General features: G+C 35.3%; 432 protein-coding genes, 1 tRNA gene, 2 pseudogenes, 3 CRISPR repeat arrays, 1 riboswitch and 3 other annotated features (2 of these 442 cut by a window edge). Of the genes and pseudogenes, 86 read left to right on the top strand and 349 right to left on the bottom strand.

Annotated features, from left to right (window positions below):
• From I586_RS09245 to I586_RS09220, 7 genes are all read right to left on the bottom strand, one after another.
• Positions 1-612 carry the start of a hypothetical protein gene (locus tag I586_RS09245; protein ID WP_010765404.1) on the bottom strand. The gene continues 624 nt to the left of window position 1, outside the view, so only the first 612 of its 1,236 coding nucleotides appear in the window; the start codon lies at positions 610-612; the stop codon falls past the left edge of the window.
• 162 nt (positions 613-774) lie between these two features.
• The gene (locus tag I586_RS17245; protein WP_010765405.1) at positions 775-924 is read right to left on the bottom strand and encodes a hypothetical protein; all 150 of its coding nucleotides are present in this window, start codon (positions 922-924) and stop codon (positions 775-777) included.
• Between the two features lie 76 nt (positions 925-1,000).
• Positions 1,001-1,447, bottom strand: coding sequence for a thioredoxin family protein (locus tag I586_RS09240; protein ID WP_010765406.1), 447 nt, complete (start codon positions 1,445-1,447; stop codon positions 1,001-1,003).
• A gap of 10 nt (positions 1,448-1,457) precedes the next feature.
• Positions 1,458-3,482 (bottom strand): ATP-binding cassette domain-containing protein, encoded by a 2,025-nt coding sequence (locus I586_RS09235; RefSeq protein ID WP_010765407.1) that lies wholly within the window; start codon positions 3,480-3,482, stop codon positions 1,458-1,460.
• Positions 3,483-3,627: 145 nt separating this feature from the next.
• Complete coding sequence (locus I586_RS09230) at positions 3,628-3,900, bottom strand: type II toxin-antitoxin system RelE/ParE family toxin (RefSeq protein ID WP_010765408.1); 273 nt, start codon at positions 3,898-3,900, stop codon at positions 3,628-3,630.
• Positions 3,893-4,129, bottom strand: a complete 237-nt coding sequence (locus I586_RS09225; protein ID WP_482167948.1) for a type II toxin-antitoxin system RelB/DinJ family antitoxin — start codon at positions 4,127-4,129, stop codon at positions 3,893-3,895. The genes I586_RS09230 and I586_RS09225 overlap by 8 nt, the downstream gene beginning before the upstream one ends.
• 353 nt (positions 4,130-4,482) lie before the next feature.
• Entirely contained in the window at positions 4,483-7,869 is a 3,387-nt protein-coding gene (locus tag I586_RS09220) for an AAA domain-containing protein (RefSeq protein WP_010765410.1), read from the bottom strand.
• An 888-nt stretch (positions 7,870-8,757) separates the two neighbouring features.
• Here I586_RS09220 and I586_RS09215 point away from each other — a divergent pair.
• Positions 8,758-9,024, top strand: a complete 267-nt coding sequence (locus I586_RS09215) for a hypothetical protein (RefSeq protein ID WP_016249974.1) — start codon at positions 8,758-8,760, stop codon at positions 9,022-9,024.
• Positions 9,025-9,426: 402 nt separating this feature from the next.
• Here the strand turns inward: I586_RS09215 and I586_RS09210 are convergent, their stop codons facing one another.
• The 4 genes from I586_RS09210 to I586_RS09190 all read right to left on the bottom strand — a co-directional run bounded on the left by I586_RS09210 (position 9,427) and on the right by I586_RS09190 (position 12,800).
• Positions 9,427-10,431: an NADP-dependent oxidoreductase gene (locus I586_RS09210; protein WP_010765411.1), complete on the bottom strand. Its 1,005-nt coding sequence runs from the start codon at positions 10,429-10,431 to the stop codon at positions 9,427-9,429.
• 66 nt (positions 10,432-10,497) lie between these two features.
• Entirely contained in the window at positions 10,498-11,238 is a 741-nt protein-coding gene (locus tag I586_RS09205; RefSeq protein ID WP_010765412.1) for an SDR family NAD(P)-dependent oxidoreductase, read from the bottom strand.
• A gap of 20 nt (positions 11,239-11,258) precedes the next feature.
• Positions 11,259-11,831 carry a TetR/AcrR family transcriptional regulator gene (locus tag I586_RS09200; protein WP_010765413.1) on the bottom strand — a complete coding sequence of 191 codons (573 nt, stop codon included), beginning with the start codon at positions 11,829-11,831 and terminating at the stop codon, positions 11,259-11,261.
• 780 nt (positions 11,832-12,611) lie between these two features.
• The gene (locus I586_RS09190) at positions 12,612-12,800 is read right to left on the bottom strand and encodes a hypothetical protein (protein WP_010765416.1); all 189 of its coding nucleotides are present in this window, start codon (positions 12,798-12,800) and stop codon (positions 12,612-12,614) included.
• Positions 12,801-13,651: 851 nt separating this feature from the next.
• On the opposite strand from I586_RS09190, the gene I586_RS09185 reads away from it, so the two are divergent.
• Positions 13,652-13,918, top strand: a complete 267-nt coding sequence (locus tag I586_RS09185; protein ID WP_016249973.1) for a hypothetical protein — start codon at positions 13,652-13,654, stop codon at positions 13,916-13,918.
• 86 nt (positions 13,919-14,004) lie between these two features.
• Here the strand turns inward: I586_RS09185 and I586_RS09180 are convergent, their stop codons facing one another.
• The 14 genes from I586_RS09180 to sufC all read right to left on the bottom strand — a co-directional run bounded on the left by I586_RS09180 (position 14,005) and on the right by sufC (position 31,516).
• Positions 14,005-16,002: a DUF262 domain-containing protein gene (locus I586_RS09180; protein WP_010765418.1), complete on the bottom strand. Its 1,998-nt coding sequence runs from the start codon at positions 16,000-16,002 to the stop codon at positions 14,005-14,007.
• Between the two features lie 18 nt (positions 16,003-16,020).
• Positions 16,021-19,323: a DEAD/DEAH box helicase gene (locus tag I586_RS09175; RefSeq protein ID WP_139242649.1), complete on the bottom strand. Its 3,303-nt coding sequence runs from the start codon at positions 19,321-19,323 to the stop codon at positions 16,021-16,023.
• Positions 19,324-19,328: 5 nt separating this feature from the next.
• Positions 19,329-21,266: an Eco57I restriction-modification methylase domain-containing protein gene (locus I586_RS09170; protein WP_010765420.1), complete on the bottom strand. Its 1,938-nt coding sequence runs from the start codon at positions 21,264-21,266 to the stop codon at positions 19,329-19,331.
• Positions 21,267-21,412: 146 nt separating this feature from the next.
• Positions 21,413-22,129: a hypothetical protein gene (locus I586_RS09165; protein WP_010765421.1), complete on the bottom strand. Its 717-nt coding sequence runs from the start codon at positions 22,127-22,129 to the stop codon at positions 21,413-21,415.
• Between the two features lie 268 nt (positions 22,130-22,397).
• The gene (locus I586_RS09160; RefSeq protein WP_010765422.1) at positions 22,398-23,237 is read right to left on the bottom strand and encodes a hypothetical protein; all 840 of its coding nucleotides are present in this window, start codon (positions 23,235-23,237) and stop codon (positions 22,398-22,400) included.
• 366 nt (positions 23,238-23,603) lie between these two features.
• Positions 23,604-23,945, bottom strand: coding sequence for a hypothetical protein (locus tag I586_RS09155; protein ID WP_010765423.1), 342 nt, complete (start codon positions 23,943-23,945; stop codon positions 23,604-23,606).
• Positions 23,946-23,959: 14 nt separating this feature from the next.
• Positions 23,960-25,261, bottom strand: a complete 1,302-nt coding sequence (locus I586_RS09150) for an LXG domain-containing protein (protein WP_010765424.1) — start codon at positions 25,259-25,261, stop codon at positions 23,960-23,962.
• The gene (locus I586_RS09145) at positions 25,251-25,637 is read right to left on the bottom strand and encodes a DUF3958 family protein (RefSeq protein WP_010765425.1); all 387 of its coding nucleotides are present in this window, start codon (positions 25,635-25,637) and stop codon (positions 25,251-25,253) included. Before I586_RS09145 ends, I586_RS09150 begins: the two co-directional genes overlap by 11 nt.
• Complete coding sequence (locus I586_RS09140; RefSeq protein ID WP_010765426.1) at positions 25,634-25,924, bottom strand: TIGR04197 family type VII secretion effector; 291 nt, start codon at positions 25,922-25,924, stop codon at positions 25,634-25,636. The genes I586_RS09145 and I586_RS09140 overlap by 4 nt, the downstream gene beginning before the upstream one ends.
• Before the next feature lie 244 nt (positions 25,925-26,168).
• Positions 26,169-27,563: a Fe-S cluster assembly protein SufB gene (gene sufB, locus I586_RS09135; protein ID WP_010765427.1), complete on the bottom strand. Its 1,395-nt coding sequence runs from the start codon at positions 27,561-27,563 to the stop codon at positions 26,169-26,171.
• A gap of 195 nt (positions 27,564-27,758) precedes the next feature.
• Complete coding sequence (sufU, locus tag I586_RS09130) at positions 27,759-28,226, bottom strand: Fe-S cluster assembly sulfur transfer protein SufU (protein WP_010765428.1); 468 nt, start codon at positions 28,224-28,226, stop codon at positions 27,759-27,761.
• On the bottom strand, positions 28,213-29,448 hold the full coding sequence (locus I586_RS09125) for a cysteine desulfurase (RefSeq protein WP_010765429.1): 1,236 nt from the start codon (positions 29,446-29,448) through the stop codon (positions 28,213-28,215). The genes sufU and I586_RS09125 overlap by 14 nt, the downstream gene beginning before the upstream one ends.
• Positions 29,445-30,731 carry a Fe-S cluster assembly protein SufD gene (gene sufD / locus I586_RS09120; protein WP_010765430.1) on the bottom strand — a complete coding sequence of 429 codons (1,287 nt, stop codon included), beginning with the start codon at positions 30,729-30,731 and terminating at the stop codon, positions 29,445-29,447. The genes I586_RS09125 and sufD overlap by 4 nt, the downstream gene beginning before the upstream one ends.
• A gap of 14 nt (positions 30,732-30,745) precedes the next feature.
• On the bottom strand, positions 30,746-31,516 hold the full coding sequence (gene sufC, locus I586_RS09115; RefSeq protein WP_010765431.1) for a Fe-S cluster assembly ATPase SufC: 771 nt from the start codon (positions 31,514-31,516) through the stop codon (positions 30,746-30,748).
• 327 nt (positions 31,517-31,843) lie between these two features.
• On the opposite strand from sufC, the gene hemH reads away from it, so the two are divergent.
• Positions 31,844-32,788 (top strand): ferrochelatase, encoded by a 945-nt coding sequence (hemH, locus tag I586_RS09110; RefSeq protein WP_010765432.1) that lies wholly within the window; start codon positions 31,844-31,846, stop codon positions 32,786-32,788.
• A gap of 72 nt (positions 32,789-32,860) precedes the next feature.
• Here hemH and I586_RS09105 read toward each other — a convergent pair whose 3' ends face one another.
• From I586_RS09105 to I586_RS09080, 6 genes are all read right to left on the bottom strand, one after another.
• Entirely contained in the window at positions 32,861-33,712 is an 852-nt protein-coding gene (locus I586_RS09105; RefSeq protein ID WP_010765433.1) for a MetQ/NlpA family ABC transporter substrate-binding protein, read from the bottom strand.
• 36 nt (positions 33,713-33,748) lie between these two features.
• A complete protein-coding gene (locus I586_RS09100) occupies positions 33,749-34,438 on the bottom strand; it encodes a methionine ABC transporter permease (protein ID WP_010765434.1) in 690 nt (229 codons plus the stop codon).
• The gene (locus I586_RS09095; protein ID WP_010765435.1) at positions 34,428-35,465 is read right to left on the bottom strand and encodes a methionine ABC transporter ATP-binding protein; all 1,038 of its coding nucleotides are present in this window, start codon (positions 35,463-35,465) and stop codon (positions 34,428-34,430) included. The genes I586_RS09100 and I586_RS09095 overlap by 11 nt, the downstream gene beginning before the upstream one ends.
• Positions 35,466-35,709: 244 nt before the next feature.
• Positions 35,710-35,954, bottom strand: a binding site (T-box leader).
• 48 nt (positions 35,955-36,002) lie between these two features.
• Entirely contained in the window at positions 36,003-36,338 is a 336-nt protein-coding gene (locus I586_RS09090) for a glycine cleavage system H family protein (RefSeq protein WP_010765436.1), read from the bottom strand.
• The gene (locus tag I586_RS09085) at positions 36,338-36,694 is read right to left on the bottom strand and encodes an arsenate reductase family protein (protein WP_010765437.1); all 357 of its coding nucleotides are present in this window, start codon (positions 36,692-36,694) and stop codon (positions 36,338-36,340) included. The genes I586_RS09090 and I586_RS09085 overlap by 1 nt, the downstream gene beginning before the upstream one ends.
• A gap of 18 nt (positions 36,695-36,712) precedes the next feature.
• On the bottom strand, positions 36,713-37,897 hold the full coding sequence (locus tag I586_RS09080; RefSeq protein WP_010765438.1) for an FtsW/RodA/SpoVE family cell cycle protein: 1,185 nt from the start codon (positions 37,895-37,897) through the stop codon (positions 36,713-36,715).
• Positions 37,898-38,135: 238 nt separating this feature from the next.
• Here I586_RS09080 and I586_RS09075 point away from each other — a divergent pair, with 238 nt between their 5' ends.
• Positions 38,136-38,879 carry a hypothetical protein gene (locus I586_RS09075; RefSeq protein WP_244147879.1) on the top strand — a complete coding sequence of 248 codons (744 nt, stop codon included), beginning with the start codon at positions 38,136-38,138 and terminating at the stop codon, positions 38,877-38,879.
• A gap of 99 nt (positions 38,880-38,978) precedes the next feature.
• Here the strand turns inward: I586_RS09075 and I586_RS09070 are convergent, their stop codons facing one another.
• The 4 genes from I586_RS09070 to I586_RS09055 form a co-directional block, all read right to left on the bottom strand.
• Positions 38,979-39,164: a hypothetical protein gene (locus I586_RS09070; RefSeq protein ID WP_010765440.1), complete on the bottom strand. Its 186-nt coding sequence runs from the start codon at positions 39,162-39,164 to the stop codon at positions 38,979-38,981.
• A gap of 104 nt (positions 39,165-39,268) precedes the next feature.
• A complete protein-coding gene (locus tag I586_RS16950; protein ID WP_010765441.1) occupies positions 39,269-40,930 on the bottom strand; it encodes a MucBP domain-containing protein in 1,662 nt (553 codons plus the stop codon).
• A 380-nt stretch (positions 40,931-41,310) separates the two neighbouring features.
• The gene (locus tag I586_RS09060; RefSeq protein ID WP_010765442.1) at positions 41,311-42,489 is read right to left on the bottom strand and encodes a hypothetical protein; all 1,179 of its coding nucleotides are present in this window, start codon (positions 42,487-42,489) and stop codon (positions 41,311-41,313) included.
• Between the two features lie 463 nt (positions 42,490-42,952).
• A complete protein-coding gene (locus I586_RS09055) occupies positions 42,953-44,272 on the bottom strand; it encodes a PIN-like domain-containing protein (RefSeq protein WP_010765443.1) in 1,320 nt (439 codons plus the stop codon).
• Positions 44,273-44,738: 466 nt separating this feature from the next.
• Between I586_RS09055 and I586_RS17540 the strand changes: the two genes are divergently transcribed.
• From I586_RS17540 to I586_RS17450, 3 genes and pseudogenes are all read left to right on the top strand, one after another.
• Positions 44,739-44,873 carry a hypothetical protein gene (locus I586_RS17540; protein ID WP_279615035.1) on the top strand — a complete coding sequence of 45 codons (135 nt, stop codon included), beginning with the start codon at positions 44,739-44,741 and terminating at the stop codon, positions 44,871-44,873.
• 40 nt (positions 44,874-44,913) lie between these two features.
• Positions 44,914-45,141 (top strand): annotated as a pseudogene (locus I586_RS17455) (tyrosine-type recombinase/integrase); the annotation flags it as partial.
• Between the two features lie 126 nt (positions 45,142-45,267).
• A complete protein-coding gene (locus I586_RS17450; RefSeq protein ID WP_244147872.1) occupies positions 45,268-45,855 on the top strand; it encodes a site-specific integrase in 588 nt (195 codons plus the stop codon).
• Between the two features lie 108 nt (positions 45,856-45,963).
• On the opposite strand, the gene I586_RS09045 is transcribed toward I586_RS17450, so the two are convergent.
• Positions 45,964-46,036 (bottom strand) — tRNA-Thr (locus I586_RS09045).
• 137 nt (positions 46,037-46,173) lie between these two features.
• On the opposite strand from I586_RS09045, the gene I586_RS09040 reads away from it, so the two are divergent.
• On the top strand, positions 46,174-46,410 hold the full coding sequence (locus tag I586_RS09040) for a hypothetical protein (RefSeq protein ID WP_010765445.1): 237 nt from the start codon (positions 46,174-46,176) through the stop codon (positions 46,408-46,410).
• A gap of 91 nt (positions 46,411-46,501) precedes the next feature.
• Here the strand turns inward: I586_RS09040 and upp are convergent, their stop codons facing one another.
• The 12 genes from upp to I586_RS08980 all read right to left on the bottom strand — a co-directional run bounded on the left by upp (position 46,502) and on the right by I586_RS08980 (position 57,983).
• Positions 46,502-47,131: a uracil phosphoribosyltransferase gene (gene upp / locus I586_RS09035; protein WP_010765446.1), complete on the bottom strand. Its 630-nt coding sequence runs from the start codon at positions 47,129-47,131 to the stop codon at positions 46,502-46,504.
• A 79-nt stretch (positions 47,132-47,210) separates the two neighbouring features.
• Positions 47,211-48,449, bottom strand: a complete 1,239-nt coding sequence (gene glyA / locus I586_RS09030; protein ID WP_010765447.1) for a serine hydroxymethyltransferase — start codon at positions 48,447-48,449, stop codon at positions 47,211-47,213.
• A gap of 55 nt (positions 48,450-48,504) precedes the next feature.
• Positions 48,505-49,542, bottom strand: a complete 1,038-nt coding sequence (locus I586_RS09025; RefSeq protein WP_010765448.1) for an L-threonylcarbamoyladenylate synthase — start codon at positions 49,540-49,542, stop codon at positions 48,505-48,507.
• A 4-nt stretch (positions 49,543-49,546) separates the two neighbouring features.
• A complete protein-coding gene (gene prmC, locus I586_RS09020) occupies positions 49,547-50,398 on the bottom strand; it encodes a peptide chain release factor N(5)-glutamine methyltransferase (RefSeq protein WP_010765449.1) in 852 nt (283 codons plus the stop codon).
• Positions 50,391-51,464 carry a peptide chain release factor 1 gene (gene prfA, locus I586_RS09015; RefSeq protein ID WP_010765450.1) on the bottom strand — a complete coding sequence of 358 codons (1,074 nt, stop codon included), beginning with the start codon at positions 51,462-51,464 and terminating at the stop codon, positions 50,391-50,393. The genes prmC and prfA overlap by 8 nt, the downstream gene beginning before the upstream one ends.
• A 60-nt stretch (positions 51,465-51,524) precedes the next feature.
• Positions 51,525-52,118 (bottom strand): thymidine kinase, encoded by a 594-nt coding sequence (locus I586_RS09010; RefSeq protein WP_010765451.1) that lies wholly within the window; start codon positions 52,116-52,118, stop codon positions 51,525-51,527.
• Between the two features lie 275 nt (positions 52,119-52,393).
• Positions 52,394-52,678 carry a hypothetical protein gene (locus tag I586_RS09005; RefSeq protein WP_010765452.1) on the bottom strand — a complete coding sequence of 95 codons (285 nt, stop codon included), beginning with the start codon at positions 52,676-52,678 and terminating at the stop codon, positions 52,394-52,396.
• Positions 52,671-53,042: a hypothetical protein gene (locus I586_RS09000; RefSeq protein WP_010765453.1), complete on the bottom strand. Its 372-nt coding sequence runs from the start codon at positions 53,040-53,042 to the stop codon at positions 52,671-52,673. Before I586_RS09000 ends, I586_RS09005 begins: the two co-directional genes overlap by 8 nt.
• 6 nt (positions 53,043-53,048) lie before the next feature.
• Positions 53,049-54,323, bottom strand: coding sequence for a Tle-like phospholipase domain-containing protein (locus tag I586_RS08995; protein ID WP_010765454.1), 1,275 nt, complete (start codon positions 54,321-54,323; stop codon positions 53,049-53,051).
• A complete protein-coding gene (locus I586_RS08990; RefSeq protein WP_010765455.1) occupies positions 54,316-55,077 on the bottom strand; it encodes a tandem-type lipoprotein in 762 nt (253 codons plus the stop codon). The genes I586_RS08995 and I586_RS08990 overlap by 8 nt, the downstream gene beginning before the upstream one ends.
• Before the next feature lie 380 nt (positions 55,078-55,457).
• On the bottom strand, positions 55,458-56,219 hold the full coding sequence (locus tag I586_RS08985; protein WP_034702120.1) for a tandem-type lipoprotein: 762 nt from the start codon (positions 56,217-56,219) through the stop codon (positions 55,458-55,460).
• A gap of 246 nt (positions 56,220-56,465) precedes the next feature.
• Positions 56,466-57,983: a flavocytochrome c gene (locus I586_RS08980; RefSeq protein WP_010765457.1), complete on the bottom strand. Its 1,518-nt coding sequence runs from the start codon at positions 57,981-57,983 to the stop codon at positions 56,466-56,468.
• 345 nt (positions 57,984-58,328) lie between these two features.
• Here I586_RS08980 and I586_RS08975 point away from each other — a divergent pair, with 345 nt between their 5' ends.
• On the top strand, positions 58,329-59,729 hold the full coding sequence (locus I586_RS08975) for a TrkH family potassium uptake protein (RefSeq protein ID WP_010765458.1): 1,401 nt from the start codon (positions 58,329-58,331) through the stop codon (positions 59,727-59,729).
• A 49-nt stretch (positions 59,730-59,778) separates the two neighbouring features.
• Here the strand turns inward: I586_RS08975 and I586_RS08970 are convergent, their stop codons facing one another.
• The 34 genes from I586_RS08970 to ssnA all read right to left on the bottom strand — a co-directional run bounded on the left by I586_RS08970 (position 59,779) and on the right by ssnA (position 99,503).
• Positions 59,779-61,053, bottom strand: coding sequence for an NCS2 family permease (locus I586_RS08970; protein ID WP_010765459.1), 1,275 nt, complete (start codon positions 61,051-61,053; stop codon positions 59,779-59,781).
• Positions 61,054-61,299: 246 nt separating this feature from the next.
• The gene (locus tag I586_RS08965; RefSeq protein WP_010765460.1) at positions 61,300-62,004 is read right to left on the bottom strand and encodes an ABC transporter permease; all 705 of its coding nucleotides are present in this window, start codon (positions 62,002-62,004) and stop codon (positions 61,300-61,302) included.
• A complete protein-coding gene (locus tag I586_RS08960) occupies positions 62,001-62,921 on the bottom strand; it encodes an ATP-binding cassette domain-containing protein (RefSeq protein ID WP_010765461.1) in 921 nt (306 codons plus the stop codon). Before I586_RS08960 ends, I586_RS08965 begins: the two co-directional genes overlap by 4 nt.
• Before the next feature lie 221 nt (positions 62,922-63,142).
• Complete coding sequence (locus I586_RS08955; protein ID WP_010765462.1) at positions 63,143-64,096, bottom strand: sensor histidine kinase; 954 nt, start codon at positions 64,094-64,096, stop codon at positions 63,143-63,145.
• Positions 64,084-64,806: a response regulator transcription factor gene (locus I586_RS08950; protein WP_010765463.1), complete on the bottom strand. Its 723-nt coding sequence runs from the start codon at positions 64,804-64,806 to the stop codon at positions 64,084-64,086. Before I586_RS08950 ends, I586_RS08955 begins: the two co-directional genes overlap by 13 nt.
• Before the next feature lie 174 nt (positions 64,807-64,980).
• Positions 64,981-68,520, bottom strand: coding sequence for a pyruvate:ferredoxin (flavodoxin) oxidoreductase (gene nifJ / locus I586_RS08945; RefSeq protein WP_010765464.1), 3,540 nt, complete (start codon positions 68,518-68,520; stop codon positions 64,981-64,983).
• A 22-nt stretch (positions 68,521-68,542) separates the two neighbouring features.
• A complete protein-coding gene (gene gltA / locus I586_RS08940; protein ID WP_010765465.1) occupies positions 68,543-69,970 on the bottom strand; it encodes an NADPH-dependent glutamate synthase in 1,428 nt (475 codons plus the stop codon).
• Positions 69,963-70,802, bottom strand: coding sequence for a sulfide/dihydroorotate dehydrogenase-like FAD/NAD-binding protein (locus I586_RS08935; protein ID WP_010765466.1), 840 nt, complete (start codon positions 70,800-70,802; stop codon positions 69,963-69,965). Before I586_RS08935 ends, gltA begins: the two co-directional genes overlap by 8 nt.
• Before the next feature lie 64 nt (positions 70,803-70,866).
• On the bottom strand, positions 70,867-71,310 hold the full coding sequence (locus I586_RS08930; RefSeq protein ID WP_010765467.1) for a flavodoxin: 444 nt from the start codon (positions 71,308-71,310) through the stop codon (positions 70,867-70,869).
• Between the two features lie 293 nt (positions 71,311-71,603).
• Positions 71,604-72,434, bottom strand: coding sequence for a selenium-dependent molybdenum cofactor biosynthesis protein YqeB (gene yqeB, locus I586_RS08925; protein ID WP_010765468.1), 831 nt, complete (start codon positions 72,432-72,434; stop codon positions 71,604-71,606).
• Positions 72,422-73,153: a selenium cofactor biosynthesis protein YqeC gene (gene yqeC / locus I586_RS08920; RefSeq protein WP_010765469.1), complete on the bottom strand. Its 732-nt coding sequence runs from the start codon at positions 73,151-73,153 to the stop codon at positions 72,422-72,424. The genes yqeB and yqeC overlap by 13 nt, the downstream gene beginning before the upstream one ends.
• The gene (locus I586_RS08915) at positions 73,141-73,398 is read right to left on the bottom strand and encodes a putative Se/S carrier protein (RefSeq protein WP_010765470.1); all 258 of its coding nucleotides are present in this window, start codon (positions 73,396-73,398) and stop codon (positions 73,141-73,143) included. Before I586_RS08915 ends, yqeC begins: the two co-directional genes overlap by 13 nt.
• Before the next feature lie 15 nt (positions 73,399-73,413).
• On the bottom strand, positions 73,414-74,004 hold the full coding sequence (gene yedF, locus I586_RS08910; protein ID WP_010765471.1) for a sulfurtransferase-like selenium metabolism protein YedF: 591 nt from the start codon (positions 74,002-74,004) through the stop codon (positions 73,414-73,416).
• Between the two features lie 16 nt (positions 74,005-74,020).
• Positions 74,021-75,043, bottom strand: coding sequence for a selenide, water dikinase SelD (gene selD, locus I586_RS08905; protein ID WP_010765472.1), 1,023 nt, complete (start codon positions 75,041-75,043; stop codon positions 74,021-74,023).
• 18 nt (positions 75,044-75,061) lie between these two features.
• Positions 75,062-76,213, bottom strand: a complete 1,152-nt coding sequence (gene sclA, locus I586_RS08900) for a selenocysteine lyase SclA (protein WP_010765473.1) — start codon at positions 76,211-76,213, stop codon at positions 75,062-75,064.
• 14 nt (positions 76,214-76,227) lie between these two features.
• A complete protein-coding gene (locus I586_RS08895) occupies positions 76,228-76,815 on the bottom strand; it encodes an NTP transferase domain-containing protein (protein ID WP_010765474.1) in 588 nt (195 codons plus the stop codon).
• Positions 76,816-77,008: 193 nt separating this feature from the next.
• On the bottom strand, positions 77,009-79,585 hold the full coding sequence (gene xdh, locus I586_RS08890) for a selenium-dependent xanthine dehydrogenase (RefSeq protein WP_010765475.1): 2,577 nt from the start codon (positions 79,583-79,585) through the stop codon (positions 77,009-77,011).
• A gap of 113 nt (positions 79,586-79,698) precedes the next feature.
• A complete protein-coding gene (locus I586_RS08885) occupies positions 79,699-80,445 on the bottom strand; it encodes an acyl-CoA dehydratase activase (protein ID WP_010765476.1) in 747 nt (248 codons plus the stop codon).
• Positions 80,442-81,611 (bottom strand): double-cubane-cluster-containing anaerobic reductase, encoded by a 1,170-nt coding sequence (locus I586_RS08880; RefSeq protein ID WP_010765477.1) that lies wholly within the window; start codon positions 81,609-81,611, stop codon positions 80,442-80,444. The genes I586_RS08885 and I586_RS08880 overlap by 4 nt, the downstream gene beginning before the upstream one ends.
• A gap of 26 nt (positions 81,612-81,637) precedes the next feature.
• Positions 81,638-82,750 (bottom strand): ABC transporter substrate-binding protein, encoded by a 1,113-nt coding sequence (locus tag I586_RS08875; protein ID WP_010765478.1) that lies wholly within the window; start codon positions 82,748-82,750, stop codon positions 81,638-81,640.
• 20 nt (positions 82,751-82,770) lie between these two features.
• Positions 82,771-83,544 (bottom strand): ABC transporter ATP-binding protein, encoded by a 774-nt coding sequence (locus tag I586_RS08870; RefSeq protein WP_010765479.1) that lies wholly within the window; start codon positions 83,542-83,544, stop codon positions 82,771-82,773.
• Between the two features lie 12 nt (positions 83,545-83,556).
• Positions 83,557-84,588, bottom strand: a complete 1,032-nt coding sequence (locus I586_RS08865) for a FecCD family ABC transporter permease (protein WP_010765480.1) — start codon at positions 84,586-84,588, stop codon at positions 83,557-83,559.
• Positions 84,589-84,599: 11 nt separating this feature from the next.
• Positions 84,600-85,613 carry an XdhC family protein gene (locus tag I586_RS08860; RefSeq protein ID WP_010765481.1) on the bottom strand — a complete coding sequence of 338 codons (1,014 nt, stop codon included), beginning with the start codon at positions 85,611-85,613 and terminating at the stop codon, positions 84,600-84,602.
• Positions 85,610-85,996, bottom strand: coding sequence for a winged helix-turn-helix domain-containing protein (locus tag I586_RS08855; protein WP_010765482.1), 387 nt, complete (start codon positions 85,994-85,996; stop codon positions 85,610-85,612). Before I586_RS08855 ends, I586_RS08860 begins: the two co-directional genes overlap by 4 nt.
• A 52-nt stretch (positions 85,997-86,048) precedes the next feature.
• A complete protein-coding gene (locus tag I586_RS08850; RefSeq protein WP_010765483.1) occupies positions 86,049-86,630 on the bottom strand; it encodes a nucleoside-triphosphatase in 582 nt (193 codons plus the stop codon).
• Positions 86,631-86,737: 107 nt separating this feature from the next.
• The gene (locus I586_RS08845; protein WP_010765484.1) at positions 86,738-88,057 is read right to left on the bottom strand and encodes a nucleobase:cation symporter-2 family protein; all 1,320 of its coding nucleotides are present in this window, start codon (positions 88,055-88,057) and stop codon (positions 86,738-86,740) included.
• A gap of 99 nt (positions 88,058-88,156) precedes the next feature.
• On the bottom strand, positions 88,157-88,537 hold the full coding sequence (locus I586_RS08840) for a Rid family detoxifying hydrolase (RefSeq protein ID WP_010765485.1): 381 nt from the start codon (positions 88,535-88,537) through the stop codon (positions 88,157-88,159).
• Positions 88,538-88,557: 20 nt separating this feature from the next.
• Positions 88,558-89,505 (bottom strand): carbamate kinase, encoded by a 948-nt coding sequence (arcC, locus tag I586_RS08835; protein WP_010765486.1) that lies wholly within the window; start codon positions 89,503-89,505, stop codon positions 88,558-88,560.
• 310 nt (positions 89,506-89,815) lie between these two features.
• A complete protein-coding gene (gene ygeW / locus I586_RS08830; RefSeq protein WP_010765487.1) occupies positions 89,816-91,009 on the bottom strand; it encodes a knotted carbamoyltransferase YgeW in 1,194 nt (397 codons plus the stop codon).
• A gap of 109 nt (positions 91,010-91,118) precedes the next feature.
• Positions 91,119-92,435 carry a YgeY family selenium metabolism-linked hydrolase gene (locus I586_RS08825; protein WP_010765488.1) on the bottom strand — a complete coding sequence of 439 codons (1,317 nt, stop codon included), beginning with the start codon at positions 92,433-92,435 and terminating at the stop codon, positions 91,119-91,121.
• A gap of 5 nt (positions 92,436-92,440) precedes the next feature.
• Positions 92,441-93,634, bottom strand: coding sequence for a diaminopropionate ammonia-lyase (gene dpaL / locus I586_RS08820; protein ID WP_010765489.1), 1,194 nt, complete (start codon positions 93,632-93,634; stop codon positions 92,441-92,443).
• 57 nt (positions 93,635-93,691) lie between these two features.
• Positions 93,692-95,071: a dihydropyrimidinase gene (gene hydA, locus I586_RS08815; protein ID WP_010765490.1), complete on the bottom strand. Its 1,380-nt coding sequence runs from the start codon at positions 95,069-95,071 to the stop codon at positions 93,692-93,694.
• A gap of 53 nt (positions 95,072-95,124) precedes the next feature.
• Entirely contained in the window at positions 95,125-98,130 is a 3,006-nt protein-coding gene (gene ygfK, locus I586_RS08810) for a putative selenate reductase subunit YgfK (RefSeq protein WP_010765491.1), read from the bottom strand.
• Between the two features lie 38 nt (positions 98,131-98,168).
• Positions 98,169-99,503, bottom strand: a complete 1,335-nt coding sequence (gene ssnA / locus I586_RS08805) for a putative aminohydrolase SsnA (RefSeq protein ID WP_010765492.1) — start codon at positions 99,501-99,503, stop codon at positions 98,169-98,171.
• A 432-nt stretch (positions 99,504-99,935) separates the two neighbouring features.
• Between ssnA and I586_RS08800 the strand changes: the two genes are divergently transcribed.
• From I586_RS08800 to I586_RS08790, 3 genes are all read left to right on the top strand, one after another.
• Positions 99,936-100,574, top strand: a complete 639-nt coding sequence (locus I586_RS08800) for a helix-turn-helix transcriptional regulator (RefSeq protein WP_010765493.1) — start codon at positions 99,936-99,938, stop codon at positions 100,572-100,574.
• Positions 100,575-100,754: 180 nt separating this feature from the next.
• Entirely contained in the window at positions 100,755-102,092 is a 1,338-nt protein-coding gene (locus I586_RS08795; RefSeq protein ID WP_010765494.1) for a Mur ligase family protein, read from the top strand.
• 38 nt (positions 102,093-102,130) lie between these two features.
• Complete coding sequence (locus I586_RS08790) at positions 102,131-102,826, top strand: type 1 glutamine amidotransferase (RefSeq protein WP_010765495.1); 696 nt, start codon at positions 102,131-102,133, stop codon at positions 102,824-102,826.
• Positions 102,827-102,870: 44 nt separating this feature from the next.
• On the opposite strand, the gene manA is transcribed toward I586_RS08790, so the two are convergent.
• The 11 genes from manA to licT all read right to left on the bottom strand — a co-directional run bounded on the left by manA (position 102,871) and on the right by licT (position 115,376).
• Positions 102,871-103,845 (bottom strand): mannose-6-phosphate isomerase, class I, encoded by a 975-nt coding sequence (manA, locus tag I586_RS08785; RefSeq protein WP_010765496.1) that lies wholly within the window; start codon positions 103,843-103,845, stop codon positions 102,871-102,873.
• 42 nt (positions 103,846-103,887) lie between these two features.
• On the bottom strand, positions 103,888-104,925 hold the full coding sequence (locus tag I586_RS08780; RefSeq protein ID WP_010765497.1) for a serine hydrolase domain-containing protein: 1,038 nt from the start codon (positions 104,923-104,925) through the stop codon (positions 103,888-103,890).
• A 24-nt stretch (positions 104,926-104,949) separates the two neighbouring features.
• Positions 104,950-105,786 carry a VOC family protein gene (locus I586_RS08775; protein WP_010765498.1) on the bottom strand — a complete coding sequence of 279 codons (837 nt, stop codon included), beginning with the start codon at positions 105,784-105,786 and terminating at the stop codon, positions 104,950-104,952.
• A 258-nt stretch (positions 105,787-106,044) separates the two neighbouring features.
• Complete coding sequence (locus I586_RS08770; RefSeq protein WP_010765499.1) at positions 106,045-107,277, bottom strand: ABC transporter permease; 1,233 nt, start codon at positions 107,275-107,277, stop codon at positions 106,045-106,047.
• On the bottom strand, positions 107,274-107,984 hold the full coding sequence (locus tag I586_RS08765) for an ABC transporter ATP-binding protein (RefSeq protein ID WP_010765500.1): 711 nt from the start codon (positions 107,982-107,984) through the stop codon (positions 107,274-107,276). Before I586_RS08765 ends, I586_RS08770 begins: the two co-directional genes overlap by 4 nt.
• A gap of 11 nt (positions 107,985-107,995) precedes the next feature.
• On the bottom strand, positions 107,996-109,159 hold the full coding sequence (locus I586_RS08760; protein WP_010765501.1) for an efflux RND transporter periplasmic adaptor subunit: 1,164 nt from the start codon (positions 109,157-109,159) through the stop codon (positions 107,996-107,998).
• Between the two features lie 199 nt (positions 109,160-109,358).
• Positions 109,359-110,006, bottom strand: a complete 648-nt coding sequence (locus I586_RS08755) for a TetR/AcrR family transcriptional regulator (protein WP_010765502.1) — start codon at positions 110,004-110,006, stop codon at positions 109,359-109,361.
• A 146-nt stretch (positions 110,007-110,152) separates the two neighbouring features.
• Positions 110,153-110,734 (bottom strand): nucleoside/nucleotide kinase family protein, encoded by a 582-nt coding sequence (locus I586_RS08750; protein WP_010765503.1) that lies wholly within the window; start codon positions 110,732-110,734, stop codon positions 110,153-110,155.
• A 194-nt stretch (positions 110,735-110,928) separates the two neighbouring features.
• Positions 110,929-112,377: a glycoside hydrolase family 1 protein gene (locus tag I586_RS08745; RefSeq protein WP_010765504.1), complete on the bottom strand. Its 1,449-nt coding sequence runs from the start codon at positions 112,375-112,377 to the stop codon at positions 110,929-110,931.
• 83 nt (positions 112,378-112,460) lie between these two features.
• Positions 112,461-114,350 (bottom strand): beta-glucoside-specific PTS transporter subunit IIABC, encoded by a 1,890-nt coding sequence (locus I586_RS08740; protein ID WP_010765505.1) that lies wholly within the window; start codon positions 114,348-114,350, stop codon positions 112,461-112,463.
• Between the two features lie 183 nt (positions 114,351-114,533).
• Positions 114,534-115,376: a BglG family transcription antiterminator LicT gene (licT, locus tag I586_RS08735; protein ID WP_010765506.1), complete on the bottom strand. Its 843-nt coding sequence runs from the start codon at positions 115,374-115,376 to the stop codon at positions 114,534-114,536.
• Positions 115,377-115,748: 372 nt separating this feature from the next.
• On the opposite strand from licT, the gene I586_RS08730 reads away from it, so the two are divergent.
• Positions 115,749-116,369, top strand: a complete 621-nt coding sequence (locus tag I586_RS08730) for an FMN-dependent NADH-azoreductase (RefSeq protein ID WP_010765507.1) — start codon at positions 115,749-115,751, stop codon at positions 116,367-116,369.
• Positions 116,370-116,423: 54 nt separating this feature from the next.
• Here I586_RS08730 and I586_RS08725 read toward each other — a convergent pair whose 3' ends face one another.
• From I586_RS08725 to I586_RS08610, 25 genes are all read right to left on the bottom strand, one after another.
• Positions 116,424-117,581, bottom strand: a complete 1,158-nt coding sequence (locus tag I586_RS08725) for an AI-2E family transporter (RefSeq protein WP_010765508.1) — start codon at positions 117,579-117,581, stop codon at positions 116,424-116,426.
• A gap of 4 nt (positions 117,582-117,585) precedes the next feature.
• The gene (locus tag I586_RS08720; RefSeq protein WP_010765509.1) at positions 117,586-117,948 is read right to left on the bottom strand and encodes a PTS glucitol/sorbitol transporter subunit IIA; all 363 of its coding nucleotides are present in this window, start codon (positions 117,946-117,948) and stop codon (positions 117,586-117,588) included.
• 147 nt (positions 117,949-118,095) lie between these two features.
• Entirely contained in the window at positions 118,096-118,725 is a 630-nt protein-coding gene (locus tag I586_RS08715) for a 3D domain-containing protein (RefSeq protein ID WP_010765510.1), read from the bottom strand.
• 416 nt (positions 118,726-119,141) lie between these two features.
• The gene (locus tag I586_RS17105) at positions 119,142-119,315 is read right to left on the bottom strand and encodes a DNA-directed RNA polymerase subunit beta (RefSeq protein ID WP_010765511.1); all 174 of its coding nucleotides are present in this window, start codon (positions 119,313-119,315) and stop codon (positions 119,142-119,144) included.
• A 14-nt stretch (positions 119,316-119,329) separates the two neighbouring features.
• Positions 119,330-120,628, bottom strand: coding sequence for a UDP-N-acetylglucosamine 1-carboxyvinyltransferase (gene murA / locus I586_RS08710; protein ID WP_010765512.1), 1,299 nt, complete (start codon positions 120,626-120,628; stop codon positions 119,330-119,332).
• Positions 120,629-120,734: 106 nt separating this feature from the next.
• The gene (locus tag I586_RS08705) at positions 120,735-120,971 is read right to left on the bottom strand and encodes a DUF1146 family protein (RefSeq protein WP_010765513.1); all 237 of its coding nucleotides are present in this window, start codon (positions 120,969-120,971) and stop codon (positions 120,735-120,737) included.
• Between the two features lie 293 nt (positions 120,972-121,264).
• Positions 121,265-121,684: a F0F1 ATP synthase subunit epsilon gene (locus tag I586_RS08700; RefSeq protein ID WP_010765514.1), complete on the bottom strand. Its 420-nt coding sequence runs from the start codon at positions 121,682-121,684 to the stop codon at positions 121,265-121,267.
• 17 nt (positions 121,685-121,701) lie between these two features.
• A complete protein-coding gene (gene atpD, locus I586_RS08695; protein ID WP_010765515.1) occupies positions 121,702-123,108 on the bottom strand; it encodes a F0F1 ATP synthase subunit beta in 1,407 nt (468 codons plus the stop codon).
• 255 nt (positions 123,109-123,363) lie between these two features.
• On the bottom strand, positions 123,364-124,284 hold the full coding sequence (locus I586_RS08690) for a F0F1 ATP synthase subunit gamma (protein ID WP_010765516.1): 921 nt from the start codon (positions 124,282-124,284) through the stop codon (positions 123,364-123,366).
• Between the two features lie 15 nt (positions 124,285-124,299).
• A complete protein-coding gene (atpA, locus tag I586_RS08685) occupies positions 124,300-125,856 on the bottom strand; it encodes a F0F1 ATP synthase subunit alpha (RefSeq protein WP_010765517.1) in 1,557 nt (518 codons plus the stop codon).
• Between the two features lie 28 nt (positions 125,857-125,884).
• On the bottom strand, positions 125,885-126,427 hold the full coding sequence (gene atpH, locus I586_RS08680) for an ATP synthase F1 subunit delta (RefSeq protein ID WP_010765518.1): 543 nt from the start codon (positions 126,425-126,427) through the stop codon (positions 125,885-125,887).
• Positions 126,414-126,941 (bottom strand): F0F1 ATP synthase subunit B, encoded by a 528-nt coding sequence (gene atpF, locus I586_RS08675; protein ID WP_010765519.1) that lies wholly within the window; start codon positions 126,939-126,941, stop codon positions 126,414-126,416. Before atpF ends, atpH begins: the two co-directional genes overlap by 14 nt.
• 220 nt (positions 126,942-127,161) lie before the next feature.
• Positions 127,162-127,374, bottom strand: coding sequence for a F0F1 ATP synthase subunit C (gene atpE / locus I586_RS08670; protein ID WP_010763289.1), 213 nt, complete (start codon positions 127,372-127,374; stop codon positions 127,162-127,164).
• Positions 127,375-127,415: 41 nt separating this feature from the next.
• On the bottom strand, positions 127,416-128,132 hold the full coding sequence (atpB, locus tag I586_RS08665; protein ID WP_010765520.1) for a F0F1 ATP synthase subunit A: 717 nt from the start codon (positions 128,130-128,132) through the stop codon (positions 127,416-127,418).
• A 339-nt stretch (positions 128,133-128,471) separates the two neighbouring features.
• Positions 128,472-128,936, bottom strand: coding sequence for an SsrA-binding protein SmpB (gene smpB, locus I586_RS08660; RefSeq protein ID WP_010765521.1), 465 nt, complete (start codon positions 128,934-128,936; stop codon positions 128,472-128,474).
• 17 nt (positions 128,937-128,953) lie between these two features.
• A complete protein-coding gene (rnr, locus tag I586_RS08655) occupies positions 128,954-131,302 on the bottom strand; it encodes a ribonuclease R (protein WP_010765522.1) in 2,349 nt (782 codons plus the stop codon).
• Positions 131,299-132,075 (bottom strand): alpha/beta hydrolase, encoded by a 777-nt coding sequence (locus I586_RS08650; RefSeq protein ID WP_174270381.1) that lies wholly within the window; start codon positions 132,073-132,075, stop codon positions 131,299-131,301. The genes rnr and I586_RS08650 overlap by 4 nt, the downstream gene beginning before the upstream one ends.
• A 134-nt stretch (positions 132,076-132,209) precedes the next feature.
• Positions 132,210-132,446 (bottom strand): preprotein translocase subunit SecG, encoded by a 237-nt coding sequence (gene secG / locus I586_RS08645; RefSeq protein ID WP_010765524.1) that lies wholly within the window; start codon positions 132,444-132,446, stop codon positions 132,210-132,212.
• A gap of 142 nt (positions 132,447-132,588) precedes the next feature.
• Positions 132,589-132,864, bottom strand: coding sequence for a GNAT family N-acetyltransferase (locus tag I586_RS08640; RefSeq protein WP_010765525.1), 276 nt, complete (start codon positions 132,862-132,864; stop codon positions 132,589-132,591).
• Positions 132,865-132,866: 2 nt separating this feature from the next.
• Complete coding sequence (locus tag I586_RS08635) at positions 132,867-133,139, bottom strand: (4Fe-4S)-binding protein (protein ID WP_010765526.1); 273 nt, start codon at positions 133,137-133,139, stop codon at positions 132,867-132,869.
• Between the two features lie 233 nt (positions 133,140-133,372).
• On the bottom strand, positions 133,373-135,841 hold the full coding sequence (locus I586_RS08630; RefSeq protein WP_010765527.1) for a cation-translocating P-type ATPase: 2,469 nt from the start codon (positions 135,839-135,841) through the stop codon (positions 133,373-133,375).
• Positions 135,842-136,140: 299 nt separating this feature from the next.
• A CRISPR array of direct repeats spans positions 136,141-136,514; the repeat unit is 34 nt; unit sequence ATTTCAATCCACTCACTCCATAACAGAGTGAGAC.
• A 195-nt stretch (positions 136,515-136,709) separates the two neighbouring features.
• Entirely contained in the window at positions 136,710-137,534 is an 825-nt protein-coding gene (nadE, locus tag I586_RS08625; protein ID WP_174270385.1) for an ammonia-dependent NAD(+) synthetase, read from the bottom strand.
• A gap of 136 nt (positions 137,535-137,670) precedes the next feature.
• Positions 137,671-139,143, bottom strand: a complete 1,473-nt coding sequence (locus I586_RS08620) for a nicotinate phosphoribosyltransferase (protein ID WP_010765529.1) — start codon at positions 139,141-139,143, stop codon at positions 137,671-137,673.
• Positions 139,144-139,227: 84 nt separating this feature from the next.
• On the bottom strand, positions 139,228-139,635 hold the full coding sequence (locus tag I586_RS08615; protein WP_010765530.1) for a GtrA family protein: 408 nt from the start codon (positions 139,633-139,635) through the stop codon (positions 139,228-139,230).
• Positions 139,636-139,787: 152 nt separating this feature from the next.
• Positions 139,788-140,144 (bottom strand): DUF1827 family protein, encoded by a 357-nt coding sequence (locus I586_RS08610; protein WP_010765531.1) that lies wholly within the window; start codon positions 140,142-140,144, stop codon positions 139,788-139,790.
• Positions 140,145-140,328: 184 nt separating this feature from the next.
• Between I586_RS08610 and I586_RS08605 the strand changes: the two genes are divergently transcribed.
• Positions 140,329-141,087 carry a MerR family transcriptional regulator gene (locus I586_RS08605; RefSeq protein WP_010765532.1) on the top strand — a complete coding sequence of 253 codons (759 nt, stop codon included), beginning with the start codon at positions 140,329-140,331 and terminating at the stop codon, positions 141,085-141,087.
• A gap of 137 nt (positions 141,088-141,224) precedes the next feature.
• Here the strand turns inward: I586_RS08605 and I586_RS08600 are convergent, their stop codons facing one another.
• The 19 genes from I586_RS08600 to I586_RS08510 form a co-directional block, all read right to left on the bottom strand.
• On the bottom strand, positions 141,225-142,424 hold the full coding sequence (locus tag I586_RS08600) for a hypothetical protein (protein WP_010765533.1): 1,200 nt from the start codon (positions 142,422-142,424) through the stop codon (positions 141,225-141,227).
• An 85-nt stretch (positions 142,425-142,509) separates the two neighbouring features.
• A complete protein-coding gene (locus tag I586_RS08595) occupies positions 142,510-143,361 on the bottom strand; it encodes an HAD-IIB family hydrolase (RefSeq protein ID WP_010765534.1) in 852 nt (283 codons plus the stop codon).
• Positions 143,362-143,596: 235 nt separating this feature from the next.
• Positions 143,597-144,667, bottom strand: a complete 1,071-nt coding sequence (locus tag I586_RS08590) for an acyltransferase (RefSeq protein ID WP_010765535.1) — start codon at positions 144,665-144,667, stop codon at positions 143,597-143,599.
• On the bottom strand, positions 144,667-145,689 hold the full coding sequence (locus I586_RS08585; protein WP_010765536.1) for a glycosyltransferase family 2 protein: 1,023 nt from the start codon (positions 145,687-145,689) through the stop codon (positions 144,667-144,669). The genes I586_RS08590 and I586_RS08585 overlap by 1 nt, the downstream gene beginning before the upstream one ends.
• Positions 145,690-145,712: 23 nt before the next feature.
• Positions 145,713-147,392: a hypothetical protein gene (locus I586_RS08580; RefSeq protein WP_010765537.1), complete on the bottom strand. Its 1,680-nt coding sequence runs from the start codon at positions 147,390-147,392 to the stop codon at positions 145,713-145,715.
• A gap of 22 nt (positions 147,393-147,414) precedes the next feature.
• Positions 147,415-148,152 carry a hypothetical protein gene (locus I586_RS08575; protein ID WP_010765538.1) on the bottom strand — a complete coding sequence of 246 codons (738 nt, stop codon included), beginning with the start codon at positions 148,150-148,152 and terminating at the stop codon, positions 147,415-147,417.
• The gene (locus tag I586_RS08570) at positions 148,152-149,123 is read right to left on the bottom strand and encodes a DUF5067 domain-containing protein (protein ID WP_010765539.1); all 972 of its coding nucleotides are present in this window, start codon (positions 149,121-149,123) and stop codon (positions 148,152-148,154) included. Before I586_RS08570 ends, I586_RS08575 begins: the two co-directional genes overlap by 1 nt.
• Positions 149,120-151,714, bottom strand: coding sequence for a YfhO family protein (locus I586_RS08565; protein WP_010765540.1), 2,595 nt, complete (start codon positions 151,712-151,714; stop codon positions 149,120-149,122). The genes I586_RS08570 and I586_RS08565 overlap by 4 nt, the downstream gene beginning before the upstream one ends.
• Before the next feature lie 83 nt (positions 151,715-151,797).
• A complete protein-coding gene (lepB, locus tag I586_RS08560; protein WP_010765541.1) occupies positions 151,798-152,472 on the bottom strand; it encodes a signal peptidase I in 675 nt (224 codons plus the stop codon).
• Positions 152,473-152,494: 22 nt separating this feature from the next.
• Positions 152,495-153,238 (bottom strand): signal peptidase I, encoded by a 744-nt coding sequence (lepB, locus tag I586_RS08555; RefSeq protein ID WP_010765542.1) that lies wholly within the window; start codon positions 153,236-153,238, stop codon positions 152,495-152,497.
• 21 nt (positions 153,239-153,259) lie between these two features.
• Positions 153,260-153,928 (bottom strand): hypothetical protein, encoded by a 669-nt coding sequence (locus tag I586_RS08550; RefSeq protein ID WP_010765543.1) that lies wholly within the window; start codon positions 153,926-153,928, stop codon positions 153,260-153,262.
• Positions 153,929-153,949: 21 nt separating this feature from the next.
• Positions 153,950-154,999 carry a WxLIP family cell surface protein gene (locus I586_RS08545; RefSeq protein WP_010765544.1) on the bottom strand — a complete coding sequence of 350 codons (1,050 nt, stop codon included), beginning with the start codon at positions 154,997-154,999 and terminating at the stop codon, positions 153,950-153,952.
• Positions 155,000-155,097: 98 nt separating this feature from the next.
• Positions 155,098-155,910, bottom strand: coding sequence for a WxL domain-containing protein (locus I586_RS08540; protein WP_010765545.1), 813 nt, complete (start codon positions 155,908-155,910; stop codon positions 155,098-155,100).
• Between the two features lie 30 nt (positions 155,911-155,940).
• Positions 155,941-156,744: a WxL domain-containing protein gene (locus tag I586_RS08535; protein WP_010765546.1), complete on the bottom strand. Its 804-nt coding sequence runs from the start codon at positions 156,742-156,744 to the stop codon at positions 155,941-155,943.
• Positions 156,745-156,748: 4 nt separating this feature from the next.
• Positions 156,749-157,093: an LPXTG cell wall anchor domain-containing protein gene (locus I586_RS08530; RefSeq protein ID WP_010765547.1), complete on the bottom strand. Its 345-nt coding sequence runs from the start codon at positions 157,091-157,093 to the stop codon at positions 156,749-156,751.
• Positions 157,094-157,112: 19 nt separating this feature from the next.
• On the bottom strand, positions 157,113-160,217 hold the full coding sequence (locus I586_RS08525; RefSeq protein ID WP_010765548.1) for a hypothetical protein: 3,105 nt from the start codon (positions 160,215-160,217) through the stop codon (positions 157,113-157,115).
• 58 nt (positions 160,218-160,275) lie between these two features.
• Entirely contained in the window at positions 160,276-161,607 is a 1,332-nt protein-coding gene (locus tag I586_RS08520; RefSeq protein WP_010765549.1) for a pectate lyase-like adhesive domain-containing protein, read from the bottom strand.
• A 255-nt stretch (positions 161,608-161,862) separates the two neighbouring features.
• Positions 161,863-162,585 carry a response regulator transcription factor gene (locus I586_RS08515; protein ID WP_010765550.1) on the bottom strand — a complete coding sequence of 241 codons (723 nt, stop codon included), beginning with the start codon at positions 162,583-162,585 and terminating at the stop codon, positions 161,863-161,865.
• A 342-nt stretch (positions 162,586-162,927) separates the two neighbouring features.
• Positions 162,928-164,052 carry a tyrosine-type recombinase/integrase gene (locus I586_RS08510; protein WP_010765551.1) on the bottom strand — a complete coding sequence of 375 codons (1,125 nt, stop codon included), beginning with the start codon at positions 164,050-164,052 and terminating at the stop codon, positions 162,928-162,930.
• A gap of 669 nt (positions 164,053-164,721) precedes the next feature.
• On the opposite strand from I586_RS08510, the gene I586_RS08505 reads away from it, so the two are divergent.
• Positions 164,722-165,465 carry a TraX family protein gene (locus I586_RS08505; RefSeq protein ID WP_010765552.1) on the top strand — a complete coding sequence of 248 codons (744 nt, stop codon included), beginning with the start codon at positions 164,722-164,724 and terminating at the stop codon, positions 165,463-165,465.
• 74 nt (positions 165,466-165,539) lie between these two features.
• Here the strand turns inward: I586_RS08505 and groL are convergent, their stop codons facing one another.
• Positions 165,540-167,168 carry a chaperonin GroEL gene (groL, locus tag I586_RS08500; RefSeq protein ID WP_010765553.1) on the bottom strand — a complete coding sequence of 543 codons (1,629 nt, stop codon included), beginning with the start codon at positions 167,166-167,168 and terminating at the stop codon, positions 165,540-165,542.
• A 66-nt stretch (positions 167,169-167,234) separates the two neighbouring features.
• A complete protein-coding gene (gene groES, locus I586_RS08495; RefSeq protein WP_010765554.1) occupies positions 167,235-167,519 on the bottom strand; it encodes a co-chaperone GroES in 285 nt (94 codons plus the stop codon).
• 257 nt (positions 167,520-167,776) lie between these two features.
• Here groES and I586_RS08490 point away from each other — a divergent pair, with 257 nt between their 5' ends.
• Positions 167,777-167,959 (top strand): hypothetical protein, encoded by a 183-nt coding sequence (locus tag I586_RS08490; protein ID WP_010765555.1) that lies wholly within the window; start codon positions 167,777-167,779, stop codon positions 167,957-167,959.
• Positions 167,960-168,033: 74 nt separating this feature from the next.
• Positions 168,034-168,702: a CPBP family intramembrane glutamic endopeptidase gene (locus tag I586_RS08485; RefSeq protein ID WP_034702241.1), complete on the top strand. Its 669-nt coding sequence runs from the start codon at positions 168,034-168,036 to the stop codon at positions 168,700-168,702.
• Positions 168,703-168,757: 55 nt separating this feature from the next.
• Here the strand turns inward: I586_RS08485 and I586_RS08480 are convergent, their stop codons facing one another.
• A complete protein-coding gene (locus I586_RS08480) occupies positions 168,758-169,423 on the bottom strand; it encodes a redox-sensing transcriptional repressor Rex (RefSeq protein WP_010765557.1) in 666 nt (221 codons plus the stop codon).
• Between the two features lie 216 nt (positions 169,424-169,639).
• Here I586_RS08480 and I586_RS08475 point away from each other — a divergent pair, with 216 nt between their 5' ends.
• The 4 genes from I586_RS08475 to I586_RS08460 all read left to right on the top strand — a co-directional run bounded on the left by I586_RS08475 (position 169,640) and on the right by I586_RS08460 (position 175,438).
• Positions 169,640-171,583, top strand: coding sequence for an ABC-F family ATP-binding cassette domain-containing protein (locus I586_RS08475; RefSeq protein WP_010765558.1), 1,944 nt, complete (start codon positions 169,640-169,642; stop codon positions 171,581-171,583).
• 16 nt (positions 171,584-171,599) lie between these two features.
• On the top strand, positions 171,600-172,235 hold the full coding sequence (locus I586_RS08470; RefSeq protein WP_010765559.1) for a GntR family transcriptional regulator: 636 nt from the start codon (positions 171,600-171,602) through the stop codon (positions 172,233-172,235).
• A 304-nt stretch (positions 172,236-172,539) separates the two neighbouring features.
• Positions 172,540-173,730 (top strand): quaternary amine ABC transporter ATP-binding protein, encoded by a 1,191-nt coding sequence (locus I586_RS08465; protein WP_010765560.1) that lies wholly within the window; start codon positions 172,540-172,542, stop codon positions 173,728-173,730.
• Positions 173,723-175,438 carry an ABC transporter permease/substrate binding protein gene (locus I586_RS08460; protein WP_010765561.1) on the top strand — a complete coding sequence of 572 codons (1,716 nt, stop codon included), beginning with the start codon at positions 173,723-173,725 and terminating at the stop codon, positions 175,436-175,438. The genes I586_RS08465 and I586_RS08460 overlap by 8 nt, the downstream gene beginning before the upstream one ends.
• Before the next feature lie 37 nt (positions 175,439-175,475).
• On the opposite strand, the gene I586_RS08455 is transcribed toward I586_RS08460, so the two are convergent.
• The 9 genes from I586_RS08455 to I586_RS08415 all read right to left on the bottom strand — a co-directional run bounded on the left by I586_RS08455 (position 175,476) and on the right by I586_RS08415 (position 183,823).
• Complete coding sequence (locus tag I586_RS08455) at positions 175,476-176,111, bottom strand: DUF421 domain-containing protein (protein ID WP_139242639.1); 636 nt, start codon at positions 176,109-176,111, stop codon at positions 175,476-175,478.
• Complete coding sequence (locus tag I586_RS08450; protein WP_010765563.1) at positions 176,108-176,569, bottom strand: DUF3290 family protein; 462 nt, start codon at positions 176,567-176,569, stop codon at positions 176,108-176,110. Before I586_RS08450 ends, I586_RS08455 begins: the two co-directional genes overlap by 4 nt.
• A 340-nt stretch (positions 176,570-176,909) precedes the next feature.
• A complete protein-coding gene (locus I586_RS08445) occupies positions 176,910-178,223 on the bottom strand; it encodes a glucosaminidase domain-containing protein (RefSeq protein WP_010765564.1) in 1,314 nt (437 codons plus the stop codon).
• Positions 178,224-178,689: 466 nt separating this feature from the next.
• Positions 178,690-179,763: an ABC transporter substrate-binding protein gene (locus tag I586_RS08440; protein WP_010765565.1), complete on the bottom strand. Its 1,074-nt coding sequence runs from the start codon at positions 179,761-179,763 to the stop codon at positions 178,690-178,692.
• On the bottom strand, positions 179,760-180,596 hold the full coding sequence (locus tag I586_RS08435) for an ABC transporter permease (protein WP_010765566.1): 837 nt from the start codon (positions 180,594-180,596) through the stop codon (positions 179,760-179,762). Before I586_RS08435 ends, I586_RS08440 begins: the two co-directional genes overlap by 4 nt.
• The gene (locus I586_RS08430; protein WP_010765567.1) at positions 180,593-181,402 is read right to left on the bottom strand and encodes an ABC transporter permease; all 810 of its coding nucleotides are present in this window, start codon (positions 181,400-181,402) and stop codon (positions 180,593-180,595) included. Before I586_RS08430 ends, I586_RS08435 begins: the two co-directional genes overlap by 4 nt.
• Positions 181,403-181,413: 11 nt before the next feature.
• A complete protein-coding gene (locus I586_RS08425; RefSeq protein ID WP_010765568.1) occupies positions 181,414-182,499 on the bottom strand; it encodes an ABC transporter ATP-binding protein in 1,086 nt (361 codons plus the stop codon).
• Between the two features lie 60 nt (positions 182,500-182,559).
• Positions 182,560-183,102 (bottom strand): helix-turn-helix domain-containing protein, encoded by a 543-nt coding sequence (locus I586_RS08420; RefSeq protein WP_010765569.1) that lies wholly within the window; start codon positions 183,100-183,102, stop codon positions 182,560-182,562.
• A 202-nt stretch (positions 183,103-183,304) separates the two neighbouring features.
• Entirely contained in the window at positions 183,305-183,823 is a 519-nt protein-coding gene (locus I586_RS08415) for an FUSC family protein (protein ID WP_010765570.1), read from the bottom strand.
• Positions 183,824-184,235: 412 nt separating this feature from the next.
• Here I586_RS08415 and I586_RS08410 point away from each other — a divergent pair, with 412 nt between their 5' ends.
• Genes I586_RS08410 through I586_RS08395 form a run of 4 tightly spaced genes read left to right on the top strand, consistent with a single transcriptional unit; the run spans position 184,236 to position 187,218 of the window.
• Complete coding sequence (locus tag I586_RS08410; RefSeq protein WP_034702095.1) at positions 184,236-185,228, top strand: oxidoreductase; 993 nt, start codon at positions 184,236-184,238, stop codon at positions 185,226-185,228.
• A gap of 16 nt (positions 185,229-185,244) precedes the next feature.
• On the top strand, positions 185,245-186,012 hold the full coding sequence (coaB, locus tag I586_RS08405; protein ID WP_010765572.1) for a phosphopantothenate--cysteine ligase: 768 nt from the start codon (positions 185,245-185,247) through the stop codon (positions 186,010-186,012).
• Positions 186,013-186,014: 2 nt separating this feature from the next.
• Positions 186,015-186,557 (top strand): phosphopantothenoylcysteine decarboxylase, encoded by a 543-nt coding sequence (gene coaC / locus I586_RS08400; protein ID WP_010765573.1) that lies wholly within the window; start codon positions 186,015-186,017, stop codon positions 186,555-186,557.
• Positions 186,558-186,573: 16 nt separating this feature from the next.
• Positions 186,574-187,218: an ECF transporter S component gene (locus I586_RS08395; protein WP_010765574.1), complete on the top strand. Its 645-nt coding sequence runs from the start codon at positions 186,574-186,576 to the stop codon at positions 187,216-187,218.
• Positions 187,219-187,254: 36 nt separating this feature from the next.
• Here I586_RS08395 and I586_RS08390 read toward each other — a convergent pair whose 3' ends face one another.
• Positions 187,255-188,460 (bottom strand): aminoacyltransferase, encoded by a 1,206-nt coding sequence (locus I586_RS08390; RefSeq protein WP_010765575.1) that lies wholly within the window; start codon positions 188,458-188,460, stop codon positions 187,255-187,257.
• 174 nt (positions 188,461-188,634) lie between these two features.
• Entirely contained in the window at positions 188,635-189,141 is a 507-nt protein-coding gene (locus I586_RS08385; RefSeq protein WP_010765576.1) for a QueT transporter family protein, read from the bottom strand.
• Between the two features lie 12 nt (positions 189,142-189,153).
• Positions 189,154-189,199, bottom strand: a riboswitch (PreQ1 riboswitch).
• A 180-nt stretch (positions 189,200-189,379) separates the two neighbouring features.
• On the opposite strand from I586_RS08385, the gene I586_RS08380 reads away from it, so the two are divergent.
• Complete coding sequence (locus I586_RS08380) at positions 189,380-190,339, top strand: diacylglycerol/lipid kinase family protein (protein WP_010765577.1); 960 nt, start codon at positions 189,380-189,382, stop codon at positions 190,337-190,339.
• Positions 190,340-190,389: 50 nt separating this feature from the next.
• Here I586_RS08380 and I586_RS08375 read toward each other — a convergent pair whose 3' ends face one another.
• The 3 genes from I586_RS08375 to I586_RS08365 all read right to left on the bottom strand — a co-directional run bounded on the left by I586_RS08375 (position 190,390) and on the right by I586_RS08365 (position 194,899).
• Positions 190,390-191,505 carry a PLP-dependent transferase gene (locus I586_RS08375; RefSeq protein ID WP_010765578.1) on the bottom strand — a complete coding sequence of 372 codons (1,116 nt, stop codon included), beginning with the start codon at positions 191,503-191,505 and terminating at the stop codon, positions 190,390-190,392.
• Positions 191,506-191,647: 142 nt separating this feature from the next.
• The gene (gene recD2 / locus I586_RS08370; RefSeq protein WP_010765579.1) at positions 191,648-194,236 is read right to left on the bottom strand and encodes an SF1B family DNA helicase RecD2; all 2,589 of its coding nucleotides are present in this window, start codon (positions 194,234-194,236) and stop codon (positions 191,648-191,650) included.
• A 33-nt stretch (positions 194,237-194,269) separates the two neighbouring features.
• Positions 194,270-194,899 carry a histidine phosphatase family protein gene (locus I586_RS08365; protein ID WP_010765580.1) on the bottom strand — a complete coding sequence of 210 codons (630 nt, stop codon included), beginning with the start codon at positions 194,897-194,899 and terminating at the stop codon, positions 194,270-194,272.
• Between the two features lie 207 nt (positions 194,900-195,106).
• On the opposite strand from I586_RS08365, the gene gloA2 reads away from it, so the two are divergent.
• A complete protein-coding gene (gloA2, locus tag I586_RS08360) occupies positions 195,107-195,487 on the top strand; it encodes an SMU1112c/YaeR family gloxylase I-like metalloprotein (protein ID WP_034702089.1) in 381 nt (126 codons plus the stop codon).
• Positions 195,488-195,536: 49 nt separating this feature from the next.
• On the opposite strand, the gene trmL is transcribed toward gloA2, so the two are convergent.
• The gene (trmL, locus tag I586_RS08355; RefSeq protein WP_010765582.1) at positions 195,537-196,043 is read right to left on the bottom strand and encodes a tRNA (uridine(34)/cytosine(34)/5-carboxymethylaminomethyluridine(34)-2'-O)-methyltransferase TrmL; all 507 of its coding nucleotides are present in this window, start codon (positions 196,041-196,043) and stop codon (positions 195,537-195,539) included.
• Positions 196,044-196,285: 242 nt separating this feature from the next.
• Positions 196,286-197,131 (bottom strand): methyltransferase domain-containing protein, encoded by an 846-nt coding sequence (locus I586_RS08350; protein WP_010765583.1) that lies wholly within the window; start codon positions 197,129-197,131, stop codon positions 196,286-196,288.
• 139 nt (positions 197,132-197,270) lie between these two features.
• On the opposite strand from I586_RS08350, the gene I586_RS08345 reads away from it, so the two are divergent.
• On the top strand, positions 197,271-197,903 hold the full coding sequence (locus tag I586_RS08345; protein WP_010765584.1) for a copper homeostasis protein CutC: 633 nt from the start codon (positions 197,271-197,273) through the stop codon (positions 197,901-197,903).
• Between the two features lie 111 nt (positions 197,904-198,014).
• On the opposite strand, the gene mgtE is transcribed toward I586_RS08345, so the two are convergent.
• The 4 genes from mgtE to yjbM are packed head-to-tail and all read right to left on the bottom strand — an operon-like array spanning position 198,015 to position 201,785.
• Positions 198,015-199,376 carry a magnesium transporter gene (gene mgtE / locus I586_RS08340; RefSeq protein WP_010765585.1) on the bottom strand — a complete coding sequence of 454 codons (1,362 nt, stop codon included), beginning with the start codon at positions 199,374-199,376 and terminating at the stop codon, positions 198,015-198,017.
• Between the two features lie 19 nt (positions 199,377-199,395).
• Positions 199,396-200,289, bottom strand: a complete 894-nt coding sequence (locus I586_RS08335) for an RluA family pseudouridine synthase (RefSeq protein WP_010765586.1) — start codon at positions 200,287-200,289, stop codon at positions 199,396-199,398.
• 7 nt (positions 200,290-200,296) lie between these two features.
• Positions 200,297-201,094: an NAD kinase gene (locus I586_RS08330; protein ID WP_010765587.1), complete on the bottom strand. Its 798-nt coding sequence runs from the start codon at positions 201,092-201,094 to the stop codon at positions 200,297-200,299.
• A gap of 10 nt (positions 201,095-201,104) precedes the next feature.
• Positions 201,105-201,785 carry a GTP diphosphokinase gene (gene yjbM / locus I586_RS08325; protein ID WP_010765588.1) on the bottom strand — a complete coding sequence of 227 codons (681 nt, stop codon included), beginning with the start codon at positions 201,783-201,785 and terminating at the stop codon, positions 201,105-201,107.
• Between the two features lie 194 nt (positions 201,786-201,979).
• Between yjbM and I586_RS08320 the strand changes: the two genes are divergently transcribed.
• Positions 201,980-202,564: a CYTH domain-containing protein gene (locus I586_RS08320; protein ID WP_010765589.1), complete on the top strand. Its 585-nt coding sequence runs from the start codon at positions 201,980-201,982 to the stop codon at positions 202,562-202,564.
• 117 nt (positions 202,565-202,681) lie between these two features.
• On the top strand, positions 202,682-203,332 hold the full coding sequence (locus I586_RS08315; RefSeq protein ID WP_010765590.1) for a ClpXP adapter SpxH family protein: 651 nt from the start codon (positions 202,682-202,684) through the stop codon (positions 203,330-203,332).
• Positions 203,333-203,389: 57 nt separating this feature from the next.
• Here the strand turns inward: I586_RS08315 and pepF are convergent, their stop codons facing one another.
• From pepF to spxA, 4 genes are all read right to left on the bottom strand, one after another.
• Positions 203,390-205,207, bottom strand: coding sequence for an oligoendopeptidase F (pepF, locus tag I586_RS08310; RefSeq protein ID WP_010765591.1), 1,818 nt, complete (start codon positions 205,205-205,207; stop codon positions 203,390-203,392).
• A gap of 36 nt (positions 205,208-205,243) precedes the next feature.
• Positions 205,244-206,434: a competence protein CoiA gene (locus I586_RS08305; protein ID WP_010765592.1), complete on the bottom strand. Its 1,191-nt coding sequence runs from the start codon at positions 206,432-206,434 to the stop codon at positions 205,244-205,246.
• Positions 206,435-206,524: 90 nt separating this feature from the next.
• On the bottom strand, positions 206,525-207,175 hold the full coding sequence (locus tag I586_RS08300) for an adaptor protein MecA (RefSeq protein WP_010765593.1): 651 nt from the start codon (positions 207,173-207,175) through the stop codon (positions 206,525-206,527).
• 254 nt (positions 207,176-207,429) lie between these two features.
• Entirely contained in the window at positions 207,430-207,828 is a 399-nt protein-coding gene (gene spxA, locus I586_RS08295; protein ID WP_010760718.1) for a transcriptional regulator SpxA, read from the bottom strand.
• A 363-nt stretch (positions 207,829-208,191) separates the two neighbouring features.
• Here spxA and trpS point away from each other — a divergent pair, with 363 nt between their 5' ends.
• The gene (gene trpS / locus I586_RS08290) at positions 208,192-209,208 is read left to right on the top strand and encodes a tryptophan--tRNA ligase (protein WP_010765594.1); all 1,017 of its coding nucleotides are present in this window, start codon (positions 208,192-208,194) and stop codon (positions 209,206-209,208) included.
• A 132-nt stretch (positions 209,209-209,340) separates the two neighbouring features.
• On the opposite strand, the gene I586_RS08285 is transcribed toward trpS, so the two are convergent.
• Entirely contained in the window at positions 209,341-211,056 is a 1,716-nt protein-coding gene (locus I586_RS08285) for an ABC transporter ATP-binding protein (RefSeq protein WP_010765595.1), read from the bottom strand.
• A gap of 760 nt (positions 211,057-211,816) precedes the next feature.
• Here I586_RS08285 and I586_RS08280 point away from each other — a divergent pair.
• Complete coding sequence (locus I586_RS08280; protein ID WP_010765596.1) at positions 211,817-212,527, top strand: HAD family hydrolase; 711 nt, start codon at positions 211,817-211,819, stop codon at positions 212,525-212,527.
• A 56-nt stretch (positions 212,528-212,583) separates the two neighbouring features.
• On the opposite strand, the gene I586_RS08275 is transcribed toward I586_RS08280, so the two are convergent.
• From I586_RS08275 to I586_RS08260, 4 genes are all read right to left on the bottom strand, one after another.
• On the bottom strand, positions 212,584-215,781 hold the full coding sequence (locus I586_RS08275; RefSeq protein WP_010765597.1) for a DEAD/DEAH box helicase: 3,198 nt from the start codon (positions 215,779-215,781) through the stop codon (positions 212,584-212,586).
• Positions 215,782-215,801: 20 nt separating this feature from the next.
• A complete protein-coding gene (locus I586_RS08270; protein WP_010765598.1) occupies positions 215,802-218,945 on the bottom strand; it encodes an AAA family ATPase in 3,144 nt (1,047 codons plus the stop codon).
• Position 218,946: 1 nt separating this feature from the next.
• Positions 218,947-220,086, bottom strand: a complete 1,140-nt coding sequence (locus tag I586_RS08265; protein ID WP_010765599.1) for an exonuclease SbcCD subunit D — start codon at positions 220,084-220,086, stop codon at positions 218,947-218,949.
• Positions 220,087-220,289: 203 nt separating this feature from the next.
• On the bottom strand, positions 220,290-220,664 hold the full coding sequence (locus I586_RS08260) for a winged helix-turn-helix transcriptional regulator (RefSeq protein WP_010765600.1): 375 nt from the start codon (positions 220,662-220,664) through the stop codon (positions 220,290-220,292).
• Between the two features lie 156 nt (positions 220,665-220,820).
• Between I586_RS08260 and I586_RS08255 the strand changes: the two genes are divergently transcribed.
• The 4 genes from I586_RS08255 (at position 220,821) to I586_RS17100 (ending at position 223,862) form a co-directional block, all read left to right on the top strand.
• Positions 220,821-222,005 (top strand): NADH-dependent flavin oxidoreductase, encoded by a 1,185-nt coding sequence (locus I586_RS08255; RefSeq protein WP_010765601.1) that lies wholly within the window; start codon positions 220,821-220,823, stop codon positions 222,003-222,005.
• A gap of 261 nt (positions 222,006-222,266) precedes the next feature.
• Positions 222,267-222,572: a glycosyl hydrolase family 28-related protein gene (locus I586_RS16945; RefSeq protein WP_162139055.1), complete on the top strand. Its 306-nt coding sequence runs from the start codon at positions 222,267-222,269 to the stop codon at positions 222,570-222,572.
• A gap of 195 nt (positions 222,573-222,767) precedes the next feature.
• The gene (locus I586_RS16940; RefSeq protein WP_139242638.1) at positions 222,768-223,097 is read left to right on the top strand and encodes a hypothetical protein; all 330 of its coding nucleotides are present in this window, start codon (positions 222,768-222,770) and stop codon (positions 223,095-223,097) included.
• 348 nt (positions 223,098-223,445) lie between these two features.
• On the top strand, positions 223,446-223,862 hold the full coding sequence (locus I586_RS17100) for an LPXTG cell wall anchor domain-containing protein (protein ID WP_051092202.1): 417 nt from the start codon (positions 223,446-223,448) through the stop codon (positions 223,860-223,862).
• Positions 223,863-223,992: 130 nt separating this feature from the next.
• On the opposite strand, the gene I586_RS08245 is transcribed toward I586_RS17100, so the two are convergent.
• Positions 223,993-224,613 (bottom strand): lysophospholipid acyltransferase family protein, encoded by a 621-nt coding sequence (locus I586_RS08245; protein ID WP_010765605.1) that lies wholly within the window; start codon positions 224,611-224,613, stop codon positions 223,993-223,995.
• Between the two features lie 160 nt (positions 224,614-224,773).
• On the opposite strand from I586_RS08245, the gene I586_RS08240 reads away from it, so the two are divergent.
• The 3 genes from I586_RS08240 to I586_RS08230 are packed head-to-tail and all read left to right on the top strand — an operon-like array spanning position 224,774 to position 226,219.
• On the top strand, positions 224,774-225,190 hold the full coding sequence (locus tag I586_RS08240; protein ID WP_010765606.1) for a GNAT family N-acetyltransferase: 417 nt from the start codon (positions 224,774-224,776) through the stop codon (positions 225,188-225,190).
• 29 nt (positions 225,191-225,219) lie between these two features.
• Positions 225,220-225,954, top strand: a complete 735-nt coding sequence (locus I586_RS08235) for a tRNA1(Val) (adenine(37)-N6)-methyltransferase (protein WP_010765607.1) — start codon at positions 225,220-225,222, stop codon at positions 225,952-225,954.
• Positions 225,944-226,219: a GIY-YIG nuclease family protein gene (locus I586_RS08230; protein WP_010765608.1), complete on the top strand. Its 276-nt coding sequence runs from the start codon at positions 225,944-225,946 to the stop codon at positions 226,217-226,219. The genes I586_RS08235 and I586_RS08230 overlap by 11 nt, the downstream gene beginning before the upstream one ends.
• Before the next feature lie 76 nt (positions 226,220-226,295).
• On the opposite strand, the gene I586_RS08225 is transcribed toward I586_RS08230, so the two are convergent.
• From I586_RS08225 to I586_RS08205, 5 genes are all read right to left on the bottom strand, one after another.
• On the bottom strand, positions 226,296-226,844 hold the full coding sequence (locus I586_RS08225; RefSeq protein ID WP_010765609.1) for a cysteine hydrolase family protein: 549 nt from the start codon (positions 226,842-226,844) through the stop codon (positions 226,296-226,298).
• Positions 226,845-226,875: 31 nt separating this feature from the next.
• Positions 226,876-227,568: a 5'-methylthioadenosine/adenosylhomocysteine nucleosidase gene (locus I586_RS08220; protein WP_010765610.1), complete on the bottom strand. Its 693-nt coding sequence runs from the start codon at positions 227,566-227,568 to the stop codon at positions 226,876-226,878.
• Between the two features lie 16 nt (positions 227,569-227,584).
• Positions 227,585-227,881, bottom strand: a complete 297-nt coding sequence (macP, locus tag I586_RS08215; RefSeq protein WP_010765611.1) for a cell wall synthase accessory phosphoprotein MacP — start codon at positions 227,879-227,881, stop codon at positions 227,585-227,587.
• Positions 227,881-228,462, bottom strand: coding sequence for an NUDIX domain-containing protein (locus I586_RS08210; protein ID WP_010765612.1), 582 nt, complete (start codon positions 228,460-228,462; stop codon positions 227,881-227,883). The genes macP and I586_RS08210 overlap by 1 nt, the downstream gene beginning before the upstream one ends.
• A gap of 298 nt (positions 228,463-228,760) precedes the next feature.
• Complete coding sequence (locus I586_RS08205) at positions 228,761-229,456, bottom strand: hypothetical protein (protein ID WP_010765613.1); 696 nt, start codon at positions 229,454-229,456, stop codon at positions 228,761-228,763.
• 276 nt (positions 229,457-229,732) lie between these two features.
• On the opposite strand from I586_RS08205, the gene I586_RS08200 reads away from it, so the two are divergent.
• Complete coding sequence (locus I586_RS08200; protein ID WP_010765614.1) at positions 229,733-230,395, top strand: 5-bromo-4-chloroindolyl phosphate hydrolysis family protein; 663 nt, start codon at positions 229,733-229,735, stop codon at positions 230,393-230,395.
• Between the two features lie 180 nt (positions 230,396-230,575).
• Complete coding sequence (locus I586_RS08195; protein ID WP_010765615.1) at positions 230,576-231,763, top strand: toxic anion resistance protein; 1,188 nt, start codon at positions 230,576-230,578, stop codon at positions 231,761-231,763.
• A 48-nt stretch (positions 231,764-231,811) separates the two neighbouring features.
• Here I586_RS08195 and I586_RS08190 read toward each other — a convergent pair whose 3' ends face one another.
• The 6 genes from I586_RS08190 to I586_RS08165 form a co-directional block, all read right to left on the bottom strand.
• Entirely contained in the window at positions 231,812-232,963 is a 1,152-nt protein-coding gene (locus I586_RS08190) for a mannitol-1-phosphate 5-dehydrogenase (protein WP_010765616.1), read from the bottom strand.
• Complete coding sequence (locus I586_RS08185) at positions 232,960-233,394, bottom strand: PTS mannitol transporter subunit IIA (protein WP_010765617.1); 435 nt, start codon at positions 233,392-233,394, stop codon at positions 232,960-232,962. The genes I586_RS08190 and I586_RS08185 overlap by 4 nt, the downstream gene beginning before the upstream one ends.
• Before the next feature lies 1 nt (position 233,395).
• Positions 233,396-235,477 (bottom strand): BglG family transcription antiterminator, encoded by a 2,082-nt coding sequence (locus I586_RS08180; RefSeq protein WP_010765618.1) that lies wholly within the window; start codon positions 235,475-235,477, stop codon positions 233,396-233,398.
• Between the two features lie 31 nt (positions 235,478-235,508).
• Positions 235,509-236,954 carry a PTS mannitol transporter subunit IIBC gene (locus tag I586_RS08175; RefSeq protein WP_010765619.1) on the bottom strand — a complete coding sequence of 482 codons (1,446 nt, stop codon included), beginning with the start codon at positions 236,952-236,954 and terminating at the stop codon, positions 235,509-235,511.
• 340 nt (positions 236,955-237,294) lie between these two features.
• The gene (locus I586_RS08170; protein ID WP_010765620.1) at positions 237,295-237,609 is read right to left on the bottom strand and encodes a CHY zinc finger protein; all 315 of its coding nucleotides are present in this window, start codon (positions 237,607-237,609) and stop codon (positions 237,295-237,297) included.
• A gap of 1 nt (position 237,610) precedes the next feature.
• A complete protein-coding gene (locus I586_RS08165; protein ID WP_010765621.1) occupies positions 237,611-238,156 on the bottom strand; it encodes a biotin transporter BioY in 546 nt (181 codons plus the stop codon).
• A gap of 208 nt (positions 238,157-238,364) precedes the next feature.
• Here I586_RS08165 and I586_RS08160 point away from each other — a divergent pair, with 208 nt between their 5' ends.
• Together I586_RS08160 and I586_RS08155 are read left to right on the top strand one after the other, a co-directional pair.
• Positions 238,365-239,183, top strand: coding sequence for an NUDIX domain-containing protein (locus tag I586_RS08160; protein ID WP_010765622.1), 819 nt, complete (start codon positions 238,365-238,367; stop codon positions 239,181-239,183).
• Positions 239,184-239,187: 4 nt separating this feature from the next.
• Positions 239,188-239,709 (top strand): GNAT family N-acetyltransferase, encoded by a 522-nt coding sequence (locus tag I586_RS08155; protein ID WP_010765623.1) that lies wholly within the window; start codon positions 239,188-239,190, stop codon positions 239,707-239,709.
• A gap of 81 nt (positions 239,710-239,790) precedes the next feature.
• On the opposite strand, the gene I586_RS08150 is transcribed toward I586_RS08155, so the two are convergent.
• From I586_RS08150 to I586_RS08120, 7 genes are all read right to left on the bottom strand, one after another.
• On the bottom strand, positions 239,791-241,659 hold the full coding sequence (locus I586_RS08150; protein WP_010765624.1) for an acyltransferase family protein: 1,869 nt from the start codon (positions 241,657-241,659) through the stop codon (positions 239,791-239,793).
• A 472-nt stretch (positions 241,660-242,131) separates the two neighbouring features.
• Positions 242,132-243,385, bottom strand: coding sequence for a threonine ammonia-lyase IlvA (ilvA, locus tag I586_RS08145; RefSeq protein ID WP_010765625.1), 1,254 nt, complete (start codon positions 243,383-243,385; stop codon positions 242,132-242,134).
• An 89-nt stretch (positions 243,386-243,474) separates the two neighbouring features.
• A complete protein-coding gene (gene ilvC, locus I586_RS08140; protein WP_010765626.1) occupies positions 243,475-244,470 on the bottom strand; it encodes a ketol-acid reductoisomerase in 996 nt (331 codons plus the stop codon).
• 54 nt (positions 244,471-244,524) lie between these two features.
• Positions 244,525-245,007: an acetolactate synthase small subunit gene (gene ilvN, locus I586_RS08135; protein WP_010765627.1), complete on the bottom strand. Its 483-nt coding sequence runs from the start codon at positions 245,005-245,007 to the stop codon at positions 244,525-244,527.
• A 2-nt stretch (positions 245,008-245,009) separates the two neighbouring features.
• Entirely contained in the window at positions 245,010-246,704 is a 1,695-nt protein-coding gene (gene ilvB / locus I586_RS08130) for a biosynthetic-type acetolactate synthase large subunit (RefSeq protein WP_010765628.1), read from the bottom strand.
• Between the two features lie 13 nt (positions 246,705-246,717).
• Positions 246,718-248,409 (bottom strand): dihydroxy-acid dehydratase, encoded by a 1,692-nt coding sequence (gene ilvD, locus I586_RS08125; protein ID WP_010765629.1) that lies wholly within the window; start codon positions 248,407-248,409, stop codon positions 246,718-246,720.
• A 514-nt stretch (positions 248,410-248,923) separates the two neighbouring features.
• A complete protein-coding gene (locus I586_RS08120) occupies positions 248,924-249,439 on the bottom strand; it encodes a hypothetical protein (protein WP_010765630.1) in 516 nt (171 codons plus the stop codon).
• Between the two features lie 218 nt (positions 249,440-249,657).
• Here I586_RS08120 and I586_RS08115 point away from each other — a divergent pair, with 218 nt between their 5' ends.
• From I586_RS08115 to I586_RS08105, 3 genes are all read left to right on the top strand, one after another.
• Positions 249,658-250,134: a TM2 domain-containing protein gene (locus tag I586_RS08115; RefSeq protein ID WP_010765631.1), complete on the top strand. Its 477-nt coding sequence runs from the start codon at positions 249,658-249,660 to the stop codon at positions 250,132-250,134.
• Positions 250,135-250,383: 249 nt separating this feature from the next.
• Positions 250,384-250,977, top strand: coding sequence for an ATP-dependent Clp endopeptidase proteolytic subunit ClpP (clpP, locus tag I586_RS08110; protein WP_010765632.1), 594 nt, complete (start codon positions 250,384-250,386; stop codon positions 250,975-250,977).
• A 110-nt stretch (positions 250,978-251,087) separates the two neighbouring features.
• Positions 251,088-251,609 carry a DsbA family protein gene (locus I586_RS08105; RefSeq protein ID WP_010765633.1) on the top strand — a complete coding sequence of 174 codons (522 nt, stop codon included), beginning with the start codon at positions 251,088-251,090 and terminating at the stop codon, positions 251,607-251,609.
• Between the two features lie 86 nt (positions 251,610-251,695).
• On the opposite strand, the gene I586_RS08100 is transcribed toward I586_RS08105, so the two are convergent.
• From I586_RS08100 to uvrB, 10 genes are all read right to left on the bottom strand, one after another.
• Entirely contained in the window at positions 251,696-251,914 is a 219-nt protein-coding gene (locus I586_RS08100; protein WP_010765634.1) for a hypothetical protein, read from the bottom strand.
• 48 nt (positions 251,915-251,962) lie between these two features.
• Positions 251,963-252,898, bottom strand: a complete 936-nt coding sequence (whiA, locus tag I586_RS08095) for a DNA-binding protein WhiA (RefSeq protein WP_034702077.1) — start codon at positions 252,896-252,898, stop codon at positions 251,963-251,965.
• Positions 252,899-252,922: 24 nt separating this feature from the next.
• Positions 252,923-253,921 carry a gluconeogenesis factor YvcK family protein gene (locus tag I586_RS08090; protein ID WP_010765636.1) on the bottom strand — a complete coding sequence of 333 codons (999 nt, stop codon included), beginning with the start codon at positions 253,919-253,921 and terminating at the stop codon, positions 252,923-252,925.
• The gene (gene rapZ, locus I586_RS08085) at positions 253,918-254,802 is read right to left on the bottom strand and encodes an RNase adapter RapZ (protein ID WP_010765637.1); all 885 of its coding nucleotides are present in this window, start codon (positions 254,800-254,802) and stop codon (positions 253,918-253,920) included. The genes I586_RS08090 and rapZ overlap by 4 nt, the downstream gene beginning before the upstream one ends.
• A 176-nt stretch (positions 254,803-254,978) precedes the next feature.
• Positions 254,979-256,538: a DUF4097 family beta strand repeat-containing protein gene (locus I586_RS08080; protein ID WP_010765638.1), complete on the bottom strand. Its 1,560-nt coding sequence runs from the start codon at positions 256,536-256,538 to the stop codon at positions 254,979-254,981.
• Positions 256,525-256,857 (bottom strand): PadR family transcriptional regulator, encoded by a 333-nt coding sequence (locus tag I586_RS08075; protein ID WP_010765639.1) that lies wholly within the window; start codon positions 256,855-256,857, stop codon positions 256,525-256,527. The genes I586_RS08080 and I586_RS08075 overlap by 14 nt, the downstream gene beginning before the upstream one ends.
• Positions 256,858-257,221: 364 nt before the next feature.
• Complete coding sequence (locus I586_RS08070) at positions 257,222-258,058, bottom strand: YusW family protein (RefSeq protein ID WP_010765640.1); 837 nt, start codon at positions 258,056-258,058, stop codon at positions 257,222-257,224.
• 335 nt (positions 258,059-258,393) lie between these two features.
• The gene (locus I586_RS08065; RefSeq protein WP_010765641.1) at positions 258,394-258,600 is read right to left on the bottom strand and encodes a hypothetical protein; all 207 of its coding nucleotides are present in this window, start codon (positions 258,598-258,600) and stop codon (positions 258,394-258,396) included.
• Positions 258,601-259,048: 448 nt separating this feature from the next.
• Complete coding sequence (uvrA, locus tag I586_RS08060; RefSeq protein ID WP_010765642.1) at positions 259,049-261,865, bottom strand: excinuclease ABC subunit UvrA; 2,817 nt, start codon at positions 261,863-261,865, stop codon at positions 259,049-259,051.
• 31 nt (positions 261,866-261,896) lie between these two features.
• Positions 261,897-263,891 (bottom strand): excinuclease ABC subunit UvrB, encoded by a 1,995-nt coding sequence (gene uvrB, locus I586_RS08055; protein ID WP_010765643.1) that lies wholly within the window; start codon positions 263,889-263,891, stop codon positions 261,897-261,899.
• 372 nt (positions 263,892-264,263) lie between these two features.
• On the opposite strand from uvrB, the gene I586_RS08050 reads away from it, so the two are divergent.
• The 3 genes from I586_RS08050 to I586_RS08040 all read left to right on the top strand — a co-directional run bounded on the left by I586_RS08050 (position 264,264) and on the right by I586_RS08040 (position 268,377).
• Positions 264,264-266,420 (top strand): amino acid ABC transporter substrate-binding protein/permease, encoded by a 2,157-nt coding sequence (locus I586_RS08050; protein ID WP_010765644.1) that lies wholly within the window; start codon positions 264,264-264,266, stop codon positions 266,418-266,420.
• Position 266,421: 1 nt separating this feature from the next.
• Complete coding sequence (locus I586_RS08045) at positions 266,422-267,159, top strand: amino acid ABC transporter ATP-binding protein (RefSeq protein WP_010765645.1); 738 nt, start codon at positions 266,422-266,424, stop codon at positions 267,157-267,159.
• 114 nt (positions 267,160-267,273) lie between these two features.
• Positions 267,274-268,377, top strand: coding sequence for an SLC13 family permease (locus I586_RS08040; protein WP_010765646.1), 1,104 nt, complete (start codon positions 267,274-267,276; stop codon positions 268,375-268,377).
• Positions 268,378-268,427: 50 nt separating this feature from the next.
• Here I586_RS08040 and trhO read toward each other — a convergent pair whose 3' ends face one another.
• Both trhO and I586_RS08030 read right to left on the bottom strand, forming a co-directional pair.
• Positions 268,428-269,369 carry an oxygen-dependent tRNA uridine(34) hydroxylase TrhO gene (trhO, locus tag I586_RS08035; RefSeq protein WP_010765647.1) on the bottom strand — a complete coding sequence of 314 codons (942 nt, stop codon included), beginning with the start codon at positions 269,367-269,369 and terminating at the stop codon, positions 268,428-268,430.
• Positions 269,370-269,571: 202 nt separating this feature from the next.
• A complete protein-coding gene (locus I586_RS08030) occupies positions 269,572-269,946 on the bottom strand; it encodes a VOC family protein (protein WP_010765648.1) in 375 nt (124 codons plus the stop codon).
• 118 nt (positions 269,947-270,064) lie between these two features.
• Between I586_RS08030 and I586_RS08025 the strand changes: the two genes are divergently transcribed.
• Positions 270,065-270,874 (top strand): MBL fold metallo-hydrolase, encoded by an 810-nt coding sequence (locus I586_RS08025; protein ID WP_010765649.1) that lies wholly within the window; start codon positions 270,065-270,067, stop codon positions 270,872-270,874.
• 78 nt (positions 270,875-270,952) lie between these two features.
• On the opposite strand, the gene I586_RS08020 is transcribed toward I586_RS08025, so the two are convergent.
• The 15 genes from I586_RS08020 to I586_RS07940 form a co-directional block, all read right to left on the bottom strand.
• Positions 270,953-272,344: an L-cystine transporter gene (locus I586_RS08020; protein ID WP_010765650.1), complete on the bottom strand. Its 1,392-nt coding sequence runs from the start codon at positions 272,342-272,344 to the stop codon at positions 270,953-270,955.
• Between the two features lie 353 nt (positions 272,345-272,697).
• Complete coding sequence (locus tag I586_RS08015) at positions 272,698-273,090, bottom strand: DUF1149 family protein (protein WP_010765651.1); 393 nt, start codon at positions 273,088-273,090, stop codon at positions 272,698-272,700.
• 134 nt (positions 273,091-273,224) lie between these two features.
• Positions 273,225-274,568 (bottom strand): PFL family protein, encoded by a 1,344-nt coding sequence (locus tag I586_RS08010; RefSeq protein WP_010765652.1) that lies wholly within the window; start codon positions 274,566-274,568, stop codon positions 273,225-273,227.
• A gap of 116 nt (positions 274,569-274,684) precedes the next feature.
• Positions 274,685-274,954: an ACT domain-containing protein gene (locus I586_RS08005; protein ID WP_010765653.1), complete on the bottom strand. Its 270-nt coding sequence runs from the start codon at positions 274,952-274,954 to the stop codon at positions 274,685-274,687.
• Between the two features lie 194 nt (positions 274,955-275,148).
• Complete coding sequence (locus tag I586_RS08000; RefSeq protein ID WP_010765654.1) at positions 275,149-275,580, bottom strand: hypothetical protein; 432 nt, start codon at positions 275,578-275,580, stop codon at positions 275,149-275,151.
• A 79-nt stretch (positions 275,581-275,659) separates the two neighbouring features.
• Positions 275,660-276,547, bottom strand: a complete 888-nt coding sequence (locus I586_RS07995) for a helix-turn-helix transcriptional regulator (protein WP_010765655.1) — start codon at positions 276,545-276,547, stop codon at positions 275,660-275,662.
• Positions 276,540-276,941: a DUF3224 domain-containing protein gene (locus I586_RS07990; RefSeq protein ID WP_010765656.1), complete on the bottom strand. Its 402-nt coding sequence runs from the start codon at positions 276,939-276,941 to the stop codon at positions 276,540-276,542. The genes I586_RS07995 and I586_RS07990 overlap by 8 nt, the downstream gene beginning before the upstream one ends.
• 398 nt (positions 276,942-277,339) lie before the next feature.
• Complete coding sequence (locus I586_RS17535) at positions 277,340-277,474, bottom strand: hypothetical protein (RefSeq protein ID WP_010765657.1); 135 nt, start codon at positions 277,472-277,474, stop codon at positions 277,340-277,342.
• Positions 277,475-277,482: 8 nt separating this feature from the next.
• Positions 277,483-277,746, bottom strand: a complete 264-nt coding sequence (locus I586_RS07980; protein ID WP_034702067.1) for a hypothetical protein — start codon at positions 277,744-277,746, stop codon at positions 277,483-277,485.
• A 377-nt stretch (positions 277,747-278,123) separates the two neighbouring features.
• Complete coding sequence (locus I586_RS07975; protein ID WP_010765659.1) at positions 278,124-278,585, bottom strand: DUF3592 domain-containing protein; 462 nt, start codon at positions 278,583-278,585, stop codon at positions 278,124-278,126.
• A 434-nt stretch (positions 278,586-279,019) separates the two neighbouring features.
• Positions 279,020-279,499: a hypothetical protein gene (locus I586_RS07965; protein WP_010765661.1), complete on the bottom strand. Its 480-nt coding sequence runs from the start codon at positions 279,497-279,499 to the stop codon at positions 279,020-279,022.
• Positions 279,500-279,535: 36 nt separating this feature from the next.
• Positions 279,536-279,811 (bottom strand): hypothetical protein, encoded by a 276-nt coding sequence (locus tag I586_RS07960; RefSeq protein WP_010765662.1) that lies wholly within the window; start codon positions 279,809-279,811, stop codon positions 279,536-279,538.
• A gap of 358 nt (positions 279,812-280,169) precedes the next feature.
• Positions 280,170-280,505 carry a GNAT family N-acetyltransferase gene (locus I586_RS07955; protein ID WP_010765663.1) on the bottom strand — a complete coding sequence of 112 codons (336 nt, stop codon included), beginning with the start codon at positions 280,503-280,505 and terminating at the stop codon, positions 280,170-280,172.
• A gap of 540 nt (positions 280,506-281,045) precedes the next feature.
• Positions 281,046-281,900 carry an AAA family ATPase gene (locus I586_RS07945; RefSeq protein WP_010765664.1) on the bottom strand — a complete coding sequence of 285 codons (855 nt, stop codon included), beginning with the start codon at positions 281,898-281,900 and terminating at the stop codon, positions 281,046-281,048.
• A complete protein-coding gene (locus I586_RS07940; protein ID WP_010765665.1) occupies positions 281,893-283,332 on the bottom strand; it encodes a Mu transposase C-terminal domain-containing protein in 1,440 nt (479 codons plus the stop codon). The genes I586_RS07945 and I586_RS07940 overlap by 8 nt, the downstream gene beginning before the upstream one ends.
• A 155-nt stretch (positions 283,333-283,487) precedes the next feature.
• On the opposite strand from I586_RS07940, the gene I586_RS07935 reads away from it, so the two are divergent.
• Positions 283,488-284,093 carry a recombinase family protein gene (locus tag I586_RS07935; RefSeq protein WP_010765666.1) on the top strand — a complete coding sequence of 202 codons (606 nt, stop codon included), beginning with the start codon at positions 283,488-283,490 and terminating at the stop codon, positions 284,091-284,093.
• On the opposite strand, the gene I586_RS07930 is transcribed toward I586_RS07935, so the two are convergent.
• On the bottom strand, positions 284,090-285,445 hold the full coding sequence (locus tag I586_RS07930) for a reverse transcriptase/maturase family protein (RefSeq protein ID WP_010765667.1): 1,356 nt from the start codon (positions 285,443-285,445) through the stop codon (positions 284,090-284,092). The two genes, I586_RS07935 and I586_RS07930, sit on opposite strands and share 4 nt — an antisense overlap.
• Positions 285,446-285,960: 515 nt before the next feature.
• Between I586_RS07930 and I586_RS07925 the strand changes: the two genes are divergently transcribed.
• Positions 285,961-286,515 carry a tyrosine-type recombinase/integrase gene (locus tag I586_RS07925; RefSeq protein WP_010765668.1) on the top strand — a complete coding sequence of 185 codons (555 nt, stop codon included), beginning with the start codon at positions 285,961-285,963 and terminating at the stop codon, positions 286,513-286,515.
• A gap of 191 nt (positions 286,516-286,706) precedes the next feature.
• Here I586_RS07925 and pepG1 read toward each other — a convergent pair whose 3' ends face one another.
• Both pepG1 and I586_RS07920 read right to left on the bottom strand, forming a co-directional pair.
• Entirely contained in the window at positions 286,707-286,832 is a 126-nt protein-coding gene (gene pepG1, locus I586_RS17095; RefSeq protein ID WP_071868125.1) for a type I toxin-antitoxin system toxin PepG1, read from the bottom strand.
• Positions 286,833-287,213: 381 nt separating this feature from the next.
• Positions 287,214-287,606 carry a hypothetical protein gene (locus tag I586_RS07920; RefSeq protein ID WP_010765669.1) on the bottom strand — a complete coding sequence of 131 codons (393 nt, stop codon included), beginning with the start codon at positions 287,604-287,606 and terminating at the stop codon, positions 287,214-287,216.
• Between the two features lie 425 nt (positions 287,607-288,031).
• Here I586_RS07920 and I586_RS07915 point away from each other — a divergent pair, with 425 nt between their 5' ends.
• Positions 288,032-289,213, top strand: a complete 1,182-nt coding sequence (locus I586_RS07915; RefSeq protein ID WP_010765670.1) for a hypothetical protein — start codon at positions 288,032-288,034, stop codon at positions 289,211-289,213.
• Positions 289,214-289,537: 324 nt separating this feature from the next.
• Here the strand turns inward: I586_RS07915 and I586_RS07910 are convergent, their stop codons facing one another.
• On the bottom strand, positions 289,538-290,536 hold the full coding sequence (locus I586_RS07910) for a trypsin-like serine peptidase (RefSeq protein ID WP_010765671.1): 999 nt from the start codon (positions 290,534-290,536) through the stop codon (positions 289,538-289,540).
• 3 nt (positions 290,537-290,539) lie between these two features.
• Positions 290,540-290,947, bottom strand: coding sequence for a hypothetical protein (locus I586_RS07905; protein WP_010765672.1), 408 nt, complete (start codon positions 290,945-290,947; stop codon positions 290,540-290,542).
• A 210-nt stretch (positions 290,948-291,157) separates the two neighbouring features.
• Here I586_RS07905 and I586_RS17575 point away from each other — a divergent pair.
• Positions 291,158-291,558 (top strand): annotated as a pseudogene (locus I586_RS17575) (transposase); the annotation flags it as partial.
• 64 nt (positions 291,559-291,622) lie between these two features.
• Here I586_RS17575 and I586_RS07900 read toward each other — a convergent pair.
• Positions 291,623-292,669 (bottom strand): alcohol dehydrogenase catalytic domain-containing protein, encoded by a 1,047-nt coding sequence (locus I586_RS07900; protein WP_010765673.1) that lies wholly within the window; start codon positions 292,667-292,669, stop codon positions 291,623-291,625.
• Positions 292,670-293,204: 535 nt separating this feature from the next.
• Here I586_RS07900 and I586_RS07895 point away from each other — a divergent pair.
• Positions 293,205-293,666 carry a MerR family transcriptional regulator gene (locus tag I586_RS07895; protein WP_010765674.1) on the top strand — a complete coding sequence of 154 codons (462 nt, stop codon included), beginning with the start codon at positions 293,205-293,207 and terminating at the stop codon, positions 293,664-293,666.
• A 682-nt stretch (positions 293,667-294,348) separates the two neighbouring features.
• Here I586_RS07895 and I586_RS17090 read toward each other — a convergent pair.
• Complete coding sequence (locus tag I586_RS17090; RefSeq protein ID WP_081630803.1) at positions 294,349-294,558, bottom strand: LPXTG cell wall anchor domain-containing protein; 210 nt, start codon at positions 294,556-294,558, stop codon at positions 294,349-294,351.
• Between the two features lie 112 nt (positions 294,559-294,670).
• On the opposite strand from I586_RS17090, the gene I586_RS07890 reads away from it, so the two are divergent.
• Positions 294,671-295,912: a helix-turn-helix domain-containing protein gene (locus tag I586_RS07890; protein ID WP_244147871.1), complete on the top strand. Its 1,242-nt coding sequence runs from the start codon at positions 294,671-294,673 to the stop codon at positions 295,910-295,912.
• A 473-nt stretch (positions 295,913-296,385) separates the two neighbouring features.
• Here I586_RS07890 and I586_RS07885 read toward each other — a convergent pair whose 3' ends face one another.
• From I586_RS07885 to I586_RS07865, 5 genes are read right to left on the bottom strand one after another with little or no spacing between them, the layout of a single operon-like run.
• Positions 296,386-296,916 (bottom strand): hypothetical protein, encoded by a 531-nt coding sequence (locus I586_RS07885; protein ID WP_010765676.1) that lies wholly within the window; start codon positions 296,914-296,916, stop codon positions 296,386-296,388.
• Positions 296,917-296,937: 21 nt separating this feature from the next.
• A complete protein-coding gene (locus tag I586_RS07880; RefSeq protein WP_010765677.1) occupies positions 296,938-298,959 on the bottom strand; it encodes an ABC transporter ATP-binding protein/permease in 2,022 nt (673 codons plus the stop codon).
• A 1-nt stretch (position 298,960) separates the two neighbouring features.
• Complete coding sequence (locus I586_RS07875) at positions 298,961-299,623, bottom strand: hypothetical protein (RefSeq protein WP_010765678.1); 663 nt, start codon at positions 299,621-299,623, stop codon at positions 298,961-298,963.
• Complete coding sequence (locus I586_RS07870; RefSeq protein WP_010765679.1) at positions 299,607-300,311, bottom strand: ATP-binding cassette domain-containing protein; 705 nt, start codon at positions 300,309-300,311, stop codon at positions 299,607-299,609. Before I586_RS07870 ends, I586_RS07875 begins: the two co-directional genes overlap by 17 nt.
• Positions 300,304-300,675: a GntR family transcriptional regulator gene (locus tag I586_RS07865; RefSeq protein ID WP_010765680.1), complete on the bottom strand. Its 372-nt coding sequence runs from the start codon at positions 300,673-300,675 to the stop codon at positions 300,304-300,306. Before I586_RS07865 ends, I586_RS07870 begins: the two co-directional genes overlap by 8 nt.
• Positions 300,676-300,910: 235 nt before the next feature.
• Between I586_RS07865 and I586_RS07860 the strand changes: the two genes are divergently transcribed.
• Positions 300,911-301,516, top strand: a complete 606-nt coding sequence (locus I586_RS07860; RefSeq protein WP_010765681.1) for a Crp/Fnr family transcriptional regulator — start codon at positions 300,911-300,913, stop codon at positions 301,514-301,516.
• Positions 301,517-301,558: 42 nt separating this feature from the next.
• On the opposite strand, the gene I586_RS07855 is transcribed toward I586_RS07860, so the two are convergent.
• The 4 genes from I586_RS07855 to I586_RS07840 are packed head-to-tail and all read right to left on the bottom strand — an operon-like array spanning position 301,559 to position 304,074.
• Positions 301,559-301,813: a metal-sensitive transcriptional regulator gene (locus I586_RS07855; RefSeq protein ID WP_010765682.1), complete on the bottom strand. Its 255-nt coding sequence runs from the start codon at positions 301,811-301,813 to the stop codon at positions 301,559-301,561.
• Positions 301,803-302,108, bottom strand: a complete 306-nt coding sequence (locus I586_RS07850; protein ID WP_010765683.1) for a rhodanese-like domain-containing protein — start codon at positions 302,106-302,108, stop codon at positions 301,803-301,805. Before I586_RS07850 ends, I586_RS07855 begins: the two co-directional genes overlap by 11 nt.
• Complete coding sequence (locus I586_RS07845; protein ID WP_010765684.1) at positions 302,108-303,760, bottom strand: FAD-dependent oxidoreductase; 1,653 nt, start codon at positions 303,758-303,760, stop codon at positions 302,108-302,110. Before I586_RS07845 ends, I586_RS07850 begins: the two co-directional genes overlap by 1 nt.
• A complete protein-coding gene (locus I586_RS07840) occupies positions 303,760-304,074 on the bottom strand; it encodes a rhodanese-like domain-containing protein (protein WP_010765685.1) in 315 nt (104 codons plus the stop codon). The genes I586_RS07845 and I586_RS07840 overlap by 1 nt, the downstream gene beginning before the upstream one ends.
• A 216-nt stretch (positions 304,075-304,290) precedes the next feature.
• Here I586_RS07840 and I586_RS07835 point away from each other — a divergent pair, with 216 nt between their 5' ends.
• From I586_RS07835 to I586_RS07820, 4 genes are all read left to right on the top strand, one after another.
• Positions 304,291-304,860 (top strand): glycoside hydrolase family 73 protein, encoded by a 570-nt coding sequence (locus I586_RS07835; RefSeq protein WP_010765686.1) that lies wholly within the window; start codon positions 304,291-304,293, stop codon positions 304,858-304,860.
• 106 nt (positions 304,861-304,966) lie between these two features.
• Positions 304,967-305,611: a response regulator transcription factor gene (locus tag I586_RS07830; protein ID WP_010765687.1), complete on the top strand. Its 645-nt coding sequence runs from the start codon at positions 304,967-304,969 to the stop codon at positions 305,609-305,611.
• Entirely contained in the window at positions 305,556-307,016 is a 1,461-nt protein-coding gene (locus I586_RS07825) for a sensor histidine kinase (protein ID WP_244147870.1), read from the top strand. Before I586_RS07830 ends, I586_RS07825 begins: the two co-directional genes overlap by 56 nt.
• 349 nt (positions 307,017-307,365) lie before the next feature.
• Positions 307,366-309,702, top strand: a complete 2,337-nt coding sequence (locus I586_RS07820) for a glycoside hydrolase (RefSeq protein ID WP_010765689.1) — start codon at positions 307,366-307,368, stop codon at positions 309,700-309,702.
• 57 nt (positions 309,703-309,759) lie between these two features.
• On the opposite strand, the gene I586_RS07815 is transcribed toward I586_RS07820, so the two are convergent.
• From I586_RS07815 to I586_RS07795, 5 genes are all read right to left on the bottom strand, one after another.
• Positions 309,760-310,842: an endonuclease/exonuclease/phosphatase family protein gene (locus I586_RS07815; RefSeq protein ID WP_010765690.1), complete on the bottom strand. Its 1,083-nt coding sequence runs from the start codon at positions 310,840-310,842 to the stop codon at positions 309,760-309,762.
• Between the two features lie 15 nt (positions 310,843-310,857).
• A complete protein-coding gene (locus I586_RS07810) occupies positions 310,858-311,337 on the bottom strand; it encodes a hypothetical protein (protein WP_010765691.1) in 480 nt (159 codons plus the stop codon).
• Between the two features lie 139 nt (positions 311,338-311,476).
• Positions 311,477-311,875 (bottom strand): MerR family transcriptional regulator, encoded by a 399-nt coding sequence (locus tag I586_RS07805; protein ID WP_010765692.1) that lies wholly within the window; start codon positions 311,873-311,875, stop codon positions 311,477-311,479.
• Positions 311,876-312,724 carry an SDR family oxidoreductase gene (locus I586_RS07800; RefSeq protein ID WP_010765693.1) on the bottom strand — a complete coding sequence of 283 codons (849 nt, stop codon included), beginning with the start codon at positions 312,722-312,724 and terminating at the stop codon, positions 311,876-311,878. It abuts the gene before it with no gap.
• 84 nt (positions 312,725-312,808) lie between these two features.
• Positions 312,809-313,357 carry a DUF1697 domain-containing protein gene (locus tag I586_RS07795; protein WP_010765694.1) on the bottom strand — a complete coding sequence of 183 codons (549 nt, stop codon included), beginning with the start codon at positions 313,355-313,357 and terminating at the stop codon, positions 312,809-312,811.
• A gap of 111 nt (positions 313,358-313,468) precedes the next feature.
• Here I586_RS07795 and I586_RS07790 point away from each other — a divergent pair, with 111 nt between their 5' ends.
• Positions 313,469-313,840, top strand: coding sequence for an iron chaperone (locus I586_RS07790; protein WP_010765695.1), 372 nt, complete (start codon positions 313,469-313,471; stop codon positions 313,838-313,840).
• 1,388 nt (positions 313,841-315,228) lie between these two features.
• Here the strand turns inward: I586_RS07790 and I586_RS07785 are convergent.
• The 13 genes from I586_RS07785 to I586_RS07725 all read right to left on the bottom strand — a co-directional run bounded on the left by I586_RS07785 (position 315,229) and on the right by I586_RS07725 (position 331,932).
• Positions 315,229-315,807: a GNAT family N-acetyltransferase gene (locus I586_RS07785; RefSeq protein ID WP_010765696.1), complete on the bottom strand. Its 579-nt coding sequence runs from the start codon at positions 315,805-315,807 to the stop codon at positions 315,229-315,231.
• Between the two features lie 18 nt (positions 315,808-315,825).
• Entirely contained in the window at positions 315,826-315,993 is a 168-nt protein-coding gene (locus I586_RS07780) for a helix-turn-helix transcriptional regulator (RefSeq protein ID WP_081635852.1), read from the bottom strand.
• A gap of 392 nt (positions 315,994-316,385) precedes the next feature.
• On the bottom strand, positions 316,386-316,514 hold the full coding sequence (locus tag I586_RS17530; protein WP_010765698.1) for a hypothetical protein: 129 nt from the start codon (positions 316,512-316,514) through the stop codon (positions 316,386-316,388).
• Positions 316,515-316,517: 3 nt separating this feature from the next.
• The gene (rlmD, locus tag I586_RS07770; RefSeq protein ID WP_010765699.1) at positions 316,518-317,888 is read right to left on the bottom strand and encodes a 23S rRNA (uracil(1939)-C(5))-methyltransferase RlmD; all 1,371 of its coding nucleotides are present in this window, start codon (positions 317,886-317,888) and stop codon (positions 316,518-316,520) included.
• A 133-nt stretch (positions 317,889-318,021) separates the two neighbouring features.
• Entirely contained in the window at positions 318,022-318,663 is a 642-nt protein-coding gene (locus I586_RS07765; RefSeq protein WP_034702041.1) for a deoxynucleoside kinase, read from the bottom strand.
• 15 nt (positions 318,664-318,678) lie between these two features.
• Positions 318,679-319,368, bottom strand: coding sequence for a nicotinamide riboside transporter PnuC (pnuC, locus tag I586_RS07760; RefSeq protein WP_010765701.1), 690 nt, complete (start codon positions 319,366-319,368; stop codon positions 318,679-318,681).
• Positions 319,369-319,749: 381 nt separating this feature from the next.
• Positions 319,750-320,808, bottom strand: a complete 1,059-nt coding sequence (locus I586_RS07755; RefSeq protein ID WP_034702231.1) for a diacylglycerol kinase — start codon at positions 320,806-320,808, stop codon at positions 319,750-319,752.
• A gap of 16 nt (positions 320,809-320,824) precedes the next feature.
• Positions 320,825-322,255, bottom strand: coding sequence for an Asp-tRNA(Asn)/Glu-tRNA(Gln) amidotransferase subunit GatB (gene gatB, locus I586_RS07750; protein ID WP_010765703.1), 1,431 nt, complete (start codon positions 322,253-322,255; stop codon positions 320,825-320,827).
• Positions 322,255-323,724, bottom strand: a complete 1,470-nt coding sequence (gatA, locus tag I586_RS07745; RefSeq protein ID WP_010765704.1) for an Asp-tRNA(Asn)/Glu-tRNA(Gln) amidotransferase subunit GatA — start codon at positions 323,722-323,724, stop codon at positions 322,255-322,257. Before gatA ends, gatB begins: the two co-directional genes overlap by 1 nt.
• Positions 323,724-324,029 (bottom strand): Asp-tRNA(Asn)/Glu-tRNA(Gln) amidotransferase subunit GatC, encoded by a 306-nt coding sequence (gene gatC / locus I586_RS07740; protein ID WP_010765705.1) that lies wholly within the window; start codon positions 324,027-324,029, stop codon positions 323,724-323,726. The genes gatA and gatC overlap by 1 nt, the downstream gene beginning before the upstream one ends.
• Positions 324,030-324,226: 197 nt before the next feature.
• Positions 324,227-326,272, bottom strand: coding sequence for an NAD-dependent DNA ligase LigA (gene ligA / locus I586_RS07735; RefSeq protein ID WP_010765706.1), 2,046 nt, complete (start codon positions 326,270-326,272; stop codon positions 324,227-324,229).
• 230 nt (positions 326,273-326,502) lie between these two features.
• A complete protein-coding gene (pcrA, locus tag I586_RS07730) occupies positions 326,503-328,746 on the bottom strand; it encodes a DNA helicase PcrA (RefSeq protein WP_010765707.1) in 2,244 nt (747 codons plus the stop codon).
• A gap of 257 nt (positions 328,747-329,003) precedes the next feature.
• Positions 329,004-330,189: direct repeats of the CRISPR family, unit length 33 nt; unit sequence ATTTCAATCCACTCACTCAATAAAGAGTGAGAC.
• A 246-nt stretch (positions 330,190-330,435) separates the two neighbouring features.
• The gene (locus I586_RS07725; RefSeq protein WP_010765708.1) at positions 330,436-331,932 is read right to left on the bottom strand and encodes an alpha-amylase; all 1,497 of its coding nucleotides are present in this window, start codon (positions 331,930-331,932) and stop codon (positions 330,436-330,438) included.
• Between the two features lie 185 nt (positions 331,933-332,117).
• Between I586_RS07725 and I586_RS07720 the strand changes: the two genes are divergently transcribed.
• From I586_RS07720 to I586_RS07705, 4 genes are all read left to right on the top strand, one after another.
• Positions 332,118-332,870, top strand: coding sequence for a DeoR/GlpR family DNA-binding transcription regulator (locus I586_RS07720; RefSeq protein WP_010765709.1), 753 nt, complete (start codon positions 332,118-332,120; stop codon positions 332,868-332,870).
• Positions 332,867-333,781, top strand: coding sequence for a 1-phosphofructokinase (gene pfkB, locus I586_RS07715; RefSeq protein WP_010765710.1), 915 nt, complete (start codon positions 332,867-332,869; stop codon positions 333,779-333,781). The genes I586_RS07720 and pfkB overlap by 4 nt, the downstream gene beginning before the upstream one ends.
• A 57-nt stretch (positions 333,782-333,838) precedes the next feature.
• Positions 333,839-335,758, top strand: a complete 1,920-nt coding sequence (locus I586_RS07710) for a PTS fructose transporter subunit IIABC (RefSeq protein ID WP_010765711.1) — start codon at positions 333,839-333,841, stop codon at positions 335,756-335,758.
• Positions 335,759-336,008: 250 nt separating this feature from the next.
• Positions 336,009-336,755: an SDR family NAD(P)-dependent oxidoreductase gene (locus I586_RS07705; RefSeq protein ID WP_034702225.1), complete on the top strand. Its 747-nt coding sequence runs from the start codon at positions 336,009-336,011 to the stop codon at positions 336,753-336,755.
• A 72-nt stretch (positions 336,756-336,827) separates the two neighbouring features.
• Here the strand turns inward: I586_RS07705 and I586_RS07700 are convergent, their stop codons facing one another.
• From I586_RS07700 to I586_RS07675, 6 genes are all read right to left on the bottom strand, one after another.
• Positions 336,828-338,168: a hypothetical protein gene (locus I586_RS07700; RefSeq protein WP_010765713.1), complete on the bottom strand. Its 1,341-nt coding sequence runs from the start codon at positions 338,166-338,168 to the stop codon at positions 336,828-336,830.
• 138 nt (positions 338,169-338,306) lie between these two features.
• Positions 338,307-339,557: an MFS transporter gene (locus tag I586_RS07695; protein ID WP_010765714.1), complete on the bottom strand. Its 1,251-nt coding sequence runs from the start codon at positions 339,555-339,557 to the stop codon at positions 338,307-338,309.
• Positions 339,558-339,685: 128 nt separating this feature from the next.
• Positions 339,686-341,053, bottom strand: a complete 1,368-nt coding sequence (gene allB, locus I586_RS07690; RefSeq protein WP_010765715.1) for an allantoinase AllB — start codon at positions 341,051-341,053, stop codon at positions 339,686-339,688.
• 110 nt (positions 341,054-341,163) lie between these two features.
• Positions 341,164-342,624: an allantoin permease gene (allW, locus tag I586_RS07685; RefSeq protein WP_010765716.1), complete on the bottom strand. Its 1,461-nt coding sequence runs from the start codon at positions 342,622-342,624 to the stop codon at positions 341,164-341,166.
• A gap of 165 nt (positions 342,625-342,789) precedes the next feature.
• A complete protein-coding gene (locus tag I586_RS07680; protein WP_010765717.1) occupies positions 342,790-344,073 on the bottom strand; it encodes an MFS transporter in 1,284 nt (427 codons plus the stop codon).
• A gap of 209 nt (positions 344,074-344,282) precedes the next feature.
• Positions 344,283-345,491: a pyridoxal-phosphate-dependent aminotransferase family protein gene (locus I586_RS07675; protein ID WP_010765718.1), complete on the bottom strand. Its 1,209-nt coding sequence runs from the start codon at positions 345,489-345,491 to the stop codon at positions 344,283-344,285.
• Between the two features lie 334 nt (positions 345,492-345,825).
• Between I586_RS07675 and I586_RS07670 the strand changes: the two genes are divergently transcribed.
• Positions 345,826-347,466 carry a PucR family transcriptional regulator gene (locus tag I586_RS07670; RefSeq protein ID WP_010765719.1) on the top strand — a complete coding sequence of 547 codons (1,641 nt, stop codon included), beginning with the start codon at positions 345,826-345,828 and terminating at the stop codon, positions 347,464-347,466.
• 55 nt (positions 347,467-347,521) lie between these two features.
• On the opposite strand, the gene arcC (I586_RS07665) is transcribed toward I586_RS07670, so the two are convergent.
• The 8 genes from arcC (I586_RS07665) to allC all read right to left on the bottom strand — a co-directional run bounded on the left by arcC (I586_RS07665) (position 347,522) and on the right by allC (position 356,754).
• Positions 347,522-348,460, bottom strand: a complete 939-nt coding sequence (gene arcC, locus I586_RS07665; protein WP_010765720.1) for a carbamate kinase — start codon at positions 348,458-348,460, stop codon at positions 347,522-347,524.
• Positions 348,461-348,472: 12 nt separating this feature from the next.
• Positions 348,473-349,315, bottom strand: a complete 843-nt coding sequence (locus tag I586_RS07660; protein WP_010765721.1) for an oxamate carbamoyltransferase subunit AllH family protein — start codon at positions 349,313-349,315, stop codon at positions 348,473-348,475.
• Between the two features lie 12 nt (positions 349,316-349,327).
• Positions 349,328-350,596 (bottom strand): YlbE family protein, encoded by a 1,269-nt coding sequence (locus I586_RS07655; RefSeq protein ID WP_010765722.1) that lies wholly within the window; start codon positions 350,594-350,596, stop codon positions 349,328-349,330.
• Between the two features lie 15 nt (positions 350,597-350,611).
• Positions 350,612-352,369 carry an acyl-CoA synthetase FdrA gene (gene fdrA, locus I586_RS07650; protein ID WP_010765723.1) on the bottom strand — a complete coding sequence of 586 codons (1,758 nt, stop codon included), beginning with the start codon at positions 352,367-352,369 and terminating at the stop codon, positions 350,612-350,614.
• 180 nt (positions 352,370-352,549) lie between these two features.
• Positions 352,550-353,599: an ureidoglycolate dehydrogenase gene (gene allD / locus I586_RS07645; RefSeq protein WP_010765724.1), complete on the bottom strand. Its 1,050-nt coding sequence runs from the start codon at positions 353,597-353,599 to the stop codon at positions 352,550-352,552.
• A gap of 30 nt (positions 353,600-353,629) precedes the next feature.
• Positions 353,630-354,697: an ureidoglycolate dehydrogenase gene (gene allD, locus I586_RS07640; RefSeq protein ID WP_010765725.1), complete on the bottom strand. Its 1,068-nt coding sequence runs from the start codon at positions 354,695-354,697 to the stop codon at positions 353,630-353,632.
• A gap of 23 nt (positions 354,698-354,720) precedes the next feature.
• Positions 354,721-355,506, bottom strand: a complete 786-nt coding sequence (gene allE / locus I586_RS07635; protein ID WP_010765726.1) for a (S)-ureidoglycine aminohydrolase — start codon at positions 355,504-355,506, stop codon at positions 354,721-354,723.
• A gap of 21 nt (positions 355,507-355,527) precedes the next feature.
• A complete protein-coding gene (gene allC / locus I586_RS07630) occupies positions 355,528-356,754 on the bottom strand; it encodes an allantoate deiminase (RefSeq protein ID WP_010765727.1) in 1,227 nt (408 codons plus the stop codon).
• Between the two features lie 549 nt (positions 356,755-357,303).
• Here allC and I586_RS07625 point away from each other — a divergent pair.
• Positions 357,304-358,167: an alpha/beta hydrolase gene (locus tag I586_RS07625; protein ID WP_010765729.1), complete on the top strand. Its 864-nt coding sequence runs from the start codon at positions 357,304-357,306 to the stop codon at positions 358,165-358,167.
• 80 nt (positions 358,168-358,247) lie between these two features.
• Here the strand turns inward: I586_RS07625 and tig are convergent, their stop codons facing one another.
• Positions 358,248-359,531: a trigger factor gene (tig, locus tag I586_RS07620; protein ID WP_010765730.1), complete on the bottom strand. Its 1,284-nt coding sequence runs from the start codon at positions 359,529-359,531 to the stop codon at positions 358,248-358,250.
• Between the two features lie 532 nt (positions 359,532-360,063).
• Between tig and I586_RS07615 the strand changes: the two genes are divergently transcribed.
• The gene (locus I586_RS07615) at positions 360,064-363,063 is read left to right on the top strand and encodes a hypothetical protein (protein WP_010765731.1); all 3,000 of its coding nucleotides are present in this window, start codon (positions 360,064-360,066) and stop codon (positions 363,061-363,063) included.
• 171 nt (positions 363,064-363,234) lie between these two features.
• On the opposite strand, the gene I586_RS07610 is transcribed toward I586_RS07615, so the two are convergent.
• From I586_RS07610 to I586_RS07525, 17 genes are all read right to left on the bottom strand, one after another.
• Positions 363,235-364,239 (bottom strand): SIS domain-containing protein, encoded by a 1,005-nt coding sequence (locus tag I586_RS07610; protein WP_010765732.1) that lies wholly within the window; start codon positions 364,237-364,239, stop codon positions 363,235-363,237.
• A gap of 12 nt (positions 364,240-364,251) precedes the next feature.
• Complete coding sequence (locus I586_RS07605; RefSeq protein ID WP_010765733.1) at positions 364,252-365,301, bottom strand: glutamine--fructose-6-phosphate aminotransferase; 1,050 nt, start codon at positions 365,299-365,301, stop codon at positions 364,252-364,254.
• Positions 365,302-365,327: 26 nt separating this feature from the next.
• A complete protein-coding gene (locus I586_RS07600; RefSeq protein WP_010765734.1) occupies positions 365,328-366,158 on the bottom strand; it encodes a PTS system mannose/fructose/sorbose family transporter subunit IID in 831 nt (276 codons plus the stop codon).
• Positions 366,142-366,930, bottom strand: a complete 789-nt coding sequence (locus I586_RS07595) for a PTS mannose/fructose/sorbose/N-acetylgalactosamine transporter subunit IIC (protein ID WP_010765735.1) — start codon at positions 366,928-366,930, stop codon at positions 366,142-366,144. The genes I586_RS07600 and I586_RS07595 overlap by 17 nt, the downstream gene beginning before the upstream one ends.
• 15 nt (positions 366,931-366,945) lie before the next feature.
• Positions 366,946-367,416, bottom strand: coding sequence for a PTS sugar transporter subunit IIB (locus I586_RS07590; protein WP_010765736.1), 471 nt, complete (start codon positions 367,414-367,416; stop codon positions 366,946-366,948).
• 19 nt (positions 367,417-367,435) lie between these two features.
• Complete coding sequence (locus I586_RS07585; protein ID WP_010765737.1) at positions 367,436-367,852, bottom strand: PTS sugar transporter subunit IIA; 417 nt, start codon at positions 367,850-367,852, stop codon at positions 367,436-367,438.
• A 72-nt stretch (positions 367,853-367,924) separates the two neighbouring features.
• Positions 367,925-370,696 (bottom strand): sigma-54-dependent transcriptional regulator, encoded by a 2,772-nt coding sequence (locus I586_RS07580; RefSeq protein ID WP_010765738.1) that lies wholly within the window; start codon positions 370,694-370,696, stop codon positions 367,925-367,927.
• Between the two features lie 236 nt (positions 370,697-370,932).
• Positions 370,933-371,646, bottom strand: coding sequence for a 5'-methylthioadenosine/adenosylhomocysteine nucleosidase (locus I586_RS07575; RefSeq protein WP_010765739.1), 714 nt, complete (start codon positions 371,644-371,646; stop codon positions 370,933-370,935).
• Positions 371,643-372,509: a MetQ/NlpA family ABC transporter substrate-binding protein gene (locus I586_RS07570; protein WP_010765740.1), complete on the bottom strand. Its 867-nt coding sequence runs from the start codon at positions 372,507-372,509 to the stop codon at positions 371,643-371,645. The genes I586_RS07575 and I586_RS07570 overlap by 4 nt, the downstream gene beginning before the upstream one ends.
• A 34-nt stretch (positions 372,510-372,543) precedes the next feature.
• Positions 372,544-373,017, bottom strand: a complete 474-nt coding sequence (locus tag I586_RS07565) for an S-ribosylhomocysteine lyase (RefSeq protein ID WP_010765741.1) — start codon at positions 373,015-373,017, stop codon at positions 372,544-372,546.
• Between the two features lie 24 nt (positions 373,018-373,041).
• The gene (locus I586_RS07560) at positions 373,042-374,163 is read right to left on the bottom strand and encodes a 5-methyltetrahydropteroyltriglutamate--homocysteine S-methyltransferase (RefSeq protein WP_010765742.1); all 1,122 of its coding nucleotides are present in this window, start codon (positions 374,161-374,163) and stop codon (positions 373,042-373,044) included.
• Positions 374,164-374,228: 65 nt separating this feature from the next.
• Positions 374,229-374,486: a binding site (T-box leader), on the bottom strand.
• 99 nt (positions 374,487-374,585) lie between these two features.
• Complete coding sequence (locus I586_RS07555; RefSeq protein ID WP_010765744.1) at positions 374,586-374,981, bottom strand: hypothetical protein; 396 nt, start codon at positions 374,979-374,981, stop codon at positions 374,586-374,588.
• Positions 374,982-375,529: 548 nt separating this feature from the next.
• Positions 375,530-376,129: a hypothetical protein gene (locus I586_RS07545; RefSeq protein ID WP_010765746.1), complete on the bottom strand. Its 600-nt coding sequence runs from the start codon at positions 376,127-376,129 to the stop codon at positions 375,530-375,532.
• A 315-nt stretch (positions 376,130-376,444) separates the two neighbouring features.
• Positions 376,445-377,413 (bottom strand): DUF1002 domain-containing protein, encoded by a 969-nt coding sequence (locus I586_RS07540; protein WP_010765747.1) that lies wholly within the window; start codon positions 377,411-377,413, stop codon positions 376,445-376,447.
• Between the two features lie 162 nt (positions 377,414-377,575).
• Positions 377,576-379,303 carry a phosphoenolpyruvate--protein phosphotransferase gene (gene ptsP, locus I586_RS07535; RefSeq protein WP_010765748.1) on the bottom strand — a complete coding sequence of 576 codons (1,728 nt, stop codon included), beginning with the start codon at positions 379,301-379,303 and terminating at the stop codon, positions 377,576-377,578.
• A complete protein-coding gene (locus tag I586_RS07530) occupies positions 379,303-379,569 on the bottom strand; it encodes a phosphocarrier protein HPr (protein WP_010765749.1) in 267 nt (88 codons plus the stop codon). The genes ptsP and I586_RS07530 overlap by 1 nt, the downstream gene beginning before the upstream one ends.
• Positions 379,570-379,742: 173 nt before the next feature.
• Positions 379,743-379,934 (bottom strand): hypothetical protein, encoded by a 192-nt coding sequence (locus tag I586_RS07525; protein ID WP_010765750.1) that lies wholly within the window; start codon positions 379,932-379,934, stop codon positions 379,743-379,745.
• A 329-nt stretch (positions 379,935-380,263) separates the two neighbouring features.
• On the opposite strand from I586_RS07525, the gene I586_RS07520 reads away from it, so the two are divergent.
• Both I586_RS07520 and I586_RS07515 read left to right on the top strand, forming a co-directional pair.
• Positions 380,264-382,519 (top strand): ATP-dependent Clp protease ATP-binding subunit, encoded by a 2,256-nt coding sequence (locus I586_RS07520; RefSeq protein WP_010765751.1) that lies wholly within the window; start codon positions 380,264-380,266, stop codon positions 382,517-382,519.
• A 207-nt stretch (positions 382,520-382,726) separates the two neighbouring features.
• Positions 382,727-383,041 carry a DUF1827 family protein gene (locus I586_RS07515; RefSeq protein ID WP_010765752.1) on the top strand — a complete coding sequence of 105 codons (315 nt, stop codon included), beginning with the start codon at positions 382,727-382,729 and terminating at the stop codon, positions 383,039-383,041.
• 91 nt (positions 383,042-383,132) lie between these two features.
• Here I586_RS07515 and I586_RS07510 read toward each other — a convergent pair whose 3' ends face one another.
• From I586_RS07510 to I586_RS07500, 3 genes are all read right to left on the bottom strand, one after another.
• The gene (locus I586_RS07510) at positions 383,133-384,398 is read right to left on the bottom strand and encodes an MFS transporter (RefSeq protein WP_010765753.1); all 1,266 of its coding nucleotides are present in this window, start codon (positions 384,396-384,398) and stop codon (positions 383,133-383,135) included.
• Positions 384,399-384,647: 249 nt separating this feature from the next.
• Positions 384,648-385,307, bottom strand: coding sequence for a CatB-related O-acetyltransferase (locus I586_RS07505; protein WP_010765754.1), 660 nt, complete (start codon positions 385,305-385,307; stop codon positions 384,648-384,650).
• Between the two features lie 206 nt (positions 385,308-385,513).
• A complete protein-coding gene (locus I586_RS07500) occupies positions 385,514-387,091 on the bottom strand; it encodes a peptide chain release factor 3 (RefSeq protein WP_010765755.1) in 1,578 nt (525 codons plus the stop codon).
• Between the two features lie 520 nt (positions 387,092-387,611).
• Between I586_RS07500 and I586_RS07495 the strand changes: the two genes are divergently transcribed.
• A complete protein-coding gene (locus tag I586_RS07495) occupies positions 387,612-389,087 on the top strand; it encodes a helix-turn-helix domain-containing protein (RefSeq protein WP_010765756.1) in 1,476 nt (491 codons plus the stop codon).
• Between the two features lie 59 nt (positions 389,088-389,146).
• On the opposite strand, the gene I586_RS07490 is transcribed toward I586_RS07495, so the two are convergent.
• From I586_RS07490 to I586_RS07480, 3 genes are all read right to left on the bottom strand, one after another.
• Positions 389,147-390,526 (bottom strand): hemolysin family protein, encoded by a 1,380-nt coding sequence (locus tag I586_RS07490; protein ID WP_010765757.1) that lies wholly within the window; start codon positions 390,524-390,526, stop codon positions 389,147-389,149.
• Between the two features lie 245 nt (positions 390,527-390,771).
• Entirely contained in the window at positions 390,772-391,917 is a 1,146-nt protein-coding gene (locus tag I586_RS07485) for an AI-2E family transporter (protein ID WP_010765758.1), read from the bottom strand.
• A gap of 173 nt (positions 391,918-392,090) precedes the next feature.
• Positions 392,091-392,279: a hypothetical protein gene (locus I586_RS07480; RefSeq protein WP_010765759.1), complete on the bottom strand. Its 189-nt coding sequence runs from the start codon at positions 392,277-392,279 to the stop codon at positions 392,091-392,093.
• Between the two features lie 143 nt (positions 392,280-392,422).
• Between I586_RS07480 and I586_RS07475 the strand changes: the two genes are divergently transcribed.
• Positions 392,423-392,857: a GNAT family N-acetyltransferase gene (locus I586_RS07475; protein ID WP_010765760.1), complete on the top strand. Its 435-nt coding sequence runs from the start codon at positions 392,423-392,425 to the stop codon at positions 392,855-392,857.
• Between the two features lie 170 nt (positions 392,858-393,027).
• Here the strand turns inward: I586_RS07475 and bph are convergent, their stop codons facing one another.
• From bph to recX, 3 genes are all read right to left on the bottom strand, one after another.
• A complete protein-coding gene (bph, locus tag I586_RS07470; RefSeq protein WP_010765761.1) occupies positions 393,028-393,561 on the bottom strand; it encodes a biofilm phosphatase Bph in 534 nt (177 codons plus the stop codon).
• Positions 393,562-393,834: 273 nt separating this feature from the next.
• Positions 393,835-394,885: a CRISPR direct-repeat array (repeat unit 33 nt; unit sequence ATTTCAATCCACTAGCTCTAAACAGAGCTAGAC).
• Between the two features lie 166 nt (positions 394,886-395,051).
• Complete coding sequence (gene mutY, locus I586_RS07465; RefSeq protein WP_010765763.1) at positions 395,052-396,227, bottom strand: A/G-specific adenine glycosylase; 1,176 nt, start codon at positions 396,225-396,227, stop codon at positions 395,052-395,054.
• Positions 396,217-397,017, bottom strand: coding sequence for a recombination regulator RecX (recX, locus tag I586_RS07460; RefSeq protein WP_010765764.1), 801 nt, complete (start codon positions 397,015-397,017; stop codon positions 396,217-396,219). The genes mutY and recX overlap by 11 nt, the downstream gene beginning before the upstream one ends.
• A gap of 137 nt (positions 397,018-397,154) precedes the next feature.
• Between recX and rlmD (I586_RS07455) the strand changes: the two genes are divergently transcribed.
• The gene (gene rlmD / locus I586_RS07455; RefSeq protein ID WP_010765765.1) at positions 397,155-398,525 is read left to right on the top strand and encodes a 23S rRNA (uracil(1939)-C(5))-methyltransferase RlmD; all 1,371 of its coding nucleotides are present in this window, start codon (positions 397,155-397,157) and stop codon (positions 398,523-398,525) included.
• Between the two features lie 361 nt (positions 398,526-398,886).
• Here rlmD (I586_RS07455) and I586_RS07450 read toward each other — a convergent pair whose 3' ends face one another.
• From I586_RS07450 to I586_RS07440, 3 genes are all read right to left on the bottom strand, one after another.
• The gene (locus I586_RS07450; RefSeq protein ID WP_010765766.1) at positions 398,887-399,963 is read right to left on the bottom strand and encodes a hypothetical protein; all 1,077 of its coding nucleotides are present in this window, start codon (positions 399,961-399,963) and stop codon (positions 398,887-398,889) included.
• On the bottom strand, positions 399,953-400,471 hold the full coding sequence (locus I586_RS07445; RefSeq protein ID WP_010765767.1) for an RNA polymerase sigma factor: 519 nt from the start codon (positions 400,469-400,471) through the stop codon (positions 399,953-399,955). The genes I586_RS07450 and I586_RS07445 overlap by 11 nt, the downstream gene beginning before the upstream one ends.
• 178 nt (positions 400,472-400,649) lie before the next feature.
• Positions 400,650-401,297, bottom strand: a complete 648-nt coding sequence (locus I586_RS07440) for a hypothetical protein (RefSeq protein WP_010765768.1) — start codon at positions 401,295-401,297, stop codon at positions 400,650-400,652.
• A 155-nt stretch (positions 401,298-401,452) separates the two neighbouring features.
• Between I586_RS07440 and I586_RS07435 the strand changes: the two genes are divergently transcribed.
• Complete coding sequence (locus I586_RS07435; RefSeq protein ID WP_010765769.1) at positions 401,453-401,857, top strand: VOC family protein; 405 nt, start codon at positions 401,453-401,455, stop codon at positions 401,855-401,857.
• Between the two features lie 156 nt (positions 401,858-402,013).
• Here the strand turns inward: I586_RS07435 and I586_RS07430 are convergent, their stop codons facing one another.
• The 4 genes from I586_RS07430 to I586_RS07415 are packed head-to-tail and all read right to left on the bottom strand — an operon-like array spanning position 402,014 to position 405,402.
• Positions 402,014-403,438: a glycoside hydrolase family 1 protein gene (locus I586_RS07430; protein ID WP_010765770.1), complete on the bottom strand. Its 1,425-nt coding sequence runs from the start codon at positions 403,436-403,438 to the stop codon at positions 402,014-402,016.
• An 18-nt stretch (positions 403,439-403,456) separates the two neighbouring features.
• Positions 403,457-403,801 (bottom strand): PTS lactose/cellobiose transporter subunit IIA, encoded by a 345-nt coding sequence (locus I586_RS07425; protein ID WP_010765771.1) that lies wholly within the window; start codon positions 403,799-403,801, stop codon positions 403,457-403,459.
• A gap of 1 nt (position 403,802) precedes the next feature.
• Positions 403,803-405,059 carry a PTS sugar transporter subunit IIC gene (locus I586_RS07420; RefSeq protein ID WP_010765772.1) on the bottom strand — a complete coding sequence of 419 codons (1,257 nt, stop codon included), beginning with the start codon at positions 405,057-405,059 and terminating at the stop codon, positions 403,803-403,805.
• Between the two features lie 22 nt (positions 405,060-405,081).
• Positions 405,082-405,402, bottom strand: coding sequence for a PTS sugar transporter subunit IIB (locus tag I586_RS07415; RefSeq protein WP_010765773.1), 321 nt, complete (start codon positions 405,400-405,402; stop codon positions 405,082-405,084).
• Positions 405,403-405,728: 326 nt separating this feature from the next.
• Here I586_RS07415 and I586_RS07410 point away from each other — a divergent pair, with 326 nt between their 5' ends.
• Positions 405,729-407,627: a BglG family transcription antiterminator gene (locus tag I586_RS07410; protein WP_010765774.1), complete on the top strand. Its 1,899-nt coding sequence runs from the start codon at positions 405,729-405,731 to the stop codon at positions 407,625-407,627.
• Positions 407,628-407,694: 67 nt separating this feature from the next.
• On the opposite strand, the gene I586_RS07405 is transcribed toward I586_RS07410, so the two are convergent.
• From I586_RS07405 to rplK, 6 genes are all read right to left on the bottom strand, one after another.
• Positions 407,695-407,937, bottom strand: coding sequence for a GlsB/YeaQ/YmgE family stress response membrane protein (locus I586_RS07405; protein ID WP_010765775.1), 243 nt, complete (start codon positions 407,935-407,937; stop codon positions 407,695-407,697).
• Positions 407,938-408,091: 154 nt separating this feature from the next.
• Positions 408,092-408,355: a hypothetical protein gene (locus tag I586_RS07400; protein ID WP_010765776.1), complete on the bottom strand. Its 264-nt coding sequence runs from the start codon at positions 408,353-408,355 to the stop codon at positions 408,092-408,094.
• A 158-nt stretch (positions 408,356-408,513) separates the two neighbouring features.
• Positions 408,514-408,879 carry a 50S ribosomal protein L7/L12 gene (gene rplL, locus I586_RS07395; protein WP_010765777.1) on the bottom strand — a complete coding sequence of 122 codons (366 nt, stop codon included), beginning with the start codon at positions 408,877-408,879 and terminating at the stop codon, positions 408,514-408,516.
• 61 nt (positions 408,880-408,940) lie between these two features.
• A complete protein-coding gene (rplJ, locus tag I586_RS07390) occupies positions 408,941-409,441 on the bottom strand; it encodes a 50S ribosomal protein L10 (RefSeq protein ID WP_010760578.1) in 501 nt (166 codons plus the stop codon).
• A gap of 127 nt (positions 409,442-409,568) precedes the next feature.
• Positions 409,569-409,696 (bottom strand) — a sequence feature (ribosomal protein L10 leader region).
• 65 nt (positions 409,697-409,761) lie between these two features.
• Positions 409,762-410,451 carry a 50S ribosomal protein L1 gene (gene rplA, locus I586_RS07385; RefSeq protein WP_010765778.1) on the bottom strand — a complete coding sequence of 230 codons (690 nt, stop codon included), beginning with the start codon at positions 410,449-410,451 and terminating at the stop codon, positions 409,762-409,764.
• A 109-nt stretch (positions 410,452-410,560) separates the two neighbouring features.
• Complete coding sequence (gene rplK, locus I586_RS07380; RefSeq protein WP_010765779.1) at positions 410,561-410,983, bottom strand: 50S ribosomal protein L11; 423 nt, start codon at positions 410,981-410,983, stop codon at positions 410,561-410,563.
• A gap of 291 nt (positions 410,984-411,274) precedes the next feature.
• Here rplK and sdaAB point away from each other — a divergent pair, with 291 nt between their 5' ends.
• Complete coding sequence (gene sdaAB, locus I586_RS07375; protein WP_010765780.1) at positions 411,275-411,943, top strand: L-serine ammonia-lyase, iron-sulfur-dependent subunit beta; 669 nt, start codon at positions 411,275-411,277, stop codon at positions 411,941-411,943.
• A gap of 25 nt (positions 411,944-411,968) precedes the next feature.
• Complete coding sequence (gene sdaAA / locus I586_RS07370) at positions 411,969-412,859, top strand: L-serine ammonia-lyase, iron-sulfur-dependent, subunit alpha (protein ID WP_010765781.1); 891 nt, start codon at positions 411,969-411,971, stop codon at positions 412,857-412,859.
• Positions 412,860-412,901: 42 nt separating this feature from the next.
• Here the strand turns inward: sdaAA and I586_RS07365 are convergent, their stop codons facing one another.
• The 11 genes from I586_RS07365 to rpmG form a co-directional block, all read right to left on the bottom strand.
• Positions 412,902-413,348, bottom strand: coding sequence for a carboxymuconolactone decarboxylase family protein (locus I586_RS07365; RefSeq protein ID WP_010765782.1), 447 nt, complete (start codon positions 413,346-413,348; stop codon positions 412,902-412,904).
• 169 nt (positions 413,349-413,517) lie between these two features.
• A complete protein-coding gene (locus tag I586_RS07360; RefSeq protein ID WP_010765783.1) occupies positions 413,518-414,282 on the bottom strand; it encodes a sigma-70 family RNA polymerase sigma factor in 765 nt (254 codons plus the stop codon).
• A gap of 174 nt (positions 414,283-414,456) precedes the next feature.
• The gene (gene rbsK / locus I586_RS07355) at positions 414,457-415,356 is read right to left on the bottom strand and encodes a ribokinase (RefSeq protein WP_010765784.1); all 900 of its coding nucleotides are present in this window, start codon (positions 415,354-415,356) and stop codon (positions 414,457-414,459) included.
• Positions 415,357-415,372: 16 nt separating this feature from the next.
• A complete protein-coding gene (locus I586_RS07350; protein ID WP_010765785.1) occupies positions 415,373-415,840 on the bottom strand; it encodes a GNAT family N-acetyltransferase in 468 nt (155 codons plus the stop codon).
• A gap of 44 nt (positions 415,841-415,884) precedes the next feature.
• Positions 415,885-417,258: a C4-dicarboxylate transporter DcuC gene (gene dcuC, locus I586_RS07345; protein ID WP_010765786.1), complete on the bottom strand. Its 1,374-nt coding sequence runs from the start codon at positions 417,256-417,258 to the stop codon at positions 415,885-415,887.
• Positions 417,259-417,273: 15 nt separating this feature from the next.
• Complete coding sequence (gene rihC / locus I586_RS07340) at positions 417,274-418,194, bottom strand: ribonucleoside hydrolase RihC (RefSeq protein ID WP_010765787.1); 921 nt, start codon at positions 418,192-418,194, stop codon at positions 417,274-417,276.
• A 143-nt stretch (positions 418,195-418,337) separates the two neighbouring features.
• A complete protein-coding gene (locus I586_RS07335; protein ID WP_010765788.1) occupies positions 418,338-419,354 on the bottom strand; it encodes a LacI family DNA-binding transcriptional regulator in 1,017 nt (338 codons plus the stop codon).
• 35 nt (positions 419,355-419,389) lie between these two features.
• Complete coding sequence (locus tag I586_RS07330) at positions 419,390-420,256, bottom strand: alpha/beta fold hydrolase (RefSeq protein ID WP_010765789.1); 867 nt, start codon at positions 420,254-420,256, stop codon at positions 419,390-419,392.
• A gap of 89 nt (positions 420,257-420,345) precedes the next feature.
• Positions 420,346-420,891: a transcription termination/antitermination protein NusG gene (gene nusG, locus I586_RS07325; protein WP_010760566.1), complete on the bottom strand. Its 546-nt coding sequence runs from the start codon at positions 420,889-420,891 to the stop codon at positions 420,346-420,348.
• 172 nt (positions 420,892-421,063) lie between these two features.
• A complete protein-coding gene (secE, locus tag I586_RS07320; protein WP_010760565.1) occupies positions 421,064-421,234 on the bottom strand; it encodes a preprotein translocase subunit SecE in 171 nt (56 codons plus the stop codon).
• Between the two features lie 17 nt (positions 421,235-421,251).
• Positions 421,252-421,404, bottom strand: coding sequence for a 50S ribosomal protein L33 (gene rpmG / locus I586_RS07315; protein ID WP_010760564.1), 153 nt, complete (start codon positions 421,402-421,404; stop codon positions 421,252-421,254).
• 148 nt (positions 421,405-421,552) lie between these two features.
• Here rpmG and cbpA point away from each other — a divergent pair, with 148 nt between their 5' ends.
• On the top strand, positions 421,553-422,197 hold the full coding sequence (gene cbpA, locus I586_RS07310; RefSeq protein WP_010765790.1) for a cyclic di-AMP binding protein CbpA: 645 nt from the start codon (positions 421,553-421,555) through the stop codon (positions 422,195-422,197).
• Positions 422,198-422,353: 156 nt separating this feature from the next.
• Here cbpA and murB read toward each other — a convergent pair whose 3' ends face one another.
• The 12 genes from murB to I586_RS07250 all read right to left on the bottom strand — a co-directional run bounded on the left by murB (position 422,354) and on the right by I586_RS07250 (position 429,924).
• Complete coding sequence (gene murB, locus I586_RS07305) at positions 422,354-423,259, bottom strand: UDP-N-acetylmuramate dehydrogenase (protein WP_010765791.1); 906 nt, start codon at positions 423,257-423,259, stop codon at positions 422,354-422,356.
• A gap of 71 nt (positions 423,260-423,330) precedes the next feature.
• Positions 423,331-424,245 (bottom strand): Gfo/Idh/MocA family protein, encoded by a 915-nt coding sequence (locus tag I586_RS07300; RefSeq protein ID WP_010765792.1) that lies wholly within the window; start codon positions 424,243-424,245, stop codon positions 423,331-423,333.
• 132 nt (positions 424,246-424,377) lie between these two features.
• Positions 424,378-424,902, bottom strand: a complete 525-nt coding sequence (locus tag I586_RS07295) for a hypothetical protein (protein ID WP_010765793.1) — start codon at positions 424,900-424,902, stop codon at positions 424,378-424,380.
• Positions 424,903-424,917: 15 nt separating this feature from the next.
• Entirely contained in the window at positions 424,918-425,625 is a 708-nt protein-coding gene (locus tag I586_RS07290; protein ID WP_034702015.1) for a hypothetical protein, read from the bottom strand.
• A complete protein-coding gene (locus tag I586_RS07285; RefSeq protein WP_010765795.1) occupies positions 425,618-426,046 on the bottom strand; it encodes a hypothetical protein in 429 nt (142 codons plus the stop codon). The genes I586_RS07290 and I586_RS07285 overlap by 8 nt, the downstream gene beginning before the upstream one ends.
• A gap of 126 nt (positions 426,047-426,172) precedes the next feature.
• On the bottom strand, positions 426,173-426,451 hold the full coding sequence (locus tag I586_RS17570; RefSeq protein WP_034702011.1) for a TipC family immunity protein: 279 nt from the start codon (positions 426,449-426,451) through the stop codon (positions 426,173-426,175).
• A 374-nt stretch (positions 426,452-426,825) separates the two neighbouring features.
• Complete coding sequence (locus tag I586_RS07275) at positions 426,826-427,266, bottom strand: hypothetical protein (protein ID WP_010765796.1); 441 nt, start codon at positions 427,264-427,266, stop codon at positions 426,826-426,828.
• Between the two features lie 67 nt (positions 427,267-427,333).
• Positions 427,334-427,855 carry a hypothetical protein gene (locus tag I586_RS07270; protein ID WP_016249972.1) on the bottom strand — a complete coding sequence of 174 codons (522 nt, stop codon included), beginning with the start codon at positions 427,853-427,855 and terminating at the stop codon, positions 427,334-427,336.
• A gap of 12 nt (positions 427,856-427,867) precedes the next feature.
• The gene (locus tag I586_RS07265; protein WP_010765799.1) at positions 427,868-428,077 is read right to left on the bottom strand and encodes a hypothetical protein; all 210 of its coding nucleotides are present in this window, start codon (positions 428,075-428,077) and stop codon (positions 427,868-427,870) included.
• A 93-nt stretch (positions 428,078-428,170) separates the two neighbouring features.
• Positions 428,171-429,256: a T7SS effector LXG polymorphic toxin gene (locus tag I586_RS07260; RefSeq protein WP_010765800.1), complete on the bottom strand. Its 1,086-nt coding sequence runs from the start codon at positions 429,254-429,256 to the stop codon at positions 428,171-428,173.
• The gene (locus I586_RS07255; RefSeq protein ID WP_010765801.1) at positions 429,249-429,599 is read right to left on the bottom strand and encodes a hypothetical protein; all 351 of its coding nucleotides are present in this window, start codon (positions 429,597-429,599) and stop codon (positions 429,249-429,251) included. Before I586_RS07255 ends, I586_RS07260 begins: the two co-directional genes overlap by 8 nt.
• A 37-nt stretch (positions 429,600-429,636) precedes the next feature.
• Positions 429,637-429,924 carry a TIGR04197 family type VII secretion effector gene (locus I586_RS07250; RefSeq protein WP_010765802.1) on the bottom strand — a complete coding sequence of 96 codons (288 nt, stop codon included), beginning with the start codon at positions 429,922-429,924 and terminating at the stop codon, positions 429,637-429,639.
• Between the two features lie 1,130 nt (positions 429,925-431,054).
• On the opposite strand from I586_RS07250, the gene I586_RS07245 reads away from it, so the two are divergent.
• Both I586_RS07245 and I586_RS07240 read left to right on the top strand, forming a co-directional pair.
• Positions 431,055-431,348 (top strand): hypothetical protein, encoded by a 294-nt coding sequence (locus I586_RS07245; RefSeq protein WP_010765803.1) that lies wholly within the window; start codon positions 431,055-431,057, stop codon positions 431,346-431,348.
• A 133-nt stretch (positions 431,349-431,481) separates the two neighbouring features.
• Positions 431,482-432,603: a hypothetical protein gene (locus I586_RS07240; RefSeq protein WP_034702006.1), complete on the top strand. Its 1,122-nt coding sequence runs from the start codon at positions 431,482-431,484 to the stop codon at positions 432,601-432,603.
• 220 nt (positions 432,604-432,823) lie between these two features.
• Here the strand turns inward: I586_RS07240 and I586_RS07235 are convergent, their stop codons facing one another.
• The gene (locus I586_RS07235; RefSeq protein ID WP_010765805.1) at positions 432,824-434,062 is read right to left on the bottom strand and encodes a chloride channel protein; all 1,239 of its coding nucleotides are present in this window, start codon (positions 434,060-434,062) and stop codon (positions 432,824-432,826) included.
• A 218-nt stretch (positions 434,063-434,280) separates the two neighbouring features.
• Here I586_RS07235 and I586_RS07230 point away from each other — a divergent pair, with 218 nt between their 5' ends.
• Positions 434,281-435,039, top strand: a complete 759-nt coding sequence (locus I586_RS07230; protein WP_010765806.1) for an exodeoxyribonuclease III — start codon at positions 434,281-434,283, stop codon at positions 435,037-435,039.
• Between the two features lie 126 nt (positions 435,040-435,165).
• Positions 435,166-435,699 carry a 3'-5' exonuclease gene (locus I586_RS07225; protein ID WP_010765807.1) on the top strand — a complete coding sequence of 178 codons (534 nt, stop codon included), beginning with the start codon at positions 435,166-435,168 and terminating at the stop codon, positions 435,697-435,699.
• A 60-nt stretch (positions 435,700-435,759) separates the two neighbouring features.
• On the opposite strand, the gene I586_RS07220 is transcribed toward I586_RS07225, so the two are convergent.
• The 3 genes from I586_RS07220 to ahpC form a co-directional block, all read right to left on the bottom strand.
• On the bottom strand, positions 435,760-436,785 hold the full coding sequence (locus I586_RS07220) for an acyltransferase (protein ID WP_034702003.1): 1,026 nt from the start codon (positions 436,783-436,785) through the stop codon (positions 435,760-435,762).
• Between the two features lie 208 nt (positions 436,786-436,993).
• Positions 436,994-438,682 carry an FAD-dependent oxidoreductase gene (locus I586_RS07215; RefSeq protein ID WP_010765809.1) on the bottom strand — a complete coding sequence of 563 codons (1,689 nt, stop codon included), beginning with the start codon at positions 438,680-438,682 and terminating at the stop codon, positions 436,994-436,996.
• A 98-nt stretch (positions 438,683-438,780) separates the two neighbouring features.
• Positions 438,781-439,344: an alkyl hydroperoxide reductase subunit C gene (ahpC, locus tag I586_RS07210; RefSeq protein WP_010760552.1), complete on the bottom strand. Its 564-nt coding sequence runs from the start codon at positions 439,342-439,344 to the stop codon at positions 438,781-438,783.
• Between the two features lie 275 nt (positions 439,345-439,619).
• On the opposite strand from ahpC, the gene I586_RS07205 reads away from it, so the two are divergent.
• Complete coding sequence (locus I586_RS07205) at positions 439,620-440,312, top strand: aspartate/glutamate racemase family protein (protein ID WP_010765810.1); 693 nt, start codon at positions 439,620-439,622, stop codon at positions 440,310-440,312.
• Positions 440,313-440,363: 51 nt separating this feature from the next.
• Here I586_RS07205 and I586_RS07200 read toward each other — a convergent pair whose 3' ends face one another.
• The 16 genes from I586_RS07200 to I586_RS07125 form a co-directional block, all read right to left on the bottom strand.
• Positions 440,364-441,209 (bottom strand): alpha/beta hydrolase, encoded by an 846-nt coding sequence (locus tag I586_RS07200; RefSeq protein WP_010765811.1) that lies wholly within the window; start codon positions 441,207-441,209, stop codon positions 440,364-440,366.
• Between the two features lie 83 nt (positions 441,210-441,292).
• Positions 441,293-441,919, bottom strand: coding sequence for an endonuclease III domain-containing protein (locus I586_RS07195; protein WP_010765812.1), 627 nt, complete (start codon positions 441,917-441,919; stop codon positions 441,293-441,295).
• A 77-nt stretch (positions 441,920-441,996) separates the two neighbouring features.
• On the bottom strand, positions 441,997-442,677 hold the full coding sequence (locus tag I586_RS07190) for an O-methyltransferase (RefSeq protein ID WP_010765813.1): 681 nt from the start codon (positions 442,675-442,677) through the stop codon (positions 441,997-441,999).
• Positions 442,678-442,889: 212 nt separating this feature from the next.
• Positions 442,890-443,249 (bottom strand): DUF1048 domain-containing protein, encoded by a 360-nt coding sequence (locus I586_RS07185; protein ID WP_010765814.1) that lies wholly within the window; start codon positions 443,247-443,249, stop codon positions 442,890-442,892.
• Entirely contained in the window at positions 443,239-443,574 is a 336-nt protein-coding gene (locus I586_RS07180) for a PadR family transcriptional regulator (protein ID WP_010765815.1), read from the bottom strand. The genes I586_RS07185 and I586_RS07180 overlap by 11 nt, the downstream gene beginning before the upstream one ends.
• Positions 443,575-443,754: 180 nt before the next feature.
• A complete protein-coding gene (gene lplA, locus I586_RS07175; RefSeq protein ID WP_010765816.1) occupies positions 443,755-444,759 on the bottom strand; it encodes a lipoate--protein ligase in 1,005 nt (334 codons plus the stop codon).
• A 13-nt stretch (positions 444,760-444,772) separates the two neighbouring features.
• Entirely contained in the window at positions 444,773-445,513 is a 741-nt protein-coding gene (locus I586_RS07170) for an MBL fold metallo-hydrolase (RefSeq protein ID WP_010765817.1), read from the bottom strand.
• 125 nt (positions 445,514-445,638) lie between these two features.
• On the bottom strand, positions 445,639-446,436 hold the full coding sequence (locus I586_RS07165; RefSeq protein WP_010765818.1) for a DUF975 family protein: 798 nt from the start codon (positions 446,434-446,436) through the stop codon (positions 445,639-445,641).
• A gap of 20 nt (positions 446,437-446,456) precedes the next feature.
• Complete coding sequence (locus I586_RS07160; protein ID WP_010765819.1) at positions 446,457-447,539, bottom strand: M42 family metallopeptidase; 1,083 nt, start codon at positions 447,537-447,539, stop codon at positions 446,457-446,459.
• Positions 447,540-447,665: 126 nt separating this feature from the next.
• On the bottom strand, positions 447,666-448,931 hold the full coding sequence (gene dltD, locus I586_RS07155) for a D-alanyl-lipoteichoic acid biosynthesis protein DltD (protein ID WP_034702210.1): 1,266 nt from the start codon (positions 448,929-448,931) through the stop codon (positions 447,666-447,668).
• Between the two features lie 5 nt (positions 448,932-448,936).
• Complete coding sequence (gene dltC / locus I586_RS07150; RefSeq protein WP_010765821.1) at positions 448,937-449,173, bottom strand: D-alanine--poly(phosphoribitol) ligase subunit DltC; 237 nt, start codon at positions 449,171-449,173, stop codon at positions 448,937-448,939.
• A gap of 50 nt (positions 449,174-449,223) precedes the next feature.
• Positions 449,224-450,429 (bottom strand): D-alanyl-lipoteichoic acid biosynthesis protein DltB, encoded by a 1,206-nt coding sequence (gene dltB, locus I586_RS07145; protein ID WP_010765822.1) that lies wholly within the window; start codon positions 450,427-450,429, stop codon positions 449,224-449,226.
• Entirely contained in the window at positions 450,426-451,943 is a 1,518-nt protein-coding gene (gene dltA / locus I586_RS07140; RefSeq protein WP_010765823.1) for a D-alanine--poly(phosphoribitol) ligase subunit DltA, read from the bottom strand. The genes dltB and dltA overlap by 4 nt, the downstream gene beginning before the upstream one ends.
• Positions 451,944-451,957: 14 nt before the next feature.
• On the bottom strand, positions 451,958-452,107 hold the full coding sequence (locus I586_RS07135) for a teichoic acid D-Ala incorporation-associated protein DltX (RefSeq protein ID WP_010765824.1): 150 nt from the start codon (positions 452,105-452,107) through the stop codon (positions 451,958-451,960).
• A 263-nt stretch (positions 452,108-452,370) separates the two neighbouring features.
• Positions 452,371-454,458 carry an ABC transporter permease gene (locus tag I586_RS07130; protein ID WP_010765825.1) on the bottom strand — a complete coding sequence of 696 codons (2,088 nt, stop codon included), beginning with the start codon at positions 454,456-454,458 and terminating at the stop codon, positions 452,371-452,373.
• A complete protein-coding gene (locus I586_RS07125; protein WP_010765826.1) occupies positions 454,448-455,215 on the bottom strand; it encodes an ABC transporter ATP-binding protein in 768 nt (255 codons plus the stop codon). The genes I586_RS07130 and I586_RS07125 overlap by 11 nt, the downstream gene beginning before the upstream one ends.
• 310 nt (positions 455,216-455,525) lie before the next feature.
• Between I586_RS07125 and nrdD the strand changes: the two genes are divergently transcribed.
• Positions 455,526-457,718, top strand: coding sequence for an anaerobic ribonucleoside-triphosphate reductase (nrdD, locus tag I586_RS07120; RefSeq protein WP_010765827.1), 2,193 nt, complete (start codon positions 455,526-455,528; stop codon positions 457,716-457,718).
• Between the two features lie 126 nt (positions 457,719-457,844).
• Positions 457,845-458,447 (top strand): anaerobic ribonucleoside-triphosphate reductase activating protein, encoded by a 603-nt coding sequence (gene nrdG / locus I586_RS07115; RefSeq protein WP_010765828.1) that lies wholly within the window; start codon positions 457,845-457,847, stop codon positions 458,445-458,447.
• A 93-nt stretch (positions 458,448-458,540) separates the two neighbouring features.
• On the opposite strand, the gene I586_RS07110 is transcribed toward nrdG, so the two are convergent.
• The 3 genes from I586_RS07110 to I586_RS07100 all read right to left on the bottom strand — a co-directional run.
• Positions 458,541-459,959: a cryptochrome/photolyase family protein gene (locus tag I586_RS07110; protein WP_010765829.1), complete on the bottom strand. Its 1,419-nt coding sequence runs from the start codon at positions 459,957-459,959 to the stop codon at positions 458,541-458,543.
• An 81-nt stretch (positions 459,960-460,040) separates the two neighbouring features.
• Positions 460,041-461,177, bottom strand: coding sequence for a DNA polymerase IV (gene dinB / locus I586_RS07105; RefSeq protein WP_010765830.1), 1,137 nt, complete (start codon positions 461,175-461,177; stop codon positions 460,041-460,043).
• Between the two features lie 44 nt (positions 461,178-461,221).
• Positions 461,222-461,373 carry the end of an HD domain-containing protein gene (locus I586_RS07100; protein WP_010765831.1) on the bottom strand. It continues 826 nt past the right edge of the window, so only the last 152 of its 978 coding nucleotides appear in the window; its start codon lies beyond the right edge, outside the window — the gene reads right to left on this strand; the stop codon is at positions 461,222-461,224.

Genomic DNA, 461,373 nt, shown 5'->3' with positions numbered 1-461,373 from the left:
AGTAAACATCAAGCGGATAGTTTGTCTTTCATAATCAGATGAAAGGAAATCACCAAATAAAAATAGAAATAGAAAAATGCCTAAAAAAGAGGTTAAAAAATAGAGAATTGAGGTTAAAAAACTACTCCCATCATTCCCATAGCGTGAAGATTCAAGTAAAAGATTTTGTTTATTTAATTGCTCGATTTGTTTTACCTTATTATCAGCATAGATAGTTGGCGGGAATTCATCTTCATCTAAAGTATCTTTTATTTCAACTGGTAAGGCAGCTAAATATGTGAGATAATTTGAAGCCGTTTTTTTCTCGATAAGCTGAAAGTCTCCTATCTTACGGTCTCTCCAATTTTGTAAATAATCATTTCGTAATCTAAAAGCAGCCAGCGTATTTACGGAATCACCAGAAAACTGTTCTTCAATAATCGTTTTTTCTGCATGGATGTTACCGATATATAGTTTTTCCTCCATTTCTTGTGTTACTAATTCGTGTTCTTGCTCGATTTTTTTATCGTTATATACGAAAAAAGAAAAAATCATTACGATGTAAATACAGATAATAGCTATGTTTTTCTTATCTCTCCAAAAATTCAAAACTTTAACTTGGGATATATTCATTGTTGGCTCCTTTAAGAATTATAAGCACAAATGTAAGAATCTTAAATAATCTTACATTTATGCTCAATTAAAGAATAATAACATTTGAATAAGTTTAAAATCTCATTACTCTTAATTGTGGACTTTTTATGCATTTTAAATAAGTATACCTTTATTCCTAGACTATGGTGCTACTTGACATATATGATTTTTTTTAGATTTATGAATGATTTTAGCACCTTTTTGGTTACAACCACTCCAGTTTAATCCGCAAGTTCCACAACGTAAACCAGCTACTACTTCTTTCTTTTCTTCAATTGATAATTTTTTCATTGTACATTCCTCCTATTTTTTTATTGCATAAAAAGTCTTTTTATTCAAACATGTTAAACATGTGGAATAACAGTTTTTATTGATTTTTGAGCAGGAAATCTTTGATTTTTTTTTCAGATTCTCCAGAAAATACGAATCTTTTACTAATTTTCCCATCTTCAAATAAAAGTAATGTTGGTACCACTTCTATTCCAAATTCAGTAATTACTTTTTTATTACTTTTGATTGATGTATCAGTATGGAATATTCTGGGATAGTCAATATCTTTACTTGCAGCAATTAACAAAGGTGTAAATTCTTTGCAACCAGAACAATCATCAAAACCAAAGTAAGCAAAATAAACTTCTTTATTTTCATTTTTCTTTTGAATACTTTCAAAACTCAGCTCATCAAAGTAAGCCATCCCTACTTCTGAAGAATTAGCTTCATGCTCATGAGGAAGCAGTAAGTCTGTCAGACAAATAGTCATTGCTACAAACATAATAACAACAGAAAGATATAAAAAAGCGGTCTTTTTTTTCATAGCGTCTCTCCTATAAGTTAATTTGTTTATCACAAATATCAAAAAGTTTAGGATCATGTGAAATGAGCACAATGATTTTATTTTCTTCTTTTAAAGAAATCAATGTATCGTACAATATTCGCCTAGACTCTCTATCTAAATTTCCAGTTGGTTCATCAAAAATGTAAATATTCGCTTGCTTATTTAAACAGCGTTCTAAGAGGAGCTTTTGCCGTTCGCCAATTGAAAGGTTCTGTCCATTAAACAAAACTAGCTGATTATCGCTCAGAGCACTATCAAAGAACCGTTTTGCCTCAATTTTTTCATTGTGGAATACAGTATTAAAAGTAATATTATTCCCTAGGCTACCTGTGTATAGATGTTGATTAGGCGAATAAACGCTTGCTTGTTCGCTTACATTAATCTGCTCAACACTCGTCAGATTAATTTGCTCATTTATGAGCAAAGATCCTTGGTCAAAATCTCTAACACCAGCAATAATTTCTGCTAAGGTAGATTTTCCCGAACCATTTTCACCAAAAATACCTGTAATTTCACCTTTATTCAACGTAAAAGAAAAATCTTTGAAAATCTCTCTATTTTTTTCGTAGGCAAAATAGATATGTTTGTATTCTAATTTTTGAATTTTAGGCAATTGCGCTTTTTCTGACTTCGCAGACGTGATAGAAGCATCGATGACTAAATTGGTCATTTCTTTGATATAATCAGTGCCTATTACAGAACGCTTGTAATACAACCAGCTATTGATGATTTCTTCAAAACTAGAAACGATAATGAAAAAGACATAAAAACCGGCTGCGATCATATAAATATTTTTTTCCTCAATGATCATAAAATACGTAATCGTTAACAAAACTAGAATCATCAAACTACCCATAGTTTTTGAGATCCCTGCTAACTTACTTTCAAACATTCCAGTGTTTAATTTTGCTGTTGCATATTCATCAAATAAATCATTTAATTTCTTTTTTGCACGCGTCTCATTATTAAATAGAATAATATCATTAGATGATTGAATGTATTCTTCAATCGTTTTTGTCAATGCATTAAATTTTGAAATGTAATATTTTTCATTGTTGCTTAATTGACGTATCTTTGTGTTCATAATCACAAATGTTGAACCAAATAAAATCAAAAATAAAATGGACAAGGGGAGTGAAACAAAAGTTAATACAGTAAACAAGACAATAACATACGCACTATCTACGAATAAAAACAACCTAGACAAAACACCGTTGGTACTTTCTAAAAGATTCCATAAATAACCTATAGCATTGTTATAGTTATTTTGTAGATCAAACCCAAAATTAGCATCAAAATATCTATTAATCATGATCTGTTGCGTCATATTATCCATTTTTATACGCAGTTCATTGTTCCTTTGTATCAACATATAGGAGGTTACTGAGAATGAAACAAAAAAGAGTAAATAGATTAGATTCATAAACCCATCCATGTGGAAATTATTATTAAATAATTGTTGGATAATGAAATAATATATTAACGGTATAACTAATTGAATTCCTGTGATAAAACAAACTTCTACCCTCATTTTTTTAGGAATATTCTGAAGGAGAATCCGATAGAGGCTTTGTTGCTTCTCATTTTTTTCAGATTCGAAAACGCCTACATTTTCAATACAAATCACATAACCAAGGAATATCTTTTCCAATTCTTCTAATGATAGTTCACAAATATCAGGTAATTTGGGATCTGAAATGATTGCAGAATTTTTCTTGATTTCATGGCAAACAATATAGTGATTCAAGCCTTCGTTCTCTACTACTAAAATACATTCATTTTTAATCGTTTTTAATTCGTTTATTTTTTCTATGAAGTATGACTCCGCTTCGATATTGAATTTCTTTAGTTCACTCTCCACATCAAAAATAGAATAGCCGTCAGAAGTTAACTCAATATCTGAAAATAGATAGTTAAAACAATTATTGTTCCTGTATTTTTGTAAAATAGTTTTCACAACTGCAGATCCACAATCATTTTCTACATTTTGCATATTATGATAATAATCAACCAATCGAACACCTCCCACAACTAAATGAATACCATTTATTATATATTACAATAAAAAAATTTATTTGTACATACCTTTTATACTTTATGTAGAAAAAATATTTGAAAAAGGATTTCTCAATGAGAAATCCTTTTAGCTTTACATCGATCTAACATAGATCACTATGAGATCCAGTTCTTGTCAAAACTAATACAAGTTGATTGTGATCTATTTGATAAATTAACAACCAATCTGGCGTAATAAGACATTCTCGAAACCCTACATAATTTCCAGTCAATTTATGATCTTTATATCTTTCAGGAAGTGATTTTTGATTTTGAAGTAATGTAACAACTTTTTCAAATTCAGAAATCAGTTTCCTTTGTTTCACAATTTTCTTATAATCTTTTTTAAATCTTGATGTATAAAAAATCTCAAGCATTCAAATCCTCCATTAAATCCTTAACAGAAGCAAATCCTCCGTGTAACTTATTGCTTTTCACATCGTTTAAGGCTTCTAAGGTATCTTTGTTCGCTTTTCGAATTTCAAAAGGAATTGCTTGCTCTGTCACTGCTTGTTTTAAAAATACATTGATAGCACTTGTCATATTCAAGCCTAATTCATTAAAAAGTTGTTCTGCTTGTTCTTTCAAATCTTCATCAACTGAAATATGAATTGGTTTTTTTTAACTGTCGGCATTCTTTATCCCTCTTTTCGATTCTTTTTCTATATTATACCAATTAACAACATTTTAGCAACATGTTAACAACAAAAAACTAGGAACACATATATAAGAGTTCCTAGTTTTCGACTAAAATTTCTTTAATAATAAATCTTGCATCCGTGTAATTATACTCTATTATTATTTTAGTCACTCTACTTTTTACCATATAATATTAGGATCAAGAATATTATATTCCCGCCAACCCTTCAGCTTCTTCAACAAGTCCTTGTAATTCTTCACTTAATTTTATCCTAAGTTCCAATAAATATTGAAATTGTTCTTTAAATAATATATTAATTTCACTTCATTACTCTTTCCTCCAATAATTCCAATCGACTATCAATCATTTCACTAGCGTCTTTACCATAAAAAACGATAGAAGTATCCCAATTATAGTATGCATAATCTTTTTCTCTACTGGCTGAAAACCAATTGAATGATCCGTCTACTAAAGCAAGCTTGTCTACAATAATCATTTTGCTATGAACACGATTTAAATCAATCAACTTGGCACCTGTCTGCTCTAACAGTTTTCTACCATCTTCATAACTTGCTTTCCTACTTTGATTGATTGAAGGAGAAGTATAGATAAAAATCTCTTTTCCTTCTATCACTTTTTGTTGTATCAAATTCAATAATTCCGGACAATAATTTTTTAAAGTATAATAAGATACATATGGTGAAACAATATGAATACATTTCTCTGTTCGATTAATCAGTTTTTTTAAATAGTCATCATGATCTGGAACACCTTCTATTCTTTGGACATTTCCCTCTGATACTCTATTGTATTTTTCTAACCCATGAATGGCATTGTGTTCTGACGCAAAAATAATTTTTGCCAGCTGCGCAGAAGGTGATTTCCCATCTAAACTAAAAATATTTGTATCTCCAAAAACTAAAAAACTATCTTTAGCTCTAGATACAGCAACATTTAACATGTGAACACTTTTATCAAAAAAGTAAGTACCTTTATAAGAAAAATCATAAACAGTTGAAAAAATTACTACAGATTTTTCAGCACCTTGCAATGCATGTACTGTACCGACAACAATCTCATTTTCTTTAAAACCTAATTTTTTTAATTCGTTGTTTATCACAATTTTTTGCGCTTTAAAAGGTGTAACTACTGCGATAACTTCTCCAATTGTTTTCTTGTTATACATTTTCAATAATCTATCTTTTTGATCATTGATCCAATTTACTATCGTTCTAGCTTCCATTACATTTGCCATACTATTATCTTTTCGCATCATTTTCCCGATAATATGTCCATAGCCCATAGGTGGTAGTTTATCTTTATAATAACTCTCTTCTTCTTTTCGTTTTGCTTCTAATTTACCATCGTAGGCTAAATTATTACAATAAGTGATAATTTCTGGCAGACATCTGCGATGTTCACTCAGAAATAAACCACCGCTTAAATGAGAATATTTATGGAATTTACTCCTAATCTGAGCAACTTTCATCAAATTACCGCAAGATGCTGATAGTCCAGTATTCATGAATAGCGACATTTCGTCTTGATTCGTTGTAAGTAGTTTAAGAATATTTCCTTTATCTACTTCTGTTGCCATATTCCAAATGGGCTCAATTTGCTTTGTATCACCAACTGCTAAATATTTTTTTGCAAGCGACAGGCTAGCTGTGCTTATTTCAGGACTAACTTGCCCTGATTCATCCGTAATTAATAAATCAATAAAATTAAACATCGGCTTATTTTCATAAGAGAAAAATACTGGTACTTGGTAAAGTGTTCCAACAATACATGGTGTCAACATAGCACTTCTGATCCATCTTTGTTGATATTCTTTTATTGTTTTAACAGAATTAGGTAGTTGCTCTTTTTCGTTCATTTCGTCGATGGAAATGAGCCACTCTGCTTCCCAATAATGCGTTGCAAATAAAAATAATAAATACCTAATCGTTTTATCTAAGTGTTCATTGAGGTAATCATAACTTAGAGCTTGATCTAGATGATATCTTTTTAAGAGTAGTTGGTAGCGCTTTTCTTCATTCTTTATATTTTTATAACTCGTTGCTAATTGCTCTTTTTTAGCTGATAAAGCTTGAGTTATTTGTCTTTCTTTTTCTAATAAGCTTTCTAACTCCTCAATTGAGGAAAGCTCATTGAGTTGACAGAATTTCTGTTTTCTTTCTTGTTCACGTTTTTGTTTTAGGTGTGGAATAATATCTAAAATATTACTTGCTTTGGAATTAAATGTTTCCCACTCAAAACAGGTTGTTTTTAACATTGTGACTTTTAATTGATTTTCGTCTATCGAATTGTTAATCTCATTCAACAGATTATTCATTTCTGCTATCATTGCTTTATAGTTTTTTTCGTTTGAGTGAAATTCAATAAGCTCATGCAAGTCTCTAGATAGCATCATTAACCAACGATGAATTTCTTTTTTAGCTTGTTTAATAGTACAGTCTTTTTTATTAAAAGTTTGTTCAAAATTTGATAAAAAATACACTTTTGCTTGTTCTAAAAACTCAATTGATTCCATTCTTTCTAAATATTCACTATTATCACTGCTAATTTTTGCTTTCATCGCTGCTAAAGATGCCTCAGAATATTTCTTTTTATTCACAATATACAGACCATAACTGTCTAGCTCTGGAATCCAGCGGTCTTCAAATAAATCGAAGTTTTTCTTTAGTGAATATAATTCTGAAAAATCGGGAAAGTGATTTAAATCAAAACTAGTTCCTTGGCTGTTATCTATTTGAAAGCTTTCAATGACATTCGTTACAGCTTGATTATTGGTTGAGGAAACAACACAAATTGGCGGTTGTTTTTGATCAATAGCGGCTTTAATCCAGTTTGAAGCGATGATACTTTGCACTAAAGTGGTTTTTCCTGTTCCAGGCGGACCCGTTACTCCTATGATTTCCCCGTTATCCAGTGTATTCATATGGCGAACTACTTCTCGTTGGCTAAGAGAAAGTCCGAAAGTTGGTTTCATTTGGCCTAAATGAAATTTGTCCATTTCTATTTGCTTTGTTTCTGATAGTAAATTGGGATCTGTTGAACTATTCTTATTACCTAAAAAATTGTTTAATAATGGTAACTCTCCATTGTGTTTTGTTATCGAGTCATATAGTTTTACAATTCGTTGAGCAGCTCCGCCATTGGATGCTCCTTTAAATATTAAAATATCTTCATCCACTTTCTTAAACCAAGAGATTTCAGTTAAATCAGTTATCTTTTGTTTACATACATACTCAAATAACTCAGTTGTCAATTGAGTATATTCGTTCCAAGATAGTTCCCGAAAAGAATGACTTTCTATAAATTGAAGATAATCATCATTTTCTCCGATGACAGATAATTTTGAATTCTCCACTGGTGCAAGCAGCATTCTTGGAATCCAAGGAACACCATAGGTTATATGTTTCAACTCACCATTTTTGGTTAGACTTGCTGGGATAATTAAAGGATATAATCGCTTTTCAGATTTTCCCGATCCAGATTGCAATTGAATTGGAAACAGAAAAACGTCAATCTCTTCCTCATTTTCTTCAAATAAGCGATCTATTGTCTCTTCATTTAGATCTTTGACAACTCCTGTAAGATAGTCTTGAAAAGAAATCTGGAGTGACTTATTTTTTGTTGGTTTTACTTCTGATAAAGAGGCTTGCTCTAAACTCGTTTTATAATAGTCGATAATTTTTTTCATTTTTTATTCTCATCCTATCGAAAGATATTAACATCTTGTCAGATTATTCAATTCCAATTAAATCATATAACATATTGAAAGAAATTAATATAGGTTAAATGAAAAATATAGTTTATTCCTAGGTTTTAGTTAAAAGAGTTTTTTTATTAGTAAAATACTTCAACTCAGCTCCATTTATTTATTATGGAAATTTTGTTCGCTTTTTTCTCTGTTCGCCTTGATTCTCGCTGTCGATTTATTTATACTTAGTGTATAGAATGGAAATGAAAAAGCTGAGTAAGTCCTGATTCAGAACATCACTCAACTTTATGACAATTTAATCCTTGGCACCTTTTTGTTTGGCTGGAACCGAACGGAAATGGTCTTGAAAACAGCAACGACTGTCCGCACAAGTATGCCAATAGTAAATGAATCACTAGCTTTTTTGTCGTGTCTCTTTTTGAGCTACCACTAGAAAGGATTGCTAGGTTTCTTTAAGGTACTATTGACTTATTCAGGTATTGGACATTGCGCCAATGCCTTTTTTGTTTCTATTCTAGGTCTGATTTTTATTGATGGTGGTGATAATAAAACGTAACGATGTACAAGTTAAAAAATAGAAAAATAAAAAACGGCACCTTACAACCTGACTGGAATCATGTTGCAAGGCCCCGAATAAACAGCAACGACTGCTTATCCGAGTTGCCGATAGCGCGTACCGAAGTACTCGCATGTTTTATTGTACTTAATTTTGATTGATTTTACTAGTCTCTTTGCTGGATTCTTTCATCTTTTTGGCGATTTCATGTGTTCTTTGGCGAACTATTGCACACGATGAGGCACAGATAGGTCTGATCGTTTTTTATTTTCCTGTTGGTTTTTCAAAAAAATAGGAATGGATGTGTAGTGATGAGTAAAGAACAGAATTTGAAGGCGGTACCTTATCAGGATATTTTGGATGTGCGGAGTGAGTTGATCAAGCTTCGGTCTTGGCAGAAGTCGTTGGTTTATTTGGATGAGTTTTTTGATGGCAAGATTACGAGGAATAAGAAGGATATGCGGATGCGGTATTATTCTTGTCAGCAGTTGTATCAGGTTTTTTCTGGGGATTTTGAGGGGGTTTTGAAGGAGAGTGAGGAAGTTTTGGGTAAGATGATACAAACCAAAAAAATTTAACTACTAAAAAGCGCGAGCAATACATGCACTATTAATTATGCTGTTACTCGCGCTCGTTGATATATCTGGTATCTAATGATTATATGAATACATAGAGAACTAATATTCTGAAATAAAAGAATGAACATTTAACGCAATAGCTAATTTTTCGATATATGAATAGACATCAGTTTCAATATCCATCCCTAATGTAGCGCCGAAAAATTCGCACAATTTATTGAAACAGAAAAAGATTTGTTCTAAAAATACCCATTGGTGCTAGTATTGGTGCTACTTTTATTTTCGAGCATTAGAAAAAGCTAGGAATGCCTATACAACAGCGTTCTTAGCTTTTAGTTTATTTGGTTCCAATCATTTTCCAGTCGCACTTTATATTTGGATAAATCACTTTTTCACAGATATTCAATCAAGCTTAATCAGCACTTTCCCTTTGGGATGGCCTGATGCAACCAGAGCTAAAGCCTTATTAATATCTTCTAGCTTAAATTCAGTTGGGTCAATTGCAGGTACAATATTATTTCTTTCAACAAGATCCGTAATCTGACTTAACTGTTTTCCATCGGCACGTACAAATATAAACCGATAGTCAATTCCTTTTTCTTTCGCTTTTTTATCATATTTTGAGCCCGCTAAGCCAAATAGAATCTGTTTCCACTTTGCCAGCTTTTTATCTACTGCAAATTGCTTATTTGGACTTGTCCGCAAGCTCAATAAGCGTCCACCTGACTTAATGACTGACAATTCATGTTCAAATTCATCCGGACCTAACGTATCAATGACAAAATCTACCGGCTCAAGTGTTTCCCAATAGTTCTCTTTTTTATAATTAATGTAACGATCCACACCTGCTGCTAAGGTTCTCTCTTTCGCTTCTGGGCTCCCTGAAACAATCACCTTTAGTCCCATCGCTTTTGCAATCGGAATCGCCATTTGACCAAAGCTACCTGAACCTCCAGGGATAAAAACTGTTTGACCTGCTTTTGCTTCCAGCTCTTCATGTAAGGCTTGATACGCAGTTAAGCCCGTTAACGGAACAGCCGCTCCCGTTGTAAAATCCAAATTCTTAGGTAAATGCCCTATAGCATCAGCATCAACAGCAGCATATTCTGCAAAAGCACCGATACTATTCACTGGCAATCTACAATATACTGCTTCTCCTACTTTAAAGCCTTGAACATTTTCCCCAACTTTTTCGATGATTCCAGTTAGTTCATTTCCCAAAGTTAATGGCATTTTATAATCTTGGATCAGCTTTACAGCTCCTGTTATATTTAAGATTTCAAGAGGATTCACCGCAGCAACCTTCACTTTGATCAATACCTGATCAGCCGATATCTCTGGGATAGGAATATCTACTATTTTTGCCATCAATTCTTTGGAATACTTTTCTATTTGTGCAGCCTTCATGTTTATAGTCTCCTTCATTTATTAATTTCTTTTTAGAACGTTCATTCTAGTTTTGTTCAAAAAAATTTATAGTGAAAACGTCGGAAAAATTGAGTCCTTTAGTAAAAATTCGTTGTGTTCATTTACAAGTCCAACTGTCTTCTCACTTTCATACAATCTTATCAGGAAATTAGCCACTTCTGTTGGTGTCCGCAACTGTAGCTTTTGATCGTTCATACCATCGTTACTAGCTTGTTTAATAAAATCTGTAGCTGTGAGTGCAGGAGCTAATACTTTTGCCTTTAACTCAGCGTTTTTTAGCTCCCCTGCAAGACCTTCAGTTAAAACACTAACAAAAAACTTTGAAGCTGAATAAGCCACATTTCCTAAAGCAATAACATACCCCATTGCAGAAGATACATTGATGAGCTGTGTTCCTTTTACATTCGCATAATCTTTGACATAGAGGGTCGATAGGATTGTTGTTGCTTCTACATTTACATGGATAAGTTGTTCAATTTTTTCTAAATCTGCATTCATCAACACTCCCGATGTCCCTAAACCAGCATTGTTAATCCATGTTTCAATGTTGTAATTGGTCAAGGAGTGATACAATTCATAAACTGCTTTTCGATCTGACAAATCACTTTTTCTTAATACAATATCTAAATCAGGATACTCCTTTTGAATCCTTTTTTTCAAGGAATTCAACCGATCTTCTCTTCTTGCAACTAAAATAAGATTTTTTTCTTTCTTAGCAAAAGCAAACGCTGTTTCATAGCCGATACCAGAACTGGCTCCTGTAATTACTGTATATTTTTTCTTCATTTCTATTCCTACTCTCTTTTTTATAAAATGGACAACGTTACTTTAACAATTGAACGCAGCTTTTTCTGATCATTGGTCGTTTTCGCTAAAACTCTAATCCCTACCCACGCATTATGTAAGTAACTAGCCAATTCGTGTAAATTTTGCTTTTTTAAAGTTATGTCGTTCTTTTGTCCTTCCTTTAGCAGTCGATAAATATAATTCTCACTCTTAGAAAATGCCCCCTGAACCTTTTCTGTCACTTCCGAATCCAGTAAAGCTAGCTCAGTAGCTGTATTAACAATCAAACAACCTTTTGGATGATCAGAATTTTCTTGTATAACAATTGAAAATAATTCCTCAAGCTTTTCTTTTGTTGACATTGTCGGCTTTAAACGTTGGGAAATTTCTTGCTCTAACTCAGTTTCGTATTGGTCAAGAGCTTTCATGAAAAGTGCATGTTTATCCCCAAATGTATCATAAATACTACGGCGATGAATCCCCATGTTATCGACTAAATCTTGCATAGACGTCTTTTCATACCCTTGTTCCCAGAAGGTCAGCATTGCTTTATCCAACACAACTGATTCATTGAATTCTTTTGTTCTTGCCATTGCCCCAGTCCCCCTTTCCCCCATTCTAGAATGATCGTTCTTATATTAGCAATTATTTATAAAGATGTCAATAAATCAGAATTGATTGTTCTGGTTAAAAAAAGTATGTCATACTTTAGAAGTTTTCTAAGATTCATCGAAACAGAAAATGATTTGTTCTAAAAAAATGTCATTGATGCTACTTTTATTTTCGAGCATTAGAAAAAGCTAGGAATGCCTATATAACAGCGTTCCTAGCTTGTATTTTGTTATTAGCCGACTGACCCTTCCACTACCGATTTTTGATTGAGATAGATTGAAATATCAGTCATATCAAGGGGTTTGGGTGTTGGGGAAATTAAATATTTCAATGGTTTTCATCGATTTTGAAGTCAATCGGTGTAAGTTTCGGTGTATAAAAATTTGACTTTCGTGGGCGAACGTTTGATAGGTATTTCTAACTTAGAATAACCATCAAAACAAAATTTATTATTCAACTATTTTCTCCATTAAGGAACTGATTAAACTATCCAAGAGCTTCACATCTGAATAAACTGCTCCATCCATATATTGCTTATAAACCTCATCTTGACCATCAATATTAATCAACGCTAAAACCCGAATGACTTCACACTGTGTTCTTCCATTCCTTTCTCTGAATGTATACATATAATTGAGATTATCCAAGATATTTGCTAACCAATGTTTTACATATTCAACTTATTTTTTAGAACAGAAGAATCAAGATACGTATACTCATTATCAGGATCAACATAGGAATACGTATCATATACAGCGAAATTATCCATGGAGTTGCTCTTTAGTTTTTCTGATAATGTATTGTTTCATCTCTTCTACATCGTGCTTTTCAGGCTCCCAGCCTTCAATCATATTCGTACTCAAAGCATACCAGACGTCTTTAAAGTCTTTTTGGGAATCAAATTGTACACCCATGATTGTTAGATTTGATTTATCTATGTTTAATGACATAGCACGCACATCCTTTGATTCGTATTTAACTATTATCATACTAGATTTTGAGTGAACTTTCAGTAAATGAATCTTATTATTTCATGCTAACATAGTTTTTTTATCTTCAAGATTAATTAAAAATTAATGGCATCATTCAATAATTCCGAATTTTTGTTCGTTTTTCTTCCTTGTTCGCCTTGATTCTCGTTGTCGATTTATTTATACTTAGTGTATAGAATGGAAATAAAAAAGCTGAGTAAGTCCTGATTCAGAACATCACTCAACTTTATGACAATTTAATCCTTGGCACCTTTTTGTTTGGCTGGAACCTAACGGAAATGGTATTGAAATCTTCAAAAACTGTCCACATCAGTTTGCCAATAGTAAACGAATCACTAGCTTTTTTGTTGTGTCTCTTTTTGAGCTACCACTAGAAAGGATTGCTAGGTTTCTTTAAGCTACTATTGACTTATTCAGGTATTGGACATTGCGCCAATGCCTTTTTTGTTTCTATTCTATGTCTGACTTTTATTGATGGTGGTGATAATGAAACGTAACGATGTACAAGTTAAAAAATAGAAAAATAAAAAACGGCACCTTACAACCTGACTGGAATCATGTTGCAAGGCCCCGAATAAACAGCCACAAACTGCTTATCCGAGTTGCCGATAGCGCGTACCGAAGTACTCGCATGTTTTATTGTACTTAATTTTGATTGATTTTACTAGTCTCTTTGCTGGATTCTTTCATCTTTTTGGCGATTTCATGTGTTCTTTGGCGAACTATTGCACACGATGAGGCGCAGATAGGTCTGATCGTTTTTTATTTTCCTGTTGTTTTTTCAAAAAAATAGGAATGGATGTGTAGTGATGAGTAAAGAACAGAATTTGAAGGCAGTACCTTATCAGGATATTTTGGATGTGCGGAGTGAGTTGATCAAGCTTCGGTCTTGGCAGAAGTCGTTGGTTTATTTGGATGAGTTTTTTGATGGGAAGGTTACGAGGAATAAGAAGGATATGCGGATGCGGTATTATTCTTGTCAGCAGTTGTATCAGGTTTTTTCTGGGGATTTTGAAGAGGTTTTGAAGGAGAGTGAAGAGATTGTAGCGAGGATGATTCAGCGAAACAAAGTTTAGTTTAATAAAAACAAGTATATACTCTTCACTTTCTTAAACAGAAAAGAGTATATACTTATTTTGAATAATTATATTTTATTCGTATATTAAATAGTATAACTTATATCATCAAAAATATTATATTCAGTGGCGATTATTTTGATGATAGAAAGAATCGTTTCCGAACTAAAGTTTGTTTCTACAATTTCACCGTTGGATAGCTTGCCAGGATTTCTAACTTCATCTGCTGGACTAAATAGTCTTTTAAGTACTTCTCTTCTCTTTAAATTAGCAAATGTTTGACTGTCAAATTCCCAAACAAAATCTAAAAATGAAATAAGTACTTTTTTCCAACTATCAACTTTGTAGTCTTTATCTTCAATAGATAATAACTTCGGTTTACTTCCTGTAATATTAACGTCTTCATCTAAAAAGTGTTCTCCGCTTACAGAAGACTGTTCTTCAGCTTGTACTTGGATAGGAAATTTCCAGATTTTCAACGCTTCTTCACTTAATTTTTTTGCTCTATCTTCAATTGTATAAGCATCCCATTTATCATATTCATTAGCTAGTTCTCGAGTTAAAGTAATATTTGATTGTTGATACATTTTACTTTTTTCGCTAAATAACTTGTTCGATAGTTCTGAATTATATCCTGTTAAGGTCAAATTACCGATTGTATCACCATATTTAATTTGAACGTCATTAGCATTTTTGACTGAAACCTTCCAATCATTCGTTAAAGTTTGTGGCATAATATGCTCCACTTGAATCGATTCAAAGCTAATTGGTTCCTTTGTCCGATAAAGTTCAAGCATCATCAAAACTAACTTAGCGAGATTGTTTTTTCTATTATATAAAGCGACTGTTTGAAAACTATTTACAAATTCTGCGTCTCTTGGAAAAATTTGCGTTCCTTTTTTATTGGTTAGTTCAATAATTAGACGATCTTTCTCATTATCTATTGAAATCTCACGAGATAACGCTGCAAACATCTTATTCAATACATTGGTTCTCTTATCAGTAATTGAGCGTCTAAACAGATAAGATTCGACTGTTCCGAAAATTTCATCAACATTGTCCCATGTATAGATTCCATCATCACCTAATTTTAAAATCTGCATTAAGTACGGGTAAACAATTGTAGCTTTCATCAGATTAACTCTTTTAATTCGTTCATTTACTGTTGATTTTGGAATAATTTCATTGTTTAACCAGAAATAATATTTAGAGTAATTTTCCAGTTCTTTAATTGCTGTCTCAGGTGTGTAATGATTATTATTGAAGAATCGTTTGTATTCTTCATACACTCGTCTTTCAGTCACAGTAGCACCAAATTTTAACGTTAGATAGAACCTAATGAAAGTAGATATTTGGTTTGTTGGAATTCGTTCCTCAATTTTTGTCCAATAATCTTTATATAAACGATTTTGCGTTTCATGATCAATGCCCATTAGCAGGAAATTTCTAATCAGATCAGATGCTGTTAGAGAGAGTCCAGTTGAATTAATGCTTTCAAAGATTACTTGTGGATTTTCTGATTCATCATTACCATTCAATTCAATGTAAACAATTTCTATCATTCCTAACGCATCAAAAAATTCTTTAGGCTCATATTCCGATTCCTCAATTCTAGTTAGAAAGAGATTGAAGTTTTCAGAAACCTTAGATGTTTCTTCCACTTCATGCTTCTCAATAATTTTACGAAATACAAGACGATCTTTTTCAACAGAACGTAGTTTGATTTTATTATTTTCTTCACTACGAGGATTTAGCAAGTAGTCATCTAAAATTTCATCATAAAGACTTTCATCGTCAGATAAATCAGCAATTGCTTTCATAAATAGCATAAAGCTAGTAATCCGTTGCTGTCCATCGATAATATTAAAATATTTACTTAGCTTTGGTCCACGTTCGTCCACATAAACGATTGTTCCAAGAAAGTGTTTGGCTGAGAAATCATCTTGAATAATTTTTTCAACATCATTGAATAACTGAACACATTGCTCATTTGACCATTCATAATTACGTTGATAAACAGGAATATTAAAAATAGTCTTTTTTTGTTCTAAAAACTCAAAAAATTTAATTGTATCTGCTTTCAAATTTAATTCTCCTTAATCCTAATCACCAAACGATGAATTTATCAAATCTTGTAGCATACCATTTTTCGCATAAGGTGTTGCATCTTCCATTAGGAAATTCTTCCGACTAATATCATTATCTAAATTACCGAAAATAAAATTAGTTGAAATTTTATAGATAATTTCTGTTGGAGCCAACCCATAAACTTGATTTTCCAAAATATGTTTGATTCGTTCTTTATCATTTGGATATTCCGTTTTTATGACCGGACTATTGTAAAGCTTTTTAACAATTTCTGTGATATAAAGCCCCGATTTCATATAAAGGTCAGCAAATGTTTTACTAGAATCATCATAAATATTTGAATTCTCTTTTTCTAAATCTTCAACCATCATTTTTGCAACCCACTTAGGAGTATAGATCTGATTGGTTTTTTGTGGTGGAATATAATCGAATATATCTTCTTCATTATCTTCAAAATAATTAGATAATTCATCTTTCTTTCTTAAAAATTCTTGTACAGATTCATTAAATACTACATCATCAAATAGCATACCTCTAAAATGGTGTGTCTTACCATCTTCTTGATAGTCTCCACCATCACGCAAGAACTTGAATTGCTCAACAGTGATTCCAGTGACTTCCAAAAACACCTCTTCAGGAGTATAGTGATCAAAGTTTTTTAATGTCAGTGAATCATCACCATAAGCCATAATAAAACTTGGAATTGTACGAGCAAACCCACGCAAACGCCCTCGAATATCCTCTTCAATCATCGTTTTTTCTTTTGTTTTTTGCTTTTGTTCTTGCTCTTCAACAATCTCTTTACTTAACGTTTCAATTTTTTGAGAAACTTCTTTTTTCACTTCTTGTTGATATGTTTCAAAAGCTTCTTCTAGTTTTTCAGCATATTGCTTTTCAATTTGAACTTTCTCCTCAACAGTATTCACTTGTTTTATATCTTTTTCTAAATTACTTTCTATATGTGCTTGTTGATTATTAAAATCTGCATTTTTTTTCTTAATGGTTAATTCTACTTCAGTCTGGATTTTTTTCTCAATTTTTTCTGAACCTTTTTTTGTAAGTTCATAATCTGGTTTAACAATTTCTAATTGTGGTTTAAAATTCTCTACAACTGTTTTCCCAATATCTTTAGCCAAAGAATCACGGACGCTGTCAGAATCGATTTTTCCAATCGTCTCTTCTATTTTTTCTTCTATTTGATATACTTTACTTCCAAAGATAGCCTTTGTTTTCGTGATGACAATTTCATTGTCTGCAATTGCTTGTCCATCATCATCCACTTCAATATTTTTTGTGTCGATTGTTGGCTGATCATCAGGTTTTTTCACTTTACCTTGTGAAGCATAATCCATATTATCTAAAATGCTAAGTGCTGCTTGAGGAGCTTGAAAAATACCTGAAATATTTGCGAACAATAAGTTGCTCATGAATCCTCTTTTAACAACTTCAGTTGCTTTAATTGCTTTTGGAATTGTTAACACTTGAGCGGCGTCAAGTTCAACCATTTTCCCTTCTTTGTCCTCACCAATCACAGGAAAGAAATTTAATAATTTCTTGATATTCTTTTCACGATCACCAGATGTTCCACCGCCTGATGCAGTATGGGTAGACAAATTATTAGCAAATTCATCAAAGATAATTAGCGTTCTTTCCGGTGCAAAATCAAAAACATACGCATTTTGTTTTTGATATCGAACTTCCTCACCACTTACTTGTTCCGTCCAAACATTAGGATTCTGTGCTCGAAAAGCAGCTTGCATATAAAGTGCGGGCGATTTCATATTGCTTAACATCATTACCGCTGTCCATTCAGGAATTGTAATTCCTGTAGTTAATTGACCAACCGAAAGTGTAATTGTCTTGTCATTTGATTGTATGGCATCACGTACTCTTTTGAATGAACTTTCATTAGCCAATAAATCCTCTGCTTCAGACTTACCATTCCCAGCAGCTAGAATAACTTCATAATTTTCAAAAACTGGGTGCGCATCTAACAACTTCTTCAAAGCTTTTGCACTTGCAACACGGTTCAAGATCCAAAAAGTATGTTTTAATTCATTACGTAATTTAGATGTTGAAAAAGGATATTTTTCATTGTGAGTCAATGTATCCAACCATTTTTTTACATCAGCTTCATGAACAAACCGTCCATCTTCTTTCGTTGCAAAAAATTCATTTAAATCAAAAGCAAAATCAACATTATTCTCATTTTCAAGTTCAATCCCTTGATTTACTTCATTCGTAATCATTTTCGACATTTGATAAGTAAACATGTTCAGTTGTGGTAAGGGTTCATAGGGATTATTTTCTTCCTCAGTCCAGTTGTCTTTAGCTGCTTGTTCATCTTCGTATGACCAATTAAATATTTGTTCATCATTGAATGAACCTTTAGCTATTGCTTTAAAAGGTGTTCCAGAAAGGTGCAAAGTAAATTGTCGATCTATATAACGAAAAGCAACATCTGTTTTAAAGGTGTCTACTCCTTCATGCGCTTCATCTATAATCAGAACATCCCAATTTGTGTCCGCTACCCATTTAAGCTTATCAAAGCCACCACCATCACCTCGAAAGTATTTTGATCCTTTTAAATCTTGTAAACTCAAGAAGGCTACTTGTTTAGCATCATCATGTGTAACAGTATAGTCAACAAAATCTTGCCGAGTCATTGGTGAACGGTCTTTTAGTGAGTCAGATTCACTGATAAACTTAAAATCAGTCTGCCAAGCGATGAATTTAATAAAATCATCATACCAAGAATTAGCAATAGCTGGTCTATTCGTTACAATTAACACATTCATTGAATCCAACTTACGAACTAGATCATAAGAAGTCAATGTTTTACCAAAACGAGGTTTTGCATTCCACAAAAATTCTCCATTTGGATGATTTTTAGCGTATACAAGAGTTTTTTCAACTGCTGCTTCTTGTTCAGTGCGTAATTGATAATCTAACTTTTGCTCTTTTTGGACTTTTGAATAGTCCTTAAAAACGAACTCACGATACAGTGACTCTGCTTCATCTGGATTTCCATTGAAGAAGAACCATTCTGTTCCCTTATTTCGTCGAATACCATTTTTAGTTAAAAATGCATGAAAGTCACGGTCTGAGAAATAACCGCCACCATTGAAACGAGCTTCATGATCCCAAAGTTTCTTCGGTTCAATCCCAACTGTATGCGTTTGTTCCCAAATACGCTTATCTGCATCACGATCAGTATAACCAATTTTAATCCAGCCATTTTTAGCAGTATTAGTGGGAGTAACATAAGCATAAATTGTTGGTTTTATAGACTTTTTGGGTTCAATAACAACATTCATGTCCATTATTCCATCTCCTTGACTTTCGTTTCAATGAAATTAATTTCTTCTTCGTTAAGATTGTATTTTTTGTAGAGTTGTTGATCTATTTCAGGGATTGTTTTTGACCAGTCGATATCTGAATTTGAAGTGAAATCTTGCATGGGAACCTTAGACCACGTTACTTTTGATTGATTATTTTGAGTTGTTTTCATAATTCCCAACATAGCTCTTGAAAATTTTCCTTTTACATACTTTAAAAGACTTTCAGCTTCAAATTTAGTATCAAATGCTCCAATACTTATAAAAGTTTGATTATGTGCCATAAATGGTTCTCCTAAAATAGGAGTACTCAAAGCTTCTCCATAAGTTCCACTTCCATTCGCACCAGGAATAAAAACTTTCCACTTATCTATATTTGGGTGTTTAATCAAGTAAGCTTTATTTATTTTTTTGAAAACTCTCCTTCCGTCTTTTCTTCCGTAAATTTTAACAGTATCACCAGCAAATTCTTCATCTGATAAAAAAACTTCTGGATAACGTTCAAAAACATTTGATGAGACTGCTTTCAGGTGTGAAGTATCAGTTCGATTTTTAAATTCAGGGTAATCATTGAACATTGAGTCCGTAAATCTATAGCTATCCGGACTATAAACTATAGAACCTAGATTGTCCTTATTTTCATTTTTAACTTTATGAAAAATGGAGTTTAGTTCTTTTAGTGGAATAAATGTATCTATAGATTCAAAATATTTACTCCTATCATAATAAGTAACAACTACTCCTCCTTTAATATCAGTATTTGGAAAAACTTTAGAACTTTTTTGTTCAAAAAACTCTATTTTTAAATTAGTTGAGCTCAGCATTTTATTATTCCACTTTTTTGGAGTAGCTCCAGTATTAGCTAAAAATCTAGCAGGGGTAATTAATATAGAGCGCTCGGAAATATTTTGAACCTCGTCCATAAATAAATTATATATTGGTCTGGACTGTCGATTATTTCCCTCAATTTCCTCTTGATAGGGAGGATTCCCAACAACCACATCAAATTTCATCCTACTTTCCTCCTTATTGACAAATGATTTAAACTCATTCATTTGTTGATTTTTCCAATTCCTTATTTTTACATAAACACCTGAATTTTCTTTTTCCAATTTTGTTGTTTTTTGCGTAATTTCCTCTCCAAATAAATTAAGTTGCTCCAAATACTCTAGTTGAAAACTTTCACCCGAATATGGGATCGTATAATTTAACCCATCCATTTGAAATACATTGTAACTAATTATTTTAGCAATTTCTTTCTGTAGCTTAATATCAGGATGTCGATCGAATTTTTCCAAATAATAATCAATAAATGTATATAGTAAATTCTCACGAGCTATCAATAAAGAATCACCTTGGAATTCATAGCCGAAACTTGTTTGATAAGCCTTTTTTACATACTCAAACCACTTTTTTTCATCAGCAACTTCTTGATTAATCCTTCTTAATTTTCTGTCAACAAAGCCAACACGGGTCTCAATAGGAACAATTTCTCCTGTCACAGAATCATACCTACTAACCATATAAGGACCTTCCCCACAAGTAATTTCCATCCAAATTTTAGATACATATTCTTCAACTGATAAACGACTAAACTCTTGGTCGATAATATCATTTTGCTTTTTTACTATCCATAATGGCGTGAAAACTTCTGCTTTACCTTTTGTGCGTTCTAATTGTTCATATTTAAATTTTTCAATTCTAGGCCTTATGAGAGACGATTTTTCACCTGTAATTGATGTTATTTTTATCGATTCTTTTGATCCAAATTCTTTACCTAATAATTCATATGTTTTAGTTGCCCAGATAATATTTTTTCTCGTAGTTCGATCACGAAGTAATATTTTAAAAAGATTAGGAGAACTACGAAGAATTGTATTCTCATCAATGTCAATATCTTCACAAAAAAATGAATTACTCAAATAAACTCCTCCTCTATCTACTATACAAATATTAATTGTAACAATAATCCATAAAAAAATAAACAAAGCTTCTTAAATCTCTCTGAAAGCTAGATAGAAACCTAGTTTTGATCCTAAAAAAAAGGCTGAAAGAAATATCAGCCTTATTATAGCATAGAGCATGGACTACAATCTTTAATCTTACAACAATAAAATTGTCTGTTTGCATTATTAAAGCCCCATAAATTTCCGAAATATGACAATCCTCGTAATTGCTGTTCTGTAACAAATGCGAAAAAATATAAATCCAGTGAATCAACTGAAATATTCTTCAAAAGTCTGTCCACTCTTAAACTTAGGTTATTATCTGGGTTTTCAATAAAACTAATATCAAAAGGATTTAAATTAAAGATATAATTTTGATTGTCTAAGTTGTAGTATAATTGCATAACTATATCATAACCTAAAAAAATTGGTTCTATATGATCATTAGTATTATGAGTAATCTTGATATCTTTTTCTAATAGTCTATTATCATTGATATAAGATATTTGTGGTGGTAATTTGGAAGAATTTAATTCTACTTTAAAAGTATCCATCATAAAATGATGTTTTCTCCCCACATTACTCATTGGATATCGAAAATTATCAGTTCTTACAGAATCGTATTCATCTGATATATTTTTTCCTATACTTACAAGGTATTCAATTACTGCTGACTTAGCCAAGTCACCGCGAAACAAATTATCAATAATTTCATTTTTTGAACGTGAAACAAATCCATTATATGTATATGGTAATTTCATTAAACTGGTCTCTGCGGCCCATCTCAAAGCATTACTTGAAATATTCATTTTTTTTATATCACTAATATTAACTGACATTATAATTATCCCTCCGATTCATAATATGCAATACTATAATATCATAAAAATAATAATAAAGTCCAAATAAATTGTTTTTTTTTACATTTTGAGTTTTTTAATGAAAAATAGATAAATTAAAAGACTTAAAACGTCACATAATAACGTTTCAAGTCTAAAATTTTATCCCACTGACCCTTCCATTAAAAATATTACTTTTATATAGGTTGAATTAGGTTCTTTTTACTAGAGAAATATAGTTTTACAATTCAAAGATATAGTAATAAACCTAGATAGTTTCATTTACTAATACAGACAAAACGCCATGTAAGTAGATATAATGTTGAGGTAAAATTACACAACAAAGAACCTGTATTAGCAGTTGAAGCAACATTAAAAAACTAAAAAATAATAGTAATACGAGCACAAGCATTTTTCTTATAAAAAATGAAATTTTCCAAATATTATTGCCTATTACAAATTGAAATATTAAAGATTCCACATAAGCTGAAATTAAATACAAAATTATGAAAATATAAATAGAATCCAAATTACTTGTCTCTGTAGAACTTTGGAGTATAGAGCCTCCTACATTTATTACAGATATCACAAAAATAGCTAAAGGAAACAAAAAGAATTCAATCCCTCTTATTATCTTACTTAAAACATCTTCCTCATGACCTCTATTTTTTATTTTTCTTACATATCTTTGGTATACATATCTCAAATAAAGTGAAATTGAATACGAGCAAACAACTATTATACTGATACGAATAGCATAATCAATTGATTCAATTTTCTTAAGATAAGCTAAACCAAACATCACTACCGGAAACATTATTAAAAAGAATTTGTTATACCCTTTTAATCTTGTAAGGTTTTCCTTAAATTTTTCATCTTTTATTTTATATTCTTGATGATTTTTTACAACTACTGATTGTTGAATTTGAGTTGCATTAATATTTATAGCTGAATTATCACCTTGCGTTGTTATATTGTTAAACTTTTGATCTTGATTATTTATTGATTTTTCTGTCTTTTCTATAGCTTTCTTTTCTTCAAAAACGCCTAAAATTGTTGTAACTAACGTTATGATTGCGCTAATTGCAGTTAAAATGGGTTCAATCAATTTTAATTCTCCTTTTTACCTAATCATACCAAGCGTAAGAAAAAATAGCTATATTGATTTTTTATAAAATATCTATTTTCTTAGAACTGTTCTTTCAATTTGTCTGTCTGATACCTTATTCCCTGCTTAACAAGCTCAAATCTCCGTTGCTTTAGGGCTCACTTTTGAACACACATTATCGTATCTAATACAAATCTGAATACTTAACGCCATATATGTAAAAACCAGAAATCTTGTTAACTTAAGATTTCTGTTTTTTTCTATTTTAGCTTGGTTAACTTTCATTATTTATTCAAAATTGTAATTTCATGCTCAGAGTCATTAATAAATTTAATGATAAAATAATAAAAAACATCCCTTGCAAAATCAATTTTCCTTAAGATACTTACTTTTCAAATCCATATATTCTTCATAAGCTTCATCTATTTTTTCTTTACATATTTTCTCCCATAAGCTGACTAAGAATTTCCTCTTTTCACTAGCATTCTCAACATTTGAATCGATATCCATCTCTCCTCCAAATCCTATACAATCTTCCACACCATGGACAAAGCCATTTCTTCCAGCGTATGCTATTTCATGTTCTACAATAGTGCATCCTTTACTTGATTCAATTAGATCTTTAAGTTTTGCGCCTTTTTCCAAATCTTGATTCAAGTCCACATCATCGTCCAAAAAGAGTTCTATTAATATATGTTCCATCTTCATTTTATAATCCATCCTTATTTTTTATAATCATGTTTCGTCGTAATATCAGTAATTTTAATATTTCCATTGCTATCTCGTTCGTATGTTATTCTGCCTTGACCTCTTCCTTTCCCCACACCTTTTAAATCAATAGCTCTTTCACCACTTCTGTTGTGTCCTAAAGCGTGATCATTCAAACCAGAACCATCAAGTTCTCCCTTTTTCAATTTATCTAAAGCATCATCTAATGCTTTTTTTTGTTCTGGAGAAAGCTTTTTAATTTTTCTTTGCACATTTTTAGGTATTTCAATCTCTACTTCATCAGTACTAGAACCACTCAATGAAATGCTAGGTGCATTATTTATTATATCCGAAATAGACTGCCCTGCTTTAAGCACTCCAGTCCCTTTTTTAATAGCATCCGCTATTTTTCCAGCTTTTCCTAAATTCCCTAATATGCCGCCAAATCCAGGAGCAAGGGGCATTTCATTTCTCATTATTTTTATTTGTTGGATTCTGTACTGATCTTCATTTAAAGAATCCTTACATATTTCCAATTGTGCATATAGTTCTGGATATTTATCTGGTGAAACAATTTTACCATTTTTCATTAGATACCAATGACCTAATTCATTTTTAACGATTTCATATCCATCTAATTGACCAATTGCTTGTTTTACTCGTGCATCTTTCACTTGTTGTTTCATTTTTTCACGTTGCTTCCAACGTGTATGAATAGGTTTTGCCCATATCATGTCTAAACGTTTCAAATCAAAAGTCCCTGTTGCTGGATTCCACGCTTTAGAATTGGCTACCTGCGCCAAACCTGTATTAAATTCTTGTTGACTCGCTTCATAATCTGAAAAGAAACTTGCTGATTGATCATCGTAGGCATGAAACTTTTCTAATTTTTCTCGACGTTTATCAATACTTTCACAGGCATTGATATATCTCCGTTCTAAGTCTGGTCGTGGTGTTTTAGCTGTACTCATTTGGTGATCTATACGCTGCTTTAACTGCTCAAACTGATTGATCTCTTCTAAAATCAAATCTTCATCTGTATCAATCCCACTTACTGTTCCTTGATATTCACTAAGAAACTTTTTATGCGCACTTTCCAACGCTTCACCTGTCATTATAGCAGATTGACATAACGGTGTATAAGCAACCATAAAATAGCTTTTCGCTGAATCGTAGGCCTTACTAGAAAGTGGTGCAGATAAAAACAGTTGAATGCTTGCTTGTAATGATGTAATAGCCTGATTTGCTTGATTAGTCAATTGAGAAGCTTGTGATGATCGTGCTTGTGCTTCACTCACGTAAAATTTAAGACCCATTTTCTTTGGCCTCCGGCTTCTTCCAAAAAGCTTGTTGTTCTGCCATTAGATTTTCTTCTTGATCAAACAATGTACGTTCATCTTTTTTTAGCTGAAGGAGTTGTTCATCAAATTCTCGTTGGGCTTTTTTAGCGAGATGAAGGCCCTCATCTCCTCTTTCTTCAAAGAAAGCTCGCTCGTCTGCTTCACAGTTTCCTAAGACAAAATCATAAACAGCCTGTTCTTGTTGTTGTAGTTGAAAAAATTCTTCTTGTTGCTCTTCTATGTAGCGTTGCTCTTTTCTAATATCTAACTGATCCTCTTGGAGTTGTTCCAAACGAATCCTGAACTGATAATTTTTTTGATCAAATTCTTGTTGTTTCTGGACTTGACTCATGACAACCCTCCTGGAAAATTAAATTTTGTCAATTGCGCAATATTCTGATCGATTCGTTCAAATTCTTTCGCAACGGAATGAATATTATCGCCCGCAGAAACAACACTAGTAGATAATGCTGCTAATCCTTGTTGGTAGTTATTAATTGATTGTACAGCTGGTGCATTGCCAGAAACATTGGTGCTAGAAGCTGATACAGAAACACTTATACTATTTAATGCGCTAGCAGACTGACTAAAAGAAGCCGAAATACCACCGGCAATACTTGAATTACTATTAATAGCCATTTTGTTCCTCCTTAATTATCATATTGTATAATTTAGTTTATCATATAATAGACAAACTATAAATATGAAAAATGGATTAAAAAGGAACTATAAATGAATACTTATATATAAATATAAAGAAATTATAAATAATAATGCACATAAAATATTAAATGAGTGAAAATACATACCCTTTAATGATTCGCCTAAAATTAAAAAGGCTAGGAACACTGATATATCAGTGTTCCTAGCACATATTAAAAGGTTAACCCACAGACCCTTCCATCTCATAAGAAATCAGTCTATTAAGTTCAACCGCATACTCCATCGGCAATTCCTTCGTAAACGGCTCCACAAATCCCATAACGATCATCTCAGTCGCCTCAACCTCAGTCAACCCACGACTCATCAAGTAATAAAGCTGCTCTTCCGAAATTTTCGAAACCTTCGCTTCATGCTCTAACGCCACTTGACTGTTATGAATCTCATTAAACGGAATCGTATCAGATTTCGATTTATCATCCATAATGATCGTATCACACTCAATATGCGAAATCGAGCCAGCACTGTCTTTACCAAACGTTACTTGACCACGGTAATTCACTTCACCGCCGTCTTTGGCAATTGATTTAGAAACGATCGAACTTGATGTGTTTGGTGCATTATGAATCATTTTCGCCCCTGTATCTTGGATTTGGTTTTCGCCAGCAAATGCAATTGAAAGCATTGTACCACGAGCACCTTTTCCATCAAGATAAACACTTGGGTATTTCATCGTTGTTTTAGCACCTAAGTTTCCATCGATCCACTCAACTGTTGCGCCTTCATAAGCTTTGGCACGTTTTGTTACCAAGTTATAAACGTTATCAGACCAGTTTTGGATGGTTGTATAACGTGTATAGGCATCTTTATGAGTAAAGATCTCAACAATCGCTGCATGTAAACTATTGCTTGTATACGTCGGTGCTGTACAGCCTTCTACGTAATGAACACTTGCGCCTTCATCTACAATAATCAGCGTACGTTCAAATTGTCCTGTGTTTTCCGCATTGATTCGGAAGTAGGTTTGTAATGGCACATCCACACGAACGCCTTTCGGCACATAGATAAACGTTCCACCAGACCAAACTGCTGAGTTTAGTGCTGCTAATTTGTTATCTGTTGGTGGGACTAATTTTGCGAAATATTTTTTGAATATATCAGGATATTCTTTCAACGCTGAATCGGTATCTGTAAAGATGATTCCTAATTTTTGGAATTCTTCTTTCATGTTGTGGTAGACAACTTCTGATTCATATTGCGCTGAAGCTCCAGCTAGATAGGCACGTTCTGCTTCTGGAATCCCGATTTTTTCAAAGGTTTCTTTGATTTTATCTGGTACATCATCCCAGTCACGAGCAGGTTTGTCGCTGGCTCTTTGGAAATATTTGATTTTTTCAAAATCGATATCAGATAAATCTGGTCCCCATTCTTGCATAGCCATTTTGTTGAATTGCTCCAATGATTTCAAACGGAACTCCAACATCCATTCTGGTTCTTCTTTTTTACGTGAAATTTCTCTAACAACTTCCTCTGTTAGTCCATTTCCCGTACTGAAAATCGGTTTCACATCATCATGAAAACCAAATTGATATTCTTCTAACTCAGGTACAGTACTCAAATTATCTCACGCTCACTTTCTTAGGTTGAGAATCAAGCGTTTAGGTTCGAGCTGTTGGACTAAAATAAGCACAATCCGCTTTTTGGATTTTGATTATTTTAGGAAACAGCCGAGAACCTGCTTGACTTCTCACTGATTAATTTAGGTTGAGAATCAAACGTTTAGTTTCGAGTTATTTGATTTCTCACTAATTTTCTATTCTTCGCAGTGTAATTGTCCTGCGGTTCCTTGTCCGTCATTTTCAACTGCTTGTTCTAACGCTTTCCAAGCAAGTGTTGCGCATTTGATTCGTGCTGGGAATTTTGCTACGCCGCTAAGCATCGCTGCGTCGCCAAGTTTTTCTTCTTCGGGCACTTCATTTCCTTGTACCAACTGAGAAAAATCTTCAGCCAACTGTTCTGCTTCGACTAATGTCTTCCCAATCACCGCATCTGTCATCATACTAGCACTCGCCGTACTAATCGAACACCCACTTCCGCTAAAGGCAATATCTTTAATAACATTGTCTACAATAGCCACTTGCAATTCGATTACATCGCCACAAGTTGGGTTATTCATTTCGATTTTCTTGCTTGATTCTGCCAATGTTCCATGATGATGAGGATGACTTGAATGATCCAAGATCACTTGACGGTATAAATTATCTAATCTAGATAGAGCCATGTTGGAAAAACTCCTTTGTCGCTAAAATTGCTTCGATCAATCGATCAGCATCTGCTTTGGTATTATAAAGATAGAAGCTTGCACGAGCTGTCGCTGGAATATTTAAATATTTTAGTAATGGCTGCGCGCAATGATGTCCTGCACGAACTGCCACTCCTTCCATATCCAAAGCCGTCGCTGTGTCATGCGGGTGTAAGCCATCTAAATTAAATGCCAAAACCCCTGTATGATGAGCTGGATCTTGCGGTCCATAAACCGTCAGACCTTCAATCGCCAATAGTTTTGGCAACACATAAGCTACTAATTCAGCTTCATGTTGATGAATTTTTTCTAAACCAATCTCTGTTAGAAAATCAATTGCCGCACCTAGAGCGATTGCTCCAGCAATATTTGGTGTTCCTGCCTCAAATTTCCAAGGCAGTTCTTTCCACGTGCTATCATACAAATTCACGAAATCGATCATTTCACCACCGTATTCCACGGGTTCCATTTGATCTAGTAATTCACGTTTTCCATATAAAACACCAATTCCAGTTGGACCACACATTTTATGCCCACTGAACGCATAAAAATCGGCATCGATTGCTTGCACATCCACTGGCATATGTGGTACAGCTTGAGCACCATCGACAACTAAGACAGCATCGTGACTATGAGCTAACTCTGCCAACTCTGCCACTGGATTGATCACGCCTAAAACATTGGATACATGCGCGATCGAAACAATCTTGGTTTTATCCGTGATTTGTTGTTTCGCACTTTCCATATCTAAAAAGCCATCTGCTGTGATCTCGATATATTTTAAGGTTGCGCCTTTGCGTTCCGCTAGTTGTTGCCAAGGAATAATATTAGAGTGATGTTCCATATAGGAAATCACGATTTCATCCCCTGCTTCAACCGCTAAATCGCCGTAGCTTTTTGCAACCCAGTTTAAACTCGTCGTTGTGCCTCGGGTAAAGAGCGTTTCTGCTGTTTCTTTGGCATTGATAAAGGCTCTAACTTTTTCACGAGCGGCTTCATAATCTTTCGTGGCACGTTCTGCCAACGTATGCACACCACGGTGGACATTAGCATTATCGTGTTCGTAATAATAAGTCAGTCTATCTAAAACTGCTTTAGGCTTTTGAGTTGTTGCTGCATTATCCAGATAAACAAGCGGCTCGTCATTTACTTCTTGAAACAAGATGGGAAACTGCTGCCGAATCTTATCTGCGTTTATCATGCATTCAACTTCCCTTCAATTACGTCTACAAATTCTTTTTGTACTTCTTTTACAGGAATCGCTGTGATGACTGAACCTAAGAATCCACGGATAACCAAACGTTCCGCATCATCTTTACGTAACCCACGACTCATTAAGTAGTACATTTCTTCTGGATCAACACGACCAACACTGGCTGCATGTCCTGCGGTTACTTCATTTTCATCAATCAATAAAATCGGGTTCGCATCACCACGGGCTTTATCAGAAAGCATTAAGACACGACTTTCTTGTTGGGCATCTGCCCCTTTAGCTCCTTTTAGGATATGACCGATTCCGTTAAATGTTAGAGTACCACGTTCACGAATAACCCCATGTTGTAAAATATGGCCCACTGAGTGAGAGGCTTTATTGGTTACACGAGTGTCAATTCCTTGTGTTTGTTTGCCAGCACTAATTGCCACAACTTTGACTTCTGAATGAGAGCCTTCGCCTACTAAGTCAGAATCAAAATCAGCAACCACGTCCCCATCATTCATTACACCTAAGGCCCAATCAACTGATGCATCACGCATGATATGTCCACGACGATTCATGTACGTTGAAACATTTTCGCCTAATTGATCGACAGCTGAATATTTCACTTTTGCACCAGCTTTTGCAATCACTTCAACCACGATATTCGCTGACACTTTAACTTTTTGATCGCCAATTGTTTGGAATCGTTCTAAATAGCTAAACTCACTATGTTCGTCCGCTACGATCAAGACATGTTTGAAGAACGATTCTTCACTCGCTGAATCTTGAATAAAGATTGCTTCGATCGGTTCTTCGATAACAACATTTTTCGGTACGTATAAGAACACACCACTATTCATAAAGGCTGTATGGAATGCTGTTAATTTATCTTCATCCATTTCAACTGCTTTATTCATATAATATTCTTTGACTAAATCGCCATGTTCTTGCAAGGCTGTAAACATATCAGTGAAAATCACCCCTTGATCGGCTAATTTCGCTGAAAGCTGTTCAAATGCTGTGATCGATCCTTGTTGCACGATCACGGGATTGTCTTTCATTGCGTCAAAGCTTGGGATGTTCATCGTTTCAGGTGCATACTCTTCAGTATTCACGTTAAACAAAGGCCAACGGTGAAATTTCACGCGTTCGATCTTTGGTAATTCTAAGTTTTCAGCTTTTTCTAAAGCCGCTACACGTAAGTCGGTCATCCAAGTAGGTTCTTCGTTACGGGCTGAAAAAGCGTTGATGTCGTCAAGATAATTCGCTGTTGTTATTTCCTTCATTTATCTTGTCCTCCTTATGCTTCTTCTTTGTATTCGATACCTAATTCTTGGCTGATGCCTGCATAGCCTTCTGCTTCCAAACGTTTCGCAAGTTCAGCACCGCCAGTTTTCACCACACGGCCTTCCATCATGATATGCACCACATCTGGTGTGATGTAGTTTAATAGGCGTTGATAGTGAGTAATGATCAAGGCACCAAAGTTTTCACCGCGCATTTCGTTTACGCCTTTTGAAACAACTTTTAAGGCATCGATATCTAAACCAGAATCGATTTCATCTAAGATTGCAAATGTTGGTTCTAACATCAATAATTGTAAGATTTCATTACGTTTCTTTTCTCCACCAGAGAAGCCTTCGTTTAAGTAACGTTCAGCCATTTCTTCCGGCATATTTAGTAGATCCATTTTTTTGTCTAATTTTTTGATGAATTCCATCACTGAAATTTTGTTATCTTCGTCACGTTTGGCATTGATTGCCGCACGCATGAATTCAGCATTCGTGATTCCTGGAATTTCACTTGGGTATTGCATTGCAAGGAATAAACCTAAACGGGCACGTTCGTCCACTTCAAGTTCTAAGACATTTTCGCCATCAAACAAGATTTCGCCTTCTGTGACTTCGTAATTAGGATTTCCCATGATGGCCGCAGATAAGGTTGATTTACCTGTTCCGTTTGGCCCCATGATTGCGTGGATTTCACCTGTTTTCATCGTCAGGTTAACCCCTTTTAAAATCTTTTTATCTTCGATTGATACGTGTAAATTTTTAATTTCTAAAACGGACATGTACAATTCCCTCCAACTTAAAATAATTATTTTATCGTTCTCATTCATTTTATCCTAATTGAGAATGATAAGCAATCTCTTTACTAGAATAATTCTTATTTAGTCTAGGTTTTCTTTGTGAAAAAATGGACTTAATTAGAATCTTTCTAAAATGGATTGCATTCTCTTTTTCTCTTTTTTGTATGTTTTACTCATCATATATCGTTAAATATCATCCTAAACATTTTGATTTCCTTCTATCTTTGTGAGATAATTTACAACGATTTTAGAAAAATTTTGACTAGAACAAAAAACATTTTGTCCCAGCCATTTAAAGAGAGGTATTTTATGTCGAAAAAAGGGATCATGATCGTCAATCTTGGCACGCCAGATAAACCAGAAACAAAAGAAGTTCGTGCGTATCTAAAACGTTTTTTAGGAGATAAACGGGTAATTGATACAAATCGTTTTATTTGGTTGCCTATTTTACACGGTATTATTTTACGAACTAGACCAAAGAAGTCTGCGGCGCTCTATCAAAAAATATGGGAAGAAGCTGGTTCTCCTTTATTGATTTATACGAAATCTCAAGCTGAACAATTGCAAGCACGTTTTCCTGATCAAGTCGTTCGTTATGCTATGTCTTATAGTAAGCCGCTAATTCCAGAAGTTCTACAAGAAATGCATACTCTAGGCGTGACCGATTTAACCGTTATTCCATTGTATCCACAGTATTCAACAACCACCACAGCACCGATTTTCGACGAAGTGGCGAAATTTTATTTAAATGCTGAAGCGATCCCCAGTTTGCATTTTATTCAATCATTTTATGATGAGCCATTATATATTGATGCTTTAGCAAATCAAATTAAGCAGGCGTTATCCGAAAAAAAAGTGGATAAGATTATCTTTTCTTATCATGGTATTCCAGTTTCGTATGTAAAAAAAGGAGATCCTTATTTGGAACACTGCCAACAAACGACCCAAGCGGTGATGGATCGAGTAGGGGATGTTCCTTTTATCAGTACATTTCAATCAAAATTTGGACCTGCAGAATGGCTGACTCCAGCCACAGACCAGACATTAAAAGAACTACCAAAAACAGGCGTCAAAAATATTTTGATCCTCACTCCAGGATTTGTTTCAGATTGTTTGGAAACCGTAGAAGAAATTGAAAAAGAGAACTGTGGCTATTTTATTGAAAATGGTGGTGACTATTTCCGTTACATCCATCCATTTAATGAAGATCCTGAATTAATTGATATTTTGGAAAAAATTGTTCAAAATCATTAAAAAAGAGTTGAGAAATAACTCAATGGTTATTTCTCAGCTCTTTAAATTTCCGTTAAATGATAATAAAAATATTTATTTTTCGACTGGTTTAACTGATCCATCCCATTTTTCAAGAATCCAGTCTTGTACGTCTTTGCTGTGTAATGCATCCACTAATTTTTTGATTTTGTCGCTATCTTTATCTTCTGAACGAACAGCTACAATGTTTACATATGGAGAATTGTCTTTTTCTAGTAAAAGTGAATCTTTCAAAGGATTCAAACCTGCACTGTACGCAAAGTTTGCATTGATTGCTACTAGATCTGCTTCGTCGTTATTATACGTTGTTGTCAATACTTCTGGATTGATATTATGGACAAACTTCAAGTTCTTAGGATTTTTATCAATATCTTCAAATGTTGCTGTTTCTAAATCAACACCATCTTTAACCGTTACTAAATCAGCATCTTGTAAAATTGTAATAATACGACCCCAGTCAGATTCTGAATTTGATGTAATGATCGTTGCACCATCTTTTAGGTCTTTGATATCTTTGATACGTTTTGAGTATAAGCCCATTGGCTCGATGTGAATACCACCAGCATTTGCGAAATCATACTTGTTTTCTTTAACTTGTAAATTAAAGTACGGAATATGTTGGAAGTAATTTGCGTCGATATCCCCTTCAGCTAAGTTCTTATTTGGTAAAATATAGTCATCGAATTGAACGATTTCCAAATCGATCCCTTCTTTTTTAAGAATTGGTTTTACCTGTTCTAAAATTTCTGCATGGGGCGAAGCAGACGCACCGACTTTTAAGACAGAAGATTCTTTGTCTGATCCTGCAGATTTACTGTCATCTGTTTTATCTTTTGCCCCACCACAAGCAACTAGTCCAAGCGTGACCACTGCCAATGCTGCTAAACCGAATAATTTCTTTTTCATATTTATTTCCTCCAATTGTTTTTCTATTTTGATTGTTTATCGTTTGTCAGATCGTTTTACTAATTGATCACCGACAAATTGAATAATAAACACAATAACCAAGATTAAAACTGTTGCAACTAATGTAACAGTATTATTGTTACGGCTAAACCCCTCTTGATACGCTAATCCACCAAGACCACCGCCACCAATGATTCCTGCCATTGCAGTAAATCCAATCATTGTAATTGTCGTAAGCGTCACACCCGATAGTAACGCTGGCATACTTTCAGGAATCAATACTTTAAAAATCTTTTGCATTTTAGAGGCCCCCATCGCATCTGCCGCTTCTAAAACACCACTGTCTACTTCACGGAACGCGATTTCAACAAGTCGTGCATAAAATGGTGCTGCTGATACGATCAACGACGGAATGGCTGCTGTTGCTCCAATCCCAGTTCCAACTAATTTTCTTGAGAAATCCATCAGTAAAATGATCAATACGATATAAGGAATCGAGCGGAAAATATTGCTGATAACCGATAAAATGCTATAACAAACTTTTGCATAAGGCGATTTATTACGGCTCAAGCTATAAAGTAATAGGCCTAACAAAAAGCCAATAATAATAACAAAAATCATCGCAACAACTGTCATAAATAACGTATCAATTGCCGCCTGCTTCATTGATTCTGGATTCACCCGACTAAAATCCAAGTACTTTTCAACAAATGTCTCATTCGCCATGGTGAATCACCTCCAAACCAACTTCTTTTTCTTTAAAGAATAGCAACGTTTTTTCTACTTCACTTGCTGTTCCCGTTACCATCACTGTTAATGTTCCAAATGCGCCTTCTTTGGCTTGTTGGACTTGTCCTTGTACAACATTGATGTCTACAGCAAATTTACGGATAGCTTGTGAAATAACTGGTTCATTCGCATTATCCCCACTAAATTGAAGGGTTGCTACTAATCCTGCTGGATTCTCTTTGATCAATTCTTGCAATAACTCTTCAGTATCTTCTTTCGGTTCCAATTCTTGTTGAACGAAACGTTTTGTAACCGCCTGTTTAGGATGTTTAAAGACTTCTAATACATCGCCTTCTTCAACGATTTGTCCCAACTCCATTACAGCAACTTTATTACAAATTTTGCGAATCACATGCATTTCATGGGTGATCAACACGATTGTTAAGTTCAATGTTTTATTGATTTCTAGTAGTAAATCCAACACTTCATCTGTTGTTTGCGGATCTAAAGCGCTCGTCGCTTCATCACAGAGTAAGATTTCAGGATTATTAGCTAATGCTCTAGCAATACCTACTCGTTGTTTTTGCCCACCTGATAATTGACTTGGGTAAGCATCTCCACGCCCTTCTAAACCAACTAAACTTAGCAGTTCCTGAGCGCGATTTTTTCTCACGTTTTTAGGAACATTCGCTAATTCTAAAGGCAACATGATATTTTCTAAAATCGTTCTAGACCATAATAAGTTGAAATGTTGAAAAATCATACCGATTTTTTTACGGAATTGGCGTAACTCACGATTTGCCATCTGTGCTACATTCTGCCCTTGAATAATGACTTCACCTTGTGTTGGCAATTCTAATCCATTCAACAAGCGGACTAAAGTACTTTTACCAGCACCTGAATACCCAACGATTCCATAAATATCACCTTGTTCGACTGTTAGTGAAACATCGTTAACAGCTGTTACGTGTCCACTTTTTCCGGAAAATTGTTTCTGTACGTGTTGCAATTCAATTAGAGGCATTTTTTCCCCTCCACTTTCTCTGGTTTTGCTTCTTTTTATTATACTACATGATTTGCTTTGCGTTGTGAAATAGCTGGTAGATTATTTTTTTATACTCCAGTTTGATCACTCTACTGCTTGGAATGTCATTCACTAATAAGGAAGCTTCTCTCACTTCGTTCGCTCAGTATTGTTCAACATCACTTTACTTTGTAAACGGGTGTTGAACATGCAAAAAGCTTCCGCCCCCTTGTCATTGATCTGACATAAGGACGAAAGCTTGTCTTTCGTGTTACCACCTTGATTTACCATTATTTCACAATAATAGCCTTATACAGTACTTGAACTCGCATACTGTTGTGCTGTAACGGGCACTCCCGTAATAAGTTCACTTCTGCTCACTCATTCCGCTCAAAGACCATCTTCCATCTCAATCATGTTGCCCATTTTCAGCGAACAAGGCTCTCTTCTAACACTTTTGACATGTACTCTTCTTTTCAAAGCTTTTACTTTTATTGATGAAATTATAGCAATATCTATATAGCTTGTCAATTATTATTATGCTTGATTTAATTCTGCTTCGTCAACATCTGTTAAAACAGCAATCCAAGCGTTTTTTTGATCGGGATCGTCTAGTACACTCGTATCTTGTTCAACCGCTTCATTAATTGCGACAATCAACCCGCTGATTGGTGTACTAAATTCACTTACAGCTTTTTCAGCTTCCAATTCGATCAAGGAATCACCTTTTTTAACTGTTTGCCCAACTTTAGGCATTGTTGCAAATGTGATGGTTCCCAAATCTTCTTGAGTTTCATTTGTTAGGCCGATTTTATAGCCTTCGTTTGTTTTTAAAACCCATAAATTATCGATTATTTTCAATTCTTCAGCCATTATTGAATAGCTCCTTCATAATCAGATTCTTTAAATCCATTTGCTAAAAATTGGTCCCCTTTGACAAAAATAGGGCGTTTGATCAACATACCATCCGTTGCTAATAATTCACTTGCTTCTTTTATAGAAAAGTCATTGACTTTATCTTTCAAGCCTTGTTCTCTATAACGTATACCGCTTGTATTAAAGAAACGGCGGACTGGCAAATCACTTTGTTCCATCCAACTTGCTAGTTGTTTTGCTGTTGGTGGATTTTCAATCATATCAATCGTTTCGTATTTCACTTGATGCTCATCTAACCAAACCTTTGCTTTCTTACAAGTCGAACATTTTGGATACCAGAAAAATGTGTACATTTTAACGCCTTCTTTCAATTAATAGTCTTCAATCGTTGCTTCTTTTTGATATTTCATCGACATGATCAAGCCTACGCCTAACATATTGCCTAAAATAGAGGAACCACCTTGACTGATAAACGGTAATGGAATCCCTGTTAACGGTAGAAGGCCAATATTCGCTCCAATATTTTCGAATACGTGGAAAAGAATCATCATAATGATCCCTGTTGCGATATACGCATAAAATTCATTGTTCGTCTCGAAACATACACGAATCATACGGTAAATCAAAATAAAGTATAGCAAAATAATAAAACATCCGCCAATAAAGCCAAAATTCTCACCGACAACAGTGAAAATCATATCTGATTCTCTAACTGGTACATACACATCACTGACATTAAATCCTTTTCCAAGCAATCCGCCAGAACCGATAGCAGTGATCGCTAAAGCTGGTTGGAATGACCGGTCTGGATCATGATGGAATGGGTTCATCCATAAATCGATCCGATCAAACTGATACGGCTTGAAGCCAACTGAATAAAGAAATTCCCGTCCAGTATCGGTTGTTACTAAATAAATTGTTCCAGCTCCCAATACAATGGCCGCTAAAAATGCGGGTAGAATGATTTTCCAAGAAATCCCTGACATCAAGAATACTCCGCCAAAAATTGCTAAGAAAACCAACATTGTTCCAAAGTCATCTTGTAGTAAAATCAAAATAATAACAGGCATTGTAACTAATAACATCTTACCAATCAGCCAAAAATCGGATTTTATCGTTCGATTCACATTCTTCACATTATGCATGGTCACAACGTATGCCAGCATCAAAATGAACGCGACTTTCATCAATTCTGAAGGCTGAAAAGTTGTTCCACCTATGCTGATCCAGTTTTTAGAACCTGTTTGTGATTCTAAAAATGGGTCATAGAATTTTAAAAGCAAGCCCATCATGATCAACCCAATTACATAAAACACAGGCGTCAATCGCCAGAGGAGCTTCGAACTGAAATGCATGACGATCACAATACTGACCCCGCCGACTAAATACCATAAGCCTTGTTTCATCAACATATTGCCTATTTCTGGTCGATTTGGATCATTACTTAATGCTACATAAAGTGACAGTATCCCGATGATCGAAAGAAGAAACACAGGTAAGATCACACCATAATCAATTCTATTATCTAAGTTACGCATTAGTTTATTTTTATTCATTCGTCATCCCTTTTCCTTAAATCATACGCTTTTTATTATAACTTTCTACAAGAAGAAAAGAAAGTATAGTCTTGATGATTTTGGAAAAACTTTAAAGTACAACCCTAATTGTTAAATTTGGCTACTCATTTTAGCGTCTTTTCATCAAACTTTGTGGCGCTCATTTAATTTTGCATTGCTTTGTTACTTTAAAAGAATATATAATACACGTTGAAGGAGATGAATATGGTTGAAGAAGATGTATTTGTTAGTAATTAGTTTATTTCTTTTATCACTTGGGGGATGTGGGAAAGAAAACAATGTCGAAAAAGAGTCGCAAGTCTCAACAGAGCCCTGGGTCACACTCGATACGGATACGATTGAATCTGATGAAAATGGACAATTTCAGATTACAGGAAAAGCCAAGCATAGTAGTTTTTCTGCTAATGTCCTCCAAACTAAAAACGGCATCAGTACTCAAGGAACACGAGGTATTCTCAAAATCGATAAAGACGGGACATTTATTTGGAGAAATATTTTTATAGATGGGAAAGAACCTACTACTGACGTTTCTTTTTCATCTTACAAAGAAAAAGAAAAGATTCAATATCAAGTGAATGTTGATTACAGTAAATTCGTGGCCAAAAAGGAAGAAGATCAGTTAGTAGAAGAAGAAATCAACAATGCAATGCCCGCACTTTTAGAAGAAATCGTTGCTTCATCTGAAAATATGATTATCAAAATCGAGAAAAAATATCATAGTTACCGAAGCTTACGCGTAATAGTGCCCTTAGATGTAAAGTATGAACGTAATAGTGTGAAGAAAAAATATATGGATACGATCGGTTTTCTAATTCAAGACAAAACAGCCAGTACGTTGTACCCAAACAAAGAACAGATTCCTTATATCACATTTCAATATGAAAAAACGAATGAATTTTTAGGTGCTACTGATTTAATCAACCGAAGAAAATTTCTTCTTTACGATGAAGCTGACTATTAAATGTGTTCTGATAAGGAAATTCTCTTTTCCACCAAGTCTTAATGATAACAACAGGCTAGGCAAAACTAAAATCGTTTTGCCTAGCCTGTTAGTATTGAATTATTTTACAACATCTAATACTTTTTCGTACGCTTCTATTTGAGCATATAGCCGTTGGATTTGCAATTCATTTTCAATATAATTGATAGAGTTTCCAAGATTTTCTTGACGTTTATCTTCTAAGCGTTCAACTTCTTTTTTTGCTTCATTGGCTAATCTATTGATTTTATCAATTTTTTCTGACATGGTGCATTCCTCCTATATACTTCGTTATAAGTCTAGTTTAGGCTTTTTTTTATAACTTTACAAAGATTGTGTTTTGAGACTTGAGTTATGAGGAGAATCCATGTTTACTTTCTTTTTTGTTGCTCCATATGGGCCAACAACCAAATTGCAACAACAATACTAATTAATACATAGCCTAGCAATACGACAGATTGTAAATAGCTCTTTGTTTCACCTGTTCGCGGCAATAATTCCGCTGATTGCTTACTGCCTTCACTAGGCTCACTCTTAGCAGGAATATTAGTGTGATTTTTCTCATAAATATACGTAACCACTTGTGTTGCATCAGTAAATGTACCTGTCATATCTCCATGGACTTTTTTAAATGTATACCCAACGATCGTTTTTAACTCTGTTGTAAATTTTTCACCAAATAACCCTAATTTTGTGACATCCTCTGATAGTTTATTTCCAGCACTGTCTTCATAATGTACGATTACGTTTGACATCTTGATTGGCATTTTTGTATAGACATAGGTTACTGTTTGCGAGGTGCTCGTAAATAGACCTGTACTATCTCCTTGTACTTCTTTGAAGCTATACCCCTCGATTTCTTTTTGTTCTGTATGATACCGTTCACCAATTGTTCCTGTTTTTATAACGTCATCTGCTAACTTATTCCCTAAATCATCTTGATATTTTGCTGTTACATTTGCCATTTGAACTTTGGAATAAACGTACGTTACAGTCTGAGGTTGATCTGTAAAGAATCCTGTAGCGTTCCCTAAGACTTCTTTAAAAATGTAGCCATCCATTTCTTTTTGTTCTGTGGCATATGCCTCCCCTATCATTCCTGTTTTTACTACGTCATCAGCTAGTTTATTGCCATTGTCATCTTGGTATTTTACCGTTATATCTGATGCTTGGACTGGATTTTTGCTATAAACATAGTTTACGAATTGTTTTGTGTCGGTGATCGTTCCAACAGTATTGAGTGGTATTTTTTCTTGATTTAACGTATATCCTGGAATGGTCAACTGATACTCCTCAGTTGTAGCATCATAGCTATCGCCTATGTTCCCTTTGATTAATAGAGGATCATGGATTTCTAAGCCATTATCATCTTCATAAGAAACCTCAACATCTTCACCTAATACAGGACTATTTGTAAATTTTACTCCTCTTCTAAAACGCCAATCATAATAAGTTCCATATCCGCCAGAATCATATCCTCCACTAAAAGGTACAATCTCTTTATCCAGCCCATTATTTTGTATAATGAAATCAGCTCTTGGTGCCATAGTAAATGAAATAAGCAAATCAGCTTCTCTATTATTTTCATTATCTGCATGAACAATATTTTGGGTCAGTTCCATCTTGTAGCCAATTAAATCATTTAGCTCTGGAGGCGTTTCAGTAAAATTTATTCCATCTGTCGTATACGTTATTTGGGCACTTCCTTTAGTGACGGTTGGATACGATGTAAACTGAAACCACGAATTCCCTATATTATCTTGATTGAAAAATTTTGCTAAATATTTTGTCATTGTTCCATTATTAACTGTTAATTCTTGTCGAAAATAGACTACTTTATTTTGATTCAACTCAATCTCGGTGGGTTCTGAAAATATATTATGAAACTTACTTCCAACAGTAACATAATCCGTTCCGTCATCGGAAGTTGTTATCCCCGAACTAGAAACATTCCCTTGCGCAAATGCCTCCGAAGAATAAATCATCAAAAAAACCAAAAATAGAAACCCTGCATAACACAAAATTTTTTTCATCCGTAACCTCTCACTTTTAATTATTTTACCAATGAAATACTAACACAGGATTTCTAGCGCTTATGCTTTTTTATTTTGGTAAGATGAAAGAATAAAACACATTTAAGCGGTCTGATTGATTTTGCGCAGTAATTAGATTTTTACCAGTCATTTAGCTACTAAACTGATTGCAAGACAAAAATAAAATAGGCACACCGAGTCGGTATGCCTATTTTTGATAAATGCCAGCTGTAGGAATCGAACCTACGACCTACGCGTTACGAGTGACTTGAAGAGTTTTCAAAACTTATAAACCTTATCAAATTAATAAAGTTTTTATTTATTTTATTAATTTTGTAAGCTTTTACAGCTACTTTAGGCATTTTTTAGGCATTTCTTATTTAAGATAAATAACTTACATCTTCATCTAGTTTCCATCTTTCCTCAAACTCTTTTGTCCTTTCAAAAATAATTTGAGGATCTATTCGTTGCTGAATAGGTCTAATTTTCCAGCTTTCTGTTTCTCCTTCTGGATTCTCCCACCCAATTATGGCATCGCCAAAAACATCTAAATAATATAATACACCATTCGTTGTAACATAATTCAAATTATTTTTTTTTGCATAGTAAGCTCTTGCAATTGCAAAAAATAGCAAATCTAACTTTTGTTCATCAGATATAGTTTTTTGAGAATATTTAAATTCCATATCTATTTTCTCATCATTAATAGAAAATGATTGTTCACTTTGAATATCGTTGTTCATAAACTGAAAATCAGTAAGAAGACAATCCACCCCTGCATATTCATAAATCGGAATATGTTGTCTTTCACATTGCTTTTCTATGTCACCAGTATGAAAAGCGAGAATCTCTACATTTTCATCATGTATTGTCCCTCCCAAACATAATACAATATAATCTAGAACTTTTTTATCAATTGATTCCAACAAATCAACAACATCTCGAAATAGTGGCATAAAACCTGATACATTCTTTTTTGTTCTCTTTTTATTACTAAGATATAAATTGGTGAACTCTGTATGAACTTCAATCAAAAAAACTAAATTTGTTTTTTCCTCATCAATTTTACTGAGATTTTTTTTATAAGCGTCTACATTTTTCAAATGTTTGTTTAATGAATATTTAAAAGACTCCAGAAATGTATGATAATTAGCTTGCTTTACACGTAAAACCTGGTTTGAAATTGTTTTCATCATATCCTCAATGGCTTTTTCAGAAATGGTGTCCTCTTCTTTTACCACGCTATGCCATCTATCATACACTCCCCCAATTTCTTTCCGAAAGACAATTCCAGTTGATGCAATATTACCGTCTTTTTTCTTTACAGATAAGTGATCCACGCGAAAATGTTCTATTCCGATAATCATGTCTTTTTGTTTTTTTGATTTAGCTGGAAGTAACCTCACAAAATCTGGTCGCTCATTATCCTCTCTATAGATATCCTCGCCGTCTAACATTTTAACTATCTGTTTTGTTTTTCCTCGCAGCTTTTTTCCAGAATTTATAACTCTTTGAAGACATTCCAATTCATCTTCTTTTTTCAATTGTGATATAGTCATTTTTTTATCCCTCTTTATTTTAAATTTGTTTTCTTACTTAAATAGTCCGATAGCTGCTGCTTCCATTTTTTTCTCTTATCATTGCACCTTTTCAATATATTTTGTCACAAAAAAAAGCCTAAAAATTAGGCTCATGCTTATTTAGTCCTTAAATCAACTTGTACTTGAAAAATGTCAATACAATGTTATACCCAATTAGTCTCTTTACAATCGATTCCATTTTGGAAGCATTGAAATTTAACACGCATATAAAATTTGCAGACTTAGATTTATTACGAGTCGCTTTCATCTAGTAGCATTTCTATAAATGCCATTAAACCAGTATCCATTATATTTCGTTTATTCCTATTATTGATTTTTAAACTACATTTTAGACAATAATTTGTCTTAACATTGAACCTATTTTTTAATCAAACAACAAGACAAGCTAGACATTTTATTACTAAAAACATTCTTGCACTTCTTACCATTTTTCATTCATATCAAGTCTATAACTTTCTCTCTCCATATAATTTCGCATATAATGGATTGCTTTGTCCAATAAAAAAATATACTTATCTATTGCTTCAATGTTATCTACATTAATTGACAAATAATTTATATCGGCAATTATTCTATTTAAAAAAGGCATTTCTACTCTTGATAAATAAAAAGACATTTTATTCATAGATCTCACAGTTGCATCTTTTTCATCAGAGATAACTTTATCTGTTTCAAATTTAAGACTAAGCATTTTAGCCTTTTCTCTATTTGCCATACGCAATGCATGATCTAAATAATCTATAGAGTTCATTTCTCCCGACTTTCGTATCCATCTTTCTTTTGGCTTTACTTCATTGACAATAAAAATATCATTATTATTCGTTTTATCTTTATTACTGGTTTTAGCAATTTCTTCCTTTGTTTTACTCAATCCAACTTTATAAACAAAACTATTAGTGTTATGAATAATTAAATCAACATCGGCTACTTCAATCGCTTCTTTTTTCAGCTCAACTCTTGCACCAATAGTTTTACCATTTACTTTAAAAATCCAGTCCTCTTTTACGTCGTCCGAAACAAAAATTAGCGTTTCATACTTACCTTCTTTAGCATGTTCTAAAATGCTATTCCAAATCAGCAAGTCCGCATATTTCGTTTCATAAGAAAAGTTTCCATATTTTCTTATCTTTCCATCTTTATCTTTATCGTCTTTATACCCTGGAGGACAAAGAAGCTCGTACCTAATTTTTCCTTCTTTTTGAATTTCATCTATCCAGTCTTGAGAAGGTGACTTTCCAATTTTATTTTCTAGGATATCCGCAAGAATGTCGCTTTGATCCTCTACTTCACCTATAAGGTCAAACTCTTTATTTAATATAGGAGCAATTGTATTTTTCAAAAAAGGATCAAAAATTTTAGCAATTTCTTCTTTAATATTTTGACGAACATCATTTTCATCAGTACTTTTTATATTTTGTCCAACATCATCCAAAGCGGTATTCAAAGATTCCAAAAATTGGTTTGATACTTGATTTTGCTCATTTTCAAATTTCTCTTTTTGGTTCCTCATCGTATGTACTATACTCTGTCGATGAAGATTATATTCTAACGCAACTAGATACGGTACCCAGAGATTGTTTGCAATTTTTTCTATAGAAGAAATAAGTAACTTCCTACTTTCTATAGAATATCTAAAAATATTTAATAATACATTTGTATCTAGGACAACTAATGTTTTAGAATCTAGATTTTCAAAATCAATTGACGGCTTAAAATAAAACTCTCTAAATAACTCTTTCATTCAATCTATCCCTCCAAATTACAACTTAACGATACATTTATTATAAAATTGAAAAAACTTTCACAAAATATGAACGAGTATGAATGTTTTATCCTAGTTTTATCTTTTCAAAAAATCCATCTATTCAATTAGTATTTTCTCCAATTTAACAATTTAATTATATACTTTGTTTAAGATTAATTAAAGCCTTTTCTTGATTTTCTTTTTTCTGACTGTATATATATCATAATTATTCGTTAATACTAATACCCAACCTCTTTTTTCGTTGTACATCTATCTCTCTTTGACTATGTTGTTTATCACGTTCAATCCTTTTAGACATACTGATTTCATTTTTCAAATCTAAAATCAAGTCATAAGATAGCAACCCTACACTTATAACAAGCTTAAAATACTATCATAGTATGACAGCTCATTTTTTTTAATCCAAAAAGAACATATGTTCCCGTTTTAAGGAGTGAATATTTTGGCAATAAAAAAAGACGGTAATCATTATAAAATTGATGTCTCTTTAGGAATTGATCCAATAACAAAAAAACAACGTAGAATTAGAATTTCAGGCAAAAAAGTTAGAGGCAAAGTATCTAAGATTACATCATGAGAACAAGCTTGATACTCCTTCAAATCTATCGCTAACAGATATTTATGAAGTATATGAAGAAAGATACACTAAAAATCTTAAGCCCTCTTACATCAAAAGTCAGGAACGAATTTTCAAGATATATGTTGAGCCCTATTTCAAAGATACGGTAATCTCAAAGATTAAATTCACGCAGATAAGAGATTTTCAAAATCACTTATTGAACCTAAAGGGAGAAAAAAAAGAGAAGCTTTCTCACAACACAATCAACATGATACTTTTACACGTAAATAAATTGTTTCAGATAGCTATTAAAGAAGGATTCACAAATGACAATCCTTGTCAAAGAATCGAAAAGTTAAAAATACAAAAAAAAGAGATGAATTTTTGGACAGTAGAGGAGTTTAAAATCTTCTTGTCAGGAATTGATAAAGAGGATAAGCCATATTTATCTTTATTTTATCAGGTAGCTTTTCTTACAGGTATGCGAGCGGGCGAAATGATCGCATTAACATGGAATGATATTGATTTCGCCAGATCAGAAATTAGAGTAAATAAAAGCGCAACTCAGATTAAAGGCGAATATGTTACTACAGAGCCAAAAACAAAAAACAGCAATAGATATATAAACATTAACAAAAATCTTCTAACCGCACTAAATGAATGGAAGAATCAACAACAGCAATACCTTATTGATCATTTTCAAAATTTCGATAGTGAAAAACTGCTTGTATTTCAATATAGCGAAAAAAACCCGTCTAGCGGCTTCTTTAGTAAACAGATCAAAAAAGTTATTTCTCAAAACGAGCTAGACATAAAACCTATTAGACTTCATGACTTTAGACACTCTCATGTTGCTTTATTGATTCACAACAATGAAGAGCCTACAAAGATAAAGCAACGACTAGGACATGCTTCTATAACGACTACTATAGACACTTATGGTCATTTATACCCTAATGCTCAAAAATCAATGAGTGATAAACTTGACGATATAATATAACATGCTCTTTTCAACTAACTTTTAGTAAGTAGACAACTTTAGGCAATTTTATTCTCAAGTTTTTTCTGGACAAACAAAAGAACCCTTGTATATCAAGGGTTCAAGGTATGCCAGCTATAGGGATCGAACCTACGACCTACGCGTTACGAGTGCGTTGCTCTACCGACTGAGCTAAGCTGGCAATATAAACAAAATTATAAAACTAAACCTACCTTTTGTAAAGGATGAAACGTTGATTTTTTAGAGCAAAATTAGTTTTCTGAAATTTTTCTTCATTTATGGTATAATGAAAAGAGTTAAGAAGGGAAGTTTTTTAGAATGTCTAATTTCGGTAACTTTAATCGTCCTGTTGAGCCTTCTGCTGAAGGGGATTTATTCACTGTTGATACTCAGGTCACTTTCTTGATGCATGGTCAGCCACAAACTGGGATTATTACCAAGCAATTAAATAACTCTGCAGTTGTGGAAATTGATGAAAACTCTGACAATACTGATCTAATGGTCAAAAGTAATGGTGTCATTGTCATCAATTATAAAAAATTAAAAAAAATATAGATTCTTCCATCCATTATTATTGGATGGATTTTTTTTTTATAAAAATAGCTGATCGAAACGTTCTCGTTTCGATCAGCTATTTTACACTTAATTACTTAGTACCGAATAAACGGTCGCCAGCATCTCCTAAACCAGGAACGATGTAGCCATTTTCATCTAATTTTTCATCCAATGCTGCTGTATAGATATCAATATCTGGATGTGCTTCTTGTAACGCCTTCACACCTTCTGGCGCTGCTACTAGACAAACAAATTTAATGTTGCTGCCGCCGCGTGCTTTTAAGGCATCGATCGCCATGATTGCAGATCCGCCTGTAGCAAGCATTGGATCTACTACGAATAATTGACGTGCGTCAATATCTTCTGGCATTTTTACGAAATATTCAACTGGTTCTAATGTATCGTGATCACGGTATAAACCGATATGTCCAACTTTTGCTGCTGGAATCAATTCCAAAATACCATCTACCATTCCAATACCTGCACGTAAAATTGGCACGATTGCAACCTTTTTACCAGATAATGTTTTTTGTGTTGATTCACAAATTGGTGTTTCGATAACAACGTCTTCTAAAGGCATATCTCTTGAAACTTCATATGCCATAAGCATCGCAATCTCATTCACGACTTCACGAAAAACCTTTGTTCCACAATCCTTATCTCTAATGATTGTTAATTTGTGTTGGATCAGTGGATGATCAATAACTTGGAATTTTCCCATGCTCATTCTCCTTCAATAATTTATTCCTTCCTATTGTAAAACAAAATCGAGCGATTGACTAGTCAATCACTCGAATCTTTTACTTATAAAGTGGATATTTTTTTGTAAGCTCGCTAACAGATGCCCGAACTTCAGAAAGAGTTGCTTCATTTTCGTGGTCATTTAAGACTTTTACGATTAATTTCGCAACTTCCACACAATCGTCTTCTTTAAATCCTCTTGTTGTGATGGCTGGCGTTCCGATTCGAATACCGCTAGTTTTAAACGGGCTAAGTTGTTCAAACGGAATTGAATTTTTATTCGCTGTGATATTCACACTATCCAAAATCGCTTCTGCTTCTTTCCCATTCAAACCAAATCCACTAACGTCGATCAATAGTAAATGGTTATCCGTCGAGCCACTCACTAGGCGAGCTTCAGGTGTTTGATTGAACACTTTTGTCATCGCTCTGGCGTTCTCGATAACTTGTTCACTGTATTCTTTAAAGGAAATATCCAATGCTTCTTTAAAAGCAACTGCTTTACCAGCAATGACATGCTCTAATGGTCCACCCTGAATACCAGGGAAAATATTGCTATTGATTTTTTTTGCTAAGTCTTCATCATTGGTTAAAATAAGGCCACCACGTGGTCCGCGTAATGTTTTATGTGTTGTTGAAGTTGTGATATCAGCATATGGTACTGGATTAGGATGCAACCCAGCCGCAACAAGACCTGCGATATGCGCCATATCCACCATCAATTTTGCACCAACTTCATCTGCTATCTCACGGAATTTTTCAAAGTCGATCGTACGAGAATAGGCACTTGCCCCAGCTACGATCAATTTTGGTTGATGTTCCCGAGCCAAAATACGTACGACATTGTAATCGATCACTTCAGTGGTCGGATCCACACCATAACTTACGAAGTTATATGTTTTACCACTAAAATTTACAGGTGAACCGTGGGTCAAATGTCCTCCCGCAGACAAATCCATCCCTAAAACAGTATCTCCTGGTTCGATCAATGAAAGATAAGCAGCAGTATTTGCTTGTGAACCTGAATGAGGTTGAACATTCGCAAATTTCGCACCAAATAATTCTTTAGCACGATTAATTGCTAGATCTTCAACGATATCAATAAACTCACACCCGCCATAATACCGTTTGCCTGGATACCCTTCTGCATATTTATTTGTAAGAATACTTCCTTGTGCTGCCATAACACCTTTTGAAACAACATTCTCTGATGCAATCAGCTCCAAATTGTTTTCTTGACGTTCATTCTCTTTTGCAATTGCTTCCCATAAATCAGGATCAAATGTTTTATAATCCATTAAACAAGCCTCCATTTCATTTGTTTGTACCGATTGTATCATAATTAAATGCTCACTACTCAAAAATCGAATCAATTTTTAAAATATTTTGATTTGCTGCTTTTTTTAGACGATTCATATAAGCGATCCCTAACTTTGCTTCTGGGAAAGCTTGGGCAAAAATAACATCGATATTCTGTTCATCCAAACTTCTAAGACCTGCAAATAGGAACTTGGTCCCTTGTTCCACTGAATCTTCCCCAAAAGAAAAAGTGGCTGTTACATCCGTTGAAAATGCTGATGTGAGACGTTCACTTGCAAATAACCCAATGCGTTGATTTTTACTTTTGGCCCAATGAATCGCTTTGTCAAATACGTCTTTATCGCCGTCTACGATCCAGACTGGAACATCAGGAGAATAATGCTTATATTTCATCCCTGGCGCCTTAGGGGCTTCTTTTTCGCTAATTAAATGCTGATCCACCGTCACTTTACCTACAACGTGTTCCAACTGTTCTTTCGTAATAGCACCTGGTCTTAATATGACAGGAACCTCATTCTCTGTGGTCAAATCTAAAACGGTTGATTCTACTCCAATTTGAGTTGGTCCGTCATCTAAAATACCAGCAATTTTACCATGTAAATCATGATAGACATGCTCTGCTGTAGTTGGGCTAGGTTTTCCAGAAGTATTCGCACTTGGGCCAACTAAAGGAACGTTTGCTTTTTTTATCAATTCGATTGTTTTCAGATTATTAGGCATCCGAAACGCAACCGTATTTAAACCACCTGTAACCGTAGTAGAAAATGTATTAGGTTTCACGTCAAAAATCAAGGTCAACGGTCCAGGCCAAAAAGCATCCACAAGGGCCTTTGTATGTTTAGGAAAATCAGAGACATAGTGTGTGACCATTTCAAAATCACTGACGTGGACAATCAAAGGATTATCGCTAGGTCGTCCTTTTACAGTGTATACTTGCTTTACTGCTTGCTCATCTAAGGCGTTTGCGCCAAGCCCATATACTGTTTCAGTGGGGAAGGCAATCAGTTCCCCTTGACGGATCAACTCTGCCGCTTTGGTTACTTCATACGCTTTAAATAGTTTTGTTTCCAATTTTCTATCCCTCCTCTTTTTTAGATGAAACGATTACCATACGATCATTTCCTGATAAGTCTTGGGCAACTTGTACTTGTTTTTTTGGAAATACTTGCTGAAACAGGTGTTTAACAGCTTCACCTTGCTGAAAACCGATCTCTAAGTAAATTTTACCATCTGGGTTTAGTGTCTGTTTTGCTTCTTGAGCTAATTGCTGATAAATCGCTAACCCATCATTGTCTGCAAATAGCGCTGATTTTGGTTCGAATGTCCGAACACTTTCATCCATCAGCGCCCATTCAGCCTCACCGATATAAGGAGGATTTGAAATCAAGATATCGATTTTTTTATCCTGTATCGGTTTTAATCCATCCCCATGGATAAACTCAACTTCAGCCTCTAATTGTTGTGCATTTTGCTTCGCGACTTTCAAGGCTTCTTCAGAAATATCAATCGCTGTCACTTGCCAGTTTGGACGAGCTAATTTCAAACTAAGGGCAATCGCACCCGTCCCAGTTCCAACATCAACAACCGTCAGTTGTTGATTGGGATTTTCTTTTAAACAACGGTCTACTAATTCTTCTGTTTCGGGTCTAGGAATCAAAGTATGTTCATTAACCAAAAAACGCTGTTCATAAAAATCACTGTACCCTAACAAGTACTGCGGTGGATAGTTATCGGCCAGTCGTTTTAAATCTTCATTGATTTGCTGTTCGTCTGTTAACGGCATTTCTTCTTTTAAATGGAGCAGCCAATCCGTCTTCGTCCATCCTTTTCTTTCTAAAAAAACAAAGAGGATACTATATCCTTCTTTCCCCTGTTTTTCTAAAAAAGAAGAAGCCCGTTCAAGGACTTCAAAATAACGGTTACCCATTTTGCATCTCTTCTAATTTTGATGTTTGATCGTATAACACTAAAGCATCAACGATTTCATCTAATTTCCCAGCTAAAATTTGATCAAGTTTTTGGATTGTTAACCCAATACGGTGATCTGTCACACGATTTTGTGGGAAGTTATAGGTGCGGATTCGTTCGGAACGATCTCCTGTACCAACAGCAGATTTACGATTTGCATCGTACTCGCTTTGTGCTTCTTGTTGCATTTGGTCATAAACTCTCGCACGTAAAATTTTCATCGCTTTTTCACGGTTTTTGATTTGTGAACGTTCATCTTGCATCGCAACAGCAATCCCTGTCGGAATATGTGTTAAACGAACCGCAGATGCTGTTTTATTGACGTGCTGACCACCGGCGCCACTTGCATGGTAAATATCGGTACGGATATCTTTATCTGCAAGATCTAATTCAACTTCTTCTGCTTCTGGTAATACAACGACTGTTGCAGTAGAGGTGTGAATACGACCTTGAGATTCTGTTGAAGGAACACGTTGCACGCGGTGCGCGCCGCTTTCGTATTTTAATTTAGAAAAAACGTTGTCTCCTGAAATCATCATGATCACTTCTTTATAGCCACCAATTCCAGTGATGCTAGCTTCCATGACATCTGTCTTCCAGCCTTGAGATTCAGCATATTTTTGGTACATACCAAATAGGTCTCCTGCAAATAACGCCGCTTCGTCCCCGCCTGCTGCACCACGAATCTCCATAATGATGTTTTTATCATCATTTGGATCTGTTGGTAATAGTAAAATTTTGATTCGTTCTTCTAAAACGTCTTTTTCTTTTTTTAATTCTGATAGTTCTTCTTTCGCCATTTCAGCCATTTCAGCATCTAATTTTTCGCCTAATAATTCTTCGGTATCACTGATTCCTTCTACTACTTGTTTATAGCGGCGATAAACATCTACTGTTTCGCGAGTATTGGCTTCCTCTTTAGATAATTGCATAAAACGTTTCGTATCACTAATGACTTCTGGATCACTTAATAATTCGCCCAGTTCTTCATAGCGATCTTCGATTGATTGTAACTGATCGTACATAGTTAGTTGCTCCTTTTTAGTTAAATAAATGTGTTTTATTCTTCCATCTTTGCTACTGCGTTAATTATTCGCTACTTGTTCACCATCGATCGGTGGGTGAAAATAGTGATTTCGACACACTGGATAATAGGCTTCATTACCGCCAATTTGGACTTGCGTTCCTTCGTAAACGGGTTGACCGTCGATGTAATGTAAATTCATTGTGGCTTTTTTGTGGCAGAACCAACAGATTGTTTTTAGTTCTTCTAATTTGTCTGCATATAACATCAAGTATTTTGATCCTTCAAATAGTTCGTTACGAAAATCGTTTTTCAATCCAAATGCCATAACAGGAATGTTCAGTTCGTCCACGATTCGGGCAAAATCAATCACATGTTGTTTTCCTAAAAATTGCGATTCATCTACTAAGATACAGTATGGTTTATAATCCAATTTTCGAATTAATTCATAGACATTTGTTTCTTTAAAAATGGGCGTCGCTTCTCTTCTAAGACCAATACGGCTTGAAACGACACCAACACCATCTCTAGTATCAAGTCCGCTTGTCATGATCACAACAGGCTTGTCTTGTTCTTCATAGTTGTGTGCCACTTTTAATATCTCAATAGTTTTTCCGCTATTCATTGCGCCATATTTAAAAAATAATTGTGCCATTACTTCGTCGTCACCCCTCGTTTAGTTCCTCTCGTATTTTACTATAAAACCGAAGTTTTTTACAGTAGTAAATTTAAGGCTTATGGATCAAGGGGTTTCTTTTGTTAAGAAATTTCCATTTTTAATAGCATCCTAAATTATTCGTCCTGCTATTTTAAACCAACCTGAACGCTATTAGCTTAGTTTTTAGGGTTTTAAAAGTTAATTACCCGAACGTTTAAAACGCTTCATAGGTTAACAGATCATACAAAAAAATGATGAACTTTGGAAGCTCATCATTTTCCATCTTCTGTAATAGTTGTTAGTTTATTCGACGTATTTTCAAACGTTGTTTTTGCTTTTGTTACCCACGCCCCTTTTGCAGAAGATTGAAAATTTGAAATATAGTTTGCACTACTACTTTTTAATCGTTCCACTCGAGCTTGTCCCATGCTTTTGACTAGTTGCTTTTTCGTTTCGGCCGTTTGAACACATGGCGGAGCAACCATACCACGTATCAAAGCTTTTTCTAGCTCTTTTCGTAATCTCTTTAACTCCAATTTCATTTTTTCACTACTCATTTTCTTTTTTTATCTCCTTCTCTTTTAAAAGAGTAAGTTCATCTTCTATTAATCGTGTTTGTTTCTTATAATGAATCGTATTTTCTTCTTGTTTATTTTCTAATTCTTTCATGGTTTGATTCACAACCCTATCCCCATCCTCTTTACATTGTTCTAACAGATGGTATACTCTACTCATATTTACTGGTTCACTATACTCTGCTTGCTGATAATGATATCGATAATTTTCTGAAAGATTTTCTAACTCACGACTAAATTTTTGCTTTTCATAAAAGACTTCTTCTAATTCTTCTTCAATCTTTCTTTGGTTCTTTTCATACTCTGACTCTAAATCTGCTAATTTATTTATATATGTTCTTTCCATAAATATTTATCCTCTTATTTGTTGGGCTAGCGCTTGGTCTGTCTCTACTTGTTTGTTGATAGATGTTTGTATTTGCCCAATTAATTCATAATAGTCTTGTTGTATCGAAGATAGTTCTGATATTTTTTGTTCATACTCTGTTTTTGGTTCTATTCGAACAATTGGTTCAGTTGCTCCCCCCGCATTTAAAGAATCGACTACTTCGCCTTGAACTAATGTGGAACCTATAGAATCTCCCATTTTTACCGTGTCTGTCCATAACGTATCGGAATCTTTCTTCGCTTCTTGATACATTTTTTTGATATCCTCTATTTCAATTTGAAGAGTTTTACTCATTCCTTGTGTTAAAATCAGTGCTTCAGATGCATCTAAATAAATTTCTTCTGAGGCAGACAATCCTCCCCCGCTTTTCAAAAGCTTTGCTCGCAAAACATCTAATGCTTTTAATTTACTCCTTGTATCTGTTTGAACTTTTTGTTGCGCTACATAGATTTTATTTAAATCAGGTGTATGCTGTCTAATAAAATTCTGCTCTTCTGTTGTTAAAAAACCTGTAATATCATGTGGTTTTCCATTTTTTAATACATAAATTTTTCCAGGATACAAACTGGCTTTTCCTATCCCGGCAACATTATTTAAAATATCTTTTTCTGAAACAAAATAAATAATTTCTCCCTTATACCCTTTTAATAAACCATCTAACTCATTTACATTAGTAAATGCCCTTGGTGTAGGTAATCCTACTAACATATTCATTAGAGGAGCAGAATTATAAAGGACAATATTGGGTATTCCGTGAGACATGCCCATAATTGCTCCATTTCGACCACCTAGAGAATGACCTGTAACTGTACCTATATCATACCCAGCTGCTTTTAAGTCATTCATAAATGTATGACTGGCATTAAAATAGGAAGAAGAAGGACCATCACCCTCTAAAGCAATATTAATCCACTGTGCTCTATCTTTGTTTTCATCTTTTTTTCCATTATCCCCGTTCGTTCCTGCAAAACCTACAACTACCTTTCCAGTATTGTTGTCTAAAAATGCTACACCACTTGAACTTGTTTTAGGGTCGTAGAAAGAATCTATATAGTCTAAATTTGTTGGGAATTTACCTTTCTTTTTTAAATTATTAATTTGCGTGTTAATTGTTTTAGGTGGCACTTTATGAAAATGTGCATTCTCAACTTCATAAGCTATCGTGGATATCGCACTAGTATTTTCACTATTACTATTTAACTTTTCTATTTTATCCTTATTAAATTCATAACTATCCATTTATGATGTCCTCCTGTGATAGCGGTTGAAAATCAATGGAATCACTAAAAAATATCCCAATTTTCTTATCAAAAGTGAACTCTATTTCCTTATATCCTACAGAACTTCCGTCTAAATCTCCTCTTCCCTTTAATAATAGAGTTGGAGCTTTTTCTGTTGAAATATCATATTTTTCTCGTAATGATTCAACATTTTTATCAGTATTTGTTAATTGATATTCTAATTCGTACATTGGTACTTCCGAATTATACATTTTCCGCAGATTTTTATAAGTATCTAACTTAGAAAAATTTCCATATTGAACAAAGAATTGAAAATTATGAATTTTTTCTTTTAAATTGGCATCATTAGTATCTTTTACTAGATGGAAACCTCGTCCATCATACATAACTGGATATCTTTTTTCTTCTGTATTTTTACTTAACTCATTCCATGTTGTATCGGTATAATAATATCCCTTCGCTGTTTTAGTATTGCGATTCATTCGTAAAACCATTCCTTCTGTAACTAATCCTGAATCTTCCGATTCACTAATAGACATACTGGAATGCAGTAACCAAACGCCCTTATCATCCTTATTAAACTCATCATCTCGGTAGCCTTCCATATCGTAAAAACTTTCCAGATTTGGTGTTGGATACATAGCTAATACTTTATCAAAACTTTGTTCAATTTCTGCTTTGTTTTTTGTTTCACAGCCACCTAATCCACTCAATATCATTAATCCTCCTAAAAATAAATATAATTTTTTCAAAATATCGTCTCCTTTTTTACAGGATGAAATTTATTTACGTCATGATCACTGTTTATTTTATCAAAAGAGAAATAAAATAGATAGTTATACTTGACATTTTCGTTGTTTATTTATATATAATGCTACTAATTTAATATTAGTGTAGCATTATCAATGTTCACTGTCGGTTGAGTCGTCTAATCCTAAATCACCATTGTGCACCTCTAAAAGTTAGTTTTATTAACCTGTATTATTATCTAAAAATGTTGCGCCACTTGAACTTGTTTAGGATCATAAAATGGATCTACTTGCTTAATATTAAAAGGGAATTTTCTATTCCATAAGAAATTGTTGTTACCCAACTAGTTGCTTCCCTATCTTTTTTATCTTTTACTTCATACTTACTCACTTGCTAAATCCTCCTCAGAAAGAGGTTGAAAATCAATAGAATCTGTGAAATATATGCTTAATTTCTTATCAAATCTAACTTCTAACTGTTTATAGCCAACTGAGTTACCTTCTATGTCCCCAGTCCCTTTCAACAGTAAAGTAGGCGCTTTATCGGTGACAATATCATACTTACTTCTCAAAACTTGAACATTTGAATCATCATTTGTTAATTGATATTCTAATTCATACATAGGAACCTCTGGATTGTACATTTTTTTTAAATTCTTATATGAATCTAGTTTGTCAAATTTTCCATATTGCACAAAGAATTGGAATCCTTCTATTTTTCTCTGAAATTCTTTATCAGAAATTTTTTCTTTTGATTGAAAACCTTTACCAGTATAAACTACTGGATACTTTGTAGTTTTACTGCTTTTTCCAAAAGCATTTGGCGTAATAGAAACATAATAATAACCTTTCATTTTTCGTGTGTTCCTGTTAATTCTTAGTCGCATCCCCTCTGTAAGTAAATCTCCTTCTTCTGTTTTACTCATTGAAAAATCAGAATTTAATACCCAAACGCCCTTATCATCTTTCTCAAACTCGTCATCTCTGTAGCCTTCCATATCATAGAAACTCTCCAGATTTGGTGTTGGATACATTGCTAATACTTTATCAAAACTTTGTTCAATTTCTGCTTTGTTTTTTGTTTCACAGCCAGCTAATCCACTCATTATCATTAGTCCTCCTATAAATAAATATAATTTTTTCAAAATATCGTCTCCTTTTTCTAGGATGAAATTTATTCACACCTTAATCACTATTTATTTTACCAAAAGTAAAATGAAATAGATATATGACATTTTCGTTATTCAATCTTAGATAATGCTACTGATTTATAGATGAAAAGAGATAGTCCGTTTTGCAACTGACTATCTCTCCTAATCTCATTGAATCCCTAAAAAAGAAAACCAATAGACAAACGCGAACGTTCGATCTATTGGTTTTCTTAGACTTACTTATTTTTGAGCTGAAGCAAAGTTTGAAGCTTCTGTTCCAGATTGGCGACCAAAGATGATAATATCCGCCACAGCGTTTCCGCCGATACGGTTTGCACCATGTAGTCCTCCGGTTACTTCACCAGCGGCATACAAGCCTTTGATTGCTGTTCCGTCTTCTTTCAATACTTCTGTTTTGGTATTGATTTTCACACCACCCATTGTATGATGGATTCCTGGTGCGATTTTGATTGCGTAGTAAGGACCAGTTGATAAATCGTGATCCATACCTGTTGCGCGATTAAATTGAGTATCAGATTTTGCTTGAACTTCTTTGTTCCATTGCTCTACAGTATCTTTTAATGCAGCTTCTGGCATATCGATCTTTTTAGCAAGTTCTTCGATTGTTGCACCTTCTACAACAAAACCTTGTTCATCATAGAAATCGATTGCTTTCGCACGATCACGAACACCTTGATCGAAAACTAAGTAGGCTGATTTTTCTGGCAAAGCAGTGATTGCGGCAGAAACTTTATCACGAGTGTCCATTTCATTGACAAAACGTGTCCCCTCTTGTGAAGCTAAAATAGCCCCCTCACCACGAACAACTTCACCGATCAAGAATGATTTGTCTTGTTGAACCGTTGGGTGAATTTGAATTTCTTTCATATCTACAGTAGCGCCACCAAGTTTTTCGATCATCTTGATACCGTCACCTGTTGTACCTTCTTGGTTTGTTGTAACATAATCTTTTAATTTTGGATCGTATTTTTCTAACATCTCTTTATTAGCACCAAAACCACCTGTTGTCACAATGACAGCATTTGATTTGATTTCTTTTGTTTCTTTGTCATTTAGTTTAACTTTGACACCGTTCACTTGACCGTCTTTTTCAGTGATTTCAGTGACATTAGCATTAACGAATAACGGAATTTTTTCTTCTTTGACATTCCGAACAAGTCCGTCTACTAAGTAGCCACCAATTGCCGAACCATCTGCTGGACGATGTGTCCGTTTTTCGCTCATTCCGCCAGTGATCGTTAAGTTGCTTAGTTCGATTCCTTTTGTATCTAACCAATCGATTGCATCTGCTGAATGATCTACGAAAAAGCGTAATAGTTCTTTATCATTCGTGCCTTTTCCGCCTTTTAATGTTTCTTCAAAGAATTTATCGTTGCTGTCTGTAATACCTTCTTCTTTTTGATATTTTGTTTCAGAAGCGTTCATTCCAGAAGAAGATTTGATTGTATTCCCACCTGCAACAGGCATTTTTTCTAGAATAGCTGGATTCATTCCTGCTTCTTTGGCTTGTAATGCCGCTGTCATACCAGCACCCCCAGCACCAATGATCACGATGTCATATTGATCTTCTAATTCACTTAAATCGGTATAGCCATTTGCTGAAGCCCCTGAAGTAACTTCCGAACTTTCTTTAGATTCTTTGCTTCCTTTTGATGCTTTTTCTTGATCACTCGTACAACCTACCGCAATTCCGGCAAATAAACTTAATGATACTAAACTCATGATGACTTTTTTCATCTTTTCCCCACCTCGTATATAGTTTACTTTCCCCAACCCTATTATTTTTCATTGTCACTAGTCCTCCATGTGAAAATAATCACATTAGAAACTAAAAAAATGAGCTCCTTCATACAATTTCTGTGTCACCTGTTTGATTCTAACGCTTTTAGCCAAACGATATTTCACAAACAGATCGTCAGACATTCTCATTCTTCTCTGAATAAAATAGCACGTTCTGTTTAGTTTGTGACAGATTCTGCTTTTTTTTAATCAATTTCTTATTTCTTCTAAGCATTTATTCTTTGTTTGCCCATCATTTATTTTCTGCTATACTTGTTTTAACGATGTTCAGGAGGTCCGTGTATGAATCGATTTCGGCTTTTATGGCTGGCACAACGCAAAGGAAGGCGTTTTATTTCGAATAATCTATCATCTATACAAATTATTGTTTCTTATTATATTATTATGACGATTATTTCTTACTTATTATTTTGTCTCCCTTTTTTTAGAGAACCTGGTTCTCACGTGGGCTTCATTGATATGCTTTTTATGGCAATCAGTACGGTCAGTGTTACAGGCTTGTCTACTTTTGATATCAACTCTGTTTTTAATGATCGTGGAGTTATTTTATTGGAAATACTCTTTCAAATCGGTGGGTTAGGAATCATGATGATTTCTACTGCGTTTATTATCTTGTCTAAACGTAGGATTTCTCTGAAACAGCGCCAATTGATCATGACAGATATGAATCAACCAAAATTAAGTGGTATTGTTCGACTGATTCGAATTACATTTACGATTCTTTTGTGGTTTCAACTTATCTTTGGCACTTTTTTCTCTATCTACTTTTATTTTTCTGGCTATTTTAAAACTTGGCCAAAAGCAATCTTCTTTGGCTTTTATCAGTCTATTTCGGCCGTTACGAACTCTGGATTTGATGTGACAGGGGATTCGATTATCCCGTTTGCCAATGACTATATCTTTTTGATCGTGATCATGTTTCTGATTTTTGTTGGTGGAATTGGTTTTCCTGTTTTGATGGAGTTTCGTGAATGGCTATTCTTTAAAAAGAAAAAACGCGGTCTTCCATTCCGTTTTTCGTTATTCAGTAAGATTGCGGTATTGGCATTTGTCATATTGTTTGTCGGCGGAACTCTTTTGATTTATCTCTTGGAGAAAGATCATTTATTTGTTGGAATGGGGGAACTGCAGCGCTGGATCACGTCTATGTTTTATTCTATGACGACGCGCAACGCTGGTTTGCAGATAAATGATTTGGGCGATTTTCAAGTTACAACATTGATCGTATTTTCTTTATTGATGTTCATCGGATGTAGTCCAAGCTCTGTTGGTGGTGGTATTCGGACTACAACCGTAGCAATCATTGGATTATACTTGTTTGCATTTTTAAAAAGCGAAGATAAAATCAATGTGTTTGGCCGTCGAATCGATGATGATGATGTTAAGAAATCAATTGTAGTCTTCATGCTTTCACTGATCATGTGTTTTTTTGCAGTCTTATTTTTGACCGCAACAGAAGACCATCCGTTGATTGCTATTATTGTTGAAGTGGCTTCCGCGTTTGGTACGACTGGTTTATCTTTAGGTATCACTTCTGATTTAACAACTGTTGGGAAATTGATGATTGCACTATTGATGTTTATTGGACGTATCGGTATGTTATATACGTTGATGTTATTCGTACCAAAAGAAACACGCGATATTGGTTATGAATATCCGTCAGAAAAAATTATTATTGGTTAAAAAAACGGACTAAACACTTCTTAAAAAATGTGTTTAGTCCATTTTTTTATTAAATTAAGACATTAACAATCAAATAAATCAAGAATAATCCTGAAATCAGCCACATTGGGAATGACAGTTCTGATCGTTTCCCAGCGAATAATTTTGCTAAGGGATAGGCGACAAACCCAAATGCCATTCCATCAGAAATATTCATCGTAAACGGAATCAAGACAATCATCAGTATCATAGGAAAGTAGTCGCTAAAATCATCAAAATTCACTGCTTTGATTTGTTGGATCATCAAGAAACCTGTAATAATAATTGCTGGTGCTAATGCTGAATCGGGAATATATGAAAGCAACGGTAATGCTAACAACGCCAAAAAGAAACAGACTCCGCTGGTAATCGACGTAATCCCCGTTTTTCCCCCTTCTTCAATTCCTGTTGCACTTTCAGCAGCTGCTACAGTTGGACTTGTTCCGAAAATACTAGACAGCAGTGTAATAAAACCAGTTACACGATAGGCGCTTAAATATTTTTTTTCCTCTGCTTCTGGCATTAGGCCTTTAAGTAACCCCATTGATTCAAATATTAAAATCATCGATAATGCAAAGACTCCTAGCAAAAAACTTTTAGAGAAAAATGTACTGAAGTCTAGTTTAAAAAAGATTTGATTATAATTGCCTAATCCACTTAAAGAAAAATGTTCTGTTGGCGTTACCATACCAAAAATATTTGCAACAGCTGTTACAACCACAATTCCAATAAAAAAACTCCCTTGAATCCCTTTAATAAACAAAAAAACAGTCAAAATCAATGAAAATAAGGTTAATAATGTTAAAGGATTATCTAACGAAGCTAGCTGCAAAAAAGTATGCTCACCGCTTATAATCAAGTGTCCTTTTTCCAAACCAATCAATACAAGAAAAAATCCGATTCCCACCGTGATTCCAGTCTTTAACGTTTCTGGCACAACTTCCGCAAATAATTTACTCAGCTTCGTAAAGGCAACTAGTAAATAAACAATCCCGGAACAAAAACTAACTGCTAAAGCCTGTTGCCACGTCAATCCTAATGATAAAACTAACGTATAAGTAAAAAATGAATTAACACCCATTCCTGTTGTTAACACGATTGGCGCATCCGCAACAATCCCCATTAAAATTGAGCCAATAATGGAAATAAAAATTGTTCCAAAAATCGTTAACTCTTTTGGCATCCCTGCTTCAGCTAAGATGACTGTATTTACCATAATAATATATGAAATGGCAAAAAATGAAGTGGTTCCTGCTAGTATTTCTCGTTTAATATCGCCTTTAATAAGCTTTTGCCGACGAAACATGTACATCCTCCTTGGTTAAGTAAAATACGTCCTTGTTTCTTTAGGAATTCTTCCGTTCTTATTATATTTTTTTTATTTTCATTTCAAAAAATCTTTATACGATGCTACTGTCATGTTATCAGAAAACGCTAACATTCACAACTATCAAAAAATCTGCTACTATTCACATATAAAAAACAAAAAAGCCTTAAACAACCATTCTTTTTATAGAGCGTTATTGATTAAGACTTTGACTAATAGATCTATTTAAAGAATATCTTTTCGATCAATCTTAAAAAAGGAAAGGTAAGCCATTAAAATGCTGATAATACATAAAATAATTGGAACCAAAGGGATTGAAAAAGCATTTGAGCTAATACCGTCTCCACCAACATTACCGTTTAAAAACAGACTAATAACTACAGACGAAGTAATGGTTACAATCACAGACTTTTTCAACATTCCAAAGTACAATGGAATGAGTCCAATGCAAGCTGTTGTCACGCCGCTAAACAAAGCAGTTTTGATTAGATAGCTTTTAATCATAGAAAAAGTGATGATGTCTTCCGTAATCTGAAGGTGATTATTTAACAGTGTAATCACGCTAATAAATAACACTTCCGAAAATAATGTTAAAACCAATGTCAAAACAAATACTACCAGCAATTTTGCCAACATAATTTTTTTTCTAGAAATCGGATAGGAGAATAGAATTTTAATTGTATCTCTTTCAAATTCTTTGATAATGACTTGTGCTAATAAAATGCCCGCTAAAATAGTAAACGACACTCGAATAAATAAATCGCCCGCCAGAAGTAATTCTGCAACATTTTTAAATGCAGCTTCTCCATCCTCTACAAAAATCCCCATCGTTGCGATCATTATGATAATAAATGCAGTAATAATAACTGAACTTAATATATACTTCATAAAGTTTACCTTTACTTTTTCCAATTTCATTAATTTAATCATGACTTTTCCCCCTCGCTCATTAATTCCATAAAGTATTCTTCTAGTGTATTGGACTGTTGATCAACCGCCAAAATATCTACACCGTGTAGAATTAACTCTCTATTGATATCTTTTGCATCAAATTTTTGCTCATATATTCTAATCTGAGATTCTGAAATTACTTTAAAGTTTTTTATAGACAATTTTTCATCTAATACCTGAGCTGCTCCTTTTACATCGCTGACTGTCAGTTCAGTATATTGAAGATTTTCTTGTTCTAATAACGTTCTTTCAACTTCTCTTACCATTCGTCCCTCTTTGATAAATCCAATCGTATCTGAGATTGATTCTATTTCCGAAATGATGTGGCTGGATATCAAGATCGTTATCCCTAATTCTTTATTGATTTTCACCAATAGCTCTCTAACTTCACGAATTCCAAAAGGATCTAACCCATTTATAGGCTCATCTAATATTAATATTTGAGGTTCAGTTATTAGCGCACGAGCGATTCCTAAACGTTGTTTCATTCCTAGAGAAAACTCTTTTACTTTCTTTTTTTCAATGTCTTTTAACCCAACGATTTTAAGTACTTTATGAATTTGTTCTTTGTCATAGTAACCACTATATTCACAGTGTAATTCTAAATTTTTCCAAGCCGATAAATTGTCATAAAATACTGGATATTCAATGATGCTGCCAATTGATTGCAAGTATTTATATGAAGTTAACTCAATTACTTGATCCAAAATTTTTACAACGCCAGAATCTGATTTGATTAAATTTAAGATCGTCTTCATCACTGTCGTTTTCCCTGAACCATTCGGTCCTAAAAAACCATAGATACTTCCTTTTTTTATAGTCATTGAAACATTATGCAAAATTTCTTGATTGCCTATTGACTTGCTAACCTCTCTCAACTCTATTGCTTTTTCCATCTTTAAACCTCTTTCCTTTTATGTTATATCCTTATTCTACTGAACTTTTCAGATTGTTTATGACTTTTTTCTTACTTTTATCGAAATAAAATCTTACTTTATAAATTTTTACTGTACAAATAAAAAAATGAGTAAAACAAAACCTTTTCAGATCTTGCTTTTCTCATAAATAATCTATTCAAGGGAACTCTTAATTGTTCATGAAACTAAATTTTGCTTTCTTAATTGCTTTTTCGTTCTTTTTCTAAGGGAAAAGTAACGGTAAAAGTTGTTTTTTGATATGGCTTACTATAAAGATTGATTGTACCAGACATCGCGTTTACTAGTTGCTTTGTAATCGTCAAGCCTAATCCACTACCTTGATAATTTTTATTTCTGGAGTCATTCAACGTAAATAGTCGTTCAAAAATTTTTTCTTTATTTTCTTCTAGAATTCCTCGTCCTTTGTCAGTAACTTCTAAATATCCAGTTTGACTTTCAGCCCAAACATTCAATTTCAAATAGTGTCCTTCATTACCATATCGTATCGCATTACTTAGTAAATTCGAAAGAATCCTTTTAAGGGCTTCCTGATCACCCACTATATGTATTGGTGTCTCACTAATATCCACTACAACTTCTGTTTGAGCGCTTTCTAATGTGTCAAAATAGGTAAGGATTTCATTTCGACAGAGTTCAGCCAAATCTATTTTTTCTTTTTTCAATAGATATTCATTAGATTCTAGCTTAGCTAAATCAAAAAACTCATTGATTGTATTCAATACACTCTCGGCTTGTTTTTTGATTCGCTCGATTCGTTCCTTTACTAAACTATTTTTTGTTAGTTGCTCATCTGATAAAAGCATTTCTGAATAGCCTAAAATAACAGTCAAGGGTGTTTTTAAATCATGTGAGATATTGGATAACATTTTTTTGCTACTTCTATTTTGATTGGATTGATTGATCATTAGTGATTGTTGCTCATCAATTACTTGATTGATTTGTACTAATAATTCTTGAATAGCTATCTCATTTGAAAAAAGTTGAATCTTCTTTTTTTTATCATCGTCTAATTGACTAGACAACGCATTCGTAATTTGTCTCACCTGTTGCCTTAATGCCCTATTTTTCAAAAATAAAAAAAAGCAGACTAAACCAACTAGACAAATTAAAAACAATCCTATTATTTGCTGCATTCTTGAGGTTCAACTCCTAATTTATAGCCTATTCCCCAAACAGTTTTTATATAGATTGGATTTGAAGGGGCATCTTCAATTTTCTTTCTTAATCTACGAATATGAACATTCATAACATTTTCATCATGAATAAATTCATCATTCCAGATTTCTTGGTACAGTTGAACTTTTGTATACACTTTTTTCGGATTAGAAACAAACAAATTTAATATTTGAAATTCTTTTGATGTTAGGTTCACGATTAAGTTATTCTTTTTCACCAAAAAATTATCTGGCTCAATCGTCAATTCACCAACTGTGATTATTTTTTCCGTTTCTTCTGTTTTTCCTTGTGTTTGGTATTCGTTGTTTCTTCTCAACAAGGCTTTTACTCGTGCTTGTAATTCCAACAAAGAAAATGGTTTTGTTAAATAATCATCTGCACCAAACTCTAGGCCTAAAATTTTCTCATACTCACCATCTTTTGCTGACAAAATCAAAACAGGGATGCTACTAAGACTTCTGATTTTTTTTAATACTGTCAGCCCATCAATTTTTGGCAACATCAGATCAAGTATGATTAAATCAATTGCAGCAAGGTCATCCATTAATATGCTCGCTTGTTCTCCATCATCAGCAGTTAATACTTTATATCCTTGTTGTTCCATCGTTTCTTTGATCAATATTTGGATATCTTTTTCATCTTCAACAACAATTATCTTATGATTCATTTTATTTCCTTTCCAACTACACTATAGTAAAAATTGGTCTTTCAAAAAGCTTAGCAGTTTTTATTCAATCATTCAATGTAATTTTTTTGTTCAATGATTGCTAACTTCGAATAAAAAAGAAAAGGGTTGGACAAAACGAAAAATCCGTTTTGCCAACCTCTTCTTTTTTGTGTACTATTTTTTGATTTGACTCACTAATTTCACATAATTTTCTGAACGGTCTTCTGCATCATCTTTTGTTTTCGTTAAAAGATCTTCAACGACTTCTTGATCGTCTTTAATTGTATGAAGTGCAGAGAAACGGGTTTGTTTTTCAAGGAAATCACGCATTTTAGAGAAATCAGCTTTTTTATAGTCGATAACCATTGGATCTTTGCCTTTTTCAATCAATTGCGGATTATAGCGATACAGCTGCCAATAACCAGACTCTACGGCTTCTTTCGCTAAGGACAGTGTTTCAATCATCCCACCTTTAACACCATGATTGATACAAGGCGTATAACCAATGATCAATGATGGTCCAGGATAACGTTCCGCTTCATCGATTGCTTTGATCGTTTGCATTGAATTAGCACCTAAAGCGATTTGAGCCACATAAACATTGCCATAAGTCATCGCCATCATTCCTAAATCTTTTTTAGAGGTTTGTTTCCCTCCGGCAGAGAATTTTGCAATAGCCGCAGCAGGTGTTGCTTTAGATGTTTGGCCACCAGTATTGGCGTAGACCTCATTATCCATAACAAAAATGTTCACATCTTCACCACTTGCTAAAACATGGTCGATTCCGCTAAAGCCAATATCATATGCCCAACCGTCACCGCCAACGATCCATTGACTTGTTTTTACCAATAAATCACTTTGTTTATAAATTTGCTCCAACAGTGGATCTGTTTGATATTCTTCGCTCAAAGCAGCCGCTAATTTGGTTGCCCGCTGTTGTGTTCCATCCCCTTCTAGGTAGTGCTCCAACCAATCCTGTAACAATGCTTGAAGTTCGTTGGACCCTAGGTTTTTAGCCACAGATTCTTGCACTTGATCGGCTAAATATTGACGTTTTGTTTTATTTGCAACATACATACCATAGCCATATTCAGCATTATCTTCAAATAGTGAATTACTCCAGGCTGGACCTTGTCCACATTCATTTGTAGTGTAAGGTGTTACAGGAGAAGAGCCTCCCCAAATAGAAGAACATCCAGTAGCATTTGCCATCATCATTCGATCACCAAATAATTGTGTCAGTAACTTGATATACGGTGTTTCGCCACAGCCTTCACATGCTCCTGAGAATTCCATTAATGGTTGGTTGAACTGTGAGCCTTTTACAGATAATTTTCTGACTGGGTTTTCTTTTTGTTGTAATGTCATTGCAAAAGCCCAGTTGATGGCTTGTTCTTTTTGTTCTTCGTATGGCTTCATCAAAATAGCTTTTTCTTTCACTGGACAAGCTTGAACACATAAACCACAACCTGTACAGTCTTCTAAAGAGACTTGAATACGATACATTAACCCATCTGCACCACGCATTTCTCTAGCGACAAACCCTTCTGGTGCTTCTTCCATTTCAGTTTCATCTGCTAAGAATGGACGAATCGCAGCATGCGGACAAACAAATGCACATTCATTACACATAGTACATTTATCCATCTGCCATTCCGGAACTTCTAGCGCGATTCCACGTTTTTCATAGGCCGCTGTCCCCATTGGCATTTCGCCAGTTTTCATTCCATTATCAATCAAATCGCCCACAGTCAACTCATTTCCTTCTTGGCGATTGATTGGTTGTAGAATATTGGTAACATATTTTGGTAATGATTCATCCTTTTTATCTGGTTCAATAACGATACTTGCCCATTCGGATGGAACTTCGATTTTTTGAAGAGAATCAAATGTTCGATCAATGGCTTGGAAGTTTTTCTCTACGATTTCCTTTGATTTTCTGCCATACGTTTTTTGAACTTCAGCTTTTAACAGTGGCATATACTCTTCACGAGTCATGATATCCGTTACTTCAAAGAATGCGGTCGACATGACAGTATTGATCCTGCGACCTAATCCAACTTCTCGTGCTAGTTCAACGGCATTGATGATATAAAATTGGATCTTATGTTCCGCAATGTATTTTTTTAGCTTTGCAGGGAGTAAGCGATAGACTTTTTCTTTATCCCAAATAGTATTCAGTAAGAACGTGCCACCATCTTTTAGTCCCTTTAATAAATCATAATTATGAATATATGATGCATTATGACAGGCAATCAAGTCTGCTTGTTCCACTAGATAGGTGGAGGTGATTGGTTCTTCTCCAAATCGTAAGTGAGAAAGAGTCAAACCACCTGATTTTTTTGAATCATAGCTAAAGTATGCTTGAGCGTATAAATCAGTGTTATCACCGATGATTTTAATTGCTTGTTTATTCGCACCAACGGTTCCGTCTGATCCAAAGCCCCAGAATTTGGCTTGGAAAGTTGCGTTTGGCGTTAAATCTAATACTTCTCCTTGAGGTAACGAACGATAGGTTACATCATCCACAATCCCAATTGTAAAACGTTGTTTCAAATCAGCAAAGGGTAATAATAGATGATCATAGACTGCTTTAATTTGATTAGGTGTCACATCTTTTGAACCTAAACCATAACGACCACCAATTACGATTGGGCGATTTTCATGTTGATATAAGGCACTTTGAACATCTAAAAGCAATGGTTCTCCATCTGCTCCTGCTTCTTTAGTTCTGTCTAAAACAGCGACTTTTTCTACCGTTTTTGGTAATTTTTCAAGTAGATTTTCTGTTGGGAAAGGGCGGTACAAATGAATATTGATCAACCCAACTTTTCGACCTTGTTTAGTTAAAAAATCCACCGTTTGTTGAATAACGGGTGACGCTGACCCCATCGAGATAATGACTTCTGTTGCATCTTCTGCACCATAATAATCCGTCAAATCATAATTAGTTCCGCGTATTTCATTGATTTGATTCATATATTTTTGCACAATTCTTGGCATCGCTTCGTAATTTGCATTGACTGTTTCTCTTTGTTGGAAATGGATATCTGGGTTTTGAGCTGTTCCAGAGACAGTTGGATGATTTGGATTCATCCCTCTATTTCTAAACCGATCTACTGCGTCTTGATCAAGCATTCCTTTTAAATCAGCATAATCAAGTACTTCGATTTTTTGCAGTTCATGACTGGTTCTAAACCCATCAAAAAAGTTGACGAAAGGTAAACTTCCTTCGACACTGGCTAAATGTGCCACTGCAGAAAGATCCATTACTTCTTGAACACTGGATTCTGCCAACATACAAAAACCTGTTTGACGGGTAGCCATAACATCTCCATGATCTCCGAAAATACTCAAAGCACTTGTCGTGATTGCTCTAGCTGCTACATGGAAAACGCCTGGCAATAATTCACCAGCGATTTTGTACATATTTGGAATCATTAATAACAACCCTTGTGATGCTGTATAGGTCGTTGTTAATGCGCCTGTTTTTAATGACCCATGGACAACACCAGCCGCGCCTGCTTCTGATTGCATTTCAATTACTTGAACTTTTTGTCCATAAATATTTTTTAGTCCATTTTCAGCCCATTCATCCACTAACTCGGCCATTGTTGAGCTTGGTGTGATAGGATAAATTGCTGCTACTTCTGTAAATGCATAGGAAATATATGCTGCTGCTGTATTTCCGTCCATTGTCTTTGTTGTTTTCATTTTTCTCACCTTTTATCTTTCCTCAGACTTTTGTTGTTACGGGCGTTTGGCTCTTTTCTCGCACATACTTGTCGATTTCCACAGCAGCGACTTTTCCGGCACCCATTGCCAAAATCACTGTTGCTGCGCCTGTAACGATATCTCCGCCGGCAAAGACGCCGGGAATTGACGTTTCTCCCGTTTTTGGATCCGCCTCAATGTAACCCCATTTGGTTAATTTAAGTTCTGGGAAAGTGGATAGCAACACTTTATTGGACCCTTGACCGATTGCTTCGATCACTGTGTCAGCTTCGATAATAAATTCACTGTTTTTGATTGGGACTGGGCGACGTCTTCCAGATTCGTCTTGTTCACCAAGTGCCATTTTGACACATTTCACACCAGTTAAATCACCTGTATCATTGCTTATATATTCGATTGGATTTGTTAACCAATGATAGGCAATATCTTCTTCAACAGAATGGTGGTACTCCTCGATTCGTGCTGGTAACTCTTCTAGTGACCTGCGATAAACAATACTGACATGCTCAGCACCTAAACGTTTAGCAGATCGTGCTGCATCCATTGCAACATTTCCGCCACCAATGACAACTACATGTTTCGATTGCTTGATCGGTGTATCGTATTTAGGAAACTCATAGCTATGCATCAAATTGATTCGTGTTAAATATTCACTAGAAGAATAAACACCGTTCAATGCTGTTCCAGGAATCCCCATAAAATTAGGTGCTCCTGCTCCGACAGAAATATAACAGGCATCAAATTCTTCTATGATCTCATCCATAGTGATCGTTTTCCCAATCACTACGTTCGTCTCGATTTTGACACCTAAGGCTTCGATGCTTTCGATTTCCTTTTTTACGATTCGTTTAGGTAATCTAAATTCTGGAATACCATAGGTTAATACGCCACCTGAATCATGGAGTGCTTCATATACGATAACGTCATAATTCATTTTCGCTAAATCACCCGCTACCGTTAAACCAGAAGGTCCTGAACCAATGACAGCGATTCGACCGATTTTAGGTGTATTAGGTTGACGTAGTTTAGAAAAGTCTTGATTTTCTAAAGCCCAATCAGCAACTAGTCGTTCTAATTTTCCAATTGCCACTGGCTCAAAATTTTTAGCCATCCCTAGTTTACAAACTTGTTCACACTGCTTTTCTTGCGGACAAACTCTACCACAAATCGCAGGAAGATTCGTGTATTTCCCTAAAATATCCGCTGCTTCTTGCATATTTCCTTCTTTAATTGAAAGGATAAATCCAGGAATATCGATCATCACAGGACAGCTGGCAATACAAGGTGCATCTTTACATTGGAGACAACGAGTTGCTTCTGCTTGTCCTTCTTCAATCGTATAGCCCAAACATACTTCGTCAAAATTAGACTTACGGATTGCTGGATTTTGTTCAGCGATAGGGGTTTTGGTTCTACTTCTTCTAACCATGATTTTTCACCTGCGCTTTTTGATAATCCGTTAAACAGTTTTCCTCTTCTGTCTTATATTGTCTCATGCGACTAATAAATTCATCCCAATTGACCTCTGTTCCTTTAAATTCAGGACCATCGACACAAGCAAATTTCATACTGCCATCAATTGTTACACGACAGCCGCCACACATTCCTGTTCCATCGATCATGATAGGATTCAATGAAACATAAATCGGTAGTTCATGTTTCGTTGCAGTCAAGGTACAAAATTTCATCATCATACTTGGGCCGATCGCCCAACTACAGTTTATTGTCTCTTTTGCAATGACTTGTTCCATAGCTTCCGTTACAAGTCCTTTCATCCCCAGTGAGCCATCATCGGTTGTGATAATCAGTTCATCAGAATAGTTACGACATTCTTCTTGAAGAATCACAAGTTCCGCAGTTTTGGCTCCAAGAATTGTAATGACTCGATTGCCAGCCAATTTTAAACCTTTAACAATCGGAAGTATTGCAGCAATTCCTACGCCACCACCTACAATCATTACTGTACCGTAATTTTTTATTTCTGTTGGCATACCGAGCGGTCCAGTTAGATCTAAGATAGAATCTCCAGCAGTTAGTCTTCCAAGTTCAGCTGTTGTTTTCCCAATGACTTGAAAAACTAAGCGAATCTTACCGCTAGATGAGTCAGCATCTGCAATCGTTAGTGGGATTCGTTCACCAATTTCATTTATCCGCAAAATTACAAATTGTCCCGGCTTTGCTTTCGCTGCGATTCGAGGCGCTTCGATCCAAAAATCATATTCATTTTCGGAGAGTTGCTCATTTTTCGTTATCTTATACATATGGAGTACCGTTAATGAATGGGTTCATTCATCTTTCCTTCTTTCATATGATCTTAGCTTAACGTTATAAACCAGCCGTTAATTCTTTCACAAATTTTTTCAATGCTTCCACATCTTCATCTTCAGCGTTATTTTCAATTTCTACGGTTTCGGCAACTTTTTTAGCCCCTGATTTTTCTAAAGCTTCCACAAAGTCGTGTGCAGATTTACAGAAAAGGTCGCCGTATTCACGATCGCCAGAACCTACAACACCAAAAATTTTACCAGTTAGATCTTTGTCTTCTAGTTCATCATAGAAATCTTCAAATTCAAATGGTAGTTCACCATCACCATAAGTATAGGTGGCGATCACACACGCATCTGCATCATCAAAAAAGTCAATATCAACTTCTGAACACTCTTCTCTTTCTACATCAAAACCAGCTTCTTGAACGGTACTTTCTATTATTTCTGAAATTTCCTCTGTGTTTCCTGTCATACTTGCATAAATGATTTTTACTAGTGCCATATTTACTCATCCTCTCAGCTTTTTTATAAAATATTTTAAAGTCTAAAAAGTTAGGTTGTAACCCTTTTCATCTTTTTATACTTAATATAAACAAAACTATGTAGCTGTAGTACCTGTTAAAGATATCTTGTTCAAATTACCTTTTTCACATATTACAAAAAATGACTAAAACGCTTTCTTTTTTTAAATCAGAATCATGCAATTTCTTCCCTTATACTATACCATAACCTCAACCTCTAAAACAATATTTTTTAGGTAAAAAAAATAATTTTTAGCCACTTGTTTTACTTCCGTTAAAATTTCTCTTTTTCTCGACCTAACCAAAGAACAGCTTCTAACACTGCTCCTCCTAAAGCTCTAGCTTTATCAGATATTGTATAACAATCGACTTGTTCAACAGGTCGAGGATCAACATCTCCACATTTCAAGCCTTCTTGACATACAACTTTATCTGAAATCATGCCTCTCAAGACGCCATCTAATGGTGATTTTACAGCCGTTTCTCCCACATAAAAGAGGATTTCTCCTTTTTTTACGACATCCCCGATTTTTTTTATATGCTGAACCTTTCCAAATGCAGGGGAATGAATCACCCGTTCAGCACTTTTCCCACCAATTTCTCCTGGTATTCCTGTATTTGGGATAGCAGATCCATCAAAATATAGTCGACCCAAATAATGTCCTCTCATTGTTTCAACTACTGCATTGACATCTTTAGGTGCAGTAAAACCGGGTCCCAAAGCAATCGTAATTGGCGCCATTTCTTTGTTTGTCCCTTTGTTTTTTTTGGCTAAAATAGCATCAACTAGAACGGTGGGATTCAATTCAGATAATGATTTTGCCTCAGCATCGATCAATACAGGAATCTGGTTATCTTCCCAACATGTGTCACAATCTGCTACAGAGGAAACTAAGACTGCTTTTAAGTCCTCCACTTGTTGTGTTCCTTGAAAAATAGCAGAACATAAGGCCACAGTTCGGCGAATTGCCAATGGTTTAGCCGTTTCTAAAATAACGACTTTAAATCCTGCATGAACTAACTTCTGAATCACTCCTGTAGCCAGATCCCCTCCGCCTCGTACAGCTATGATTGTCTCAGAAATCGGTTGTTTTATTTTTCCCATAAGACGATTCCTTCCTCCGTTTGAATATTACAAGCAATGACTTTACTTAACCGTTTTAACAACATATGTGGTAGTAAAGACAACACTTTTTTTGCCTGTCTTAATTGGTCTGTCGTTTGGACTTGATTGATACACAATATCCGTTGACCATGACTTTTTGACCATAATCCTGTTGGACTGGAAATAATTTCAGCGAGCGTTTTCTCTTGAATTTGTTCGCCTTGAACCGCACCAGTAGCTCGTATAAAAAGTGGTAGCCGATGAACCGTCATCTGATCGATGTATTTTCCTATAACTGAGATTGGAATCAAGCCAATCGTAGCGGTCGTTTCTGGTAAAATAACAGGCTCAAATGTTTCCCAGCCTTTTAACGGTAATTGCTTGGAACCATCTGCTTCTATAAATGCTTTATCAAAATAATGAAGTGATTCTTCAAAAACAGAAAGCGGCAACGAACTTAACTTGTGCCCGTCAGCAGCAAGACATCCAGCTAACGTGATTCCTTGCCCATCTCTACCTAAAGTTGAAAAATCATTACTATAAAAAAAATCATATGGACGATCAATAGGGTAGCCAATTTTCGTGGTGGTACTGATCAATACATTTTGATCGTGATAAAAGTCCGCAAGATACCACATCAAACTTGTTTTACCACCACTTCCGATCAGTGATATCACTTGCTTTCCTTGAAAATCAAAACAATCGATCAAAGAGTCCATGGGACATACTTCCTTTCAGAATGATTGCCTTCAATTCGGAAGATTCCTTCAATCGGTATTTGCGCTTCTACTAAAGACTTTCGCCCACTTTCAAACTCTTCTTTTGTTACTCTTAAACAAATTCCGCAAAAATCCCCTATGCTAGTTGGCAATGCCATTACAGAGACAGGTATTTCTTTGGCAAGTAATAATTTTTCACTTTGAACTGCATAATGGGTATTTTGAAACGTAAACAGATACTCCACACTATCACCTCATTTTTAGAAATTAATGACCTTTTTCGCTTGCGCCATTACCTCTGTGATTCCATACATATTTGTGATTTCACCGATTGCTAACGTTTCTTTGATTTGATAAAAATCCAAACATGCACCACACGTACTGATTTGTGTTCCTTTTTCTAGTAGAATTTGTAAATCATTTAATGCGTTAGATGCTTGATTGGTTAAAAATGCCCCACTATTGAAAAACAAAAGATGTTCAGGAGGTGTATCTAGTTCTGTCAAAGAATAAATGTAACTTTTCAATAATATTGCACCTAGATCAGGATCACCATCGCCCATCGTTTTTCTGCCAAAGGCCACGACTAATTCGCTATCTGGTGTAGCCGAGGTTTGTTGATTATGGTTTTCTGGAACAATGATTTCAACAAAAAATTCCTCTTTTCCACCTTTTTTACTCGATGTTTTCAGCCCAAGACCTACAGCCATTTTTTCGATATTTTTCACTGATACTTCATTATCAACGATTATTTCAACCGTTCCTCCAGCATTTTTTAATTCACGAATCGCTTTTTTTGCCTCGATAACTGGAATTGGACAGGGTTTTCCTAACGCATTGATTTTTTTCATGACAGTTCCTTCTTTCTTAAACAAGAATAATTGACTGATCTGATTCTTTTACACATACCTCTCCAATAATTGCTGCAACTGGGTCATCCTTTTGAATTGCTTCAAGACAAGCCAGCGCTTTTTCTGCTGCAACACTGATCAACAGACCGCCAGAAGTTTGTGGATCAAAAAGAATTTCTTGAAATGCAGGTGTTGTAGACGTTAAATCGATTTTTTGATCGATAAATTGACGATTTCGTTGACCCGCAGCAGTGGCTAAAAACTCCTCTGCATAATGATATGCTTCAGGTAATAGCGGTAATTGTTCTGTACCAATGATCAGTGTTACGTTTTCTCCTGCCATCTCTAACGCATGAACCAATAAGCCAAACCCTGTAACATCGGTGCACGCGTGGACTGGGAAATACGCCATCTTTTCGGCAGCATATTTATTTAGACGTTCCATAGATGCAACTGCAGCACTTTCTGCTTTTTTACTTGAGAGTCCACCTCTAACAGCTGATTGAATAAGTCCGACGCCTAGTGCTTTCGTAAGAATCAAGACATCCCCAACTTTTGGCGTATTGTTATGAATGATTTTTTGCGGATCCACTTGTCCAGTTACTGCTAAACCATATTTAGGCTCATGATCATAGATCGAATGACCGCCAGCCAATGAAGCATTTGCTTCTTTCAGTTTTTCTGCTCCGCCAACCAAAATCTCGGAAAGCTTTTGTTTCTCCATTTTTTCTGGAAAACAAACTAAATTTAGTGCAAACAACACTTTTCCTCCCATTGCATAAACATCGCTCATTGCATTTGCAGCAGCGATTCGACCAAAAGTACGAGGATCTTCTACCATTGGCGAAAAAAAATCTACTGTTGAAATCAAAGCAAGTTCTTCTGATAATTGATAAACCGCTGCATCATCAGATGCCTCGAAATCTACTACTAGTTTTTCATCAGAAAATTTGGGTAAATTGGTTAAAAATCCAGCTAATTCGTTTGGACCAATCTTGGCTCCGCAACCGCCAGATGTACATTGTGATAAAAAGCCCATTGATTTTCTCCTTCACATCTATTCCGACAAAACTTCTTTCAATGCTTTCAAGGTATAATCGATTTCATCCATTGTTGTATTCCAGCCAAAACTAAACCGAACAGCACCTGATTTTACTGTTCCTGCCGTTTGATGTGCGAGTGGTGAACAATGCAGTCCAGAGCGTGTAATGATTTGATACTCGTCAAATAATTGCTGAGCAAGTTCCCCTGAATCAAACGCTGTTGCTGTAATAGAAACGACTGGTACTCTTTCTATTGCCTCCCTACATCCTAAAACTCTTACAGGTAGTTCTTCTAGACCCTTTAAAAAACGTTTCGTCAAGGCACGTTCATGTGTCCTTATCTTTTCTAATCCAAGTTGATTTATAGAGTTCAGTGAGCTCTTCAAGCTTAGAATCCCCATTGTATTCATCGTACCTGGTTCAAATTTATCGGGCAAAAAAGTCGGTTGCTCAAAAGATAGTGAGGCACTTCCTGTTCCACCACTCATCCAAGGGCTGATTTTCTTTTCCATATTTTTTGCTAACACGAAGCCGCCAATTCCAGCCAGTCCCATTAAACTTTTGTGTCCTGTAAAAGCCAAAACGTCAATCGACATTGCCTCCATATCAATGGGTAAAAAACCCGCTGTTTGCGCACTATCTAAAACAGTAATGATTCCATAAGATTTCGCTAACTGGAAACATTCTCTTACAGGTAAAATCGTGCCTAATACATTGGAAGCATGGGACATCACAAGTACTTTTGTTTCTGGTCGAATGAGTGCATCTATTTGTTTAGGGTCAAGGGTTCCATCTGGTTCGCAGTGTAAATAGGTTACTGAAACATTCTGTTGAGTTTCCAATAGATGAAGCGGTCTTGCAACCGCATTATGTTCTACTTCTGTCGTCAACACATGATCCCCTGCTCTCAATAGTCCATTTAAGATCATATTAAGTGATGTTGTCGCATTTGCTGTAAATAGAACATGTGCAGCATCTGGTCCATGGAAAAAATCTGCTAACGCTTGGCGTGCTTCAAAAATCAAATTAAGTTCGTCCCTATTTTGAAACCCGCGATTTGCGTTTATCGTATTATTTTCTTCTAAATACTGACACAACGTTTGAACCGTTTTTTTAAATTTATGATTTGAGGTTGCAGCATGATTCAAATAGACTGGCTGTTTCATTTCTTAGTCCTTTCTTATGTGTCTAAAAAGCCTTGATTGATCAATTGTTTGTATTCCTTTGGCGTATCAATATCGATCAAACATTCAGGATCTTTCACTCTAATTTCTCGCCAAGCTTCAGGATGTTTATTGCGTACTGCGCGACCTCCGCTTTCCCCAGTGACCTTTAATAATTCTGATCGAAATGTGTTACCAAAGAATATTGGGCTACAGGGTTCTCCCAATTGATTGACTGGAAAAGCAATCGTCTCTTTTGAATAGGCCAAAAAAAGGGATTCAAGTAATGCTTGATTCAGTAAAGGTTGATCAACAGTAAGATACAGATAGCCCTCACCGCTTGCAGCTTTTGTGCCTAAGCGCACACTTGTGCTTTGACCTTTTGCAGCTTCCGTATTCTGAATAATTTTCACTTCTCTAGGTAATTTTAATCCCTGTAAATTTTCAGGTGAGATGACTAAGATTCGTTCAAAAAAAGCGATTTTTTCTGTGAGAGTTACTATATGTTCAAGAAAAGTAATTCCTTGATAGTCTAAAAATAGTTTATTCTTCCCCATTCTTGAAGAAGAGCCTGAAGCCATAATGATTGCACTTATTTTTATCATTTGTGTGCTCCTTTTGTTCTATTCGATCATTAAATAAAAAGACTGGGATATAACTCTACGAGTCACACCCCAGTCTCAAGAAATCCGAATAAACGGCGGGGTAGAAGTAACGCCTTTAGAAATAAGCTTCTGTCCCAACCTTTTCTTTCGCCATTGTGTGTCGTCTTTTCAAGTACCTTATAAAATCATTTAATTATTTTTTCTTTTTTTGGTAGAACGTATCTTCCATTGGTAATGTCGGTCTAAGTTTTCCATCTAATGCATAGTAGGCGCCTGCTAATGCTGGTGCCGTTGGGATCGTTGCTAATTCACCCACACCTTTAATCCCATAAGCAAGGCCATCATGAATATTTTCAGCTTGTACTAAAATCGTTTCGATTGGTGGTACTTGCGCTGCATTGAGTAACCCTAATGTTGCATATTTTGCTTTCACATAGCCCTCTTCTAAAACAAACTTCTCTGTTAAAGCATAGCCCATTCCCATAACGATTCCGCCTTCAATTTGTCCTTCAGCGGCTTTGGGATTAACGACTTGCCCCATATCATAGGCTGCTACAAATTTTTCGACTTTCCCTTTTTCATCTAAAATCGCAACTTCTGAGGCGTAACCATAGCCAGCATGACTGACTGGACTTTTTTTATCGTTGATCAAAGGATCTGTTTTAGCAGAATACTCTCCATAAAATTCTTGCCCTTCTAAATCAGATAAAGCCCGTCCCATATCCAGTTCATAACGTAATTGCATTGCGGCTCTTCTTGTTGCTTCCCCTGTAAATAAAGACTGCCTAGAAGCTGTTGTTGTACCAGAATCAGGCGTTCTACGAGTATCTGGTGCCTCAGCAATAATCATTTCTGGTGGTAAATCTAACGTTTCACAGGCAACTTGAGTCGTAACCGTCGCCATTCCTTGCCCAATACAAGCCGCACTGGTTCTAACATGCACTTTTCCTTCTTCAACTGAAACAATACAGCGACCAACATCAGATAACCCCACACCAATCCCGCTGTTTTTAAAGAAACAAGAGATACCTGCAATTTCGGCTGCTTCATAGGCCTCTTTAACAGCAAGAAGTGTTTCTTTCAATGCAGCATTTTTTGAGACTAATTGGCCATTCGGCAATGAATCACCTGGACCAACGGCGTTTTTATAACGGATATCCCATTGTGAGATACCGACTTTTTCTGCTAATAAGTTCAGGTTGCTTTCAATGGCAAAGGCAGTTTGACACACACCAAATCCTCTAAATGCCCCTGATGGTGGATTGTTCGTATAAACAGCAAATCCTTCTACATCAATATGTTGATACTTGTATGGCCCCGCTGCGTGTGTACAAGCTCTTTGAAGAACAGGTCCACCTAAAGAAGCGTATGCTCCCGTATCAGCATAAATCACAGCTTTCATAGCGGTTAAATTGCCTTCAGCATCGCAACCTGTCGTGAAGTCCATTTCCATACCATGTCGTTTCGGATGAATCATCAAGCTTTCTTGACGACTAAGCAACACTTTTACTGGTTTTTGTAAACACCAAGCGGCAAGGGCTGCATGATGTTGCACACTCATATCTTCTTTTCCACCAAAACCACCACCAACTAATTTGGCTTGAACATGTACCTGTTCCTTTTCAACCCCTAACATACGAGCCACTTCACGTTGTTCATCATAAATACTTTGCCCTGCGCTATAAAGTAAAATTCCTGACTCACCTTCTGGCATCGCAATAGCACACTCTGGTTCCATAAAAGCATGTTCGTTGATTGGAACCGAATAGTGTTGGGTTACGATATGCTCAGATGCAGCTAACTGCTCATCTGCATTACCACGAATAAGATGTTCGTGAGATAAAATATTTCCTTTCTCATGAATTAGTGGCGCATCCGCTACTAAAGCCGCCTCACATGAAGTCATTGGTGTCAATTCTTCATACGTGACTTCTACTAATTCTTTGATTTCTGTCAATGCTTCTTTGTCATTTGATACAACTAAAGCAATGGCATCACCAACATAACGTGTGATTTCCCCTTCTGGTATCATGACATCCCAATCAGAGATGAATTCTAAATGACCGATTTTATTATTTCCTGGAACATCTTTAGAGGTTAATACAGCAACACATTCTGGATGTGCTATGGCTTTACTTGTATCGATTTTTAGCACTTTTGCTCTTGGGTACTCACTACGAACCGCTGAAGCATGAAGCATTCCTTCCACAGTGATATCATCAACATATAAACCAGTTCCCAACGTTTTTTCAACTGCGTCAACTCGTTTAAAATCTTCGCCTAATTTTCCGTTTGACCGTTCCTCTGGAATGCTCAACTCTTCACGAAACATTTTAGCAGCTAATTGAATTGCTTCCACAATTTTTACATAGCCTGTACAACGACAGATATTACCACGGATTGCTTTTCTTACCTCTTCATCGCTTGGTTCTGCCTTTTTATTCAGTAATCCATACGCCGAAATAACGATCCCTGGAATACAATACCCACATTGAACCGCACCTGTTTTAGCAAACGCATACGCAAAAACGTCTTTTTGACGCGAATCTAACCCTTCAATCGTAACAATTTCTTTTCCCTCTAACTTCTCTAAATTAAATAAACACGCTTTGGAAACCCTTCCATTTACCAACACCGAACAAGCACCACAAGAGCCCTGATTGCAACCATCTTTTGTTCCTGTCAACCTTAAATCTTCCCTTAAAAAATCCATCAATTTCTTATTTGCATTGCAGGTTTCTGTCTTACCATTTACTACTAATGAATACATTTTTCTTTACACCTCAATTTCTGTTATAAGTATAGCTTTTAATCACTATGATTATACCATAAAATTTCAGTCTAAAAATTATTATTTAGCAAAAAAATATTTTTTGTTTATTTTTATTGACGACCAATCAATGCTGCTCCAATTGCACCTGCATATTGAGAAAGTATTTGATCATAGTATACTTCTTTTTTTGTATAGTCAGCAACTAGTTCTGCCATTTTCTTACTGTGAGATAGACCACCTGAAAAAAAAATTGGGCCTTGATCAGGATTGATTTGTCTATGTTGATTGCCGATACGAGCAGCAATGGAATGCAGCACACCTAAGGCAATATTTTCTCTTTTTTCTCCTTTTCCAATTAGGCTGATGACTTCTGATTCTGCAAATACAGTACACATGCTGTTGATTTTTATAGGCTCAGCTGATGCAACAAACTCATCAATATACTCGATTTCTTCTCCTAAGGTTCGCATCAGCACTTCAACAAATCGCCCAGTCCCGGCAGCACATTTGTCATTCATATTAAAATCCAAAACATGCCCTTTCCCATTCATTTTGATCACTTTACTATCTTGACCACCAATATCAAGTACATTTTGAATACCAGGACTAAGATATGATGCGCCTTTTGCATGGCACGTTATTTCTGTAACAGCTTTATCTGCATTTACTATTTTCCGACCATAACCTGTTGCAATGATTTTGTGTTTTTGGCCATCGCTTAATTCCATTATCACTTGTTCCGCCGCTCGTCTTGGATCACCTGATGTCAATACCAACGATTTTTTTGTAAGCTGTCCTTGTTCTAAAAGAATGCCTTTCGTTGTCGTTGAGCCACTATCAAGTCCAATGACGTTCATGATGATCGATCCTCCAACATTTCAATAAAAGCGGTCACTCGTGTATTGATCTGCTCAATGTCAGCGGTAGAATAATCCGTTTCTAAATATAAATAAGGAATATTTTTTTCTGTCTGACAAAATCGTCTAACTTTCAATGCTTCGATCGAATAGGGATGGCATGATTGTAACACCATGTCTAACACGCCATCTACCTGATAGTCTTCAATCATTTGGCCCAATAAATCAAAACGACTTGTGTTATTCGACATGCATGCGCAACCGATATCGATATATTTTTCCGCTAAGGCTTCATAAACATCTTCATTTTCTTCATCCACTAAACGTTCAACAGCTTTCGCGACTGTACAATTTTCAAATCCAACAATTGTACCTCCATTTTCTTCGATTGCCCGAATCACTTTTTCAGTTACCCCACCCGTTGGTGAACCTGTAATCAAAATTCTAGGTTTGCCAGCTAGCTCCTGTTTTTCAGGATATCGAGCAAGGATTTTTTCCGTTGTTTCGTCTAGTCTTTGAATCAAACTTTCTTTATCAAAGGTATAATTAGCACCATACATGACTTTGAAGATTTCTGAACCTTCGATTGCTGGTGGATTCAATTTGCCTAACCCATAAAAGTTTTTCCTAGCAGTTCTTTCTCGATTCTTTAAATGAATGGCTTTTTTGATTCCTTCTTCAGTAATCGTTACGTCCAGAAATGTTTCTAGTTTTTCTTTAAAACGAAGAATTTCATCTTTCCATAACCCGAATGCCGCGTTTGAATTTCGTGCATTAGGTAAGTTCATTAGATACAGTGGTTTGAATTCTTCCATATATTCGTACATTTTTTTCTTGCCATCACATGTGGTTTCCCCTACCACTAAATCAGAAAAATAGAAAAAAGGACATTTATCTGTTTTTCCAAACCCATAACTTGATTTGATCAATGGACAAAGATTTCTGGGCAGATCTTCTTCAGCTGCTGAAATGGTTTCATCTGATGTAGAACAAAGGCTGATTTGAACTGCCTCGGCTGCTAATACGATTTCTTCTGGCATAAACGTGCAATACACGCCCACAACGGGTACACCTTGCTCTTTTAATTCTTTGACTTGAATAAACCCCTGACGTCTAGCTTCGTCAAATTCTGTAAATATCTCTGGTAGTTCTGTTTTGATTTTCATAAAATACCTCCCAATAGTGGTTTGATTTAGCCTGCATTTGTTAGAATTTCTTTCATTTGAGCTGCTGTTGGTTCTATATGATAGAACAGGGTGTAAAATTCTTTGATTGCTTCTTCGCTACTTAGCTTGTAGTGATCTGGGTAAACCAATTGGCCTAGCCACTGAATGCCTATGATTCTGTTTACGGATGGCGGTGATCCCATAAAATTGTAGGGAACTGTCGGCACTTGATAAACATGCCCTTCTTTAACAGCCGTAAGTTCTTGCCAGGATTCATCTGTTTTGATTTGTTCATAAACATCTTTTGATTCGGCTAGAATATAATCTGGTTGCCATTGGACTAATTGTTCCATTGAAATAACCGTGCCGCCTCCTTTTGATACACTATCCACTCCTGTAGCCGCATTTTTAGCACCAATTTCATCAATCACTTGGGCATGAAATGAGCCTTCAGCATTTGTATTTAACCCTGCGTTGCCTGATGCATAGTAGATACTTTTTTGTTCAGATTCTTTGAGTGACGAACGAACGTTATCTGCTTGTGTTAGTACATTTTGACAATATTCAGCAAGTTTTTCGGTTTCTTTAGTATTTCCTAGTAACTCCCCTAATTTTTTATAGGTTTCAGGCATGTTTTTTAAATTGGCTTCAATGAAAATGGTTGGAATATCGATTTGATCTTGCAATTTATCCATATCTTCTTTAACTGTTTTTTTAGCTTCACCAATATCGATAATCACGTCGGGTTCAGCTGCACTGAGTGCCTCCATGTTTAAACTAGCATTTTTGCCGTAGAACTGGCCAAATTCTGGTAAATCTTGATATTTTTTATCGATATATTCCTTTGCTTCAGTTGAAAATGGACTTGCTAAACCAACTAATAGATTTGGAGAGCTCGTATACAAAACGATTTGTGCCAACGGACCTGACGGTGCAATTTTTTTGATTTGGTTTGGGACTAGGACTTCACGTCCAGCTGAATCAATAAATGTCCGTTTCTCTGCCTCCTGTTTTTTTATCGAATCGACTGTGATTTGTGTTTGTCCTGTTTCGTTTGTTTTTTTAGGATTGTTTGAACACCCAACTAGCGTTAGAATCATTATTCCTACTAGCAAAACCAAACTTGGTTTTCTTTTCATTTTGTTTCATCCTTTCTAGTTTAATAAACTTTTTTTTTTGGTAAACAGATGCTTTGTTCAGATGAATTCAGTTGATGCACAGTAATCGGCACATGATAGATGGCCTCTAATTGTTGACTTGTTAAGATTTTTTTCGGCTCACCTTGTAACAAGCATCCTTCTTGTAAAATCAAAACATAATCAGCGTACTGTAAAGCATGGTTTGGATCATGGGTCGCTTGAATAATCAAATAGCCTTCTTCTGCAAGTTTTTGAATCATTTCCAAAACCATAATTTGATTACCATAATCAAGATTTGCGCAAGGTTCATCCATGATAATGATTTTACTTTGCTGGGCTACCGATCGCGCAATAATGACAAGCTGTTGCTCTCCACCGCTTATTTCTGAATACGAGCGATTCTTTAAATGAGAAATATTTAGTGCCTTTAATGCTGATTCTGCTAGTTCATTTTCAATTTTGCCAGGTTGTTGATAGTTTTTTAATCTAGCTGTAGTTCCCATTAGAACCATTTCAAAAACAGTGAAATGAAAGGTCCCCCGCTGATTTTGCGGAATATAGGAAATCAACTGAGACAGTTCATTTCGTGAACACATTTGAATTGATTGGTCATTGATTTTAATGCTTCCTGTGCGTGGCTTCAGCAGCCGTAATAAACATTTAAATAGCGTGCTTTTCCCTACACCGTTTTTCCCCAATACAAAAACAGATTGTCCATATCCTAGTTTGAATGAGATATTTTGTAGTATATTTTGTTGTTTATAAGCAAACGTTAAATCGGCTACTTCCAACATTGAAACTCCTCCTCATTCTCGACTCGAGCGATTATTTTTAGCAATCAATAACAAAAATATTGGCGCACCAATAAATGAGGTCAAAATCCCTATCGGTATCTCACTCGTAGAAATCAGCCGGGAAAAATCATCTACAAATAATAGAAAAGTCCCGCCTAATAGTGCGGTTACTGGAATACTATAGCGGTAGTCATTTCCAACTAACAGTCTTGAAAAATGTGGTACAACTAATCCCACCCAACCAATCAAGCCACTGACTGATACCGCACTTGCTGTAATCAGCGTCGCCGCCATAATTAAAATCACTCGTAAAACACGACTATTCACACCTAAACTCTGGGCTTCTTCTTCACCTAAAGAAAGAACGTTCAATCGCCACCGCAACAGAAATATTGGGATCATTCCAACTAAAATCAATGGGGCCGCAAACACAACGTTTTGCATTTTTATTGAGGACAAGCTTCCCATTAGCCAATAGGTGATTGCTGGCAGTGTATTCGTTGGATCTCCGACTAATTTCAAAAAGGAAACCGCCGAAGAAAAGAGCGAACCCACCATCATTCCAATCAAAACCATATTCAAAACAGAGTCTGTTCGTAAAAACTTACTCAGTAAAAGGACTGCTCCCACTGCTAATAAACCAAAAATAAAGGATAATGCAATCACTTGTTCATAGGTAAAAGCGAAAAACAATCCAATTGCAGCACCAAAAGCAGCACCTTGTGAAGCACCCAAAATATCTTGTGAAATCATGGGGTTTTGAAAAAGTGCTTGATACGTTGCACCGGCCACAGATATGCCACCACCAATCACTGCCGCCATAACGATTCGTGGAAAACGAATCTTAAACAAAATGGTCTCAACTTGACTACTCCAGGTTTGCTCCAATGGAATGATCTTATTTAGAATCGCTCGAAAGAACTCTCCACTCGTAATTGGAAACTTGCCTAAAAAGAAGGAGATGATAAAAACAAGCAAAAACAAGAAAATCGATCCTAACACAATCATTTTCTTCCGTTTATTCACCCACTGTCTGTCCCTCATTAACTCCACTCCTATTTTGCTGTTGCTCGTTTTTCAATTAACTCTCCAGCAACACTGATGGCAAGTTCTGCTGGTGTTTCTGCTTTTATTTTTAAGCCGATCGGCATGTTGATACGTGCTATATCCGACATTGAAAAGCTGCACTCTTTCAACTTCCTGATCTGTGTCGCTATCTTTTGTTTACTTCCCATTACCCCAATGTAGTGGGCAGGTGTGTTCAATAGTTGCTTGGCCAAAAGAAAATCAAACTGATGTCCACGCGTCATCACAATTGCATAATCTGCTTCGGTTATTTGGATTGAGGCATCAATATTCCCCAAATCAATGACCATCCGCTGATCTGCATCTGGAAAAATAGATTCTGTTAGAAAATGTTCACGATCATCTAAAACAACACAGTAAAAATCCAACGTTTTCAAAATAGGAATCACGGCTTGGGCAACATGACCGCCGCCAAATACAAAAACTTTTCCTGTTTGCAGCAATGACGCTATTGAATAAACTTTTCCATCAACAACTGCTTTTGACAAGCCTGTCTTAAATTGCATCTTTTCTAGTTCAGCTGGTATATCTCCAAGTAATCCGTTTTTTTGGCTGTATAAACCAAAATCATTAACTCCTTCAGCATTGACTTCCATGATCAGCCAACATTGCTGATTGCATTCAAAATGTCGAATGATTTCGCCACAAATTTCCTGAACATTGGCATCTTGCCAAGATAGGTATTGAAAAAAAAGTTCTACATCTCCACCACAAATCATGCCCAAATCTGCTACATCATTTGGCGCTAAAATAAATTTTTCGGTTCTAGATAGGTGACTTTTTACGATTTCTTTTGCAATTTTTTCTCCACGAAACTCAACTGCACCACCGCCAATTGTGCCATTGATTCGCCCTGATTTTCCAACTAGCATTTGTGCACCTGCACCTCTGGGTGTTGACCCTGAACTTTCGATGACGGTAACTAAAACGGTATCTTCTTTTTGTCTGATTGCTTTAATGATTTGTAGAAAAAGTTCTTTCATTCTCTTTCCTCCAACTTTGTGTCCTTTGAATTTAATTCATCACTAAAAATTTCTGAAAAATAGTGGTTGGTGATTTGATAGGTCTTTTTTTGAAAAAGCAGAAATTTCGCTGTTAACTGTTTGCCTTGTTCTGTAACAGTCGAGCCGCCGCCATTGCTACCTCCTACACTTTTGTTGACCAGTGGATACCCTAGCTCTTCTTCCGCTTTTTTGATCATCCGCCACGCCTTGTTGTAAGACATACGCATCTGTTTTGCCGCTGTATTTAGTGAACCTGTTTGAGTAATACGTTGAAGTAATTCAACAACTCCTGGTCCAAAAAAGATTCGATTTGTCCGTAATTTTAAATTAAGTGTGTAATTAAATGCTTCTTGCCCCTTCATACTAAAACCTCCTTTCGTTATACTCAGAAAAGATAACGTATGCTAAAAAAAATCATTTCTTCAAAAATTCAATCAGCTGTTTTTTGACAGAAAAATAATTTTCCCGATTAAGCGCTACTAGCTGTCCTTCATCTTTTAGAATTGTTTGTCTTAGTACTTTTCTCTGATGTTCCACTTCAAATGATTGACGCATATGTTGTTTTTGATAATTGGATTCTGATTTATAGACACCTATAACCTTTCTCGGTTGTTGGATCAATAGTGAAAGTGCTGTTGTAAATGGTTTTGATAATAACTCAATCCCACCAATTTCATCCAACAAGATAACATCTGCCTGGCTATTCTTTGCTTCTTCTACTAATCTCTTACCAAATGTGTCGAACACATTTAAGTTTCTCGTTTGTTTTCCATTTTTTGTTTGGATAAATAGATGATCCAAATTAGGTGTTTTATTCGGTTTCTCCTGAATCAATTCTTTCGCATCTCTTAATTCAAACCCAATGATTTGACCTTTGCTATTGACGTTACGTTCCACATAAAAACCACTAACGGAACTATTTGTTGCACGAATTGCTTCTCGTAATAAAGTAGACTTTCCGATAAATTTGTTTCCTTCTAGAAAAAAATTATTCATTCGCTATTTTCCTTCAATCAAATTAGTTCTTCATAAAAATAATGCAAAAGACAAATCAGTCTATTCATTTATCTTTTGCATCTTTTTTAAAAAGAACATCCTTTCAGTTATTCAAGTGCCACTTGTGGTTCTTCTTTTAGTACGACATTTAATAGAACTGCCACGATTGTAGTCAATATTACTTCTGAATTACCAAAAATAGTGGTGACCCAAGGTGGAAATCCGCTTAAACAGCCAACTGATAACGTGACACCTATTCCAAAAGCTAATGAGATGCCCACTACACCGGTGTTTCTAGGCGTTAGCGCTTGAGAGGATATCATTCGTACACCTGTCATCGAAATCGATGCAAAAACCGATACGGTTGCCCCACCAATCACTGCATAGGGAATCGTGGTTAAAATAGATGCCACTTTAGGTACAAAACCTGCTACCAGTAAAATAACTGAAGCAAAAACCATGACATATTTATTGATTACTCTTGTTACAGTCACTAATCCAACATTTTGACCAAATGTCGCAACAGGGACCGACCCAAAGAAGCTCCCAATAAAATTAGAGAAACCACTTCCCATAATACCGCCAGAAAGCTCTTTATCAGTTGGTTCCCGATCCATTGCACCAACAGTTGTTGCAGTAAATTGACCAATGGCTTGCACTGCATCAACAATAAACATTACAACTAATGTCAAAATCGGTACGATTTGAAAATCTAATCCAAAGTAAAGTGGTGTGATCACTTGGAAAACAGAAGCTTCTTTGACTGGTGTAAAATTAACCATCCCTAGAAACAACGAAACAACATAACCAATGATCATTCCATTTAAAATAGACGATAGTTTAAGAAACCCTTTTGAAAAATAATTAAAGTAAAATACCACACCAAACGTTAGTAATGCTACTAACCAATTTTGAACAGAACCAAAATCAGGACTACCAGCACCTCCCGCCATATATTTGATTGCAACTGGGAAAAGAGATAGGCCGATACTCAAGATAACTGTACCAGTAACAAGTGGCGGAAATAAAACTCGAATTTTTTTTATGGATAGTCCCACTAAGATGACTAAAATACTCCCAACTAGTTGTGCACCAAAAATTGCGGCAATTCCAAAATCTCCCCCAATAGCCATTAAAATTGGAACATAAGCAAAACTTGCGCCCATCATAACTGGTAACCTTGAGCCTACTTTTCCAAAAATCGGAAAAAGTTGAACAAAGGTTGCTACGGCAGAGAAAATCAGTGACGTTTGAATCATGATCGTTGTGTCACCTGAACTCAGATTACAAACTTTTGCAATCATGATTCCTGGCGTAACGATCCCAACTACTGCTGCTACTACGTGCTGTAAGCCCATCGGAACAGCTTCTTTGATTGATAACTTGGCATCGTAATTAAACAAGGCCTTTTCTTGTTTTTCACTCATAGGCAAGTTTCCTTCTTCGCTTTTTATTTTAAAAAGGACTGCACTTATCCGAGTTTAAAAATCCGCAACCCTTTTCTTTGATCAGGAAATTCTCAAAAATTAATTTTTGACTGCGACTGCTTCTACTTCAAAAAGTCCATTCTTAGGCAATTCACATACTTCAATACAAGAACGAGCTGGAAGTGTCTTCAAAAAGTATTTACCATAAATAGCATTGATTTTACCAAAATCCGACATATTTTTTAAAAATACTGTTGTCTTTACAACATTGTCATACGTCATATCCGTTTCTTTTAAAATAGCTCCTAAATTGATCAAGGCTTGTTCTGCTTGTTGTTCCACAGTTTCTTTCATTTCTCCGCTAACTGGATCTAACCCTAATTGACCAGAAATGTATTGTGTTTGTCCAGCTAATACTGAATGAGAATAAGGTCCTACAGCGGCTGGAGCATTTGTTGAGTTGACCATTTGGTTTGTCATCGACTCACTCCTTCTCTTACTTATTTCGTTTGTTGTTCAATGATCGTACCTGTTTTGCCTTCGATGCCATCTTTTGCTTTTTCTAATAATGTGATCAATGTTTTGCGTCCTGGTTTTGATTCAGCAAATTGAATTGCGGCTTCCACTTTTGGCAACATTGAGCCTGGTGCAAACTGACCATCTGCTGCGTGTTTTTTCATTTCACTTGTCGAAACATGACTTAATTCCTTTTGCGTTGGTTTACCAAAGTCTACACAAACTTTTTCTACCGCTGTCAAAATGATCAGTAAGTCTGCATCAACCAATTCCGCTAATAGCTCGCTACAGAAATCTTTATCAATTACCGCTGCTGCGCCGCTTAAATGATTGCCTTCTTTAACTACTGGAATGCCACCGCCGCCACAGGCAATCACCGATTGACCTGCGTTGATCAGAGAAGTGATCGTTTGGATTTCAATAATTTCTTTTGGTTTTGGTGAGGCCACAACTTGACGATACCCACGACCAGAATCTTCAACCACCGTTATTTGTTTTTCTTTCACAAGCGCATCCGCTTCTTCTTTGGTCATAAAGCGACCGATTGGTTTGGCTGGATGGTCAAATGCAGGGTCTTTTGGATCAACGGCTACTTGTGTAATCACCGTTCCCACTGCTTGTTCTAAATTACGACTCAATAATTCTTCTCGTAAGGCATTTTGTAGATCATAGCCAATATAACTTTGACTCATTGCTACACATACTGATAATGGAATTGTTGGATATTTACTAGGATTACTCAATGAAAGTTCTTCCATTGCTAGTTGGATCATCCCAACTTGTGGTCCATTTCCATGAGACAAGATTACTTCATATCCTGCCTCGATCAAATCTGCAATAGCTTTCGATGTATCTTTCACTGCAGTCATTTGTTCTGTTAAATTGTCGCCAAGCGCATTTCCACCCAACGCAACTACTACACGTTTTACCATTCAGCTATTCACCTCATTTTTATTTTATTGTTATTTTTATTTATCGATTATTTTAAAAGTAAGATGCTTTCTCTCAATAAATCATATCGATGATGGATAAGGAAAAACAAAGCCTTGCATGAAGTGGTCGGAATCTGTAGACAGCAGATTCTTTCAAGCTTGTTTTATCCTTATCTGATTGTTTTCATAAATGGACTTGGAAAGGTCTTATTCTTATTGCTAGTTTTCTAAAGAGAGCAAATTAGTTTACTTATGGTTATCCTCATCAATAGAGAAAGCATCTCACTTCATGCCAGTGATTGAGTAGAGCTTATTTTACTTCTCTAGGTGTTGCTTTCTTTTCAAGCTCTTTTAATGTTGCTTGCGGACTTTTCACTTTACTCAAGAAAATCATCGCTGCAATGATATATGGTTTGTAGCTTGCTTCTTTGTATAGTTCAACACGATAACGGTCAAAGACAGATGCTTCAACTTCTCCCTCTTCACAGCTTACGCCTGTGATATCAGCAGGTAAGCAGTGCATATACAACGCTTTGCCATCTTTTGTTGTTTTCATTAATTCTTCTGTACATTCCCAATCTTTATGGTTGGTATTTTGAGCAAGTAATTCTTTTTCTAGTTTATCGATACCGGCTTGATCACCTTCACCGTATAATTGTGTGCGTTTTTCCATCGCTGCAAATGGCGCCCAACTCTTAGGATATACAACATCTGCATCTTTGAATGCTTCTGCCATACTATTTGTTTTGGTAAATGAACCGCCAGCTTCCGCTGCATTTTTCTTCGCAACTTCTTCTACTTCTGGCATGATTTCATAGCCTTCTGGATGAGCTAAAACAACATCCATACCAAGACGTGTCATCAAACCTACGATTCCTTGAGGAACAGATAATGGTTTACCATATGAAGGTGAGTAAGCCCAAGTCATCGCAACTTTTTTACCTTTCAAGTTTTCAACGCCGCCGAATTCATGGATCAAATGCAAAGCATCTGCCATCGCTTGCGTTGGATGATCGATATCACATTGTAAGTTAACTAAGGTTGGACGTTGTTCTAACACGCCATCTTTATGTCCTTCTTGCACAGATTCTGACACTTCGCGCATGTAGGTGTTTCCTTTACCGATATACATATCATCACGAATTCCGATAATGTCTGCCATGAATGAAATCATGTTCGCTGTTTCACGAACGGTTTCACCATGAGAAATTTGGCTTTTTCCTTCATCAAGATCTTGTACTTCTAATCCTAAAAGGTTACAAGCAGAAGCAAAACTAAAGCGAGTTCTTGTTGAGTTATCGCGGAATAATGAAATTCCCAAACCGCTATCGAAAATTTTCGTTGAAATATTATTTTCACGCAAATAGCGCAATGTATCTGCTACTGTAAACACTGCTTCCAATTCATCACGAGTTTTTTCCCATGTTAAGAAGAAGTCGTTTTCGTACATTTTATCAAATTCTAATTTGTCCAATTTTGCAATATAGTCGTTAAAAGTTTCCATGTTATTTCTCCTCTAAGTTAGTTAGTCTGATACGATTACGGACTATTCTAATGCCCTTTACTCATTAGAATAGTGGATCGTTTGTACACTAGATTTTATAGTCGATTCTTTAGTTGTTTTCACAATATACTGTTGGCAATGCCGCATATACTGCAGCACAACGGACTAAGTCATCTTTCCATGTTTTTTCATTTGGCGCATGTGCTTGTGCTTCTGCTCCTGGTCCAAAACCAATACAAGGAATACCGTTACGTCCCATGATTGATACACCATTTGTTGAGAATGTCCATTTGTCTAATAGTGGACGAGCTTTACGCATGTCGATCGTTTCTTTCGAGCCTTCACGTTCTTCTCCGTATAAGTTTCTATGAGTTTCCATCAAGGCTTTTGTTACAACGTGTTCTTCTGGGATCACCCATGTTGGGAAGTAACATTCGATTGGATAAGTCAATCCAGTGTATGAAGGACGATCATAGTCATACATTGACACAACTACATCTTCGCCATATTTTTTAACAGCAGGTAAATTGCGGATTTCATCTAGACAACTTTCCCATGTTTCTCCAGCTGTCATTCGACGGTCTAATGACACCGTACAACCGTCAGCTACCGCACAACGACTTGGTGATGAATGGAAGATTTGAGAAGCGGTAACCGTTCCTTTTCCTAAGAAACGAGCTTCTTTCCATTCTGGGTTATATTTTTCATCAAGCATACGAACTAAGCCTCTGATAACAGTGCTTTCAGTATCCCCATTGTTGTTTAAGGCACGCACGTCTTGTAAAATGTCCGCCATTTTATAGATCGCATTATCGCCACGTTCTGGCGCAGACCCATGACAAGAAACACCTTTAACTTCAACTTTAATTTCCATCCGACCACGTTGACCGCGATAAATCCCACCATCAGTTGGTTCAGTTGACACAACGAATTCTGGACGAATGCCATCTTCTTTGATGATATATTGCCAGCACAAGCCGTCACAATCTTCTTCTTGAACAGTAACGGTTACTAATGCTGTATATTTTTCGTTTAATAATCCCAAATCTTTCATAATTTTGGCACCATAAATAGCTGAAACAATTCCGCCTTCTTGGTCAGACGTACCACGTCCACCGATTTCAGTATCTGTTTCATAGCCATCATATGGATCAAATTCCCAGTTACTCATTTCACCTATACCAACAGTATCCATATGACCGTCAAATGCGATCAATTTTTTACCTGTTCCCATATAACCTAATAAGTTTCCTTGAGGATCTACTTCGATTTTGTCAAAACCTAGCTTTGTCATTTCGGCTTTAGCACGATCCATTTTAGCGCCTTCTTCAGCACTTTCTCCTGGAATTTTGACTAAATCACGTAAAAACTTGATCATGTCCTCTCTGTATCCTTCTGCTGCGTTATTGATTGCTTTGAAATCCATTTATATTACCTCCATAAGATTTTTTTATAGTTATCTGGATCTGTGTCGCCTTCTGTTGAGAACATTAACACGCTTGAATTTTCGTCAAGTTCTAATGTATCACGTAATTCTTTATATTCAGGATCTTGCATTGCTGTTGCCACTAGTCCCATCGCAACTGCTCCTGATTCTCCTGAAATGACTTGAGGATCTCCTTTTAGCGGAGCGCCTAGCATCCTCATGCCTTTTTCTGAAACCCAGTCTGGTGCTGAAACAAAGACTGATGTATGATTTTCTAAAATATCAAATGAAATCGTGTTTGGCTCACCACAAGCAAGTCCCGCCATGATTGTTTGAAGATCACCTTCAACAAAACGGATCTTGCCATCTTTTTCGATTGCTGATTTGTAAAGACAATCTGCAACTTGTGCCTCTACAACGACCATTTTGGGTGGATTATCAGGATAAAGATTCGCAAAATAGCCAACAACTGCTCCGGCTAAACTACCAACACCTGCCTGAACAAACACATGTGTTGGGCGCCTGTTTCCAGCTTCTTCTAATTGTTTAGAAGCTTCTAATGCCATCGTGCCATATCCTTGCATGATCCAAGTTGGAATTTTTTCATAACCATCCCAAGCGGTATCTTGTACCATGACACCGTTTTCAGTTTCTTCAGCCATTTTGTTAGCCATCCGTACACACTCGTCGTAATTGACTTCTTCAATGGTTACTGTTGCGCCTTCTTTTTCGATGTTTTCTTTCCGGGTTTGTGTAGAACCTTTAGGCATCAAGACTACTGATTTTTGTCCTAATTTATTGGCTGCCCATGCTACACCTCGACCATGATTTCCATCAGTCGCTGTGAAAAATGTTGCCTGTCCAAATTCATCTCGAAGTTTATCAGACGTTAACACATCATAAGTTAAGTCAGCTACGTCTTTTCCCAGTTTTTCTGCAATATAGTTTGCCATAGCAAACGAGCCACCGAGCACTTTGAAGGCATTTAAACCAAAACGATAGGATTCATCCTTGACAAAAAAGTCCTTTAACCCTAAATGCTGCGCCATATTTTTTAATTCAGCTAATGGCGTCTGATTGTATTGAGGGAAACTACGATGAAAAGCTAAGGCTTTTTCGATTGCTTCCTTTGACATCAGTGATAGATACTGATCATCTGTTTTAGGCATTTCATTTGCCGTCCATTTTATTTTTTCCAAAAAATTTTCCCCTCCGTCTATTTATTTAAATCAACACAAGTTGATTGATTCCCTTAATTATTTTTCTCTACTCTTGCGGAAAATAAACTCCCCTTGTTTTTCTGCAATCACTTGACCATTTTCAGCCACTTTTTTCCCTCTTAGATAAACGGCTCTCGCGCTGCCTTTTGTTTGCATCCCATCATAAGGAGTGTAATCTACATTTTGCAATTGAGTTGTAGCTGAAATAACGCCTGTGGTTTTAGGATCCCAAATGACAATATCTGCATCGCTGCCAACTTGGATAATGCCTTTTTGTGGATATAACGCAAATTGTTTGGCAATGTCTTCTGAAATCAGACCAACCATCCGCTCTAAACTGATTTTTCCAGTCGTTACACCATACGTATAGATCAACTCAGGACGAGTTTCGACACCTGGCATCCCATTAGGAATTTTACTGAAATCTTCTTTGCCAATCGTCTTTTGTCCCTCAAAATTAAAACTGCAATGATCCGTTGAAATCGTATTGACTTGCCCGTCGATCACACCCTCCCATAAAGCCTGTTGATCGCCAATACTACGTAGCGGTGGTGAACAGACATACTTCGCTCCTTCAAAGTCAGGACCATCATATAAATGTTCATCCAATACTAAATATTGCGGACATGTTTCCACATAGACTTTTTGATTTCGTGCTCTCGCTTGTTTTACAGCTTCTAGAGATCGCTTTGTGCTTAAATGAACAATATTAACGGGCAAATTTGCTAAATCTGCAATCATTAAGTACCGTTCTACCGCTTCTGCTTCAACTGAATCAGGTCTTGTTAAAGGATGATAATGAGGTGATAATTTCCCTTCAGCTACAAATTGGGCAATCATTTCATTGACCATATCTCCGTTTTCACAATGAATTCCCAGCATCCCTTGGTACTTACGAATTTCTCTCATTGCTTCAAAAATTTCACCATCTTTGGTTCTTAAATTGTCATAGGCCATGTACATTTTAAATGAGGTGATTCCAGCATCGACCATTTCTTTTACTTCGGCTTTAATACTGGGATTCCATTCTATGATCGACATATGATAGGTATAATCACAAGAGCTGTTTCCCTGAGCCAAATGGTTCCAAGCGTTCAGGCAGTCTTTTAGCGAACTGCCTTTGCTTGGTGTTGCCATATCGATCACAGTAGTCGTTCCTTTAGCCACGGCTGCTTTACTTCCCGTATCAAAATTATCTGCTGTTCCCATCGAACCTTTTCCATTGTTGAGCTCTAAATGAGTATGAGCATCGATAAATCCTGGCAGTAAGAAGGCCCCTGAAACATCTGTTACCGTGGAATCTGCAACATCTAAATTCGTTCCCATTTCAACGATTTTTTCGCCAGTAATTCTTACATCTACTTGACGACGTCCTTTGGCGGATACTACAGTTCCGCCCTTTAAAAGAATCGACATTTTTTTAACCTCCATCATTCAGAAGTTGTTTTTTGCGCAACTCATGTCTTTTTTTACATCTGCATGCAGTATTCATAATTTTCGATCATCGTAGTCATTAAATCGATGATATCTGTTGGAATATCTAATCCTTGCCCATTTAAACGAATCGTTGAGGTATTGCCCCATAGACGAACAAGACACGTTTTTCCTCTTGGATCGATCACATAGAAACCTGAATTGGTACTATTTTCAAAATCTGCTTCTGTGTTAAACAACGTGAATTTATCTTTATAGGGTGCACTTGCATAAGGACAGAACGTTTCACAGTTACCACATTCATTACACATCCGATCAACATGCACGATTTGCGGCTGCCCTTTTACATTTACAACAATATTCGCTCTATTCGGGCAAACATCCATACAAGATTCACAGATCGTTGAACATTCTAAACAATTACTCGCTTGACCACAAAGTGCTTCACTTGTCTCTAAAATGCCGCGTTTGTTGCGAACAAATGCCACATTTTCATTAAGATTAGTTTGTTCATAGTGATTATTATGGATTTGGCAAATATTTCCAGCCGCTTTTGTTGCATCGGCAATTGCTTCAACAATTGTTGCAGGACCGAGATTTGCATCACCAATCACATAGACATCTTTCAAATTCGTTTCTAGTGTCTCTTGATTGGACACCACTTTTCCATATTGATCCGTTGTGATCCCGATCGATTGATAAAAGTCTGTATCCACTTTCTCACCAACTGCTGCAATCACAGTATCAGCTGGAACTTGAGTGAACTCGCCCGTAGCAACTGGTTTACGACGACCAGAGCTATCTCGTTCCCCTAAGCGCATTTTTTCACAAGTTAATAGACCATTTTCTAATTTGATCGGTGATAGTAATTCTAAAAATTCTACACCATCTTCTAAAGCAAGATACAATTCTTCCTCATCTGCCGGCATGTTTCGTTTGTCACGACGGTAGACAACGGAAACTTTTTTTACACTTGGTAATGTAGTTGCAGCTCTAGCACAATCCATCGCAGTATTTCCGCCACCAACCACTACAATTTGTTCCCCATATGGATTCATTTGCGGATTTTTTCGATTGGCTTTTAAAAATTCTAACGAGTTTAATGTTTTTCCTGATTCTAATCTTAATTTTCCATGCTTCCACGCACCAATTGCATAGATAATATTGGTGTAGCCTTGTTCCCGCAACGTTTTAATATCTGGAGCAGGTTGACCCGTCTTGAATTCAGCACCCATAAATTTAGCCATCTCTACATCATTTTGCACAGATTTCATTGAAATTCTAAATTTTGGTACGATTTGACTGCAGACGCCACCGATCGTATCTGCTTTTTCAAATACCGTAACTGGCATTCCTTCTCGTGCAAGTAAGTAACCTGCTGAAATTCCTGCTGGGCCACCACCGACTACTGCCGTCTTAGGTGCATTTTCTTTACGAACTGGTTTTTCCATTTCAGCCATTAATTCGTCATATGCGTGTTCAGCGGCTTCTAATTTTGCTTCACGAATTTTGATCGACCCTTCATAAAACTGGCGTGTACATTTTGTCATACAAGGATGAGCACAAATCGTTCCTGTGATAAATGGCAATGGGTTTTTATCCACAATCACTTTTAATGCTTCTAAATAATTGCCTTCGCTCACGTAACGAAGATATGCTGGAATATCCTGATTGATCGGACAACCACCATCACTGCGACAAGGAGCTGTATAACAGTTAGTCAATGGAACAGTCGTTCTTAATTTAGGACTTTCTGATAGTTTGATTGATTTTTTATAGCGTGCTTGTATTTTTGCTTTTTCAACAACATGGGTCAATTTTTCTAAATCCACTTGGACTTGCTTAGGATACGGTGACTCACCTAATAAATTGGCCACTTGATTCATGCGTTGATAGCCGCCTGGTTTTAATAATGTAGTAGCCATTGTGATCGGCCAAATCCCCACATCAAAAATGTCTTTGATATTAAAAATATCGGCTCCACCTGAATAAGAAATTTGCAGTTTTCCGTTAAAAGCATCCGATAATTTTTTAGCTAATGAAATACTTAGCGGAAATAGTGAGCGTCCTGACATGTACATCTCATCACCAGGCAATTCATCTTCAGCAATTCCAACCGGAAATGTATTCGTAATTTTCACACCAAAGTTAAGACCCTTGGTATCCGCTAAATTTTGTAAACGTGTCAGCATCGGAACTGCATCTTCAAATTGTAAATCTTCTACAAAATGATGGTCGTCAAATACCATATAATCAAACCCTAATTCATCCATTGTTTGACGTGTATAGTCATAACCAAGCATTGTTGGATTACACTTAATAAATGAATTTAGGCTTTTTTCTTCTAACAAATAAGTTGTGATTCGCTCTATTTCATCTGACGGACAACCATGTAAAGTAGACAATGTAATTGAACGGCAAACTTTAGGACTGATCGACTCAATATAGGCTTTATCGACCTTTTTAAATTGAGGTAAATATTTATAAGCAGCTGCCAGACATTCTTGCCAAATCGGCGTTTTTTCAGCATCTTGCATATCGGTGATATATTTATCTACTTTTGGTGATTGAATCCCAACTAGATCATAACCAACACTCATATTGAAAATAAATCCGTCTGGATCGCCTAGATCGAGTTCTTTACTAAGCAGTTTTAAAACAAACCAACCTTTGACATATTCATCATATGCTTGCGGCACTCGTAACTCCGTTGACCATTCTACGTTATAACACTCATCTGCTGCTGTAATACAAGGCTTACTTACTGGTAAATCTTCTCCATCAATGATTTGAACTGTCTTAACTTCAAAAAAACGAGAACCTGTTAAGTAAGAGGCAATGATATTTTGAGATAATTGAGTGTGTGGTCCTGCTGCAGGGCCACATGGGGTTTCCATTTTTTCACCAAATAGAGATAGGGTTTTACTTGGATCAGCTTTATAAAACTTTCTAACACCAAAAATAGTTGATTCGTTTTTGTACTCGTTTAAGATCCAGTTCAATAACCCATCGATCGAAATCGGGTGCATGATGTCGCTCATGTTTGTCACTCCTTTTTTATTTTTCTAACTAGCGTTCTTTAACTGTTGATTCTGTGCCAAAGTGATTGAGCTTGAGCTTGTGCATCATGCCAAATTTTTTCTTCATCAACACCTTGCACTTCACGATTTCTCATACGAATGTCCCCGTTGATGATTGTATCTGTAACAGCTCCACCGTTCATCCCAAACAGGATATGAGAATTGTAATTCTCTTTTGTCATTGGAGTTGGCCCCTTATAATCTAATACAATCACATCTGCGGCTGCGTCAACTTCTAATGCTCCCAATTTCTTTTCAAAATAACGATTTGCCATTTGTGGATTATTATTGAACAACATCTGAGGAATTTCTGCCCAAGCTGCATTTGGATCTGCTAGATGATGTTTATGAATAATATTGCCGACCTTGTAAGATTCTGTAATATCATTTGTATAGCCATCTGTTCCAAGACCCATTAAAATGCCATATTCATTAAACATACGCATCGCTGGCGGACAACCCACTGCATTTCCCATATTTGATTCTGGATTGGTTACAACCATTGTGTTTGTATCTCGTAATAACTCCATTTCATGAGGATTAATATGAATACAATGACCTGCCATAGTTTGTTTGCCTAAAATACCTAAATCATATAAGCGATTAACGATAGGTTTGCCATATTTTCTAAGCGAATCATAGACATCGGCAATATCTTCTGCGATGTGGATATGATAGCCCACACCTTCTGGCGTATAAGCTGCGCAATGTTCTAATGACTTATCGGATAAAGTGAACGCTGCATGCATCCCCATCATCGCTTTTTGCTTATCATCTGTTCGTGCAGCCGTTGCTTTAATAAAATCAGCATTTTCTTTTACAGCTGCTTTCATTTTTTCTTCTCCATCTCGATCTGAGACTTCATAACATAAGCAAGTACGTACGCCTAATTCATCTGCTGCAGTTGATAGTTGTGTTAAGCTACCTTCGATTGCTCCATAACTAGCATGATGATCGAAAACAGTTGTTACGCCATTTTTGATACTGTCCAAGTAAGCAATTTTAGCACTGTGATAAGAATCCTCTAAATTCAAGGTTCGATCGATACGCCACCACTGACCTTCTAAAATATCCATAAAATTTTTAGGATGATACCCATTGATACTCAATCCTCTAGCAAAGGTACTATAAATATGATTATGCATATTTATAAAACCAGGCATGATCACTCCACCTTTAGCGTCAATAAATTCTGCTTCTGGAAATTGCTTTTTAATTTCTGTTGTTGTGCCAACTGCTTTGATTTTTTCACCCTCAATCGCTACACAACCATCATCAAAAAAGGTGCCTTCTTCATCTCTGGTGATCAACCGTCCATTTCCTACTAATAACATCATTGCCCTCCTATAGTTTCATTTTATTTTCCATAAAATAGAAATCGCTTACAAATCCGATAGTTCAAATATTCACGAATGTTTCTTTAATTAACTGAAAAAAATTATGTTACTTTGTCTTTTTTAAAAAAAGCGCTTGCAATCATACTCATAATGAACTATTTCCTCTAACTCGAGTAAATTATACCACCTAACCTAAAAAAAAACAATGCTACCTAAAAAATATTTTTTAGTTCATTGTGCCCATTGTCTTGTATTCTGATTTATCGCATGATATCATTACACACGAAGATGGTTGCAGATACTTATTGCTCTACATTTTGTTCCTATACATCTGTTCTTTTGGTCTTTTTATAAAGAGTCCGTTAAAAGAACAACGTGCATCATCTTAGTAAAGTATGTGTAATTTCTTAATTAGAAAGGAGCGAAATCATGCTCTCAGATGAAAAATTAAATTTTCTAACACAAGTTGCGAAAGCTTTGGCCGCTCAGTTTGGTGAGAATTGTGAAATTGTTATTCATAAAATCAATGAAAACAATATCAACAATACCATCGTTTCAATTGAAAACGGTCACGTTTCCTCTCGTCAACTTGGAGATGGACCTTCTCAAGTAGTTTTAGAAGCTTTAAAAAAAGATCCAGCAGATTTGATTGACCATGTCAATTACTTGACACGTACTCATGACGGTCGAATATTGAAATCAAGTACCGTTTATTTCAAAGATAAGTCGGGTAGCCTTGATGGTATTTTTGCAATCAACCATGATATCACATCATTGATTGCAGCTGAATCTACTTTAAAATCTCTTGTTGCGATCGATGAACAAGAAGATGATAAAGAACCTGACTATATTCCGCAAGACATCAATGAACTTTTAGATGATTTGATCGAAGAATCCGTTAAATTAGTCGGCAAACCAGTTCCTTTGATGACAAAAGATGATAAGATCAAATGCATTCAATTTTTGAATAGCAAAGGAGCATTTCTTGTGACAAAGTCTGGCGATAAAGTAGCTGGATTCTTTAATATTTCTAAATATACGTTATACAGCTACATCGATGCTAAATAACATAGTTTCTTCTATTAGGCAGTTGTGTTCTCTTTATGAATACAGTTGCCTAATTTTTATTCTCCCTAATATAGTAAGAAAGAGTAAAAGGAATTAATTTTTTATTTTAATTGTGGTATTATAGATTGAGTTTATTGTTGAATTTAACAACGATAGTTGATATAAATTGGAGGGCACTTTATGGGAATCAGAAGTCATGTAGCGATTGCCGCTGGAAAAACTTCACAATGGGTTTTACAAACTTTCTTCAAGGGAGGTAGTAGCTACCCTGGAAAATTAGCATTAAAAATCGATCCGAAAATTTTGGATACTTTAGCAAAAGATTATGAAATCATTGTTGTTACAGGAACCAATGGGAAAACGTTGACGACTGCTTTAACAGTAAATATCTTAAAACAAGAATTTGATCATGTGCTGACCAATCCAACTGGTGCGAATATGGAACAAGGAATTGTTTCAACTTTTTTATCTGCAAAAAATAAAGGTGCTAAGAAGAAATTCGCCGTTCTAGAAATCGATGAAGCTAGTTTGAGCCGTGTCACAAAATATATTGAACCAAAACTATTTTTATTTACAAATATTTTCCGTGACCAAATGGATCGCTATGGTGAAATTTATACCACTTATAAATTAATTGTTGACGGTGCATCTGCAGCACCAAATGCACCGATTCTCTGTAATGGTGACTCGCCGATTTTTAATTCGGTTGAGACGGTGAATCCAAGAAAATATTATGGTTTTAATCATATGCCTGATAAAGAACAAATGGCTCATTACAATACAGACGGGCTACTTTGTCCAAACTGTCATCATATTTTACATTATAAAATGATTACTTACGCAAATTTAGGTAAATACTATTGTCCTAATTGTGGCTTCCACCGCCCTGAATTAGATGTCCAATTGACCGAAATGGTTGAAATGGATAATACGTCAGCTAAATTTGTGATCGATGGCGGCGAGTATAGCATTGCCGTTGGCGGTATGTATAATGTATATAACGCTTTGGCTGCAACCTCTGTAGCAGAACATTATGGTGTTGCCCCTGAAAAAATCAAAGCTGGTCTAAGCTATGATGAAAAAGTTTTTGGTCGTCAGGAAACAATCAACATCGAAGGCAAATTATGTACATTAATTTTAGTTAAAAATCCTGTTGGGTTAAACCAAGTAATCGACATGATGAGACTGGCTCCTTATTCATTCTCTCTCGTCTCATTACTAAATGCGAATTACGCAGACGGTATCGATGTTAGCTGGATTTGGGATGGGGACCATGAAGCATTCGCTCAAATGGACATTCCAGAAGTGATCGCTGGTGGTGATCGCCATCAAGATATGGCTTTACGTATGAAAGTTGCAGGAATTTCAGAAGATAAATTAAAAGAAATCCCTAACTTAGACGATGTAATTACAGCTATCAAAGAATTACCGACTGAACATGTTTATATTTTAGCTACGTATACAGCAGTTTTACAATTACGTAAATCACTTGCTGCAAAAGGGTATATTAACAGCTAGCCTTTTGAAAAAAGATAAATTAGGAATGAGGTAAAAAAATGCCTAAAGAATTAGTTGTATGTCATTTATATGGGAATTTACTGAATACGTATGGCGATAATGGTAATTTACTTATGCTAAAATACCTTGCCGAAAAAATGAATGTTACTTTCCGCTCTGAAATCGTTAGTATTTATGAACCATTCGACCCTAATAAATATGATCTCGTTTTTGTTGGTGGTGGTCAAGACTTCGAGCAGTTGATCATTTCAGACGACATCCAAACAAAAAAAGAGTCTTTAACTGAATATATTGAAAACGATGGCGTTATGCTTGCTATTTGTGGTGGTTTTCAACTATTAGGCCACTATTACATGGGAGCTAAAGGAGAAAAAATCCACGGGATCGGTGCATTGGATCATTATACATTAAGTCAAGATAATAACCGTTATATTGGTGATATCGTGATCCATAATGAAGAATTTAATGAAACCTATTATGGCTTTGAGAATCACAACGGCCGAACCTTTTTAGGTAAAGGAGAACGCCCATTAGGCAATGTAATTAAAGGAAAAGGAAACAATAGCGAAGATGGTTCTGAAGGTGTGATTTATAAAAATGTCTTTGGCTCTTATTTCCACGGACCGATTCTAGCACGTAATGAAAATTTAGGAATCCGCCTAATCAAAACTGCTTTAGAAAAAAAATACAACGAACCATTTGATGTCCCACAAGAAATGGTTCCAACAACATAAAAAAAAGTGTTAGGAAAATTTCCTAACACTTTTTTTCTAACACTTTATGCCTCTACTCCTGGCTCTGAAGCAATGATCGTTAATTCACCTTCAACACGCCATTTCGTAATATCATTTGGCAAAATAAAACTTGTTCCTTTAGCTAATTCATAGCGTTCCGTTTTTGCCGACTCTACCTCTTCAATGACCAAATGACCAATACCATCAATCACTGTTGCTAATGTATACGGTGCATTTTTCTTCAAATTCAATATACCTTTGACTTGCCATTCATAAACGTTGAAAAATGGTGTTTTCAAGTACGTAATAATGCTTGATTGACCTTGATTTTGTTGTTGAATCGACAATTGAGCATCTTTTGCGGGAACTGTTGTTACATCTACTGATTGTTGGACATGCAGCTCTCTTGTTTGTCCTTGATCATCTTTACGATCGTAATCATAGACGCGATAAGTCGTATCACTACTTTGTTGGGTTTCTAAAATCATGATCCCTTTGCCAATTGCATGGATCGTGCCACTTGGCACATAGAAAAAGTCTCCTTTTTTCACTGGAACTTTTTTTAGTAAATCATCCCAGCGCTCTTCTTTGATCATCGCTTCAAGCTCTTCTTTACTCTTAGCATTATGTCCATAAATGATCGTTGAGCCTGGTTCAGCGTCGATAATGTACCAACACTCCGTTTTTCCTAATTCACCCTCATGAGCCAATCCATAAGTATCATCTGGATGTACTTGTACAGATAAATCATCTTCAGCATCTAAAATTTTCGTCAATAAAGGAAACACATCGCCCTTAACATTACCAAATAATTCACGATGATTCGTCCAAAGTTCATCTAGTTTTTGACCAGAAAACACACCATTTTCTACGGTACTTACACCATGTGGATGCGCACTGATCGCCCAGTCTTCTCCAATCTTATTACTTGGTAGATCAAAACCGAATACAGTGTGTAAACGATCTCCTCCCCAAATTTTTTCTTGAAAAACTGGTTTTAAAAATAAAGGTTCCTGCATAGTTTAGAGACTCCCTTCCATTTATACTCGTCAATTATACCACTAAAAAGAAAGCGATTCATCTTTGAATGTTATTTTTTCTTTTAAATAAATATCAATAAGTTCATCTCTTTTTTCGATATACTCTTTTCGATTATCCACTGGGTGAACACGATTGGAAAGAAAAGCAAACCCTTCTTTTTCTTTAAGATCGATCAACACAAAAGTTCCTGTATAACCAGTATGAAATAAAAGCTCATTTCCAGCCAGATCCTTTTTTAAATCCCACCCTAAAGAACGACGACCACATTTATCAGGAGTTTGATCAAGCAATAATGAATAAAGCGTATGACGTTCTAATACTTTATTTCCTTGAAACTGTCCATTATTTAAGTACATTGATATAAATTTTTTCAAATCTGTCAAATTAGTAAATAAGCCTGCATTCCCAGCATGTTCTGCTAAAACAAACGCTTTTGGATCATGAGTCTGTCCTCGAATAAGTCCTCTCACTGGATGATTTTCTGTTGGGACGATTTTAGTCGGATCTTCAGGTAAAAATGTCGTTTCGGTCATCTCTAAAGGCGCTAAAACTCTTTCCCTAAAAATTTCAATCACTTCTTTATCCAATAATGCTTCCAACATAAATCCAAGTAAAATCGTTCCAGTATCAGTATAGGCAACTTTCTTTCCTAATTCCTTTCCTGAACGAACATGGTTGTATGCCTCTTGTAGCTCATTTTTTGTCAATGCGTCTCTATTTTCAATGTAGCTTTGAATGTCAGACGTGTGTGTCAACAGATGACGGATTGTGATTTTTTCGTCCTCAAAAGTAGTGTAATAGGTTTGAAAAGGCTTATCAATATCAATCACTTCTGATTCCATCAATTGTAATACAACAGTGGTTGTACAAATGACTTTCGTTAAAGAAGCTACATCGAAAAGCATCGATGGCAACAATGGTTCCTCAGCCGGCACAATTTGCGCCATTCCCCATGTATGATCCTCAGTCTCATATTGCGTCATGAATGAAAAACTGGCCCCAGGAAAAATCCCGTCATCCATCAATTCTTTGATTTTTTGTTTTGTCTTTTTATACATAGATTATTTTCCTCAATATCTTTTCTAATTTCTAACAAACCACCACTCGATTTGACTCGGATCATAAATAGTTAAAATCGTTAATTTTTTATCCACAAAGAAGTCTTGTTTTTGTTTTTCTAAATGCTGTTTTAACCGTTTTATTTCTTCTTCATGATTGACTGTTAAAACAAAAAAGTCCACTCCCAAAGACTTTTCAACTGCAACACTATGTTTTTGCGCGTTTTTTGAATCGTCTAAATGAATTTCAAATTTCCCCTCATTCATCGATAGTTTATCTTTTACTTGTTCTTCAGAGCTCATTCCTAAAATATGATTATAAAAAAAAGCATGTGTTGCTTTATCTACTACCCGCAATTTGATTCGATCAAAGCGAACATCCGCTGAAAGACTTGAATATAAAACATTACTTTGTTCTATCAAAGGTTCTATATCAAGAATCTCTGATACATCTTTGCATCGTGTTGACTCTCCTTGATAGCTAACTTCTAATTCATTGCCCTCTGGATCCTCTAACAAAATACTTTGTCGCTGACCTTTTCTAATCGATGCTTTAATTGGATAGTTATGCGCTGTGATTCGCCTTAAAAGACTCCCAAACTCTTCCTCCGTTGGAATCAGTAAAGAAAAGCAAACAACACTGCTTGAAAAATCTAGTTGTTCTTGCTCAGATTCTACCTCTTCTAATATTAGTAACCGACTATCTTTTTTTTGCGAACCGAATATAGATAAATTGTTTTCTTCTAACTTTAAAATAAACCCCAAAACATTTTTATAAAAGTTAACCATTTCCTCTACATCTTTCACCAGAATCGCAACCGTTTTCACATATACATCTTCTGATAATTGAAACTTTTCCATTCGTCTTCCCCCTCCGAATGTCTCCCTATAATTATTCTAAACATGTCCTGTAAATTCAGCAAGCAAATGCTCTTTTCAAAATAATAACAAATATAGGAAATTTTTGAGAAAAAAATATTTTCACGCTAGACCAATTAAAAAATATAAATGCAGAAGTCTGTGCTACTTTAAGGTAGACCATTCGAAAATAATAAAACAATAAAAGATGCTGAATATCCAATTCAATCATCTTTTATTGCCCATTATTTAGTCAAATGTTTAATTATAAATTGCTTTGATTGGATCCATTCTTGATGCACTAATGGCCGGAATGATTCCGAATACAACCCCTGTAAGAATAGACACGACTGTTGATACTACAAAAATCGCTGGTGTCATAACTGGAACAATATCCACAAAGCCACCTACTAAATTTGAAAGAAGATAGCCCAACCCAACTCCGACTAATCCTCCAAGTAACGTAATAAACGCCGCTTCCAGTAAAAACTGCATTAAAATCATCCTTGGTTTTGCTCCAATTGCTCTGCGAATACCAATTTCACGTTTTCTTTCTGTAACGGAGACATACATGATATTCATTACACCGATTCCACCAACCAGCAAAGAGATCGCTGTGACCGCCATTAAGAACATAGTAATCCCGCCAATTGCTTCTTCCATTTGTTGTTGATTTTTTTGATCTAAATCATTTTCTTTAAAAATCCCTTTAACATCTGGATGATTTTCATTTAAAGTCGTCACAGCTTGTGTAATCACTGCTTGCTTGTCTGCTCCATCTTTCAACTTAAAGTTGATGCCACTAATTGATTTTGACATAGCTAGTTTATTGTATGAACTTCTTGAAACAAAACTACTATAAACAATATTCCAATCTAAAGACATCGCTTCAGTGTTGTCTAATGCCCCATAATCAAATGGTTCTAAAATTCCAATCACCTTATACATATAGCCATTGATGGATACCGCTTTGCCAATCAATTCGCCTGGGTCACCCATCTTCAAACTCATATCAAAAACATCATGATTCAATATGATTACGTCTTTATTGCTATCTCGTTCATCAAAATCTCGTCCATATTTCACTTTATTTTGACCCCTATTAGACGTAACCATTAAATTCGCTTTAGCGCCAAAATAGTCCAATTGAGTATCCAGGTTATCACCCATCAAACCATCCCCATATTGAGGGTAAATTGCTTCCACACCTTCGATATCTCTTACTTTTTTTAGGTCAACTCTGGAAAAACTATAGTCGGGTTCTTCATACGTCATCATGCCATCGGTGCTCTCTTCTTGCATTGTGTAATGAAGTTTGACTAGATTCGTATTAGTACTTGTTGCTGACATTACTTGTTTTTTCATTCCTTCTCCAAGGGTCGAAATCGTTACAACGGAGGTAATTCCAATGATAATTCCGATCATCGTTAGAAAAACTCGAAGTTTATGCGCTCGCAAACTCAACAATGTACTAATCAGTAAATTTGAGATCATTGAATCACCTCTTCTTCAAGAAAACGACCGTCTTTCATATGGATCACTCTAGTAGCATACTTTTTCATATCACTATCATGTGTAACCATTACAATCGTTTTCCCCTGTCGATTTAGCTTTGTCAACAACTCCATGATTTCCGTTCCAGTCTCACTATCCAGCGCACCTGTCGGCTCATCTGCCATGATCAAAAGAGGATCGTTGACCAAAGAACGGGCAATTGCTACACGTTGTTGTTGTCCACCTGATAGTTCATTGACCTTTGCTTTTGTCTTTTCACCTAAACCAACTAACTCTAAATATTTTTCAGCGACTTTACGTTTTTCTTCATTGCTTTTTTTCCCTTCATAAACACAGGGCAACTGCACGTTTTGACTAACATTCAAAGAATTGATCAGAAAAAATTGTTGAAAAATAAAGCCAAGATATTCATTTCGAAACTCAGATTTCTTATTCTCAGACAGCTTAGAAACATCTTCTCCTTTAAACATATAATTGCCATCAGATACACGATCTAAAAAGCCAATGATATTCATCAAAGTCGTTTTCCCGCTTCCAGATTTTCCCATGATCATAATGAATTCACCTTCATTGATCGTCAAATCCAATGATTTTAATACATGCAATTTTTCTTTCCCAACAGGAAAATATTTATTGATCCCTTGCATTTGAATGAGAGGTTGCGGTTTTCGCTCTTGTTGCATCATATATGCTCCTCCTATTCTTTAGCAGCGGATGTTGCTTCGCCATTTTCTTCACTAGCTTCTCCGATTAGATCGCCTTCTTTGACTTGTTTCTTCGATGAAACAATAATCCGATCCGCTGATTCTAAGCCTGAATGGACCACCATATTTTCCCCTTTTTCTTCGCCTACTTGAATATCGCGACGAATAACCGAACCAAAGTCATTTACTAAAACATATTTTTTCCCATCTTGATCATGAATTGCTTTTTTAGGAACTTCAATCGGCTTATTTTCCCCTATATTGATCGTCGCTTGCATATGATAGCCATTTTTGATGCCCTCTAAACTATCAAGTGCTAATTTTACATCATAAGTCGACATTGAAGCTTCTGCATTTGCATTTTCACTTTGTGCTTGATTTCCTTGTGCTTCTGGTGGATTATCATCAATATATGAAATCTTACCTGTAACGGTTGTTCCACTTGAAACCACCGAAAGATTCGCTTTTTGATCGACAGCTATTTTCATTAAATCTTTTTCGTTTACTTTTCCAGCAACATATAAGCCATCTGAGGTTAAACGAAGAACTGGTGCATTCTCATCCTTGACTTCTGGAATTGATACTCGACCTTTAAATTTTGCTTTCGTTGAAATAAATTGTTTTGTTGACAAGTCAGCAATCGTTTCGTTGGAGAAAAAAATTTCTTCATCTACTCCATCGATTTCCGCTTGATGTTGCTCTTCAATCGCAGCTCCTGTTGTCGTTCGATCTTCTTCTTTCGTTTTATTAAAATTATCAATTGCTCGATTCCATTTATTGTATATATTCTGTTTTTTTGTAGCCAGCTTACTTAACGTATTGTTTTGGGCTTCGATTTCTTTTGTAACCTCTTTATCCTCATACGTAAATAGTTCTGTTTCTGGCTCAACAACATCCCCATTTTTCACTTTTATTTCCGGAATACTAGTCATTTTTGTATCTTTTGAAAATGATTCTGATTGTTCTGGCTGAACAATACCATTGATGTATACCTGTTCAATATCAGGGACTTCAAAATAATCAATTCCAAAATCTTCGGCAATCGTTTTCATTTCTTCCTTACTTTCTTTCCCGCCACCGAATAGAGTTGGCACTAGAAAAACACCAATCAGTACCAATAAAACTATCCCTACAATAATCATTGTTTTCTTTTTCATAAGTCTTCCACTCATCTCCTTTTCACTTTGCTTTGTTATATTTTTAGATCCTATTCTTTCATTTAAACACTATTCTCTATGCGTTACAAGTGACATTTTTGTAATTGTGCATCTATTCTGACTTTTAAAACAATTAAAAACTAGAATGAAATTAATTCTTTAATTTCCATTCTAGTCTTTTTTATATTTAATTTTTTTACTATTTACAAGCACCCTTTTTCAACCAATTTAACTTTGTCTTAAAATGACGAATGATTTCTTCAATGTCATATTCAGAATTTTCTTCAAGTTTACGATACCCTTCCGTTATTGAAGAAAAAACAATATTCATGAGCATTTGCATCAACATTTTAAATTCTTGCTCATCGTAAACCGTCAATTTGGTAAGGTCGATTTGTCTATAAATTGAGTATTCATCCCGTTTTTCTTGGCATGTCTCACTCTTTCTATCATTTGGTGTAACATGGGGAGAAACTCGATTCGTTGCGTAATAATCCAGATTCATAAAAAGATTTTGATAAAAGCGTGAATGTTGCCCTATTAACACTTCAAAAATCATTTTTGAAAAATAATTATCGATTCCTTCAAATAAATCGCCTTCTGCTTCTTTGATAGCTTGTTCAATATTCTTTTTACTATCTTGTCTCAATAGATCAAAATAATAGTAATAAAGATCTTCTTTATCTTCAAAGTACTGATAAAAACTGCCTCTTGGTATTTCTGCTAGCTTCACAATATTAGCGATTGAGGCTTCTTTCAAAGAGGTTCTAGAAAATTCGATTGAAGCAGCATCCAATAGCCTAAGCTGTTTCTCTTCAGGCAAATGAAAAAAAGTCTTTTTTGGCATTTAATGCATTCCTTTCCCAAGTATGACACTCCGTCATATAAAACTATGTCATTATAGCATCCTAAAATGAAAAAGCAACCAAATTCCGTACAATTCTCTTTAAACTCTTAGTCGCTAAGCGCTACTAAACGATACGATGATTTTCGCTAGTTTTCTTTAATCACTTCATTTACAACTTTTTTTACATCGTTCACAACCTCTTCAAATGATTGGTTTCCATCAATTATGAAATGAGGTGTATAGCTAGTTACTATTTTTTTATTTTTAGATTCTCTATCATATAATGCCGCTCGCTGAGCAATGATGGTTTCATCATCTTCTCTCGTTTGTAATCGTAATAATACATTTTTTTTAGAAACTTCTAAAAAAATCGGAATTACCATCTTTCCAAATTGTTTTTCTATCGCCTGAAACCCTTTGATTGTTAGAACATCATAGGCATAATGATCTCTGGTTTTATTGATCAGCTCAGCGACTCCTACACCATATTGATTTTTATGATAAATATCATGTTCTGCTAATGCTTCAGAATTTAATAAACGCTCAAATTGGGCTTTTGTTTCAAAATAATAATCTACACCCGCAATTTCCTCTTTTCGTATGGGTCGGGTAGTATGGGAGATCACTTTATAGGCTATTGGAAAAACCGCCTCTGCTACTTTCGTCTTTCCAGAACCACTAGGACCAATAATGACAAAGAAAGGATGGTTTAGTTTTTTGACCTTCATTATTCATTCCCCCTTATTAACTTACTATACAACAATGAGAACTCGTCTTCAATTGTAAAGAAATGAGGTATTGATTATACACGCCTCATTTGCTTTTCTCTTTAAAGAATGATGAAGTATTATTTTCTACTAAAAAATAGAGCTAAGACATAACTAGAATAGTTACATCTTAACTCTGATTTCATTATTTACTTTTACTTTAGATTTTGGCCATTGGTTGCAATCACTTGTTTATACCAATTAAATGATTTTTTCTCATAACGATTCATCGTACCTTCACCATTATCGTCTAAATCAACATAGATAAAACCATAACGTTTACTCATTTCACCTGTTGATGCACTCACTAAATCGATACAGCCCCAAGGTGTGTAGCCCATTAAATCAACGCCATCTTTGATTGCATCTGACATCGCTTCGATGTGACGACGTAAGTAATCAATACGATAGTCATCTTCTACATAAAAGTTTTCGTCCACTTTGTCGATTGCACCTAGACCATTTTCTACGATAAATAATGGTTTTTGGTAACGATCATACAATTCATTCAATGCAATTCTCAATCCTTCTGGATCAATTTGCCAGCCCCATTCGCTTGCTTCTAAGAATGGATTGCGTACACCGCCTAATAAGTTTCCTACGACTGTATCTTCTTCTACAGCTGTTTCATTGACTGCTGAAGACATGTAGTAACTAAAACCGATATAATCTACTGCATATTTTTTCATTAATTCTAAATCATCTGCACCAATTTCTAAGTCAGATACACCATATTTATCAAACATCCGTTGTTGATATGCTGGGTATTCTCCGCGAACTTGAGCATCTGTACAGTAAAAATTAAATTCTTGATTCTGTTCTAACGTTGCCATTTGATTGATTGGATTTGCATCAATGCTGTAAGTTGTCGCGTAAATGATCATACAACCAATTTGCATTTCTGGATTGATTTCATGACCGATTTTCACTGCTTTAGCACTAGCAACAAATTGATTATGCCATGCTTGGAAAACATTTTGATAATCGCCTGCACCAGTCGCTTTGACCATTCCTTGGCTTAGTGCTGGAAAATGGAAAGCAGAATTGATTTCGTTGAATGTCATCCAATACTTCACTTTTTTTCCATAACGTGTTAACACAACAGTTGCATATTTTTCGAAGAAATCGATCATTTTACGATTTTTCCAACCACCATATTCTTTCGCTAAATGTAACGGCATTTCATAGTGAGAAATAGTGATAACAGGTTCAATACCATGCTTCAAACACTCGTCAATCACTTGATCATAAAAAGCTAATCCAGCTTCGTTTGGAGTTGCTTCATCACCTTTAGGAAAGATTCTAGTCCAAGCAATTGAAAAACGGTAACATTTGAACCCCATTTTTGCAAATAGCGCAATGTCTTCTTTAAATCGGTTATAATGATCAATACCGCGATGATTTGGATAAATAAATTTATCTTCATCAATTTCCCAATTAAATGTCTCACTACCTAAAATTTGGAAGCGTTGTTTGCCACCAGGCATTGCATCTGCTACAGAAAGTCCTTTACCGTCTGAACGATAAGCACCTTCTAATTGATTGGCTGCAGTTGCCCCACCCCATAAAAATCCATTTGGAAATGCAGTTGTTTTTGTTGACATATATATTCCTCCTCATTTTAAAAGCTGATTAAGCACGTTCTGTTAGCTAATCTTACTAGTGTCATGTGTAAACTTAACGTTAATTAACGGACAATTGCTAAGAAATCCTCACCATGCAATACGTCAGTTTGATCCATATCCAACACATCTAAATAATCTCCGCTATTTGTAACCACAACTGGTGTCACAATAGGATGACCAGCTGCTTTGATTTTTTCAATATCAAATTTAACTAATAAATCTCCTTGTTTCACTTTATCGCCTTGTTTGACTAGTATTTCAAATCCGTTCCCATCCATCTCAACTGTGTCCATACCGATATGCATCAATACTTCCGCACCGTCTTCTGTAGTGATCCCAACGGCATGACCAGTTGGAAATAGGGTTGTGATTTCTCCATTAGCAGGTGCATAAAGCTCACCTAATGTTGGTTCAATTGCAATTCCTTTACCTAATGCTCCAGATGAAAATACTTGATCTTCGACTTTATCTAAAGGAACGATTGTACCAGTAATTGGGCTTGTTAAAACAATTTTATCACCTTTGTTCCCATTTTGCGCTTCTAAACTAGTATTGTTTTCTTTCTTAACTGTTTCATTACTAGCTTCTGTTTTATCATCAAATTTTAAAATAAACGTTAATACAAATGCAATCACAAATGCAATTGCTGTTCCGATAACTGCTGCGATCAAACCAGATGTATCTTTTGTATCTTGCGGAATAAAGCCTGGTAAGCTTAATAAGCTAATCAAACCAAACACATAATTTTGAACATGACTGAACCCGATAAATGCTCCACCAACAGCACCACCGATACATGCTGCGATAAATGGTTTTTTAAGTGGTAATGTTACACCATAAACAGTTGGTTCAGTAATCCCAAATACAGATGTCATTGCAGATGAAAGAGCCAATCCTTTTAATTTTACGTTTTTTGTCATAAAGAAGACTGCTAATGCTGCCCCACCTTGAGCTAAAACAGCTGGTAATAACATTGGTGCCATTGTGTCAACTCCACCACCTGCTTGTGATAGGTTAAGCATCATGATTGGCACAAAGCCCCAGTGCATTCCAAACATAACAAATACTTGCCATAAACCACCCATTACAGCTCCAGCAATAATTGGACTAAAGCCATAAATACCATTGTACCCTTTTCCTAATAAGTCACCTAAAACTGTACCGATTGGACCAATTGCAATAAACGTAACTGGCGCCATTACTAAGAATACCGCTAAAGGAACACAAATAATTTGCAAGAAAGAAGGAATGACTTTCTTAAAGAAACGCTCAACATAACTTTGAACATAAACTGCTAAAATAATTGGGATAACAGAAGATGTATAGGCACTTGCCCCAATAATTACAGGAATACCAGCAAAAGTCAGAGGTTGTCCTGCTAAAGCAGTAATGCTAGGATGAACAAGCGCCATTGCTAGACAGACAGCCAAAAACTGATTTGTTTTGAATTTTTTTGCTGCAGTAAATGCTAGTAGAATTGGTAAGAATGTAAAAATCCCATCTGCTATTGCAAAAAGAACAACATAAACACCAGATTCAACAGTCAACCAATTCAATGTCACAGCAAGTGTCAAGAAGCCTTTTAAAACCCCAGCTCCAGCCATCGCACCAAGGAAAGGCGTAAAGATAGAAGAAATAATATCAATCAATTGATTAAAAATATTGCCTTTTGGTCCTTCGTCTCTTTCAGTATCATCATCACCTAAACCACTATGTGCCATTAACTCTTTATAAACATCACTGACATGGCTTCCGATTACAACTTGATATTGCCCACCACTACGAACCACTTGGATCACATCAGGATCTTGATTTAATTGTTCCGTGTTCGCTTTTTCCTCATCTTTTAATTTAAAACGTAAGCGTGTCGCGCAGTGGACAACACTATTCACATTTTCTTCTCCGCCAACGAGTCCTAAGACACGTTCTGCAATTTCTTGATTTTTACTCATTTTATATGCCTCTTTTCCTTAATTTTTTATATAAAAAAACCTAAACTGAAAAAACAATGATTTTCTCCACGTACCAAAAAAGGTAACAGTGAATCATTTGTTTTTTCAATCTAGGTTTTGCCTGCTAAACAGTAACAATCCGCTTCGATTGAAAGCTAAATTTTAATAACAAAAAGTGAAATACTAAGCCTTTTTTTCGCCGACCACTCGTTGAATATGAATGGTCAAATAAATTTGTTCTGCTTTGTCGATTGGCTTTTGGTATTTTTTTACAAGATAATCGTTGATTCTTTGTACTGACTGAAAAGCTTTTGGGTATTTACTTTGGATCAACTCATATAAGAAGTCATCTTCCTCATCGTGTGCTTCATTTTGCAAGTAACGTTGCGCAAAATATTGTAAGTGCGTCACGATCCGTTGATAATTTAATGAATCCTCATCAAATGGTTTACCAAAATAACGGCTAATGATTGTTAAAATGTCTCGTACCATTTCAGTCGCTGACATTGTTACTTCCATATTTCCATTGGCTTGTTCACTGTTGACGATATGAAATGCAATAAAACCTGCTTCGCTTTCAGAAAAATCGATGTTCAATTTGTCCTTGATCAAGGCTACACCTTTTCTAGCAATCGCAAATTCTTTTGGGTAAAACTTTTTTGTTTCAAACATCAAAGGATTAGGCATCTCAAGGCCTTCTTTCGCTCTCAAGATCGCATAGTGTACGTGATCCGTTAATGTTAAGTAAATATTAGAGGATAGCTCGATCCCAAGATCTTCCTCAGCTATATCTACGATTTTTTTTACGATTTCTACTTCTTCTAACGGAATATCTGCAAATAACTGTTGAAACTGTCCTGAGGTGATAGAATCTTTAAGGACAAACTCTTTTTCAACAAAAGTTGGATCGATCACATCTCCAATTTTTTTCTGAAATGCCAGTCCTCGGCCCATACAGACAATTTCTTCACCTGATTCATTTTTTGTCATGACGACATTATTGTTTAAAATTTTTTCAATATTCATGATGACCCTCACTTTTACAAATACAAATGAAAAAAACCTAGAATCCGCCCAAATAAACTACTATGGAAGATTCAGGTTTTGCCTGCCGAACAGTAACAATCCTCATTACATGCAAAGCATAACATTATTTTTATTTATTTGCAACCCTTTTCAATAAACAAGTAAAAAAATGTTTTAACAATCATTAAGAAGAGACGCACGATTTAAATCAATAGCTATCTATGCTTTCTTTATTATTAAAACAACTATTCAATCATTAGATACTTGTTTTTTAAAGAATTTTACCCAAAAACATTGATTTTCTTACTTTTTATTAGTAAAATAGTTTTTGTTCATAAATAATGATACCTCGGTATTCAAAGGAGATTTTACATGTCAAAATTACTTGTAGTTAAAGCGCACCCACTTACTAAAGAAGAATCACGTTCTGTACGCGCGTTAGAAACATTTTTAGAAAGCTATCAAGCTCAAAATCCAACTGACGAGATCGATGTTCTGGATGTCTACGCTGACTTCGTTCCAGAAATCGACGAAGAATTACTTTCTGGCTGGGGTGCCTTACGCACTGGTACTGAATTTACAGCTTTAAACGAAAGCCAACAAACAAAAGTTGCACGTTTTAACGAATTAACAGACCAATTTCTTGGAGCAGATAAAGTAGTGATTGCTAATGCTTTATGGAATTTAAATGTACCTACTCGTTTAAAAGCATGGGTTGATACAATCAATGTAGCTGGTAAAACGTTCAAATATACAGAAGAAGGTCCTAAACCTTTAACGAATGGTAAAAAAGCATTACACATCCAATCAAATGGTGGCTTTTATGAAGGACAAGATTTTGCTTCTCAATATGTAAAAGGAATCTTGAATTTTATTGGTGTTTCTGACGTTGATCAATTATTCATCGAAGGAATCGACCACCATCCAGAAAAAGCTGAAGAATTATTAGGTGCTGCAATGGACCAAGCTACAGCTTTAGGTAAAACATTTTAATCATACAAAAAAGGATAAGCTATAACGCTAAGCGTTATAAAGCTTATCCCTTTTTTATTCTAGTTTGTTTACTTCTTCTTCATGATACAAACTTGAAACATCTTTATACCATTCAAATATATGCGTAATTATGACCTTAGCTGCAGCGTAAACGGGTATACCCAAGATAACACCCACAACACCAAATAACTTTCCAGATGTCAACAGCACCACTAAAATCGTTACAGGATGAATATCTAGCTGACTCCCTAATACTAATGGAGAAATAACCCGTCCTTCAATTGTCTGCTCAATCACGAAAACAATCAACACTTTAACGAGCAACACAGGACCGCCAACAATTCCTAAAAAGATTGCTGGAACCATTGCCAAAAACGAACCAAGATAAGGAATCAAATTAAGAAACCCAGCTGTTATCCCTAAAGTAATTGCATAATCTAGTCCGATAAATGAAAAACCTATAATAAACATTACCGCTACTGCAAAAGCGACTGTCAACTGACCTCGAATATAAGAAGAGACTTGTGAATTGACCTCTCCTAAGACTTTTAATGTAGGTTTGCGCATTTTATTCGGTAAGAATTTCATCAAGTAAGGCGCTAGTTGTTTGCCATCTTTCAATAGATAAAATAAAATAAACGGCATTGTAATGATCGCCACAACAACTGTAGCCACCGCACCAACAAAACTCCCTAAACCTTGAACCGTAAACGTAGAAATATTACGGATGATATCTCCTAATGAGCTGATCAGTTTATCTCCCATATCTTCGAGTTGACTACGGAACTGAGCAAAGAAAGGATCTCCTAAAATCTCTTGCATTTTCTTATCGATCGTATCGATGTATTGAGGAAAATGATTACCAAAACTTATGGTCTGTTCTTGAATTTTTGGAACAATCACAACAAGTCCCCAAATAATCAAAGCAATCACGATAATAAATAGTCCAACTATACTCCAAATACGAGGTACTTGTTTTTTCTCTAAGTAATCAACAACTGGGTTCATTAAATAATACAAAATCCCAGCCATGATCAAGGGTAGTCCTACAACTCCGATAAACTGCCAAACTGGTTTAAATAAATAAGATACCTTTGTGAAAACCAATAAGATCAGTAAAATCAAAAGTACAATCAATAAGGCTGTTACTACTTGGTTATTTAAAAACCAACGCCAAAACCAAGAAAAGCGTTTATCTTTTTCTTTTTCCATTCAATCACACTCCACGAGAAACATATTCTATCGTCGTTCCGACTTTGATTGTTGGAAACGCATCAGGCGTAAGATACAACCCATTCACAATGGCATCATCATTGGGCGCATCAGCAAAAACCAAAGTCACGTGGGCAATACTATTTAAGTTATCATTAGCAAAAGGACCCACATAATCGATCGTATATTCTTGTTTATCGATCTTTAATAAATCCCCTTTTTTTAATTCCAAAGTGTGTGTTTCTTGAAACGTTTGGATCACCGAATATTCTTTTAAACCTTCTGTGGCACTTTCACCAAAAAGTATGATCATCGGCTCTTTTTCATCTAGTGCTCGAACACCAATTTCAGTAACTATTGCTTTCATCCGCGTATCGCTCCTTCTCCACTTAATCACTCTTCATTATAACATATAACTTTTTTTCTTAGTTGATAATTTGGTCTTTGCAAAATGAAAAGCCGAACCAGACTTTATTTGTCTCGTTCAGCTTTTTGTTTTAACTATTAATCATTATTAAGATAAGATCGTGACTGCGACTTGTCTTCTACCCCAGTTGATACAGGCCGCAACATCAGAAAAATGAAGGTCGATGATGTTTCCTTTAATTGCCCCACCAGTATCACTAGCAATTGCTTCTCCGTACCCTTCGACATATAATTTTGTCCCTAAGGGAATCACACTTGGATCCACAGCTATTGCCATAGGATCTACGCGTAAATCTTGTCCCATTGCGGTCAGATTCCCACCACCAATGAAGCCTTCGTTACAAGAGTATGCCGTAGCTTCCATCATCATAGTTTGGCCCTGAGGTTTATCATTCGCAGCTTGTTTATTTTCCGCTTCAGCTTTTGCCCTTGCTGCTTGTTCTTTCTTTACTTTTTCTGCTTTCGCTTTTGCAGCTTTTTCTTTTTTGATTTTTTCTTTATTTACAATGTCTGTCTTAACTAAATTAAACGCTTTGCCATCTGTCAATGAATGGATCATTGTGCTAGACAACTCTTGAGCTGCCTCTTCCGACACAACTGTATAATTCGTTAACCCTTTGATCTCATTATTTTTATTTTCTGCTGCATAAACTGGAATTACTGATCCCGTAACAAAGCAAGAAATGATAAATAAAATTGGTAACCATCTTTTCTTCATTGAAAAGTTTCCTCCCTAAAATTCGTACGAAAGCTATGATAGCACGTGATATAACGAAGATGGTTACTATTTAATTAAACGTACGTTACAGCATCTTAGAAAGCGTTTTACTCTTTGTTACATTGGAAATATTCTCATATTTTTATTAGTAATTTTAGCAAATACACCTTTGCTTACGCCCATCAAATCAGCTTCTTATTTTTTTACATTAGAAAAATAAAAAAAGTACATGCTGCCTCTTTATGTTATATTTTTACCCAATAATCTAAATAAACGTACAAATAAATGGTTGAAAAAACCTTATATTACAGTATCTTTACGAAAAAACCAGGAAATATAGCGATATAACTACAGTTATTTTTAGCAAAAAAATCCAAACGAAAAATTCGTTTGGATTTATACTGTATGAATACGTATTAAAAAAAGTCTAGAATATGAGCCCAAATTTCTTCTTTGAACACATCTTTTGGATTTCCTCCACCGACTACTCCATAACCGATCATTGTACCGGCAACAAATAAAATAATCACTAAGGCAATCACTACTAAAACTTTCAACAAAGTCACTATGATATAGCGTGTCGAACTCATATCTATTTCCCCTTTTAGCTAACTGGCGACAGTTTATTTTCTGTCACTTTTTCGTCGTTTACTCGTTCCACTTTAGCTCCTAATTTTTGAAGTTTTTCATGGAATTTATAGTAACCGCGATCTAAATATTCTAAATGTGATACACGAGTAATACCTTCCGCACGTAATCCTACTAAAATCAAAGCAGCAGCGGCACGTAAATCTGTAGCTTCTACAGCTGCACCTTGTAATGCTTGAGTACCATTAATAATAGCGATATTTCCGTCTATTTTTACATCAGCATTCATGCGTTGCATTTCTTCTAGGTGTTGGAAACGATTTTCAAAAACAGTTTCAGTTACTACACTTGAACCGTCCGCTACCATTTGCATTGCAGTCATTTGGGCCTGCATATCTGTTGGGAAACCAGGATGTGGTAATGTTTTGATATCAGTTGGTTTAATTACTTTAGGACCAATAACACGTAAACCACCACGTTCTTCACGGATGACAGCACCCATTTCAGTCAATTTAGAGATAAGTGGACGATTGTGCTCAGGAATCGCTTCTTCGATCAACACATCACCTTCAGTCATCGCAGCTGCAACCATGAATGTACCTGCTTCGATACGATCTTGAACAATCGAATGTTCAACTGCATGAAGTTTGTCCACACCTTCGATACGCATCATTTCAGTACCAGCACCAACGATTTTAGCGCCCATTTTATTCAGGATATTCGCTAAGTCGACGATTTCAGGTTCTCTAGCAACATTTTCGATCACTGTCATGCCTTTTGCTTTGACAGCCGCCATCATAATATTTTGAGTGGCACCTACACTTGGGAAATCCAAATAAATCGTATTTCCAATCAATTCATCTGCAATGGCTTCAATATAGCCATTTTTTTGGATGATTTTTGCGCCAAGCGCTTGGAAACCTTTTAAGTGTAGATCAATCGGTCTTTTACCAATCGCACATCCACCTGGCATAGCAACCTTTGCATGACCGTTACGAGCCAATAAAGGACCCATAACAACGATTGAGGCTCTCATTTGACTAACATACTCATAATTAGCCTCGATACCTAACGGTTGCGTTGCATCTATTGTGACTTGGTTTTCTTCTTCATTAAATTCAATATCTACGTTTAAATGTTTGATTACTTGATTCATTGTAAAGACATCAGACAGGATCGGTACATTATTTAATGTTGTTGTTCCTTCTTCTGCTAAAAGGGTCGCTGCTAAAATTGGTAATACTGCATTCTTAGCCCCTTCAATTTTCACAGTTCCTTTTAATTGGTTACCACCATGAACAATAATCTGTTCCATTTTGTTCCCCCCAAAAAAGTTAGAATTGGATGCTTCGATCCAAAATCTTTTCTATTATACCACTATTTGTCAACAATTAGTACCTTTTCTTTTTATTCATCGATCCTTATGGAAAAATAACAATAAATAAGTTGCGACATAGCGCAAGAAACTCTAAGAAAAACGAGCTTACCGTGTATCCGATAACGATTGAAAACAGAACGATCAGTAACCGTACTTGAGAGGTTTGATGAGCCTTGAAGAACTGTTCTATTCTAATTGATTGCATCGCCCAAAAGCTCACATAAATAAACATCATGTGGCAGATGATTCGAATCACTGCATCAAGACCAAAAAATTGCATAGATACTCTCCTTTATTTAAAGCGTAACTCATGAAACTAGTTAACCTCAAAACGATAATAGGCATGTTTCACTTCGATAAAAACAACTATCCCTGTTTTTTTGCTAACCGTTACAGTTTATTTTTGGCAAAGCTGTCGCAGCTCCACTAAGTACATAAAATTAGTTTATCACAAATAACTGAAAACAAAAAATAAAGATTCTTAATTTTTTCAAAAGAATATATGTATGTATAACTTTTATAAAGAAAAAGCGAACTGAGACTTTAAAATCTGCCTCAGTTCCTTTTATTTTTTTACGTATGTTTTGACACATTGATTCGATTGATTGCACGATGAAGAGCAACTGTTGCACGGCGTAGTTCATCCGTATTTGCATTTTCTTTCGCTTTTTCAATCATACGTTCAGCTCGTTGTTTTGCACGTTCTGCACGGCTTACATCAATATCTCTTTCACGTTCTGCACTATCAGCAATGATTGACACTACATTATCACGAACTTCCATAATGCCACCATTGACCGCAATCCAATCTACGTGTGTATCAGAGTCTGTTCTTTTTACACGAACTTCATCGATCGCTAAAGGAACAATGATTGGTGCATGTTTAGGCAAGATCCCAATTTCACCATCTGTTGTTTTTGCAACAACGATCATTGCATGATGATCATAAACCAATCCATCAGGAGTCACCACATTGACAGTTAAACAATCCATTTCTGTGTCTCCTCCTTTTAGTAGTTCAATGTTTTCGCTTTTTCTATAACATCTTCGATTCTACCAACGCTACGGAAAGCTTCTTCTGGTAGATCATCGTATTTTCCGTCAAGAATTTCTCTAAATCCTCTAACAGTTTCAGCAACAGGAACATATGAACCAGGTTGTCCTGTAAATTGTTCAGCCACATTAAAGTTTTGAGATAAGAAGAATTGAATACGGCGAGCACGACCAACCAAGATTTTTTCTTGATCAGATAACTCATCCATCCCTAAGATGGCGATGATATCTTGTAACTCACGGTAACGCTGTAATACATGTTGCACTTCTGTTGCTACAGCATAATGCTCGTCACCTACGACTTCTGGTGCTAAAGCACTTGATGATGAAGCTAACGGATCAACGGCTGGATAGATACCCATTTCAGTTAAACGACGTTCTAAGTTCGTTGTTGCATCTAGATGGGCGAATGCTGTTGCCGGAGCCGGGTCAGTATAGTCATCGGCTGGCACATAGATTGCTTGGATCGATGTGATAGACCCTTTTTTAGTAGACGTAATACGTTCTTGCAATTGACCCATTTCAGTCGCAAGTGTTGGTTGGTACCCAACGGCTGATGGCATCCGACCTAATAAGGCAGACACTTCAGAACCTGCTTGAGTGAAACGGAAAATATTATCAATGAACAATAATACGTCTTGTCCTTCAACATCACGGAAATATTCCGCAATCGTTAAACCAGTTAAGGCTACACGCATACGCGCACCAGGAGGTTCGTTCATTTGACCAAAAACCATGGCTGTTTTTTCGATAACGCCAGAGTCTTTCATTTCAAAATAAAGGTCATTCCCTTCACGAGTACGTTCACCAACACCAGTAAACACAGAGATACCACCATGTTCTTGGGCAATGTTGTGAATCAATTCTTGGATCAAAACAGTTTTACCAACACCGGCACCACCGAACAAACCAACTTTACCACCTTTTAAATAAGGAGCTAATAAGTCGATAACTTTGATCCCAGTTTCTAAAATTTCGTTACTTGTACTTAAATCTGCAAAATCTGGCGCTTTTTTATGAATACCGCTACGTGTTGCATCTTCTGGAAATGGTTCTTCCAAGTCGATAGTATCACCTAAAACGTTGAAAACACGACCCAATGTTTCTTTCCCAACAGGGACAGAAATTGGTTTGCCTGTATCAATAACTTCCATTCCGCGTTGTAATCCATCTGTCGATTCCATTGCGATCGAACGGATGACACCGTCCCCTAATTCTAAAGCTACTTCTAAAACGACTTTTTGTTTTTCTTCGCCGTTTTTATAAACGACTAATGCATTGTTTATATCTGGTAAGGATTGATCTAGTGAAAATTCCACGTCAACAACGGGACCGATTACTTCAACAATCTTTCCTGAACTCATGTGTCTTTCCTCCGTTTCGTTTGAAAAAGGTCATAAAAATAGTGTTAAAGTGCATGCAGTTGGAGCACAATCTGACTTTCCACATTTTGGCTATTCAGACTTTTGTGAAACTGCAGAACTCTTGGCATTTTTATACCGTTAAAGAGGTCATAAAAATATCGAAGGCTCGACAGTTTTATCCCCTAACGAGGTTATGATAAAAACCTGTCTTTTGTATTAAGAAGTTTGAGCCAATAAGGCTCAAATTCTAATTATTTACTCTAATGCTGCAGCACCTGCAACGATTTCGGTGATTTCTTGTGTAATCGCGCCTTGACGAGCTCGATTGTATGAAATCGTCAAATCACTAATAATATTTTGTGCATTATCAGTGGCTGTTTTCATCGCAGTCATTCCAGCAGCATGTTCAGCTGTTTTGGCATCAATAATAGCCCCATAGATCAAGCTTTCAGCATATTGAGGTAATAAATTATCTAAAATTGCTTCTTCCGAAGGTTCTAAAATATATTCTTGCTCATATGTTGTCGCTTCATCTGGATCTAGGTCTGAAATTGGCAGCATTTTTTCAACACGAAATTGACTTGTTAGTGAATTGATATGGTGATTGTAACAAACATACAATTCATCAAACACTTCATTCTCATACATTGTAGTCGCTGTTGAAACAATTTTTCTAACTTCATCAAAACTAGGTTGATCTGTTAGGCCACGAAGTTCATAGGCTACATTTATTCCACGCGCTTTAAAGAAATCCGCTCCCGTTCCACCAATGGCGATCAGGACAAATTCATCTTGCGAGTCATGATCATCTGTCATCATTTTCATCGTCTGTTTTAAAATAGAACTATTATATCCGCCGACCAATCCTTTATCAGACGTGATCACGATATAACCTGTTTTTTTCACTGGACGTGATGTCAACATCATATGATAGTTGCCTGATTCAGATGCATCTTCATTATCATATGAATCTAATTCTTCTAGATCACTTAATTGCGCTGCCACAAGATGTGTAACGATAGAACGGATTTTTGACGCATATTCTTGAAAACTTCTAGAAGCCGCTTCTGATTTTGTCAGTTTGGCACCAGAAACCATCTGCATAGCATTGGTGATTTGACTGGTTTTTTTTGTTGAAGCAATGCGTTGTTTTATTTCATTTAATGAAGCACCCAATTCTTGTCACCTCTCTTACGCATTTTGAATTGAATCAAGTGTATCTTTAGCGGTAGAACCTTCTGAGTTGGTAGCTCCAAAAATTTCTTTAAATTCATTGATTGCCGCGTCAAGATCCTCTGATTTTGGTAAATCTTTCGTTGTACGGATCGTTTCAAATAATTCAGGATGTTTACCATCTAAAAAGTCAAATAACTCTGATTCAAAATCTAGAATTTTCGCCACACTGATACTGTCTAAGAAGCCATGTGTCAATGCATATAAAATCACAACTTGTTTTTCTACTGCTAATGGTGAATGTAATTTTTGTTTTAAAATTTCAACGGTACGACGACCACGATTTAATTTAGCTTGTGTTGCCGCATCTAAGTCAGAACCAAATTGAGTAAAGGCTTCTAATTCACGATAACTAGCTAAATCTAAACGAAGTGTACCTGCAACTTTTTTCATTGCTTTGATTTGAGCTGAACCACCAACACGTGATACTGAAAGACCTGCATCAACGGCTGGGCGAGTACCTGCATAGAACAAATCACTTTCTAAGAAAATTTGTCCATCTGTGATTGAAATAACGTTTGTTGGAATATAAGCAGAAATATCTCCAGCTTGTGTTTCAACAAATGGTAGGGCCGTCATTGATCCTCCACCTAATTCATCACTTAATTTTGCTGCACGTTCTAATAAACGAGAATGTAGATAGAACACATCACCAGGATAAGCTTCCCGACCTGGAGGACGGCGTAATAGTAATGAAAGTTCACGATAAGCAACTGCTTGTTTTGATAAGTCATCAAAGATGATCAAAACGTGTTTGCCGTTATACATGAATTCTTCACCCATCGCAGCTCCTGCATAAGGGGCAATGTAAAGTAATGGCGCTGGTTGAGACGCTCCAGCATTTACAATAATTGTATAATCAAGGGCACCATATGCTCTTAGCGTTTCAACTTGGTTACGAACCGTTGATTCTTTTTGACCAATCGCAACATAGATACAAATCACATCTTGACCTTTTTGGTTGATGATTGTGTCAATTGCAATTGATGTTTTACCTGTTTTACGGTCACCGATTACTAACTCACGTTGTCCACGACCAATTGGCACAAGTGCGTCGATTGCTTTTAGACCTGTTTGCATAGGTTGGTCAACTGATTTTCTTTGCATAACGCCTGGTGCTGCTGCTTCAACGGGACGTGTTTTGTCTGTTTTGATTTCACCTAATCCATCGATTGGTTGGCCTAATGGATTAACGACACGCCCGATCATTGCTTCACCAACTGGAACTTCCATGATTTTACCAGTCCGTTTTACTTTGTCGCCTTCTCGAATGGTTTCAAAATCACCTAAGATGATGATACCGACATCATTTGTTTCTAAGTTTTGTGCCATTCCATATGAACCATTAGAAAATTCAAGTAGTTCTCCACTCATCGCGTTTTCTAATCCATGGGCACGAGCAATTCCATCCCCAACATATGTGACAGTCCCAATTTCTTCGACTGCTAATTCTTGTTGATAATTTTTGATTTGTTCCTTAATCAAGGCACTGATTTCTTCTGCTTTGATAGCCATTCAATTCACCTCTTTATTGTGCTGAACGTTATTTTAATAACAATTCTTGGATTCGTTCTAACTGTTTGTGGATACTACCGTCGATTACTTTGTAATTGGCTTCAATGATTACGCCGCCAACAATTTCAGGATCGATCAAATTAATTAGATTTGCTTGTTCATAGCCTAAAAGTTTTGCAGCTTTTTCTTCCATTAATTGATGTTGCTCTTTCGTTAATGGAACGGCAGTCAACGCTGTTCCTAAAAGTAAACTTTTGTGTTCATCGTAACGTCGTTCGTATTCGTCGATCATCAATAATAGATCATTCATACGTGAGTAGTTATACACCACATATAAGAAATTTTCTGTTGTCCCTGTAAAACCACTAACTAACTGTTTCATGATTTCATCTTTTTCATAAGGTTCAAGACGGACATCACTTAAAATATCGCCTAAATCTGGAACTTCTTGGTAGATTTCTCTAAGTTTTAATAAGTCTTGATAGATGCTATCAGCTTCTTGCTTTTCAATCGCCAACTCAAACAAAGCTTTGCCATAGCGTTTACCTACTGTATACTTATCTAACTTCATTTGACTTACCTAAGCCTTCAATATAAGAATTGATCAATGAATCATGTGCATCCGGCGTCAATTCCTTATTTAAAATTTTCTCCGCAATTTGTAGAGACAAACTTGCTACTTCATCTTTAACAGATGCCAACGCTTCTTCATGTTCCTGAGAGATGTCTTGACGTGCTTTTTCTCGTAAACGGGACACTTCATCATTGGTTTCTGATAAGATTTTTTGGCGGTTTTGGTCTCCACTCTCTTTCGCATTTTTGATAATGTCTGCTGCTTCTGATTTAGAAGAAAGCAATTTTTGTTGGCGTTCTTCTTGCAACTTAGCAGCTGCGATTCGAGATTGTTCTGCAGAATCTAAATCGTTGGCAATTTTATCTTCACGTTTTTTTAACATATCAGTGATTGCTTCCCAAGCGAATTTCTTGATTAGAAGCATCAAAATTAGAAAAGCGCCACTTACAACAATCATTGTCCCGATTGTTGTACTAGGTCCTGCTTCACCGATTACTAAATAATCTAGCATGAAGTTTCAACTTCCTTTCTCTGCAATTCTCTGTGTTGATTATGGTTCCATTACTTTTTTTGAATAAGCTTGGTGGTTCTTTTAATAGGTTACTTCGCTCTCTTTGTTCGCCAAGTACTGCTCATCATCAGCTCTGCCGGAGGCAGTCGCTGTGATTCGCAGCAAAGAAAGCAGTAACGCGTGGCGTTTTAAAAACTCAGCGTCCTGCCTTCTAAAGGGATTATTTAAGCACTAATAACAATGCAATAACTACACCTAGAATAGGAACCGCTTCGATCAAGGCTACCCCGATAAACATTGTTGTTCTAAGTTGTCCAGCCATTTCTGGTTGGCGTGTCATTGATTCGATTGTTTTTGAAATAACTTTTCCGTTACCGTATGCTGCTCCGATTGCTGCTCCGAAAACTGCGATTGCTGCTGCGATATAATTCATTATTGTTTTCCTCCTAAGAAATAGTTGTTTGTATATATTGTTTATTCTTCGACTTCAACTTTATGAGCCATGTAAACCATTGATAATGTTACAAAAATAAATGCTTGAATTGCACCGATAAACAATGAAAAGGCTAGCCAAATCATTTCTAGCGGTATTGCGAGTGGAATCGTCCAAAGTCCTACACTTGATACAAGTCCTGCAATCAGTCCAAGTAAAACTTCACCGGCAAAAATATTTCCGTATAAACGTAGTGCCAATGTAAGCAAGTTCGTAAATTCTTCCATCAACTTAATCGGCATTAGGAAAGATACTGGACTTAAAAAGCTGTTTTTGAAATATCCTTTTAAGCCAAAACGACTAACACTGAAGAAATGTGTTAAAGCAATCATGATCAATGCTAATGTCAAGGTAACCATTGGATCGGCTGTTGGGCTCTTCCAATACGTATAATCCCCGATTGCCACTTTTGTTACTAAACCAATAATATTAGCAACTAAAACGAACATAAACATCGTGAATGCTAGTAGGTGAAAATTTGTTACTTCTTTACTTGGCATATTGTCGGTAATGATACTCCGAACAAAATCAATGAGATACTCAATGACATTTTGTTTGCCTTTTGGTTTCATTTGAATATTCCTTGTGCAGAAATATACTATCCCAAAGACAATGACACATGTTAACAGAACCATTAAACAAATCGTTCCATCAAACCAAATTGGCCCAATATTGAAGAGCAGTGTCTTCTCTTCCAAATTAATTCACCTCTTTTCCAACAAACTTGCAAGAAGCTTAAAAAGGCTTCTATTTCTTAACCACACGTATCATACCACCAACGATGAATAATTTCAAAAGAATTTCATGAAAATTGGACACTTCTTTTAATCTGACAAAATAGTAAAAGAAAGGGGTCCAGTTAGTATTTGGTAGTACGAAGATTGGTTACTGAAAAAACGATGAAAACTCATCAGTTTCCTTACACTCTACCAAATTTTTCACATAAGATAAAGCAAAGAAAACAAATATGCGAAAAAGAATAAATTCAAGAATAAAATGAGGTTATTTCATTCAAAAATTACATAATTTTTACTAAATCAACGCAAATTATTTTTTAGTGTTCGACTAATTTCTCGATTGATTTCTTTGCGTTTAAGATCTTCCCGTTTATCGTATTGTTTTTTCCCTTTGGCAAGCCCTATCAAGACTTTGGCATATCCATTGCGAATATATACTTTTAACGGGACGATTGTGATTCCAGTATTTTTAGTTTCAGCGATTAGTTTTGCAATTTGTTTTTTATGAAGTAATAATTTTCTTGTTCTTAAAGGATCATGATTAAAGATATTTCCCTGCTCATAAGGACTGATATGCACATTGAGCAGGTAGGCTTCTCCATTTCTAATTCTAGCAAAACCATCTTTTAAATTGATTCGTCCATTACGAATCGATTTGATTTCCGTTCCTTGTAACACAATTCCTGCTTCCATCGTATCAACAACAGTATAGTCATGCCTTGCTTTACGATTTTGGGCAATCAGCTTACCTTCCCCTTTTGGCATACCCATTCCTCCGTTTTCTATTTTTTCTTTTGTTTCTTAGGTTTTTTCTTCTTGGCTACTTCTTTATAGAATGGCTTTTTGCCTTTTTTCTTATTTTTCTTTTGTGAGAATGGCTTTTTATCCATCTCTTTTCGATCCGAACCACGTTTTCGACGGCTATCCTGACGTTTCTTTTGTTTGGGTGCTTCGATCCTTTCAACTTCTTCTGCTTCAAGGAATTCAAAATCAATTTCTCTCGTTTCCGGATCTGCCTTTTCTACTTTGACTTTGATTTTTTGTCCAATTTTCAGTGTCATACCTGTTCGCTCGCCAACTAGTGCCATATGATTTTCAATAAAATGGAAATAATCTTGCTTCAAATTATTGACATGGATCAAGCCTTCGATAGTATTCGGTAATTCTACGAAAAGGCCAAAACGAGTGACGGAACTAATAATACCATCGTATTCTTCACCAATTTTGTCAGCCATAAACTCAGCTTTTTTCATTGAGTCAACTTCTCGTTCAGTTTCAACTGCTCGGCGTTCCATTCTTGAACTATGATCCGCGATATCTGGTAAGTCCTGTTCCCACTTTTCTTTCAGCTTTTCTGAAATGTTTCCTGCATAGCTACGAATCAATCGGTGTACGATCAAATCAGGATAACGACGGATCGGCGAAGTAAAGTGTGTATAGTATTCTGCTGCTAAACCATAGTGTCCATAGTTGTCTTCAGAATAACGTGCTTGTTGCATACTACGTAGTAACATCGTGTTGATTACAGCTTCTTCTGGTTTATCTGCTACTTGTTCCAGAACTCTTTGCAAGTCTTTTGGTGTAATATCCGCTTTTGTGCCTTTGACTAAAATACCTAAGACAGCTGCAAAGTCAAAGAAACGTTGCATTTTTTCCTCTTTTGGTTGTTCGTGAATTCGATAGATAAATGGCAATTTCAAGTCATTGAAATGTTTTGCAACTGTTTCGTTGGCGGCTAACATAAACGATTCAATCAATCGTTCACCCACACCACGAGTTCGAAGTAAAATGTCGTGAGGATGGCCTTCAGGATCTACCAGAACTTTCGCTTCGCGATCTTCAAAAGAGATGGCCCCACGTTTTTCTCGCATTTGTTCAAGAATGTGATGAAGTTCTCCCATTTCTTTAAACATCGTTATTAATTTTTTGTAGCGTTTCATCGTTTCTGGTTTTTGTTCCTCTAACATTTCATTAACTGCTGTGTAGGTCATACGTTCAGTAGTTTGAATCACACTTTGAAAAATATCATGTTTCACAATATGTCCTTCAGGTGTGATTTCCATCTCACAGCTCATTGTAAGTCTAGGCACGTTAGGGTTCAACGAGCATATTCCATTCGACAATCGTTGAGGAATCATTGGTACCACTCGATCTGTTAAATAGACACTTGTGCCACGTTCATAGGCTTCTTGGTCTAACTCACTACCTTCAGTGACGTAATAAGAAACATCTGCAATATGCACCCCTAAAAAATAGTTGCCATTCTCTAACTTGCGTACAGTTACAGCATCATCCAAATCTTTAGCATCTTCTCCATCGATCGTTACGATCAATTGATCACGTAAATCTCTACGTCCTTCAATATCTGCTTCAGTGATGGTATCTGGTACTTGATCCGCTTCAACGATTACCTCATCTGGAAAACTAGTTGGAATACCATGTGCCACAACGATAGATAAGATATCCATGCCAGGATCATTTTTATGCCCAACAACTTTTTTCACGATTCCTTCTAAACTTTTTGGGTATTCTTTTTCTGGATAATGGGTTACTTCTACGATTACAATACTGCCATCTACGGGTTTGATTCCTTGCGCTGCAATATTGAACGTTAGACCAGTCATCTTTTTATCTTTTGGAACTGCGTAACCATATAGGTCTGTTTCACTCACTTCTTTTTCATCATAGGCAATAAATTCACCAACCACTTGAGTGATTGCACGGGTTTTGATCTCTACTATTTTACCTTCAGCACCACGATCTGAAAAAGCATCTGCTGGCTGAACAATCTCGATCAATACGGTGTCTCCATCCATTGCGAAATTAACCGCTTCTTTTGGGATATAGACATCTGCCTCTTCAGGGTCGATCGTCACAAAGCCAAAGCCTCGCTCATTTGCACGAAACGTTCCTTCTATATCCCCCATTTTTTGTGGCAAACGAATCTTGCCTTTTTTAGTGAATTCTACTAATTTTTCGCGTTCCATTGTTGCAATGGTTTGAACAAGCAGTTTAAAATCTGAACTTTTTTGTAGTTGCAAGCCTTCCGCGATTTCTTCCATAGAAAAACTTTTCTTTGTATGATTTTCTATGAAAAATAGGATTTTCTCCTTAATTGTTTGTTTTGTCATTCTTTCTCCTCATTCCAAGACAGTGTATTTAAAAAAGCTAATACATCTTGTTCTAATTGTTTGTGATCTGGTCCAATCGTCAACACATGGCCGCTATTTGGATACCAGTTTAATGTAAATCGTGTTTGGGTCAATGCTTGAGCAGTCTGATAAATCCCCATCGGATCGATCATGGCATCTTGTCCAGCTTGTGCCATAAAAACTGGCATCTTGATTTGTCCAAGGGCATTCGCCGTTTGCTCTGAAAAAGCTTCAATATCCTTTAATTGATCATAGGATGCTTCTTTGATTTTTTTCAAGCGTTCTCCTCGTTCTTCGGCAGAAACCCCAGCAGTTTTCAAGACTTTTTCAGCGTACAAAAGGAAATTTTCTGGAACCTTATTTTTTACTGGAAAAATGGGAGAGCAAAAGAAGCCGCCACCGATCACGCCTTCTAATTGGCTTGTTAGAGCACGCATTGTAAAAATACCACCCATTGAAAGTCCAAAAATAGCTATTTCTTGATAGCCTTGTTCTTTTAAAAACTGAACGGCATCAAGTGTATCTTGCCACCAATCATTTGTTGTTTTTTCTAAAATATCTTCTGGCGAAACTGTTGCATGTCCCGAAAAATTTGGGGAATATACGGTATAATTTTCTTTCTCTAAATAACGGCTCAACATCCGTACATCGTTACTACTTCCTGAATAAGCGTGCAACAGTAACACTGCACGAGAACCATTCTGCGTAAATAATGGTTTAGGTAGACTTATTGTTTTCACTATCTGATTCACCTCATTCTCATTTTAGCACATTATTCGTTGAAAACCTTGTGAAAAGAAAGTTCTTCCACGAAGTTTTCAGCGCTTGGATTCAATTTTTTTGGGAAAGAAAAAAGTCCCTCAGTAGATGAGGGACTTCAAAGGTCTTACTTTGATGATAATAATACTAAAATAAATAATAGTAACATCCAAACAGCACCAATAATTGCTGTTGCGCGTTGCATAACAGCTTCGAATCCGCGTGCTTTTTGTTTACCGAAAAGTTTATCTGCGCCACCTGTAAATGCACTTGCTGCACTGTTTTGTTTACTTGGTTGCATCATTACGGCAATAACCATCACTACTGAAAGGATGATTACAAGTGTTAAAATAAAATTATACATAGTCTAATTCTCCCTTATTCACAAAATACATCTATTATACTTTATCATATTTTTTGTACAAATACTAGCTGTATTTACATAAGCTTGACTGAATAGATCTAAAATTGGGTTTCATGGATCTAAATGCGTGTAAATTCCTAGACTATTTTCTTAGAACATCCCCATATTCAGGCTTTCTATCAAATTCTTTCTTGGCAAATGGACATAAAGGAATAATTTTTTTCTCTTCGCGACGGGCTTTTTCTACCCCATTCATCACTAGTTTTTCAGCTAGTTTTTGTCCTCTATAGGCTGGGTCTACAAAGGTATGATCGATTATCATCATTTTATCTCCAGCATTGGACCAAGTCATTTCACCAATTTCTTGATTTTCATCATTTAACAATACAAAACGATCTTTCTCTTCTTTAATTTCCATCACTATTTTCCATCCTTTCGAATGTATTTTAAAGCACCGCTTGGACAAGAATCGATCACTCGTATATCCTCTTCCACAGAACCGTTATCAGCAATGATCCACGGGCGTCTACCTACTTCAAAAACATCAGCGTTCCCACGAACACAATTGCCAATATGTGCACAAATGTCCTTACTGTAATAAATATCTAAATTTTCTCCAGAATATTTACGATATCCTTGTTCTAATAACATCGATTCATTCACAGGTTTCTCATTAATTTTACTTCCATCCATTAAACTCTCCTCCTCAACTATTTTTATTACGTTCGTTTTTTATATATTGATTTTAACAATTTACATTGATCTTTGCAACTATCCGTTTTTCTCTAGAGGTTAATTATGGTCTCTTTCTTAATCATTTTTTGCTTTTAAAAATGAAGATGATTGTCATTCTTTGTTGCTTTTTTCTACTACAAAAAAGAACCAGCACCAAAACGATACGTTTTGACACAGGTTCTTTCCAAGAGTTAAATCACTCTTTTTTTCTTTTTGATCTGTCTATTTTCTTTTCTCTTTTCAACTTCATAGATTGCTCTTGTCATGAATAAAGAGATATAGTTGAAAATCGATCTGCTGCCAAGAATAAGTGGCAAGTAGAATAGCACATTCCGTGTAAATAGTGATGTCAACATAAAGAAATCACCGAAAAATAGGAAACAAATCAGAAAGGTCACAAGTAACAAACCAAACATGATTTTCTTTTTCAAATCCAGTGGACGTGCAGCTCTTAACAACACCTGAAATCCTACACAACCTGTTAATAGAACACACATTGTAGAGACATCTTGGTGAGATAAATCAAACCAAATACCAGCAAGTTGTAAGACTAAAATATTGAACACAACTGTCAATGCTCCTGGAACTGAAATGCGTAGTATATTCGTTAAAAAATGTCCTTTTATCCGTTGATAATTTGGTTCTAAAGCTAAAATAAATGATGGAATTCCCACAGTCAAAGTATTGATTGGCGTTAATTGTAATGGTGCAAATGGGTAGGGTAAAAATAAAAAGATAAACGTCACTGCAAGAATCGCTGAATAAATTGTTTTTACCATATACATTGATGCAACGCGCTCTATATTATTGATTACTCTACGACCTTCATTCAATACTTGAATCATCGAACTAAAATCAGAATTTAATAAAACGACATCGGACACTGCACGAGCAGCATCACTTCCACTAGCCATCGCTACACTGACATCTGCTTCTCTTAATGATAAAATATCGTTGACGCCATCACCTGTCATACACGTTGTATGACCATTTTGTTTCAACGCTTGAATTAATTCTCGTTTTTGATACGGTGTCACTCGACCAAAAACGGTCGTATTCTCCACCAATTCGTTGAAATTTTCTGAACTTGAAATAGTACTCATATCTACAAAGTTCTCTGCTCCAGCTATTCCCGCCTGCTTTGCTATTTGAGATACTGTGATTGGATTATCACCTGAAATAACTTTTAAGGTTACATCTTGCTTTGAAAAATATGAGAATGTATCCACTGCATTTTCACGAATCGTATCCGCAATGATAAAAATAGCGACGGTTTCTTTCTGTTGAGGCAATACTGGACTTGTTAGTTCATCCATAAAATGAACCAAAATCAACACTCGGTCTCCCTGTTCGTTATATGGCGCTAATTTTTCACGCAAGTCTTTTGGCACTTCAGAATAGATAAATTCTGGTGCCCCCATAACAAAAGATCCTTTTTCTTCAAATGTCACACCACTCCATTTACGGTCAGAAGAAAATGGGACCACTTCTTTGACTTTCCAGGCAGTTTGGGTGAGTGGAAATCTAGAACGTAAAACTTTAGCTGTTGCATTTTGATCGGATAAACCGGCCATCATTTCACTCATCGCACGTTCAATTTCACTTGCTGGAAAACCAGCTTGCGGAATCAATTCTTTGAAAGTTAAACTACCGTCAGTAATCGTTCCTGTCTTATCTAAACAAATAGTATCCACACGAGCAAGCGTTTCAATGCAGGATAAGCGCTGAATCAGCGTTTGCTTTCTAGCTAAATTTGCTGCACCTACAGCGAAAGCTACACTAGTTAGTAACATCAATCCTTCTGGAATCATGCTGATCAATGCACCTGACACACCTAGCACTGTTTTAGGAAATGATTGTGTCGACTGATATTGTGACCAAAACAACAGTAATCCAATAGGAACAATTGCAAATGTTAGACCTTTGATCAAAAGATTTAAAGAGTTCATAAGCTCTGAAGTCGATGGTTTCTCTGTTTTTGCTTCTTTTGAAAGCTTGGAAACAAAGTTATCTTCACCAACTGCAGTAATTTCAACAAAACCTAATCCTGAAGTTATAAAACTTCCGCTCATGATTTTGTCACCATCTTGCTTTGTGATTTTATCTGATTCTCCTGTTAATAAAGATTCATCAACTTCCATTCCTTCACCATGAAGCACAATACCATCTGACGGAACTTGGTTGCCTAATGTTAAGACTAATACATCACCCAAAACAATTTCATCTTGAACTATTTTTGTCAATTGACCTTCCCTTAGTGCGATTACTTCTGTTTTATTTACAATAGAGAGTTTATCAATGGTTTTTTTGGCATGAATTTCTTGGATTACACCAATTGCTGTATTAATAATAATGATCCAGAAAAATAATGCATTTTTGGGGTAACCTACGGCAAAGACTGCCACAGCTAAAAATAAGTTGATAAAGTTGAATAACGTCAATGCGTTATCCATGATGATCTGTTTGGTTGTTCTAGATAGATCCTCAACTTCTTTGTTGTATTTTCCTTCAGCATACCGTTGTTGCACTTCTCTATCAGATAAACCTTTGATATTATTCGGAATTCGAATGTCACTATTCATTATTTCTTGACCCTTTTTTTCTGATGAAAGAAATTCTTCTTTATCGATATCTCTTTTCTTCCTAAACACTTTTTTCACGATTTCATTCACCTTCTTAATTACTATAGTTAGATTAATTGTAGAGTAATTTATCAATCATTTCAGATAACTAGTTCAATTTTACACTTTTTTTAACCATTTGAACAAAATGAAGGTGTTTTATCAAAATAGTCGCTGTAAAAAAAGAAAGACTAAGTATTTAGTCTTTCTTTTTATCTCATGATATTCGCTTGAATCGTAAAATATAGTTCGGTTTAATAGTGGATGGGCTTATCATTGCATAAGGACTTGTGTGTACTTCGAGTAGTCTCACTTCATGTTAGAGTGAGACATACATGATTTCAATCCACTCACTCCATAACAGAGTGAGACATTAGTAAGTGGCCGTGAATTACATGGGTATTTAATTTCAATCCACTCACTCCATAACAGAGTGAGACACCCATTCACAGATTTTCAGACTTAATACAAGTTTTATTTCAATCCACTCACTCCATAACAGAGTGAGACGTTTTCTCTCCTTAAAAGGGTAGGTCATCATCAATTTCAATCCACTCACTCCATAACAGAGTGAGACATCCGGAATTAGCTTTGGAGTTGACGAACCTTAATTTCAATCCACTCACTCCATAACAGAGTGAGACTCTAAGCCAAAAAACGTTTGACCAAACCAACTAGATTTCAATCCACTCACTCCATAACAGAGTGAGACCGTGAAAAAGTCGATAGTATCTCTTATAATCGATTCCAACAACTAATTTTCCACGTAAATCTACATAACATTAAAAAAAAATGAGAAAAAACAACGAAATCAGCTCATTTTTCTTTCGATTATTGGTGCGGATCCTCTAGTAATTTTATGGGCACTTGAGGTTCGCACTAACAATATCTTTTAGATCTTTATCCCTTATTTCCAAAAATCATCAAAAATTGAAATTGGCATATGTCGTTTATGTTGTGTTTTTTGATACCAACCTTCAATTGTGTTTTTTGCTTTCTCTGATACCTTTTTTCCCTCTAAGTAATCATCGATATCATCATACGTTACACCTAAAGCTACTTCGTCCGCTACCAAAGGCTTATCATCTTCTAAATCTGCCGTTGGGACTTTCATATATAACTCTGATGGTGCACCCAATTCCTTTAATAATGCTTTTCCTTGACGTTTGTTCAAACGGAATAAAGGTAAAATATCTGCTCCACCGTCACCATATTTTGTATAAAAACCAGTAATATTTTCAGCTGCATGATCTGTTCCAATGACAGCTCCAGCTTTTTCTCCAGCAATTGCATATTGAACAATCATTCTTTGGCGTGCTTTCATATTTCCTTTATTAAAATCACTAATTGAAATACCTGATTCATCAAGAGATAAAACACCAGCGTCAATTGCAGGTTTGATATTCACCCGCAATGAAACATCTGGTTGGATAAAATCCAATGCTTTTTTTGCATCCGCCTCGTCTGCTTGCTCACCATACGGCAGTCGAACAGCAACAAATTGATAGTGTTCATCTTTTGTTTCCGCGCGCATTTCTTCCATTGTCAATTGAGCTAGACGACCTGCTAATGTCGAATCTTGTCCTCCACTTATTCCTAAGACAAAGGTTTTTAAAAAAGGATACTTATATAAGTAGCTCTTCATAAACTCGATACTTTTGCGGATTTCTTCTTGTGGATCAATCTGAGATTTTACACCTAATTCTTCAATAATTGCTTTTTGTAGTGACACCATAGAACATTCCTCCTATTTTAAAAGTGAAACGGACTCATCCAGCCTTGAAAGGGCAATACGAAAAATCGAAGGTGGCATTCTTTGCCACGATTCTTGTTTCCCTTTTCTAAAAATCAATATCGCTCGTTGTTCTTTATTTGCTTTCAGTCAATGCTTTTACATCTACACGTACTTTTTCAAGCAAACGCATTTTATGATTCCAACATTCTGTAGATAGATCTACAGGATACTTTTGCGGATTTAAATCCCGTTTATACTCTTCCCATAAGGAATCAAGGTTATCTTTTGCATAACTTTTGATTTCTTCTAAAGTTGGCATATCATACACGCGTTTTCCATCAACAAATATTTCTTGTAAAACAGCTCTTGCTTCAAAATCTCGAACGGTTTTGTTAATGAATGTATGCACAGGATGGAACATATAGATTTCTTCTTGCTCACGAGGATCTTCATCCCACAATGTCACATAGTCTCCTTCAGATTTTTGATCTGATTTACGGGTAATGCGCCAAACTTGTTTTTTTCCAGGGGTGGTTACTTTTTCTGCGTTACTAGAAAGTTTGATTGTATCTTTCATCCGACCCTCTTTGTCTTCAATTGAAACTAGTTTGAATACTGCACCTAAAGCTGGTTGGTCATACGCTGTGATCAATTTTGTTCCAACGCCCCAAACATCGATTTTTGCTTTTTGCATTTTTAAACTTAAAATAGTACTTTCATCCAAATCATTCGATGCATATATTTTAGCCTCTGTATAACCAGCTTCATCCAATTGTTCACGCACTCTTTTAGAAATATAAGCCATATCGCCACTGTCCAAGCGAACACCAAGGAAGTTGATTTTATCGCCCATTTCTTTGGCTACTTGGATCGCACTTGGTACACCTGACTTCAATGTATCATACGTATCGACTAAAAAGACACAATCTTTATGTGTTTGTGCGTAAGCTGAAAACGCATCATAATCATTTCCGTAAGACTGTACCAACGAGTGTGCATGCGTACCACTGACAGGTATCCCGAAAATTTTCCCTGCACGAACATTACTTGTCGCATCAGCACCTCCAATAAACGCCGCCCGCGTGCCCCAAACAGCCGCATCTAATTCTTGTGCACGACGCGTTCCAAATTCCATCAACGGATCATCACCAATGACTGACTTGATTCTTGCTGCTTTTGTTGCAATCAGTGTTTGGAAGTTAACCATATTCAATAAGGCTGTTTCTATCAATTGACATTGAGCTAACGGTCCTTCTACTTGGATCAATGGTTCATTATTGAACACCAAATCACCTTCAAGTGCCGAACGAACCGTACATTTGAATTCAAATTCTTTTAAATAGGTTAAAAAATCTTCTGGATACTCTTCTACTTCTCTAAGATACGCAATATCGTTTTCTGTAAAGGTTAGATTCTCTAAATAATCAACTAATCGCTCTAAACCAGCAAAAATAGCATAACCATGATTAAAAGGCATTTCTCGAAAATAACATTCAAAGACAGAATGTAAATCTGCTCTACCTAATTTCCAATACGTTTGCATCATGTTGATTTGATATAGATCTGTATGTAATGTTAAGCTATCATCATCGTAAACTTTTTTCATTTGACTGTGCCATCCTTTATTTTTTCTAGAATTTTACTATCTATTATAGCAAAAAACTGTTTTTTTAACTATGAACTGATTCTATTATGCTTTTTTCTTAAAGATAAAAAATTTACTGAAAAAGTAATTCAATACAACAACCGCGACTTGCGTAACCATTTTTGCCCAGAAATCAGATATCTGCATCACTTCTATCATTAATACCATCAAAGCCATATCTACGACAAATGACAAAATTCGATACCAGTAAAATAAAAGCATTTCTTTGATAAAAGAACCGAAATCCTCATGATTACTAGCAAAAACAAAATACTTATTTGTAAAAAATGCAAAGAGGACAGATAAAAACCAACCGATTGCATTACTTACCTTATAATCAATCCCTAAAATATCTTTACAGACGAAGAAAATAACGATATTAACGATTGTTGTTGCGACACCAAAGACTAAATATGAAATGACTTCTTTATATTTATGAAACAATTCTTTCACTATTCACGCTTCCTTTCATTCCTCTTTTCATTCTATCAAAGTTAGAATAGAAATCATACTGATTTTCTCGTTTCTTCTAATGATTTTTGGCTCTTCTTTTAAAAAAACTCTTGAGGAAACCAACTATGCGGTTTGCTCAAGAGTTTCGTTTTTTATGATGGTTCTACCTCTTTTTGGATCACGATGATATCTTTTCTGGGCGCACTAAAAGAATAGCCTTTTTGCTGCATTTCGTTTTTTATCCCAATATGAACAGTGACCTCATCTCGCGTGGCATTTAACAATTTTTTGATTACAAAATCGATTTCCCTTTTATTGATTTTCTTTTTGGTATTGATCATAATGATATCGATTTTATCAAATGCATCAGCGTAGACAATTTGAGTACGGTCTAATGCATATAATTTAAAGAATTTGATTGCTTTTGTCCCAAAAACAAACTTAGTAATATTAGGATAAAAGTATTCTAAATCCAAGTTTTTTTTGATTGGTGTTTCAATTAGTTTCATTAGCTCAGCTCCTTTACTTATTTTACTTGTCCTGATAGCTCTACCTAAAAATTTTACTCTTTCATTGACCCTTTGTAAATCAAAAAAAGGAGTTTCTAAAATAAAAATTGTGTTATTCTATATAAAAGACTTGACCTTCACGTTAAGTAAAGGTTTATGCTAGTTTCATACAGGAGGGAAATAGATGGCCTATACAATCAAAAAAATTGCTGAATTATCAGGAATCAGTACTCGCACTTTACGTTATTATGATGAGATCGATCTATTGAAACCAGCGCGTATCAACTCTTCTGGTTATCGTATTTATGAAACAAAAGAAATCGACAGACTGCAGCAGATTCTCTTTTACCGTTCTTTGGATATGAAACTAGAGGACATTCAACTATTATTAGACACACCAAATTATGATGCCCAATCTGCGTTACAAGATCACTATCAGCAATTGCTGAAAAAACGTCAGCAAATCGATCATCTTATCCTCACTGTAGAAAAAACAATCCGGTATCAAAAAGGAGAAATAACCATGACTGAACAAGAAAAATTTATAGGATTCAAACAAGATATGTTAAAAGAAAATGAACAAAAATTTGGAAATGAAATACGTGAAAAATATGGAGAAGAACGAGTGGGTGCATCTAATAAAAACTGGTTGAATTTAAGTGAAGAAGAATTTAAACATATGGAAATGGCTGAAAAAGAATTGATTGATTCCTTAAAAATCGTTCTAAAAACACAAGACTATAAGTCCCAAGAAGCCAAGACTGTTTTCTTAAAACATCAGGAGTGGTTACAGTATACTACGCCAAACTACTCAATTGAATTGCACAAAGGTCTTGGACAAATGTATGTGGGCGATGAACGATTTGCTGCATACTATAATGAACGCGCTGGAGAATCCGCTGCCCAAACCTTAAATCAAATTATTCAACTATTTGCGAACTAAAGCTATTCAATTTTTTATAGTAAAAAAGCCTAGGACAAAACTAAACATCCGTTTTGTCCTAGGCTCTCTATTTGAAACGACACGCTAAATGGAACAGTTTCACCAATAAATACTTTGGTTCTGTCCTATTTTCAACGTCAGATTACTGACTGTTTTGTATCCAACACGACTGATTGCAATATTTCATTCACTTGTTGCTCTAAATCAAACTCAGCCTGTTTAGTTGGCCCTTCAAGCTCACATATGATCCAACCATAATTTTTATCTGTTTCGAAAAAATAGGTCGTATAATTACTTGTTTCAAGTTGATCCACTTGATTCGTTTTTGTTGTAATGACATACTCATTCTTGAATAGATCAGGATGTATTTTTTCCTTTCGATACCCCTTCTCACCATCTTCTAAAACTTGGTCCATAAATTCAGATAAACTAGCAGCATTGGTCGATTTACTCATAAAAATCGACACATAAAATGTATCACAAGCAAAGGCTTTGCTCGAGTTTCCCTCTATATCATCTACAGAAATCAACTCCCCCTTTTCTTCACTGTAGTACTTTGGCACTTGTATTGTAATCGTTTCGTTTTCATTTGTAACGGCTAATTCTTTTATACTTACTTGCATTTTTTGATCGATAGTATCCTTATACTCATTTTCGACTTGCCCTTCAAAAATGGCTTTAGTCTCATTATTTAAATATTTTTTTGCGCCAAGGTAGATAACAGCCCCAACAACTGTAAGAAACAAAATCAGTATCAGCACTGATTTAAGTCTTCTTTTATTACGTTTGGCAATAAAATCAGTATTTTTTAATAGCTCTTTTTTATAGTTAGATGAATATTTTATTTGTGTAATATCGTAATAAAAAAATTGCAGTGGTTCTTCTAACATCTTTTTATTTACATCGTCTGAAGAACCAACTAAAAGAGTATATTGTCTGATTTTTGATGGAAAGTTTCTCGTATTTTTCTTTTTTAACTTTACAAATAATTCTTGCTCACCTATAAAATAATAGGCCTGATCGTCTTCCTGAACGTCAAGAGACTTAATCTCCTGAAATTCATTAGGTAACTGCTTCTTGATTTGTTGAAAATACACATCAAACGCTTCCCCACGGATATAACGCAGCAAATAAATAACTGAACCAACTTCAATTAAAAATAATAACACCAACAACCATCTTAAAAATGATTCCGACAAACCGATCCCACTGACAGTCAGCATCATTCCTGCAAGTAGTAGAATTAAATACTTTTGATAATATTTTAAATACAACTGCCTGATCCCTGGTTGATAATAGTCTAAATCATGTTTGATATTCTCTTTTGTTTCGTTCATTGTCACTCTCCCAAATCAAAACTTTGTCACTTCGTAATAGTATATTTCTTCTACACTACAAACTTCCTTCATTAAATAAACTCGTTTATTTGATGATTTCTTCAAAAATAAACTTTCCAACACCGCCATCTAAACAATCACCAATAATTCGTTGGCACTTCTCTTTTACACTCTCTTTTGCATTTCCCACAGCGACTGGAATATCGACAACTTCTAACATCGGCAAATCATTTTCTCCATCACCAATTCCATAACTGCGGGCATCTGGAAAGTCTTTCATAAACTCGTTGATAGCATTTCCTTTACTGCTTTTTGAATTGACGATTTCTAAGCATTGCGTAAAAGAAGAAAAAACATCTACAGATTCACTAGCCAATAATTCACGTAGTAATACATGTTCCTCATCACTCGCTTCCATCAACTCGATTTTCATCACTTTCAGCTCTGGATGTTCAACCAAATAATGATAAGGATCTTCAACATGCTGGCATTGTTCTTTAAAGAATGATTCTTTAAAGTCCATGATTTGTTGCCCTGCTTTTCCCATAGGTTCAAGTTTCTGTCTTAATGCTAAGATATTGCTTTCATAGTGATCTACTGATTTTAAGATGATCCCTTTATTTGTATGAATATGATAGAAAATATTTCGTGCTTCTAAAATAGCAATCGCCTTTTCAGATTCTTCTATAGAAAGACAATGATTATATTGAACAGGCTGTCCTACAAGCTTATATCCGCCACCATTGCTGAAAATGACATCACATTCACTATCTAATTCATTCATTAATTCATTCAACTGCTCGTACCCACGTCCACTAATAAAAACAAAATGATCCCCTTGTTTTTGTAAGGCAGTTATTGCATCGTAGTTGACTTGTGGCACTTCACCTGCAAGATCTTGGAACGTTCCATCTATATCACAAAAAACAATATTCATTGGTTAAACTCCTTTTTTAGTTCTATATGTTTTTTTCCATTGAATGATTCACTACTCTTTTATTCATACGCTATTATTGTTGATCAAACAAAGATAAATTTTGGTTTTGAAAAATTCAATTCGTAACTTTGAGTATAGCATAACAGACTTCTTCTTGTTACAAATCATTATAATTTTTAAAGAATTTTTCAAAAAAAGCTGAGACACAACGCTTCACGTTATATCTCAACTTCTCTTAGTAAGGAATCCACTGATGAACCTTTTCTCCAATTTTTTTCGTTATGCTTTTGATTTGCATTACTTGAAATAGCATTGTTCGGATGAAGTCAATCAAAAGACAGATTGCATAAATCAAGAACGCCCATAGTAAAACTAAAATCACTGCTCTTCCAATCGGTTCATTCGTCAAAAAGATAAAACGATCTTTTAGGATAAAATAGAAAATAATCGGATGAGTATGGATAAGATACACTGCAAAAGACAACGGCGCAAGCTTCTCAATCAAAAAGACACCGTATTTATTCTTGATAGGTATTTTTAAGCATAAAAGAAAGAGCAAAACAGAGCTTATTAAAATAAATGGCGATACATATTCAATAAACCAAATGTTTTTTTTTGACGCTTCTAAGCTACCTGTCATTGTTCCAATCAAAATCAGCCCCATCAAAATAGCGTTTATCCCCAAATAATACCGAATCATTTTATTTTTATCGAGTGATTCAATGGCCACATGTAAACGAATAAACGCACCAATAAAATACATGAATATCAACCAAATCATACTGTAGCCTTCCATTAAACTAAATGGATCTGATTGTACAAAAATGGAAGCAAAACCCAACAGGACGATTACAGCTAGGCCATACACCATTTCTTTTTTTGAAAAACTTTTTATTGCCTTATTTAATAACGGCATGAAGACAAAAAGACCTGCATACGCCGAAAAGAACCAATAACTTTTTTTGAATAATGGAAATAACGAATCCGTATACATCGAAATTGGAACAACGTCTCCAAGAATATAGTAAGCAATTAAACTTAATGTAACCGAATAAAAGAATACTTCAAGCCATAACTGAACGAATTTTTCGATCCGCCACTTTCCTTCGATCATAAAGTAACCTGTTATTAACGCAAAACAATTTACCGCAACAAAACAGAGAACTTCTAGTCCCCAAAAAAAATAATAATTGAGGCTTCCACTTTGGACATTCTCTAAAATTCCACCATTTCCTAAAATATGTAAAATCAAAATCATGAACATGGACACCATTCTTAATAATTCGATGCCTAAATGCCTTTTCACTAGTTCCGCTGCTCCTTTCTGATACTTTTTTCTTCTTCCAGCAATGAAATAATCGGATTCTCCTCTACCTTTTCCTTTTTTGATAGAGGTGATTTTGATTCATAATACGTATCAATAAAATACAATGGTCGCTTTTTGGTTTCATTAAATACACGTCCTAAATACTCCCCGATGATACCAAGGGATATCAATTGAAGGCCGCCAAGAAACAAGATACCGATCATCAGTGAAGGATACCCTGAAACATCAGCGCCTAAAAGCAATGTTTGAACTAACACGATCATCATATATAGAAATGCTGCAATTGAAACAATCCCTCCAATAATCGTGGTGATTTTCAAGGGTAACGTTGTATACGAAGTGACCCCATTCATGGCCAAATGAAACAACGAAGAAAAACGCCATTTTGTTGTTCCTCCTGCGCGTTCATCTGCGTTATAGAAAAGTTCTTTTTTCTTAAATCCTATCCAGCTATATAATCCTTTAGTATAGCGTTCTTGTTCTCGTATCGTTTTCAATGCCTCTACCGCTTTGCGATCTAATAAACGAAAATCACCTGCATTTGGATAAATGTTCGTCTTACTTGCTTTTTGTAAAATTCTATAATAAAAAGCAGATGTCCACTTTTTTAAGAAACGCTCTCCTTTTCTTTCCTTTCTGACAGCATACACATCTTCATAGCCTTTTTCCCACCAAACAATCATTTCTTTAATTAGCTCTGGTGGTTGCTGTAAATCTGAATCAATGACTACTGCTGCATCTCCTTGAGCATGGTCAAAACCTGCTAACATCGCAATCTCTTTGCCATAATTCCGTGACAAATCAACAACTGATATTCTGTCATCAAACGCTTTTAATCCCAAGATAATCGGTAAACTTTGATCCGTGCTACCATCGTTTACAAATAGGAAATCAAACCGATAGTCACAGCAACTATCGGCTAATAACGTCAACCGCTCATACATTTTTTCTAATACAGATTCTTCATTTAGAAATGGAATAATTACAGTAATTCGTTTCATTTAGATTTCCTCCTAACGTCTAGCTATTCTTTATAAAAAAGGAAAAAATCAGCATTTTCAAACACTGCAAAATCCTTTAAAAATGTTTTTTTCGATAAATCAGTGCCTTTGTGGTAAAGATAGCCTACACTTGCTTTATCCGTTTCAATCTTCTCGTCCTCTTCTAAAAAAGTGTATTTTCCATAATAGCGATAAGTCATATTACTATTTTTATCATATGGAGCATCTCGACTAGCCTGGTAACTTTCCGGTGAAATCGGGTCAAAGAAACGGATGAATATAAATGTTAAGTCCTGTAACTGTTTCAAACTAGTCCGGTCGATATAGATTCTCTCAAGTTTTTTTTCATTTCCAACAGCCAGTGTTTCTTCAAGTGTGATGGGTGCCATATAGGTACTATCTTGTTGTTCTTCCTTGTACACACTATTGTACGTGTAGACATAAAACACAAATAACACTGAGAAAAACGCAAAAGCAGTCTGAAACACTCGCTTAGTTTCTGTTGACCACAAACTTGAAAGGCCATATCCCATCATAATAATTATAGGGAACATCATCACATTCCAATGATGCACAACAGGAACAATAATCAATATTAATGGTAGACTACATAAAAACCAACCAATCGTTAATTGCGTTAGCGGGCTTTTCTCTTGACGCATCTTGCTCCATCCTAAGCTAGCTAGAAGTAATCCAGCTAAATTATACATAAAGCCAAATCCTTGTATTGAACTAAAAATCAAACCATCTCTACCGCTTAAAAGAAAACCAAGAATCCTTTGAAGATTGCCTAAAAAAGCACCCCAGATATCTTTTTGAAACAAAATAGTTTGCCCTTCACTTTGACTACCAATCATTTTTGCAAATGTTATGCCGAAAATAGTAAGGGTTTCATGACGTACATATTGGACATATGCAAAAATCACAATTGGGATAATTGTAATGAATAAAACACTCATTAAACAAATCACTTGTTTGCTTCTCAGCAAACGATTTTTTAAGAAATATCCTAAAAGAAACAACAAGAACAAGGGTAAAAAATACCATGTTGCCAAATATGCATACGAAGTTAAGCCAATTAGACAAATGGCACTACTGTAAAAAATTGTCTGTCTTTTTCCTCTTTCATTCATCCCAACCAGAATTAGACAAACTGCAATGAGTAGCAAATGAGGGGCTACATTTGCATCAAGTCCAATCCGACTGATCAACAGGTGCCATGGACTGATGATCAACATAAAGAAGATAGATAGCGTTAATTTTTCAGATAAATTGAGCTTCAGCAACATCCATAACACGACAAGAATGGTCACAGAAGATAGAAACAACATCGCTAAACGGGTGCTAACAAGTGACAAGCCTAACACTTTAACGAAAGGTAAGGATAAATAGGTGTAAAAAGCTGATGGGCCTGTTCCATAGCCTATCAGATAAATTGGCCATGAATTCAACGCACTATCTGTCCCATAATTTGCTAATGCCCATGTATCATAGCCTGACATCGCTTCATCAATTTGGAGACCAGGCAGTTGATCGATATTGATATAACGCGTGATGATTCCAACAACAAACAGAAAGAAAAGAAGTTGTAGAAACTCCTTTTGTTTTTTATTCTGTTCACCTTGCTTCCATACTCGACTAAGAAAAGCAGCTCCAACGCCAACAAATCCTAGCATAACTGCATATAGTACAACAACTGCCATTTATTTTCTCCCTTTTATTCATTTATTCTGTACGGTCCACAATAGCCGCTTGCACTCCTTTCAATTCTTTTTGTGGATCGAATTCGGCTATTATCGACTGGGTGATTCGTTTCTTTTCAGTCATTTCTTCATCATTACTATAAACTTTCACTCGTTGTGATGCCGGACGATCTTCTAGTTGTGCATATTTTTTTTCAAAATTTTCAATCGAACGATCCGTTATTGTTTTAGGCAAATCAATTATTTTAGCGGTTTCTTCTAACAGCGTATGAAATTTTTCTTTTGTAAACAGCTCTTTTTCTCCAGCTTTCACAATAGAAAAACTCTGCGTTCTTAGTCGAACATCTTTTTCTTCCCGCGTATACAAATACGTAAATTCTACCATAGCAACTGTTTCTAACTGATTCTCTTTAGAAAATGGATAATAGCCTTGAATTCTTAACTCATCCCCTTCAGCGTAAAGCGTATATTCGGGATCATCAGCCTTTACTTCATCTGTTACTACTTCTTTTTCCATCAATGTCTCTGCTTGGGTGATCATATCAGGTACTTTTACGTTAAATTTATTTTTAAGTAAGGACAGCCCTTCTTTTTTACTGATCTTTGGATAATCAAATCGGCCAAAAGGCTTTTCTCTGGTTTCGTGCCACAGAAGTTGTTCGTGTTCTATAGCCGCTGTTTTTTTATTTACTGAACAGGCACTGACTATAAGAACCAAAGCCGTTGCCACACAAAAAAACAGTATGCGCTGTTTTCGCATTATTTTTCGCCATCCTTTCCACTATCTGTTTCGAGTGTTAAATGTACAGGTTCAGCCTCTTTAAATACTTCTTTAGAGGGGGTAAGCACTAGATCTTTTGTCTTGTCTTTCAATGTGTATACAGCAACGGATTCAAGTGTTTTTCCAGCAGGAATTTTTTGATTTTGCTGGTTTAATAGCTTCGTGATATCCACTACTTGATCATCTTTTTTTACTGTTCCTTCTTGTAAGACCTGATCATCTTGCATTACTTGAATCAACTCTTGCCATTTCTTTGGTGTGATCTCCTCTTGCTTCCCTTTGTTTGTAACCATATAACGAATCGCATAAACAGACGTATCATTCTCACCAGCTAAACTCATTACACCCGTCACTTTTACATTTAATTCGCTTGAATCGAAGGCAATATCATCCTCCTCCTCAACTGGGCCTTGATCCTCTTTTTCTTTGACGGAATAGGCGGAGGAATCAATAATATCAACCCGTTTTTCATATTTTCCGTCGTCAGCAGAATAAAAATCAAATTGAACCAACCCGTGTTCTGTCTCTATATAATAGAGATGAAGCCACATAGAACGCTTATCAAATGTAGTGTTTAATGTAAATTTGTAGGCTTTATACTGCCCAACCTTGGATTCTTTCATATAAATATCTTTCGCTTTATAGTTATACAGCTTTGCCAACTCTTTACGTGTTCGTTCACCAAAATTATCTAAATCAACATTCTCTTTACGAGAAGCTAAAACAAATAAAGAAGAATTACTCTTTTTATCTTTGGCTCCAAAAACAGCTGACTTGTTATACGTTGCTTTGTAATCTTTGGTAACTTCCCAAGTACTCGGCAGTTGAAATTGATATTCAATACCATCTGCTTCAAAGGATTGTTTTTCATCCGATAATTTTGCGGAACAGCCACTGATGACGAGTAAACTAAGAACTAAGATTGATAAATACCCTATTGCTTTTTTCATTCCTCTTTCTCCTTTTGTATATGGATCTGTTGTTTCATTTCTTTCCTTAGCCACCAGCTGTACACTATAAAAAGCAGGATACAACTAACGAAAAGTGAAAGGCCGATTCTAAAGCCTTCAGGTAAAAATACCAATTTCACGTTATGTTTCCCTTTTGGCACAGGCAATGCTAAGAAAGCATCTTTAAATGTGGGAATTTCTACTTGTTTCCCATCAATGTATGCTATCCAGCCTTTGTCAAATGGGATCGTTGTCAATATCACTTGGTCTTTAGGCAAATCAACTTCTGCTTCTGAAGTTCGACCACTCGTTTCAAAAGAAACACCCTTTTTTTTGATAGTGTTCATCATATTCTCAAACTGATCACTATTTAAGAACATCGCTTTTGGTTTTACAAGTTGCACAACATTTTCACCCGTGAATACCACCTGAACCTCAATTGTTTTAGCTTCCTTGTAATACCCTAAATCATAATACTGGCCGCTAGAATCCAAACTACCATGGCGTTGTATTCCATTCACTTTCGTAATGATATCCACTTCGGTTCCTTTTCCATATAGACTTAAATAGGCTTGGGAATGGGCTGGAACGTCAATTGAATACGTTAATTCTCGATTGGCATTGGCTGTTCTTGAATAATAAACGCCGCCTTCTTGTTCTTCCACTTTGACATTATTTTCTTTCACCGTTTCAACTTCAGCAAAGGAAAAGATATTTGATTTCTCACCTGATAGATATTGCATTAATTCTGTTTGATTTTTCACGGCATCTTTTTTGTAGATTCCCTTGTCTGTTAAAATACCTAGAGGCATTGCAAACTGATTTTCATATAAGGTGTAATCTCCTGCTGTTTTCACTACTTTATAGCCATATTTTCTTAAATCCTCTTTTGCTAGATTGTATTTTATCCCTAATAACGCATCCATGATCAACGTGTTATTTTCGTATTGGATCGTCAAATTAGTTCCCGCTGAACGAAATCCTAACTGATCTAAATACTGTGAAGAGTGACGATTTCGAATAGAAGAAAACATGGTAACACCGCTATATCCATGAATAAAGCTCTCATTTCGCGAAGTTGCATCTACATTTCCTACCCGGTATAGACTCGTATTCTCTTTTTTTGTTTCCTCTATCAAGGTCTCAATATCAGAAAAGTGATCATCGTAGGCTCTGCGATCTGGATAATTCCATTCTCCTGCAATCCCTTTGACAATGCTTTGCGCATTCATAAATTGTTCACCGATGAAAACAATGGAAAATAAACATCCGATCAATACCAAACGCTTAGGCCATTTTTGAAGTAGAACGCCTAACAGTACATAAAGCAATGCAACAGTCAGAGTAATGAGTAATGTTTTCTGATCCAAATACTCATATCTTTTACGGTTTGCTACAAAACTGATCAAAACATAAAGAAAAATCAAACCCAACACACAATTTACGATATGATTAAAATCATCTTTCGTTACATTTTCCATTCCAAAGCCTGCCAATAAAAGGCCTAAAAAAGAAAACAAGAAGCTAAATCGAAATAAAAACATATAAGGCGAATGCATCCCATGCCAAAATAGATTCATCGGTTCGATATACACACTTGCAATCAATACAAGAAACAAACTGCCATAGATCAGTTTATTTTTCAGCGGTACGTTCCGGCTTACAAAATAAAAAAGACAAAAAATCAAACCAAGCATGCCAAAATAAATAAATGGTGCGCTCCCATATTTACTCGTATCGTAGGAACCTACCATTGTTTTTGCTGGAATATCCCAGACATCCGTTCCTCTTGTTAAAAAACTATAAATTGGTGTTAACCCCTCACCATTATTTTTTAAATCCAATAATGTAGGCAAGATCGTAACCATTGAAGCGCCACCTGCGAGTAATGAGGTTATTAAGTATGGAACCAAGCTTGTTTTGAAGCGCTTAGGATTTGTTAAAAATCGGCAAAATACATATAAAAATGAAAATACGCCAACCATAAATGCCATATAGAAATTAGATAAAAATAATAATAAGTAACTAATAAATAATAGTGCAGGTTTTCGTTTATCCATCAGAAGATGGATTCCTAAAATAACTAAAGGTAAATAGATCAGCCCATCTAACCACATTTGCTGCGGTGAATAAGCAATACTAAAACCACATAAAGCAAAACTAACACTTAACATTATTTTCACGATTTGTGGCACCTTAAATAAGCGATCACTCATGACCCAAAATGTACCACCAATAGCGCCAAACTTTAGTAACAAAATCAAATACAGTGCATCAGGAATATGTTGATTATCAAAAAATGCAACGATAAAACTAAAAATTCCGTTTATGTAATAGGCCATAAATGACCAGTAATTCAATCCCAAGGAACCATACCAGGTATAAAAAAAACTCTGTTTTCCATGTAAAGTATTATTGAAACTTGCGAAAAAATTGGATGTTTGAGATAACGCATCACTCGCTAAAACTGTTCTCTGACTAGTTGGATAAATGTCCATCGTTAAGTAAACCACTGCCATTATTCCGATGGGAATAAGTACACTTAAAAGAAATGCCCAACCTTTACTTTTAAGCCATTTTTTTATCTTCATGCCATTTCTCCTCCTACATAGAACGTTCTTTATTGCTCACCTGTTACGCGCTGTTGCTTTGTAAGCCTTACTTTAATCCTTTATTAGTGGACTACTCCTATCTTGTTGAATGGAAAGTAGCGAAATACTACTACTCCTTCCATTTGATTTTCTTCAATTAGTCCAAGAGCTCTACTATCTTTGGATTCAGCTCGATTATCTCCTAACACAAAATAACTTCCTTTAGGAATCGTTGTCATCCCCGCTAAATGGAGAGCAACTTCTTCATGAACGATTACTTTGAGCGTACTATCAGGTAACATACTGATAATAAATTGTGGTACTTCCTCTTGTTGCCACGGTGCAGCAGTAGACGGACGAATATACACCGCATTTGATTCTGTCCAAATTTGGTCTCCTGGAAGGCCAACTATTCGTTTGACATAACTTGGATCATTTGGAATCTCAGGATCGAACGTCACAATATCATATCTCTTTGGTGATACATTCTTTTGTACGATAATACGGTCATTATTTTCAAACGTTGGTGCCATTGATTTCCCTGAAACACGATGCGTTTTAAAGACAGCTAAAAAAAGAATAACCAGTATAAAAGTAAATAGCAGTAAGCCTTCTTTTAGCCAATTTCTTCTACGCTCTATTGCCTTCTTTTCACTTTTCTTTTTTGGGAGGACTGGTCGTTGTTCTCTTCGTTTAGTTGGACTTAACGTCGTTCGTCGTGTTTTTTTTCTCTTTGAGAAATGAAGACCTCTTGTCATATTCATTCCTCCTATCGCTTCTTTAAAATTGTTTTAGTTGATGCAATGGTGCGATCCTAACTTTTACAACACCTAAAATATCTTTTTTCTCAACCCAACCAAAATTACGACTATCTGCAGCATAATGCCGATTATCACCCAAAACAAAATAACTATCTTTTGGTAAACGGCTTTCATCCGTGACAGTTCTCAAGCTGAAATCATCTGTCAATAATCGTTTCTCAACTTTAGCTTCATTTAATTCTTTCTTCAAAAACCGTTCTATAATAGGTTTTTGGTCAACAAATAACTGATCCTCTTGGTAGGCGATTTCTTCTTCTGGTAAACCAATCACTCTACGAATCATTGTTCTTTTTGTTTTTGGGTCTCTGATATAAACTAGGTCGAATCGTTCAATCCTCTTTGTTTTTCTGACAATTACTCGTTCGCCATCATTTAATAATGGTGTCATTCCGTACCCTTCAACCGTTGGGAATGTAAAAAACAATGACTGAACGATCGTGAGCAATCCTACTAAAAGTATTAGGCTGACAATAATTTCTTTTATAAGTTGCCGTTGTTTTTCTTTTTTTCGATTGATATGCACTTTTTTGTGCTTTTTCTTTCCTAAAGAGGGCTTTTTTGTACGATTATTCGATTGTTTACTTCTATTTTTTGTCTGTACAGCTAGATTCTTTGATTTTTTTTTCGATTGATTTGTTCTTTTGCTATCTGTTGATTTTTTGAGAGGCTGCTTTTTTTTTCTAGTTTTTTTTGTCTGTTTCATGTTGTTTCCCTCAGCAATCAATTAACTTTTTCTTTTTAATGCTGACTCATTTACCCTAAAATATTTGAAAACTTCTTTCTGCTGTTTTTTCATTTTTTGAATATCTTTTAAATAACCATCGATTGTTTCTTTATTTTCTAACTGTTGTTCGGATAAACTATGCAGATTCATGCCTAAGTTTTTCATCCCAACATTGTAACGCGTCAATAATCTCTTTCCTTCTTCAGATAATCCATCCGAAACAGATCGATTGCTGTAGGTTACTAATAAAGAACTGATTTCTTGATATGCTGGATATTCTTTTTCAATACTGCCACCGTCTCTCATCGTCTCCAACTTTTTTTCGATATCTTCCGTCATAAAATAACCTTGAACGACGCCTTTTGCATCATCGGCAGTCAAATGAGTCATCTGATAATAACGAGAGTAAAAAGCACTTCCAGACATTATTACAACCAATAACAGAGAAATAACGCTGATTCTGTTAAAACGTTTGCGCCTGTTTTCTAACTGTTTTCGCGCTTTTATCCAGTGTTTTCGTTTTACTTTATTTTTAGGTCGCTTCCGCCATTTTCTTTTTTTTAGTTCTTTGCTAATTGTCATAGAATAGAAACCGAAAAAAAAGATAAACAAAAAACAAAGAGTTGCAAAGGAAAGTTGCCCAATGAAAAGCCAGTCTAGTAGACTCACGGTATAATAACCTCCTTCACTCTATTTTTTCTTTTTTTTCTTCTTATTCCTTTTTTTATTCTTCTTATTGTATGCTCGAATACCAAAGAAAATAAGTAGAAATGCTAAGAAAATCCCCGCCCCAATTAAGGCCACTAATTTCCAATTAATTCCTGGTTCCTGAATCAAAGAAACGTCCTGTGCATTATATTTATCTGCTTCTTCATTTGTGATTGTGAAGTTTTCTGTCCATTCCCATTTTTTGTCATCACTTGTGACCAACATATGGGCTTTATAATCACCGGCTACCATTTTATCCCCATTCATTTCTAGTGGGAATTCAATCATAGAATTGGGTGCCATTTTCATATCCGCTTTTTTCGTATCATACAAAACAGCATCTGAATCTTTTGCCATAACTTCCATTTCTACGGTCATGTTATTTAAAAATTCTGGTTTTATATTTGAAAAATTGGCAAATACACTATTTCGGTAATTAGAGAGTCCTGCATAAACTTTATTTAATTTAAGTTCAGGTTGCACTTTCTCTTCTGTTTCCTGTAAGACCATCGCTACTAAGAAGGCATACTCATTGACTACCCCTTTGGCTTTTTTATTTTCTTCTTCCTCTTCTTTTGTTGGCTTAGACTTTAAATAAATCCCACCAACAATCTTGCCATTAAAACTAGTTTCTGGCATTTTAATTGTTAGTTCTAGAGGCTTTGTTTCATTTGGAGCCAACGTTACTTCTGTTGGTCCTTTCACAATATCTTTAAAATCATATTTTAAAGAGGCATCATTTTTTAATGCACTTGGTCCATATTCTAAAACACCATTTGAATTTGTTTTCACGCCATTTAATGAAACTTCTATTGTTTGTTCTTGATCTGCACGATTCGTTAACATGATTTGGACTTTTTGTTCTTGTCCAGATGTCATACGTAAGTCAAAATAACGCCCGTCCCCTTTTTGATTTTCTGGTAGCACAGTTTCATACGCAAATTGCAATTCAGCATATGCATCTCTTGAAAACCCAAAAAGTGAAACTATGTATAAACATAAAAAGAGACCTAATAAAATTCTTTTTTTCATGTATTTCGTTGTCCTCTCTTCCATCATGAAAGAATTCACCGGTAGATCACCGGTGAATCTTTTTTTATAATACCTATCCAATTCTCGTTTTACTCAGATTACATTGGTGTTTCTGAAAGTGTCCAAAGAATTGTTGCTACGTATTTACCATCACGAATATCTTCCGCTTGGTTTGCAGGAATACTTAATTCGATTGATTCTTTGTCAGAATCTGCTGGATTGATGACATCACCAAAGTAAACAGCGTATTTTCCACGGCCTTTACCAGTGTTGTTTTCGTTAACTGTAAGCAATTTAGCTTTCGTATTTTCAGCTAAATGAAGTGTAGGTTGTAGACCACTTGTGCTTGGTGCAAGTGCAAGATTATCTTCATGTGCTTCTAATCTTGTATTTTTGTAATCAATCGTTGCCCCAGCGATACTTCTTGTTTTATTATTTGCAGTATCTTCAAATTTGAATGCACCTTTACCATCTGAATCTACAAGTGTAGCTGACAATTCATACGTACGATCATCTACAAGGCGGTCATCTTTGAATTGAACCCAGTTTGCACGTCTTCCTACATGGTCATTCGCTCCAACTGAATTGGCAGTTGTTGGTTTTGCCCAAGACTTGATAGCACCTGTTGTTGCTTGTTGTTCGTTAAAGACTAATTTTGACATCCCTTGAACAACGAATTCACCATCTAATAGTTTAGTTGGATCAGTATCCGTTGTTGATTGAGAACTTGTATCTGGTGGTACTACCCCACCTGTAGAATCATATGAACCATAAGTAGCTTTAGTGAATTGGATTTCACCTTCGCCTGCTTTTGAATGATCTGGTGCTGCTTTTGTTGCTCCTGGTGCTGCTACTGCTACACCTAGTACAGCTAATAACGCCGCACCACATAATTTGTGTGTTAATTTCATTTGTGTTTCCTCCTAGTTTTTTGTTTCTATTTATGGTAACTCAGCTAATACCCAAGTTAGCACCGTTGAATATGCGCCTGATTCTTTTTCAGTCGCTCCTGGCACAGAGAGCGTAACGGCTCCATTTGTGTACACAGGTTTCTTAAAAATCGGATCTATTATTTCTTTACCAGAACCGTCTTTTCTAATTTTCAATGTATTTGGACGTTCATTATGATTTTCTTTTGATGCTCCAAACACAATACTCCAAGTTCCCGACCCTTTGCCCGATTGTGCAACAGCTAGGTTATAAGTTTCACCAACATTACTCATACGAATAACTTCTTTTGATACCGTTGGTGCTTTCGCTAAATCTCTGGAAGAGTTAGCCCAAGTTTGATCAAATGAAATTACTGCACCTTTCAATTCTGCCCCAACTTTAGTGGCATGCTTAAATTGATTTTCCTGTCTCACTTGCAGAGTCCAACCTGTTGCATCATCTCGATAATCTGATACTTGAACAAAATTTCCACGAGCAGAGGTACTGCCATGAAATAACTGCGCATTTACAGGAAAAGTAGCATTTTCATCTGAAATCATTACCGTACTAAAATTAAGTTTTGGTACAAAATCAATCCGTAAGTCTCCTTGAGTTTGTGGTGATTCACCTGGATCAACTTCTACTTTAGGATTTTCAGGATCTCGGATAATCGAATGATCTTCTTTGTATCCTTTTAACTCAACTTCTCCAACTCCAGATAATGAAGATTCTTTAGCGTAAGTAGGCTTCGCATATAAAAACGCAAGTAACAGGGATCCAAGAAAAATAACTGTTAAAAATGTCTTTTTCTTCAATTGCTTATCCCTCCTTTTCACTTGCATCTTTTTTTCTTTTAATAAGATAAAAGATGACTACAAAAGCTGCTAAAACTAATCCACTAATCGTTAGGCTTTTCATTACAAGTTCACCCGTTGAAGGATATTTTCCAGCTGGCTTTTTAATCGGTCCACTACTAGATGTTGTCGTTTCTGAAGGTGATGTACTTGGACTTGGTCCACTACTCTCCGTAGAAAAAACAATCTCACCATTCGTTTGCACCGCAGCCTCTTCCCCATAAACAGACGTAGTGAACATACCCAATATTCCTCCCGTTAAAGCGAGTAAAATTAGGCCAATATATAAAGAATTTCTTTTTTTCATCATTGACATTTTCTCCTTCGCTTTAAGGAAGATTTGGTACTTCACTTAATGTATAAACAATTTTTGCTCGATACTCGCCTAACTTTTTGACATAATCTCCTGGAATTTCAACTTTAAACCCTTTCCCTTTAGCAGACCATGTTTGACTAATGTTATACTTCGTATCTGAAAAATTATCAGGTGATGTCAACAATTGATTTTGGTCTACTGGGAAATTCTTTTCAGTTGTTCCGCCATCGTTATACCGTAAAATTCCTGAAAGAGTCTTATTCGATCCATCAGTTGTTTTAAAATCTTCCGTTACTTTGGCGTATAAATACCAACGCTGTTTTGTTGAACGTGTATCAGTAACGACTAAATCCTTGTCCGTTTTAGCACTTTCTACGCGAAGATTTTTTGCGCTTGCTTCGTTCATCTCAAAATCAAGCAGCGTTGGTGCAGATGTGATCAATAATGTTCCTTTATAGTGGAATTCAATCGTTGAAATCTCTCCGTATTTCCCTTTGACAGATGTTGGCAATGGTTCGGGTAATGCTTGACCATCAACAATAATTTTATCTAAAACATATCCATCAAACGTTTCAGGTGTGACATCAAACGCTGTACCATCCTTTTGAGTAGTGATTGCATCACGATCTGGATCCATTTTCACATCATTATTATTTTCATCTTTTTTCCTATAAAGAACATTTAACTGGCTTTCACCACGTATTACGTTCAAACTAGTTGAATTAGATTGTTGAGAAGCTTTGGAACCGTCTCCAGCTGATCCCGACACAGTATACGTTTGATTTACAACCTGAACGGCAGCATCTGCCGCAACAATAACGTCATATTTAATCACTGCCTCGTTCTCGTCTAAATCCAAATCACTTAGATCGATTTTAAATTCTTTAGTCAATGGATCGAAATCCACTTTACTTGCTTCAAGTGCTACTCCATTGACCTTAACAGTACTCACATCTGGCGTGATTTTGTCAGGGAATGGTGTATCGATTTTAAACGAAACATTACTCCAAGTAGTCGGTGCTTCTGCTGTATTTTTGACAGTAGCTGTATAAGTGGCTTTTCCGCCTATTGGAACCGTAGTTGGGCTAACATCAAATTCCGCCTTAATCACAGGTGTTCTTAATTTGGTGTATTTGAATGTTACTTTTTTATTTGTGACAAACTTAACTGTAACCGATAACGGATCTGTTATTGGTGATGGTGTTTTATCTACGCCATCTACAAGTACTGCCGTTGGAATATACCCTTCGATTTGTTGAGAAGTGGCTGTATATTCTACTCCTTCTTCACCACTTGGTAATGGACTTGTTGTGGCAATTACTGTCCCTGTTTCGGCATCAAGATGTTCAATATCTAAGTCAAATATTGTTTGAGTTATCTCAATTTTGACTGTAATCGGCGTTTCAACGCCTTTAGCAGAAGTTAACATTAAAGGTACTTCTACAATATCCCCAGGTTTTTTAGTACTGATATCTGGTGGTGTTCCAACATATGAAACACTAACTGGACGATCAATTGCATTTTCTGTATCAACATCATATGAGACAAGTAAGTCCTCAGCATTTGGATAAGTTGTGGCAATATTACCACCCATTGGGATTTTCAAACCTTCTTTGGCTGTTCCAATCGGTTTACCATCGTAACGAACTTGTGTTATCGATTGATCCTTTACAACTTCAGAATCCAATGTATTAGTTGGTTTTGCTAACCCCTTATAGGTATAGGTAGTTTTTGTCTTGGGTCCCCCCATTTCAAAAAGCATAAAACCATTGTCAGTAACATTGCTTGCATCGTTTACGTAGCCATAGTCAGTAAGATTAAAGTTAAATTTACTATTTGGCTTTGCTGTAATTTGAATATCAAACAGACTACCATTAAATGCATCGGATGTTGAATCTATTGAAGTCAGCAATAATTTTGAACCAGTTTTACTTGTCAAAAATAGATTTGTTTTATCAGTTGTTGTCCCATATTCAGTCACTTTTACATCAGTAATATCATAAAACTCAGGTACTTCGGTTTCGATGACAACTTGATCATTTCTATTTTCTTTTCTGTTATCTGCTACCCCTTGTAAGATAGAGTATTTTAACTCTGTATATGTTTGGGCATTGTGATCTGCAGAATTTCTTTTACCATAGACAATAGGTTGAGCTGGAGCGATACGTGTTAGTGATTCAGTGGAGTACATTAATGCCATCATTCCAGAATATCCATCTTCTCCATAATAAGTCATAGACATTGGAAATTGTTCTTTGTTGAACAATTCCGTAACTTGAACTGAAGGATCATTCATAGTAGTTTCAGAACTAGACATATTTAGCTGACCACTTTCTGCTTTATATGAAATTACCGAGTTATTCATAACATAAAAATTCTTAAAATCTGACTCATCAAATGAGATACCAGTTTTTTTCTGTACATTTATATTATTAAAGTTCCAAGAACCCATAAGCTTCAGTTCTTTTTGAGTATCATGGTAGTAAAACTCATAATGATACTCAATTTTATCTCCACGATTATAATAAACTCTGTGATTACCTAGTGACGAACCCGTCATAAAATAAAGATCGTTCCATGGTGCATCGTCACCATTTTGTTTCTCTGCCTCATAATTACTCATTTTTTCTCTATCTTTTGGATCTACAGCAAAAAAGGGAAATTCAGGATATGGGGTAGCATTTTCATTACTTGGAGCAACATTCATTGTATCCATAACAAATTTCACATCTACACTACGTCCGTTATATAATCCAGCATTTCTTACCCATAAACCATATTCATTTGGCTTTGCTACATCATCTTTATTAAAGTAATATACTTTTGTTGGACTTCCTTGATATCCGTCTCTAACTTTGGGATTTCCAATTGGTTCATAAGTAACTGCATCAGTTAGCTTAAGAACAAATGCGTAGTTCCCACCAATTTCAGTAGTAGCTGGTCCTGTAGATACTTTATTAATTCCTGGGGCTTCGATCATCATTTTATAATCTGGCTCTATTGGTGTTGCTGCAGAGACTTTTGATTCTGAACTGTTAACAATATGCATACCCAATAAAACAATTAAACACACTATACTTGCTAAACCGAATAAATACTTTTTCCTTTTATTTTTCAATAAAAGACACCTCCTTTCCTTCAGCATCTTTTAAACCTTTTTCTAAAGTGAAACTATATTAGATTCCTCCACCTTTTAATGAAATTTTTCCGTAATCTTCCATGCGGAAATCTTCTGGAAGACCAGTCACTGATAATGTTTTACTGTTACAAATTTTCCCAAAATTCACAGTAAAATTACGAGCATTGAAAAGGTTTGTAGCTGGATCTAAGTAATCTCCACCTGTTCTACCCCATGTTGACAAACGACCTACATTTTTAGCATTAATGGTTGTATTTGTACTATAAAATAGTTGTGCTCCCGCTTTTTTGTTTGTAATTTCAAAGTTTCTAGGAGAATCAAGATTGATTTGTGCACCTTTATATTCACTTCTCACTGCACCTTTTTTACTATCACCTGTCACAACAAGTTCAGAATTACGGCTTAAGTTTACTTGTGCACCATAATATTGAAGATACATTGCTGGGTAATCTCCACCACCACGGCCGTTGAAATATGCTTTTGCTCCACTTGCTAAGTTTAATGATGGGAATTTGTTAACATAGTCAGCACGTGGAATAAATTCGAATGCTACACCTGCAGCGTCAACATCTAACGTTGCACCTGAATCAATATCAACTTTTTGTACTTTGTCATAAAATACTGGATAGTAATGATTGACATTACTTTGTGGACCGATTTTTACATTAACATTTGCATTAGAACCGATTTTTACTTCACCAGTTGCTTTCCCTTTGATCAAAGCACCATTAAAGTAAAATGCTGAGAATTGACCATGGTCTTTGTTCGCTGCAATTCCGTTATAAATTGTTCCAGGTAAAAACTCTAAGTCATGAACCCAAGCATTTTCAGCACGAGTATTGATGTTATTTGTACCAGCAAATGTTAATTTACCTTCACTAAGGTGAACAAAGCGAGCACCTGTGTACTCAACATTTTCTGCATAGACATCCCATCCATAACTTGAAGGGCCATTACCAGAACCACCAGTGAAGAAACGTCCATCGCCATCAGCACCTACGATATTGACATTTTTGATTGAAATCGTATTTTTACCTTTAGTGTTTTGTTTTCCATAGATAGAGTTGTGTGCTGAGTTGATCACTACGCCTTTATCTGCATTACCATTGATTGTTAAATCACGGTTCGGAATATTTGTAATATTTTTCTTGAATTGGATACTTTGATTAACATTGATTACAGTGATTGTTGGATTTTTCAACGCTGCATCAAATTCTTCGATCGTTGATACTTCAGCTGTTCCTTCTGTTGCATAAGCAACGACTGATTCTCCTGTAAATGGTGTTGGTACTGACAAAACAGCTACTCCTAATGCAGCAGTTGCAGCTAATGTTAATAGTCCTCTTTTAAAAACTTGTGTGTTTTTCAATTTTTTTTCCTCCTATGATGTTTGTTATTGTCGAAACTTTTCTTACTCCTCCTCCTTTCCAGAAAAACGAGTAATTCTTTACTTCACTCGTTATTTCTAACCAGTTTCGCAAATTACGCTTTGGTTTGGAATCACTTCAATAAACATAAATTTTGCCTCCCAACTTTATAAAATCAAGTGCGTTATAACTCTCCTGAACCTGTTTTCACTATACGTTTCTAAGTTTTGTTGGTTCATTCTTTTCAGTGGTAAAAATTAAATATTTAGCATATATCCTTTTGAGCGAATCGTTTTGATATATTTGGGTTTTTCAATATCTATTTCAAGCTTTTGCCTTAAATGGAAAACTAAATTAGACACTCGATATTTTCTATCGCAATAATTATCCTTCCAAACATTTTTATAAATTTCTTCATATGTCATAGTTTTACGTGCGTGTTTATGTAAATATTCAATCGTAAGAAATTCTAATTTTGTTAGATTAACTTCTTTTCCGTCTTCTAAACAAACACTCAAATTTTGAGGTATCAATTTAAAATCAGCAGTTTCATTGAATATTGATTGCTCAGATTTCGCTGGGAGAGTTGCTCTTTGTTTGAAACGTTTCATTAAGTTTCTCATCATCAATAATGATTCATCCAATTCGATTCCCTGATCAACAATGCCATCCGCACCTAATTGTAAATAGACAATTCGATTTGTTCTGTTTTCATTTTTTAATGTCGTAAAAATCCAAAGTGGTAAAGTCGTTTGTTTCCGTACCGTCATAATCAATTCACATACCCAATTAATATTGTTTAAATCTGTATCTTCAATTATCAAGGTATCTAACACATCTAATAAATTATTATTACTATTAAACAGTTGATTTATTTTTTCTTTTTTTACAATTTGAATGTTACATTGCAGTGCGTTAAAAACCTCCTTGTATTGCTCACTTATCTCATTATTAAGTGAGATATAGCCGATTGTGTACATTTTTGATGCCCTCCCCCTATCATCATTTTTATAAGTATTCGTATTCCTTTAAAATTCTACTTATTTTCAAGACTTTTAAGTTTAGAAATATTTAAATTACGACTATAATAGATGTACATCTATTCATTAATTTAAGGGCTTAATGAATAGTGTACGTCGGTGTATCTAAGCAACAGATACTTTGTCTGGCTTTTTCTTGAATGTAGCAGTTATAAGAAAAAGCTCCTTTTACAATATATATACATACATTTTTCTATAGAGTTGACCATTCTATGACGGTTAAAAAATGAAGACAAAAAAACGTATAAAAACTAATACTAGTTTTTATACGTTTTTTTGTCCTTAAACTGAAACAGATGTAGTTCCAAGTTTATCATCAATTACTGAAACGGCAGCTTTTCTACTTTCCCAAAGAGAATCTGTGTATGTGTCTAATGTCAACTTTATAGAAGAATGTCCCAGTAACTTACTAAGTGTAGCAATATCAATTCCCTGCTCTACACACCTTGTAGCAAAGGTATGACGTAAAACATGAAAATGAATGTGTCCAATCCCGGCCTGTTCAATATTTTTTCTAAAACGATAACTTATAACTCTTGGTTCAGTATAGCTAGACCTACAAGAGATAACGTATTCTGAGGATGTACTTTTTTGTTTTTCCATTAAATAGCTCTTTAAATTTTTAGCTAAAGGAATAGATCGTTTAGAGCTTTTGGTCTTTGGCTCGGCCATAATGATCTCTGTTTTTCCACTTTTTTCAGAACTAGAAATTCTATATAATGTTCTTCTCACATGAATAATATTCTTTACAAAATCAATATCTGTCCATTTCAATCCACTAATTTCGCCAATTCTTAAACCAGTATATAATGCTAAAATCACAGCGGAGCAATCATTCTCTTTTAAAGAAACTTGTTCAAGTTTTTCTTGTTCTTTTAAGCTTAGTGCTGAAATTTCTTTCATTGTAACTCTCGACAATGATAAATTGTTACACGGATTAGATACAATATGATTTTCAACGAACGCTTTGTTCATTGCGCTCTTCAACACAGTTACAATTGAATGTATTGTCGAAGCTGATAAGTTTAAGCTGGTTAGATAGTTAACAAAATTTTCAATATCCTGACTTTTTACTTGAGTTAACTGCTTCTTTCCGAGAAATGGAATGATATATTTTTCCATACGTAGTTGATAACTTGAATAAGTAGACAGTTTGATGTTTTTACGCATCACAACATTTAGCCAGTGAACTAGCCAGTCTTGAACTGTTCCTTTATATAAATTAACATTATTATGAGTAAACGAATATCGAACTTTTAATTCAGCTAATCGCTCTTTAACATGTTTATATCGTTTCCCATAAATATAACCATAGATGATTTTACCTTCTTCATTTCTTGCTTTCATATATCGACCTTCCCATCGCCCATCTTTTCTTTTATAAATGTTTTCACCTTTTCTACTCATTTTACGACACCCTTTCCAAAAAAAATTGACGGCTTATTTGACGGCTTATAAATATAGAGCCCTTTAAAATGCGTAAGTTTTAATTTCACACTGAATAAAAAATAATATATTCCAAAAATAATCCTATCCATTTCCATCAAAAATAAAAATTATATGCATAACTATTCTCATTTTTTTATAAAATTCATCAAAAATATGATAAAAAAATGAACTTTTACTTATAGACTGGTCTATAATTTTGAGATAGAATTGAATAGTAGCGGAAATCGGAATAAAATTGTGTGTTTCTTAGATTCATTATCTTCTTATAACTGCTACATTCAAGAAAGATTTATACCAAACCTAACATAATTTCATTATAACAATATATATTATATTTTTCACTGCTTTTTATCAAAAACTTCTCGTTTTTATATAATAATAGAAAGAAAATCTCTACGTATTAAAAATACTCCTCTAAAGCTTTTCCTTACCTTTCTAATTCTCCTCCAATTATTGATTATCCATCCTAACATACTCTATTATCGATTTTTTTAACTTTAGACTCCAAAACCTCGTCAAACTTCCTTGTTGTTAACTACACTTCTTTTTCACGTTCTGATTAAACTATCAATTATCTATGGTAAAATAATATATCAACCTAATTTATCTAAAAAGGAGTCATTATCATTGGAAACGAAATCCTTTTTCTCTGGTAGCCAATTAAAATGGATTGCCATTTTCGCCATGCTACTTGATCATACTGCAAAGATCATCTCTTTCCAGCCAGTTATGATGCAATCTGTTCCATTTGGAGTGGAAGAACATCCAATTATTGGATTCAGCCAACAAATTTTTCCACTATTCATAATAATCGGAAGATTAGCTTTTCCACTGTTTTGTTTTTTGCTTGTAGAGGGCTTTACTCATACGTCTAATAAAAAAAGATATGCCACACGCTTATTTCTGTTTGCATTGATTTCAGAAATCCCCTTTGATTTAGCATTTTCACATCGTTTAATTGATTTTGAAAGTCAAAATGTATTTTTCACACTATTCATTGGTTTAATTGTTATTATCGGGTTAGAAAAATTTAAGGCGTTCTCCATACGTAATGTCATGTGTTCAATCATAATAGTTGGGATCGGTATTTTTTTAGCAGAATTTTTATGTGTAGATTACGGAGGATGGATTGGTATTTTATTGATTATTACTTTGTATTTATTTAAAGACTTGCCCTTGTTAAAATGTATTATTGGAGCACTGGTTCTTCTTCAAAATAGTCTATTTGGGCTAATTGCCATTATACCAATCTATTTTTATAATGGGAAACGTGGGAAACAGTGGAAATACTTTTTTTATTGGTTTTATCCAGTTCACTTAATCGTGTTATTTGCAATTCAACAATTTGTGATCGTGCCTTATTTTGAGTAACATGTAATCATTTATAATAAAATAACCGTTTAACATTTTACATGTTAAACGGTTATTATTTAGTAAAAACTTGATTACATCATGCCGCCCATTCCCATTGAAGGGTCCATTGGAGGCATTGCTGAACCAGCTGGCTCTGGTTTGTCTGCAACTACTGCTTCTGTTGTTAATAACAAAGCTGCAACTGAAGCTGCATTTTGTAAAGCTGAACGCGTTACTTTTGTTGGGTCAACGATTCCTGCTTCTACCATGTTTACCCATTCACCATTTGCAGCGTTAAAACCGATACCTAGATCAATATTTTTTAATTTATCCACGATGACTGATCCTTCATATCCAGCATTTTCTGCGATTTGACGAATTGGTTCTTCTAACGCACGTACAACGATTTTCACACCCGTTGCCACGTCTCCTTCTGCATCTAATCCAGTTACCTTACCGATAACGTTCACTAGAGCTGTACCACCACCTGAAACCATACCTTCTTCAACAGCGGCACGAGTAGCATTCAAGGCATCTTCAATACGTAATTTTAATTCTTTTAATTCTGTTTCTGTAGCAGCACCCACTTTAACAACGGCAACCCCGCCAGCTAATTTCGCTAGACGTTCCTGTAGTTTTTCGCGGTCAAAATCAGATGTTGTTTCTGCAATTTGATTTTTGATCAATTGAACACGTGCATCAATTCCAGCTTTATCGCCAGCACCTTCAACGATTGTTGTATTATCTTTATCTACAACAACTTTACTTGCATTACCAAGGTTATCGATTGTTGTGTCTTTTAATTCAAGTCCTAAATCATCAGTGATCACAGTTCCGCCAGTTAAAATAGCGATATCTTCAAGCATTGCTTTACGACGGTCACCAAAACCTGGTGCTTTAACTGCAACAACGTTGAATGTTCCACGAATTTTATTTAAAACTAGTGTTGGCAACGCTTCTCCATCAACATCATCTGCAATGATCAATAATGGTCGGCTTTGTTGCAAGATTTGTTCCAATAAAGGTAAGATATCTTGAATGTTAGAGATTTTTTTGTCAGTGATCAAAATATACGGATTTTCTAAAATGGCTTCCATTTTATCATTATCTGTCACCATATATTGAGATAAGTAACCACGATCAAATTGCATCCCTTCAACGACGTCTAATTCTGTTTCGATCCCTTTTGATTCTTCGATTGTAATAACACCGTCATTGCCAACTTTTTCCATTGCATCCGCAATTAATTGACCTACACGATCAGAACCAGAAGAAACAGCTGCAACTTGTGCGATTGCTTCTTTAGAATCAACAACCGTTGAGATATTATGCAATTCTTCAACAGCTGCTTTTGTTGCTAATTCAATCCCACGGCGGATTCCTAATGGATTAGCACCAGCAGTAACATTCTTCAAGCCTTCTCGAACGATTGCTTGTGTCAGTACTGTCGCAGTTGTTGTACCATCCCCTGCGATATCATTTGTTTTAGAAGCAACTTCAGATACTAATTTTGCACCCATGTTTTCAAAATGATCTTCTAATTCGATTTCTTTAGCAATCGTCACACCATCATTTGTGATCAATGGTGAACCAAAAGATTTTTCTAAAACTACGTTACGACCTTTAGGGCCTAATGTTACTTTTACTGTATCAGCTAAAATATCTACTCCACGAAGCATTGCTGCACGTGCATCTTCTGCAAATTTGATTTCTTTTGCCATAATTCCTTCACCTCAAAATTTTTATTTTTTTCTATTTAATATGGTTGTTTGTATTATAAGAATAGCTTATTCAACAATCGCAATAATGTCTTTACCAGAAACGATCAAGTAATCATTTCCTTCATACTTTACTTCTGTTCCTGAATATTTTTCAAACATTACTGTGTCGCCTACTTTAACATCCGCAGGAACTTTTGTACCGTTATCTAAAACACGGCCTTCACCTACTGCGATAACGTTTCCTGTTTGAGGCTTTTCTTGAGCGGCTGATGCTAAGACGATGCCTCCAACTGTTTTTTCTTCTTCTTTTGCGACTTCGATAACGACGCGATCGCTTAATGGTTTTAACACAATAAATCCCTCCATATAAATTATTTATCTTTTTAGCACTCTAGGTTATCGAGTGCTAACTCACACTATTTATAATACTCATTTCCCTTACATTTTGCAAGTCTTTTGACTAATTTTATTTAATAATTGTTTCCATACTTTTAAGTAATTCACATCTTTTTGAACGAAATCCCTGAAGTTGCTTACCTTAATTTGGTATATTTCTATGCTCTCGTTCATTTCGTGGTAAAATAGGTAGAGAAAGAGAGGCGATTGAAATGAAACAACGAATCACCGGAGCTTTAACAATTACTGGACTCTATTTAATTATTGCAAATGTCGGAAACTTCTTTTTTGGTGTAAGTAGACGATTCGACTGGACTACTACCTTGTGGGAAGCCGCATTTTTCTTCGTATTTATCTTTCTATTATTAGGTTATCGCAATAATCACAAAAAATAGGGCTATCAGACTGTGGTATACTTTTTATATTCTACATAAACTGAAAGGAGTTTTTTATCTTCATGCCAAAAAATATGTCGATTAAGCAATTAAGCACTGTGACGATTCTTTTATATGGACTCGTATTTTTTTCACCTTTTATTTTCCGACCTTTTTCACCTGACATCGTAATTGGTGGTACAACATTTACTTATATTTTAGGTGCAGGATTAATGATTTGGCTTTACATCAAAAATAAACAAATAGCGACCACTTCTGTTGAGAAAAATGCTAAACTAACCTCCCCTGTGTTCATCTTTTTACTTGGTATTAGTGGTATTTTTTTAGCAATGATCATTCAAGCAATTGTTTTTAGTATTGAAACTGCTATTACAGGAGAAACACCTAGTTCTGCAAATACTCAAAATATCATTGCCGTTATTTTAGCCAATCCTTTGTTTATTTTAGCAACAACGATTGGCGGACCTATCATGGAAGAATTTGTTTTTCGTCGTTCTTTGATTGGTTTGACTGAATCTTATGTTGGTTTTTGGCTTTCTGCTATTATTAGTTCTACATTATTTTCTGTTATTCATCAAGATGGTCATTTCTTTGTTTATTTCTTTATGGGTTTCTTTTTTGCTTTACTTTATAAGATGACTGGAAAAATTTGGACATCGATTATCGCTCACTGTGGAATGAATACACTTGTTGTAATCGCTCAACTTATCATGCACTATAGTAATATTGAATTGCCTAAATAAGAAAAAAACTTATGGTCCATATTCTGTTTAAGGAATAGGATCATAAGTTTTTTTATTATTCTTTGTCTTCTTCGATCTCTGTCTCGATCAATTCGTTATCATGATGTAGGAAGTAAATCAGTGTCTGTAATTCATTCGTTAAATCAACGTTTTGAATCAAAACATCTGCTGGTGCTACTAATCTAGCCGCAGTAAAGTTTAAAATTCCTTTTACGCCAGCATCTGCTAACTGACTGACAACCTCCTGTGCTTTTCTAGCAGGTAAAGTCAAAATAGCGACTTCTATTTGCTGAACACGAATTTGTTCCATCATATCCGTCATCGGGTATACTGGAATGCCATCAACGATTCGTCCAACTATGTCATCATTGACATCAAAGGCGCAGCTAACACGAATGCTGTTACTTTGGTGGAATTTATACTTCAGTAAGGCACTACCTAAGTTACCCACACCGATCAATGCTACGTTTGTTAGTTCATCATCATTCAAGGTCTTCGCAAAGAAATTCATTAGGTTCTCTACATCGTAGCCATAACCACGTTTACCTAGCTCACCAAAGTAAGAAAAATCTCGTCGAATAGTAGCACTATCAACTTGTACAGCTTCACTTAATTCAGTAGAAGAAACTTTATTTTTGCCTGCATCATGCAGAATTCTCAAATAACGATAATATAGGGGAAGGCGTCTTGCCGTTGCTTTTGGAATAATTTGGTCTTTCACAATCGTACCTCCAATACTCTAAATATAGACAAATATCCATTTCTCATCATAGCAGTTGTTCCAGTTAAAAAGCAATCTTACAGCTCAAAAAAAGAAACATTTTTCAAACTTTCTTAAAATTGTTCTGATAATTTTTATCTCTAGCTGTTGTATAGGTGCTTTTTTGAATCAATTTATGCTACACTAAAGGCATTGAAATAGAAATGAGGATGCCCCATGATTTTACTCCAAGCAAATCAAATCGCCCGGTATTTTGGCGCAGACACTTTGTTTGAAAATATACAAATGGAGATCAGCACAAACAGTCGAATCGCTTTAGTCGGCCGAAACGGCGCTGGTAAATCAACTCTTTTAAAAATAATCGCCGGAATCGATGCTCCTGATGCTGGTACGATTGCAAAAAATAAAACAGCTAGTCTTGGTTATTTAGCTCAAGATACTGGGCTTGATTCTAATAAAACGGTTTGGGATGAAATGCTTGAAGCGTTTGTCGAAGTCATTACAATGGAAACTCGGATGCGTGAACTTGAGTTGATCATTAGTGAATTGCTACCGGATGCAGCAAATTATGAATCCGTTATGAAAGAATACGATCGTTTACAACATGAGTTTTCAGAAAAAAATGGATACGGCTATGAGAATGAAATCCGTTCTGTTTTACATGGTTTTGGATTTAAGGAGGACTTTTATTCAAAAGACATTCATACATTATCGGGTGGTCAAAAAACACGTTTAGCTTTAGCTCGCATGCTTTTGCAAAAACCAGATATACTAATTCTCGATGAACCGACTAACCACTTAGATATCGACACTTTGTCTTGGTTAGAAAATTATTTACCCAGTTATTCAGGTGCCCTTTTGATTGTCTCACATGACCGTTACTTTTTAGATAAAGTCGTTTCCGAAGTCTATGAGATCAGCCGTCATAAAATGCGCTATTACAAAGGCAACTACTCAAAATATTTAGAATTAAAGGCTGAACAATTGACGAGTGAGTGGAAGGCGTATGAAAAACAACAAACTGAAATCAATAAATTAGAAGATTTTGTTGCACGTAACTTAGTTAGAGCCTCGACAACCAAGCGCGCTCAAAGTCGGCGAAAAACCTTAGAGAAAATGGAACGCTTAGACCGTCCGCAAGGGGATGAAAAATCTGCAAACTTCCTTTTTGGAATCGAAAAAGTTTCTGGAAATGTTGTCTTACAAGTTGAAGACGCCGCAATCGGTTATAATAATCATGTCCTATCGGAACCAGTTTCTTTGGATATTCGCCGGCAAGAAGCAATTGCTTTAGTTGGACCAAATGGTATCGGGAAATCAACTTTATTAAAATCGATTATTGGCAAACTGCCTTTCGTTAAAGGACATGCTACACTTGGCACTAATGTTCAGATTGGTTATTACGATCAAGAACAAGCAAACTTACACGGAACAAAAACTGTTTTAGCAGAGCTTTGGGATGAACATCCAACCACACCTGAAAAAGACATCCGTAACATTTTAGGTAGTTTCTTATTTAGTGGAAATGATGTTGAAAAAACAATTCCTCTCCTAAGTGGTGGTGAAAAAGCACGTGTCGCATTAGCCAAATTATCAATGGATAAACAAAACTTTTTGATTCTCGATGAACCAACCAATCATTTGGATATCGACAATAAAGAAGTTTTAGAAAATGCCTTGATTGATTATGAAGGGACACTTTTATTTGTATCACATGACCGTTACTTCATTAACAGAATCGCTACAAAAGTAATCGAACTTTCAGAGTCTGGCAGTAAACTTTATTTAGGCGATTATGATTATTACTTAGAAAAGAAAAAAGAAGAGGAAGAATTAGCTGCTTTATTAGCTGAACAATCCAGTCTTACACAAACGGAAACAACCAAACCTAAAAATGACTTTTATCAGAATAAAGAACAGCAAAAAATCTTGCGTAATTTGAATCGAAAAATCACGCAAATTGAAGAAAATCTAACATTATTGGACACTACAATTGCAGACTTAGAACGCTCAATGAGTGATCCATCCCTTGTTGATGACCACATGAAACTAATGGCCTTAAATGAAGAATTAGAAACGCAACAAAAACAGCAAGAGCAGTTACTCTCTGAATGGGAAGATCTTAGTTTAGAGCTTGAAGAATTAGAAGAAACGAACTGACGAAAGGTGGTCAAACATGACTTCAAAACGAATGAATGTGACAAAACCAAAATATCAACAAATCGCAGTAGACGTCGCAACCAAAATCGCTGATAAAACGTTTACCGTCGGCGATAAAATTCACGCACGTTCTACTCTTGCTAATAAATACAGCGTATCGCCTGAAACTGCCCGTAAAGCAATTAGCGTATTAGTTGATTTAGAAATCGTCCAAGCCAAACATGGCAGTGGTTTTTATGTACATTCGATGGAAAAAGCTAAGCTCTTCGTTGATCAATATCAAGATGTTCAATCCATTCATGATTTAAAAGAAGATCTTATAGACAGTGTCAAAAAACAAAAAGAGGAATTGAGCCATTTCTCAGAAATATTAGATAAATTGGTAGACCAAACAAAACGTTTTGATTCCTTTAACCCGTTGAATCCAGTTACGTTTACACTTACTGATGATGCATCACATCTCGAAATGACAATCAGTGAATTAAACTTATGGCAAAGCACTTCTGCTACGTTAATCGCAATTAAACACGGTGATGAATTATTGGTATCCCCTGGGCCTTATGCAAAGCTTACTTCCGGTGATACGATTTATTTTGTTGGACATGAATCAACGTTACAACGTGTTCAAAACTTTTTCTATCCAAATTCATAATGTAAAATAAGCGATCAACCTTTAAAAAAGGTTGATCGCTTATTTGTTTTCTCAATAAAAGCAAGCAATTTGACAAAGTGACTAGCCGATGTTAATCTAGAATGGTCACTTTTTTACAGAAAAGAAATTGTTTTTCTTTTCATTCTTTTGTAAAAAAGAAATGGATTGTTTGGCTTCGCAGGCTAGCTCTTCGGGAAAAAGATAAAATCTGATTGTGGCAAAAAACGCCACATTCTGATTTTCCTATTTTCCTGTCAGAGCTGGACGAGCCTGCTCAGCTTTTAAAATAAGGAGGAATTTTGTTTTGCCCAAAGTAAAAGTATCGCATTTAACAAAAATATTCGGTAAAAAATCAAAACAAGCACTGGATATGATCAAAGAAAACAAAGACAAAACGGAAATCTTGAAAAAGACTGGTGCTACTGTCGGTGTTTATGATGTCAATTTCGAAGTAGAAGCAGGAGAGATTTTCGTGATAATGGGTCTTTCAGGTAGTGGGAAATCCACGTTGATTCGCCTTTTGAACCGTCTGATTGAGCCAACTTCTGGGAATATTTTTATCGATAATCAAGATATCTCAAAATTGGATAAAGAAGGTCTTAGAGAAGTTCGTCGGAATAAAATGAGTATGGTCTTCCAAAACTTTGGTCTTTTCCCTCACCGTACAATCTTAGAAAACACAGAATATGGTTTGGAAGTTCGCGGTGTACCAAAAGAAGAGCGGACAGCTAAAGCTGAGCAAGCATTAGAAAACTCAAGTTTATTAGCGTTTAAAGATCAGTTTCCTAATCAATTATCTGGTGGGATGCAACAACGCGTCGGCTTGGCTCGTGCCTTAGCAAATGATCCAGAAATCTTATTGATGGACGAAGCCTTTTCAGCACTTGATCCGTTGATTCGTCGGGAAATGCAAGATGAATTGGTCGATTTACAGGAAAACGTGAAGAAGACCATTATCTTTATCACACATGATTTGAATGAAGCTTTACGCATTGGTGATCGAATTGCTCTAATGAAAGACGGTCAAATCATGCAAATCGGAACTGGTGAAGAAATTTTAACAAATCCTGCTAATGATTACGTTCGTACCTTCGTTGAAGATGTTGATCGTTCTAAAGTTTTAACAGCTCAAAATATTATGGTGCCAGCATTAACAACAAATATTGAAATCGATGGTCCAACCGTTGCATTAACCCGTATGCGTCAAGAAGAAGTAAGTATGCTTTTGGCCGTTGATAAAAAACGTCAATTAAAAGGCGTAGTAAGAGCTGAACGTGCGTTAGAGGCTCGTAAAGCTGGCAAACCTTTAACGGACTATGTAGACACAGATATCACTTCTATCGACAAAGATATGCTAGTCAATGATATCTTCCCGATCATCTATGATTCACCTACACCAGTTGCCGTAACAGACAACAATAAATTGCTTGGTGTTGTTATTCGAGGCAGCGTTCTTGAAGCACTAGCAGAAACAGAGGTGAACATCAATGAATAATTATCAATTACCAGTAGCAAATTGGGTCGAAACGATCACAGAATGGATGACAAATACGTTCTCTGGTGTCTTTAGTTTCTTCCAAACAACAGGACAAAGTTTAATGGATGGAATTACCTCTCTATTAGTTGCGATTCCTCCAGTACTATTTATTATCATTTTAACTGCCATTGCATTTTTTATTTCGAATAAGAAAATTGGATTAAGTTTATTTACACTAATTGGTTTACTTTTCATTTATAACCAAAATTTATGGACCGATTTGATGAGTACCGTAACATTAGTTTTACTCTCTAGTGTGGTTTCTATTGTTATCGGTGTTCCTCTTGGTATCTTAATGGCAAAAAGTAATAAAGCGCAAAGTATTATTACACCTATTTTAGATTTCATGCAAACAATGCCTGGATTCGTTTATTTGATTCCTGCAGTTGCCTTTTTCGGAATCGGTATGGTTCCTGGGGTATTCGCCTCAGTTATCTTTGCTTTACCACCTACCGTTCGTTTTACGAATCTTGGGATTCGTCAAGTACCAAAAGAATTGGTGGAAGCTTCTGATTCATTTGGTAGCACAGGTTGGCAAAAATTATTCAAACTTGAATTACCATTAGCTAAGAATACAATCATGGCTGGTGTCAACCAAACAACAATGTTGGCCCTTTCTATGGTCGTTATCGCATCAATGATTGGTGCACCTGGTCTTGGTCGTGGCGTTCTTTCTGCTTTACAACGTGCCCAAGTCGGAAATGGTTTTGTTAACGGTGTTGCATTGGTTATTCTAGCCATTATCATCGATCGTTTTACTCAAAATTTGAATAAGAAAAAAACTGCGCCAGCTAAATCAAAACTCACTAAAAATCAAAAAATTGGTGGAAGTGTACTTGCTGTTATCGCAATCATTGCTTTGATTGGCGGCTCTACTCTTTTCTCTTCTGCTAAAAATGAAGAGAAAAATATTTCTCTTGCTTATGTAGAATGGGATACAGAAGTTGCATCTACTCATGTTATTGGTGAAGTTTTAAAAGATGTTGGCTATAATGTTTCATTAACTCCTTTAGATAATGCCATTATGTGGGAGTCAATCTCTAAAGGAGAAACAGATGCAATGGTTGCCGCTTGGCTTCCTGGAACGCATGGTGAACAATACAAACAGTATAAAGATAAAGTGGATGATTTAGGTGAAAATCTAAAAGGTGCTAAACTTGGTATCGTTGTTCCACAATATATGGATGTCAATTCCATTGAAGACTTAACCAATCAAGCTGGTAAAAAAATCACTGGGATCGAACCTGGTGCAGGTGTTGTTGCTGCCGCTGAAAAAACGCAAAAAGCGTATAATAACTTATCAGATTGGTCAGTTGAAACCTCTTCTTCTGGTGCAATGACCGTTGCTCTTGGACAAGCAATCAAAAATAAGCAAGAAATTGTTATTACCGGTTGGTCTCCTCATTGGATGTTTGCTAAATACGATCTTAAATACTTAGAAGATCCAAAAGGAACAATGGGTAGTGAAGAAGCCATTCACACGATGGCCAAAAAAGGATTAGAAAAAGAAAATCCTGAAGCTTACACTATTTTGAAAAACTTTCATTGGACAAAAGAAGACATGGAATCTGTGATGTTAGAAATCAACAATGGAACAGATCCTACGCAAGCCGCTAGAGATTGGATCGACAGTCATTCAAAAGAAGTTGCTGAGTGGAAAAAATAAATGAAAAAACTGACCACATTGAATGTGGTCAGTTTTTTCATTTATAAGGAACGATTCTAAGCGTTCCTTGAAAGTATTCTGCGACGAAGATAGTTGAAGCTTCTGTATAATTTTGTTTTGCTAACTCTTCCATAAGCCAATTTTTGTCTTTATTGATATCCTCTAACGCATCTTCTATGATCAAGCCATCTGTAATAAGATACAATCCTCGATTTGGATCCCCTTTACGAACAATTGTTAAATCACCATTTTGCTCTAACTGTACACGTTTAACTTCTGTTATTGTATTAATATCATGTAGCCTAAGCATTGTACCAAAATCATGAGCGGATAGATTCGCCTGCTTAAAATTTTCAGGAATCATTTGTCCTTTATCGATCAAGATAATTGGCTGTCCATCAACTATTTTTTTAATTTCTGGATTCCTTAACTTAGCTATTCTTAAAACAGTAACTAATGTCCCCCAAATCAATAATACAATCAAAAATTGTAAGACCGTAATTTGCGAATTGTAAATCACACCACCGATAATTCCCCCCAATACATAGTTTTGAATTTGATCTGCAGCACTTTTTGGTGCTAGATTTCCTTTTCCAGAAATATTAATAAAAATAATCAGACATAATAAACCTATCGTTAACTTTAAACCCACATCAAAATAAGGAAACATTATGTTGTACCTCCTGTATCAACCGTTTGAAATTCTTCTTGATTTTTTACCTCAATTTTTTCTATAAGATAGGAACTTTTGTCATCTGACATATGAATCAAATAAAATTCTCCCTCGACTTCGACAATAGGGTCCACATTTAAATCTGTACGATTCATTTTTAATTTGTTTGGTTCAATCTTCATTGATTTAGCCACAGTTTGCAAGGTTCCTATCATTTGTGCATATTGATTATCACTGGCCTCGTCATTATAGTATGTATTTAATTGAATACCTGCTAATAATAATAAAAGTACAATGATCAAAATACCGACTTCTTTAAATTTGTAATCCAATCGCCTACGAATCCAAAAGAACCCCATTACAAGTAAAATTACAAATAATCCTGCCATGATTGCCCATTGTATCTTATTTACCGTATGGGTTTGTTGTAGTAAATAATCGTATGTATAAAACTGCACCTTTTCTCACTCCTTACACGATTCTTTCTAAATAATCGTACTATAAAATCACCAAAACATACAATAAAAACCTTAAAAATGATTTTTGAACAAAAAAATACCGCTCGGCTGGGTGACCGAGCGGAAAGGAGTTCTTTTTACTTGAGGAGTAAAAATGAAAAAGTGTTTTGTTTGGGTTTGTTATTGGGTATGTACTAATAATAGCCCGAAGATTTGAAGAAACTATGCCTAAATCATTTAGGTTTTATTTAGAATGATTAAGAAAATGTAAATCCTTAAAAAAAAGCCAATAACAATATCAAACTTTTTATGTTTGACATCATTATTGACTTATCTCTATTTATTTAGGGGTTACATAAGCTAGTGTATTCGCTGTGTCTTTATCGATTACTCTAAATGAAACCATTCCTAAACCAGCAACATTCATCTCTGAAATTAAAATAGAACCATCCTCATAAACATGTTCAACAAACGCAACATGTCCATATGTTCCATCAGCACCAGCTACTGTTGGTTGGAAGCTTACGGCTGTTCCAGCTTTTGGTTTGTTAGATACTTCATAACCATTCGCTTTTCCTGTTGCAGCCCAATCCATTCCGTTACCCATTGTTGTTTCAACATAACCTTCTAATTGAACAATACGATTGTAGACATATTGCGTACAGTTACCTGCTGCATATGCTTCTGAACCAGAATAGGTTTCTCCTGTATATTCTTTGAAGTCACTATCTGGATGACTGTCTGTAACGATGATTCCACTTGTTGAAGTAGATGGTTTTTCTTTATCGTATTCAGTCAAATCATATTCTTCGATAAAAGCATTCAGTTTTTGATCATAACTAGTATCCGTAGCATAAACACCTGTTAGAGATTTTGTTGCTTCGCGATAGCTTACAGCATTTGATTTCCAAGTTCCTGAATAAATTGTTTTGTTTGAATCAATGCCTTTTTTCATCAACTTAGCATAATCTTCAAATGATTCTTTGTATCCAGGATACTTTTTGAAAGAAGCATCAATTGTATACCAATTGCCTGATCCGTCGTCTTCTTGTGTAGAAAAGACAACTTTTTCTCCTTTGTACTCCCCTTTGATCCCAAAAAGATTATGATACGGTTGCTGGCTTAAATCACTATTACCAGAACCTGTTTCTAAAATGGCTTGAGCAATCATGACAGAAGCATACAAGTCGTTTTTTTGACCGACAGCACGCGCTTTTTCACCAATACGGCGAATAAACGTTTCTGTTGGTTCATTTTTTACGATTTTAATTATTTGATCCAATTGCTCTTCAGTCGGTGCATGATCCGTGATTGGCTGAACAGATTCTTCTGGCACTACTGGTGTTTCAATCGGAGTGCTTGGTTGTGGCTCAACAGGCACCTCCTCTTGACTGCTTGTAGGAGGTTGAGCTTCTTCTGAAGGGTCTGTGGTCGTAACGGTTGTTTCCGTTGTACCAGTTTCTGATTCAGGAATAGATGACTCTGTAGTCTCCGTCTCTTCTGTTGAAGAAGTTTCAGTTGTTGTTTCCGACGTTCCTTCTTCAATAGTACTCGACTCTGACTGTGATAATTCATCAGCATGTCCGATAACTGGTATTACGTTAACACTGAGTAATACACAAATCATCTGTAATGATAATAATTTTCTTTTCATTCAATTTAGTTCCTCTCACATGTATTAAAGATTCTGATGGTTTCAATTATGGTTAGAATCGATCACGCATCGTTTAGGTTGATTCTTTTTTGCTGTTAGGTAGGTAGCTAACTTTTTAAAATTTTTAAAGCACTGAATATTGATTTAACCATTACAGCTTTTAAAACTTTTTGAGTGTGAGAATAACATGAAATCCCTATTGTTACACGATTTCTTTGGATGTTCTTCCATATATCCACCTACCTTTTAACTCTAAAAATCTTTTTTAACCTTCTATAAGTTGAGTTTATTTTACCATAAGTATAGGGGAAAATCTTGTACTTAACTCAAAAGATTGGAAAGTTTCGAAAAAAATTCATGTTTCGGACAAATAATGTCCCTTTTATAACGATTTGCCACACTTTTAAAAAAATCTCTTATTTGATCAGCGAATTAATACTGATCAAATAAGAGATTTTAATAGTCATTATTTTCGATACATTTTAAACTCAAGAAATAGGTCATTATAGATGCCCAAATATTTTGCCCCTAGATCTTCATAAACTTCTAAATTTTTGATTACTTCATCATTTGGGTAAAACTGTTCATCACTTGAAATTTCCGCAGGTAATAATTTTTTTGCCGCTTTGTTTGGGGTGGAATAGCCAATATATTCTGCATTTTGTGCTGCATTATCAGGTCTGAGCATGAAATTGATAAAATCATATGAGCCTTTAATATTTTTTGCTGTCTTTGGAATCACAATATTATCAAACCAAAGATTTGAGCCTTCTGAAGGAATGACATAATGCAGATGCTCATTGCCATCAAGCATTTCAGCTGCTTCACCAGAGAACGTTACAGCGGCGGCACTCTCTTCATTTATCATATACATCTTGATTTCATCAGCAACGATTGCCTTGACGTTTGTCGTAAGATTATTTAATTTGTCGGTTGCTTGACGCAACTCTTGATTATTTTTACTATTTAAAGAGTATCCTAAGCTATTTAAAGATAAGCCTAATACTTCACGAGCACCATCAATCAACATGACATTATCTTTCAATTTAGGTTTCCACAAATCATCCCAATGCTTGATTTCATCTTCGCCTATAAATTTGTCATTGTAAATAATCCCTAACGTCCCCCAAAAATAAGGAATCGAGTAGTGGTTTTGCGGATCGAAATCTAAATTCAAAAAACGTTCATCGAGGTTTTCTAATCCTTTCAGCTTTTTTTGGTCTATTGGCAACAGCATTTTTTCCTTCATCATTTTTTGAATCATATATTCAGAAGGAATCGTGATATCATACGCTGTTCCACCTTGCTGGATTTTTGTAAACATCGCTTCATTTGAATCAAACGTTTCATAGTTTACTTTATAGCCTGACTCTTTTTCAAATTTACGCAATAAATCTGGATCGATATAATCGCCCCAATTGTATATCGTCAAGGTATCAGCACCAGCCATTCCACTGGCTTTCTCCAATTGATGAACACCCAAAAATAGAATCAAAATGATTGCTAGAATACCAATGAGTAATGATTGTAGTTTTTTCATTTCAGATTAGCCACCTCACTTTGTTCTCGGCGCATTTTCTTCACGCGTTTTGATGTATTGTCTTGGCTGATGAAATAATAACCAATCACTAAAATCATAGAAAAAATAAATACTAATGCACTTAGAGCGTTGATTTCTAAACTAATTCCTTGTCTTGCACGAGAGTAAATCTCCACTGAAAGTGTTGAAAAACCATTTCCTGTAACAAAAAAAGTCACTGCAAAGTCATCTAACGAATACGTAAAAGCCATAAAATAGCCTGCTATGATTCCTGGTGATAAAAAAGGTAAAATAATATTTTTGATTACTTGCACATTATTTGCCCCAAGGTCACGAGCGGCATCGACCATTGAATCATTCATCTCTTGTAGTTTGGGCAGTACCATCAAAACTACGATCGGGATACTAAATGCAATATGTGATAATAAAACACTAGTAAATCCTAAGCTGATAAACCCAACTGCTGTAAAGAAAATCAAAAAGCTAGCCCCGATGATAACATCAGGTGATACAAGTAATATATTATTAAAACTCATTAAAGTCGTTCTTGTTTTTCTGCGTCTCGTGTAATAGATTCCCATCGCACCAAACGTACCGATGATCGTTGCTAATAGTGCAGATAGAAATGCTAGTAAAAAGGTATTCAACACAATGATCAAAAGACGAGTATCTTCAAAAACAGCGGTATAATTTGCTAAGGTGAACCCAGTAAATTTATTCATCGTATCCGTGTCATTGAATGAATAAAAAATCAGATAAAAAATAGGTGCATACAATAAAGCAAAAACGATGATTAAGTATAGGTAAGACCACTTGAATTTTTTCTTTATCATTTCACCCGCCCCTTTTTCTTCTTCTCACCCGTCAATAGCATCACGATAAACATCGCCACAATCAAAATCACACCGATCGTTGATCCCATTCCCCAGTTTTGAGTGACCATAAAATGCTCTTCTATAGCTGTTCCTAACGTGATTACCCGATTTCCACCAATCAAACGAGTCAACATGAATAAAGAAAGTGACGGAATAAAAACCGCTTGAACTCCACTTTTCACACCGTTTAGAGAAAGTGGAAAAATTACTCGTTGAAATGTTTCAACACTATTAGCACCTAAATCACGACTTGCACTGATCAGCGATGGGTTCAATTCTTCTAGTGCATTAAAAATAGGTAAGATCATAAATGGAATTTCAATATACGTCGCTACAAATAAAAAGCTAAAATCTGTAAACAATATTTGCTGTGGTCCGATGCCGATAAACCCTAAAAACTGATTGATATTTCCATGAATACTAAAAATGCCAATAAATGCATAAGCTTTCAGCAGGAGATTCACCCACGTCGGTAAAATCACTAACATCAACCATAGTTGTTTATGCTTTAACTTTGTTAAAAAATAAGCTGTCGGATAACTGATCAAAAATGTAAATAACGTGATCAAAAAAGCATACCATACAGAATTCAGCGTCATACTCAAATAGGTACCCGAAGTAAAATAAGTTTGATAATTCTCTAAGGTAAAATGTCCATTCATGTCAAAAAAAGATTGGTAGATGATCATCAAAACAGGTGCAATCACAAATAATAATAGCCACATCATATAAGGGATCGAATAAATCCGACGCATTGTTTTCATTCTTACTCCTCCTATTCTTCGTAGCTTTCTAGACGAGCATCAAAATCTTCTTCAGACTCGTTGAAACGCATCACATGAATATCTTCTGGTTCAAAAAACAGTCCGACTTTAGCACCTTCAATTGCTTTTTTAGTTGAATGGACCATCCACTCATTGTGATCATCATCGTGACAAATAATTTCATAATGTACGCCACGGAATAATTGCGTGTCGACCGTTACCACTAATTTCCCCTTATCTGCAGTTGTGATTGTCAAATCTTCTGGACGAAGCATGATTTCAACTGGTTCCGCTTGGCGCATACCGCCATCCACACATTCAAAACGTTTTCCAACAAATTCCACTAAATTATCTTCGATCATTGTCCCGTTAACAATATTACTTTCACCAACAAAATCAGCGACAAAATGATTGATTGGTTCATCATAAATATCCACGGGCGTACCACTTTGCACGATGTGTCCTTTGTTCATGACAAAGATTTCATCACTCATTGCTAAGGCCTCTTCTTGATCATGAGTAACAAAAATGAAAGTAATTCCTAATCGCTGTTGCAGTTCTCGCAACTCATACTGCATATCTGTCCGCAATTTCAAATCTAAGGCAGATAATGGTTCATCTAATAACAATACCTTCGGTTCATTCACAATCGCTCGAGCGATTGCTACACGTTGGCGTTGACCACCTGACATTTCACTTATTTCTCTTGTCTCGTAACCAGGTAATTGCACCATGCGCAAAGCATCCTTGACTTTTTTTTCAATCTCTTTTTTTGATATTTTTTTAATTTTCAAGCCAAATGCTACATTGTCAAAAACATTCATATGAGGAAACAAAGCGTAATCTTGAAAGACGGTATTCACTTGACGTTTATTTGCTGGTACATCATTGATTCTTTGTCCATCAAAGTAAACATCTCCTTCCGTTGCATCCGCAAAACCAGCTAAGATCCGTAATATTGTTGTTTTTCCACAACCAGAAGGACCAAGTAAAGTATAAAATTTCCCTTGCTCAATTTCAAAACTGACATTTTTCAGTACTTTCTCATCATCATATTGTTTCACGACATTTTCAAACGTAATAATATTTTTTTTCAATCAGTGATGCCTCCTATAATAAAAGTGTAATGGGCTCGATTAATTTCTCTAAAATAACGATTATAAATACGATTCGGTAGCGACGATCAACACTCGACTTTTTCCTTTTGAATGGTTGATCAGTTGATGAGGTTCTGTGGCCTGATAGTACATGGCTTGTCCTTTTTTTGCAGAGTATGTCGCTTCACCTAGTATCAGTGAAACAGAGCCATCGATCACATAAATAAACGTTTCTGATAAGGAAGGTTCAAACGTTTTATATTGACCATCCTTCTCAAAAGTCAACAAGATAGGTTCCATCTCTTTTTCATTCGATTCTGGAATCAACCATTTTAGTTCATAGCCGTTTTCTTCATCATAATAAAGAGTACTATCTTCATCTTTATAAACAATTTTTTGTTCTAATGTCCGTTCACTAAAAAATTGTTCGGGCGTAACACCTAACACTTCTAAAATATTAAAGAATGTTTCCATTGAGGGTGAACTTAAATCACGTTCAAGTTGAGAAATATACCCTTTTGTCAAATCGGTTCGTTCGCCTAGTTCTTCTTGTGTTAAGTTTTTTTGTACGCGTAAATTGCGTAACTTCTCACCAATATCCATCAGACCACCTCATTTCTTTTTATGAAAAAGCAACTAAAAGTTTGCTAATACTAAACTACAAGTTTAATTTTACCTTTTCTAGTATACGAATTTTTCAAAAAATAGCAACAAATTTTTACAATATTTTTGTATTTTTTTAGTATCATCTCATACTTTATACTAGCATTGATGACAGAATTTTGACAAAATAAAAAAGCGTCTGCTATTCAGACACTTCTTTCTTTTTTACAGGCTTTATAAATCTTTTTTTAGTAATCTTCATTGGGATAAGGTAATTTACCAATAGCGCTATGCCCATACCGATAAAACTATCTACAACTCTGGCAAATGCATAACCATATGATTGATTTGCAGGGATCATAAATACGATCGTCAGTAATGTGGCACATGCACCTACCGTTCCTTCGTGATAACCTAGACCTGCTAATAAAGCGATCATTAACGTAATGATTACGGGAATAAAAATCAACTGCACTAATTCCGTTCTACCTAAAACATTAAATACCGCAATCACTACTACCGACATCAATGCACCCATTACATTCCCAATAATACGATGCTTACCATATTTTAAGGTATTTTCCATGTCTTCTCTCAATGTAAAGACCGTTGTGATGGCTGCAACAACATAGGTTTCTCGTTTTAACAAAATACTGACTAGGATACAAAAAAAGACACTTAGACCTGTTTTAAATGTTCGCATTCCAATCTTAAACTTCAACAAACCGAATTCCTTTCAAACTTTATCATCAACACAATAGGTCTTGGCGTTTTACTTAGTTGAACGCAACTAAATATAAGCTGTCTTCCCTATTCTAACCTATTTTTGACTAAGTCGCATCCCAAAATGGCAAAGATTTCAGCATTTACTCTATAAAATCTTAACTTTTCTACTTTCTATTAAATAGCGAAAGCTCCAGCGCAATAATTTGGATTGGAACGCTAGTTTAGTATGGAAACATTCTTTTATCAACCTCTCTATTCACTGATTTACTTCACTTCTCAAGTGATTGGCGGTTTACTGAACTTTTTTCTATTTAAAACATTAAATTAAGACGATTTTACCAATGAAAAAAAACAGAATATGTTATGATAGTAACAATCAACTAAACCCAAACTAAAGGAGGTTAACGATTGTGAAGTTATCTGCTCTGATCATTAACGAGACCAATGAAACAATCACTTTAAGTACAGAAGAAACACCGATTGAAACACTAGACCAAGGGGATGTAACGATTCAAGTTGCTTACTCTTCCGTAAATTATAAAGATTCTTTAGCTGTTAAAAAGAATGGTGGTGTGATTCGCTCTTATCCTATGATTCCAGGTATTGACCTAAGTGGAACCGTTTTGACTTCTAATGATGAACGCTTTACTGAAGGACAAAAAGTATTAGTAACCGGATATGGTTTAGGGGTAACTCATATGGGAGGATTTGCTGAGATTGCCCGCGTACCTGGTGATTGGATTGTTCCTTTGCCTGATGAATTAAACTTAAAAGAGGCCATGGTTTTTGGTACTGCAGGATTTACCGCGGCATTATCTGTTCAGGCACTCGAAAAAAATGGTTTAACTCAAAATAAAGACGCTACGATTTTAGTCACAGGCGCAACAGGTGGTGTGGGAAGTTTAGCTATTGCCATGTTAAAAAAATTAGGGTATAAAAATATCTTGGCATTAAGCCGAAAAAAATCAGCAATCGACTCATTGAAAAAAATAGGTGCAACAGATGTCCTTCTCTTAGATGAATTCATGCCAGAAAAAATCAAACCATTATCAAAACAAACAATCGATTTTGCTATCGATACTGTTGGTGGTGATGTGACGAGTGCGTTGTTATCACAACTTCGTTACGATGGAAGCATTGCAATCTGTGGAAATGCAGCTGGAATCAACTTGAACACAACTGTCTTGCCATTTATTTTACGCAACGCTACCCTTCTAGGTATTGATTCAGTCAATGTTCCAATGAAAGAGCGTTTAGTGATTTGGCAACGTTTAGCCACTGATTTAAATGTTACCCCTTATGAATTAACAAATGAAATTTCTTTACAAGAACTTTCAGAAACTCTAAATCAATTACAAGCAGGAACGCATATTGGTCGCACGATCGTTAAAATGAGCTAAAAGGAGCAACTCTTATATGAATATTTTAATCACAGCTGGTGGAACTTCTGAAAAAATCGACAACGTTCGTTCCATCACCAACCACTCAACTGGACGACTAGGAAAAGCGATTGGCGAAACTTTTTTAGCAAATGGGCACTTCGTAACGTATGTCACTACGCCTCAAGCACTTCGCCCAAAAAGCGAAGATAATTTAACGGTGGTTGAGATCGAAACGACAAAAGACTTAGAATCCGCATTACGTGCTCAATTTAAGCTGCACTCTTTTGATAGCATCATTCACAGCATGGCGGTTAGTGATTTCACAACAGAAACTACTTTATCAGAAGATCTTTTTATTGAAAAACTTGCAGAATCATTGACAAAAAAAGGGAACTTAACAGATTTAGCCAAGTTAACTGAAGAACTTTACCACAGCTTAGATGAAATTGGGGAAACGATTCAACAAGAAAAAAAAATCCCATCTGGAACAGATCGTCTCTTGCTTTTTTTGAAAAAAAACCCTAAAATAATTTCAATGTTGAAAGACGAACAACCACAAGCAATTCTTGTTGGTTTCAAATTATTGGTTGGTGTTTCTACAGAGGAATTGTTACAAGTGGGACAGGCTATTTTAACGAAGAATAAATGTGACTTTGTCTTCGCTAATGATCTTGAGAAGATTCACGGCAACCAACATGAAGGAATTTTGATCGATGCGCAAGGCCAAACTGAAACAGCCGAGACAAAAAATGAGATTGCCCAACTGATTGTAAAAAAAGTTGAAGAAAAATGGAGGAAATAGTGATGAAAACAATACTATTAGGTATTTCTGGTAGTATTTCCGCTTATAAGGCGGCAGATATAACAAGTCAGTTGACTAAATTAGGGTACAATGTAGAAGTCATTATGACAACGAACAGCACAAAATTTATCACACCGTTGACACTACAATCATTATCAAAAAATCCGGTTCATACAGACGTTATGGAAGAGATCTCACCAGATAAAATCAATCACATTGAATTAGCAAAAAAAGCGGACCTCTTTTTAGTTGCTCCAGCTTCTGCTAATATTTTGGCAAAATTAGCCAATGGAATTGCCGATGATATGCTTTCAACTGTTGCGTTGGCTTTAAAGGAAGATGTTCCAAAATTTATCGCACCAGCAATGAATACTTATATGTACCAAAATCCAATTACACAAAGAAATCTTGTGACATTAAAAGAATTTGGATACCATGAAATCGATCCACGCGAAGCGTTATTGGCTTGTGGCGATTTTGGTCGTGGCGCACTTGCTACTGTTGAGGAGATCGTAACTACGATCAATGAATTTTTAGCCAAATAAGTTTGAGGAGTCATTTATGAAAAATACAAAAACATTTACGTTAACAGCTATGTTTTTAGCGATCTTGCTGTTATTATCTGCGGTTCCATTTTTAGGTTTTATTCCGATTGGTCCAATCAATGCAACGACAATGCATATCCCTGTAATTATTGCATCCATTGTTTTAGGTCCCAAGATTGGTGCATTTTTAGGCGGTGTTTTCGGAATCATCAGTATGATTCGCAGTACGATTGTTCTATCACCACTTTCATTTGTTTTCTCCCCATTTATTCCTGTGATTGGGACTGACCAAGGTAGTTGGAAAGCCATCATTGTGGCTCTGGTTCCTCGAATTCTTATTGGAATCGTTCCTTATTTTGTCTTTATGGGACTTAAAAAGGTAACAAATAATAAAACGACATCTCAAACAGTTAGTCTGTTTATTGCGGGGTTTCTTGGCTCCGTAACGAATACGATTCTTGTGATGAATTTGATTTACTTTTTATTTAAAGATTCATATGCACAAAGTATTGGTGTTAGCGGTAATGCTATTTATACTGGTATTTTAACCGTTATTTTTACTAGCGGTGTTGTAGAAGCAATCGTTGCCGCAGTTGCGACTGTCGGGGTTGCCTCAGTATTATTACGCTTAGTCAAAAAAAATGCCACACAAAAACTATAAAAAAAGATTGGGACAGTATTCTCTGCCCCAATCTTTTTATTTTTTCTGTTTCTTTAATTTATACGCATATTCACTTGCCTTAAATAATAACCCATTGACTGGCAAATCAAATTCACCGATAAATTCATTTACGGTTGGGTTAAAGTTCGCTTTAAACTTAATCAATCCATCACTCAAGCTACCTTCTAAGCCACCCATATTGCAAGATGTGCAGCCTCTTTCAAAACATTCATTGATTGCGTCAAACCAAGTTAGATATGCAGGCATATAGCGCTTGTAGCGATCGTCCATTCCTGCATACAAAATCTCACTAGTTGATCCAAAGGTAATTGCTAAGGCTCCAGCAACCACTGCAACATCACCGGAATGGGCGATATTTTCTTCCAATTCTGTCATTTCACGCGTTAGAGAAAAATCAAGTTCTTCTAAATTATGACGTTTCTTGACTTGATTTTCTTTTAAATTCGCTAGATCTTCTTTGTTTTTATCAAAGCGTTTTTTAGTTTCTTCAAAACGTTCTTTTAAATTTACTTCTGCTAACATGATAAATGAATTTTCTGGATAGATCGTTAATAGTTTTTCAAAATAGTCGCTATTTCTCAATGAAATATTTTGACGTTCCGTCGTCAATTCAATCACTTTAGCAAAATCATCAACTAATTCAGTATGCCCCTTTTTAACCGTAACACCTTTTTTCAGGGCTTGTTTCATCATTTTTTTTGTACTTTTTGATAGTTGGTCTTCGCTGAAATCTTCTTTGTATATATTTGCTTGAAAACGGGGTTGGATCGTCGCATCCATCGCCATCGTCAAACCTTGATGTTTCGCGCCACTTGCAACGATATTATCAATAACTGTTTGTGCCATTGGATCAATGATTTGTTCTGCTCCAAGGTGGAAATCTTTATAATGAACCGTTGGATCCATTTTTACAAATAACGCTTGTTTTTGCTTACCGAATCGCTTTAACTCTTTTAAAAAGAATGCAACAAGTTCTGAATTTGTATAATCCATGATTGGTCCACGGGGTGTATAAAGCATCGAAAATTTCATTGGTAGTGGTCTGATCAATACCAAGCTAGAGGCAACTAGGGTACCATTTTCATAAACTCCCACAATTTCAGAGCCCCAATTATCTTTTACTTTTGCCCATGCAGATGATTGTAATAAATTGCATAAGGGATGGCTTTCCACAAATTTATCGTGTTCTTTGGCATCAACGCCAATTTTAAATTCAAACATTATAAAAAAACTCCTCTACATTTTAGCTTCTGTATTACCATATCATAATTTATCCAGCAGGAACAGTAAAGTTTTTCATGAAATTGGTTAAAAAAATTTAAGAGATGGAGTCAAAACCAGATCAGTTTTGACTCCATCTCTTTCAGACAATATTCTAACTCATTTCTTTAATGATCAAAGTCGTTTTTCAAAATGAACAGATTTATTGATCCAGTACATCACTGGTGCAGCTACTGCCATTGTTGCGAATTCACTGAGAGCTAATGTTGCATAATTACCCCAAAATGCGGCTCCACCATTTGGTGCCAACATGAAAGCTATTATACACATTGTTGCGGTGAAAAATATCGTATTCAGCGCTAAACGTGCAATAACATTCGGTACCTTTTTGTGTAATAACGCAGTTAACCCTAACGAAATAAAGGATTGTAGTCCGCCATATAATGCATCAATAGCCCCGAAGCCAAAGAAAAAATTATAAACGACGACCCCTCCTAAAACACCCCACATCAATTTTCGATTGAAAACGACTAAGTGATTTAGACTTTCAGAAATTCTGAATTGGATCGGTCCTGACGAAACAGGAGCCACTAGAATCGTTAAGCCAAGATACAGTGCCATCACAATACCGTTCATTGTAATTGCTTTTACTTCACTGTTTGATAGAACAGTTTTTTGCATAGTTTCCCCTTCTTTCTCCTAGTTTTTTTACAAGGGATGGTTGATGAACCTTGTCGAGGAATCGTTCCTCAAAAAATGATACCTAGGCATTATATCTCAAAACAGAGCATTTCACAATGGTTATCTTCATTGGGGCATTCTTGCAGCGGTCCATTCCTTATTTCTATTTTTCGAGCATCCGTTATTCTTATATTTTCACTTGTCTGTTATAATAAGACTTTGTACAAGGAGGAAACAAATGAAGAAACATTTTTATCTCGTCATCAATGAAAATGCGGGTAGCGGAACCGGTCGTAAAACAGCCGAAAAAATCATTAAGCAATTACAAACCGCGAACATTGATTATACGACTTTTTATACAGATCATGCTGGACATGAAATAGAGATTGTTCAACAATTAGCTACAGACACGCTGATTCCTTGGCAAGCTGAACTTGATGTCGACGTGTTCCCGCTTTTAGTTGTTTTAGGTGGAGATGGCACATTGCATAGCGTTATCAATGCACTGCACACGTTCAATGCTGCTATTCCAATCGGATATATTCCTTGTGGTTCTGGTAATGATTTTGCTCGTGGCGTTGGGATTGCCAAACAAGCGGAAAAAGCCTTTTTTCAGTTGCTTAAAGCAGAAATGCCACAAGAAATCCAGGTCATCACCTTTGCTGAGTCCATTCAAGAAGAAGATGGGCTTGCGGTCAATAATATCGGTATTGGCTTAGATGCAGCAATTGTTAATGCAGCAAATACTTCTGCATCAAAAAATGCATTGAACAAGTTCAATATGGGGTCTTTGTCTTATATTTTTTCTATTTTAAAGGTATTATTCTCTCAAAAAGGCTTCCCGATTCTTGTTGAAATTAATGGAAAAATCCTTGAATTTGATCGTGCTTTTTTATGTACAGTGACAAAGCATCCTTATTTTGGTGGTGGTGTCCCTATTGCACCTGTTGCTGATCCAAGAAAACCAGTGCTTGATTTTGTGCTAGTTGAACGCATTAACCTGTTCAAAATTTTTTGGTTAATTCTATTATTAATTCAAAAAAAACATATGAAATCGAAATACCTTCATCATTTTCAATCTAGTAAACTTCGTATTGTTTCCACCGTACCACAATACGTTCATGCAGATGGTGAAATTTTGGGTAAAAGAAGTACTGATCTTTCTTTCGGAACAGAAACAAGATTATTTTGGTTTTAATGCCAGTAAAAGAAGAGGAAAAAACAGCATTTGTTTTTTCCTCTTCCTTTTTATTTTAATGATTCAAATGCCTGTTTTAAATCAGCTATCAAATCAGCTCCTGCTTCAATTCCTGTCGAAATTCTCAATACATCGGGTGTTAAGCCATAGGATTCTCTTAATTCTTTTGGAATATCTGCATGCGTTTGAGTGGTTGGATATGTGATCAAACTTTCAACACCACCAAGACTTTCAGCAAATGTAAAGATAGATAAGTTTCTCAGAAATTCTTTGATCATTTTTTGATCTTTGATTTTAAAACTTAACATACCTCCGCGGCCTGGATACATCACATCCTTGACATAGGGGCTTGTTTTCAAATAGCTAACGACTGCTTGCGCATTTTTTTCATGTCTTTCCATCCGTAAAGATAACGTCTTCATCCCTCTGATCAATAACCAACTATCAAATGGTGATAAAACGGCTCCCGTTGTATTTAGATTGTACGCTAAACGTTCTCCAACCTCTTTTGAACGCGTAATGACCACTCCTGCTAGTAAATCATTATGCCCACCTAAATACTTAGTAGCACTATGCAAAACAATATCCGCCCCTAACTCTAATGGTCTTTGAATCAGCGGAGTATAAAAAGTATTATCCACAATCAACTGAACATTATGGCGCTTCGTGAAAATGGCGATCTTCTCTATCGAAACTTCACTCATTAAAGGATTCGTTGGGGTTTCAATAAAGACAGCTGCTGTTTTATTTGTAATTGCTCTTTCAAAATCAGCTTCATCATCCACATAAACAAACTGATAAATCCCTTGTTTTTCTAACTCTTTAAAATAGCGGTAGCTCCCGCCATATAAATCTCTAGATGCGACAATCTGACTCCCTACTGGGAATTGACTAAATACTAATTGAACTGCACTCATTCCAGAACTTGTCGCTAAACCAACTGCACCGTTTTCTAATACTGCAAGTGCGGATTCAACAACTTCTCTGGTTGGATTTTTGGTGCGAGTGTAATCATAGCCCGTCGACTCACCTAGCGTTGGATGTTCATACGTCGTTGAAAAATAAATTGGCGTATTGATTGATCCAGTAACTGGATTTTGATGATTACCGATTTGTGCCAAAAATGTATCTGTTTGGATCTTTTCGGATTGCGCTTTTTTTTCCATTCACTTCCCTCATTTCTACCAAAATAGTGACCTTCATTTATCCCTAACACGTTCATGTGTTGCTTTTCATTATATACACTTACTTTGGCTCAAAGCAAGAAAAAACTAGGACAACGTCTAACCGTTTCTCCTAGTTTCTCTATTATTTCATAAAATCATATGGTGTCGTTTGATTCATTCCAATCATTGGATCAATACTTTCCCCACTAACTAAACTTGCGGTCAACAATCGATCCAGCTCTTCTTCAACTTGTTCAATGACTTCTTCTGCCGGTTCACTAAATAACGATATGGCTTCTGTTTTAGGGGCTTCATTTTCTTTTATAGGCTCTGCCGTTTCTTCTATTATAGCTGCCTTATTTTCTTTGGCAGCTTCATACATAATCGGCTTATTTTCTGTAGTATCGGAAAATGGTTGGTCTTTGTTTAGTCCTTCTTCATAAGCTTCTAACTGCATTCTAGTCGTCAAGGTCATATCATCAGCGCTCGTGATTCGTTCTTTCAACATCGTTAAACGACTAGCAGATTCATTCGCCACACAAGTATTAAATGCTTGCGTTTCCCCTAATAAAATTAACATGTCCTTACTTCTCGTCACAGCGGTATAAAGTAAATTACGTTGTAGCATGCGATGATACTGATGAACCATCGGTAAAATAACCATCTTAAATTCGCTACCTTGCGCCTTGTGGATTGAACAGCAATAAGAAAGTGTGATTTTATTCCATTCATTTCGTTTATAGCTGACTTCATTATTATCAAATTGAATTACTAATTCATCCACTTTATCTTCTGAATCTTTCGCCAAAATAATCCCAACGATTTCTCCCATATCCCCGTTGAAAACATTTAATTCGGGAGTATTGACTAGATGCAAGACTTTATCCCCAATACGATAAACTGATTCATTCCACTTTACTTCTTTTTTTGTCCCATCATTGGGATTGAAAATCTCTTGCATCATTTTATTTAAAGCATCGATCCCTGCTGCCCCTCGATACATCGGCGCTAACAGTTGAATATCTTGAGGTGAGAAACCTTTTGCTTTTGCTTTCGTCACGATTTGACGGACGTAACTTTCGATATGGTAAACATCACTCGGGAAAAAAGAACGATCTTTTTGATTTGTTGTAAAATCTTGCGGCAATCTGCCTTGCTTGATTTCATGGGCCAAAGGAATAATACTGGAGCCATCCCCTTGCCGATAAATTTCGGTCAATTCTCTTTGAGGTATTTCATTGATTTGCAGTAGATCGTGCAGTACTTGACCTGGTCCAACTGAAGGCAATTGATCTTTATCACCAACAAAAATAACTTGCATATTTGTGGGGATCGCTTTGAATAAAGTATTTGCTAACCACGTATCCACCATAGACATTTCGTCAACAATCAATAGCCCACCTTCAAGTTCCTTTGCCGTCATACTAGGATTTTTCTCTCGACCTGTTAATCCTAATAAACGATGAATCGTGCTCGCTGGCAGTCCTGTTGTTTCATTCATTCGTTTGGCCGCACGTCCCGTTGGAGCAGCTAACAAGATTGGAAACATGTCTTGTGTATAATCTTTAATATCTAGTGAAAGACCATTTAGTTCAGCAAATAGAGAAACAATGCCATTGATAACGGTCGTCTTCCCTGTCCCAGGTCCACCAGTTAAAATGAACAGAGGTGCCTTGATTGCTTCTTCAATTGCCGCTTGTTGAGAATCTCCATATACAATCCCCAAACGTTTTTCAATGCCACGAATATTTTTTTCAATGTCTTTTTTGTCGTATTTGATTTCCTTTTTGCGAGTAAGTAAACGTTGAATTGACGTGCCAATTCCCCATTCCGAAAAATATAAGCTATTTTCAAAAAGCTTTGTGCCTTCTTGTTGGATCTTGTTTTCTTCCACTAAATGAATTATTTGTTCGGCCACTTGATCTAGCGAAATTTCAACTGGACGACTTGCTTCTAAAGTATTGATTGTTTCTCGAAGCAACATTTCGGCTTCAACATAGGTATTTCCTGAACGTACTGAATGTTGAAAAATCTCATGAGTGATCGCAGCACGAACGCGTTTATCTGAATCTGCACCGATTCCTAATTGTTCAGCTATATTGTCAGCTCGCTTAAAGCCAATTCCTTCAATATCTTCTACTAATTGATATGGATTTTCATGAATGATATCCAGTGTTTCTTCTTTGTATGTTTGATAGATCGCAAATGAAAGTTGACTACCAAATCCATAACGATTCAAGCCCACAATCACTTGTTCCATTCCGTGATTTAACCGAATCGTTTCAATGATCGTTTGACGTTTTTTTTCATTTAATTGAGGTACTTGTTCCAAAACATCAGGTGTTTCAATAATCCGATCGATGGCATCTTCTCCTAAAATCTCAACGATTTTTTCAGCGGTTCGTTTTCCAATCCCTGGAAACTTTTCACTTGAAAGGTAATTTACAACACCACTTGCTGAAGTTGGACGTTCTTGTTGATAGCTATCAACTTGAAATTGTTTGCCATAACGAGGATGATCAACGAAATGCCCAAAAAAACGGTAGATTTCTTCTTCTTGGATTTGGCCGAAACTTCCTGTTGTCACGATTTCTTTTTCCAAATAATCTGTATTCGTATCCGTTATTTTCACTAATAAAACTTTATAAAAATTACTGGGATTTTGGAAAAAGATTGCCTGAACTTGTCCGACAACATATTCTTTTTCCCCTTCGCCAAATAATGTGTCCATCGATTTCACCTCGCTTTATTCAAAAAAAACTATTTATTGTAAAAAAGAATCATCATTCCATAACTTTAATGTATAGCCTGATTTCGTTTCGTCCTCTTTTGTTTCCAAAATTGACAGACTATTATTGGTAAGCCCGCCCATACTACGCAATTCACTTAGCCCTTTACCTGAAAGTGACTGAATTGCAGCTGTCAATGACGCACCATGTCCTACAAAAAGATAAGGACCTTCCCCTTCATCAACTGCATCATTAACCACACTAGAAATGCGCGAAATGGCTTTTTCAATGGGTTCTCCTTGAAATACTTCTGGATTATATTTATCCAATTGATAACGCATATGGTCTAGTTCTTCACTGTATAACTCTCGCATGTCCGCAATGGATTGACCTTCTAATTTTCCTAGTCCTAATTCTTTTAGCTCATCCGTATAAATAATTTCTACAGGTTTTTCTAATTCTTGATTAATACTTTCTGCTGTTTTCCTAGCGCGCAAGGATGTGCTAGAAAAAATTTTTTCAAACGGCACATCTTTAATCGTTTGACCCAATAATTTTATTTCGTCAAAACTTGTAGGAAGCAACGGTGAATCTCCACTCATACCTTGAAACCTAAGTTCCTGATTCCATTCAGTTTTACCGTGACGTGTAAAATATAATTTCATGTTTCTACTCCCTTGATTCTTATTTATTGATCGTTTTATTCTCGATGTATACTTATTTATCTTAACTAGTGTATCATTTTAGCTGTTAAAATTCCATCGAACGAAGCGGTTTATAGGATGGAAACAGTATGATTGTGTATAAAAAAAGAAGTACGTTATAATAAGAAAGTGAAACTAGCAAGTAAATCAGCCAAGGAGGAAATCCCTTTGTTCTTTAACCAGATTCATCACATTGCAATCAACTGTTCTAATTATGATAAAACTAAAGAATTTTATGTCGAAAAACTTGGTTTTGATATTATTCGAGAAAACCAACGTAAAGATAAAAATGACATTAAACTTGATTTGAAATTAGGTAACTACGAATTGGAGCTATTTATCTCTCCAGATGCCCCGAAACGCCCCTCTTACCCAGAAGCTTTAGGCCTACGTCACTTAGCCTTTAAAGTTGATAATATCGAGGAAGTTATCGCCTTTTTAAATACGAAAGAAATTGACTGCGAACCGATCCGAACAGATACATTTACCGGAGAGAAGATGACCTTTTTCTTTGATCCTGATGGATTGCCGTTGGAATTGCATGAGTAAAAAAAAACTGTTTCCTTCACTGGTGAGGAAACAGTTTTTTCGACTACTATTAATCTAATTTATCATTCTCATAATGATGTTTTAATTCTAAATTGGGAAAATTTTGCTGACGTAATGCTTCATAAACAACTAAAGCAACTGTATTTGACAAGTTTAATGAACGAACATGTTCATCATTCATCGGAATTCGCAAACATTTTTCTTCATTTTCACGCATAAATTCTTCTGGTAAGCCTGTCGTCTCTTTTCCAAACATGAAATAATGATCTTGATTGTCTGTGTAATCCATCTCACTATATGTTTGATTCGCAAATTTTGTAATCAAATGTAATGGCCGATCTTCTAAATAGGTTAGAAAAGCGCCTAAATCCTTATGATACATAATATTCACATCGTTCCAATAATCTAAACCTGCACGTTTCAAGTGCTTGTCATCTGTTGAGAAACCTAACGGCTCGATGAGATGTAAGGGAGAATTTGTTGCTGCACAAGTGCGGGCAATATTTCCTGTATTTGCTGGAATTTGAGGTTCAAATAATACAATATGATTTGTCATGATTACAGTTTCCTTTCAATTGAGGACTCATTATTTATAGTTCAGTACTTAAAATCAACATAAAAAAAAACGTATCGCCTCGGTGTCAATCACTGCGAGTCGCTACGTTAGTGAAGCTCTTTTCACTAACTTTTATCAGAACAGGAACCTGATAAAAACCAACGAAAAAACAACTTGTATGTAATATAACACCATTATCAGAGCTTTGCAATACCTTTTAGCAAATTAACCAAATGTAAGCGCTATCTAATCTTTCCTTTTAACATGCGAACGTCAATTGTTATTTCAGATAATGGATTTTTTTGAATTGCTTCTTTTACTTCTTCCGCAACACCCCATTCAAGCGGAGACATTTCTAGTAAATCTAAACGATATTCTTCAGGAATTGCAAAAGTAAATGTCACTCGTTCATCAACCAAAACGTCCATTTCTTTAGAAAATTTTGTTAAAACTTTCTCATTTGAGTATGTTTGTTTCGTCTCATCATCAGGATAAAATGCAGCCCGTAACTCTTTTAAGTAATCTGCTTCTGGAATCACCTTGATCACTGTTCCATCCTTTTTTAGAACACGTTTAAATTCTTGATAATGAGAAGGTGAAAAGATATTCAAAACAGTGTCCATTGATTGGTTTGAAAAGGGTAAATTAGTCAGATCTGCTACACACCAAAATGCTTCAACTGCTTGATTGCTTGCTAGATAGATCCCATCTTTTGAAATATCAAATCCAATTTTTGATCCACTCAGCCCTAATTTAGACAACTCTAGTAAGAAGCTTCCTTCCCCACAGCCAACATCCAATGTAGCTCCTGTTAAGTCCATTGTAGTACTGATTTTTTCTAATAGCGGCTGATACATGCCTGCTTGAATCAATCTTCCTCTATGATGTAACATTTTTTTATTATATTCCGTTTGAATACTATGAGAAAGGAAATAGATTGTTCCCTTTTTTGATAAATCAAATTGATGATTATCTTTACATATCAAGCTATATCCCTGTAACTGAAACGCCTTGTTACATACTGGGCAACGAAATTGTTCATGATGTGTTTCCAAATAGTTACGAGCAAAATCAATTTTTTTCAACATATGGTTACTTCCTATTCACTATAAATTCTGGTCCGAGCCAACAAACTTGTCGCTATTTATCTTACAACGAGAAGATAACTTTGGCAACAGCAAGAATTGTGGTACAATGCCTGTGAAGAAAAAACAAGGAGTGGAACGAATGATCAAAGAATTTTGTGCAGAAAATTTCACCAATATCCCTACAGCTATCCGCAATGGCGCTGGACGTATCGAGTTATGTGATAATCTAGCTGTTGGTGGCACAACACCTAGCACAGGTGTTATCGAAGAAGTTGTATCTTACGCTGGAGAAAAATCAATTCCCGTAATGACGATCATTAGACCTCGTGGCGGAGATTTTGTGTATAACGATATTGAACTTAAAATCATGCATACCGATTTGATTGAAGCCAAAAAAATTGGAACTGACGGTGTTGTTTTAGGTTGTTTAACAAAAGAAGGCTGGCTAGATGAAGAAGCGTTAGAATTATTGATTGAAACTGCCGAAGGATTACAGATCACATTTCATATGGCTTTCGATGTATTAAGTAAAGAAAATCAGTTTAAAGCAATTGATTGGTTGGCTGAACATGACGTACATCGTATTTTGACTCATGGAGGTCCTTCTGGAACTCCGATAGAAGATAATGTGAGTCACTTAAAAGAGTTGATTGAGTACGCACAAGATCGAATCATTATTTTACCAGGTGGTGGCATTTCTGATAAAAATGTCGATACAGTAGCAACTGCTCTGCAAGTCAACGAACTACATGGCACAAAAATCGTCGGATAAACATTTGATAAAGGAAATAATCGCGGTAAGCACTACTGTTTGATTATTTCCTTTTTTATGTGCCAAATAAAAAAATCCCCTATCTTGCGACTGGGGAGAGTACTTTTTTTATTAAACAAAATATTGCATAAACAAACTTGCGATATTGAAATAAATCAAAACACTTGTTAAATCACTTAAAGTTGTAATGAACGGTCCACTTGCAACGGCTGGATCAAACCCTAATTTATCCATCAACATCGGGATTAAACTACCTGCTAGATTTGCAACTGTAATAGCGCATAACATTGCCATACCTATGACAAATCCTAATGGAAAATTATGTTGCCAAACACCAACTACGATAAAAATCGCCACACCTGTTACAGCCCCTGTAACTAGACCTGTTAAAACTTCACTAATGATCAAACGGCTAAAATTATTATCTTTTTCATCAGATATAGCAAGCCTTCTAACCGCAACCGCTAACGACTGTGTTCCAGCGTTCCCAGCAGTCCCAGTGATCAACGAAATAAATACAGCTAAAATGCTCGCTTCGCTTACTAACTCTTCATAATGGCTAATTAGTGTAGCGGTGGACATTCCTAAAAATAAGAGGGTAATCAACCACGGCAACCTTTTTGATGCAGCCTTAAATGGATTCTCACTCACCTCTTCAACGTTTACCCCAGCCAACCCAGAATAATCGCTAGCTGCCTCATCATCAATAACATCAATGATATCGTCGACTGTGACAATCCCTAAAAGATGGTCGTCATAATCCGTAACCGGCAATGCAAGGAAGTCATAGTCTCGAATTGTTTGCGCTACATCTTCTTGGTCATCTCCTACATGAACAGAAATAACGCGCTCACTCAAGACATCTGAAATCATTGTATCATCATCATTTACAATCAAGTCTCGTAAAGAAATAACACCAACTAAGTGATTTTCTTGGTCGACAACATATACATAATAAATCGTTTCAGCAACATCTGCTTGATTTTTCAATACATACATTGCTGAACGAACCGTTTGATTAGCTACAATTGAGACAAATTCTGTTGTCATGATCGAACCAGCTGTATCATCTTCATAATGAAGCAATTCTTTGATTTCACCAGCATCTTCGGTACTCATCAAACTTAAATATTTCGCCTTTTGACTTTTCTCTAACCGATTCAGTAAATCAACTGCGTTATCTGTATACATTTCTGACAACATTTCAGCAGCATAGCTTGGACGCATTTCAGCAATATAATCTTTCATATTCTCGTTGTCTTCTTCGATAACGTCAAACATATCTGCTAATTCTTTCGGTGATAAGTAACTATAAATTTGCTTTCTATCTTCTTCATCGATTGATTGGTAAAATTGTCCTTGTTCATATATATGAAGAGCTAAGAACAACTCACGAAATTCAGTCATTTGTTGTTCTTTCAATTTTTCAAGTAGCAAAGAAAAATGTTCTTCCATTTCTTGGCCTTCGTTCACCCAAACCGCTCCTTTCAATCTAAAGTTGATCTACAATTTTTCTCATATCTTCTGCTAAAGGAGAAGTTAATTCTAAGCGTTTCTTCGTAAAAGGATGGTTAAAACGTAAATGACAGCAGTGTAACGCCTGGCGGTCCATTCCGTTATTCATTTTACCACCGTACATGTCATCACCTAACAACGGGCAACCAATGGCTTCAAAATGAACTCTGATTTGATGGGTTCGTCCTGTATGAAGTTGGATATTTACTAACGCTTGATCCCCTTTACGTTTCATCAGCCAATATTCCGTTTCTGCTTGTTGACCAGATTCAACTATCGTCCTTTTTAAAATAGAAGATAAATCTCGACCGATTGGAAGTTGAATCATCGTATGTTCTTTTAACTCAGACGTAACGCCGCCTACTAAAGCCTGATAAATCTTGACTACTTCTTTTTTTCGTAGTTCCTGATCCAGCATAGCATGAGCAAAACCATGTTTTGCAAACAGCATCAAACCAGTCGTATCTCTATCTAATCGTGTCACAACGTGAATCACTTGATTTTTATATTGTTGTTTCTTGTAATACGCTTTTACCCGATTGGCCATCGTGCCATTAGGATGATATTGAGCAGGTATTGATGCCACACCTGCTGGTTTATTGACGACTAAGTAATGCTCATCTTCAAATACGATATCGATAGGTACATCATCTACAAGCAATGTCTCATGCTCTTTTTCATCTGGAATCGTGATTTTCACTTGATCTCCAAAAGATAGCTTGAACAATGCATTTTCAACGGATTGATTAACTTCTATCTTGCCGCCTTGAAATTTTACTTTTGCTAAAAGACCTTTGGATACACCTTGCTCTTTTAGAAAACTTTTTACTTGCTGCGGTTCTTTTTTTTCTACTATCCAACTAAATTCCATTAAGTTATTAATCCTCACTAATAAAGGCATCTTTTACTCGATGCCAAAAATGCATATGTCGATATGATGCAAAATGAATGCGTTCATCTGCAATTCGATAATAAATCGATTTGATATCGTCTTGATAAATGTCTAATTGATCTACAGTAATCAAATAATCATTACTTTCCTGTAACTTGATTTCTACCCACTCCGTATGAGCAATTACAATCGGTGAACCGAGCGTTCTAAACACACGATTGTTTAATGACGCAATCTCAGCAAGCTGAAATGCGTTGATACTTGGATGCAACACTGCACCACCAATACTTTTATTATACGCCGTTGAGCCAGTTGGCGTCGACACAGACAAACCGTCTCCACGGAATCGTTCAAATAATTCATCTTTAATAAAAACATCTGCGACCATGGTGCGATTTGCCCGCTTAATTGTTGATTCATTCAATGCCAAAAAATGCTTGTCAGGCTTATTTCCATGAAAACTGATTTTCACGTCCAATAAGGGATAACTAATACTTTGCTCCTGATGAACAAGCAAACTTTGTACAAGTTCTTCTAATTCATAATCCCGCCAATCCGTATAAAAGCCTAGATGTCCTGTATGAACCCCTAAAAAACTAACTTGGTCCAAGCGATGACTAAATCGGTGAAATGCAGATAATAACGTCCCATCCCCACCGACAGAAATCACAAGATCTGGTTGATGATCATCGATTTCGATGGCATTCTCTTTTAGAAGTTGGAGTAAATTACGTGTAACGTCATTTGATTTGCGTTCATGATTATGAACGATTGCCACTTTCATTTTACTCCTCCTATTCTTTATCAACTATTTCCTTGCTATCATTGAATTTTTGATAGTAATTATCTTTCGACTTCCCGCGACCGTGTGAAAACAGATGCTGTGCTTCTTGAATTTCTTCACGGATCGTTGACATTTCCTCATCCAGTTGATAAGCCGCTTCAGCCGCTCTTTGCAACCGTTCCTTCATTTCTTCTGGAAACGATCCTTGGTATTTATAGTTCAATGAATGTTCAATCGTTGCCCAAAAATTCATAGCGAGCGTTCGAATTTGAATTTCTGCTAAAATCTTCTTTTCTCCAGTGATCAACTGAACTGGGTATTCGATCACTAAATGATAAGAGCGGTAGCCACTCTCTTTTTTATTTGTAATATAATCTCGTTCTTGAATGATTTGTAAATCTTTACGATTGCGAATGATATCCACCACTTGACGAATGTCCTCAACAAATTGGCACATAATCCTAAGTCCTGCAATATCCTGCATTTCTTCTTCTAAACGATCAACAGGGATATTGCGCAATGCGGCTTTCGTCAAAATACTATCTACAGGTTTCACGCGCCCTGTTACAAACTCAATAGGTGTATGTTTATTTTGCTCTCGAAACTGCTTGCGGATTCCGCGCAGCTTAACTTTCATTTCTCCAACAGCCTGTTCATACGGTGCCAGAAAAAGCTCCCACTCTTTCTCCATCCTAATCCCTCTATTTCTTTGAATTTGATTCACAGCTTATTTTACCATAGAGCCGGGAAAAATAGGGTAATTTGAGAAATTGTATAAATTTTTTCAACAATACGGAACTTTTTAACTTCTAGTTCACTTTTCTTGACGTAAATAGGTAAAGTATGCAAAAATTGAATTAAATTAAAGAAAGTGGGCCAAAAATAGTGAGTGAGAATTTAGAAATAGAATTTAAAACCTTATTATCTATTGAAGAGTTCGCACACGCCGTTCACTACTTTCAGGTAAAAGAACAACATTTTTTTACACAAACAAATTATTATTTTGACTCTGCCGATTTTAAGTTAAAGAAAAGGCATATGGGTCTAAGAGTTCGTATACTATCTAATAATGCAGAAATCACTTTAAAAATCCCTGATAAAGTTGGCTTACTTGAAATCAACGATGCACTTTCCATTGAAGAGGCGCAACAACTCGTTGATTTGGCAACACTTCCAGATTTTGGAAATGTTTTTAACAAGTTGACTAATCTAGGAATCGACAAAAATGATTTACGTTTAATCGGCAGCTTAACAACTAAACGAGCAGAAATAAAACTTCCCCAAGGTTTACTCGCGCTAGATGAAAGTTGGTACAATGAGCAACATGATTTTGAATTGGAATTAGAAGTTAACGATGCGGTTACAGGAAAGAACGATTTTCTTGTCTTATTGGATACTTTGAATATCAAAGAATCCCCGTCACCTAACAAAATCCAACGAATGATGCTAAGCTCAAAAGAGAAAGATTAAGAAGTTATTATAGTGAAAACATATCATTTCATTTTTCCTAGATTTTCTGATAAATTAGGAACACTTAGTTGAGAAATGATGTCTAGTCGCAAAAGGGTCAAATTGGAGGAAGTATGAATGATTGAAATCTATCTGTTCGTTAATCCTTTGGGGGGCATTTGTCTCAACGTGGAAAAGGATATTTTAAAATTGGTTGAAACTGAAAATAAAAAAATTCAATTTCGTTTCATTCCGCTGGTTAATATGCGAACTATCAACCACCTTATCAAATTGTTTGATATTCCATCGCATGATATTGAGCAACGCAATCAATTGTTTGAAGATATTTATTCAGCTGCGTTAGATTATAAAGCAGCCCAACTACAAGGTAAGAAAAAAGGACGTCATTTACTTCTAGGCTTGCAACAAGCAGTAGCTGTAAATCATATTCCTTACTCTTTAGAACTAGCTGAAAAACTAGTAGTCGAAGCTGGCGGTGACTTAGACATGTTTAAAGCCGATCGTCAATCTGATTTTGTAAAAGAGTCTTTTCAAACGGATCAACAAATTGCACGTGAGATGGGGATTGCTAAACACCCATCTGCAGTAGTTTACAATTATACATGTGATCGCGATTTCGGAGTTCTTGTAGAAGACTGTGATTCAATGGATGAGATTAAACAACTGTGTGAAACTTCTGAAGATAATCTCCAGTATTTCCATGAGAAGTTTGAATTAAATCACTACAACGAAACTCGTGTTCCACATGGACACTTGCATTTACTTTAATAGTAGACAATACCCCCAAATGACTTTTTACTAAGAAAGTCATTTAGGGGTATTTTTTTATTGCTCTAACGTTTCTACAAGTTCTTCAAGTTCAGTTAATCTCGTTTCAAAAACGTGCATAGCATCTTCGATATATTGCGGTTTTGTCATATCCACTCCTGCTTTTTTCATAACTTCTATTGGATAATCACTACTACCAGACTTCAAATAAGTTAAATAATTTTCTAAAGCTTTAGGTTCCTCTGCCAAGATTTTATTCGCTAATGCTGACGCTGCAGAAAAACCAGTAGCGTATTGATATACATAATAATTATAATAAAAATGTGGAATTCTTGACCATTCAAGTGAAATCTCTGAATCTTTCATCACTTCAGGTCCGTAATATTTTTGGTTTAATTTTTCATAATAATCGCCTAAATACTCACTAGTTAATGGCGTTCCAGATGCATCTTCTGTATGAATAAAATGTTCGAATTCTGCAAATTGTGTTTGACGGAAGATCGTTCCTTTAAACCCATCTAAATAATGATTCAATACATAGGCACGAATTCGAGGGTCTGTTTCTGTTTCTAATAAATATTCTGTCAAAAGATTTTCATTTGTTGTTGACGCAATCTCAGCCAAGAAAATTGAATAATCTCCATAAACATAAGGCTGATTCGTACGTGTGAAGTAACTATGGACACTGTGCCCCATTTCATGTACTAATGTATAAAGCTGATCCAAGCTATCGTGCCAGTTCATTAAAATATACGGTGCAGTATCATAAGCGCCAGATGAATAGGCACCACTACGCTTGCCCTGGTTTTCAACAACATCGATCCATCGATCATTAAAGGCCGTTTTTACAACATCTAGATACTCTTCTCCCATCGGATTCAATGCGGTGATTGCTTTTTCTCTCGCCTCTTCATACGTATATTTGATAGATGCTTCTCCCAAAATCGGTGTATACATATCATACATGTGAAGTTCATCTACTTTCAACAATCGCTTTCGTAAAGAAACATAGCGATGGAGTAAAGAGAGATTTTGGTTTACTACATCGATCAATGTATCATAAACACTTTCTGGAATATGATTGTTGCTCAAAGCTGCTTCTCTTGCTGACGAATAGTTGCGTACTTTCGCCTTATAGTTATGCGCTTTAACATGTGAACTTAACGTTTGAGCAAATGTATTTTTAAATTGAGCATACACTTTATATAGTCCTTTAAATGCTTCTTCACGAACACTACGATGTGTATTTTCCATTAATTGACCATATACGCCGTGAGTTAGTTGGATTTTTTCACCATTCTCATCTTCAATTACAGGGAATTTCAAATCGGCATTATTTAAAATTGAAAAAGTATTACTAGATGCTTCAAAAATCTCTCCAGCTCCTGCTAATAAGGCTTCTTGATCAGCCGACAAAATATGTGGACGATCACTCAAAATATTTTCAATGAAATGACGATATTGTTGTAATCTAGAATTTTCATCGAAATAGCGCCAAATCTTTTCATCACTTAACGATAATACTTCTGGTTCAAACCAAGATACAGCTTCACTAGCTTGAGCTAACAGCGAGCTTGCTCTAGCATATAATGCTTGATAAGTTGTATTCGTTGTATCTTGATCGTTTTTTAAATGAGCATAAACATAAATCACTTCGATTTTACGATAAATACTCAATAACATTTCGATACTGTCAAGAAATGCTTCATTTCCTTTTTCTAAAGTCCCTTTAAAGTGTTGTACTGTTTTTAATTCATCAGTTAATGCTTGATATGCCTCATCAAAAGCGCTATCATCTACAAAAATCTTAGTTAAGTCCCAAGTCATTTCTATTGGTAAACTCGAACGTTCTGGTAATTGTTTTGCTTCACTCATTCTATTAGCCCCTTTTCAAATTATTCTAACATAGATTTATCTTATCACATTTTTATGCGGAGTAGCAGTTATTAGATACTTATTTTCGATTCTTTTTAGCCATCGTCTGACATCCATCATCCTATGTTCTGCAATTCCAAGTTCAACTTTCCAGCCGTTTGTCACTCTAACTAAATGATTACATTCAATCAGATACGTCACGATCTGATTCAAACACTCCTCTCTTAGAGAATCAATTGGGACATTTGGCAACTCATAAAACAAGTCCGATGACTTTTCTAATTCTGTTTTTAAAACATGTATTACTTCTAAATTCTCAAAAACATTCTGATCAAAAAACTGTACCCATTTCCAAATTTGCATTCTCAAAAATAGATCAGATCCTCTACAACAGAAAATATGAAGACCAGGATAATAGAACCAATTTGGCAATTCAAGAAGATGAAAACCATTGTTATATAATATGCCTTGTAGCAAGCGAATCTTCTCATCTCGCTTATATAATTTTCTATTCAACTCAGCATAGTATCCCTGAATTAGTTCATCTACTCTGTATTTTCTTTGGCAATAAAGCTTCGACTTATTTGGATAATCAAAGATTTTCAATAACGAATGACTATAAAAAGACCATGCCTTTCTAGAAACATGTACTTCTTTTTTCCAGGTTTCTTCAATGTTAAAACACAAGCAAACCTCGCCTTTTTCCCAATCAGCTGTCCACAAATAAAATCCTAATTTAGTTGAGTAATAACATAAATTTTTTGTTAACTCACTTAAATTTTTGTCATTTGAAAACAACTTTTTGCCACAAACCCAAATAGGAAGATAGCCATGTTTTCGATAGTTTTCAGTTCTTTCGACCAATCGTTTTGTACTCAGTGTGCTGCATTGAATCTCCAATGCGATATTGCCGATTAAAAGATCCGGTCTTTGATTCAACTCCGGGAGGTATTTTTCTAATTCATATTCAATCTTTTCTTTCTCACACCACATTGCAAAAATGCTTTTCAAAGTCAAGTGTTCTGCCGTTTCATTTTCCGAGTCGATACGGCAATTACTTTTATTATAATGAGCAAAATGGGGGATTTTTACTTGTCCATTCTTGATTCTAACGAGTTGATTGCATAACGGGCAATAATACTTTTTCTTTTTTTGCTCCTCAATTTCTTTTCTTGATAAATTTAGTAACGTGCTAATTTCTTTCGTTTCTGAATAAGCCTTCAACATTTATCTCACCTCAATGTTAAGGTACGCAAAAAAACTTCTGATTCATCAAAAAAACTGAAATAAAGCAACTAAGCTTCATTTCAGTTTCATTTATTCAAAGTAATATCTTGTTAATTCTAATGCATTTCGTTCCATGATACATGTTCCATACTCATTCAATGTTTCAGGTGTAACTGCAGATAAATTAGCGAATTCCAATAATTGAGCCAATTCATTTTCCACGTCGTTCTTCCCTAACTCATCCAATAAGAAAATAACTTGTAGGTAATATGTGCCCTTAAATGTATATAAATTTGCTATTACAGACTGTAAAAATACTTCGTTGGCTAACTGCACCATTGTATCAAAGTCATTAAGCTCAAACACTAAATTTTTTACTGTACTATCAGAAAATTCCTGTGTCTCATCAGCAAAATCTTCTTCAATCTGCTTACGAATTATATTACTTACTTCTTCTGAGTTCAAGTCATTGAATCCTTCAAAATTAGATACTTCATCGATTGATGCATTTTTACTAATAAATAGCTCTAAACCATCACTTTTTGGCAGAACCTGAAATGTAACAGCTTCACTGCCTTGAAATTCATCTTCCACGTCGACTTCTTCTAGAATACTGTAGAAAAAATTTTCCACTTCCTTATGATTACCAAGTAAGTCTAAAAAGGTGATTCCTCTATCTGCTAGATCTTCATTGCCAATCAATACTCGTATGGTATTTTCATTGATATGTTCCATTTCCATGTTGCTACACCTCACTTTTGCTAATCAGGAAACTTATTCTTACGTACATTGTAGCGGAATCACGCCAAATGTAAAGGGAAAAGTAATAATATTCCTAAATAAAATGCTGTCTTAGTATAATCCTAAAAACTTGTTCAATATACCTATATGTACTTTTTTTATAAATATTTAAAAAAAGTGTTAAAGCAACTACTATGTAAAAAAATAATAGAAAAAGAAAACCTTCGTCTCAAGGACAAAGGTTCTCCTTTACATTATAAACCTGCCATCAATTGCGCTTGACGTAATTCCAACTGCCTAACTCCTCTTGGCAAGAAACGTCGAATTTCATCTTCATTAAAACCAACCTGTAATCTTTTTTCATCAATCATTATTGGTCGACGCAACAATCCAGGATTCTCTTTTACTAACTCTAGCAAGTCCTGCAACGGAAGTTCATCCAAATCCATATTAAGTTTTTGGAAAACTTTAGAACGAGTAGAAATAATCTCCTCAGTTCCATCTTCTGTCATTCGCAAAATTGCTTTCAATTCAGAAATATTCAATGGTTCTGAGAAGATATTTCTTTCCTTGAATGGAATCTCGTGTTCTTGCAACCATGCACGAGCCTTACGGCAAGACGTACAACTTGGGGAAGTATAAAGTGTCAACATGTGCATCACTCCTTTTTGTGACTCTCATCACTTTTTTGAAACAGGAAATCTATCTGTTTTCCTATTTAATGTTAGTATACCCAATTTCTAATGAAAATACTAGCTCTTTTTCCAATAAAAAACATAATTTTTCGTTATTTTACGTGTTTTTTTTAAATATTGAAATAAAGTCCGTCTTTTTTTAACATAAAATTGTAACGTTTTCAAAACTAAAAAAACTAGTACAGTTCGTACAATGTATCAAAACTGTACTAGTCTAAAAATTCTGACATTTTATTTTTTTCTTGTAACCCTGTTTTTTTTTTCTTTTACCTGTATAATGATAGCAATGACTTATTATTAAATGATTAAGGTGGTTTTTTAATGGAAACTATATTTTCTGGCATTCAGCCTAGTGGAATTCCAACTATTGGAAATTATATTGGTGCAATGAAACAATTTATTGAACTACAAAATAATTATACTTGTTATTTTTGTATTGTGGATGAACATGCTATTACTGTTCCACAAGACCCGATAAAACTTCGTCAACAAATTCGTGGATTAGCAGCATTGTATTTAGCGGTCGGTCTTGATCCTGAAAAAGCAACAATCTTTATTCAATCTGAAGTTTCTGCTCATGCCGAAGCTGCTTGGATCATTCAGTGTAATACAACGATCGGTGAATTAGAGCGTATGACTCAATTCAAAGATAAATCTCAAAAGAATGGTCGTACAGGCGTTAGCGCTGGCCTTTTGACGTATCCTCCGCTAATGGTGGGCGATATTGTTTTATATAATGCTAATTTAGTTCCAGTTGGTGATGATCAAAAACAACATCTAGAATTAACACGAGATTTTGTTGAACGCTTCAACAATCGTTATGCTCAAGCAAACCAAGAAATTCTTGTTCTTCCAGAAGTGAAAATTCCTGAACAAGGTGGACGTGTGATGAGTTTACAAGATCCAACTAGTAAAATGAGTAAATCTGATGCGAATGCTAAGGGTTTCATCTCTATGTTAGACGAACCAACTATTATTCGCAAAAAAATCAAATCAGCTGTAACAGATTCAACTGGCATCATTGAATATGATCCAGAAAATAAACCTGGTATTTCCAATCTATTAAGTATCTTCTCATCTGTTACAGGTCGCTCTATTGATGAACTAGCTGCTGCTTATGAAGGTGAGGGCTATGGTGAATTTAAAACAGATTTAGCAGAAGCTGTTGTTGATTTACTAGCGCCAATTCAAGAGCGTTATCACGCTTTATTAGCTTCTGATGAATTAGATGAAATTCTTGATAGAGGTGCCGAACAAGCTCGTCTTGTTGCGAACAAGACTTTACAAAGAATGAAAAATGCCATCGGTTTAGGCAGAAAACCACGTAAAAGAAAGTAAGAAAAAGGGTCTGAGCTTTAACTTTTTGAGTTAAGCTCAGACCCTTAAAATTTAAACATAAACTAATTACAGGTAACTTCTTCGCAAATAAGTTATATCTCTAGCTATTTCCTAGTAGTCACAAACTCGCCTCTACGCTCTAAATTGCGCGTCATGCAATCGACGATAATGTCCACCTTTTGCTAGTAGTTCCTCATGTGTTCCTTCTTCTAAAATCCCTTTATCGCTTACAACAATAATCCGTGTTGCATGTTTGATTGTTGCAAGACGATGTGCAATTATCATCGTTGTTCTACCTTCTGCTAAAGAATTCAAGGATTCTTGAATCACTTGCTCTGTTTCAGTATCTAGTGCAGATGTTGCTTCATCCAAAATTAAGATTGGCGGATTCTTCAGAAACATTCTAGCGATTGCCACACGTTGTTTTTGACCTCCAGAAAGCTTAACACCTCTTTCACCGATCATAGTATCTAAACCATCAGACATTTGATCGACTACTTTTTCTAAATGTGCTAACTTAACAGCTGTTTGGATTTCTTCCTCTGTTGCATCTAGTTTTCCATAGGCAATATTCTCCCGAATCGTTCCTGGGAATAAGAAGACATCTTGTTGAACAATTCCAATTTGATTTCTCAATGAAGCTAGTGTCATGTCTTGAATATTGATACCATCAATTGTGATTTGTCCTTCTGTTACGTCATAAAATCTAGGCAGTAAGTTACATAGAGTCGTTTTACCTGAACCACTTTGGCCAACGAATGCGACTGTCTCACCAGGCACAATCTGCAAATCTATGTGATTTAATACCTTTGTAGAATCAGCATATGAAAATGAAACATCCTCGTAATGGATAGTACCCAATAAATGATCAACTGTTATAGCATCCGGTTTATCCTGAATCGCAGGTTTCTTATCAATTTCTTCAGTAAATCGCTTAAAACCAGCAATTCCTTTTGGATAGCTTTCGATCATGTTATTGACTTTTTCTATTGGACGAACGAAAACGTTAGATAACAAAATGAATCCAACGAATTGTCCATCTGTAATCTCCCCTTTGATCGTATAATAAGCACCAAAAATCAATGCAAATAGATTAATTAAGCGAATTAAAAAGTAATTATATGCTGAACTGATCCCCATTACTTTATAAAATGTGATTTTTGATTGGCGATAAGCTTGGTTCAATCCCTCAAAACGATGACGCTCAAATGGCTCATTCGCAAAAGACTGAGTCACACGAATTCCGCTCACTGAGGCTTCAACACCTGCATTAAAGTCACCCAAATTATCGTAAATTTTAGTGTTTACCTTAGTCATCTTCTTATTGAAAAACACCAATGCAACCGTAATGAAGGGCAAAACGATAAACGTAGCTAACGCAAGCTGTACATGGATCCGAAGCATTAAATAAAACGACCCAGCTAACGTCATGATCGTAATGAAAACATCCTCTGGTCCATGATGGGCAACCTCAGAAATTTCAAATAAATCTGTTGTCAATCGACTCATCAATTTTCCGGTTTTTTGATTGTCATAATATTCAAACGGTTGCGTCTGTAAATGCCCATACAATTCTCGACGCATATCTGTTTCAATATTTACCCCCAATTTGTGACCAAAAAATACCACGATATATTGTAAAAAAGTGTTGAGTATATAAAATAAAAGCAACCCTATACAAGCTAATCCAATCAGTCTGAAATTTCCTTTAGGCATGATTTTATCAATAACTTGATTCACAACAACTGGAAATGATAACTCCAACAAACCAGCTAATACAGCACAACCAAAATCTAGAATAAATAAGTGCTTATATGGACGATAATAACTAAAAAAACGTTTTAACATAAACTCCCCTTTCTTCTGACACTATAACTATTATACGCAAAGAAAGAATAGTATGCAAAGTTTGAACGTCATTGATTATGTGGGAGAATAATTCTATTTTCATTTTATAGTTTTAGACATTTTTTTCTAAAGTAAATAGAATGTCATATTGAAAAGCGTTATTTAACTTAGACAGTTATCCATTGGATTGCAACGTTATATTTGTAAGTAACTGGCAATGCGAATCTTTTTTTAGTGTAAATTTTGTTCGTGATCATACGAAAATACAACCATTCAGACTCATAAGTATGAATGTTCACCGAAACAAGAAGACATTCTCTCAGGTTTTTTATACATTTTGAGAACACCGTAATACTGTTATGTCAATCACTTGAAAATAAAAATGGAATTTGTTAAATTATAGGTATACATGTACATCATAAAAAACACCGGTGAGTCGCTTATGTCTTGGGGAAGATGGGCCTGATCGGTGTTTCTGTCTTTTATTATACTTAATGTTGGAATTTTTTTCTATTTCAAAAATGTGGTATCGAAACGACTTTTTTGACTACTGATTGATCAAATGATGTTTTTTTATGCGTTTTTGATCAAACAAAAATAACGCTATTGCTTCTTTTTTTTGCCTTTGATTATTTCAATCCTATCATCATTCTAATCTAAATTAGAATTTTTCTTTCTGTTCTTTTGTGAAAAAGTTCGCTACAATGAAAGAGGATTATGAAATTTTTTCTGAAAATTATTAAGGGGTGCAATTGTTTAAATGAAAACCATTGTTTTTGATGTGGATGATACAATTTATGACCAGCAACAACCATTTAGAAATGCGATCAATTCAGTTTTTCCACTTGTAAAAGCTGAGGATATGCACGCATTGTATATTCGCTTTCGTGTCCATAGTGATGAAACTTTTCCGAAAGTTATGTCTAATGAATGGACACTAGAATACATGCGCTTTTATCGTATCGATCAATCATTACAAGACCTGGGTTATCCAAGCGTTTCACAAGAAGATGGACTCACTTTCCAAAAAACATATGAAGACGAACTGGATAATATCGTTATGCATCCAGAGGTTAAAAAAGTATTTGATTTCTTAAAAGAGAAAAATATCCCGATGGGGATCATCACAAATGGACCTACAGATCATCAGTTTAAGAAAGTAAAACAACTACAACTTGAGAACTGGGTTCCGACTGATAACATTATTATCTCTCAAAGTACTGGGTTTCAAAAACCGGAACGTGAGATTTTTGATCTTGCCGCAAAAGAATTTGGCATGGATTGCGAACGTACTTTATACGTAGGAGACAGTTTCGAAAACGATATTGCTGGCGCTAAAAATGGTGGCTGGAACTCTTTATGGTTTAATCATCGTTTACGTGAAATGCCTACAGATGAAGAAGCTTATCATCTAAAAGAAGTGCGATCATTTGAAGACCTGTTTCCAACGATCCAATCTTTATTTTCATAATAATATAAAAAGTACAGTGCGTATTTAGACTCTCTAAATACGCACTGTACTTTTACTTATTCACCAATACTTAAAATCATTCGAATATCATCTTCGGTCATTTTGGCTAATTGTTCTTCGTTTCCTTGAATTACTTTTTGGAACAATTCACGTTTTTCTTGTTGTAAAGAATCCATTTTCTCTTCAACTGTTCCTTCAGCGATCATTCGCCAAACTTCTACGACATTTTTTTGACCAATCCTGTGTGCACGTCCAGCAGCTTGTTCTTCCACGGCTGGATTCCACCATAAATCATAAAGAATCACTGTGTCAGCACCCGTTAAGTTTAATCCAGTTCCTCCCGCTTTCAATGAAATCAAAAAGACATCCTTCTCTCCAGCGTTAAAGGAATCTGCCATCGTCATACGTTCTTTCGGTTTCGTGCTTCCTCTTAAATAGAATGTTGATAAACCTAACGCATCGAGTTCTTTTTCGATGATCGACAGCATGCTTGTAAACTGTGAAAATAACAACACACGTCTATTATTTTCTTTGGCAGCTACTAATAAGTCTTTGACTTGCTCTAGTTTACCAGAACCACCAGTATAGTCATCAATAAACAAACTAGGGTCACAACAAATTTGACGTAAGCGAGTCAACCCAGCTAGAATGCTCAGGCGATTCTTTTTAAAGGCATCTTGGTCCATCTGACTAACATCTTCTTGCATTTGCTTCAAATAAGCTAGGTAAACTGTCTTTTGTTCTTCTGTAAGAACACTATAAAGATTACTTTCGATTTTATCAGGAAGATCTGCCAATACCGTTTTCTTATCTCGTCTTAAAATAAACGGCTGAATCATTTTTGCAATTTCTTCTGGCTTCATTGATCTAAATAACGTTTTTGATGGGAACAATCCAGGTATGATCATTTGGAAAATCGACCATAACTCATCCAAATTATTTTCAATTGGTGTCCCACTTAATGCAAATCGTTGTGGTACAGTCAGACTTTTTAATGCTTGTGCTGTTTTTGTTCCACTATTTTTTACCATTTGAGCTTCATCTAAAATCAAATAACCTAAATTCAATCGTTGATACATATCAATATCTTGTCTAAGACTAGCATAAGATGTAATCAATACATCTAGTCCTTCTTGGTTGGCTAGTTTTTCCCGTTCCATTTTGTTACCAGCGACAACTTCCGCTTGCAAATCTGGAGCGAATTTTTTAAGTTCTGCCACCCAGTTATAAATCAAACTCGCTGGTGCAACGATCAACGCAGCCCCTGTTTGCTTTTTCTCTTCTTTTTCAGATAATAAGTAGGTGATTGTTTGCAGGGTCTTTCCAAGACCCATTTCATCCGCTAAAATCCCACCAAATTGATAATAACTTAACATTTTTAACCATTTAAAGCCGTCGATTTGATACGTTCTCAAAGTAGCCTGAATTTTTTCAGGTAACACGGCTTCAAATTTCTCTGGATGTGTTAAATTCGTTACCATTTCTTTAAATGAATCAGAGAAATGTGCTTGGCTATTGTTTTCCAACATATTTTCAATTATCAAGCCTTGATTTCTTGGCACTTGAATTGTTCCTTGAACATTTTTCATGTTCATTCTCAGCATTGTCAATACTTCACTTGTTTGTTGAAATTCTTCTGAATCTAAGGATAAAATTTCGCCTGTTTCCAATGTATAAAAACGGTCATTACGTAACAAACTAGCTAAAACAGCATCTATCTCTTGTTCCGCTATGCCAGTAATATCAAAGCGAACATCTAGCCATGAATCAGAATCAGAAACTTCGATCAATGGTTGGTGATGTGCTGCATCCAAATACAATTCACGTAATTTTTTCCCCATCCGAACCTCGCCCAAACGACGGAAAGTTGGAACTTCTGCTTTAAAGAAATAATATAGACGCTCACCCGCTGGTAAATTCTTTTCATACCCATCTGCCACTTTCTGATAACCAAATGTCGCTAACTGATCTAAAATTTCTTGTTCTTTTTTTCCTTCACGAACAACTTCCTGATTCTCTCCCGATGCTACAGAATGCTTCTCATCGGTTGAAAAAACTACTCCTCCATAAGTAAAGTCAACGCGGACTTTGATCATCCCTTTTATTTTTCGAAAAATAAAGATTGCTTCTAATGGATGATATACGACTTCCTGAGTCACTTCTTCACTGACTGAGACAGTTCCCAGTTTCTTCAATAGAGGAATTACACTACCAAATAAATCGGACAGTTCCGCCTTTTCATAAATGATTTCGGGTTTTTCAACTCGCTTCAAGAGCTGTAAAAGTGTCGTATAGATTGCTTCTTGTTCTTGTGTAAAGAGATACACCCGATCTTTACTAAAGCCCCACTGGTAGTGAGATAAAAAAGTCGTTATCTGATCATCTATAACCAATTTATATGTGCCGTCTGGTTGTTTGCTTAGATCAAATAGAATCGGTAACTTTCCGTTAGTAAATGAAAGATGACGGTATTTTATTTCATCATCGTTTAATTGGAAGTGTGGTAACTTGCTCATTTTTTCAAGGAGTTGCTGACCTTGATCGATTGGCAAAACAAGATAACGTTTATCGATTTTCCCTTTGACTTGGATCCCATTTGCGCCTAGTAATTGGCTTGTTTGATAAATTGCAGCCAATTGCGCTAATAATTCTTGATGTTCAATTGAGAACGCTTCTTTGATCAAATCAAAATGATGTTGTTTATTGATTAAAAAAGTTCCTTCTTTTTGAAATGACTGAAAAAATTCGCCGATATTTTTAATAATATACGTTTTTGGCTTTACCCCTTGATGTCCAAGTCGCAAAGAGACACCTAATACAGCTAACTCTGGATAGTAATTATTCGTTTCAATCACATCTACAATATATTCAACAGTTAGTGGCGTGATTTTTCTTTTCTCTTCTGACTGATTTAATTTCGCAAAACCTTTAGTAAACATTTCTGAAATTGACAGAGAGCGTTTTTCAAATACCACTGGCTGATCTGCTTTTATGATTCTTGACATCCCTTTTTGCCGTAAATATAATTCAACTGCGACCGTATGCTTACAATACCCATGGTCCTTCCAATAAGGACATTCGCAAATATCATTTTCTTTAGCAGTTCCATCTAATTGGATACGGTATAATTCATTCCCTAAAACCTCGGCATGCCACACTTTTCGCTCCGCATCTTGATCAACAGATATAACTCTGCCTTCTTTCATATAATCTCTTCCACGTTCAACGATTCGTTCTGGAATACTCCACTTCATGTTCTCACCTCCTAGGCTAACTATGCCGTTTGATAGGTCACTTGACTTTGACCATTTCCATTTGTTTTTATTTGTAATTGCTGTGGAATCCTTGCTTTAAGTTCACTAACATGACTGATAATACCGATCATTCTTCCTTCGTTTTCGATTGTTTCTAAGGCCTCCATTGCCATTTCCAAAGCCTCTTCATCTAAAGACCCAAAGCCCTCATCAATGAACAATGCTTCAATCAAAACACCGCCTGCTTGTTGTTGGATCACTTCAGCTAACGATAACGCTAAAGCGAGTGCCGCAATAAAACTTTCTCCCCCAGATAAGGTATGGGCGCTACGAGTGCTTCCAGCATTATCATCATATACATTAATTTCCAGACCTGTTTGATTTTTATAACTCCCAGAGTCTTGATTTAATTCAAATTGATAACGATTATTCGTCAATAAACCTAACCGTTGATTTGCTACTTTTAAGACTTCTTCCAAATAGGTTTGTAAAACGTATCTTTCCAAACTTGTTTTTCTTGGATTGTCGCCATTTACAGTTGCAGCTAATTGATGCAATGCAGTCACTTCTTCCCACTGCTCTTCAATTGAAGCAATCAATTCTTTGACTTGCTTCTGGATTTTTTCATTCGCTTGAATTTTTTCTTGCTGTTGATAATAATTTGCTTCTTTTGTTTGAATTGAAATAGTCAATTGTTCTATCTCCTCTATCAAACTAGCAAGTTCTGGTTGCTCTTTATTTTCTAATTTTTTTTCAAGTTCAAGTAATTGGAATGTGAGTTGATCTTGTTTCTTGTCAAAAGTCACTAATTCGTCTTTAATTTCATCCAATTTTGGCACTTCTCTCAGTAAAACTCGCACAACGTTTTCATCTAAGCCGAATGACGATTGCTCTATGGCTTTTGATAATTGTTGCTCTAATGTATTTTTTTCTGAAAGATTTGATTGTTGTTCGTTTACCAAATGTGTCTCACTGTTTTTCAATAACAAATGATTCTCTTTTACTTTTGCTAATTGTTCTTCATTTTCTTGCTTTTGTACTTCCCATTGTGTTACTTGTTGTTCAAGTTGTTGTTTTTGAGTGGTTACTTCAGCTAATGAAAGTTGCCCATCACTCAACTGTTCTGAGATTGTGTTTAGTTTGGTTTGATTTGCCTCTTGTTTTTGTTGATTTTCCTGAACGATTTTTTCGTGTTCGAGTACTGTTAGTTGTTGTTCTTCAAGCGTTTTTTCGAGTTCAGAAATGTTTTTCTCAGCCATTTTTATTCGTTCTAATTCAAATTCAAACTTAGTAGATTTTGTTTTAAAATCAGTTGTGACTTGATCGATTCCCGTAGAAGTCAATGGAGTAGCTAACAGAATATTTTGTTTTTCTTGTAGCTGTTCAACGAAAGAATTGACTTTGTTTGTTTGTTTTTCTAATTCGCTCTGTAGTTCCTTTTGACGCTGTTTTATTTGTGTGACTTGCGCTTGTAGTTTCGCAACAATTGCTTCTTGTTTTTGAGCTGTTTTTTCGGTTTCATTTAGCTCATCTTCGATGGATTGAATTTCTTCTAGAGTAAATTCCTGATGCTCTTTTTGATTTGGGTGCTCCACTGATCCACACACAGGACATGGTTCTCCCTCCACTAAAAATAAACTCAAGCGGCTGATTTGCATCTTAGCCCATCTACTTTTTTGATCTGCAACGTTTTTATAAATCGTCTCTTTTTCGGCTTTTTCTTGTTTTAGTTCGGTTTCTATCAATTCCAGCTGTTCTACGAGACTCACTTTTTTTGATTCAAGTTGTTGCTGTTTATCCCAATTTTCTATAAAAGCAAACCATTGATCTTGTTGTCGTTCTAATTCTACTTGTTCTTTCTCAATTTTGGCTTTGCCATCTATAATCATTCGTTCTTTTTGATACGCTTCTTCAGTACTTGCTTGTATTGCTTTTAATTCCGAAAGTTGTATTGCTGACGTTTTTAACTTCGCTTGATTTTTTTCAATCATGCTCGCCACTTTTTCCTTTTCTTCGTACAAAGGGATTTGGAATTGTAAAGTTGAGACTTTTTCTTTTAAAATCGTCATTTCGGCCACTTGATCGAGTGTTTCTTTTTTTATTTTCTCTAGTTGCTGTATCAAGTTTACTTGTGTTTCCTGTTCTATTCGATTGCTTTTTAATTGGTGATCATACATAGAAATCAATTTGGTTTTCTCATCGATTTTCTCAATTAATCCTTGATGATTTTTCACCCATTGAAGTTGTTGTTCTTCCGTTCTTAATTTTTTGATCCTCTCTTTTGCTTGATCTAATTCTTCTTTTTGTTGCTTGAGTTGACTTTGCTTCGTGAAAGCATTCGCCAACTCCTCTAAGGCGAATTTTTCTTGTTCTTTTTGCTGTTTTTGTTTTTGTAAGACAGATAACGCATTCTTTTCTGTTTCTTGTTGTGTGATCATTGCTTTTTGCTGTTGATCGACTAACGCTAATCGCTGTTCCGTTGTCTCCTCAGCTGTTATCTGTTCTTGCCAATATACCTGATCCATTTTTGCCTGAATCGTTTGTTGTGTTGCCTCAATCTCTTTATTTACCGTCTTTAATTGATCCTTTAACTGCTCATTCAGAGTTTGATACAATTGCGTACCAAACAAGTTTCGTAAGACTTTTTCCTTATCAGTGCTATTGGCAATCAAAAACGTTCGGAATTCTCCTTGAGGTAAAAGCACGATCTGTGCAAATTGAGTTGCATCCAAATGGAGCAGTTCTTGTATAAATTGATCAACTTCTCGGCGCTTAGTATACTCTCTAAGCTCTTTTCCTAAATGATCCTTAACGATCAATGAAATCTTCGCACTTTGGGTACGCGTGCCATCACCACGTTTTTTATATAGTTCTTGTTCTGGTTTTCTTGTGATCTCATAAAAGTAATCCCCATGTGAAAAAGATAAATGAACCTCTGTAGGTTCTGATGGATCAGCAAAGGTCGACCGCATTTCTTTTCCTTGACGTAGTTTCCCTGAACTTTCACCAAATAAAGCGTAGCTCATGCCATCAAAGATGGTTGTTTTACCAGAACCAGTCTTTCCACTGATCAAAAATAGAGAAGAGTCCTCAAATTTTGTAAAATCAATCGTTTCAGCAATATAAGGTCCAAAGTTTTTCAAAGTTAGAGTTAATGGTTTCAACTTATTTCCCTCTTTCTGCTTGGTGAATAGCTCCTAGATTTTCTTCGATCCATCGTTGTTGTTGTTGCGTCAGACTTTCTCCAGTTACTTCTGAAAAAAATTGATCCACTAATTCTACTGGTGCTAAGGTTTTTACTTCTTTTTTTGTTTCAGTCTGTTTTTGACGTTCTTCTCTGCCAAATAACCGTTCAACTCCGATCACTCGTGGATAAATTTTGCGCAACTGATTCATCATGTTCGGAATCACCGCACGATCCGTTAGTTGAATATGTAAATAATTTTCACGATTAATTGAGTCGTAAAAAGTTTGTGATGTTAATTCTTTAAATCCACCTTCGATTTGCTTCACATCTCTAAGCGGTGTTAGTTCTTTAAATTCAAAAGTTGTTTCAGAGGGTTGAGTATCAACGATCCAAACCCCTTTTTTTTGATTCATTTCGGACAATGAGAATTTCAACGGCGAACCACTATAACGTGCATTTTCGGCCTGTAGTGCATTTTTTCCATGTAGATGTCCTAATGCTACATAGTCGAATGATTCTAGCAAAGATAATGGGACAGTATCTAAACCACCGACCATCAACTTTGTTTCCGAATCAGACTTTTCACTGCCCGCCACAAAAAAATGACTGACTAACACATGGGCCATATCGGGTTTAAATTGCTCTTTCATCTTCTTGATGACCTCTTGCATTGCCTGCTCAATTGTACGAATTTCTTCATTATCAAAGAATAAACGAGCGGAAATCGGTTCAAAATAAGGCAATAGGAAAAATTGTGTATTGCCCATTTCCACTGGTTGGAAAGCTTGATCCAAACGAGTATTCAAATGAAAATCCGATTGAACAAACCACGGTCCTCCAGTTTCTAATCGAGTACTACTGTCATGATTACCTGAAATCGCTAAAACAGGAAATTTTTCTTGCAAATTCATTTCTACGATCATCTGATTGAATACCTCAATTGCTTCAACAGACGGAACTGACCGATCATACAAATCACCTGCAACAACAATTGCATCTACTTCTTCATTCTTTGCAATTGCCAAAATTTGTTGAAACGCATCGACTTGTTCTTCTAATAAATCATAACCATGTAATTTCTTGCCAATATGCCAATCGGCTGTATGTAAAAAACGCATGTTTCCACCACCTAAAAAAGTCCTTCTTACTATTATACCAAATTTATGGAAAAATATATTGTTCAAACGTATCAAATTTTTATTCTGCGTTCTTTGCTGCTTCAAATTATCGTTACTTTTTTTAATCATGTGATTGCAGCAGTAAAATAAAAACAAAGACAGCCTCTATTGGTAGCTGTCCTCTCATTGTATCCTATTTTAATTTAATAATTTAAAAAACCAGAATAATTGTCATTCAAAAGCTCTACATCTTTTCCGCTATCTACCATATCATGCACTCGTTTTTCTCCCCAAACAGACATTGCAATCAAAATTTCTCTCAACGATTTCCCTTGCTCAGTCAATGAGTATTCCACTTTCGGGGGCACTTCTCCGTAAACTTTTCGTGTAATGATTTTATCAGCTTCTAATTCACGTAATTGTTGCACTAGCATCTTTTGTGTAATAGAAGGAATTTGTTTTTTCAATGCACCCGTTCTCATCGGACCATTCCCTAAGTGACAAAGAATAATTGGCTTCCATTTACCACCAATTACATCCAATGTTGCTTCAATTGCTAAATGATAAATTTTTTTCATTTTCTCAAACCTTTCAACTCTATTAGGCTTACAATTGTTACTTTTTAGTGACTATAACACTTAAAAGTAGGTACTTGTTCCTTTTGATTTATGATTTATACTAACACTTACAAAGCAGAAAAACAAAACTATTATTTTATGAATGGAGCGAATCGTATGGTACAAAATTTTTTATCTAATTATTCTTTTCCGAATGGCTTAACCCTTAAAAATCGTGTTGTCATGTCTCCTATGACGACAATGGCTAGTTTTCACAACGGCATGGTCACATCTGATGAACTTGCTTATTATGAAATGCGCGCAGGTGGACCAGGTATGATTATTACGGGTGTTGCAAATGTTAGTGAAAATGGCAAAGGTTTTGAAGGGGAGTTATCCGCTACAACAGATTCTATGATCCCAGGTTTAACAAAACTATCTAAATCCATCAAACAAGATGGAACAAAAGCTATTTTACAAATTTTTCATGCTGGAAGAAAATCGTCGACTAAAATTCTTAGAGGTACACAGCCTGTTAGTTCAAGTGCATTAAAGGCCGTTTACCCAGAAGATTCAGAAGTCCCTAGAGCTTTAAGCGAAAACGAACTCTTACAAATAATAGATGATTTTGGTGAAGCAACTAGACGAGCTATTTTAGCTGGCTTTGATGGTGTGGAGCTACACGGCGCCAATACGTATCTATTGCAGCAATTTTTCTCAGAAAATTCAAATCAACGATTAGATGATTGGGGTGGCTCATTAGAAAAACGTCTCAAATTTATCCTATGTGTAATCGACACCGTTAATGAAACTGTTAAAAAGTATGCTGATAAACCTTTTATTGTCGGCTATCGTCTCTCACCAGAAGAAATCGAAACACCTGGCATCCGTCTAAAAGATTCACTCTATTTAGTTGATAAAATCAAAAATGAAGTAGATTATATCCATCTATCAATCGGTAGTTACAAACGGACTTCTTTAAATGAAAAGGACAATAACGCTACTCTAATTTCACAATTTGCAGCTATAACAAAAGGTGTAGTTCCCTTGATTGGAGTAGGATCAGTAGAACTCCCCGAAGATGCAGAAAATGTCTTGGCAGACGGAGCAGATTTGGTAGCAGTTGGGCGCGAGTTGATTCGTGAACCTCATTGGGTACAAAAAATTGAAGCGGGTGACGTTGAAAGTATTCGGACAAAACTAAGTCCCTTTGATATGGATGAACTAGCAATTCCAACCGTTATGCAAGTTTACCTTAAAGAAGCTTTCAGTCGTGTGATGCATTTTACAACTGATTCAAACGCAATTCAAAATTATAGTGATTCTCTAGCTCCAATGGAAGGTTTTGAAAAAAAACTTTAGATATTAAATTTTACCCATAGAACGCCAATGTAAAGTAGCTCATGAAAAAGGAAAAACTCTCCCCTTTTTTCTGAACTACTTTTTTTTTATTTCCACAGAATAAAATAATTTAAAATCAAAAAAATATTTGTTTTTCATTTATATTTCTTCTCGTAAATTAAATTTACTTATTTATGAAATCAGGTTATTATAACATTTAATCTAAGAACAAAGGAGTTCCAATACACAATGAAAAAGGCTTTAATTAAACTGAAACACCTCTTGATACTCAGTGTCCTAGTCATTTCAACTATTTATATTCCACCCTTTTTAAACACACACGTCGTATCTGCGGAATCCGTATTTAGCGATACAGTTAACGCAACTGACACTCAATTCTTTGTTGACCAAGCCTTGATTCCAAATGACCCAAATGATCAAAGCGCTAAACTAAATGCCATTCTTACACAATTGGAAAGTAGTCCCCAACCATTATACATACCATCTGGCACCTACTTGATCAATAATTCTCATGTATTACCCAACCACGTACATATTATCGGTGATAAAAATGGCGCTACTATTTAAAAAAACAGCAGTGCTAACGAAGTTTTCCTTGGTAATTCGAAAAATTATACCGCTAAAACTGGTTTGCATTTAAAATACTTATTTTTTGATAATCTTACGATCAATACTGAATCCTTTAGTGATATAAGCATTAAAAATTCTATTTTCTATAATCCTGAAACTGACTTTCAAATTCAAACAAGTCGTGGAACAGATGTGACGATTGAACACAATATCTTTTTAAGAGATGTTGCCCATACAAAAGCTGTTTCTGGCAATGCTCGTTGGAATCGATCTATTTATATTGGTGGTTATTCTACATCCTCGAAATATGAGCATCAGACAAATACTTCAATCAATGAAAATCTTTTTGGTGCAAAATTAAATGAGTTGGATGCCTTGAAATCAATTCATAAAGTACCTGAGCTAACTGAAACAATTGAATTATTACAAACAGCTTTACAAGAGAACGATCAAATCAAAAATAGCTTACAAAGTAACGAACAAAATAATTTTACAACTTTTGTCAATTCTTACAGTACTTAAAAAAAAGCGACATTCATAAAAAATATTTTTTACAGCAACCGCGACAATCAAGACACTGGCGGAATTGAACAAGATCACGTCGTCTATTTAAGAGGGGCACAAGATATTGTATTTGCTGGAAATCATATTCGTGGTTCCCAAAATGGAACGGCTGGTGGTCTAAAATTTAAATCTGGTCGAAATGTTTCAGTTTTAAATAATTATTTTTGCAATAGCGGTTTAATTCTTTATGATACAGCTGAATATGGTTTAAGTGACCGCTATGAAAAAGTCGGTGAACTTTCGAATATTCTTGTAAAGAGCAATCAGTTTGATTGGAAATATTGGGATGGTAACTACGCAATCGGCATGGAATATAACAGTCAAGCGCCTAATGCAGCAGATAAATTAACTATTACGTTAATTGACAAAGCAGGAAATCGTAGCCTACCTCTTGAATTAACGGTTAATGCCGTGACAGATTCTTCTTCTACGGATCCAAGCACAAGTAGCACTACAGATCTTAGTAGCACAAGCGATACCCAAAGTTCAGAAACAATAACTGAAGAATCTAGTACCCACGAGAACTCATTTTCTAGTTCTAAGGACTCTTCAAGCAATTCAAGTGTTTCAAAACCATCACAGCAAAAACAATATAACAACAATCCTAAAAAGAATCTGCCAGAAACAGGAGAACGTACGTCGTCAACTATTTTACAGATCATCGGCTTGCTTCTACTAATTGGACCATTTTTTTTCAGAAGAAAAAAACAAAAATCACTATAATACAAGATGAAGCTGGGACAGAAGTGTTTACCTCCGAGAAATAAGAAGGAGTTACTTCTGCACCCACCGTTTATTCGAACATCAAGAGCCTGAAACATAACTTTTTTAGTTATGTTCCAGGCTCGTTTTATCATTCTTTCACTTCATATTTAAAACTAGGATCGATTTCTTTATCTAAACGATCAAATGAATCCTGTAGTCTACGTTCAACTTCGGCAATGCCCTCTTTATCCATCTTAGCAATATCGCTAACATCGATTGGCTCACCAAACCGAACAGTCACACGGCGACGTTTGAATAACTCTTTTAAAGTCAACGGACCTTGGTATACTGCTGGAACGACTTTAACTTTAGCCATTTTAGCAATCAATGCCACGCCACCTTTTAGCTCTGATGAATGACGTGTTCCACTAGGAAACATAACCAAACTTAAATCGGTATTCTTCAGCGTTTTTACAGGTGTCTTAATAGCACTAGGTCCTGGTTTTTCCCGATCGACAGGAAAGGCATTGGCATGTTTTAAAATAAAACTTAAAAATGGATTTTTAAATAATTCTTTTTTCGCCATAAAACTAAACTTTTTTGGTGATCCACCAACAGCTAGGTATAAAGGCTCCCACCACGTTCTATGAGGCGCAACTAAAATATAATTTTCGTTTTGAGGAATGCGGTCTTTCTTTTCATAGTGCGCATTGCCGTTGATAATAAATAAAACAACCCGGACAACGCCACGCATAAATGTAAAAAACATGTTTTTCTTCCTTTCTTTTCACTAGCTATAAGTATGCCGAAAACTGTTGCTTTTGACAAGTCTTTTTCACAGGTTTCTTCTAAACTTAATTGTAGTATAATATAAGGATATCTTATGTTCCATAAAACAGCTTTACTGTATAATAAGGAGGTCATTGCCAATGCTCGAATACAAACCCATAACTACAGAACAAAATGAAGCAAATTTAATTGCTCTTCTTTCTGAAAATCAAGAAGAAGAAAAAAAGGTTCCAGCAGAAAAAAATACACATTTTTCATTAGCCTTATACGATGCTGACCTTTATATTGGCGGAATCACAGCAAATAAGTGGATGAATGCGACTCATATTTCTTTATTAGCCGTAAACAAAGCTTATCGTGGCAAAGGATATGGTACTGAATTACTAAAAAAGGCAGAAACATTTGCTAGTGAATCTGGTTCAAAATTAATCACGATTCACACACAAGATTATCAAGCAAAAAGTTTTTATGAACAATATGGGTATCAAGTATTTGGACAATTAGAGGATACGCCATTTAGTGGAACTACAAAGTATTATTTAGTGAAACACATATAAATCACAACAGATAAAGGACTGAATCTAACATGTTATTGCCCGGTGAACGAATCGACCAGTTATTCGCAGATGATATTCAAATCATTCAAAGCAAAGAAGTTTTTTCTTTCTCAATCGATGCTGTCTTATTAGCAAATTTCCCTTCATTTCCAAAAAATGGGACAATCGTTGATCTTTGTGCTGGAAATGGAGCGGTCGGGTTATTCGCTAGCCGCAAGACCCACTCTAAAATCATACAGATCGAATTACAAGAACGTTTAGCGGATATGGGAAAAAGAAGTATCCAATTAAATCATTTAGAAGAACAAATGAGGATGTTTGAATTAGATTTAAAACAAACAACTACAGTTGTTAAACCTGATTCAGTAGATTTAGTTTTATGCAACCCGCCTTACTTTAAAGAGTTGCCAACCAGTCAAAAGAATCCTAATCCTCATTTAGCGATTGCGCGGCATGAAATTCATACAAACTTAACAGAAGTCGTTGATGTTTCTGCTAAGCTATTAAAAACAAACGGCCGCTTAGCTATGGTTCATCGCCCAGATCGCTTTCTAGACATATTACATGCAATGGAGATTGCCAATATTGCGCCTAAACGAGTTCGTTTTATTTATCCTAAAGTTGGAAAAGAAGCGAATACCTTATTGATCGAAGGAATCAAACAAGGAAAAAAGGATGGTTTTCGTGTTTTATCCCCACTATTTACTTACGATGAACAGAATAATTATTTACCAGAAATGAAGGCGATGTTATATGGAAACTGATCACTATTTTTATGTTCTCCATTGTAAAGACGATACTTTTTATGGTGGCTATACAACAGACCCCGCTCGACGTTTAAAAGAACACAATAGTGGTACGGGAGCAAAATATACTCGACTCTCTTCCAGATTACCTGCAGAAATGATCCACATCGAAAAATTCAGCAGTCGAAGTGATGCGACAAAAGCAGAATATGCCTTTAAAAAATTAACAAGAAAACAGAAAATGGCTTATCTAAAAAAAAAATCATCTAATAAATCCTCATAGTTCTGAGAAAAGTGTAATGCCCCCAAAAAGTCTAACTTTTTGGGGGCATTACACTCACCAGCGGTTGCATTTTTCTTTATTCTACAATCGTGGCTCCTAAGCTTTTTTCAAAATGGTTCAACGCCCATTCATGGCCTACAGGATCAAAACTTGCGACAGCCTTTTTATGAATCACGATTTTATATCCTAAATTATACGCATCCACAGCTGTATGTAATACGCAGATATCCGTACACACACCAACCAAATGAAGTTCTGAAATCCCTCGTTCCCTCAACCGAATGTCCAAATCAGTTCCGCTAAAAGCCGAGTAATGACGCTTATCGATCCAATAAACAGTTGCACGTTCACGGTTGTTCTCATAAACTGTTTCAAGCTCTCCGTAAAGATCACGACCACTTGTATCCACAATATTATGGGGTGGAAATAGCGCATTTTCTGGATGATAAGGATCATTTTTATCATGACGATCAATAGCAAACACGACAAAATCATTGTTTTGAATAAATGATTTAGTTACATCTACCAAAGCTTTCTCAATTGCTTGACCTGCCTCACCCGTTGTCAAAGCACCTGTTGTTGCAACAAAATCGTTCGTATAGTCGATTGAAATCAAAGCTTTCATTTTAGGTCCTCCATATCAAGAATCTGACAAATTAAACAAGATGCTCTACAAAATTAATCACCATTTGTGCTGATTTTTCTCCAGCCTCTTCGATAAATTCATCAAAAGTCTGAGAAGCTTCATGATCTGCCGTATCACTGATCGCTCTGACAACTAAAAATGGAATATTGAATTGAGCCGCTGCTTGAGCAATGGATGCTCCTTCCATTTCACAGGCCAATGCCTCTGGAAATTCCGCAATAATCTCTTTGACTTTTTTCTGATCATTAACAAAAGAATCTCCCGTTACGATCAAGCCATGATGAACTGACATACCTGTATTTTCCGCAGCTTTTTTCATTTCTAATTTTAAGTAATCACTTGTTTCATAATATAATGGCATGCCTGGTAATTGCCCTGGCTGATAACCAAATCCTGTAACATCCACATCAAAGTAGGCTAATTTATCCGCAATCACTAAATCTCCCACAGCTAATCCTTGACCGATTCCGCCAGCAGATCCTGTGTTGATCACCATATTTACTCCATACTGATGAATTAATAAGGTTGTTGTCACAGCCGATAAAACTTTACCAATGCCTGATCGGACAACAATCACTTCATGGCGTCCTAATGAGCCTGAAACAAACAATGCGCCCGCTCTTTCCCAAGATCGAGTATCTGATAATGTTTCTTTCAAGATTTTTACTTCTTGGTCCATAGCACCAATAATTCCAATTTTCATAATGCCTTCCTCTTTTCTATAAATTCAATACGATAAATATTACAATAGCCAACAAAATTGCCACAACAATAATCGCTTTCGTTAGCGTATTACTGCGTTCACGAATTTTTGTTTGCTCATTTGAACGTGATTTAGTAACTTCTTTTTGTTTTTTATGCTCTTTTCGGTAGAAATTAGATATTTCTTTCTCTTTCTTACGGTACTCTTTGTCAGCTTCTCTTTGTTCTTGCTCAAATAATCTCTGTGCTTCTTTGTCAGCTTCTTCTTTTCGTCTCCGTAATTCCGTCCGAGTGACCAGCGGACCTTTACTCATTATTTATCCTCCTTCAGCAGCCTTTTTAGTTGCTGTAATTCCCAATATTGTACAGCGAAAATCGTTTTCGCATCACAAATCAAGCCACTTGCAATTTCTGCTTTTGCTTCGTCTAAAGTCAACGTATATAATTCCAATACTTCATCATCATCTTGAGGTCGAGGATTGGGCACTTTTTCTAAGTTTTCTGCATAATAAATATGAAGGCGTTCATTCGCAAAACCAGGAGAAACATACATAGACGTCACAAAGGTAAACGTGTTCGCGCGGTAGCCTGTCTCTTCTTCCAATTCTCTTTCCGCCGTTTCTTTCGGATGATCCTGTTCGCCAGGATCAATTTTGCCAGCAGGGATCTCTAAAAGAACTTTTTCCATTGGCTTTCTAAATTGTTTGACCATGATCATTTTGTTATCTGCTGTAATCGGAATGACCGCGACAGCTCCTGGATGGAAAACTAGTTCACGGGTGCTCGTCTGTCCATTAGGCAAACGAACTTCGTCTACAACAACATCAATGATCTGTCCTTTAAATATCTCTTTTCTGGAAAGTGTCTTTTCCTCAAACTCTTCAAAGTTCATCATGCATTTCACCAATCTTTCTATGGATATAATACCTTAATTTCGAAATTTTATCACTTATACCTCTTTTTGTGAATCCTTTCTTTAACGGAAATCGATATTTTTAGCTTATCTTCTTTGTTTATTAACACATATTTAAGCTTTTTAATACGTTGTTTATCTATTTGATTATACCAGTAAATAAAAATTGAAACAGCCAATCTCGTTGGAACTTAAAAATAAGGAGAAATAAAACTAGAAAACTAGTTTCACTTCTCCTTTGAGTCTTACATAAAAAGTGTTTCGATTTGCAGCAATTGCCTTATTTTTCTAGTTCAGTTAAAGAATTCATTATTTTGATCATATCTTTTTTATTGTTGTCTTTTTTAGTAGCTAACGTCCAACTGATACATTGTAAATAATAATCCTTGCTTTCAACTAAATCATAAATATAATACACTTCTACACCGTCTTTTGTTGCAGTGAAGATACGTCGTTCTCCTTTTAGTTCATTGTATTTGATTGATTCTTTCTTTTCATCTGTTCTTTCGCCTAAATCTGACAAATCGATTGAACTTTTGAAAGCAGCAAAACTATCAAAATCTTTTTTTGCTTCACTTAAAACCATGTAGTATTCTTCATTGGTCGTATTCTTTAAACTAATATCGGCATTATCACTTAGCTCTTTTGCTTCAACTGATTGCCAACCCTCTGTTAGTTCTACTTTGAAGTTACCATTTTTAGTCTTGATTACTTCGACTTTTCCTTTTGTATCACTTGTTGTCTCTTTCGTTTCTTCAGTTGCAGTTTTATTTTCATCTATTGTGTTTGTTGTTTCAGACTTGTCTCTAGGTTCATAAAATACCTCATTATCTCCATAAGACATTGATTCCTCAACACTAGAACTTGTATCTTCTATGTACGCATCTTCAACTTCTTCTTCAACTTCTTGTCGTCCAGAGCAGCCTGTGATCACTAATCCCACTAACAACAATGTAATGATTTTTATTTTTTTCACACTGTTTCTCCTTTTATTCAGATCATTATGTTCTATTATACCTCACGTCCCTTAAATTTTCCCTTATTTCTTTTTGACTTTTTTGTGAACAGTTTCATTCACTCTACATCTAAAGTAGTAACAAAACATGATTTTCCGCTGTCATTTCTTACATTTTCCCTAAATATCAAAATCAACCTTTGGACTGATATTCTTTCTCCGCTGTAATGTGCTAAAATAACTTATATAGCGAAAGGTCGTAACTTTCGAGGAAATGAATGATTGGAGGGAATTTAAATGAGAAAAGGAAAGTTTATCCAAATAATTGCTTATTTAATTTTAGCAGGTTTCGTTCTGCGTTTTATTACAGGTATTCACTTACCAGTGGTTATCGTGGTGCTTTTAATTCTAATGGTTCTACTTTTTACAGGAAAAAAGAACAAGGCTCGGAAAAAAGACACTCCGTTACCTAATCTTACCAAGTCTAAAGAGGAACATTACGAAACTATCGGTATGACAGATCAAGAAATCGACTTTTTCCGAGATACAATGAACATTACGAAAAAACAAATTGTTCAATTACAGGAAAATATGAATACTTCAACTAAATTAAGAGCGATTGACTTACGTAATGATACACTACGTGTTTCAAAAGCGTTATTCAAAGAGTTGGTGAAAGATCCCAAAAAGTTACATCTAGCAAATCATTTTCTTTATACTCACTTGCCTAACTTAGTAGATTTAACAGGTAAATATTTAGAAATTGATGCACACGAGATCAAAAACAAACAAACCTATGAAAAATTAGAAGAAAGTGCTCAAATTATCGATCAAGTTTCAAAATTGATCAAAAAAGATTATGAGCAATTTGTAGCAGAAGATTTAGAAGACTTAGATGTTGAGATTTCTGTTGCTAAAAATAGCTTAAAAAGAGATAATGATAGTGAGATTAATAAATAGCGATTTTTGTTTAGCTTGATCACATTATTCACTTAGTTTTAAAAAATCACGCTCATGAAAAAAAGGTAAAATATGACCGTAGCAGCCAATGCTCCTTCTTATTTTCCTATTTTTCTTTTGAGGCTGAACAAGCTACTAAAGATTTACATTATCAGGCTTTTAAATTTAGGAGGAATCAAAATGGAAAATGATCCAAAAGATATTACACCAGTCAATGACACACTGGATGATTTATTAAATAATCCCTTTTCAACACCGATAGATTCACTGACAACCACTCAGCAAAGTGAAATTTCTGCTTTGCAAGATAAACAAGTTGCAGAACGCCTTGTTGATAAGCTACCCGCCGATCGACAAGCTCAAGCAAGAGAGCTAGCTTCTAAAATCGATGTGCAAGATTCACAAGCAGTTATTACATATGGATCTGCAGCACAAACTAAATTAAGTGAATTTTCTCAATCGATGTTAAACCACGTCCAAGCGCAAGATATCGGACCTGTTGGTGATTCATTAACGGACTTGATGTTCCGATTAAGCGAAGCTAATCCTGACCAGCTTAGAGCTGGTGAAGGTAATTTCTTTTCTAAAATGCTTGGAAAAGTAAAACAATCTGTTTTCGAGATCACGGCAAAATACCAAAAAATTGGTGCTCAAATCGACAAAATTTCTATCAAATTGGACCATGAAAAAAATGGTCTATTGAAAGATAATCTAATGCTGGATCAATTATATAATAAAAACAAAGACTATTTTGATGCATTGAACATTTATATTGCAGCTGGTGAATTGAAGATGGAAGAGTTACAAACAACTATCATTCCTGAAGCAATGGAAAAAGCGAAACAATCAGGTGATCAGATGGATGTTCAAATCGCCAATGATTATACGCAATTTTTAGATCGTCTTGACAAACGAACGCATGATTTACGTTTAGCACGCCAAATCACGATCCAACAAGCACCTCAAATCCGTTTGATTCAAAATACAAACCAAGCGTTGGCTGAGAAAATCCAAGCATCTATCAACACTGCGATTCCTCTATGGAAGAACCAAGTAGTAATCGCTTTGACTCTTTTACGTCAAAAAGATGCCGTTACGGCTCAGCGCCAAGTTTCAGAAACAACAAACGATTTATTGAAGAAAAATTCTGAAATGCTTAAAATCTCTGCAATTGAAACAGCGAAAGAAAATGAACGTGGTATCGTGGATATTGACACATTACAAAAAACACAAAATGATTTAGTTGAAACAATCCAAGAAACCCTAAGAATTCAGCAAGAAGGAAAAGAAAAACGCCGTGCTGCTGAGATCGAATTAGGACATATGGAAGAAGATTTAAAGAGCAAATTATTGGAATTAACTCAATAATAATAAAAAATACTTAACCAAGTAGAGCTTACTTGGTTAAGTATTTTTTTAAACTAATTCATGATACGATGTACGGATTTTTTCAAATAATTTCGTATACGGTTTAAGCCCTGTATATTGTTCAATTGTTTGGTCTATCCCTTGCTCTTTAATCGCTTCTTGTAGCGCACAGGCTTCTTCATCTGTTGGTTCTTTAAATTTCATAGCTGCTGCGATTGCAATAGATAGCGCTTTCGGTGTTTCATTGAACGCTTCAACAAATTGTCTGGCTGGCTGGATAAATCGATCATTTTCTCCAATTTTTCTGATTGGGGAACGTCCAACACGAGTCACAAAATCAGAAACATAAGGATTTTTAAACCGTTCGATGATTTTATCGATATACGCTTGATGCTCTTGGTGAGAAAATTGAAATTTTTTCTCTAATAAGGCTCCTGTTTCTTCCAGTGCACTTCGCACGATAAAAAGAACTTTTTCATTATGAATCGCATCTTCTATCGATTCTATATTTCGGATATGACCAAAATAAGCTGTTACAGCATGTCCTGTGTTCACCGTAAATAATTTCCGCTCAATATAAGGAGTCAGGTCTGGGACATACGTTAAACCTGCAATTTCAAGCATAAACTTTGCATCTTCTGGTTCCTCTACAACCCATTCGTAAAAAGGCTCCACCGTTACGGTCAAAGGATTTTCATGTTTTTGATTTGGAACAATTCTGTCTACTGCTGAGTTTGGAAAAACAATGAATTCTTCGGCATACTCTTTGGCTTTATCGGATAGTAGTGGAAATACAGTAGATCGCAGAATTTCAGAGCCACCAATCATATTTTCGCAAGCAATAACAGTCAAATATCGCTGTGAGCTCACTCTTGATTCAATTCCTTCCGCAATGCTTTCGGCTAGTCTTGGCAAAATGGTTGGTCCGACTGCTGTTGTAATAATTTCCGCTTCACTGATGTATTTTACTAATTTGTCAGTTTCTGTTTTACTATTGATCGCCTTGATGCCTTTGACCGTAAATTTTTCCTGTTCAGCATTTGCTAAAATCACATCGTATTGTTTTTCTCTATTGATTTGGTCTACGATTGTTTCATTCACATCGGCAAAAATGACATCATATCCTGCTTGAATCAACAACAAACCAATAAATCCACGCCCAATGTTCCCTGCTCCAAAATGCACTGCTACCTTTTTCATAAGACCACCTCTTCTTTAAATAATTCGATGATCGCTTCTTTAGAATCAGTGTCTATCAGTTGTTCAACATTCGTCATTTCAGCACAAACTAAAGCAATACTGGACAATAACTCTAAGTGTTCATCCCCTAAACCTGCAATCCCAATAATCAATCGTACTTCATTACCATCAAACGTAACACCTTCTGGAACTTGTAAAATAACGATGCCTGATTGATTGATCAAATGTCTTGAATCATCTGTTCCATGTGGAATTGCTACTGTATTCCCAATATAAGTTGTGGTTAAGTTATCTCGTTCAATCATTTTTTCAATATAATCAACAGATACATAGCCTAAATCGGATAAATGTTTTCCTGTAGCCTGAATTGCTTCCTTTTTATTGGCAAACTGTTGATTTAATAAAATATCTTCTTTTTTTAATGAAATCATATTATTTTTTCCTCGATTCTAAATAAGTTAATAATTGTCGAACAAAGTACGTTGTAACTTCCTCATTTGCACCCGTCTCTAAAAGTTGAACCATTTGCTGATTGTCCACGAATAACGTGCTGATATAACTTATGACTTCCAACCCTTCCTGTGAAAATTTCTCTGGGATCAAAAGGAGCACAATCCGATTTACAGGCATTTTTGTGCGGTCCATTGCTTCAATAAAAATAGGTTGCTCTAATGAAAATAATTGAAAAAATGGCTCGTTGATTACTTCATTTCGAGCATGAAACATCCCAATTTTTGTCTGTGGAATACCAAATGCTCTCCAATTTCCATCGGATAAAAAAATTCTGACTAGTGCTTCAACATTTAATTCTGGAGCTTTTTCTAAAAGTTGTGTACAAATGGTACGAATCGTATCTTCCATTGTTCCTAAGTTTTCATCTAATTTGGAATAGTTAAAATTCTTCAAAATAGCCAGCACAATGGATGTAAAGAGTTGCTGTTCTTCTAAAAAATGGGTTGCTTCGAGCAAAGTCAATTGTACCGCTTGTTCTTCTTGTGCAATTTTTTTATGATACCCACTGTGTAAACTTTTCAAAAAAACACTAATTTGAGAAAGTTCTTTTTCAGTCAAAATTGGAGACACTAAGAAATAATCAAAATCTACTTGTCCTAGATCAATCGTTGAGATAATCACATTGTAGTTGCCCTCTGCCTTCTTTTTTCCTAATTCAAAAAGCGAAACAGTCTCTAGTTTTTTTAATTGAGGAATTCGTTGCCGTAATCTAGTTACTAACATCCTTGACGTCCCAATGCCACTTGCACATACGACTAATCCAGAAAAACTATTTTCGCTTTCTACTTGCAATAGGACTGCACCAAAATGTAAAACTAGATAACCAATTTCCTCATCCGGAACTCGTTTGTTTGGGTACACTTGACTGAAAGATTCTCTTACGACTTTAAATAATTCTGCATAATCTTGTTTGATAGAGTGAATCAATGGATTGTAGATTCTCATCCCTTGCTGTAACCGTCGTAATGTGGGTTTTAAATGTGCAATCAATCCTTTTGTCAAAAGTTCTTTTGGCAATTGTTGTCCTAGTTTTTCTTCAACTTTTGTAATCAAATTTTTCACTAAAACTAAAACTTCCAATTCTTCATTTTCCATAAAGTGAATCGTACTTTCGGTCGTTTTTACCCCTCTAAGATGAGTTGTAACATACATTGATTCGCCAATTGGAACAAACTCTGGCTCCATTTCTAAGATATCTGCTAGCATTTCCCGTGCCACATCAAATTCTGGATAATTTGTCATATCCTCTAAAGCTGCAGCATTTTTAATAAAGTTTCCTGCAATCATTCGTTCTATTGAAATTGAAATGTGTACAATCAAGTTTGCATACGCTTCATCACTAATTTCTTCGATGTTATTGTTACGCCATATTTTTACACGTTGTTCTACTTTTTTTAATAACGGTTCACTAACTAAATCTAATAACCGCCCTTCCACCCAATCATTTGTGGCCAGAGCTCGAGACTTCTCTTGAAAGAATTTTAATAACCGATAATCTGGAAATTGCTGCCCAAAAAGTTCGCTCATTAAGCTTCTTTTTTGGGCTTCATCAGCTTGCAATGATACACCAAACCCTCTTCTTCGTTTAATCACAACTGTTTGCGGCAGTCGTTCTTCGATTTTAGTAAGATCGTTACTGATTGTTGAAATCGTGACATTCAAATCATTGGCAAGTCCAACTAATTTGACGCCTTCTTCCTTTAAAAGTACTTTAAGTATTTTTTGTTGCCTCTCCTCTGGACTATATTCGTTGTAAGATAAATCCATCAACTGCCAACGAAATCGTTGTTTATCAGAATCAAGGCCTGCTAAAGCTAGGATTCCATGGTCTTTCGTCAATTTAAGTTTATAAGAAGCAACAATGCTTTCAACTTCCTTTAAATCACGGCGAATCGTCCGTGGGCTAACGCTTAAATCATTTGCTAATTCACTGATTGACACAGATTGATTATTGTTTAACAGCTGCTCCATAATCAACCTAGCACGTGCTGAAAGATACATGAAATTCCCCTCTTTAGAAAAAATTTTTTATTTATACAGATGGTTTAACAATCGTTAATTTTTCAACTAATTCGTCATATTTATCACTGCTTAAAAAATTATCAACAGATACATGATAAGCCTTTGGTAATTTTTCTTTTGCTCGAGTGGTTAAATCTTTATGCGTCACAACAATGTCTGCATCATCGGGTAACTGCGCTATAGCAGAGTTGACTACTTCAATCGGTAATCCTGCTTTTTTTACTTTATTTCTTAAAACAGATGCACCCATCGCACTTGACCCCATTCCAGCATCACATGCAAAAATAATTTTTTTCGTATTCGCCAGTGTTTCAACTGTATCGCTCATCTTTTCTGCTGTCGAAAAGTTCGTTTGAACTTCTGGTGTTATAGTTTTACGTCCTTTTAACGCACTCGCTTTTTCCGAAGCTGCCTCAATTGTAGTGTCTGTTACTTTCGATGTTTTTAAAACAACTGCTGAGATAGCAAAAGAAACTGCTGTTGCTACGATAATTCCTGCAAATACACCTACATAACCATCACGTGGGGTCATTGCCAATATAGCAAAAATACTTCCTGGCGAAGCCGGTGCCACTAATCCAGCGTTAAATAGTGAAAATGTCATCACACCTGCCATACCTCCACCGATTGCTGACAGAATCAAAATAGGTTTCATCAAGATATACGGAAAATATATTTCATGAATTCCACCTAAAAAATGAATAATGATAGCGCCTGGAGCCGTCTGTTTTGCACTACCTCGACCAAATATAGTATATGCTAACAAAATACCTAGTCCAGGTCCTGGGTTAGACTCTAATAAGAATAGAACTGAACGTCCTGTTTCAGCTGCTTGTTCAATGGCAATTGGACTGATGACACCATGATTGATGGCATTATTCAAAAATAATACTTTCGCAGGTTCAACAAAAATACTAGCTAGTGGCAATAATGAATTTTCTACTAAAAATCCTACTCCAGTTGCCAAAACATTATTTAATGTCTCAACTGCTGGTCCTACGATTAAATAAGCAATAATAGCTAAAATGGATGCTAGAATCCCTGATGAAAAATTATTGACCAGCATCTCAAAACCAGGTTTTATTTTCCCATCAACCAATTCATCAAATTTCTTAATACAATAAGCGCCTGCAGGTCCTACGATCATTGCACCAAGGAACATCGGAATTTCTGCTCCTGTGATTACGCCCATCGTTACCATTGCACCAACGACACCACCTCGAATATCATATACTAAACGTCCGCCGGTAAAGCCAATCAAAATTGGCAATAAATACGTAATAGTCGGACCTGTTATTTCATTTAGTTGTTCATTTGGAAACCATCCAGTGGGGATAAATAAAGCTGTTAGAATTCCCCATGCTATAAATGCACCAATATTCGGCATGATCATTCCGCTAAGAAAACTTCCGAATTGTTGAACTTTCACTTTTAAATTGCTTTGTGTTTGTTCCATTTTCTTCCTCCTTCTTTTAAACAAGAAAAATGTTGAGTCTTCGATTTGCGCAAATCAGCTCTCAGACAACCCTTGTTGTCTACTACATTGTAAACGCTCACTAATAAGGATACAAGAAGATGAAAGCACAGTTTTGTCCAAACCATTTGGACAAAAAATGAAATAGATTATCGTCAAATGCCAAAAATCGATGCTACGTCGTTTTTAAGCGAATTAAAAAGGTACTGAGACTTTGCGTCTCAGTACCTTAAAGTTGCATTGAATCGTTGCTAAAAAAGACTTTCTCGAACAGAATTCCTTTTGTTTCCATTGCTTTCATCATTAAAAATGATTACCTATTCTAATTAAAATAAATTTGACTATGCAAGGAACAGTTTTGATTGAATAAATGACCACAATTCAAACAACTGGAATGTTTTTGATACTCCATTGCCGTTAATTCCGTTTGGCAAGCACCACACAGAACAACTTTTTCATTTGGATTTTTTGAAATTGGCCAAGCTAAGAATTGATGAGTCTCATTTTCATCATGACACTGAAAACAAGCATAATATTTTTTGCAGAAATAACATTTATTTGCAACAACATCAACAGAAGAATCATAATGCCGACAACGGCCTTCCTTATCAACCGTAGCACCAACTATTTTTGTCAAACTACTCTCTCCTTTTCCCGAGAGATTTTGAAATTCTTTTTGCGATAACGGCTGTTAAAAAGGCTTTTATGGTATCTCCTGGAATAAAAGCTAAACTGGCAATCAAACTTTTAGACAACGATACATCCGATAAAATGCTTACGCCAACTGCACCACAAAAATCGATAAATAATGCACCGAAAAGAAATGTGATACCAAATGCATAGGCGGTATTTTGATTATTCGGATTGAACTTTTCACTCAGCCAACCTATAAGAAACGTAGCAAATGGATATGCGTACAGATAACCTGCTGTGATACTGAAAAAGACCGTCATTCCACCTCGACCACCGGCTAATATCGGGAAACCAATTGCAACGAGAAGTAGAAAAAGCAAGGTCGCAATCGTACCATTCTTCTTGCCTAGTAACAAGCCGGCTAACATAAATCCTGCATTTTGAATAACGATAGGAACTGGTAAAAGACTAATTGGTATCGGTGGAAAAAAGCCTAATACAATAATAATACTGATCATAATAGCAATTTTAGTAATGTCTTTGGTTTTCATTTTTTCTCTCCAGACTAAAAATAGTAGTTTATACATTTAAAAATACTATTTTTAATTATTTTTGTCAACCATTAATAATAATCGGTTAACAATCTTTTTTATACAAGACATTTCTTTAAAGAGAAATAAGTCTTTAGTTGTTTTTCTTGTTGATAATGATACAATAAAGTAAAAAGTACTTTTATCTAATTTAGAGAGGATGAGCAAATTGACCGACTTTAGTTCAAAGGAAGCAGAAAAACAATATTATGAACAAGTAGCTAGCGAAACTGAGTTTTTAAACTGGTACCATCAGCAAGAACTTCCTGAATATGAAAAACCTTCTCTGACTGTAGATATTGTTTTGATGTGCTATAACAAAGAAGAAGATCAATTGAAAATTTTATTGATTAAAAGAAGAAGCCATCCTTACAGAAATTCTTGGGCTTTACCAGGTGGTTTCGTCAATAGAAATGAATCTACAGGCGAGAGTGTATTAAGAGAAACAAAAGAAGAAACTGGCGTGATCATTTCTAAAGATAATATTGAACAACTTCACAGTTTTAGTAGACCAGATCGAGATCCACGTGGTTGGGTCGTTACGGTTAGTTATTTAGCCTTTATTGGAGAAGAACCGTTGATTGCTGGTGATGATGCAAAAGAAGTTCGGTGGTTTACGATGGAACGCAAAGACAGCACTCTTTCACTTATAAATGGCGATGTCGAAATTATTTTAGATTTGAATACAGGTGCTTCTACAGGAAAAGATACACTAGCATTTGACCATAGTGAGATTATTCTAAAGGCTTTCAATCGGGTAGCTAATAAAATGGAGCATGATCCCCAAGTACTTCAGGTTTTAGGCAAGGACTTCACAATTACAGAAGCACGTAAAGTATTTGCTAAATTTTCTGGAATTGATTATAAAACAATCGATCACTCAAACTTTAAAAAAGCCATGCTCCATCATTTTGAAGAAATCGGTGAACGACCCGTCGGTATCGGACGCCCTTCAAAGATTTATCAACTAACTAAAAAGAAAGGGTGATGTTATGGTTGTCTATTTAAGAAAAGCCATTCCCACTGACTTAGATCGAATCATGGAAATCATTCAGTCTGCTCGCACCCTTTTACAAGAGAAAAATATTCCACAATGGCAAAATGGCGAAGGGCCTAATGAAACGCAATTAAAACATGATATTTCTATGCAACAATGCTATGTGTTGATTGTTGATGACACTATCGCCGGTCTTGGCATTATTTCATCAGATAGTGAGCCACCCTATGAACAACTAAAGAATGGCAAGTGGATCAAAACCCGTGGACATTATGCAGTGATTCATCGTGTTGCTCTAGACCCTGCTTATCAAGGAAGAGGCTTGGCATTGTTATTGATGAATCTCCTGATCACTACAGCTAGATTGTCTAACTTTTTAGATATTCGTATTGATACCCATCCCAAAAATAAAGCAATGCAGCAACTGATCACACGAGCAGGCTTTTCCTATCAAGGCGATATTCTATTACCCGTAGCTGATGGAGAACGCGTGGCATATCAATTAGTTTTATCCTAAAAAAGCACTAAAACAAACCACTCTCTTTATGAGCTGTTTGTTTTAGTGCTTTTTTATCTTCTTATTTAATACGTGCCTAGACTATTTTACCAGTTGTTTTGCAATAAAACTTGAATATTTGACTTGACCATCAACATTTGGATGAACACGATCTTCATAAAACCACTCTTCATGATCATTACTGTATCCATACCAATCTATAACAACTAAATTCTTATATTTCTTCTTCATTGCGTTTAACATGTCATTGACTTCGTTTTGCCATCTTCGTGTTGGTACGCGTACATTGATCCAATAAACAGTACGTTTTGGACCGATTGCCGCCATAAATTCATCAAATTGTGCCTCAGTAAATGACCCATTCGTTCCAAGACCAACTAAAACATTATTCTTCAAAAGCTTGTCTTTATCTAATTTTTGAATAAGTGGTGTACTTGTATACAGCTGTCTCCCCACTTCACCATCGACAATCATTTTAGGAAAAATCTCCTGTAAGCCAGCTGCAGCATCTAAAATAACTGAATCGCCAAAAGCCGTAATGTCCATTCCTTGTGCTTTTTTGACTTCTTCTGCAGTCAAATTAAAATTCGCTTCTGGTACTGAATTCGATGGTTTAGTCGAATCTGTTGTTTTCCCTTCGTTTTTAGCTTTTTCTTCTGCTTTTCTTTGCTCTGCTTTCTTTTTGTTTGTTTCAATATTTTTTTGTAATTGTTCTTGTTCAGCTGTAACTTGATTTGAAGGGGCAACAGCCAGAGCGAAAAGTGCAAAACAAGAGACTATCAGACTAATCAACGTAGTAATCTTAGGAATTGTAATCCATGGTTTTTTGAAAAAATCTTTGATTGCAAACCAGGTATATTGATAATAAAATTTACCTAATGGTTTTTCAATGAATCGATAAGACAGTTCGCTGATTCCTAAAATCAAGGCGATTTCAATCAGCGAGTGTAAAAATACGTGATCACTTAGATTTTTGATTTTTGCTTCATAAAAAATCATCACTGGGAATTGATACAAATAAATACCATAACTTCTTTTTCCAAACCAAGTAAATACAGGATTAGTCAACCAGCGATTTAAATCCGCACCTGGGTGTGCTGTGACCGCAACCAAAAGCGTTGCAAAAATACTAACGATAAACATTCCACCATAATAGACAAACGCAAAATGATCCGCCAAAAATAAAAAGGAGATCATTAAGGCGACTAGCGAAGCAATGCCAACACCATTCAGTAAATTCTTCGCCTTATCTGGTATTTCTTCTTTCAAACGAAAACTAGGCCAAACAAAAGCCAAGCCGCTTCCCATCAAGATAGAAAATAGCCGAGTATCGGTTCCATAATATACTCTTGTCGGATCCGCACCTGGAGTGTACAAAGCGGCCATTAAAATACCAGAACCAACAGCGAGTCCCATAATCAAACCAAAAATTTTCCCACTATGTTTAACATACCTTTTTAGTACAATAAATAACAATGGCCAAATCAAATAATTTTGTGCTTCAACAGCAAGTGACCAAATATGTGTAAATGGAGATTGTGTAGTAAATCGATCAAAATAAGAAAATCCTCTAAAAATTTGCCACCAGTTATTATAATAAAGTACGCTACTGGCAACAACGCTTCGTAAATTGTTTAATAGGTCTCTTTGAAAAAGTACAATATAAGCCGATGAAGCGACTAGCATCGTGACTAAGCCAGGGTATAGCCTTTTCATTCGGCGAATATAAAAACCCTTTACATCGATTGTTTCAGTTTGAAGCCACTCTTGCCTCAACAAATCAGTAATTAAATAACCTGAGACAGCAAAAAAAATAGGGACACCTAAATAGCCCCCACGCATTATATTAGGGAACAAATGATACAGAATCACGCCAATGACCGCAATAGTTCGTATCCCATCGAACCCGGTAATATAACGGCGATTTTCTAACCTTTTTTTATTATTCATTTATAATTTCCAACTTTACTAGTATTCTTTTTTGTATTTCGAGTATTTTTTAACAATGGAATCATGATTTTAAAATTGACAGATGATAGAAATAATAAGTCGCGTTTGACCAAAAAAGGTGGTCTGTTGAAGTGTAAAAAGATTTCTATCTAGCTCATGATTTTTGACGGTCGTTGTTTTTTTGACCGATTTAATGTAGTAACTTAAATATACGTTCTTTCTATGTAAATGGCAAGAACTCTCTCTTCAATTTTGGTCATTTTAAGTAAATTTTAGATATTTTTTTTCAAAAAAAAATTGGACAAAATAACAGAGGGAATTCTGCTATTTTGTTCAATTAAATTAAATTTTTTTATTGTTATTTATAACTATCTTGTTTACTGTGTAAACAGTATTGATTGTAACTTAAATATTGTTTACATCTTATTTTAAAAAAATTAAAAAAGAGTATCAAAAAAAATTCAACATAACCTTATACTAGTAATGCATATAATGACGGGTTATCACTAAGATCAATATATTTAGGATCAAACACGGCCATTTTTTCCAATAAATTAGGTAACTCCGATTTGTCTTTCAACAAAATACCTAAAACAACAGGTCCAGTTCCACGATTGACTTTTTTTGTATATTCAAAACGAGTGATATCATCATTCGGTCCCAAAATATCCGTTACAAACTCTCTAAGTGCTCCTGGACGTTGAGGAAAATTAATAACAAAATAATGCTTTAACCCTTCAAAAATCAATGAACGTTCTTCGATTTCTTCCATACGGTTGATATCATTATTACCACCACTAATAATACATACAACATTTTTTCCTTTTATATCGTCTTTCATTAATTCTAAAGCCGAAACACTTAATGCTCCCGCCGGTTCAACAACAATTGCTTGTTTTGTATATAACTCTAAAATAGTTGAACAAACTTGTCCTTCATCAACTGCTATAAGATCATCCACATATTTCAGCGCATGTTCATACGTTAAAGCACCAACTTGTTTCACAGCAGCTCCATCTACAAATTTTTCAACACTATCTAACATTACTGGTTTACCTTCGTCAAACGCCGCTCGCATTGATTGAGCGCCTAAAGGTTCTACACCAATAACAGCCGTAGTGGGACTAACCCCTTTTGTATAGGTTGAAACACCGCTTATCAATCCGCCTCCACCAATCGCTGCTAGCAAATAATCAACTTGAAATGCAGACTCTTTTGCCTCTTGAAATATTTCAACAGCCACAGTCCCTTGTCCGGCCATGATATTTAAATCATTGAACGGATCGATAAAAGCTTGATTGTACTCTTTTGCATACTCTTTTGCTGCTTGTGCTGAAGCATCAAACGTATCTCCAATCAGCTTGATCGTCACTTCATCCCCACCAAAGAACTTTACTTGGGAGATTTTTTGTTGTGGCGTGGTTGTTGGCATAAAAATTGTGGCTGTTACGTGCATTTCATGACAAGTATAAGCGACTCCTTGGGCATGATTTCCAGCACTTGCACAGACAACGCCATTTTTAAGTTTATCAGGAGGTGTTTGCTTAATTGCATAATACGCTCCTCTTAATTTGAATGAACGAACCTTTTGTAAATCTTCTCTTTTCAAATAAATATTACATTGATATTTTTGCGACAAATACATATCGTATTGCAATGGTGTTTTGGTTACAACATCTTTCAACGTATCATACGCTTGTTCAACTTTTTCTTTTGTTAGTTCCAACAAATTCTCCCCACCTTTATTAGATAAATAAAAGAGGCTGAGATAGAAGCATTTAGCTATTTTCTCAGCCTCTTTTTTAATTATTTATTCTAGTCTTCTCTTGATACAAAAGGCATCATTTTACGCAACTCTGCTCCAACTTTTTCAATTGGATGTCCCGCATTCTCTTTACGCATTTGCTTGAATTCTTTGAACCCATTTTTATTGTCATCAATGAAGCCCTTCGCAAATTTACCATTTTGAATATCAGTTAAAACATCTTTCATATTTGCTTTGGCTACGTCTGTTACAACACGAGGCCCTGAAACGTAATCCCCATACTCAGCAGTATTTGAGATAGAATTACGCATTTTCTCAAATCCTCCTTCATAAATAAGGTCAACGATCAATTTCAATTCGTGACATACTTCAAAGTAAGCTAATTCTGGTTGGTAACCAGCCTCTGTTAATGTTTCAAATCCCGCTTCGATCAAACTAGTTAACCCACCACATAATACAGCTTGTTCACCGAAAAGATCTGTTTCAGTTTCCTCTTTAAACGTTGTTTCCAATACCCCAACACGAGTTGCGCCAATACCTTTAGCATAAGACAAAGCAACATCGCTCGCTTTCCCTGTTGCATCTTGATAAACCGCATATAATGCTGGCACGGCAAATCCCTCTGTAAAGGTGCGTCGTACAAGATGTCCTGGTCCTTTAGGAGCAACTAAGAAAACATCCACATCTTTTGGTGGGTTGATTACATCAAAATGGATATTGAAGCCGTGACCGAAAGCTAATGCGTTTCCTGCTTCTAGATTTGGTGCAATCTCTTTGTCATAAAGATCTCCTTGGATTTCGTCAGGAGCTAAAATCATGACTACATCTGCTTTTTTAGATGCTTCTTCAACCGTTAATACATCAAAACCATCGTTACGAGCAACTTCTGCTGATTTTCCTTCACGAATTCCGATGATTACTTGATTGCCATTGTCTCGTAAGTTTTGAGCGTGAGCATGACCCTGTGAGCCATAACCGATGATTGCGATTGTTTTTCCCTCTAATTGATTGTTTTCTACTGAATTATCATAATATACTTTTGCCATTGTTAAACCCTCCAAATTTTTTATGCTTATAAGCGTATGCTTTAAGTCCTTTTTTTAGTTGTTTCCTCTAGTAAAGCCTGTAACACCTGTTCGTGCTAATTGTTTAATGCCATAAGGTGCGACAACATCGACAAATGCACTGATTTTTTCACTCGTTCCTGTAACTTGGATCACAACAGAACGAGTACCAACATCGATCACATTAGCTCTAAACGGATCGATCACTGAGAATAATTCAGCTCGAACTGCTGCCGGTGCATTGACTTTTACCAACGCTAATTCTCTTTCCAAATGCGGTTCATCTGTAATATCAGAAACTTTGATCACATCGATTTGTTTATTTAATTGCTTGGTGACCTGTTCACTTTCATTTAGGTCAGCTACTTGTACAATGATTGTGATTCTTGAGACATTTTCTAACTCTGTCGGTCCCACCGAAATACTGTCAATATTCACTTGTCTGCGTGTTAATACACCACTAAAACGATTTAAGACACCCGAATTATTATTCACTGTTGCAGTAATGATACGTCTCATTATTAGTCCACCCCCAGCATCTGATAGTTTGCTTTGCCCGCTGGAACCATTGGTAATACATGTTCCGTTGGGGATACCATGACTTCGATCAACAAAGGACCTTTTTCTTTAAAGGCTTCCGTCAACGCTAATTCCACTGTTTCTGGATCATCTATTCTGATTCCTTTGATATGGTAGGCTTCTGCCATTTTCACAAAATCTGGCTGAGTCTCGAAAACTGATTCTGAACGACGACCGTTGAAGAAACTTTCCTGCCACTGGCGAACCATTCCTAGCGATTGATTATTTAAAATCACAATTTTGATTGGAATATTATAGATATTTAAAATTGCTAATTCTTGATTGGTCATTTGGAAGCCACCATCCCCAACAAATAGAACCACCTCTTTATCTGGGCAACCGAGTTTAGCACCAATTGCGGCTGGCACACCATAGCCCATTGTGCCTAGTCCTCCGCTTGTAACAAGTTGCTTCTCGTTTTTAAAAGGATAAAATTGTGCAGCCCACATTTGGTGTTGCCCCACATCAGTTGCAACAATGGCTTCACCATTCGTCAACTCACCAATAAATTCGATGACTTTTTGTGGCTTGATTTCTTCTTTTTGCTCTTTATCATATTTAAATGGGTGTAATTTTTTTCTTGAAAGGTTCAGTTTTTTCCAATCCGTTGTATCAATACATTTTGTTTCAATTTTCAGCATTTCTTTTAACGTTTCTTTGGCATCCGCCACAATTGGAATTTGGGTATCTATAATTTTACCAATTTCTGCTGGATCGATATCCACATGGGCAATTGTCGCATTTGGTGCAAATTCTTTTGGCGCGCTGGCCAAGCGGTCGTCAAAACGGGAACCAATATTAATAAGCAAATCGCAATCTGTTAAAGCCATATTTGCTGCAAACGAACCATGCATACCGCCCATTCCCAAAAATAATTCATTTTTGGTCGGCACTGCACCCAAGCCTAATAAAGAACTTAATGCAGGTATTTGATATTTAGTGATGAATTCCACTAATTCTTTGCCAGCATCTGCATGTAAAACACCTGCTCCTACCAAAACTAATGGCTTCTTCGCTACAGCTAAAGCGTTCATCAGTTTTTTCACTTGAAGTTTATTCGGTTTTATCGTTGGTTGATAACTTGGTAAATTCAACTTGACTTCAATGTCTGCCGCAGCTTCCATTATCGTTATATCTTTTGGTAAATCGATCACCACAGGCCCTTTCCGACCTGTCGTAGCAATATGAAAGGCTTCTTCGATGATTCTCGGCAATTCTTTTGTTTCTCGAACCTGGTAATTATTTTTGGTGATCGGCATCGTTAGCCCAATCACATCGGCTTCTTGAAATGCATCTTTTCCAATACCATCCGTTAGAACTTGTCCTGTAAAAACAACAAGTGGAATTGAATCGCTCATTGCATCTGCAATACCTGTAATCGCATTTGTCGCTCCAGGTCCACTTGTCACAATCACAACACCAGGTTTTCCTGTAGCTTTAGCATATCCTTCAGCAGCATGAACTGCTCCTTGTTCATGCCTTGTCAAAATATGTGGAATATCTCCATCATATAATGCATCATATAGAGGAAGAACTGCTCCACCGGGATAGCCAAAAATCATTTCTACCTTCTGTTTCAACAACGCATCAATCAAAAGTTTTGATCCATTTTTCATTTTTTTCTGTTCTTCTACCATGAGCTTCCCTCCTCTAGTCTAGCAAATCTTCTGGAATCTGCATGATTCCGCCAGTATGTGCAGACGTCACCAATGCTGTATATCGGGCTAGGTATCCTGTTTTTACCTTCGCCTTAAATTTTGGTAATTGGTCATTTCGTTTCGCTAATTCTTCATCTGAAACGTGTAATTCCAGTGTTCGATTTACTAAATCTATTGAGATTTCATCCCCATCTTCAACTAACGCAATCGGACCACCAGCAGCAGCCTCTGGAGAAATATGTCCCACGGCGATTCCACGAGTTGCTCCTGAAAAACGTCCGTCTGTAATCAACGCCACATCTTTTCCAAGTCCACGTCCGACAATACTTGATGTTGGTGCTAGCATCTCTGGCATTCCAGGACCACCTTTTGGCCCTTCGTAACGAATCACAACAACATGGCCTTTTGTTACTGTATGATCATCGATTGCGGCTACAGCTTCATCATGTGAACTAAAACAAATCGCTTTTCCTACGAATTTTTTAATTGATGGGTCTACACCACCAACCTTGATCACACTTCCTTTTGGTGCAATATTTCCATATAATATCGACAAACCACCTACTGGACTGTATGGATTTTCTTTTGGATGAATAACTTCTTCGTTTTTAATCACAGCATCCTGAACATTTTCACGAATCGTTTTCCCAGTAACCGTAATACGATCTGGATGAATCGCATTGCCTAAATCGACTAACTCTTTCATGATAGCTGGAACCCCACCCGCTTCATGAACATCATGCATTGAATAAGCAGAGGATGGTGCGATTTTGGATAGATATGGAACACGTTCTGCTATAGCATTGACTTCTTCTAAGTTGTAATCGATCTCAGCTTCATTCGCTATTGCTAGTGTGTGCAAAACAGTATTAGTTGAGCCACCCATCGCCATATCTAGAGCAAAAGCATCGTCAATGGCTTCTTTTGTGATGATGTCTCTTGGTTTCACTTGATTTTTGACTAAGTCCATCAAATGAAAAGCTGATTTTCTCACGAGTTCTCGGCGCTCATCTGATACAGCCAAAATTGTTCCATTTCCTGGTAACGCCATTCCTAAAACTTCCATCAAGCAGTTCATTGAATTTGCTGTAAACATTCCCGCACATGAACCACACGTCGGACAAGCATTTTGTTCCATAAAGTTAAATTCTTCTTCAGTCATTTTCCCTTCTTTAAAGGTTCCCACAGCTTCGAACATATTAGAAAGTGTTGTCGTATGACCTCTTGGATCAACGCCTGCTTTCATTGGTCCTCCAGAGCAAAAAATTGCTGGAACATTTGTCCTAACACTTGCCATTAACATACCTGGAGTGATTTTGTCACAGTTTGGAATATAGAAAACCCCATCAAACCAATGGGCGTTGATCACTGTTTCAGCCGCATCAGCAATGATTTCTCGACTAGGTAGCGAATAACGCATCCCGATATGCCCCATGGCAATACCGTCGTCTACCCCAATCGTATTAAACTCAAAAGGAATTCCACCTGCTTCACGTATTGCTTCTTTAGCAACATCCGCCAATTCTCTTAAATGCACATGACCTGGTACAATATCAATATAAGAATTACAAATTGCGATAAATGGCTTCTGCATATCTTTAGCATTTTTTACCTGACCTGTCGCATATAATAAGCTTCTTGCAGGTGCAGCTTCGATTCCTTTTTTTATTTGGTCACTACGCATTTTTCATCCACTCCAATTCAATTGTTTACAGAAAAATTACTAATGATTTTCCTGATTCATTTTCTTAATTAATCCTTTTGCCAGTTTATAAAAATTTCTATAAAAAAGAGCATCCCATCAATTGAATGGGATGCTCTAGTAAGACCCCCATTTACCAAAGACAAACAGGACTCTAACTTCTGCGAAATTTCTCAGAGTTCTAAGTCCTACACGATAAAATAATGACTAATACGTGATTGTTGTCTGTCTTCTTCATGGTAATGGTCTCCTCTTTTAAAAAAAATCTATAAAGATTAAAATGGCATGTGATAAATCAAATCTTTTATTAACTATAAACCTATTAAATGAGAATGTCAATAAAATTTGATAAAAAGATTCAGAAAATTCAAACTACATCAGTTCTTCTTTTCTTACTTACTGTCTATTTAAAACGAAATTCCTCTAATTATCCTTAAAAGAAACTATAAAAAAACAGAGTCGCCAGACTATTCGTTTGGCGACTCTGTTTTTTTGTTTATCCTCTTTGGAAGTAATATAACGGTTTATGCGTTAAACGTTTCATTTGTCTTTTTTTATCTTCAATAATAGTAAGTAATTCTTCTGAGAAACTTTCTAAAATAATGCGACCACCTTTGTAAGTACTTCCCCCCATTGAAATCACTTCATCAGGAGTTAAAATTACTTTTCTATGCGCAATTTTTTTGAAAAACTCTTCAATTAAATAGGTTGGTAAATAGAAATTATTTTGCGCCGAGAACGATTCTAAGTAAATAAAGTCATCGATACTGATGTAGCAATCGTCCATCGACATAAAGTTTATCGTCTTATCTACATAAATATCTCTTTTTTGTAAAATCTCATTAATTTTTTTGTTTAAAAGATTCAGCGTCTCTATTTCTTTGACAAAGTTTTCTAGTTCTCGATAACGTACTGCTTTTCTTTCTTCATAGGTTACTCGTAAAGCAACACCAACCGATACAATGACTGCACCGATCAAAACGCCCGTTATACCTGCAATAAAAACAACCATAGAATTACCTCACTCTTTTCATTCATCTTTTTTCAGTATAACATACTCTTTTATGAGGACAAAAAAAAACGTTAGAGAATTACTCAATTTTTTTATTTTTTTTTTCAATTTTTGTTTTTTTAAGCGTTGCAATCTCTTTGAGAAGTATAGATTACCATGTGATTTGATGATATAATATATCCGTATTAATATTTTATATCTGAATGGGGAAGATTCTTATGGGGAAAAAAATTATTAAGTTGGATTTTGATGATGTTGTTATCGCAAATGAAGATGGGAGTACGACACGCGCAGTATATGAATGGTTTAATTTTAAACCAGAAGTTGGGGATCTTGTTGACGTGTTTGAAGATGGTGACGAATTGATCATCCACAAAGCTGAAAAAGTTGCGAGTGCGACAGATAATTTACAAGACAAGATCAATATCAACATCGTTAATGAAAATAACAATACACAATCTGTTGGTGGATACGTACAACAGGGTCGAGTAGTCAACAAATGGGTTTATTTCATTTTAGCACTTTTCTTGGGTGGAATTGGTGTTCATAAATTCTATTCTGGTTTTTCTGGAAAAGGGATCATGTATCTTGTATTCTCTTGGACTTTAATTCCTGCTATTATTGCTTTTTTCACATCAATCATGACTTTATTAAAACCAGCAGACCAAAATGGGAATATCGTTGTAACGTCATAATAGACGCTAGACAAACTATCTATTTTTTGAGTTAACAGAACTAATTCTTTTCTATAATTAGTTTTAAATAGTGGAGCAAAACGAATTTCGTTTTTGCTTCATTTTTTTGTAAAAAAAACACCTTTATCATTGAAATTATAGTGCATTAACGTTGACCTTTTTTGACCAATAAAGTATACTTTTTTTAAGCATTAAGGTATGCTTTGTGATAAAATGATTTGAAGAGTTTTTATATAGGAGGAATATACTATGAATTTAATACCAACAGTCATTGAACAGTCATCTCGTGGAGAAAGAGCTTATGATATTTATTCACGACTATTAAAAGATAGAATCATTATGCTAAGTGGTCCAATCGATGATAATGTAGCGAACTCAGTCATTGCTCAATTATTATTTTTAGATGCGCAAGACTCTGAAAAAGATATCTACATTTATATCAATTCTCCAGGTGGAAGTGTTTCTGCTGGATTAGCTATTTTCGATACAATGAATTTCGTTAAAGCGGATGTACAGACAATTGTTCTTGGCATGGCAGCTTCTATGGGAAGCTTCTTATTAACAGCAGGTACAAAAGGCAAACGTTTTGCTTTACCCAATGCTGAAATCATGATTCATCAACCACTTGGTGGTGCTCAAGGTCAAGCAACTGAGATTGAAATTGCAGCTAAACATATTCTTGATACTCGTGATCGCTTGAATAAAATCTTAGCTGAACGTACTGGGCAACCACTTGAAGTGATTGAACGCGATACAGATCGTGATAACTTTATGACGGCTCAACAAGCGAAAGAATACGGTTTGATTGATGAAGTAATGGAAAATAGCAGTTCTTTGAGCTAATCCAAACATTTATGCCCAAAATTTCTTTAGAGATTTTTGGGCATTTTTATTTAAACGGAAGTCAAAAAGCGCTACACTAAAGGTAGAAGAAATGAAAGGATGTTACAAAAATGGATATTTCAGTTATTGATGCAACAAAAGTTACAACAAAAAACGGTCTAGCAATTGGTAAAGACTCTGCTCCTATTAAAATGGTAGAATTTATGAATGTTCGCTGTCCCTATTGCAAAAAATGGTTTGAAGAGTCTTTTGATTTATTGAATGAATATGTTAAAGCGGGAAAAGTTCAACGAATCATCAAACTGTTGGATAAAGAAAAAGAAAGTTTGCAACGTGGTAATGTAATGCATCATCATATCAATTATGATTTGCCTGAAAAAGGGCTAACCGATCTAAAACAAATGTATGATACACAAGATCAATGGGGACACCTTTCATTAGAAGATGTTGCCGTATTTGCAGAAGATAATCTACAATTACCTAAAAAAGAAGAACCTACGATTGTTCAAGCTGTCATTGAGGAAGCGCAAGCTGCGAATATCAAATTCGTTCCAACGATCGTGATTGGTGAACATATCTTCGATGAATCTATTACAAAAGATGAATTGATTCGCTATTTAGAAGGAAAATAAAGAAATGAGCCTGAAACATAACTAAAAAAGTTGTGTTTCAGGCTTTTAGTATCCGAATAAACGGTGAATGCAGAAGCAACTCCTACTTATTTCTCGGAGTCAAACCTTTCTGCCCCATCCTCATTTTTATTTTTTAAATGATTTGGATTGGCTTTTTCTTTGGCAGAAGAATCTTCTAATTCTTTTCCAGCATCTTCTCCAAAACTTAAAATTTTATCTACATCTTCTTTACCTAGAAACGTTCCTAGCCCTTCTCCAAGTTGCTTGATTTGTCTCATAATAAAATCTTTGTCTTCTACGCCCATCATTTCTCACCAAACTTTCAGCTATGTCATCATAGCAATCCCAAACGACTACGCACTTTTTTCTCTTAGTTTATCCGCAAATTCATTGATTTTCCGAATTCGATGATTGATTCCAGATTTTGAAATAGCTCCTGATGGAATCATTTCACCTAATTCTTTGAGGCTTACTTCGGGATATTCTAAACGCAACTCTGCAATTTCCTGCAATTTGCCAGGCAAAGCTGTCAAACCTACCATACTTTCGATATATTGAATATTTTCGATTTGCTTTGATGCCGCATCGATTGTTTTGTTTAGATTAGCTGTCTCACAATTGACCAAACGGTTCACTGAATTACGCATATCACGGACAATTCTGACATCTTCAAATTTTAACATTGAATTCGTTGCGCCGATCAACGTCAGAAAATCAGCAATTCGTTCTGCCCCTTTTAGATAGGAAATGTATCCATTTCTACGCTCCAAGGTTCTTGCATTTAAATCATAATAGTTCAGCATCTGACAAATATCATCATTGTGCTCTTCATAAATCGAAAATATTTCCAAATGATAACGGCTTGTTTCTGGATTATTAACTGATCCTGAAGCCATGAATGCGCCCCTTAAATACGATCTCATTTTTTGTGCATTCCCCATAATATCATCAGAAACATGCGTATTGAACATCATTCCATCTAAAATATCTAAGTCAGCAAGCACATTTTTCGTTCCTTGTTTTAATCTTACAATATAGACATTATTCTTTTTTAACTTCATTTTCTTTCGAACTAACAGTTCTGAGCGAACATCGTAATGATCTTTTAAAAGAGAATAGATTCGTCTAGCGATTGCTGCATTTTCTGTTTGAACGTTCAATACAAACTGCTGATTCACAATACTTAATGATCCATTCATTCGAATTAAAGCAGCTAGTTCCGCTCGAGCATGTTCTCGATGTACTTCTAAAGTAGTCAGCTCTTTTTTTACATCCGATGCAAAAGACACTCTCATCGCCTCCTCTCTTACTCTTTAGTATCTTGCGCCAAATACGATACGGAATAGTTCATCTACAACTTTATCTCCGTCATGAAAAACGCCACCGTCTCGCAATTTCAAAAAATCTGTTGAAATCACACGACAGCCTTCATCCCTTAATTTTTTAAAATCATGCTCTACTTGAACAAGATATTCATCGTAAATTTCCGGATCCATATAACCATCTGGTACATTTTCAGTATTCACTAAAACAGTATCCACAAACTTACTATTAAGATGTTCATGTAACACACAAACATGATCAGCATCTGAAAAATGTTCTGTTTCTCCTTTTTGCGTCATAATATTGCAGATATAAACGACTTCCCCTTCAGCATTAATGATCGCGTCTCCAATTTCACTAATGACTAAGTTGGGTAAAATGCTTGTAAACATGCTACCTGGTCCTAAAACGATCATATCGGCTTCTTCAATCGCTTTAACTACTTTTCTAGCAGCTTTTGGTTGTTCATCGTCATTGGTATTTGTGACAAAAACGTGGTCAATTGTTTTTCGATCAACCGCAATATTCGATTCACCAACAGCAACCGTTCCATCTTTAAACACGGCATGAAGAGTCAGTGGTCTTTCTGATGAAGGATAGACATGCCCATCGACATGCATCATTTTTGAAAGCAGCTGGATTGCTTCATACGTACTGCCGCGCATCTCTGAGACTGCTGCAATAATTAAGTTTCCAATGGCATGATTGGCAAAATATTTATCCGATTTATCAAATCGATATTGGAATATATCTTCGTATAATTGTGGCATGTCAGATAACGCGACCAATACATTACGTAGGTCTCCTGGTGGTGTCATATTCATTGATTCTCTAATTTCACCACTACTTCCCCCATCATCCGCAACAGTCACTACTGCAGTGATATCTGCACTCTGATTGCGTAAACTTTTAAGAATAACGGGTAGACCTGTTCCACCACCTACCACAACAATTTTAGGTTTTCTGATACGGTATGTTTTCATTTTCATGAGCGATTCACCGTCTCTTTGCGTTTTCCTTTATCGCGATGTGTAATATTTACATGGTACGCTTGTTCAAGTTCTTGCCCTACACGTTCTGTTAAGGCAACAGAACGATGTTGACCACCTGTACAGCCGATTGCGATCGTAATACTTGATTTTCCTTCTTTTTCATAACCGGGCATCACATTTTTTAGTAGGTCAATAAAACGTGTATAAAAGCTTTCAGTCTCAGGAAAACTCATTACATAATCATAAACAGATGGATCTTGGCCCGTTAATGGTCTTAATTCTGGAATATAATGAGGGTTTGGTAAAAAACGAACGTCCATAACGATATCTGCATCGATCGGCAATCCATATTTAAATCCAAATGAAACTAATTCTACACGAAATTCATGCGTATCTCTTGATTTAAATTCTTCATTGATTCTTTCTCTTAATTGTCTAGGTGACAACTCTGTCGTATCGATAACGACTTGGGCATCCCCTTTGATTTCTTCAAGAATTGCCCGTTCTTTTCTAATGCCTTCTGTGATTAGTCCATCCATTGCTAAAGGATGCGCACGGCGTGTTTCTTTATAGCGAGAGACAAGCTCTTCATCCGTAGCATCTAAGAACATAATCGTTGTATCGATTAAATTCGTATTTTCAAGTTCTACCAACATATCTTGAATCTCTCTAAAGAAATTACGTGAGCGTAAATCGATTACTAACGCAATTTTGGTTACTTTTCCTGATTCCTTGATTAATTCCCAAAATTTAGGAATCAAACTTGGGGGCATGTTATCGATACAAAAATACCCCATATCTTCAAAACTTTGAATGGCCACAGTTTTGCCTGCTCCGCTCATTCCAGTGATTATAACTAATTGTAAATTATCAGCCATTTTTTAGCGCTCCTTCGGAAACATTTTATTAATTATATCACCCCGGGCGTATCAAAGAAAGCTTTTCAGCTAATTCTAAGACCTCATTCAAACATTCTTAGGAATTTACGCTTATTATTCGTTCAAAAAAGGAGCAAAGTTTACTAATGGACTTTGCTCTTTCAAATTCGATTCATTTATTGTTCATATTTTCCATTTTTTTGAATAATCCGAATGTCTCCAGATTCCGTTTTAATTGAAACTTTATGAGATGCATCTTTTTTATTTTCAAAATCATTACTAACTTTACCTGATTTACTTGATACATTAAACGCAACAGTTGAATTATAATTTTGAACCCATTTAACAATCCCAGTGTCACTAATAATTGTCGCATCTAGTGGATCTTTTTCAGAGATAATAACTTGTCCCTTTTTATTTTCTAGTTTGAGGCTTCCTTGAATATCTGTTAAAACAAGCTTTCCATTAATATTTTTGATAGTCGTATCACCAATTTGTTTTTCAATTACTGAAATACCTTCTATATTTGAAACCGTCAATAAATCTAGCATGCTTGAGCTGACGATATTTTTACCTTTTTCATTGCTAACTTTCAATTCTTTACTTGTCAGATCATTTAAGTTGATTAAGCCTGTTTTAGAGGTCACGTCTATTGTCCCTTGACCTTCTTTTAAAATAGACTTACCATGTTTGTTATCGATCTTTATATCAGCATAAAAACCACTAAGCATAGTATCTGCCTTTTCACTTTGAATCTCGATATTGTCACTATAAATATCATTTAGATTTATCTCACCATTGTCAATTTCAACAGATAATTTACCCGCTTGTATGTGACTTAGCATTACCGTTCCATGGTTGATGGTAAATGAAAAATCATTAAATTCAGCATTTTGTGGTAAATAAAAAATCACTTCATTTTTCTTCATTTTTTTTAAAGGAGAAAATCCATCCTTTTTCCCAATTAGAAGTGTCGTTTTGTTGTCTGAACGATCGACTAAATTTTTTTGATCCGTTTTTTTCAAGTATGCTTCAATCTCAACTTTAGGTACTTCACCTTCACCTATAGGGATTGTACTGATCTCAACAGGATATTCAGAAAGTAAGCTCATTTCATTTTTTTCTAAATCGTTCAGTTCAAATACTTCTTCATAGTATTTTCCTTCATAATACCAATGACCACTTAGGAAAATACCGCCACTCAAAACTAAACTAATGATACTAAGTAGGTAAATTCCTTGAATATGTATGACCTGCTTCCCCTTGAGAGAGTTAATCAGATAATATAAAATACATATGAAAAAAATAGCTAAACTAATAGGTCCAATAGCAAAAAACTTTTCTTGAACAGCATAAATCAGAGCAAATCCAACTAAATAGATTACTAAGATTGAAGTCAAAGCCGTCAAGAGAACATATAAAACTGTTTTCACTTTCTTTAATTGCTTTTTTCTCTTTAGTTTCCGATCCTTTTTATACACTTTTTTTACATCTTCAACTGCAATAATGTCAGTTTCTGCTTTCAAGGCTTTATCTAATCTTTTATCTTCATAGAAGGAAGCCGCAATTGTTTCTGGCGCACCTAAACCTGTCAAGATTTCTTGCTCTGTTTTCCCTTCTTCCAACTGAATCTCTATTTGTTCTAATAAGTCTTCTTTTATTTCATTAAAAGAATCTATATCACTCTCTAAAAAATGAGATTTCATTTCCTCAAAGAAATTCTCAATCCTCTTCATTATCTTCCTCCATTTTTATCAACGATACATTTTTCACAAAAATAGTCCACTCTGACTCTAAATCAGTTAAATATTCCCTACCCTCACTTGTGATTTTATAGTATTTTCTTGCGGGGCCATTGGAAGACTCTTTTAAATAGGTTTCACAGTATCCTTCTTTGACCAACCTTCTTAAAATTGGATACAATGCACCTTCTGTCAATGAAATATATTTATCCACTTTTTGTGTTAACTCATAGCCATAACGATCTCTATTCTGTAATAGGTACAGCACACACAGCTCTAAAACACCTTTTTTAAACTGATTAGTTTTCCCCAACTCAGATTGCCGCCTTCCCAATGTTACGATTTCTTTTTGAACTCTACTGCTTAGTTTAACTTATTTTTATTATAAGTGAAAGAGCTTATATTCTATAAAAGAAAGAGAGTTGCTTAGATCGTACTTTATTAGCAAGTATTTTCAAACTTCTATCGAATGAACGTCACTTTTTTCTAGTTACTTATACGAAAAAGTGGATGATACAAAACGTAAACTGTTTTGTATCATCCACTAAGATTTCATCAAAAATATAACGCTATATTTTTGACTAGACTGAATTGTATTCTCATTACTTTTGATGATATGCCATACAAGATGCATTGTTTACTTTAATTTCTAAAATTAAAGTATCCCTTGAACTTAATTATTTGATTTTAAAATCAACTTTTGATTTGTCAGCAAATTTCACTTTAAAGTCAAATTTTTTGAAGTTTTGAGATGCACCCAATTTATTGATTACATGGTTTTTGATTTGAGCTTGGCTACTGTTTTTAGCATCTAATCCTTCAAAAACAGCTTCGATTGTTTTTTGAGCTTTAGCGCCTTCAGTTTTTTCACCTGTAAATTCGTTAACATATTTAGCTTTTACAGTTCCATTTGATTTTACTTCATATTTGAATTCAATATCTTTGTTTTTGTATTCAACATCAACATCGATTTCTTTAACTAATTTGCTTAGAGTTCCTTTGTTGCTTTCTTCATTTGATTCTGAAGTTGACTCATCTGTATCGCCAGTTTCTCCAGTATTTGGTTCTTCTGTTGAAGATTCGCCTGTTCCAGGATTTGTTACTTCACCAGTTGTGCCGATATTTACAGAACTGAAGTAAGGTTTATTGATTGTTACTACTTTTAAAGATAATGCTTCGTTGTGTGCAATATCAGTTAAAATACCAACTGCTTGGTATTGGCTATCAGCAAAACGTTTAGCGATTTTATTAGCATCAGCTGCATTGTAGCCTAATTTTTCCCAAGCTTTTGCTTGTTTTAGTGCAGTATACATTTTGTTTACAGTAGTTGCATTTAATTGTACATTTGTTGCTTGTTTCAAATCATCTTTTGTGAAACTAACGATTTTTTCATATGTAGTTTCAGAAATTACAGTTGCTGCACTTGCTGACACTGCTCCTACAAATGGTGCTGCTCCTATTGATAAAGCTACTCCTGCTACTAATAATGATTTTGTTAAGTGTGTCATTTTCATTATGATCTTTCTTTCCTATTTCATTTCCTTTTTTTTGTAGTTGTTATTTCTCAATAACTAACTTACAACAGTAATATACATTCTATAGTACTGGAAGTCAACCAAATATTTGAACAAAATTACAATAACACGATATTAATCCAATTTAATTGATATATAACTGGTTAAACATACAAAAAACGCAATAAAAACGATATTTCAAATAAATAAATTTATAGATACCATTTTGATACTAAAATAAGAGACTAGCGTTGTTCACGCTAGTCTCTTATTTCACATTAGTCAGCTTTTGTCTTTTAATAGGCTGATTAAATTACTTCTATATAATGGGTAAATTATGCGTCTTCAATAACATCAAAATAATCTAAACTCAAAATCGGATCATCACAATTTATAGCTGGACGATCTGATGGATGGCATTTAACAACTCTAACTTGTACATCATCTTCTTTTTTAGAGATAGCTTCTCCTACAAAAAACCAAGAAAAATTTGATCCATGGCAAACATAATAGGCGCCAATTCTAACTTCTCTCTTTTCCAAGAAAAAATCATCCTTTCGTACTTTTTTGTTAAGTATAGAATATCATGATTTCAAAAAAAAAATCACTCAACTTACGTATAGATACTTCCTTTTTTTGACTATTTTTAAAATAAAGTGATTAAAAAACATATGTTTTAGCATTTTTTATTATTTTTTTCTCATTTTTATTTATTATATAATTTACTATATTTTTTTTCAATTAAAAATACTTTTTTTACACAAAAAAAAGAAAGACACGTCCCTTTAAATAGAAGGACGTGCATTTCTTTTTTGAACGGATTATTTATAGAAGGAAAGATATATACCAATTAGGTTGAACAATATATCTATCTGATTGTGATTTTACTTCAAGTATCTGAATAAATCAATGCCGTTAGACATTTTTGTCTTAAACTTCATATTTTCTTTAAAAACAATGAAATTACTTTCAAAAATGGAGTATACCAATTTATAAAACACGCGACAGATATTTACCTGTATAACTCTCTTTCACTTTAGCAATTTCTTCTGGAGTCCCTGTTGCGACAATCGTTCCGCCACCATCTCCACCTTCTGGCCCTAAATCAATGACATGATCTGCTGATTTAATCACATCCAAGTTATGTTCAATAACAAGAACCGTATTACCAGCTTCAACTAATCGTTCTAACACGAGTAGTAATCGCGCAATATCATCAGTATGCAAGCCAGTTGTTGGTTCATCTAAAATGTAGAAATTTTTACCGTTTGAATTTTTATGGAGCTCGCTCGCTAATTTCATCCGTTGGGCTTCCCCACCTGATAACGTAGTAGCTGGCTGACCTAACGTTACATACCCCAACCCTACATCAACGATTGTTTTTAATTTACGATGGATTTTTGGAATATGTTTAAAGAATTCTACTGCATCTTCCACTGTTAAATCCAAGATATCAGAAATATTCTTTCCTTTATAGTGAACTTCTAGTGTTTCAGAATTGTATCGTTTACCATGACAAACTTCACATGGAACATAAACATCAGGCAAAAAGTGCATCTCGATTTTAATAATCCCATCTCCACGACAAGCTTCACATCGACCACCTTTTACGTTAAAGCTAAAACGACCTTTTTTGTATCCACGTACTTTTGCTTCGTTAGTCTTTGCAAATAAGTCACGAATGTCATCAAAGACACTTGTATAGGTTGCTGGGTTACTTCTTGGAGTACGACCGATTGGGCTTTGATCGATATCGATAATTTTTTCAATATGCTTGTATCCAGTAATACTCTTATGTTTACCAGGTTTATTAGAATTACGATTGATTTTTTGTGCTAAGGCTTTTTTCAAGATTTGATTAACTAGGGTACTTTTCCCCGATCCTGAAACTCCAGTAACTGCCACAAATTCCCCCAATGGAAATTCAACGGTGACATTCTTTAAATTATTTTCAGTCGCACCTGTAACTTTGATTTTTTTACCATTGCCCGTACGGCGTTCTTTAGGCACAGGAATCACTTTTTTACCAGAAAGATATTGACCCGTTAACGAGTTAGGATTTTTTGCTACTTCATCTGGTGTTCCTGATGCAACGATTTCCCCACCTAAATGACCAGCACCAGGTCCAACATCAATCAGATAATCAGAAGCTCGCATCGTATCTTCATCATGTTCAACCACAATCAATGTATTGCCTAAATCACGCATTTTTTTCAGTGATTCGATCAGACGATCATTATCTCGTTGATGTAATCCAATCGACGGCTCATCTAAAATGTACAATACACCAGATAAGTTTGATCCAATTTGAGTAGCCAAACGAATTCTCTGTGCTTCTCCACCTGATAATGTTCCGGCCGCCCGACTAAGTGTTAGATAATCCAGCCCTACATTTTTTAAAAAGTTTAAACGATCTTCTACTTCTTTCAAAATGGGTTTGGCAATGATTTGTTCTTGTTCCGATAATGTGACAGTCTCGAAAAACTTCACTGCATTTTTAATCGCGAGTTCACTGACTTGCCCAATATTCGTATTGTCGATTTTAACGGACAATGCTTGGGGATTCAAACGATAGCCTTTACAGGTTTGACAAGTTAATTCTGTCATATATAAACGCATTTGGTCACGTGTGAAATCACTATTGGTTTCATGGTAGCGACGTTTGATATTGGTTATAACACCTTCAAAAGGTACCTCAACATCACGAACACCACCGAAATCATTTTCATAATGAAAATGGAATGGTTCTCCGTTTGAACCATTTAAAATAATTTCTTGATGTTCTTCTGGTAGATCTATGAATGGTGTATCCATATCAATATTGAAGCTTTCAGCTGCTTGTTCCAACATTTGAGGATAGTATTGAGAGCTAATTGGGTTCCAAGGTGCGATTGCACCTTCCCGTAATGTCTTTGTTGAATCAGGAATTACTAAGTCACGATCGACCTCTAATTTAATTCCAAGTCCGTCACAATCAGGACATGCTCCAAACGGCGCATTAAAAGAGAATAATCTTGGCTCTAGCTCACCTACAGTAAACCCACAGTACGGACACGCATAATGCTCACTGAATAACATTTCTTCTTCGCCAATTACATCAACCAAAGCATAACCATCCGCTAAACGTAAGGCAGCTTCAAATGAATCGAATAAACGAGAACGAATGCCTTCTTTTACCACAATTCGGTCAATAACGATCGCAATATCATGCTTTTTATTTTTTTCAAGTTCAGGTGCTTCAGTTACATCATAAGTTTCACCATCCACACGCATCCTTACGTAGCCTTCTCTTTGAATCATCTCAAAAACTTTTTTATGCTGCCCTTTTTTCTTAACGATTACAGGTGCTAAAACTTGAAGTTTTGATTTTTCTGGTAACTCTAATACTTTATCTACCATTTGTTCAACAGATTGACTTGTGATTTCAGTACCATCGTTAGGACAAATAGGATGGCCTACCCGAGCGAACAAAAGTCTCAAATAATCATTGATTTCCGTTACCGTACCTACTGTTGAACGTGGATTTTTACTTGTTGTTTTTTGATCGATAGAAATAGCTGGACTCAATCCATCAATACTGTCCACGTCAGGTTTATCCATTTGACCTAAAAATTGTCTAGCATATGCTGAAAGACTTTCGACATAACGTCGTTGGCCTTCTGCATATAAGGTATCAAATGCTAACGAGCTTTTTCCAGAACCTGATAATCCAGTAACCACAACCATTTTGTCACGAGGTATGGTAACATCTATATCTTTTAAATTATGTGCGCGCGCGCCATGAATGACGATTTTATCATTTGCCATTATTTATCTCCTTTGCTGTGAAACACAGCTTTTATTCTGCAGCTTTTAATTCCAAAATCGTATCTCTAAGTGTAGCTGCTGTTTCAAAGTCCAATGCTTTAGCTGCATCTCGCATTTCTTTTTCTAGTTTCATCAATAAATCAGCTTTTTCTTGACGACTCAATTCATGATAAGATTTATCAATTTTGATTGTTTCACCTTTTTCATTGGTTTTAGAAATTGAAATCAATTCACGAATTTCTTTAATGATAGTTTTTGGTGTGATGCCATGTTCTTCATTGTATTTTTCTTGGATTGAACGACGTCGAGCGGTTTCGTCCATTGCTTTTTGCATTGAATCTGTGATTTTATCAGCATACATAATAACTCTTCCGTCTGAATTACGAGCGGCACGTCCAATCGTTTGGATCAATGAACGTTCACTTCTCAAGAATCCTTCTTTATCTGCATCTAAAATCGCAATCAATGATACCTCTGGCACATCTAGCCCTTCACGAAGTAAATTGATTCCAATCAATACATCGAACTCACCTAAACGTAAATCGCGAATAATCTCTGTTCGCTCTAATGTTTTGATGTCACTATGGAGATATTTCACTTTTATTCCTAACTCTTTGAGATAGTCTGTTAAATCTTCAGACATCTTTTTAGTTAAGGTCGTAATAAATACGCGTTGATCTTTTTCTACACGATCATGAATTTCGCCAACTAAATCATCAATTTGACCCATAATCGGACGTACCTCGATCAATGGATCTAACAATCCTGTAGGTCGAATGATTTGTGGAATTACCGTATCCGTTTGTTCATGTTCATATGGTCCAGGTGTTGCTGAAACATAAACTACTTGATGGACATGCTCTTCAAATTCTTCAAGACGTAATGGACGATTGTCTAAAGCGCTTGGCAAACGGAATCCATAATCTACCAACATTTGTTTTCTAGCACGGTCACCGTTGTACATACCACGTATTTGTGGCATTGAGACATGGGACTCATCAATCACAAGTAAAAAATCATCTGGAAAAAAATCAATCAAGGTATACGGTGGTTCTCCTTCAGAACGACCATCCATATGACGTGAATAATTTTCAATACCAGATGTATAGCCCATCTCTCGCATCATTTCGATATCATAATTTGTCCGTTGTTCGAGGCGTTGCGCTTCTAATAATTTATTTTCGCTACGTAAAACGGTTAAACGTGCGTCCAATTCTTCTTGTATTTGCGAAATCGCATGTTCCATATGATCTTCATTGGTCACAAAGTGAGTTGCTGGAAAAATGGCCACATGTTCTGTTTCGCCGATTACTTCGCCAGTTAGCGCATCGACTTCTCTTATACGCTCGATTTCATCACCAAAAAACTCGACCCTTAATGCATGATCGTCTCGGGAAGCTGGGAAAATTTCCACAACATCTCCTCGTACACGAAAACGGCCACGCTGAAAATCAATGTCATTCCGTTCAAACTGAATATTTACTAAATCGGTCAATAATCTACTACGATCCATTTCCATCCCTACACGAATAGACACAACTTGTTCGCTGTACTCTTTAGGATCTCCTAAACCAAAAATACATGACACCGAAGCGATCACAATAACATCATTACGTTCTAATAATGAACTCGTCGCTGAATGTCGTAGTTTATCAATTTCGTCATTGATACTTGCATCTTTTTCTATATATGTATCACTGGATGGGACATATGCTTCTGGTTGATAATAATCATAATAACTAACAAAATACTCGACCGCGTTATTAGGGAAGAATTCTTTAAATTCTCCATAAAGCTGTCCAGCTAATGTTTTATTATGAGCAATAACCAATGTTGGCTTATTGACTTCTTTTATGACATTAGAAATCGTGAAGGTCTTCCCTGTTCCTGTTGCACCAAGCAAAATTTGGGCTTTTTCTCCGCCTTCGATTCCTTCAACTAATCGTTTGATTGCTTCTGGTTGGTCTCCATCAGGCTTATATTTTGATACTAAGTCAAATGTATTGGAGGTCTCTCTTTCTATCATTCAACATCCTCCTCTTACTTCATTTAATTGTGGATTCAATTCAATATCAACAATTTTTACATCTATTTGTTTAAAAGAATCTCTTGTCATTATTTTATCATACCGAACATATTTTCGCTAGTTTTAGAATGGTTTACGTATACGCAATTTTGACTAATTTATATTTTATTTAATTTTTTGTTTGCCTATGATAGAGGTAAAATTCGTTTCATTTTTTGTTCATCACTTCTTTATTCCATTCTTAACATGTAATGTTTCCTAACATAAGATGTAAGGAAATGAGTTTTTTTTACGTTTATCATTGTGAATGACTTGTGTTTTTGCCTTTTCTTACTATATAATTATTCAATATGCAAATATAGGAGGTATTTTATGAAAAGGAAACACTTTTTACTTTCATTCATTGTGATGATGGCAAGTCTACTGACATTTACTCTTGGGCAGACTGCTCAAGCTGAGGAAAAAACATATAATATAGGAACAGATTTGACTTTCGCCCCTTTTGAATTCCAAGATTCTAAAGGCGAGTATGTTGGTATCGATGTAGATTTGCTTCAAGCAATCGCAAAAGATCAAGATTTTAAAGTAAATCTTAAACCACTGGGCTTTGACAGCGCGATACAAGCTGTGCAGTCAAAACAAGTGGATGGTATGATCGCTGGTATGAGTATCACCGATGAACGCAAGAAGTCATTTGATTTCTCAGAACCTTATTTCGATAGTGGGTTACAAATGGCTGTCAAAAAAGGCAATGATAAAATCAAAGGTTATGAAGATTTAAAAGGAAAAACAGTAGCAGCAAAAGTTGGGACAGAAAGTGCTACTTTCTTAGAGAAAAATCAAGAAAAATATGGCTTTACTATCAAAAACTTTGATGACGCAACAGGTCTTTATCAAGCACTAGAAAATGGCGAAGCTGATGCGATCTTCGATGACTACCCCGTTTTGGGTTATGCCATTACAAATGGGCAAAAACTTCAATTAGTGGGTAAAAAAGAAACAGGTAGTTCTTATGGGTTTGCTGTTAAAAAAGGGCAAAACAAAGAATTGATCGAAAAATTCAACGCTGGATTGAAAGAATTAAAAAGTTCAGGTAAGTATGATGAAATTATCAGTAAGTATATTTCCACTGGAACTGAAACAACTGATACTGATTCTAAAATGAAAAAGATTCAACCTAAAAAAGACACATATGTAATTGCAAGTGACTCAACATTTGCTCCATTTGAATTTCAAAATTCTGATGGTAAATATGAAGGTATTGATGTTGATTTAGTTAATCGAATCGCAGAATTACAAGATTTCACTATTGAATTTAAATTTATCGGCTTTAGTTCTGCCGTTCAAGCGGTTGAGTCAGGTCAAGCGGATGCAATGATTGCTGGAATGACGATTACTGATGAACGTGAGAAATCATTTGACTTCTCTACTCCTTATTTTAATAGCGGTATTCAAATTGCTGTCAAAAAAGGCAATGATAACATTCATTCTTATAAAGACTTAAAAGACAAAAAAGTGGGCGCTAAAATTGGTACGGAAAGTGCTGATTTCCTTGAAGCGAATAAAGATAAGTATGGTTACTCCATCAAATATCTAGATACGACAGATGCACTATACAGCGCTCTTGAAATCAATGAGATCGATGCAATGATGGATGACTATCCAGTTATTGGTTACGGCGTTGCTCAAAAACAACCATTAATTACTCCGATTCCTCGTGAAGAAGGCGGAAAATATGGTTTTGCAGTGAAAAAAGGAAAAAATCCAGAGTTGATTCAAATGTTCAATGAAGGATTAGCAGAATTAAAACGAACTGGTGAATACGATGAAATCATCGGAAAGTATGTAAAAGACGGCTCTACTGAAAACAAAGTAGACGAATCAACGTTTGTTGGTATGATCCAAAACAACTGGAAACGTCTATTGAACGGCTTATGGATGACGATTCAATTAACGCTGATTTCCTTTATTTTAGCATTAATCGTTGGTGTACTTTTCGGATTATTTAGTGCTTCTCCATCAAAAACATTACGTGTAATTTCAACGATTTATGTGGATATCATCCGTGGTATTCCTTTAATGGTTTTAGCATTCTTTATCTACTTCGGTTTACCAGGAATCTTAGGTTTCAACATTCCTGTTTTCCTAGCGGGGATCATTACGCTGACTTTAAATGCAAGTGCGTATATTTCTGAAATTGTCCGAGGTGGGATCAAGGCTGTACCTGTTGGCCAAATGGAAGCCTCACGTAGCTTGGGTCTTTCGTATAACCGTACAATGCAAAAAATCATTTTACCACAAGCAATCAAAATCATGATTCCATCATTCGTCAATCAATTTGTTATTTCTTTAAAAGATACAACGATTCTTTCTGCAATCGGTTTGATCGAGTTATTGCAAACAGGGAAAATCATCGTTGCTAGAAACTTACAAAGTACAATGGTTTACTTTGTTATCGCAATGATGTACCTGATCTTGATTACAGCCTTGACGAAATTAGCTAAAGTTTTGGAAAAGAAGGTGAAATAATATGGCTGAAAAAATTCTAGTAGAACATCTAGTAAAAAAATATGGTGATAATACCGTTCTTAATGATATCAATGTATCCATTCAAGAAGGCGATGTTGTTTGTGTCATCGGCCCTTCAGGTTCTGGTAAAAGTACCTTTCTGCGTTGTCTAAACCAACTGGAAGAAGCAACAAGCGGTGATATCATCATCGATGGTGCAAACTTAACTGATAAAAACACGAACATCAACAAAGTGCGTCAGCATATTGGCATGGTATTTCAACATTTTAATTTGTTCCCTCACTTGTCAATCATGGAAAATATTACTTTAGCACCAACTGATTTAGGCCGCCTTTCAAAAAAGGAAGCCGAAGAAAAAGCAATTCAACTTTTAGATACAGTTGGTTTAGCTGATAAAAAAGATAGTTATCCAGAATCATTATCTGGTGGACAAAAACAGCGCGTGGCAATCGCTCGCGCCTTAGCAATGAATCCAGACATCATGTTGTTCGACGAACCAACTTCTGCACTCGATCCAGAAATGGTCGGTGATGTACTGAACGTTATGAAAAAACTAGCAAAACAAGGCATGACAATGGTCATCGTAACCCATGAAATGGGATTTGCTAAAGAAGTAGCAAATCGTGTCATGTTTATCGATGGTGGTAATTTCTTGGAAGACGGTTCACCACAGCAAATCTTTGAAAATCCGCAAAATGAACGGACGAAAGATTTCTTGGATAAAGTACTCAATATTTGATTAAAAAAGATGGATTGTCTCTGTTACAGAGCAATCTATCTTTTTTTACTTTACACTTGATAATTTAGTCTATTTAAAGTAAATTTGAACAGACTACAAAAGGAGCGTTGTGAAATGAAACGAGTTTACACTTTTTTTGCAGAGGATGTATTATTTTCACTGTCCTTTGTGATTGCTATGATTAGTTTTGCATTTGGTAAATTTTCATTTGGTTCAATTGATTTTAAAGTTATTTTTTGTTTATTGGGTTTGATGCTTTTTGTAAAAAATCTGGAGAAATTAGGGATTTTAACCTATCTAGCTGATAAGATGATTGATTTTTCTGCCACTACTCGTAGCCTAATTCGAAACATAACCATCTTGTCATTTTTCAGTTCTATGGTTTTGACCAATGATGTTGCGATTCTTACGTTGATGCCAATTTACTTAACGATCATCAAAAAATTTTCAAAAATGGAGAACAAGATTTTAGGTGCTGTCTTACTGATTATTGCAGCAAACTTAGGGAGTAGCTTCTTCCCTTTTGGCAATCCACAAAACTTGTTTTTATTTTCCTATTATTCTCTTTCTACTTTGTCTTTTTTCAAGTGGTCGATTGTTCTACTTTTGGCTTCAACACTGATTTTAATGTTTTCTTTTTTGTTCATAAAAAAAAGACCACTTCCTCCACAACATAATTTCGTTCCAGCAATCAACAAAAAGAAACTATTTTTTTTAAGCATGGTTGGTAGCTTCATTCTTTTAGGCGTTTTTAATGTCATCCCTTATTATTTCGTCATTCCAACCGCTGTCGTTCTTCTAACCATTTATGATAGAGATATGCTTACACAAATCGATTATAAATTATTATGGACGTTTATTTTTTTCTTTATTGCCGTTGGAAATTTTGCTCAAGTAGAAGTACTTTCCAGTTTCATAAAAGAGCAATTTACGACCAGTACACGTACTTTTTTTGGTAGTATTTTTGTCAGCCAATTCATCAGTAATGTTCCTGCTGCTATTTTGATTGCACCATTTACAGAACAGTCTCAGGCGCTTTTTTGGGGGCTTAACGTGGGAGGTTTGGGAACTATTATTGCTTCATTAGCAAATTTAATAGGTTTTAAATTATATAAAGAGTATTATCCTAAGCAATCAAACGCATTTCTTTTACAATTTACTGCTGTAAACTTTGTTTTTTTACTCTGCTTTATCTTATTTTTTACTTTTATAGTATAAAAAAAGATTCGAAACAAACCGACGTATCGTTTTGTTTCGAATCTTTTTAATTACTGTGCAATCGCTTCGAGTCTAGCTTTTACATCTTGTTCTGAAAGTTCATTTCTCATCACATAACGATTCGCTGGATGATGACGACATTCATCTGAGCAACTGCCAAGATATTTCGCTTCATTTTCTTCTGAAGCTAGAATTTGTTTATTACAGAATGGATTTGCACAATTGATGTAACGTTCGCAAGGTGTCCCATCAAACCAATCTTTGCCGATGATTTTTTTATCAACATGATTGATTTCAACACTGATTCGTTCATCAAAGACATACATTTTGCCATCCCATAACTCGCCTCTTGTCTCAGGATCTTTTCCATAAACAGCGATACCACCATGCAATTGCGCAACATCTTCAAAACCTTCTTTGATCAACCAACCAGAAAACTTCTCACAACGGATGCCACCCGTACAGTAGGTAACAACTTTTTTATCCATAAATTGTTCTTTATTGTCTCTGATCCATTGTGGTAATTCTCTAAAGTTACGAATATCAGGTCTAACAGCGCCTCTAAAGTGACCTAAATCATATTCATAATCATTTCTAGCATCGATCACAACTGTATCTTCATCAAGCAACGCTTGTTTAAATTCAGTTGGTTCTAAATATTTTCCAGTTAGTTCAAGAGGATTAACATCCTCTTCTAGGCTTAAAGAAACGAGTTCTTTTCTAGGGCGGACAAACATTTTATGGAAGGCATTTTCTGGCACTTCATCTATTTTGAAATACGTATCTTTAAATCGGTCATCGGTCAACATTGCTTCCATGTATGCTTCAGTTTCAGCAATCGTACCTGAAAGTGTACCGTTGATCCCTTCAGTTGCGACTAAAATTCTACCTTTTAAGTTTAAAGATTTACAAAAAGCGAGGTGCTCCTTTGCAAATTCTTCTGGGTTTTCGATCGTCGTATATTTATAATAAAGTAATACGCGGTAATCCATTTTATCTTGCTCCTTTTTCTTCGAAACTGCCTAGCTATCTCCAAAATAACCGTACAGTTCTTATTTTCTAATCATACGTATTTAGTATATAAAAAAAGAAATAGGAAAAGCGAGCTATTTGCTTGTGTAAAAATGCACAGGATATAATTCAAAAAAACTACGCTTTTCTTTTGAAAAGCGTAGCCTGTCAGTCTAATATGCCTTATTCTTGTCCAGATACTGCAAAATAATTCTCATCATTATCCGCAAAATTGAAGACTAGTCCAGTTGGTAATTGAACTAATTCACCAACACGCACACCAGCATCTTTCATTTTTTTATATAAATTAATGACATCCTCAGCAAAAAACATCAATGATGGCGTATTTCCAGCAACTTCTGGTGAATGTTGTTGAATAAATGCTAGGTCATACAAAACAATCATTGTTTCTGCTGTTTCACTTGGGGCAATTTCTACAACAAGAGTACCATCAACAGCATCTCTTTCCTTTTCAACAAAACCAATTTTTTGCCAAAATTTACTTGATTCCTCTACATCTGTTACATATAACATTATTTTTATTTGATTCGTAAACATGTTTTAAACTCCTCATCTTTTTTTCTCATTTTAAACTAAATGCTTTATCATTATATACTTTTTATCATAGCCTATGGTAAGCTTTATGAAAATAATTTTGCTTCAAAAAGGAGAAAAAATGAAATTAACTGTTTTAGTAGATAATAATGTCTATATCGATCATTATTACTTAGGCGAACCAGCGTTATCCTTTTATCTAGAAGATGGCGATGAAAAAATTCTTTTCGACACAGGATACAGTGACGTCTTTATAAAAAATGCAGCAGCTTTGAATATTGATTTAAGCCAAATTACAAAATTAGTCCTATCTCACGGTCATAATGATCATACTGGTGGACTAGCCTTCCTCTCCAATATTTTTACAAAAGAAAAACCACAAATCATTGCGCATCCGCTAACCTTCTTTCCTAAAAAAGAAGACGATTTGATCATTGGATCCACTATAACAAAAGAAGAATTACAATCGACATACGATTTACTTCTTTCGAAACAACCAATTAAACTTTCGCCTAAGATCACATTCCTAGGAGAAATTCCTGAGCTTATAGATTTCGAACCTCGTAAACAAGTAGGAGAAACAAAACTATCTGAGGTTTTCACTCCAGACTATGTTTTAGATGATACAGCTTTAGTTTTAGAAGGCCAAGATGGGCTCTATATTATCACAGGATGTTCTCACAGTGGGATTAGCACTATTTGTGAATACGCAAAACAAGTAACAGGTATTCAAACAATTAAAGGCGTTATTGGTGGTTTTCATTTGTTTGAAGATGATTTACAGTTAGATAAAACAATTGACTATTTTGAAAACAATCAAATCACTACTTTGTATCCTTGTCATTGTGTTTCCTTTCAAGCTAAGGCAAAAATTCATTCTCGAATTCCTATTAAAGAAGTTGGCGTTGGTATGCAGTTGGTATGGCAATAAAAAAAACAGGTAAGATCCTTAACGGATCTTACCTGTTTTTCGTTTTTAACTCTCTTGGGGAAGAGAAGTGCTCACATTTTATGCATTTTCTTCGATAACCAAACTACTATCATTTAGTACATCACGATCTAACTCATTGATCCGTGAACTAGTCACAATACCAGCTACCATACTGTCACTAACATTAACAGCTGTTCTAGCCATATCAATCAATGGCTCTACAGAGATTACTAAACCAACGATTGCGACTGGCAAGTTCATTGAACCTAACACAATCAATGAAGCAAACGTTGCGCCACCACCGACACCAGCAACACCAAATGAGCTGATTGTCACGATCGCAACTAACATTAAAATAAATTCTAAACTAAATACATTGATTCCCACAGTTGGTGCAACGATTGTTGCTAACATAGCAGGATAAACACCAGCACAACCATTTTGGCCAATAGACAAACCAAAACTAGCTGCAAAGTTAGCAGTTGCATCATCAACGCCTAACGCTTTTGTTTGTGTTTCAATATTTAAAGGTAATGCTCCAGCACTTGATCTAGAAGTAAATGAAAAACTTAAAACAGGGAATGATTTTTTCAAATAATTCACTGGGTTTACTTTTACTGCAACTAAAATCAACAAGTGAACCAGCATTACAATAATCAACGCAGCATAGGAAGCTAAAACAAATTTCCCTAAATTAAGGATTGCTTCGAAGTCACTTGTAGCCACTACATTAGTCATTAACGCTAATACCCCATAAGGTGTTAAGCGTAAAACCAAGGTCACGATACGCATCGTGATTTTATAAAGACTGTCAATTAGATTGGCAAAAAATTCTGCTTCTTTTGGTGCTTTTCTTTTCACACCTAGGTATGCAACACCAACAAATGCAGCAAATATTACGACACCAATCGTACTTGTTGGACGTGTACCTGCAAAATCTGCAAAAACATTTCTAGGAATAAAGGCTAAAATTTGTTGTGGAATCGATAGATTTTCAACGGTTTCCTGTCTCGTTGCAAGTTCTGCAATTCGTGCCGTCTCTGCCGTTCCTTGTGTAAATTGTGCACCTTGTAGTCCAAATAATAATGTTGTTCCGATTCCAATCAACGCAGCCACAGCCGTTGTGCCTAGCAATGTTGCTAGTACATTAAAGCTGATTTTACCTAGTTGTTTGGATTCTTTCATTTTAGTAAATGCTCCTACGATAGAAACAAAAACTAAAGGGATTACGAGCATTTGTAAAAATGCTACATATCCATTACCTACAATACCGATCCATTCCATTGCTTGGGTTGTGACTTTGTCTTGTGTACCGAATGCGAATTGAATAATTGCACCTAATACAATACCAACACCTAATGCTGCAAAAACACGTGTTGAAAATTTGTAGTGTTTTGCTTGCATCCGATAAAAGACGTATAACACAGCAAGAAATGCAAGGACCACTAAAACAGTGATGAGTGTTGTCATTTTTTTCCCTCCTAAATTTGAATGCGCAGCAAGTTCATTTAGCTCTGACAAAAATTTGAAATCTAGGTTTGTAGCACTTTTCGCCACAGATACATTTCATCTTTTTCAACAGTCCTAACTAATGAAGCTAACAGACACAATTGAAATGACAAGTACATCAAAGGAAGTAAAGGTTCCCGGGGATCATTCTTCAATGATCCGCCCTAAAAATAAAGTACATCATTTTCAGTGATACACCTATTGTACCTGATTTAAAAGGCCGATGGGTACTATTTTGTTTCTATAATGATAGAAAAAAAGGTTTGTGATAGTTTAAAACTATCACAAACCTTTTAGATTATATATCGCTACTGTTATTCTTCTTCAGATGTTGATTGGAAATTCAATTGGATTCCTGGTTTGTCCAATGCAATTTCAGTAATTTCGTAAGCCATACGTTGTACAATATTGAATAACGGACTAACTAATTCGTCCACTTCTTCTTGAGAAATGTCTTCTTGTTTTTCAATTTTGTGATTGATTATATGATTGATTTGGCTAACAGAACCTGATAAAACATATTCCTCAAATACTAAGCGAAACTCTAAACGAGCTGCAATGATTGAATTTTCTTTTGGATAATTTTCATCTGTTGATTCAATCGGAGAAAATCCTACTCTAAGATCTGTTTCAACTTCTTCCATATCCTGTGTGCGCATGTCATAGTGAAATCCTTCTACAACTTCTTGTTGACGTTTTATTTCCATGAATTAAAATCCCCTTTTTTAAGTTCAATACCTTTTCGTTTTATCCAGTGATTGCTGAATGAAACAGAGTATATTTATAATTTATTATACCATACATCATTTTTTCGCAAATACATATACACATTTTTCTTAATCTAATTTTTAAAGGAGTGAATTGGGGCCGGAATTCGTCCACCACGTAAAATAAAGTCAGTCGAAGCATACTCATTTACTTTCATAACGGGTGCTCGGCCTAATAATCCACCAAATTCCACCATGTCACCAACTTTTGTTCCTTTTGCTGGGATAATTCGAACAGCGGTTGTCTTATGATTGATCACACCAATTGCTGCTTCATCTGCAATCATCGCAGCAATTGTTTCAGCAGACGTCTCTCCAGGTATAGCAACCATATCTAAACCAACGGAGCAAATTGCGGTCATCGCTTCTAATTTCTCTAAATTAAGCGCACCATTAGTAACAGCATCGATCATTCCAGCATCTTCTGAAACAGGAATAAAGGCACCTGATAGTCCACCTACATGATTACACGCCATTACGCCACCTTTTTTCACTGCATCATTCAGCAAAGCTAAAGCAGCTGTTGTTCCATGGGTTCCAACGCTTTCTAACCCCATTTCTTCAAGGATATACGCAACACTATCCCCAACTGCTGGTGTTGGCGCTAAGGATAAGTCAACGATTCCAAAAGGTACGTCTAAACGTTCTGAAGCAATTTTACCAACTAATTGCCCCATTCTAGTAATTTTAAACGCCGTTTGTTTGACAACTTCTGCCACAACGTCGAATGGTTCTCCTTTTACTTTTTCCAACGCTCGTTTGACAACTCCTGGTCCACTAACACCGACATTGATCACGCAATCAGCCTCACCAACACCATGAAAAGCCCCCGCCATAAAAGGATTGTCTTCTACAGCATTTGCAAATACAACTAATTTAGCACAGCCCATATCAGACCGAGCTGCTGTTTCTTTGATTACATAGCCCATATGTCGAACCGCATCCATATTAATACCGGCTTTTGTTGAACCAATATTCACTGAGGAACAAACAAATTCTGTTTCTGCTAATGCTTGGGGAATTGAATTGATCAAGATTTCATCTCCATGTTGATAGCCTTTTTCAACTAAAGCACTAAATCCACCAATAAAATTCACTCCCACTGCCTGTGCCGCTTTATCTAAAGCTTTTGCATATTTTACATAGTTAGACTCTGAGCTAGCTGCTGCAATGATACTAATTGGTGTTACAGAAATCCGCTTGTTGATAATTGGAATGCCATACTCAGATTCAATTTGTTCGCCAACTTTAACTAAATTTTTAGCTAGACGAGTAATTTTGTCATAAATTTTTTGACAGGCACGATCGCTGTCACTATCAATACAATCCAACAATGAAATTCCCATTGTGATTGTTCTAATATCTAAATTTTCTTCCTCGATCATACGGATCGTTTCCAAAATTTGATTTGTTTCCAAAGTGATTCCTCCTCATTTTAAAGCGCAGTAGGCCCTTAGAAAAATAGTTGTGGTTTTCTTTGCCTCAATTATTTTCCTTTTGTATCCCTACTTAACTGATTCAACTATTTTCGTTATTATAGTTTGTGCATAACATTGAAGATTTCTTCATTTTGAATACTAATCGTCACGCCTAATTTTTCACCTAGAGCGTTTAATTCAGCCCGAATCTCTTCAAAATCATTTTTGTCCTTAGAGATTTCCAAAACCATCATCATTGTAAAATAGCTATCCATGATCGTTTGAGAAACATCCAAAATGTTCATGTTAAGTTCAGCTAATTTCTGACTAACACCTGCAATGATCCCTACTTTGTCTTTACCAATTACAGTTAATACCGCACGCATAACAATTCCTCCTAATTTAAAAAAGCTAAATAAACTATCTACTCTTCAATACAAAATAAGTTTTTCCTATTATATCATAATTTGTTCAACTATTAACAAAAAATCAGAACGAACATCTTAAAAAAAGCAGCATTGTTCGTTTTTGAAATAACGCAAAAAGCTTCTGAGATATAATCCTATCTCAGAAGCTTCTCTTAGACCGTTTTCGTAAATTGCTCCTTGCAAGTGGAGCAATTTACTTTAATCTTCCCTTTACCTTTTGGCGCTCGTAATTGTTGTTTGCAATTCGGACACTTGAAAAAAGTATAGGTTTTGCGTGCATATACTCTCTGTTTTATATTATTGAACTTCTTTTTTAACTGCTGCATGTTTGCTACATAACGAGTATTTTCATTTGAGCGTGGATAAATTCTTTTTGAGAAAAAGCGATAATTGATCCAAATTAGTAATACCACAGCTAACCAAAAAGCAATTGATGTCGGTAGAAATAAATTAAGTAATAGTAAGATTAAACTGATTTTCATCAGTGTATTATTCAACTGATCCATCCGTGCATATCTTCCCACCAATAATTTTTGAATCTTTGCATTCCAGCGAAGCAATCGTTCCAGCCAAATTTGTCCCATATGATCCCTCTTTTCCCTGCTATTATCTCAATCAATAAACATTCTTTCAAGAGGAAAAATAAAAAATTAAACGAAAGCATCAAAAATAGATTTGGGTGCTTTTCATGATTTCTTCTTTGATTTTCTCTTTTAGTTCGAGTGGTTTCACCACTTCTACAGCAGCACCAAAAGATAATAGATAAGAGGACAACCACGTCCCCTCAACTTGCCATGTTTTTACTGTCGTAACTTCTGTACCTTGCTCTATTTCAATATCCAATAAATCTTCCTGTACTTGATAGAGTAGGTCCGTTTTGATTTTAAACTCAATATATATTTTTGAAAACTTTGGCTGATAGTCTTTGGTCAAATAGGCTTCATCAATATCTTGTTCAGATAAGATCAATCCAGTCATACGCCTGATTTTAAACAGTCGAGTTGTATTTCTAACACAACAATAGCCAGCTAAGTACCAAGCATTTTGTTTAAAAATCAATTTATTGGGCATGACTTCTCGTGTAGTCTTTCTCCCTTTACCGTTAGTGTAGGAAAAAATAATACATTTTTTTTGATTTTTGGCTTTAGTGATATGTTCAATCGCTGCTGCCTCATCTTCACGACCCCAAGTTGAAAAATCAATATCGATCCATGGTTCCACTTCTTTGTTGAATAAGGAGGATAGCTTATTGACTAATGGTGTGACACTTTTTAAATCGGTTGCGGCTAAATTTTGCAAAGCGAACATAATTTGATCCTGCTCATCATCATCAACAAAAGTAGCCGACAGCTGGTGAGTATCTAATAATCGTATACCACCATCTCGCCCACTTTGAGCGTATACTGGAAATCCTAATGAAGATAATGTATCAACATCTCGATAAATCGTGCGGATAGAAACTTCCAATTGTTCTGCCAATATGGTTGCCTTGACTTTATTATGCATCGTTAGATAATGCATGATATAAAACAATCTGGATAAGCTATTCATTGTCCTTAAAATCCAAAATCAATTTACTATTGTCACCAACAAAATCATACTGATAAGAGCCAACCAGTGAATGCAACTCTCCCGTTCCTTTAATGATCATTCCTGGAGAATCAAGTGATCCTTTGTCAAAAATTCCTTTTTCAGCTGCTGTAAAGGTTCCTGTTTTTCCTTTATATTGGCCTTCAAAGTGAAGAAATCCAGTAATTCTTGCAGTTGCAAGATGACCGTCTTCTTTGTTGCTTTCTAAATAATAGAGAAGATACTCAACCCAAGCTTTTCCTTTCAAATCACCTTCAAGTTCATACTCTGCTTGAACTCGGTTGATTGGAAAATCGATCATTTCTTCACTCACTGGTTGTTCATCCCATTTTGTTACGCTGAATGTTGCACTCATGCTTATCCCTCCTTATGAATAACAGGATACCAAACGTACGTTCTTTTTACAAGTTTAAACCGCGTATTGATTAAAATGGATGTTGGCTCTTTTTGACGTTCTAATTAATTATTTTAAACTTTTCTGTTAATAAACCAATTAATCAAAAGGATTATTATAACGAACAGAATAATAAAAGGGGCCATCATTATACCCAACATTGGAAAAATATAGCCAACTTTCATAAACTCACTATTAGGAAATATTAAAGCAATTATAAGAGGTACTATAATTAATGCCGCACTTATACCCGAAAGTATCATTGATAATTTGTATAAAAATTTCACTCCACTTTTCTCCTAAACATGCACGAGCATGCTATATTTTTTTGCCAATCTTTTACTGACCTTTTTTGGGAATTACCACCTTGTACTTAATATAGCCAATATTGACCAAAAAATACCAACTACAAGACCTATAATTATTGGACTAAAGATCAGCATGACTAGACCAACAATCATTTTGCCAACTGGCAACTCTTCTTTTTTACTCATTTTACCTCCTACTGTCTGTTTTTTGAGAATTTATATTTATATAACAAGTATAATATAATCATTATGGCTGAGAATGGAATAGTTACAAATAAACCTGCAATCCCGCATACTATGAAAAGCAATGGATAGGCTCCGAATCCATTTTCAGTTGGATTTATGCTCGGAAAGAGTTTAAAAGCAATTAGAAAAACAGCCGGTGGAACAATAAGTATAAATAGATTAATCGCTAATAAAATTTGACTTGCAAAAAAAATTTTTTTCATTTTTTTCATTTACCTCCTTTAGTTATGCTTTTTTCGCCTTTTCTGGATTAGATAGAAAATACTCAAAAATATCAAATAGCATACAGGGACTATCACCCAAGAAATATACAAAAATACTCCGATTCCTATCATAACTCCCTCTGTTGCTCTAACAAATAGGAATGGGGAAATACAATACCAATCTACCACATAACTAATCACCCCTGATATCAAACCTGTTAAATATAACCTTGGTCCAAACTTTAAATTTTTCCATAATCAATTAAATAAGTAATAGACCAAAACGTGAATTATTCCTATTTCTACAAATACAAGAAAAGGAATGTATGGAATAATCATTATTAATCTCCTTACTTTAGTGATTCTTTTTTAATAAAATTTTTTTGTTAAAAAATATATATTCCTATTTCTTGTAAAAATAGCAAAATTGGAAATATACTTAAAAATACTGCAAAGCAAGAAAAGAAAAACATAAGAAATTTTTTATTAAATTGATCATCAATCTTCGAATAAATTTGAGATATATTTTTAGGATTGTAGAGTAATTCAACTTTAGTTCCAACTGGTAAACCTGTTTTTTGTCCTATTGGAATTTTTTTGAAATATATTAATTGGTTTACCTGGATTTCTGATTTGTAAATTTTTCCTTTTATCTGGTATTCAATCAATAATTTCCTATAATAATGAGTCGATTCACTACTTACTCTCTTTCCAAGACTATTTTTTACAACAGTTCCTATTGTCATTTCAGTAGCTTTTTTTTTAAGGCTTTTTTTACTCATATAAATTAGTAAGATAATCATCCAGAATATTGCTGGTATTATAGAAAAAATCAAAATATCTTCCATATCATTCTCCTATCAATTGTTTTTGAATCTCATGCATGCAGTTATCGATTCTTTTTGGGACATATCTTATGTTTTTGATAGAACAAAATAAGATTAATTGCTATAACATATATCGACATAAATATGAATGCCTGAAGTACGATAATCACTATCGGAAATATTGTTAAATTTCCCCACATTGTTTCATAATCTCCTCTTAAACTTTTTGGCAAAACATCTAATATAAAACTTCCGATTGCCCATAAAAGCACACTAAGCACTCCTGTTAAATTCAAGATAAATTGTTTTGATAATTTTGTCGTTTTTTCAACTATTTTATATAGTAAACAATGTACAGGTACCATACTAAAAAAAATTTCCATATATTATCATTATATTGAATCTCTCCTACTGATCGTTTTTAGGACACAAAGTAGTTTTTACATTAAGATTTTTCAATAATAACTCTTATCGTTTCCGTCATTTTTTTCTATAGAGGATACATATTTCAAAAGTTTTTCTATCTTTCTTTTTCCTATGCTTGTCACAGAGTAAAAGGAGGATTCCGATTCCGTACCTATAGAAATATTATTTCCTGTAATAGAATAAAATCTTTCTTTGGGATAGTCTTCAAGTACACTAATTCTATAAGTTTTAGAATCTGTATATAAACCCCAATCATTTATTTCTTTTAAATTAGAATTGTCTATATCAATTAACAAAGCGCTTATTTTTTCTATATCCTTCGCATTTTGAATATCAAGTAAAAAACTATTTTCTTGATTTTCTGTATCAGTAATTGATACTAAGATTTTCCGAACTTTTACACCTTCAAAATTATTTATATTTGTTTGATTACTTTTTAAATTAAAAATAATCAGACAAAGCAAACTAAGTAATATGAAAATACCACCAAAAAAACTATATTTTTTCATTTGTAACTCCCTAATAACAATCTTTTTTTGGAAAGCTTATTGCATAAAAAAATTCTTTTCTTTTAAATACAGAAGATTGGTCATTTGCCACTTAGAGGTCAAGACTACTTGTGGTGTCTTGATTGTTACTTTAGCATCATTATATTTAAAAATAATTTTTGTTTGCATTAACCCTTTTTTAGATCTAAAATCAGTAATATCTTTATGATCCAGATAAGAAATATTTTCTGTAAAAAACACAAGATCGATAGTTTCTATATTCGTTCCCTTTATAAACTCCATAATATTATCTAACTTCATTGCTTCGTTCATTCTTTTTCCTACTATTGAAAAGATTTTTCCTTTTTTTGAGTACATATTAGATAATTTTAATACATCTTTTAAGCTTTACTGATCGCTTTCAACAATTGATCACTCGCTTAATTCTCCACCATACCAAGTTTCTTCTAACTATTTTACTTTCTCACTTTGCGACAGCTACTCAAAAAAAATATAGCTGCTAACGCTATACTTATTAGAATTGCTTTTGTTGTTTTTTCGTCTAACTATCCAATTAATCCATTTTGATAATACAAAAAAACACTTTCACATAGACTTAACCTAAAACAGAATGATTCTAAATTTAAACTTCCAGACAAAAAACAAGTTCATTTTCTAGTATCTCTCCAGTTTAAAAAAAGTTGAACGATTCATATAAGGTAATAGCCTTTTTATTTTCAGATCCAGTACTGAGAAAAATCTTTTGACAATTAAAACAATCAACCATTTCAGATATAATAAGAGGAATAACTTTCTTACCTATTCCTTTACCTAGATAGCGATAATCAACCATAAGACGACAGAGTTCATAGCGATCATTTTCTTTGTCGAGCCCATACATCGCAAAACCAACAGATTCTCCATCATATATAATACCTTTAGTAATCCAACTCTCTTCAAAATGAGACTGTACGAGAGAATATGCATTTGAGGATACAAAGTTTACACCTTCATCTCCTGGATACATGGAACAAAATATAGCCCAATTTTTTATCAATGTCTACTAATTTTATTGAAGACAAATTTAACACATCCTTTTTGTAATAACTGTTCTAATGTAGATAAAATTTCTTTTACTGATCCTTTTAATCGTAGTTCTTCCGAAATATCACTAAATGTCATTGAAAACAATTCTATATCTGCTACCAGCTTTCTATAATCTAATGAGTTCATGACCTTATGACGCTTATTCAAACGATTGATAAGATCTTCAAGTCGTATATCAAACTCCTGCCAACTATTTATTTTCAATTTCATTATCTTAAACATAGAATAGCGCACTAAAATACGCTATTCAACACTAAAATGAGAATTCGTTATGAAAAGTATTAATAAGTAGAATTCATTTCTTTTTGAATACATAAATATATTCATTTTTACCCATTCAATCCCTTTTAAAATAAGGATTTTTATGTCACTTTTAAAGATAAACTGCACACTTTTTGAGATTTATTCTGCACGAAAAAGATAAACACACCGTTTGAAAAAACAGTGTGCGTATCTTCTATTAAACAGTACCAATTATTAATAATTTTCTAGCTACCTCAATTACTTCAGTAGTAATTTTTTGAAGATTGTTTATTTCCATAACGCGATCAATTTGTGTGAACAACCGTTGAAGTAATCTAAGATTCCCATTGCTCAACTTTAGAATACTATTAATTGCTTCATAATCTTCAAAATCCTCATAAGATATTGTAAGACCAACCTCCTGCCACTTATATTCCAGTATATGCTGAAGTTCAGTTTTAGCTATTTTTTTAAATTCATGTGAAAAACCGATACGTGAATAAAGTTGAGGGTATCTAGATAGCTTTTTTTCTAGCCCGTTCATACCAATTAAAACCATGCCAATATTATTTTGGTCATATATGTCTCTTAAAATTTCAAGAGTTTGTAATTTTAATCTGTCTACTTCATCAATAATTACTAATTCAACTGATTTGTAGGGTTCATTATCCTCTGCATATATTAGATGTTTAGACATTTCTTGAGCTTCTTCTTCAGATATTTTATTTTCCTGGATAGCTAAAGATTTTTTAGAATACCTAAGGTTTATAGCTAAATTTCTAAGTTCATTATATAAATTTGCAGATTTTACAGGCGGTGCTGTAGTAAATATTGTAGTCGCCTGTGCTATTTCTATAGGTATTTTATCATTTTTCCGTTGATTTAATGATCGTACTTTTGTAACAGTGGGACTTATTGTCTCCCATTTACTGTAATTTTTAGCAGCTACTGTTTTACCAACTCCTGGTAGACCATGACAAACACCAATGTATTTGTACTTAGCGCACGAATCGCAAAATTCAACAAATTTATGATATTCCTTTGTTTCAATAAACTGAAAAGTACTAGTCATTTTTATAGCTCCTTAGAGTTGATTTTTTATGTTTACTCTGACTATTTGTTTCAACCCGTCTATTCTCTTGCATATGCTCTATCACTGTTTCTGTCGTTACTTGAAGATTATTAGAGAGGTTTCGGCGCACGCTATTCCTTTCTTTTCTTATATCATTTAAGCTGATTGAATAGTTTTCTAATGTTGTCGAGACAGCTGTACACAAAAATTCTCTATTATAAAATACACGGATATCACTAATGTCTCTAGGATCATACCTTATTTCTACAGATTCCCCGACAAATGCTGATAAATTGGGTTGAATATACTTCAAGCCAAATAAATGAATTCCGTCAGAATGTACAACACGTTCTTTTTTTACTTCTAATAATAATAAGTCGAGATTTTCCAAAGAATCTGGCATATTTGGTAAAAAATCCGATCTATTCCACATGTCAATTGGCCTTTGTTTAGTTGTTCCATGAATTCTATAGTGATAAGTATTCAGTAACCAATCATTAAATGCTATCAAAAGTTCTTCTTCAGTTAGCAATTTTTTTGTACTATTATTTTTTGTATATCCTGGTAATGATTCTAGAAACATAGTATTGACTGTATTAAAAAAACGTTCAATTTTACCTCTACCACGTGGCACCCCTACCTTAGAAAAAAGTAGTGACATTTTCAAATCTAGAGCCACTTGCTCTAAATGTATAGAAGTGAAATCACTACCATGATCCGTATAAAATGTTTCAGGTATACCACAAACAGGCCAGTTAGGATTTTTTTTCTTCCAAATCGCTTGCCTCAAAGTCAAAGCTGTTTTTAAAGAGTTAGGTGCTTCAAAATCTATATAATAGCCAACCACAGCTCTACTGTAATCGTCTAAAATAATAGTTAACCACGGCCGCACTGAACTCCCTTTTGAATTTAATATATTTATGTCAAGTAACGTATGATCAGCCTGCCAGATCTGATTTGGATAATCTGCTTCCCTCAAATATATCAAATCGAATTTATTAGAATATTTTTTAGCTCCCTCCTGAGCTAACACTGTTAAGTTTTTGGGAATATTAGCAATAATTTTTCTAACTTGATAATATGACGGTTCTGTAATTTGATTTTCATTACACCACACAGCTATCTTTCTTTGTATTGAAGCAATTGATATATTTTTATTCATTAGAGTATATTTTTTAATCATTTGTTCAACTTCGTTAGATATTTCTATTTTCCCTTTATCACAACGCTCTTTTGTAATAAGTCCGACTAATCCATTTTTCTTATAATTAGATATCCAGGTCCTTAACGTTCGAATGCAATAGTTGGAATTAGTTGCAACTTCACTTAACGAACATTGCTTCGACAAGTAGGGTTCTATAATTTTATATTTTTTCATTGCTGCAAATCGTTTGTCTTCAGAATAATAAATCAAGTATTTTTTCTGTTCCATGTTCTCACCTCCTCTCTTAAGATCATTTTTTCATAGGTAGAAAAAAATGTCTAATTAGGGTACACGATAATCATACAAGTATGGGTAGTTGATTTTACTGTTTTCTAATTGTATGATTAGGGTGTGTGATAAATAGCAAGAAAAGAGGAGTTTTTTTGAAGGTTGCATATGCAAGAGTTTCATCGATCGATCAAAGTTTGGAAAGACAAATTCAAGAATTTGAAAAATTAGGTGCAGAAAAAATATTTATAGAGAAAAAATCTGGAGCGACTGTTGAGCAACGTCCAATTTTTAAAGAAGCATTGGATTTTGAGAGAGAGTCTGATATTTTTATGGTAGAGGCAATCGATCGACTAGGTAGAAATTACGATGAAATTATTCTGACCGTCAATCAACTGAAAAACAAAAATGTTCAATTGATAATAACTAGTCTTCCTATTATGGCTGAAGCAATTGGTAATCCATTACTCGACCGCTTTATTAAAGATTTAATCATTCAGATTTTAGCTATGATTGCAGAGCAAGAACGAACGGAATCTAAAAGACGACAAGCCCAAGGAATTAAGATTGCAAAAGAGCGAGGAATTTATAAAGGGCGTCCGAAATTATATTCAGAAACAGCAAGAGATCTTCAAAAAAGGGCAATTTATCATCAAATTGTCGAAAAACTAGTAATGGGCATTTCTATTTCAGAAATATCTAAAGAGTTGGGAATCACCAGACAAACCGTCTATAGAATAAAAAAAGAACTGGAGAATTAAATATCTCTAGTTCTTATGTTCGTATGAATTTTGAAGCCTAAACGTTTTTCTACATATTTTTTTCGATTTTTTATTTGATTCATCATTATATTATTAGTGTTTGGAGATATACTATCAAATTTGATTTGTGCCTGTTTAGAATATGAAATAAAATTACTATGTTTCCCTTTTTTATCGCCAATATCTGTGTAAAGTTCGTATATTTTTTTTCGATAAGGAATCTTATCTAATCCTTTTTTTCTTTTTGTCCTATGAGCCTTATTAATCAGCTTTTTTGCATTCCGATAAAATTTGTAGGTACTTTTCCCGCGCATTTGTACAGTTTTTCCATCGAAGGTAAATCCTAAATAGTCTAAACTACTTTTTTTATTGTTTTCTAATAGTTTGATTTTGTTGTCTGCATAGAAGTACATTTCGGTCTTACTCTCATGAAGATTAATTTTATTATCTTCAGCCAAGGTCCTAACTTGCTGTTCAATTGATTTGAATTCTTCCTTTTTAAAACTCTGTTTCGGAATAATCAAAATGAAATCGTCAGAATATCTTCTGTAAATTCCTAAGTACTTGTTCGCTGTTTTTTGTAACGCTAAGTCAAAATCAATTGTATAAATATTTGCTAACACAGCACTTATTGCTGTTCCCTGAGGTATTCCTTTAATTAAATCAGGATTTGTTTTAGTCGTGTACACTTTTTGAAATTTTCTGAAATCACTCAATTGATTAAAGTAGCTTTTTCTTCCTGATTTCTTTATTTGTTTATCCGTTCCGAATAGATCAACAAGTAAATTTTTTTCATAATAACCATATTTAGTTACAGAATTAAATACATTGAACCAATCTTTACTCAATATTTTTACATCCAATACGGTTGCCAATCTCTGCTTTAATAATGAATGCTGTAAGCTATCAAAAAAATGGGTAAAATCACCAACTAAAATAAATGCTTCTTCATATTTTACGATACTATTTATTACCTCTGCTGCAAAATCAATATTAGATTTTCCTTTTTTGTTATTTCTATAGGCTGTTACACAATCATCAATACTCCTATTTAAGCAAAATTCATTGTATTTTGGATTTAATAGTTCATCAGCATAGTACTTATAAATAAAATTATCCCAGTGTCCCGCATACATTATCTTCCGAGTTTTTTCTTTGATCGGTCGATTATTTCTTTCTAAGTCGTTTTTACCAGTATATTTATCAAAAGAATCTACATAATGAATAAAAGGCAAAAAACTATGTCCAGCAATCTTTTTAGGATTAGTAACATAGTTTTCTGCATTTTCAATCTTCACTCTATGATCAAAATGCAAATATGTTTTTGTTTGATATTTATTAGAACTTAACATATCTACACCTCATTTTTGGAGCTGGAAGGAACGGCAGACTTGATTTCTGACAAATATTCCTTCCTGCGCAGAGCCGTATGGACTGCTTTATCGGCCATTTTTTATAAGCAGCAAATCGACAGATTCAACTAATCTGTTATAGTATTATTGACTGGTTCATGAAAGGAGAAATTCAAATGAACATATCTGTATCACTTGTTCTCAACTTATCAATCACGTTAATTCAAGAAGTATTAATAATTCTTGATATTAACTCAAAGCTACACTTACCTGAACATTTCAAGCAGTTCGTGCTTGCAAGTCTGAAACACTATATTCTGTCACCTATTACATGACAGGCACATATATTCTAACATAAATTAGAAATTATTTCTAACTAAATATAGAGAAAAAAATCGATTAAAATATGTGCAATTTACCTCTAAAAGTAACAAGGTTTGTATTTCCGATAGCTCTCAATGCGTTATTATGCTAAAATATAGATATAATAACACATTCTATCAGGGGGTAAAATCATGAGTTACAACGTGCAGCCATTACGATCAAATGACGAAATTAATGACTTTCTTTTTTTCCTACGTCGGCATCGATATGCCAAAAGAGACGTATTTCTTTTTTTGTTCGGAATCAACACAGGATTGCGAATGTCAGATATTGTTTGTCGTAAAGTAAGTGACATTAAATATTCCAGTACTCCCCAAATTATTGAGAAAAAAACGGGAAAAAAAAGAACCCTCTATTTAGAGAGTATGCAAAGTCAGATTGAAGACTATATAAAAGACATGGACGATAATGATTGGTTATTTCCTAGTCGAAAAGGATCTGATCACCTTCAGCCAAAAGCTGTTTACAAAATTTTTCAAAAGGTTGCAGCTGGCTTAGATAGAAATGACATCGGAACACACACTCTTCGTAAAACATTTGGCTATCACTATTACAAACGTACAAAAGATATTGTCTTTTTAATGGAAATATTCGGTCACTCAAATCAACAAATCACTAAGCGATACATTGGGATCACACAAGACGAAATAAGCGATTCTCTTAAAAATTTCCGTCTAGGCTTCTAAATGTAACGAACAATCATTACACCAAGTAACAACTCAATAGATCGCTGACTGGAATTCCAATAACAAAAGTGTTATTATGTATATGTAAAGAGGACGTACTCGACATACGCCCTCAGTGTAGAACCGTTTAAGACGGCAGCATGGTTTAAATTAGTTAAAAAATAACCGTTATCCAGCTAAAGATAAGACGGTTATTTTTTTTTGTCTTTTTTAAGCAAGTCTACAACCAACTTGATCAAAGCAATAGTAAACATACCAAAGCTTATAATCAGTTGTATTGTTTCCAATGCTGACAAAAGGCTTCTCCTTTCGTAGATTTAGTACATACAATCATATGCACCACCTCCTCAAAGATAGCCACCGCCTCAACTTCTCTACTATTAAATTATAGCATAATACACGCCTTCATAAATTATTTTTTATCTTGCCCCATAAACGAATGTTTTTGGGAAACACACTTTTAAGAGAATCGGACACAATCGGATTGTGTCTGAATTATTCATGTTAAACTTTCTACTATTTTTATTACTTAGGATTGTAAATTTTAATACCTGGTATCTTGATATAGATCCTTCGTTTCTAATAAATCAATACTTTAAGTTTTTGATAGTGTAGTTATAAAAAATTCACTAATCCATCTGATTAGTGAATTATCGATTGCAATTAAGATTACAGAAGTATGCAAATTAATATACAATCTATTTATTATATTTAAAGACAAATTTATAACTGATTCTCAAACTATCTTTTTCATAAATATAATATTTTGAAAAAGATTGAGTGCCTTGAGGATTTTCTATTTTGCTAATAGATATTGTTAAAATTTTCTTATTATCAAATTCGTTTTCAAGTATAAATCTGTACACAATACCAGAGTTTGAATTGTTAATTTCATATTCTACATCAATCAGTTTAACATCTTTGGTAATATAATTATTATTATCTTGAATTTCTAAACTAGCTTTTCCTTGCAAAGTTTCAACAATATCAGCAGAAAAAAAAGGATCAAATTCTTCTTTAACAACATTATCCATTGGATCTTCAATAGATTCAATCAAAAATGATTCTATATTATTTTTGATACTCTTCATTAAAAAACCTCCTTTATTAGTTTCTTGTCTTTTTGTAATTTATACAATTCAATTATACAATATTAGTAGCTATGTGTACATTATTTCAATCAAAAGAATATTTTCCATGTTTTATGTAAGATTTTGTATACGATAAAAATGAATGTTTTTGGCATAGACACTTTTAAATGGATTGAAACCAGATAAGCTTGTCAGATTATTTAAAAGTAATATTTATGATTGTGACTTTTGATAGCCTATTATCTTGATTCTTCCATCTAATATTTATTCAATCGATACTTTTAAGTTTTGATAGCATAATATTAAAGTTCATTATCCACTTACTTTCATCTTTCTCCCAAATAACTTTCTATTTTCACCGATTTTAACAAATAAAATAAATTGGGTGATATAATATACAAAGACTATTAAGGAGGTCGAACTTAATGAATGGATTATTTGGTGATAATATTTTCTTTCTTTTTCTTTTTGCTTGCATAACGATAATGAATTATTCTAGAATGTCTGAAACTCAAAAAATGATTTTGTTTTATTTAATGACATTTGGCTTAGCCATACTAAAAATCATAAGTATCAATGAGAGTCTATTATTTTTATTTATTGTTTCATTTCTCTATCTTGAATTTTTAACTGAGGATTCGGAAAAAATTAAATTTATTACAAAGCTTCGATACAAGCTTCTGGATTTCTTTTTTTTAATGGTCTTTCAGTATCAGTTCATACTCTTGTTAATTTCCTTTGTCTTCGCTAGTACCAGGTTTCAAACTTATATTTCTTATATGAATTTTTTCCCTTCTAATCTAAGTAATTCATTAGTTCAATTGTTATCGATAATCTTTTTTTTCATAGCAATATTTAGAATGTCACAAGAAAAATTTAAGATCAAAAGTTTTCATGCGTTACTCACTGAAGTATTCATTCCACCAATAAATGAAAGTGACTTAGATCCATATGAAAAATACTTTGAGATTTTGGTTCGTATGGAGGATAAAACTTATCTTTCTAGAAAAAAAATTGGCCATGCTATTTCCTTTGAACTACTCTCTTCTAAAACAAAAAATTTTTGGAAATCAATTAGAAGTGTAGGGTTCAAAGGTACACTAAAAATATATGGTAATATTCCACAGTTTTTTCGTGGTTATTCTACTTTAGAAATGCAATTAGTACGCTCTGTTGCTCTTGACTCAGGTTACAATCAAACACTGACGAAAAAAGTATTTGAAATTCTCTACACAATTATTATTTTCAATAGCATGAAAGAATATTACAATAGAAATGATTACGTGAATAGTGATCGATTTAAAGAATACTTACTCAGTGTTTATGTGTATAATATCCGAACAAACATTAATGGAACTGTTTTCTCAAATATGATCAAATACCTTGGAAACGACATTAATGACTGGTCACAAGAAAAATTTTATTTGGCTTGTCTAGGACTCCCTTATCAAGAGTTTTCACCTTATTATATTTTGGAACTTTATAAAGATATTATTGATGAACTTTCACTTGATACGGACTTCATTAAGTCTGAAGTAAATAGATTAGGATCTATAGAAAGAAACTATTATGGCGCAGAAAAAGAAACCACTGAATATATATTCTAAAAAACAGCTACTGACACTTAACCGGTGAGAGTAGCTGTTTTTCTATTTGAACATTTTTCTGTAATGTCCTTATCCTAAAAATGAATGTTTTCGGGAATACTACAATTAAGAAAAGCTGATACTATTTTTTGTGTCAGCTCTGTTGCTGTTCAAATTATGATCATGACTTTTGATAACCTAATATCCTGATTGCTGTTATTTGTTTTTATACCATCAATACTTTTAAGTTTTGATAGTCGGAACCTTAAATGATAAAAAAGTTAAGAAATCGATAGGATATAATCCGATTTCTTAACTTAATTTATTTCTTTTTTACATTTTTAATTATTTAAATAATGCATTCACTACTGTTGAACTCATTTTTACAGATCTTGATACTCCGTTCCCAGAATTAGAATGTATTCCAATAACCTGATTTGATGCATTCATTACTGGACCACCGCTCATCCCTGGTGCAGATTGAATTCCCGAAGATTCATATAACCAACCAAACCATTTATTGTGGGTGGCGGTCACTAAGTTACCCGAACTTTTGGAAAAAGTAACGTCATTAACTTTCCCATTGTATCCATAGAGCATACCATAACCTCGACTTGGTGGATCTTTCAAAATGCTCAAATTAGCTGGGGCTTTACCAGCATAAAACTTTACTTTCAAATGTCCAAAATCTGATCTCCAAGCATCCTGTAATGGGGTTTGAATCCAATCCATATTGGTAACTTGTTGCGTGATCCCGTAAAGAGCTGTTGTATTGATACCACCTGTCTTTGATCGTGTACATCCTAATAATATGCTGCCAGATCCAGCCCAACCATAACCATGCTCTTTATCATAAAATACATGACCAGCAGTTGCAAATCTATCATTGGCAATCTTAAAAGCTGTAGCTGAACCATGTTCCACTCTTCCATCACTTAAAAAATAGTATAACTTTACTTTACCAATACTGCTATTTGGGTTTCCAGTAACGGGGGCAGAAACTCTTGCTCTAGTTAGTGGATTATCTAATTCACCAAAAGATTCCTCAAATGTTATCTCTTCTCCAGAATTTATGTCCGTTATTCTAATTTCCCCAGTGTAATCAGGAAATTTTTTTCTATATGCTTCTTTAACAATTTGATCCCACTTATCACCGTCAATAGTAATTTCTTGCGCTCCACTTCTAGTCATTTTTTTTGTCATGCTAGCACTGAAATCAATAGACTCAGCTTCTTTTGTTTGAATATCTGTCTCTACTTGCGTTGCTTCGGCTTTCCCCCAAAAAAGTACAGAACTTAGCAGAATCGTTAATAACGTAGTCAGTAATAGGCCCTTTTTTCTCATTTTTTACTCTCCCTTTTTGTTGTATATAATACTTTTTACTTCATATTCATCTGAGTTATGTCCATTTGAATAATAGACTGTCACTTTTATTTCATTTGACTGTATTTCAGAAAGCTTAATCGCTAAGTCCAATTCTGATTTTTCTTTACTAAGAACTGAACTAGTTAGCATCAAGTCACCATGAATACTATCAACTAATTCCCACTTACCATCTTTCTTTATTGAATACTCAGTCTCAGAATCTAAAATCATGATATCCTCATTAGTATGATTCTCAATTTGTAATTTCGTCCCATCAAATTTCAAGCCAATAGGTTCTTCTTTTTTAGGAACTTCTTTCGTTCTTCTATCAACTTTTGAACACCCTACCATTAATACTATGAGCAAACTTAACAAAACAAATTTTTTCACTGTTAATCCTTTCATAATTTTTTTAAGTTTCATATCGACAATTATATCATATAAAAAGACAAAAACAATATCTTTCTAATTCGACAAAATAACCACTACCAAAAACGAATGTTTTGGGCATAAGTAAATAATATAGATATCAACTTCATCCTAAACCATTTTTGAGCAATTCTATTGAACATTTTCTATCGTTATAGTAGGAGCAAAAATTGTCCTCTTCGAAGCCAATGTACAAAAGCGAGGAGTGACAAGAATCATGAGATTCAAAAGAACATGAACTGGTAATACTTTAAAGCGAAAATTCAACAGCTGCTTTCAGAAGAAGAAACAGGTAAACTCTATCGCCAACAAAAATTGACGTCGAACCAGCTTTTGGACATCTGAAGGCTGGTTTAGGGTTCACTCGTTTCTCTGTTCGAGGAAAACAGTAGACACACAATGAAATTGGATTCGTGTTAATGGCAGTAAATTTAAGGAAATATAGGCTAAGTAAGCCAGAAAATAAGAAGGATTCTCCCAATAATCTAAAAAATAGAAGACCGAAAATCGTAAAAAATGATTTTCAGTCTTCTATTATAAGGTTCTTGGGACTTACCTCCCAAGCTCTTTAGAGAATTAATATATCATTGTGTTGAAGATTCATCCAATTTAGTTACTTTTTTAAAACTTATAATCTTATTTAGATACAACAACCATTGATTTAATTGTTTTACGGTCTTGCATGTCTTGATAGGCTTGATTAATGTTATCTAAGTTATACATTTGGGTGAAAACACGACCAGGATTGATATTGCCATCTAAAACTTCTTTTAAAAGAAATTGTTTGTTATACGTCGTTACAGACGCAGAACCACCAGCTATTGAAATATTTTGTGCGAATGTTGAACCTAGTGGTCGATTATTGTAATGTGGTACTCCTACATAACCAATTCTACCCCCATTGCGAAGAACTCCAATGGCTTGTTCAATAGCAGATTCTGTTCCCACGCATTCGAGAGCAGCATCTGCACCACCACTAAGAATCTCACGGACTTTGTTAATTCCCTCTTCACCACGTTCGGCTACGACAGAAGTAGCTCCTGAATCAAGTGCCATGTTCTGGCGATCTTTGTGTCGGCTCATAAGAACAATTTGAGAAGCACCACGCATTTTCGCAGCAATCACTGCACACTGACCTACAGCACCATCACCGATAACAACAACTTTATCACCTTTTTTAACATTAGCACAACGCGCTGCATGATAGCCTGTCGGCATCACATCTGCTAAAGTTAATAACGACTTAATCATACCTTCTGTATAATCTGATGGTTGACCAGGAATTTTGATCAAAGCCCAATTTGCATAATGGAATCGTATATATTCCGATTGAAAACCATTAGACCAGTTAGTAAAACCTTGATGACGATCGCATGTACCGTCAAATCCTGCGCGGCAAGCATCACATTCACCACAGCCGTGAGTAAATGGCACAATAACAAAATCTCCAGGTTTTACAGAAGTGATGGCAGAACCAATTTCTTCAACTATCCCAAGAGCTTCGTGTCCATCGTTGATTGAGTGTGCTTCTTTGTTGTCACCATGAGAATATGACCATAAATCAGAGCCACAAACACACGCACGGACAACTTTGATAATAACATCATCATCAGCTTGTAAATGTGGTTTGTCCACTTCTTGAACTGTTACTAGACCAGCTTTTTCAAAAATTGTAGATTTCATATTAATAGTACCTTGAACTACCGAATGCACATAAACGCTAAATTATTCGGAATTCTTTTCCTTTCAACTTTAATATATTAACTAATATTTTTACTTAATTCAAATAAATAGTAACCATTCCTCTTGAACTTGTATAGCCTGTACTAACTGCAATTGCTTGAACGAAGTTCCCATAAGAAAGATCATATTGGATAGCAATTACTTTATAATATAAATCTCCTAAATCTGAACTTCATTTTTTTATTTCTATCAACTAAAATAAAGCTAGTTCCTTCTTTAGTTGATAGTTAGGCCGCTTTCCTCCCAATTACGTCTTTAACTTCAATTATAATGAAAATTTTATTTTTTTGAAATCATTAAAATTCCTCCTTGTTTTTTACATATATTAAGCGCAACAGTCAAATTAATATATATACAATTTTTCAGTACTCAATTTGAATTAGTTATTGACAAATTTCTTCGCCAACTTTATATTAAGTTTACACTTAATAGTCAACTATCAGTCAAGTATTTTTTTTAATTTAGGAGGATAAGAATGTATCTAACAATTAATGATATTTCAAAAAAAACTGGTTTGACACCGTACACTCTACGATATTACGCAAAAGAAGGACTATTTGATTTTGTAGAACGTAGTTCTAATAGCGTAGGTACAAGAATGTTTAAGCCAGCTGATTTAGAATTCATCCATATTATTCAATGCTTAAAAAGTACAGGAATGTCTATTAAAGATATAAAATCCTTTGTAGATTGGACTATGGAAGGTGATTCTACAATTAACAAGCGACTGACAATGTTTAAGGAGAGACAGAAAGAACTCGAAAAACAAATTAATGAGTTACAAGATGTTCTAAACGTAGTCAAATACAAACGTTGGTATTATGAAACAGCCAACGATTTAGGGACTTGTTCTATTTACGACTTAATTGAATCTAGTCAAATCCCTGAGAATATGATTGAAATAAAAAATAGGTTGAATGACCTTCATAATGTTTAAAAAAAATATTAAATAATTCATTATTTTCAGCATTTGTAGAGATAAAATCCGCTCAAATTATCATAAAAATTCTTAAAAATAACAAGATTAGTAATATGAATCGAATAAATATACTTCTTACTTAGTTGTTCTAGGTTGGAAGTTTGTTTTAGTGGTGCAAAATAACCTTTAAAAACTGCGTAATTTATCTTTTAATGTGACAGGATTTTTATTTCTAATAGCTCCAAATATGTTATTATGCTAAAATATAACTATAATAGTGCATTGTATACCAAAAGAGACGTATTTCTTTTTTGAGGGAATCCACACAGGGTTATGATCGAGAAAAAACAGAAAAAAAGAACCCTCTATTTAGAGAGTATGTAAAACGTTTGACTATCATTATTACAAACGTAAAAAGAATATATAGAAAATATCTGTTACTAAAAAATAACCGTTATCCTACTAAAGATAAGACGGTTATTTTTTGTCTTTTTAAGTAATCTTACAATCCATGTAGTAGGTTAATAATATGATAATTGACTACTATCATTATTAAGAAGCTCTTCTGATCTGATTTCTGTACACTTATTCCCGTCCACTTTTTTACTCGCAGACTTATTTTTACTTTATCACTATAGATTTCTATATTAGACTCTATCTTTTATGGTGAAACCACGACGTCCCTGGTTCATTTATCAAACTACATCTTTTTTTTGAGATACCGCTCATAACCGATCACAAAACAAACTATGCTTAAAATACTAAATCCAACTAAAATATAAGCTGAGTTTTTCATTTCTCCTGTTTTAGGTAACAGATGCTTGGTACTATTTGGGGTTCTTTTCTTGTAGTCCTTGCCATCAAACGGGCTGCCTATCGATTGATTGACTACTCTATTTGTGATTTCCATTTTTTTATATACACAGGAACAAGCTGAGAAGTTTGATAGTAGCCAAGAATTAATCCAATTAATCAAAAAGAGTAAAGTTTACTGCTCATTTAAGGACGAATCTCAGCTAGTTATGTTTATTACATTTATTGTTGAACAAAGTATTTCTGTACAATTATTAAGAAGCCTTTTTTTTAATGAAAAATTAAGTCGTATCAAGTTTTCAATTGAACATTATATTAGTGAATCCACATTCAGAAGAACTATTCATTCCTTTAGAAAACAAATCACTCCATTTGATATACAATTAAAAAGCAAACAGCGTTACTACTATTTAATTGGTGATGAATTACACGTTCGTTTCTATGCTTACCTTGCTTTTTGGGCAACTTACCAAAGAGTTTCTTGGCCTTTTCCTATTTCTGAACCAAAAATACGAACTACTCTTACGCACTTACTTGGTGATAACTTTCTTTCGTTGGATCCTCCTTATCAAAAAAAATTATGTTATTTATTAGCTGTTAACTATCATCGATGGAAGCTGGGTCACACCCCCACAGCAAAAAATATGAATCTGATTATTTGTCACACTATTTCTAAAAAGTACCTTGAAACTATAAAGAGCACATCTTTTTTGCGTCCTTTAAATTGGACCGAAAATGAGGCTGTTTTCTTTTTAAGTCAACTTCAGGCAGAAGCCTTTATTTATGCAACTACTTTAGGCGATTTTTTTACTGAACACCATCGGTCTATAGATTCTACTCCTTTTTGTTCATCTGCCATTTATAAAGAAGAACTATTAAACTTTTATTCACTTCGCCTACCTATAGAAAATGTTAAATTATTCGATTCATACTCCTTAGCTAGCCATATACACGCTAGCCTGTATAAAGGTTTTGGTGGCACTTTAGGCGGGTATGATTCAGCTATTATTAGTTCAAGTGATTATCCTAACTTGTATAAAGAAATGACTAATTTTATTAAACATCTACAAACCATGCATCCTGAAAAAAATTTTGACAATGGAAAATACCTTCTTTATCGCTATGTCTTATTATTTAGTATAGTGGAAAAGCAAGTCTTTTTTGAGCCACCAATTTATGTAAAGTTCGTTACAGATCAATCAATGATAGTTCAAACTTTAGTGAGTTCGAAAATTAATTCCATTTTTTCACATGAATTTAACCTTATTTTCTTATCCGCTTCAGATACTGCTCAAGCAGATATTAGTATTTCAACATCTGTTATTCCAGACCTATTCAACTATTTAGAACGTTCTCAAGCCACTTACATAAGTAATGAGCTATCTTCAAGCGATATACAAGTTCTTCGCGCAGTATTTAAAAAAATAGTCACATCAAAAGAGCAGCCTTGACAGTATAACAATAAAAAATACCAAGGAAAATCAATAATTATTTGATTATTCAAAAAAATGCTGTTTTTGGGAGTTGAACATTTAAAAAGAGCTGACACATGAAAACTGTGTCAGCTCTTTTATTACTCAATCATAAGATCTTTCCTTTTGATCGCCTAGTATTCTGATTGTCGGTACTCAATTTTCTTTGATTGATACTTTTAATTTTTGATAGTCAGGATTGTTAAAAAAATTGTTGAAATACTTCTTTTTCAATAAAAACTGTTTGTCTCTTTATTTCTTCACTAAATCTATTCAAATCTATGATCTCAACTGTATCATTTTCTGTTGAACTACTAACACTTACAGATAGCTGTATTTTTTAAGGATAATCGAAAACAATAACACTTGAAGAGATAGAACTATTTAAGATAGTTATTTAGATTTGTTCTCTGTAAAAGTATTAAAAATTGTTGCACTTAAAGAACGAACCCTTAATTCAATAAAAACTCTTTGATTTTTCTGCTAAAAACCGTAACATTTTCTGATTTAGAAGCAGCAGTTGTCACATCTAGGTATCCAGGGTCCTTAGACCATACACCTGAATCAGCCGTTAGATAAACACTTAATTTCTCTTCACCTTTATGCTTATTGATATAGTCTAATGCTGGTTTTGGAGGGTCACTTGATTGGACAGTGGACAAGATGATTATTTTATCCCAGTCTTCGACTTTATTTTCTGCGATTTCTTCAACTGGTTCTACTTTCAAATAAATATTTTCATCTACTAAATTACGTTTAACTTCATCGATCACCTCATTTTTAAATGCACGATCTTGAGTATAGATTACGGCTTTGTAGACATTTGGTTTATCCTTTAGTTCCTCATTTATTTCATAACTTGAAATGACGCCTTGTGCTCTAGCTAAACGATAGTAGCCTAAAAATCCAGCCGCTCCTAATACGAGCAGTATAATTCCAATCAATCCGTATTTAAACATTTTATTTTTCCATAATTTTTTCATTTTGTTTTCCTACTTTCTTTTTTATTCGTAACGTAATGCTGTAATTGGATCTAATTTTGCTGCTTTTGCTGCTGGATATAAAGCGAATATCACTCCTAATATACCCGTTATTCCTAAAGTTGCTAATGCATTGAGTGGTGCTATTTGAACAATTTGGTTAAATCCTATGCTAGATTCTATCAGTGGATTCGCTATAAATTGAATCAAATAAGCAAACGTGACTGAGATTATATTCGATAAAAGCATAATGTAGATAGCTTCCATTCTAAACAGACGCTTGATATAGCCTTTTTTATATCCAATAGAACGCAATACACCTATTTCTTTGGTTCGCTCGACAACACCGATATATAAAACAACCGCAATCATCACGCCTGCTACAATTAGAGAAAGTCCTGCAATGAAGGCCAATAAATAAACAATAATATCTGTAAATTGTTTAAAGGTATCTAAAAATGATGAAGCATTTGTGATTGCATAATTTTCATATGCTGGATCTTCTTTGTATTTTTCAATGAACACTTCAGCAGCTTCCGGATTTTTAGCAAAGGCATCGATTGTATAAATCGGTCTATCGATCCCGATAGTTTTGATCATTTCCTCAAAGAGTTTTGGTGATGCCATAACCCCTTGAACAAACCCTTCCTCATCTGGTGAAATAACACCTAGAATCACTGTTTCAACTTCAATAGGTCCATCATTTTGTGATTGCTCACGTCTCTGTTCGCGCCCTTGATAAACTAAAGTAATTGGTTTGGAGATTAATTGCTCTACTTTTTCTTTAGTCAATTCTGAATTTTTCAATCCTAATAATTCTCTCGCAACAGAGGCTGGTAAAACAATTCCTGTTTTTTCAGCAGTTATAAAGCTACCAGCCAATAAATAACCGTCTGACACTGTATTAGTTTTGTATCTTTCTTTACTGAGATTTGCCTCATCCATTTGTGTTGGCGGGAGATTTTCAATAAGTTGCTCCTGATATTTAAAACGGATTCCTGTAATATGGGACCGCTCGTATACTTCTGTAATCCCTTCACTTTCATACAATTTTTTTAGTTTTTTTATTTCTTCCACTTTCAATAATTCTGAGGGCCTAGGCGGTCCCCCTCGTTCTGGGTCTTGATAATAAGAAGTTATTTGATTTGGAGAATAAGCTGTTTGAAAAAATCCCCCCAGTACATCAGTGATACCATTGCCGATACCTAAAGCTAATAAAATCGCAGTTATACCGATCGAGGTCCCAAAAGCTACTAATAAATTTCGCAAAATCCGGCTGAAAAAATTTTTACTGACAAGCTTCAAAGTGGCACCTAAAGAAAGTGCAACGCTGGAAACCGTTTTGTTTTGAGATTGGTTTGGGTTAAAATCAGGTTCTTTGATTCGATCGTCACTAAGAATTCGACCATCTTTTACTCTTACTGTCTTTGTAGCAAAACGCATTAAGCTTTCATCATGAGTGACCGTAATCACAAGTGTCCCCTCATTACTTAATTGTTTCAATAATTCAATAATTGATGCTGCGGTGACTAAATCTAACGCCCCTGTAGGTTCATCTGCTATGATTACCTTAGGATCATTGGCAAGGGCTCGAGCAATCGCCACACGTTGTTTTTGACCGCCAGAAAGTTGGCTAGGATACTTATTCGCATGATCTGCCAAACCAACTCTGGTCAAAAGCTGTATTGCTCGATTTGTACGCTCATCAGGACTCAGTGTTTTCTCTAAGTAAAGAGCACTTTTGACATTTTCACACACTGATAAATGCGAGAGTAAATTGAAATTTTGGAAAACAAACCCAATCTCATTTTTATGAAAGTCATCCATATTTTCTGATTTTAAGTTTTGTCCTTCATAGAGAATTTCCCCCTCATAAGCAGTATCGAGCCCACTAATGATATTTAGCAATGTAGTCTTACCGCTTCCACTGGCGCCTAATATCAAAGCAAAATCACCCGCTTTAAAATGGGTCGTGATTTCATGTAAGACTGGTTCTTTTTTATTATCGATCGTAAAGCTTTTCGACACTTTCTGTAGTTGATACATTCTATTCCTCCTTTCGTTGATTTTTTTCCAGCCAAAGATAAACAAACACGATTATTGCAGACAAACAGGCATTTAAAATAAATGTGCTCGGGTAAAATCCACCATGATTGAGCGTTAAGCTTCCATCTATGTTAAGAGGAAAGTAATGACGAGCTACATCATTCAAAAGAAGAATTACAAACCAGCCGATTGCAACAACAGCTCCTTTTGATAGATTGGGTAACCAGAGTTTCGCAATCACAGCTCTAAACAAAATCAAATAACTGATCATACCAGCTAAATAAACGGCTAGTTCTATTGCTATGATGAGTATCTGTAAAAGACTTAATGAAATAGTCGTAAAATTAAACACTAGATTGATTGCTGCAATCACGACCACTTGAATGTAAGAAAGTAAATATTTTGCTGTGATTTTTTTAAAAGTCGACTGATTTGCTGTACTTGCTAGCGTTTGCTGGGTCGATTGAACATCTAGCCGATTGATACGCCAAGACAGCACAACTGCTGTAATAAATGAAATAAGAATCGGCAGACGTTCCCACCGTGATTCAGGCATGATTAATTGAAAAACATATTTGGCAAAATAGCTTGTTAAAATCAACAGTAAATTACTAAAAAAGAACTTCTTGGTTTTTTCATGATAAAAATTAAATAAATGTATCATCGGCTTCCTCCTCATAGATTTCTTTTAGAGACATTCCTTTTTGCTCTCGTAACTCTTCTAGATTGATTACTTCACAATATCTAAAAGGATTCATAAACAAAACATCTGTAAATAAGGTGTCCATCTCCTCAATAAAATTAGTAGAAACAATAATCATTTTGTTTTCTCCACTGGCTTTTCTCAACATCTTTTTTACTTGAATACGGGAGGGATAATCCAAATAGGCAAAAGGCTCATCTAATAAAAAAATGGTTGTAGCTTTTGCATACTCACAAGCTATTTTGACTTTGATTTTGGTCCCCTCTGATAGTTCTTGCCATTTTTGTTTTAACGAGATATGCCATAGTTCTAATTGAGCTACTGCTGTTTCCAACTGAAATGCTGGGAACAAAAGAGCGTATTCCACTACTATTTGTCGCACCGTTTCGTTTTCTTCAAAATAATTTTTCGTCGAAACATACGCAATATTTGCTTTGAACCCCAAGCTACTTTGTGGTTGATCATTGTAGTTGATCATTCCAGTATTGACTTGTTTTTGTCCTGAAATACAGTCCAATAGTGTTGTTTTTCCTGTCCCATTTTTCCCTAAAATCCCTAGAATCTGACCTTCGTATAAATTAAACGATAGCTCTTGAAAAACGTTTTTCCGATAGTGCTTCCCACTATTTATTATTTGTAATTTATTCATTTGTACTCCTCACAATCCGTTCAATGATATGCTCTCTTTCATTTTGCGTTAGTTCTAATTTTCTTAATTGTGTGATAAAGGCTGCCAAATGTGCTTCAATCAAGCGTAAACGTAAATCGCTTATTCTTTCGGTTTTGTTTGTCACGAACTTTCCAATTCCTCTCTGGCTGATCAACATTTCTTCTTTTTCTAAAACACTGTAAGCTCTTTGAATCGTGGTTGGGTTTACTTCCATGTCTTCGGCTAATTGTCTAACAGATGGAACTTTTTCATTTTGTTGCCAATGATCACTTGCGATCCAATGCTCAACTTGTTCGATGATTTGTTGATAGATAGGTCTATTCCCGTCATAATTCACAAGCATCCTCCCTTTCCTAGTTACTCACTGTACTGCTTACGTCACACACTCAGCTGATAAACCTTATTTTAGAGGAAATAAAAAAAACAATTTATATCAATGATATAAATTGTCGCTTTCTAATTTTATAGACTTAAACTCAAAAAAAATCTAGTTATGTTATACTTTTTACACTTAGAATAATGCAAGCTGCATTTGAAAGGAGACGGTTAACATCGAATTATATAAAGATAATGCTGCGTTGATTGAGTACTTAAAGCAAAATGCGCCTCATGATTGTATCGAAAAAAAATATGATAAAAATAGTCTGATCATTGACGAATATGAAAAAACTACTACTCTTTATTATGTTGTGGATGGGGTTATTTCGGTTGAAATTCTCAACGAAGGCAAACGTTATATTTCTTCTTTTATTTTACAAAATGACTTCTTTGGTTTAGACAGTTTTTCCACTTTTAAACAAAAAGAACATAGTATTCGGGTGATTAGTGAACAGGCTACGATTTTTTCTATATCAAAAGAGATGCTGCTTCATTCATTAAATAAAGTCCCTCACTATTATGAGTTACTGCTGACTAATTTTGCAGATATCTTCCAGCGCCATTATAGTTATTTCAATTTTTTACACTTACCATCAACTGAACGAATCAAACAAGCTTTAATTTATTTAAGCGATCATATCGGTATTTTAACGGTAACAGACCAATTGGAACTTCCCAAATTTATCACGCAGGAAATTTTGTCAAAGTTCTGTCGTACTTCTCAATCTAGGATTTCTATTTCTTTAAATGAGCTGCAGAAAACGGGATGGCTGCTCAAGAAGAAAGTACCTATCACTCTAAACTAAAAAATCAGACATCAGTCTCATGCTGATGTCTGATTTTTTTATTTATCTCGTTTTTACGATCATTTCTAATGCCTTGACTAAATCTTCACTTGTTAAGTCGATGTTTTTGTCTTCTATACATTGTTTCAGATTTTCAGTTACGACCAACCCAATGACTTTATCGATACTAGATCGAACAGCCATCAATTGGGTCACCACTTCCCGGCAATCTTTTTCTTCATCCATCATTTTTAGAATCCCACGAATTTGTCCTTCTGAACGTTTTAAGCGATTTGCTAATTTAGGATCACATGCCATCCACAACATCTCCTCTCCAAGCGGACATACCGCCCATTACATTCGTTACATCATATCCTAACGAGGCAAAATATTCACTAGCCATTTGTGAGCGTCCACCTGAATGGCAAATAATATAGTAAGGTTTTGTTTTCTCTAATGATGTAGCTGTTTCTTGCAACATACTTAATGGCATGTTTTTTGCCCCTTTAATATGTCCTGAAACATATTCATCTACTTCACGCACATCGACAATTGCCAATTCATTTCTTTTTTCTAGTTGTTCAAATTCGTCGATCATCATTGATTTATACATTATTTTATAACCTCCTGAGGGTAAATTGCACTATATATTTGGAAAGCACCATCTAAATTTTTAACATTGAAACCATTATTTTTCAGAATTCGTTCTGCTAAATAGCTACGTTGACCGCTTTGACAGCTGACAATGATCTCTTGGTCTTTTGGTAGCTCCGCTAAACGATCTCTTAACTCATCTAAAGGAATATTTTCAGCATGCGGTAGTGCACCATTATTTTTTAGCTCTCCAGGATTTCTCACATCAAGAAGAAAGGCGCCATTTTGGATTGCTTCTTTTAATTCGTAGTATTGAATATTTTCAGAAAAACCTTCGATAATATTGGCTGCAGCATAACCGATCATGTTTACAGGATCTTTCGCTGAACCAAAAGGCGGTGCATACGTGAATTCTAATTCTGGCAGATCCATCACCGTTAAACCGGCTTTGATCGCTGTCGCAATAATATCGATACGTTTATCAACACCATCCTGACCGATTGCTTGGGCACCATAGATTTTACCTGTGACAGGGTGGAATAATAGTTTCATCACGATTGGATGACTACCTGGAAAATACCCTGCATGGCTTTTTGATGTTGTATGAACAGCTTTATATTCTAACTGGCTATTTCGCAATTGACGTTCACTTAATCCTGTACTAGCCGCTGCAAGATCAAATACTCGAACAATTGCCGTTCCGATACTCCCCTGATTTTTGCGAGCTACTCCAGCAATGACATCTGCTACCTGACGCCCTTGACGGTTAGCTGGTGAAGCTAGTGAAATCAAGGCATCTTCATCTGTGATTTGTTGTTTGACTACGATGGCATCCCCTACGGCATAAATCTCTGGATCATTGGTTTGATAGCTTTGATCCACCAGAATACCCCCTCGTAAACCTGTTGTTAAACCTGCTTTAACCGCTAAGTCACTAGATGGTTTAACCCCAATCGATAAAACAGTAAAGTCACTTATAATCGTTTCACCTGAGCTTAATTCGATTTTTTTGCCAGACTCTTTAAATGCAGTTGCAGCCGCTCCTGTGTATACTGTGATGCCTTTTTGCTTTAATTCTTTTTCAATAAATGCTGCCATTTCTTCATCTAAAGGTGGTAAAATTTGTGGCGCTGCTTCTACGATTGTAACGTCTATTCCTAACTGACTAAGGTTCTCTGCCATTTCCAACCCAATAAACCCTGCACCGATCACGACAGCACGCTTAGGTTGTTCATTTTTGACTGTTGCTACGATTTTATCAACATCTGGAACATTCCGCAATGTGTAAACATTTGTCGCTTCGTCTAACCCAGCAATCGTTGGAATAACAGGTTGTGCTCCTGGTGAAAGAATCAATTTATCATAACGGATGATATCCTCTTTCCTGTTTGCACAGGTTGAAATTGTTTTATTTTCACGATCAATTTCAATTGCTTCTGTTTCTGGATAAACGTCAATATTGAATCTTTTTTTCAGTTGCTCCGGTGTTTGCAAAATCAATTCTGAGCGTTCACTAATTTCTCCCGATACATAATAGGGTAATCCACAGTTTGCAAAAGAAACATACGGCCCTTTTTCTAAAACAATAATCTCGATTTCTTCTGATAATCTTCTTAATCTTGTAGCAGCAGACATTCCGCCCGCAACTCCACCTATAATGACTACACGCATTAGACTTTCCCTCCTCTGATTGCACCACGCCAAGCATTCATTCCGCCTTTAACATTGATGGCTTCTATTCCTTTAGCTTTTAATTTTTTGACTGCCTGACGACTTCTCATACCTGACTGGCAAATCACATAGACTAGCTCTTTGTCTTTTTTTGTATAAGAGTCTATTTTACTGAGGGGTATATTTTTGGCTCTAGGTATATGTCCCGCAGCGAATTCTGTCTTTTCTCTGACGTCTAGCACTTCAATTTGTGTTGATAATTTTAGTTGAAGTTCAGTTGTACTAATTGAATTTACATTGAAAAATGAAAACATAGGCTCCTCCTTCATACCCATAGGGGTATTGACAAAACAATCATAAATGATTTATTTTGTATTGTAAAGAACTTTATTTATTATTTTTTCGTAACATAAAAATGTTTGTCTGAATTATTTAGTAAGAAAGCTAGGGAAATATTAACTTATTTGGCACATTTTCGTAACATTTAACCTCTATACTGAATACAACACTTAAAGAAAAGAGGTTATTATATGAATCAAGGAATTCTAAAAAGACAAAATATTTTACCTTTACTATTGATTCTACTTCTTTCATTTGCTAGTCTTTTCCTTATTTTTAATAAAGAAGAACAACCCATTCAAGATGAAGCCACTGCGTATCAGCAGATTTTTATTGACGAAATAGCATCTGAAGCAAAACTTTTACAAAAACAAACTCACTTATTTGCCAGTATTACAATTGCCCAAGCGATTTTAGAATCTGACTGGGGTCGCAGCGATTTAGCTATAGAAGCAAAAAATTTGTTTGGGATCAAAGGGGCCTTTAATGAGCAATCCAGCATTATGCCGACGGATGAGTTTATCAATGGAGAACGAATTACAATTGATGATTCCTTTAAAAAATACGAAACGATCCAAGAATCAATGGCCGATCATATGGAATTTTTAAAAGGCGGCACTTATGAAAGTATCAAAACAAGTAAAAATTATCGAGAAGCAGCAGTTGCTTTGCAAAATGGCGGTTATGCAACAGACCCAGACTATGCAGAAAAATTGATTCAATTGATTGATGAATTTAAATTATATAAGTATGATAAATAAACAAAGCATCTCAGCAAATATTCTGATCCAGATTTACTATGCTTATTTCTGAAAAAGTTTAGTGTAGACCCTGTTACTAACGAATCTTTAAAAGGAGTTTTTGCTCATGAATATTTTAGTTGCCGATGATAGTCCCGAAATGGTTCAAATCGTTAGTGCTTATTTAAAAAAAGACGGATTTACTGTCTACACTGTACTGGATGGTGAGGCAGCATTAGATATTTTTTATCAAGAAAAAGTGGATTTAGCTATTATTGATTGGATGATGCCTAAAATTGATGGCATTGAGGTCATTAAAACGATCAAAGCTGAAAGCTCGTTAAAGGTCTTGATGTTAACAGCAAAATCAACAGGTGAAGATGAATTTCTTTCTTTATCCAGTGGTGCAGATGACTATATTACCAAACCTTTTCATCCTCAAGTACTATTGTTGCGCGTAAAAAAATTACTTAATTTAGCTCATTCGTTCTACATCAAAGATTTGTTGGTCGAACCAGCTAATTTAAAAGTTTGGAAAAAAGATCAGCCATTGGATTTGACAAAAAAGGAATTTGATTTACTAATGATGCTAGCCAAAAATCAAGGCGCAATTTTGACTAGAGAACAGCTTTTGATCGGTATTTGGGGAATGGACTATGACGGGGTTGCACGCACTGTGGATACTCATATTAGAAGACTTAGAGAAAAAGTTGGCGATGAGATCATCACCACCAAAAGAGGAGTGGGCTATCTCATTGAAAAAGAAACCTAGAAAAATCAGTACCACGCTTACGTTGACATTTACACTGATCATTATTGGTAGCTTTGTTATTATGTTTATTTTGAATAGCTTGATTGTTCCCCACTACTATTTTTCTAAAATGGAACAAAAAGTTACCTCGGTCATGTCCGAGCTTCATCATAATGACCAGTCAGAACAACACTTGACTGAATTAGAAAACAACAATCAAGTCACAATCATCACACAAGATGTAGACGGGAGCTCACTTGATGATTTTAATGAAGCCTTAAATATTGCGTTGAATCGAAAACAAGTAGCGTTAAATCGTTTTTGGATCACCCAAGAAACATTAGACCAGCTACAAGCAAATGATCAGGCTATCCAACGAAATTTCGATCAAGGAAAACAAAAGTCCAGTTTCTTAGTTGAGATGAAAATTATTGAGGGTACGTTTTATTTAGTCGGTGTCTCGACCGTAAATTTTTCAGAAACAGCAAACTTGATCAACACATTTAATTTTATTTCACTAAGTGTCACCTTACTATTGATTATTGTTCTGATTTATATTTCCGTTCGGAGAATAACAGATCCTTTGGTTAAATTAAAACAAGTAGCAGAAGAAATCACGGCGTTGACTTTTGTAACAACTACGGATATCCCAGCAAATGAAATTGGTGAATTAGCACTTAGTATCAACAAGATGAGTTATGCTTTAGCCACTTACCAGAAAAATTTACTTGCTAAAAATGAGCAGTTAAAACAATTTACAGCAGATCTGACTCATGAATTAAAAACGCCCATCGCTTTGATCAAAGCATATGACTCTGGAATTGAAGACGATTTAGATGATGGAACTTATCTGGAAGTCATTTTACAACAAACCCAGCGATTAAATGATATTGTAGATCAACTATTAGACTATGCAAAATTAGAACAGCAGCAACCAATCCATAAAGTACCATTACAATTGTCCGATAGCTGGCGTCAAACCGTAACGGAACTTGGGCCTTCAATGGATAAAGAAGCTATTTTATTACTCGAAGCAAATACAGATACACCTCTTTCATTGATTGACGCTGATCCGCTTTTGATGAAAAGAGTGTTTGATAATTTATTAACTAACAGTATTAAATACACCACAGATAAGGAAATCCAAGCCAGCTGGCGAGAAACAGATGCGTTTATTGAATTTACGATTAGTAATCAAACTTCTTTAACTTCAGCATTTGATGTCAATAAGCTTTGGGAAGCCTTTTACGTTCATGAGAAATCACGAAATAAAAACCTTTCCGGAACAGGTCTTGGGTTGTCGATCGTTCAGTCAATCATGAATGAACATGGTTTTACGGTTGAAGCAAAATTAGTTCATCAGACATTGATTTTTATTTTACATTTTTATAAATCTGGGGAACGAGGTTTAGACAGGAGTGTTTAGCCCCGAGAAATAAGCTGACATTCACGAAAATTGGACTTCCGATTTTTGTGAATGTCAGCTTATTTCCGAAGGGGTTGCTTCTGCCTCTACGGTTCTCGTTTCACTCTGATCCTCGAAGCATCGAGGACCATTTGCTCCCATCGTTTATTCGGATACTAGGTGTCTGGGATATGACTCGCAGAGTTCTGTCCCAGACACCTTTTTTTACTTGCGTTTGGCATTTTTCTGTAACATTGGCTTGTTAGACTGAGTTTATGTTATTGAGTCATGCGAGTCTGCTTATCTATTGAATCAGCTTTTTATCAAACAAAAGTGGAAAAAAATTATGATCCTATACGAGGAGGAACCTATGAAAAAATGTACGATTTATCTAAGTCTAACCGCCATTGCATTATCTTTATCTGCTTGTAATATCAACAAAACCAATGCAACTGACAAATCGGAAGAACTGATTGCCAACAAAGAAGTGGAAAAAAATAAAACCTATGCCAAAACTGATTTTTCCTTTGATGTCGATCCAACAACATTTGCCGTCTCGATTACCGAAAATGGAGAAAAAGCAGAAGTATCCAAACCACAAGAAGCAAAAGAAGTGACCGATTTAAAAAAGAAGAATGAAGAGGTCAGTTGGACTTATCCTAATGAACAACTCAAGGTCACATTGAAAAAAGAAACAAATCATCTTGCGGTTACTCTTACAAGTTTATCGGATGAAGATAACACAGTTACTTGGCCAAAACTAGATGCTAAAAATTATATATTACCAATTGCAGAAGGAAAAACGATTCCTAATGACCAGAAAGAGTGGCTTGCCTATTTTAATCAAAATGAAGAATTATCTATGAGTGAAGCTTTCTCAATGAGCTTTTTCACGACGAACCATGAAACATTTGCTGCAACTTTTGTTACGGACAACACATTTAACAATGATCTTTTAACGAAAACTGAGCCTCACCTTACCTTAGAAGCAAGTCACCATTTTATTGGTTTCGACAAAAATAAAACAGTGCATTATCGTCTTTACATTACCGACAATGATCCAGTAGCGATTGCTAAAACCTACCAAATGGATCGCATTAAATTAGGTGCATTCAAAACGCTAGATGAAAAAGAAAAAGAAAATCCCGAAATCAAAGAAATGCGTGGTGCAATCCAGGTTTATTATTGGAACAGTCGCATTTTAAATACAGAAGATATCAACTGGCGTAAATTACCAAAAATGATCGATCAACCTATCTTCCAATGGATCGGTGAACTACTAAATCAATATGGCGAAGATGGCTCTGAAGAATATTTGAACGCCCTAGAAGCGTTTAAACGGAATGAAGGGTACAAATATGAGAAAAACACCTTTTTGACCTCGCTTAACTATGTGTTGCTCTATCCACAATTTTACAATAAAGATATTTTTAAAAATCCGGATGCAGAAGCTAAAAATCTAATTGAAAAAGGGCTTGATCAGCTAAGTGAACAAGAACGATATACTTTAAATAAACATCTATTAGCTGGTGTTACTGCTGACTTAACTCCCCCACTTGAACAATGGGGACAAGTAACTTCATCTGACGTTTTTAAAGAGATGAAAAAAGCAGGAATAGAAAATGCGTGGATTGGCTTACCCAATTGGGCAAATGGCTTGATGAATCCTTCAATGGTGAAAACCGCTGCGGATGAAGGCTATTTGATTGGTCCTTATGATTCGTATCAATCGATTCAAGAAAATGCCAGTATTGATTGGAACACCGCTTCTTTTCCTAACTCTGATCTCTATGAGAATGCCACAGTCACCAAGAAAAATGGTGAAAAAGTAGCTGGTTTCTTAGGAAAAGGGCGTAAATTGAACCCAACGCTCGTTTTCCCTGATGTAGAAGAACGGTTTAAAGGAATCACTCAAAACGGAATTCCCTTTAATTCTTGGTTCTTAGATACAGATGCTGCTGGTGAAATTTATAACGATTATAGTCCTGATCATTTGACTACTCAAACTGAAGATGTTGCAGGACGTTTAAAACGCATGGCCTATTTCAATCAAAAAGGTTTAGTTGTTGGTTCTGAAGGTGGGAATGACTTTGCCTCAAAAGAAATGGTCTTTGCTCATGGAATTGAAACACCTGTTATTATGTGGTCTGATCCTGATATGCGGGAAAACAAAGATAGTGACTATTATGTAGGAAGCTATGCTGCACTAGATGGCGGTATCCCTACGAAATATAAAAAAGTCGTACCAATAAAAGAAGAATACAAAGCAATTTACACTGACCCTGTTTATTCTCTTCCGCTTTATAAACTTGTTTACAACCGTTCTGTGATTACCTCTCATCAATGGGAATGGGATAGTTATAAAATCAAAGACCAAGTCGGTGAGCGTCGCATGAAAGAGTATTTGTACAACACGCCACCAATGATGCATCTCGATAAAAATAGCTGGGAAGAACATAAACAGGATATTTCCGAAAATGCTAAAATTTGGAGTCCTTTCCAAAAGAAAGCTTTGCAACATGAAATGACTAACTTTCAAGTATTGACAGATGATCGTTTAGTTCAAAAAACTGAATTCGGTGAAACATTATCTGTAATTGCTAATTTCTCTAAGACTGATTACAATTCAGATGGTGTTCATGTTGCCAGCCAAACAGCATTGATCATGAATGACGGGAAAGAAACTGTCGTAAAAATAGAAGAATAATCAAAAAAAGAATAGCCTGAAACATCACTCAAAAAAGGATGTTTCAGGCTATTCTTTTTATGGTTTTAACTTAAAGGTCATTTCAACTGGATTATGATCTGAATTTTCAAACTCAGCATCACTCACTTTTCCACTGACATTCTCAACATTATCAGAAACAATAAATCCATCTATTAATGCTACAAAGGACTCCCCTTTTGTATATGGTTTATCTAAATTACGCACTGAAGGAACTGGAATTTTCGTTTCACTCAATGTTGCAACTTGTAAATTTTTCGGTAGCTCTTCTTTTGGAAAAGGTTGTAACCATGTATATTCTTCTGTTGGGTCGTTTTTAAATATTTCAGTCGAAGAATCCAGTAGATCATGATTAAAATCGCCACCACCAACGACATAATTCCCTTTTTTGTATTCATTTTCCATATGATCGAATAATTTATGCACTTGTTCTTTTTGGATTTTTTGATCCTTGATATAGGCCGATAAATGAACATTATACAGCATCAAATATTTGCCATTTTCAACTGGAATTTTTGAGACCGTGAACGCACGATCTAAATCAAAAAATTTATTAAAATTCGTTTCGATTGGTAAACTATAACGTGTACTCTCTTCAATCGTTGTGTTACTCAATGTAAGAATACCCGATTTGGATTTTCCGATTGGGTCTAGAATGGGGTACATTAAAAAGGCTGAATCATAATTTGTAGCAAACACACTAGTATAATCAGAAAATTGCTGATTGATTTGTGTCACTTCATCTACACCGCGACTACGGGTAGCTTTTTCATCAACTTCTTGGAACAAAGCAAAATCCGGATCGATTTTTTTAATCGTATCGATCACACCAGAGATATTTTTGACAACACTTGCTTCACTGACTGCTTTAGATTGTTTACCGCCATCCATGAAAAAGGTGTAATCTGGCGTGTAAGAGCCATAGCCTATGTTAAACGTTGAAATTTTGTATTCTTTATTAGTTGCCGCTTGGTTCATTTTAGCCTTTTGAGTGATTTCAACAGGCTCGTTATCCGCAATTCTTCCATAACTGAAATAAACATAGCCGACATAAACTAGAATGATGGCGATAAAAATGGATAGAACACTTAAAAATACTTTAATACTTTTCCTTAAATTCATGATTTTCTCAACTTTCTACTGTGTACTTTCCATTTTACAATAAGAACAAACACTTTCGTTTGTCGGCATCGGTGCACCGCAAAAATGACAGATTTTATTTCCTACTTTGATCGTATTTTCCTGATTGGGTCTTATCTTAATACGCTCTTTTGGGGGTTCGTTAGACTTTTCTTTTGAGACATCCTTTGTTACTGCAGCTCTCGTTACCTTATGTCTATCTTCAACCGTTTGCTTTTTGGGTTCTGGTTCTCGATAAAAAAGGCTCGTAACAGCATCAAACACCCCAATCCAAATAAGTATGTCGTTATCCCAATCACTCGTAACGATAAATACAAAGAGTAAAATACCACCTGAAATAAAATTTCTATTTAAAATCCTTGGAATCCCCGTTGCCCCAAGTATTAAAGTAAGTAAAAACGTATTTCTAGGTTTCATATTATACAACAACCCAGCTCTTTTGATCATAAATAGATTATCTTTTATAAACTGCCACATTCTTCTTTTCCCCCAACACATTTCCATCTTTTTAACGTAATATTCATTATAAGCGTAAAATGAGTTAGTTTCAATATAGGTTAAAAAAGCAGAAAAACCTTTTCACAGGGCTTTCCACTTTTCTTATTTTTTATGTCACTTAGTCTATCTTAGGTTTCATCTTATTGATCATCGCAGTCGTCTTAGGTAATAAGTCTTCATAATAATCAGCAATTTTAAGATTTATTGTCGCCAGTCTATCCTGCAGCTCTTCGATTTTCGCTGTAATACGTTCCTGTTCTTCTTCCAGCAATTGTTTTCTTGCTTCAATCGTAGAATCACCTACATTTGCTAAACGAACGTATTCAATGATCATTTCCAATGTCATGCCAGACGCTTTTAATTTTAAGATCGACTGAATCCACTCAAGGTGAATCTCATCATAATCGCGAACGCCATGAACTGTTCTTGTAACAGCTGGGATTACACTGATTCGTTCGTAGTATCTTAATGTATCCGCAGAAATGCCTACTAGCTCTGCCATTTCTTTGATCGTCATCTATTTCTCCTTTTGTATAAAATCAATCGACTCTGACAATTCTTTATATTGCTCAGTCATTTGTATTTTCTGATTTGCCATATTTAAAGCTAACTCGTATGCATCACTACCTACCATTAATTCTAAAGGTGGTTGTGCCATTTCAACTATATCCATATAAAGTGCAGCAACTTTTTCAGGGTCTCCAGCTTGATTCCCATTCATCGTAGCAACAAAACCTAAACGTTCTTCTACTGATTTTTTGTATGGCTCACTGATTGTATGAGACATCGCATAGGAATTTTCTGATAGAAATTCTGTTCGCAAATACCCTGGTGCTGCATTGATGACGTGGATTCCAAACGGTTTGACTTCTTCTGCAACAGCTTGGCAAATTCCATTGATTGCAAATTTTGTTCCGGCATAGGTTGATTCAAATGCGCCAGCATAAAGGCCAGAAATCGATGATGTATTGATGATATAGCCAGATTTTTGACTTCGCATGATCGGTATAATAGCTCTCATCGTATTCAATGTCCCAAACACATTGACATCAAAACAGGCACGAACTTCCTCATCCGTTAAATCCTCCGCAGCTCCTGCTACCATAAATCCTGCATTGTTTACTAAGACATCGATCCTCCCAAACTTTTCAACGGCTAACGCAATTACACGTTTGATATCTGTTTCATCTGTCAGCGACATGCTAACAGGTAAAAACGCTGGACTTTCAGGTCCCACCTTTTGAATTAAACTTTCTTTATTTCGACTTGTTGTGACAACTTGATGCCCATTATTTAGCAACGCTTTTGTTAAAATTAATCCTAACCCTTTTGAACCTCCTGTTACGAACCAGACCTTTTTACTCATCTCTATACTTCCTCTCTTTTTGTTGTTTGATCGATCAACAAGGAAAGTATAAACCTTGGAGGTACCTCCAAGACAAGTTCTTTTTTAATTATTTTTTTGCACAAGTTCAGCCAGTTTATTGACAGTATTCGCATTCCTAATCGTAATTCGACTGTACATCTTAGTGCCGACGATTTTTGACCAACGACTTCTTGAAAAAGTTTTGATTGGCGCTGACCAGAAAATTACTCTTTCATGATGTGCAACTTTCTCGTACTCTATTTTGGCCTCGCCAACTGAATTGATTACTTCTTCGGTCGTTGTTGGGGGGATCACAAAAATGACATTGTGTTTTGATTCTTTGTCCACATTCCACCATTCTGGCATTTGCTCTAATGCTTCAAGCAGCTCTTTGGCTGAAACAATCGTCACTATGATTTTAAGACCAAACTCTGCTTCAATCAATTTCTCGCAATCCTCTGTCAGTTGTAAAACATCTCGTCCTTCACTAGAAAAAATAACATTGCCACTATTTAAGTAAGTACTGACATCCTTAAACCCGTGTTGTTCAAAGCGTGCTTTTAATGTTGCCATGACAACACGATTTTTCCCACCGACATTAACCCCACGTAGTAACGCGATATATCTTGTCATGCTCCAATCCTCCATTTACTAAATTAGCCTCATCAAAGCAAATAGTTTCTTCGATGGTGTTCCTATATTATAATAAAGAAAATAAGAATCAGAAAGAAAAGAGGGTCTACCATGAAAGATATACAGGAATTTTTTTCAACTATTAGTGAACCTGATCATCGGAAACGTTTAGAAGAACTATTTGAATGGACGATGAAAACTTATCCGCAATTTAGTGTCGTAATCAAATGGAATCAGCCAATGTTTACTGATCACGGAACATTCATTATCTCGTATAGTCCTTCTAAAAAGCATCTTTCCATTGCACCAGAAACAGTTACGATTGCGACATTCAAAAAAGACATAGAGAAATCCGATTATGCACACACAGATAATATCATCAAAATCACTTGGGATCAGCCTATTGACTTCACGTTACTGAAAAACATCATTGATTACAATGTACAGGAAAAAATCGATTATACAAAATTTTGGCGAGAATAATTTTTATAAAACGTGCTTTATTCAAAAAAGTTTTATCGATGAGAATTTATTGAAGTAGCTAAATTTGTTGAAATCTATTATTATTTAAACATAGAGAGTTACTTAATTATCTTCCCCAAAGATAAAATAAGAATCGATCCTGTCTTTTCTAAGATGGGATTTTTTTGTTTCTATTTTCGTACTATTTATTCGACTATAACATACGAACAAAAAGTTAAGAATCACTCTAGAGATAGATATTTATCCCAATAATCCAAACATTTTTTTTACTCATATACCCCAATTTTTTACTATTTCAGAAAATCGTATTGACTAAACTCCTATCTTTAAGTTAAGATAACATTACAAAACAAAATAAAAAAGGCGCTCAGCAGGAGGACCGCAAATCATCCCGCTGAGCCCTGTATTATCAGCACAAACTAATAATACAAGTTGCCTCGTCAATATATTATTGACTCTATTCATTGTACTAAAAGTAAGTAATAATTACCAGTTCTTTTTACTTATTCAATGAATTTTAGTCGATGCTTATTTATCGAATGCTTCATGGTATTAGTTGTTGGCTAATACCATTTTTTTGTTTTTGAATTTATTACAGGATAATTAGAGCGAAAAACAAAATAAACAGGCACTCTGAAAGAAGACCGCAAATCCTCTTACAGAGCCCTGTATCGTCAGCACAAACTGACAATACAAGTTGCCCAGTCAATGCGCATTGACTTATTCATTTTACCTAACTTTTGTAAGAAATACTAGTGTTTTTTTACAAAATTTGTGTAATTCGGATAATCAATGGTTATTCATTGAACTCTTGCACAGTATTGGTTGGTGACCAATACTGTATTTTTTCGCTCTTTTTATAAATAGTAACTACCAAGATCTCCTTTTTTCTTACCGAATTTCCTATTCATCTCTTGGTATTTACGAGCTGACATTACTAGAATTATTTATTCACCATGTACGTCTCTTTAGTCTAAAATGATTTCCAAATCAATGCGTATACTATATATGAGTCAAGAAAATAAACATGCAAACAAATATTTTTCTGAATTTACTGGACTAAATAGCACATGCATTGAATAATTCTCAGTACGTCAGTATTCATTAGTATCTACCTGGCGGAAGATAGATACTAATGTTTTTCAAAAAAACAGGTATGCAGAGCCTGATTTCAAACAGTTGTTTATCCACATGCTATTCCTTTTTTGTAAATTACCAACCCAACCATTTATGAACATAAGGATAAGCAGCTGTTTGTTTTTTACGTATTTCCAGATTCTCTGTAGCGGTGATCGTTACTTATTTTTTGATTCCATTTAACTTTGATTTAGTAGGAATAACTATTTTCTTTGCGTTTTAAGTGCCTGATGTTATAAACTATCTTTGATTTATAGATCTTCTATAAAGTGCCTAGGATAGTCATCCCAATATTTTTTGTACACTCTTTTTTTATTTCCATCAAGATTTAATTGATATAGTCTAAATGTTACGGTTATATCTTTAGGTTGCCATTGTTCTTCGTAGGAATAATTGTAACTTAATCCAAGTTTTTCCATTACTCTGCCACTCGTTACATTATGAATATCATGCGTCCCCGTAATATATGTCCATCCTTGTTCTTTTAAAAAGGCAATCAATTCCTTACCGGCTTCTGTCATTATCCCTTTGCCCCAATATTCTTTTTGTAAACCATAGCCAAAGTCATGTCCTTGTGCTCCATTCACTGCTATATATCCAATTGGAAGAGTATTTTCTTTGAGGCAAACCAGGAAATAATATCCTTTATTTCGTTTATAGTTCCGTTCAATATTGTTTTTATAAAATCTTTTTGTGTCCTCAATACTCTTCATAGGATACCACGGAAGATATTGATTCACCTCATCGTCTGATAAGATTTTGTGTATCGCATTCAAGTCCGATTCCGTTTCTTCTATCTCTCTAATAATCAATCTTCTAGTTTCTATCATTATGATACTCCTACGTAATCACTCATTTTTTATGCGTTCAAACGTTACTAGCTCCTCTATCGTAGTTTCTAGTTCTTTTGAAATAGCATACATCAACATCAATGAAGGATTATGTTTATTTTTTTCTAGATTAATAATCGTTTGCTTAACAACACCAACTCTATTTGCAAGATCAGCTTGAGACATTTCCTTTGCTTCTCTATGATTACTTATGTGTATTTCTACTATTTGACTCTTTACCACACTAAATACCCTCCCAGTTATATCTCACTACCCACTAAAATAGAGGAATATCGCTTAGATTACTCTAAAGCGAATTCTTCCCACTTCCATTTTTTGTATTTTTTACTATTTATATAATATTTCACACTACAATATTACCATATAAAATAAAAGCAGGAAATACTTTTAAAATGTTTTCGCAAGGTTTTTAATATGAAATAACAATTAATCATATGAAGCACGTTCTAGAAAGAATTGATGCGCTTTTCTATTCATAACAAAATAAAAAGAGCAACAGAAAACGGAAATTCGTTTTCTTTTGCTCTTTTAGATACATCAAATCAGAAAGGATCAATTTATTTATTATAAATTTTAGGTCCTTTTCTCATGTTTTTACGATCATTTTTTGGCGTTTCCATTTGTTTCGATCTGCCGCCACTTTGTTTCTTTTTAATCAATTCTAGCATTTTCTTTTTTGTGTCCATTTTTTACACCTTTCTTGTTAACAAAGTCACTGACTCTATATGAGTCGTTTGCGGGAAGTTATCCACTGGTTGGACTTCTTTTACTTCAAAGCCGCCTTCAACAAGTAAGGCCAAATCACGTGCCAATGTTGCTGGATTACAGCTAACATAAACAATGCGTTTTGGTTTTGTTTCAATCAAAGTCTCAACTAAACTTGTTTCTAACCCTTTACGTGGTGGATCAACGATCACAACATCTGGCTTGATATCATTTTCGATCATTCTTGGTAATGCTTCTTCTACTAATCCAGCTGTAAATGTTGCATTGGTGATATTATTTAATTTTGCATTACTTTCAGCATTTTTTGCTGCTTCCTCAATAACTTCCACACCATAAACATGTTTGGCATCTTTGGCTAATGTTAATCCGATCGTACCGATTCCACAATACGCATCCACAACGATTTCTTCACCCGTCAAGGCAGCGTATTCTTTCACTTTATTGTACATTACTTCTGTTTGTTGAGGATTTACTTGGTAGAATGAACGAGACGAAATTTCAAATTTCAAATCAAAAATCGTGTCGATCATTTTATCTTCACCGTGTAACAGAATCGTTTCGTCACCGAAAATCACGTTTGTTTTTTTAGAATTCACATTTTGAACTATACTCACAACTTCTGGTAATGCTTCTAAAATATCTGGAATAATCTTGCTTGTTGGGAATAATTTCGCTGTTCTAGTAATTAAAACAATCATCATTTCACCCGTGTTATAGCCACGGCGAACTACGATATGGCGTAAATTACCAGTATTATCAGATTCATTATAAGGTTTGATACTGTAACGTCTCATAATATCACGAATTTTGATGACTGCTTCATCAATCTTAGGATCTTGAATATAGAAATGTTCTAACGGAATAAGATCATGACTATTTTTTCTGAAAAAACCTGTTTGTAATTTATCTTCAATTTTTCTAACTGGAATTTGCGCTTTATTGCGGTAGCCCCAAGGATTGTTCATACCTAACGTATCTAAAACAGGAACATCCGGTAATTTTGCAACACGTTGCATTACATTTTTTACTTGGTCAGTTTTAAATGTTAATTGAGCACCATACGCTAAATGCTGTAATGGGCTGATACCTACTTTTGTAAAATTCGCATCTTTAACTGGTACACGGTCTTCGCTTGATTTTAAAATCGTCACTACTTTTCCGTAGCCGAAACTTTTGCCGACTTTCAAAACTTTGATTTCGATTTTTTCACCTGGCAAAGCATTTTCTATAAAAAGCGGGTAACCATCAACTTTGGCAACACCCATTCCTTCATGTGTCAGATCAATAATATCAACTTCGATTGTTTCATTTTTGTTTACTGGAAAATTATTCATAAGTCGCTCCTTCTTTAATGCGCTTCTCCCATTCTAATGAAAAAATGCTAGAAAAGCAATAGAGAGTTTCTTTATACGGCTAAAAGAATGAAAAAAAGCATCAAGCAGATCTCTCTTCCATTATGATAACCCATTAATCGATTTCAGCTAACTTATTCTCGATAAGTTGAATCACTTGTTTTTTTGCTTCTTCACTCTCTACAAAATCGTATTCGTCTCCATCTATTTGAATTTTCGGACTCTCATTGTATTCTTCAAACCATTTTTCATAACGATTATTTAATTCTTTGTAGTAGTCATATAATGATGGGTCTTGCTCTATCTGTTCATAAGCGCGTCCACGTCTTTGAATTCGTTCCAGCATCTTTGGAAACGATATTTTAATGTGAACTAATAAATCCGGACGTTTTTTATGCGCTGCATAGGGTAATTCTTGTAACATGTTCTCTAATAAAGAATCATATACTTTTACTTCAGTCGCGTTAGCTCTACCCAGATCAGCATTTAAATGAAATAATAAAGAATCTTCATATATAGAACGATCTAATACATTATTTTCATGGGAGAGTGCCTGTTTGATACTATCAAATCGTTTATTCAAAAAATAAATTTGTAAAAGAAAGGCATATTTTTTAGGATCTGCATAAAATAAAGGCAATACTTCATTATCCTCAACGGATTCGTAAAACGCATCTGACCCTAAATGTTCTGAAATAATTTCTGTTAAACTTGATTTCCCTGCACCAATTGTACCTGCTAAAACGATCACTGCCATCGAACTCCCTACCTATTAATTATTATTTTTTTTAATTTTCAACCAATGTATCATGCCATAAATCGAGTTAAATGTATACATACAATACATAACAAACAATGCATAATCTCCACCAGCGTGGGTTCCAGCCCTAAACCATAAAACTAGTGAGAAACAGTTACCTAAAAGCCAAAAAACAAATTGCGATTGGTATCTTTTGATCATCAATAACATTCCTGTTGCAGACACACTAAAGGTCACTGCATCGAGCATTTGCTGTGCATCATTAACAAATCCCAAAAGATAATAGGCAACAACACCAATTCCTAACCAAACTAATCCAGCGTAAAGCCATTGAATTCCTGCCAATATCTTGACATCCGTTACGCTACCCGATCCATCTTCACTAACCTTTAACCAAGTATACAACCCTGTAATGTCCATCACAATATAAAATGTTTGAAGCAAAACTTCAGCGTATACTCTCGTTTTCAACCCAAAATACCCTATAATAAGCGCACTTATAAATCCAAATATATAATTACTGGCTTTCCCCTGTGCAATTAAATTCACACAGATAATACCAGATAAACCACCAATTAAAGTAATACAACTTGATGGATTAAAGAAAAACGCCACTATTTGTACGATGATCATCAAGAATAAAAAAAGATAATTCTTTCTCTCCCACCCTTTAAAATCGTTTATAATAAAATTTGACCGCATCTCAAACAAACCTTTCACTTACACTTATTTATCATTTTCTGCAGAAATGACGACTTATTTAATTTACCTCTGTTTTGATCACAAGTCAATGAGAATTCTTCTCAATTATCAATTATGAGACATTTTTTATACAATATATTGTGTTTCTAATTTTAACCAATCCATATATAGTGTTTTTTCATATTGTTACGGAATAGCTTAACCAAAAAAAGAGTGCACGACAAAACCAATGATTCGTTTTGTTTTGTTCTCTAAATTTGTTTTGACGGCATTAAAAAGCAGCTGCTTCAAGATAAGCTAAAAGGCACAAAAACTTCTTTCAACGTTTTTGTGCCTTTCTTCTTATTTCTCAAAGCTAGCTACTTTTTTAAGTGTGACAGATTAACCAATTTTTCCGTTATTATCAATGTCTTCTTCCGTTAAACGTTCGACTTCTTTTACAAATTCTTTACTCGTTTCAAGATATTCGTCTTCGTTCTCCGAATCGTCATCATAATCTTCTAGAACTGAGCCCATAATCGCATTTGATGGAATTGCATCCGCATTGGCAAACATTTCGATATGTTGATGTAAGTTCGTGAATTCCATTGGTGCGTCTCCACCATACTCACCATCCAAATTAATCATCATACTACTATTTGGTTCAAGCGTTTCAGCATATAAACGACTGGTCTTAGTATAAATCAAGCGATTGTCTTCTATATGTTTCCCACCATTGAGCATTAATGCTGCTAGATGTAGAATCTCGAATACATTTGCAGTTTTTACAATGATGAGTGAAAATTTCCCATCATCAAGTTTTGCATCCGGTGCGATTTTTTCAAAGCCTCCGACTGAATTCGTCAATCCTAAGAAAAACATAGATGCATTGCCTTCATATACACCCTCATCATATTCCATACGCATCTTGATTGGTTTTACACGAGGCAACATTTCTGCCCCTTTGGCTAAATAAGCTAAATAACCAAAAATACTTTTTAACTCTGAGGGAACTTCATACGTTAATTCAGTTAAATGTCCACCAGCTGCAATATTGATAAAATAACTATCTTTTGCTTTTCCGATATCCATTTTGACTGTTTGATTTTTTTTGATAACTTCTGCTGCTTTTACAATATTATCTCTCGGAATTTTTAATGCTCTTGCGTAGTCATTGGTTGTTCCAGCAGGAATGATCGCCATAGACGGTCGTTTTTCTAACGGAGCAATACCATTTACGACTTCATTGATCGTTCCGTCTCCGCCTGCTGCAACAATTAGGTCAAACCCTAATTCTGCAACACGACGTGCTTCATTCTTAGCGGAATTTTCATCTGGAGTTGTAGCAAAAGCACTAGCTTCATATCCGCATTCTTCCACTATGGAAAGAATGTCAGCTAGATTTTTTTTTACTAGCTCTTTACCTGAAGTTGGATTATAAATCACTCTTGCTTTTTTCATAATCATCTGCCGCTTTCTAGCGTTTTGCCAATTCTTCTTGTAATAATTTATTCACAACACCTGGGTTTGCTTGTCCTTTAGTCGCTTTCATGATTTGACCCACCAAGAAGCCAACTGCACGGTCCTTACCATTTTTGAAATCATCTACAGATTGTTGGTTGTTATCCAATACTTCATTGATGATCGGTAGTAATTGTGAAGGATCTGATAATTGAACTAAACCTTTTGCTTCAACGACTTCTTTCGCATCTCCACCATTTTCGATCAACTCTTTAAAGACTTTTTTAGCGATTTTAGAACTGATTGTTCCGTCTTCAATCAACGTAATCATCCCAGCTAAGTTTGCAGGTGTTAATTTTGTATCTGGTAATTCGATTTTTTCACTATTCAAATATGCTGAAACTTCACCCATCAACCAGTTAGATACTTGTTTCGCATCTGCACCTTCCGTTAATGCTGCCTCAAAGAAATCAGACATTTCTTTTGTCAGTGTCAGAACCATTGCATCGTATTCTGGTAAGCCTAATTCTTTGATGTAACGAGCACGACGTGAGGCTGGCATTTCAGGTAAACTATGGCGAACCTGTTCAATCCATTCATCATCGATCGCAAAGCGAGGAACATCTGGCTCTGGGAAGTAACGATAGTCACTTGATCCTTCTTTAACACGCATCAACAATGTTTTATTGGTTGTTTCATCGAAGCGACGTGTTTCTTGTTGGATTTCTCCTCCAGATAGTAACACTTTTGCTTGGCGTTTTTCTTCAAAAGCAAGACCTTTTTTAACGAAACTCATTGAGTTTAGGTTTTTAAGTTCTGCTTTTGTACCGAATTCTTCTTGGCCATATGGACGTAAAGAAATGTTCGCATCACAACGCATTGACCCTTCTTCCATTTTTACATCGGAAACGCCTGTAAATAGAATAATTGAACGGATAGCTTCTAAATACGCATAAGCTTCTTCCGGTGAACGCATGTCAGCTTCTGAAACGATTTCGATCAGTGGTGTCCCTTGACGGTTTAAATCAACATAAGAATAACCGCCGTCACCGTGAATATTTTTACCAGCATCTTCTTCTAAATGGACACGTTCAATACGAATACGTTTTGTTTTGCCTTCCACTTCGATGTCGATCCAACCATCATGACCGATTGGTTGATCGAATTGAGAAATTTGGTATGCTTTGGGATTATCTGGGTAGAAATAGTTTTTACGGTCAAAATGAGTGTCTTTTGAAATCTCACAATTTAACGCAAGCGCTGCTTTCATCCCAAACTCAAGTGCTTGTTTATTCATAACAGGTAATACGCCTGGGTAACCCCAGTCGATCACATTTGTATTGCTGTTTGGTTCTGCACCAAAATGAGCAGGCGCAGGTGAAAAGATTTTAGAATTTGTCTTTAATTCTACGTGGACCTCAAGTCCGATGACAGTTTCAAAATTCATTAGTCATTCCCCCCTAAGATCACAGGTTTTTTCGTATGGAAATCAGTTGCTTGTTCAAATGCATACGCTGCTTTATACATCGTACTTTCATCGAATGGTTTTCCGATGATTTGTAACCCAACTGGCAAGCCTTCTGAAAATCCTGCTGGTATTGACATACCTGGTAAGCCGGCTAAGTTAACTGGAATCGTCAATAAGTCATTCATGTACATGGTAATTGGATCATTGATATTTTCCCCTAAACCAAATGCTACAGTCGGTGAAGCAGGACCAATGATGATATCGTATTTTTCAAATACATTATCAAAATCTTGTTTGATCAAGGTTCTAACTTGTCCAGCTTTTTTGAAGTAGGCATCGTAATAGCCAGCACTTAAAGAGAAAGTCCCTAACATGATACGACGTTTTACTTCGATACCGAATCCTTCAGATCGCGAATTCACATAGACATCTTCAAGATTTTTTACGTTTTCTGAACGGTAACCATAGCGAATACCATCGAAACGTTGTAAGTTTGAACTTGCTTCTGATGAAGCGATGATATAATACACTGCAACACCATATTTAGAATGAGGTAGACTCACTTCTTCTACGGTTGCACCTAAGGCTTTAAATGTTTCAGATGCTTTTAGAACCGCTTCACGGACACCAGCATCCACACCTTCACCAAGATATTCTTTTGGTAACGCTACTTTCATTCCTTTGATATCACCTGTTAAACCAGCAGTAAAATCAGGAACTGAAGCACCGGCTGATGTGCCGTCTTTTTCATCAAACCCACTAATGGCATTTAGCGCCAAAGCATTATCTTTAACATTTCTTGTCAATGGACCAATTTGATCTAAACTTGAAGAAAATGCGATCAAACCAAAACGTGAAACACGTCCGTAAGTCGGTTTCATTCCCACGATTCCGTTAAATGATGCGGGTTGGCGGATACTACCACCTGTATCTGTTCCTAAAGAAACGGGGATTTGACCAGCTGCAACAGCCGCTGCCGAACCACCAGAAGAACCACCAGGAACTTTTGAATGATCCCAAGCGTTTTTCGTTTTCTTAAAGTATGATGTTTCAGTACTTCCGCCCATCGCAAATTCATCCATGTTCAATTTACCAACAGGGATCATATCTGATTGATAGACTTTATCCATCACTGTTGCATCATATATAGGATTAAAGTTGTGCAGCATTTTTGATGCTGCTGTTGTTAAAATGTCTTTGGTTACGATATTGTCTTTGATTCCAATCGGGATACCCGCTAAAGGATTTGATTCAGTGATGCCTTTTAGGTCGATTGCTTTTGCTAACTCTAAAGCTTTTTCATCGCTGATCGTAATAAACGAATCCACGTCTTTTTCTGTCTCATGGATACGATTTAACGTAGCATGTGTTAAATCTGTTGCAGTGATTTCTTTTGAAACAAGTAAATCATGCAACTCTGTTAATGACTTATCATATAATTTCTCCATTATGCACCAGCCTCCCCATTATCAATAATTGCTGGCACTTTGATATAGCCATGTTCTGATTCAGGTACGTTTTTCATTAATTCTTTACGATCCATTCCTGGTGTTGCCACGTCTTCTCTCATCACATTGATTGATCGTGCAACATTAGAGGTAAACGGAACGCCCTCTGTATCTACTTCTTCTAATAATTCTACCATGTCGATGATTTTGCCTAATTGATCGGTAAAGTCTTTTAATTCATCACTTGAAAAAGACAGTTTTGATAACTTGGCCACATGTTTTGCTTGTTCTTCACTAATTGCCATGGGTACCCTTCTTTCCTTTAGAAAAACTCTATTCTGAGTTCACTAGTTCATTTTTATACTGTTACACGATATTTCGCGCTAAAAAACAGCTTTTTTCTTATTCTATCATAAAATTCTTAGAATTTTTGAACGAGATCAAAGAAATAGCCTGAAAATGTAAAAATAACGCTGAAAATTCGATTTGTTTTGCTTTCATACTATTCTACTTCATCTTTCGTATAGCTATTATCTAATGCAGTGACCATTTGCTGTTCATCCCAAATCTCAATGCCAAGGTCTTGTGCCTTCGTTAATTTGCTTCCAGCATCCTCACCTGCAACAACGATATCTGTCTTCTTAGAAACGCTACCCGTCACTTTTCCGCCTAGATTTTCGATTTTCTCTTTTGCTTCTTCTCTACTATAATGGGTAAGTTTACCTGTTAAAACGACTGTTTTCTCTTTGAAAGGTGATTCTACCGCTTCTAATTGAGAGGTCCGAATCCCTTTATACTCGAAGTTCACGCCCGCTTTTGTTAATTCATCCATCAATTCATGGACTTCTTCATTTTCAAAATAAGTGACTAAACTGTCTGCTATCGTTTCACCCATTGAATCTAAAGATACGACCTCTTCTTTTGATGCTTTACTGATCGCCCGCAGATCACCGAAATGTTCAGCTAAAACTTTAGCTGCTTTTGCCCCTACATGACGAATACCCAAGCCAAAAATCAAACGTTCAACCGAATTATCACGACTTGCAGCAATCGCATTATAAATATTGTTCGCTGATTTTTCTTTGATTTTTTCCAAAGTCATCAATTGTTCCTGTGTTAAAAAGTAAAGATCCGCTACATCAGCGACTAACTCATTGTCATACATTTGCTCTAATACTCTAGGACCTAACCCATCAATATTCATCGCATTTCTAGAAACAAAATGATTCAAGCCTTCTTTGATTTGAGCAGGACATTTTGGATTGATACAACGTAATGCAACTTCTTCATCCAAATGAACTAAATCACTGTTACAAACTGGACAATGCGTTGGAATTTCATAAGGTTGACTGTTCTCATCTCGTTTTTCAGTCAACACTTGCGCAACTTCTGGAATGATATCCCCAGCTTTATAAATGATCACCTCATCATTCAAACGAATATCTTTCATTGCAATGAAATCAGCATTATGCAAACTTGCTCGACTAACCGTTGTCCCCGCTACACGAACCGGTTGCATCACAGCCGTTGGTGTAACAACACCCGTACGTCCGATCGTCCATTCGATTTCTTCCACAATAGTTTGTGCTTCTTCTGGCGGGAATTTATAGGCAATTGCCCAGCGTGGGGCTTTGACTGTGAAACCTAACTCATCTTGAATCGTGAATTCATTTGTTTTGATTACGATCCCATCAATTTCGTACGGTAATTCTGATCGTTTTTCATGATATTCTTCTATATATTCCCAGACTTCATCAATATTTTGACAAAGTTTCTTTTCTGGGTTTGTTCTAAATCCGATTTCTGACAACTCATTCAGTGCATCAAATTGAGTTTGTGCCGTCATTGGTCCAAAATCCGCCACTGTATATAAAAACGTGCTTAGATTTCTTTTCGCAACCATGCTTGTGTCTAATTGACGCAAACTTCCAGCTGCGGCGTTTCTAGGATTTGCAAAAACGTCTTGGCCAGCTTCTTCACGTTCTTTATTCAAATTGACGAATGATTGTTTTGGCATATAACATTCACCACGAACCTCAACTGAAATAGGCTTTTTCAATTCTAATGGAATTGATTTCACTGTTTTTAGATTTTCAGTAATATTTTCACCGACTGTGCCATCACCACGCGTTGCCCCTAGAACAAATTTACCATTTTCATATTTCAATGAAATCGCTAGTCCATCGATTTTCAGCTCGCAACAATAACCAACTTGTTTTCCTGCTAATTTTTGGACACGTTCGTCAAAATCATAAATATCTTCTTTACTGAATCCATCATTCAAACTATACATTTGGACTTCATGCGTTACTTTTTCAAATCCTTGCAAAATCTTTCCACCAACACGTTGTGTAGGTGAATCAGATGTAATTAAATCAGGATATTCGGTTTCTATGTCTGATAATTCTTTGTACAAGCGATCATATACATAATCCTCTACGGTCGGTTTATCCGCTACATAATACTCATGGGCGTATTGATTTAACTGTGCCCGTAATTCTTTTGCTTTATCTGTCGCTTCAGCTAATGTTAACGGTATTTCTGCCATAATGGCCCCTCCTCCTATTAAAAGTAGAACAAATCGGTTAACCCTACAGAAATTAGGAAATTAGCCTTGAAACGTGCTTTGTTCCACTGCTAATTTAACTAGTTTCATAAAAATAGTTTGTGTCGCTAGAAAATTAAAACATGTAGCAAGCTCGTTCAACCTTGAAGTTTATTCCTCTTATTGCTACAAGTAGTGATTCCTCTCAAAAGCTGAAAGAGGCTGTTCCACATTTAAATTTTCTCAATCGGAGCAAATGCTGCTAATAAGCGTTTGATTCCTTTTTCCGGGAACGCAACATCTAGTTCTAAATCTTTGGCAGTACCGCCAACTCGAACAACAGTCCCTGTTCCCCAGGCTTTATGTTTAACTTTATCTCCAGCTTGCCATGCCACTGATTCTCCACCACTCGCAACTTTATCTGTTACAGGCTGCTTGGTTGGCTGTGAATAAGCAGGCTTAAGGACTTTAGGTTCAAACGTTCTTGAGGGTGCTTTTGGTGCGGCAATCGATCCTTGTAAATCTAAAAGTTCTTCATCGATTTCATCTAAAAAACGACTTGGTCGATTATATTGTGTTTTTCCATATAAGGTTCTAGAGAAGGCATTGGTAATAAATAACGTTTCTTCCGCGCGTGTAATACCAACATACGCCAAACGTCTTTCTTCTTCTAATTCACTTTCTTCTAACATTGCACGAGACAACGGGAAAACCCCTTCTTCTAGTCCAATTAAAAAGACAACAGGAAACTCCAGTCCTTTTGCTGCATGGAGTGTCATCAATGTTACTTGGGTCGTACCTTCTTCTAAATTATCTAGATCTGAAACAAGAGCTAAATCATTTAAAAATACAGCTAGTTTTTCCTCTGGTGCATCGGCTTCCTCTTCGTCTTGACGTTCATAACGTTTATCAAATTCTTGAGTAACCGTTAAAAATTCATCTAAATTTTCTAGACGTGCTTGGGATTCTAAATTGTTTTGTCTCACTAATTCTTCACGATAACCACTGCGCTCAAGTACTTCTTTTACTAATTCAGTAATGGTTAAATACGGAATCATCTGTGTTAAATCTTGAATCATCATGCCAAAACTGCCTAATTCTTTTCCAGCTTTTCCAGAGATATTAGCCAAATCTACATTTTGAGACGCTTCAAGTAACGACCAGCCATGCATCTGAGAAAAGCTTCTTAATTTCTCGACTGAGCTTTTACCAATACCTCTTTTTGGTTCGTTCACTACACGCTCAAAACTAAGTGAGTCCATCGGATTTGAAATAATGTTTAAATAGCCTAAGATATCTTTGATTTCTTTACGATCGTAGAACTTGTGCCCTCCAACCATTGTATATGGAATATTTGATTTTAGTAACATTTCTTCCATTACCCGTGATTGAGCATTTGTACGATATAAGACAGCGAAATCTCCATAGATACGGTCATTTTCCCTGATTTCTTTTTGAATTTGCCCTACGATAAATTGTGTTTCATCGCGTTCATTATCGCCTCGGTAATAAACAATTTTTTCACCATCGTTGTTTTCCGTCCATAACTGTTTGTCTCGTCGATTGCGATTATTTTTGATTACATTATTCGCTGCATCTAAAATTTTCTTCGTTGAGCGATAATTTTGTTCCAACATGATAACAGACGCATTTGGATAATCTTTTTCAAAATCCAAGATATTCTGCATATCTGCTCCACGCCACCCATAAATACTTTGGTCAGCATCTCCCACAACACATAGGTTTTTGAAACGTTCCGCCAACATATTGACTAATGTATACTGAGCATGGTTGGTATCTTGATACTCATCTACATGAATATAATGAAATTTATTTTGATAATAATTCAACGAATCTGGATGCTCATTAAACAAACGTATCGTATTCATGATCAAATCATCAAAATCCATACATTGGTTATTTCTTAATTCTTTTTGATACATTTTATAGCATTTTGCAACGACCTCTTCATAAGGTGTTCCTTGTAATTCTTCCACTTTTTCAGGAGTCTGTAACTCATTTTTTGCATTACTGATCGTCCCCAAAATTGAGCGAGGATCATATTTTTTCACATCGATATTCAACTCATTTAGAATACGCTTCATCAACGTTCGCTGTTCAGAAGTATCGATGATCGTAAAATTACGATTATAGCCGATATGGTCAACATCTCGACGTAAAATTCGCACACACATTGAGTGAAATGTTGATACCCAAACATCGTTTCCGCCTACCTCTAATAGTTTACCAACACGCTCTCTCATTTCTTTCGCAGCTTTATTCGTAAATGTGATTGCTAAAATATTCCACGGATTCACATCTTTTTCTTCAATTAAATAGGCTATGCGGTGAGTTAAAACTCTCGTCTTTCCGCTGCCCGCTCCCGCCATAACTAATAAAGGCCCTTCTGTATGTAGAACGGCTTCTTTTTGTCTCGGGTTCATACCTTGGATCAAGGCGTTTTCTTGTGCCATCATCAACGTCCTCTCTCTTTTTTCAATCTTATACATTATACCAAAAATAGGAAGAAAATTCTTTAATAATGATGGAATTTTATAGAACAAAATTTCCTTTTGTTTTGCCACGTATCTTTTATCTTCCATTTGTTTTTAATCGCTTGATTTTCAGATGATGCTAAACAAATCATCCTATATTAAGGACGATGGATAAAACAAGTAATAGTGTTTTATTATAGATTTTTTGCATTGTATTTTTGATTTTTTGGGGATTGAGTATATAAAAAAACTCACTCAATAAAGAGTGAGACTTAGCAGTAACTCCAGGTTCGCCAGAGTTAAACCGATTTCAATCCACTCACTCAATAAAGAGTGAGACATCAGGCACAGGTGTACAATTAAATATTATGCTCCATTTCAATCCACTCACTCAATAAAGAGTGAGACACAGTCAGTTTCCCTATAATGTCAACATCACCTTATTTCAATCCACTCACTCAATAAAGAGTGAGACCAACAATTGGATAACGGGAATTTCGGATGGGTTAAAATTTCAATCCACTCACTCAATAAAGAGTGAGACGCCCATGCGGAGCGTAGTTTGCATGCCCTTTAACAATTTCAATCCACTCACTCAATAAAGAGTGAGACAGGAAAAACAATGGATCAAAATCTAAGTATTTTAATTTCAATCCACTCACTCAATAAAGAGTGAGACGCTGCGTTTATTGATAAGCAACAAGTTGAAATATCTATTTCAATCCACTCACTCAATAAAGAGTGAGACTTTCATTAAGTTCTTAACATATTGAATACCATCGATTTCAATCCACTCACTCAATAAAGAGTGAGACGTAAATAATTGATCATAGCTAAAGTGTATTTCATTTCAATCCACTCACTCAATAAAGAGTGAGACGAAGTCGTATTTTTGCAGTAACTCCAGGTTCGCCTATTTCAATCCACTCACTCAATAAAGAGTGAGACGCGGGGAAAGTATATCCTGAAAATATCATCACGAATATTTCAATCCACTCACTCAATAAAGAGTGAGACGGTTTTCAACGACCATTTCTTGCTTGCCATTTTTATTTCAATCCACTCACTCAATAAAGAGTGAGACGCAAGGAGATAAAGTGACCACTAGTAGCATTATTGATTTCAATCCACTCACTCAATAAAGAGTGAGACCCACCCCTCAGGATTATTTGATTCTTTATTAGTGTGATTTCAATCCACTCACTCAATAAAGAGTGAGACACGGTATAACCTTAAAAATATCTGCACCTAATAAAATTTCAATCCACTCACTCAATAAAGAGTGAGACAAAATATTGCTTGATAAAGTCATTTTATCTATATCATTTCAATCCACTCACTCAATAAAGAGTGAGACTATTGAACCTATTTCATTTCTTAAAACTTCTTTTGATTTCAATCCACTCACTCAATAAAGAGTGAGACTGTGAAAAGTGACAAACTGTTTACATATCTGTCATTTTTCAACCATAATTTCCGGTAAAAATGTGAATTAGATGAGAAAAACGTTATTTTCTTCCATATTTCACCAAAAAATTGGTGCGAGTCTCTCAGTGTTTTTATGTGCACTTAGGGTTCGCACCTAGCTTACGTAGTTTATACCACTTAAACACTCTCCTAAGTATAATTATTCTTTTAATAGAAGTCACGTTTATTTTTTAACTTTCTCACCTAATCTGTCTCAAAAACAGAGCGTTTGATGTCTCGGTTCACTTTTTCGACAATTTCTTCCGTTACGTAAACAGAAATTTGTCCACCATTCACAGGAAATGTTCCGCCTCCCGTTTCATCCAACGTTACTCTTGCATCATTATTTCCTAATATATCAACAAATACTTTTCCTGCATGAATCGCACTGATTGTCATTTTTTTTTCGCCTGCATCAGCATTCGTCATTATCACTGCAAAGCCAGATTCTTCTCGTTCAAAGGTTCCTGTTCTAATCCAGCCGACGACATCAGGATCATCAAAATAATCTATTTCACTGCCGTAAGCGAAACATTCACGAATTTTTAACAATACTTCTAACGGTCTTCCTACAGCCTCTATCCCTTGAGAAGGAATTCCAAATAAATCACCCCAAAAAACAACTGGTGTTCCAGCTTTTCGAAGTAAAATCAGTGCATACGCGTGCACTTTAAACCAACCATTGATCCACGATTCTAAGCTTTGTCCTTTTTGAGTATCGTGATTATCAACAAAGGTTACCGCCCAGTCTGGACGTTCTTTAGCCAATGTTCCTTCAAAAATTTTTCGCATATCATATTGCCCATTTGAGCTTGCTGCATCATAAAAACGATAATGTAAAGGGACATCAAATAATGAAATCAACGTTCCTGAACTATCAATATAATTGGTAAGTTTCTCCAGTTCTCCATTCCAATACTCCCCGACAACAAATAAATCCTGCCCCTTCTCTTTTCTTCTATTTAATAACCAATCAACAAAGTAATTAAACTGAATGTGTTTTACCGCATCTAAACGATACCCATCGAGATTCGTCAATTCTTGATACCATTTTCCCCACTTATTTAACTGAGCAACGGTCTCAGAGTACTCCATATCCAAATTACACCCCATTAAATAGTCATAATTACCATTTTCATTATCAACATCTTGTTCCCACCCTTTTCCTTCAAAGTTGAAAATTCCATGGTCTTGTCTACGATCATCATAATCAACGCCAGAAAAATTTTTCCACGTCCAAGTATAATCATTGTATTTCTTTTTTCTCCCTGGAAAAGTGAATTTCGTCCATGCAGAAATTTCTTCTTCCCCACTTACTATTTCATTCCGATTATCTGGATGATATTTCACAGCTGAAACATTTTCTTCCTCATCAGCTCCCATAAAATGGTCAAACACAATATCTCCATAAACCTCTAGTCTATTTTCTTTTAACCATTTGATACACTCTAAATACTCCGTTTTTGTTCCATATTTAGTTGGAATCGTCCCTTTTTGATCAAACTCACCTAAATCATACAAATCATAAGGAGCATAGCCAACATCTTCTACCCCGTTCGCCCCTTTGTACGCTGGTGGCAGCCAAATACCATTGATTCCTTTACTATGTATTTCCTCGGCTAATTCAGTTAAACGTCGCCAATGTTTACCATCAGCAGGTAGATACCATTCAAATCCTTGCAATATTGTACGATTGTTCATACTTATCCCTCCGATTTCCCCTTACTTCATTAAGCCAAAGATCAAACATCTTTGTCAACTAATAGAATTCTCGCTATTTTACTCCTGTCATGATTGTTTTAAACTGATTTTGAATGTTTCTGACCGTTTTTGATTGCATCTGTATTTCATATGTGCTATTATAATCAATGAAAAGAGGGTTGAAAATGCTTACAGAAGAAAGACATCAAGCAATTTTACGTTTATTGGATCAACAATCAGTCGTTAAGTCTCAGGAACTATCCACACTACTAAACGCTTCAGAATCAACGATACGTCGGGATTTACAAGAATTAGAAGATGCGGATTTATTAGAACGTGTTCATGGTGGTGCCAAACGAATTTTAAATTTAGGCTTCGAACAAGATATGACTGAAAAATCAGTCAAAAACACTCAAAAAAAACAAGCAATTGCTAAACTAGCAACAACTTATGTTCATGATGGTGACGTTATTTATTTGGATGCAGGATCGACCACTTTAGAAATGCTTCCTTTTTTAATAGGTAAAAACATCACAGTCGTGACGAATTCTGTCCACCATGCTGCAAAATTAGGTGATTTAAATATCAATACTATTATTCTTGGCGGCTTGCTAAAGCTTTCGACAAAAGCAATCGTAGGTTCTACTGGCATGGAACAGCTTAGTCATTTTCGTTTCAATAAAGTCTTTATGGGAATGAACGGCGTCCATCTTGAATTTGGTTTAACAACACCAGACCCTGAGGAGGCCGCTCTAAAACGTTTAGCTATCACGCAAGCAGAAGAAGCATATGTTTTGATAGATCAAACAAAATTGAATAAAGTAACCTTTACAAAGGTAACTGAACTTGAGGATGTCATTATACTCACAGATGAATGTTCAACAGAGTTACTTGAACAATTTCAGAAAAAAACAACAATCAAGGAGGCTGTAAAATGATCTACACAGTAACATTAAACCCTTCAATTGATTTTATCGTTCATGTTGAAGGTCTTAAACTTGGTGATTTAAATCGAATGACGAATGATTTTAAATTACCTGGTGGTAAAGGCATCAATGTTTCCAGAATTTTGAAAAGAATCCATGCGGAATCGACGGCACTTGGATTTTTAGGCGGCTTTACGGGAACTTTTATTTCAGATTGGTTGGCAAAAGAACAAATTAAGACACACTTTACAACCGTTCAAGAAGATACACGAATCAATATCAAACTAAAATCAGAAACAGAAACGGAAATCAATGGCTTAGGTCCAAATATCTGCAACGAAGAAATGCAAAGCTTGAAAGAAACACTAAGTATGATTTCAGCTGGTGATATTGTTGTTTTATCAGGAAGCACACCTGCAACCTTACGTGCAGGTTTTTACGAAGAACTGATTCAAATCATTAAAGATAAAAAAGCAGAGTTTGTTATTGATACAACTGGCAAAGACTTACTAAATGCATTACCGCAAAAACCTTTACTTATCAAACCAAACAATCATGAATTAGCTGAATTGTTTGATGTCGAGTTTCAATCGACAGAGGACATCTTACCCTTTGGAGAACGTTTGTTAGAAGATGGTGCGAAACATGTGATCATCTCAATGGCCGGTGATGGTGCGTTATTATTCACCAAAGATGGGATTTATCAGTCAAATGTACTAAAAAGACCTTTAAAAAATTCGGTTGGCGCTGGCGACTCAATGATCGCTGGCTTTGTAGGAACGTTTGCTAAAAATAATGATCCTGTTGAAGCCTTTAAATGGGGCATTGCATGTGGCAGTGCTACAGCTTTTTCAGATGATTTGGCTTCAATCGATTTAATCGACGAGTTGATTTCAGAAGTTGAAATTGAACAAATAAGGTAACCTTATTAGACATTATCGAATGACATGAACCAGCTTTTAAAATTAGGAGGAAAAACAATGAACATCAAAGACTTATTAGTCAAAGACGTGATGATCATGGATTTGCAAGCGACTGACAAAAAAGGCGCAATCGATGAAATGGTCCAAAAAATGTACGATGGTGGTAGAATTTCTGATATCGAAACATACAAAGAAGGTATTCTTGCTCGTGAAGCACAAACTTCCACTGGCCTTGGCGATGGCATCGCTATGCCACATGCTAAGAATAGTGCAGTTAAAGAAGCAACTGTTCTATTTGCAAAAAGCCATTCTGGTGTTGAGTATGAAGCATTAGACGGACAACCAACATACTTGTTCTTCATGATTGCAGCTCCAGAAGGCGCTAATGATACTCATTTACAAGCCTTAGCTGCCTTATCTCGCCTACTGATTGATCCTGATTTTGTAGCAAAATTAAAAGATACAAAAACACCAGAAGACGTTCAAAATCTATTTCAATCTGCGGAAGAAGCTAAAGAAGCCGAAGAGAAACAAGAAAAACTGGACGAAGCGACTAAAAATACACACGATACAAACCGTAAATTTGTCGTTGCTGTTACAGCGTGCCCAACTGGTATCGCCCACACTTATATGGCTGAAGATGCTTTAAAGAAAAAAGCAAAGGAAATGGGCGTTGAGATCAAAGTCGAAACAAATGGTTCTGAGGGAATTAAAAATCGATTGACAGCCGAAGATATTGCTCGTGCTGATGGCGTCATCGTAGCAGCTGATAAAAAAGTTGAGATGAATCGTTTCGATGGCAAGGAATTAGTAAACCGCCCTGTTAGTGATGGGATTCGTAAAACAGAAGAATTGATTACTCTAGCAACTAGCGGTACCGCACCAACTTTCCACAGTTCTGAGTCAGATAGTAATGAAGAATCTAGTTCTGCAGAAGGTTCTATCGGTTCAAGAATTTACAAAGACTTGATGAATGGTGTATCCCATATGTTGCCATTCGTTATCGGTGGCGGAATTGCCATAGCTCTTTCATTTATGATCGATCAATTTATCGGGGTCCCTCAAGATCAATTAAGTATGCTTGGTAATTATAATGAGGCAGCTTCTTGGTTCAATCAAATTGGTGGTGCTGCATTCGGCTTTATGTTACCTGTTTTAGCAGGATTTATCGCTTCAAGTATTGCAGATCGACCAGGATTGATTGTCGGCTTCGCAGCTGGTGCATTAGCAAACACTGGTGGTGCTGGTTTCCTAGGCGCATTGATCGGCGGGTTCTTGGCTGGATACGTCATTCTTTTCTTGAAAAAACTCTTCAAAGGGTTACCTAAATCACTTGATGGGATCAAAACAATTTTATTTTATCCAGTTTTTGGTTTATTGATTACAGGTGGCTTGATGCTTTTAGTCAATGTACCAATGAAGGTCATCAATGATGGTTTAAATGGTTTCTTATTAAGTTTAGATGGAACTAATGCTGCACTTTTAGGTGCATTGCTTGGTGGTATGATGGCAATTGACTTAGGTGGTCCGATCAATAAAGCGGCTTACGTATTTGGGACTGCTTCAATCGCTGCAACGGTTACAGAAGGCGGTAGTATTATTATGGCCTCTGTTATGGCCGGTGGGATGGTTCCTCCGTTAGCCATTTTCATTGCAACATTGATTTTCAAAAATAAATTTACGAAAGATCAAAAAGATGCTGGTTTGACTAACTTAGTAATGGGATTATCCTTCGTTACAGAAGGTGCAATTCCTTTTGCAGCAGCCGATCCTTTACGTGTTATTCCAAGTTTCGTCGTAGGTTCAGCATTAGCTGGAGGATTAGTTGGTGGTTTTGGTATCCGTTTATTGGCTCCTCACGGTGGTGTGTTCGTAGCATTATTACTAAGTCACCCACTTCTATACCTAGTATTTATCGCAATTGGCGCAATTGTTTCTGCTGTAATTCTAGGTATCGTTAAAAAACCAGTTGCTTAATAATTTTCTTTTAAATAATCTGTTTGCTAAACCTCAAATGTTAGAGACTTCGTTCTCTTTCATTTGAGGTTTTTAATATAGGACATTATTTCGTCTATATCATTGGCGTAATAAAAAAATTTATATTAAACTAAAGCATGAGAAATAGACATACTTTACAAGTTAAAATTTCTTTAGTAGAAAAGGCAACGATTGTTTAGAATAATCAGAAAGGATAACTATAATGACAGTTCATTATAGCGGTTTTTTTATGAATAGATTATTAGGTAAAGTAATGTTGATTACAGAAGCTCATAGCCGTATTGGTAGCACAACTGCCAAATCAGCAGCTGAAGAAGGCGCAATTATTGTTTGTACAGGAAAACAGTTGGATAAACTTTCCCCTCTCATTTCTGCTGTAACTCAAACTGGTGGAATCATATCTGCCTATCAACACGATGTCAGTTCTAGAGTTAGTTGGAAAAATGTCATCTCTGACGTGATAGCTTCCTATGGTAAAATCGACATTTTAGTCAATACTGCTGGTATTTCTTCTCCAAAAATGAGTTTAGAGTTGTCACTTGACGATTGTAAAAAAATTCAAGGTATCGATATAAACAGTTTTGTATATGGTCTAAATGAGGTCATCCCTTCTATGATAAAAAATGGTGGTGGTTCGATTATCAATGTTTCAACCGTTGAAGGATTGGTGGATCTCCCTACTTCCAGTCCTTATGCAGCTGTCCAAGATGTTATTCGCTCTCTGTCACTAGATGTTGCCTTTGAGTATGCCAACCATAATATCCGTGTCAATTCAATTTGTCCTGGTATTATTGATACTCCCATTATAGAAACCACTTTTCCAAAAATCAGACCTGATTATAAAAAGTCGATTCAGTTCCCTTATTTAGGAAAACCAGAAGATATCGTAAATGGTATTATTTATCTCTCTTGTGACGAATCCAGCTTTGTAACAGGCGCAAAACTCGTTATCGATGGCGACAGAATAACGAATTGAATATAGTGAAGGGGCTGAGAAACAACTCTTTGAGTTCTTCTTGGCCCCTTCAAACTGTATGTTATCACTTCATTATTCACTTATATCCATCGTTTGACTAATTGTAGCCAAATTGCTTGAATCCAAAAATACTACCCTTAAATGATTCTTAGCTTTGTTCAAGTCAAAACGAGTCGATGCTTCTTTCTGTTTTAGATTGCTAATATTTACATCAAACAATTTTTCCCATAAAGCTTCTAACGGAATTTGTGAGATTGCTTCTTTTGGTAAATAAAAGCGCAAAACTGAAACAAAATCATCATATTTTTTGTCCAAAACATCGATTTCTAGAAATTGTCGGATATAAAATTCATAGGCCGAAAGCCCATCATCAATAGCCATTTTAGGATCTAACACTCGATAATTCATCATCTTCCGGCTCTTCTCATCGATCCAAGGAAAATAAGCTTGGGCATTCAAGACTCCTCTAGTGCGATTTACCCTATATTTTTGATGCAGTTTATCATAACTTCTTGTGACAAAATACGTTGCATTTTTCTTTTCAACCGGCTGATAATAACCATTTTGATATTGAACGGTTTGAATTGTATCTGCCACGAAAGCATATTCGATGTACGGTTGTCGTAATACTCCCGTTCCATTGTTCCACGCTAATTGATCAAAGCCCATCTGATCTCTAAATAATCGCTGATATTTTTGATTAACAGGCATATCCCAATTAAATGGATGTTTAAAAAGTGTCACTTTGATCACTTGATTGTCCAATGTTTCAACAGATTCTACTTGCTGGATTTCTAGAAAAATAGATTCTGGGATAAGATGAAAGTACAAACTTGAATAATACATTTTCCAACATGACGTCAGACATAAACCTTTATAATAAATATCGTAGCCAGCTAGTTGATTACAGTCAACTATCACAGCCTTTTCACTATTATATCGTTTAGGCAGTTTGGCAATTTCATTCGCAGTCTCAAAGGTTCTTTTTTCAAGTTTCTCTACATTATTGTATAGGAATTCATCTAATGGACGAATTGAACCGTAAACCCCATTTTTAATCATTCGAGTGTCACAATAATCTTCAATCATTCCTTGATTCGCAAAATAGATTGCTCCATCTAGTATCGTTCGTTCATGAAGACTTAACGCAGAAATATGAAGTTGAAATTCTCCATCCCGACTGTTTATCTTAATCCATAAATTTTCTTCTTCTGTGAGTTGCTGAATTCTCTTGATGATGGGCTGAAGTTCAAATAACAGTGCTTCTTCATCATTGAAACGATAACTTTCAGGTATCGAGACAATCCGCAAAAAGCTTAACCAATCAAAAATAGTCTGTTTCAACTCTTCTAAAGAAAAACCAGCCTGATACGATACCATATATATTTTCTTTGTTTTTTTCAATTGCCTCACCTCGCTCCTTTAGATAAGTATAACGAAAATAGAGGCAGACTTCATCTAATATACTTTTAAAATATAAAGTTCAATTTAAACAACAAAAAACAGCTCACTTCTTTTAATTTTTCTGAATTGAAAGAAGTGAGCTGTTTTTCATCGATTGTCGATAGATCGATTTTCATCTACAATAATGCGATTAATCAAATAAAATAGTAACGTTCCCACTCCTATAATCAAAATCGCTAAATAAAATGCATAAATTTTTGAACCCGTAATATCAGAAATTTTTCCTGTGAGTGATGGTACAATCACTGATGCAGACATACCAAAAAAATTAAAAAAACCATACATAGTGGCAACACTTCCTCTTGGCGCTCCTTCGCCTAACCAAGATATAATAATGGGTTCAACCGCTAGCTTTCCAAAAAAACCATACGCCATAATCCCGATCACTAAAATTGTTTGGTTTGTTGTTGTAACAGTTAAAAATAATACACTGGCTGCTAATACTTCAAGTAAAATAATAAGCTGCACTTTTTTCTTAGGAATTCCATCAGCAATCCTACTGAAAATCAAAGCACCGGGTATCGCAGTAAAAAATACCAGAGACGACGCAAGACCAACTGACGTTCCAGAAAATCCTTTCTCTGTTTCTAAAAAATTAGGCAGCCATGTGTCAATCAAATAGTAGGTGTACAACGTGGAGAAGTAAAGGATATAAGCTGAAATCATTCGCGGTTTAAACAATGCCTTGATCGACGTTCGCTCTTTTACTTCTGTTGCTTCGCTAACGAGCTTTTTCTTTTTTGGTTTCTCTAAACGAATATAGCGGGAAAACATCAAAATCGATAATAAAATCAACAGGATTGTAGCAAAAATCAACGCTTGCCAAGGTAACACCCCTGTTCCCACTAAATAACTAGAGGAAATCAACCCTAACCCACTCCCTATTGCTGTCCCACTATTGATCACCGCAGTGGACAAACTTCGTTTCGACACAGGCACATATTCCGCAGTCAATGAATAAGCAACTCCATAATACGTCCCACAACCGAGACCTGCTAAAACACTCCCAATAAATACAATGCCAATATTTTGTGCTAAACCAACAATTAGCGCACCTATCCCAAACAATAAAAAACCAGGAATCAAAATCTGCTTTTTCCCTAACCTATCAACTAGCAAACCTGAAGGAATTTGCATACAGACATAACCTAAAAAATAGAAACTTGAAATGTGGCCTAACTGTGCATCTGTCGCACCACCAAAATAATCACTAATGATTGGATAAATCGGGGTCAAGACTGTTCGATAGATCCAAATAACGATCCAACCAATCGTTAAAATATAAATAATCTGTTTCCAATAAGGCGTCCGCCCACTTAGTCTTTTCTCTTCATCCATCATTCACGCTCTCCTTTATTACGTCAAATCACCAAATGAATCGCATCCCTGATTAATTTTCACAACGGCAAGAATGATCAGACAATAAAAATGAGCATTTTCATGTCTGACCTTCTTCCTTTATTTACTTACTTTTTGATAAATGCCCCGACAAAATCAGAAGAAACACCTTCCTCTTTTGTATAGATAACGTGACCTCTTAAAACGGTTTGCACAGCTTGCGCCCCAATTTCACGCCCAATATATGGACTGATCTTGTTGCGGTATTCTAAATCTTCTGCTTTTAATGTGTAAGGTGCATTTGGTTTAATCAAAACAAAGTCAGCATCTTTCCCAACACTGATTCTACCTTTTTGATCTAAATCATAACGATCAGCTGGATTTGCAGCAATGATATCCGCAAATTGTTTTAATGACATACCTCGCTTTTGAACCCCTTCATCAAAGAGAACATCTACATTATTTTGAACACCAGAAATCCCACCCCATGCTTCAAAGGCATTTTCTTTCTCTTTTAAGTCTGGCGTACATGGTGAGTGATCAGATGTTACAAAATCGATTTCTCCCGCTAAAACTTTTTCCCACATACCATTTTGGTTTTTCTTATCACGGATTGGCGGTGAACATTTTACAACAGGTCCAATCGCATCTAATTCATCTGTATCAAAGTAAAGATAATGTGTACACGTTTCACACGTAACATCAACGCCTGCTCTTCTAGCTTTAGTTACTTCTTCCACACCTTCTGGACAAGCAATATGACAAATATGGATCCGACATCCAGTTTCTTTTGCAAATAAAATCGCTCTACGGATTGGTTCAACTTCAGTGAACACCGGACGGCTAGCCACATAAGCTTTTAGTGTCGTTTCGCCATTTTTATACGCAATTTCTCCTAGTTTATCTGTGATTGCTGCATTTTCCGCATGAATCGCCAAAACTTTCCCAGTTTTAGCAACTTGTTTCATTCCTTCGTAAAGTGAATAATCATCCACATTCATAAAGTCACCATCAATACTACGATCACCGCAAGTGGCCATAAAGCATTTGTAGGCAGCTACTCCACCATCATCTAATTCTTGAATCCCACCAGTAAGATTAAATGGAACTAAGCCACCGAAGGAACCTACATCCGACTTTAATTTCCCTTTTCCAGCAGTATACTTAATCTCCAATGATTCACCATCTACTGTTGCTGGTACTTGATTTAATGGCATCTCCATAAATGAAGTAACGCCACCTTTGGCACAAGAAGCTGTCCCAGTAATGTAGCCTTCCCACTGATCACGGTAACCACCACCAGGATCTGTAATGTGGACATGTGCATCCACCATACCTGGGCTTACAACTAAACCAGTTGCATCAATGACTTTATCTGCCGTACCAAGATCATTCCCAATTGCAGCGATGACTCCATTTTTTACAGCAACATCTGTTTTGACTTCTCCCGACTCCAGAATCACTAAACCGTTTTTGATGACTAAATCATAACACATTTATTTTCCTCCTAAATTTAAAAGCATCATGGACCTCTTCGCTTGGATAGAACAAAATATGTAAAATCTGACATATTTCAGCCTCTCTAAGAAATTGAGCCAAAAGCTTATTATTTTTTATCAAAAATTTTTCTTAATAGCAAATATAAAACAAAAGCTGATACAAAGCCAGAAATCCAAGAGATATCTGATACTACTTTTAAAGCGGGAATAAAATTACCACTCAAGCAAATAACTAACGCGACTACAGTTGCAACATATGCCGGTTTATTCAAACCTTTATATAAATTGTTACGATTGTCTGCATTTTGATCCATATACAACTGATTCAAATCGATTTTTTGTTTTTGGACAAAATAGTAACTGGCAATCATTGTTCCTGCAACTGGTCCTAATACTGCACCAATCGTATTCAAGAAGATAAAAATGCTATCAGCATTTTCCATTAATTTCCATGGCATAATCAAAAAGCTGATTATGCTAGCAAGTAATACACCTTTTTTATAATCGATTTTCTTAGGAAATAAAGCACACAGTTGATATGCAGCCGGAATAATATTTCCTGTTGCATTTGTCGATACAGTTGTTAATAAAAATACTAACATCGCAACAATAATAGCAAAAGAATTATCCCAACGATCTACAATATTGAGAATATTCCATTCCTGAATGCCATAACGGATAGAACCACCAATTAAAATCACAACACTTGAAAAAGCAAATATCCCATATCCAACTAGAAAACTAGCTGTCTGTCCAACAGTTTGATCTTTGGTTGATTTTGCATTTTGCGTAAAGTCTGAAACACTTGCACCTGGTGCTGCCCAAACAGCCAAAACTGAATTAATAATCATGAAATAAACAAATACGGGTGAAATATTATGTGTCGCCCCTGTGACATCATAAGATAAAATCGGGCCTAAACCGCCTGCTGCAACGATTGCCCAAATTGCCATACCGCCGAATACAATGTAAATCAGCGGACTCAAAATAGCAGTGAATTTATTAAGAATTTTTCCTCCGCCAAAACCAATCAGCATGTTTACGAGCCAAAAAATCGTAAAAGCAATCAACCCAGGAATAGAAATCCCCAAGATCACTGTATCACCACCTAGAGATAAAAACCCTGGCCAGATTTTCCCAATCAAAATCAATAGTGCTAGTGACCCCGTATAGTTTTGCAACCCAAACCAAGCAATTGCCGCGACACACCCTCTTAGAAATCCTGGCAGTTTTGCACCAATATCCCCATAGGTCGATCTTAGATGAATCGCAAATGGAATGCCATATTTTGAACCTGCACGACCATTATAGGTCATAAATAGCGCAACTGCCAATGCACTAAGGACTAAAGCCAGCATTATATTGATCGGAGAAAGTCCTAAAAAGAGAAATCCTCCTACAGCAGTGTAATTCGGTATGTTATGTACTGAACCCATCCACAACGTAAAATAGTTCATTTTTCCCATCGTCCTTTTAGATAAGGGTTTTGGAAGCATATCTTCATTATAACCACGCTCTCGATAACGTTGAAGTTCATCTTCTGTGATTTGATAATCTTGGTTTTCCATCATTTCGCCTCCTTTTAAGCGCTTACATACACTAAAATTCCAAAAATTCTATTTTTTTTATACATAGCTTTTATCTAAAAAATATGATGTGTTTAAGTTCTATCCACTATATTTAGTCTCAGAAGCTAAACACATCATTATTTATTGCTTTACGAAAACAGATGCCTATTCAGCGACTGTTTTCTTTTTATTCAAGTTCGCTAATAAGAATAGCGCAGTACCTACTACTAATAAAATTACCGAAATGTAAAAGCCCATTTCTTTTGAACCTGTGGCATCTGAGATTGAACCAGTTAATGTTGGTGCAATCACTGAAGACATCATTCCGAAGAAATTGAATACACCCAATGTAGTACCAATACCAACTTTAGGCGCATTTTCACCTAACCAAGAAATAATAATTGGCTCAACAGCAAGTTTTCCTAAGAAGCCGTATAAGATCAAACCAATTAATAATAATGTTGAGTTTGTTGCTTGTACAGTCAGTAATAACATTGCTGCAGCTAAAAATTCTAAAATAACGATAAATTGTACTTTTTTGTGCATAAACTTATCTGCTAAACGACTGAAGAATAACGCACCTGGAATTGAAGCAAATGCTACAAGAGAAGCTGAGAACCCAATTGCTGCACCTTCAAAGCCACGTTCTGTTCCTAAGAAGTTTGGTAACCAAGTTACCGTCATATAGTACGCATAACAAGTAGCAAAATATAAAATATAAGCAAATAACATTTTTGGTGAGAATAATTTTTTGATTGAAACCTTTTCTTTTTCCACAACTGTGGCTTCTGGTGCAGCCGCTGCTGCTTCAGCTGCCTCTGCCGCTTCAGTTTGTGCTAAGAATTCAGCATCTTCTTTATTATTACGAATAATTGCAACAAATGCTACCAACATTACAGCAATCAATGCTACAGAAATGTACATCATTGTTTGCCATGGAAATTTCAATTGAACAACTAAGAAACTAGATAAAATCAAGCCTAGACCAGAACCAACAGCTGATCCACTATTTACGATAGCTGTAGAAAAACTTCTTTTTTCGCGTGGAATATTTTGAGAAGTTAATGAATATGCTGAGCCATAAAAAGAGCCACAGCCTAAACCAGCTAAAACACTACCAACGTAAATCATTTGAATATTTGTTGCTTGAGAAATCAATAACGCAGCTAGACCAAAAACGATAAAACCAGGAATCAGTACTTTTTTCTTTCCGATTTTATCAACTAAAAATCCTGCTGGAATCTGCATTGCTACATATCCAAAGAAGTAACAAGTAGAAATAAAGCCTAATGCTGTATCTGTGATATTTCCGCCAAGTGAAGCATTGATTTGCGGATAAGCAGGTGACAAAGCTGAACGATAAACCCAGATCGTTACCCAACCAGCACATAACAAAATAACAATTTTTTTCCAATAATCCATTCCTGAACCCTTACTTTTTGCATCCATGTCTTTTCCTCCATATGTTATTTTTTATAGATAGGATCAAAAAAATGTTTGTGCAATTTTCTCTCAAACCTATATCAAATAACTTCTTATTCATTATCAATTGTAAGCGGTGGCAAATTTTCACGCATCATTATTTTTCACAAACTTGTCAAAAAGTTTGTGCAAAACGAACAATCACTTGTTCTTTCACACAAACAATTTGCATGTTCTTATTTTTTGTAAATATTTAGTGCAGCTTTCACAGCCTCACCTTTCACAATCTCTGCCCCATAATAATTAAGTGCCCCTTCTAATGCAGACAATACGTGAAGTACATTTGATTTTCTACTGCTGTACCCCATATTTCCGATACGCCAAACTTTTCCTTGAAGTGCTCCAAAAGAAGATGCGATTTCAACACCGAACTCATCCAACATAAGTGCACGAACTTTTTCCCCATCAATTCCAGCTGGAATCATAATTGGTGTAACAGTCGGCATTTTTGTCGTTAAATCGCCATAAAATCCAAGTCCCATCGCTTTTATCCCCGCAACGATGGCTTGATCGTTTTGTGCATGTCTAGCATAAACCTTATCCATTCCTTCGGTAATCATCATTCTAAGCCCCTCATGCAAGCCATAGATCATGCTTGTTGCTTCAGTATGATGGTTGATTCGTTCTTCACTCCAATAACGTTGTAATTGGCTTAAATCAAGGTAATTACTGCTAATATGATTCTCATTACGAATATCTTTACTTAAACCTAATTCTTTTTGATAACGACTCGTTAAAACTTTTTCTACTCGGTCATTATATGTGATCAAAGATAAACCAGAAGGAACACTCACACATTTTTGCGTTCCTGCAATTGCAATATCGACTCCCCACGCATCAACTTCTAGTGGCACACCACCATATGTTGCTACCATATCTACAACAAAGAAAACATCATTTTCTTTACAGTGTTTACCGATTTTTTCCATAGCTTGCATTTGACCGTTAGCGGTTTCTCCATGAACCATTGCTACAATTTTCGGTTGTACTTTTTCAATAGCTTCGATTACAGTTTCTTGTTCAAAAGGCGCGTCCCATTCTTTTTCCAAATAATGGATCTCCGCTTTTGCACGTTCACAAATTTCTCCTAGAAGGTACGCAAAACGCCCATATACCGGAATTAAAACTTTATCGCCCGGCTCAATCAACGCTATCAAAGCAGCCTCTAATCCAGAACGTGATGTTCCGTCGATTGCAAAAGCTTGTTCATTTTTGGTTCCAAAAGGAATCTTGATCATTTCCTTTACTTCATCCATAATTGTTAGAAAAGCTGGATCAAACTGGCCTAAAATTGAAGCTGACATCGCTCTTAAGGCTACAGGATGAGCCTCAACTGGTCCTGGTGTCATGATTGTTCTACTCGGTACTGATATTTCTGAAAACATAACTATCTCCTCTTTTCCGTTTTAATTTCATCCTACCCTTATATCCAAAAAAGTCATTGTCACTTTTGAATAAAAAAATAGAATTTTCAGTTACTTTATACAAACCTTTCTTGAATCTGCATACGCTATCATTTAGAATAGAGATAACCAATACCAACATGATCATCATTTGGCATAAAAATGAAATAAGTTTCCAACAAAGCAAGATGTATTTGGTATGACTCTTTACCATCTTAAGATAAAATAAGCCATACTTGTAATAGAATACCACTTGCTTATTTTTTATTAAACCTACACAAGCTTATTCAGCTTTTACTATTAGGAGGAAATCCATTTGACTACTTTAGAAGATTTATTAAAAATACCAAGATTTTCTGATTTAAAATTACTAACTCATCCATCAAAAGCCAATACGATTGTTGAAAGTATTGAAATTTCTGAAACACCCGATGTAGCTAATTTTGTTCCAAAAAAGATTTTCCTTTTAACAACTGCAATGGTTTATAAAGATAACCAAGAGGAGTTGATCCGTTTAATTGATTCTTTAAAGGAACAAGAAGCAGCAGGTATTGGGATAAAAGTCGGCCGATTCATCGAAACGATTGATCCTGAAGTAGTAGCTTATGCAAATAAGATCGATTTTCCAGTTGTACAAGTTCCGAGTACTCAACCATTAGGTGCATTATTACATCAACTACTAAATTATTTATGGGATACCAAAACAGAACAACTCAGCTATGCTTTAGACATTCAAAAACGTTTTTCTAATTTACTGATCCATGATGTTAGCATCGCTCGATTCATTGCTGATTTTGGCAAAATGATTAACACACCTGTCATTTTATTAAGTCCGTATCGTAAAGTAATTGCTCATTCCAAACATTTTACCCAAACGTCAAAACCAGCAGAGTATTATGTTGAACAGCTTGTCAGTAAGTATTCTAATTGGAACGAAGATAGTCATGCATCCTTTATGATCAAAGATTTAAATCAAGAACCTTTACAAATTGCTGGATTCTCAGTTACTGTAAACAGCTATTTCCCACATTACTTGCTGATTTTAAACCCACAACAAGTTCCATATCCGATGTCAGAATTTGCTGTTGAACAGGCTTGTTTAGTTTTATCATTTATGTTGTATAAAAATCAAAAAGTTCAGGAGTCTCTTGATTTTCTCAAAAGTGACTTTTTGAGTCAACTAATTGAATATCAACAAACGCCTCATCAGTCTAGACGTGATTGGCTTGATTTAGGTACAAACTACGGCTTAAAGAAAAGCACACAGTATCAAGTTGTCTACGCCGTTTGCAATCAAACTATAACAACTGCGACCAAGATTAAATACCAACAAGAAGAAAGTGACGTTGCTTTTCAATGGCTGTCAGAAACATTGCCACCTAGAATTAAACATATTAGTATCTTCAAGGTAAAGAATACAAATCATTTAGCGATTTTGATCCAAAGTAGAGTAGAAGACTTAGAAAAAATTTTAAGTGAACTATCTTTAGAATTATCTGAAAAACTTCCAATAACTTTAACATTTGCTTTAGGTAATTTATATGAAACAATCGAACAAATCGCCAGCTCTTTCATTGAAGCCAAAACTGCGTATGAAGAAATGTTGACGATGACGAATGTACCATTAACCCATCGTTATCACCCGAAAGGAATGAAAAGTCTATTTGAAAAAATGAGTCTTGAGGATATTCACTATTTCTGTGAAACGACTTTAAAAGAGCTCGCTTATCCTGTTGAAGATTCGTTCATTGAACTTCGTAAAACGTTGCAATGTTATTTAAGTTTTCAATGTGAAATATCAAAAACTGCAAAGGAAATGTATTTGCACCGAAATACAATCAAATATAGAATCGATCATTGTGCAAAATTACTTGGTAAAAATATTCAAGACCCAACAAATAGTCTAAATTTACGTTTAGCTTTGGAGCTGTCTGAACGTTCGAACCAACATCAATAAAAGAAGAAGTTGAAAGAAACTTAAATCGTTTCTTTCAACTTCTTTTTACAACTATTTAACCTGTAATTCTTGTTCCTGCTCTTCCTAATAAAGCTTGATCAGCTTCTTCTAAAGAACAAATAATGGCTGTTTTACCTTGTGATGCAAATCCGATTGCCGCTTCCATCTTAGGTCCCATACTACCATCTGCAAAATGACCTTCATCCATATATTGTTGCGCTTGTTTTACGGAAATTGTTTCTAGTTTCTCTTGATTTTCTTTACCATAATTGATATAAACATTGCTTACATCTGTCAGCATCATAAAGACATTCGCATCGATTTGTTCTGCAAGTTTTTTACCCGTACGGTCTTTGTCAATCACTGCTTCGATTCCTTTTAATAACCCATCTTGATCACGGACAACTGGAATTCCCCCGCCTCCGCCTGCGATTACGATTGTATTTCTGTTTAGTAAATTAACAATTGCATCTACACCATGAATAGCTTTTGGTTGTGGAGACGGAACAACGCGGCGGTAACCACGGCCAGCATCTTCCATCATCACCCAATTTTTTTCTTGTTCCATTTTTTTAGCTTCTTCTTCAGAATAAAAAATTCCGATTGGTTTGTTTGGATGATTGAATGCTTCATCATCAGCCGACACTTCAGTTTGAGTCAATAACGTGATTACATTGCTCGTCAATCCTTTTGTTTCTAATGAATTTTTCAAACTTTGTTCCAACATATATCCAATAAACCCTTGAGATTCTGCATTACAAACATCTAAAGGAAATGGCGGAACAACATCTTTTGCTTCCTCATTTTGTCTTAAAATATTTCCAACTTGCGGACCATTCCCGTGAGTTAAAACGATTTCATAATCGATTTCTTCTATTTTCGCAACCAGTTCTGCACTGACTTTAACATTTTCTAATTGTACCTCTAGTGTTGCTTCTTGATTTGGTTTTAAAATTGCATTGCCTCCCAATGCGATTACGACACGATTTGCCATAAAAATCCTCCTTCAGCTAGCGCTAAGTACTTTGATTGTTGTTAAAAAACCTGCTAATAAATCAACACCTGATGTATGACCTACAGCAATGACCGATTTTACAATACTTTCAATTTGTTCTTCTTTACTTTCTGACATTAATACCGCTACCAATCTTAGGACTGGCTCACTAAAACGACCTGATATTGCGCACAACAAATAATGCTTGCTGATATCTGTCGTTAAAGACTGCTCTGTTAACAGTTCAGTAAGTAAGTTCGTTAATATTGGGTGTTCCTTTTTTAATAAGAACCGTGCAGCGAGATGCCCCACGATCATATCATCACCAGACGGCGTTAGTCCTGCCCCTCTGCCTAAAAGAAAATTCAGACCCTTTTTTTGCTGTATACTCTCTTCTTGACATAATAATTGAATGGCTTCACTAAACGGATGTCTTGCTTCGATAAATTGAGCTAGAGTATTCTGACTGCCAGTTTCTTTGAGTATTGTATTTGTATACGAAAATAGCTTTTCTTGACTCGCTTTACATATCTTCTGTGTTATTTCTACAACTGATGAATACGTCTTTCCATGCATCAAAAATAGATGATTCTTAGAAAAATGTAAGCTATTTTGTTTCCAAGTTATTGTCTCTCCGATTTCAACTGTTCCTAATAATCGTGAGAAATCAACTGCTTCCAAATAAATACCGTTTGGCATAAAAGGATAGTTAGTGGTCGTAACGACCACTAACGTTTGTTTCCTTTCATCTTGAATATTAAAGCTATTTTTATATTTGCTATGAACATGCCAATTTGTTTCTTCACTATTATCTATCAAAAGATTTTGATCTATAAAACAAGCATTAACAAACACTATTTTCCCCTTTTATTCTGTAAAACCTAATTTTTTTGCATACGCTAAAACGGCTTTTTCAAAGCAATCGATTGGAGGTGTCACAGTACCTGCACCGATTTGACCCAACCCAGCTTTTTTGTTTGCAATTCCTGTGTTAATTACCGGAAGAATTCCTGTTTCTACAACTTTTCTTGCATCGATACCTAAACAAATGCCTTTAAAGTCCCAAGTTGGAACTGGGAAATTCGGGTTTGTGTCAATACAGATTTCCGTCATTTCATTACTTGTATTCAACGCGTCATAAAAACCGCCTGAGCCGACGAAACGGGTTACTGCAGGAGCCGCGATCATTGCCATACCACCAACACCGAACGTTTCAGTAATAGCACTGTCACCCATATCTGGAGCGGCATCTGCTTCACTAAATCCTGAAAAATAAAGTCCTTGAGGTGTGTTGACTGGTCCTGTAAACCATTCGTCTCCCATTCCAGCAATCCGAATACCAAATTCATAACCATTTCGGCACATTGCTGTAACGATTGTTCCTTCTTGTATTTGTCTTGCACCATCCATAACAGCTTTTGCAGAAGCCATCATGATATTCAAGAAAAATTGATCTGTATCCGCTAAGAATTGAACCACTTCTTCACGTTTTGTTTGATCGATTTCAGTTAGGCCAACGATGATTGGAGCCATTTCTTTTAAAAATGCTAATGATGCTGCAATATTACGTTGGTGGAATTCATCCCCCATAGCAATTGCTTTAGCAACCAATACATTGATGTTTAAGCCGTCTTCTTTTGTTTTTAATGCTGCACTTAAAACAGGTGCCAAAGTATCTCTCATCCATCTTAAACGAGTAATTACTTCGTCAGAATAAGCACCAAAGCGTAATACTGCTCCAATACCTTCGTTCATCGTACAAAATGCACGGTTGCCATCTGTTTTATTTTCAACAACTAAGACTGCCATGTTTCCTGAAGTGATACCACCCATTGGTCCAACTGCATTTACGTGATGACATGGAATTAATTTTACTTCACCAGATTCTAGCAATTTTCTAGCTTCTTCTTCTGTTTCACACCATTCTTCAAATAAAACTGCACCTACACAAGCGCCTTGAATAGGATCGACCATTTTATCGTAAGTGATTGGTGGTCCTGCATGTAATAAGACTTTTCCTTCATTCAATTCTTCGATTACTGAATTTGCTGGGACTACATCTAATAAGAAAGGAGAACCAGCAACGATTTTTGCTGCTACCGCTTGGTTTGCTTCATCGATTGTTTTATATGCCATTTGATTTATTCTCCCCTATTTAGCTAATGCTACTTTATTTAAGAACTGTAATGCTTTTTGCAGTGTAATGTTTCCGCCTGCAACTGGTTGCCAGTCATACTGGACTACTTTACCACCATGGTTAATGATTGCTTCTGAGAAACTACGTAAACCAACGTTGATAAATCCTTGGTTTGTCAATAATGCTAACATTGCTTCTGTTGGCTCAATTGTAACTGGATTTACTGCTGGTGCAGCTTCGATTGCTTTATCTGTTTGTGTCAATGGATGATCTAAAATAGCCAATGCTAAACGTACTGCTTGTGCGTTACTATCACAAAGAATAACACCCGCCTCTTTCATGATTGTTTCTTGCTCATGAATGTTTTGAGGATCTTCGTCCGTTCCCACAATCGTACTGATCACAAATAATTCTCTGCCTTCAGCTTTCGCATTTGCTTTGATTTCTTTGATAGTTGGTGCCAATTCTTGTGCCATATTTGCATGAGAGCCGTACCCTAATACAACATCTAATAAAATGATTGCTGTTTCAGGATCTTTTCCAGATTCTTCCAACATTTCTTTACGTTTTGATGGATCGATCATTGGATGAGGTTTCCCTTGTGTATAAACATCGTCTCCTAAGTCAATAATCTCATGTCCTTGATTTTTTAAGATAAAGCCTTCTGGCGCATGTTCGTCACCTGTTAATGCTAAACCTTCTTTGATCAACATTGCTGCTTCATAAGCAAGAGTTCCACCAGAGTATAAACCTTTAACAAATTTTTGTTTTGGTTTAAAAGAATGAGCAGGAACTGTTAATGTTTCTTTCACAGCTTGAACATTTTCTTTATTCAATAATTGAACAGCCGTTTGAGCTGCTTCTTCTAAAGTATAAGCACGATAAAGATTTTCTTCATGAGACGTTGGTTTTTCGCCTAGGAAAATCGTTACAGCAGGTTTTGAAATACTTCTTAAAAGATTTAAGACTTCATCACGAACTTCTGGTGCAGGTGGTTTAGAGATTACTACAACCACTTCTGTGTTAGGGTCTTTCTCTAATGTCATGATGCTGTCTTTTAAAGTGATTCCGCCGATTTCAGCTTTTAAATCACGTCCGCCAGTCCCGATTGCATTCGTCACGCCGCCACCTAATTTGTGGATGATCGTCGTTACTTCTTGAATCCCTGTACCAGAAGCACCAACAACGCCGATTTTACCTTTACGAACAGCATTTGTGAATGCCACAGGAATACCATTGATAATACCTGTTCCGCAGTCTGGTCCCATTAATAGCAAACCTGCATCATGCGCTTTTTCTTTTAAGCGTTTTTCATCTTCAATTGCAACATTATCGCTAAAACAGAAAACATGTTTGCCTTCATCTAACGCTTTTTCAATTTCAAGTGCTGCATGGGTACCAGGAATAGAGAAAACAACTACGCCAGCATCTTTCCCAAGCTCAAAAGCTTTATCCCACGTTTTTACGACTTCTTCGCCCGAAGCATCTCTGCCGCCTTTTGTTTGTTCTTCTAAAAATACATCAATTTCTGTCAATACTTGATCAATCAATGAGTCATCTTCAATGTCTAATACGATTACCATATCATTAGAAGAAGCTTTTTCTAGCTCTTCCGTGTACAACCCACCTGTTTTGAAGATGTCTTTATTGGCTGGTGTTCCCATCATTACAGAAACATTGTGAACACCATCGATTGTATTTAGTTTGTTCGTTAATAGCATCAGTACAATAGAATCTTGATAGCTATTTGCTTTAATAATTGTATGCAGCATTGAAATTCCTCCTTGAATTATAGGTAACAACGGCTCGCCTTACTACATTTTGCATTTTTCAATCGTTTAACAACTAATGAAAGCAAATGTGTAGTGCGCTCGTTCAACTCTGCCAGATAAATTGAACTGGAACAGAGTGTAGTACTAACTTGCAAAACTAGAAATTTTATTTATTAAAATTTATTCTGCAAACTTATTTTTATGATCATAACGATCGTAATGGATATCATCACTGATTAAGTACTCATAGATATCATCAACAATTTCAATACCATTTTCTTCATAATTTTTTTCACGAGCTCTTCCTCGTTCACCCGGATAATTTACTTCAGTGAATCCAGGACTTGGGCTGATTTCTTTCAATTCATCGAGCATTGTTGAAATACTCTTTTTAAAAGTATCTAGTCCAATAAAAAATTCTGGATTGATCACAATATGAAGTTGGCCTAATTCACGACCTTTAGATAAATCATGATACATGGAAGAAACGTGTTTGCCAAATGGCACGCCTAGTAAAACACCGGATAAGATATCTACCATCATCATCAAACCATACCCTTTTGGTCCTGCTATTGGTAATAACGCATTAACAGCAGTAGAATCTGTTGTTGGATTTCCTTGAGCATCCACTGCCCATGTATCTGGTATCGCTTCTTTTTTAGAACGAGCATGTAATATTTTGCCCCACGCTTGAACGGTTGTGGCCATATCAAACGTAATCACACGGTCATCATTACTCGGTGCCGCAAATGCAATTGGATTCGTACCAAAGTATGGTTCACTTCCACCAAATGGCACAACCATTGGATCCGATTGACACACCGAAAGAGCAACCATATTTTGTTCTGCAGCTCTTTCAACATAGTAGGCAAGTGCCCCACTATGAGAGATGTTCCGTACACCAACAACTGCTACACCATTTTTCTTTGCCATTTCAATTGCAAGATCCATCGCCTTTTTTGCCGCAACAAAACCAGAACCATTATCCCCTTCAAACATACCACAACTAGGAGCTGTTTGGTCAAATGAAAACGTAGGCTCATTTGTGATACCGCCTTTTGCAATTCTTTCTGAATAATATTCTACACGCATTGCACCATGAGAATGAATTCCTCTTGCATCTGCAAATGTTAAAACATCACTTACGATTCCTGCATGTTCTTCTGACAAACCAGCTTTTTGTATTTTGTTTTGGATTAATTGATGTAAATCTGCTTTTTTTACTCTCATTGTAGAGCACTCCCCTTTATTTGAAAAAATTTATTTTTTCTCACCAAAGGCATTTGTATTCTCATATCGATCAAAATGTAGAGTATCACTCTTTAAATAATCATAAATATCTTTGACGATGTCGATACCATCAGTCATTGATTTTTCATAATTGATTTGATTGATTTCTCCTGGATAATATACTTGTTCAAATCCATCGGCTGCTGGAATCTCATGTAACTCATCCACCATACCATCTACTGATTCTTTAAACATATCTAAATCAGTAAAACGTTTTGGATCGATCAAAATGTACATTTGACCAACATTACGGCCTTTGCTTATATCGTCATACATTGAAGAAACGTGTTTTCCAAATGGTAATCCTAGAAGCATACCAGATAAAATATCTACCATCATCATCAAACCATACCCTTTTGGTCCTGCTATCGGTAATAATCCGTTGACTTTATGAGGATCAGTTGTAGGCTTTCCGTCTTTATCAACTGCCCATGTATTAGGTATATCTTTATTTTTAGAACGGGCATCTAGTACTTTGCCCCACGCTTGAACTGTTGTTGCCATATCAAAAACTACAGGCTCGTGGTCTTTTCTAGGAGCCGCAAATGCGATTGGATTTGTTCCAAAATAGTTTTCTTTTCCACCAAATGGTACAACCATCGGATCTGATTGACACATTGCAATTGCAATTAAATCTTGTTGCGCAGCTTTTTTAACATAATAGGATAATGCTCCGCTGTGGCTTATTTTAGAGATTCCAACAGCCGCTACACCTGATTTTTTTGCCATATCAATGGCATAACCTAACCCTACATCTGCAACGAATTGCCCTGCTCCATTTTTCCCGTGAACAATTCCTGAACTTGGTCCAGTCTCTTCAAATTCTATTTTTGGATCAAGTGTTACGCCGCCTTTATCGATTTGTTCCGCATAGTATTCCACTCTAACAGCTCCATGCGAGTGGATACCACATGCATCCGCAAATACCAAATGTGTCGCCACTTCATTTGCATGTTCTGATTTTAAACCAGCTGTCGTTAATTTTTTTTCGATCAATTCATGCAATTCTTCTGGTTTCACTACAACAGTTTCATTCATTCTTAAACTTCCTCTTCATTAAATTAAATTTCTGGATCTCGGTTGCAATCTTTCGAATACACATACATCAATGGTTCATCGCGTCCTACAGCATAAGCTGCTTGTTGCACATAAGAACTCATAAAAATGTAGTCTCCTTTTTCGACTGGCATCCATTCATTGTCTAAGTTGTACATGCCTTGTCCAGAAAGTAAATATGCACCATGTTCTTGATAATGTGTTTCGATATAACCATGACTTGCTCCAGGTTCAAATGACAGAATATGGAAATTCATGTCAAAACCTAAATCTTTAGGTAAAAAGTCCCATAGAAGAACATCTTTCATACCTTCATACTCAATTGGTTCCATATCGTTTACATTCCCAACCACTTTGTGTGCTTCATAGCCTTCTAGTGGTTGATAACGTTTTTTGTATAAGAAGATTTCTGTGTCAGCATCTTGACCATTTTCTAAATACATCAACGTACTAGCTGGTAAATAAGCATAGCCGCCTTTAGTTAGTTTGTGTGTTTCAGTACCGTCATTTACGTTTAAAACGCCATCAATCACATAAACGATTGTTTCAACACCTTCGCCACCAAAACCGCGTTGGTTTTTGCCATCTTTATGCATTGTGATAATATAATCAACAAAATTTGCACCTAATTGTTTTGAACCTAGAATAGAACAATCACAATTTTCAAAGCCAGGAATCACATTATTTACTAAACCGTCATGTGGAATCAACGCATAATTATTTTTTTTGATTACAGCTCTAGATGATAATAAGCCATCCAGATAGCCAGTTTGATTATTTTTATAACCCATGTTTATTTCTCCTACTTTCTTTTATTTATAAGCTAATTCATATAATGTGCTAGCTAGTACTTTTACCCCATTCACTAAATCATCAATATCTGTTGCTTCTGCTGGATTATGGCTGATACCGTTAATACTTGGGACAAAAATCATTGCTGTTGGGAAGTTTGGTGCAATGATTTGAGAATCATGACCTGCGCCACTATGCATTACTTTGTATTTCATATTTTCAGCTTTAGCCGCTGTTTCGATTGCTGTTACGATTTCTTCATTCATTGGAACTGGCGCTTCATCCATCCATAAATCGATATCGATTTCTAAGCCATGTTCTGCTGCGATATCTCTCATCAATTGCTCGATTTCTTTTGTAAATGCATGTAACTCACCGCTGTCTGTATGACGGCAATCCATTGTAAATAGCACTTCTCCTGGAACAACGTTTACTGTATTTGGTTTAGGTTCAACTTTACCAAACGTTAATACTAATGGATCACCAACTTCTAACGCTCGATCGATTGCTTGTGAACAAATTTTAGCAAATCCGTAAACCGCATCTTTACGATAGCCCATTGGAGTGGTTCCAGCATGGTTTGCTTCGCCTTTTAACACAATTGTATAACGTCTTTGTCCTGCAATATTGTTGACCACACCGATTTGTAATTGCTCTTTTTCAAGCACAGTCCCTTGCTCGATATGGATTTCTACAAACGCTTTGATGTCATCTCTAGTTGCTTTACTTTCATCTCTAAAGTCAAAGCCATGGCGTCGCATTTCTTCGACAAATTTCAATCCTTCAAAGTCAGCGATCTCAAGAACATCTTCTTTCTTCGCTTCACCAACAAAGTTTTTACTACCCCAGAATACTGTAGGAAAACGGCTACCTTCTTCTTCGGCCATTGAAATAACTTCTAATGAACGTTTTGGTTTGCCGTGTGTTTCTAATAAATATTGGATCGCAACATACGCTGCAATGACCCCAAATTGACCATCTAAGTTCCCACCATTTACAACAGTATCGATGTGAGAGCCTGATAAAACTGTTTCTTCTGGATGTTCTGTACCTTCAACTCTACCAAAGAGGTTCCCGATTTCATCAAATGAAGCGGTCATACCAATTGCTTCTAATTTTTCTTTTACAGATTTTTGTGCTTCCAACCATGAATCCGAATACAATAAACGTGTCATCCCACCGGTTGGGTCGTTGCCAATACTAGATAAGTGATCGATATTTTCTTGTAAAACTTTTTTTAAATCCATTTGATACATCTCCCTCTTTTATTATCATAATCATTGTAAGCGGTTGCCCGTTTTCATACACTATCCACATTTCACAAATTAACTCCTATCTTTGTGCGCATTAAACATAAAGACTGAGGCTATTTGGGTTAAAATGGAAATAAGTTAGTGAAATTATTTAGATTTATAGATTTACTTTTTGAAAAAGTGATAGAATACAGATGGTGTTAAAGACATCTCGATTATTTTTTCTATTTTTCTGTCGAAGCTAAACAAGCTCGCTACGCTTTTGCCTTGAAACATGCCAAGAAATACAACGAAGTTATGAGTTGATATTGATTGGTACAAGGTGACTGAAAGGAACGTTGCTTCCTTCTGTTATTAAGATGTTGAATGGTACAAGGTGTAGCTTAGCGAAACGTTGTTACCATATGTTATCTAGCTACGCGGGCTAACTCTTCGGGAAAAAGATAAAAATAGTTTGTGGCGAAAAGCACCACAATCGATTTTTTCTATTTTCCTGTCAGAATTGGACGAGCCCGCTACGCTTTTAATTTAGGAGGACCATTAATGAGAAAACAAACATTTCTTTACAGCACACTAGAAGATTTAGATTTATCTATGACCTTTTACTCAAATGAAAATAACTCATCTACTAAAGCTACTTTACTTTATTTTCATGGTGGCGGTCTTCTTTATGGAACTAGAAATGATTTACCGGAAGTGTACTGTGAACTATTGGTAGAGAACGGCTACAACTTGTTAGCTGTTGATTATCCTTTAGCACCTGAAGTTAAACTCCCAACTATTATTTCTTGTTTAACGGAAGCCATTGATTGGTTTTTGAAAAATTATCAAACCACTTTAGGTCTGAAAAAGCCGGATTATTTTTTATTTGGACGTTCAGCCGGTGGTTTTTTATCCTACTTATTATCTGCTCGCCATCTTTTGCCAGAGCAAAAAGGATTGATTAGTTTTTATGGCTATTATGATTTGACCAATCCATCATTCAATCAGCCTAGTACTTACTATAATCAATTTCCTAAAATTGCACCTCTAACTGCTCAGGCGCTGATTTGTCCAAAACCGACCGCAGAAGTTTCTATCAACGAACGTTTTTCACTTTATTTGTCTGGTCGACAATTTGGCAACTGGCTAAGTTATCTTGTCAGTACTCCTAGCGAAAAGGAAACTTTTAGTCTCACTGATACAGAACTTACTGCACTTCCGCCTACATTTTTGGCTCATAGTTCAGCCGATCAAGATGTGCCCGTTGAAACTTCTCGTATTGCGAATACTAAAATTCCTGATGTTACCTATGAAGAAGTTGAGAAGCTTCCGCATGATTTTGATGGTGATATTACTAAAAGTGAAGGGCTTCAAGTTTATCAAGCTTTAATTGTATGGCTTGATAAAACATTAGCTACTTCTTGATTTTACCATAATTGACCTCTTCTATTACTAAAGTAAAAAAGACATTCCTGAATAATCAGGAATGTCTTTTAAAATTGCTCTTATTTTTCAGTTGCAGTTTCTGTAATAACTTCTACTGCACGTTTCATACGGATATCATGTTTCAACATGTCTTCTGTTAAGACTTTTTTAACTTGCTCGATTGGCATGTTGTATTGTTCAGACAATTCCTTGATTTCATTATCCATATCTTCTTGAGATACTTCAATGTTTTCAGCTTTAGCGATTTCTTCGATCACAAGATTTGTTTTCGTACGAACTTCTGCTTCTGCTTCAAATTGTTTATGCAAGTCTGCTTCTGTTGTTCCAGTTAATTGGTAGTACATATCTGGAGCGATTCCTTGACGTTGCATGTTATTTAAGAATTCATCCATTGAACGGTGAACTTCATCGTGAACCATTACATGTGGAAGGTCAACGATTTCAGCGTTATCAACAGCTTGACGGATAGCAGCTTCGTCTTTTGCTTCTGTTGCAGCCGCTTCTTTAGATTCTGTTAATTCTTTACGGTATTTTTCTTTTAATTCGTCTAATGATTCTACTGAATCATCAACGTCTTTTGCAAATTCATCATCCAATGTTGGTAATTCTTTTGCTTTCACTTCGTGAACTTTTACTTGGAAAACAGCTTCTTTACCCGCTAAGTCTTCTGCTTGGTAATCTTCTGGGAAAGTTACTTTTACTTCAACGTCTTCGCCAGCTTTTTTGCCAACTAATTGTTCTTCAAAGCCTGGGATGAAAGAGTTAGAACCTAATTCAAGAGAATAGTTCTCGCCTTTTCCGCCTTCAAAAGCTTCTCCGTCTTTGAATCCTTCAAAGTCGATAACTACAGTGTCGCCATCAACAGCTGCTTCATCTTCTTTGATTACTAATTCAGCTTGAGCTTCTAATTCACGTTGGATGCGTGCATCAACGTCTTCGTCTGTTACTTCACGGTCTTGTTTTTCAACTGTTAAGTTTTTGTATTCGCCTAATTTAACTTCAGGTTTTACAGTCACTTCAGCAGTTACTACCCAATCTTCACCTTTGTTCATGCTTTCAACATCAATTTTAGGTTGAGATACAGGATCGATTCCAGCTTCTTTAACAGCTGCTTCATATACTTCTGGTAAAACTGCGTTCAAAGCATCTTCATACAATGCTTCTTCGCCGTACATACGGTTAAATACTTGACGTGACACTTTTCCTTTACGGAATCCTGGTACGTTAAGATTTTTTTTGACTTTATCGAATGCTTGTTTCAAGCCTTTTTCAATTAGAGTTTGATCAACTGAAAAAGTTAACACACCATCATTGGTGCCTTTTTTTTCAAATTTCGCAGACATTTGTTTCCCTCCGAATAACTTAATTTTATACATGAATTTATGTTATGCATACCTTTAAATAGTACACTATCACTGAATAAATGTAAACATTTTAGGTGATAAGAAGCGAAATAAAAAATAAATTTGCGAGGTTACCATACGTTAAGCTTTTAAAAAAACATTTCCAGCAACGATCGTTCCTATAAAGTATTACGAAATGAAATTTCTTGTTTTTTAATTTTTACACGTCATTGTAATTTCAATTATTTTCTATTTATATAATATTGATTACTAAAAGTAATAAATAAAAAATATTTTAGTTGACTTTAAACGATTGGATTCTTTATACTAAAACTATGAAGATACAACTAACTAAATACGCTATAAAAGCTATTCGAATTTCTCGTATTCCTCAACAAGAGATAACGTTCTATTCCGCTATTTTTCACTTAATTCAGGTTCGTAGTTTCTCTAAAATCTGCATTCGGATATTGACTATTCAATTTAGTGACTGGTCTTCATGATTTTAAAGACAGATAGGAGTCGTTCATTGGTGAAAAAGTTAAGATGGGGCTATCTCTTTGCAGGAATTATTGTTGGAATTGTTAGTGGCACAATCATCACGATTTTCAATAATAATACTACTATTGAAGCAAAGAAGACAGAGGATAACAGTCGTATTATTATTGATAAAGATACTGATACACCATTAAGTATACCGAAAAATTCTACTCGCTTATACGAAGGAGAATTAAAAAATAATTTAAATTATCATGATTTTGTTCAAAATAATTTGGCCACTAGAACTTTGAATAAAGGAGATATCAATTTATGGTCGAATAGAGATCGGGCAATCACACCTATAGCAACTCAAAAATTAGATAATGGGAATTATCTAATTGCACTACGCGGCACACAAAAATCAAGAGGAGGTTCAATTACGTTTGTAGAAGTAGATGAAAATGGATCCGTTCAGAATTCTTATGATGAAATAGATCCTGGTCTACAAGGCTATAGCAGATTGAATGGTATGTTAGAAAAAACCACAACTGGTACTTACCTTTCCTATGGTTTTAAAACACCGCGCAATGCTCCTAGAGCTGAACTTTTTTTTGAAATAGATTTAACCAAAACTGTTGATGGTCAGTTATCCGTGACCAGTCATCCGGCTACTCAACTCGTAAAAGAATTTGGTACACCACATGAAATCAGATTTTTTGGTAAAGATGGTGATAATGGAGACATTTTCATTGGAGGCTTTGTCAGTGATACAAAGCCCGGTACTCTTTCACCCTTTAAAATACCAATAGGGACATTTAATATTGAAGACAGAATAGCAACTTACGATCTGTCTTTAAATAATAATACGCCAAAAGAAATCAAAGATTATTACAAAGAAAAAGGAGTATCATTAACTAACTTATCTCACATTATCCCGATGGATATTATAAAACTCGCTAACGGAGACTACTTTTCAATCATCAATTACTACGATCATTTCGTTAATATTGACACCTCTTTAGTCAGTACTGTTCAAATATTTGATGCTAATGGAGCCAGAAAAAAAACGATATTACCTGATGAAATTGCAAAAGGAAACTCAACTGGATATGATGAAGGGTATGTCATTAAAGTGGAAGATTCTTTTGTTTATTATTTTATAAAAGATGGCGCCAAAAGTTACATAAAACAATATAATTTTGATACTCAAACTACTAAAACAATTCGAACTTTCCCAAAAGAAACTTATTTGAAAATAGCTATTAATGAGGATAATTCAGTCAGTTTCTATGGATATGCTTCATCATTATTAGAAGATGATTTTAAAGGTTTTTATGATGTAGCAGGGAACTTCATCGTCTTCGGCGTAATGAAAGGAATAAACTCAGATGAAAGTTTCAAAATTGAAAATTTAACACCAAATCCAGTCAATAAGAATGTATTGATCAATTATGTTGATCGAGTAGATAGAGATAAGTATTTTATATCTGGTTCTACAACAGCAACTAATTTTGGTATCCCTACACTACCATCTAGTCCTAATTACAGTCCCTATTTTATGGGGCTATACGGCAGTGTTATTCATAAAGAAGATTTTTCCCCTGCTATTTTTGCCAGTGGAAACGTTACTCTGAATATTAAAGATTCCGATTTAAGCGACCAAAAAGTTCTTGATAATTGGCTATTAACAGGTTCGAAAAATGGAACTCCTTCAGATCCATTAGCTATTAAAGTAACAGATACCATTGACTTAAAAAATCCTGTGCTAGGTGACACAGTTCAAGAACGTCAAGTTTGGCTAAATCAACGAATCAATAGAAACTTCGAACAGCCAAATCGGGCAATTGATTGGCCTGCCTTAGGGTTTGATTTAACACGTTCGGGACCTCAATCAGTCACTTATTTTGTCAGTGACAGTCAAAAACAACTAACCTCTTCTTCAAGGTGGGTTAATGCCATTACTGACCAAACTGTAGCGGAGAAAGAACTCTATCTCGATGCTACAAATTTTAGTATCCCTTTAAAAGACGTGAAGCAAAGCATTCCTACCAAAGAAAAATTTAAAGAATTAGCTCAGACAATGAGTTGGAACCAAGTCACACATGAAATCTACGAAGACGGAAAAAATCTGACCTTCTCAGATAATGTAACTGTTGATCAAAATCAACTCAAAGAATTACAAAATGCCAAAGAGGCCAAACCCTATCCTGTAGATGTTACGATAACAATAGACTTAGATCCCGGTGGTATTGAGAATAATCTAGTCACAGTCACAAACCGAGTTTGGGTATTCGTCACTACAAAAAATACGACAGTTGATCCAAATACCAGTCTTGTAATCTATGCAGATGATTACACATTACCACTGCAGTCAGCAAAAAGCGAAACGTTAAAGAATTTATATGAACATGGGAATGTGAAAGTCTATGATTATTATGATACTAATCATGAAACAGTTTCCCCCTTGCCTACCATTGCTGATAGTCATGATACAGAAGGACTAAGTACGGAAACTTTAGAAGTCATTACGGATGCACAAGAGCCTAGTGTTGTTACCCCTAAAATCTATTACACTTGGGACAAAGGTACCTCGTATACACTCCCTGATGTCACTCTTTATGCAGAACTTTTACTTCACACTAGACAAGTTATTTTAGATGACTTAGGTGAACTTCCTATACCAAAAAACGGCTACTTACGTTTAAGTTATGGCAATAATGAAATAAATATAACTTCTACTTCCGATAGCGAGAAAAACGATCCTGCTTATACAACGAGCACGATTGATTTTAAACATGTCTCTGCTGGTAATCTAATTAATGTTGATTTGGTCATTCCTGAATACTATAAATACAAAGGTTATACTGTTAGCTATGAAAACATCTCGCATCGCTCTACCGATTTAATTGAACAAAAATTTAAGTATAATTTGATAAATGATCCTTATGAAATTTGGCTGACTCTTTATATTGAAGCTAAGAAAACAGGTTCACCTAATCCCTACAGTTGGGATTATCAAAAAAATAAGTTTGGAAAGATAACTATAAAATAAAAGAATGAAGCATCGTTTCAAGGTCTTTCAATAGATGAAATCTGACCATAAAACGATGCTTTATTCCTATTTATTCAAACTCTTTCGTTTAACAAATTATCACTGTAATCTCACGTTATAATAGGATCTTTTCCTATCTGAAATCAATTCCTTTCTGAAATTAATTCCTTTTTAATAGTCAAACTGACGATAATAACGTCTGATATCTAACGGGTGACAATTCAGTTGTTCAACATGGGCATCGATGCGCTGTGTCACACAATGCATCAATAAAAATGACAACACTCGTCCGCGATGTTTTTCACTGATTCCTGCAACTGAATAATCTTTGGAATCAATAAGCGTATAGTTCGCACAAATACGCGGCAACAACTTCGCTACTCGTTCGGATAATGTACGTTGTTCGTCCTCACCAATAAATACTGTTACAGGTGTTGTTTCATCTACGATTTCTAACGTTCCATGTAAAAATTCAGCAGCATGAATCGATTTTGACCGCAACCAACTTTGTTCTTCCCAATAACACATGGCATAAGAATAGACTGCCCCCCATTGATTACCCGCACCGATGAAATAATGCATGTCATCATGACGATGCGCTTGGGCAAATTTCAATCCAAAATCATCCGCTTTTTTCTCTGCTTCAACTAAGCCAACTGGAAGATGCTCTTCTAGTTCTTTATAATATTCTTCATAATCAGCAAATTCAGCATTATTTTTCATTAATCGATCTGCTATCATAAAGAACTTGATTTGTTCCGTACCTGGCGCAGGATACGTTACAACATAATCACATTTTTCCGCTAAAATACTTCCGTTTGCATCAATGAAACCTATCAATGTCGCACCAACTGTTTTGATTTCTTCTACCGCTTTGACAACTTCTTGGGTTGTTCCCGTTACAGAAGACAATATAACAATCGAATCTTTCGTTAAGCGACGATTCCCTGTTGTATAGTATTCAGCGGCATGTTGTACATATACTGGTAAATCACTTTTTCCATTGATATACGTAACTGCTTGCATCGCTGAAGCGTAAGTTCCACCAATACCTAGGTAATAGATAGAGTCAAATCCTTTTTCCCAAACTTCGTCAACAATTCTTTCAACCTCTGGACGTAATGCTAAAGCCCCTTTAATATCTTCGATTTGCTTTGTTTCGTTAAATTTTAACATTGTTTACGCTCCTTAAATTTTACTTTTTAATACTTGATCAAAATCATCAAAAATACGTTCACTCAAATCAATTCCTTTAGCTGTTGCAATTTGATAGGCTAAGTATTGGAATGGAATCACCAATAAAAGCGGACTGATTTTTTCAGGTGTTTCAATAGATAGACTAAGTGTTTTTGGTTCTGATTTTGCCCTTGTTGTAATCGTATAACCTGCAGCAATATATTCCTCTAAATAATTCTTTAACGCTTGGCTTCTTTTATTTAGTACATTGTCATTTTCTAAAAAAAATAGTGAGTGTGTTCTGTCAGCTTCTAGATAAGGACCATGCATATACGCTTCAAGTTCAAACCCTTGTGAGGGTAAACGAACCGTTTCTGTAAATTTTGTTTCAAATTCTTTTGCCGTTCCCACATTTGGTCCATATCCAATCGCAATAAAACGTGAACCTGTTGTTAAATCAACTTGATTTTCCACCCAAAAATCACTTGTTTTTTTGATAACACTCTTTATTTGCTCGATAGCATTGTTTAGTTCCAGTAGCTCATTTTGCAATGTTTCAGTACCGATTTCTTTATTTTGATAAGCCATAGACAAGCCTAACAACATTAAATTCAACACAGTTGCTGAATACCCTTTTGTAACAAAACCGACTGTCTCAATTCCCATATTTAAATCTAGTACTTCATCCACCACTTTAGTGATTGGGCTTTTCATATCACTTGTTAAGGCTATCGTTTTAATGTCTTTTGTTTGTCTCATTTTTTCTACTGCCTGAATAGTAGAAGCACTTTTACCGCTCTGTGAAACTGCGATGATCAAATCAATTTTCGAATCGACCTTCCCATAATGCAAAAAGTTAAATGGTTCCTCTATCTCAATATATACAGGTGCTGTTTGTTCTAAATAATATTTAGCGGATAAACAGGCATTATAAGAAGAACCTGTGGCTAAAATCAAGCAGTGTTTAACATGCTTCACATCGATTTTTGTGACATCGAAACAGTGTAGAATATTCTCCAATGCTTCTTGTTCTTCATTGATATAATCCAACATGGTTTTCACTAAATTTCACCTCACTATGAATTTGTTTAAAAAATGCCAATCAAGGAACCTAAAATCCCGACCACTGCCATTCCCCCCAGGATTGCCAAAGGTTTTATTTCTTTTTTCAATAGATAGAAAACTGCTCCAAATGTCGCTAAAGGCAATAATTTAGGCATAATATCATCAAAAATACTTTGCACTGTTACTGCCGTTTCACCGCTGCCACTGATTGTAACTGGGATCGTAATATCAATCATTGAAGCCGTCATCGCTCCAACTACCATCAATCCAATGATTGAAGCGCCTAGAGTCAAGCTTTCCATCATGCCGTTTGCTTGAATCTTTTTCAGAAATCCAGTCCCTAATTTGTATCCCCATCCAGTAAATAGATAGCGTAAAATAATATGCGGTACATTGAAAATCAGTAAAAATAAAATGGGGCCTAAAATATTTCCTTGTAAAGCCAGTGATGTTCCAACTCCTGTGGCAATCAAACGTAATGTACCCCAGAAAAACGAATCTCCTAATCCTGCTAAAGGTCCCATCAATGATGTTTTGATACTATCGATCGTACTTTCATCAAATTGATCGTCTAAGACATTTTCTTCTTCCATTGCCGTATTGATTCCTAAAATCAAGGTCACGATATGGGGAGTTGTATTAAAAAAGGCTAAATGACGTTTTAATGCATGGGCCATATCCGCTTTTTTAGGATATAACTTTTTCAAAATAGGGATCATCGCAAACACATATGCCATATTCATTTGACGCTCATAGTTCCAAGAAAATTCCATTTGGAAAGATCGCCAGAAAACACTGTTCAATTCTTTTTTAGTGATCAACTTTTCAGTTTGTTCTTTAGAAATCTTCGTCATCGTCAATAACCTCCCCGTTTGATGTTTGAATCATTTCTTTTCCTTTATTGTGGTTCATGATATTGACCACGATCACAGCTGTGATTGCGCCCAAAATCGCAATTCCTGTAACTGGAAGTTCTAAATAAGCCATCAAAGCAAACCCTAAAAAGAAATACGGTGCTACTTGCTTGTTGATCAATAATCGCGCCAACATTGCAAAACCTAGTGCCGGAATAATACCTGTTGCAACAGATAAGCCATGTTGAACAAACTCAGGAATCATATCTAATAATCCTTTGATTGTGTTACTTCCTACAGCAAACGAAACGGAAACAATTAATGCTAACATCAGTGATAAGCCGAACCCAGCTGCTAAATGCATTCGCTCTACCCCTTTGTAATTTCCATCATCGGCATAATTATCTGCTTTTTGACTCATTGTCGGAATCACTAAACCTAGATAAACATTTTTCAAAATCAGCGTCAATGTTGCAATTGGCAGCCCTAAAACTAATGCCGTTTCAGTTCCAGCGCCTGCAGTGATTGCAAATGCCGTTCCTAAAATCCCACCTGTTACTACGTCTGGGGGAATCGATGCTCCTACAGAAAAAGAACCAATAAATGCTAATTCCAATGTTGCTCCCATAATAATACCTGTTTTAATATCTCCTAAAACGATCCCTGTAAACAATCCCGTCACGATAGGTCGGGATAAAAGTGACGTACCTAACGCATACTCAGACTGAGCAATAAATGCGATTACGCCTAACAAAATTGCTTGTACAATCATTTTTGATCTTCCTTTCTAAAATGCATCTAATGCAGCAACTTTTTTATCATTAGGGACTTGTCTGATTTCAATATCCACTCCTTCAGCGACTAATTCTTTAACCAACACTTCTTCTTCTGATGTTATATTCACCGCTTTAGAAATGTTTCTAGTCCCTTCTCTTACTTTCATTCCACCAAGATTTATATGCTTTATTTCAGGACAAGCCTTCGCTAATTTATAAGCATCTGCCACACTTTCAACAACAATAAATAACTTATATTTGTCCGTTACACCACTTTGCAAAGCGCTTATTGAATCGGCAATATTTTTGATCACCAATTTAACACCTGCAGGTTTTGCTAATTTGATTGTTGTTTTGCGAATATCATTTTGTGGTACATCATCATTGGCAATCAAAATACAATCCACTCCTAGACTTTGCGTCCAAGAAAAAGCAACTTGTCCATGTAATAAACGGTGATCCACTCGTACTAATTTGATCATGATTAACTTCCTTTCTACTTTAAAATTCCTCTTCCTCTTCTTTTGCTTTCAGTGCGTTACAATACTGAATCGTTTCTTTAGAAGTACTTATTGCTTGTCTGATTAATTTCTCCAAGTCACTAGTCGTTTCCAATTGAGTATAAAGTTCAATCAATAAAGACAAATTCAATCCTGAAACTAAATGGACATTCGGTTGTTCAACATACTTAAAAAATTCATTATTCACACTACCACCAAAAATATCGGTGATAACCAATAATTCATTTTTTTGATTTTCAAAAATAATCGTTTCAATCGTTTGACTTAAATCAAAATCTTCTTTCATGTAGGCACAAATAACTTCTACATTCACAGATTTTCCGCAAATCAATTCTAAAGATGTTCTGATTCCTTCTGCAAAGTTTCCATGCGTTGCCAAAATAATTTTTCTTGCCATCCTACTCACCTCACTTACACTTTATTAATAGCAAAAAGGGTGCCAACTTTAGTGGCACCCCCTCTTTTCTTATTAAAAATCACTTTCATCACTGACATATTCAGTGTTCTCAAACAAAACATCATGCACATATGAAAGTTCTGAACCTGGGATATTGACACTATAAACTTTCTCTATGACACTAAATGTTTCTTTGATATGCTTCAACTCTTTTTTGTGACACTCTTTTAATGTGTCAAAACCACTATATACTTCGATTGGTACATTCCGAATCAAGCGTTCCACCAAACAACTAACATGAACATATAAGGCCAATTTCCGATCATTCGTAATTCGCTGCCCTAAACGTTCTTCCAACTGTTTCATAAAACCTTCGATCTGTACAATGATCTTTTCTGTGTCTAAAATTGTGACAGATTGAATCACACGATCTAATGAGAAATTACGAATCAACTGATTACTGAATTCTTCTTGAGAATTCAGTACTAAAACATTTTTTAACCACTCTAACAAGCTTTCAATCCCAATTCCCGCAATCAGATCTTCTAATGAAATAAACGGTATATTTTCTACAACAGGATTTGCTGTTCCCACTATACCAAGTACATCATATAACGAAAAAGCTTTCTCAAATTCAACTGGGTCTCGTAACTGGCGGAATTCACAAGGAACCATTTTTACGATACTATCATTCGGTAAACTCTTTTCAAGTAGATTGCTTATTTGAACAGCCGTTCCAATCCCCGTAGCACAAGTCGTGATGATGATTTTTTCTTTTTTGGTTTGCGGTTTGATAATTTCCCACTGATAGTGATGCGCATTGATCGCCTTTTCTGGAATTTCTGATAATTGTTGTTTTCTCTGAATCCCTTCTCCTACAGCAATGGCTAAACTAGTCGTTACATTATTCATAAGAATTATCGGTGCTGCTGTCTCTTTGGAAAAATAACGATGGATTTCCTTTAAAGAGCCCATATCAAATAAAATAATCAATCCATTCGACGTATCATTTCGTTCAATATATTGCATCATCTTCTCAGCAATTTTTTTAGGTGTAACATCCAGTGGCATATCAAAAGACTGGAATAGAAGTTCATTCAACATTCGGTTTGCCACATTCGCAATACTGCTAGCAGTAGCATAGCCGTGCGCCACAATTACCGCTTTTGGATAGGCAGTTTCTTTGGTATACCCCAAATTATCAATATACACAGATAAAATAATACGATCCATACTAGAAACTTCAATGTCGAGTGACGTTTTAACTAAACTCAAAATTTGTTCCGCATAACGGTAACTATTTGGCAATTTTGCTTTGACATCCAATAAAAGTGTTTCGATCAGCTGGACCATTTCAACTTCTGGAAGCCACTCCACATAACGTCTTTGAAATAAATAATGACTGACTGCATAAACCAAACTACCATTAAAACTAATTTGATAGGCTGATTCAATCTTTTCTAACATCTGCCGCACATGTTGTGTAATAAATAGCAGCATGTCATGCTTTTGCTCTCTTTTTGTTTCAAACAATAAATAATCAAAAAGATAATCGATTTCTCTAGAAATCAATCCTACAGAAGTATTAATATCTGATTCCTTATTAACATAAGTCAGCAAAATTTTTTCATAGCTTTGGATGATTCTTTTTTGTTCGGGTTCACTTTCTTCAAGTAAGTAGTCTAAACTATTCTGACCGTCGATTCTTAAAAATGTTTCGGCTTCTGATAACGTACTGTCCTGATTTTCTGCTAATAAATAGTTAGGTAAAGAATGGAGTGTAATCGGAATTTGTGGTTTATCTTGATTGGCGGTAAAGCTTTTTGCAGTGATGATCTTAATCAGATTCTTCAACTCTCCCACATTTCCTTTGTATGAACGATTCTCTAAAATGTTGATGACTTGCGGTGAAACAACCAAAGTTTTTAGAATGGTTTGCTGTTCTTCAAAGAAAGAACGGATAATCAATTGTTTTCGCTCTGCCTGAGTTCGTTCATTTAAAGCGGGGATTTTTATTTGAACTGGGATTCGTCTTAAAAAAGTTGTCAAAAATGTACTGCCTACTTCTTCTGTTGTGGCAAAAGCTAGTCGACAATTCACTGCAATTGGATTATTACTTTCGCCCATTCGATATATAATGCCTTGATCTAAAAAGGTGAATAGCTTTTCTTGTCCCTCTGCACTTAAACGATGAACTTCATCTAAGAATAAAAAACCATCTGCCGCCGCTTCAAACGCACCCATTTTATCCGTATCTGCTCCTGTAAATGCACCTGTCACATGCCCAAATAGATGGCTAGTTAATAGCTCAGGATTATCTGCATACTGTGCACAATTCACTGTGATAAAGGGGGCATCGCTCGTTAACAAATCATTCGCTAAACAAAATTGATGAAGTAATTGAACTAAAAAACTTTTCCCAGTTCCACTTTCTCCTGTTAAAAGCAAAGGTAGCCCACCTTTAGGATATAGCGCTGCCATTTTCAATTGCTCAATCGTTTGTGCTAAACTTCCATGATTGCCAATTACATTTTGAAAAAAATCTATCTTTTTATCAAAGATTGGCTTCTCTTTTTCAATTTCCATTAAATTATGGTAGAAAGAGTTTGTTAATGAATAATTTTGCAGTTCAAATGTTTTTTTATGAAAGAAATAGACTGGACGTGTATTGACTTTGACTAAAACCCCTTCGTCTGCCAGTTGATTTAAATAATGACTCGCTGTATTTCTTTTTATCGCAAATTTATCAGCGATATCAGATGCCGAAAAAATATCGCTTACATTTTTAGGATTGAAAAAAGAAGTTTGATTTTTTAAGTATTCTAACAGTTTTTCTTTTAACATATGATCCCTCCTGCCATTATCATAGCGAATGTTTCAAGAAAAATATATCTCTTTATTGAATATACGAAAAAAAGATTTTTTTATTCTAACGATACGTCGGCATTCCCGTCAAAAAGTGAGCTATTCTACTCTGCTATAAAAAAGCTTGGTTGTGATTGAATAGACAACTACCACACCTCTCTTCATTCGACATCAAAAAAGATGTCCAGCTTTTTAAAGCTCGAACATCTTTACAATCACTTGATTTCCTGATTTTCTACCAATATACCAATAAATCGTTTCGTCTCTTGAAACGCATGTGCTGCTGCTTTTCCTAAATGTGTATCAAACGATGTCGCAGCTCCAACTCCTGCAATATCTGAAATCCCACGAATATTCACTACAGGAATAGCGTAAAAGCTTGCAACTTGGGCGATTGCTGTACTCTCCATATCAGAAGCTAAAGCATTTGGAAAAAGGTCCTTTACTCGTTTTACCAAGTCTAACTGACTCATAAATGAATCCGACGTTACGATCAACCCTTTATGAATACTATAATCTTTTGAAGAGTCCAATGAGTCAAAAAGTGTCAACCAATCTTGATTTAACGAATACTCACTCGGCATTTGGGGAACTTGTCCAAAAATGTAATCAAATCCAGTCGCATCAACATCACTGTAAGATAGCCTACTTCCGTAAACAACATCACCAATCTCAACCTCGTTCAAAAAACCGCCAGCTGAACCAGTATTAATGATTACATCGGGTTTAATTGTTTCACAAAGGATACTAGCTGATGCAGCGGCATTGGCTTTCCCAATACCTGTTTCGACTAAATACAATGCGTATCCGTTTTGGTCTAAAACTTCTTCGATCACTGTTTTTCCACGTTTCAAAAGCTGTTTTACATTGTATGATCCATGAAATGGTGCTAATTCTTCTTGCATTGCTGCTGCTATAACGAGTTTCATTTGTTAGTCTCCCATAACTTTTGAATATCTTCTTGCACATCAACTTTCGTTCCACCAAAGTTATTTTTAATGTAGTCTTTGACTTCATCACTATGATACAGATCTGCTAATTTTTTTAACGTTTGATCTTGTTGCCGCTCTTTTTTCGTTACTAAAACGTTAATACTTTGCTGTGTATTTCCATCAATTTCTTCTTTAAACAAAGCATCCTTTAAAACATTTAGACCCCCTTCAAATGCAATCGTATTACTGATTAGCGCTAGATCCACATCCTGCAACACTCTTGGACCAGTAGTGTCGTCGATCATTTTAATCTCTAAATGCTTAGGATTTTCAATGATATCAGAAGGTGTTCCCGTTCCATTATCAAAATCTTTGGCTAATTTGATCAACCCTGCAGTCTCCATCAATCTTAATCCACGTGCAGCATTTGCTGGATTATCTGCTATTGCTACGAGTGCCCCCTCTTTTATTTCTTCAATCGATTGATATTTTTCAGAATAGATTCCCATCGGTTCCATATAAGTTGTTGCAATCGGGACTAATTCTTGTTCACTATCTTGATTGAAACTTCGTAAATAACCTAACGATTGAAAAGCATTTACATCCACTTGCTCTTCAACCGTAGCATTATTTAACTGCGGACCGCCATTGATTTCTTTCACTTCTATTGTTAAACCTGCTTTTTTTGTCAGATCCGATTTTGCAATGAAGCGCCAGATTTCTGCATCACTATCTACTGATCCTAAAATAATTTTAGTTGTTTGTTGCTGTTCTTTGCTCGCCTCTTTTTTATTTTGATTGCTACATGCTGTTACTAAAAATACGGCCGTTAAGATACTCAGTCCAATCCACTTTTTCATAACAGTCTCCTTCAACTATTGACTTTGAGTTAACTTAAATTATTTCTCGCTCAAATGCAGAAATACTGATTCCTTGATCTAGCACTAATTTTGCCCATTCTTTTGCGGAAAAAAGAGAATGATCTTTATAATTCCCACAGCTTTTCGCCTCTGTACCTTGGACATCTGACCATTGAATTTCTTCTACAATTTGAATCAACGTTTCCTTTAGCGCTTTTGCCACTTCTTGCACTGAATAATTATCCCAAACGATTAAATGAAATCCTGTTCGGCACCCAAATGGAGAGATATCAATGATTCCATCCAAACGATCTCGCAGTAAATCAGCTAATAAGTGTTCTAATGTATGAATAGCTGCGGTAGGAATCTCCGCTTGGTTCGGCTGAGCCAAACGTAAATCGTAGTTCGTAAGTTTATCTCCTTTTTTTCCTACTTCTGTCGTAATCGTACGAACATACGGTGCAATCACTTGATTGTGATCTAATGTAAAACTTTCAACTTCTGCCATGATCTCACTCACCTTCTTACTTCATTAATTTGTTGAACCCCAAACCTCATTCGCCACATCAATAACTAATGATAGCTTTTTCCACTGATCTTCCTCAGTCAAAATATTCCCTTCTTCCGTAGAAGCAAAACCGCATTGTGGGCTTAAACTCAAGCGTTCTAAAGGAACATATTTACTTGCTTCTTTGATTCTTTTTATTAGAGATTCTTTTTCCTCTAATTTGCCATCTTTACTTGTAACCAAACCTAAAACTACTTGTTTTTCTTTTGGAACAAAACGTAATGGTTCAAAATCACCTGAGCGTTCGTCATCAAATTCTAAGAAAAAGGCTTCGACATTTTGATTGCCTAACAACGTATTTGCGACAGGTTCATAACCACCAGAAGTTGCCCAAGTTGAATGATAATTGCCTCGACAGACATGGGTTGTTACATGTAAATCTTCAGGTAAATCAACGATTGCATCATTATTCAAACGCAAATATAAATCTTGCAACGCCTGGGTGTCATATTCGCCATTAGTCATCGTTGTCCAAAAATTCTTATCCACTAACATGCCCCATGTACAATCATCCAACTTAATATCTCGACAGCCTAATGCATGTAAAGCCAAAATTGTTTCCCGATACGCTTTCGCAATATCTTGATATAACAATTCCCGATCTGGATAAAATGCATCAACTTTTTCTTCATTGTCGCTACGAATCAACTCAGCTAACAATTGTGCTGGCGCTGGAATACTTTGACGAACGGGTGTCCTATCAGCAATTTCCGTTAAAAATTTATACTCTTCAAATACTGGATGGTGTGGATTAAAACTGATTTTCCCTGTTAAACGCGCTGAATCAGCTCGTGTCTCTTCTCCATGAAACAAATACCCTTGATCCATTACATTATGCTCGACTCCATTGAAACCCCAGAAAAAATCGAGATGCCAATAACTACGACGAAATTCACCATCACTGATAACGTTTAACCCGATTTCTTTTTGTTTTGCAACCAATTCCCGAATTGCTTGATCTTCTACTACTTTTAATTCATCCTCTGAAATCGTACCCGCTGCATACTCTTCCCGCGCTTTTTTCAACGATTCTGGCCGTAAAAAACTTCCTACGATTTCATAATGATGTACTGAATTTTGACACATAATTAATTTCCCCCTCATTTTTTAAATAGAAAACAAAAAAATCCTCAGAAAAGTCAAATGACTTTTCTAAGGATGTAATAAACATACATGGTACCACCTTAATTCACAAAAATCGTGTGATTTTTGCCTCTACTCTAATACGCTGCGACTGCTTGATATTAGGATTCTTGCTAACGGGAATAACCGTGCACCTCTAAAATAATTTTTTCGAAATGCCCACTCAAAAGCCATTTTCAAATTCGTTTTCTTTCGCCCCTTCTCAGCTACCAAGGCTCTCTTTTAGAAATTCCACAGAATTTTACTTTCTTTTTCTACGTGTTTTTTTATTTATTTTTAATCATGATATCAGATGAGACGACAGGTGTCAAATAGATAGTGAAGAAATTTTTAAGTTAGCGATTTCTATTGGATAATCTCTTAGCTTATTTTTCTTCATATTTCATTGAACCAACTAAATAAAATAGCCACATAATACCATTTGGAATAATCCAAACAAAAGTAAAACCAATTAAAAAAAACAATAGCCCTCCACCTGCAGCCATAGTACCTGACATAAAAGCGATTGGCATAATAAAAATCGATGCTACACCACTGACTCCATAATAAATATAAAGCGGCCTTCTAGATATAGAAAAACGATAGGATTTTACTTCAATTAAATTAATAAAAAACAGCTTCACTCCCACTACAACAATCGCAGTCAGGATCACCGCTAAAAAGAAATTTTGATCTCCAACAATCCGCCAACATAATGGAAATAGAATCAACTGACTTAAAAAATCAATCAATAAAACGACTACATACTTCCCTAAATTCATCTATTTAGTACTCCTTTATCCTTTAACTTTTATTTTTTAATAGGTGCAAATTTCAGAAGTTTATGCACATTATATATTGCTTGATCATTTGTAAAATGAAAGGTTCCCGCAGTGGTATAAATAATTAGCTTTGTGCTTTCCATTCTACCTCCATGACGCAATCTATTAGATACAGCCTTCGCTTTGATTTTTTTTATTTGAGCTTTTTGAATAACGATCTCTTTTCCACCTATCCAGAGTTTTATAGCAGTTTTTCCTCGAAAAATTTTGACTCGCTTAGAAAAGATTTTTTTGTATAGTTTTCTAAATAGAAAATCAAAAAGAAGCCCACTTCCCATAAGACTTACAGTAAATGCAACTGCCTCATACGCTGTGCCTACAAAAATGGTAGCTGCGAAAATTCCAATGGTAAGTATTATACTAGCGTAACATACCACAAATAAGAGTATAGTTATTTTCTTTACAAGTGTATATTTACAATAGTTAAAATCAGTTTCTAAAAGAATTTCATTTACTTTCCCTTTTCTCCCTCACTTCGTTCATTCCTTTTATTCCCCAACTTGTGGTTCAACAAATAACTTCCCATCATGTAAATAGAAAAATAAATGCCTGTTGCTAGCTCCGTCCACTCGATACTCATATTTCGTTGATTCATCGTCGAATAGAGACTCTTTTGATGTCTGTATGAATGAAGGAACACCAATATTTGCTAACATTTCTTCCGAAACCTTTTCGTCAAGTGACATTTTTTCAGCTCGTTCAAGGATTGTTTTCTCTTTATAGATAGTTGGTTCATTAAAATTAATATCCTTAGACGTTATTTTATTTTTTGTATATACAAACGATAACTGAGCCAGCTTTTTCTTACCACGGGTGATTTCCCATCGTAAAGTTTTAACCTTAGAGGGTCTCATTGAAGACGTTCTAGAATCTAGATTAGGTTTTCCAAATTCCTTCGTAAATTCTTTTTCCAAATCTGGCACGATTTTATTTAATAATCTGACTTTATCATAGTAAACCATACAATACTCGTAATCACTCATTGCCTTTGTGTCTACTTTAGCTGCTGGCCTTGTAACAAGGTACAATAACACACTAAATACCAGACAAATACACCCACCTATAATTACCCCTTTTTTCACTTTCACTCGTAGTTTCTCCCTTATTTCTCTTTAAATTTTTGGTACAGATTAAGTTTACAGGAAAGCACAAGAAAAAAAAGAGAACATTCGTTCAATGATGCTGACTTTTGCTCACTCCTTTAAAAAAGGCTTCCCTTGTTAGTATTTTTTATCTGTTTCAACCAAAGACGTATGGGTTACTTGTATTCCGTCTACTGTTTTAGTAGAAATTAAGAGCCTTAAACTAACTATTGTTGGCACTTTCTTGCTATTCAAATAGGTCTGGAAAATAACTCTAAGAGTTATTTTCCAGACCTATAAAGCCTAAGCATACGCTAATACTTATTTTCCAGTAACCGAATCCCAAAGTCCACTAAAGAAACCTTTAATATTCTCCCAAAGCCCTTTAGATTTCTCTTGAATTTGTTCTTTCGTTTTAGACAAATCGAGTTGATTTACAAAATCTTCAAAAATATTTTTATCTTTCATATCACTCATTAATGTCGTTAGTTCTTTAACCTGATCTGATGTCATCACATCTTTGATCCCTTGACTTTGAAGCGCACTTTCAACCGTTTGTTGAATATCTTCTTGGGTTAATTTTTTCCCATCAGCCGTTTTTGCTGCTAGTTCTTTTTTTGCTTGTTCTTGTGCAGCATTCAATGCTTTATCGGAATAGCCATCTTTTTCTTTGTTTTCTTCCGTAATCTTGGATAATACATCCATTTCATCTTGTGCAACGCCTACGCGCTCTCGATTGATGATCCCACCAGACTCTTCGACAATCTTATAAACCCCTGCCAAAGCGCCAGAACCATCAATTGGCACAGCCGAAGCGACAGTCAATTTTGCATCTGATATACCTGCTGTCAATGCTGCATTTTGATATTGGGCTTCTGTAATTTTCGTAATATTTTTAGGTGTAGCAATATCGACAGAAATCCCTGTTCCTTTTTTCTGAGTTTCCATACGAACAGAACTATAGACTGCCCATTCTGGTGTAAAACCGCCATCTGGGATAAAACTCATCAAGTCTTGTCCTGTTGTCGTATATTGTGGTGTTTCACCTTTTATCCCTAATTCTTTTAGTGTATACTCTTTTTGTTCTTGTGTCAGTGCGTTCCCTAACGCGACTGCATTGATTTGTAGTACTTGCTCAGAACTTTGGGTTGTTTCAGTATTGCTAGAACTTAAACTAGTACTTGCATCTGTACTCTCTTGCGTCGCAAATGCTGCATTTCCAGCATATAAACCTGTAGAAATCAAAAGCACTGTCATTGCTACAGTGAGTTTTTTTTGTTTATGTTTCATAGTAACCTCCTAAATAATTACTTGTCCATTACTATACAACAATAGTTTTAGTTATTCTTTAAGTATGCTCAGTTTTAAGGAAATTTTATTGAATTTGATTACTAAAAAAAATGTCCACTAAGTCAGAACAAATTCTGACTAGCGAACATTTTTATTTATGCTTTATTTTGTATAATCTTTAACCAAGTCAATAACTTCTTCCATTGTATCGCAGTCATTCAACGCACGATCCGCAAGTTCAGCCATTTTCTTAGTGTCTAGACGTTTCATCAAGCTACGAGTTTGAAGAATAGATGTCGCGCTCATTGAGAACTCATCTAAGCCCATTCCTACCAATAAAGGTACAGCCATTTGATCGCCACCCATTTCTCCACACATACCAGTCCATTTACCTTCAGCATGTGAAGCATCAATAACGTTTTTAATCAAACGTAAGATTGATGGGTTATATGGTTGGTACAAGTAAGAAACGCGTTCGTTCATACGGTCTGCTGCCATTGTGTATTGAATCAAATCATTTGTTCCAATACTGAAGAAATCAACTTCTTTGGCGAATTTATCTGCAATTACAGCTGCTGCAGGAATTTCGATCATGATACCGACTTGAATCGTATCAGAAACTTTTGTTCCTTCAGAAACTAATTTTGCTTTTTCTTCTTCAAAGATTTTCTTCGCTGCTCTAAATTCTTTTAACGTTGCAACCATCGGGAACATGATACGTAAGTTACCGTGAACAGAAGCACGTAATAATGCGCGCATTTGCGTACGGAACATTTCGTCACCACGTTCAGATAAGCTGATACGTAATGCACGGTACCCTAAGAATGGGTTCATTTCATGCGGTAATTGAAGATAAGGTAATTCTTTATCTCCACCGATATCCATTGTACGAACCACAACAGGTTTGCCGTTCATGCCTTCAAGTACTGCAGTGTAAGCTGTATATTGTTCATCTTCTGTTGGGAAATCTGGTGAATCCATGTAAAGGAATTCAGTACGATATAAACCAACAGCTTCAGCACCATTGTTGTGTACACCTTCTAAATCTTTAGGCGTACCAATGTTTGCAGCTAACTCGATGTGTTTGCCATCAGCAGTTACTGTTTCAGCATTTTTTAATTTTTCCCATTCAACTTTAAGGTCAGCGTATTCTTTGCCTTTTGCTTCAAAGTCAGCTTTTTCAGCATCAGTTGGGTGAACGATAACATCGCCATCGATCCCATTAACTGCTAAAATGTCGCCTTCTTTTACTTTGGCAGTGATTTCTTTTGTTCCTACAATTGCAGGAATTTCAAGAGAACGAGCCATAATCGCTGAATGCGAAGTGCGTCCGCCAATATCTGTTACGAATGCTTTAACATAAGTACGGTCTAATTGAGCGGTATCACTTGGTGTTAAGTCATGGGCAACCACAACAACTTCTTCGTTGATCATTGAAGGATTTGGAAGAGTAACACCTAGTAAATGAGCTAAAATACGTTTTGCAACATCACGAATATCTGCTGCACGTTCTTGCATGTAGGCATTATCATCCATTGCTTCGAACATACCGATATACATATCAGTTACTTCTTTTAATGCTGATTCAGCATTTACTTTGTTATCTTGAATGTTTTGTTTGATTTGACCGATCATTTCTGGGTCAGCTAAAACCATTAAATGTGCGTCAAATACTTGCGCTTCTTCTTCACCAAGGCTTTGCGCTGCTTTTTCTCTGATTGCTTGCAACTCAGTCGTAGATTTTGCTAAAGCATCATCCAAACGACTTTCTTCAGCAGATGAATCATCTACAGATTTTTTGTCGAAAGACAAATCAGGTTGAACTAACAGGTAAGCTTTAGCGATAGCGACACCATCACTTGCGGCAATTCCTTTTAGCATTTCAGACATTATTCTGACAATCCTTCTTTTTTCATTGTGTCTACGATTGCTGCTAATGCATCAGCTTCGTCAACACCGTCAACTGAGATAGTTACGTCTGAACCTTGGCCAACGCCTAGAGACATAACGCCCATGATTGATTTAAGGTTAACAGATTTACCTTTGTATTCTAAGTTGATATCTGAGTTGAATTTACTTGCAGTTTGTACTAATAATGTAGCTGGACGAGCGTGAATCCCTGTTTCTGCTACGATGTGAAAATCTTTCTTTTCCATATGAATCGGTCTCCTTCGTAAGTAAAATAATTTTTTATGTTAGGGTTTTCCTTTCTTGACACGTTCCATGCGAAACTAGAATCGAGAAAATACCCTTTCAATTTTTAAGATTACCATTTTTTGTGAGTACTTACAACACTTTTCACCTATTTTTTATCAAATGAAAGGATCAATTATTCTTCTTCTTTTATATAACGATATATAATTCGTCCATTTAATCCGGCTTCTCCAACAATTGACATTCGATCTGGTAAATTTTTCCAAACCTCTCTAAATGCTGTAAAATCTTTTGGTTCTATAATAAGTTCAGAAATAGTCCCTTCTTTCAACTCATTAATTTGTTTCTCAAATGGATTTTCAAACATGATTCGATCACAGCTTTCACTTTTATTTTTAAACTGAAGATATTGTATGACAAAAATAGATATTTGTCTAAATTATTCACGTAGGTTCTATAAATATGATTTTCTTATTTAAAAAAATAAGATGATTCGATTAGTTTGTTTAATTTATTCCTCTAATAGTTCAATTTTCCAGAAGTATAATAAGCAAATCTAGAGTTCAATTGCTTGATTCTTGCTAAAAAGATGCTATAATATTCTCAAAGGTCAAAAATGGTCAGCGGACTATTTGACTTTACTTAAAGGACTTTGATAAAAAATTAGTCTTATTTTGAAAGGACGTGTTTTATCCTATGGTTTGTCAAAATTGTCAACAAAATCCAGCAACGATCCACTTATATGCAAATGTTAATGGTCAAAGAAAACAATTAGACTATTGCCAAAGTTGCTATCAAAAATTAAAAGCACAAGCAAACGATAATCAACCAACAATGTCTCAACAAGATCCATTTGGTTTTGGAAGTTTAGATGATCTATACCGTTCTCTCTCTCGTCAAATGCAAGAACAACAGGGAAATCCTAACGGTCAAACTCCACCAACTCAATTCGGTGATGGAAATGGCTTTAACGGCGGCCAACCTCCTAGAGGTGGCGCTGGACAAGGAAATGGTTTACTAGGTGAATATGGCATCAATATTACAGAAGCTGCCAGAAATGGCGATGTCGATCCCGTTGTTGGCCGTGACGAAGAAATCAAACGCGTGATTGAAATTTTAAATCGTCGTACTAAAAATAATCCTGTCTTGATTGGTGAGCCCGGTGTTGGTAAGACAGCTGTTGTCGAAGGTTTAGCACAAAAAATCGTAGACGGTGATGTACCACAAAAATTATTGGATAAAGAAGTCATCCGATTAGATGTGGTTTCTTTAGTTCAAGGTACAGGAATTCGTGGTCAATTTGAAGAACGGATGCAAAAATTAATTGAGGAAATCAAACAAGCTGAAAATATCATCCTATTCATAGATGAAGTCCATGAAATCGTTGGTGCAGGTGCTGCTGGTGACGGCAACATGGATGCAGGAAATATTTTAAAACCAGCACTCGCTCGTGGTGAGCTACAAATGGTCGGTGCAACAACTTTAAATGAATACCGTATCATCGAAAAAGATGCTGCTTTAGAACGTCGGATGCAACCAGTCCGTGTAGATGAACCAACTGTAGATGAAACGATTGCGATCCTTAAAGGTTTGCAAAAACGTTATGAAGACTATCATCATGTAAAATACACTGATGAAGCAATCAAAGCGGCTGCAACTTTATCCAATCGTTACATCCAAGATCGTTTTTTACCTGACAAAGCTATTGATTTATTAGACGAGTCTGGTTCTAAAATGAACTTGACGATTCAAATCGTCGATCCAAAAACAATCGAAAAGAAACTTGAAGATGCTGAACAACAAAAACAACAAGCATCTGCAGAGGAAGATTTTGAAAAAGCGGCTTATTACCGCGATCAAATTAATAAATTACAATCAATGAAAGAAAAACAAATCAGTGATGAAGAAACACCCGTAATCGATGAAAAAAATATCGAAGCAATCGTCGAGCAAAAAACAAATATTCCTGTCGGTGATTTAAAAGAAAAAGAACAAACACAATTAAAAAACTTGGCAATCGATTTGAAAGCCCATGTTGTGGGGCAAGATGATGCCGTCGATAAAGTATCAAAAGCCATTCGCCGCAATCGTGTTGGCTTAGGCAAACAAAATCGCCCAATCGGTTCATTTTTATTCGTAGGACCTACTGGTGTCGGTAAAACAGAATTAGCCAAACAATTGGCTTACGAATTATTTGGTTCTGAGGACTCTATGATTCGTTTTGACATGAGTGAATACATGGAAAAACACAGTGTATCTAAATTGATTGGTTCTCCTCCTGGTTATGTAGGCTATGATGAGGCTGGACAATTAACAGAGAAAGTACGTCGTAATCCATACAGTTTGATTCTATTAGATGAAATCGAAAAAGCGCATCCTGATGTCTTGCATATGTTCTTACAAATTCTTGATGATGGTCGTTTAACCGATGCACAAGGTAGAACCGTTAGCTTCAAAGATACGATCATTATCATGACAAGTAATGCTGGAACGGGTAACGTAGAAGCAAATGTTGGTTTTGGCGCTGCTAGAGCCGGTCTTACAAAATCAGTCTTAGGGCAATTAAATAATTTCTTCACACCTGAATTCTTGAACCGTTTTGACGGAATCATTGAATTTAAAGCGTTGAGTAAAGAAAACTTGATGAATATCGTCAGCTTGATGCTAGATGAAGTCAATGACTTACTTGCTCACCAAAAAATTCATATTGAAGTAGGGACAGACGTAAAAGAAAAATTAGTTGATCTAGGCTATGATCCTTCAATGGGTGCTCGCCCATTACGCCGTACGATTCAAGAACAAATTGAAGATGGCATTGCTGAATACTTCTTAGATCATCCAGAAGAACATCAATTAGTTGCCAAGCTAGATGATGATGGAAAAATCATTGTTACAGGAAAAATAACGACAGATCCTAGTGATACCAGCGAAGCAACTCCAGAAAAAGAATAAAAAGTGAAGTCAATCAGGCAAACTGATTGACTTTTTTGTGTTTTTTGAGACAAATTTCTTTTTATTTCGGTTAAAAAAATTTATAATAAGAGTGAGTGAAATTTATATCAAATTTTAAGAAAGATTATTCCAGTTCTAGCGAACCTGCGAATACTCTGCTTTTTATTATTATCATAAAAAATAACTACTTAAATTGAGGTGAAAAAAATGAAATTAGTCAATGTAACCAACAGCTACAAACAGTTAGTCAATAAACAACTAGAAAATACCGATGCATACTTTGTTAAAGTTTATTCAGCGGGTAACACGACCGTCGTTTATACAGAAGCTGCTCAACACGTTGAAGTATTGATTGTAAATAAAAAACGGGCTGTTCGTAAAACAGAAATCAATGAAATTCTGACTTATGTTTTAAAACGGATACCAAAAGAAAAATACGATCGTAATCAGATTTCGATCATTGAACTAAAAGATGTTATTGAAATTTCGATTCCAATGACTTCTACTCTTGTTGAAAGTTAAATAAATTCAATAAAGAAGAGTGAAATAAAACGGACGATTCGTTTTATTTCGCTCCTCTTATTTCTTGTTGTTAAACACTTCTATCTTCTTTTTACTCTTTATTATAACCTACCTCACCGATTTCATCATCTGTTGAATTTTTAAATAGATACCAACAAAGTCCTGAAACTAGTAACACTGACACTGCAACAATCATCACCTGAAAAAATACATTCGTCGTAGTCGTTTTAAATAGAAAACCAATTATGATTTGACCAACTGGAACTGCACATTGTGAAACAGCCATAATCGTAGCCATTATTTTACCAATATTTTCTTTTGGTGTTATTCTTTGAACCATGGAAATCAAGTAAATAGAAATCAAGCTCATTATCATTCCAATTGGAATTCCAGTTATGATAAATGCTATAAAGCCAATCGTATTTCCCATAGGACTTCCAGCAAACATTAAACCAACATTCATTAAAATCAATAATAGACCAGATAACGTAAACAATTTATAGAGATTATTTATTCGTAATTTCTTTGTGAAAACACCAGTAAAAATCGCTCCAAGAATTGTTGATAAACTGATTACTGACAACCCAATCCCATAAATCGTATCACTTGCCTGCAACACAACTCTTAATACAACGGGAACTCCTACAATAAAAAAGGCGGCCAACGTAAAGTTGATAAGTGCCGCAATCAAAATAGAATTGAAAATAATTCGATTATTGCGAACCTCTCTAAAACCATCCTTTAAATCAGCTGTCAATGTACTTAAAACTCCAGACTCCATTGGTCGTTTTTCAAAAGGAATCCGCAAAAAAGATTCTATAATTGCCGCTAGAATAAAAAATACAGCACTTCCTACAATCAATTTTTGAGCACCTAGTATACTATATAAAATACCGCCAATAATAGGCGCAACTACATTTGACATGGATAAAACAGCATTAACTAATCCATTTATTTGCTCCAACTGATCTTTTTTTACTAATAAAGGGATACTGGCCGTTACTACTGGCGTATCGAAGCTACCAACAATTGATAGTAAAAATAACAGTAAACCAATCATAGCGATTGAATCAGTCAAACCTAAAATAAAAAATAATACTACAGCTAAAACTGCATTCGTGACATCCATTAAAACCATTAACAAACGACGATCAAATCGATCTGCGATTGCTCCACCAATCGGAGCAAACAAGACTGGAATACTGGAAATGGCGAGAATCGTCGCAAATATATCCGCTCTTCCTGTTTTATCCAATACATAAAGCGATAAAGCAAATCGTAAAATTGCGCCACCAAACACTGATATAACCTGCCCTAATATCAAATACAAAATATTTTTATTCACTTTCCCAATCATTTTTTCTCCCTATCTACCTTATTTTATCAGGGCATAAATGCTCTGATACCCAAGTTTACCATTAAGTTTTAGTAGAATACTCAGTCTAAAGTCTTGTATTGACTAGGTCGTTCGTCTTATCTTAGTCTTAGAACAGTGTAGTTTAGAATGATTCTATTTTCCCAAAAAACTTTCAAAGAGATCAAAAAAAGAGCTTTCAGAATAACCCTATGAGTTATTCTGAAAGCTGAACAGGTTTAATCTCAGTTCCTAATTCAAAATATATTTTTTATAATGTGCATACAAGGCATCAATGTTATTACTCATCAGACTATCTTTTGCTGCTTCGATTTGTTCTTTTGTCCAATCAAACCATCTCAGCTCTAAAAGCATGCTGATCTCTTCAGTTGAGAATCTCTGTTTGATCACTCTCGCTGGATTCCCACCCACGATCGTATACGGTGGAACATCTTTAACAACCATAGAACCCGCTGCAATCACAGCTCCCTCACCAATCGTGACTCCCGGCATGATCATCGCATTCATCCCGATCCATGCATCACTCTTAATAACTGTGTCCCCTTTTGGTTCATAAGATTTCTCTACATGGCTAGCAAAAGGATATACAGTGATCCAGTCTGGATGATGATTGTGATTACCACCCATCAAAATCGTGGCACCTGCTGCAATACATACATAATTTCCAATAATCAATTTATCTAAATGCCAGCCCATATCTTTTACTGGATCAAAGGCTGCCCTTGTCAATGGATCTCCCCATAGATAGCGCACACAGCCATTCTCGAACTCCTGGCTATCATAATAACCAGAGTAATATGAAAATTCACCTACTTCAATCAACGGATTTGTCACCAAATCTTTTAAGAACATTGTGTCTGACCACTTTTCAAAATTGTGATTATTTGTCATTTTTTCTTCCTCGCTTCTAAGTTTGATTTTTATTATGACTTAGAAGCTTACTACCACTGAAACATTTTTTAATTGTCTTAAACGACGACTCATATTTATCACTCCAATAATGCAATTGATTATACGGTTATGTCTCTTTAATGTCAAATACTAAAAAGAACGTTCCCATCAATTTTACATTGATAAGAACGTTCACTACTATTCGCTTACATCAAACTCTTCAATTCAACCTCAGGATATTTATCTGCAAACCAACGCATCGCAAACTGATTTTCAAATAAGAATAGCGGTTGATCAAAACGATCTCGTGCTAAAATATTACGACTAGAACTCATGCGTTCATCCAAATCAGCAGGATCGATCCAACGTGCGATTTTTGAACCCATTGGTGTCATGATCACTTCAGCGTTATATTCATTCAGCATACGGTGTTGGAACACTTCAAATTGTAATTGTCCAACGGCTCCGATGATATATTCTTCGGTTAAATAGGTTTTGTACAATTGGATCGCACCTTCTTGAACCAATTGGTAAATGCCTTTATGGAATGATTTTTGTTTCATCACATTTTTAGCACTGACTTTCATAAATAACTCTGGCGTAAATGATGGTAGTTCCTCATACTGAACTTTTAATTTTCCTTCGTATAAGGTATCGCCGATTTGGTAATTCCCCGTGTCGTAAATCCCAATAATATCTCCGGCTACGGCTTCTTCTACGTTTTCCCTAGCATCTGCCATAAATTGTGTCACATTGCTTAACTTGATTTTCTTACCTGTTCTGCCAAGAATAACATCCATGCCACGTTCAAAAGTTCCTGAACAAATGCGGACAAAAGCAATGCGATCTCGGTGAGCTGGATTCATATTGGCTTGGATCTTGAACACAAATCCTGAAAATTCTTCTTCATAAGGACTGACTTCTTGTCCATCTTCTGTCTTATGACCATATGGGGATGGTGCAAATTGTAAGAATGTTTCTAACATAGTTTGTACCCCAAAATTGGTTAAGGCTGAACCAAAGAAGACTGGTGTTTGATCCCCACGTGCGATTTTATCCGTATCAAATTCATCGCCTGCTTCAACTAATAGCTCAACTTCTTCCAATACTTGTCTATAGACACTATCTTGGTGTAATGGCAAATCACTTGGAATATCACCATCCACTAATGGAATAAAACGTTCACCATTATTGTTTTCAGGTCGATACACTTCTACACGTTTGTTATAGATATCATATAACCCATGTAACCCTTTTCCCATACCGATTGGCCAATTCATTGGGTAAGATTCAATATCTAATAACTCTTCTAATTCTTCAAGTAACTCTAACGGCTCACGGCCATCTCTATCTAATTTATTGATAAACGTAAAAATTGGGATTCCTCGTTTTTTAACAACTTGGAATAATTTCTTTGTTTGGGCTTCGATCCCTTTTGCGCTATCGATTACCATGACAGCACTATCTACAGCCATTAATGTTCGATAAGTATCTTCAGAAAAATCTTCGTGCCCAGGCGTATCCAAAATATTGACACGTTTTCCATCGTAATCAAACTGCATCACAGAACTGGTTACAGAAATTCCTCTTTGCTTTTCAATTTCCATCCAGTCAGATTTCGCAAAATTTCCTGTTTTTTTTCCTTTAACCGTTCCAGCTTGACGGATCGCTCCACCAAAAAGTAAAAGCTGTTCTGTGATCGTTGTTTTACCAGCATCCGGATGGGAAATAATCGCAAAGGTACGACGGCTATCTACTTGTTCTTTTAAATGTGGATTATTCATTCGTTACTCCATTCTATCTATCATTTTATTCTTGAAAAAGACTTCATTTATTTTTATGATTTATTTAAAGGATTTCTACATTGGAAAATTCTCCCTACTCTTTATTCTTCAACTAATGTAGTATATCATGGAATTACCTAAGTTTTCAAAGCCTTTAGTGAATTTTCAAAAAAATAGAAGAGACCAAAACAAAATCCATAGAATTTTGTTCTGATCTCATTAATTAGGGAAGATATGTATCCTAATAATCATCCTGTTGAACATCAGCACAGTTACTAAGAATTATTTTACACTTACAAATTAAGTATAAAGTTCTCCATTAAATAGTGCAAACTCAAGAGAATTCCAGTCCAATCATCAAATCACCTCTTCCTTATGTTATTTATACAAAAAATATGTCTAAAAATACTAGATCCCTTTATTTCTCATCGTTATTAAATGATTGTTTTTTTATAAATTATTCAAATTAGTTCCATACTTTTCACTTTATTGATAAATTTACTTTGAAGGAGGACAAACAATGCTAGAATCAATGATGTTAGAAGACACCGCGAAACGTAAACTGATTCTTTTTGGCTTGCTTAGTAGCTTTTCTAATGAGTTGCATAGTGTCAATTTTTTTGAAAAAAGACTTGATTACTCTTATAGTCGTGTCGTCTATCTTCTGGAATTGATCCAGCAAGATATCACAGAACTTGCTGGAGAAAAAACAGAAATCATCCATGCAAATGGTATTCACTATAAACAAACAGTCTCCTACGATACCTACTATCAATACTTGATCACTCAAAGTATCCCTTATCAGTTACTAATTTCAATTTTGTTTTACCCCAAAGACAACCTTGATGCATTTTGCAAAAAAAACTATCAAAGCCGGACGACCGTTGTGCGAAAATCTAAGTTACTCATTCGTTACCTTAAACAATTTAATATCAAAATAAATACTTCTCAATTAACTCTTTATGGTGACGAGCGCGTAATTCGAATAGCCTTGTACGCTTTGATCTGGATGTCCTCCCAAGGAACAAACTTGCCTAAAACCAAAGAAAGACCAATCAATTATGAAGGCATTATCGAAACAATCAGTCCTTATTTTCCAGACAGCCACAGCTATTCAGCTCAAAAACAAATTACTTTGATGCTTGATATCATTTATCTTCGCATACAATCTGGTAATGGTTTGATCGACAAAGTAACGATTAACTCTTATATTCCTTTAAATAAAACCCGTGGAGAATACTGCTTTAAAGATTGGATAAAAGACACAACTATGTTAGAAGCAGAAATACAATTTGCGGGATACTTATTGATTGCTACTCCAAATTTTTTTAGAGCTAATGATGACAGACTCACTTCTCTCAATCGTTATTTAAAAAATCAAAAAAATAATGCAACGAAACTATTAGAGGAATTTACGAATTTCTTTAGTGAAAAATTTTTAGTTGAATGCTTTTCTTGGGAAGATGAACCCATTTTATTTGGGAATGTTGTCAACATTCTTTTCTCTACAGCAATTATTGAAAAGCCTTTTCCCACATTATTTCATATGATCAATCATTCTTCCTATTCAAAAAATGAGCATTATTATTTATTGTTTACAAATTTCAAAATATTCTTTCAAAAAATAGCCAAAAGAAAAAACTTCAGCTGGCTCAAAAATAGTATTGATCAATTATCCGATTCACTGGCCGCTTTGCTCGTTCCACTTTATGAAACGTTCCAAACTGATAATATAGTTAGAATTGCCTTAATTGCCGAATCTAACTATCTGCTTGTCCAACCTTTATCACAATTTATTGAAGAACTCCATTTCGTTAAGTTGGTTGCCTATGAGTACAGTGATTTTTCAAATTTTGATTTTATTGTGGCAACCTCATCTTCTTTAATACCAAGCGAGTGTAACTTACCTTCATTTGTTTTCCGTTTTTCTGCTGATAATGATGCACAATATATCAGACTTTATCAAGCTATTAGAGCTGTTCACAATAAAAAATAGCGATACAAAAAAGAAGGAATAAAAGCATCTGCTCTGCTTTTATCCCTTCCTTTATCTCTTTACCTTCTTGGTTCGTCATCTTCCATTTCTTTGCGGAAGAAACGACGGTATTCTTCTGGTTCTTCATCAACGACTTCCTCATCATGGAAAACAACTTTAAGCGCCAATACACGCGTTCCTTCCATTTCCTCTGAAGTCAATGTAAGATTACCAACATCAAATGAAAGTTTCTCACCTTCATCAGGAATCGTACCTAATGCTGTTATCAAGTATCCCGCCATCGTATCTACATCACTCATGTGTAGATCTGTTTCGAATACTTCATTGAATTCATCAATCAACATTCTGCCTTGAACTAAGTACTCATGATCATTGATCTTAGCATATAAATTTTCTACCTCATCTGTTTCATCATCGATTTCTCCAACAATCTCTTCTAATAAATCTTCTAAAGTCGCTAAACCAACAACACCGCCATATTCATCAAGTAAAATAGCCATTTGGTTTTGGGTTCTTTTTAATTCATATAACAGATCATCAATAAAAATCGTTTCTGGAACAAATAATGGTTCTTGTATGATACTTTTTAATTGGATTTTATCAAAGCCAAGTTTATGCGCTGCTTTTAGTAAATTTTTAGTATGGAGAACTCCAACGATTTTGTCTTTGTCTTCATTGTAAACTGGGATTCTAGAATAGTTTTCTGATAAAACAGCATCGATATTTTTTTGAATGTCATCTTGTATATCGATCATGAATGCATCTGTCCGTGGAACCATTACTTCACGGGCAACTTTAGTATCTAAAGAAAAGACACCTTGCAGCATTTCCAGTTCGTCATTATCTAAAACACCCTCTGATTCTAACATATAACGCATTTCATCACGTGTCATTTTGGAATCAGCATCATCAAATTTCATAGGTGTAATCTTTGAAAGTAAATCTGTTGAAGCGGATAATAACCAAACGAATGGTTTCGCAACAACACCTATTATACGCACAAATCCTGAAGTTGCTTGAGCTACTTCTTCTGATTTATTCATTGCAATTCGTTTTGGATACAACTCACCAAAAACGATCGATACATAAGTCAATAAAGCTAAAATAATAATATTTGCAATATTTTTTGCAGCAGCACCGCCGCCTAGTACAGGAGCTAATTTTGCTGATAAAGAATCAGCTAATGAGGCACCTGATAAAATATTAACTAACGTAATACCAACTTGGATCGTTGACAAAAAGCTTGTAGGATCTTGCAAAACTTTTAGTAACTTCTTCGCTTTTGCATCGCCTTCATCTGCTTTTTGTTCGACACGATTCTTATTTACAGAAACTACCGCAATTTCTGATGCTGCAAGAAAAGCGTTGATCAATGTTAACACAACCAATAGTAAAATTTGCGCGATAAGCGACTGACTCTCGGGGTCAGCATTATTCATAATGTTTTCTCTCCTTAAATGTTTGTGGGAATGTGTGAGTGAACTTGACTATTCTAAAAAAGAAGCCTACTGAATAAAATTTTTGTTATCTTATTCGTTTTTTTTCAAATACTCGAATACCTCACAAGAACAAACAATTCCCAAGACTCGGAAGTACGACTTCCTTCGTTTTAAAAAACGTGACTACCTGATGGCGTCACGCTAAAATCGTATCACAAATGTCATTCAATTTCAATATTCACCGACTATTTTTCCTTACTTGATGGAGAATTTAGTTCGCCGGCTATTTCAAGTTCAGGTTCTTTGACTACTTTCTCTTTTCGAATCATTGAAAAGACATGCACAACGATTGTTTTACACACTGCATAAAATGGCACAGCAAGGAATATTCCTAACAGTCCAGCAATATTTCCAGCTACTAACAAAATAAGAATAATTGTCAACGGATGAATCTGTAGTGATTTACCAATCACGTTTGGATAAATGATATTTCCATCGATTTGTTGGACGATCAACACAACTAGACAGCATAGCAACGCTTTAAATGGTTCGTCGAATACTGTTACAAAAACCGCTGGGGCAAGACCAATATAAGGTCCTAAGTAAGGAATTAAGTTCGTCACACCAGCAATAACACCAAATAAAAATGCGTATCGAACACCAATCAATGAATAGCCGATAACCGTGAATGTTGCAACGAATAGACATTCAATCGCTTGACCACTAATGTAACTTGATAATGTTTTATTTAACTTACCTAATAAATCAACAATATCATCTTGTCGTTTTTCAGGTAAAAATCGTTTCACTCCTGGAATCATGCGATCTCCATCTTTTAGCATATAAAATAAAATAAATGGAGCAGTGACAATAATGATGGTTGTTGATGCAACAGTGGAAACAATCGAACCTAAACTACTTGATAATCCACTAATGAACTGTTGAATAATATTGCCATATGAAATATCTAGTTGATCAATATATTTGGGTAAGTCAAAATCTTTAAAAATAGGCAACTCAGCCATTTGATAAACCCATGCTTCTACGCTCTTAAAAACATCTGGCATATTAGACGCCAAACTAGATAATTGTGACACCAGACTAGGAATCACACTAACCAAGATCAACACGAGCGCTATGATCAAAAGTAAAAACACAATCAAGATCGCAAAGATTCTTTTCATATTCGTTTTCATCAATAAATTGACGATTGGATTTAAAATGTAATACAAAAACCCAGCTACTAAAACAGGGGCAAATAATGTTGAGAAAAACGTTCCGATCGGCGTAAAGATGAAATTGATCTTCGATGATACAAAAATCAGCGTTGCAATGACTAATAATTCTGCTGACCAAAAAAATAATTTTGATTGTCTTAATTTTTCAAACAAAGATGATCCTCCTTTATCTATAAAAAAATAATTGCTTGTTAGTAGATTTTAGCATACCCTTTCTTAATTAAGATAGCAATACTTCTTTGTACCTATTTTTGAGTCAATTAAAGGCCAGTAAAAAACATCCGTTCATCTAAATATACGGATGTTTTCTTAAATCATATAGATGTTTACTTTTTAAAGAAACCTTTTACTTTATCCGTAAAACCACCCGTGTCAACGTCTGGAATCATCCCTTTGATTTTTTCATATTGCTCACCAATCTCATCTTTGTGTTCTTCAAGAAACTGTTTGGCTTTTTCAAAATTTCCTTCACCAATCAACTCTTTGACTTTTTGTACAACTTCATCCGTATTCATTCTCGTCACAACCTTCCAATTTTTATCTATAATGTACACTAGCCATCGCATTTTTACAAAAGATAAACTTCCACTTATTTCAACATTCTATTGTCTGCATTTTTGATGTATAATGGATGAAATAATCATTACAGAGGTGCTAAATGAAAATCGTACATACTAAAGATACTATGAGTGATATATACCTAGATGCTGTTAAAATTCGCCGTCAAGTGTTCATGTTAGAACAAGGGGTTCCTGGTGAGATCGAGATTGACAAATACGAAGCTGCTTGTATCCATTTTGTTTTATATGGTGAAAAAAATGAAGTAATCGCAACTTGCCGTCTTTTGCCACTTGAAGATGGCTTGATAAAATTACAGCGTATGGCCGTTCAGAAAGAATTCAGAGGTAAAGATTATGGACGTCTGATCGTAGAAGGTGCAGAGCTATTTTCTAAGGAGCAAGGATACAATACTATCACTTTAGGTGCTCAAATCACTGCTCTTGGTTTTTATGAAAGAATGGGCTATATCAAAGAGGGCGAACTGTTTCTTGATGCAAATATCGAACATTATAAAATGAATAAAACTCTTTAACCATTTATAATTATGTTCTCTTTAAATCATATTTTTATCCCCTTACATGGAACGAAGATCTCAAAAAATGTGAGCTATGTACATTTTAAAAACAAATAAATAATAAGAAAACAGTAACAAAACTTTAATGAGTTTTGTTACTGTTTTCTTCACTTAACATCTTACAATGGCTATTTCTTCGTTAGCTCTTGGTATCGTTTATACCAGATATCTACATACGCTTCAGAGAATGGGCCTTTTTCATTATTAATCCAATCGACCAACGTCTTGACATTTTCTTTTAGAATAAAATCAATATCTTCTGGATAATCCATAATCTTACTGTGAAATTCATATTCATCCACATCCAATAATCGTTTTTCACCATCAGGAAAAACTTTAATATCCAAATCGTAATCGATATACTTTAATGCTTCATCATCTAAAAGATAAGGTGACGCTAGATTGCAGTAATAAGAAACCCCCTTTTCTCTAATCATCGCTATTATGTTGAACCAGTATTTCTTATGGAAATAAACGATAGCTGGTTCTCGAGTAACCCATCGACGACCATCAGACTCTGTTACCAAAGTATGGTCGTTGACACCAATCAACGAATACTCGCTTGTTTTTAATACCATCGTATCTCGCCATGTTCGATGCAAATGCCCATCGTGTTTGTAACTTTGGATCGTTACAAATTCACCTTCTTTTGGAATTGCCATAGTCCCCCAACTTTCCCTAGTACGAAAAATCACTTCTAAAAGCTGATTGCTCTTCGTTTGGGTGTTCATTACACCGATATCACTATAATTATATCATAATTTTCAGCTTTGCATACTAAGTAGTTTGGTTTCTCACAGCAATCAGGATTATCTTTTGAAATATAAAGGATTATTTTAGTTTTTTTGAGGTTAAACTTGAGGTGATTAAAAAAAGTCTAGTTCTAAATAGAGCTAGACTTTTACCACTTACTATAACATATTTAAATATAACAGATTTCAATCCACTAGCTCTAAACAGAGCTAGACACCCGGATGACTATAAATTTACACCAAGTCAAATTGAATTTCAATCCACTAGCTCTAAACAGAGCTAGACATAAGATTCAAATTCTAAAAAGCTTTCTGACATAATTTCAATCCACTAGCTCTAAACAGAGCTAGACGTAAACGATTCACCTTAGCATAATCATAGGATGGATTTCAATCCACTAGCTCTAAACAGAGCTAGACTTTTAGTCGACATTGCGATTGTAGACAACAAAGAATTTCAATCCACTAGCTCTAAACAGAGCTAGACGACCATGGCAAGCACTGCAGGAGGTAGAAAACAATATTTCAATCCACTAGCTCTAAACAGAGCTAGACAAACTGGATTTATCGATGCTTGCAAGGCGCTTCGTATTTCAATCCACTAGCTCTAAACAGAGCTAGACAGACTGTCCATCATAGTTTTTAATCTGCAAGGCTTATTTCAATCCACTAGCTCTAAACAGAGCTAGACTTTGAGCGGGACTTTATCGGCAAAGATAAACCCTATTTCAATCCACTAGCTCTAAACAGAGCTAGACCTAACGCGTTAGACATTCCAGCAAACGAGATAGGGATTTCAATCCACTAGCTCTAAACAGAGCTAGACTGAATATGTCGGAGTCATCATTTTATAGGCACGTAATTTCAATCCACTAGCTCTAAACAGAGCTAGACCTTCTCAGTTTACTTCACTAGGCTTTGGCTTAGAGATTTCAATCCACTAGCTCTAAACAGAGCTAGACCAAGAAGGTACAACTTAAATACTTATACATCACGATTTCAATCCACTAGCTCTAAACAGAGCTAGACGTATACAAATAATAATATTCATTATTTAAAAAAGATTTCAATCCACTAGCTCTAAACAGAGCTAGACTTTATTGAACCTATTTCATTTCTTAAAACTTCTTTTGATTTCAATCCACTAGCTCTAAACAGAGCTAGACAATTTTCTATAGACCCATCATGTGATAAATAAAAAATTTCAATCCACTAGCTCTAAACAGAGCTAGACCGTGAAATTGTTCAGAATACATGTCATATCCCTACTATTTCACCACTAAAACTAGTGTAACATTAAATTAAAATGAGAAAAAGTCTATTTCTACCGCTATTTTCAGCAAAATTCAGGTGCGAATCTCCTAATAATTTTATGTGCACTTATGGTTCGCACCAAGAAATTATTCTTTTTTTCTAAATTCTTGTTTGTACAGATCTAACATCTTTTGCTGGGGTTTTGGAAAAACATAGTTTGAAAATGTTTCTTTTGTTGCCCAAGCTTGGTTTTCATTCTTAGCTGTTAATCCTGTTTGACGCCCGTAGAAAACTAAAATATGCCATTTTAAATGACTGAAAATATGTGTTACTTCTCCTAAGGTTCGCTTTTGCCAAACAACTTGTGAGTAATCTTCGAAAATTTCTGGGTTTTCTTCTGCAACTAGCAGTGGTTCTTCAAAATCAAGTGATAGTTGCTGATCATCTTTTATCAACATTTTCTGTAGAAATTCAAAACGGTCTTTACTGACTTCTGCAATTGGAAACAACCACATATTTGCTAGTAAGCCTTTGGGATCACGCTGTTCTAATAAAAATTCTTGTTGATTATTTTCAATGATTCCTCCGATGTAATAAACATCTTTTGGTTTCATTTTTTTTGATTTAACTGGAAAATTTGTCATCGTATTATTTTTGTAACTCAAGCAATAAGATTGGATTGGACACTCTTCACATTTTGGAGAGGTTGGCGTACAAATCGAAGAGCCTAGATCCATCATCGCTTGATTAAAGTCTCCGGGACGATATTGATCGATGATTTTATACATCGCTGCTTCAAAAACCTTTCGACTACTCGGTTTGGCAATGTCATCACTGATTTCAAACAAACGACTGACCACTCGCATTACGTTACCATCGATTGCAGGTTCCGGAATTTGAAAGGCAATACTGCCAATTGCACCTGCAGTGTACGGCCCTATTCCTTTTAATTGACGAATTTCTTCAATCGTTTTAGGCATCTGACCATCAAATTCTGTCATGATCTGTTGCGCGGCTACTTTTAAATTTCTTGCTCTTGAATAATAGCCTAACCCTTCCCATGCTTTTAATAAACGGTCATCTGGTGCTTCAGCTAAATCTTTGATTGTCGGAAACCACTCCATAAAACGATAATAATAATCGATCACCGTATCCACACGAGTTTGTTGTAACATGATTTCTGAGATCCAAATACGATATGGATCTAAATTAACACGCCAAGGTAAATTTCGCTTTTCTTTTTCATACCAAGTAATAAACGCTTCTTGAAAAGCTTGCAGCTCATTATCACTCCAAGTTTCCCAATACTTCTCATTCTTCATTCTCTAATTCCTTCTCATCAAAATATTGCTGGATCAAATCTGAGTCAAAACGTTTTTGAAAAAGTCCTTGTTTGACTTTCATCACACGTTTGTAAGGATCTAATTTACGGTGTTTTTCCCATAATTTGTCGCCTTCTTTTCTGATCACATCTAATTCTTGTTCTTCATCTTTTTCAAATGAAAGCTCCTCTAAAGCCAAATCAATCACTTCACGATTAAACCCTTTTTGCATCAAATGCATTTGAACTTTTTGCACAGCATCTTTAAAACTCTTGGTTCGATAACGTCTCATCGCTTTTTCAGCTGTTGCTTTTGCTACTTCTACTTGATCATCCATAGTATAAAAAGTTAACCCATGTTGAATGTCTTCTTCATTCAAGCCTTTTCGTTTTAGTTGTTGTTCGATCATTTTGGGTCCTTTATCACTTGTTCGCATTAAGGTGCGGACGTAACTTTCGCTAAATATTTTATCGTCTAAAAGGTTCATTTCTTCTAATCGAATCACGATTGTTTTTCGATCTTCAGGCAAAATTTCTTTTTCCTTCAAGTAATCGACTATCTCTTTTTTTGAACGTAACTGATAGCTTAAATAATTCAGAGACATCTGTAAGCCAACATCATATGAGCCAGCTTTTTTTATTTTTTCAACCATTTCTTCAGATAGCTCTTGTCCTTTTAATAACCGCTGGCGAACTAAGGTATCCTCAGAAACACGTAATTTTTCTCCTGAAGTGAGCCAGATAAGATAAAACTGACCTTTGTCCTTGGTGATTTTCGTAATTGTCTCCATCTTTCTCCACCTTTCTAGTGAGAACGTATATTCTACTATAACATACATTTGGCAGAAGCTAAACCGACTGAATTGTGATAAAATAAGAAATATCGTTATATTTGATTAAGAGATCTACGGATCAAAAGGATGGAATTATGACCACACAACTTTTAAAAGAGGGACAAACGATCCCTTTAAAAATAAAACGTTTAGGGATCAACGGTGAAGGCATTGGCTATTACAAAAAAACGATTGTTTTTGTGCCGGGCGCTTTGCCAAAAGAAGATATTTCAGTAGAAATCACTAAAGTTGCTCCACGCTTTGTTGAAGGCCAACTAAAAAAAATCGTTAAAGCCGCTCCTGAACGAGTCCTACCACCTTGTCCAGTCTATGAAGCATGTGGTGGCTGTCAATTGCAACATTTGGCTTATCCAGCTCAGTTGCTTTTCAAAAAAGATTTATTGAAGCAATCACTGAATAAATTTAGACCAAGAAATTATGAAAAATACCACTTGCCAAAGACTATCGGTATGAAAAATCCTTGGAATTATCGGAACAAAGCACAATTCCAACTACGTAAAATCGATGGCGAAGTTGAAGCTGGTCTTTATCAAGCGGATTCTCATCGCTTAGTTCCTATCGATGATTGTCTGGTTCAACAACCAGCAACCACAAAAGTTATGAACACCTTAGTAGAATTATTGAATAAATACCAACTACCTATCTATAATGAACGTAAAAATAGTGGTATTTTCAGAACGCTCATGGTCCGTGTCGGTATCAAAACAAATGAAGTTCAGGTAGTTTTTATCACACAATCAATGAAATTTCCACAAAAAAAAGCATTGATCGAGGAAATCACTCAACTTTTACCAGAAGTGGTTTCGATTATGCAGAACGTTCAAAACAAAAGAACGTCAATTGTCATGGGGGATGAAACGATTCACGTTTGGGGCAAAGAAAGTATTGAAGAACAAATCAATGAAGTCACATTTGATTTATCGCCAAGAGCTTTCTTCCAACTTAATCCTGAACAAACTGAGGTTTTATACGATGAAGCATTGAAAGCCTTAGACTTACAGCCAAATGAGACGGTTGTTGATGCTTATTGCGGAGTAGGAACAATTGGTTTAAGTATCGCAAAACAAGCAAAAGAGGTTCGAGGAATGGATATCATTCTAGCAGCGATCGAAGATGCTAAAAAGAATGCTGATCGGTTGGGTGTTAAAAATACACATTACGAAGTAGGTACTGCTGAAGAATTACTACCTAAGTGGCTTCAAAGCGGCTTTAAACCAGATGCGATCATTGTTGACCCACCAAGAACTGGCTTAGATCAAAAGCTATTAAGAGCGATTTTAAAACAACCTCCTAAGAAGATGGTTTATATTTCATGTAATGTATCAACACTTGCGAAAGATTTAGTCGATTTGGCAAAAGCTTTCGATGTCCAGTACTTACAATCTGTCGATATGTTTCCACAAACTGCACGCTGTGAAGTTGTTGTGAAATTAACTAAAAGATAGACAATCAAAAGAACGAGAAGTGAGCACCCACCCACTTCTTGTTTTTTTCTTTAAATGACTAAAAGGCTACTCTATTTTTTTATTGAAATGGATAAAACACTGATAAAAAGAATTTGACAAAACCACCGCTTCGCCTTTTTGTATTTCCTTTTTCATAACACAAATGACAATATTTTCGATTATTAATACATCTCCCTTCAGTTTCAGTACATCACACCTTTCAATCTACCAAAAGTATTTACAGTTCTTTTCCTAGTTGTTAATATTCGGTATTTTTGCAATCATTATCAACCATTACTTAGCGTACAGGCATTTCAAACGAGAATAATGTTCAAAATTTACCATTATACACCGACATATTTTATTTATTTTGCACCTCAAAAAAGCCGACTTCTTTGACAATCGTATCATATATATCTGACTCTTCAATCTTTACTTTATAAGTTGATATTTTGTCTAAAGCGCTTAAGTCCAGCTCAATTTCGAACTTTTCCTGATCAAATTGCTTGAAATTAATAGTTGAATTAGAAATCTCTACACCATTCTTGTATACTGTAATCTCAGGAAAATAAGGATACCTTACTGGAGCATTAAATGTAATTGTTGTTTGTAGTGCATCGCTTTTAGATACAATGTTTGTAACATTATTTGAATCAAGAACCTTTGTTTCAGCTGTTTGATTGAGTGGTAGATAAGCAATATCAAAGCTCCAATCTCCAGTATATTCTAAAGATGTAGGAACACTAAATGGTTGAGGATTGTCAGGATCAGCAAATGCCTTAGATTCTGCTGCTTCATATTCGTCACGATCCATCCAAGCTAATCTATAAATGTGAAGACTTAATTCTGCATTCTCAGGAATACTCTCTTTATCGAAAGTCGATATCACTGATCCATAAAAAGTATCTCCATCTAATCTAAAGGTTGAATACGACTGTACACCTTGAAATAAATCTTTAGTTTCCCCTTTAACAAAGAAGCCAAGTTGAATATCTTGATGATCTGATTTAGCTTTTATATCTTTTTTTAGTAACGTTCCTAACTTTTCATCGTCTATTTTAAACTGATAATCAAAAGCAAATTTTTTCTTTGTGGAAACAAATTTAGTCAACTTTATCTCTCGATCATTTTGAGTACTTGTTAAATCGAGTTCAGTAGGTATTGCATTTTTCTCTACTATCTCCACTCCAGAATCTCTTCCGATCCCCAATACATTCTCTATTGCTACCCCTACTGGTGTTTTGGTTATTATTAATAAAAGTGCTATAGCAGCAACAAACACTGCAATGATACTATTTCTAGAAAGAACTCTAAAATTTTTCTCTTGTTTGATTTTTTTATTTAGGATATTTTCTCTGTTGGATTCTAACTTAGTTAATACTTCATCTGGGATTTTTCTTTCATTCTTAATTTTATCGATTATTTTTTTATCCATCATTTGATTCCTCCAATAAAATTTTCAATTTCATTTTTCCTCTGGCTAATCTTGTCTTTACAGTATTTACAGATATCTTCAATTGTTCAGATATTTCTTTGATACTAAATCCTGCATAATAATATAGTATAAGCGGGATTTTATAAATTTCTTCCAATCCATTCAATTCTTGTTCTATATCAAAGGCTTTGTGCTGCTCTACTTTATCGGACATATACCTTTCTTCAGATTCTGCATTTGCTGTTTTTCTCTTCAAAATATCTTTTGCAATATTAGTCATTATTTGAAAAATCCAAGAATTAAACGCTTCTTCACTTTTTAATTTAGTTATTTTCGTCCATGCGCGTATCTCTGTTTCTTGCATACAATCAGCCACATCTTCATCATTCAAAAGTATTTTATATGCTGAATTATATAAAATATCCTGATAGGCTGTACATAGCTCAATAAAAGCTTGTGAATTTCCTTTTTTAGCTTTTCTAACTAAGTGTACATCTACATTTTTTTGCACGAATATTCCCCCTTCATAATATAAGACTGTACATCCCCCTTAAAAGTTTCACCGAAAATGTTTTTTTATTCATATGTACTTTTTACATTAAAAAAAGACCGGAATATATATTATGAAATATTCTGATCCTCTATATTAATAATTTAGATTACTTCTCATGTACTAGAAATGAGCATAATTAGTATATATAGTATCGACTTCCTTTAACAGGATTGTATGTTGCAAAATATCCTTGTAATTTTGCTGACCCAACTTTTGAAGGAAAATATACCCAGTCCATATTTGCGTTAACTGTATGTTTACGTATAAAACTATTATTTCTTGGTATCACAGTATAAAAATAGAAAGAATCTTTTGTAGCTCTTACACCAAATTTAGGGTTTGCATTGTAATCTTTAAACTTAAATTGAGCACCACTATATCTCCAACCTGAACCGGAAAACTCATTTGAGTTATGTGGAATCCATGCAGTTTGATCATCTCTTGGAGCTGCTGCAGCAAATGGCATAAATGGAGGCAAGTTTTTTTCAGTGGTATCTACTACCTCTAGATCTTTTATGGATCTGAAGACTTCATCATAGATTTCCTGTGTAGGTTCTTCAATATTTAAATCCTGTATTTCTTCTTCAATTGCTTCAATTATTTCAAGTGAACTTTCTTGAGTCATTATTCCGTCTATCTCTGGATTAAAAATTAAGCCCGTTCCCTCTTCAACATTCTTTTTCATACTTTCATATGAAGCTGCTTCAGAAGTATTTGTACTCAAAATTAACCCCATACAACCAACCGCACTGAATAAAAGTGCTTTTCCTAACATTTTTTTCATTATATACTCTCCTTATTGTTTTTCCGCAAACATTTGATAACCATTATTTATCTTAATGTCTGTTATCAACATTTTATCATAATTTATTTCATGCCTAAAGACATTTTTATAAAAAATGAATATGCTATACTAAAAATAAAATGGAGGAATTTCTCATGCCAATCGCAACCTATTTAATGTTTGAAGACCAATCGAAAGAGGCTATTGCTTTTTATGAAGAAACGTTTGAAACAAGCTGTCGCGATTTAATCACTTATGGAACTTTGGGTATGCCTGATTTAGATGAAAAAAGTCAAAAATTAGTGATGAATGCTAGTATTGAGATTGAAGGACATACGATCATGTTTTCTGACACCCTAAGTTTTATGAATAAAATTCCTTATGGCAGAAATGTTGGATTAGTTATAGAACTCACTGATTCGGATAAATTAACAAAATACTTCGCAAAACTCTCAAAAGAGGCTACTCATGTTATGCCTTTACAAAAAACAGACTGGTCCGACTTGTTTGGTCAGCTAACAGACAAATTTGGTATTAGTTGGTCCTTTAACTTGATTTAATACGTTTGAATCCAATTGTATTGTAAAAAAGAGCCTGGAACATAACTAAAAAAGTTATATTCAGGCTCTTAGTATCCGAATAAACGGTGGGATCAGAAGTAACTCCTTCTTATTTCTTGGAGTTAAACACTTCTGTCCCAACCTCAAACTGTTTATTTAAAGTACTGCTCCGTTACTTTCGATCACTTGCTTCATCCAAGCGTAGCTATCTTTCAAATAGCGCTTTTGACTCCCTTTTCCATAATCATCTTGGTCGACATAAATAAAGCCATAACGCTTACTCATTTCAGAAGAAGAACAACTAATGATATCGATTGGCCCCCAGGCGCAATAACCTCTAAGATCAACACCATCTTTGATTGCTTCTTTCATTTGTTCGATATGAGCTTTGTAATACTCGATCCGATAGTCATCACGAATTCTTCCGTCAGCTTCTAATTTGTCATAGCAGCCTATACCATTTTCAGTAATATACAGCGGACATTGATAGCGATCGTAAAAAGAATTCAATAAGGTTCTTAATCCCAAATGATCGATTGTCCAGCCCCAAGGATTTGCTGGCAGAGCTTTATTTCGATAAGGTTCATCATGTTTGGCATCACAAATTTGTGTATAGTAATAAGAAAATGATAGGTAATCCGCTGTATTTTTAAGAATTGCTTCATCCTCTTCAGCAAATTTAAGTTTGATCCCCTGTTCTTCAAAATAGCGAAACGCGTAACCAGGATAGTGTCCTCTTAGTAGCACGTCAGAAAAGAAATACTGCATTTGATTAAGTTTCAATGTTGCCAAAACATCTTCTGGCTCACACGTTGCTGCATACTCCGGACCTCCACAAAGCATCATTCCAACTTCATACTCTTCATCAACTTGATGAGCATACTCGGTTGCTAATGCAGAAGCAACCATCATATGATGGACGCCTTGATATTTAGCCTCTAAAAGATTATCCACTTTGTCTTCAGCGATTCCCAAATGGTTAAACGACTCATGTCCAATCAAATTGATTTGGTTGATCACGATCCAATATTTCACTTTCCCCTGATAGCGGTCAAAAATCACTTTACAATAACGAACAAAGAAATCAACTACTTCCCTTGAATACCAGCCTTTATAATTTAACGTAAGATTTAGTGGCATTTCATAATGCGACAATGTGATCATAGGTTCCATCCCATTTGCAATAATTTCATCAATCAGTTTATCATAAAACAATAAACCCGCTTCGTTTGGTTCAAGTTCATCCCCATTCGGAAAAATCCGCGACCAATCGATGGATGTTCTAAACAATTTTAATCCCATATCGCTTAGTAATTTTAAGTCAGCTGGATAGGTCTCTTTAAAATTGATTCCCCATCTTTTTGGAAAGACTCCTGTTTTACTATTAAGTGCTTCTTCAATATAGCTCGTTGAAATCTCAGCATTCGATCTTTTTTCTAAGGGCAGATCTGCTCTAAATTCATTGATGTCTGCCACACTTGTTCCTTTTCCTTCGTACTCAAATGCGCCTTCACATTGATTAGCCGCCACAGCGCCACCCCACAAAAAATCTTTTGGAAAACCAGTTGGTACTTGATACATATGTTTGCCCTCTTTTCTTTATTTTTTTTCAAGTAATCGTAAACGTTCGTTGAGTTGTCTCGTGATTTTGATCAAGTGATTGGCCATATTGATTTCACTATAGATAGTCATCAACGTATCTTGAGCATGCGTAAATAATAACGAATGTTCATGTGGACTTACGTCTTCACCCATTTCACTTTGAATCGCTTGTGTTTGAATTTTATGTGCTTCCGTTATATTTGTTTTAGCAGCTTTCATTTCCTTAGTAGCAGTATCAAAATCGTTTTTTTCCGTTGCAACTAGTGCATTCTTACAATTAACTCTAGCATCTCCAGCAAATAAAATAATTTTCATAGCTTCTTGTGACAATAAATCGTCCATATCATGAAGCCTCCTTCAACAGTTGATTTTCAGCTTTTGTTTCTTGTTCATCATATGCTTTAAAAAATGGATACCAGATGGCGGTGGAGATTTCAAAAATCGCTACCATCAAAATAATGCCAGTAATTGTCCCTGTCGTAAACCAAGTAGCAAATGGAAATGGACAATACCATAATTCAAATTGAACTTTAGGAATCGGTGCAAAAGGAATCACTTTTGTAAATACATAGATCACAATCGGTAAAATAATTCCCTGTAACCACATCGGAATCATCAACAGTGGATTCCAAGCAACAGCACCAAAAATCACGGGTTCGTTGATATTAAAAATCGATGGTACAATACAAGCCTTTCCTAACGCACTAATCTTCTTAGAACGAGCGCGCATCATCATTAACACAAGCGGCATCGTACAACCAATTCCACCAATCCATAAATAGGCTGAATATAATGTACTACTTGTCACCAAGTTTAACGTTTCAACAGAAGCTGTACCATTTTGAACAAGAGCAATATTTTCAGCAATCGCCTTTAATAGCACAGGCTGAACAACAGGTGTTAATACCCAAGTCGAAATCCCCATCGAATAAAGAAAACAAATCAAAAACATCATGCCAACAAAACCGCCAGGCGACTCCATAAAGCTGGATAATGGCATAAAGATACTTAAAACTATATTGTATAAATCCACTTTCATGATCAAAACAACGACCCAACCAAAAATAATAATGAGCCCGATCGGCAACATAGAATCAAACCAAGCTCTGACAAAGTCAGGAATTACGGATTCTTCTTTAAAGAATGTAAATTTCCCTAAGGTAACTAAAACAAATCCAGCAATCAAACCAGCAACGATTGCTACAAACATCCCACCAGCTCCTAAAGCATCATGCCCAAAACCGACCACACCATCTTTTTCGATTTGTGGTGAAATGATCATCAAGAATAAAACCAAACCACTCATTCCAGCAACGATTCGTTGTTTACGCAATCTTTTTTTCTCCATTAAATTAAACGGAATCAAAAAAGCAACGAATAGTGAAATTTTCCCCATCGTCCAACCAAATGGGACCCAAAAACTCGGCAATGCTGGAAAATATTCATTTAGAATCGCTAGCATTGAAAATATTGAACCGAGGAAAATAAAAGGTAATGTCTGCATGATTGAATCTTTAATACTAACGATCCAAGGATTATTATTTACTTTATTCATTTTCGGGGAGAAACTGTTTTCTAACCAAAAGATCAACTTATTCATATTTACCTCTCCTTCTTTTGTCTTACTCGTCTTCTTTTAATGAATCTACTAAATGTTCCACCGCCGCATCTCCATCTAGTGTTGCATAGTACTCTTTTTTCATCAGAATTACTTTAACAGGAAATCCATGGATAATTTCGTCTATTTCGTCAATGATATACTCAAGATGCGGTCCCACCATTAACGCGTCGATCTCCTCAATATAGTTTTCAATTTCCGATTCACTTCTTGCTACAATACTCATATCTAACTTTTTCGCTTTAGCCGCCTTACGCATATTCGCCGCCATAAACCCACTACTAGCACCTGATCCACAAACTAACAATACATTTAATTCACTCATCTTCTTCTCCTCCTAATTTTTGAAAACTTAATAATAAAGCTGAATGGGCTCATTCAGTCTCGAATGGAAAATAGGAAAAATTGATTGAGATGCTTTTTATCTCACTCCATTTTTATCTTTTTCCCGAGAGACTAGCCCAAGAAGCTAGACAATAAAGCTGAATGGGCTCATTCATTAACTACACTCTTATCATCTACATTTTGACCACCACTATCAAATAAGATTTTTTCCTACTACTACCATTTTGGCGGAAACAACTATACTTGATTTGGTATTTAAAAGAACGAATAATAAAAGATATAAAAAGAAGGAAGGGGGCGACTATCGTGTCCTTAAATAAAAAAGAAGCTGCACTAGTGAAACTTTTGGTCCAGCATCACAACTGGTTACCCGCAACTTTTTTGGCTGAAGCGTTATCGACATCGACTAGAACGATCCGTAACTATGTAACTCGAATCAATCAAAACGCCACACTTGAATTGATTCAGTCTTCTAGACAAGGTTATATGATCGACAGTGCTGTTCGAATCGATGATGTCGTTTCAAACAATAAATCTGAACTAAACACACCTATCGATCGCATGAATTACCTAATAAATTTATTGATAAAGCATAAAAATGTCGATTACTTTGATGTAGCAGATACCTTATTTGTCAGTATTCCAACTATAGAAAAAGACACCATTAGATTACGCAAAAAAATGACCACGTATCACTTAAAAATCGTGAAACATGGACACTTTCTAAGTATGGAAGGTGATGAATCAAACTTCAGAAAACTTGCTAGTGATATGCTGCAAGATGAAGCTGTACAAAATTTTCAGTCCTTAGATTATATTCAAACCATCTTTCCGGATATCTCAATTGAGTTGATTCAAAAAATTGTGATCGATCGTTTAAGTAGTCAACATCTTTATATTAATGGTTACGCAATCAACAGTTTGTTACTTCATATTGCCATAGCAATCAATCGTCTATTTCACCACCAGCGCTCTGAGATAGATTTTATCCCTGAACGCTTTTCTAATGAGCAGATCGAATATCAACTTGCTAAGCAGATTGGAAAAGATATTGATCAGACTTTCAATGTGAAAATGGATCTGTATGAAATAGACAATTTGACTCTCTTACTAATGACTAAAATTTCACCGTCAAACGACGCTTTTCTAAAAGATTATATGGAGACTTCTGTGTATAACTTCATTGCCAAGCTGATGGAGACAGTTTCCGAAAAATACTTTATTACACAAATTTCAGATGAATTAATTTTGAATTTAGCGTTACACGTCTCTAACTTGATTTCACGAGCAAAGAATGGCAAACAAGTTCATAATCCTTTATCTGAAGAAATCAAACAATCCTATGCGTTCATTTACGAAGTTGCTGTTTTTATTGCCAAGCAGATCCAAAAAAAGATCAACATTCCGATATCCGACGATGAAATTACTTTCATCGCACTTCATATTGGTTCTTATTTTGAGGAGAAGTTTGAAACAGAAAATAAAATTAGCTGCATGATTTATACGCCTGAATATTACGAGATGCATAAGCGCCTGATTTATAAAATAGGAGATACTTTCAAATCCAGTTTAAATATTATCGGAACGTTTCACCAATTAGATCGTGCAAATATGAAAGAAATGGAACAAGCTGATCTCGTTTTATCGACTATCGAAATGAATGAACTGACCCATTTTGTACAAATATCACCTTTTGTATCCGCAAAAGATATCGAAAAAATCCAACAGTCTATCCAACTAGTAAAACAAGAAAAACAACTGGAAGAATTAAAGAAAAGTATCCAAACTTACTTAACACCAAAACGTTTTAAACGAAATATATATCTAGAAAATCCAACTCAATATATTGACTATTTAGGAACACAATTAGTTGAAGGAAGCTACATTCCCGCTCACTTCATTGAATTGATCAAAGAAAGGGAGAAAATGTCTGCAACATCGTTTAATAACTCTGTTGCTTTGCCTCATGCCATTGAAATGAGTGCACAAAAGACAGGTATTTCGATTATTTTAAATGATCACCCTGTAAAATGGGGAAATCATTACGTCCAAGTTATTATTATGATTGTTATGAACCAAGATGATATAAAAAAATTTCGACAACTTTTTGATTTTATGATTGAAACATTTTCAAATAAAGAGAAACTTGATAGGCTTTTAAGCGTTAAAAATTATGAAGCGTTCATCGATGAATTATTTCATTAGCTATGATTTGATTTACTTGAAAACATAAAAAAAAAGCCGCTAGAAGCTTCTAGCGGCTTTTCTCATTTTAATTTTTACCAACAAAGAATGATACAACTGCAACTAAAATCACAGCACCAATAATTGAAGGAAATAGTGCCATACCGGCAACTTGCGGTCCCCAGCTTCCTAGAAGTGATTGACCAATCGATGAACCTACAAGACCTGCAATAATATTGAAGATCCAGCCCATTGATTTTCCTTTACTTGTGATCGCTCCAGCAATTGCTCCGATAACGCCACCTACGATTAAAACCCATAACCAATGCATAATATGACCTCCTCAAATTAGATGTTTTGCATGCTTTCTTGCAAAACTAAATAGAATAATGTAATAATTATTACTTAATAATGCTAACAGATTATCTATTTTCATGCGAAAGAAATGCATTTTCCGTTTGCTTTATATCATTTTTTTATCATTTTCATCTCATATCATCTGTTAATTGAATTGTAATATGATTCTCAATCCCACAATTTTTACATAAATAATGTAGATTTATCTCATTATCCACTAAAACATCGTCACAGATTAGTCCGATTTCATTATCTGAAATAGTTAATTCTCCTAAAGGAATATTCACTCTTTGATGATTCGCCTTATCTGTTCTTGTATTTAACAAGAACTTTCCAGTCATTTCATTTTCACATTGTTTGCATATAACTTCAACGCTGATCTCTCTTTCCATTATTATCTCTCCCTCTTATTGTCCTCAATAAGTATGTATACTGTTAATATTAAACGCCATCAGAGAAAAATTCGATTGATATGCTTTAAAGAAACTATTTAAACAAAAAAAAGCTAGAATCCAAATGGATTCTAGCTTGAAATTTAATCTTGAAAAGATTATTTTACAGTGATTGAAGCGCCAACTTCTTCTAAAGCAGCTTTTAAAGCTTCTGCTTCATCTTTAGAAACGCCTTCTTTGATTGGTGCAGGAGCGCCATCAACTACAGCTTTAGCTTCTTTCAAGCCAAGACCAGTTGCTTCACGAACTGCTTTGATAACTTTAACTTTTTGATCGCCTGCAGAAGTTAATTCTACAGTGAATTCAGTTTGTTCTTCGCCAGCTGCTGCTGCAGGGCCTGCTGCTGCTACAGGAGCTGCTGCAGATACGTCAAATTTTTCTTCAATAGCTTTTACTAAGTCGTTTAATTCTAAAATAGTTGCGCCTTCTAATTCTGCAACAATGTTTTCAATGTTCAATGCCATTATGGTTTCCTCCGTTTTAATAATTCATTATTTTTTAGTTTAGTTTGTTACTAGGCTGCAATTATGCAACTTCTTCTTCTTTTTCTGCCACTGCTTTGACAGCGTAAGCCACTTGTCTGACTGGCGCTTGTAATACAGATAATAGCATAGAAAGTAGTCCATCGCGACTTGGAAGTTTTGCTAAAGATGTCATTTCTTCTACTGAAGATACTTTACCTTCAATAACGCCACCTTTAATTTCCAATGCTTTGGCAGTACTTGCAAATTCGTCGATGATTTTAGCAGGTGCTACTACATCGTCGTTACTGAAAGCGACTGCTGTAGGGCCTGTAAATACTTCGTCCAAGCCTTCTAGTCCAGCTTTTTTAGCTGCACGTGAAAGGATAGAGTTTTTGATAACTTTCATTTCAACATTTGCATCACGCAATTGTTTACGTAAGTTAGTCACTTCTTCTACAGTTAAACCACGGTAGTCAACGATGACTACAGAAGCTGCTGCTTGAAACTTAGCTGTTGCTTCTTCGACTAGGGTTTCTTTTTTAGCGATTGCTGCTTCACTCATTTATTTTCACCTCCTGATGATTGATGGGTAGAGCTTGGGTTACTATAAGTTAGTTAGAAGCTTCTAAAGAAACTTCGCTCACTTCGTTCGCCAAGTATTGTTTTACATCGTCTTTTTTCAAAAAGTCGTGTAAAACAACAAAACTCCATGCCACCGTTGACATAGAGGGACGTAATTGTATGTATCAACAATTGTCCTCGGTAGGAAATTAAGACTTGCGTCACCTACTGTCTTCGGTACAGTTAATTATTAACCTCAACTACCTTACCATGGGAAAGGTAGTTGAGTCAATAATTTTTTTACTTATTCAGCTTTTCTAATTAAAAAGAAGCTTGGTCAACGTGGATTCCAGGTCCAAATGTTGTTGTTACTGAAATGTTTTTGATATATTGACCTTTTGCTGCTGATGGTTTAGCTTTTAACAATACATCGTTGATTGTATTGAAGTTTTCTAGTAATTTTTCATTATCAAATGAAACTTTACCGATTGGTACATGGATGTTTCCAGCTTTGTCAACGCGGTAAGTTACTTTACCAGCTTTTACTTCGTTAACAGCTTTTGTTACGTCCATTGTTACAGTACCAGTTTTAGGGTTAGGCATTAGACCTTTAGGACCTAAAACACGACCTAATTTACCAACTTCAGCCATCATGTCTGGAGTTGCAACTACTACGTCAAACCCAAACCAGCCTTGTTGAATTTTGTTAACCATGTCAGCGTCGCCTACGAAATCAGCACCAGCTGCTTCAGCTTCTTTTGCTTTTTCGCCTTTAGCGAAAACTAAAACGCTTTGTGTTTTACCAGTTCCGTTAGGTAATACTACTGCACCACGGATTTGTTGGTCTGCTTTTTTAGGGTCTACATTTAAACGGTAAGCAACTTCAACAGTTGCGTCGAATTTTGCAATATTTGTTTCTTTAGCCAAAGCGATTGCTTCTGCTACTGGGTAAACTTTTGTTGCTTCAACTTTTTTTAATGCATCTTGCATTTTTTTGCTTTTTTTAGCCATTTTGTTTCCTCCTTGATTGTGGTTATAACGGTCGAACCTCCCACGTAATTCATATCTTTGAATATGAAATAAACTGAGAAGCTACTTCTTTGGGGTCTGAGAATAAAAATTATCCTACAGTGATTCCCATGCTTCTTGCAGTTCCTTCAACCATGCGCATAGCCGCTTCAACGTCTGCTGCGTTTAGGTCTGCCATTTTAAGTTCAGCGATTTCTTTCACTTGATCTTTAGTAACATTCGCTACTTTAGTTTTGTTTGGCTCACCAGAACCTTTTTCGATTTTTGCAGCTTTTTTAAGTAATACTGCAGCTGGTGGTGTTTTTGTAATAAATGTAAATGAACGGTCTTCATATACAGAGATTACAACTGGAATGATTAAACCAGCTTGATCAGCTGTACGAGCGTTGAATTCTTTAGTGAATCCCATAATGTTGATACCCGCTTGACCTAATGCTGGACCTACTGGTGGAGCTGGTGTTGCTTTACCTGCAGGAATTTGCAATTTAACTAATTTTTCTACTTTTTTTGCCACGAGACATACCTCCTTGGGTCCGTGATGTGGTTAATTGGAGATGAAGATTTCTCCTCCCACGTCATTCTTTGAAGAATCAAAGAAAATCTGTATGCAAAAATGCACACTTAAACAGTATACTCTGCTTCTTGCGAAATTTCAATACCTTTCTATGTGGATTTTCGCTTTGAAATGAGAAAAAGATAAATTTTTCTCGCATTTTTATTGCAATTCTAGTTTCTTCCCTTTATTTATGATAGACTTTCGTTAGAAAAAATCCTGCTTCAAATTAAAGGGATAGGTGAATACAGAATGGAAAATTTACGTTATAAAAGTGTTTTTGACATCATCGGACCTGTCATGATCGGACCAAGTAGTTCACATACTGCTGGTGCTGCGCGCATTGGTAAAATTGTCCGAAGTATCTTTGGTGAGCAACCAGATACAGTCGATATTTACTTATATGAATCTTTTGCCAAAACATATCGCGGACATGGAACTGATATTGCCTTAGTAGGTGGTCTTTTAGACATGGAACCAGACGATGAACGCCTTGCGGATTCTTTAAAAATCGCTTATGAACAGAATATGGAAGTGTTATTTGTCCCACTTAAAGAAAAAGCTGAGCATCCAAACTCAGTTAAATTACTTGTGTCTAAGGGGGATCGAAAGCTTTCTGTTACAGGAATCTCAATTGGCGGTGGTAATATTCAAATTTCTGAATTAAATGGGTTTAAGATTTCTTTGACGATGGGCACCCCAACATTTATTATCGTACATCAAGATGTGCCTGGAATGATCGCTAAAGTGACGAACCTACTATCTGATACAAATATCAATATTGGAACAATGACGGTTACCCGTGAATCTAAGGGAGAAAAAGCCATCATGATCATTGAGATTGATCATGCTGATATCGGTGATATTACAATGAAATTAGTTCAAATCCCCCATATCTATAGTGTGAATTATTTTGATTAATCTAAATTAAAGGAGCAAATTTATTATGTTTCTATCAATAGAAGAATTAGTGCAACAGGCCGCTGATTTCCCATCCGTTTCTGAATTGATGATTGCAACAGAAATTGAAAACCATGGTCATAGCCGTGAACGAATCATTGAAACGATGGAACGAAATCTTGCCGTAATGAAGCAATCCATTGAAGAAGGCGTTGATGGTGTGACTTCTGTGACAGGGATCACTGGTGGCGATGCAACACGTCTTGATGACTATATTAAAACTGGCAATTTTTTAAGTGGAGAAACTATTTTAACTGCGGTTAGAAATGCGGTAGCCGTTAATGAAGTCAATGCAAATATGGGCTTGATTTGTGCAACACCTACCGCAGGAAGCGCGGGTGTAGTTCCAGGCGTTTTGATGGCGGCAATTGAAAAGTTGAAACTGACACACGCACAACAACTTGATTTCTTATTTACTGCTGGTGCTTTCGGTTTAGTGATTGCGAATAATTCCTCCATAAGTGGTGCTGAAGGCGGCTGTCAGGCGGAAGTTGGCTCGGCTAGTGCTATGGCTAGCGCAGCCCTTGTCTGTGCAGCTGGCGGTTCCCCTGATCAAGCTGCACAAGCAATTGCGATTACTCTCAAAAATATGATGGGCTTGATTTGCGATCCTGTAGCTGGACTTGTTGAAGTTCCTTGTGTCAAACGGAATGCATTAGGTTCTTCACAGGCGTTTATTTCTGCAGATATGGCCTTAGCTGGTATCCGCAGTGTGATACCACCTGATGAAGTTGTTGCTGCCATGTATCAAGTTGGTCGTCAAATGCCACAAATATTTAAGGAAACTGCTGAAGGCGGGCTAGCTGTAACACCTACTGCTCAGCATTTAGCAAAAGAACTTTTAGAAAACCAAACGGAACACCCTACTAAACCATAAAAACAAGCGTGAAACACGATCGTGTTTCACGCTTGTTTTTTATTAATCCACTTTCGGTTGTAATAATGTCGTAACTCCGATGCGGTTATAAAAATTGATAGTACCGATGAGTACTAAAAGCTCACCAATTTCTTTTTCACTATAATACTTTTGTAATTCTTGGTAAGTTTGATCACTTACTCCACCTTGATGAATTAGGGTAACTTCCTTTGTAAATGCAAGTACTGCACGTTCTTGTACAGTATAAAAAGCAGCTTCTTCCCATGCGGTCAATCCGATGATTCTTTGCATTTTTTCGCCTTTTGCTAGAGCATCTTTAGAATGCATATCAATGCAAAACACACACCCGTTTAATTGAGAAGCATAAATCTTGATCAATTCTTGCAACTGCTCACTAATGCTGCCTGACTTACCAATTTGATCTAATTCTGCAATTTTTTGATACGCGTCCTTATTTTCTTTTGGTAATAAAAATCGTGTTTTTGTCATTAAACTATCTCCTTTGATTACTATTTGTTGTTACACTTATTAAGACCAGTCAGCCTGACAAAACGTGACAGCTTTCATGAAATATTTTTTAATTTATCCGGATTATTGATAATGAAAATGTGCTGAACCTTATCTTTTTCTCGGTTTAGTCCAAAAAATAAAATACTTTTCAATTGATTTTTTTCTTTGATAAACAAGCAAGGTTGTTGATAGAGTTCAGACACGATACGTTCGTCGCCAAAAAATCGTGTGGCATAACCCCTTTCAAAAAGGCAAAGATGCGAGTTGGTCTGATCAACGTTCTCAATGGAGCACGACGTTTTTGACCTCCATCTATCGACATTTTCGCATCATCTGTCATAAAACTCAGAAGCGGGGTCAGATCACCTTTTTCGATACTTCTATTGAAAAGAGCAATGAATTTTTGGTTTTCTACATTGCTTGAAGCCTCCACCGAAATATCTGTATCTTGGATGGCTTTTTTTGCTCGACTTAATAATTTCCTGCTATTTTCAGGTGTGATACCCAACAACTCGCTTATTTCTTTATGAGAATAGTCGAAAACTTCTTTCATCAGAAAAACGACTCGTTCTTTCGGCGTTAATTGTTCTAATACAACTAATAAAGCATATGTAATTTTTTCTTTACCGATTAATGGATCTTCTGACTTTTCTATTTCTGGTTCTGGAATAAATGGGCCATAATACTCTATGCGTCTAACTTGAGCAGAGTTTAGATAGTTAATTGAACGATTGACAACTAGTTTTGATAGAAATGCTTTAGGATTCTTTATGGACTCATGCTTTTGTTCTAACCATTTTAGTTGAACCTCTTGTAAAATATCTTCTGCTTCTTCCCGTGAAAGGCATATTCGATATGCGATAGAATAGAGCAATGATTTAAAAGTATCAAAAATTAAAATGGCTTCATCCATGTTTTGCTTCCTCATTTCTAGTAATTCGTTTTATGGTCGTTAGATACTCATTATAATTGTTAGCAAGGATTGAGACAATGTAAGAATTGCCTCTACCCCTTTTTTATCTCACCTTATTCAAATAGAAAGGGACAAGAACATAACCCTAGAGCTATGTCCCTGTCCCTTGTTCTATCAAAAAGCGTTGATTTCTTCCAAAGTAGGCATTCCAGTTTGCGCACCTAGTTTTGTGATCGAAAGGGTTGCTCCTTTTCCAGCAAACTCGATTGCCTCTGAAACAGTCATTCCTTTTGCTAAACAAGCAGCCAAAATCCCATTAAATGTATCGCCCGCTCCAGTCGTGTCAACGATTGTTACTTTTTTTGCTGGAATGGTAACGACTTTATCCTCTGTTGTATAAGATATCCCATCACCACCACGGGTTACTATTAGCTGTGTGTCATTCGCTTTAGACCAATCCAGCATTTCCTTTTCAAATTGACCAGCTTCACCAATCGAATGGCCCAATAACCCTTCAAATTCTGTTTCATTTGGTGTAATGATATCGACGAATGGCAACATATCAATCACTTTTTCATTGTATGGAGCAGGATTTAAAATAGTGGTTGCACCATTTTTTTTTGCACGTTCCAGCCCATTTTTTACAGTTTCTGTCGGAATTTCCAGTTGTGTCAATAGAACATCTTTTGTAGTAAGTTTATTATTTAAATCATTATCTGCATTGTCCAATAACATATTTGCTCCTGGTAAAACAACGATTGCATTATCTTCTTTTAACTTAAAAATCGAAGCGACACCTGTAAAAATATTTTTTTCAGTGGTTACTGCACTGACATCGATTTGTTCATTTTCTAAGTGCTTATACACTTTTGAGCCAAACGTATCATCACCGATTTTTCCAATCAAAGAAACTGTAGCACCGACTCTTGAAGCAGCCACCGCTTGATTAGCACCCTTGCCGCCAACATAATAATCGATTGTCTCACCCAACAGTGTTTCTCCAACTTTTGGTAATCGATTGGTTTCCATAACCATATCCATATTGATACTTCCTAAAACTATTACTTTTTTCATCGCGGACTCTCCTTATTTATATTTTCTTCAAATACGTATAGAAAGAACCCAGATGTTCTCTTTCAATTTCAATGTACTCTGAAATTTTTTCAAAACCATGCTTTTTAAAAAAATGCTGCATTTTGACATTGGAGTGACTGGTACTTGAATAAATATGTTTTCCATTTTTTTCTTTTATATTATTTATTATATCATTCAATAAGTTTGATGCATAACCATTAGATAAATAATTTGGATTTGTAGCAATACGCCTTAATACATAACTATCTTGTGCTTTCCTCTCGACAGTTGCGACGGCTACTATGGTATGGTCAGCAACCAATTTATACAAGTGTTGTGCATAAATATCTTGTCGAACGATTTGGATAGTTGGATACGTCGGTGTCCATTGATAAACATTCGTTTGATTCATAAATTTTTTGGCTGCTTCAAACAAGTCATTGATCTCTTTATCGTCTTTTAATTCCGCTAACATTATTTCCATATACAATCATCTCCGAAAGTACAAATTGCCTCTTGCAACATTTGTTAATACGGTAGTAAAAGAATAGATAAAACGACCACACAAATAATTCCTATGATAGTTGGAACACTGGTTCTTTTTAAAATTCGAACTGGGCTTACCCCAACCGTTGAAGCTACAATCATTACAACCGCTGCTACAGGTGAAATAGTTCTAGCCAAGTTTGCAATCATTTGCATTGGTAAAGATATCAAAATACCATCAATTCCAGCCTTAGTAGCTATATCAGGAATCAACTCAATTACTGCGTAAAACATCGCTAGCCCACCGCCACTTAAAATACCAAAGACTGTCGTTGCGCCACTGAAAATCAAAGTTGTTACTAACCCAGCAGAAACAGATGATTCAACTGAAGCCATGATATTATCAATGATTCCTAAAGACTGAATAGCTGTTGTGAACAAGGAACCACCAACTACCAACATAACAACTTGGCTAAAGCCTTGTCCCATCCCTTTAAACATTTCCGCTGCTGAATCTTGAATTTTCTTGTATGATTTATAGCGAATCGTTTCAAATGCAACTGCAACGAAAAATGATATAAAGGTCAGTACAAAAATATCCATTTGGATTCCTTTAACAAATATCCCTGTGATACCAACGATTAAAATTAAAACCAATGGCAACAATGGTAATAATGCATATATTTTTGGTGTATCCGATTCTTCTTTTTTTACTAAACCATCATCTTCAATTGTAACAAAAGCTGAAGCTCCTTCTTTTTTGTCACAATATTTTTGCCAAAAGTAGTGCGCTAACGCCATGATCAATAATGTTGGAATAGAAATACGGGCGTTCCATGCAACATATGTCAAAAGATCATATCCTAAAGTTTCTGCTGCAATCACATTATCGGCTCCAAGTGGAGTTGGCATGATCGTTGCTGTCATGGCTATCACTCCAGCAGCTGTTAATGACGAAATGCCCATGCTTGATAACATGGGATATAAAATCGCCATCAAAATAATTGCCAAACTAGATGCACTCGGTACAACTAAAGACATTAAGTTACCTACTAAGAAAACTAGCGGAACAAATAGTGCTTTTGATTTGATTTTTTGCAAAGGTTTTACCAATATATTTACCGCTACTTGATTTGCACCAATTACATTCATATACCCTGAGTAACCAAATAAAATCATAATCACGATTCCGGCCGAGCTCACTTGAGCAATGATCGTATCTTTAAATTTCAAGAAAATATCAAAGAAAGCTAAACCAGTTCCCTCACCATCAGGATAAAGTGGATGTCCTAATAAAACCGCAAATAGTAACAAAATCAGTGCTCCACTGATCAAACTAAGAGCTGGGTGATAATTTTTAATAATCAAATAGGCAACAAGTGCTAAAACAACTAATACTAATAATGACTCAATCATAGTATGCTCCTTTTTTTAATTTATTTTTTGTAAATTTGAAACAACCCAATTTTGGAACTCTGGAATATCGATATCTAAACAAACTTTTGCATTCGTAGAGTCATGATATTTCATTTTTAGATCAGCAACTGTTGCGCCTGCTGCCGGTCCATCTAATGCGACTTCAACAAATGTTTCTTGAACCGTAAATAGTGAAGGATCTGTCAAGTAGGCAATAGCACAAACATCATGCATTTTTAATCCAGTCTGTAAACTACCACCTCGATAATGTTGGAATAAAGAATAAAACATGTTGCCGACTTCTCCAAACTCTTTGATTTTTTCTGTTTCATTTTTTGTCAGCACTGCAGTACTCGTCACATCCAGACCAACCATTACGATTGGAATACCTGATTGAAAAACAATTTGGGCAGCATGTGGATCGACATATGTGTTAAATTCAGCACTTGTATTTGTATTTCCTCTAGATAGCGAACCACCCATCATAACGATTTCTTGAATATTTTGCTTTGTTTCTGGATACAGGCTTAAAAGTAACGCAATATTCGTTAAAGCTGCGATAGGCACCAGTGTTATTGGCTCTGAACTAGAAAGAATACATTCTTTCATTGCTTCTACAGCATGGATATCAAGCGCTTTCAACGAAGTTTTTGGAAAATCATAACCGTCCATTCCGCTTTCACCATGAATTTCTGCTGAATCTTCAAGCTGGATCAACAATGGTTTGTCACACCCTTTAGCAACTGGGACTTGTTTCCCAAAAAAAGCTACCAATTTCAAGGTGTTATCCGTCGTTTTGTTTACGTTTACATTACCTGCTACTGTTGTTAATAACCTAACTTCTAACGCAGGGTGATTAAGGGCGATAGATAACGCTACTGCATCGTCAATACCAGGGTCTGTGTCGATAATAATGGCTCGTTTTTCTTTTAACATAAGTTCTTCCTCCTTTTAAGGTTAAGCGCATTACCAAAAGGATATAAAAAAATACCTTTTCATTAATGAAAAAAGTATTTTAAGATTAATCGCTTAACCTATCTGTTTATTATGATAGCGCTTTACTCCTGTTTAGTCAACACCTATTTTAATTTTTTAACACTTTCACCTTCGATTAGGATTGGTTTTAAAACAATCGTTTCTGTTTTTTTCTTTTTCATTGTAAGCATGCTCTTTAGCAAAGCCACAGCTTGATCTGTTAAAGAGGAACTGTCTTGTTCAACAGTTGCTAAGGAAACTTCTAAAATATCTGCTATTTCCAAATGGTCATATCCAATGATCGAAAGTTCTTTTGGAATTGACTTTCCACTGATTGCAGCTTGCTTCAAAACACCAAAAGCAACCATATCATTTGATGTGAGTACCGCTGTCACACCGTTTAGCGAAAAAAGTTCTTTTGCCTTCTCCATGCCATATTGAAAACGATAACCTGTCTCAATGATATACTCTTCTCTATATTCTATGTCGTATTTTTGAAGGGCTTGTTGGTATCCTTTGATTCGATCTAGCGTGCTTGGGACTTTAAAATCCCCCGTCATAAAAGCGATATTTCGGTGGCCATTTTCAAGAAGATACTCTGTTGAAAGTCGCCCCCCTGCTTGACTGTCAAAGTATACTTGATTGATATCGGAAAAAGAAACATGTCGATCAACCAAAACAAACGGTGCATCAATTTCTCTCAAGAAATGCTCTTGCTCTTCTTTGGATGAAAATGACTCATTCGATAAAGCGATGACCAAACCGTCAACACCGCGATTTAGCAGCATTTGAATTAGATTTTTTTCCACCGTAAAATCATCATTGGAATTAACGATAATAGTTAAATAACCCAACGCTCTAAATTGTTCTTCTAATTGTTTACAAAGTTTTGAAAAGAATGGATTTTCAATGTCAGGAATCACAATACCAATAGTCTGGGAAGCATTTTTAGCAAGACTTTGAGCCGCAATATTAGGAACATAGTTTAATTCTTTTGCGATTGCTTTTATTTCTTGCTTCTTTTTTTCAGAAATTCTAGATGGTTTATCATTTAAAACCAACGAAACCGCCGCTTCAGATACATTGGCCATTTTAGCAATGTCTTTCATTCTGATTTTCATGACTTTCTCCTTATCAATATGCTTTTTTTAGTTGCTTATTCCCATAAAAAATCTGCGACAAGTTGATCGACGTCTTTATTTTCGTGTAGTTGGCTGTGTTGAGCTAATTTTCCGTAAAAGATTTTATCTTGTACCTGATTGCCATGTTTTTTCAGTAAAGAGACAACACTTAAAGCGTCTGCCACAGAAACTGTTTTGTCACTTGAACTACCGTCTTCTACATCCCCAGCAATAATCAGGACATCCATGTCTTTGGATACTTTATTCATTCCGTTGACATACTCAGTGTAACGTTCACTTTGAACATCAGGTCCATCATTAAGAACATCGTCGATCGTCTCTCCGTCCGATAATTCCATGAAATTATTAAACGGTGCTGCTATGCTAATAAATTTATTGATTTTTGGTAAACGTTCATCCTCTCCAAATGAAGTCATATAGCGTAAAGAGCTCACACCACCCATTGAATGTCCTACCAAATTCACTTCTGTTATGTCATATTTATCTTGAATATAAACCAAACAATTTTTGAGCCATTGTGCTTGATTCCATTCAGTATTTTTATTATCTTCAAAAATAATCTGAATACTTGGATTATCTTCTTTTCCTGTCAGTTCTCCGTCTGCTTTGACTTCTCCCTTAGCATTGACAGTTAGAACTAATTCTTTCTGAGTCTGATCATTTTCTGACAGTCTATCGATCATCCGACCAAAAGAATAGCTACCACCACCATAACCATGAATAAACAATGTCGGAACGGATGATTTTTGCGTTATTTCACTTATTACTGAGTTTGTAGTAGTTTGTTGACTTTCGTTTTGTGCTACTTTTTTACTAGTACAAGCCGCTAAAAACAACAAGATACAGACCGTTACCAGCAAATAATACGTTCTATTTTTCATTTTAACACCTCTTCAATTATCCTTATAGTAAGAAGAGAGCAGGACAAAACTATGGTTAGTTTTGTTCCACGCTCTCATTCTTCCAACTTCTATTGAATTGAATCTACTTGTTCAAAATCTAGCTCTGTACTTGTTTCGCGACCAAACATGTCGATATTAACTTTTAATTTTTGACGTTCTTCATCCACTTCCGTTACTTCACCTTCAAGACCAGAAAACGCACCTTCAATAATACGAACTGTATCGCCAAGTGCGACATCTAAATCAGATTGGCGTGTACTCATGCCGATTGAACGCAAGATATGATTAATCTCCTCTTGTAGTAATGGAGCAGGCTTGCTTCCAGCACCGTGTGAACCAACAAATCCTGTAACGCCTGGTGTATTACGTACTACATACCAAGAATCATCTGTCATCGTCATCTCCACTAACACGTAACCTGGGAATGTTTTATGAACGATTTCTTTTGATTTACCATTTTTTACTTCTGTTTCTGTTTCTTCTGGAACAACTACACGAAAAATAAAATCTCCCATGCCCATGCTTTGTGCGCGTGATTCGATGTTCGCCTTTACTTTGTTTTCGTAACCTGAGTATGTATGTAATACATACCAATTTTTTTCAAATGATTCCATTTTTGATTCGGCTCCTTTGGGTTTTATAGTTAATAAAACGATTAATTAAAAACAACAATTTTTGACTTGTCGTTTGTTTTCTTTTTTATGTGAAAATAAAAAAACCTCAGTTCCCCGAAGTTTTTCCTCACTTGCTATTATAGCACTATTTGTATTGAAATACTAGTTTGAATTATTTAAGAATCCATCCAAATGCTGTTTGGATCACAGTATCCATTACAAAGAATAATGCTGCAAAAAGAATTGATGTTTCGATAACTACCAACGTGTCTTTGCGTAATTGTTTTTTTGATGGCCAAGAAACTTGTTTCATCTCATCTTTAACACTACGTAAAAATTTCATATAAACTCCTCCAATATCTATTTCGTCTCTTTATGTAACGTGTATTTTTGACAGTATTTACAGAATTTTTTGATTTCTAACCGCTCTCCACGTTTTCCTTCACTGACGGCTTTAGAATAGTTTCTGGAGCCACAATCTGAACAAGCAAGTGCTGATTTTTTTGTTGCCATTGTTCAACCTCCTCTATTCACAAATTTACTCAATAACATTATCATTCTTTTGGCAAAATGTCAATGGATACTCAATAAACTATGGTTTTCTTTCAAATTATGTTATCATTACCTTGTCAGACGAATTTAACCTACGGGAGGTCAAAATATGTTATTAAAATCCGTTGTTATCAAAAAGAAAAATCTTACAACTGTTAATGAATCTTGTACTTTGGAAGAGGCGTTGACAATCCTTGAAGATTCCGGGTATCGTTGTGTACCGATCTTAGATGAATCGGAAAAGATTTTTAGAGGAAATATTTATAAAATGCATATCTACCGCCATAAAGCGAATGGTGGAGACATGACTTTACCGGTTACTTATTTACTAAAAAATGCAACAAAATTCATTTTCGTAAACACTTCATTCTTCAAAGTTTTCTTTACGATCAAGGAACTACCTTACATTGCTGTGTTGGATGAAAATAATTATTTTTATGGGATTTTAACTCATAGTACGTTATTGAATATCCTTGCCCAATCTTGGAATATTCAGCGTGGTAGCTATGTTTTGACAATCGCTACAACAGGTAAACAAGGGGATTTAGCTGCTATGACGAAGATCATTGCAAAACACAGTAGTATCGCCAGTTGTATTACACTGGATATCGGTGAGGACGAATTTATCCGTCGCACTTTGATCACTTTACCTGCTGAAACAACAGAGGAAACTTGTGCAGTTATCGTTGAAAATTTAGAACGTAAAAATCTTAAAGTAGTTGAGATTGAAGACTTACAAGCAACGGCTGAATAAAAATAAACAAAAGAGATAATACGCAATGCGTATTATCTCTTTTGTTTATTTCGCTATATAATTCCCTGCAACAACAGGATCTCCAACAATAAATAATGATCAACCCATCAAAAAAACCAAGCTAGGTTTAAATGCCTAGCTTGGTTGTTTTAATACTTATTTTTTTTCTTCCCCAATAATGCGTACTTCTGTCTCCAATACAACATCAAATTTTTCTTTAATAACTTGTTGAATATGGGCAATTAGTTCCACATAATCAGTCGCCGTAGCGTGATCGATATTCACGATAAATCCCGCATGTTTTTCTGAGATTTGAGCGCCGCCCCATTTCAACCCTTGTAAACCAGCATCCTGGATCAACTTACCGGTAAAATGACCTTCTGGTCGTTTAAAGACACTACCACAAGATGGATACTCTAAAGGTTGTTTGGATTCTCTAAGTTCTGTTAATTCGTCCATTTGGCTCTTAATTACACTATGTTCTCCCTTTTTTAGAGAGAAAGTCGCTTCTAACACAATACAATGCATGCTCTGAATTGCGCTATGACGGTATGAAAACTGCATCTCTTCATTCTTCAAGGTTTTGATGGTTCCATCTTCTAGCAAAACTTCTACACTTGTAAAGACGTCTTTGATTTCTCCACCGTAAGCTCCAGCATTCATATAAACTGCTCCACCGATACTTCCTGGAATGCCACAAGCAAATTCAAAGCCTGTCAAATCATGATCCAAAGCCACATAAGTTGTGTCGATCAATTTCGCTCCAGCTTCAACAACGATTTGCGTTTTAGATACAGAAATTTGCTTCATGTTTTCCAACATGATCACCATTCCCCTGATTCCTCCATCACGTACAATTAAATTACTGGCATTACCTAAAACAAGCCAAGGGATATCGTGGCTTCTACAGTATTCGACCAAAATAGTCACTTCAGCCTTCGATTTTGGAAAAGCTAAAACATCTGCAGGTCCCCCCGTTTTAGTAAAAGTAAAATTCATCAAAGGTTCATCAAACAGTAAGGTTATATCCGTTAATTCATTCATCATTTCAATTTTATTCATCGAAAGTCGTTCCTTTCTTTCAAACATCCTTTTTATTCTAGCATGTCAAAGAGAAACTTTCTAGTCCGACTCTATAAAATATGCTCTTGATGTTTGCGTATCATCTGTGCACATAATTCATGACTAGTGAAAATCTTTTCTTGTCTTAATTGCGTTCCATCATTTGTTTGAACTGCTTGAATAAATTTTTTCACCATTTGTTCAAAGCCACGTTTTTCAAGTGTAGTTGTCCAATCACCAAAGCTTTTTTGTTGGGTTGATATCTGATTTTGAATTGTTAAATCCGTTAAGTTTTCTAATACTAATGTTCCTTCTGGACTTGTTAGTTGATACGTTTCTGTATTTGCCCCAGCGTAGAGATTCATTGAGGCAATTGCTGTTGTGGTTTCTGTTTCTACTTGAAGAATTGCTCTCTTTAAAACACCATTTTCCTCAATGATTTTCGTTTGAACGTGTCGAATGTCGTCATCTAAAAGATAAACAAGTGTATCTGCAACATGTAAAAATAAATCGTAGATCACAAAATTAACTGTAGATTCTGATGCTATTCTGTTTTTTTGTATCAACAACATATTTTTATTTTCAACTGCTTTTAATTCGTCTACAAATGGCGCAAAACGTCGATTGAATCCTACCATTAAAAGTAGGTTTTTTTCAGCTGCTAGCTTTTGAATTTCTTTAACTTCTGATAACTCTTCGCTTAACGGTTTATCGACGAAAACGTGGATGCCCGCTGTTAATAGTTGTTTGACTAGTTGACCATGCACTTTGGTTGCCGCATGGACAAAACAAGCTGATATTCCGGCTTGAATCAATTCTTCTGTAGAGGACACCATCTCATTAAAGCCATATTTCTCACTGATTTCTTTGCGTGTTTGTTCATTTCGGGTGGATAATAGAAACGTTGCTTGGTCTCTTAATTGAGAGTATACAGGTAGATATGCTTTTTGTGCGATATTTCCTAAGCCGATGATTCCGATTTTCATATGATTCCCTCACAATCAATAGTTGATAAAATTATTATACTATTGATTGTGAGGAATTGTCTGAAATTAAAGCACTTTATGATAAAACCAACTTGAGATTACGATTCTATTTCTGCACTCCCCTAGTTCCATTTAAAGATTAATTTCTTTGTTCTCAATTATATTAAGAGATAGTTCATCACTCATTAAAATTCCAACAGGTTCTGTGAATTTATTGATATCTGTGCAAAAAAATACTTCCTCATCTTCTCTTTTTTGATGGAAACGAATAGTTAGAATATCGTCATTATAACTAAATAAATAGGCGATTTTGTAGTTTGTTAAAGTCAATAATCTGTTATTTAAGCATTGCACATATAGTAGTCCGATTTTATACTGTTCAATTACATTCAAAGGACTATCAAAGAAATCAATCATTCGACATTCAGTATTAACAAATTCATATCCTGCCAGACTTCCCGATGAAGAGACACCTCTTAAAAACTGTTCCTCTGTTATATTAGTTTTTTCATTAGAAAGTATTAAACAATCATATAGTTTCTCTATTGAGATAGTAAGGAATTCTTGCATTTCCTTTATCGATATACTAATCTTTTCATCATTACTTTTCTCGTTTACATTTTCTATTATTTTCATCATTGCTTTGTTTGCTTTCATTTTATTCTCCAAAATCTAGTTTTCTATTCGCTTTGTCAGACTAATTCCTAATGTATTTTCAAAATAAACTTTCCGTCCTAAATCGGTGAATTCTATGCTATTTTCAGCTAAGTTCTCCCACTCAATATCATCTATTAATTCAATAATTTCATAATCATCCTTTGGTATCTTTTTAACTGCTATAATATAATCTGAATCCATTAAAAACTTTACGGCTTTTTCTACATTTTCTTTCCCATATTCCTCTATAGCCATAGTCAAATCAATATCACCTGAATGAATATCAACCAAAAAATATTGTATGGAAGTTGCTATTTTTCTTTCGAAATACAACTGTTTAGTTAAAATACAAAAACAATGTGCTTCGTCCCATGTATCATAATAAACAGCTATCAACTTATCAGATAATAACTCAAGCTCAATTATTCGTTCATTTTCTTGGATATGCCATGACAGTTTTCTTCCTATTTCCACTTGCGGAGTAGACCATTCTTCATCTACTATAGAATTTAAAGCTTGATCTACATGCATAAAATCTAATTTGTCTTCTGATTCCATTGAACATATAAAAAAAGTTTCATCTTCTAATTGAGTAGCCAATAGATTCATTTCTTCAATTACTTTCTTATAAGTAAAAGGCTTCTCGTTTAGTACATCCTCCAATGAAATATTGACTACATGATCTACTTCAACTTTTTTCAAATAATGTTTCCAACTATTCATGACTTCCCCCGCTTTCACAAATGTATAGATAACGAGACCAAACATCTTCATCCTCATTGAAAACAACATAGTTATCATAACTTTCTCTAGGAGTTAATTGATACATCACGTTGTTTGGATCATTAGGATCAAAGACAGTTGATTCACTCAAAACCACTAATGGAGGTTCTAGACTATTGTCTACCAAATTCCAAAATTGTTCTCCCCATTTTTGAAACTTTTTAGAAGTACCGCAGTTTATTCTTATAAAAATTTTTGCACTAAGATTTCTTTTTCTAAGAGAATCTTCAATCTCATTCATAATTGAAACGCAATCAAAATAAGTAAATAATTCTTTATTGATAAAAAAGTCTAAATGTTCAGAAATCACAGTATTATTATCAATTAACCATTCTTCAACAAATCCTTCAATTTTATCCAAATGCCCATCCCCTTTCTACTTACTTTTTTGGAATTCCCCAGCCTATTTTTTTCAACCATTTCATAATGTCACTCGTAAGTTTAGATGGTTTTCCACTTGAATTATGTCCCCATGTCCCATCTCTATTTAGAGTCCAACTACAAAATATATACTTCTAACTAATTCACTTTTCCCCACACAATAGCGATTGTAGAATCTAATAGAAACAGACTCGGATAAGACATAACCAAAACTAATATTCATTCTTTTTTCAGAAAAAAAACTAAGAGACATATTTGTCATGTTAGCTGGCAATGACTTTTTATCATATTTTTCACTAACAGGAAATTCCTCGTCAAAAGTATCTGCTCTATTCCAGTTCTCTATACCATCAACTTTCCCTAAGGAAACATTTCCTCTACCCAAAAAAGACGTATTAATTGCTCCACGTTCATCATAAACATTTTTTTATTGTTAAATATTGACTGATCCTAAAATATACAGGGACAATTATAAGAATACATAAAATTACAGTAAACACTAACCAGATTCTTTTTTGTTTCACCCATCAATTTCCTTTACTTTACATAATTTTGATAATTATTTTGGCTTTCTTCAAGACTCCTAATGAAGTTATATGATGCTGGATAGTGTTTCTTTAAATAACTCATCGAAATAGAATTAAAAAAACAGCTAAAAAAATACGATAACTATAAAATTGTTTTTTGTACTCAATTCAAAGAATAGTCTCTCAACCGAACTAAGTTTCATTACTAATAAAGTACCCCCACTGGTTCTTCTTATGAATTGGGATCAGCTAGCCAGAATTCACCGTCCCTTTTTTGATGAAAACGTACTGTTAAAGTTTGATTATCATAGCTAAAAATGAATACGATACTTTTATCAGATAGGTTTTTAATCCTTTCTAATACGTTCTGCATCCATGATTTGGCGATATAAAACTGCTCAGCAGTAGTTGAGTGTTGGTAAGGAAAAAAATCAATGATACGAATTCCAGTATTTGAAGCTTCATATCCAGTTTTATCTCCATAATTAGTTAATAAATTAGCAAAATTTTTCTTAATTACATTTAGTTCTTCCTTTTCAAGAATAAGACAGTCATAGACTTTTTGAATTCTAACATTAAAAAAATTCTGAACACTAATATAATCTGTATGAATTGGTAACTTTTTTATTTTTTCTGATTCTTGTTGAATTTGTTTTAATTTACTATTTTGCATATCAGAAAGCACTCCTTGTATCATTCAAACAAACCATCAAAATAAAAAATCTCTCTCAAATGCGATTCTAATTAATTTCTTTGTTCTCAATTATATTAAGAGATAGTTCATCACTCATTAAAATTCCAACAGGTTCTGTAAATTTATTGATATCTGTGCAAAAAAATACTTCCTCATCTTCTCTTTTTTGATGGAAACGAATAGTTAGAATATCGTCATTATAACTAAATAAATAGGCGATTTTGTAGTTTGTTAAAGTCAATAATCTGTTATTTAAGCATTGAACATATAGTAGTCCGATTTTATACTGTTCAATTACATTCAAAGGACTATCAAAGAAATCAATCATTCGACATTCAGTATTAGCAAATTCATATCCTGCCAGACTTCCATATGAAGAAACAACTCTCAAAAATTGCTCTTTTGATATAGAAGTTTCTTTACTAGATAATATTAAACAATCATACATTCTTTTTATGGAAATATTAAAAGCTTCTTGTATTTCTTTGATAGATATACATATCTTTTCATCAACGTTACTCATACTGACATTTTTAATTAGTTTTTCCATATTTTCGTTTGTTATCATTGTATACTCCTTCTACACTCCTAATATTTTTAAGGCTTTCTCAATTGCTCTTTGTATTTTTGGATTGTTTAAAAGTTTCTGAATCTTTTTTGGGGCAAGATCACCTGTATCTGGATCAATAAACTTTTTTAACTCAACATCATAACGCCATTTAGTATTGTTTGGTTCATGATAATGCACGTCTCCAGATTGTTTTCCAGGATCAAAATTCTCAACATCCACACGTTCAGTTTTTCCATTCTGCCATAGTGTCTTGCTATCAGTTTGCGTCCCATTGGCACCAAGCAGTGAGTCACCACCACCAATAGCACTAATTCATATCCCTGTAATCGCTTGTGCTACCCCCGCCGACACAGATTGAATCACTTCAGAAATAACCAATCCATCCGTTCTAACAAGCACAGGAATCATTTGCCCAGTTGCTGCATCCATTCCATATGCCATGGCTAGACCATTCCCTAACTCTACAATCCCTTTAACGATAATTTTGGCTCCACCATAAAGAAACGACATCCCTACAACAGTTGTATAGACTTTTCCAATAGGGCTATTCAAGAAATTATCTAACTCTCTTAAACGAAGCTCTGCCATCAATGCGATATACTCTATGGTTGCCTCAGAATCAAGTTTACCATTTTTATATACTTCGTAAATAGGATTTCCAAATTCGTCCATCCGAATTTTTACTTCATAGTTCGTATTCTTGAATTCTCGCTCTGTCCATCTTAGATTCACGTCTTTGATCCAAGAGGTATCTTTTAATGAGAAGCCTTTGCCGTTCCAACTCCCAGGACCAATACTGCCATCACCATTCATCCCTAATGCTTGCATTCCTTTTGCTAACAGGTTTCCTGTATCATTCAAACCATCAAAATGGCTTGTAGACTGATCACAGAACGCAAGAAACTTTTGAAGTTTTTCTTCTATCTTGGCTTTTTTGGCTTGATTACGGGTTATGCCTGCATCCATGCTATTGATTGCAGCTTGAAAAATCATTCCAAGCAGTTTGTCTTTATCGTCCGATAAATTTCGTTTGGCTTGAGCATAGCTATCTTTTGAGGATTGAAACTCTTGAATCAAATTATCCGCTTCATTGATTTGCTCTTGTAATTCTTCTGAATCTAAATCTTCGCTACCACATTGAGAGGTATAGGATTCTAAATAGTGTTCATTCGCTTGTACAACTGCCTCACTATGAAGAATCGCTGCTTTACACAGGGCTGGATAAACGCTTGAAAGATAAGATTTTATGGCGTCCATTCCATCTCCGCTCATTCCTACTGCAAACTGAATCCCTTGCGTTGCGGTTGAAACAGATTCCAATGCCTGACTATACGTTTTAGCATAAGACTTTATTTGTTCTGTTTGAGTTTGGACTTCACCAATCACCATCTTAACCATCGGCATCATCCTCCTCTCTGAGTGCTTGTAATTCTGCTTCATACAAGGTTTCGGAATACTCTTCTAATTGGCGTTTTTCCTTGTTTACTATTTCCTGTCCCTCATTCATTTCATCAAAAAATCGGCGTTCTTCTATACGAGTTTCTTCAATAATATCTTCAAAAAAAGAAAATTCATCTTGTCCGTGAAAATAGGCTAATATCCGTTCATTTTGTATCCGTTCCTTCGCAGCCAGCTGTCTATATTCTTCCATTTTACGTTCTAGTAACAGGCTAATCTGAACAGTTTTTTCTTGCTTTTCTTCGTTTTCAATTCGCTTCTTTCTAAGCTCATTCTCTTTCATAGCACCCACTCCTTAATTTAAACACTTCAATCCCTCGCTATTTCATCAAACCTGTAAAGGGTCTATCAAATAACTGTTTTGTCTGGGAGTCCGCTCGTTCAAACGTTGCTACAGCGCTGTGAATATTCGCTACATCACGGCTTAACAGTTGTTGGATTGTTGTGGAAGAGGATTTAAATTCTTCAAAAGTAGTAGTTGCTGTGGAATTTCCTGGCACCGTTGTCCCAGAAGAAAAGGTTACGGTTTGGGAGATTGTTAATTTATCGTTAGCTTGACCAATCTTGGTCGCCTGATTCTGAGCTTCTGCACTGTTAACATCAATCATTTTTCATACTCCTTAATATTTTTTTCAACCCTAATATCAAGTATATCTTAATAAAATATCGAATTAAATCACATATTTCTATCTATCTCTAACATGAATTTCTTTATCAAACAAAAAATTGGAAGTCAATGACTTCCAATTTGGAAAATAAAACTATTTTTTCTGTTATTTTATCTTATATATAGGGAATGATTTTTCGTGTTATTTAATAGCGTTTAAGAGGAAAATTTGGTTGCGTGTTCGCCTTCTTTTCGTATATACTTAGGAGGTAGAATAGAACAAAGAAAACAGCCCATCTGTAAACAAGCTGTTCAAATCAGAATATAAAATAAATTGGCACTTCATTATTTGGCGACAACCAAATAATTGAAGCCTTGTAACGACAGTGGTATCTGCCCAAACAAGTTGCCAATAGTGCTAGAAACATGTACTAGCTTCTTTTCTTATACCTAAAGTTTACCTATTTTGCCATAGGTTTGTTAACTTTTGGACTATTTCAGAGGAAGTGGTAGATGATTTTTAGAGACTATTGCTGACGATATTGGGAAATTTCCTGATATCGTTTTTTCTATTCTACAAATTCAAGTAAAGGAGGTTCGCTTCAAATTAAAACAAAAAAGGCACTTCATCACTTGGCGACAACCAACTGATGAAGCCTTGCATAGACAGTGGTATCTATCTATACAAGTTGCCAATTGCTAGCACAAAGTCCTAGCATTCTTTATTGTACCTAATTTTACTGGAATTTTCTAGTCTGTCTGGAAACTTTTTGTTAAAATCATGTACTTAATAAAGTTTGCATACTTTTTCTAGATAATTGATGGCGGTATTGGTAGTTTTAGGATGATAAAAAGTCGTTAAGTTTTGAGCAACTGAACTAAAAAAGGAATCAATGCACTTTTCGGATTGAGGCATTTTTAGGGAGTTTTTGAAAAAGTGACTTTTTCTCACTAACTGCTCCAATAACGTTTTTTGTTTTATCCCAAAAAAGGCGATAGAAATTCTACCAGACTGACAATGAGCATTCACTAGTCATTTCTACCGCTAATTTAATAAGTTGCCTAAGTCAATGCATACATTAAGAAGCGCTGAAGTACGAAATTCAGTGCTAAAAAAAGGAGAGAACCGTTATGAAAAACGAGTTACATAATCTAAAAGCAATCCCTTATCAAGACATTACTGATTTACAAGATTTACTAGATCATTTTGACTCTTGGCAAGAACCTCTTGCCATATTAGATCATTTCTTCCAATTCCGAACAGGTCCGATAAACAAGAAAAAAGTCATCAAAGAATATTATGCTTGTGGTCATTTGTTCCACGCTTTTTTCACAGAATTTATCCGTTTGGTGGAAGCTGAACAAATCAAAATTCATAAATTAGATCGTGAAAGAAAAGTAACCACTCATTTTATGAACAAGTAAAAACGAGGAGATGTCTCATTATTGACATCTCCTCTTCGCCTAATTCTATAAATAACTTTCACTATAATTAAAATGACCTTATTATCAAAAAGTAACTTATTTCTTATTATATAGTTTAATGGTATAATTGTTAATGGAGGTGTTTATTATTCCCAGAAAAGAAAAAAGATTGAAAACTACTCAAAAACAAAGGAACGGCCGAATTATGCTATTTATATCTATTATTCCGGCTATTCTTTCTATAATTACCATCACAGAAAAAGTAATTATTCCATTTCTAGGTACTATAGAAGTCACTCAGAATAAGACTGAACCAGTCTATAATCCTGAATCGTTAAATAACTCATATGTCATAGCAAAACCAACGGAGATTCAAGAATCAAATGATTCTTATTTCTTTCTTACGAATGTATCTACTCTACAAAATAGTACCTCAAAAAATTTAATAGTTTCTGATGCAACTATTGAAATAGACGACATTCAGCCGATAAAAGAAGCTGACTTAGAAGTTAGTTACGGTTTGGAGGATAATAAATTAATAATTTTTATTATCAACAACGGTTTAGAAAATTCGAAAAATTCAGAGTTCGAGCTGTTAGTTACATTTGAAGATATTGACCAAGTACAAAACAAATTATCATCTAAAGATGTCGAAAACTTATTCTTGACTAAAACAAAAAGAAAGGATTTACTATATTCTGGTGATATTTTAAAATCTTTTGAATTGAACCTTTCAGATGAACTACATAAACTATTTGAAAAGAACGAAAAATATCATGCTATTAAATTTGAAATAACTGAGTTAGTATCTAATAAAAAATTTGAAATACATCCCATCTACTATAATAGATCAGCTAAAAGTTTTACATTTGGTGGTATGGGTGCAGGTGGTCGAGATAAAACAGCTGTTCTTTTACTAGATGTCAACAATGCATCTAATAAATATTCTGTACCTGTAAATAAAAAGATTGCTGCTAATTCCACCGAACAGATTAATTTATTTATAGTGCCAAATCAGAGCAGTAAAATTATTTATTCTGTTAAATACTCTACTAGTAATTCAAAGTATACAAAAGCGACTAAAAAGATTGAGTCTACAATAACAGTGCCATTATACAACACAAGTTATTCACCAAATGGGCCTTTTTTCAAATCATTAATTAAAAATCAAATAACACGATATCAACACAATACTAATTCTAATCTACAAAAAGAAATAGGTTATGACTACAAAAAAGTTTTAGATAGCCATTAATGATACACCTTAGGTTGAACTAAGATAGAGTAACATAATCAGTAGCTTATTTTCAGATGGGCGTTAAGAAAGTGAACTGTATTTCTTGGTTCATTATGAATAACAAGCATGAAGGATGCTTTGGTCGCTTAGTATCGAGTAAAAATACTTTTTTACTCGATAGTTCTAAGACAACAACGCCTATTCACATAAAAATATTCTTAGTCCGATACATGATATTTTATTCTATTTTTTGATTCACTGTTTTCTTTTGGATGAATCGATTTGACCCTTTTTTCGCAAGAAATAAAATAGTTGCTACCGCTAAAATAATTGGGCTTAAATTGATTGGGAAAAATAACATCATAAATAGTCCTACTGGAAAGGGTGCTTTGATAATCGCAATTGCAATACTGGTACTCACAACAGCAACAATCAATAAGCGGTCCGTTTGTGGAATTAATTGTGATACAGCAAATCCTTGAATGATTGCCGCAAATACGATAGGGAAAATATCTCCACCAATCCAACCTGTATTCAGACAGATTTGTAGGAATAACAATTTGAGCAACGCAATCATCGTCAATACTAAAAATGAAGCTTCGCTTCCTACAAATGGAGCAAGTGACAGCGATAGTTGTCCAGAAAAGAGTAAGTTAGGGAAAAAAATACCTATTAGAAAAATTGCTACTGAGCCAATCAATGCCTTCCGAATCGGAAACTCTTGCCAAAAATCGAAGCGTTTCTTCAGAAAAAGAGTAAACAGACTGTAACATTTTCCAAATAAGACCCCAAAAACGATCAAAGGCAATCCTATCCACAGATTTTTCCATACCCAATTGGATTCACCCATTTTCGAAACAAAGGAAGGCTGCCCAGTCATTTTCATCAGAAGAACAAACGTGACTAACCCATTAACAATAAATAATAGATAAAAGAGCTTTTTTTTCATTTTTTGTTGTTCTTCTACAGCTCTTTTTTCGTCGTATGACAACAAATATCTTTTGGGATCCATTAAGCGTACTATTCTTTTTGACATAGCTGCGTCTTTTAGCTCATCATAATTAAAATAATAATAACGCATTTTATCCGCTTGCCAAACAGATAAATAAATAACTGCACTTAGTAATCCCGCCTCTGGACCAACGCCTGCACCAAAAACCAACACAATAAGAGCAATCAACAGGCTACGAAAAACACTACTATGATCTAATGTTTTTGTTTGTTTTAATTCTGCCACTGAATCATGAACCGTATGAGGTAAATTTCCCCATTTTTTTCGATAAAATCCTAATAAAAAACCACCGATTAAAGTAATGCCCAAAATATACAACACTCGAAAATGATTATCTGGTGTTACTAAATTCCAAAGTGCTTCCGATCCTATTCCTTCTAATCTTAAAAAGATAAATGCTATCACACCAATAATACTACTTAATACAATTCCGTATATCAATAAACCCGTCTCTTTAATAGTCAATTTAATAAACCCTTTCACTCTAAAAAATTTAAGCAGAATCCTACTTCTTTCCCTATAACTTTATCACAAATCTAAATACCTGAATACAAAAATGATATGATCCACTCGGATTCAGAAAATTAGCAAAGAATACCAAAATCTAGATTATGTATGGTAAACTATTCTAAAGTCTTATTCACAATAAAGAATAGATCATGTAATTTTTAGGAGGTCCAAATATGAAATGTATATCATGGAATGTCAACGGCTTACGTGCTGTTGTTAAAAAGAACTTCATGGAAGTATTTAACGAATTAGATGCAGACTTTTTCTGTTTACAAGAAACAAAATTACAAGAAGGTCAAATCGATCTGGATCTACCTGGCTATCATCAGTATTGGAATTACGCTGAGAAAAAAGGCTACTCTGGAACAGCAATTTTTGCTAAAGAAGAAGCACTCAATGTGCGTTATGGCATGGGACTTGAAGAACATGACCAAGAAGGACGCTTGATTACTTTAGAATATCCAAACTTCTTTATGATCACATGCTATACCCCAAACTCACAAAATGAATTGAAACGTTTGGATTACCGCATGACTTGGGAAGATGCTTTTCGTGACTATTTAAACGAATTGAGCAAAGTAAAACCAGTGATTTTATGTGGTGACTTAAATGTTGCTCATCAAAATATCGATTTGAAAAACTGGAAAACCAACCAAAAAAATGCTGGTTTTACGCCAGAAGAACGTGGAAAATTTACAGAATTATTGGATAGTGGTTTTATTGATACATACCGCTATTTCTATCCTGATAAAGAAGGCGTTTATTCTTGGTGGAGCTACCGTTTTAATGCTCGGAAAAATAATGCTGGATGGAGAATCGATTATTTTGTCGTTTCTGATGGTTTAAAAGAGACTTTGACAAGTGCAAAGATCCACACTGAAATTACTGGTAGTGATCATTGTCCAGTTGAGGTTGATTTAACGATTGCTTAACGAGAGGACGCTTCTCTCGTTTTTCATTTAATTTCTGTTAATATTTTAGAATTAGGCTTACTATCTGCTATTTATTTTGTTATACTGCATGTATGAATTAATTTAGAACTGAAAGGGATAATGAACATGAATTTTTATTCCATAGACTTTGAAACAGCCAGTTATGCTAAGCATAGCGCTTGTTCTGTCGCATTAGTAAAGGTAGAAAATAATAAAATCGTTGATGAATACTATTCTCTCATTAAGCCAGAAACAGATTTTTTCTGGAAAAATATTCAGATCCATGGTATTAAACCAGAAGATGTCGTTGATGCACCAAAGTTTCCTGATGTTTGGCAGCAAATCCAATCTTGTTTCAAACCAAATAGTTTAGTGGTTGCTCATAATGCTCCCTTTGACTGTGGCGTTTTATCTGGATGCTTGGATTATTACGGAATCAATCAGCCGAATTATCTTTCATTGTGTACTGTCAAAACGAGTCGTAAGTTATTTCCTGAACTTCCAAATCACAAATTGAACACGATTTGTGATACGCTAGATATCCAGTTGAATAATCACCATGATGCACTGGAAGATAGTCGAGCTTGTGCCGAAATTTTACTCTATCAAGAAAAACATTTTGGTGTGGAGCCTTTGAAGAAACTCGTTACGATAAAATAAATCTTGCAAAAAAAACTAGTTGTGCGGAATGTCTAAACCGCCAACTAGTTTTTCTTTTAATTAAGCAATGTGTACTATTTTAAATATTTTTTGCCTAAAAATATCAATAAACGAACAAATAAAGTAAACAGATACCACAATAATAATTGTTTCTACTACCAAATTTGAATCATTATATGACTCTTTGTAAGCTGTCAATTCTTTCCATAAATAGGGACGGACAAATTTATTATCATGTATAAGATAAACACCTAAAGTTGCTGAACCTACTAAATTTATCACTGGAATAGTCCGCACTCTCCAGTTTTTGAATCCACAAAAAAGAAACACAGCTAACACGAGATAAATAGGACTACTAATATCAAAAATCAAACTTTTGGAAAGAGTATTTTTTGCTTCTAAATTGTACTTATCAAGCTCAATAATCAGCAAAAAAATTACACTCACGATAACAAAACTTTTTAGAAAGTAATTCTTTGCACTTTTCGAAAAATATTCTGGATACTCTCTGATATACGCAGCAATTAGGTATACAAAAAGAAACCAAAGGCCATTTTCAGTATTACTATGCATACCGTTTAGCGTCATGATCACGGGTTTAATCGATAAAAAGACAAATAATATTAGTAAGATAAAGATATGTTGCCTTCTAACCATATGTTTAACTAAAATGTTCATGATAGGCGCTAAACAATAAAATAATACATAGTAACTGACAAACCAATACTGATTAAATGTTATCGGCATTCCTACTGTAATTAGATTTTTCCAATCTAAAATCGGAGCCTCTTTCGAATAAAACACCATTACTAAAAAAATACCAACCGAATAAAAAAAAACTTCAAACCATAACAAAAATATTTTTTTTGGTTTAAAGCTCGTTTTAACTAAAAAATACCCACTAATGAGTAAAAAACAATTCACTCCAAATTTTCCTGCTGAGCCAACAATATCAAGAAATATTTGCTTGTTGATTGTCCCTTCTTCAAAATGCCAAGTTGAGTGGATAGCATAGTGATGCATAATAATTAAAAATGCACTAAGTATGCGAAATAACTCAAAATTTGACTGTCTACCTCTTTTCATTTTATTCACCCTTACTCCTTAAAACAACTACGTTATACCCTCTTCATATTATACTCTTTTTAAGTAGCTTTAAAACCTATATAACAAACAAAAAACGTTATTTATTTGCGTTGTCGAAACCTCTTTTATTTTAGAGTGAAAATTGAATCACTAATTCCTTGTTGTTCACAAGATATCAGTGATTCAATATTTTTCATGTTCTTTAATTTTATTTTTCTAAAATCTCAACGATCTCATCCATATTTTTAGAGCCAAAAACAATCTCCTGATCATCGATAATCATCGCAGGGACGCTCATGATTTTCTTTTCTGTTTTCAACTCTGGGAAAACCCCGATATCGATCATTTCAGCTTCAACGTTATGATTGATTGACGCGATTCGTTGACAAGCTGCTACAACGTCGGGACAATAATGACATGTCAATGAAACAAAAATCTGAACTTTCTTTTTCGGTAATTCTTTTATTTTATTTACGACTGGCTCTTCAATTGGTTGTCCAGCACTTCCAACATTATAAACAGCTAACACGATTGAATTGACTTCATGCCCACTTGGAATACCGCTAAATTTGATTCCTGTGTACTCGCCTTGGTCATTTAAGACAACAACACTTGGTAATTTATCAATGCCATATTTCGCTTCTAATTCGGAGTCTGCACCTTTTTGAACTGTTTCTAAAAGAATTTTATCACTTAATGATGCAAATTCAGTTAGGAAAGAATTTAATTCAAGGGATTTCTCTTCACTGCTATCCATGACTTGTAATAAGGTTACATTTTTTGTTAATTTACCAAAAATACCACCAAGTTGTTCTCTCATTGCATCTGGGAACCATGTGTTATTTCCAGTAGTTGCTTTAGCAGTTTTCTTCTCTGCTTTTGGTTGTGTTTCTTTCGTTTCGGCATGTTGCTTCGCTAAACGTTTTTCCATCCGTTCATTGACAATCGGTAAGCCAGCTTTTGTTTTTTCTTCTGTGATATATTTTTGCGCATTCGTTGCCGCGATCGCGCCATCTGCAACAGCAGTTACGATTTGACGTAATTCTTTGATACGTAGGTCTCCCGCAGCATAAACTCCTGGTACATTGGTTTCCATATTTTCATTCGTTGGAACATACCCACGATCTAATTCGACTTTTCCTTCAAAAATTTCTGTGCTTGGTTTATTTCCAGCGAAAACAAACATCCCAAACGTACTATCAGCTGGTGCTTCGTAGGTTGTTTCTTCGCCTGTTTCATTATTGACAAATACAGCTTTACGAACAAAGTCATCACCCGTAATTTCTTTGACTTCTGTATTGTAGACGATTTTAATATCTGGATGTTGTTTGGCTGCTTCTGCTGTTAATTTTGCACAAGTAAAATCTGGTTCACGAATGATCATTGTGACAGATTTTCCGTAACGAGTTAAATAAACGGCTTCTTCTGCTGCAGCATATCCACCACCAAGTACAAAAATATCTAAGCCTTGGAAGAATTCACCATCACAAGTAGAACAGTACGCAATGCCGCGTCCTGTAAATTCAACTTCACCTGGGAAACCGATTTTGCGTGCTGAAGCACCTGTTGCGATGATTACAGCATAAGCTTGATACGTTTTTGTTGCGGATTTGACTGTTTTGACTGTTTGACTTAAATCGACATCAATAATTTCATCTGTTGTAAATTCAACACCGAAATCTAGCGCTTGTAAACGCATATCTTCCATTAATTCAGGGCCAGTTGTTGCACGAATCGCTGGATAATTCACGATTTCAGATGTTGTTGTTACTTGTCCACCGATTTTGTCTTTTTCGATGATTAATGTGTCTAACATCGCACGACCAGCATAAATCCCTGCTGATAATGCCGCTGATCCGCCACCAATCACGATCAAATCATATATTTCTTGACTCATGTATGTTCTCCTTTTTTGTCTATCTGATTATTTTGATTAATACATTTTAAGAAAGACTCCCCTATAAAAGGAAGTCTTATTGTCGTCTATTTAAATGTTTAGATTTTACCAACTAAGTCTAAACTTGGTGCGATTGTTTCTTCGCCTGGTTTCCAGTTTGCTGGACAAACTTTGTCGCCGTGTTTTGCTACAAATTGAGACGCTTCTAATTTACGTACTAATTCATCTGCATTACGGCCGATTCCCATATCATTGATTTCGTATGACTTGATTTCGCCTTCTGGGCTAACGATAAATGTTCCACGGTACGCTTGACCTAAGTCTTCGTTTAAAACGCCAAAGAAGCGAGCAATTTTTCCATTTGGGTCAGCTAACATTGGGTATTTGATTTTACCGATCGTATCTGTCGCATCTGCCCATGCTTTATGAACAAAGTGACTATCTTCTGATACTGAGTAAACTTCACAATTCAACTCTTTTAAGTGATCATAATGATCTTGCATGTCCCCTAATTCTGTTGGACAAACAAATGAAAAGTCAGCTGGATAGAAGAAGAAAATACTCCATTTACCTAATACATCTGCTGTTGATACTTTGATGAAGTCTCCATCTTGATATGCGTCACATTCGAAATCTAATAGTTTTGTGTTAATTAAGTTCATCTACATATTCCTCCTAATTTTTAAAAGCATAACGGGCTCGTTTAGCTAGACATTTTTCTACACTCTTAGCGTATCAATTTAAAATTATTATGTCAATAGAATTATTATAGTTTAGTTATTTTATTTTTGCTATTTTTGTCTTTTCTTTGAGAAAATAGCTCTTTCATTCTCAATACCATGAAAAAATTTCTCTTTAAACTACCTTAAATAAAGTCATCAACATTTCCTTTATTTTTTGGTATACTTAACAAAAATAATAAGTGGAGGAAACCAAAATGAAAACAATTGGGTTATTAGGTGGGATGAGCTGGGAAAGTTCCGCTGATTATTATAGACTGATAAACGAAACAATCAAAACTAAATTAGGTGGTTTGCATTCTGCAAAATGTATTTTATTTAGTGTTGATTTTCAAGAGATCGAAGCTTGTCAATTTTCAAATCAGTGGGATAAAAGCGCTGACCTTTTAGCACAAGCTTGCCTTTCTTTAGAAAAAGCAGGTGCAGATTATATCGTTATTTGTACAAATACGATGCACAAAGTAGCCAATGAAATCCAAGCAAGAATCTCTATTCCAATTCTTCATATTGCTAAGGTAACTGCCACTGAATTAAAACAACATACGATTAAAAGAGTTGGACTATTAGGAACAAAATTTACAATGGAAGAAGATTTTTATAAACAAATCATTCAAGATCATGACATAGATGTCATCATTCCAAATTCTTCGGAGCGTGAGCGAATTAGTAGCATTATTTATGAAGAGCTATGCTTAGGTCAAATAACACCTCAGTCCAAAAAGTTTTATTTGGACGTTATCCACAATTTACATCAACAAGGAGCACAAGGCATTATTTTAGGTTGCACAGAAATCGGGATGCTAATCAAGCAAGTAGATACGACCGTTCCTCTTTTTGATACGACGAAAATCCACGCTGTCCAAGCGGCTTTAGCTTCTTTAGAAAAATAGCTAAAAAGAGGAGACACCAAAAATTAATGCTTTTTGGGTCTCCTCTTTTTTTTACCAGAAGAAATTTGTTAGTATGTTAATAACTTCTTCGTTTTCAACTAGTTCACTATGGCTAGTATCAATGCCTTGAATCAGTACTTCTTGATATTCCGCTACGTTTTCCTGATAAATATACCGTCCTGAAAAAACACTTTTAACAGGAACTGTATTGTCTGAAGCAGAGTCTCCGACCTCTCCAGCTATATTCAACATCTTGATCGTATTAGGTATATTTTCCGATCCTTTTAAATAGCCGTTTAAAAGTTCACTTGTTTCTTTTATATGCGTAAATGAAGTCACTGCCTCATTATATTTTTTTGACGTATCATTGTATGGTGTACCTACTGTTATCAGCTTCGCTATTTTTGGATCACTTGCTTGCTGGAACGCTTCTAGATAAGAGGTGATAACTAAGCCACCATTAGAATGTCCTAGGTAATTATAGGTTTCAAAGAAATACTTTTCTTGTATATAACGCAATGCTGATTGGTACCATTTTCCTTGAATCGGTAATGTGTCATCACTGCTGTCTTCAAAAGCAATCACAATCATAGGGTGTTCGGTCGAACTTGTTAGTTTTCCTTTAGAAGTAACCGTTCCATCTGTTGCTACCGTCACTTTGAGTACATCAGCTGTTTTATCTATTGTTTTGATCAACCCATTGAAGCGATTTACAGTTCCATTTGTCCCTGGAACTAAAATCGTTGGTGTTTGAATAGTTACAGGTTCACTTGACGGTGTAAATTTTTCAGCAAATGCCGTTAAACTTTTTTGAAATAATAGAAAGAACACTAGAACAACACCTACAATCAAAAGTATTTTCGGCCCTTTTCTTTTTATGTTTTGTTCATTCTTCATGACGTTCTCTCCCTCCGATAAAGAAAGTGTACGCCCTGAAACTTAAATGAAGATTAAACACCAAATAAAGAAAATAAACTAGTTTAAGAAATCAAAAATGATTCATCCATCATCTTGTCTTTATTAAAATGCTTTCCATGAACATCTATCGTAGCATGCCACTCTTTGCACAACTTATGAGAAATCGATTCTGTTAAATGAATAAACTCCTTACGCATTTCCTCATAGTTTTTATAGGGTCCAAAACCTAAACGATTAAATAGACGAATCGCATATTGATCCGAGATAAAAACATTTCGTTCAAAGATATAAAGTAGCATCGCATCCGCTGTTTCTGACCCAACGCCTTTAATCGTCAAAAGTTCTTTTCTAAGCTCATCAGTAGAATAGGCTTTAAATTTATCAAAATCACTGCCATGCGACATAAACCAATTGATCAAGGCTTTGATATAGTTACTTTTTTGGGTAAAAAATCCTGCTGGACGAATCAGTTCTTGTAAAGTTTCCAACTCTATTGTCTGCAAGCTTTCTACAGTCAAATAAGGAGCTAAATTTTCTAACGCTTTATGTGCATTTTTTTCAGTCGTTTGTTGGATCAAAATCATCGATACCCAATCAGAAATTCGATTTTCATCTTCCCACCAATGTTGATAACCATAATGTGCTACTAAATTATTTAACACTTGAACTTTCTCTTTATCTGACCTCATCAATATTCACTCCTTTATTATCACATAAAAAAAACTTAGATCAAAATAATTAAATCCTGATCCAAGCCGTAAAATCATTATTCAGTTATTTCTCGTTCTTTTGTGATCATGATCACACCATCACCTAACGGCAACAAAGTTGACGTCAAATCAGGATGGGTCATGACTGTATCTAAAAATTGATTCAACTTTCTATGGATCGTTCTTTGACTGCGTGGGATGTCCTCGATAGGATCTAAAATCGTTCCTGCTTGGAATACATCATCTACCATCAATACGCCACCAACACGTAATAAACGCAAACATTCCGGCAAAAATTCAATATATTTGGATTTAGCGCTGTCCATAAAAATAAAGTCATATGGTCCAGTTAATGTCGGTAATACTTCTGCTGCTTGTCCTTCTAATAACGTCACTTTATCTGTTAATCCTAAACGTTCATATGTAACTTTCGCTTTTCTAATCATTACATCAAACCGATCAATCGTCGTGACATGTCCGTCTTCTCCGACGTATTGTGCCATTAGGCTTGAAGAAAAACCAATTGCCGTACCTATTTCGAGAATATTCTTGGGTTTGATTTGATCTAAGAAAAATTGTAAGAACACGACTGTTTCATGAGGAATGATCGGTACTCCAGCTTCATGAGCTTCTTCTTCGATTACCCCAAGCTCTCCTTGAACTTTCTTTTGTTTATTTCGCATAAAATCAACAAGTTCTTGTTTCACAACTGGTCGATGCATCATTTCGTTACGCATATTATTGCTCCTTTTACTGTGAAACACAGCGAATATTTTTATGAGCTGATGTTGAACAGTACAAGGAACACATCTGATTCCTTGGTCCTTTTACTATCTTAATCTTTTTTCTACATCAGATTTACTATTGATAAAATTTACTTCTTTATTATACGAATAGAAAGATATGATGTCAAAAAAGAATTTTCATCCTTTATACTAATGCTTCTTGATTAGTTATTAATTTTTTTAACAATTCGTTCGTTCATCTTCCGCTTTAGTTCATTGATTCGTGTTTTAGCCTGCATTTCATGTAATGTATTTTCTGCAAACGACCCTACATCTTCACCAACTAATTGTAAGACAGGTATATTATTTGTCGCACCTTCTTCAAAGAAATCCAACAATTCTAACATCGGCGGAAGCATATCCATTCCATCGCCTGCTGTAAACTCCCATAAAAATTTTTGAACTTCTTTATAAACGACTTGATAGTCCGCCGGCAATTCTTTTAATCGTGCCATTTGTTTATTGTATTCTACCTTATCGGCATGAACTTGTTTGAAATAGTTAATCACATTTTTATTTTTCATCCTCTTGTCCCTCCTTCAATCGATCAATCTGTCCTGAAATAAATGACCAACGTTGCCAAAACAAAGCGAGTTCTTTTTGTCCAGCTTCATTTAACGAATAAAATTTGCGCATTGGCCCCACTGTTGATTTTTTCTTTGCAATCGTAACGAATTGCTTTTTTTCTAAGCGTAAAAGAATGGTATAAACTGTTCCTTCCACGATATCTTCAAATCCATACTTTTGTAAATTACTCGTTATTTCATATCCATATGTTTCATGTCGATTGATGATTTCTAGAATAACACCTTCTAAAACTCCCTTTAGCATTTCTGTCGTTCCGTTCATAGTTCCCACCGCCTACTCTTTATACTGTTAATCTAACCTCTTCTACCTAGTATTATTAAGTACTAGTATATAGTAAAACTCAGTAGTGGAAATGTCAACTACTTTGTTTCACTAAGTAGCCGACGATTAAAAAAATGCAGTAAAACGATTCTCTCGTTTTACTGCATTTTTTTATTTTACTTAATAAAGCAAACCAACTAAATCATCTTTTTCAATGTTCCCAAAATATTTTTTGATATCAATCTGATCGACAGCTTCTTGGATTGCTGATTTTTCATATTTTGTGCCAGTTAAAATATCTTCGACATCTTTTATTTCACCTAAACCAAAGAAATCACCAAAGATTTTGATTTCCTTGATTTCACCCTCTTCTACGTTCATCTGCGCATCGATGGATCCGATTGGAAAACGTTGATGACGTTCCAAATTAAAGGCTGGTGATTTTCCATAATTCCAATCCCAATTACGATAATATTCATCAGAGATCTTATTGATTTTTTCCCAGTCTTCATCGGTCAGTTCGTATGTTTTTACTTGATCAACAGAATCAACACCAAAAATTTTCAATAAAATATCTTCACGAAATTCCTCTGTAGTCATATCTTGCTTATCCGCTGGTAAAAACGGTTTGATATTGGTTACGCGTGAACGAACAGATTTAATTCCTTTTGATTCGATTTTATCTTTACGGACTTTTAATGTATTGACAACTTCATCGATATTACTGTCAAACATCAATGTCCCATGAGCAAACATTCTTCCAGCCGTTGCGTACATCGCATTTCCAGAGAACTTCATACCCTCAATAACTAAGTCGTTTCGACCTTTTAATTCTGCACCAGAAACACCTAGTTCGTGTAATGCTTGGATGATTGGTTGTGTTACTTTTGCAAAGTCGCGGAAAGAATTGCCATCATCTGGCATGATAAAACTAAAATTCAAATTCCCATGGTCATGATACACAGCGCCACCGCCGCTTAAACGACGAACTACATGAATCCCATGTTCATCTACATACTCTTTGTTGATTTCTTCAATCGTATTTTGATTACGACCAATAATGATCGATGGGTCGTTGATATAAAATAATAAAATTGGCTCATCTAATGGCTTTTCTTTTAATAAATACGTTTCGATCGCTAAATTTACTCTTGGGTCATTATTTTCATTTGGTACAAATATCACTTTTCACCACTCCTTAAATTTCGATGACTAAATTTTTCTCTGCTAAACAAACAGACACTTGGTTACCTGCCGCTTTTTGTGCTTGTTGTTGTAACTCTTTTAGTGAGCCATGTTGTGGCAGGTGCGTTAATATCAGTTTTTTAACATTGGCTGCTTGCGCAATTTCCCCTGATTCTTTTGAGGTAAAATGAGCATGGTGGTTTTCATTTCCTTCAAACAAATACGTATCTGCTAAGAAGACATCGGCCTCTCTAGCAAAGTCGACAAAACTCGCCATGTAACCAGAGTCACCCGTGAAAACAAAAACTTTCCCTGTTTTTTCTTCTACAAAACGCATCGCATAACAAGGAACTGGATGAATTGTTTTCATAAATGTCACAAGAAACGGACCCAATTTTAATTCTTCTGCTTCAAAATAAGGCACGGCTTTAGATACTCCTGGCATATTTAACGCTTCAAAATGAATAGAATCCTCGGTATGACCATAAATCGGTAACACAGGTGTTGGTTCCATCACTGGATATAGTTGACGATAATACTGCAACACTCCAAGATCTGCGATATGATCGTAATGATAATGAGACAAGATCACAGCATCCAATGTTAACGGATCGAGATGCTCTTCTAGATTAACTAATGTCGTACTTCCAGCATCTAATAATAGTTTGAAACCATCGGATTCCAGCAAATAAGAACTAGTTCCTTCGCCTTTATAAGGATAAGCACCTAAACATCCTAAAACGGTTATTTTCAACTTCATCGACCTCCATGATTATTCTTCACTTAATGGTAACACACAATAGGAAATTGGAGACAATTATTTGTACTTATACACAAAAAAAAGAACAATCGTATCAAAAGATTGTTCTTTTTCTATTTTTATTCAACTATTGTTGGTGCACCTTTTTCTTCACGAGCTGTGTCATAGAAACTGGCAATCGCAACATCGTGATATGGAACCACCCATAATAAACCGATGAAGAATACTAATATCCCAATGATAAACCATCCAATAAATGAAAGTTGTAAAAGTAAATATTGACCAAAACGATCTTTCATTAAGAATAACGCATATTTGATTGCATCTACTACAGATAATTCAGGATCGTCAATTTTTACCCATACAGCAAATTGGAATACTCCACTGACAAAAATACCGACAAATATCATTAATAATCCAAAAACAATCAATAATAAGGCTAAAAAGATATCTCCGCTCAATTGAGCTTGAAATTGGGCAACAGACACTGTATTGAACATCAAGCCGAAGTACAAAGCAGCACCATATGATAGAAATACTGGCAATAATACAACTAAATTAAGCACTAACTCAACTAGATATTGGATAAGATTGATCAATAACATTGGAAAATAAAATTTGCCTTGAAAAATGGTTGTTAACATTCCGACTTGTACTCTTTTTCCTCGTAATACTTGCAACGCACAAAAATAAGTCCCATAAGTAATAGCAAAAAAGAGGAAATTATTCAGTAAAAATGACATAAAATTGTTTCCAGCACTATCCTCAGGTAAATTGGCAATGCTGCTCAACACTGAACTAATGATCAATCGGATAAATACGGCTAAGAATGTGATCCAAGCCATTGTTCCCCATTGATTTTTCAATGATATTCGCGCTTGCTCACGATGCATTCCGTTTGTAATTTGACTTTTCATGTAATGTCTCTCCTTTTTGTTTAATAACTGCGAAGCTTTTCTACTGTTTCTTTATCTAATCGCTTCACAACTTCTGTCACTAATTTTACAGTATTTAAATAATCATCTTCATGAATCATTGATGTATGAGAATGTAAATAACGAACAGGAACTGTAATTGCAAGTGACGGTACACCATTTCTAGTTAAATGCATTCTACCAGCATCTGTCCCACCACCTGTGATCACTGTATATTGGAAAGGAATATTATTTTCCTCTGCAACTTGGATCACAAAATCACGTAACTTTTTATGTGGGATCATTGACGCATCAAAAATCAGGATTTGCGGACCTTTTCCTAATTCAGAATCAGCTTCCTTAGGTGTCATCCCCGGTGTATCTCCTGCAGTGCCTGTATCTAGTGCAAAAGCAATGTCTGGATCAACCAAATGAGTACTAGTTTGAGCACCACGTAATCCAACTTCTTCTTGTACATCACTTCCAGCAAATAAGATATTTGGATGTCCATCAGTTGCTAGGTTTTCTAAGACTTTTAGGGAAACAGCTGTACCAATACGATTATCCCAAGCCTTAGCTAACATAAATTTAGTATCATTCATCCGACGATATTCAATATAAGGTGTGATCATATCCCCTGGTTTAATACCCCATTCAGCTACTTGTTTATCACTAGATGCACCAATATCAATAAACATATCTGCGACATCATATGGTTGTTTTCTCGCCTCTGCTGTTAAAACATGAGGTGGTTTTGATCCAATCACACCATGAAATAGATCCCCTTTACCAGTTTTAATTTGCACTTGTTGAGCCAACATAACTTGTCCCCACCAACCACCAAGTGTCTGGAATTTGATAAAGCCTTTTTCAGTGATTTGTGTTACCATAAAACCGACTTCATCCAAATGACCAGAAAAGAAAATTTTAGGTCCTTCTTTATCCCCAACACGCTTAGCAATAATACTACCTAGTCCATCGTATATGATTTTATCTGCAAAAGGTTCCGCGTATTTCTTAAATAGGTCTCTGACTTCTCCCTCATTGCCAGGTACCCCTTTAGCATTCGTCAATTCAATCAGCATTTTTTCTTCGTTATGATCCAAAATATAAAGCCTCCTTCAAATATAGATTCCCACTTATTATACCATTCATCTGCTATTAAAAATAAAAAAAAGCAAGACAAAACTAATTTTTAGTCTTGCCTTACTTTTGAACGCTTCAATCCATGGTTAATTTTTAATATCTTTAGGATTTTTTTCTTGCCATTCTTTTGAGTAAAATGATCCGTCTAATTTATAAGTTGGTCTTTTACTTGTATTTTCTTCAAGAAAAGGCTGAATTCGTTGATCAGCAGCTAGCCAACCGCGCCAGCCTAGATGAATTGTATCCGCCATAAAGTACTGCGTATTACATTCTTTCGTAAAGTCTGCAATATTAGTGAACCCTTGGCTTGTTAGTTGATACTTAATCTTTTTGGAAAAGTCCTGCAACATCTCTTGAGAAAGTCCTGTAAAGTCCGACCAGTGCTTGTTGACTGGCGGAATAATAAAGAGTACCTCCGCATTATCCTGCGCTAATTGAGTCAGCACTAATTGTAAATCAGAAAATTCAGGAGAGAAACGGTAATCCAATTCTGTCTGCGAATTTTCCAAGTGATTCAATTTTTTCTTCAAACGTTTCGTATAAAATGAATTGGAAATTTCAAATGAATTATTACTCGTCGCTTTTTGGCCAATTTCGGCCGCCAAATGATCTAACTCTTTTTCATTATAGGTATTAGGTAATTTTTTTTCTGCTTTTTTAATTTCTTTGCCTTTACTTATCATGCCGATTTTACCAAATAATTCATCTTCACGTGAAAACATATTGATCATTAAATCAATATAACGCTTATCTGATTGATTCGGTAATTCACCAGAAATAATGGCTTCCAACGCGCGATCTAAGCGTTTGTCTTCTTTCACTTTTGGAAACTCCATTAAACGAGTCGCCAGATAAACATCATCTTCAGTGACTTTTTTTAAGTCGCTGACCCATTGATATGTTTGAAGCTCAGAATAATACGCATTAAAATAATCATTCGTTACACCGTCTTTCACAAACCATTGTGGTGAAATAATAAAGACCACTTTTTTGTGTGAAAGATTTTTTCCCATTGACTGCATCATCAACGCCTGTGTTAACGATTGCGTCCCTGGAGCCCCTAATAAAAATGGACGATAGTTTCGATCATATTTTTCAGCTAACACAGAAGGATGGAATGGACTAATTCTGCTTAATTCAGAAGAGCCAAAAAAAGGAATATACTCCTTTGAACCGATTGCTTTGTTTTTGATTGCATTGCCTCTAAGCACATTAGTCGCCATAGAAGTAGATGCATCAGCTAGTACACGTTTGCTATCCAAATCTATTTTAAATGGTGCAAAGAAAAAAGCAACTAGTAGAACCGCGGAAATCAGAATCGGTCCAAAGATTCCAAAGAGTTTTTTCTTCATGCTCATTATTGTAATGCTTTCACTTGTTCAATAACTTTATTTGGTGTGTTCCATAAATCGCGGTCGAATTCTGAAACTGGCACTTGTACTCCTAATTGCCCATCGATTTCAACTAACAATTGAACTGTTGCTAATGAATCCATCAAGCCTTCTTCAAATAAATCGACATCTCTATTTTCTTTCACTTCGTCTGTTCCGGAAATTTCTTCTAAAATATCTAAAACTGTTTCTTCTAAATTCATGTCTAGTTCTCCTCTATTGTACAGTCTTCAACTGTGGTTTATTTTTGTTTTTATTTAAAGAATAATGTATCTAAAAATCCTGAAAAAATCAAGAAACTAAAGCAAACTGCATTAAATGTTAAGAAAATCGCAAACGCATGTGTAAATTTATTGGATGGAATCTGCTCTTTATGTTTTTTCTTAAATCTCAACCAAGCATCCGTCAAACAAATCAACGCGGCGTGATACACGCCATAGGCTAGATAATACCAGGTAAGGCCATGCCAAACGCCCATCAATAAGAATAAAGCAAAGTAGCCCACATTTGAAGCCACGATTCTACTTTTAAACACTTTTTTCTTAATCAAGGTAAACATCAAACGCATATAGACGTAATCACGGAACCAAAATGATAAGGTCATATGCCAACGATTCCAAAACTCTTTGATATTCCAGCTCAAAAACGGCTTATTGAAGTTGACTGGTGTTTCATAGCCCATCAAATAGCTCGTCCCAACAGCAAACAAACTGTAACCTGCAAAATCAAAGAATAAGTACATACTATAAATATACATATAGGCAACGAGTTCCCAAGAAAAGCCCCCTGTTTTCAAGGCTAACTTGCTTACAACTGGCATCAACACTTGACCAAAATAATACCCAATAATAAATTTATATAAGAAGCCCAAGAAAAAGTTATGAATTCCTTTCCCTAAAAAATCAATATACTTTTCAGGAGTTGGCGGAGTCGCAACATCTTTTTCAAAACGGCGATAACGATCAATTGGTCCTGAGGAAATGGTTGGAAAGAATAATAGAAATTGAACATAGCGAAAAATGTTATATTCCTTAATCGAACCATCGCGCATTTCCATGATGATTTGCACAGACTTAAACGTCAAATACGATATTCCTAGGAAGCCTAGTAATGAAGCATGTCCTGAAACAAACGGAACCACTTTAACTAAGACTAGAGGTAAAATAGCCAAAAAGACAGCTAAATAAAAGACCGAACTTGTATTTTTCTTTTGACGATAATGGAAATAAAACCAGACTAAGATCGTCTGCCAAACAACGTACACAATAAGTGCTATTCCTTGTTTCCAATCTTCACCGCCAAAACTCATGTACAAGAATAACACTGTTACTAAGACTTGGTACCAAGCCCAACGTTTCCCTTTAATCAACAACGTAAGAATCATTGGTAAAAGTGCAAGTAGTAAGTAAATAAAATAAATCGGATTCGCATATGGAATCATATGTGGAAAATCGATCATGTTGGGTTCACCTCATTCATCAACCCTTTACGGTCAATCTTTCCATTAGCAGTCAATGGCAATTGTTCAACATAAATGAATTTTTGTGGAATCATGTAATCCATCACCGTTGCGCTGAGTTCTTCTTTGATCGCTTTGGTCAACTTGAATTCTTTTTCAAACTCATGAGGATTAGCTACAACAAAGGCGACTAATTGTTGCACTTTATGCTGCTGATATTTTGGTACGACGGCTGCTTGTTTTACATAAGAAACCCCCGCTAAATGATGATCTATATCTTCAAGTTCGATTCTATAACCATGAAGTTTTACCTGAAAATCGATTCGTCCGTCATAAACCAACATACCCTCTTTTAGTTTTCCAGCATCTCCTGTACGATAAGCTGGTTGACCCTTGTATTCAAAAAAGGCTTCCGCTGTTTTTTCTGGATTATGCAAATATCCTTTGGAAACACTCGGTCCTGCGATCACGATTTCACCGACTTCTCCTGCTGGAACTTCTTGCTCATCATTCATAATGTAAATATTCGTATCTTTTTTAACTTGACCAATTGGTACACGATCATATCCATCTAAAATTTCTTGTGTAATTTCCACGCCAGAAACAGCTACAGTGGCTTCAGTTGGGCCATACGTATTAAAAATATGTGCTTTAGGGAAACGCTCAAGTAATTTCTGCGCCGTGGCTTTAGGCAATTCTTCTCCACAAAACAGAAAAATCTTTAAACTTTCAACATGTTCTCCATCAAATGTAGGCTCCATCAAGCAAATATCCATAAATGACGGTGTTGAAACCCAAACTTCTATTTCTAGATTTGGTAATACAGTAAACAGTTGCTTAAAGTCATTAATGACCTCTTTGCGCATTGGCGTCAACGAACCGCCTGAAGCTAACGCTGGATAAACATCCATCACTGATAAGTCAAACGAGTACGGCGCCTGCGATAAAAAGCGCATGCCTTCAGTAACTCCAAAATCTGTCAATTCCCAATTCACAAAGCTTAAAAGGTTGTCATGACTGATTTGAACCCCTTTTGGTACCCCAGTTGTGCCCGACGTAAAAATAATATAATAGGTCTGTGAACCAATAACTGGTTTTAAGGGTGTCTCTAATGTAGACGATGTTTTACAAATCTCCGCCATTTCTTCAAGTGAAACGATTGTAGCTGTTGTTTTCATTTTCGGCCATTCTTTCACTGCAAAAATGACTGCAGGATCAGCCACCTCTAAGATCATCTCGACTCTTTCTTGAGGCGTGTGTGCTTCGATTGGTATATACGCATGTCCTGCTTTTGAAGCACCTAAAAAACACGCTAGCATTTCAAATTCTAATTCTCCATAAACAACAACTGGACGACTCTGTTCTATGTTTTTGTGTAAGTATGCAGCAATTGCATCAGAGTCTCTCTTTAATTCTCCATAAGTATATGTTCGATTGTTTTCAATATAAACGGGCCGGTCTGGCTCCTTCATCCCCCAACGATCGATTGCATCAATAATAGTTAAAATCGTCATGAAGTATTCCCTCCCTAAAACTCATTATAGATAAATGAGCCACCATCAATATTTTTATAATGATACAAATAAATCAGCATTAACAATATGCCAAAATAAAATATCGTTTTTCCAATAAATCTTCCCCAATATTGTACATTAGGGTTATCAAGAAATTGTTTCATCTTAGTTCATGCCTCCCAAAATACATCTAGCCACATTTTTGTACTGTTATTGTAATCAAAACCTTCAAGAAAAGAAACGTAATTCACGAATAAATCTCTTTTTTCTACTAACAGTTTTGTCACTTTTGCATAAAAAAGAGCGTGGGACAAAAATCAAACCTATTGTTCCACCCTCTCTATATAAAAGAAAATACAAGAAATTTTATTTTTTCTACTTATTTTTCTGGTAAAAGATGTGTTGGCTCACTTAAAAAAAAATTAATCTATTTCCGGTCTTTCTCATGGATGATTCGCGAATAAATCGCTGATGTCAAGAAATAGTATGCTAAATAAATAATAATCAACATACCACAAGAAAGATACGCTAACCAATAACCAGAACTTGAGATATATTTACTAAAAACATAAATCGCAAACGACGCATGTAAAACACCAATAATCATTGGTGGAAAGAAAATAATACTATTCTGTTGATAAACGAGTTTGGTGATTTCCTTATCAGGAATACCAATTTTTTTCAAGAGATTATAGCTATCCTTTTCCCGTTCTGCTTCTGAAAATTGTTGAAGCATTAAGATACTGCCTGTAATAATCAATGCTAATATTCCTAAAAACATTGCGACATAAATAAATAATCCCATTACTCTTCTCTGATATCTTAACTCCGAGAAGCGATTTGTGTAGTTTAACTGCCAATATTCTTGTTCGTCTTTTTCAGAAATCTCTGCCAGTTCTTTTTTCTCGGGTTGTCGGCTCGTTTTTGAGACATAGCCTTCTAACTGATTATCAACCCACTGATATTTATAATACACAGGTTTTTCCCACTCTGGTTTGACCATTTCAGTTATTTTATCAGACAAAGCTTCTTCATCTTTAGACTTAACATCAAAAGCCATTAATGTATAAGAAATCCCTGAATTGATTTCATCATACTGTTCATCCGACACAACAATAGTAGGAAACGTGTACCGCATCAAATCTTGACCTAAATAATCAGGACGTATTTCAACTTTATCAAGCTCGATTCCATCAGGCAATGTAAAATTAGAATCAAAATGAACAAATCCACCTAACATATTTTGGATACTATCAAAAACAACAATATCTTGCTTTTCTTTCAATTCGATATTTTTTAAATAAGGATTTAGTTTTTGATATTCTCGATAATTAGATAATCCTAATATATTAATAGGACCTATTGTATTTTCTTGTTCATCTTGTCCAATTTTAAGATGAAATTGACTGCCAGTCAACTTATAATTCAATTTAACCAGTCTTTCGATCTTTGTATCCGGTTCCTTTTTAATTATTTTTTCAATTTCCTTAAAATTGTCTTCAACAACAATAAAATCAGTTGGTGTTGTTACATTCACTGAATTCATTCCTATAGTATAGATAGAAGCAGCACCACCAATCATCCCTAGTGCAATTGCGATAAAAATAGTGACTGCAGATAATGTATTTCCGCCCCTTTTGATATGCAATTTGGTATTTCCTAGTGCAAGCATATTCATATTTCGATAATAATTTTGTTTGTTTTTTCCAAACAAATAAGCAATCAACGACATGGTGTATTTAAAAAACAAATAAGTTCCTACTATACAAATAAACATAAACACCAAAGGAGCGACTAAAAACCCTGCAAAACCCAACCTTGTATGAGTCAAAGCAGTCCCAAAACGAATGACATTGTATGATAAAAAATAACCTATACAAATAAAAACAACACCGATAACACCTAAGCATATTTTAACTACAGATAAATTATTTGAGCTCACTGCATTTTTTTCCACTGTTTTAAGCAAATTGGTTACTTGGTACCGATAAATCAACCATGTACTTCGAAGGGAAACCATTATTAACATGAAAACAAAGACTAAACCCGTTTGGATCATCGATGGAATCGAAACAAAAAACAGACTCTCTACTTGTAAAAACATCGCCTTTGCCAAAATCATCGAAAATAATTTAGAGAAGATAACCCCTAAAAATATTCCGGTAACTAAAGATACTGCCCCTAAAATGAGTGTTTCCACAAAAAAAAGAAAAGATATTTGCCCTTTCCGCATCCCAATCAAATGATATAAGCCTATTTCTTTCCCTCTTTTTAATAAGAAGAAATGATTCGCAGAAAGCATAAACCCTAAAATCATGACCACTACTAAAATTCCGCCTAAGTTCATCGCACCATTGATGTGAACCTCTTGTCCAACTCGATTGGCTAATGTTCTGTTGTATGTAATCGCGCTAAAACAATAATACACAACTACTGCAAACGTCATACTTACAAAATAAACTAAGTAATTAAGAAATTGGCCCTTGAAATTTTTCCAAGACAAATTAAAAATCATTCGCTCGACCACCTCCACCAATGGTTGCTTGCATATCGATCACGCGATTAAAGAATTCTTTTCTAGAACCTTGGCGAACAACTTCTGAAAAAATCACCCCATCTTTTATGAACAAAATACGATTACAATAACTTGCTGTATAAGGATCATGTGTCACCATCATGATTGTCGCATCGTCTTGCAAATTCATGTTTGTCATATACTGCAGCAATTCAGCGGCAGACTTAGAATCCAAAGCTCCTGTAGGTTCATCGGCAAAGATGATTTTTGGTTTAGTAATCAAGGCACGAGCAGCCGCCACTCGTTGCTTTTGCCCAACTGAGATTGCATTAGGATAATCATTCAATAATTGATTGATCCCTAAGACATTTGTAACGTGGGACAAGCGTTGCTCCATATTTTCTAATGGTATTCGATCAACCGCCAACGGCAACAAGATATTATCTCTTACAGTCAGTGTGTCCATTAAGTTAAAATCTTGAAAAATAAATCCTAATTCTTTGCGGCGAAAATCACTGATTTGATTGTTTCTCATTTTCAAAATATCTTGTCCATCTATTTGGACTGTTCCAGTAGTTGGTAAAGCAATCGTTGAAATCGTACTTAATAGTGTCGATTTACCTGCACCACTTGGTCCCATTATTCCTATAAATTCACCTTGATCTACAGAAAAAGAAATATTATTCAATACTTGTACTTTATTGTTTCGATAGCCATATGATTTACTTAAATGATTTACTTCTAAAATTTTTTTCATATATTTCGCTCCAGTTTATTCATTATCCTTATTCTACCAATATTTTGGACAACTTAACATCGTTTCCTCTTACAATTAAGTAATAATAAAAAAATTTTTATCAATCATTTATTTTTCTAACAAAGAATGTTGTGACAATTTCCACAAATCTTTTAGCTAGTTGTTTTCACCCTTTTTTCATTTCTCATAAACACTACATATAGTTGATTCAAAGGATAAAAAATTAAATTTCACACTATATATAGTTGAAAGATTGCTGAAATTGATTTATGATAAGTAAGGATAAAATCTATGAGGAGATGGGTAGAAAATGATAGAGATTAAACAAGTTGATAATGAAGTGAGTTCTACTGATACAGCCTTACAAACGATTAAAATCGTAAAAAGAGATGGACGGCTAGTTGATTTTGATGATCGAAAAATTTATGACGCTTTGATCAAAGCTGAACAAAAAATCCGTGGAACTTTGGACCCACTTGCCCATGAACGAATTCAAGAAATCGTTGAAAGAATCGATCAAGAAATTTTAGATCGTTTCGCCGAAAATGTAAAAATCTATGAAATCCAAAATATCGTCGAGCATATTTTGTTAGCAAAAAATGAATATGAGTTGGCCGAAGAATATATAAATTACCGTACTCGCCGTGATTTTGAACGTAGTAAAGCTACTGATATCAACTTTACCATTAGTAAATTAATCAATAAAGACCAATCGGTTGTCAATGAAAATGCAAACAAAGATAGTGACGTATTCAATACACAACGTGATTTGACTGCTGGGATCGTTGGTAAGTCGATTGGACTTAAAATGTTGCCTCCACATGTTGCCAATGCACATCAAAAAGGAGACATCCATTATCATGATTTAGATTATCATCCATACACACCGATGACAAACTGCTGTTTGATCGACTTTAAAGGCATGTTAAATAATGGCTTTAAAATTGGGAATGCTGAAGTTGAAGCGCCGAAATCAATTCAAACAGCCACTGCCCAAATCTCACAAATTATAGCGAACGTAGCCTCTAGTCAATACGGAGGTTGTTCAGCCGATCGTGTGGATGAATTACTAGCACCATTTGCTGAATTAAACTATCAAAAACATCTAGCTGATGCTAGAGAATGGATCGACGGATCTGATCGCCAAGAAGCTTATGCTAAAAGCAAAACAAAAAAAGATATTTATGATGCAATGCAAAGCTTAGAATATGAAATCAATACATTGTTCACCTCAAATGGTCAAACACCGTTCACGTCTTTAGGATTTGGTTTAGGCTTAAATTGGTTTGAACGTGAAATTCAAAAAGCTATCTTACAAATTCGAATCAATGGCTTAGGTAGTGAACATCGGACAGCAATCTTCCCTAAATTGATCTTTACGTTAAAACGCGGTGTTAATTTAAATGAAACTGATCCAAACTACGATGTAAAACAACTTGCCCTAGAATGTGCAACAAAACGGATGTATCCTGATGTTTTAAATTATGATAAACTGGTCGATTTGACTGGTAGCTTCAAAGTTCCAATGGGCTGTCGTTCATTCTTACAAGGTTGGAAAAATGAACATGGTGAAGAAATCAATGTAGGCCGCATGAATTTAGGCGTTGTTACCTTAAACCTTCCTAGAATCGCTATGGAAGCCCATGGTGATGTGGACAAATTCTGGATACTTTTAGCTGAGCGCCTTGAGACAATGAAAGATGCATTAGTCTATCGTGTTGAACGTTGTAAAGAAGCAACGCCTGCAAATGCGCCAATTCTTTATATGTATGGTGCTTTTGGGAAACGGTTATCTAGAAAAGAATCTGTCAATGAATTATTCAAAAACAAACGTGCGACTGTTTCACTAGGTTATATTGGGTTATACGAAGTGGCTTCAGCCTTTTACGGTGGAAACTGGGAAACGGACCCTAAAGCAAAAGAATTTACGATCGCTATTTTAAAAGATTTAAAAGCACACGCTGATGACTGGGGCAATGAATACGGCTATCACTTTAGTGTTTACTCAACACCAAGTGAAAGTTTAACTGATCGCTTCTGTCGTTTGGATACTGAAAAATTTGGTGTAGTGGAAAATATTACAGATAAAGAATATTATACAAACAGTTTCCACTATGATGTACGTAAAAATCCTACACCATTTGAGAAACTAGATTTTGAGAAAGATTATCCACAATATTGTTCTGGTGGTTTCATCCATTATTGTGAATATCCAGTCTTACAACAAAATCCCAAAGCGTTAGAGTCAGTTTGGGACTATGCTTATGATCGCGTTGGTTACCTAGGTACGAATACACCAATCGACCACTGTTATGAGTGCGGATTTGAAGGAGATTTCAACCCTACAGAACGCGGATTTGAATGTCCACAATGTGGCAACCATGATCCAAAATCATGTGATGTAGTCAAAAGAACGTGTGGATATCTTGGTAATCCACAGGCTCGACCAATGGTTCACGGACGTCATAAAGAAATCTCATCTCGAGTGAAACATATGAAATAGCAACCTGTTTAATTAGACTAGATTCGTTTTTACAGAAAAGGAAGCATGATCAATTGAATAGCATTAAAACCGATGCTCCGTGCAGCACCATGCGGGTATCGGTTTTATTTGAAAGGATGACTAAAAATGAGAAATCCTAAACCACAAGAATGGCTGTCTGAAAATCTTAGCCAAAATTATGTTGGTGACTATAAAGCATTTAACTTTGTGGATGGTGAAGGCGTACGAAATAGTCTTTATGTCAGTGGCTGTTTATTTGCCTGTGAAGGGTGTTTTAATCAGGCTGTTCAAAATTTCCGCTACGGCAAACCATTTACAAAAGAATTAGAAGATAAAATAATCGAGGATTTGTCTCATGATTATGTTCAAGGGCTTACCTTATTAGGTGGAGAACCCTTTTTAAATACTGAAGTATGCTTGACTGTTGTGGATCGCGTTCATCAGGAGTTTGGTACAAAAAAAGATATCTGGTCATGGTCAGGTTATACATTTGAGGAATTATTATTAGAATCTGACGATAAACTGGAACTGTTAAATAAAATCGATATCTTAGTGGATGGACGTTTTGAATTATCAAAAAGAAACTTGAATCTTCAATTCAGAGGCAGCAGTAATCAAAGAATTCTTGATGTCAAAAAATCATTGGCTTGTGGTCAAGCAGTGATCTGGGACAAATGTCATGATGCTGAAACTTCGTATGAACAAATAAAAAAAGGAAAGTTGATTTAACTTTCTTGTTCGATATACTAATCAAACGTTGATACCCAATAAAATAGATCCGGACTCAGCACTTTATTATTGCTGTATCCGGATCTATTTTTATTAAGTAATCGTTACTTTAAAAAATTCAAGTATCTCAGAGCGGACTTTCTTGTGATCAACAATTTGATTAGGATAATCCTTTCCAATCTCAATGCCAATAGATTTTTGAAGTTTTGCTGGCATTTTACTTGGCTCATGAATGTATTCATTTGGCACATCCTTCAATTCTGGAATGAACCGTCGAATGAAATCACCGTTGTGATCAAATCTTTCTCCCTGTGTCGTAGGATTAAAGATTCTGAAATATGGAACAGCATCTGTGCCTGTAGAGGCTGCCCATTGCCAGCCGCCAATATTACTTGCTGAATCATAATCAATTAGTTTTTGCTGAAAGTATTCTTCACCCAAACGCCAATCAATCATTAAGTCTTTCGTCAGAAATGAAGCCACAATCATTCTCAAGCGATTATGCATCCACCCGGTTTGATTAAGCTGTCTCATTCCAGCATCTACAATAGGGAAACCTGTCTCGCCGTTCTTCCATAATTCAAACATATTTTGATTATAGTTCCAATGCAACTGACGATACTGCTCTTTGATTTCTTGTGTTTTTTGTTTAGGATTTTCAAAATAAATCATATTATAAAAATCCCGCCAACATAATTCAGAAATAAACGTTTGACGGCCATTAGAATCAGGTTCTGCATTAAGCGCATGCCAAACTTTACGAATCGATAATTCCCCGTTTCTTAAAAAACTTGAAAGTTTACTAGTTTGATCAAAAAAAGGATAATCTCGCCCTTTTTGATAATCATGTAAATGATTTTCTATAAAATCCTTTAAGTGATTTTCAGCTACCACTTCTCCACATTCATAATCAAAAGGTAAATCAATTTTTTTAATTAGTTGTTTAAAGTGACGTTCTCCTTCGCTAAACAGTGGGTGCTCATATTTTCTTAAAGTCCGATTGTGTTTAATCGATTTTTTATAGGCTCTTTTAGGCATTGTCACCCATTTTTTAAAGTAAGGAGTAAAGACCTTATAACTTTCTCCTGTGGGCTTTTTAATGTCTTGTACACCATGTATATGACTATCTTGATAAGCGTGGACTTGAATCTTGTTATTCACAAAAAACGCCATCATTTTTTGATCTCGTTCTCTACCAAAGCCACGTTCATCCGCATTAAAATAGATAGCATCCCAGTCCTCATAAACCTTTTTCAGTTCAGTGAAGTTTTCTTCGACCTCTCCATACAAAAAATGAATCGGAACACCGTTCGCTTTTCCATGTTCACAAAATGTAGCTAGACTGTAAAAAAAAGCATTATGATTATAACTATCTTCTAAAAATTGCACTGGATTTAATTGAAAAAGGCAGATAAGTTCATCCGTATCTTGACTATCTTCCAGCATCTTATCAAAAGCTGTATTATCATCTAAGCGAAGATCTTTGCGAAACCACATGATTGTTTTGCTCATTGTCACTTTCCTTTCGTGATTATGAATAATACATAGATAGTAGCATAGATACTAAATTATCACTAAAATTTAAAATGTTGTTTATTCTTTTTCTTGTATTGGCTGTTTTTCCCACAAAGGTAAAACCATGTTCTCATAGGCCATTGGATCAAGATTCGTCAAAGTGATTCCTAATAATCGAATGCCTTGTTCAAGACCAAGTATTTCTTCCCAAATCAAATTTGCTTGATAATATAATTCTTCTTTTTTTGAAATATATTCTGGAAGTGTTTGACGTTTTGTAACTGTTGTATAATCTGCATAACGAACTTTTAACACGACCGTTTTTCCATGCTTTTGAACTCGTTCTAACGAGTCTTCTACACGCTCAGCTAACTGCCTTAACTGGGCTGTTACTTGTGCTTGAGTCGTTAATGGCGTACCATATGTATGCTCTTTCCCTACTGATTTACGGTCTCTTGTAATATTTACAGGAGAATCGTGGATTCCACGAACCTTTCGATAAAGTGAGTACCCCATTTTACCAAAATTACGAATCAATTCCATTTCGTCCTTGTTATACAAGTCTGCCCCAGTAAAGATACCTAAGTCATGCATTTTAGGCACAGTCTTTTTGCCTACTCCATGAAATTTTTCAATTGGCAAAGCCTTCAAAAAATCTTCAGCTTCTGCTGGCATTACTACTGTCATACCTTTAGGTTTTTCAAAGTCAGAAGCCAATTTAGCTAAAAATTTATTATAACTTACACCTGCAGAACAAGTTAAATGCAATTCATTCCAAACATCATATTGAATCAATTTGGCAATCTTGATTGCCGATTTACTATTGATTTTATTTGTGGTTACATCCAAATAAGCTTCATCGATCGAAACAGGTTCAATGATGTCAGTGTAACGACGAAATATTTCCCTGATCTGTTGAGAAATTTCCGAATATTTTTCGTAATTCCCTGGCTTGAAAATGGCATCGGGACATAATTCATACGCTTTTTGAGCACTCATTGCAGAATGGATACCAAATTTACGCGCTTCATAGTTTGCAGTGGTGACTACACCTTTCCCTCCAGTATCACTAGGATGGCGGGCAATTACTAATGGATGTCCCACCAGCTCAGGATGGTCTCGTTCTTCGACCGAAGCAAAGAAAGCATCCATATCAATATGAATAATTTTTCGGGAAGTATCTTTCTTTAAGGGAAAACGCAACTCACTGATCATACTCACCCCCTCCTTCCAACTAGATATCGTCTATAGCTCATTCTTCAATCATACTTGATATAAATTCCTTTTTGGCTCTCCTCAAGCACTCTGTCAATCTTCAGTTGAGCGGATTTTGAAATGGCTGAAACAGAAACGATCTCGTCAGATAAGCGTACTAGTGGATCTACAAATCTTATTTTTTTCTTTTGCTCTA

Source organism: Enterococcus moraviensis ATCC BAA-383 (genome assembly GCF_000407445.1).
Classification (GTDB): Bacteria; Bacillota; Bacilli; order Lactobacillales; family Enterococcaceae; genus Enterococcus_L; species Enterococcus_L moraviensis.
Note: the sequence above shows the minus strand (reverse complement) of the source record. Positions and strands in the feature narration are given on the sequence as shown.

Excerpts from the sequence above, each read along its gene's own strand:
- rapZ (WP_010765637.1), bottom strand. The coding sequence starts at position 254,802 with ATGGCTGATAATTTACAATTAGTTATAATCACTGGAATGAGCGGAGCA.
- gatC (WP_010765705.1), bottom strand. The coding sequence starts at position 324,029 with ATGGCAATTAGTGAAGAACAAGCAAAACATGTGGCCAAGTTATCAAAA.
- I586_RS07190 (WP_010765813.1), bottom strand. The coding sequence starts at position 442,677 with ATGCGTAACGAAATGATGCATCGACCAGTTGTGAAACAAGAACTTGTT.
- I586_RS08090 (WP_010765636.1), bottom strand. The coding sequence starts at position 253,921 with ATGAAAATGAAAACATACCGTATCAGAAAACCTAAAATTGTTGTGGTA.
- sclA (WP_010765473.1), bottom strand. The coding sequence starts at position 76,213 with ATGAAACAGCCAGTCTATTTGAATCATGCTGCAACCTCAAATCATAAA.
- I586_RS07230 (WP_010765806.1), top strand. The coding sequence starts at position 434,281 with ATGAAATGTATATCATGGAATGTCAACGGCTTACGTGCTGTTGTTAAA.
- I586_RS09060 (WP_010765442.1), bottom strand. The coding sequence starts at position 42,489 with ATGACTATATCACAATTGAAAAAAGAAGATGAATTGGAATGTCTTCAA.
- I586_RS07290 (WP_034702015.1), bottom strand. The coding sequence starts at position 425,625 with ATGAATAGTTGGAAACATTATTTGAAAAAAGTTGAAGTAGATCATGTA.
- I586_RS08970 (WP_010765459.1), bottom strand. The coding sequence starts at position 61,053 with ATGTTTCGTCGGCAAAAGCTTATTAAAGGCGATATTAAACGAGAAATA.
- rpmG (WP_010760564.1), bottom strand. The coding sequence starts at position 421,404 with ATGGCAACAAAAAAATCAGCACTTGCTTGTTCAGATTGTGGCTCCAGA.
- I586_RS07995 (WP_010765655.1), bottom strand. The coding sequence starts at position 276,547 with ATGAATAGCTTATCCAGATTGTTTTATATCATGCATTATCTAACGATG.
- I586_RS07940 (WP_010765665.1), bottom strand. The coding sequence starts at position 283,332 with ATGGAACAGAAAAAATACTTGATTTATTATTCTGAAGACAAACGATTT.
- I586_RS07350 (WP_010765785.1), bottom strand. The coding sequence starts at position 415,840 with ATGGAAATAATGTTAGCGGAATTAAAAGACGATAAAGAGATCAATGAC.
- I586_RS08380 (WP_010765577.1), top strand. The coding sequence starts at position 189,380 with ATGAAGAAACATTTTTATCTCGTCATCAATGAAAATGCGGGTAGCGGA.
- I586_RS08165 (WP_010765621.1), bottom strand. The coding sequence starts at position 238,156 with ATGAAAACCAAAGACATTACTAAAATTGCTATTATGATCAGTATTATT.
- I586_RS07335 (WP_010765788.1), bottom strand. The coding sequence starts at position 419,354 with ATGAAAATCAGAATGAAAGACATTGCTAAAATGGCCAATGTATCTGAA.
- I586_RS09075 (WP_244147879.1), top strand. The coding sequence starts at position 38,136 with ATGTATTTGTTAGTAATTAGTTTATTTCTTTTATCACTTGGGGGATGT.
- I586_RS08545 (WP_010765544.1), bottom strand. The coding sequence starts at position 154,999 with ATGAAAAAAAGAATTTTATTAGGTCTCTTTTTATGTTTATACATAGTT.
- ssnA (WP_010765492.1), bottom strand. The coding sequence starts at position 99,503 with ATGTTATTAGTAGGAAATGGACGGTTGATCACCAGAGATGAAGAAGGC.
- I586_RS07195 (WP_010765812.1), bottom strand. The coding sequence starts at position 441,919 with ATGAGGTCAGATAAAGAGAAAGTTCAAGTGTTAAATAATTTAGTAGCA.
- I586_RS08435 (WP_010765566.1), bottom strand. The coding sequence starts at position 180,596 with ATGATAAAGAAAAAATTCAAGTGGTCTTACCTATACTTAATCATCGTT.
- I586_RS08335 (WP_010765586.1), bottom strand. The coding sequence starts at position 200,289 with ATGGAATTTAGTTGGATAGTAGAAAAAAAAGAACCGCAGCAAGTAAAA.
- I586_RS09175 (WP_139242649.1), bottom strand. The coding sequence starts at position 19,323 with ATGAATGTTGTTATTGAACCCAAAAAGTCTATAAAACCAACAATTTAT.
- I586_RS08715 (WP_010765510.1), bottom strand. The coding sequence starts at position 118,725 with ATGAAGAAAAGATGGTTACCAATTTTATTTATCATTTCTTGCTTTGTT.
- ygeW (WP_010765487.1), bottom strand. The coding sequence starts at position 91,009 with ATGGAAACTTTTAACGACTATATTGCAAAATTGGACAAATTAGAATTT.
- I586_RS08220 (WP_010765610.1), bottom strand. The coding sequence starts at position 227,568 with ATGAAAATTGGAATTATTGGTGCTATGGACCAAGAAGTAAAAATCTTG.
- ilvN (WP_010765627.1), bottom strand. The coding sequence starts at position 245,007 with ATGAGACGTATCATTACTGCAACAGTGAATAATAATTCGGGTGTCTTA.
- I586_RS07510 (WP_010765753.1), bottom strand. The coding sequence starts at position 384,398 with ATGATTGGGAAAGTGAATAAAAATATTTTGTATTTGATATTAGGGCAG.
- I586_RS07270 (WP_016249972.1), bottom strand. The coding sequence starts at position 427,855 with ATGATAACAAACGAAAATATGGAAAAACTAATTAAAAATGTCAGTATG.
- I586_RS07500 (WP_010765755.1), bottom strand. The coding sequence starts at position 387,091 with ATGAATAATCCACATTTAAAAGAACAAGTAGATAGCCGTCGTACCTTT.
- rlmD (WP_010765765.1), top strand. The coding sequence starts at position 397,155 with ATGACCACACAACTTTTAAAAGAGGGACAAACGATCCCTTTAAAAATA.
- gatA (WP_010765704.1), bottom strand. The coding sequence starts at position 323,724 with ATGGAGAAATTATATGATAAGTCATTAACAGAGTTGCATGATTTACTT.
- I586_RS08980 (WP_010765457.1), bottom strand. The coding sequence starts at position 57,983 with ATGAAAAAAGTCATCATGAGTTTAGTATCATTAAGTTTATTTGCCGGA.
- pfkB (WP_010765710.1), top strand. The coding sequence starts at position 332,867 with ATGATCTACACAGTAACATTAAACCCTTCAATTGATTTTATCGTTCAT.
- I586_RS07790 (WP_010765695.1), top strand. The coding sequence starts at position 313,469 with ATGAAAGATATACAGGAATTTTTTTCAACTATTAGTGAACCTGATCAT.
- I586_RS09040 (WP_010765445.1), top strand. The coding sequence starts at position 46,174 with ATGTCTAATTTCGGTAACTTTAATCGTCCTGTTGAGCCTTCTGCTGAA.
- I586_RS07430 (WP_010765770.1), bottom strand. The coding sequence starts at position 403,438 with ATGTATCAAGTACCAACTGGTTTTCCAAAAGATTTTTTGTGGGGTGGC.
- nrdD (WP_010765827.1), top strand. The coding sequence starts at position 455,526 with ATGATAGAGATTAAACAAGTTGATAATGAAGTGAGTTCTACTGATACA.
- I586_RS08515 (WP_010765550.1), bottom strand. The coding sequence starts at position 162,585 with ATGTACACAATCGGCTATATCTCACTTAATAATGAGATAAGTGAGCAA.
- I586_RS07680 (WP_010765717.1), bottom strand. The coding sequence starts at position 344,073 with ATGGATGCAAAAAGTAAGGGTTCAGGAATGGATTATTGGAAAAAAATT.
- I586_RS08175 (WP_010765619.1), bottom strand. The coding sequence starts at position 236,954 with ATGGAACAAACACAAAGCAATTTAAAAGTGAAAGTTCAACAATTCGGA.
- I586_RS08855 (WP_010765482.1), bottom strand. The coding sequence starts at position 85,996 with ATGAAGGGGCAAGAAGCATTTAATTACACACTTAATTTAAAATTACGG.
- I586_RS07830 (WP_010765687.1), top strand. The coding sequence starts at position 304,967 with ATGAATATTTTAGTTGCCGATGATAGTCCCGAAATGGTTCAAATCGTT.
- I586_RS08620 (WP_010765529.1), bottom strand. The coding sequence starts at position 139,143 with ATGAAAAAAGTTTACGATGATGATAGCTTAACATTACATACAGATCTA.
- I586_RS08245 (WP_010765605.1), bottom strand. The coding sequence starts at position 224,613 with ATGTTTTTTACATTTATGCGTGGCGTTGTCCGGGTTGTTTTATTTATT.
- I586_RS07135 (WP_010765824.1), bottom strand. The coding sequence starts at position 452,107 with ATGAAACAATTTCTTGATAACCCTAATGTACAATATTGGGGAAGATTT.
- I586_RS08365 (WP_010765580.1), bottom strand. The coding sequence starts at position 194,899 with ATGAAATTATATTTTACACGTCACGGTAAAACTGAATGGAATCAGGAA.
- allW (WP_010765716.1), bottom strand. The coding sequence starts at position 342,624 with ATGGAAAACCAAGATTATCAAATCACAGAAGATGAACTTCAACGTTAT.
- I586_RS07330 (WP_010765789.1), bottom strand. The coding sequence starts at position 420,256 with ATGAAAAATAGAACGTATTATTTGCTGGTAACGGTCTGTATCTTGTTG.
- I586_RS07130 (WP_010765825.1), bottom strand. The coding sequence starts at position 454,458 with ATGATTTTTAATTTGTCTTGGAAAAATTTCAAGGGCCAATTTCTTAAT.
- upp (WP_010765446.1), bottom strand. The coding sequence starts at position 47,131 with ATGGGAAAATTCCAAGTTATTGATCATCCACTGATCCAACACAAATTA.
- I586_RS07815 (WP_010765690.1), bottom strand. The coding sequence starts at position 310,842 with ATGAATTTAAGGAAAAGTATTAAAGTATTTTTAAGTGTTCTATCCATT.
- I586_RS07865 (WP_010765680.1), bottom strand. The coding sequence starts at position 300,675 with ATGCTTGTGAATTATGACGGGAATAGACCTATCTATCAACAAATCATC.
- I586_RS08775 (WP_010765498.1), bottom strand. The coding sequence starts at position 105,786 with ATGGAAAAGTTTCAATTATCAGAAGATGTATATGTGAAAACGGTTGCG.
- I586_RS08150 (WP_010765624.1), bottom strand. The coding sequence starts at position 241,659 with ATGAATAATAAAAAAAGGTTAGAAAATCGCCGTTATATTACCGGGTTC.
- I586_RS08540 (WP_010765545.1), bottom strand. The coding sequence starts at position 155,910 with ATGAAATTAACACACAAATTATGTGGTGCGGCGTTATTAGCTGTACTA.
- recX (WP_010765764.1), bottom strand. The coding sequence starts at position 397,017 with ATGGAGACAATTACGAAAATCACCAAGGACAAAGGTCAGTTTTATCTT.
- I586_RS08115 (WP_010765631.1), top strand. The coding sequence starts at position 249,658 with ATGGGGAAAAAAATTATTAAGTTGGATTTTGATGATGTTGTTATCGCA.
- atpH (WP_010765518.1), bottom strand. The coding sequence starts at position 126,427 with ATGAAGTTAGATAAGTATACAGTAGGTAAACGCTATGGCAAAGCTTTG.
- I586_RS07960 (WP_010765662.1), bottom strand. The coding sequence starts at position 279,811 with ATGAACGAAGCAATGAAGTTAGATAATATTATGGAGTTTATAAAGGGA.
- I586_RS07200 (WP_010765811.1), bottom strand. The coding sequence starts at position 441,209 with ATGAAGAATGAACAAAACATAAAAAGAAAAGGGCCGAAAATACTTTTG.
- I586_RS16950 (WP_010765441.1), bottom strand. The coding sequence starts at position 40,930 with ATGAAAAAAATTTTGTGTTATGCAGGGTTTCTATTTTTGGTTTTTTTG.
- I586_RS08530 (WP_010765547.1), bottom strand. The coding sequence starts at position 157,093 with ATGATGAAAAAAAGAAATTCTTTATATATTGGCCTAATTTTACTCGCT.
- I586_RS07520 (WP_010765751.1), top strand. The coding sequence starts at position 380,264 with ATGGTTTGTCAAAATTGTCAACAAAATCCAGCAACGATCCACTTATAT.
- I586_RS07930 (WP_010765667.1), bottom strand. The coding sequence starts at position 285,445 with ATGTTAAGTTCTAATAAATATCAAACAAAAACATATTTGCATTTTGAT.
- I586_RS08345 (WP_010765584.1), top strand. The coding sequence starts at position 197,271 with ATGATCAAAGAATTTTGTGCAGAAAATTTCACCAATATCCCTACAGCT.
- dltC (WP_010765821.1), bottom strand. The coding sequence starts at position 449,173 with ATGAATTTAGAAGAAACAGTTTTAGATATTTTAGAAGAAATTTCCGGA.
- I586_RS07795 (WP_010765694.1), bottom strand. The coding sequence starts at position 313,357 with ATGACAAGATATATCGCGTTACTACGTGGGGTTAATGTCGGTGGGAAA.
- I586_RS08420 (WP_010765569.1), bottom strand. The coding sequence starts at position 183,102 with ATGGATATTGGTGAGAAGTTACGCAATTTACGCGTACAAAAAAACTTA.
- I586_RS07260 (WP_010765800.1), bottom strand. The coding sequence starts at position 429,256 with ATGGTTAAGATGGTGATTGGTGAAGTCCAAACTCAAACAGAACAAATA.
- I586_RS07720 (WP_010765709.1), top strand. The coding sequence starts at position 332,118 with ATGCTTACAGAAGAAAGACATCAAGCAATTTTACGTTTATTGGATCAA.
- I586_RS07920 (WP_010765669.1), bottom strand. The coding sequence starts at position 287,606 with ATGAAGAGTATCAAAAATAATATAGAATCATTTTTGATTGAATCTATT.
- I586_RS07185 (WP_010765814.1), bottom strand. The coding sequence starts at position 443,249 with ATGAAAAATAAAAATGTGATTAACTATTTCAAACAAGTTCATGCCGAT.
- I586_RS17245 (WP_010765405.1), bottom strand. The coding sequence starts at position 924 with ATGAAAAAATTATCAATTGAAGAAAAGAAAGAAGTAGTAGCTGGTTTA.
- I586_RS07805 (WP_010765692.1), bottom strand. The coding sequence starts at position 311,875 with ATGACGATCAAAGAAATGGCAGAGCTAGTAGGCATTTCTGCGGATACA.
- I586_RS08740 (WP_010765505.1), bottom strand. The coding sequence starts at position 114,350 with ATGAGTAAAAATCAAGAAATTGCAGAACGTGTCTTAGGACTCGTTGGC.
- allD (WP_010765724.1), bottom strand. The coding sequence starts at position 353,599 with ATGAGAGTAAAAAAAGCAGATTTACATCAATTAATCCAAAACAAAATA.
- I586_RS08995 (WP_010765454.1), bottom strand. The coding sequence starts at position 54,323 with ATGGATAGTTATGAATTTAATAAGGATAAAATAGAAAAGTTAAATAGT.
- I586_RS07180 (WP_010765815.1), bottom strand. The coding sequence starts at position 443,574 with ATGAACGGAACGACAGAAATGCTAAAGGGAGTTTTAGAAGGTGTTATT.
- I586_RS07250 (WP_010765802.1), bottom strand. The coding sequence starts at position 429,924 with ATGATTGATGTTAACAGTGCAGAAGCTCAGAATCAGGCGACCAAGATT.
- sdaAA (WP_010765781.1), top strand. The coding sequence starts at position 411,969 with ATGTTTCTATCAATAGAAGAATTAGTGCAACAGGCCGCTGATTTCCCA.
- I586_RS07590 (WP_010765736.1), bottom strand. The coding sequence starts at position 367,416 with ATGATCAAATTAGTACGAGTGGATCACCGTTTATTACATGGACAAGTT.
- I586_RS08100 (WP_010765634.1), bottom strand. The coding sequence starts at position 251,914 with ATGGGCGTAGAAGACAAAGATTTTATTATGAGACAAATCAAGCAACTT.
- I586_RS07725 (WP_010765708.1), bottom strand. The coding sequence starts at position 331,932 with ATGAACAATCGTACAATATTGCAAGGATTTGAATGGTATCTACCTGCT.
- I586_RS08935 (WP_010765466.1), bottom strand. The coding sequence starts at position 70,802 with ATGTATAAGATAACGAAAAATGAGCAACTCTCCGAAAATGAATATGAT.
- rplL (WP_010765777.1), bottom strand. The coding sequence starts at position 408,879 with ATGGCATTGAACATTGAAAACATTGTTGCAGAATTAGAAGGCGCAACT.
- I586_RS08240 (WP_010765606.1), top strand. The coding sequence starts at position 224,774 with ATGCTCGAATACAAACCCATAACTACAGAACAAAATGAAGCAAATTTA.
- atpD (WP_010765515.1), bottom strand. The coding sequence starts at position 123,108 with ATGAGTTCAGGAAAGATTGTTGAAGTAATCGGTCCCGTTGTTGACGTG.
- I586_RS08485 (WP_034702241.1), top strand. The coding sequence starts at position 168,034 with ATGTCGATTAAGCAATTAAGCACTGTGACGATTCTTTTATATGGACTC.
- I586_RS07810 (WP_010765691.1), bottom strand. The coding sequence starts at position 311,337 with ATGTGGCAGTTTATAAAAGATAATCTATTTATGATCAAAAGAGCTGGG.
- I586_RS09125 (WP_010765429.1), bottom strand. The coding sequence starts at position 29,448 with ATGATAAACGCAGATAAGATTCGGCAGCAGTTTCCCATCTTGTTTCAA.
- I586_RS08285 (WP_010765595.1), bottom strand. The coding sequence starts at position 211,056 with ATGTTAAAACGTTTTTTTAGTTATTATCGTCCATATAAGCACTTATTT.
- ptsP (WP_010765748.1), bottom strand. The coding sequence starts at position 379,303 with ATGTCTGAAATGCTAAAAGGAATTGCCGCAAGTGATGGTGTCGCTATC.
- bph (WP_010765761.1), bottom strand. The coding sequence starts at position 393,561 with ATGGCAATTCCAAAAGAAGGTGAATTTGTAACGATCCAAAGTTACAAA.
- I586_RS08930 (WP_010765467.1), bottom strand. The coding sequence starts at position 71,310 with ATGGCACTAGTAAAAATCATTTATGCAAGTATGACAGGAAACACAGAG.
- I586_RS07300 (WP_010765792.1), bottom strand. The coding sequence starts at position 424,245 with ATGAAAATCGGAATCATCGGCTTAGGAAATATCGCACAAAAAGCATAT.
- lepB (WP_010765542.1), bottom strand. The coding sequence starts at position 153,238 with ATGAAACAGACAAAAAAAACTAGAAAAAAAAAGCAGCCTCTCAAAAAA.
- ligA (WP_010765706.1), bottom strand. The coding sequence starts at position 326,272 with ATGGCAGAAATACCGTTAACATTAGCTGAAGCGACAGATAAAGCAAAA.
- I586_RS07435 (WP_010765769.1), top strand. The coding sequence starts at position 401,453 with ATGCCAATCGCAACCTATTTAATGTTTGAAGACCAATCGAAAGAGGCT.
- I586_RS08765 (WP_010765500.1), bottom strand. The coding sequence starts at position 107,984 with ATGATGCAACAAGAGCGAAAACCGCAACCTCTCATTCAAATGCAAGGG.
- I586_RS08030 (WP_010765648.1), bottom strand. The coding sequence starts at position 269,946 with ATGTTTACGAATCAAATAAAAATAATGTTATATGTAACAGATGTAGAG.
- yqeC (WP_010765469.1), bottom strand. The coding sequence starts at position 73,153 with ATGGACTCTTTGATCGATTGTTTTGATTTTCAAGGAAAGCAAGTGATA.
- gltA (WP_010765465.1), bottom strand. The coding sequence starts at position 69,970 with ATGGTTAGAAGAAGTAGAACCAAAACCCCTATCGCTGAACAAAATCCA.
- I586_RS07820 (WP_010765689.1), top strand. The coding sequence starts at position 307,366 with ATGAAAAAATGTACGATTTATCTAAGTCTAACCGCCATTGCATTATCT.
- I586_RS07495 (WP_010765756.1), top strand. The coding sequence starts at position 387,612 with ATGCTAGAATCAATGATGTTAGAAGACACCGCGAAACGTAAACTGATT.
- I586_RS08070 (WP_010765640.1), bottom strand. The coding sequence starts at position 258,058 with ATGAAAATGACACACTTAACAAAATCATTATTAGTAGCAGGAGTAGCT.
- I586_RS07875 (WP_010765678.1), bottom strand. The coding sequence starts at position 299,623 with ATGATACATTTATTTAATTTTTATCATGAAAAAACCAAGAAGTTCTTT.
- I586_RS08950 (WP_010765463.1), bottom strand. The coding sequence starts at position 64,806 with ATGAATCATAAGATAATTGTTGTTGAAGATGAAAAAGATATCCAAATA.
- sufC (WP_010765431.1), bottom strand. The coding sequence starts at position 31,516 with ATGTCCGTTTTAGAAATTAAAAATTTACACGTATCAATCGAAGATAAA.
- I586_RS09240 (WP_010765406.1), bottom strand. The coding sequence starts at position 1,447 with ATGAAAAAAAAGACCGCTTTTTTATATCTTTCTGTTGTTATTATGTTT.
- I586_RS07570 (WP_010765740.1), bottom strand. The coding sequence starts at position 372,509 with ATGAAAAAGTGGATTGGACTGAGTATCTTAACGGCCGTATTTTTAGTA.
- I586_RS09055 (WP_010765443.1), bottom strand. The coding sequence starts at position 44,272 with ATGAAAGAGTTATTTAGAGAGTTTTATTTTAAGCCGTCAATTGATTTT.
- I586_RS07785 (WP_010765696.1), bottom strand. The coding sequence starts at position 315,807 with ATGATAGAAACTAGAAGATTGATTATTAGAGAGATAGAAGAAACGGAA.
- coaB (WP_010765572.1), top strand. The coding sequence starts at position 185,245 with ATGAATATTTTAATCACAGCTGGTGGAACTTCTGAAAAAATCGACAAC.
- rnr (WP_010765522.1), bottom strand. The coding sequence starts at position 131,302 with ATGACAAAACAAACAATTAAGGAGAAAATCCTATTTTTCATAGAAAAT.
- I586_RS17530 (WP_010765698.1), bottom strand. The coding sequence starts at position 316,514 with ATGGACACAAAAAAGAAAATGCTAGAATTGATTAAAAAGAAACAAAGT.
- I586_RS07945 (WP_010765664.1), bottom strand. The coding sequence starts at position 281,900 with ATGACTAGTACTTTTCAGTTTATTGAAACAAAGGAATATCATAAATTT.
- I586_RS07840 (WP_010765685.1), bottom strand. The coding sequence starts at position 304,074 with ATGTTTTCATTTTTCAATGTAAATTCAATTAGTACAACTGAACTTCAA.
- I586_RS09220 (WP_010765410.1), bottom strand. The coding sequence starts at position 7,869 with ATGAAAAAAATTATCGACTATTATAAAACGAGTTTAGAGCAAGCCTCT.
- I586_RS08850 (WP_010765483.1), bottom strand. The coding sequence starts at position 86,630 with ATGAATAATTTTTTTCTAGAAGGAAACAAATTTATCGGAAAGTCTACT.
- arcC (WP_010765720.1), bottom strand. The coding sequence starts at position 348,460 with ATGGCAAATCGTGTCGTAATCGCATTGGGAGGCAATGCAATTTTAAAA.
- ilvC (WP_010765626.1), bottom strand. The coding sequence starts at position 244,470 with ATGGCAAAAGTATATTATGATAATTCAGTAGAAAACAATCAATTAGAG.
- allE (WP_010765726.1), bottom strand. The coding sequence starts at position 355,506 with ATGGGTTATAAAAATAATCAAACTGGCTATCTGGATGGCTTATTATCA.
- I586_RS07895 (WP_010765674.1), top strand. The coding sequence starts at position 293,205 with ATGTATCTAACAATTAATGATATTTCAAAAAAAACTGGTTTGACACCG.
- I586_RS08155 (WP_010765623.1), top strand. The coding sequence starts at position 239,188 with ATGGTTGTCTATTTAAGAAAAGCCATTCCCACTGACTTAGATCGAATC.
- macP (WP_010765611.1), bottom strand. The coding sequence starts at position 227,881 with ATGAGTAAAGGTCCGCTGGTCACTCGGACGGAATTACGGAGACGAAAA.
- I586_RS08005 (WP_010765653.1), bottom strand. The coding sequence starts at position 274,954 with ATGCGTGCGGTATTAACTGTAATTGGTAAAGACAAAGTAGGGATCATT.
- I586_RS07540 (WP_010765747.1), bottom strand. The coding sequence starts at position 377,413 with ATGAAACATAAACAAAAAAAACTCACTGTAGCAATGACAGTGCTTTTG.
- I586_RS08300 (WP_010765593.1), bottom strand. The coding sequence starts at position 207,175 with ATGGAAATGGAACATATCAATGAAAATACCATACGAGTATTGATTGGC.
- I586_RS08795 (WP_010765494.1), top strand. The coding sequence starts at position 100,755 with ATGGGAATCAGAAGTCATGTAGCGATTGCCGCTGGAAAAACTTCACAA.
- I586_RS08185 (WP_010765617.1), bottom strand. The coding sequence starts at position 233,394 with ATGATTTCATTAAAAAAAGAAGATATTTTATTAAATCAACAGTTTGCC.
- atpE (WP_010763289.1), bottom strand. The coding sequence starts at position 127,374 with ATGAATTATATCGCAGCAGCAATCGCAGTTTTCGGAGCAGCAATCGGA.
- I586_RS07110 (WP_010765829.1), bottom strand. The coding sequence starts at position 459,959 with ATGAGCAAAACAATCATGTGGTTTCGCAAAGATCTTCGCTTAGATGAT.
- I586_RS07450 (WP_010765766.1), bottom strand. The coding sequence starts at position 399,963 with ATGATGGATAAAAAAATAATCGATAAAATTAAGAATGAAAGAAAAATC.
- I586_RS09185 (WP_016249973.1), top strand. The coding sequence starts at position 13,652 with ATGAGTAAAGAACAGAATTTGAAGGCAGTACCTTATCAGGATATTTTG.
- I586_RS08210 (WP_010765612.1), bottom strand. The coding sequence starts at position 228,462 with ATGATGAACTTTGAAGAGTTTGAGGAAAAGACACTTTCCAGAAAAGAG.
- I586_RS08105 (WP_010765633.1), top strand. The coding sequence starts at position 251,088 with ATGGATATTTCAGTTATTGATGCAACAAAAGTTACAACAAAAAACGGT.
- I586_RS07205 (WP_010765810.1), top strand. The coding sequence starts at position 439,620 with ATGAAAACAATTGGGTTATTAGGTGGGATGAGCTGGGAAAGTTCCGCT.
- pcrA (WP_010765707.1), bottom strand. The coding sequence starts at position 328,746 with ATGATGGCACAAGAAAACGCCTTGATCCAAGGTATGAACCCGAGACAA.
- I586_RS09230 (WP_010765408.1), bottom strand. The coding sequence starts at position 3,900 with ATGCTTGAGATTTTTTATACATCAAGATTTAAAAAAGATTATAAGAAA.
- yedF (WP_010765471.1), bottom strand. The coding sequence starts at position 74,004 with ATGAAAAAAATCAATGCGTTAGGAAAACCCTGTCCAATTCCAGTTATC.
- I586_RS07415 (WP_010765773.1), bottom strand. The coding sequence starts at position 405,402 with ATGAGTGAATTAAATGTATTGTTAGTTTGTGGATCAGGTGCTAGTAGT.
- I586_RS17100 (WP_051092202.1), top strand. The coding sequence starts at position 223,446 with ATGGAATATAACAGTCAAGCGCCTAATGCAGCAGATAAATTAACTATT.
- trhO (WP_010765647.1), bottom strand. The coding sequence starts at position 269,369 with ATGGATTACCGCGTATTACTTTATTATAAATATACGACGATCGAAAAC.
- I586_RS08575 (WP_010765538.1), bottom strand. The coding sequence starts at position 148,152 with ATGCGAAAACAGCGCATACTGTTTTTTTGTGTGGCAACGGCTTTGGTT.
- I586_RS08445 (WP_010765564.1), bottom strand. The coding sequence starts at position 178,223 with ATGAAAAGAAAATTATTATCATTACAGATGATTTGTGTATTACTCAGT.
- I586_RS07835 (WP_010765686.1), top strand. The coding sequence starts at position 304,291 with ATGAATCAAGGAATTCTAAAAAGACAAAATATTTTACCTTTACTATTG.
- I586_RS08050 (WP_010765644.1), top strand. The coding sequence starts at position 264,264 with ATGAAAAGGAAACACTTTTTACTTTCATTCATTGTGATGATGGCAAGT.
- rihC (WP_010765787.1), bottom strand. The coding sequence starts at position 418,194 with ATGTTAAAAGAAAAACGAGCCATTATTATCGACACAGACCCTGGTATT.
- I586_RS07625 (WP_010765729.1), top strand. The coding sequence starts at position 357,304 with ATGAGAAAACAAACATTTCTTTACAGCACACTAGAAGATTTAGATTTA.
- I586_RS09165 (WP_010765421.1), bottom strand. The coding sequence starts at position 22,129 with ATGTCAGTTAATATTAGTGATATAAAAAAAATGAATATTTCAAGTAAT.
- I586_RS07490 (WP_010765757.1), bottom strand. The coding sequence starts at position 390,526 with ATGAATAATGCTGACCCCGAGAGTCAGTCGCTTATCGCGCAAATTTTA.
- I586_RS17090 (WP_081630803.1), bottom strand. The coding sequence starts at position 294,558 with ATGGAAATCACAAATAGAGTAGTCAATCAATCGATAGGCAGCCCGTTT.
- I586_RS08025 (WP_010765649.1), top strand. The coding sequence starts at position 270,065 with ATGAAATTAACTGTTTTAGTAGATAATAATGTCTATATCGATCATTAT.
- I586_RS08845 (WP_010765484.1), bottom strand. The coding sequence starts at position 88,057 with ATGAGTGAAAAACAAGAAAAGGCCTTGTTTAATTACGATGCCAAGTTA.
- I586_RS08195 (WP_010765615.1), top strand. The coding sequence starts at position 230,576 with ATGGAAAATGATCCAAAAGATATTACACCAGTCAATGACACACTGGAT.
- I586_RS08000 (WP_010765654.1), bottom strand. The coding sequence starts at position 275,580 with ATGGGACAAATTTGGCTGGAACGATTGCTTCGCTGGAATGCAAAGATT.
- I586_RS08305 (WP_010765592.1), bottom strand. The coding sequence starts at position 206,434 with ATGTTGAAGGCTTATTCAGAAACGAAAGAAATTAGCACGTTACTAAAT.
- I586_RS08315 (WP_010765590.1), top strand. The coding sequence starts at position 202,682 with ATGATTGAAATCTATCTGTTCGTTAATCCTTTGGGGGGCATTTGTCTC.
- I586_RS09010 (WP_010765451.1), bottom strand. The coding sequence starts at position 52,118 with ATGGCACAATTATTTTTTAAATATGGCGCAATGAATAGCGGAAAAACT.
- uvrB (WP_010765643.1), bottom strand. The coding sequence starts at position 263,891 with ATGATAGAAAGAGAGACCTCCAATACATTTGACTTAGTATCAAAATAT.
- I586_RS08015 (WP_010765651.1), bottom strand. The coding sequence starts at position 273,090 with ATGGAAATAAAACGTCAACAAGAAGTTGTAGAAGGATTTCACTATGAC.
- I586_RS07755 (WP_034702231.1), bottom strand. The coding sequence starts at position 320,808 with ATGAAAAAAGCAAGAGTGATTTATAATCCAACTTCAGGTAAAGAGCTA.
- I586_RS07980 (WP_034702067.1), bottom strand. The coding sequence starts at position 277,746 with ATGAAAAAAATGAAAAAAATTTTTTTTGCAAGTCAAATTTTATTAGCG.
- I586_RS07695 (WP_010765714.1), bottom strand. The coding sequence starts at position 339,557 with ATGGATGAAGAGAAAAGACTAAGTGGGCGGACGCCTTATTGGAAACAG.
- I586_RS07955 (WP_010765663.1), bottom strand. The coding sequence starts at position 280,505 with ATGTATCCAGGAGATGAAGGTGTAAACTTTGTATCCTCAAATGCATAT.
- I586_RS07990 (WP_010765656.1), bottom strand. The coding sequence starts at position 276,941 with ATGAGTGCAACATTCAGCGTAACAAAATGGGATGAACAACCAGTGAGT.
- ilvB (WP_010765628.1), bottom strand. The coding sequence starts at position 246,704 with ATGGTAGAAGAACAGAAAAAAATGAAAAATGGATCAAAACTTTTGATT.
- I586_RS07655 (WP_010765722.1), bottom strand. The coding sequence starts at position 350,596 with ATGGCATATAAAACAATCGATGAAGCAAACCAAGCGGTAGCAGCAAAA.
- I586_RS07225 (WP_010765807.1), top strand. The coding sequence starts at position 435,166 with ATGAATTTTTATTCCATAGACTTTGAAACAGCCAGTTATGCTAAGCAT.
- I586_RS08705 (WP_010765513.1), bottom strand. The coding sequence starts at position 120,971 with ATGCAATTTTTTGGTCTTGATGCAGTGATTCGAATCATCTGCCACATG.
- I586_RS07855 (WP_010765682.1), bottom strand. The coding sequence starts at position 301,813 with ATGGCATGTGATCCTAAATTAGCAAATCGCTTAAAACGTTCAGAAGGA.
- I586_RS08275 (WP_010765597.1), bottom strand. The coding sequence starts at position 215,781 with ATGAAGTGGAGTATTCCAGAACGAATCGTTGAACGTGGAAGAGATTAT.
- I586_RS07870 (WP_010765679.1), bottom strand. The coding sequence starts at position 300,311 with ATGAATAAATTACAAATAATAAATAGTGGGAAGCACTATCGGAAAAAC.
- I586_RS08640 (WP_010765525.1), bottom strand. The coding sequence starts at position 132,864 with ATGGAAATTAAAGAAGAGAAAGATCGTTTTGTATTGTTAAATGATGAA.
- sufD (WP_010765430.1), bottom strand. The coding sequence starts at position 30,731 with ATGAAGGAAATAACAACAGCGAATTATCTTGACGACATCAACGCTTTT.
- nifJ (WP_010765464.1), bottom strand. The coding sequence starts at position 68,520 with ATGAAAACAACAAAGACAATGGACGGAAATACAGCAGCAGCATATATT.
- I586_RS08860 (WP_010765481.1), bottom strand. The coding sequence starts at position 85,613 with ATGAAAGAACTTTTTCTACAAATCATTAAAGCAATCAGACAAAAAGAA.
- I586_RS07405 (WP_010765775.1), bottom strand. The coding sequence starts at position 407,937 with ATGCATTGGTTATGGGTTTTAATCGTAGGTGGCGTTATCGGAGCAATT.
- I586_RS09080 (WP_010765438.1), bottom strand. The coding sequence starts at position 37,897 with ATGAATAAAAATAAACTAATGCGTAACTTAGATAATAGAATTGATTAT.
- I586_RS07125 (WP_010765826.1), bottom strand. The coding sequence starts at position 455,215 with ATGAAAAAAATTTTAGAAGTAAATCATTTAAGTAAATCATATGGCTAT.
- rplJ (WP_010760578.1), bottom strand. The coding sequence starts at position 409,441 with ATGAGTGAAGCAGCAATCGCTAAAAAAGAAACCCTAGTCGAAGAAGCA.
- I586_RS08750 (WP_010765503.1), bottom strand. The coding sequence starts at position 110,734 with ATGAAGGTCAAAAAACTAAACCATCCTTTCTTTGTCATTATTGGTCCT.
- murA (WP_010765512.1), bottom strand. The coding sequence starts at position 120,628 with ATGGAACAGATTATTGTTCATGGTGGTAACCAATTAAAAGGAACTGTG.
- yqeB (WP_010765468.1), bottom strand. The coding sequence starts at position 72,434 with ATGGGAAAAATAAAACAACCGATTTCTGAGACAATCATAGCTGTACGA.
- I586_RS08595 (WP_010765534.1), bottom strand. The coding sequence starts at position 143,361 with ATGAATATTGTTTTTTGTGATATAGATGGAACGTTCCAAGATCTTGCA.
- I586_RS08725 (WP_010765508.1), bottom strand. The coding sequence starts at position 117,581 with ATGGAAAAAGAAAAAGATAAACGCTTTTCTTGGTTTTGGCGTTGGTTT.
- I586_RS07365 (WP_010765782.1), bottom strand. The coding sequence starts at position 413,348 with ATGACAAAAACACGATTTTTATTACCAAAAGAAAATAAGGACGCGTAT.
- I586_RS08235 (WP_010765607.1), top strand. The coding sequence starts at position 225,220 with ATGTTATTGCCCGGTGAACGAATCGACCAGTTATTCGCAGATGATATT.
- I586_RS07255 (WP_010765801.1), bottom strand. The coding sequence starts at position 429,599 with ATGAAAGAGAATGAGCTTAGAAAGAAGCGAATTGAAAACGAAGAAAAG.
- I586_RS07440 (WP_010765768.1), bottom strand. The coding sequence starts at position 401,297 with ATGAAAAAAATGTTAGGAAAAGCACTTTTATTCAGTGCGGTTGGTTGT.
- I586_RS08825 (WP_010765488.1), bottom strand. The coding sequence starts at position 92,435 with ATGGATTTCAAAGCAATCAATAACGCAGCAGAAGGATACAGAGAGGAC.
- I586_RS08190 (WP_010765616.1), bottom strand. The coding sequence starts at position 232,963 with ATGAAAAAGGTAGCAGTGCATTTTGGAGCAGGGAACATTGGGCGTGGA.
- I586_RS09085 (WP_010765437.1), bottom strand. The coding sequence starts at position 36,694 with ATGTACACATTTTTCTGGTATCCAAAATGTTCGACTTGTAAGAAAGCA.
- I586_RS08440 (WP_010765565.1), bottom strand. The coding sequence starts at position 179,763 with ATGAAAAAACTACAATCATTACTCATTGGTATTCTAGCAATCATTTTG.
- gatB (WP_010765703.1), bottom strand. The coding sequence starts at position 322,255 with ATGAATTTTGAAACTGTCATCGGACTTGAGGTCCACGTAGAATTAAAG.
- fdrA (WP_010765723.1), bottom strand. The coding sequence starts at position 352,369 with ATGCTGCATACAATTATTAAAGCAAATAGCTATCAAGATTCTATTGTA.
- I586_RS08385 (WP_010765576.1), bottom strand. The coding sequence starts at position 189,141 with ATGCAAAAAACTGTTCTATCAAACAGTGAAGTAAAAGCAATTACAATG.
- I586_RS08865 (WP_010765480.1), bottom strand. The coding sequence starts at position 84,588 with ATGAGGGACAGACAGTGGGTGAATAAACGGAAGAAAATGATTGTGTTA.
- I586_RS08470 (WP_010765559.1), top strand. The coding sequence starts at position 171,600 with ATGACTTCAAAACGAATGAATGTGACAAAACCAAAATATCAACAAATC.
- I586_RS07400 (WP_010765776.1), bottom strand. The coding sequence starts at position 408,355 with ATGGAAAGAGAGATCAGCGTTGAAGTTATATGCAAACAATGTGAAAAT.
- I586_RS08040 (WP_010765646.1), top strand. The coding sequence starts at position 267,274 with ATGAAACGAGTTTACACTTTTTTTGCAGAGGATGTATTATTTTCACTG.
- I586_RS08430 (WP_010765567.1), bottom strand. The coding sequence starts at position 181,402 with ATGAAAACAATGCGTCGGATTTATTCGATCCCTTATATGATGTGGCTA.
- I586_RS07420 (WP_010765772.1), bottom strand. The coding sequence starts at position 405,059 with ATGAATAAGTTGATCTTTTGGTTAGAAAACAGTTTCTCCCCGAAAATG.
- I586_RS08120 (WP_010765630.1), bottom strand. The coding sequence starts at position 249,439 with ATGGTTGTTTTTATTGCAGGTATAACGGGCGTTTTGATCGGTGCAGTC.
- cbpA (WP_010765790.1), top strand. The coding sequence starts at position 421,553 with ATGTTATTAAAATCCGTTGTTATCAAAAAGAAAAATCTTACAACTGTT.
- I586_RS07705 (WP_034702225.1), top strand. The coding sequence starts at position 336,009 with ATGAATAGATTATTAGGTAAAGTAATGTTGATTACAGAAGCTCATAGC.
- I586_RS07295 (WP_010765793.1), bottom strand. The coding sequence starts at position 424,902 with ATGAAAGCAAACAAAGCAATGATGAAAATAATAGAAAATGTAAACGAG.
- I586_RS07850 (WP_010765683.1), bottom strand. The coding sequence starts at position 302,108 with ATGTATAAATCAATGATGATCGACGAATTTGAACAACTAGAAAAAAGA.
- I586_RS08390 (WP_010765575.1), bottom strand. The coding sequence starts at position 188,460 with ATGTTTGAATTTAAAATTGGCGTTGATGCCAAAGAACACGATAAATTT.
- I586_RS08780 (WP_010765497.1), bottom strand. The coding sequence starts at position 104,925 with ATGTATAAAAAGACAAAACAAAAAATCAAAGAATTGATGGATGACGGG.
- I586_RS08975 (WP_010765458.1), top strand. The coding sequence starts at position 58,329 with ATGAATCGATTTCGGCTTTTATGGCTGGCACAACGCAAAGGAAGGCGT.
- I586_RS08490 (WP_010765555.1), top strand. The coding sequence starts at position 167,777 with ATGAAACAACGAATCACCGGAGCTTTAACAATTACTGGACTCTATTTA.
- manA (WP_010765496.1), bottom strand. The coding sequence starts at position 103,845 with ATGCAGGAACCTTTATTTTTAAAACCAGTTTTTCAAGAAAAAATTTGG.
- sufU (WP_010765428.1), bottom strand. The coding sequence starts at position 28,226 with ATGGCTCTATCTAGATTAGATAATTTATACCGTCAAGTGATCTTGGAT.
- I586_RS07505 (WP_010765754.1), bottom strand. The coding sequence starts at position 385,307 with ATGACAAATAATCACAATTTTGAAAAGTGGTCAGACACAATGTTCTTA.
- secE (WP_010760565.1), bottom strand. The coding sequence starts at position 421,234 with ATGAAATTTTTACGTAGTGTTAAAGATGAGATGAAACAAGTTTCTTGG.
- licT (WP_010765506.1), bottom strand. The coding sequence starts at position 115,376 with ATGAATATTGAAAAAATTTTAAACAATAATGTCGTCATGACAAAAAAT.
- I586_RS07885 (WP_010765676.1), bottom strand. The coding sequence starts at position 296,916 with ATGAAAAAATTATGGAAAAATAAAATGTTTAAATACGGATTGATTGGA.
- I586_RS08395 (WP_010765574.1), top strand. The coding sequence starts at position 186,574 with ATGAAAAATACAAAAACATTTACGTTAACAGCTATGTTTTTAGCGATC.
- murB (WP_010765791.1), bottom strand. The coding sequence starts at position 423,259 with ATGAATAAAATTGAAATGATGAATGAATTAACGGATATAACCTTACTG.
- pepF (WP_010765591.1), bottom strand. The coding sequence starts at position 205,207 with ATGAGTGAAGCAAAACAATTACCAGAACGTTCGAGTTTACCAATAGAA.
- I586_RS09155 (WP_010765423.1), bottom strand. The coding sequence starts at position 23,945 with ATGAAGATGGAACATATATTAATAGAACTCTTTTTGGACGATGATGTG.
- I586_RS09150 (WP_010765424.1), bottom strand. The coding sequence starts at position 25,261 with ATGGGTCTTAAATTTTACGTGAGTGAAGCACAAGCACGATCATCACAA.
- lepB (WP_010765541.1), bottom strand. The coding sequence starts at position 152,472 with ATGACAAGAGGTCTTCATTTCTCAAAGAGAAAAAAAACACGACGAACG.
- I586_RS08330 (WP_010765587.1), bottom strand. The coding sequence starts at position 201,094 with ATGAAAGTGGCAATCGTTCATAATCATGAACGCAAATCAAATGACGTT.
- I586_RS08600 (WP_010765533.1), bottom strand. The coding sequence starts at position 142,424 with ATGAACGAAACAAAAGAGAATATCAAACATGATTTAGACTATTATCAA.
- I586_RS08895 (WP_010765474.1), bottom strand. The coding sequence starts at position 76,815 with ATGATAAAAATAAGTGCAATCATTATGGCTTCAGGCTCTTCTTCAAGA.
- I586_RS08265 (WP_010765599.1), bottom strand. The coding sequence starts at position 220,086 with ATGCGTTTTTTACATACAGCCGATTGGCATATTGGCAAGAAATTACAT.
- I586_RS09070 (WP_010765440.1), bottom strand. The coding sequence starts at position 39,164 with ATGTCAGAAAAAATTGATAAAATCAATAGATTAGCCAATGAAGCAAAA.
- I586_RS08045 (WP_010765645.1), top strand. The coding sequence starts at position 266,422 with ATGGCTGAAAAAATTCTAGTAGAACATCTAGTAAAAAAATATGGTGAT.
- dcuC (WP_010765786.1), bottom strand. The coding sequence starts at position 417,258 with ATGATTGAGTCATTATTAGTATTAGTTGTTTTAGCACTTGTTGCCTAT.
- secG (WP_010765524.1), bottom strand. The coding sequence starts at position 132,446 with ATGTATAATTTTATTTTAACACTTGTAATCATCCTTTCAGTAGTGATG.
- atpA (WP_010765517.1), bottom strand. The coding sequence starts at position 125,856 with ATGGCTATCAAAGCAGAAGAAATCAGTGCCTTGATTAAGGAACAAATC.
- I586_RS08225 (WP_010765609.1), bottom strand. The coding sequence starts at position 226,844 with ATGAAAGCTTTGATTTCAATCGACTATACGAACGATTTTGTTGCAACA.
- ahpC (WP_010760552.1), bottom strand. The coding sequence starts at position 439,344 with ATGAACTTAATTAACACAAAACTATTAGATTTCGAATGTGACGCATAT.
- atpF (WP_010765519.1), bottom strand. The coding sequence starts at position 126,941 with ATGCTAGATTATTTAGTAATCGGTGAAGCAGGACCTAGTACAACAATC.
- I586_RS08565 (WP_010765540.1), bottom strand. The coding sequence starts at position 151,714 with ATGAAGATAAAAAAATGGCTTAAAAGTAAAGGTTGGGCATTTCTTTTA.
- trpS (WP_010765594.1), top strand. The coding sequence starts at position 208,192 with ATGGAAACTATATTTTCTGGCATTCAGCCTAGTGGAATTCCAACTATT.
- prmC (WP_010765449.1), bottom strand. The coding sequence starts at position 50,398 with ATGGGTAACCGTTATTTTGAAGTCCTTGAACGGGCTTCTTCTTTTTTA.
- I586_RS07915 (WP_010765670.1), top strand. The coding sequence starts at position 288,032 with ATGAATGGATTATTTGGTGATAATATTTTCTTTCTTTTTCTTTTTGCT.
- I586_RS09095 (WP_010765435.1), bottom strand. The coding sequence starts at position 35,465 with ATGCCTCTAATTGAATTGCAACACGTACAGAAACAATTTTCCGGAAAA.
- I586_RS08610 (WP_010765531.1), bottom strand. The coding sequence starts at position 140,144 with ATGAAACTAATTGAAACACCAATCAAAAAAAACTTGGATTTAGAATAC.
- arcC (WP_010765486.1), bottom strand. The coding sequence starts at position 89,505 with ATGGTAAAACGTGTAGTAGTTGCGTTGGGTGGAAATGCGCTTGGCGAC.
- I586_RS08605 (WP_010765532.1), top strand. The coding sequence starts at position 140,329 with ATGGCCTATACAATCAAAAAAATTGCTGAATTATCAGGAATCAGTACT.
- I586_RS08375 (WP_010765578.1), bottom strand. The coding sequence starts at position 191,505 with ATGGAAAAAAAAGCGCAATCCGAAAAGATCCAAACAGATACATTTTTG.
- I586_RS08580 (WP_010765537.1), bottom strand. The coding sequence starts at position 147,392 with ATGGCAGTTGTTGTACTATATGCAGTTATGCTAGGATTTGTTGGCGTT.
- I586_RS07845 (WP_010765684.1), bottom strand. The coding sequence starts at position 303,760 with ATGCGTGTAGTCATTATAGGTGGAGTTGCGGGCGGAATGTCTGCTGCT.
- I586_RS08475 (WP_010765558.1), top strand. The coding sequence starts at position 169,640 with ATGATTTTACTCCAAGCAAATCAAATCGCCCGGTATTTTGGCGCAGAC.
- uvrA (WP_010765642.1), bottom strand. The coding sequence starts at position 261,865 with ATGGCAAATGATAAAATCGTCATTCATGGCGCGCGCGCACATAATTTA.
- I586_RS08585 (WP_010765536.1), bottom strand. The coding sequence starts at position 145,689 with ATGAAACGAATTACTGTAATTATTCCATTTCTAAATGAAGAATCTGTA.
- allB (WP_010765715.1), bottom strand. The coding sequence starts at position 341,053 with ATGTGTTATGATTTAGTCATCAAAAACGGTTTAGTGATTCTGGAGTCG.
- I586_RS07525 (WP_010765750.1), bottom strand. The coding sequence starts at position 379,934 with ATGTTTGAAAATCCATTTGAGAAACAAATTAATGAGTTGAAAGAAGGG.
- I586_RS07600 (WP_010765734.1), bottom strand. The coding sequence starts at position 366,158 with ATGACGAAGATTTCTAAAGAACAAACTGAAAAGTTGATCACTAAAAAA.
- I586_RS09215 (WP_016249974.1), top strand. The coding sequence starts at position 8,758 with ATGAGTAAAGAACAGAATTTGAAGGCGGTACCTTATCAGGATATTTTG.
- groL (WP_010765553.1), bottom strand. The coding sequence starts at position 167,168 with ATGGCAAAAGAAATCAAATTTGCAGAAGATGCACGTGCAGCAATGCTT.
- rlmD (WP_010765699.1), bottom strand. The coding sequence starts at position 317,888 with ATGAATAATTTTCCAGTAAACAAAAATGAAACAATCGAAGTTGATATT.
- I586_RS08800 (WP_010765493.1), top strand. The coding sequence starts at position 99,936 with ATGCTCTCAGATGAAAAATTAAATTTTCTAACACAAGTTGCGAAAGCT.
- recD2 (WP_010765579.1), bottom strand. The coding sequence starts at position 194,236 with ATGGACACATTATTTGGCGAAGGGGAAAAAGAATATGTTGTCGGACAA.
- I586_RS08730 (WP_010765507.1), top strand. The coding sequence starts at position 115,749 with ATGTCAAAATTACTTGTAGTTAAAGCGCACCCACTTACTAAAGAAGAA.
- I586_RS07530 (WP_010765749.1), bottom strand. The coding sequence starts at position 379,569 with ATGGAAAAGAAAGATTTTCACATCGTAGCAGAAACAGGGATTCACGCT.
- I586_RS08280 (WP_010765596.1), top strand. The coding sequence starts at position 211,817 with ATGAAAACCATTGTTTTTGATGTGGATGATACAATTTATGACCAGCAA.
- pnuC (WP_010765701.1), bottom strand. The coding sequence starts at position 319,368 with ATGCGGTCAAATTTTATTATAAACGATTTTAAAGGGTGGGAGAGAAAG.
- I586_RS08635 (WP_010765526.1), bottom strand. The coding sequence starts at position 133,139 with ATGGATGGAAGTAAAATTAATGAGAAACCTGTGAATGAATCGATGTTA.
- I586_RS07710 (WP_010765711.1), top strand. The coding sequence starts at position 333,839 with ATGAACATCAAAGACTTATTAGTCAAAGACGTGATGATCATGGATTTG.
- I586_RS08350 (WP_010765583.1), bottom strand. The coding sequence starts at position 197,131 with ATGTTGAAAAAAATTGATTTTGCTCGTAACTATTTGGAAACACATCAT.
- trmL (WP_010765582.1), bottom strand. The coding sequence starts at position 196,043 with ATGACAAATCATATTGTATTATTTGAACCTCAAATTCCAGCAAATACA.
- I586_RS08700 (WP_010765514.1), bottom strand. The coding sequence starts at position 121,684 with ATGGATTGTTTAACTGTCAATGTGGTGACTCCTGATGGATTGGTTTAT.
- I586_RS09100 (WP_010765434.1), bottom strand. The coding sequence starts at position 34,438 with ATGGCGAATGAGACATTTGTTGAAAAGTACTTGGATTTTAGTCGGGTG.
- I586_RS07800 (WP_010765693.1), bottom strand. The coding sequence starts at position 312,724 with ATGAGTAAAAAGGTCTGGTTCGTAACAGGAGGTTCAAAAGGGTTAGGA.
- I586_RS09210 (WP_010765411.1), bottom strand. The coding sequence starts at position 10,431 with ATGAAGGCTGCACAAATAGAAAAGTATTCCAAAGAATTGATGGCAAAA.
- I586_RS07890 (WP_244147871.1), top strand. The coding sequence starts at position 294,671 with ATGTTTATTACATTTATTGTTGAACAAAGTATTTCTGTACAATTATTA.
- I586_RS07425 (WP_010765771.1), bottom strand. The coding sequence starts at position 403,801 with ATGGACGATTTATTGTCACAAGAAGCTATGAAAATTATTTTATTTGCT.
- I586_RS07825 (WP_244147870.1), top strand. The coding sequence starts at position 305,556 with ATGAGATCATCACCACCAAAAGAGGAGTGGGCTATCTCATTGAAAAAG.
- I586_RS08570 (WP_010765539.1), bottom strand. The coding sequence starts at position 149,123 with ATGAAAAAAGCAATAGGGTATTTATCAATCTTAGTTCTTAGTTTACTC.
- I586_RS09090 (WP_010765436.1), bottom strand. The coding sequence starts at position 36,338 with ATGGCTGAAGAATTGAAAATAATCGATAATTTATGGGTTTTAAAAACA.
- glyA (WP_010765447.1), bottom strand. The coding sequence starts at position 48,449 with ATGGATTATAAAACATTTGATCCTGATTTATGGGAAGCAATTGCAAAA.
- dinB (WP_010765830.1), bottom strand. The coding sequence starts at position 461,177 with ATGATCAGTGAGTTGCGTTTTCCCTTAAAGAAAGATACTTCCCGAAAA.
- dltD (WP_034702210.1), bottom strand. The coding sequence starts at position 448,931 with ATGAAGAAAAAACTCTTTGGAATCTTTGGACCGATTCTGATTTCCGCG.
- nrdG (WP_010765828.1), top strand. The coding sequence starts at position 457,845 with ATGAGAAATCCTAAACCACAAGAATGGCTGTCTGAAAATCTTAGCCAA.
- I586_RS09105 (WP_010765433.1), bottom strand. The coding sequence starts at position 33,712 with ATGAAAAAGAAATTATTCGGTTTAGCAGCATTGGCAGTGGTCACGCTT.
- I586_RS07245 (WP_010765803.1), top strand. The coding sequence starts at position 431,055 with ATGAAAAACGAGTTACATAATCTAAAAGCAATCCCTTATCAAGACATT.
- I586_RS07215 (WP_010765809.1), bottom strand. The coding sequence starts at position 438,682 with ATGAGTCAAGAAATATATGATTTGATCGTGATTGGTGGCGGATCAGCG.
- I586_RS07975 (WP_010765659.1), bottom strand. The coding sequence starts at position 278,585 with ATGGAAGATATTTTGATTTTTTCTATAATACCAGCAATATTCTGGATG.
- I586_RS07610 (WP_010765732.1), bottom strand. The coding sequence starts at position 364,239 with ATGTTAAAATTTAACGAAACAAAGCAAATCGAAGATATTAAAGGGGCT.
- I586_RS08080 (WP_010765638.1), bottom strand. The coding sequence starts at position 256,538 with ATGAAGAGGATTGAGAATTTCTTTGAGGAAATGAAATCTCATTTTTTA.
- I586_RS17535 (WP_010765657.1), bottom strand. The coding sequence starts at position 277,474 with ATGAGTAAAAAAGAAGAGTTGCCAGTTGGCAAAATGATTGTTGGTCTA.
- I586_RS07910 (WP_010765671.1), bottom strand. The coding sequence starts at position 290,536 with ATGAGAAAAAAGGGCCTATTACTGACTACGTTATTAACGATTCTGCTA.
- I586_RS07565 (WP_010765741.1), bottom strand. The coding sequence starts at position 373,017 with ATGGCAGAAGTTGAAAGTTTTACATTAGATCACAATCAAGTGATTGCA.
- I586_RS07780 (WP_081635852.1), bottom strand. The coding sequence starts at position 315,993 with ATGTCTCAAGCTGATCTTGCAAATAGAGTTGGTGTTGTTAAGCAAACG.
- I586_RS08760 (WP_010765501.1), bottom strand. The coding sequence starts at position 109,159 with ATGAAAAAGAAAACAATGATTATTGTAGGGATAGTTTTATTGGTACTG.
- I586_RS07880 (WP_010765677.1), bottom strand. The coding sequence starts at position 298,959 with ATGTATCAACTACAGAAAGTGTCGAAAAGCTTTACGATCGATAATAAA.
- yjbM (WP_010765588.1), bottom strand. The coding sequence starts at position 201,785 with ATGGAGAAAGAGTGGGAGCTTTTTCTGGCACCGTATGAACAGGCTGTT.
- tig (WP_010765730.1), bottom strand. The coding sequence starts at position 359,531 with ATGTCTGCGAAATTTGAAAAAAAAGGCACCAATGATGGTGTGTTAACT.
- I586_RS09000 (WP_010765453.1), bottom strand. The coding sequence starts at position 53,042 with ATGGAAAGAACATATATAAATAAATTAGCAGATTTAGAGTCAGAGTAT.
- mutY (WP_010765763.1), bottom strand. The coding sequence starts at position 396,227 with ATGAAGAATGAGAAGTATTGGGAAACTTGGAGTGATAATGAGCTGCAA.
- I586_RS08880 (WP_010765477.1), bottom strand. The coding sequence starts at position 81,611 with ATGAAAATCAAAACAGAACTACCAGAGATATTTACAGAATTTGACGAA.
- I586_RS07595 (WP_010765735.1), bottom strand. The coding sequence starts at position 366,930 with ATGATTGTACAAGCAATTTTGTTAGGCGTAATCGCATTTATTGCTCAG.
- I586_RS08755 (WP_010765502.1), bottom strand. The coding sequence starts at position 110,006 with ATGCCAAAAAAGACTTTTTTTCATTTGCCTGAAGAGAAACAGCTTAGG.
- I586_RS08255 (WP_010765601.1), top strand. The coding sequence starts at position 220,821 with ATGGTACAAAATTTTTTATCTAATTATTCTTTTCCGAATGGCTTAACC.
- I586_RS08260 (WP_010765600.1), bottom strand. The coding sequence starts at position 220,664 with ATGAAAAAAATTTATCATTTAGCAATTGAAGCAACATTGGATGTAATT.
- I586_RS07900 (WP_010765673.1), bottom strand. The coding sequence starts at position 292,669 with ATGAAATCTACAATTTTTGAAAAAGCTGGTCTAGTAACAGTTCAAGAA.
- I586_RS07965 (WP_010765661.1), bottom strand. The coding sequence starts at position 279,499 with ATGAAAAAATATAGTTTTTTTGGTGGTATTTTCATATTACTTAGTTTG.
- rbsK (WP_010765784.1), bottom strand. The coding sequence starts at position 415,356 with ATGAAAAAAGTAATAGTTTTAGGAAGTATCAATATGGATATGGTTATG.
- I586_RS07475 (WP_010765760.1), top strand. The coding sequence starts at position 392,423 with ATGAAAATCGTACATACTAAAGATACTATGAGTGATATATACCTAGAT.
- I586_RS07765 (WP_034702041.1), bottom strand. The coding sequence starts at position 318,663 with ATGGCAGTGATCGTTTTAGCAGGTACAATTGGTGCAGGGAAATCAAGT.
- I586_RS08020 (WP_010765650.1), bottom strand. The coding sequence starts at position 272,344 with ATGACAACACTCATCACTGTTTTAGTGGTCCTTGCATTTCTTGCTGTG.
- allD (WP_010765725.1), bottom strand. The coding sequence starts at position 354,697 with ATGAATGAAACTGTTGTAGTGAAACCAGAAGAATTGCATGAATTGATC.
- I586_RS17105 (WP_010765511.1), bottom strand. The coding sequence starts at position 119,315 with ATGAGTTCGACACGCTATATCATAGTGACTTTGTTGAAAGTTTTAGTA.
- prfA (WP_010765450.1), bottom strand. The coding sequence starts at position 51,464 with ATGTACGATCAGTTACAATCAATCGAAGATCGCTATGAAGAACTGGGC.
- I586_RS09190 (WP_010765416.1), bottom strand. The coding sequence starts at position 12,800 with ATGTCATTAAACATAGATAAATCAAATCTAACAATCATGGGTGTACAA.
- I586_RS08770 (WP_010765499.1), bottom strand. The coding sequence starts at position 107,277 with ATGATCTCAAATTTACTGATTAGTACATTGTTGAGTTTGCGAGCGCAT.
- I586_RS08840 (WP_010765485.1), bottom strand. The coding sequence starts at position 88,537 with ATGACAAACCAAATGGTCAACTCAACAAATGCTCCAGCCGCTGTAGGA.
- I586_RS07585 (WP_010765737.1), bottom strand. The coding sequence starts at position 367,852 with ATGGCAAGAAAAATTATTTTGGCAACGCATGGAAACTTTGCAGAAGGA.
- I586_RS08790 (WP_010765495.1), top strand. The coding sequence starts at position 102,131 with ATGCCTAAAGAATTAGTTGTATGTCATTTATATGGGAATTTACTGAAT.
- dltA (WP_010765823.1), bottom strand. The coding sequence starts at position 451,943 with ATGACGATTTTAACTATTATTGATGCAATCGATCGTTGGGGGATGAAG.
- I586_RS09145 (WP_010765425.1), bottom strand. The coding sequence starts at position 25,637 with ATGAGTCAAGTCCAGAAACAACAAGAATTTGATCAAAAAAATTATCAG.
- I586_RS08965 (WP_010765460.1), bottom strand. The coding sequence starts at position 62,004 with ATGATTAAATTAATGAAATTGGAAAAAGTAAAGGTAAACTTTATGAAG.
- I586_RS07925 (WP_010765668.1), top strand. The coding sequence starts at position 285,961 with ATGAGTTACAACGTGCAGCCATTACGATCAAATGACGAAATTAATGAC.
- I586_RS07675 (WP_010765718.1), bottom strand. The coding sequence starts at position 345,491 with ATGTTTTCAGAAATATCAGTACCGAGTAGAACAATCATGACACCAGGA.
- I586_RS09205 (WP_010765412.1), bottom strand. The coding sequence starts at position 11,238 with ATGAAGAAAAAATATACAGTAATTACAGGAGCCAGTTCTGGTATCGGC.
- I586_RS07275 (WP_010765796.1), bottom strand. The coding sequence starts at position 427,266 with ATGCAAAATAGTAAATTAAAACAAATTCAACAAGAATCAGAAAAAATA.
- coaC (WP_010765573.1), top strand. The coding sequence starts at position 186,015 with ATGAAAACAATACTATTAGGTATTTCTGGTAGTATTTCCGCTTATAAG.
- I586_RS08720 (WP_010765509.1), bottom strand. The coding sequence starts at position 117,948 with ATGAAAGCAATAGTTACTGAAATTGGTGTTCGAGCACTAGATGAAAAA.
- I586_RS08870 (WP_010765479.1), bottom strand. The coding sequence starts at position 83,544 with ATGTTGGAAGTAGCCGATTTAACGTTTGCTTATAAACAACAAAATATA.
- I586_RS08180 (WP_010765618.1), bottom strand. The coding sequence starts at position 235,477 with ATGTATCTTTCAGCACGTGCTAGGTTGATTATGGAGCAGCTGTTAAAC.
- I586_RS07515 (WP_010765752.1), top strand. The coding sequence starts at position 382,727 with ATGAAATTAGTCAATGTAACCAACAGCTACAAACAGTTAGTCAATAAA.
- I586_RS09140 (WP_010765426.1), bottom strand. The coding sequence starts at position 25,924 with ATGGCTATTAATAGTAATTCAAGTATTGCCGGTGGTATTTCGGCTTCT.
- sdaAB (WP_010765780.1), top strand. The coding sequence starts at position 411,275 with ATGGAAAATTTACGTTATAAAAGTGTTTTTGACATCATCGGACCTGTC.
- nusG (WP_010760566.1), bottom strand. The coding sequence starts at position 420,891 with ATGGAATCATTTGAAAAAAATTGGTATGTATTACATACATACTCAGGT.
- I586_RS07165 (WP_010765818.1), bottom strand. The coding sequence starts at position 446,436 with ATGAAAAGTCAAATTACAAACGGAATGCATCGTGAGCAAGCGCGAATA.
- smpB (WP_010765521.1), bottom strand. The coding sequence starts at position 128,936 with ATGCCAAAAGGGGAAGGTAAGCTGATTGCCCAAAATCGTAAAGCAAGG.
- I586_RS09200 (WP_010765413.1), bottom strand. The coding sequence starts at position 11,831 with ATGGCAAGAACAAAAGAATTCAATGAATCAGTTGTGTTGGATAAAGCA.
- hydA (WP_010765490.1), bottom strand. The coding sequence starts at position 95,071 with ATGTCGATTCTTTTAAAGGGCGGAACTGTAGTATCCGCCAAAGGACGT.
- I586_RS08230 (WP_010765608.1), top strand. The coding sequence starts at position 225,944 with ATGGAAACTGATCACTATTTTTATGTTCTCCATTGTAAAGACGATACT.
- I586_RS08960 (WP_010765461.1), bottom strand. The coding sequence starts at position 62,921 with ATGGAAAAAGCAATAGAGTTGAGAGAGGTTAGCAAGTCAATAGGCAAT.
- ygfK (WP_010765491.1), bottom strand. The coding sequence starts at position 98,130 with ATGAGCGACATCATGCACCCGATTTCGATCGATGGGTTATTGAACTGG.
- I586_RS08460 (WP_010765561.1), top strand. The coding sequence starts at position 173,723 with ATGAATAATTATCAATTACCAGTAGCAAATTGGGTCGAAACGATCACA.
- ilvD (WP_010765629.1), bottom strand. The coding sequence starts at position 248,409 with ATGCGTAGTGACCAAATAAAAAAAGGAATCGAAGCTGCACCTGCAAGA.
- I586_RS09005 (WP_010765452.1), bottom strand. The coding sequence starts at position 52,678 with ATGAGTAGTGAAAAAATGAAATTGGAGTTAAAGAGATTACGAAAAGAG.
- I586_RS08200 (WP_010765614.1), top strand. The coding sequence starts at position 229,733 with ATGAGAAAAGGAAAGTTTATCCAAATAATTGCTTATTTAATTTTAGCA.
- I586_RS07240 (WP_034702006.1), top strand. The coding sequence starts at position 431,482 with ATGGAGGTGTTTATTATTCCCAGAAAAGAAAAAAGATTGAAAACTACT.
- I586_RS07580 (WP_010765738.1), bottom strand. The coding sequence starts at position 370,696 with ATGTTAAAAGAAAAACTGTTAGAATACTTAAAAAATCAAACTTCTTTT.
- allC (WP_010765727.1), bottom strand. The coding sequence starts at position 356,754 with ATGGATTTAAAAAAAGTTTTACAAGAAAATATCGATCACTTATCTAGT.
- I586_RS07560 (WP_010765742.1), bottom strand. The coding sequence starts at position 374,163 with ATGTGTCAAAATTCAGTACATCATTATGAAATCGTAGGAAGTTTTTTA.
- I586_RS07360 (WP_010765783.1), bottom strand. The coding sequence starts at position 414,282 with ATGGATGAAGCCATTTTAATTTTTGATACTTTTAAATCATTGCTCTAT.
- I586_RS07220 (WP_034702003.1), bottom strand. The coding sequence starts at position 436,785 with ATGAAAAGAGGTAGACAGTCAAATTTTGAGTTATTTCGCATACTTAGT.
- spxA (WP_010760718.1), bottom strand. The coding sequence starts at position 207,828 with ATGTTGACACTTTATACTTCCCCAAGTTGTACGTCTTGCCGTAAGGCT.
- clpP (WP_010765632.1), top strand. The coding sequence starts at position 250,384 with ATGAATTTAATACCAACAGTCATTGAACAGTCATCTCGTGGAGAAAGA.
- hemH (WP_010765432.1), top strand. The coding sequence starts at position 31,844 with ATGTCGAAAAAAGGGATCATGATCGTCAATCTTGGCACGCCAGATAAA.
- I586_RS07575 (WP_010765739.1), bottom strand. The coding sequence starts at position 371,646 with ATGAAACTCGTTATAGCAGCAGCAATGCAAGAAGAATTAGCACCATTT.
- I586_RS07480 (WP_010765759.1), bottom strand. The coding sequence starts at position 392,279 with ATGAATACGGATGAAGTTGTACAAAAAGTCAAAGAGTTGATTGGTGAA.
- I586_RS08745 (WP_010765504.1), bottom strand. The coding sequence starts at position 112,377 with ATGTCAACAAAAACAACTGCATTTCCAAATGGATTTTTATGGGGTGGG.
- rplA (WP_010765778.1), bottom strand. The coding sequence starts at position 410,451 with ATGGCTAAAAAAAGCAAAAAAATGCAAGATGCATTAAAAAAAGTTGAA.
- I586_RS08510 (WP_010765551.1), bottom strand. The coding sequence starts at position 164,052 with ATGAGTAGAAAAGGTGAAAACATTTATAAAAGAAAAGATGGGCGATGG.
- I586_RS08875 (WP_010765478.1), bottom strand. The coding sequence starts at position 82,750 with ATGAAAAGAAAACCAAGTTTGGTTTTGCTAGTAGGAATAATGATTCTA.
- I586_RS07555 (WP_010765744.1), bottom strand. The coding sequence starts at position 374,981 with ATGAATTTAGGGAAGTATGTAGTCGTTTTATTGATTGATTTTTTAAGT.
- I586_RS08885 (WP_010765476.1), bottom strand. The coding sequence starts at position 80,445 with ATGAACGTCATTGGACTTGATAGTGGCTCAACGACAACGAAAGGCATT.
- xdh (WP_010765475.1), bottom strand. The coding sequence starts at position 79,585 with ATGTATTCATTAGTAGTAAATGGTAAGACAGAAACCTGCAATGCAAAT.
- dltB (WP_010765822.1), bottom strand. The coding sequence starts at position 450,429 with ATGATCGATTTTCCACATATGATTCCATATGCGAATCCGATTTATTTT.
- I586_RS08955 (WP_010765462.1), bottom strand. The coding sequence starts at position 64,096 with ATGCAGCAAATAATAGGATTGTTTTTAATTTGTCTAGTTGGTTTAGTC.
- selD (WP_010765472.1), bottom strand. The coding sequence starts at position 75,043 with ATGGGCTTTTTATCACAATGTACATCTGGCGGTTGCGGAGCCAAGATT.